This window comes from Burkholderia sp. PvR073 (genome assembly GCF_054055695.1).
Genome location: NZ_JBSRXO010000005.1, coordinates 1 through 450,899, shown reverse-complemented (window position 1 = coordinate 450,899; position 450,899 = coordinate 1). Strand labels below are relative to the sequence as shown.

General features: G+C 66.8%; 415 protein-coding genes, 14 tRNA genes, 1 other RNA gene, 1 pseudogene and 2 riboswitches (1 of these 433 running past the window's edge). Of the genes and pseudogenes, 246 read left to right on the top strand and 185 right to left on the bottom strand.

The features are described 5' to 3' along the window. The 6 genes from ribBA to ACVK00_RS18795 form a co-directional block, all read right to left on the bottom strand. Positions 1–496 carry the beginning of a bifunctional 3,4-dihydroxy-2-butanone-4-phosphate synthase/GTP cyclohydrolase II gene (gene ribBA, locus ACVK00_RS18820; RefSeq protein WP_011656189.1) on the bottom strand. The gene continues 647 nt to the left of window position 1, outside the view, so the window shows 496 of its 1,143 coding nt (coding positions 1–496); it begins with the start codon at positions 494–496; its stop codon lies off the left edge, out of view. 187 nt (positions 497–683) lie between these two features. Beyond that, positions 684–1,202, bottom strand: coding sequence for a DUF1993 domain-containing protein (locus ACVK00_RS18815; RefSeq protein WP_228907058.1), 519 nt, complete (start codon positions 1,200–1,202; stop codon positions 684–686). A 351-nt stretch (positions 1,203–1,553) separates the two neighbouring features. After that, a complete protein-coding gene (locus tag ACVK00_RS18810; RefSeq protein ID WP_166726307.1) occupies positions 1,554–2,183 on the bottom strand; it encodes a riboflavin synthase in 630 nt (209 codons plus the stop codon). Between the two features lie 14 nt (positions 2,184–2,197). Beyond that, the gene (gene ribD, locus ACVK00_RS18805; RefSeq protein WP_228907060.1) at positions 2,198–3,319 is read right to left on the bottom strand and encodes a bifunctional diaminohydroxyphosphoribosylaminopyrimidine deaminase/5-amino-6-(5-phosphoribosylamino)uracil reductase RibD; all 1,122 of its coding nucleotides are present in this window, start codon (positions 3,317–3,319) and stop codon (positions 2,198–2,200) included. Between the two features lie 13 nt (positions 3,320–3,332). Then, the gene (gene hemL / locus ACVK00_RS18800) at positions 3,333–4,616 is read right to left on the bottom strand and encodes a glutamate-1-semialdehyde 2,1-aminomutase (RefSeq protein WP_011656193.1); all 1,284 of its coding nucleotides are present in this window, start codon (positions 4,614–4,616) and stop codon (positions 3,333–3,335) included. Positions 4,617–4,801: 185 nt separating this feature from the next. After that, positions 4,802–5,254: a hypothetical protein gene (locus ACVK00_RS18795; RefSeq protein WP_284888907.1), complete on the bottom strand. Its 453-nt coding sequence runs from the start codon at positions 5,252–5,254 to the stop codon at positions 4,802–4,804. 259 nt (positions 5,255–5,513) lie between these two features. Between ACVK00_RS18795 and ACVK00_RS18790 the strand changes: the two genes are divergently transcribed. Then, a complete protein-coding gene (locus ACVK00_RS18790) occupies positions 5,514–6,731 on the top strand; it encodes a Bcr/CflA family multidrug efflux MFS transporter (RefSeq protein ID WP_228907062.1) in 1,218 nt (405 codons plus the stop codon). Between the two features lie 107 nt (positions 6,732–6,838). Here ACVK00_RS18790 and ACVK00_RS18785 read toward each other — a convergent pair whose 3' ends face one another. The 3 genes from ACVK00_RS18785 to zwf all read right to left on the bottom strand — a co-directional run bounded on the left by ACVK00_RS18785 (position 6,839) and on the right by zwf (position 10,981). Next, entirely contained in the window at positions 6,839–8,767 is a 1,929-nt protein-coding gene (locus ACVK00_RS18785) for a bifunctional transcriptional regulator/glucokinase (RefSeq protein ID WP_284888908.1), read from the bottom strand. After that, entirely contained in the window at positions 8,745–9,425 is a 681-nt protein-coding gene (gene pgl, locus ACVK00_RS18780; protein WP_284888909.1) for a 6-phosphogluconolactonase, read from the bottom strand. The genes ACVK00_RS18785 and pgl overlap by 23 nt, the downstream gene beginning before the upstream one ends. An 86-nt stretch (positions 9,426–9,511) precedes the next feature. Further along, the gene (gene zwf / locus ACVK00_RS18775; protein WP_228907064.1) at positions 9,512–10,981 is read right to left on the bottom strand and encodes a glucose-6-phosphate dehydrogenase; all 1,470 of its coding nucleotides are present in this window, start codon (positions 10,979–10,981) and stop codon (positions 9,512–9,514) included. Between the two features lie 429 nt (positions 10,982–11,410). On the opposite strand from zwf, the gene ACVK00_RS18770 reads away from it, so the two are divergent. The 4 genes from ACVK00_RS18770 to ACVK00_RS18755 all read left to right on the top strand — a co-directional run bounded on the left by ACVK00_RS18770 (position 11,411) and on the right by ACVK00_RS18755 (position 15,810). Beyond that, positions 11,411–12,658, top strand: a complete 1,248-nt coding sequence (locus ACVK00_RS18770; RefSeq protein ID WP_284888910.1) for an ABC transporter substrate-binding protein — start codon at positions 11,411–11,413, stop codon at positions 12,656–12,658. A 138-nt stretch (positions 12,659–12,796) separates the two neighbouring features. Beyond that, on the top strand, positions 12,797–13,735 hold the full coding sequence (locus tag ACVK00_RS18765; protein WP_011656200.1) for a carbohydrate ABC transporter permease: 939 nt from the start codon (positions 12,797–12,799) through the stop codon (positions 13,733–13,735). After that, positions 13,725–14,582, top strand: a complete 858-nt coding sequence (locus ACVK00_RS18760; RefSeq protein ID WP_006750821.1) for a carbohydrate ABC transporter permease — start codon at positions 13,725–13,727, stop codon at positions 14,580–14,582. Before ACVK00_RS18765 ends, ACVK00_RS18760 begins: the two co-directional genes overlap by 11 nt. A 112-nt stretch (positions 14,583–14,694) precedes the next feature. Beyond that, positions 14,695–15,810: an ABC transporter ATP-binding protein gene (locus ACVK00_RS18755; RefSeq protein WP_284888911.1), complete on the top strand. Its 1,116-nt coding sequence runs from the start codon at positions 14,695–14,697 to the stop codon at positions 15,808–15,810. Between the two features lie 82 nt (positions 15,811–15,892). Here ACVK00_RS18755 and ACVK00_RS18750 read toward each other — a convergent pair whose 3' ends face one another. The 3 genes from ACVK00_RS18750 to trxB form a co-directional block, all read right to left on the bottom strand. Beyond that, positions 15,893–16,516: a trimeric intracellular cation channel family protein gene (locus ACVK00_RS18750; RefSeq protein ID WP_166725116.1), complete on the bottom strand. Its 624-nt coding sequence runs from the start codon at positions 16,514–16,516 to the stop codon at positions 15,893–15,895. Then, entirely contained in the window at positions 16,503–17,282 is a 780-nt protein-coding gene (locus tag ACVK00_RS18745; protein WP_284888912.1) for a Smr/MutS family protein, read from the bottom strand. Before ACVK00_RS18745 ends, ACVK00_RS18750 begins: the two co-directional genes overlap by 14 nt. Positions 17,283–17,418: 136 nt before the next feature. Beyond that, entirely contained in the window at positions 17,419–18,381 is a 963-nt protein-coding gene (trxB, locus tag ACVK00_RS18740; protein WP_006756164.1) for a thioredoxin-disulfide reductase, read from the bottom strand. 418 nt (positions 18,382–18,799) lie between these two features. Here trxB and ACVK00_RS18735 point away from each other — a divergent pair, with 418 nt between their 5' ends. The 3 genes from ACVK00_RS18735 to ACVK00_RS18725 all read left to right on the top strand — a co-directional run bounded on the left by ACVK00_RS18735 (position 18,800) and on the right by ACVK00_RS18725 (position 23,414). Continuing rightward, positions 18,800–21,109, top strand: a complete 2,310-nt coding sequence (locus tag ACVK00_RS18735; protein ID WP_006750826.1) for a DNA translocase FtsK — start codon at positions 18,800–18,802, stop codon at positions 21,107–21,109. Between the two features lie 46 nt (positions 21,110–21,155). Further along, positions 21,156–21,845 carry an outer membrane lipoprotein chaperone LolA gene (gene lolA, locus ACVK00_RS18730; RefSeq protein WP_228907070.1) on the top strand — a complete coding sequence of 230 codons (690 nt, stop codon included), beginning with the start codon at positions 21,156–21,158 and terminating at the stop codon, positions 21,843–21,845. A 258-nt stretch (positions 21,846–22,103) separates the two neighbouring features. Then, on the top strand, positions 22,104–23,414 hold the full coding sequence (locus tag ACVK00_RS18725) for a replication-associated recombination protein A (protein WP_228907071.1): 1,311 nt from the start codon (positions 22,104–22,106) through the stop codon (positions 23,412–23,414). A gap of 37 nt (positions 23,415–23,451) precedes the next feature. Here the strand turns inward: ACVK00_RS18725 and ACVK00_RS18720 are convergent, their stop codons facing one another. After that, positions 23,452–23,718, bottom strand: a complete 267-nt coding sequence (locus ACVK00_RS18720) for a DUF2164 domain-containing protein (protein ID WP_006750829.1) — start codon at positions 23,716–23,718, stop codon at positions 23,452–23,454. A gap of 264 nt (positions 23,719–23,982) precedes the next feature. On the opposite strand from ACVK00_RS18720, the gene serS reads away from it, so the two are divergent. From serS to ACVK00_RS18700, 4 genes are all read left to right on the top strand, one after another. After that, complete coding sequence (gene serS / locus ACVK00_RS18715) at positions 23,983–25,284, top strand: serine--tRNA ligase (protein WP_228907072.1); 1,302 nt, start codon at positions 23,983–23,985, stop codon at positions 25,282–25,284. 114 nt (positions 25,285–25,398) lie between these two features. Next, a tRNA-Ser gene (locus ACVK00_RS18710) sits at positions 25,399–25,489 on the top strand. A 143-nt stretch (positions 25,490–25,632) separates the two neighbouring features. Further along, positions 25,633–26,580, top strand: coding sequence for a phosphatase PAP2 family protein (locus ACVK00_RS18705; protein ID WP_284888913.1), 948 nt, complete (start codon positions 25,633–25,635; stop codon positions 26,578–26,580). Positions 26,581–26,792: 212 nt separating this feature from the next. Continuing rightward, positions 26,793–28,328, top strand: coding sequence for a methyl-accepting chemotaxis protein (locus tag ACVK00_RS18700; RefSeq protein ID WP_284888914.1), 1,536 nt, complete (start codon positions 26,793–26,795; stop codon positions 28,326–28,328). 33 nt (positions 28,329–28,361) lie between these two features. Here the strand turns inward: ACVK00_RS18700 and ACVK00_RS18695 are convergent, their stop codons facing one another. Then, positions 28,362–29,522 carry an alkane 1-monooxygenase gene (locus ACVK00_RS18695; RefSeq protein WP_284888915.1) on the bottom strand — a complete coding sequence of 387 codons (1,161 nt, stop codon included), beginning with the start codon at positions 29,520–29,522 and terminating at the stop codon, positions 28,362–28,364. Between the two features lie 541 nt (positions 29,523–30,063). Here ACVK00_RS18695 and ACVK00_RS18690 point away from each other — a divergent pair. From ACVK00_RS18690 to ACVK00_RS18670, 5 genes are all read left to right on the top strand, one after another. Beyond that, positions 30,064–30,717, top strand: coding sequence for a GNAT family N-acetyltransferase (locus ACVK00_RS18690; RefSeq protein ID WP_228907606.1), 654 nt, complete (start codon positions 30,064–30,066; stop codon positions 30,715–30,717). 157 nt (positions 30,718–30,874) lie between these two features. Continuing rightward, entirely contained in the window at positions 30,875–31,648 is a 774-nt protein-coding gene (gene minC / locus ACVK00_RS18685; RefSeq protein WP_284888916.1) for a septum site-determining protein MinC, read from the top strand. A 59-nt stretch (positions 31,649–31,707) separates the two neighbouring features. Next, complete coding sequence (gene minD, locus ACVK00_RS18680) at positions 31,708–32,523, top strand: septum site-determining protein MinD (protein WP_011656212.1); 816 nt, start codon at positions 31,708–31,710, stop codon at positions 32,521–32,523. 12 nt (positions 32,524–32,535) lie between these two features. Next, on the top strand, positions 32,536–32,790 hold the full coding sequence (minE, locus tag ACVK00_RS18675; RefSeq protein WP_006750836.1) for a cell division topological specificity factor MinE: 255 nt from the start codon (positions 32,536–32,538) through the stop codon (positions 32,788–32,790). 168 nt (positions 32,791–32,958) lie between these two features. Further along, positions 32,959–33,360, top strand: coding sequence for a YXWGXW repeat-containing protein (locus ACVK00_RS18670; RefSeq protein ID WP_228907077.1), 402 nt, complete (start codon positions 32,959–32,961; stop codon positions 33,358–33,360). Positions 33,361–33,476: 116 nt separating this feature from the next. On the opposite strand, the gene ACVK00_RS18665 is transcribed toward ACVK00_RS18670, so the two are convergent. Then, positions 33,477–35,024, bottom strand: a complete 1,548-nt coding sequence (locus tag ACVK00_RS18665) for a chloride channel protein (RefSeq protein ID WP_228907078.1) — start codon at positions 35,022–35,024, stop codon at positions 33,477–33,479. Between the two features lie 170 nt (positions 35,025–35,194). Here ACVK00_RS18665 and waaC point away from each other — a divergent pair, with 170 nt between their 5' ends. Next, positions 35,195–36,193, top strand: coding sequence for a lipopolysaccharide heptosyltransferase I (gene waaC, locus ACVK00_RS18660; RefSeq protein WP_228907079.1), 999 nt, complete (start codon positions 35,195–35,197; stop codon positions 36,191–36,193). Positions 36,194–36,242: 49 nt separating this feature from the next. Here the strand turns inward: waaC and ACVK00_RS18655 are convergent, their stop codons facing one another. The 9 genes from ACVK00_RS18655 to rph all read right to left on the bottom strand — a co-directional run bounded on the left by ACVK00_RS18655 (position 36,243) and on the right by rph (position 42,583). After that, on the bottom strand, positions 36,243–36,422 hold the full coding sequence (locus tag ACVK00_RS18655) for a hypothetical protein (protein ID WP_284888917.1): 180 nt from the start codon (positions 36,420–36,422) through the stop codon (positions 36,243–36,245). A 104-nt stretch (positions 36,423–36,526) separates the two neighbouring features. Beyond that, the gene (locus ACVK00_RS18650; RefSeq protein ID WP_228907081.1) at positions 36,527–37,837 is read right to left on the bottom strand and encodes an MFS transporter; all 1,311 of its coding nucleotides are present in this window, start codon (positions 37,835–37,837) and stop codon (positions 36,527–36,529) included. A 299-nt stretch (positions 37,838–38,136) separates the two neighbouring features. Then, a complete protein-coding gene (locus tag ACVK00_RS18645; RefSeq protein ID WP_228907082.1) occupies positions 38,137–38,628 on the bottom strand; it encodes an energy transducer TonB family protein in 492 nt (163 codons plus the stop codon). 209 nt (positions 38,629–38,837) lie between these two features. After that, complete coding sequence (locus ACVK00_RS18640) at positions 38,838–39,131, bottom strand: hypothetical protein (RefSeq protein ID WP_166725314.1); 294 nt, start codon at positions 39,129–39,131, stop codon at positions 38,838–38,840. 157 nt (positions 39,132–39,288) lie between these two features. Then, a complete protein-coding gene (locus ACVK00_RS18635) occupies positions 39,289–39,690 on the bottom strand; it encodes a hypothetical protein (RefSeq protein WP_228907083.1) in 402 nt (133 codons plus the stop codon). A gap of 151 nt (positions 39,691–39,841) precedes the next feature. Continuing rightward, positions 39,842–39,929: transfer RNA gene (locus ACVK00_RS18630), tRNA-Ser, on the bottom strand. Positions 39,930–39,971: 42 nt separating this feature from the next. Continuing rightward, a complete protein-coding gene (gene hemW / locus ACVK00_RS18625; RefSeq protein ID WP_126227324.1) occupies positions 39,972–41,186 on the bottom strand; it encodes a radical SAM family heme chaperone HemW in 1,215 nt (404 codons plus the stop codon). Positions 41,187–41,220: 34 nt separating this feature from the next. Next, positions 41,221–41,850: an RdgB/HAM1 family non-canonical purine NTP pyrophosphatase gene (gene rdgB / locus ACVK00_RS18620; protein WP_284888919.1), complete on the bottom strand. Its 630-nt coding sequence runs from the start codon at positions 41,848–41,850 to the stop codon at positions 41,221–41,223. Continuing rightward, complete coding sequence (gene rph, locus ACVK00_RS18615; RefSeq protein WP_006756186.1) at positions 41,843–42,583, bottom strand: ribonuclease PH; 741 nt, start codon at positions 42,581–42,583, stop codon at positions 41,843–41,845. Before rph ends, rdgB begins: the two co-directional genes overlap by 8 nt. 174 nt (positions 42,584–42,757) lie before the next feature. On the opposite strand from rph, the gene ACVK00_RS18610 reads away from it, so the two are divergent. The 4 genes from ACVK00_RS18610 (at position 42,758) to ACVK00_RS18595 (ending at position 47,144) form a co-directional block, all read left to right on the top strand. After that, complete coding sequence (locus tag ACVK00_RS18610; RefSeq protein WP_011656223.1) at positions 42,758–43,681, top strand: YicC/YloC family endoribonuclease; 924 nt, start codon at positions 42,758–42,760, stop codon at positions 43,679–43,681. Positions 43,682–43,768: 87 nt separating this feature from the next. Then, complete coding sequence (gene gmk, locus ACVK00_RS18605) at positions 43,769–44,452, top strand: guanylate kinase (protein ID WP_006750850.1); 684 nt, start codon at positions 43,769–43,771, stop codon at positions 44,450–44,452. 58 nt (positions 44,453–44,510) lie between these two features. Continuing rightward, complete coding sequence (gene rpoZ, locus ACVK00_RS18600; RefSeq protein WP_006750851.1) at positions 44,511–44,714, top strand: DNA-directed RNA polymerase subunit omega; 204 nt, start codon at positions 44,511–44,513, stop codon at positions 44,712–44,714. A gap of 63 nt (positions 44,715–44,777) precedes the next feature. After that, entirely contained in the window at positions 44,778–47,144 is a 2,367-nt protein-coding gene (locus ACVK00_RS18595) for a RelA/SpoT family protein (RefSeq protein WP_228907085.1), read from the top strand. A gap of 188 nt (positions 47,145–47,332) precedes the next feature. Here the strand turns inward: ACVK00_RS18595 and ACVK00_RS18590 are convergent. From ACVK00_RS18590 to ACVK00_RS18580, 3 genes are all read right to left on the bottom strand, one after another. Then, positions 47,333–47,409, bottom strand: a tRNA-Arg gene (locus tag ACVK00_RS18590). A 61-nt stretch (positions 47,410–47,470) separates the two neighbouring features. Continuing rightward, positions 47,471–47,547 (bottom strand) — tRNA-Arg (locus ACVK00_RS18585). A gap of 67 nt (positions 47,548–47,614) precedes the next feature. After that, a tRNA-Arg gene (locus tag ACVK00_RS18580) sits at positions 47,615–47,691 on the bottom strand. Positions 47,692–47,821: 130 nt separating this feature from the next. Between ACVK00_RS18580 and greB the strand changes: the two genes are divergently transcribed. Continuing rightward, positions 47,822–48,385 (top strand): transcription elongation factor GreB, encoded by a 564-nt coding sequence (greB, locus tag ACVK00_RS18575; RefSeq protein WP_284888920.1) that lies wholly within the window; start codon positions 47,822–47,824, stop codon positions 48,383–48,385. Positions 48,386–48,493: 108 nt separating this feature from the next. Here the strand turns inward: greB and ACVK00_RS18570 are convergent, their stop codons facing one another. Further along, entirely contained in the window at positions 48,494–49,636 is a 1,143-nt protein-coding gene (locus ACVK00_RS18570) for a porin (protein WP_284888921.1), read from the bottom strand. Between the two features lie 499 nt (positions 49,637–50,135). After that, positions 50,136–50,399 carry a hypothetical protein gene (locus tag ACVK00_RS18565; protein ID WP_006750856.1) on the bottom strand — a complete coding sequence of 88 codons (264 nt, stop codon included), beginning with the start codon at positions 50,397–50,399 and terminating at the stop codon, positions 50,136–50,138. Positions 50,400–50,790: 391 nt separating this feature from the next. Here ACVK00_RS18565 and ACVK00_RS18560 point away from each other — a divergent pair, with 391 nt between their 5' ends. After that, on the top strand, positions 50,791–50,994 hold the full coding sequence (locus ACVK00_RS18560) for a cold-shock protein (RefSeq protein WP_006750857.1): 204 nt from the start codon (positions 50,791–50,793) through the stop codon (positions 50,992–50,994). Positions 50,995–51,155: 161 nt separating this feature from the next. Beyond that, positions 51,156–52,283, top strand: a complete 1,128-nt coding sequence (locus ACVK00_RS18555) for an exonuclease domain-containing protein (RefSeq protein WP_354123049.1) — start codon at positions 51,156–51,158, stop codon at positions 52,281–52,283. A 36-nt stretch (positions 52,284–52,319) separates the two neighbouring features. Here ACVK00_RS18555 and ACVK00_RS18550 read toward each other — a convergent pair whose 3' ends face one another. Both ACVK00_RS18550 and ACVK00_RS18545 read right to left on the bottom strand, forming a co-directional pair. Further along, positions 52,320–52,913, bottom strand: coding sequence for a chorismate mutase (locus ACVK00_RS18550; RefSeq protein ID WP_284888922.1), 594 nt, complete (start codon positions 52,911–52,913; stop codon positions 52,320–52,322). A gap of 220 nt (positions 52,914–53,133) precedes the next feature. Then, on the bottom strand, positions 53,134–53,280 hold the full coding sequence (locus ACVK00_RS18545; protein WP_006756195.1) for a hypothetical protein: 147 nt from the start codon (positions 53,278–53,280) through the stop codon (positions 53,134–53,136). Positions 53,281–53,478: 198 nt separating this feature from the next. Between ACVK00_RS18545 and ACVK00_RS18540 the strand changes: the two genes are divergently transcribed. The 4 genes and pseudogenes from ACVK00_RS18540 to ACVK00_RS18525 form a co-directional block, all read left to right on the top strand. Beyond that, a complete protein-coding gene (locus tag ACVK00_RS18540) occupies positions 53,479–53,868 on the top strand; it encodes a DUF2946 domain-containing protein (RefSeq protein WP_175729923.1) in 390 nt (129 codons plus the stop codon). Between the two features lie 127 nt (positions 53,869–53,995). Continuing rightward, positions 53,996–56,350, top strand: a complete 2,355-nt coding sequence (locus ACVK00_RS18535) for a TonB-dependent receptor (protein WP_284888923.1) — start codon at positions 53,996–53,998, stop codon at positions 56,348–56,350. Beyond that, the gene (locus ACVK00_RS18530; protein WP_284888924.1) at positions 56,338–57,597 is read left to right on the top strand and encodes a sialidase family protein; all 1,260 of its coding nucleotides are present in this window, start codon (positions 56,338–56,340) and stop codon (positions 57,595–57,597) included. The genes ACVK00_RS18535 and ACVK00_RS18530 overlap by 13 nt, the downstream gene beginning before the upstream one ends. Then, positions 57,594–58,073 (top strand): annotated as a pseudogene (locus tag ACVK00_RS18525) (TlpA family protein disulfide reductase); the annotation flags it as partial. The gene ACVK00_RS18530 and the pseudogene ACVK00_RS18525, both read left to right, overlap by 4 nt. 88 nt (positions 58,074–58,161) lie before the next feature. Here the strand turns inward: ACVK00_RS18525 and ACVK00_RS18520 are convergent. From ACVK00_RS18520 to pepN, 7 genes are all read right to left on the bottom strand, one after another. Continuing rightward, positions 58,162–58,416, bottom strand: a complete 255-nt coding sequence (locus ACVK00_RS18520; protein ID WP_006753220.1) for a GlsB/YeaQ/YmgE family stress response membrane protein — start codon at positions 58,414–58,416, stop codon at positions 58,162–58,164. A 261-nt stretch (positions 58,417–58,677) separates the two neighbouring features. After that, positions 58,678–58,890, bottom strand: coding sequence for a hypothetical protein (locus ACVK00_RS18515; protein WP_228907093.1), 213 nt, complete (start codon positions 58,888–58,890; stop codon positions 58,678–58,680). Then, positions 58,887–60,632 carry an FAD-dependent oxidoreductase gene (locus tag ACVK00_RS18510; protein ID WP_284888925.1) on the bottom strand — a complete coding sequence of 582 codons (1,746 nt, stop codon included), beginning with the start codon at positions 60,630–60,632 and terminating at the stop codon, positions 58,887–58,889. Before ACVK00_RS18510 ends, ACVK00_RS18515 begins: the two co-directional genes overlap by 4 nt. 174 nt (positions 60,633–60,806) lie before the next feature. Beyond that, entirely contained in the window at positions 60,807–61,616 is an 810-nt protein-coding gene (locus ACVK00_RS18505) for a helix-turn-helix transcriptional regulator (RefSeq protein WP_228907095.1), read from the bottom strand. A 189-nt stretch (positions 61,617–61,805) separates the two neighbouring features. Then, positions 61,806–61,881: transfer RNA gene (locus ACVK00_RS18500), tRNA-Thr, on the bottom strand. Between the two features lie 205 nt (positions 61,882–62,086). Continuing rightward, complete coding sequence (locus ACVK00_RS18495; protein ID WP_166725654.1) at positions 62,087–63,106, bottom strand: class 1 fructose-bisphosphatase; 1,020 nt, start codon at positions 63,104–63,106, stop codon at positions 62,087–62,089. A gap of 288 nt (positions 63,107–63,394) precedes the next feature. Further along, the gene (gene pepN / locus ACVK00_RS18490; protein WP_284888926.1) at positions 63,395–66,088 is read right to left on the bottom strand and encodes an aminopeptidase N; all 2,694 of its coding nucleotides are present in this window, start codon (positions 66,086–66,088) and stop codon (positions 63,395–63,397) included. 187 nt (positions 66,089–66,275) lie between these two features. Here pepN and ACVK00_RS18485 point away from each other — a divergent pair, with 187 nt between their 5' ends. Further along, positions 66,276–66,980: a DUF4136 domain-containing protein gene (locus ACVK00_RS18485; protein WP_354122933.1), complete on the top strand. Its 705-nt coding sequence runs from the start codon at positions 66,276–66,278 to the stop codon at positions 66,978–66,980. Positions 66,981–67,041: 61 nt separating this feature from the next. Here the strand turns inward: ACVK00_RS18485 and ACVK00_RS18480 are convergent, their stop codons facing one another. The 8 genes from ACVK00_RS18480 to ACVK00_RS18445 form a co-directional block, all read right to left on the bottom strand. Next, complete coding sequence (locus ACVK00_RS18480) at positions 67,042–67,614, bottom strand: TMEM165/GDT1 family protein (RefSeq protein ID WP_166725651.1); 573 nt, start codon at positions 67,612–67,614, stop codon at positions 67,042–67,044. A 78-nt stretch (positions 67,615–67,692) separates the two neighbouring features. Next, positions 67,693–67,830: riboswitch (yybP-ykoY riboswitch) on the bottom strand. 101 nt (positions 67,831–67,931) lie between these two features. Further along, entirely contained in the window at positions 67,932–69,251 is a 1,320-nt protein-coding gene (gene guaD / locus ACVK00_RS18475) for a guanine deaminase (RefSeq protein WP_284888927.1), read from the bottom strand. Further along, entirely contained in the window at positions 69,248–69,658 is a 411-nt protein-coding gene (locus tag ACVK00_RS18470; RefSeq protein ID WP_284888928.1) for a hypothetical protein, read from the bottom strand. The genes guaD and ACVK00_RS18470 overlap by 4 nt, the downstream gene beginning before the upstream one ends. Continuing rightward, a complete protein-coding gene (locus ACVK00_RS18465; protein WP_284888929.1) occupies positions 69,659–70,684 on the bottom strand; it encodes an adenosine deaminase in 1,026 nt (341 codons plus the stop codon). Positions 70,685–70,702: 18 nt separating this feature from the next. Then, complete coding sequence (gene xdhC, locus ACVK00_RS18460; protein ID WP_284888930.1) at positions 70,703–71,707, bottom strand: xanthine dehydrogenase accessory protein XdhC; 1,005 nt, start codon at positions 71,705–71,707, stop codon at positions 70,703–70,705. Positions 71,708–72,317: 610 nt separating this feature from the next. Then, positions 72,318–72,830 carry a disulfide bond formation protein B gene (locus ACVK00_RS18455; RefSeq protein ID WP_228907102.1) on the bottom strand — a complete coding sequence of 171 codons (513 nt, stop codon included), beginning with the start codon at positions 72,828–72,830 and terminating at the stop codon, positions 72,318–72,320. Between the two features lie 149 nt (positions 72,831–72,979). Further along, positions 72,980–74,356, bottom strand: a complete 1,377-nt coding sequence (locus tag ACVK00_RS18450; protein WP_284888931.1) for an amidase — start codon at positions 74,354–74,356, stop codon at positions 72,980–72,982. Positions 74,357–74,363: 7 nt separating this feature from the next. Next, positions 74,364–75,032: a GntR family transcriptional regulator gene (locus ACVK00_RS18445; RefSeq protein ID WP_284888932.1), complete on the bottom strand. Its 669-nt coding sequence runs from the start codon at positions 75,030–75,032 to the stop codon at positions 74,364–74,366. A gap of 279 nt (positions 75,033–75,311) precedes the next feature. Here ACVK00_RS18445 and ACVK00_RS18440 point away from each other — a divergent pair, with 279 nt between their 5' ends. The 3 genes from ACVK00_RS18440 (at position 75,312) to tcuC (ending at position 79,086) form a co-directional block, all read left to right on the top strand. Then, positions 75,312–76,511 (top strand): gamma-glutamyl-gamma-aminobutyrate hydrolase family protein, encoded by a 1,200-nt coding sequence (locus tag ACVK00_RS18440; protein ID WP_284888933.1) that lies wholly within the window; start codon positions 75,312–75,314, stop codon positions 76,509–76,511. A 113-nt stretch (positions 76,512–76,624) separates the two neighbouring features. Continuing rightward, the gene (locus ACVK00_RS18435; protein ID WP_284888934.1) at positions 76,625–77,329 is read left to right on the top strand and encodes a DUF2968 domain-containing protein; all 705 of its coding nucleotides are present in this window, start codon (positions 76,625–76,627) and stop codon (positions 77,327–77,329) included. 461 nt (positions 77,330–77,790) lie between these two features. Next, on the top strand, positions 77,791–79,086 hold the full coding sequence (tcuC, locus tag ACVK00_RS18430; RefSeq protein ID WP_284888935.1) for an MFS transporter: 1,296 nt from the start codon (positions 77,791–77,793) through the stop codon (positions 79,084–79,086). Between the two features lie 68 nt (positions 79,087–79,154). Here tcuC and ACVK00_RS18425 read toward each other — a convergent pair whose 3' ends face one another. After that, the gene (locus ACVK00_RS18425; protein ID WP_435521216.1) at positions 79,155–80,993 is read right to left on the bottom strand and encodes a tetratricopeptide repeat protein; all 1,839 of its coding nucleotides are present in this window, start codon (positions 80,991–80,993) and stop codon (positions 79,155–79,157) included. A 130-nt stretch (positions 80,994–81,123) separates the two neighbouring features. Between ACVK00_RS18425 and ACVK00_RS18420 the strand changes: the two genes are divergently transcribed. After that, the gene (locus tag ACVK00_RS18420; protein WP_284888937.1) at positions 81,124–82,776 is read left to right on the top strand and encodes an FAD-dependent monooxygenase; all 1,653 of its coding nucleotides are present in this window, start codon (positions 81,124–81,126) and stop codon (positions 82,774–82,776) included. An 8-nt stretch (positions 82,777–82,784) separates the two neighbouring features. Here ACVK00_RS18420 and ACVK00_RS18415 read toward each other — a convergent pair whose 3' ends face one another. The 4 genes from ACVK00_RS18415 to ACVK00_RS18400 are packed head-to-tail and all read right to left on the bottom strand — an operon-like array spanning position 82,785 to position 88,087. Then, positions 82,785–83,036: a formate dehydrogenase subunit delta gene (locus tag ACVK00_RS18415; protein ID WP_228907110.1), complete on the bottom strand. Its 252-nt coding sequence runs from the start codon at positions 83,034–83,036 to the stop codon at positions 82,785–82,787. 7 nt (positions 83,037–83,043) lie between these two features. Further along, a complete protein-coding gene (fdhF, locus tag ACVK00_RS18410; protein ID WP_267483080.1) occupies positions 83,044–85,995 on the bottom strand; it encodes a formate dehydrogenase subunit alpha in 2,952 nt (983 codons plus the stop codon). Between the two features lie 17 nt (positions 85,996–86,012). Beyond that, positions 86,013–87,590: a formate dehydrogenase beta subunit gene (locus ACVK00_RS18405; RefSeq protein WP_228907111.1), complete on the bottom strand. Its 1,578-nt coding sequence runs from the start codon at positions 87,588–87,590 to the stop codon at positions 86,013–86,015. After that, positions 87,587–88,087, bottom strand: a complete 501-nt coding sequence (locus ACVK00_RS18400) for an NAD(P)H-dependent oxidoreductase subunit E (protein WP_175763310.1) — start codon at positions 88,085–88,087, stop codon at positions 87,587–87,589. Before ACVK00_RS18400 ends, ACVK00_RS18405 begins: the two co-directional genes overlap by 4 nt. 131 nt (positions 88,088–88,218) lie before the next feature. On the opposite strand from ACVK00_RS18400, the gene ACVK00_RS18395 reads away from it, so the two are divergent. The 3 genes from ACVK00_RS18395 (at position 88,219) to ACVK00_RS18385 (ending at position 90,375) form a co-directional block, all read left to right on the top strand. Next, a complete protein-coding gene (locus ACVK00_RS18395) occupies positions 88,219–89,325 on the top strand; it encodes a substrate-binding domain-containing protein (RefSeq protein ID WP_284888938.1) in 1,107 nt (368 codons plus the stop codon). 100 nt (positions 89,326–89,425) lie between these two features. After that, positions 89,426–89,695 carry a hypothetical protein gene (locus tag ACVK00_RS18390; protein ID WP_012363336.1) on the top strand — a complete coding sequence of 90 codons (270 nt, stop codon included), beginning with the start codon at positions 89,426–89,428 and terminating at the stop codon, positions 89,693–89,695. Between the two features lie 326 nt (positions 89,696–90,021). Then, entirely contained in the window at positions 90,022–90,375 is a 354-nt protein-coding gene (locus ACVK00_RS18385) for a DUF4148 domain-containing protein (protein WP_166722795.1), read from the top strand. Positions 90,376–91,156: 781 nt separating this feature from the next. On the opposite strand, the gene ACVK00_RS18380 is transcribed toward ACVK00_RS18385, so the two are convergent. The 3 genes from ACVK00_RS18380 to ACVK00_RS18370 are packed head-to-tail and all read right to left on the bottom strand — an operon-like array spanning position 91,157 to position 92,905. After that, positions 91,157–92,062 carry a hypothetical protein gene (locus ACVK00_RS18380; protein ID WP_354122934.1) on the bottom strand — a complete coding sequence of 302 codons (906 nt, stop codon included), beginning with the start codon at positions 92,060–92,062 and terminating at the stop codon, positions 91,157–91,159. A gap of 4 nt (positions 92,063–92,066) precedes the next feature. Next, positions 92,067–92,414 (bottom strand): hypothetical protein, encoded by a 348-nt coding sequence (locus ACVK00_RS18375; RefSeq protein ID WP_354122935.1) that lies wholly within the window; start codon positions 92,412–92,414, stop codon positions 92,067–92,069. Continuing rightward, positions 92,411–92,905, bottom strand: a complete 495-nt coding sequence (locus ACVK00_RS18370; protein WP_354122936.1) for a hypothetical protein — start codon at positions 92,903–92,905, stop codon at positions 92,411–92,413. The genes ACVK00_RS18375 and ACVK00_RS18370 overlap by 4 nt, the downstream gene beginning before the upstream one ends. Positions 92,906–93,066: 161 nt before the next feature. Here ACVK00_RS18370 and ACVK00_RS18365 point away from each other — a divergent pair, with 161 nt between their 5' ends. Next, positions 93,067–93,738: a recombinase family protein gene (locus ACVK00_RS18365; RefSeq protein ID WP_354122937.1), complete on the top strand. Its 672-nt coding sequence runs from the start codon at positions 93,067–93,069 to the stop codon at positions 93,736–93,738. A 379-nt stretch (positions 93,739–94,117) separates the two neighbouring features. Here the strand turns inward: ACVK00_RS18365 and ACVK00_RS18360 are convergent, their stop codons facing one another. The 5 genes from ACVK00_RS18360 to ompA form a co-directional block, all read right to left on the bottom strand. After that, on the bottom strand, positions 94,118–95,692 hold the full coding sequence (locus tag ACVK00_RS18360; protein WP_354122938.1) for a site-specific integrase: 1,575 nt from the start codon (positions 95,690–95,692) through the stop codon (positions 94,118–94,120). A gap of 98 nt (positions 95,693–95,790) precedes the next feature. Beyond that, positions 95,791–96,160, bottom strand: a transfer-messenger RNA (tmRNA) gene (gene ssrA, locus ACVK00_RS18355). Positions 96,161–96,177: 17 nt separating this feature from the next. Further along, on the bottom strand, positions 96,178–96,894 hold the full coding sequence (gene gph / locus ACVK00_RS18350) for a phosphoglycolate phosphatase (protein ID WP_284888939.1): 717 nt from the start codon (positions 96,892–96,894) through the stop codon (positions 96,178–96,180). A gap of 13 nt (positions 96,895–96,907) precedes the next feature. Further along, positions 96,908–97,606 (bottom strand): bifunctional 2-polyprenyl-6-hydroxyphenol methylase/3-demethylubiquinol 3-O-methyltransferase UbiG, encoded by a 699-nt coding sequence (gene ubiG / locus ACVK00_RS18345; RefSeq protein WP_166722797.1) that lies wholly within the window; start codon positions 97,604–97,606, stop codon positions 96,908–96,910. A gap of 154 nt (positions 97,607–97,760) precedes the next feature. Continuing rightward, a complete protein-coding gene (ompA, locus tag ACVK00_RS18340; RefSeq protein WP_006400736.1) occupies positions 97,761–98,429 on the bottom strand; it encodes an outer membrane protein OmpA in 669 nt (222 codons plus the stop codon). Positions 98,430–98,966: 537 nt separating this feature from the next. Here ompA and gyrA point away from each other — a divergent pair. From gyrA to cysM, 16 genes are all read left to right on the top strand, one after another. Then, positions 98,967–101,570, top strand: a complete 2,604-nt coding sequence (gyrA, locus tag ACVK00_RS18335; protein WP_284888940.1) for a DNA gyrase subunit A — start codon at positions 98,967–98,969, stop codon at positions 101,568–101,570. An 83-nt stretch (positions 101,571–101,653) separates the two neighbouring features. Continuing rightward, positions 101,654–102,253, top strand: coding sequence for a DUF2059 domain-containing protein (locus tag ACVK00_RS18330; protein ID WP_006750759.1), 600 nt, complete (start codon positions 101,654–101,656; stop codon positions 102,251–102,253). A 161-nt stretch (positions 102,254–102,414) separates the two neighbouring features. Then, positions 102,415–103,497: a 3-phosphoserine/phosphohydroxythreonine transaminase gene (serC, locus tag ACVK00_RS18325; RefSeq protein ID WP_228907114.1), complete on the top strand. Its 1,083-nt coding sequence runs from the start codon at positions 102,415–102,417 to the stop codon at positions 103,495–103,497. Between the two features lie 34 nt (positions 103,498–103,531). After that, a complete protein-coding gene (gene pheA / locus ACVK00_RS18320; protein WP_228907115.1) occupies positions 103,532–104,614 on the top strand; it encodes a prephenate dehydratase in 1,083 nt (360 codons plus the stop codon). Between the two features lie 187 nt (positions 104,615–104,801). Next, a complete protein-coding gene (locus tag ACVK00_RS18315; protein ID WP_284888941.1) occupies positions 104,802–105,728 on the top strand; it encodes a prephenate dehydrogenase in 927 nt (308 codons plus the stop codon). A 13-nt stretch (positions 105,729–105,741) separates the two neighbouring features. Next, positions 105,742–107,046: a 3-phosphoshikimate 1-carboxyvinyltransferase gene (gene aroA / locus ACVK00_RS18310; protein WP_228907117.1), complete on the top strand. Its 1,305-nt coding sequence runs from the start codon at positions 105,742–105,744 to the stop codon at positions 107,044–107,046. Positions 107,047–107,059: 13 nt separating this feature from the next. Continuing rightward, complete coding sequence (gene cmk, locus ACVK00_RS18305; RefSeq protein WP_228907118.1) at positions 107,060–107,746, top strand: (d)CMP kinase; 687 nt, start codon at positions 107,060–107,062, stop codon at positions 107,744–107,746. 141 nt (positions 107,747–107,887) lie between these two features. Beyond that, positions 107,888–109,600, top strand: a complete 1,713-nt coding sequence (gene rpsA / locus ACVK00_RS18300) for a 30S ribosomal protein S1 (RefSeq protein ID WP_166722803.1) — start codon at positions 107,888–107,890, stop codon at positions 109,598–109,600. Between the two features lie 22 nt (positions 109,601–109,622). Continuing rightward, on the top strand, positions 109,623–109,946 hold the full coding sequence (locus ACVK00_RS18295; RefSeq protein ID WP_006750752.1) for an integration host factor subunit beta: 324 nt from the start codon (positions 109,623–109,625) through the stop codon (positions 109,944–109,946). Positions 109,947–110,156: 210 nt separating this feature from the next. Next, positions 110,157–110,450: a lipopolysaccharide assembly protein LapA domain-containing protein gene (locus ACVK00_RS18290; RefSeq protein ID WP_006756794.1), complete on the top strand. Its 294-nt coding sequence runs from the start codon at positions 110,157–110,159 to the stop codon at positions 110,448–110,450. 53 nt (positions 110,451–110,503) lie between these two features. After that, entirely contained in the window at positions 110,504–111,676 is a 1,173-nt protein-coding gene (lapB, locus tag ACVK00_RS18285) for a lipopolysaccharide assembly protein LapB (RefSeq protein ID WP_166722804.1), read from the top strand. Positions 111,677–111,766: 90 nt separating this feature from the next. After that, positions 111,767–113,167: a UDP-glucose dehydrogenase family protein gene (locus tag ACVK00_RS18280; RefSeq protein WP_284888942.1), complete on the top strand. Its 1,401-nt coding sequence runs from the start codon at positions 111,767–111,769 to the stop codon at positions 113,165–113,167. A 7-nt stretch (positions 113,168–113,174) separates the two neighbouring features. After that, positions 113,175–114,125, top strand: a complete 951-nt coding sequence (gene rfaE1, locus ACVK00_RS18275; protein ID WP_166722806.1) for a D-glycero-beta-D-manno-heptose-7-phosphate kinase — start codon at positions 113,175–113,177, stop codon at positions 114,123–114,125. A gap of 55 nt (positions 114,126–114,180) precedes the next feature. Continuing rightward, on the top strand, positions 114,181–115,173 hold the full coding sequence (gene rfaD / locus ACVK00_RS18270; protein WP_166722807.1) for an ADP-glyceromanno-heptose 6-epimerase: 993 nt from the start codon (positions 114,181–114,183) through the stop codon (positions 115,171–115,173). Positions 115,174–115,246: 73 nt separating this feature from the next. Next, positions 115,247–115,591 (top strand): ComEA family DNA-binding protein, encoded by a 345-nt coding sequence (locus tag ACVK00_RS18265; protein WP_228907121.1) that lies wholly within the window; start codon positions 115,247–115,249, stop codon positions 115,589–115,591. Positions 115,592–115,777: 186 nt separating this feature from the next. Continuing rightward, a complete protein-coding gene (gene cysM, locus ACVK00_RS18260) occupies positions 115,778–116,680 on the top strand; it encodes a cysteine synthase CysM (RefSeq protein ID WP_228907122.1) in 903 nt (300 codons plus the stop codon). A gap of 77 nt (positions 116,681–116,757) precedes the next feature. On the opposite strand, the gene mltB is transcribed toward cysM, so the two are convergent. After that, entirely contained in the window at positions 116,758–118,107 is a 1,350-nt protein-coding gene (gene mltB, locus ACVK00_RS18255; protein WP_228907123.1) for a lytic murein transglycosylase B, read from the bottom strand. 43 nt (positions 118,108–118,150) lie between these two features. On the opposite strand from mltB, the gene ACVK00_RS18250 reads away from it, so the two are divergent. Continuing rightward, positions 118,151–119,074, top strand: a complete 924-nt coding sequence (locus tag ACVK00_RS18250) for a histone deacetylase family protein (protein ID WP_284888943.1) — start codon at positions 118,151–118,153, stop codon at positions 119,072–119,074. Positions 119,075–119,108: 34 nt separating this feature from the next. Here the strand turns inward: ACVK00_RS18250 and ACVK00_RS18245 are convergent, their stop codons facing one another. Next, positions 119,109–120,029, bottom strand: a complete 921-nt coding sequence (locus ACVK00_RS18245; RefSeq protein ID WP_284888944.1) for an alpha/beta hydrolase — start codon at positions 120,027–120,029, stop codon at positions 119,109–119,111. Between the two features lie 216 nt (positions 120,030–120,245). Here ACVK00_RS18245 and ACVK00_RS18240 point away from each other — a divergent pair, with 216 nt between their 5' ends. The 5 genes from ACVK00_RS18240 to ACVK00_RS18220 all read left to right on the top strand — a co-directional run bounded on the left by ACVK00_RS18240 (position 120,246) and on the right by ACVK00_RS18220 (position 124,677). Further along, positions 120,246–121,280, top strand: a complete 1,035-nt coding sequence (locus tag ACVK00_RS18240; RefSeq protein ID WP_006750741.1) for a methionine ABC transporter ATP-binding protein — start codon at positions 120,246–120,248, stop codon at positions 121,278–121,280. Further along, positions 121,270–121,923 (top strand): methionine ABC transporter permease, encoded by a 654-nt coding sequence (locus tag ACVK00_RS18235; RefSeq protein WP_011656289.1) that lies wholly within the window; start codon positions 121,270–121,272, stop codon positions 121,921–121,923. The genes ACVK00_RS18240 and ACVK00_RS18235 overlap by 11 nt, the downstream gene beginning before the upstream one ends. 28 nt (positions 121,924–121,951) lie before the next feature. After that, positions 121,952–122,746, top strand: coding sequence for a MetQ/NlpA family ABC transporter substrate-binding protein (locus ACVK00_RS18230; protein WP_284888945.1), 795 nt, complete (start codon positions 121,952–121,954; stop codon positions 122,744–122,746). Between the two features lie 229 nt (positions 122,747–122,975). Continuing rightward, complete coding sequence (locus ACVK00_RS18225) at positions 122,976–123,725, top strand: electron transfer flavoprotein subunit beta/FixA family protein (RefSeq protein WP_354122939.1); 750 nt, start codon at positions 122,976–122,978, stop codon at positions 123,723–123,725. Between the two features lie 16 nt (positions 123,726–123,741). Continuing rightward, a complete protein-coding gene (locus ACVK00_RS18220) occupies positions 123,742–124,677 on the top strand; it encodes an electron transfer flavoprotein subunit alpha/FixB family protein (protein WP_166722814.1) in 936 nt (311 codons plus the stop codon). 312 nt (positions 124,678–124,989) lie between these two features. Here the strand turns inward: ACVK00_RS18220 and ACVK00_RS18215 are convergent, their stop codons facing one another. Then, positions 124,990–126,276 (bottom strand): D-amino acid dehydrogenase, encoded by a 1,287-nt coding sequence (locus ACVK00_RS18215; protein WP_284900596.1) that lies wholly within the window; start codon positions 126,274–126,276, stop codon positions 124,990–124,992. Positions 126,277–126,421: 145 nt separating this feature from the next. Between ACVK00_RS18215 and ACVK00_RS18210 the strand changes: the two genes are divergently transcribed. Beyond that, positions 126,422–126,910, top strand: a complete 489-nt coding sequence (locus ACVK00_RS18210; RefSeq protein ID WP_006753168.1) for an Lrp/AsnC ligand binding domain-containing protein — start codon at positions 126,422–126,424, stop codon at positions 126,908–126,910. A gap of 103 nt (positions 126,911–127,013) precedes the next feature. Further along, positions 127,014–128,192 carry a PA0069 family radical SAM protein gene (locus tag ACVK00_RS18205; RefSeq protein ID WP_228907129.1) on the top strand — a complete coding sequence of 393 codons (1,179 nt, stop codon included), beginning with the start codon at positions 127,014–127,016 and terminating at the stop codon, positions 128,190–128,192. A gap of 17 nt (positions 128,193–128,209) precedes the next feature. Here the strand turns inward: ACVK00_RS18205 and ACVK00_RS18200 are convergent, their stop codons facing one another. Both ACVK00_RS18200 and ACVK00_RS18195 read right to left on the bottom strand, forming a co-directional pair. Beyond that, positions 128,210–128,677: an NINE protein gene (locus ACVK00_RS18200; RefSeq protein WP_228907130.1), complete on the bottom strand. Its 468-nt coding sequence runs from the start codon at positions 128,675–128,677 to the stop codon at positions 128,210–128,212. 109 nt (positions 128,678–128,786) lie between these two features. After that, a complete protein-coding gene (locus ACVK00_RS18195; RefSeq protein WP_354122940.1) occupies positions 128,787–129,926 on the bottom strand; it encodes a PQQ-dependent sugar dehydrogenase in 1,140 nt (379 codons plus the stop codon). A gap of 153 nt (positions 129,927–130,079) precedes the next feature. Between ACVK00_RS18195 and rpsP the strand changes: the two genes are divergently transcribed. The 6 genes from rpsP to ACVK00_RS18165 all read left to right on the top strand — a co-directional run bounded on the left by rpsP (position 130,080) and on the right by ACVK00_RS18165 (position 134,206). Beyond that, a complete protein-coding gene (gene rpsP, locus ACVK00_RS18190) occupies positions 130,080–130,334 on the top strand; it encodes a 30S ribosomal protein S16 (protein ID WP_006476550.1) in 255 nt (84 codons plus the stop codon). 42 nt (positions 130,335–130,376) lie between these two features. Beyond that, positions 130,377–131,054 (top strand): ribosome maturation factor RimM, encoded by a 678-nt coding sequence (gene rimM / locus ACVK00_RS18185; protein WP_228907132.1) that lies wholly within the window; start codon positions 130,377–130,379, stop codon positions 131,052–131,054. Then, on the top strand, positions 131,054–131,848 hold the full coding sequence (gene trmD, locus ACVK00_RS18180; protein WP_006761287.1) for a tRNA (guanosine(37)-N1)-methyltransferase TrmD: 795 nt from the start codon (positions 131,054–131,056) through the stop codon (positions 131,846–131,848). The genes rimM and trmD overlap by 1 nt, the downstream gene beginning before the upstream one ends. Positions 131,849–131,981: 133 nt before the next feature. Further along, entirely contained in the window at positions 131,982–132,374 is a 393-nt protein-coding gene (gene rplS / locus ACVK00_RS18175) for a 50S ribosomal protein L19 (RefSeq protein ID WP_006761288.1), read from the top strand. A gap of 86 nt (positions 132,375–132,460) precedes the next feature. Beyond that, on the top strand, positions 132,461–133,147 hold the full coding sequence (locus tag ACVK00_RS18170) for a CoA pyrophosphatase (protein ID WP_228907133.1): 687 nt from the start codon (positions 132,461–132,463) through the stop codon (positions 133,145–133,147). A gap of 120 nt (positions 133,148–133,267) precedes the next feature. After that, complete coding sequence (locus ACVK00_RS18165) at positions 133,268–134,206, top strand: CobD/CbiB family protein (protein WP_228907134.1); 939 nt, start codon at positions 133,268–133,270, stop codon at positions 134,204–134,206. A 77-nt stretch (positions 134,207–134,283) separates the two neighbouring features. Here ACVK00_RS18165 and ACVK00_RS18160 read toward each other — a convergent pair whose 3' ends face one another. From ACVK00_RS18160 to ACVK00_RS18150, 3 genes are read right to left on the bottom strand one after another with little or no spacing between them, the layout of a single operon-like run. Next, the gene (locus tag ACVK00_RS18160; RefSeq protein WP_228907135.1) at positions 134,284–134,601 is read right to left on the bottom strand and encodes a DUF2007 domain-containing protein; all 318 of its coding nucleotides are present in this window, start codon (positions 134,599–134,601) and stop codon (positions 134,284–134,286) included. A gap of 52 nt (positions 134,602–134,653) precedes the next feature. Continuing rightward, the gene (gene rsgA, locus ACVK00_RS18155; RefSeq protein ID WP_284900665.1) at positions 134,654–135,595 is read right to left on the bottom strand and encodes a ribosome small subunit-dependent GTPase A; all 942 of its coding nucleotides are present in this window, start codon (positions 135,593–135,595) and stop codon (positions 134,654–134,656) included. Continuing rightward, positions 135,592–136,851: a M48 family metallopeptidase gene (locus ACVK00_RS18150; RefSeq protein WP_284900667.1), complete on the bottom strand. Its 1,260-nt coding sequence runs from the start codon at positions 136,849–136,851 to the stop codon at positions 135,592–135,594. The genes rsgA and ACVK00_RS18150 overlap by 4 nt, the downstream gene beginning before the upstream one ends. A 99-nt stretch (positions 136,852–136,950) precedes the next feature. On the opposite strand from ACVK00_RS18150, the gene orn reads away from it, so the two are divergent. Further along, entirely contained in the window at positions 136,951–137,571 is a 621-nt protein-coding gene (gene orn / locus ACVK00_RS18145) for an oligoribonuclease (RefSeq protein ID WP_057928086.1), read from the top strand. A 34-nt stretch (positions 137,572–137,605) separates the two neighbouring features. On the opposite strand, the gene mog is transcribed toward orn, so the two are convergent. Further along, positions 137,606–138,214, bottom strand: a complete 609-nt coding sequence (gene mog / locus ACVK00_RS18140; RefSeq protein WP_175843116.1) for a molybdopterin adenylyltransferase — start codon at positions 138,212–138,214, stop codon at positions 137,606–137,608. Beyond that, positions 138,198–138,800 carry a ribosome biogenesis factor YjgA gene (yjgA, locus tag ACVK00_RS18135; RefSeq protein WP_279607027.1) on the bottom strand — a complete coding sequence of 201 codons (603 nt, stop codon included), beginning with the start codon at positions 138,798–138,800 and terminating at the stop codon, positions 138,198–138,200. Before yjgA ends, mog begins: the two co-directional genes overlap by 17 nt. Before the next feature lie 127 nt (positions 138,801–138,927). On the opposite strand from yjgA, the gene pmbA reads away from it, so the two are divergent. Further along, entirely contained in the window at positions 138,928–140,298 is a 1,371-nt protein-coding gene (pmbA, locus tag ACVK00_RS18130; protein ID WP_166722823.1) for a metalloprotease PmbA, read from the top strand. Positions 140,299–140,382: 84 nt separating this feature from the next. On the opposite strand, the gene ACVK00_RS18125 is transcribed toward pmbA, so the two are convergent. Both ACVK00_RS18125 and ACVK00_RS18120 read right to left on the bottom strand, forming a co-directional pair. Next, positions 140,383–140,883: a dihydrofolate reductase gene (locus ACVK00_RS18125; RefSeq protein WP_006753184.1), complete on the bottom strand. Its 501-nt coding sequence runs from the start codon at positions 140,881–140,883 to the stop codon at positions 140,383–140,385. A gap of 294 nt (positions 140,884–141,177) precedes the next feature. Continuing rightward, the gene (locus ACVK00_RS18120) at positions 141,178–141,516 is read right to left on the bottom strand and encodes a hypothetical protein (RefSeq protein WP_284900674.1); all 339 of its coding nucleotides are present in this window, start codon (positions 141,514–141,516) and stop codon (positions 141,178–141,180) included. Positions 141,517–142,019: 503 nt separating this feature from the next. Between ACVK00_RS18120 and ACVK00_RS18115 the strand changes: the two genes are divergently transcribed. Continuing rightward, positions 142,020–143,417: a sigma-54 dependent transcriptional regulator gene (locus tag ACVK00_RS18115; protein WP_228907141.1), complete on the top strand. Its 1,398-nt coding sequence runs from the start codon at positions 142,020–142,022 to the stop codon at positions 143,415–143,417. 42 nt (positions 143,418–143,459) lie between these two features. Next, complete coding sequence (locus tag ACVK00_RS18110) at positions 143,460–144,431, top strand: thymidylate synthase (RefSeq protein WP_006753187.1); 972 nt, start codon at positions 143,460–143,462, stop codon at positions 144,429–144,431. 107 nt (positions 144,432–144,538) lie between these two features. Here the strand turns inward: ACVK00_RS18110 and ACVK00_RS18105 are convergent, their stop codons facing one another. Both ACVK00_RS18105 and ACVK00_RS18100 read right to left on the bottom strand, forming a co-directional pair. Then, positions 144,539–147,079, bottom strand: a complete 2,541-nt coding sequence (locus tag ACVK00_RS18105) for a DUF6600 domain-containing protein (RefSeq protein WP_284900677.1) — start codon at positions 147,077–147,079, stop codon at positions 144,539–144,541. Positions 147,080–147,241: 162 nt separating this feature from the next. After that, positions 147,242–147,949, bottom strand: coding sequence for an ArsR/SmtB family transcription factor (locus ACVK00_RS18100; protein WP_228907143.1), 708 nt, complete (start codon positions 147,947–147,949; stop codon positions 147,242–147,244). A gap of 176 nt (positions 147,950–148,125) precedes the next feature. Between ACVK00_RS18100 and ACVK00_RS18095 the strand changes: the two genes are divergently transcribed. Together ACVK00_RS18095 and ACVK00_RS18090 are read left to right on the top strand one after the other, a co-directional pair. Then, on the top strand, positions 148,126–148,266 hold the full coding sequence (locus ACVK00_RS18095; protein WP_006753078.1) for a hypothetical protein: 141 nt from the start codon (positions 148,126–148,128) through the stop codon (positions 148,264–148,266). 144 nt (positions 148,267–148,410) lie between these two features. Further along, a complete protein-coding gene (locus ACVK00_RS18090) occupies positions 148,411–148,923 on the top strand; it encodes an acyl-CoA thioesterase (protein ID WP_006753077.1) in 513 nt (170 codons plus the stop codon). Positions 148,924–148,980: 57 nt separating this feature from the next. Here ACVK00_RS18090 and fumC read toward each other — a convergent pair whose 3' ends face one another. The 3 genes from fumC to ACVK00_RS18075 form a co-directional block, all read right to left on the bottom strand. After that, complete coding sequence (fumC, locus tag ACVK00_RS18085; RefSeq protein ID WP_175701829.1) at positions 148,981–150,375, bottom strand: class II fumarate hydratase; 1,395 nt, start codon at positions 150,373–150,375, stop codon at positions 148,981–148,983. 151 nt (positions 150,376–150,526) lie between these two features. Then, positions 150,527–151,915, bottom strand: a complete 1,389-nt coding sequence (gene norM / locus ACVK00_RS18080) for a multidrug efflux MATE transporter NorM (protein ID WP_284900682.1) — start codon at positions 151,913–151,915, stop codon at positions 150,527–150,529. Between the two features lie 128 nt (positions 151,916–152,043). Then, positions 152,044–152,262, bottom strand: a complete 219-nt coding sequence (locus tag ACVK00_RS18075) for an RNA-binding S4 domain-containing protein (protein ID WP_006753074.1) — start codon at positions 152,260–152,262, stop codon at positions 152,044–152,046. A 286-nt stretch (positions 152,263–152,548) separates the two neighbouring features. On the opposite strand from ACVK00_RS18075, the gene ACVK00_RS18070 reads away from it, so the two are divergent. Beyond that, complete coding sequence (locus ACVK00_RS18070; RefSeq protein WP_166725227.1) at positions 152,549–152,959, top strand: hypothetical protein; 411 nt, start codon at positions 152,549–152,551, stop codon at positions 152,957–152,959. 117 nt (positions 152,960–153,076) lie between these two features. On the opposite strand, the gene ACVK00_RS18065 is transcribed toward ACVK00_RS18070, so the two are convergent. From ACVK00_RS18065 to fdxA, 8 genes are all read right to left on the bottom strand, one after another. After that, entirely contained in the window at positions 153,077–153,853 is a 777-nt protein-coding gene (locus ACVK00_RS18065; RefSeq protein ID WP_228907609.1) for a DUF4088 family protein, read from the bottom strand. 157 nt (positions 153,854–154,010) lie between these two features. Then, positions 154,011–154,349 (bottom strand): AzlD domain-containing protein, encoded by a 339-nt coding sequence (locus ACVK00_RS18060; RefSeq protein ID WP_012363382.1) that lies wholly within the window; start codon positions 154,347–154,349, stop codon positions 154,011–154,013. Then, positions 154,346–155,119, bottom strand: coding sequence for an AzlC family ABC transporter permease (locus ACVK00_RS18055; RefSeq protein ID WP_228907146.1), 774 nt, complete (start codon positions 155,117–155,119; stop codon positions 154,346–154,348). Before ACVK00_RS18055 ends, ACVK00_RS18060 begins: the two co-directional genes overlap by 4 nt. Positions 155,120–155,239: 120 nt before the next feature. Then, on the bottom strand, positions 155,240–156,160 hold the full coding sequence (locus ACVK00_RS18050) for an AraC family transcriptional regulator (protein WP_284900687.1): 921 nt from the start codon (positions 156,158–156,160) through the stop codon (positions 155,240–155,242). Positions 156,161–156,220: 60 nt separating this feature from the next. Beyond that, on the bottom strand, positions 156,221–156,706 hold the full coding sequence (locus ACVK00_RS18045) for a CreA family protein (RefSeq protein ID WP_006753068.1): 486 nt from the start codon (positions 156,704–156,706) through the stop codon (positions 156,221–156,223). Between the two features lie 107 nt (positions 156,707–156,813). After that, a tRNA-Asn gene (locus tag ACVK00_RS18040) sits at positions 156,814–156,889 on the bottom strand. A gap of 71 nt (positions 156,890–156,960) precedes the next feature. Beyond that, positions 156,961–157,036: transfer RNA gene (locus ACVK00_RS18035), tRNA-Asn, on the bottom strand. 105 nt (positions 157,037–157,141) lie between these two features. After that, positions 157,142–157,465, bottom strand: coding sequence for a ferredoxin FdxA (gene fdxA / locus ACVK00_RS18030; protein ID WP_006753067.1), 324 nt, complete (start codon positions 157,463–157,465; stop codon positions 157,142–157,144). Positions 157,466–157,751: 286 nt separating this feature from the next. Here fdxA and pncB point away from each other — a divergent pair, with 286 nt between their 5' ends. From pncB to rmuC, 5 genes are all read left to right on the top strand, one after another. Then, positions 157,752–158,951: a nicotinate phosphoribosyltransferase gene (pncB, locus tag ACVK00_RS18025; RefSeq protein WP_006753066.1), complete on the top strand. Its 1,200-nt coding sequence runs from the start codon at positions 157,752–157,754 to the stop codon at positions 158,949–158,951. Between the two features lie 86 nt (positions 158,952–159,037). Beyond that, positions 159,038–159,700, top strand: a complete 663-nt coding sequence (locus ACVK00_RS18020) for a LutC/YkgG family protein (RefSeq protein WP_059523763.1) — start codon at positions 159,038–159,040, stop codon at positions 159,698–159,700. Between the two features lie 52 nt (positions 159,701–159,752). Next, positions 159,753–161,183 carry a sodium:proton antiporter gene (locus ACVK00_RS18015; protein WP_105833436.1) on the top strand — a complete coding sequence of 477 codons (1,431 nt, stop codon included), beginning with the start codon at positions 159,753–159,755 and terminating at the stop codon, positions 161,181–161,183. Between the two features lie 81 nt (positions 161,184–161,264). After that, positions 161,265–162,254, top strand: coding sequence for a 2-hydroxyacid dehydrogenase (locus tag ACVK00_RS18010; RefSeq protein ID WP_228907149.1), 990 nt, complete (start codon positions 161,265–161,267; stop codon positions 162,252–162,254). Next, positions 162,251–163,738 (top strand): DNA recombination protein RmuC, encoded by a 1,488-nt coding sequence (gene rmuC / locus ACVK00_RS18005; RefSeq protein WP_166725220.1) that lies wholly within the window; start codon positions 162,251–162,253, stop codon positions 163,736–163,738. The genes ACVK00_RS18010 and rmuC overlap by 4 nt, the downstream gene beginning before the upstream one ends. A 94-nt stretch (positions 163,739–163,832) precedes the next feature. Here the strand turns inward: rmuC and ACVK00_RS18000 are convergent, their stop codons facing one another. The 6 genes from ACVK00_RS18000 to ACVK00_RS17975 form a co-directional block, all read right to left on the bottom strand. Continuing rightward, positions 163,833–164,318, bottom strand: coding sequence for a GNAT family N-acetyltransferase (locus ACVK00_RS18000; RefSeq protein ID WP_284900691.1), 486 nt, complete (start codon positions 164,316–164,318; stop codon positions 163,833–163,835). Continuing rightward, on the bottom strand, positions 164,315–164,590 hold the full coding sequence (locus ACVK00_RS17995) for a hypothetical protein (RefSeq protein ID WP_006476519.1): 276 nt from the start codon (positions 164,588–164,590) through the stop codon (positions 164,315–164,317). The genes ACVK00_RS18000 and ACVK00_RS17995 overlap by 4 nt, the downstream gene beginning before the upstream one ends. A gap of 37 nt (positions 164,591–164,627) precedes the next feature. Beyond that, positions 164,628–165,923, bottom strand: coding sequence for a molybdopterin molybdotransferase MoeA (gene moeA / locus ACVK00_RS17990; RefSeq protein ID WP_284900705.1), 1,296 nt, complete (start codon positions 165,921–165,923; stop codon positions 164,628–164,630). Between the two features lie 105 nt (positions 165,924–166,028). Then, positions 166,029–166,646 carry a molybdenum cofactor guanylyltransferase MobA gene (gene mobA / locus ACVK00_RS17985; protein WP_284900707.1) on the bottom strand — a complete coding sequence of 206 codons (618 nt, stop codon included), beginning with the start codon at positions 166,644–166,646 and terminating at the stop codon, positions 166,029–166,031. Positions 166,647–166,674: 28 nt separating this feature from the next. Beyond that, positions 166,675–167,787, bottom strand: a complete 1,113-nt coding sequence (gene moaA / locus ACVK00_RS17980; protein WP_284900709.1) for a GTP 3',8-cyclase MoaA — start codon at positions 167,785–167,787, stop codon at positions 166,675–166,677. 131 nt (positions 167,788–167,918) lie between these two features. Continuing rightward, on the bottom strand, positions 167,919–171,104 hold the full coding sequence (locus ACVK00_RS17975; protein ID WP_354122941.1) for an Rne/Rng family ribonuclease: 3,186 nt from the start codon (positions 171,102–171,104) through the stop codon (positions 167,919–167,921). 722 nt (positions 171,105–171,826) lie between these two features. Between ACVK00_RS17975 and ACVK00_RS17970 the strand changes: the two genes are divergently transcribed. The 4 genes from ACVK00_RS17970 to ACVK00_RS17955 are packed head-to-tail and all read left to right on the top strand — an operon-like array spanning position 171,827 to position 174,908. Continuing rightward, the gene (locus ACVK00_RS17970; RefSeq protein WP_284900713.1) at positions 171,827–172,831 is read left to right on the top strand and encodes an RluA family pseudouridine synthase; all 1,005 of its coding nucleotides are present in this window, start codon (positions 171,827–171,829) and stop codon (positions 172,829–172,831) included. Positions 172,832–172,836: 5 nt separating this feature from the next. Continuing rightward, positions 172,837–173,496, top strand: coding sequence for an HAD-IA family hydrolase (locus ACVK00_RS17965; RefSeq protein WP_284900714.1), 660 nt, complete (start codon positions 172,837–172,839; stop codon positions 173,494–173,496). Continuing rightward, the gene (locus ACVK00_RS17960; protein WP_126227395.1) at positions 173,493–173,903 is read left to right on the top strand and encodes a Rieske (2Fe-2S) protein; all 411 of its coding nucleotides are present in this window, start codon (positions 173,493–173,495) and stop codon (positions 173,901–173,903) included. The genes ACVK00_RS17965 and ACVK00_RS17960 overlap by 4 nt, the downstream gene beginning before the upstream one ends. A 12-nt stretch (positions 173,904–173,915) precedes the next feature. Then, the gene (locus ACVK00_RS17955) at positions 173,916–174,908 is read left to right on the top strand and encodes a S49 family peptidase (protein WP_284900718.1); all 993 of its coding nucleotides are present in this window, start codon (positions 173,916–173,918) and stop codon (positions 174,906–174,908) included. A gap of 70 nt (positions 174,909–174,978) precedes the next feature. On the opposite strand, the gene ACVK00_RS17950 is transcribed toward ACVK00_RS17955, so the two are convergent. Both ACVK00_RS17950 and ACVK00_RS17945 read right to left on the bottom strand, forming a co-directional pair. Continuing rightward, a complete protein-coding gene (locus ACVK00_RS17950; RefSeq protein ID WP_012363400.1) occupies positions 174,979–175,701 on the bottom strand; it encodes an SAM-dependent methyltransferase in 723 nt (240 codons plus the stop codon). Next, positions 175,698–176,327 (bottom strand): Maf-like protein, encoded by a 630-nt coding sequence (locus tag ACVK00_RS17945; protein WP_105833444.1) that lies wholly within the window; start codon positions 176,325–176,327, stop codon positions 175,698–175,700. Before ACVK00_RS17945 ends, ACVK00_RS17950 begins: the two co-directional genes overlap by 4 nt. Positions 176,328–176,582: 255 nt before the next feature. On the opposite strand from ACVK00_RS17945, the gene ACVK00_RS17940 reads away from it, so the two are divergent. The 22 genes from ACVK00_RS17940 (at position 176,583) to nagZ (ending at position 196,458) form a co-directional block, all read left to right on the top strand. Next, complete coding sequence (locus ACVK00_RS17940) at positions 176,583–177,218, top strand: YceD family protein (RefSeq protein ID WP_228907156.1); 636 nt, start codon at positions 176,583–176,585, stop codon at positions 177,216–177,218. A gap of 98 nt (positions 177,219–177,316) precedes the next feature. Further along, positions 177,317–177,496 carry a 50S ribosomal protein L32 gene (gene rpmF, locus ACVK00_RS17935; RefSeq protein WP_006051932.1) on the top strand — a complete coding sequence of 60 codons (180 nt, stop codon included), beginning with the start codon at positions 177,317–177,319 and terminating at the stop codon, positions 177,494–177,496. Positions 177,497–177,625: 129 nt separating this feature from the next. Beyond that, positions 177,626–178,732, top strand: coding sequence for a phosphate acyltransferase PlsX (gene plsX, locus ACVK00_RS17930; protein ID WP_284900744.1), 1,107 nt, complete (start codon positions 177,626–177,628; stop codon positions 178,730–178,732). After that, a complete protein-coding gene (locus ACVK00_RS17925; RefSeq protein WP_166725107.1) occupies positions 178,733–179,722 on the top strand; it encodes a beta-ketoacyl-ACP synthase III in 990 nt (329 codons plus the stop codon). 85 nt (positions 179,723–179,807) lie between these two features. Beyond that, the gene (gene fabD, locus ACVK00_RS17920) at positions 179,808–180,740 is read left to right on the top strand and encodes an ACP S-malonyltransferase (protein WP_284900746.1); all 933 of its coding nucleotides are present in this window, start codon (positions 179,808–179,810) and stop codon (positions 180,738–180,740) included. 36 nt (positions 180,741–180,776) lie between these two features. Next, entirely contained in the window at positions 180,777–181,526 is a 750-nt protein-coding gene (fabG, locus tag ACVK00_RS17915; RefSeq protein WP_006752487.1) for a 3-oxoacyl-ACP reductase FabG, read from the top strand. Positions 181,527–181,670: 144 nt separating this feature from the next. Further along, positions 181,671–181,910 carry an acyl carrier protein gene (gene acpP / locus ACVK00_RS17910; protein WP_004197638.1) on the top strand — a complete coding sequence of 80 codons (240 nt, stop codon included), beginning with the start codon at positions 181,671–181,673 and terminating at the stop codon, positions 181,908–181,910. Positions 181,911–182,072: 162 nt separating this feature from the next. Beyond that, on the top strand, positions 182,073–183,305 hold the full coding sequence (gene fabF, locus ACVK00_RS17905) for a beta-ketoacyl-ACP synthase II (protein ID WP_228907157.1): 1,233 nt from the start codon (positions 182,073–182,075) through the stop codon (positions 183,303–183,305). Between the two features lie 12 nt (positions 183,306–183,317). Beyond that, positions 183,318–183,782, top strand: coding sequence for a hypothetical protein (locus ACVK00_RS17900; RefSeq protein ID WP_166725104.1), 465 nt, complete (start codon positions 183,318–183,320; stop codon positions 183,780–183,782). Positions 183,783–183,873: 91 nt separating this feature from the next. Further along, the gene (gene rpoE / locus ACVK00_RS17895) at positions 183,874–184,473 is read left to right on the top strand and encodes an RNA polymerase sigma factor RpoE (protein WP_006752490.1); all 600 of its coding nucleotides are present in this window, start codon (positions 183,874–183,876) and stop codon (positions 184,471–184,473) included. Positions 184,474–184,560: 87 nt separating this feature from the next. Continuing rightward, positions 184,561–185,178, top strand: a complete 618-nt coding sequence (locus ACVK00_RS17890) for a sigma-E factor negative regulatory protein (protein ID WP_284900830.1) — start codon at positions 184,561–184,563, stop codon at positions 185,176–185,178. Between the two features lie 5 nt (positions 185,179–185,183). Then, a complete protein-coding gene (locus ACVK00_RS17885; RefSeq protein WP_284900832.1) occupies positions 185,184–186,236 on the top strand; it encodes a MucB/RseB C-terminal domain-containing protein in 1,053 nt (350 codons plus the stop codon). A 16-nt stretch (positions 186,237–186,252) separates the two neighbouring features. Continuing rightward, a complete protein-coding gene (locus ACVK00_RS17880; RefSeq protein WP_284900833.1) occupies positions 186,253–187,752 on the top strand; it encodes a DegQ family serine endoprotease in 1,500 nt (499 codons plus the stop codon). 7 nt (positions 187,753–187,759) lie between these two features. Continuing rightward, positions 187,760–187,996 carry a glutaredoxin family protein gene (locus ACVK00_RS17875; protein ID WP_166725101.1) on the top strand — a complete coding sequence of 79 codons (237 nt, stop codon included), beginning with the start codon at positions 187,760–187,762 and terminating at the stop codon, positions 187,994–187,996. A gap of 212 nt (positions 187,997–188,208) precedes the next feature. Beyond that, on the top strand, positions 188,209–190,002 hold the full coding sequence (gene lepA / locus ACVK00_RS17870; protein ID WP_006759775.1) for a translation elongation factor 4: 1,794 nt from the start codon (positions 188,209–188,211) through the stop codon (positions 190,000–190,002). Between the two features lie 16 nt (positions 190,003–190,018). Next, positions 190,019–190,912, top strand: a complete 894-nt coding sequence (lepB, locus tag ACVK00_RS17865) for a signal peptidase I (protein WP_166725100.1) — start codon at positions 190,019–190,021, stop codon at positions 190,910–190,912. A gap of 160 nt (positions 190,913–191,072) precedes the next feature. Next, complete coding sequence (gene rnc / locus ACVK00_RS17860) at positions 191,073–192,344, top strand: ribonuclease III (protein WP_284900834.1); 1,272 nt, start codon at positions 191,073–191,075, stop codon at positions 192,342–192,344. A gap of 60 nt (positions 192,345–192,404) precedes the next feature. After that, complete coding sequence (gene era / locus ACVK00_RS17855) at positions 192,405–193,304, top strand: GTPase Era (RefSeq protein WP_166726083.1); 900 nt, start codon at positions 192,405–192,407, stop codon at positions 193,302–193,304. Then, positions 193,291–194,130, top strand: coding sequence for a DNA repair protein RecO (gene recO / locus ACVK00_RS17850; RefSeq protein WP_284900835.1), 840 nt, complete (start codon positions 193,291–193,293; stop codon positions 194,128–194,130). Before era ends, recO begins: the two co-directional genes overlap by 14 nt. Continuing rightward, positions 194,127–194,903 (top strand): pyridoxine 5'-phosphate synthase, encoded by a 777-nt coding sequence (pdxJ, locus tag ACVK00_RS17845; protein ID WP_284900836.1) that lies wholly within the window; start codon positions 194,127–194,129, stop codon positions 194,901–194,903. Before recO ends, pdxJ begins: the two co-directional genes overlap by 4 nt. Positions 194,904–194,972: 69 nt before the next feature. After that, positions 194,973–195,413, top strand: coding sequence for a holo-ACP synthase (gene acpS / locus ACVK00_RS17840; protein WP_166726085.1), 441 nt, complete (start codon positions 194,973–194,975; stop codon positions 195,411–195,413). 16 nt (positions 195,414–195,429) lie between these two features. Further along, positions 195,430–196,458, top strand: coding sequence for a beta-N-acetylhexosaminidase (nagZ, locus tag ACVK00_RS17835; RefSeq protein WP_228907166.1), 1,029 nt, complete (start codon positions 195,430–195,432; stop codon positions 196,456–196,458). A 156-nt stretch (positions 196,459–196,614) separates the two neighbouring features. Here the strand turns inward: nagZ and ACVK00_RS17830 are convergent, their stop codons facing one another. From ACVK00_RS17830 to earP, 3 genes are all read right to left on the bottom strand, one after another. After that, on the bottom strand, positions 196,615–198,000 hold the full coding sequence (locus ACVK00_RS17830; RefSeq protein WP_166726087.1) for a sigma-54-dependent transcriptional regulator: 1,386 nt from the start codon (positions 197,998–198,000) through the stop codon (positions 196,615–196,617). Between the two features lie 272 nt (positions 198,001–198,272). Then, on the bottom strand, positions 198,273–198,830 hold the full coding sequence (gene efp / locus ACVK00_RS17825) for an elongation factor P (protein ID WP_006751871.1): 558 nt from the start codon (positions 198,828–198,830) through the stop codon (positions 198,273–198,275). 139 nt (positions 198,831–198,969) lie between these two features. Then, positions 198,970–200,163 (bottom strand): elongation factor P maturation arginine rhamnosyltransferase EarP, encoded by a 1,194-nt coding sequence (gene earP, locus ACVK00_RS17820; protein WP_354122942.1) that lies wholly within the window; start codon positions 200,161–200,163, stop codon positions 198,970–198,972. 76 nt (positions 200,164–200,239) lie between these two features. On the opposite strand from earP, the gene uvrC reads away from it, so the two are divergent. From uvrC to ACVK00_RS17790, 6 genes are all read left to right on the top strand, one after another. Beyond that, on the top strand, positions 200,240–202,279 hold the full coding sequence (gene uvrC, locus ACVK00_RS17815) for an excinuclease ABC subunit UvrC (protein WP_284900838.1): 2,040 nt from the start codon (positions 200,240–200,242) through the stop codon (positions 202,277–202,279). Between the two features lie 108 nt (positions 202,280–202,387). Beyond that, entirely contained in the window at positions 202,388–202,975 is a 588-nt protein-coding gene (pgsA, locus tag ACVK00_RS17810; protein ID WP_006757520.1) for a CDP-diacylglycerol--glycerol-3-phosphate 3-phosphatidyltransferase, read from the top strand. 141 nt (positions 202,976–203,116) lie between these two features. Further along, a tRNA-Gly gene (locus ACVK00_RS17805) sits at positions 203,117–203,192 on the top strand. A gap of 52 nt (positions 203,193–203,244) precedes the next feature. After that, positions 203,245–203,320: transfer RNA gene (locus tag ACVK00_RS17800), tRNA-Gly, on the top strand. A 50-nt stretch (positions 203,321–203,370) separates the two neighbouring features. Next, positions 203,371–203,446, top strand: a tRNA-Gly gene (locus ACVK00_RS17795). Positions 203,447–203,546: 100 nt separating this feature from the next. Beyond that, a tRNA-Cys gene (locus ACVK00_RS17790) sits at positions 203,547–203,620 on the top strand. Here ACVK00_RS17790 and ACVK00_RS17785 read toward each other — a convergent pair. Further along, entirely contained in the window at positions 203,589–203,882 is a 294-nt protein-coding gene (locus tag ACVK00_RS17785; protein WP_435521217.1) for a hypothetical protein, read from the bottom strand. The genes ACVK00_RS17790 and ACVK00_RS17785 overlap by 32 nt on opposite strands. Positions 203,883–204,116: 234 nt before the next feature. Between ACVK00_RS17785 and ACVK00_RS17780 the strand changes: the two genes are divergently transcribed. Next, positions 204,117–205,595, top strand: a complete 1,479-nt coding sequence (locus ACVK00_RS17780; protein WP_284895127.1) for a sensor domain-containing diguanylate cyclase — start codon at positions 204,117–204,119, stop codon at positions 205,593–205,595. 358 nt (positions 205,596–205,953) lie between these two features. Here the strand turns inward: ACVK00_RS17780 and ACVK00_RS17775 are convergent, their stop codons facing one another. The 4 genes from ACVK00_RS17775 to ACVK00_RS17760 all read right to left on the bottom strand — a co-directional run bounded on the left by ACVK00_RS17775 (position 205,954) and on the right by ACVK00_RS17760 (position 208,575). Further along, a complete protein-coding gene (locus tag ACVK00_RS17775; RefSeq protein WP_228907610.1) occupies positions 205,954–206,271 on the bottom strand; it encodes a hypothetical protein in 318 nt (105 codons plus the stop codon). Between the two features lie 331 nt (positions 206,272–206,602). Continuing rightward, a complete protein-coding gene (locus ACVK00_RS17770; protein WP_284895129.1) occupies positions 206,603–206,935 on the bottom strand; it encodes a hypothetical protein in 333 nt (110 codons plus the stop codon). A 435-nt stretch (positions 206,936–207,370) separates the two neighbouring features. After that, on the bottom strand, positions 207,371–207,919 hold the full coding sequence (locus ACVK00_RS17765) for a GNAT family N-acetyltransferase (RefSeq protein ID WP_006751864.1): 549 nt from the start codon (positions 207,917–207,919) through the stop codon (positions 207,371–207,373). Beyond that, positions 207,916–208,575 (bottom strand): helix-turn-helix domain-containing protein, encoded by a 660-nt coding sequence (locus ACVK00_RS17760; RefSeq protein WP_284895132.1) that lies wholly within the window; start codon positions 208,573–208,575, stop codon positions 207,916–207,918. Before ACVK00_RS17760 ends, ACVK00_RS17765 begins: the two co-directional genes overlap by 4 nt. A 160-nt stretch (positions 208,576–208,735) precedes the next feature. Between ACVK00_RS17760 and ACVK00_RS17755 the strand changes: the two genes are divergently transcribed. Together ACVK00_RS17755 and map are read left to right on the top strand one after the other, a co-directional pair. Next, positions 208,736–208,972, top strand: a complete 237-nt coding sequence (locus tag ACVK00_RS17755; protein ID WP_006751861.1) for a ParD-like family protein — start codon at positions 208,736–208,738, stop codon at positions 208,970–208,972. Beyond that, a complete protein-coding gene (gene map, locus ACVK00_RS17750) occupies positions 208,972–209,778 on the top strand; it encodes a type I methionyl aminopeptidase (protein ID WP_284895137.1) in 807 nt (268 codons plus the stop codon). Before ACVK00_RS17755 ends, map begins: the two co-directional genes overlap by 1 nt. 137 nt (positions 209,779–209,915) lie before the next feature. Here map and ACVK00_RS17745 read toward each other — a convergent pair whose 3' ends face one another. Together ACVK00_RS17745 and ACVK00_RS17740 are read right to left on the bottom strand one after the other, a co-directional pair. Continuing rightward, on the bottom strand, positions 209,916–210,419 hold the full coding sequence (locus tag ACVK00_RS17745; RefSeq protein ID WP_284895139.1) for a GAF domain-containing protein: 504 nt from the start codon (positions 210,417–210,419) through the stop codon (positions 209,916–209,918). Between the two features lie 143 nt (positions 210,420–210,562). Beyond that, the gene (locus tag ACVK00_RS17740) at positions 210,563–211,480 is read right to left on the bottom strand and encodes a LysR family transcriptional regulator (RefSeq protein ID WP_284895141.1); all 918 of its coding nucleotides are present in this window, start codon (positions 211,478–211,480) and stop codon (positions 210,563–210,565) included. A gap of 110 nt (positions 211,481–211,590) precedes the next feature. Here ACVK00_RS17740 and ACVK00_RS17735 point away from each other — a divergent pair, with 110 nt between their 5' ends. Next, the gene (locus tag ACVK00_RS17735) at positions 211,591–212,457 is read left to right on the top strand and encodes a pirin family protein (RefSeq protein WP_284895143.1); all 867 of its coding nucleotides are present in this window, start codon (positions 211,591–211,593) and stop codon (positions 212,455–212,457) included. A gap of 126 nt (positions 212,458–212,583) precedes the next feature. Next, a complete protein-coding gene (locus ACVK00_RS17730; protein ID WP_284895145.1) occupies positions 212,584–213,075 on the top strand; it encodes a GNAT family N-acetyltransferase in 492 nt (163 codons plus the stop codon). Positions 213,076–213,094: 19 nt separating this feature from the next. Here the strand turns inward: ACVK00_RS17730 and ACVK00_RS17725 are convergent, their stop codons facing one another. Genes ACVK00_RS17725 through ACVK00_RS17715 form a run of 3 tightly spaced genes read right to left on the bottom strand, consistent with a single transcriptional unit; the run spans position 213,095 to position 215,068 of the window. After that, positions 213,095–213,967, bottom strand: coding sequence for a cytochrome c oxidase assembly protein (locus ACVK00_RS17725; protein WP_284895147.1), 873 nt, complete (start codon positions 213,965–213,967; stop codon positions 213,095–213,097). 10 nt (positions 213,968–213,977) lie between these two features. Then, positions 213,978–214,418, bottom strand: a complete 441-nt coding sequence (locus ACVK00_RS17720) for a copper chaperone PCu(A)C (RefSeq protein ID WP_284895149.1) — start codon at positions 214,416–214,418, stop codon at positions 213,978–213,980. After that, the gene (locus ACVK00_RS17715; RefSeq protein ID WP_284895151.1) at positions 214,415–215,068 is read right to left on the bottom strand and encodes an SCO family protein; all 654 of its coding nucleotides are present in this window, start codon (positions 215,066–215,068) and stop codon (positions 214,415–214,417) included. Before ACVK00_RS17715 ends, ACVK00_RS17720 begins: the two co-directional genes overlap by 4 nt. Before the next feature lie 283 nt (positions 215,069–215,351). On the opposite strand from ACVK00_RS17715, the gene otsB reads away from it, so the two are divergent. Together otsB and otsA are read left to right on the top strand one after the other, a co-directional pair. After that, positions 215,352–216,104 (top strand): trehalose-phosphatase, encoded by a 753-nt coding sequence (otsB, locus tag ACVK00_RS17710; protein WP_228907179.1) that lies wholly within the window; start codon positions 215,352–215,354, stop codon positions 216,102–216,104. Next, a complete protein-coding gene (gene otsA / locus ACVK00_RS17705; protein WP_006751851.1) occupies positions 216,101–217,480 on the top strand; it encodes an alpha,alpha-trehalose-phosphate synthase (UDP-forming) in 1,380 nt (459 codons plus the stop codon). The genes otsB and otsA overlap by 4 nt, the downstream gene beginning before the upstream one ends. Positions 217,481–217,558: 78 nt before the next feature. On the opposite strand, the gene ACVK00_RS17700 is transcribed toward otsA, so the two are convergent. After that, a complete protein-coding gene (locus tag ACVK00_RS17700; RefSeq protein ID WP_354122944.1) occupies positions 217,559–219,388 on the bottom strand; it encodes an ABC transporter ATP-binding protein in 1,830 nt (609 codons plus the stop codon). Between the two features lie 562 nt (positions 219,389–219,950). On the opposite strand from ACVK00_RS17700, the gene ACVK00_RS17695 reads away from it, so the two are divergent. From ACVK00_RS17695 to ACVK00_RS17685, 3 genes are all read left to right on the top strand, one after another. Further along, positions 219,951–221,015: a glycosyltransferase family 4 protein gene (locus ACVK00_RS17695; RefSeq protein ID WP_006476459.1), complete on the top strand. Its 1,065-nt coding sequence runs from the start codon at positions 219,951–219,953 to the stop codon at positions 221,013–221,015. 235 nt (positions 221,016–221,250) lie between these two features. Next, entirely contained in the window at positions 221,251–222,051 is an 801-nt protein-coding gene (locus ACVK00_RS17690; RefSeq protein WP_228907181.1) for a hypothetical protein, read from the top strand. 37 nt (positions 222,052–222,088) lie between these two features. Continuing rightward, positions 222,089–222,559 carry a DUF2214 family protein gene (locus ACVK00_RS17685; RefSeq protein ID WP_284895217.1) on the top strand — a complete coding sequence of 157 codons (471 nt, stop codon included), beginning with the start codon at positions 222,089–222,091 and terminating at the stop codon, positions 222,557–222,559. A gap of 185 nt (positions 222,560–222,744) precedes the next feature. Here ACVK00_RS17685 and gudD read toward each other — a convergent pair whose 3' ends face one another. Beyond that, positions 222,745–224,097, bottom strand: a complete 1,353-nt coding sequence (gudD, locus tag ACVK00_RS17680; RefSeq protein WP_284895219.1) for a glucarate dehydratase — start codon at positions 224,095–224,097, stop codon at positions 222,745–222,747. A 362-nt stretch (positions 224,098–224,459) separates the two neighbouring features. Here gudD and ACVK00_RS17675 point away from each other — a divergent pair, with 362 nt between their 5' ends. After that, positions 224,460–225,221, top strand: a complete 762-nt coding sequence (locus ACVK00_RS17675) for a FadR/GntR family transcriptional regulator (protein WP_006751845.1) — start codon at positions 224,460–224,462, stop codon at positions 225,219–225,221. 216 nt (positions 225,222–225,437) lie between these two features. Here ACVK00_RS17675 and ACVK00_RS17670 read toward each other — a convergent pair whose 3' ends face one another. The 3 genes from ACVK00_RS17670 to pdxY form a co-directional block, all read right to left on the bottom strand. Then, the gene (locus ACVK00_RS17670) at positions 225,438–226,586 is read right to left on the bottom strand and encodes a branched-chain amino acid ABC transporter substrate-binding protein (protein ID WP_006755533.1); all 1,149 of its coding nucleotides are present in this window, start codon (positions 226,584–226,586) and stop codon (positions 225,438–225,440) included. Between the two features lie 349 nt (positions 226,587–226,935). After that, complete coding sequence (locus ACVK00_RS17665) at positions 226,936–229,080, bottom strand: phosphocholine-specific phospholipase C (RefSeq protein WP_354122945.1); 2,145 nt, start codon at positions 229,078–229,080, stop codon at positions 226,936–226,938. A 303-nt stretch (positions 229,081–229,383) separates the two neighbouring features. Further along, the gene (gene pdxY, locus ACVK00_RS17660) at positions 229,384–230,244 is read right to left on the bottom strand and encodes a pyridoxal kinase PdxY (RefSeq protein WP_006755531.1); all 861 of its coding nucleotides are present in this window, start codon (positions 230,242–230,244) and stop codon (positions 229,384–229,386) included. Between the two features lie 174 nt (positions 230,245–230,418). On the opposite strand from pdxY, the gene ACVK00_RS17655 reads away from it, so the two are divergent. Beyond that, complete coding sequence (locus ACVK00_RS17655) at positions 230,419–231,480, top strand: alpha/beta fold hydrolase (RefSeq protein WP_284895226.1); 1,062 nt, start codon at positions 230,419–230,421, stop codon at positions 231,478–231,480. A gap of 41 nt (positions 231,481–231,521) precedes the next feature. Here the strand turns inward: ACVK00_RS17655 and ACVK00_RS17650 are convergent, their stop codons facing one another. Beyond that, the gene (locus tag ACVK00_RS17650; protein ID WP_011656385.1) at positions 231,522–232,520 is read right to left on the bottom strand and encodes an LLM class flavin-dependent oxidoreductase; all 999 of its coding nucleotides are present in this window, start codon (positions 232,518–232,520) and stop codon (positions 231,522–231,524) included. A 650-nt stretch (positions 232,521–233,170) separates the two neighbouring features. On the opposite strand from ACVK00_RS17650, the gene hpnI reads away from it, so the two are divergent. The 16 genes from hpnI (at position 233,171) to ACVK00_RS17570 (ending at position 251,452) form a co-directional block, all read left to right on the top strand. Next, complete coding sequence (gene hpnI, locus ACVK00_RS17645; RefSeq protein ID WP_284895229.1) at positions 233,171–234,346, top strand: bacteriohopanetetrol glucosamine biosynthesis glycosyltransferase HpnI; 1,176 nt, start codon at positions 233,171–233,173, stop codon at positions 234,344–234,346. 165 nt (positions 234,347–234,511) lie between these two features. Then, on the top strand, positions 234,512–235,954 hold the full coding sequence (gene hpnJ, locus ACVK00_RS17640) for a hopanoid biosynthesis associated radical SAM protein HpnJ (protein ID WP_324251284.1): 1,443 nt from the start codon (positions 234,512–234,514) through the stop codon (positions 235,952–235,954). Between the two features lie 3 nt (positions 235,955–235,957). Then, positions 235,958–236,842 carry a hopanoid biosynthesis-associated protein HpnK gene (gene hpnK, locus ACVK00_RS17635; protein WP_284895232.1) on the top strand — a complete coding sequence of 295 codons (885 nt, stop codon included), beginning with the start codon at positions 235,958–235,960 and terminating at the stop codon, positions 236,840–236,842. Beyond that, positions 236,839–237,882: a lysylphosphatidylglycerol synthase domain-containing protein gene (locus ACVK00_RS17630; RefSeq protein WP_284895234.1), complete on the top strand. Its 1,044-nt coding sequence runs from the start codon at positions 236,839–236,841 to the stop codon at positions 237,880–237,882. The genes hpnK and ACVK00_RS17630 overlap by 4 nt, the downstream gene beginning before the upstream one ends. A gap of 87 nt (positions 237,883–237,969) precedes the next feature. Then, positions 237,970–238,527 carry an outer membrane protein assembly factor BamE gene (locus ACVK00_RS17625; RefSeq protein ID WP_166723072.1) on the top strand — a complete coding sequence of 186 codons (558 nt, stop codon included), beginning with the start codon at positions 237,970–237,972 and terminating at the stop codon, positions 238,525–238,527. Positions 238,528–238,793: 266 nt separating this feature from the next. Beyond that, positions 238,794–239,483, top strand: coding sequence for an ABC transporter permease (locus tag ACVK00_RS17620; RefSeq protein WP_006755250.1), 690 nt, complete (start codon positions 238,794–238,796; stop codon positions 239,481–239,483). Next, complete coding sequence (locus tag ACVK00_RS17615) at positions 239,480–240,193, top strand: ABC transporter permease (RefSeq protein WP_105786379.1); 714 nt, start codon at positions 239,480–239,482, stop codon at positions 240,191–240,193. Before ACVK00_RS17620 ends, ACVK00_RS17615 begins: the two co-directional genes overlap by 4 nt. A 21-nt stretch (positions 240,194–240,214) precedes the next feature. Further along, on the top strand, positions 240,215–241,015 hold the full coding sequence (locus ACVK00_RS17610; RefSeq protein WP_011656393.1) for an ABC transporter ATP-binding protein: 801 nt from the start codon (positions 240,215–240,217) through the stop codon (positions 241,013–241,015). Between the two features lie 22 nt (positions 241,016–241,037). Next, positions 241,038–242,078, top strand: a complete 1,041-nt coding sequence (locus ACVK00_RS17605; protein ID WP_175673183.1) for a GlxA family transcriptional regulator — start codon at positions 241,038–241,040, stop codon at positions 242,076–242,078. Between the two features lie 943 nt (positions 242,079–243,021). Continuing rightward, complete coding sequence (locus ACVK00_RS17600; protein ID WP_284895242.1) at positions 243,022–244,254, top strand: aspartate aminotransferase family protein; 1,233 nt, start codon at positions 243,022–243,024, stop codon at positions 244,252–244,254. Positions 244,255–244,284: 30 nt separating this feature from the next. Next, complete coding sequence (aruF, locus tag ACVK00_RS17595; RefSeq protein WP_228907191.1) at positions 244,285–245,346, top strand: arginine/ornithine succinyltransferase subunit alpha; 1,062 nt, start codon at positions 244,285–244,287, stop codon at positions 245,344–245,346. After that, positions 245,343–246,389, top strand: coding sequence for an arginine N-succinyltransferase (gene astA / locus ACVK00_RS17590; RefSeq protein WP_284895245.1), 1,047 nt, complete (start codon positions 245,343–245,345; stop codon positions 246,387–246,389). The genes aruF and astA overlap by 4 nt, the downstream gene beginning before the upstream one ends. Before the next feature lie 7 nt (positions 246,390–246,396). Continuing rightward, entirely contained in the window at positions 246,397–247,860 is a 1,464-nt protein-coding gene (astD, locus tag ACVK00_RS17585) for a succinylglutamate-semialdehyde dehydrogenase (protein ID WP_228907193.1), read from the top strand. A gap of 14 nt (positions 247,861–247,874) precedes the next feature. After that, positions 247,875–249,215 carry an N-succinylarginine dihydrolase gene (gene astB / locus ACVK00_RS17580; RefSeq protein ID WP_175674679.1) on the top strand — a complete coding sequence of 447 codons (1,341 nt, stop codon included), beginning with the start codon at positions 247,875–247,877 and terminating at the stop codon, positions 249,213–249,215. Positions 249,216–249,222: 7 nt separating this feature from the next. Further along, entirely contained in the window at positions 249,223–250,299 is a 1,077-nt protein-coding gene (gene astE, locus ACVK00_RS17575) for a succinylglutamate desuccinylase (RefSeq protein WP_284895320.1), read from the top strand. A 358-nt stretch (positions 250,300–250,657) separates the two neighbouring features. Continuing rightward, positions 250,658–251,452 carry an ABC transporter substrate-binding protein gene (locus tag ACVK00_RS17570; RefSeq protein WP_228907194.1) on the top strand — a complete coding sequence of 265 codons (795 nt, stop codon included), beginning with the start codon at positions 250,658–250,660 and terminating at the stop codon, positions 251,450–251,452. A 111-nt stretch (positions 251,453–251,563) separates the two neighbouring features. On the opposite strand, the gene ACVK00_RS17565 is transcribed toward ACVK00_RS17570, so the two are convergent. Next, complete coding sequence (locus tag ACVK00_RS17565; RefSeq protein ID WP_228907195.1) at positions 251,564–253,081, bottom strand: HDOD domain-containing protein; 1,518 nt, start codon at positions 253,079–253,081, stop codon at positions 251,564–251,566. A gap of 27 nt (positions 253,082–253,108) precedes the next feature. Next, positions 253,109–254,848 carry a cyclic di-GMP phosphodiesterase CdpA gene (gene cdpA, locus ACVK00_RS17560; RefSeq protein WP_284895321.1) on the bottom strand — a complete coding sequence of 580 codons (1,740 nt, stop codon included), beginning with the start codon at positions 254,846–254,848 and terminating at the stop codon, positions 253,109–253,111. A 281-nt stretch (positions 254,849–255,129) separates the two neighbouring features. On the opposite strand from cdpA, the gene ACVK00_RS17555 reads away from it, so the two are divergent. Beyond that, positions 255,130–255,681 (top strand): peroxiredoxin, encoded by a 552-nt coding sequence (locus ACVK00_RS17555; RefSeq protein ID WP_284895250.1) that lies wholly within the window; start codon positions 255,130–255,132, stop codon positions 255,679–255,681. A 126-nt stretch (positions 255,682–255,807) separates the two neighbouring features. Here the strand turns inward: ACVK00_RS17555 and ACVK00_RS17550 are convergent, their stop codons facing one another. Further along, positions 255,808–256,437, bottom strand: a complete 630-nt coding sequence (locus tag ACVK00_RS17550; protein WP_166723084.1) for an SDR family oxidoreductase — start codon at positions 256,435–256,437, stop codon at positions 255,808–255,810. Positions 256,438–256,698: 261 nt separating this feature from the next. Here ACVK00_RS17550 and ACVK00_RS17545 point away from each other — a divergent pair, with 261 nt between their 5' ends. Continuing rightward, positions 256,699–258,210, top strand: coding sequence for an NYN domain-containing protein (locus ACVK00_RS17545; protein WP_284895252.1), 1,512 nt, complete (start codon positions 256,699–256,701; stop codon positions 258,208–258,210). A 102-nt stretch (positions 258,211–258,312) separates the two neighbouring features. Here the strand turns inward: ACVK00_RS17545 and ACVK00_RS17540 are convergent, their stop codons facing one another. Then, the gene (locus ACVK00_RS17540; protein ID WP_350227442.1) at positions 258,313–258,696 is read right to left on the bottom strand and encodes a VOC family protein; all 384 of its coding nucleotides are present in this window, start codon (positions 258,694–258,696) and stop codon (positions 258,313–258,315) included. A 277-nt stretch (positions 258,697–258,973) separates the two neighbouring features. Here ACVK00_RS17540 and ACVK00_RS17535 point away from each other — a divergent pair, with 277 nt between their 5' ends. The 4 genes from ACVK00_RS17535 to ACVK00_RS17520 all read left to right on the top strand — a co-directional run bounded on the left by ACVK00_RS17535 (position 258,974) and on the right by ACVK00_RS17520 (position 263,775). After that, a complete protein-coding gene (locus ACVK00_RS17535; RefSeq protein WP_006758311.1) occupies positions 258,974–259,414 on the top strand; it encodes a (2Fe-2S)-binding protein in 441 nt (146 codons plus the stop codon). Further along, positions 259,398–261,602, top strand: coding sequence for a xanthine dehydrogenase family protein molybdopterin-binding subunit (locus ACVK00_RS17530; protein ID WP_284895256.1), 2,205 nt, complete (start codon positions 259,398–259,400; stop codon positions 261,600–261,602). Before ACVK00_RS17535 ends, ACVK00_RS17530 begins: the two co-directional genes overlap by 17 nt. Positions 261,603–261,692: 90 nt before the next feature. Continuing rightward, positions 261,693–262,781, top strand: a complete 1,089-nt coding sequence (locus ACVK00_RS17525; RefSeq protein WP_284895258.1) for a porin — start codon at positions 261,693–261,695, stop codon at positions 262,779–262,781. Positions 262,782–262,812: 31 nt separating this feature from the next. Next, positions 262,813–263,775: an AraC family transcriptional regulator gene (locus ACVK00_RS17520; protein ID WP_284895260.1), complete on the top strand. Its 963-nt coding sequence runs from the start codon at positions 262,813–262,815 to the stop codon at positions 263,773–263,775. 155 nt (positions 263,776–263,930) lie between these two features. Here ACVK00_RS17520 and ACVK00_RS17515 read toward each other — a convergent pair whose 3' ends face one another. The 9 genes from ACVK00_RS17515 to ACVK00_RS17475 all read right to left on the bottom strand — a co-directional run bounded on the left by ACVK00_RS17515 (position 263,931) and on the right by ACVK00_RS17475 (position 279,799). Continuing rightward, positions 263,931–267,239, bottom strand: coding sequence for an efflux RND transporter permease subunit (locus ACVK00_RS17515; RefSeq protein ID WP_354122946.1), 3,309 nt, complete (start codon positions 267,237–267,239; stop codon positions 263,931–263,933). A 3-nt stretch (positions 267,240–267,242) separates the two neighbouring features. Further along, a complete protein-coding gene (locus ACVK00_RS17510; protein ID WP_284895264.1) occupies positions 267,243–270,362 on the bottom strand; it encodes an MdtB/MuxB family multidrug efflux RND transporter permease subunit in 3,120 nt (1,039 codons plus the stop codon). Positions 270,363–270,377: 15 nt separating this feature from the next. Further along, the gene (locus tag ACVK00_RS17505) at positions 270,378–271,763 is read right to left on the bottom strand and encodes an MdtA/MuxA family multidrug efflux RND transporter periplasmic adaptor subunit (RefSeq protein WP_284895266.1); all 1,386 of its coding nucleotides are present in this window, start codon (positions 271,761–271,763) and stop codon (positions 270,378–270,380) included. Between the two features lie 244 nt (positions 271,764–272,007). Next, positions 272,008–272,832, bottom strand: a complete 825-nt coding sequence (locus ACVK00_RS17500) for an IclR family transcriptional regulator (protein ID WP_228907205.1) — start codon at positions 272,830–272,832, stop codon at positions 272,008–272,010. Between the two features lie 574 nt (positions 272,833–273,406). Beyond that, positions 273,407–274,549 carry an FAD binding domain-containing protein gene (locus ACVK00_RS17495; protein ID WP_354122947.1) on the bottom strand — a complete coding sequence of 381 codons (1,143 nt, stop codon included), beginning with the start codon at positions 274,547–274,549 and terminating at the stop codon, positions 273,407–273,409. Positions 274,550–274,628: 79 nt separating this feature from the next. Then, the gene (locus tag ACVK00_RS17490; RefSeq protein WP_175661862.1) at positions 274,629–275,504 is read right to left on the bottom strand and encodes an alpha/beta fold hydrolase; all 876 of its coding nucleotides are present in this window, start codon (positions 275,502–275,504) and stop codon (positions 274,629–274,631) included. Positions 275,505–275,865: 361 nt separating this feature from the next. Further along, positions 275,866–277,824, bottom strand: a complete 1,959-nt coding sequence (locus tag ACVK00_RS17485; RefSeq protein ID WP_284895269.1) for a PhoX family protein — start codon at positions 277,822–277,824, stop codon at positions 275,866–275,868. Positions 277,825–278,016: 192 nt separating this feature from the next. After that, positions 278,017–279,210, bottom strand: a complete 1,194-nt coding sequence (locus tag ACVK00_RS17480; protein WP_284895270.1) for an ammonium transporter — start codon at positions 279,208–279,210, stop codon at positions 278,017–278,019. 253 nt (positions 279,211–279,463) lie between these two features. Further along, positions 279,464–279,799: a hypothetical protein gene (locus ACVK00_RS17475; protein ID WP_228907209.1), complete on the bottom strand. Its 336-nt coding sequence runs from the start codon at positions 279,797–279,799 to the stop codon at positions 279,464–279,466. Between the two features lie 193 nt (positions 279,800–279,992). Between ACVK00_RS17475 and ACVK00_RS17470 the strand changes: the two genes are divergently transcribed. The 4 genes from ACVK00_RS17470 (at position 279,993) to ACVK00_RS17455 (ending at position 282,513) form a co-directional block, all read left to right on the top strand. After that, positions 279,993–280,421 carry a hypothetical protein gene (locus ACVK00_RS17470; RefSeq protein WP_228907210.1) on the top strand — a complete coding sequence of 143 codons (429 nt, stop codon included), beginning with the start codon at positions 279,993–279,995 and terminating at the stop codon, positions 280,419–280,421. Between the two features lie 92 nt (positions 280,422–280,513). Beyond that, complete coding sequence (locus ACVK00_RS17465; protein ID WP_011656425.1) at positions 280,514–280,969, top strand: Rrf2 family transcriptional regulator; 456 nt, start codon at positions 280,514–280,516, stop codon at positions 280,967–280,969. Positions 280,970–281,106: 137 nt separating this feature from the next. After that, positions 281,107–281,748: an NAD(P)-dependent oxidoreductase gene (locus ACVK00_RS17460; protein WP_284895271.1), complete on the top strand. Its 642-nt coding sequence runs from the start codon at positions 281,107–281,109 to the stop codon at positions 281,746–281,748. A 294-nt stretch (positions 281,749–282,042) separates the two neighbouring features. Further along, positions 282,043–282,513, top strand: a complete 471-nt coding sequence (locus tag ACVK00_RS17455; RefSeq protein ID WP_006754321.1) for an Lrp/AsnC family transcriptional regulator — start codon at positions 282,043–282,045, stop codon at positions 282,511–282,513. Positions 282,514–282,559: 46 nt separating this feature from the next. Here ACVK00_RS17455 and ACVK00_RS17450 read toward each other — a convergent pair whose 3' ends face one another. Genes ACVK00_RS17450 through ACVK00_RS17440 form a run of 3 tightly spaced genes read right to left on the bottom strand, consistent with a single transcriptional unit; the run spans position 282,560 to position 286,047 of the window. Continuing rightward, positions 282,560–283,333: an ABC transporter ATP-binding protein gene (locus tag ACVK00_RS17450; protein ID WP_284895272.1), complete on the bottom strand. Its 774-nt coding sequence runs from the start codon at positions 283,331–283,333 to the stop codon at positions 282,560–282,562. 4 nt (positions 283,334–283,337) lie between these two features. Further along, positions 283,338–285,014, bottom strand: coding sequence for an ABC transporter permease (locus tag ACVK00_RS17445; RefSeq protein ID WP_284895273.1), 1,677 nt, complete (start codon positions 285,012–285,014; stop codon positions 283,338–283,340). Further along, positions 285,004–286,047 (bottom strand): Fe(3+) ABC transporter substrate-binding protein, encoded by a 1,044-nt coding sequence (locus tag ACVK00_RS17440; RefSeq protein ID WP_284895274.1) that lies wholly within the window; start codon positions 286,045–286,047, stop codon positions 285,004–285,006. The genes ACVK00_RS17445 and ACVK00_RS17440 overlap by 11 nt, the downstream gene beginning before the upstream one ends. Before the next feature lie 243 nt (positions 286,048–286,290). On the opposite strand from ACVK00_RS17440, the gene ACVK00_RS17435 reads away from it, so the two are divergent. After that, positions 286,291–286,452 carry a hypothetical protein gene (locus ACVK00_RS17435; RefSeq protein ID WP_006754390.1) on the top strand — a complete coding sequence of 54 codons (162 nt, stop codon included), beginning with the start codon at positions 286,291–286,293 and terminating at the stop codon, positions 286,450–286,452. A gap of 170 nt (positions 286,453–286,622) precedes the next feature. On the opposite strand, the gene ACVK00_RS17430 is transcribed toward ACVK00_RS17435, so the two are convergent. Both ACVK00_RS17430 and ACVK00_RS17425 read right to left on the bottom strand, forming a co-directional pair. Continuing rightward, positions 286,623–287,990 carry an amino acid permease gene (locus ACVK00_RS17430; protein ID WP_354122948.1) on the bottom strand — a complete coding sequence of 456 codons (1,368 nt, stop codon included), beginning with the start codon at positions 287,988–287,990 and terminating at the stop codon, positions 286,623–286,625. A gap of 307 nt (positions 287,991–288,297) precedes the next feature. Beyond that, the gene (locus tag ACVK00_RS17425; RefSeq protein WP_284895276.1) at positions 288,298–290,589 is read right to left on the bottom strand and encodes an FUSC family protein; all 2,292 of its coding nucleotides are present in this window, start codon (positions 290,587–290,589) and stop codon (positions 288,298–288,300) included. 180 nt (positions 290,590–290,769) lie between these two features. Here ACVK00_RS17425 and recC point away from each other — a divergent pair, with 180 nt between their 5' ends. From recC to arfB, 4 genes are read left to right on the top strand one after another with little or no spacing between them, the layout of a single operon-like run. Then, on the top strand, positions 290,770–294,108 hold the full coding sequence (recC, locus tag ACVK00_RS17420; protein ID WP_456826955.1) for an exodeoxyribonuclease V subunit gamma: 3,339 nt from the start codon (positions 290,770–290,772) through the stop codon (positions 294,106–294,108). Beyond that, complete coding sequence (gene recB / locus ACVK00_RS17415) at positions 294,105–297,809, top strand: exodeoxyribonuclease V subunit beta (RefSeq protein WP_284895277.1); 3,705 nt, start codon at positions 294,105–294,107, stop codon at positions 297,807–297,809. Before recC ends, recB begins: the two co-directional genes overlap by 4 nt. After that, positions 297,806–300,112, top strand: coding sequence for an AAA family ATPase (locus tag ACVK00_RS17410; RefSeq protein ID WP_284895279.1), 2,307 nt, complete (start codon positions 297,806–297,808; stop codon positions 300,110–300,112). The genes recB and ACVK00_RS17410 overlap by 4 nt, the downstream gene beginning before the upstream one ends. Continuing rightward, positions 300,109–300,513 (top strand): alternative ribosome rescue aminoacyl-tRNA hydrolase ArfB, encoded by a 405-nt coding sequence (arfB, locus tag ACVK00_RS17405; RefSeq protein ID WP_228907218.1) that lies wholly within the window; start codon positions 300,109–300,111, stop codon positions 300,511–300,513. The genes ACVK00_RS17410 and arfB overlap by 4 nt, the downstream gene beginning before the upstream one ends. 24 nt (positions 300,514–300,537) lie before the next feature. Here the strand turns inward: arfB and ACVK00_RS17400 are convergent, their stop codons facing one another. The 5 genes from ACVK00_RS17400 to thiC form a co-directional block, all read right to left on the bottom strand. Continuing rightward, the gene (locus ACVK00_RS17400) at positions 300,538–301,818 is read right to left on the bottom strand and encodes an EAL domain-containing protein (RefSeq protein ID WP_228907219.1); all 1,281 of its coding nucleotides are present in this window, start codon (positions 301,816–301,818) and stop codon (positions 300,538–300,540) included. A 484-nt stretch (positions 301,819–302,302) separates the two neighbouring features. Next, complete coding sequence (locus tag ACVK00_RS17395; RefSeq protein ID WP_284895282.1) at positions 302,303–303,229, bottom strand: DMT family transporter; 927 nt, start codon at positions 303,227–303,229, stop codon at positions 302,303–302,305. 142 nt (positions 303,230–303,371) lie between these two features. Beyond that, entirely contained in the window at positions 303,372–303,620 is a 249-nt protein-coding gene (locus ACVK00_RS17390; RefSeq protein ID WP_284895283.1) for a hypothetical protein, read from the bottom strand. 199 nt (positions 303,621–303,819) lie between these two features. Next, positions 303,820–304,032, bottom strand: coding sequence for a glycine zipper 2TM domain-containing protein (locus tag ACVK00_RS17385; protein WP_006754219.1), 213 nt, complete (start codon positions 304,030–304,032; stop codon positions 303,820–303,822). A 237-nt stretch (positions 304,033–304,269) separates the two neighbouring features. After that, the gene (gene thiC, locus ACVK00_RS17380; protein ID WP_006754218.1) at positions 304,270–306,201 is read right to left on the bottom strand and encodes a phosphomethylpyrimidine synthase ThiC; all 1,932 of its coding nucleotides are present in this window, start codon (positions 306,199–306,201) and stop codon (positions 304,270–304,272) included. Between the two features lie 124 nt (positions 306,202–306,325). Then, a riboswitch (TPP riboswitch) is annotated at positions 306,326–306,442 on the bottom strand. Between the two features lie 257 nt (positions 306,443–306,699). Here thiC and ACVK00_RS17375 point away from each other — a divergent pair. From ACVK00_RS17375 to ACVK00_RS17365, 3 genes are all read left to right on the top strand, one after another. Continuing rightward, positions 306,700–306,951, top strand: a complete 252-nt coding sequence (locus ACVK00_RS17375; RefSeq protein ID WP_166725969.1) for a pentapeptide MXKDX repeat protein — start codon at positions 306,700–306,702, stop codon at positions 306,949–306,951. Between the two features lie 93 nt (positions 306,952–307,044). Beyond that, positions 307,045–307,677 carry a cytochrome b/b6 domain-containing protein gene (locus ACVK00_RS17370; RefSeq protein ID WP_284895284.1) on the top strand — a complete coding sequence of 211 codons (633 nt, stop codon included), beginning with the start codon at positions 307,045–307,047 and terminating at the stop codon, positions 307,675–307,677. Between the two features lie 29 nt (positions 307,678–307,706). Then, positions 307,707–308,495: a molybdopterin-dependent oxidoreductase gene (locus tag ACVK00_RS17365; RefSeq protein ID WP_284895285.1), complete on the top strand. Its 789-nt coding sequence runs from the start codon at positions 307,707–307,709 to the stop codon at positions 308,493–308,495. 43 nt (positions 308,496–308,538) lie between these two features. On the opposite strand, the gene ACVK00_RS17360 is transcribed toward ACVK00_RS17365, so the two are convergent. The 3 genes from ACVK00_RS17360 to ACVK00_RS17350 all read right to left on the bottom strand — a co-directional run bounded on the left by ACVK00_RS17360 (position 308,539) and on the right by ACVK00_RS17350 (position 309,493). After that, positions 308,539–308,820, bottom strand: a complete 282-nt coding sequence (locus tag ACVK00_RS17360; RefSeq protein WP_284895286.1) for a helix-turn-helix domain-containing protein — start codon at positions 308,818–308,820, stop codon at positions 308,539–308,541. Beyond that, positions 308,817–309,170, bottom strand: a complete 354-nt coding sequence (locus ACVK00_RS17355) for a type II toxin-antitoxin system RelE/ParE family toxin (RefSeq protein WP_284895323.1) — start codon at positions 309,168–309,170, stop codon at positions 308,817–308,819. The genes ACVK00_RS17360 and ACVK00_RS17355 overlap by 4 nt, the downstream gene beginning before the upstream one ends. Before the next feature lie 110 nt (positions 309,171–309,280). Further along, positions 309,281–309,493 carry a hypothetical protein gene (locus ACVK00_RS17350; protein ID WP_284895287.1) on the bottom strand — a complete coding sequence of 71 codons (213 nt, stop codon included), beginning with the start codon at positions 309,491–309,493 and terminating at the stop codon, positions 309,281–309,283. Between the two features lie 173 nt (positions 309,494–309,666). On the opposite strand from ACVK00_RS17350, the gene ACVK00_RS17345 reads away from it, so the two are divergent. Continuing rightward, positions 309,667–310,839, top strand: a complete 1,173-nt coding sequence (locus tag ACVK00_RS17345) for an EamA family transporter (protein WP_284895288.1) — start codon at positions 309,667–309,669, stop codon at positions 310,837–310,839. A gap of 21 nt (positions 310,840–310,860) precedes the next feature. Here ACVK00_RS17345 and ACVK00_RS17340 read toward each other — a convergent pair whose 3' ends face one another. The 7 genes from ACVK00_RS17340 to ACVK00_RS17310 form a co-directional block, all read right to left on the bottom strand. Then, positions 310,861–312,060 carry an MFS transporter gene (locus tag ACVK00_RS17340; RefSeq protein ID WP_284895289.1) on the bottom strand — a complete coding sequence of 400 codons (1,200 nt, stop codon included), beginning with the start codon at positions 312,058–312,060 and terminating at the stop codon, positions 310,861–310,863. Between the two features lie 288 nt (positions 312,061–312,348). Beyond that, the gene (locus ACVK00_RS17335; RefSeq protein ID WP_284895290.1) at positions 312,349–313,173 is read right to left on the bottom strand and encodes a phosphodiesterase; all 825 of its coding nucleotides are present in this window, start codon (positions 313,171–313,173) and stop codon (positions 312,349–312,351) included. A 38-nt stretch (positions 313,174–313,211) separates the two neighbouring features. Beyond that, on the bottom strand, positions 313,212–314,243 hold the full coding sequence (locus ACVK00_RS17330) for an ABC transporter ATP-binding protein (RefSeq protein ID WP_284895291.1): 1,032 nt from the start codon (positions 314,241–314,243) through the stop codon (positions 313,212–313,214). A gap of 24 nt (positions 314,244–314,267) precedes the next feature. Continuing rightward, positions 314,268–315,164, bottom strand: a complete 897-nt coding sequence (locus tag ACVK00_RS17325) for an ABC transporter permease (RefSeq protein WP_105787219.1) — start codon at positions 315,162–315,164, stop codon at positions 314,268–314,270. A 10-nt stretch (positions 315,165–315,174) separates the two neighbouring features. After that, positions 315,175–315,996, bottom strand: a complete 822-nt coding sequence (locus ACVK00_RS17320; RefSeq protein ID WP_354122949.1) for an ABC transporter permease — start codon at positions 315,994–315,996, stop codon at positions 315,175–315,177. 17 nt (positions 315,997–316,013) lie between these two features. Beyond that, positions 316,014–317,042 carry an ABC transporter substrate-binding protein gene (locus ACVK00_RS17315; protein ID WP_228907230.1) on the bottom strand — a complete coding sequence of 343 codons (1,029 nt, stop codon included), beginning with the start codon at positions 317,040–317,042 and terminating at the stop codon, positions 316,014–316,016. A 57-nt stretch (positions 317,043–317,099) separates the two neighbouring features. Next, positions 317,100–318,125 (bottom strand): LacI family DNA-binding transcriptional regulator, encoded by a 1,026-nt coding sequence (locus tag ACVK00_RS17310; protein WP_284895292.1) that lies wholly within the window; start codon positions 318,123–318,125, stop codon positions 317,100–317,102. A gap of 1,041 nt (positions 318,126–319,166) precedes the next feature. Here ACVK00_RS17310 and ACVK00_RS17305 point away from each other — a divergent pair. The 3 genes from ACVK00_RS17305 to ACVK00_RS17295 all read left to right on the top strand — a co-directional run bounded on the left by ACVK00_RS17305 (position 319,167) and on the right by ACVK00_RS17295 (position 320,930). Next, the gene (locus ACVK00_RS17305) at positions 319,167–320,180 is read left to right on the top strand and encodes a hypothetical protein (protein ID WP_284895293.1); all 1,014 of its coding nucleotides are present in this window, start codon (positions 319,167–319,169) and stop codon (positions 320,178–320,180) included. Between the two features lie 334 nt (positions 320,181–320,514). Beyond that, on the top strand, positions 320,515–320,661 hold the full coding sequence (locus ACVK00_RS17300) for a DUF3096 domain-containing protein (RefSeq protein WP_228907233.1): 147 nt from the start codon (positions 320,515–320,517) through the stop codon (positions 320,659–320,661). Between the two features lie 89 nt (positions 320,662–320,750). Then, the gene (locus ACVK00_RS17295) at positions 320,751–320,930 is read left to right on the top strand and encodes a hypothetical protein (RefSeq protein WP_284895294.1); all 180 of its coding nucleotides are present in this window, start codon (positions 320,751–320,753) and stop codon (positions 320,928–320,930) included. 56 nt (positions 320,931–320,986) lie between these two features. On the opposite strand, the gene ACVK00_RS17290 is transcribed toward ACVK00_RS17295, so the two are convergent. From ACVK00_RS17290 to ACVK00_RS17280, 3 genes are all read right to left on the bottom strand, one after another. After that, on the bottom strand, positions 320,987–321,991 hold the full coding sequence (locus ACVK00_RS17290; protein ID WP_354122950.1) for a quinone oxidoreductase family protein: 1,005 nt from the start codon (positions 321,989–321,991) through the stop codon (positions 320,987–320,989). A 97-nt stretch (positions 321,992–322,088) separates the two neighbouring features. Further along, positions 322,089–322,517, bottom strand: coding sequence for a DoxX family protein (locus tag ACVK00_RS17285; protein ID WP_284895296.1), 429 nt, complete (start codon positions 322,515–322,517; stop codon positions 322,089–322,091). A gap of 76 nt (positions 322,518–322,593) precedes the next feature. Continuing rightward, the gene (locus tag ACVK00_RS17280) at positions 322,594–323,715 is read right to left on the bottom strand and encodes an alkene reductase (RefSeq protein ID WP_284895297.1); all 1,122 of its coding nucleotides are present in this window, start codon (positions 323,713–323,715) and stop codon (positions 322,594–322,596) included. 155 nt (positions 323,716–323,870) lie between these two features. Between ACVK00_RS17280 and ACVK00_RS17275 the strand changes: the two genes are divergently transcribed. The 10 genes from ACVK00_RS17275 (at position 323,871) to ACVK00_RS17230 (ending at position 335,735) form a co-directional block, all read left to right on the top strand. Beyond that, the gene (locus ACVK00_RS17275; protein WP_284895298.1) at positions 323,871–324,770 is read left to right on the top strand and encodes a LysR family transcriptional regulator; all 900 of its coding nucleotides are present in this window, start codon (positions 323,871–323,873) and stop codon (positions 324,768–324,770) included. Positions 324,771–324,969: 199 nt separating this feature from the next. Then, positions 324,970–325,596, top strand: coding sequence for a flavin reductase family protein (locus ACVK00_RS17270; RefSeq protein ID WP_284895299.1), 627 nt, complete (start codon positions 324,970–324,972; stop codon positions 325,594–325,596). A 400-nt stretch (positions 325,597–325,996) separates the two neighbouring features. After that, positions 325,997–327,229, top strand: coding sequence for a 3-methyl-2-oxobutanoate dehydrogenase (2-methylpropanoyl-transferring) subunit alpha (locus tag ACVK00_RS17265; RefSeq protein ID WP_228907235.1), 1,233 nt, complete (start codon positions 325,997–325,999; stop codon positions 327,227–327,229). Between the two features lie 2 nt (positions 327,230–327,231). Then, positions 327,232–328,275 (top strand): alpha-ketoacid dehydrogenase subunit beta, encoded by a 1,044-nt coding sequence (locus tag ACVK00_RS17260; protein WP_284895300.1) that lies wholly within the window; start codon positions 327,232–327,234, stop codon positions 328,273–328,275. 1 nt (position 328,276) lies between these two features. Continuing rightward, positions 328,277–329,614 (top strand): dihydrolipoamide acetyltransferase family protein, encoded by a 1,338-nt coding sequence (locus tag ACVK00_RS17255; protein ID WP_284895301.1) that lies wholly within the window; start codon positions 328,277–328,279, stop codon positions 329,612–329,614. 5 nt (positions 329,615–329,619) lie between these two features. Continuing rightward, entirely contained in the window at positions 329,620–331,011 is a 1,392-nt protein-coding gene (gene lpdA, locus ACVK00_RS17250) for a dihydrolipoyl dehydrogenase (protein WP_284895302.1), read from the top strand. A 275-nt stretch (positions 331,012–331,286) separates the two neighbouring features. Further along, on the top strand, positions 331,287–331,916 hold the full coding sequence (locus tag ACVK00_RS17245; RefSeq protein WP_284895303.1) for an NAD(P)H-binding protein: 630 nt from the start codon (positions 331,287–331,289) through the stop codon (positions 331,914–331,916). A 185-nt stretch (positions 331,917–332,101) separates the two neighbouring features. Then, the gene (locus ACVK00_RS17240) at positions 332,102–332,779 is read left to right on the top strand and encodes an SOS response-associated peptidase family protein (RefSeq protein WP_284895304.1); all 678 of its coding nucleotides are present in this window, start codon (positions 332,102–332,104) and stop codon (positions 332,777–332,779) included. Between the two features lie 289 nt (positions 332,780–333,068). Next, positions 333,069–334,499, top strand: coding sequence for a purine-cytosine permease family protein (locus ACVK00_RS17235; protein WP_284895305.1), 1,431 nt, complete (start codon positions 333,069–333,071; stop codon positions 334,497–334,499). 165 nt (positions 334,500–334,664) lie between these two features. Further along, a complete protein-coding gene (locus ACVK00_RS17230) occupies positions 334,665–335,735 on the top strand; it encodes a porin (RefSeq protein ID WP_284895306.1) in 1,071 nt (356 codons plus the stop codon). Positions 335,736–335,803: 68 nt separating this feature from the next. Here ACVK00_RS17230 and ACVK00_RS17225 read toward each other — a convergent pair whose 3' ends face one another. Next, positions 335,804–336,760, bottom strand: a complete 957-nt coding sequence (locus tag ACVK00_RS17225; protein WP_228907243.1) for a LysR family transcriptional regulator — start codon at positions 336,758–336,760, stop codon at positions 335,804–335,806. A gap of 186 nt (positions 336,761–336,946) precedes the next feature. On the opposite strand from ACVK00_RS17225, the gene ACVK00_RS17220 reads away from it, so the two are divergent. Genes ACVK00_RS17220 through ACVK00_RS17210 form a run of 3 tightly spaced genes read left to right on the top strand, consistent with a single transcriptional unit; the run spans position 336,947 to position 340,601 of the window. Further along, positions 336,947–338,257, top strand: a complete 1,311-nt coding sequence (locus tag ACVK00_RS17220; protein ID WP_228907244.1) for an MFS transporter — start codon at positions 336,947–336,949, stop codon at positions 338,255–338,257. 30 nt (positions 338,258–338,287) lie between these two features. Beyond that, positions 338,288–339,553, top strand: coding sequence for a Zn-dependent hydrolase (locus ACVK00_RS17215; RefSeq protein ID WP_284895307.1), 1,266 nt, complete (start codon positions 338,288–338,290; stop codon positions 339,551–339,553). A gap of 25 nt (positions 339,554–339,578) precedes the next feature. Then, positions 339,579–340,601 carry a histone deacetylase family protein gene (locus tag ACVK00_RS17210; RefSeq protein ID WP_284895308.1) on the top strand — a complete coding sequence of 341 codons (1,023 nt, stop codon included), beginning with the start codon at positions 339,579–339,581 and terminating at the stop codon, positions 340,599–340,601. Positions 340,602–340,721: 120 nt separating this feature from the next. Here ACVK00_RS17210 and ACVK00_RS17205 read toward each other — a convergent pair whose 3' ends face one another. Both ACVK00_RS17205 and ACVK00_RS17200 read right to left on the bottom strand, forming a co-directional pair. Next, a complete protein-coding gene (locus ACVK00_RS17205; protein ID WP_228907247.1) occupies positions 340,722–341,927 on the bottom strand; it encodes an MFS transporter in 1,206 nt (401 codons plus the stop codon). 576 nt (positions 341,928–342,503) lie between these two features. Next, positions 342,504–343,415 (bottom strand): LysR family transcriptional regulator, encoded by a 912-nt coding sequence (locus tag ACVK00_RS17200; RefSeq protein ID WP_284895309.1) that lies wholly within the window; start codon positions 343,413–343,415, stop codon positions 342,504–342,506. A gap of 173 nt (positions 343,416–343,588) precedes the next feature. On the opposite strand from ACVK00_RS17200, the gene ACVK00_RS17195 reads away from it, so the two are divergent. Beyond that, complete coding sequence (locus tag ACVK00_RS17195; RefSeq protein ID WP_354122951.1) at positions 343,589–344,509, top strand: pyridoxal-phosphate dependent enzyme; 921 nt, start codon at positions 343,589–343,591, stop codon at positions 344,507–344,509. Positions 344,510–344,585: 76 nt separating this feature from the next. Here ACVK00_RS17195 and ACVK00_RS17190 read toward each other — a convergent pair whose 3' ends face one another. Both ACVK00_RS17190 and ACVK00_RS17185 read right to left on the bottom strand, forming a co-directional pair. Beyond that, positions 344,586–345,686, bottom strand: a complete 1,101-nt coding sequence (locus ACVK00_RS17190; protein ID WP_284895311.1) for a DUF2242 domain-containing protein — start codon at positions 345,684–345,686, stop codon at positions 344,586–344,588. Positions 345,687–345,834: 148 nt separating this feature from the next. Continuing rightward, positions 345,835–346,728: a LysR family transcriptional regulator gene (locus ACVK00_RS17185; RefSeq protein ID WP_284895312.1), complete on the bottom strand. Its 894-nt coding sequence runs from the start codon at positions 346,726–346,728 to the stop codon at positions 345,835–345,837. A gap of 108 nt (positions 346,729–346,836) precedes the next feature. Here ACVK00_RS17185 and ACVK00_RS17180 point away from each other — a divergent pair, with 108 nt between their 5' ends. Together ACVK00_RS17180 and ACVK00_RS17175 are read left to right on the top strand one after the other, a co-directional pair. After that, positions 346,837–347,592 carry a TerC family protein gene (locus ACVK00_RS17180; protein ID WP_228907251.1) on the top strand — a complete coding sequence of 252 codons (756 nt, stop codon included), beginning with the start codon at positions 346,837–346,839 and terminating at the stop codon, positions 347,590–347,592. A gap of 60 nt (positions 347,593–347,652) precedes the next feature. Then, on the top strand, positions 347,653–347,955 hold the full coding sequence (locus ACVK00_RS17175) for a TFIIB-type zinc ribbon-containing protein (RefSeq protein ID WP_284895313.1): 303 nt from the start codon (positions 347,653–347,655) through the stop codon (positions 347,953–347,955). Between the two features lie 107 nt (positions 347,956–348,062). Here ACVK00_RS17175 and ACVK00_RS17170 read toward each other — a convergent pair whose 3' ends face one another. Together ACVK00_RS17170 and ACVK00_RS17165 are read right to left on the bottom strand one after the other, a co-directional pair. Next, the gene (locus tag ACVK00_RS17170; protein WP_284895314.1) at positions 348,063–348,473 is read right to left on the bottom strand and encodes an Hsp20/alpha crystallin family protein; all 411 of its coding nucleotides are present in this window, start codon (positions 348,471–348,473) and stop codon (positions 348,063–348,065) included. Between the two features lie 16 nt (positions 348,474–348,489). Next, positions 348,490–348,930 carry an Hsp20/alpha crystallin family protein gene (locus ACVK00_RS17165; RefSeq protein WP_284895315.1) on the bottom strand — a complete coding sequence of 147 codons (441 nt, stop codon included), beginning with the start codon at positions 348,928–348,930 and terminating at the stop codon, positions 348,490–348,492. 245 nt (positions 348,931–349,175) lie between these two features. On the opposite strand from ACVK00_RS17165, the gene ACVK00_RS17160 reads away from it, so the two are divergent. Beyond that, complete coding sequence (locus ACVK00_RS17160; protein WP_228907255.1) at positions 349,176–350,093, top strand: 3-hydroxyacyl-CoA dehydrogenase NAD-binding domain-containing protein; 918 nt, start codon at positions 349,176–349,178, stop codon at positions 350,091–350,093. Between the two features lie 7 nt (positions 350,094–350,100). Here ACVK00_RS17160 and ACVK00_RS17155 read toward each other — a convergent pair whose 3' ends face one another. Beyond that, positions 350,101–350,949 (bottom strand): LysR substrate-binding domain-containing protein, encoded by an 849-nt coding sequence (locus tag ACVK00_RS17155; protein WP_011656476.1) that lies wholly within the window; start codon positions 350,947–350,949, stop codon positions 350,101–350,103. A 331-nt stretch (positions 350,950–351,280) separates the two neighbouring features. Here ACVK00_RS17155 and madL point away from each other — a divergent pair, with 331 nt between their 5' ends. The 11 genes from madL (at position 351,281) to ACVK00_RS17100 (ending at position 360,241) form a co-directional block, all read left to right on the top strand. After that, complete coding sequence (gene madL, locus ACVK00_RS17150; RefSeq protein ID WP_166726046.1) at positions 351,281–351,676, top strand: malonate transporter subunit MadL; 396 nt, start codon at positions 351,281–351,283, stop codon at positions 351,674–351,676. 11 nt (positions 351,677–351,687) lie between these two features. Further along, a complete protein-coding gene (gene madM / locus ACVK00_RS17145; RefSeq protein WP_228907256.1) occupies positions 351,688–352,455 on the top strand; it encodes a malonate transporter subunit MadM in 768 nt (255 codons plus the stop codon). 178 nt (positions 352,456–352,633) lie between these two features. After that, positions 352,634–354,280, top strand: coding sequence for a malonate decarboxylase subunit alpha (mdcA, locus tag ACVK00_RS17140; protein WP_284895316.1), 1,647 nt, complete (start codon positions 352,634–352,636; stop codon positions 354,278–354,280). 10 nt (positions 354,281–354,290) lie between these two features. Next, positions 354,291–354,605 carry a malonate decarboxylase acyl carrier protein gene (gene mdcC / locus ACVK00_RS17135; protein WP_006754569.1) on the top strand — a complete coding sequence of 105 codons (315 nt, stop codon included), beginning with the start codon at positions 354,291–354,293 and terminating at the stop codon, positions 354,603–354,605. Next, the gene (locus tag ACVK00_RS17130; RefSeq protein ID WP_284895317.1) at positions 354,602–355,537 is read left to right on the top strand and encodes a biotin-independent malonate decarboxylase subunit beta; all 936 of its coding nucleotides are present in this window, start codon (positions 354,602–354,604) and stop codon (positions 355,535–355,537) included. The genes mdcC and ACVK00_RS17130 overlap by 4 nt, the downstream gene beginning before the upstream one ends. Further along, positions 355,524–356,231: a biotin-independent malonate decarboxylase subunit gamma gene (mdcE, locus tag ACVK00_RS17125; RefSeq protein ID WP_228907258.1), complete on the top strand. Its 708-nt coding sequence runs from the start codon at positions 355,524–355,526 to the stop codon at positions 356,229–356,231. The genes ACVK00_RS17130 and mdcE overlap by 14 nt, the downstream gene beginning before the upstream one ends. Further along, complete coding sequence (mdcG, locus tag ACVK00_RS17120) at positions 356,218–356,886, top strand: malonate decarboxylase holo-[acyl-carrier-protein] synthase (protein ID WP_284895318.1); 669 nt, start codon at positions 356,218–356,220, stop codon at positions 356,884–356,886. The genes mdcE and mdcG overlap by 14 nt, the downstream gene beginning before the upstream one ends. Further along, positions 356,883–357,749 (top strand): triphosphoribosyl-dephospho-CoA synthase MdcB, encoded by an 867-nt coding sequence (gene mdcB / locus ACVK00_RS17115; RefSeq protein ID WP_284895319.1) that lies wholly within the window; start codon positions 356,883–356,885, stop codon positions 357,747–357,749. Before mdcG ends, mdcB begins: the two co-directional genes overlap by 4 nt. Then, entirely contained in the window at positions 357,746–358,678 is a 933-nt protein-coding gene (gene mdcH / locus ACVK00_RS17110; protein ID WP_228907261.1) for a malonate decarboxylase subunit epsilon, read from the top strand. The genes mdcB and mdcH overlap by 4 nt, the downstream gene beginning before the upstream one ends. Before the next feature lie 182 nt (positions 358,679–358,860). After that, on the top strand, positions 358,861–359,382 hold the full coding sequence (locus tag ACVK00_RS17105) for a phospholipase D-like domain-containing protein (protein WP_284897890.1): 522 nt from the start codon (positions 358,861–358,863) through the stop codon (positions 359,380–359,382). A gap of 190 nt (positions 359,383–359,572) precedes the next feature. Next, positions 359,573–360,241: a phosphoribosyltransferase gene (locus ACVK00_RS17100; protein ID WP_284898139.1), complete on the top strand. Its 669-nt coding sequence runs from the start codon at positions 359,573–359,575 to the stop codon at positions 360,239–360,241. On the opposite strand, the gene phaZ is transcribed toward ACVK00_RS17100, so the two are convergent. Then, complete coding sequence (gene phaZ, locus ACVK00_RS17095) at positions 360,228–361,451, bottom strand: polyhydroxyalkanoate depolymerase (protein WP_284897891.1); 1,224 nt, start codon at positions 361,449–361,451, stop codon at positions 360,228–360,230. The two genes, ACVK00_RS17100 and phaZ, sit on opposite strands and share 14 nt — an antisense overlap. A 186-nt stretch (positions 361,452–361,637) precedes the next feature. Here phaZ and ACVK00_RS17090 point away from each other — a divergent pair, with 186 nt between their 5' ends. Together ACVK00_RS17090 and ACVK00_RS17085 are read left to right on the top strand one after the other, a co-directional pair. After that, on the top strand, positions 361,638–362,267 hold the full coding sequence (locus ACVK00_RS17090) for a glutathione S-transferase family protein (protein WP_284897892.1): 630 nt from the start codon (positions 361,638–361,640) through the stop codon (positions 362,265–362,267). Between the two features lie 353 nt (positions 362,268–362,620). Continuing rightward, complete coding sequence (locus tag ACVK00_RS17085) at positions 362,621–362,815, top strand: hypothetical protein (protein WP_006750289.1); 195 nt, start codon at positions 362,621–362,623, stop codon at positions 362,813–362,815. A gap of 112 nt (positions 362,816–362,927) precedes the next feature. Here the strand turns inward: ACVK00_RS17085 and proP are convergent, their stop codons facing one another. Beyond that, positions 362,928–364,412 (bottom strand): glycine betaine/L-proline transporter ProP, encoded by a 1,485-nt coding sequence (proP, locus tag ACVK00_RS17080; protein ID WP_284897895.1) that lies wholly within the window; start codon positions 364,410–364,412, stop codon positions 362,928–362,930. Between the two features lie 539 nt (positions 364,413–364,951). Between proP and ACVK00_RS17075 the strand changes: the two genes are divergently transcribed. Further along, positions 364,952–365,284, top strand: coding sequence for a YnfA family protein (locus tag ACVK00_RS17075; protein ID WP_228907265.1), 333 nt, complete (start codon positions 364,952–364,954; stop codon positions 365,282–365,284). Between the two features lie 63 nt (positions 365,285–365,347). Here the strand turns inward: ACVK00_RS17075 and dnaQ are convergent, their stop codons facing one another. Genes dnaQ through ACVK00_RS17060 form a run of 3 tightly spaced genes read right to left on the bottom strand, consistent with a single transcriptional unit; the run spans position 365,348 to position 367,373 of the window. After that, on the bottom strand, positions 365,348–366,082 hold the full coding sequence (dnaQ, locus tag ACVK00_RS17070; protein WP_228907266.1) for a DNA polymerase III subunit epsilon: 735 nt from the start codon (positions 366,080–366,082) through the stop codon (positions 365,348–365,350). 38 nt (positions 366,083–366,120) lie between these two features. After that, on the bottom strand, positions 366,121–366,564 hold the full coding sequence (gene rnhA / locus ACVK00_RS17065) for a ribonuclease HI (RefSeq protein WP_105833750.1): 444 nt from the start codon (positions 366,562–366,564) through the stop codon (positions 366,121–366,123). Continuing rightward, complete coding sequence (locus ACVK00_RS17060) at positions 366,561–367,373, bottom strand: class I SAM-dependent methyltransferase (protein ID WP_228907267.1); 813 nt, start codon at positions 367,371–367,373, stop codon at positions 366,561–366,563. The genes rnhA and ACVK00_RS17060 overlap by 4 nt, the downstream gene beginning before the upstream one ends. Positions 367,374–367,391: 18 nt before the next feature. Between ACVK00_RS17060 and gloB the strand changes: the two genes are divergently transcribed. The 8 genes from gloB to ACVK00_RS17020 all read left to right on the top strand — a co-directional run bounded on the left by gloB (position 367,392) and on the right by ACVK00_RS17020 (position 377,926). Beyond that, positions 367,392–368,228: a hydroxyacylglutathione hydrolase gene (gene gloB, locus ACVK00_RS17055; protein WP_228907268.1), complete on the top strand. Its 837-nt coding sequence runs from the start codon at positions 367,392–367,394 to the stop codon at positions 368,226–368,228. Positions 368,229–368,379: 151 nt separating this feature from the next. Next, complete coding sequence (locus tag ACVK00_RS17050; protein ID WP_228907269.1) at positions 368,380–369,954, top strand: transglycosylase SLT domain-containing protein; 1,575 nt, start codon at positions 368,380–368,382, stop codon at positions 369,952–369,954. Between the two features lie 137 nt (positions 369,955–370,091). Then, complete coding sequence (locus tag ACVK00_RS17045) at positions 370,092–371,324, top strand: MFS transporter (RefSeq protein WP_284897898.1); 1,233 nt, start codon at positions 370,092–370,094, stop codon at positions 371,322–371,324. 364 nt (positions 371,325–371,688) lie between these two features. After that, on the top strand, positions 371,689–372,834 hold the full coding sequence (gene carA, locus ACVK00_RS17040; protein ID WP_228907271.1) for a glutamine-hydrolyzing carbamoyl-phosphate synthase small subunit: 1,146 nt from the start codon (positions 371,689–371,691) through the stop codon (positions 372,832–372,834). A 37-nt stretch (positions 372,835–372,871) separates the two neighbouring features. Continuing rightward, positions 372,872–373,543, top strand: a complete 672-nt coding sequence (gene leuE / locus ACVK00_RS17035; RefSeq protein WP_228907272.1) for a leucine efflux protein LeuE — start codon at positions 372,872–372,874, stop codon at positions 373,541–373,543. A 60-nt stretch (positions 373,544–373,603) separates the two neighbouring features. Next, positions 373,604–376,858: a carbamoyl-phosphate synthase large subunit gene (gene carB, locus ACVK00_RS17030; RefSeq protein WP_006750300.1), complete on the top strand. Its 3,255-nt coding sequence runs from the start codon at positions 373,604–373,606 to the stop codon at positions 376,856–376,858. Positions 376,859–376,976: 118 nt separating this feature from the next. Beyond that, a complete protein-coding gene (greA, locus tag ACVK00_RS17025; RefSeq protein ID WP_006750301.1) occupies positions 376,977–377,453 on the top strand; it encodes a transcription elongation factor GreA in 477 nt (158 codons plus the stop codon). A gap of 14 nt (positions 377,454–377,467) precedes the next feature. Beyond that, positions 377,468–377,926, top strand: a complete 459-nt coding sequence (locus ACVK00_RS17020) for a DUF4149 domain-containing protein (RefSeq protein WP_175730008.1) — start codon at positions 377,468–377,470, stop codon at positions 377,924–377,926. A 58-nt stretch (positions 377,927–377,984) separates the two neighbouring features. Here ACVK00_RS17020 and ACVK00_RS17015 read toward each other — a convergent pair whose 3' ends face one another. Next, positions 377,985–378,512, bottom strand: a complete 528-nt coding sequence (locus ACVK00_RS17015) for a YhbY family RNA-binding protein (protein ID WP_284897899.1) — start codon at positions 378,510–378,512, stop codon at positions 377,985–377,987. Between the two features lie 194 nt (positions 378,513–378,706). Here ACVK00_RS17015 and ACVK00_RS17010 point away from each other — a divergent pair, with 194 nt between their 5' ends. The 11 genes from ACVK00_RS17010 to phoR all read left to right on the top strand — a co-directional run bounded on the left by ACVK00_RS17010 (position 378,707) and on the right by phoR (position 390,957). Continuing rightward, positions 378,707–379,369, top strand: a complete 663-nt coding sequence (locus ACVK00_RS17010; RefSeq protein WP_228907274.1) for an RlmE family RNA methyltransferase — start codon at positions 378,707–378,709, stop codon at positions 379,367–379,369. Between the two features lie 166 nt (positions 379,370–379,535). Beyond that, complete coding sequence (ftsH, locus tag ACVK00_RS17005; protein ID WP_006758678.1) at positions 379,536–381,431, top strand: ATP-dependent zinc metalloprotease FtsH; 1,896 nt, start codon at positions 379,536–379,538, stop codon at positions 381,429–381,431. 76 nt (positions 381,432–381,507) lie between these two features. After that, positions 381,508–382,401: a dihydropteroate synthase gene (gene folP, locus ACVK00_RS17000; protein WP_435521218.1), complete on the top strand. Its 894-nt coding sequence runs from the start codon at positions 381,508–381,510 to the stop codon at positions 382,399–382,401. A 36-nt stretch (positions 382,402–382,437) separates the two neighbouring features. After that, positions 382,438–383,793 (top strand): phosphoglucosamine mutase, encoded by a 1,356-nt coding sequence (gene glmM / locus ACVK00_RS16995; protein ID WP_166722311.1) that lies wholly within the window; start codon positions 382,438–382,440, stop codon positions 383,791–383,793. A 460-nt stretch (positions 383,794–384,253) separates the two neighbouring features. Further along, positions 384,254–385,288 (top strand): phosphate ABC transporter substrate-binding protein PstS, encoded by a 1,035-nt coding sequence (gene pstS, locus ACVK00_RS16990; protein WP_228907277.1) that lies wholly within the window; start codon positions 384,254–384,256, stop codon positions 385,286–385,288. A gap of 94 nt (positions 385,289–385,382) precedes the next feature. Next, entirely contained in the window at positions 385,383–386,369 is a 987-nt protein-coding gene (pstC, locus tag ACVK00_RS16985) for a phosphate ABC transporter permease PstC (RefSeq protein WP_228907278.1), read from the top strand. Next, positions 386,366–387,259, top strand: coding sequence for a phosphate ABC transporter permease PstA (gene pstA, locus ACVK00_RS16980; RefSeq protein ID WP_228907279.1), 894 nt, complete (start codon positions 386,366–386,368; stop codon positions 387,257–387,259). The genes pstC and pstA overlap by 4 nt, the downstream gene beginning before the upstream one ends. Before the next feature lie 15 nt (positions 387,260–387,274). Continuing rightward, the gene (gene pstB, locus ACVK00_RS16975; protein ID WP_228907280.1) at positions 387,275–388,123 is read left to right on the top strand and encodes a phosphate ABC transporter ATP-binding protein PstB; all 849 of its coding nucleotides are present in this window, start codon (positions 387,275–387,277) and stop codon (positions 388,121–388,123) included. 18 nt (positions 388,124–388,141) lie between these two features. Then, positions 388,142–388,846, top strand: coding sequence for a phosphate signaling complex protein PhoU (phoU, locus tag ACVK00_RS16970; protein ID WP_166722308.1), 705 nt, complete (start codon positions 388,142–388,144; stop codon positions 388,844–388,846). A 32-nt stretch (positions 388,847–388,878) separates the two neighbouring features. After that, complete coding sequence (gene phoB / locus ACVK00_RS16965) at positions 388,879–389,580, top strand: phosphate regulon transcriptional regulator PhoB (protein ID WP_006750313.1); 702 nt, start codon at positions 388,879–388,881, stop codon at positions 389,578–389,580. Between the two features lie 57 nt (positions 389,581–389,637). Beyond that, positions 389,638–390,957 (top strand): phosphate regulon sensor histidine kinase PhoR, encoded by a 1,320-nt coding sequence (phoR, locus tag ACVK00_RS16960; RefSeq protein ID WP_228907281.1) that lies wholly within the window; start codon positions 389,638–389,640, stop codon positions 390,955–390,957. Positions 390,958–391,067: 110 nt separating this feature from the next. Here the strand turns inward: phoR and ppk1 are convergent, their stop codons facing one another. Then, positions 391,068–393,131, bottom strand: coding sequence for a polyphosphate kinase 1 (ppk1, locus tag ACVK00_RS16955; RefSeq protein ID WP_284897947.1), 2,064 nt, complete (start codon positions 393,129–393,131; stop codon positions 391,068–391,070). Positions 393,132–393,410: 279 nt separating this feature from the next. Here ppk1 and ppx point away from each other — a divergent pair, with 279 nt between their 5' ends. After that, complete coding sequence (gene ppx, locus ACVK00_RS16950) at positions 393,411–394,925, top strand: exopolyphosphatase (protein ID WP_228907282.1); 1,515 nt, start codon at positions 393,411–393,413, stop codon at positions 394,923–394,925. 44 nt (positions 394,926–394,969) lie between these two features. Here the strand turns inward: ppx and ACVK00_RS16945 are convergent, their stop codons facing one another. Further along, positions 394,970–395,401: a hypothetical protein gene (locus ACVK00_RS16945; RefSeq protein WP_166722304.1), complete on the bottom strand. Its 432-nt coding sequence runs from the start codon at positions 395,399–395,401 to the stop codon at positions 394,970–394,972. Positions 395,402–395,637: 236 nt separating this feature from the next. Between ACVK00_RS16945 and ACVK00_RS16940 the strand changes: the two genes are divergently transcribed. The 8 genes from ACVK00_RS16940 to ACVK00_RS16905 all read left to right on the top strand — a co-directional run bounded on the left by ACVK00_RS16940 (position 395,638) and on the right by ACVK00_RS16905 (position 404,181). Beyond that, positions 395,638–396,171: a hypothetical protein gene (locus ACVK00_RS16940; protein WP_284897950.1), complete on the top strand. Its 534-nt coding sequence runs from the start codon at positions 395,638–395,640 to the stop codon at positions 396,169–396,171. 1,019 nt (positions 396,172–397,190) lie between these two features. Next, positions 397,191–397,451, top strand: coding sequence for a hypothetical protein (locus ACVK00_RS16935; RefSeq protein WP_284897951.1), 261 nt, complete (start codon positions 397,191–397,193; stop codon positions 397,449–397,451). 306 nt (positions 397,452–397,757) lie between these two features. Next, positions 397,758–400,469 carry a type VI secretion system Vgr family protein gene (locus ACVK00_RS16930; RefSeq protein ID WP_284897953.1) on the top strand — a complete coding sequence of 904 codons (2,712 nt, stop codon included), beginning with the start codon at positions 397,758–397,760 and terminating at the stop codon, positions 400,467–400,469. 31 nt (positions 400,470–400,500) lie between these two features. Then, the gene (locus tag ACVK00_RS16925) at positions 400,501–401,772 is read left to right on the top strand and encodes a hypothetical protein (protein WP_284897955.1); all 1,272 of its coding nucleotides are present in this window, start codon (positions 400,501–400,503) and stop codon (positions 401,770–401,772) included. An 84-nt stretch (positions 401,773–401,856) separates the two neighbouring features. Then, positions 401,857–402,435, top strand: coding sequence for a hypothetical protein (locus tag ACVK00_RS16920; protein ID WP_284897957.1), 579 nt, complete (start codon positions 401,857–401,859; stop codon positions 402,433–402,435). Positions 402,436–402,524: 89 nt separating this feature from the next. Beyond that, positions 402,525–403,067 carry a PAAR domain-containing protein gene (locus ACVK00_RS16915; RefSeq protein WP_284897958.1) on the top strand — a complete coding sequence of 181 codons (543 nt, stop codon included), beginning with the start codon at positions 402,525–402,527 and terminating at the stop codon, positions 403,065–403,067. Then, positions 403,064–403,633 carry a transglycosylase SLT domain-containing protein gene (locus ACVK00_RS16910; protein ID WP_175714003.1) on the top strand — a complete coding sequence of 190 codons (570 nt, stop codon included), beginning with the start codon at positions 403,064–403,066 and terminating at the stop codon, positions 403,631–403,633. The genes ACVK00_RS16915 and ACVK00_RS16910 overlap by 4 nt, the downstream gene beginning before the upstream one ends. Beyond that, positions 403,630–404,181 carry a hypothetical protein gene (locus ACVK00_RS16905; protein ID WP_284897961.1) on the top strand — a complete coding sequence of 184 codons (552 nt, stop codon included), beginning with the start codon at positions 403,630–403,632 and terminating at the stop codon, positions 404,179–404,181. The genes ACVK00_RS16910 and ACVK00_RS16905 overlap by 4 nt, the downstream gene beginning before the upstream one ends. Positions 404,182–405,627: 1,446 nt before the next feature. On the opposite strand, the gene ACVK00_RS16900 is transcribed toward ACVK00_RS16905, so the two are convergent. Next, positions 405,628–405,704: transfer RNA gene (locus tag ACVK00_RS16900), tRNA-Pro, on the bottom strand. A gap of 161 nt (positions 405,705–405,865) precedes the next feature. Here ACVK00_RS16900 and sixA point away from each other — a divergent pair. After that, the gene (sixA, locus tag ACVK00_RS16895) at positions 405,866–406,327 is read left to right on the top strand and encodes a phosphohistidine phosphatase SixA (RefSeq protein ID WP_284898031.1); all 462 of its coding nucleotides are present in this window, start codon (positions 405,866–405,868) and stop codon (positions 406,325–406,327) included. Between the two features lie 159 nt (positions 406,328–406,486). Next, positions 406,487–407,293, top strand: a complete 807-nt coding sequence (locus tag ACVK00_RS16890) for a GNAT family N-acetyltransferase (RefSeq protein WP_166722298.1) — start codon at positions 406,487–406,489, stop codon at positions 407,291–407,293. Between the two features lie 197 nt (positions 407,294–407,490). Here ACVK00_RS16890 and ACVK00_RS16885 read toward each other — a convergent pair whose 3' ends face one another. Continuing rightward, positions 407,491–407,661 carry a hypothetical protein gene (locus tag ACVK00_RS16885; RefSeq protein ID WP_166722297.1) on the bottom strand — a complete coding sequence of 57 codons (171 nt, stop codon included), beginning with the start codon at positions 407,659–407,661 and terminating at the stop codon, positions 407,491–407,493. A 136-nt stretch (positions 407,662–407,797) separates the two neighbouring features. Here ACVK00_RS16885 and ACVK00_RS16880 point away from each other — a divergent pair, with 136 nt between their 5' ends. Further along, positions 407,798–407,974: a hypothetical protein gene (locus ACVK00_RS16880; protein WP_228907285.1), complete on the top strand. Its 177-nt coding sequence runs from the start codon at positions 407,798–407,800 to the stop codon at positions 407,972–407,974. Between the two features lie 19 nt (positions 407,975–407,993). Here ACVK00_RS16880 and ACVK00_RS16875 read toward each other — a convergent pair whose 3' ends face one another. The 5 genes from ACVK00_RS16875 to ACVK00_RS16855 all read right to left on the bottom strand — a co-directional run bounded on the left by ACVK00_RS16875 (position 407,994) and on the right by ACVK00_RS16855 (position 413,504). Beyond that, positions 407,994–409,364 carry an MATE family efflux transporter gene (locus ACVK00_RS16875; RefSeq protein WP_284898032.1) on the bottom strand — a complete coding sequence of 457 codons (1,371 nt, stop codon included), beginning with the start codon at positions 409,362–409,364 and terminating at the stop codon, positions 407,994–407,996. Positions 409,365–409,372: 8 nt separating this feature from the next. Beyond that, complete coding sequence (locus tag ACVK00_RS16870; protein WP_228907287.1) at positions 409,373–409,699, bottom strand: DUF2288 domain-containing protein; 327 nt, start codon at positions 409,697–409,699, stop codon at positions 409,373–409,375. 81 nt (positions 409,700–409,780) lie between these two features. After that, positions 409,781–411,400 (bottom strand): acyl-CoA synthetase, encoded by a 1,620-nt coding sequence (locus ACVK00_RS16865; RefSeq protein WP_284898033.1) that lies wholly within the window; start codon positions 411,398–411,400, stop codon positions 409,781–409,783. A gap of 377 nt (positions 411,401–411,777) precedes the next feature. Next, positions 411,778–412,470: a peptidoglycan DD-metalloendopeptidase family protein gene (locus ACVK00_RS16860; protein ID WP_166722293.1), complete on the bottom strand. Its 693-nt coding sequence runs from the start codon at positions 412,468–412,470 to the stop codon at positions 411,778–411,780. A 122-nt stretch (positions 412,471–412,592) separates the two neighbouring features. Further along, complete coding sequence (locus ACVK00_RS16855) at positions 412,593–413,504, bottom strand: aldose epimerase family protein (protein ID WP_284898035.1); 912 nt, start codon at positions 413,502–413,504, stop codon at positions 412,593–412,595. A gap of 156 nt (positions 413,505–413,660) precedes the next feature. Between ACVK00_RS16855 and ACVK00_RS16850 the strand changes: the two genes are divergently transcribed. The 8 genes from ACVK00_RS16850 (at position 413,661) to ACVK00_RS16815 (ending at position 418,914) form a co-directional block, all read left to right on the top strand. After that, complete coding sequence (locus tag ACVK00_RS16850; protein ID WP_284898036.1) at positions 413,661–413,768, top strand: UDP pyrophosphate phosphatase; 108 nt, start codon at positions 413,661–413,663, stop codon at positions 413,766–413,768. A 221-nt stretch (positions 413,769–413,989) separates the two neighbouring features. After that, positions 413,990–414,820 (top strand): undecaprenyl-diphosphate phosphatase, encoded by an 831-nt coding sequence (locus ACVK00_RS16845; protein WP_284898037.1) that lies wholly within the window; start codon positions 413,990–413,992, stop codon positions 414,818–414,820. Positions 414,821–414,995: 175 nt separating this feature from the next. Further along, positions 414,996–415,072: transfer RNA gene (locus ACVK00_RS16840), tRNA-Arg, on the top strand. 622 nt (positions 415,073–415,694) lie between these two features. Next, positions 415,695–416,129, top strand: a complete 435-nt coding sequence (locus ACVK00_RS16835; RefSeq protein WP_228907291.1) for a hypothetical protein — start codon at positions 415,695–415,697, stop codon at positions 416,127–416,129. A 632-nt stretch (positions 416,130–416,761) separates the two neighbouring features. Continuing rightward, positions 416,762–417,406 carry a hypothetical protein gene (locus tag ACVK00_RS16830; RefSeq protein ID WP_284898039.1) on the top strand — a complete coding sequence of 215 codons (645 nt, stop codon included), beginning with the start codon at positions 416,762–416,764 and terminating at the stop codon, positions 417,404–417,406. A gap of 84 nt (positions 417,407–417,490) precedes the next feature. Next, positions 417,491–417,826: a RebB family R body protein gene (locus ACVK00_RS16825; RefSeq protein WP_006750338.1), complete on the top strand. Its 336-nt coding sequence runs from the start codon at positions 417,491–417,493 to the stop codon at positions 417,824–417,826. Between the two features lie 197 nt (positions 417,827–418,023). Beyond that, positions 418,024–418,392 carry a RebB family R body protein gene (locus ACVK00_RS16820; RefSeq protein ID WP_228907293.1) on the top strand — a complete coding sequence of 123 codons (369 nt, stop codon included), beginning with the start codon at positions 418,024–418,026 and terminating at the stop codon, positions 418,390–418,392. A 198-nt stretch (positions 418,393–418,590) separates the two neighbouring features. Next, positions 418,591–418,914 carry a RebB family R body protein gene (locus ACVK00_RS16815; RefSeq protein WP_126227514.1) on the top strand — a complete coding sequence of 108 codons (324 nt, stop codon included), beginning with the start codon at positions 418,591–418,593 and terminating at the stop codon, positions 418,912–418,914. 76 nt (positions 418,915–418,990) lie between these two features. Here ACVK00_RS16815 and ACVK00_RS16810 read toward each other — a convergent pair whose 3' ends face one another. Next, entirely contained in the window at positions 418,991–419,665 is a 675-nt protein-coding gene (locus ACVK00_RS16810; protein WP_228907294.1) for a Crp/Fnr family transcriptional regulator, read from the bottom strand. A 268-nt stretch (positions 419,666–419,933) separates the two neighbouring features. Between ACVK00_RS16810 and ACVK00_RS16805 the strand changes: the two genes are divergently transcribed. The 4 genes from ACVK00_RS16805 (at position 419,934) to ACVK00_RS16790 (ending at position 422,549) form a co-directional block, all read left to right on the top strand. Further along, a complete protein-coding gene (locus ACVK00_RS16805; RefSeq protein WP_284898043.1) occupies positions 419,934–420,629 on the top strand; it encodes an RNA polymerase sigma factor in 696 nt (231 codons plus the stop codon). 114 nt (positions 420,630–420,743) lie between these two features. Continuing rightward, positions 420,744–421,049: a RebB family R body protein gene (locus ACVK00_RS16800; protein ID WP_228907297.1), complete on the top strand. Its 306-nt coding sequence runs from the start codon at positions 420,744–420,746 to the stop codon at positions 421,047–421,049. A gap of 29 nt (positions 421,050–421,078) precedes the next feature. After that, positions 421,079–421,690 (top strand): hypothetical protein, encoded by a 612-nt coding sequence (locus ACVK00_RS16795; RefSeq protein ID WP_350227446.1) that lies wholly within the window; start codon positions 421,079–421,081, stop codon positions 421,688–421,690. Between the two features lie 412 nt (positions 421,691–422,102). Then, the gene (locus ACVK00_RS16790; RefSeq protein WP_228907299.1) at positions 422,103–422,549 is read left to right on the top strand and encodes a hypothetical protein; all 447 of its coding nucleotides are present in this window, start codon (positions 422,103–422,105) and stop codon (positions 422,547–422,549) included. Between the two features lie 109 nt (positions 422,550–422,658). Here the strand turns inward: ACVK00_RS16790 and ACVK00_RS16785 are convergent, their stop codons facing one another. From ACVK00_RS16785 to ACVK00_RS16740, 10 genes are all read right to left on the bottom strand, one after another. Continuing rightward, the gene (locus ACVK00_RS16785) at positions 422,659–423,000 is read right to left on the bottom strand and encodes an L-rhamnose mutarotase (protein WP_228907300.1); all 342 of its coding nucleotides are present in this window, start codon (positions 422,998–423,000) and stop codon (positions 422,659–422,661) included. 54 nt (positions 423,001–423,054) lie between these two features. Beyond that, positions 423,055–423,408 carry a hypothetical protein gene (locus tag ACVK00_RS16780; RefSeq protein WP_284898047.1) on the bottom strand — a complete coding sequence of 118 codons (354 nt, stop codon included), beginning with the start codon at positions 423,406–423,408 and terminating at the stop codon, positions 423,055–423,057. Between the two features lie 41 nt (positions 423,409–423,449). Then, positions 423,450–424,973, bottom strand: coding sequence for a UxaA family hydrolase (locus tag ACVK00_RS16775; RefSeq protein ID WP_284898048.1), 1,524 nt, complete (start codon positions 424,971–424,973; stop codon positions 423,450–423,452). Then, on the bottom strand, positions 424,970–426,130 hold the full coding sequence (locus ACVK00_RS16770; RefSeq protein ID WP_284898049.1) for a mannitol dehydrogenase family protein: 1,161 nt from the start codon (positions 426,128–426,130) through the stop codon (positions 424,970–424,972). Before ACVK00_RS16770 ends, ACVK00_RS16775 begins: the two co-directional genes overlap by 4 nt. Before the next feature lie 24 nt (positions 426,131–426,154). After that, positions 426,155–427,162 carry a zinc-binding alcohol dehydrogenase family protein gene (locus ACVK00_RS16765; protein ID WP_284898143.1) on the bottom strand — a complete coding sequence of 336 codons (1,008 nt, stop codon included), beginning with the start codon at positions 427,160–427,162 and terminating at the stop codon, positions 426,155–426,157. Positions 427,163–427,175: 13 nt separating this feature from the next. Beyond that, complete coding sequence (locus tag ACVK00_RS16760) at positions 427,176–428,048, bottom strand: L-fucono-1,5-lactonase (protein ID WP_284898051.1); 873 nt, start codon at positions 428,046–428,048, stop codon at positions 427,176–427,178. After that, positions 428,045–429,061 carry an aldo/keto reductase gene (locus ACVK00_RS16755; RefSeq protein ID WP_435521219.1) on the bottom strand — a complete coding sequence of 339 codons (1,017 nt, stop codon included), beginning with the start codon at positions 429,059–429,061 and terminating at the stop codon, positions 428,045–428,047. The genes ACVK00_RS16760 and ACVK00_RS16755 overlap by 4 nt, the downstream gene beginning before the upstream one ends. A gap of 66 nt (positions 429,062–429,127) precedes the next feature. Continuing rightward, positions 429,128–430,075 (bottom strand): ABC transporter substrate-binding protein, encoded by a 948-nt coding sequence (locus tag ACVK00_RS16750; protein ID WP_284898054.1) that lies wholly within the window; start codon positions 430,073–430,075, stop codon positions 429,128–429,130. A 39-nt stretch (positions 430,076–430,114) separates the two neighbouring features. Next, positions 430,115–431,146, bottom strand: a complete 1,032-nt coding sequence (locus ACVK00_RS16745) for an ABC transporter permease (RefSeq protein ID WP_284898146.1) — start codon at positions 431,144–431,146, stop codon at positions 430,115–430,117. Beyond that, positions 431,139–432,686, bottom strand: coding sequence for a sugar ABC transporter ATP-binding protein (locus ACVK00_RS16740; protein WP_284898056.1), 1,548 nt, complete (start codon positions 432,684–432,686; stop codon positions 431,139–431,141). Before ACVK00_RS16740 ends, ACVK00_RS16745 begins: the two co-directional genes overlap by 8 nt. Positions 432,687–432,925: 239 nt before the next feature. On the opposite strand from ACVK00_RS16740, the gene ACVK00_RS16735 reads away from it, so the two are divergent. The 8 genes from ACVK00_RS16735 to ACVK00_RS16700 all read left to right on the top strand — a co-directional run bounded on the left by ACVK00_RS16735 (position 432,926) and on the right by ACVK00_RS16700 (position 443,464). Then, the gene (locus ACVK00_RS16735; protein ID WP_228907309.1) at positions 432,926–433,630 is read left to right on the top strand and encodes a FadR/GntR family transcriptional regulator; all 705 of its coding nucleotides are present in this window, start codon (positions 432,926–432,928) and stop codon (positions 433,628–433,630) included. 383 nt (positions 433,631–434,013) lie between these two features. After that, complete coding sequence (locus ACVK00_RS16730; RefSeq protein WP_006754739.1) at positions 434,014–434,475, top strand: (2Fe-2S)-binding protein; 462 nt, start codon at positions 434,014–434,016, stop codon at positions 434,473–434,475. Next, positions 434,472–436,796: a xanthine dehydrogenase family protein molybdopterin-binding subunit gene (locus tag ACVK00_RS16725; RefSeq protein ID WP_284898059.1), complete on the top strand. Its 2,325-nt coding sequence runs from the start codon at positions 434,472–434,474 to the stop codon at positions 436,794–436,796. The genes ACVK00_RS16730 and ACVK00_RS16725 overlap by 4 nt, the downstream gene beginning before the upstream one ends. 472 nt (positions 436,797–437,268) lie before the next feature. Further along, positions 437,269–439,098, top strand: a complete 1,830-nt coding sequence (locus ACVK00_RS16720) for an acyl-CoA dehydrogenase (RefSeq protein WP_284898060.1) — start codon at positions 437,269–437,271, stop codon at positions 439,096–439,098. A 125-nt stretch (positions 439,099–439,223) separates the two neighbouring features. Further along, the gene (locus ACVK00_RS16715) at positions 439,224–440,204 is read left to right on the top strand and encodes an NADPH:quinone oxidoreductase family protein (RefSeq protein ID WP_284898063.1); all 981 of its coding nucleotides are present in this window, start codon (positions 439,224–439,226) and stop codon (positions 440,202–440,204) included. 430 nt (positions 440,205–440,634) lie between these two features. Beyond that, positions 440,635–441,408, top strand: coding sequence for an ABC transporter ATP-binding protein (locus ACVK00_RS16710; protein WP_284898065.1), 774 nt, complete (start codon positions 440,635–440,637; stop codon positions 441,406–441,408). Continuing rightward, the gene (locus tag ACVK00_RS16705) at positions 441,405–442,427 is read left to right on the top strand and encodes an ABC transporter substrate-binding protein (protein WP_435521220.1); all 1,023 of its coding nucleotides are present in this window, start codon (positions 441,405–441,407) and stop codon (positions 442,425–442,427) included. Before ACVK00_RS16710 ends, ACVK00_RS16705 begins: the two co-directional genes overlap by 4 nt. Continuing rightward, on the top strand, positions 442,424–443,464 hold the full coding sequence (locus ACVK00_RS16700) for an iron chelate uptake ABC transporter family permease subunit (protein WP_435521221.1): 1,041 nt from the start codon (positions 442,424–442,426) through the stop codon (positions 443,462–443,464). Before ACVK00_RS16705 ends, ACVK00_RS16700 begins: the two co-directional genes overlap by 4 nt. 228 nt (positions 443,465–443,692) lie before the next feature. On the opposite strand, the gene ACVK00_RS16695 is transcribed toward ACVK00_RS16700, so the two are convergent. Together ACVK00_RS16695 and ACVK00_RS16690 are read right to left on the bottom strand one after the other, a co-directional pair. Beyond that, entirely contained in the window at positions 443,693–445,063 is a 1,371-nt protein-coding gene (locus ACVK00_RS16695) for an ATP-binding protein (RefSeq protein ID WP_284898068.1), read from the bottom strand. After that, positions 445,064–445,789: a response regulator gene (locus ACVK00_RS16690; protein ID WP_011656558.1), complete on the bottom strand. Its 726-nt coding sequence runs from the start codon at positions 445,787–445,789 to the stop codon at positions 445,064–445,066. It lies immediately after the preceding gene. 246 nt (positions 445,790–446,035) lie between these two features. Here ACVK00_RS16690 and ACVK00_RS16685 point away from each other — a divergent pair, with 246 nt between their 5' ends. Then, positions 446,036–446,782 carry a MipA/OmpV family protein gene (locus tag ACVK00_RS16685; RefSeq protein WP_284898071.1) on the top strand — a complete coding sequence of 249 codons (747 nt, stop codon included), beginning with the start codon at positions 446,036–446,038 and terminating at the stop codon, positions 446,780–446,782. A gap of 268 nt (positions 446,783–447,050) precedes the next feature. Continuing rightward, positions 447,051–447,371, top strand: a complete 321-nt coding sequence (locus tag ACVK00_RS16680) for a hypothetical protein (RefSeq protein WP_175695436.1) — start codon at positions 447,051–447,053, stop codon at positions 447,369–447,371. A gap of 73 nt (positions 447,372–447,444) precedes the next feature. On the opposite strand, the gene ACVK00_RS16675 is transcribed toward ACVK00_RS16680, so the two are convergent. Together ACVK00_RS16675 and ACVK00_RS16670 are read right to left on the bottom strand one after the other, a co-directional pair. Beyond that, positions 447,445–448,668, bottom strand: a complete 1,224-nt coding sequence (locus ACVK00_RS16675) for a lytic transglycosylase domain-containing protein (protein WP_284898074.1) — start codon at positions 448,666–448,668, stop codon at positions 447,445–447,447. 431 nt (positions 448,669–449,099) lie between these two features. Beyond that, positions 449,100–450,260, bottom strand: coding sequence for a porin (locus tag ACVK00_RS16670; RefSeq protein WP_284898076.1), 1,161 nt, complete (start codon positions 450,258–450,260; stop codon positions 449,100–449,102). Positions 450,261–450,899: the final 639 nt, after the last annotated feature.

Sequence of the window (450,899 nt, the reverse complement as noted above, 5' to 3'; positions counted from 1 at the left end):
TGACCTCGCAGATCACCGCGGCCGGCGTGAGCCCGGCGAGCGCGGTGAAGTCGCAGCCGGCCTCGGTGTGGCCGGCGCGCACGAGCACGCCGCCCGGCTGCGCCATGATCGGGAACACGTGGCCCGGCTGCACGATGTGCTCGGGACGCACGTCGTGCGCGACCGCCGTGGCGATCGTGTGTGCGCGGTCGGCGGCCGAGATGCCGGTCGTCACGCCTTCGGCCGCTTCGATGCTGACCGTGAACGCAGTGCCGTACTGGGTGCCGTTGCGGTAAGTCATCAGCGGCAGGTGCAGCTGCTTGCAGCGTTCCTGCGTCAACGTCAGACAAATCAGGCCGCGGCCGTACTTGGCCATGAAGTTGATCGCTTCCGGCGTGACGAATTCGGCGGCGATCACGAGGTCGCCTTCGTTTTCGCGGTCTTCTTCGTCGACCAGGATCACCATCCGGCCGGCTTTCAACTCCGCGATGATGTCGAGCGTGGAGGCGAGCGTCATAAGGGGGCGAGAAAGAGGAAAGTGCGTATTTTACGCCAGCCGGACCGCGTTTCGGCTGGCACCGGCTGCGCGCGGCCGGCGAGCACGCCGGAAAGCGGTGCGACCGCCCGGCGAGGCGGGCCTGCCGGGGCCGCCGCGGCCCGCCCGAGGACGGGCGGCCGCAGGTCGGCCGGGGCGCGGCCGTGCGTCACGCGTGCTCGTTGCGGCCGCCGAGGTAGTCGAGCTTGCCGAGTTCGACGCCGCTGTGGCGCAGGATGTCGTACGCGGTCGTCACGTGGAAGAAGAAGTTGGGCAGCACGAAGTTCAGCAGGTACGACTGGCCGGTGAACTCGATCGGGCCGACGCGCATCTTGAGCACCACCTGGCGCGTTTCGCTGCCGTCGATCTGTGCGGGCTCGAAGCTCTTCAGATAGTCGATCGTCTTCTGGATGCGCGCATTCAGTTCGTCGAACGTCTGCTCGACGTCGGGATAGCTCGGGATGTCGACGCCGGCGAGCCGCGCGGCGCAGCCCTTGGCCGTGTCGGTCGCGATGTACACCTGGCGGACGAGCGGCAGCATGTCCGGATAGAGGCGCGCGCCGATGAACACCGACGGGTCGATCTGCTTCTCGGCCGCATGCGCCTGCGCCTTGCCGAGGATGTGCTGCAGGTTGGTGAGGCCGCGGATGAGGACGGGCAGCGAAGCCTGGTACATCGAGATGGACATGGGACGACTCCTGGAGGAAAAGGGGCAGCCGGTACGCGGCGCACCGTGTGTCGCGGCGCCGAAACCGCTGCCGTTGCATCTTAGCGCGACGCGATGACCCGTGCGCGTCGTTGGCCATCAGGCCAGGTGTCGGGGCGCACGGGGGGCGGCGAGCGGAAGCGAAAGGCGTGTGTTCGAGCGGCCGCGCAGATCGGCGTCCACTGGTGGACTGACGGCGCGGCGCGAAGCAAAGCAAAGCAGGGGATGGGCACGACGGACTGTGAGTGCCGGAAAGAGGGGGAAGCGGTAGCGCCCCGACCACGCCGGGCCGAACCGCCAGCCGCCAGCCCACAACCGAATGAACGCGAACAATCAGTCCTGATGCACGCCCTGCGATGCCGACAGCATCCGCTCGACATACCGCGCGATCATGTCGATTTCGAGATTGACCTTGTCGCCGGCCTTCACGTGGCGCAGCGTCGTGACCTCGACCGTATGCGGGATCAGGTTGATCGAGAATTCGCAGCCGTCCGCGCGATCGTCGACCGTGTTGACGGTCAGGCTCACGCCGTTGACCGTGATCGAGCCCTTGTATGCGAGATAGCGGCCGAGCTCGCGCGGCGCGACGATCCGCAGCTCATGCGATTCGCCGACCGGCGCGAACCGCGTCACGGTGCCGAGGCCGTCGACGTGGCCCGACACGATGTGCCCGCCGAGGCGGTCGTGCGCGCGCAGCGCCTTCTCGAGGTTCACTTCGCCAGGTTGCGCGAGCCCGACCGTGCGGTTCAGGCTTTCGCGCGACACGTCGACGTCGAAGCCGGTTTCGGTCTTTTCGATGACCGTCATGCACGCGCCCTGGATCGCGATGCTGTCGCCGAGCGCGACATCGGCCAGGTCGAGCCCTCCGGCTTGCACCGTCAACCGCACGCCCGCGTCGGGCGACGCGCCGAGCGGGTTGATCGATTCGATGCGGCCGACGGCCGCGACAATTCCGGTAAACATCGTGACGGCTCCGTTCAGTGGGTGGCGGCAGGCGGCGCGACGCGCGCGAGAATCCGCAGATCGTCGCCGATCCGCTCGACGCTGTGGAACGCGAGCCGCGTGCGCGCGTCGAGGCTCGCCGGCGCGGCGAGGTCGAACATGCCGGCCGCGTCGCTGCCGAGCAGGCTCGGCGCGAGATAGACGAGCAACTCGTCGACGCACTGCTCGCGCAGCAGCGAACCGTTCAGCTTGTGACCGGCCTCGACGTGCAGTTCGTTGACGCCGCGCGCGCCGAGCGTCGCCAGCATCGCGGGCAGGTCGACCTTGCCGTGCGCATTCGCGAGCGGCACGATTTCCGCGCCGCGCGACTTCAGCACGTTCGCGCGCACTTCGCCGGCCGCATCGAGCCGCCCGCAGAAGATCAGCAGCGGCGCACCTTCGAGCAGGCGCGCGTCGAGCGGCAGATCGAGGCGGCTGTCGACCAGCACGCGCTGCGGCTGGCGCGGCGTGTCGATGCCGCGCACCGTCAGGAGCGGGTTGTCCTCGCGCACCGTGCCGATCCCGGTGAGGATCGCGCATGCACGTGCGCGCCATGCGTGGCCGTCGAGGCGCGCGGCCTCGCCGGTGATCCACTGGCTTTCGCCTGACGGCAGCGCGGTGCGTGCGTCGAGCGACGCGGCCGTCTTCATCCGCACCCACGGGCGGCCGCGCGTCATCCGCGACACGAAGCCGATGTTCAGTTCGCCCGCTTCGTTCGCGAGCAGCCCGCAGCGCACGTCGATGCCGGCGTCGCGCAGCATCCCGAGGCCGCGCCCCGATACCTGCGGGTTCGGGTCCTCCATCGCCGCGACGACCTTCGCGACGCGCGCATCGATCAGCGCGTTCGCGCACGGCGGCGTGCGGCCGAAGTGGCTGCACGGCTCGAGCGTCACGTATACGGTGGAGCCGGCGACGTCATGGCCGCGCGCACGCGCGTCCTTCAGCGCCTGCACCTCCGCGTGGTCCTGGCCGGCCGGCTGCGTGAAGCCTTCGCCGATGACGTTGCCGTCCTTGACGATCACGCAGCCGACGCGCGGGTTCGGCGCGGTCGTATACATGCCGCGCGCCGCGAGCGTCAGCGCGCGCTGCATGTGGGCGAAATCGGTATCCGAGAACATGCGCGGTCCCGGGTCAGGCGGCGAGGGCCGCGAATGCGCGGCGCGCGGCCGCGAGCGTCGCGTCGATCACCGCGTCGTCGTGCGTGCTCGACACGAAGCCGGCCTCGTACGCGGACGGCGCGAAGTACACGCCTTCGTCGAGCATCAGGTGGAAGAAGCGATTGAAGCGCTCGGTGTCGCTCTTCGTGACTTCCGCGAAGCTGGTCGGCACGCGCTCGGCGAAGTACAGGCCGAACATCGCGCCGATCGAGTCGGCCGCGAACGGCACGCCGGCCGCGCGCGCTTCGGCCGCGAGGCCATCGGCGAGGCGTTTCGTCTGCGCGGTGAGCGCGTCGTAGAAGCCCGGTGCCTGGATCAGCTGCAGCGTCTTCAGGCCGGCCGCGACCGCGATCGGGTTGCCCGACAGCGTGCCGGCCTGGTACACGCCGCCGAGCGGCGCGAGGTGGGCCATGATGTCGCGGCGGCCGCCGAACGCGGCGGCCGGCATCCCGCCGCCGATCACCTTGCCGAGGCAGGTGAGGTCCGCCGTGATCCCGTAGTGTTGCTGCGCGCCGCCGAGCGCGACGCGGAAACCGCACATCACTTCGTCGAAGATCAGCACGGCGCCGTGCTTCGTGCACAGCGCGCGCAGCGCGTTCAGGAATTCGGGCGTGCCGCGCACGAGGTTCATGTTGCCCGCGACGGGCTCGACGATCACCGCGGCGATTTCATCGCCGAACGCGCCGAACGCTTCTTCCAGCGCGGCGACGTTGTTGTATTCGAGGACGGTCGTGTGCTTCGCGATGTCGGCGGGCACACCGGCCGACGTCGGGTTGCCGAACGTCAGCAGGCCCGAGCCGGCCTTCACCAGCAGGCTGTCTGCGTGCCCGTGGTAGCAGCCCTCGAACTTGACGATGCGGCTGCGGCCCGTGAAGCCGCGCGCGAGACGCAGCGCGCTCATCGTGGCCTCGGTGCCGCTCGACACCATCCGCACCTGTTCGATCGACGGCACGAGCTTGCAGATTTCCTCGGCGATCTCGATTTCCGCCTCGGTCGGCGCGCCGAACGAGAAGCCGTCGGCGAGCACGTTCTGCACGGCCGACAGCACTTCCGGGTGGACGTGGCCGACGATCATCGGGCCCCACGAGCCGATGTAGTCGATGTACTGCTTGCCGTCGGCATCCCAGAAGTACGGGCCCTGTGCGCGCGAGACGAAGCGCGGCGTGCCGCCGACCGAACGGAAGGCGCGCACCGGCGAGTTGACGCCGCCCGGAATGGTCTTCTGGGCGCGTTCGAAGAGGATCTGATTATTGGACATGAGCGAAACCTGCGAGAGAAGGGTGCGGGGCCTGTGCACGGGCCGCGGCGCCTGGGCGGAACTATCCGTCCGATTGTACCGGAGACGCGCGGGGCGGGCCCGTCGGGCGGTCTGCGGCCTTTCGGCGCGTTGGGGGGCAGGCGCGCGCGAACCGCGACGGCGGGCCGGATCCGGCTCCGACCCGCTTATCGCGGCGACTTGCGCTGGCCGGTCAACTCGGCCCAGCGTTTCTCCAGCGGGCCTTCGACCATCGGCTTGATCGAGGTGCCGGAACTCTGCGCATCCCAGGTCTGCACCGAGTACGGATGCACGCGCAGCGCGTCGCGCGGGATCACGACTTCCTGGTGGGCGTCCACCAGCCAGTCGTAGACGAAGTCGATGCACAGCCGGTAACCGCGCCGGGTCGCCGGATCGGGCACCTCGTAAGGCGCGCGCGTCACGTAGCCGGAGCCGAACACGCCCTTCGGCTCCTTTGCGACGCGGTGCAGGAACACGCGGTCGCCCGGCAGGATGCCGCGGGCGAAGCCGCAGCCCCACACGTCATGCACGGCCTCGCCGGCCTTCACGCGCGCGGCGACGTCGGGCAGCTCGGGCCACGGCCATTTCTTGGGGCTCCAGATCAGGAGGAAAGCGGTCATCGGTTCGGTCGTCGTGTCGATTTGGTCAGACGAGAAAAACGGCGAGCAGCAAGCTTAATCGAATCCACACGCGAATTCGCACGCGAACTCGCGCGACACCGGCCGTACTGGCGCTTGCCGGCCGTGCGCGGCACACACGCCGGCGGCACGCGAAAAAGTTGCGCGTACAATCATGGGCCTGAGCGCCGTCCGCGGCGCGGTCTCCCGTCTTCACCGCCACGCGCGCCCCGATGCGCGCGGGCCTCCATTCCGGATACCCATGTCCCACGTCGTCCGGCGCCGGCCCGATGCCCGGCTGATCCTGTTGCTCGGCGCGCTCGCCGCCTGCGGGCCGATTGCCACCGACATGTACCTGCCGAGCCTGCCGTCGATCGCCGCCGGCTTCTCCGTGAGCCCCGGCGCCGCGCAGCGCACGCTGACGAGCTTCATGGCCGGCTTCTCGATCGGCATGCTGCTGTACGGTCCGCTGTCCGATACGTGGGGCCGCCGCCCGGTGCTGCTCGGCGGCATCGCGCTGTTCACGCTCGCGAGCATCGGCTGCTTCGTGTCGGGCTCGATCGACATGCTGATCGTCGTGCGCTTCCTGCAGGCGCTCGGCGCGGGCGCCGCGTCGGTGCTCGCCCGCGCGATCGCGCGCGACGCGCACGAGCCGACCGACGCGGCGAAGGTGCTGTCGATGGTCGCGATCGTCACCGCGGTCGGGCCACTGCTTGCGCCGCTGATCGGCGGGCAGATCCTGCGTTTCGCCGGCTGGCGCGGCGTGTTCGTCGTGCTGGCCGCATTCGGCGCACTGTGCGCGGCGACCGCGTATCTGCGCGTGCCCGAAACCTGGCCGAAGGAGCGGCGCAAGAGCGCGGCCGTGCTCGCATCGTTCGCGTCGTACGGGCGCATCCTGTCCGATCCGGTCGCGTGGGGGCACATGCTGTGCGGCGGGATGGCGTTCGCGGCGATGTTCTCGTACATCACCGCGACGCCGTTCGTGTACATCGAGTATTTCCATGTGTCGCCGCAGCACTACGGGCTGCTGTTCGGGCTGAACGTCGTCGGGATCATGATCGGCAACTTCGCGAACACGCGGCTCGTCGGCCGCATCGGCTCGCTGCGCCTCATTGCCGCCGCGTCGCTCGTGAGCTGCATCGCGTCGCTCGCGGTCGCGCTCGTCGCGCTGACCGGGTGGGGCGGGCTGTGGTCGATCGTCGTGTGCCTGTTCTTCGTGGTGGGCGTGGTCGGGATCCTGTCCGCGAACTGCACGACCGACCTGATGCATCGCTACCCGCACAACGCGGGCGCGTCGGCGGCCGTGTTCGGTGCGATGCAGCTCGCGCTCGGCGCGCTCGCGAGCGTCGCGATCGGCGCACTCGCGGACGGCACGCCGTTCGCGATGGGCGTGACGATCGGTGTGTCGGGCGTGCTGTGTTTCGCCGGGCGCTACCTCGTGCTGCGCTGGCATGGCCGGCCGGTGAAAGCGGGCGCCTGAGCGGAGGCCGCAATGGCCGCGGCATGAAAAAACGCCACCGCGCGATGCGTCGGTGGCGTTCTTTTTCGGGCGGTCGGAACGCGGCGAGCGCCTGACCGTGTTGAGCGTCAGTCGCGCGCGACGTCCTTCGCCGCCGGCGATGCGCCGTGGCTCAGCCAGTCGAGCACGTCGGCCGTTTCGTCGTCGCTCGCCCGTGCGCGCGCCTGCGCGACGGCCTCCGGCAACTCGCCGTTGGTCGACGCGCGACGGATCGCCACGCCGACCGCGAGAACGTCGATCATCAGCAGATGCAGGATCCGCGAGATCATCGACAACTGCGACTCGCGCATCTCGATGTGGTCGGTCTCGAGCGCGACGGTCGCGCGCTTCGCGAGCGGCGTGTTGCTCGACGTGATCGCGATCACCTTCGCCCCGGCCTGCATCGCGACCTCGAGCACGCGCAGCAGCTCGGGCGCGCGCCCCGACTTCGACACGGCGACGATCACGTCGCCCTTGCCGAGCAGCGCGGCCGACGCGGCCTGCATGTACAGGTCGCCGTACGCGATCGTCGGAATCCCGAAGCGGAAGAACTTGTAATGCGCGTCCTGCGCGACGATGTTCGAATTGCCGAGCCCGTAGAACTCGATGCGGCGCGCGCCGTTCAGGATCTCGATCGCATTCTCGACGTGCTCGAAGTTCAGGTGTTCGCGCAGCTGCAGGATCGCGGACACCGTGTTGTCGAGCACCTTCGCGCCGAAGTCGGTGGCCGTGTCGCCGAGATGCACCTGACTGTGGCTCATCGGAATCGTGCCGGTGAGGCCGGTCGCGAGCTTCAGCTTGAAGTCCGACAAGCCCTGGCAGCCGAGCGAGCGGCAGAAACGGATCACCGTCGGCTGGCTCACGTCCGCCTTGCGCGCGATGTCGACGATCGGGTCGTTGATGATCGAGCGCGGATGGTTCAGCGCGAGATCGGCGACGCGGCGCTCCGCCGGCGTCAGCGCGTCGCGCATCTGGCGGATCCGCTCGAACACCGCCGACGACGCACCGCCCGAACGGTTCGACAACTGCTCCGCGAGAATCGCCGAGACGCCGAGGAACGCCGGATATTCGGCGGTGATCAGGTAGGTCGGGATGTTCTGGAGATACTGCGTGAAACGGCCCTTCGCCTCGAAGCGCGCGCGGAACGACGAGCGCGTGAACAGTTCGCCGAGCTTCAGCGCGACGCCGCCGCCGATATAGACGCCGCCGAGCGCGCCGAGCGTGAGCGCGATGCTGCCCGCGAACGCGCCGAGAATCCCGCAGAAGCATTCGACCGTCTCGAGCGCGAGCGCTTCGCCCGCATGGGCGCGCTCGACGATCTCGACCGTGTCGACGCTCGCGGCGACGCGCTTCTTGTCGCGCGCGGCGAGCGCACGATAGATGATCTCCATGCCGGGGCCGGCGCACACGCGTTCGAACGACACGTGCGGAAACTTCTTGCGCGCGTATTGCAGCACCAGATCCTCGCGCTCGTCCTGCGGCGCGAACGATGCATGGCCGCCTTCGCTGCCGAGCGCGATCCAGCGATCGTCGGCCGGAATCAGGCCGGACACGCCGAGCCCGGTGCCGGGCCCGAGCAGCCCGATCACGCTGTTCTGGCGGCGCGTGCCGCCGCCGATCTGCACGCGCTGCGCATCGGTGAGGCCGGGCAGCGCCATCGCGAGCGCGGTGAAGTCGTTGACGACGAGCAGCGTGTCGAAGCCGAGCGCGCGGCGCGTCGCCTCGATCGAGAAGCTCCAGTCGTGATTGGTCATCGTGACCTGGTCGCCGTCGACCGGGTTCGCGATCGCGATCGCCGCATGGTTCACGCGGCTGATCTTCACGTCCTTCAGATACTTGCGGATCGCGTCGGTGATCGTCGGATAGTCGGCGCCGGGATAGACGCGGATCTGCGTGATCTCGCCCGGGCCGTTTTCCAGCGCGAAACGCGCGTTGGTGCCGCCGACGTCCGCGAGCAGGCGCGGGCCGTCGGCATGCTGGGCCACGACGACAGCCTTACTTTGCGCACCAGTAGACATCGAGCTTGGTCCCCTTGTCGTTGGCCAGGTGGGAAATCGCGTTCTTCTGCAGCGTTGCGGCGGCGGCGTCGAGCACGTCGCGTTTGCGGCTGCCCGCGATCAACAGGAAGAGCCGGTCGACGCGCTTCAGCGCATCGAGTGAAAAGCTCACGCGCGCATGCGGCGCGGCGCCGGGATGCACGGCGACGAAGCGCTCCGGCGTCGTGATCGCATGGTCCCATTCGGGCGCGTCCGCGAAGATCGACGCGGTGTGGCCGTCCTCGCCCATGCCGAGCACGGCGACGGTCGGCACGCGGTAGTCGGTGTTCGCGTTCAGCGCGGCGACGTGCGCATCGAGCGCCGCGCGCGTGTCGACGAGCGGCAGGAAGCGGGCAGGGGCCGCCGCGTGCTGCAGCAGCGTGTCGCGCACGAGGTGCGCGTTGCTGGCCGCGTCGTCCTCCGGCACCCAGCGGTCGTCGACCAGCGTGACGTCGACGCCGGCCCAGTCGAGTGCCGCGTGCGACAGCGTTTGCAGGAACGGGCGCGGGCTCGTGCCGCCGGACACCGCGAGCGTCGGGCGCGCGGGGCCGGCGAGCGCGGCGCGCAGCGCCTCGCCCACGGCGCGCGCGAGCGCTTCGCTTTGCGCTTCCTGGGTGTCGAAAGCGTGAATCTCGATCACATCTCCTCCGGACTGCTTTGTCTGTTCAATTCGTGTGAATCGTGGGGCACGTTGCCGCGCGCAAGCGCGCACGGCAACGGTTTGCATCAATTTTCTTCTTCGAGCCAGCAGGTGCCGTGCTGCGCGAGCATCGCGCTCGCCGCGGCCGGCCCCCACGTGCCCGCCGCGTACGGCTTCGGCGGCTTCAGCGAGCGCGCCCATTCGTTCAGGATCGGCTCGACCCAGCGCCATGCGGCTTCCTGCTCGTCGCGGCGCACGAACAGGGCGAGGCGGCCGTTGATCACGTCGAGCAGCAGGCGCTGGTAGGCCTCCATCTGCCCTTCCTTGAAGAACTGGTCGAACGCGAGGTCGAGGTGCACGCTCGCGAGGTTCATCCCTTCGCCGGGCTGCTTCGCGAGGCAGTACAGGCGAATCGTCTCGTTCGGCTGCAGCCGGATCACGAGGCGGTTCGCGCCGGCGCGCAGCGCGGTGGGCCCGAGCGCCGAGTGCGGCACCGGACGGAAATTGACGACGATCTCCGCGACGCGATCGGCGAGACGCTTGCCGGTGCGCAGGAAGAACGGCACGCCGGCCCAGCGCCAGTTCTCGATCTCGACCTTCAGCGCGACGAAGGTTTCGGTCTGGCTGTCGGGCTTCACGCCCGGCTCGGTCGCGTAGGCCGGCACCTGCGCGCCCTTGATCACGCCCGCATGATACTGGCCGCGCACCGCGACCTTGCCGATGTCGCGCGGATCGACCGCTTTCAGCGCACGCAGCACGCGCAGCTTCTCGTCGCGCACCGAGTCGGAATCCATCGAGTGCGGCGGCTCCATCGCGACGATCGACAGCAGTTGCAGCAGGTGGTTCTGCACCATGTCGCGCAGTGCGCCCGTATTGTCGTAGAAATCGCCGCGCGCCTCGACGCCGAGCTCCTCGGCGATCGTGATCTGGATGCTCTCGACCCATTCGCGGCGCCACAGCGGCTCGAACAGTGCATTGCCGAAGCGCAGCGCGAGCAGGTTCTGTACCGGCTCTTTCCCGAGGTAGTGGTCGATTCGGTAGATCTGGTCTTCCGCGAAGATCTCGCCGACCGCGTCGTTGATCGCGTTCGACGAGCGCAGGTCGTAGCCGAGCGGCTTCTCGAGCACGATGCGCGCGCCTTCGTTCAGGCCGACCGACGCGAGCGCCTTGCAGATCGGCACGAACAGCGACGGCCCCGTCGCGAGATAGAACACGCGGATGCCGGGCAATTGCGCGACCGCGTCGCGCAGCACGGTGTAGTCCTCCGCGCGGCCGAGGTCGAGCTTCACGTATTCGATGCGCTCGAGGAAGGCGTGCCACGCGCTGTCGTCGAACGCCTTGCCGGCCGCCTTCGCCGCATGCGGCTTCACGTGCGTGTCGACCCACTCGAGATAGCCCGCCCGATCCGATTCGTGCCGCGCGACGGCAACGATCCGGCCACTTTCCGCGAGCATGTTGCCGCGGTGCGCTTCGAACAGCGCGGGCAGGATCTTGCGCATCGACAGGTCGCCGGTGCCGCCGAAAAGTACGAAGGTAAAGCTGGAATCGGTATGCATGTGTCTCCGCCGGTTGGGGTGCTGGGAAGCGATCCGTAGTGCGATAAAAATATTTTTGACACTGAATTGTAGTTTAACTACAATCCGCCGCAAGGGGTAGCACCTGGGTGAAGAAAAAAAGAAGTGCGGTCGATGAACTGCGCGAGCTTCGCCTTCGGGAACGCCTTGTGCCGAATGTTATCGGACATTGACGGTGCGCATCGTCCGCGCGCCGTCGCCCCGGGCTCGCGCCGCGGCATCGCGGCGGGCCAGAAACACAATGAGGAGACACGCCGTTGAATCGCGATTCACGCTTTCTGTAAGAGCCCGGCCGGTCATCGGCCCCGTACGCTGCACGCGTCCCGCGGCTCGATTTCCCCGTCGTTTATCAAGAAGCCGGTTCCCGGTCAGGGAACTTCACGAGTTGATTCAGTCTGGAGGAGATAAGTAATGAAAGTTCGCTCGATCATGGGCGCGCTCTGCGCCGCGGGTCTGATGGCTGGCGCCGTGGCGGCGCAGGCGGCCGAGAACGTAACGGTGCTGCACTGGTGGACCTCGGGCGGCGAGTCGAAGGCCGTCGGCGTGCTGAAGGACGACCTCCAGAAGCAGGGCTACGTGTGGAAGGACTTCGCGGTCGCGGGCGGCGCGGGCGCGGCGGCCATGACCGCGCTGAAGACCAAGGTGATCAGCGGCGACTCCCCGTCGGCCGCGCAGATCAAGGGCCCGCTGATCCAGGACTGGGCCGACCAGGGCGTGCTCGTCAACATCGATTCGGCCGCCGGCGGCTGGAACCTGGACCTGCCGCCGGAAATCGACAAGATCATCAAGTACAAGGGCCATACCGTCGCCGCGCCGTTCTCGGTGCACCGCGTGAACTGGCTCTATATCAACAAGGCCGCGCTCGACAAGATCGGCGCGAAGGTGCCGACCACCTGGCCCGAGTTCTTCGCGGTGGCCGACAAGCTGAAGGCCGCGGGCATCCAGCCGGTCGCGATGGGCGGCCAGCCGTGGCAGGACCTGACGCTGTGGGAAGACGTCGTGCTGTCGCAAGGCCCGGCGTTCTACAAGAAGGCGCTCGTCGATCTCGACCCGGCCACGCTGAGCTCGCCGCAGATGCTGTCGGTGTTCGACACGGTGCGCAAGATCCAGGGCTACTTCGACACCGGCCGCAACGGCCGTGACTGGAACCTCGCGACCGCGATGGTGATCAACGGCAAGGCCGGCATGCAGTTCATGGGCGACTGGGCGAAGGGCGAGTTCGAGAACGCCGGCAAGAAGGCCGGCAAGGACTATATCTGCGCACCGGTGCCCGGTACGGCGAATTCGTACACGTTCAACGTCGACTCGTTCGTGTTCTTCCAGCAGAAGGGCCAGAAGGACGCGACGCCGGGCCAGCTCGCCCTCGCGAAGACCATCATGACGCCGGCCTTCCAGGAGCAGTTCAGCCTGCTGAAGGGTTCGGTGCCGGTACGCCTCGGCGTGAAGATGGACAAGTTCGACGACTGCGCGAAGAAGTCGTATGCCGACGAGCAGACCGCGATCAAGTCGGGCGGCTTCGTGCCGTCGCTCGCGCACGGGATGGCGCAGGGCGACGCGACGGCCGGCGCGATCACCGACGTCGTGACGAAGTTCATGAACTCGCAGCAGGATTCGAAGAGCGCGGTCGCCGCGCTCGCGAAAGCCGCGAAGGTGAAGTAAGGCGCAACGGGCGCCCGGCCGGAAACGCATCGTCGGCCGGGCGTTTTTGCATGTGCAGCAAACGGGCTCGCCCGCGGGCCCGCGCCGTACCCGGCGCCGGCCCGGCCTGCGCCGCCCTCGTTCCAGGAGTCGAATCAAGTGGCTGCCCCTCTTAGCGGAAACGGATCCGGCGCTGCCGTCGCACGGCGCACGTCGCCGATGTCGGCCTTCGCCGATCGCTGGATTCCGAAGCTCGTGCTTGCGCCGAGCCTCGCGATCGCCGTGGTGTTCATCTACGGTTTCATCCTGATTACCGGCTATCTGTCGCTGACCAACTCGCGGCTGTTGCCGAACTACGAATTCGACGGCTTCGGCCGTTACTCGGACCTGTTCCAGAACGACGTGTGGTGGACCTCCGCCGCGAACCTCGGCTGGTTCGGGATTCCGTTCATCGCGATCTGCGTCGCGCTCGGGCTGTTCCTCGCGATCCTGCTCGACCAGCGAATCCGCAACGAAGGCGCGCTGCGCGCGATCTTCCTGTACCCGATGGCGCTGTCGTTCATCGTCACGGGCACCGCGTGGCAGTGGATCCTGAACCCGGGCCTCGGCCTGGAGAAGGTGATGCACGACTGGGGCTGGACGAGCTTCTCGTTCGGCTGGCTCGACGATCCGGACAAGGCGATCTTCTGTATCGTGATCGCCGCCGTGTGGCAGTCGACCGGCTTCGTGATGGCGCTGTTCCTCGCCGGGTTGCGCGGCGTCGACGCCGAGATCTTCAAGGCCGCGCAGGTCGACGGCGCGACGCTGCCGACCATCTACCGCAAGATCGTGATCCCGAGCATGCGCCCGGTGTTCTTCTCGGTGCTGCTGATCCTCTGTCACATCACGATCAAGACCTTCGACCTGGTCGTCGCGCTGACGGCGGGCGGCCCCGGCACGTCGTCGTCGCTGCCGGCCATGTTCATGTACACGTTTTCGTTCAACCGCGGCCAGCTCGGGCTCGGCGCGGCGTCGTCGGTGATGATGCTCGCGACCGTGGTCGCGGTGCTGGTGCCGCTGATGTATATGGAATCGAGGAGCACCCGCAATGCAGCCTAAGATGACGATCAGCCGGGCAGTGATCTATGCGGCGCTGATCCTGTTCGCGCTGTATTTCCTGTTCCCGATCTACGTGATGCTGTCGACGTCGTTCAAGGACCTCGACCAGCTGCGCACCGGCAACCTGCTGACGCCGCCGACGCACTGGACCTTCGATCCGTGGGTGAAGGCGTGGAGCGGCGCGTGTACCGGCGTGCGCTGCGACGGGATGAAGCCGTTCTTCCTGAATTCGCTGCAGATGGTGATTCCGGCCGTGCTGATCTCGTCGCTGATCGGCGCGTTCAACGGCTACGTGCTCACGCACTGGCGCTTTCGCGGCGCGGATGCGCTGTTCACGATGATGCTGGTCGGCTGCTTCATTCCGTTCCAGGTGATCCTGCTGCCGATGGCGCGCCTGCAGGGGATGCTCGGCCTCGCGAATACCATTCCGGGCCTGGTGTTCGTGCACGTCGTGTACGGCATCGCGTTCACGACGATGTTCTTCCGCAACTTCTACGTGAGTGTGCCGGCCGAGCTCGTGAAGGCCGCACGCATCGACGGCGCGGGCTTCTTCACGATCTTCACGAAGATCCTGCTGCCCGTGTCGCTGCCGATCTTCATGGTGTGCCTGATCTGGCAATTCACGCAGATCTGGAACGACTTCCTGTTCGGGATCGTGTTCTCCGGCGTCGATTCGATGCCGATCACGGTTGCGCTGAACAACCTCGTCAACACGTCGACGGGCGTGAAGGAGTACAACGTCGACATGGCAGGCGCGATCATCGCCGCGCTGCCGACACTGCTCGTCTACGTGGTCGCCGGCCGCTACTTCGTGCGCGGGCTGACGGCGGGCGCGGTGAAGGGGTAAGCGCGGTTTCATCCGATACGACGAACCGGCCGCGCGCGATGCGCGGCGCATCGAAACGAACCCGACGCGGCGCCGCAGTGCGCCGCGCGAGACGAGACAGAGGATTCAGAGCATGGCAAGCCTTTCCATCCGTGACGTGTACAAGACCTACCCGAACGGGGTGCCGGTCCTGAAGGGTGTCGACATCGAGATCGAGGACGGACAGTTCCTGATCCTGGTCGGCGGGTCGGGCTGCGGGAAGTCGACGCTGCTCAACATGATCGCCGGCCTCGAGACCGTGACGAGCGGCGAGATCTGCATCGACGGCAAGGTCGTCAACGACCTGTCGCCGAAGGATCGCGACATCGCGATGGTGTTCCAGTCGTACGCGCTGTATCCGTCGATGACGGTGCGCGAGAACATCTCGTTCGGCCTGAACATCCGCAAGGTGCCCAAGAGCGAGCAGCAGCAGATCGTCGAGCGCGTGTCGGCGATGCTGCAGATCCAGCACCTGCTCGACCGCAAGCCGGGCCAGCTGTCGGGCGGCCAGCGCCAGCGCGTCGCGATGGGCCGCGCACTGGCGCGCGATCCGTCGCTGTTCCTGTTCGACGAGCCGCTGTCGAACCTCGACGCGAAGCTGCGCATCGAGATGCGCGCCGAAATCAAGCTGCTGCATCAGCGCCTTGGCACGACGATCGTCTACGTGACGCACGACCAGATCGAGGCCATGACGCTCGGCGACCGGATCGCGGTGATGAAGGACGGTGTGGTCCAGCAGTTCGGCGCGCCGCAGGACATCTACGATTCGCCGTCGAACCTGTTCGTCGCGGGCTTCATCGGCGCGCCGCCGATGAACTTCATCAACGGCAAGCTGGTCGAGCAGGGCACCGGGATCGCGCTCGAGATCGACACGGGCGTCAAGCGCGGCGCGCTCAACCTGCCGTTCGATGGCCAGCTGAAGTCGCACGTCGGCCGCGAGGTGATCCTCGGCCTGCGTCCGGAGCGCATCACCGACGTGCGCCACGCGCATAACGGCGACGCGTCGCACCTCCAGCCGTTCGACGTGCGCGTCGACGTGACCGAGCCGACCGGCCCGGACACGCACGTGTTCGCGCAGGTCAACGGCAAGCGGATCGTGAGCCGCGTGCATCCGGCCGCGAACCCGCAGCCCGACCAGACGCTGTCGCTGCTGTTCGACGTGTCGAAGGCGGTGCTGTTCGATCCGGTGTCGGAAGAGCGGATTGCGTGAGGCGGCGCTTGCGCTGAATGAAAGAGAAGGGGCCGTCTTGAACGGCCCCTTTCGTTTTTGCGTGTGGCGATGCGCGGCGGCGTCAGTGCGGCAACCGCACGTCGAACTTGAACGTCGCGAGCCGCGCGACGAGGATGAAGCCGGTCGCGAGCAGCACGCTGTACACCGAGTCGAACTGCAGCCACGCGAGCAGCAGGTAGAACCAGCAGCCGACGAACGCGCAGGTCGCGTACGGCCGCGAATCGCGCAGGATCAGCGGGATGTCGTTGCACAGCACGTCGCGGATGATGCCGCCGACCACGCCGGTGATCACGCCCATCATCACCGCGATAAAGCGCGGCATCTCGGCATCGAGCGCGATCGCGGTGCCCGAGATGCTGAAGATGCCGAGCCCGATCGCATCGGCCACCAGCAGCAGCCGCTCGGCCGACAGCCGCGACAGCATCCGCAGCACGAACGGTGCGAACAACGCGAGCACGAAGATCGCGATCACGTAGTCGTCGTGGATGACCCAGTAGAACGGCCGGCGTTCGAGCAGGATGTCGCGCAGCGTGCCGCCGCCGAACGCGGTGGCGAGCGCGACGACGAACGTGCCGACCGAGTCGAGACGGTTCTTGCGCGCCTCGATGAAGCCCGAGATCGCGAAGGCGAGCGTCGCGATCGCTTCCAGGATCGAGATCGCGAGCGTCAGCCTAGGATGCGGCACGCGGCCCCCGATCGGCCGGCGCCGGCAGCGGCTGCAGCAGCACGAGCACCGCGCCCGCGCCGCCGTCGTGGCTGCGCGCCTCGCAGAACGCGATCACTTCTTCCTTCTGCACGAGCCACGCGCGCACCTTGCCTTTCAGCACGGGCTCCTTGCCGATCGAGCCGAGCCCCTTGCCGTGGATCACGCGCAGGCAGCGCAGCCCCTTCTTGCCGGCTTCGCGGATGAATTCCGCGAGCGCGTCGCGCGCCTCGTCGCGCCGCATCCCGTGCAGGTCGAGCTGCGCCTGCACGATCCACGCGCCGCTGCGCAGCTTGCGCACGACCTCGCGACTGATGCCGGGGCGGTGGTAGTACAGCGATTCGTCGCTGTCGAGCAGCGTCTCGGGATCGAATTCGTCGGACAGCGTCGCGTTCAGCACGTCTTCCTCGTCGCGCTGCGTCTGCTTCGGCACCGGGTCGGGCGGCGTGCGGCCGGGCTTCGCGCGCGGCGGCGCGTTCAGCGGCTGGATCGCGCCGATTTCGTTGCGGAACAGGTTCGCGTCGGCTTCCACCTGGCGCGCGACCTTCGCGGTTTCGACGCGGGTGCGCTCGCGGCGGTCGGCTTCGCCTTGCAGCGACTTGCGCAGCGCGCCGAGGCCGGCAAGGCCCTGGCCGCGCAACGTGGCGGCATCAGGCGCGGGCGATGGCGCGGCGGGCGCCGGGTTCGCGGGACGGGAGGCGATCTGCCGCTTCGCGGGATCGCTCGGATGGGGCTGGTTCTTCGCCATGATTCGGTAACCGGGCAGGCGCGTTCGGACGCGCGGGCACAAAAAAAGCCGCTGCACGGCGGCAGCGGCTTTCCGGTCAAGCCCGCTTCGCGGCAGCGGACGCCATTGTAGCGCCCGGCGGCCGAACGCTTGACGCTTACTTCTTGTCGTGCAGGCTTTCGAGGTAGCGCTGCGCGTCGAGCGCGGCCATGCAGCCCGTGCCGGCGCTCGTGATCGCCTGGCGGTACACGTTGTCCTGCACGTCGCCGGCGGCGAACACGCCCGGCACGCTGGTCGACGTCGCGTTGCCGTGCAGGCCGCTCTTCGTCAGGATGTAGCCGTCCTTCATCTCGAGCTGGCCCTGGAACAGGTCGGTGTTCGGCTTGTGGCCGATCGCGACGAACACGCCTTGCACGTTGAGATCCTGCGTCGCGCCGGTCTTCACGTTCTTGATGCGCAGGCCCGTGACGCCCGACTGCTCGCCCGTCACTTCGTCGAGCACGTGATCCCACTTGATGTCGACGACGCCTTCCTTTTCCTTCTCCAGCAGGCGGTCGATCAGGATCGGCTCGGCGCGGAACTTGTCGCGGCGGTGAATCACTGTGACCTTCTTCGCGATGCCCGTCAGGTAGAGCGCTTCCTCGACGGCTGTGTTGCCGCCGCCGATCACCGCGACTTCCTGGTTGCGATAGAAGAAGCCGTCGCAGGTCGCGCAGGCCGACACGCCCTTGCCCATGAAGGCTTCCTCGGACGGCAGGCCGAGATACTGCGCGGACGCGCCGGTCGCGATGATCAGCGAGTCGCACGTGTATTCGCCCGAATCGCCGATCAGCCGGATCGGCTGTTCGTGCAGTTTCGCGGTGTGGATGTGGTCGAATACGATTTCGGTGTTGAAGCGCTCGGCGTGCTCCTGGAAGCGCGCCATCAGTTCCGGGCCTTGCACGCCCTTTGCGTCCGCCGGCCAGTTTTCGACGTCGGTCGTCGTCATCAGCTGGCCGCCCTGCGCGATGCCGGTGACCAGCACCGGGGACAGGTTGGCGCGTGCCGCGTAGACGGCAGCCGTGTAGCCGGCGGGGCCGGAACCGAGAATCAGGACTTTGGCGTGTTTGGGCGTGGACATGTGCGAATCCGTAAAAGGCGGCCGCGGCGGGCGGGATAAGGCTCGCCGGACGGTCTGGGTTGACCGGGATGCCGTCATAGATGGGTATCAGACGCGCATTATAAAGGCCCCGTTGCTGCACTGCCGAACGAGAGTTTCAATCGTGGCGATAGCGTTTCCCGGCGGCCGGCTCGCGGCGCGGCGGGGCTGCGGGGGCCGGCAGGGTGGAGCACGGCTGCCGTTGCCCGTGGCGGCGCATTGCCGCGGGCGGGCGCCATGGGCTGGCGCCGGACGGTCCGGATCGCGTGTGCGGTGTGTGCTTCAGGTACCCGGCCCTCTTATGTAACCGTCATTTACACTTGACGGCCCGGTGCAGCGTTTACAATAAGCGCGATCGAACGACAGGCGGGCCCGCGGCCCGTCCTCTTTATACGGATTCATGGCAAAAGCTCCTTATTCCGCCCAGGCACAGGCGTTGCCGCACCGGATGTCGAAGCTCCTCACGGAGATCCGCTGGATTCTCCAGGTCGCGCTCTGCGCTTTTCTGGTGATGGCCCTGTTGAGCTACAGCCGGCGCGATCCGAGCTGGACGCACGCAGCCCAGGTGGACCACATCTCGAACTGGGCCGGCCGCGTGGGCGCATGGACGGCCGACATCATCCTGCTGCTGTTCGGCCTGTCGGCCTACTGGCTGATCGTGCCGCTCGGACGGCGCATCGCGGTCAACTACCGGCGCATCACGCGTCACGAGGCGGTCGTCGACGAACCCGAGCGGCCGATCGGCTGGCTCACCGAGATCTTCGCGTTCGTGCTCGTCGTGCTCGCGTGCGACGGCATCGAGGCGCTGCGGATGTGGTCGCTGAAGGTGCAGTTGCCGCGCGCGCCGGGTGGCGTGATCGGCGAGGCCGTGGCGGGCGCGATGTCGCACGCGTTCGGCTTCACCGGCGGCACGCTGCTGCTCTTGATCGCGCTCGCGATCGGCCTGTCGCTGTATTTCCGCTTCTCGTGGCTGTCGGTCGCCGAGCGCGTCGGCGGTGCGATCCTGTCCGCCGTCAACGTCGCGAAACTGCGCCGCGAGGCCGAGCGCGACCGCAAGCTCGGCGAGGCCGCGGCCGTGCGCCGCGAAGGCAAGGTCGAGGAGGAGCGCGTGCGCATCGAGGATCACGAGCCCGTGACGATCGTGCCGCCGGTCGTCACGCCGGCAAAGTCCGAGCGTGTCGAGCGCGAGCGCCAGGTGCCGCTTTTCACCGACCTGCCGGGCGATTCGACGCTGCCGCCGGTGTCGCTGCTCGATCCCGCGCCCAAGACGCAGGAAGCGATTTCCGCCGATACGCTCGAATTCACGTCGCGGCTGATCGAGAAGAAGCTGAAGGACTTCGGCGTCGAGGCGAGCGTCGTCGCCGCGTATCCGGGCCCGGTCGTCACGCGCTACGAGATCGAGCCGGCCACCGGCGTGAAGGGCAGCCAGATCGTCAACCTCGCGAAGGATCTCGCGCGTTCGCTGTCGCTCGTGTCGATCCGCGTGGTCGAGACGATCCCCGGCAAGAACTACATGGCGCTCGAGCTGCCGAACCAGCGCCGCCAGACGGTGCACCTGTCCGAGATCATCGGCTCGGAAGTCTATGCGGCCGCGTCGTCGGCGCTGACCCTGAGCCTCGGCAAGGACATCGGCGGCAAGCCGGTGTGCGCGGATCTCGCGAAGATGCCGCACTTGCTGGTCGCGGGCACGACCGGTTCGGGCAAGTCGGTCGGGATCAACGCAATGATCCTGTCGCTGCTGTACAAGGCGACCGCCGAGCAGGTGCGCCTGATCCTGATCGATCCGAAGATGCTCGAAATGAGCGTCTACGAAGGCATTCCGCACCTGCTGTGCCCGGTCGTCACCGACATGCGCCAGGCTGGCCATGCGCTGAACTGGACGGTCGCGGAGATGGAGCGCCGCTACAAGCTGATGAGCAAGCTCGGCGTGCGCAACCTCGCCGGCTACAACAACAAGATCGACGACGCGGCGAAGCGCGAGGAAAAGATTCCGAATCCGTTCAGCCTGACGCCGGACGATCCTGAGCCGCTTGGCCGCCTGCCGAACATCGTCGTCGTGATCGACGAGCTCGCCGACCTGATGATGGTCGTCGGCAAGAAGGTCGAGGAACTGATCGCGCGGATCGCGCAGAAGGCGCGCGCGGCCGGCATCCATCTGATCCTCGCGACGCAGCGCCCGTCCGTCGACGTGATCACCGGCCTGATCAAGGCGAACGTGCCGACGCGGATCGCGTTCCAGGTATCGTCGAAGATCGACTCGCGCACGATTCTCGATCAGATGGGCGCCGAATCGCTGCTCGGGATGGGCGACATGCTGTACCTGCCGCCGGGCAGCGGGCTGCCCGTGCGCGTGCACGGCGCGTTCGTCGCCGATGACGAAGTGCATCGCGTCGTCGAGAAGCTCAAGGAGCACGGCGAGCCGAACTACGTCGAAGGGCTGCTCGAAGGCGGCACCGCCGACGGCGACGAGGGTTCGGCAGGCGCGGGAACCGGCGAAGGCGGCGGCGAGTCTGATCCGCTGTACGACCAGGCGGTCGAGATCGTCATCAAGAACCGCCGCGCGTCGATTTCGCTCGTGCAGCGCCATCTGCGGATCGGCTATAACCGCGCGGCGCGGCTGCTCGAACAGATGGAACAGTCGGGGCTCGTGTCGACGATGTCGTCGAGCGGCAACCGCGAAATTCTTGTGCCGGCGCGCGACGCGGAATGAGTCCGCGGCGCCCGCGGCGCCGGCCACCCACGGAGAAAACCGCAATATGCAGCAACATTCGTTCGCATTGTCCCTTCGTTCTACGCGGCGCTGGCTCGGCGCGGCGCTCGCCGGCGCATCGCTGATGCTCGCGGCGACGCACGCGTTCGCGGGCGGCACCGAGCAACTGAAGGCCTTCGTGTCGCAGGTCCATTCGGCGAAGGGCGAATTCACGCAGCAGATCGTCAAGGCGCCGAGCAAGGGCGCGAGCGCCGCGCAGGTCGCGCCGAAGCCGAACGACAATTCGAGCGGCACGTTCGTGTTCTCGCGCCCGGGCAAGTTCATCTGGACGTACCAGAAGCCGTACCAGCAGGTGCTGCAGGCCGACGGCGACAAGCTCTACGTGTACGACCGCGACCTGAACCAGGTCACCGAGCGCAAGCTGAACGGCGCGCTGGGCGCGAGCCCGGCCGCGATCCTGTTCGGCAGCAACGATCTCGACAAGAACTACACGCTGCGCGATGCAGGCGAGAAGGGTGGGATCGACTGGCTCGAGATGTTGCCGAAGGCGCAGGACACGCAGTTCCAGCGGATCGGCATCGGTTTCCGCAACGGCACGCTCGCCGCGATGGAACTGCACGACGTGTTCGGCAACGTCACGCTGCTCACGTTCACGAACATCCAGACGAATCCGCCGCTGAAGGGCGATACGTTCAAGTTCGTCGTGCCGAAGGGCGCGGACGTGATCAACGGCTGAGCGGCGTCGCACCGTTGTCCCGACACGGGCCTGCCGGCAACGGCAGGCCCGTGTTGTTTACGGGCGCGGGCACCAGACGCGGGTACCAGGCGCGGGTACCAGGCGCGGGCACCAGGCGCGGGCACCAGGCGCGGGCACCGGACGCGGGCACCGGACGCGGCCACCGGGTGCGGGCCCGGCGGCGCAGTCGCGCGGCTGTCATAATATCGGGTCCTGCGGCCCGTTCGGCCGCCATTGTCTGATCTGGAGCGAGGGTTCATGTCCGACCTGTTTCAAGTCGAGCCGCGCCGGCCGCTCGCCGAGGCGCTGCGGCCCAAGACGCTCGCCGAGGTGATCGGCCAGACGCACCTGCTGGGCGAAGGCAAGCCGCTGCGGCTCGCGTTCGAATCCGGCAAGCCGCATTCGATGATCCTGTGGGGGCCGCCCGGCGTCGGCAAGACGACGCTCGCGCGCCTCACCGCGCTCGCCTTCGACTGCGAATTCATCGCGCTGTCCGCGGTGCTCGGCGGCGTGAAGGACATCCGCGAGTCGATGGAGCAGGCGAGGGACACGCTCAACCGCACCGGCCGCCACACGATCCTGTTCGTCGACGAAATTCACCGCTTCAACAAGGGGCAGCAGGATGCGCTGCTGCCGTTCGTCGAATCGGGGCTCGTGACCTTCATCGGCGCGACGACCGAGAATCCGAGCTTCGAAGTCAACTCGGCGCTGCTGTCGCGCGCCCAGGTGTACGTGCTGCAGTCGCTGAACGACGACGAGATGCGTCAGTTGCTCAAGCGTGCACAGGAAATCGCGCTCGACGGCCTCGCGTTCGAGGACAAGGCGGTCGATACGCTCATCGGTTACGCGGACGGCGACGCGCGGCGCTTCCTCAACCTGCTCGAGCAGGCGCAGACGGCCGCCTCGTCCGCCCGAATCACGACCATCGATGCCGATTTCGTCAGCAGCGCGATGACGCTGAACGCGCGGCGCTTCGACAAGGGCGGCGACAATTTCTACGACCAGATCTCGGCGCTGCACAAGTCGGTGCGCGGTTCGAGCCCGGACGGCGCGCTGTACTGGTTCTGCCGGATGATCGACGGCGGCGCGGATCCGAAATATCTCGCGCGGCGGATCGTGCGGATGGCGTGGGAAGACATCGGCCTGGCCGACCCGCGCGCGCTGCAGATGGCGAACGACGCGGCCGCAACCTACGAGCGGCTCGGCTCCCCCGAAGGCGAGCTGGCGCTCGGGCAGGCGGTGATCTATCTCGCGTGCGCGGCCAAGAGCAACGCGGGCTACAACGCGTTCAACCAGGCGATGGCGTTCGTGAAGCAGGACAAGTCGCGCGAGGTGCCCGTGCATCTGCGCAATGCGCCGACCAAGCTGATGAAGGAACTCGGCTACGGTCATGCGTATCGCTACGCGCACGACGAACCGAACGCCTATGCGGCCGGCGAGACCTACCTGCCGGAAGGCATGCGCGAGCCGCGCTGGTACAAGCCGGTGCCGCGCGGGCTCGAATCGAAGATCGCCGACAAACTCGCGTGGCTGCGCGAGCTCGACCGCGAGGCCGGCAAGAAGGACTGACCGGCCACACGCGGCGGCGGGCGCTGCGCCGGGTGCGTCAGCGCTTGCGGCCCGGCTGCTTCTTCCAGTACTCGAACGGCTCCGCGTGGCATTCGATGTCGAGTTCGGCGACCCGTGCGTGCAGGCGCTCCTGCGCATCGGCGATCGCGAGGTTGTAGATCGCCGGCGCGATTTCCTCGACGAAGAAGTGCAGCAGCGCGCCGGCCTGGATGTTGCCGATCGGCTCGTCCATGTTTTCTGTGAAATAGCGTTGCAGCGACGCGATCGCGCGGTCGCGCACATCCTTGTCCAGTTCGATGGCCATCGGGTTCCTTGAGTTGCGGTGACGGGCGGCAGGTGTTTCGTTCGATGCGTTGCCGCGGGCGGGCGCGGGCGTTTCGCGATTCCGCAGCGGTTCGAAGCCGTGCGACTCGCCGGCTGCCGAGCGGCGGAACGGCAATGCGATACTGCCATGGCCATCGCACCACGGTCATCGCCCGTTTGAGGCATTGTCCGTTCGTCCAGTGCCGTGGCGACCGCGCGGTGCGTTAGAATTCCCGTCTTACACAACGATTTCCCAAGTCCTCCCATGCTCGACATCCAGTTGCTGCGCAAAGACCTCGACGGCGTCGCGAAGCGCCTCGCCGATCGCGGCTACACCCTCGACGTCGCCGCGTTTTCCGCCCTCGAAGCGGAACGCCGCGCGATCCAGACCCGTACCGAAGAGCTCCAGGCGCGCCGCAACAGCCTGTCGAAGCAGATTGGCGCGATGAAGGGAAAGGGCGAGGACACGTCGGCCGTGATGGCCGAAGTCGGCGGGATCGGCGACGAGATGAAGGCGTCGGAGGCCAAGCTCGGCGAGATCCAGACGCGCCTGTCCGACCTGATGCTGGGCATGCCGAACGTCGCGCACGAAAGCGTGCCGGTCGGCAAGGACGAGGCCGACAACGTCGAGGTGCGCCGCTGGGGCGCGCCGCGCCAGTTCGACTTCGAGGTGAAGGATCACGTCGACGTCGGCACGCCGCTCGGCCTCGATTTCGAAACCGGCGCGAAGCTCGCCGGCGCACGCTTCACGATGCTGCGCGGCTCGATCGCACGCCTGCACCGCGCGCTCGCGCAGTTCATGATCGACACGCACACGCTGCAGCACGGCTACAGCGAGACGTACACGCCGTACATCGTGAATCCCGAGATCCTGTACGGCACGGGCCAGCTGCCGAAGTTCGCGGACGACATGTTCCGCGTCGAGAAGGGCGGCGGCGAGAACACGATCACGCAATACCTGATCTCGACGTCCGAGATCTCGCTGACGAACACCGTGCGCGAATCGATCGTCGAAGGCTCCGCGCTGCCGATCAAGCTCACCGCGCATTCGCCGTGCTTCCGCTCGGAAGCCGGCTCGTACGGCCGTGACACGCGCGGGATGATCCGCCAGCACCAGTTCGACAAGGTCGAGATGGTGCAGGTCGTCGCGCCGGACGCATCGTACGCGGCGCTCGACGAGATGGTCGGCCACGCGGAAGCGATCCTGCAGAAGCTCGGCCTGCCGTACCGCGTGATGGCGCTGTGCACGGGCGACATGGGTTTCTCGGCCGCGAAGACGTTCGACCTTGAAGTGTGGCTGCCCGCGCAGAACACCTATCGCGAGATCTCGAGTTGCTCGAACACCGAGGCGTTCCAGGCGCGCCGGATGCAGGCGCGTTTCCGCAATGCGCAGGGCAAGCCGGAACTCGTGCATACGCTGAACGGCTCGGGCCTCGCGGTCGGACGCACGCTCGTCGCGGTGCTCGAGAACTACCAGAATGCCGACGGTTCGGTCACGGTGCCGGAAGCACTGCGTCCGTACATGGGCGGCATGGAACGCATCGACGCGCCTGCGCAGGCGTCGTAACGCGGCCTTCAAACCCCTCGCAAAAAATTTGCAGAAAGGGCTTGTCAGCCAGGAATCGATCGTCTTATAATCTTTTTCTCGCGGAAACGACCGGCCGTGAGATGTAGCAAGGAAGGAGAGGTGGCAGAGTGGTCGAATGTACCTGACTCGAAATCAGGCGTACGGTTTCCCCGTACCGTGGGTTCGAATCCCACCCTCTCCGCCAAAATACGAAGCCCCGTGATCCGAAAGGATCACGGGGTTTTTCGTTTTGGTCGCCCGGTCATGAGCGAGGCTGCGTCGATGCCGGTGTACGATAGCGCGCAGGCGCATGGGCCGGCCGACACACGTTGAACCATAAAAGCCACAATGAGAGCGAGCACGGGGATCTGGGGAAGGCTGACGGGAGCTGTATTGCTGGCGGCGCTCGCGGCCGGCGTGTGTGTCACGAATGCGGATTGGGTCGTGAATCCCGACAGCGTCGTCGAGCTCGCGAAGAGCGTCGCAATCGGGTTCGCGGCAAGCGGGTTCCTTGCAGCCTTGTCCTGCGTACGCCGCTATCGTGACATCACGCGAATGCTGCGCTGTCGCGAATTTGCATTCGCGCTACTGAGCGTGGCGCTGCTCGCAACGCTCAGCGCGGCCTTCGCCGTGCTCGATTATCTCTGTGTGGCGCTCGCCCCGCCGCCGGTCGAAAGCTATCTCGTTCGCTTCGATGCGATGCTTGGTTTCCATTGGCCGGACCTGTACCGATGGGTGATGGCGCAAACGGGCCTGCACCGTGTGCTCGATCTCGCGTATCGCAGCGGCATGCCGCAACTGATTGCTGTGCCGTTCATCCTGGCGGCGGCCCGCCGCGTCGACGATCTTGCCGAGTTCGTCGCGCAGTTCATGTTTGCGGTGATCGTGGTCGTGCTCGTCTCCACGCCGTTCCCGGCTGCCAGTGCATTCATCCATTTCGGCATCACCGACCCGGGCACCGCATCGACGGTGACACACTACGACCTGCTGCGCAGCGGGCAATTCCATCGGTTGAACCTGGCCGAATCGCAGGGGCTCGTGTCGTTGCCGTCGTTCCATGTGATGCTGGCGCTGCTGTTCGCGTATGCGGTGCGGCATGTCCGCTACGTGTTTCCGGCCGCGGTCGTGCTGAATGCGGTGATGATCGCATCGACGCCGACGCAGGGCGGTCACTACCTGGCTGACGTGATTGCCGGGCTCGTGTGCGGTGTGCTGTCGATCGTCGCGGTGCGTCGCTGGATGGCCGGCCGGCGCACGACCGAGACGGCCGGACCGCGCGCGGCAAGTCCGACCTGATCGCGCGGCACCCGAGTCACGACACACCGGCCAGCACGCGCTGGTCGGCAACCCCCGGTCCCCACCGTTGCCGGATCGCCGTCTTCCTCACGGCCGCCCCCCGGATACCCGCCGCCGCTTTCCTGCTTCAGCCTTGGCTCCGCGCGCCGTTAACAGTGAGCGGTGGCAAGCGCCTTCCGCGCCGTCGCCGCTCCCCGTCGATTCAAGGTCCCATGAAGCTGAGCTACAAGATTCCCCTCGCATTCGCCATTGCGCTGCTGCTGATGTTCTGCGGTGCGCTATACGGTATCCGCATCCTCAATCGGTCGATCGATACGTTCGCGAACGACGTGCAGACGCATGTCGCCAACGAGCGGCTCGTGTCGGCGACGCTCGTTCAGTTCAAGCTGCAGGTCCAGGAATGGAAGGACACGCTGCTGCGCGGCAAGCAGCCCGACAAGCTCGACAAGTACTGGCAGGCATTCCAGACGCGCGAGCGCACGGTCGACACGCTCGCCGCGCAACTCGTCAACCAGTTGCCGCCCGGCGAGAGCCGCACGCTCGTCGAGCAGTTCATGCGCGCGCATACGGCGATGGGCGACGGCTACCGGCGCGGGTTCGACGCATTCAAGGCCGCGGGTTTCGAGCCAACTGCCGGTGACGCGGCCGTGGCGGGCGTCGACCGGGCACCCGCCGAGCTGCTCGAGCGCGCGGCGAAGACGATCGCCGACGAGAGCGCCGACGTGTCGGCGCAAACAAGTCGCGACGCGCGCCACGCGACCACGGCAAGCGTCGTGCTGATGCTGATCGTGCTCGGCATCGCGATGATCGGGGCGTTCCTGTTCAGCCGCGCGATCCTGCGGCCGCTCGATCGCGCGGTCGCCTGCGCGCAGGCGGTGGCCGGCGGCGACCTGACGCGCGACGTCGACGCGGCGGGCCGCGACGAGATCGCCGATCTGCTGCGTGCGTTGCGGACGATGCAGGCGAGCCTGTCGGGTGTCGTGCTCGAGGTGCGTACGCATGCCGAAGCCGTCGCGACCGCGAGTGCGCAGATCGCATCGGGCAATCACGACCTGTCGTCGCGCACCGAGGCGCAAGCCGCGTCGCTCGAGGAAACCGCCGCCAGCATGACCGAACTGACGGATATCGTGCGCCAGTCGGCCGGGTATGCGCAGCACGCGGCGCAACTGGCACAGGACGCATCGGATATTGCGTCCGCGGGCGGCAGTGTGATGACGGACGCCGTCGACACGATGAGCGGCATTGCCGCCAGTTCGGCGAAGGTTGGCGAGATCATCGCGGTCATCGACAGCATCGCATTCCAGACCAACATCCTCGCGCTGAACGCGGCCGTCGAGGCGGCGCGGGCGGGCGAGCAGGGGCGCGGCTTCGCGGTTGTCGCGTCGGAGGTTCGCACGCTCGCGCAGCGCAGTGCGGCCGCCGCGAAGGAGATCAAGGCGCTCATCGAGCAATCGACGCGGCGGGTCGACGAGGGCGCCGTGCTGATCGGCCGCGCGGGCGAATCGATCCACGAGATCGTCGGCGCGGTGCAGCGGGTCACGACGATCGTCGGCGAGATCTCGTCCGCATCGCAGGAGCAGAGCGGCGGCATCCAGCAGGTGAACGTCGCGGTCACGCAGATGGATGAAGCGACGCAGCGCAACGCGGCGCTGGTCGAACAGGCGTCGGCCGCAACGCAGGCGCTGGCCGAGCAGGCGAGCGCGCTGCGGCACGCGGTCGCCGTGTTCAGGCTGCCGCAAGCCGCGTGACGATATCGCCGATCGCGACCGCACCGCCTGGCATCACGCCGTGGCCGAATACTGCGCGAGCACGCGAGCGCGGATCGACGGCTTGATGTTCGATTGCGCCATGTTGCCGCCGTAGTGCGCGACGACACGCGGATTCATCACGCGATACCAGAGCGGCGGCACATAGGCGAACAGGATCATCGTCGCGTAGCCGGCCGGCAGTTGCGGCGAGTCGTCGAAGTGGCGCAGCGCCTGGTACGAGCGCGTCGGGTTCGCGTGATGGTCGGCGTGCCGCTGCAGCTGATACAGGAACAGGTTGGTGACGACGTGATTGCTGTTCCACGAATGCTGCGGCGCGCAGCGTTCGTAGCGGCCGCTCGGCAGCTTGCGGCGGCCGAGCCCGTAGTGCTCGACGTAGTTGACGACTTCGAGCAGCGACGCGCCGTACACGGCCTGGATCACGAGGAACGGGATCACGACCTTGCCGGCCATCGCGATCGCGATGCCCCACACGACGACGGTCATTGCCCACGCATGCAGAACCTCGTTGCGCCAGGTCCACGGCGAATGCCCGAGCCGCTCGAGGCGCGCCTTTTCGAGCCGCCAGGCCGAGCGGATGCTGCCCGTCACCGTGCGCGGCAGGAAGGCCCAGAACGATTCGCCGTAGCGCGCGCTCGCCGGGTCCTCGGCCGTCGCGACGCGCACGTGATGGCCGCGGTTGTGCTCGACGAAGAAGTGCCCGTACGCAACCGGCGCGAGCGTGACTTTCGCCAGCCAGCGCTCGAAGCGGCTGGTCTTGTGCCCGAGTTCGTGCGCGGTATTGATCGAGATGCCCGTCGCGGCGCCGAGCGACAGCGCGAAGCCGACGTAGTCGTACCACGCGAGCGCATGCGTGCCGACGATCCACACGCACATGAAGAACGCAACGTATTCGACCAGCGTCGCGAGATAGACGATGTAGCGGTAGTAGCGTGCCCGTTCGAGGTGCGGGACGACGGCTTCGGGTGGATTGTCGCGATCGTCGCCGATCAGCGTGTCGAGGATCGGAATCACACCGAACGCGAACAACGGGCCGAACCACCAGAACACGTGAAGGCCCGTCGACAACGCAAGCTGGGCCGAGAGGATCGGCAGCGTGATCGTCAGCGCACCGAGCAGCCACAGATAACGTTTGCCATCCGACCAGCCCGAGGCCGATTCGTCGGTCATTGCCATTGTCTCCCTCCTTTCGGGGCCGGCTCCTGCGCTTGCGGGCGCGATGGCCGGACCTGCACGTTTATCGTCGTTCGAATCGTCGTTGGTCCGCGACACGGCGCACGGCACCGGATCGGTGGCCCGGCTGTGCCAGTTATACGACCGTCGCGCACGCTTTCCAAACCCCGGCGCTAGGCGTGGAACTCCAAACGGCGAGCCGTGCATGCCGCGCGTCGGGAAGGGCCGGCACGGGGGTGATTGAAACAGCCCCACGCAGGCCCGATCCACCCGTGCGGCCGAGGTCTCGTCAGAGGAATGGGTGTTGTGACGCTCGCGTGCCGCCGGCGGTGAGCTTCGCAACGAATGTTGCAATGCAATAAGTACGGCTCAACGACGTGCGGTGGCGCAGCTCTTTTCCGTACATATGTTACGAACGATTACGGCCGTGGCGACGAAATGCCGGTTGTTCGCCGCATGAAATGCCATACATGACAAGGCGAGCCGGGCGACATGTCCGACCTTGCGATTCGGTTGCCATGCGTCGCTGCGCTTCGGCGCGCCGATGCTGCATCTGCACACCCGCGCGTGCGCGGCATCCGTTGCCTTTCGATCCGCGCTGTCATTTGAAAATAACGATTTGACTCATGCCCCGCTTTCGGTTGAAGCTAGTAGCTTGCTGTCCGAAGGGGGCTGTGCCTGCATGAGTTCGACCTTGACCGTTCGTCGTATCGCTGCCGACCAGGGCCGCGTGTATCGCGAACTCCGCGCCGCGTCACTGCGTGAGCCCTACGCGCCCGGCGAAGCGCCGGAGGCCGAATTGCTGAACGTCGATGCCGACGCGGCGGCGGCCATCGCCGCGCTGCGCGCCACGTCCGACGAGTCGACGACTTTTCTGCTGTACACCGAAGGCCATCCGGCCGGCATGATCGGCGCGTATTTCGACAATACGCCCGAGCGGCGCGCGTTCGTCAGCGAGCTGTGGGTCGCGCACGCGGTCCGTCATCTGCGCGGCGGCGTGCTGTTGCTGGAAACGGCCACCGCGTGGCTGGCCGAACGCGGTGCGCAGGACGTCTATGCATGGATCGCCGATGCGAACCGCAACGCAATCCGTTTCTACGAACGCGCGGGTTTCGGCAACACGGGCGAGCATGCACCAATCGCGCGCATGCCCGGCGCGATGAAGTCGTTGTTCGTGTCGCACTTCAACACACCCTGACGCATGAACGCGCGGGCCGCACGGCGCAATGAAGCCCCGGTCGCCCGTCCCACTGCCCGCCTGCTGGTCGCGCGTTCGCCGCGACCTGGTTTCCCAAAAATGATGGCTGCACGCGTGGACGCCTGTAAAATACGCAAAAATTTTTTGCAGAGTGTCCATGTCGCTTAAAAAATCGCCATTCTTCGAGCTGCGCAGCGGATCGGTCGATACGTTGCTGTTCACCGTGAAGACGACCGATCTCGATGCGTTGCGTACCGAACTGGTCAAGCGCTTCGAAGCGACTCCCGAGTTTTTTGCCGATGATGTCGTCGCGATCGACGTCCGCCGCCTCGCGGACGGCGAACGCGTCGCGCTCGCCGACATCCGTCAGATGCTGAACGACGTGCGGATGCGCCCGGTGGGCGTCGTCGCGCTGGCCACGCAGGGCTGGGCGGGGGAAGCCGGCCTGCCGTTGCTGGAGGCGCGCGATCGCCGCGTGTCGGCCGGGAAGCCGGCCGACGAAGCGGAGCCTGCGCCTGTCGTTGCCGAGGCCGTTGCGGCTGCCGCGGCAGCCGAACCGGCGCCGGAGCCTGCGCCGACGTCGATTCCGGCGGGCGGCCAGACGCTGGTGATCGATCGGCCGCTGCGTTCGGGGCAGCAGATTTACGCGAAAGGGGACCTCGTGGTGCTTGCGCCGGTCAGTCACGGCGCCGAGATCATCGCGGAAGGCAACATCCACATCTACGCGCCGTTGCGCGGCCGCGCACTCGCGGGCGTGCACGGCAATCACGACGCGCGCATTTTCTGCACGTGTCTCGAACCGGAACTGATTTCAATCGCGGGTATCTATCGAACGACCGAGAACCCGTTGCCCGCCGACATACTGGGCAAAGCGGTGCAGATCCGGCTCGAAGAGGAAAAACTGATGATCGAACCGCTGCGCCTGACGTAATTCACGCGGCGCACGCCGGATCGATCGGCTCTCATTGACGAACACAGGGTATTGGGTAAATGGCAAAAATCATCGTGGTGACTTCGGGCAAGGGCGGCGTGGGCAAGACGACGACCAGCGCGAGCTTCGCGTCCGGCCTCGCGCTGCGGGGCCACAAGACGGCCGTGATCGACTTCGACGTTGGCCTGCGCAACCTCGATCTCATCATGGGCTGCGAGCGGCGCGTGGTGTACGACCTCGTCAACGTGATCCAGGGCGAAGCGAACCTGAACCAGGCGTTGATCAAGGACAAGAAGTGCGAGAACCTGCACATCCTGCCGGCGTCGCAGACGCGCGACAAGGATGCGCTCACGCGCGACGGCGTCGAGAAGGTGCTGAACGACCTGGTTGCGATGGACTTCGACTTCATCGTCTGCGATTCGCCGGCCGGGATCGAAGCCGGTGCGCTGCATGCGATGTACTTCGCCGACGAAGCGCTGATCGTCACGAACCCGGAAGTGTCGTCGGTGCGCGACTCGGACCGCATTCTCGGCATCCTGTCGTCGAAGACGAAGCGCGCGACCGAAGGCAAGGATCCGATCAAGGAGCACCTGCTGATCACGCGTTACAGCCCGAAGCGCGTGAGCGAAGGCGAGATGCTGTCGCTCGAGGACATCAGTGAGATCCTGCGCATCAAGCTGATCGGCGTGGTGCCCGAATCGGAAGCCGTGCTGCACGCATCGAACCAGGGGCTGCCGGCCGTGCATATCGACGGCACCGACGTAGCGGAAGCGTACAAGGATGTCGTCGCTCGCTTCCTCGGTGAGGACAAGCCGCTGCGCTTCACCGATTACCAGAAGCCGGGCCTGCTGCAGCGCCTCTTCGGCAGCAAGTAACGGAGGCCGCCCATGTCCATCCTTTCGTTTCTCCTCGGTGAGAAGAAGAAGTCCGCATCGGTCGCGAAGGAGCGCCTGCAGCTCATCATCGCGCACGAGCGGGTCGGCGGCCGGCCGCCGGCCGATTACCTGCCGGCGCTGCAGAAGGAGCTGGTCGCGGTCATCTCGAAGTACGTCCGTATTTCGAACGATGACATCCGCGTGAGCCTCGAGCGCCAGGACGATCTCGAAGTCCTCGAAGTGAAGATCGAGATCCCGCAAGCCTGACTTTTGCCGGTCTCTCTCCGCACGGCGGCGCATGCCGCCGTGCGCGTCTTACGCCCTGTTGCACTTTCGGGCTCGCCGTAACACGGTGTCTGTCGGCCGTTGGTCGACCTCCCGCATTGAACGAATACGCTCGCGTCGCTCGCGTTATTTATCAATCAGGAGGTTGTGATGGCTGTCTCTGCTGTTCAATGTCGTATCGTTTCGCTCGCGCTGTTCGCCGCGGGCCTGTCAGCCGTCGCCGCGCCGCTCGCTGCACGCGCGGACGAGATTCTCGTCGGCGCGCCGGTGTTGGTGCAATCGGGCCGGATGGTCGTCGCCGAACCGGTGGCCGTGCCCGCCCAGGAAATCGTCGTCGTCGCGCCGAACGCGCCGCCGGCCGTGCGCTACGAGGTCGTGCCCGACGCGCGCGTCGGCTATGTGTGGGAGCGCGGTCACTGGCACTGGGATCATGGTCGCTACGTGTGGATCGGCGGCCACTGGGAAGCCGAGCGTATCGGCATGCACTGGGTGCCGGGCCACTGGGATCAGCGCGGCCCGAACTGGTTCTGGACCCGCGGCCACTGGGCTTGACGGAGGCGTGCGATGAAACGAACCGCCATTGTCATCGCGCTCGTCGCGATCACGCTCGCCGGCTGTATCGTCGTGCCGGCCCGGCCTGTCTACTATCGGCCGGCGCCGGTGGTGATCTACTGAGCGTCGCCCGGGCCCGGTTGCGCCCGGCCGTTCGCGCCGGATGCAGGCCGGTCGCCGTCATGCGGCGTCGCCGGCGTGTGCGTGGCGCCGTTGTCGGCCGCCGGGGCGCCCGGCTTGCGACCATCCCCTTCGCGCAGCGTGTCGAGCGGATCGGCGGGCGCTGCGGCCGCGTCCTGCGGCTCGGTGACGCCGGTTGCCGCCGCCGGCGCCGCTGCGCGGGCCGGTTCAACGGCTGCCGCGGGCGGCGCGAGATAGCGCTGCGCGAGCGTTTCGTAGAGCGGCGGCGCGAAGAAGCGCGCCATGCGGCTCGACACCAGCGCGGTCGCCATCAGCGAAATCACGAGCGCGTGGCCGTTGATCATCTCCATCACGATCACGAACGACGTGATCGGCGACTGCGTGACCGCCGCGAGGTAGCCGACCATCGCCAGCGCGATCAGCATCGGCAGGCTCATATGGCTGAACACGATGTGCAGCACGTTGCCGAACCCGGCGCCGATCGACAGCGACGGCGCGAAGATCCCGCCCGGGATGCCCGGCAGGTACGACGCAACCATCGACACCATCTTCAGGAACGGATAGAACACCGACAGCTGTTCGTGGCCGTCGAGCAGGCCGCGTGCCTCGGCATAGCCGCTGCCGAACGTCGTCCCGCCCGACACGATGCCGACGACGGCGATCACGAAGCCGCACACCGCCGCGAACGCGATCGGGCGCTCGCGATACAGGCTGAGCAGGCGCGCGGGCAGCCAGCGCCCGGTATTGAGCAGCAGCCAGCTGAAGAGGCCGCCCGCGACGCCGGTCACGAGCGCGGTGACGAGCACGGCGACGGCGAGCATTTTCGGGAAATGCTGGCCGGCGTCGATCGTGCCGAAGTACGTGTAATTGCCGTTCAGGCCCAATGCGACGACACCGGCGAGGATGATCGCGGTGATCAGCACGCCGCTTGCGCGCGCGGAGAAGCTGCGGGTCAGTTCCTCGATCGCGAACACGATCCCGGCGAGCGGCGTATTGAACGCGGCCGACAGGCCGGCCGCCGCGCCGGCGAGCACGAGTTGCCGCTCGATTTGCGCGTTCGAGCGCGGGTAGAAGCGCCGCAGGTTGAACATCAGCGCCGCGCCGACCTGCACGGTCGGGCCTTCGCGGCCGATCGTGAAGCCGCCGAGGATCCCCAGGAACGAGATCAGGACCTTGCCGAACAGGATCCGCAGCGTGAGCAACCGCGCGCCGAACGTGCCCGGGCTCGCATGCAGCGTCGCGATGACCTGCGGGATCCCGCTGCCCTCCGCGCCGCGAAAGAAGCGGCGCGTCATCCACACGGATGCTGCGGCGATCGACGGCGTGAGCAGCAGCGGCAGCCATGCGGCGTGCTCGCGCAGCGTGCGGAACGTGTCGTAGCCCCAGTCGATCAGCCGCGCGTACAGCACGGCCGCGAGGCCCACGGCGATCGCGCCGAGCCAAAATACACCGTACTGGCGCCAGATCCGCAGCGAGCGGCGGGTGAGGGCGGGAAACAGAGTGGGAAGGGTGGAGCGTTGCATCGGCGGCGTGCCGGAGGGGCAAAAATGCATTATAAAAAGAACCGGATGCAGGACTCGACAAACCTTCACAAAAACGATGCATTTTGTTGCAAATGTAATGTCGGTGTAATGTTTGTACCCTCCTAGCGTCGTTAGCATGGCGCAATGGTCCGATATATCCCACAAAGAACGTGAAACGCATCCTCATCGTGAAAGTGACGTCGCTCGGCGACGTCGTCCAGACGCTGCCCGTCGTCGCGGATCTCCATCGCGCCTTTCCGGGCGTGGCGGTCGACTGGGCCGTCGACGAATCGTGCGCGGAGGTCGTGCGCTGGCACCCGGGCGTGAGCAATGTGCTTGGCGCGCCGCTGCGGCGGTTCAAGAAGCTGCGCAACGGCGGCGACCTGAAGGCGATCTCCGCGTCGATCGGCGCGCTGCGCGCGCATCGCTACGATGCGGTCATCGATCTGCACGGCGTCTACAAGAGCGCGATCATCTCGGTACTCGCGCGCGCCGCGCGCCGCGTCGGCTACCAGACGCAGGATCTCGGCGAGACGGGCGCCCGTTTTGCGTATTCGCATCGCTTCGGCCCCAGGCCGGACTGCGATGCATGGCACGGGATGCGCGTGAGCGCCGGCGAGGCGCTGGGCTATGTACCCGAAGGCATCGCCACGTATGGAATCGTCCCGCCGCAGGATGCGAGCCTGCCGCCCGCCGTGACCGACGGCGCGCCGTTCGTGCTGCTGTTTCACGCGACTTCCAATCCGGACAAGAAATGGCCGGCCGACCACTGGGCCGCGCTGGCCACCCGGATGATGGCGCGCGGCGTGCGCGTGCTGTTGCCGTGGGGGTCGCCCGCCGAGCATGACGACGCGCAGGACATTGCCGCGCGCGCGCCGGGCGCGATCGTGCTGCCGGCGATGTCGGTGCGCGAACTCGGCGCGGCCATCGGCCGGGCCGCAATCGTGGTGGGGGTCGATACGGGGTTCGTGCACATGGCGCACGCGCTGCAGCGGCCGACCGTGATGATTTTCGTCGCGACGTCGCGCCACCATTGCGGGATCGGCGGGGCACCGAATGCCCTGTCGATCGGCGAGCCGGGCGCGCCGCCGTCGGTTGCGCAGGCACTCGATGCGATCGATACGGTTGGTCCGGCCTATGCCGCACGGCAAGCGCAGCTGACGGCCTAGGGCCCCGCGATTCGCCTGCACCGGCCGCGCGGAAGCGAAGCCGGCCGGTTCAGGCGAGCAGCGCTTCGAACGCGACCACCGCGGCGATGGCCGCCAGGTTGGCGAGCAGCGCGTCGAACAGCAGTCCGCGCCAGGTTTTCGGCCGGAAGCGCGCCGCGAGCAGCAGGGCGGCACCCAGCGCGAGCGCCAGGATCAGGAGGAGGTCGGCGTTGTCGAGGCGGATGTTCATCGCGGCGGCTCCTTCGGGGAGGGATCCCGTGGGCGCGCAGCGGCGCACCCACGGTCGAGTATAGGCAGCGCCGCCCGCCGCACAACCCGGTGCGCCCCGGAGGCTCAGACGAGCGATGCGTCGCGGGTTTCGCGCATCAGCAGCACGCCGATCAGGCTGATTGCCGCCGCGACCGATACGTACCCGCCGACCCACGACAGGCCGCCATGCGCGGCGAGCAGTTGCGCGATGTACGGCGCGATCGACGCGCCGAGGATCCCGCCGAGGTTGTACGCGACGCCTGCGCCCGTATAGCGGACGTTGGTCGGGAACAGCTCGGGGAGCAGCGCGCCCATCGGCGCGAACGTCACGCCCATCAGAAAGAGCTCGAGCGTGAGGAACAGGGCGACGAGCGGCATCGAACCGCTGCCGAGCAGCGGTTCCATCGCGAAGCCGGACAGCAGCGCGGCGATCGCGCCGACGGCCAGCACCGGCTTGCGCCCGAAGCGGTCCGACGCCCATGCCGACAGCGGCGTCGCGAGCCCCATGAACACCACCGCGAAGCACAGCAGGCCGAGGAAGCTCTGGCGCGGAATATGCAGCGTCGACACGCCGTACGACAGCGAGAACACCGTCGAGATATAGAACAGCGTGTAGCAGACCACCATCGCGAGCGCGCCGAGCAGCGTCGGCCGCCAGTGTTGCGAGACGAGCGTCGCGACCGGCACGCGCACGCGCTCGTTGCGATCGAGCGTGGCCTGGAACGCCGGCGTCTCGGTGATCTTCAGTCGCACGTACAGGCCGAGCGCGACGAGCACCGCGCTGACGAGGAACGGGATGCGCCAGCCCCAGCTGCGGAACTGTTCGTCGGACAGCGACAGCGCGAGCGCGAAGAACAGCCCGTTCGACATCAGGAAGCCGACCGACGGGCCAAGCTGCGGGAACATCCCGAACCAGCCGCGCTTGCCTTGCGGCGCGTGCTCGGTTGCGAGCAGCGCCGCGCCGCCCCATTCGCCGCCGAGGCCGATCCCCTGACCGAAGCGCAGCACACACAGCAGCACCGGCGCGAGCGCGCCGATCGTGTCGTAGCCGGGCACGAAGCCGATCGCGGTGGTGGACACACCCATGACGAGCAGCGACGCGACGAGCGTCGATTTGCGGCCGATGCGGTCGCCGAAGTGGCCGAAGAGGAACGAGCCGATCGGCCGTGCGATGAACGCGATGCCGAACGTGACGAAGGCAGACAACGCCTGTGCGGTCGCGGAGCCATGCGGAAAGAACACGGGGCCGATGACGAGCGCCGCGGCGGTCGCGTACACGTAGAAGTCGTAGAACTCGATCGCGGTGCCGATGAAGCTCGCGAACACGATGCGCCGGTGGCTGACGGCGCCGGCCGAACCGGTTGCGTGTGCAACGGCCGGGGGAGATGCGGACATGGATGTCTCCGTTTTGTCGTTGGGGCGGTCGGCTGGGCGTGCGCTCGGGCAGGCGGGCGCCTGCCGGGAGAGCCGCCGAGCGGATGATGCGGTAGCGGTGTGGACGCGCGCCGTGGCGCGGACGTCACCCGCCGGTCGACGATGGAGACGGATAGGTCGCCGCCGCACGGTGCCGGCATGGTCGGCTCGCATGCCGGGTGCGGCGTACGAACGAACGCGCGCGCGGGAGGATGGCCGCGCGATTGCGGAAAATTATAGCCAGCGCCGCGACATAGCGGCAATCACGGACGGGCGCGGGCTCAGTCGAGCGATTGCGCCTGCGCCGACGCGGTGCTTTGCAACTGGAAGCGGCCGTCGTCGTTGAACAGCCAGCCTTCCATCATCTCGATCCGACCATTGCCGTCCAGCAGTTTCGACGGCGGTGCCGGCAGCGGGGCCGAGCGGCGCAGCGACGCGAGCGCGAGCGCTTCCGCTTCGCTGTCGCCATTGCTGCGATAGACGGATGCGTTGACGAGGCGGCCGCTGCGATCGACGGTGAACGCGACGACGACGAGCGAGCGCAGCATCGCCTGCGGCGTCCCGCGCGACACGCTGGACGGATTGTGCTCGGCGACGCAGCGCGCGACTTCCACGCGGTACTGGGCGAGATTCCCGCTGCGCGTGATCGACGGGATGGTCACGACAGAGTGCACCGACGGCGGCGGCGTGATCGTGCAGGCGGCAAGCATCGTGGCGGCGACCAGCGCGACAACGCGCGGCCGGTCGACGCGAGGGCAGGGAAGAGATGGCATGGGGAAGTGCCGGAGGGTGACGATAAAAAAATGATAGACGCCCATGCACGACGTGTTATCGGGAGAAACGCATAAGGCGCGCGCCGCGACGTAGCGATTCGCAGATGATGGCGAGCGGCGGCCCGCCGGTGTCGCGATGTGACGTGACATGTGACGTTGCGCGCACGCGAGTCGCGCGCAGCGGCGGCGATGAATGCGGCGGGCCCGGCTCAGTAGCCGTGCGTCACGAGCGACAGAACGGACAGGTCCGGATGCGTGCCGTCGATGATGCTCTTGCCGATGTGCACGGCTTCCCGAACCGCTTCGTCGACGCTCGCGTAGCTTTCCTCGCCGTCCGCGTGGAAGGGCACCGCATGATCGGGCAGCGCGGGATTCACGCCAGGATGGCAGACATAGCCGGTGTAGGTATAACGCGTGTCGCTGCCGGGGGCGAGGCCCGGCACGACGTGGATCTCGAAGCCTTCGTAATCGACGTGATCCGTCGCTGTCGACAGTTCGGTCATGGCGGTCTCCGTGTGCCGCTCGCACGGATGGCGCGGGCGGCCTCGAGTCGCGGCGGCGGTCGTGTCGCCGTGCTGATCGAATTCTAGGCGATGGCGGCCCGGGCCGTGAGGCTTGTGCGCATGGCCTGCGGCGACGTCGAGCGTGCCGGGTCGCGCGTTACCGCGCGCAGCGCGCGTCCTTGCGCTGCACGACGAGGATCACCGGATACTTCTGACCATGATCGAGTTCCACCGTCGCGACGACCGTCAGCGTCGCCGGGTCGGAATCGTCGTACACGCTGACCTGCTCATTGCGGATATACGTCACGCCGGTGCAGTTCGACGCGCGCCCATCATCCGACACCTTGCACTGGATCTCGTTTTCCTTCAGGTAGTTGTACGGCGTCGGGCTCGCGAGATATTCGCGCAGGCCGCGCGGCGAGCCGCCGACGCCCTTCACGTACGCGATCGCGCACGACGGCGTTTGCGCGTCGGCGCCGGAGGCGGAATCGGCGGCAGCTGCGTGCGTGCTGACAGCGGCCAGCAGGGCGACGAGCGACGAGGCGATGAAGGGCTTCATGACGTGGGTTTCCCGTTTCGCGAATCGGAGCGCCGGATTGTAACGGCATCCGGCGGGACGCGTCGGCACGCGGGGCGGGCACCGCGTGCGGCGCGCGGCGCACAAACAAAAACCCCGTCATTCGAAGAATGGACGGGGTTTGGTGAACGCTTGGCGGAAGCGGTGAGATTCGAACTCACGGACAGTTTCCCGTCGCCGGTTTTCAAGACCGGTGCCTTAAACCGCTCGGCCACGCTTCCATACGAGGCGGCATTGTAACCGAAATGCCGCCGCGTTCCGCTTCAGTCGTCGCGCAGGAACAATTCCTGCAGGTCGTTGAGGAAACGCTGGCCGAGCGGCGTCGGCGCGATCTGCGCGAAGTCGCGCGTGATCAGCCCGCGCCGCTCCGCTTCCTTGAGTGCCGGCTCGATCGTGCTGATCGGCAGGCCGGTGCGTTCGACGAAGCTGTGCACGGGAAAGCCCTCGACGAGCCGCAGCGTGTTCAGCATGAACTCGAACGGCAGGTCGCGCGGGCCGACTTCACGCTCTTCCTGCACCGGCGTGCCGGCCATCGCCTGTTCGATGAAGGTCGCCGGATGCTTGTAACGCGCCTGCCGCAGGATCCGGTTCGGGAACGACAGCTTCGTATGCGCGCCCGCGCCGATCCCGAGATAGTCGCCGAAGCGCCAGTAGTTCAGGTTGTGCTTGCACTGATGATTCGGCTTCGCGTACGCGGACACTTCGTAGCGTCCGTAACCGGCCTCGGCCGTGCGTTCGTGAATCCATTCCTGCATGTCGGCCGACGCGTCGTCGTCGGGCACCGCTGGCGGAAACTTCGCGAACATCGTGTTCGGCTCGAGCGTCAGGTGATACAGCGACAGATGCGGCGGCGCGAACGACAGCGCGGTCTCGATGTCGGTCCGGCATTCGTCGAGCGTCTGGTTCGGCAGCGCGAACATCAGGTCGAGGTTGAAGTTGTCGAACGTCTTCGCGGCGATCTCGACGGCCGCGCGTGCCTGCGCGGTGTCGTGAATGCGGCCGAGCGCTTTCAGATGGCCTTCGTTGAAGCTCTGGATGCCGACCGACAGGCGGTTCACGCCGCTCGCGCGAAACTGCGCGAACTTCGCGGCCTCGAACGTGCCCGGATTCGCCTCGAGCGTGATCTCGGCGTCCGCATCGAGCGGCAGCAGCGCGCGCACGTCGGACAGCAGCCGGTCGAGCCCGCCTGCGGACAGCAGGCTCGGCGTGCCGCCGCCGATGAACACCGTATGCACCTGCCGGCCCCAGACGAGCGGCAGCGCCTGCTCGAGATCGGCACGCAGCGCGTCGAGATATTCGGCTTCCGGAAAGCGCTCGCCTTTCCACTCGTGCGAGTTGAAATCGCAGTACGGGCACTTGCGCACGCACCACGGAAAATGCACGTACAGCGCGAGCGGTGGCAGCGACGTGAGCCGCACCTGCCCGGGCGACGTGAACGTCGCGACGACGCGCGCGCCGGTTTCCGCCGCCTGGCTCATGCGGCCTCCGGCTGCGAATGCGTGACGAAGACGATCATGCGGGTTCCTCTGCGAGCCGCGCGAGCAGCGCCTTCAGCGCGAGCGCGCGATGGCTGTGCGTGTTCTTCACGGCCGGCTCGAGTTCGGCCGCCGTCGCGCCGAGCGACGGCAGGTGGAAATACGGGTCGTAGCCGAATCCGTGCTCGCCGCGCGGCGTGTCGACGATCTCGCCCACCCAGCGACCTTCGGCGAACAGCGGTTCGGGATCGTCCGCGTGGCGCACCAGTGCAAGCACGCAGCAATAGTATGCGCGCCGGTCGTCGATGCCGCGCAACTGCTCGACGAGGTACGCATTGTTCGCCGCGTCGCCCGGGGCGCGACCCGCGCGCTGCGCGTAGCGCGCCGAATAGACACCCGGTGCGCCGCGCAGGGCGCGCACGCACAGGCCGGAATCGTCGGCGATCGCCGGCAGGCCGGTGAGCCGCGACGCATGCCGCGCTTTCGTCAGCGCATTCTCGATGAACGTGCCGAACGGCTCTTCCGCCTCTGGCACGGCCAGGTCGCCCTGCGGCACGATCTCGATGCCGACCGTCGAGAACAGCGCGGTGAATTCGCGCAGCTTGCCGGCGTTGTTCGACGCGAGCACGATGCGCGAGAACGGCGCGAGGGTGCGATCGTCAGACATGGCCGGCGCCCAGCACGTCCTTCTGCAACTGCACGAGCTGGCCGATCCCGCTTTGCGCGAGGTCGAGCAGCGCATTCATCTCGGCGCGCGAGAACGGCACACCTTCGGCGGTGCCCTGGACTTCGACGAAGCCGCCGGCGCCCGTCATCACGACGTTCATGTCGGTGTCGCAGCGCGAATCTTCCGCGTAGTCGAGGTCGAGCAATGGCACGCCTTCGTACACGCCGACCGAGATCGCGGCTACATGATCGGTGATCGGCGAGCGCGCGAGCTTGCCGGCCGCGATCAGCTTCGACACGGCGTCGTGCGCGGCGACGAAGGCGCCGGTAATGCTCGCCGTGCGCGTGCCGCCGTCGGCCTGGATCACGTCACAGTCGATGTGGATCGTGCGCGGGCCGAGCGCCTCGAGATCGAACACCGCGCGCAGCGCGCGACCGATCAGGCGCTGAATTTCCTGCGTACGGCCCGTCTGCTTGCCGCGTGCGGCCTCACGGTCGCTGCGCGTGTGCGTCGCACGCGGCAGCATCCCGTATTCGGCTGTCAGCCAGCCCTGGCCGCGATCGCGCAGGAATTCGGGCACGCGTTCGGCGACGCTCGCGGTGCAGATCACCTTGGTGTCGCCGAATTCGACCAGAACCGAGCCTTCGGCGTGTTTCGTGTAGTGGCGCGTGAGGGCGACCTTGCGCAGTTCGTCGGCGCGACGGCCGCTCGGGCGGGACAGGGAAGACGTCATGAGGGAATCGTGGACGGAAGAGGAAACCCCGATTTTAGCGCCGAACGGCAGCGGCGCCCGGCGGGGAGGGGCGCAAAAATGGGATAATGCGCGCTTCCCGCCCCGCGCCTTGCTATGCGCCGGGCGCCTCGACATATTCCCGCCCGCAAGGGCACCCAGACGGCGAGACGAACCATGATCTACAGCATGACGGGCTATGCGAGCGCGACGCGCGAACTCGCGACGGCCACCGGCAACGGCGGCACCAGCGTGTCGGTCGAACTGCGCACCGTGAACTCGCGCTTCCTCGACCTGAATTTCCGCATGCCGGACGACGTGCGCGCGTGCGAATCCGCGCTGCGCGAAATGCTGATGAACAAGCTGTCGCGCGGCAAGGTCGACGTGCGTATCAACCTGCAGCGCGGCGAGCAGAGCATCGGCGCGGGCGCGCTGAACCAGTCGGCGCTCGGCCAGCTCGCCGAGCTCGAGCGCTCGGTGCTCGATGCGTTCCCGGGGGTCGGCCGCCTGCGCGCGGGCGAGATCCTGCGCTGGCCCGGCGTGCTCGCCGAGAGCGGCGTGTCGGCGGATGCGATCCGCGAGGCGGTGCTCGCGTGCGGCAAGGAAGCGATCGGTGAACTCGTCGTCGTGCGTTCGCGTGAAGGCGCGCAGCTGGCGACGATGCTGCTGTCGAACGTCACCGAAATGGAAGCGATCGTCGCGCGCATCACGCCGCTCGTGCCGGAGCTGATCGCGAAGCATCAGCAGAAGATCGTCGAGCGGCTGCAGGAAGCGCTCGGCCTCGCGGCGCCCGAAGGCAGCGCGGCGATCGTCACGCGCGAGGAAGCGGCGGAACGCATTCGTCAGGAAGTGACGATGTACGGCATCCGGATCGACATCGCGGAAGAGCTGTCGCGACTCACCGCGCACCTGAACGAAACGCGTCACGTGATCGAGAAGGGCGGCCGCGTCGGCAAGCGTCTCGACTTCATGATGCAGGAACTGAATCGCGAAGCAAACACGCTCGGCTCGAAGGCGGCGGCGAAGGAACTGGCCGACGCATCGATGGCGCTCAAGCTGTTGATCGAGCAGATGCGCGAGCAAGTGCAAAACCTGGAGTAAAGAGATGAAACAACCCCCATGCTCACTACGTTCGCTGCCCCTTGAAGGGGCGGGGAATCTTATTGGGGCGGCACGGCGGAGGCTGACATGACCGAATTCACCCGCGACGGCCACGCGTCGCATGCGCTGCACGGCGGCGTCTATCCCGGCAACCTGTTCATGGTCATCGCACCGTCGGGCGCCGGCAAGTCGACGCTCGTGAACGCGCTGCTGTCGAAGGACAGCGACATCTGCCTGTCGATTTCGTACACGACGCGCAAGCCGCGCCCGGGCGAGCAGGACGGCCAGCACTACCACTTCACGACCGTCGAGGATTTCCGCGCGCGCCACGCCGCGCACGAATTCCTCGAGAGCGCGGAAGTGCACGGCAACTACTACGGCACGTCGCGCGTCTGGATCGAAGAGCAGATGATGAACGGCCACGACGTGCTGCTCGAAATCGACTGGCAGGGCGCGCAGCAGGTGAAGAAGCAGTTCCGCAACGCGGTCGGCATCTTCATTCTGCCGCCGTCGCTCGATGCGCTCGAGGAGCGCCTGAAGAAGCGCGGGCAGGACGAGCCGAACGTGATCACGCGACGCCTGCTCGCCGCGGGCAGCGAGATGGCGCACGCATCCGAGGCGGAATACGTCGTGATCAACGAGAATTTCGATCGTGCGCTGGCCGAACTCGAATGCATCGTCACGGCAACGCGCCTGCGCTTTGCTTCGCAGTACGCGCGACACACGGAGCTGTTCATCGAGCTCGGCATCCATCTGCCCCACGCGGAATGACGCGAGGGTAGAGGGACATAAGGTAGAATAAGGACTACATTCAGAAGGAATTACCAACATGGCTCGCATTACTGTCGAAGACTGCCTGAAGCAAATCCCCAACCGCTTCGAACTGGCGCTCGCCGCCACCTACCGCGCGCGGCAGCTCGCGCAAGGCCATACGCCGAAGATCGAGAGCCGCGACAAGCCGACCGTCGTCGCGCTGCGCGAGATCGCTTCCGGTCTCGTCGGCGTCGAGATGTTGAAGAAGGTGCCGGTGTAACGCGCATCCGGCCCGTTCCAGCCATGTAATCCACGCGCGCAACGACTCGACCTGGAGGCGAATATGAGCACCACCCCATCGTCCGCCTCCGCGGATTCGACCACCGAAGCCACGGCCCGGTCGCCTGCGCGCCAGTACATCGACGCGGTCCTCGAACAGTCCTTCCGGCATCTGTTCGGGCCGACCGCCACTCCGGAGCAGCCGCGCAAGCACGGCGTCGTTTCGATCGCGAAACTGACGGCCGTGCTTGCCGAGTATCTCCCTCCGGAAGAAATCAAAGAGGTCAAGGCGGCGTTCCACTTCAGTGACGAAGCCCACCTCGGTCAATATCGCCAGAGCGGCGAACCCTACATCACCCATCCCGTCGCCGTCGCGGAAATCTGTGCCGGCTGGAAGCTCGACGCGCAAGCCGTGATGGCAGCGCTCCTGCACGACGTGATGGAAGACCAGGGCGTGACCAAGAGCGAGCTGGCCGAACGCTTCGGCCCGAAGGTCGCCGAACTGGTCGACGGCCTGTCGAAGCTCGACAAGATGGAGTTTCGCAGCCGCGAGGAAGCGCAGGCGGAAAACTTCCGCAAGATGCTGCTCGCGATGGCACGCGACGTGCGCGTCATCCTCGTCAAGCTCGCCGACCGTCTGCACAACATGCGCACGCTCGGCGCGGTGCCGATGGAAAAGCGCCGCCGCGTCGCACGCGAGACGCTCGACATCTATGCGCCGATCGCGCACCGCCTCGGGTTGAACAATACGTATCGCGAGCTGCAGGACATGAGCTTCGCGAATTTCAACCCGCATCGCTACGCGACGCTCGAGAAGGCCGTGAAGGCCGCGCGCGGCAACCGCCGCGAAGTGATCAGCAAGATCCTCGAGTCCGCGCAGCGCGCGATGAGCGACGCGAAGATCGACGCCGAGATCACCGGCCGCGAAAAGACGATCTACAGCATCTACCGCAAGATGCGCGACAAGCAGCTGTCGTTCTCGCAGGTGCTCGACGTGTACGGCTTTCGCGTCGTGGTCGATAGCCCGCTCGACTGCTACACGTGCATCGGCGCGCTGCATGCGCTGTACAAGCCCGTGCCCGGCAAGTTCAAGGACTACATCGCGATCCCGAAGATCAACGGCTATCAGTCGCTGCACACGACGCTCGTCGGCCCGTTCGGCGCGCCGATCGAGTTCCAGGTGCGCACGCGCAAGATGCACGAGATCGCCGAGGCCGGCGTGGCCGCGCACTGGCTGTACAAGAACGGCGGCGCCGATCTGAACGACGTGCAGAAGCGCGCGCACCAGTGGCTGAAGTCGCTGCTCGACATCCAGAGCGAAGCCGGCGATTCGAGCGAATTCCTCGAGCACGTGAAGATCGACCTGTTCCCGGATGCGGTCTACGTGTTCACGCCGAAGTCGAGGATCATGGCGCTGCCGCGCGGCGCGACGGCGCTCGATTTCGCGTATTCGATCCACAGCGATCTCGGCAACCAGTGCGTGGCCGTGAAGATCAACAACGAGTTGCTGCCGCTGCGTACCGAGCTGAAGAGCGGCGACATCGTCGAGGTGATCACCGCGCCGTATTCGAAGCCGAACCCCGCGTGGCTCGGTTTCGTGCGTACCGGCAAGGCACGCTCGGCGATTCGCCACTACCTGAAGACGATGCGCCTGAACGAGTCGGTGCAACTCGGCGAGCGGCTCGTCGATCAAAGCCTCAAGGGTTACGGGCTTGCGCTGGCCGACGTGGCGCCGGAAGTGTGGGAGAAGCTCGTGCAGTGGACGGGCAACAAGAGCCGCCAGGAAATCTTCGCGGACATCGGCCTCGGCCGCCGCGTCGCCGCGGTGATGGCCAAGCGCATCGAGGTGCTGACGAGCGGCCGCGATGCGGACGACGATCTGCCGAAGTCCGAGCGGCATCCCGCGCACAATGCGCCGCCGGTCGTCATTACCGGCACCGAAGGGATGTCCGTGCAGCTGTCGGCATGCTGCCGGCCGATTCCGGGCGATGCGATCATGGGCTATATCGGCATCGGCCTCGGGATGGCGATTCATACGACCGATTGCCGTGTCGCGCAGCGCATCCATCGCCGCGATCCGGGCCGCTGGATCGACGTCGAGTGGGCGCCGCAGCCGGGTCGTTTGTTCGACGTCGCGGTGAAGGCGCTCGTGAAGAACACGAAGGGCATCTTCGCGCGCGTGGCGGCGGACATCACGTCGGCCGACGCGAACATCGTCCACATCGCTATGGACGAGGATCTGACGCACGAATCGACGGTGCTGCGCTTCGTGATCCAGGTCAGCGATCGCGTGCACCTGGCGAACGTGATGCGGCGCGTGCGGACCAATCCGGACGTGATGCGGATCATGCGCGAGCGCTCGACCGACGACAGCGTGCATGCGCGTCACGACGGCGGCATGCGCATCGAGCGCGAACGACAGGATTACTGACGCGACGCGTTGCCTGAGCGGGATACGACGGCGGCCACGGGCCGCCGTTTTCATTGGTGACGCGGGCCGGGCGGCGTGGTGCGGTGGCGGCCCGGCTCGAGTCGAGCGGGAGCGACGATCGCCGCGAAGAAGCGTGGAGGGGAGTGGAAAAGAAAAAAGGGCCTTCCCGGAGGAAGGCCCTTCTAAGGTGGCGCGGCTGGCAGGATTCGAACCCACGACCCCTTGGTTCGTAGCCAAGTACTCTATCCAACTGAGCTACAGCCGCACGCAAAGCGGTACTACTTCAACTGTCGGAACCTTCTGCGATGGGAAGGCCCCCAAAAAGATGGCGCGGCTGGCAGGATTCGAACCCACGACCCCTTGGTTCGTAGCCAAGTACTCTATCCAACTGAGCTACAGCCGCACGCAAAAACAAAATACTACTACTTTGAACTGAAAGGGCCTTCGGTTCGGAAGGCCCTCGAAAAAGGTGGCGCGGCTGGCAGGATTCGAACCCACGACCCCTTGGTTCGTAGCCAAGTACTCTATCCAACTGAGCTACAGCCGCACGCAGAAGCGGAAGTATAGCAGAGTCGTATAAAAAGGGAAGCCTTATCCGCAAAATATGTCGCACGATATTGTGCGGCCGCCTTCGTGTACCCTTGAAGCATCGATCATCCAGGTTTTGAATCCGCATCATGAACAAGGCGTTTGTCAAAGAGTCGGACGGTGACGACGACGATCTCGACTCGAGTCAACCCGCGATCCCGGCGGGCACGAAGAACTACATCACGCCGGCCGGCCACAAGCGGCTCAGGGACGAGCTCCTGAACCTGATCGACGTCGAGCGTCCCGAGGTCGTGCGCCTCGTGTCGTGGGCCGCGTCGAACGGCGACCGGTCGGAGAACGGCGATTACATCTACGGCAAGCGGCGGCTGCGCGAGATCGACCGCCGGATCCGCTTCCTGACGAAGCGGCTCGATCTCGCCGAAGTCGTCGACGCGAGCCGGCAGGAGAACGTCGACCAGGTGTTCTTCGGCGCGACCGTCGATTATGCGACGCCGGACGGCGAGGATCACACCATCACGATCGTCGGGATCGACGAGGTCGATCTCGATCGCGGTTGCGTCAGCTGGATCTCGCCGGTCGCGCGGGCGCTCATCAAGGCGAAGATCGGCGATACCGTCACGCTGATGACGCCGGCCGGTCCGCAGCCGATCGACGTGCTCGACGTTCGCTATCCGGCAGCGGGCAACGTGTGAGCATGAAGCGACGCATCCGCGCCACGCCGCGCTGAAACGAACAAGCGCCCCGGGCGGGGCGCTTCGTCATGACGGTCCCGGTCGAACGGCCGGGGCCCATCGTATCGCTCAGAAGCGGTGGCGCATGCCGGCCGTGACGGCGATCTGCTTGTTCGTCGACGACGCGGTGCCGAGTCCGTTGATGTTCGCGCCGATCGCCAGCCCATTGGCATTGACCCGCTGGTATTCACTCTGCAGGTACAGGTCGGTGCGCTTCGACAGCGCATAGTCGGCCTGCAGGTTGAACTGGTGCCAGCTTGGCGTCTGGCCGTCGAGACGGCTGTCGGTGTACGTGTACGAGCCGGCGAGCGAGAACGCCGGCGTCAGCGCGTAGCGGCCATTCACCTCGTAATTATTGAAGCGCGTGCCGCCGGTGAGCGGGATGCCGCTCGACACGCCGGACTGCCCGGGGCTGATCCCGGCCGAATTGGTCAGGCGCGTCTGCGTGAACACGAAGCCGGCCGTCGCGGGCCCGAACGTGTAGTTGAGGCCTGCGCCCCAGGTGCGCTGCCGGCTGGCCGCGAAGGTCCAGTCGCCGGCTACCGCGCCGGGGTCGCTGGCCGCGAGCGCCAGCGCGTTGATGTTGTTGTTGAGCTGCAGGTACGCGGCCGCGACGTTGAAACCCATGTAGCTGTACGACGCGCCGACGCTGTACGCGCGATTGTTCGCGAAACCGGTGGAATTCGAGAAGCCGTACAGGCCGCCGAACTTCAGGCCGCCGTAGTTCGCGCTCTGGTACTTGACCGAGTTGTTGATCCGGAACGAGTTGTTCAGGTTGTCGTTGTCGAACGGGTGCGCGAACTGCGTGCCGCCATACTGGGTGCCGGTCAGGGACAGCGGGCCGACGAAGTCGACGACGCTGTCATATTGGCGGCCGAGCGTGAGCGAGCCGTAGCTGTTGTGCGCGAGCCCGACGAACGCCTGGCGACCGAACTCGCGGCCGTTCTGCTTCAGTGAACCGTTGTTGATGCCGAAGCCGTTTTCCAGCGTGAAGATCGCCTTCAGTCCGCCGCCGAGATCCTCGGTGCCGCGCAGGCCCCAGCGGCTGCCGTTGATCGAGCCGCTCGTCTCCTGCCACGCGCTGTGACCATGCTGGTTGTTCGTGTAGGTGATGCCGGCATCGATCAGGCCGTACAGCGTGACGCTGCTTTGCGCATGGGCGGCGCTGGCAGCCACGCCCGCCAATGCGGCGACGATCAGGGTCTTTTTCATGATCTGTCTCCAAACAGGATGATGTCGATCGAACCTGCTGTGGGCATCGGCGGCGTCGCGGGTCGGCGACACCGTGCGCGTGGGGCGCGGCACCCTCGTCGGAAAACCATTTGCAGTGTACGGATCGGTCCGGGCGGGGACGAAAACCGCTTCCTGCAATACTGTATTTTGAATCGCGCAAGAATAACCGCATGCGCGGAGAGCCGCGGCCAGCAAGGCTTTGCGGCGGCGCAGCAGGCGGAAATGCTACTCAGGACTGCGTACTAGGCGTTGCGCGATCGCGACAGGCGCTCAGGGGCAGGCGAGGGTAGGCCTAGCGCGATTATTGACACATCGGCAATAGAGGTTTGTGTGGAGCATGGATAATGAAAGGATGTTCTCTCGCTATACTGCGATCTCTGCTTTCCGAAGCAGACTTTTTCGTTGACGGAAAAGATCTCCAAACCTTTGTCGGCGCGACTTCCCAGTCGCGCTTTTTTTTGCCCCATCTTCTCGATCCCTACTGCGTGTACGAGCGCCGCTTGCGCTTGGCAGCCGGCGGCGTGTCGTCGGCTTCGGCCGGCAGCGGCGTATAGGTCCAGTCTTCCATCACGTAGTGACGGGCGTCCAGCGGCGACGCCAGCAGGTTCTGCCAATGATCGCCGTGCCAGTTCGGATCGAACTCGGTATCGCACGGCGCTTCACGGGGCTCGGCCAGCGCGCGGGACTTGCGGCGTGCGCGTGCGAGCCGGCTCGCGAAGCGCTTGATTCCATCCAGCCACATGACCCTTCTCCTTCCATTGCCTGGCACCAGCATTGCAACGTCCCCCGCTTTTCGCAACCCGAAAAAACCCGAGGATTTTACCGACCCGTTTTTTCTCGGTAGGTTTTTCACGGTATTGATTATTGGGGATCCGATCCCGGTAATATTGACAGGTTTTTGATGCGAATCAATTAATAAAAGACGATGGTGTACCGATTCCAGTGGTATTGACGTTTTTTTGATAAAGAACGCATCAAAAATTTTCTTGACGCACCCGGATTGTCCAATTTATAAAGTGAGCACTCCGTCCCCGGGCGGAGCGCTGGGGGTGGGTATCGGCGCGCTGTTGCGGGATTTCGGGAGGCGGCTATATCAGTAGCTTTTTTGATCTAAACGAGTGGGGAAGAAAGGTATGGATACCGGTATCGTAAAATGGTTTAACGATGCTAAAGGTTTCGGCTTTATTACGTCAGACAATGGCGGCGAAGATTTGTTTGCGCACTTTTCCGAAATCCGGATGGACGGCTTCAAAACGCTGAAGGAAAACCAGCGCGTTTCCTTTGAGGTGAAACTCGGGCCGAAAGGCAAGCAGGCAGCGAATATCCAGGCGGTCTGACGCGCCACGCACTGCCGATCACGTCCGGCCCCCGCATCGCGGGGGCTTTTTGCTTTTTGGGGCATGAAAGCCGGCTACCGGCGAATCGTTTCCGGTTCGGACTGGTCGTGAACCTGCATGCCGGTGCATACTCACGAAAGCACCGTTTCCCTGCATTTTTCATGTCCGATTCTTGTCCGTCCGATCCCGCCTGCGAGCAGCCGCTCGTCTTCGTCGACCTTGAAACCACCGGTGGCTCGTCCGCCGAGCACCGCATCACCGAAATCGGCGTGGTCGAAATCGGCCCGCTCGGCGTATCGACGTGGACGACGCTGGTCAATCCGGGACAGTCGATTCCACCGTTCATCGAGCAACTGACCGGCATTTCGGACGACATGGTGCGCGATGCGCCGTCGTTCGCGTCGCTCGCGCCCGCGCTGTTCGAGCGGCTCGACGGCAAGCTGTTCGTCGCGCACAACGCGAGCTTCGACCGCGGCTTCCTGCGCGCCGAATTCGAACGTGCCGGCATCGCGTTCAATCCGGACGTGCTGTGTACGGTGCGGCTGTCGCGCGCACTGTTTCCGCGCGAGGCGCGGCACGGACTCGATGCGCTGATCGAGCGGCATGGCCTTGTCCCCGCGGCCCGCCACCGGGCGCTCGCGGATGCCGATCTCCTTTGGCAGTTCTGGCGTCAGTTGCACGAGATCGTGCCGCTCGAGCGTCTGCGCGACCAGATTGCGCTTACGACGCGCCACTTCCGTCTCGCGGGGGGCATGACCGAAGCGTGGCTTGATACCGCGCCCGCCGGATGCGGTGCGTACGCGCTGTTCGGGGAGGGCGACGAAGCCCTTTACGTCGGGCGCAGTGTGCGTGTGCGGCAGCGCTTGCGGGCGTTGCTGACCGGCGAGCGGCGCTCGTCGAAGGAAATGCGGCTCGCGCAGCAGGTGCGGCGAGTCGAATGGCGGGAGACCGGCAACGAGCTGGGGGCGATGCTCGCCGAAGCGCAGTGGATCGCCCGCCTGCGCCCGTCGCACAACCGGCGGCCCGCGGCAGATAAGGCCCGTGCGGGCAATGCGTGCTGGCCGTTCGACGGCGCGGTCGCGTTCGAAGCGTGCGGCGAGCGCCGCCTGTTTCACGTGATCGACGGGTGGCGCTATCTCGGTGTGGCCGAATCACTCGACGCGGCCGTGCGGCTCGTGGCCGACGGCCCGGACGGTGCGTACGAACCCCATACCCATCGCCTGCTGCAGACCCATCTCGCACGCGGCCTGCAACTGATTCCGCTCGCGGCGCTCACGCCTGCCGACTGAGCGCCGCGTGCCGCGGCGCGCGGTGGCCGCGCGTCGTCAGCCGATCGCGCTGGCGCCGCCGGCCGAGCAGACGTGCGACAGCGCGGTGCCGAGCGCCTGCGTCCGGCTGGCGTCGTAGCGGGTGAGCGTCTTCCAGTTCGTGATGCTGCGGGCGAGCCGCGCTTGGCAATCGGGTGCGTCGCGCAGCGGCGCGATCTGTACGAGGGCGGCCAGCATCTTTTGCGTGAGCTGGTCGAGCGCCGGCCGCGTGCTGGTCGCGAGGTCGGGCGGCGTGCCTTCGGGCGGCCGCGTCGCGCGCCAGGTGGCAAAGAGCGCGTTCTGCACGTCCTTGCTCGCGGCGATCTGATCCTCGAAGAACGTACGCGCGAACGCCGGATCCACGCCCGCCTGTGCGGCGCGCTTCTCCACCGATGCGAGCAGTTCCGCTTCGCGCGGCTGATCCTCGATCGCCTTGTGGTTCGCCCATTTCCAGCGTGCGACGGGTTCGGCAAGCGCGATCCGCTGCGACGCGAGCGCGACGAGGTTGGTGAGCGCGGTGTCGTCGCCGTCGGCGCGCGCGACGGGCGGCGACGAAAAAAGGGCGACGCCGAGCGCGGCGACAGCGACGCTGGCACGAATGGCTTGTTTCATCGGAACGATCGGGAGAGCCGGGCGGGCCGGAGGTGGAAAACCAGAAGGATAGACGAAGACAGTCGCGCGGCGAAACGACGCGACAGAAGAATCAGCGGACGCGCTGACCCGGCACCGTCAGGCCGTTGCAGCCCGGGTGCGAAGCGATCTGCGCCGAAAACGCAGCGATGAACCGCACGATATCGATCGACACGTGGCGGTTACAGAACCGAACGTAGGTTCACTTCGGCGAGTACAGCTTGTGCTGCTCGTCGAAGAATGCCCGGACGTGGTCGGGCAATTCGGCGAGGAATTCCACGCCGACGGGTTCCGGATCCGGGCTCATCACTTGCTCGGGCGGGGGCATGCGAGTTGGTCTTTCGTCCATGGTCGTTTCTCCAGCAGGTCCAATAATTATCAACCTCGCGCTTGGATTTATGCCAGTGGCGAATCGTTAGATTTTGTCTCTGTTGTATTAACGGCACATGCGCTGCGGCGCGCCGTGCGATGCCGACTATTGCATCCGGCTCAATCGGCAACCATCGGGTGCTTGCTATACTTGCGCGCACTTTTTCCTGGACCGGCGATGAAACGGACGACGCGATGGATCGGCCTCGTATGGCTGGCGCTGGTACTGAACGTACTGTCGCCCGTCATCGGCTACGCGCGTGTCGCGTCGAGCGGTTCCGGCGAGCTCACGCTCGAGCTGTGCAGCGCGGCGGGCGCTCGCCAGGTCATCCTCGCGCAGTCCGGCGACGATCGCGGCGCAGCGTCGTTCGACCATGCCGGCGTGCCGCACTGCGTGTACTGTCCCGGCTTCGCGGCGAACGTCGCGCTCGGCACGAGCCTGCCCGCGTTGCCGGGTTTCGTGCGCGCGTTCGCGTACCGGGCGGCCGCCCCGGCCGTTCCCGATTTCCCCCGCAAGGGCATCCGCCTCGCGCAGCCGCGCGGTCCGCCTGAAAACGTCCCGATCTGATTGACATCGTCCGCGCGCCCCTGAGGCGCGCGTGCCGCCCGCGGCCCGGTCCGCGCGCCGCGCCGTATGCGCGCGGCGCGTCGGCTCGCGTCCGGCGGCTCCCGGTCACGTTTTCAGGAATTCATCCATGTCGTTCACCTTCGCCGCGCGACCGTCGCGCGGTCGGCTCGCGCTCGCTTGCGCGGCCGCTTTTGCCTGGCCTGCCGCGCAGGCGGCTGCGATCGATGGCGCGTCCGCCGAGCCGGTGGCCGGCGGCTCGGGCAACCCGGCCGGCCGTGCCGCATCGGTTGCCGCAGCTGTGCCCGCGCCGCCGGGCGACACGCTGACCGAGGTCAGCGTTACCGCCCGGCGGCAACCCGTCGATCCGGATACGCCGGCCGTCGTCGAGTCGATCACGCGCGAGCAGATCGACGCGCACACCAACGTCACGACCGAGGACGCGCTGAAGTACGCGCCCAACCTGATGGTTCGCAAGCGCTATATCGGCGACCGCAACAGCGTGTTCGCCGGCCGCGACTTCAACGAACTGCAGAGTGCGCGCGGGCTCGTGTATGCCGATGGCCTGCTGCTGTCGAACCTGCTCGGCTCGAGCTATGCATACCCGCCGCGCTGGTCGCTGATCGCGCCCGACGATATCGAGCGCGTCGACGTGCTGTATGGCCCCTTTTCCGCGCTGTATCCCGGCAACGCGATCGGCTCGACCGTGCTGCTGACGACGCGGCGCCCCGACAAACTCGAGGCGTCGCTGTCGACGCAGTTCTTCACGCAGCGCTATCACGACGGCTACGGGCTGGCGGACAGCTTCGGCGGCAATCACCAGACCGCGCGGATCGCGAACCGGATCGGCAAATTCTGGTTCTCGCTGTCGCTCGACCGGCTGGAGAACGACGGTCAGCCGATGCAGTATGCAAGCCCCAATTCCGCGTACAACCCGAAGCTCGGCGCCGCGGTGCCCGTGTCGGGCGCGGCCACCGACATCGGACCCAACGGCAAGCCGCGCACGATTGTCGGCGCGCAGAACATCGAGCGGACCGAGCAGCTCAACGAGACGGTCCGGATGGGCTATGCGTTCACGGACCGCGTCGACGCGACGCTGACGCTCGGGCACTGGGAGAACCATTACCGGCAGCACGGCGAAACCTTCCTGCGCGACGCGGCCGGCAATCCCGTCTACGGCGGCAACATGTCGATCGGCGGCCGGAACGTGACCGTCGCGCCGAGTGCATTCGCGCCGCAGCGCGGCGACCAGGAGAACTGGCTGTACGCGCTCGGCCTGAACGGCCGGCTCGATTCGGGCTGGCGGCTGTCGGGCGTGGTGTCCGCATACGACGTGTCGCGCGACGTGCTGCGCGCGGCAGCGACCGCGCAGGGCGGGGCGGGCACGCTGTTCCAGGGCGACGGCACGGGCTGGCGTACGCTCGACCTGAAGGCCGAGGCGCCGGAAGTGAAGGGCCATACGTTCACGTTCGGCTATCACTACGACAACTATTTCCTGCGCAACGTCACGTACAACACGGCCGACTGGCTGGCCGGGCCGACCACCTCGCTCGCGAGCGTCTATCAGGGTGACACGCGCACCCAGGCGCTGTTCGCGCAGGACGCGTGGCGTTTCGCGCCCGGCTGGCTCGCGACCCTCGGCCTGCGCTACGAGCGCTGGGATGCATATGGCGGGGCGCTCGGCAACGCGGACGGCACGGTCGGCTACGCGGACCGCGGCGCGAATGCGCTGTCGCCGAAAGTCGCGCTGCAGTGGGACGCGACGGACGTCTGGCGCTTCCGGGTGTCGTTCGCGACGGGCACGCGCTTCCCGACGGTCGGCGAACTATTCCAGGGCACGATCTCGAACAACGCGATCGTCAACAACAACCCGAGCCTGCGGCCGGAAAAGGCGATCGACTGGGACTTCACGGCCGAGCGCGACGTGGGCGTCGGCGTCGTGCGCGCGAGCGTGTTCCAGAGCGACCTGCGCGATTCGATCTACAGCCAGACGACGGTGTCGGGCGCGTCGACCGTCACCAACATCTCGAACGTCGATCGCGTGCGCGTGCGCGGCGTCGAACTCGGATTCAGCGGCCGGAACGTCGGGCTGCGCGGGCTCGACATCGACGCGAATGTGTCGGCGAGCAATGCGCAGATCCTGGCCGACACCGCGAATCCCGCGTACGTCGGCTCGCGCTTTCCGCGCATCCCGCGCATGCGCGCGAACCTGCTCGCGTCGTACCGCTTCGACGAGCACTGGCTCGCGAGCGTCGGTGTCCGCTACTCGGGTCGCCAGTTCAACACGCTGGACAACAGCGACGTGAATCCGGACGTGTACGGCGGCACGAGCATCTTCACGGTCGTCGACCTGAAGGCGCGCTACCGGTTCGACCGTCACTGGACCGCCTCGGTCGGCATCGACAACCTGACGGACCGCCGCTACTACGTGTTCCACCCGTATCCGGGCCGCACTTTCTTTGGAGAACTGAAATGGTCGCTGTGAAATCGTTCGCGGCAGGCTGCGCGCTGTGGCTCGCGGCGCTGTCGCCCGCCGGCGCGCACGACGCACCGAAAACCGCCGATCCGCATGCCGCGCACATGAGCATGCAGGCTGCGCCGGCGCAACAGAAGCAGCCGCTCGCGACCGGCGCCGCGTTCGACGCGCGGCACCGGCTGTGGGTCGCATGGGTCGAAGGCGCGCACGTCGTCGTCGCGCACTCGGACGACGCGGGCCGCACGCTGTCCGCGCCCGTGACCGTCAACGCGATGCCCGAGCCGATCTACACGAGCGCGGAGAATCGGCCGAAGATTGCGACGAGCCCCGACGGCCGTGCGGTGTACGTGTCGTGGTCGATGCCGCTCGATGCGCCGTACACCGGCATGGTGCGCTTCTCGCGCTCGCTCGACGGCGGCGCGACCTGGAGCGTGCCCGTCACCGTGCATCGCGACCGGCAGGCGATCACGCACCGCTTCGACATGATGGCCGTCGATCCGGCCGGCAACATCGCGATCGCGTGGATCGACAAGCGCGATCTCGTCGCGGCGAAAGCGGCGGGGCAGGCGTATGAAGGCGCGGCCGTCTACTACGCGGTGTCGCGCGACGGCGGCGCGTCGTTCGAGCCCGAGCGCAAGGTGACCGACCACACGTGCGAATGCTGCCGCATCGCGATGGCGATCGATCCGGCCGGACACATCGAAGGCGTGTGGCGCAACGTGTTCCCGGGACAGATCCGCGATCATGCGCTCGCGGTGCTGCCCGTGTCGGCGTCGGAGCCCGTCGTGCCGGTGCGTGCGACGTTCTCGAACTGGCATGTCGAGGCTTGCCCCGAGCACGGGCCGGCGCTTGCGATCACGCCCGACGGTACGCGTCATATCGCGTGGTTCGGCGTCGTCGATGGCCGCGCCGACGTGTTCTACTCGCGCATCGGCGCCGACGGCCAGCCGCGCGGCACGCCGTGGGCATTCGGCGCGAATCCGGCGGCGCCGGCCGAGCAGGCATCGCATGCGGCGCTCGTCGCGCGCGGCGACGTCGTCTGGCTTGCGTGGAAGGCGTTCGACGGCGACGCGATGCAGATCAAGCTGCGCCGCTCGGACGATCGCGGCGAGCACTGGTCGGCGCCGCGCGTGATCGCGTCGACCTCGGGCGCGAGCGACAATCCGCAACTGCTCGACGACGCGGGCCGCATCTACCTGTCGTGGCGTACGCGTAACGACGGCTACCGGCTGATTCCCGTGGAGGGCGCACAATGAAACGGCTGATGGTGTTGATCGGCGCCGCGCTCGCGAGCCTGCCGGCGTGGGCCGGCGAGCTGCAGCCGCTGCGCGTGGCCGAGGTCGCGAAGTTGTATGCGACGGCGCACGAACGGCCGCTCGCGGTCGAGATCTGGTCGCTCGATTGCGGATACTGCCGCGAGAACGCCGCGCATCTCGTCGCGTGGCAGCGCCGGCATCCGGACGTGCAGCTCGCCATGGTCGCGATGGACGCTTATGACGACAACGGCACCGCGATCACCCAGGCGCTCGCGCAAATGAACCTGCCGCCGCAGGTCGCGCAGTATGCGAACGCGGAGCCGATGCCCGAGCGTCTGCGGGCGGCGCTCGATGCGGGATGGCGGGGAGAAATGCCGCGTACCGTGTGGATCGGTCGCGATGGCGCACGCGAAGCGCGCAGCGGATTGCTGACGACCGACGTGCTCGACGGCTGGTCGCAGCGCGGCAAGCGCCGCTGCAAACGGAAGGCGGCGCGCGGGATGTCGCGCGCCGCTTCGATGCGAAAACAAACCAGCGCGCGCCCGAAGGCGCGCGAGAAGATCGTCAGGCCGCGCGCCTGAATAGCCGGATCACGAACAGCAGGACCACGGCGCCGATGACAGCGACGATCACCGAGCCGATGAAGCCGCTGCCGATGGTGATGCCGAGCATCCCGGCCAGCCAGCCGCCGATCACCGCGCCGACGATACCGACGATGATGTCGACGATCAGGCCGAACCCGCCGCCCTTGACCAGCAGGCCTGCCAGCCAGCCGGCGATTGCGCCGATGATGAGCCACATAATCAAGCCATGAGTCATGGTGATCCTCTCCTTGTATTGAGTCGAAATGACCGGACGTCGGCTGTTTCGCCGCAAGCTGCAGGAAGGCGGCATGCGACCCGCCGCGCCGCCCACGCAATGTAACGCGATAGACGGGTCGGAATCGTTAAGTAATGTTATGCACCCTTAACGGGTTTTTCCAGGGGATTCGTCTGCCTACGGCGCGGCGGGGGCGCAAACGATGCGCGGCGAAATGAACCTGTAAGGAAGGGTGCTGCCCGTTCGGCGGTGTGTCATGCATCATTGTCCGCGCGCCGGCGCCGGTGCGCCCGTATCGGGCAGGCCGTCGCCGGCGTCTGCAATCAGGCGGGTGACGGTCGCCGTATCGCCGATCGTCTCGATCGCCAGCAGCGCGAAGCGGGCGAGAAAGAGCGGGGCGTCGGTTTCGCCGATGCGGGTCATCGCGCGGCACAGGTCGGTGTAGAGGATGTCGCGTTCGGTGTCGGTCATCATGCGTTCTCCTGAAGATCGGCCGACGTGCGCGGGCGAAGCGCACGCTCGAGTGAGGCGGTCAGGTCGGCGGGGCGCGCGTCGTGCCAGCGGCCGAGCACGTGTCCGTCCGGACGCACGAGGTAGACGGTGCCGTCGCGCGCACCGTACAGGTCGAACAGCCGGTCGTCGGCATCGTAGCCGTCGCATCCCGGATGGTGCGATGCCGCATGCCGCGCGAGCGTTACCAGCGCGAACGGTATGCGGGCGGCGTGCAGGTGTTGCTCGAGTTCGGCGAACGATGGATCGGGCGCGCCGTCGCGCGTGAAGCGCAACGCCGTGAAGCATGGGCCGACGAGATCGGTCAGATGGCCGCGGCGTGCGCCGCCGGCGTTGCCGATGTCGAGCGACGTCTGCAGCATCAGCGGACATTCCGCGAGTACGGTGCCGGGCGCCGGTCCGGCCGGAAATGCATCGCGCTCGTCCGCGTTGAGCGGCGACGCCGTGTACGCGATGGCCGTCGTCTGGCGCGGATTGATCAGCGAGCGCAACGCCGGATGCCGGACCGCGAGTGTCAGCACGGCCTTGCGCATCAGCTCGAACGCGAACGACGGCGGCGCCATGAACTCGGTGCTCTTGGTGCCGTAGCGCAGGTTCTCGTGCGTCGCGAACACCCGCTCGTCCGAATAGCTGTCGAGCAGTGCGTCCGACGCGAGGCCGCGAATCACGTACGCCAGTTTCCACGCGACGTTGTCGGCGTCGTCGATGCCCGAATTCGCGCCGCGCACGCCGAAGATCGGCACGAGGTGCGCGGCGTCGCCGCAGAACAGCACGCGGCCGTGCCGGTAGCGTTCGAGCGTCAGTGCGTTCGCCTTGTAGATCGTGATCCAGATCGGCGACCAGTCGCCGCGTTCGCCCATCATGTCCAGCAGGTTCTGCACGCGCGGGATCACGTTCTCGGGCTTCACGGCCGCGTCGGGATCCTCGTCGTCGCGCAGTTGGTAGTCGATCCGCCACACGTTGTCGGGCTGCTTGTGGACGAGCACCGTCGAGCCGGGGTTCGACGGCGGGTCGAAATACGCGAGCCGTTCGGTCGGCCGGTCGCTGTCGAGCGCGATGTCGACGATCACGTAGCGGCCTTCGTAGCTCGTACCCTGAAGCGACAGGCCGAGCGCCTCGCGCATCGTGCTGCGCCCGCCATCGCTCGCGACGATCCAGTCGGCATCGAGTGCGTAGCCGCCGAGCGGCGTTTCGATGTCGAGGCGCACGCCGTCCGGGTAGCGCGTGACGCCCGCGACCTTCGCCTGCCAGCGGATCTCGATGAGCTCGGGGCGGCGCAGCGCGGCATCGAGCAGGAACTGCTCGATGTGATACTGCGCGAGGTTCACCATCGGCGGCAGCTTCTGGTTCTCGTCCTGCGGCATCGTGAAATGCAGCACTTCGTCGCGACGATGGAAACTGCGCCCGCCGCTCCACGGCAGTCCGACGCGCAGGAAGTCGTCGAGCGCGCCGAGCCGCTCGATGATCTCGAGGCTGCGTCGCGAGATGCAGATCGCGCGGCTGCCGTGACAGACCGAGTCGTCGGCTTCGATCAGCACGCTGCGGATGCCGTGATTGGCGAGGCCGAGTGCGACGGCGAGACCCACCGGCCCGCCACCGACGATCGCGACGCGGTGCCGCTGCGTATCGACACCGTCGCTGCAGGTCGGCAGGTGCGCCGCGTGGCGCGCGGCGACGAACGGATATGGCTTGAATTCGATGCCCATCGTTGGCTTCCAGGTTGCAGTGATCGGACGCACCCGCGCGATGACACGAGGTGTGCGGCGGGTCGATGCAGTATGGAAGCCGTGCCGCTCACCGCTGTCCCCATTCCGGGTACGGCGAGCGGCTGGCGGCGGGTCGGGATTTACCCGGACGCGTTCAGGATCGGCGGGCGCCGTTCACGGTTGCAGGCACAGCGCAAACAGCTGGCGCTGGCTCGAGATGCCGAGACGCCGGTACGCGCGCTTCTGGTAGGTGACGACGCTCGACGCCTTCACGCCGATCATGTCGCCGATTTCCCGCGCGCTCTGGCCTTCGAGCACACCGCGCAGCACGTCGAGTTCGCGCTTGGACAACGCCGGACAGGCGCCGCGCAGCCGCGCGAGCATCAGTTGCGGGATGCCGATCTGCGTCGAACCCACGAGCGCGTAATGATGTTGCGCCGCCTGCGCGATCAGCGGCGCGAGCGTTTCGATGGCCGCGATCTCGCGCGGCTGGAATGCGCCGCTGCGATGCGCGCGATACAGGTTGATCGACAACCAGGTCGAGTCGTTCGGCTGCATCAGCAGCGCGAGGCGATCGGATACGTCGGGGCCGCGGTAGCAGGCCGCGCGATACGCGTCGTGACCGATCTCGTCGCCGGCCTGCTGATGCAGCAGCACGTCGCGGCGGTGCGTACCGCGACCGGCGGCCGAGACGATCGTCTGGTTGCCGTCGAGCGCATAGAAATGTCGCGCGTAGGTGTCGGCGACATCGCGCAGGTAGCGACCGCCGCGATGATCGGCGACCGACACGGTGCGCGGCCGGTTGCCGAACTCGTACGCGAAGATCGTGCACTGCGTGACGGACAGCGCATCGTCGAACAGCTTCAGGATTTCCGCGGCGAACGCGTTCGGCTCGCTGCCGCCGATCGCGGCGACGAGGCCGGTCGCACGGGACACGTCCAGTTGCCCGCTGAGGTTCGGTCGCTCGAGACGCCAGGTGCGCATGATGCAAGGGAGGGCAGGGTGATCCGACGATTGTAATCGGCGGTGCGCGGGGTGGGAGTCGGGAGATGCCCGCAAGCGGAAATGACGGGGCGGGCGCACGATTTCGTGTATCGGAAAACGCGGCCAGAAAAAACGCGGCTGGAAAAGAGAAAAGGTCTGACAAGCGATGCTTGTCAGACCTTTATGTCTTGGTGCCGGAGATAGGAGTCGAACCTACGACCTTCGCATTACGAATGCGCTGCTCTACCAACTGAGCTACACCGGCAGCAGAGAAATGAAATTATATGGTCAAATCCGAGATCTTGGCAATAGGTTTTGCGAAATTTTTTCAGCTTGCTGCTGCTTCGCGAAACCATCGATCCTGCGGACTTCCCGCTTTCACTTCATTGCGACGCAGCCTGTCAGGGCCACATCGCGAAGGCGCGATTGTACTGACGTCTCGCACCTTCGTCCAGTGCTGCGGGGCAAATTTATTTGCCTTCGCCTTCGTTGTGATAGCCGGTCACGCGCTCGACTTCGTTCTTCGAACCGAGGAAGACCGGCACGCGCTGGTGCAGGCCGGTCGGCTGCACTTCCATGATGCGCTGCGTGCCCGTCGTCGCGGCGCCGCCCGCCTGTTCGACGATGAACGACATCGGGTTCGCTTCATACATCAGGCGCAGCTTGCCCGGGCGATCGGGCGTGCGCTTGTCGGCCGGGTACATGAAGATGCCGCCGCGGTTCAGGATCCGGTGCACGTCGGCCACCATCGACGCGATCCAGCGCATGTTGAAGTTGTCGCCGCGCGGGCCGTCCTTGCCGGCGTTCAGTTCGTCGACATAGCGCTGGACCGGCTCGTACCAGTGGCGCGCGTTCGACGCGTTGATCGCGTATTCGCGCGTATCGGCCGGGATCTGCATGTTGCTTTGCGTGAGCACCCACGAACCGACTTCGCGGTCGAGCGTGAAGCAGTTCACGCCGTTGCCGGTCGTCAGCACGAACACCGTTTGCGGGCCGTACACCGCGTAGCCGGCCGCGACCTGCTCCGTACCGGGCTGCAGGAACGATTCCTCGGTGGCCTGCTTGCCGTCCGGGCAGCGCAGCACCGAGAAGATCGTGCCGATCGACACGTTCACGTCGATGTTCGACGAGCCGTCGAGCGGATCGAACACGAGCAGGTATTCGCCGCGCGGGTAGTTCGCGGGAATCGGAAAGAACGTTTCCATCTCCTCCGACGCCATCGCGGCGAGGTTGCCGCCCCATTCGTTCGCGTCGAGCAGGATCTCGTTCGACAGGATGTCGAGCTTCTTCTGCACTTCGCCCTGGACGTTCTCGCTGCCGGCGGTGCCGAGCGCTTCGCCGAGCGCGCCCTTCGACACGTTGTAGCTGATCGCCTTGCACGCGCGTGCGACGACTTCGATCAGCAGGCGCAGGTCGGCGGGGAGGTTGTTGGTCTCACGTTGCTGTTCGATCAGGAACTTCGACAGCGTGGTGCGGCGGGCAATGGACATGACTGACTCCGAAAGGCCAAAGAATCCTTGAATGCCCGCAATTTTACCCGCCGCGCCTCTCGCGCCGCCGGCTTTTTTCGTCCGGTTACATGGCCGGGCGGCCGATTCGGCCGGGTTCCGGCGTGCGCGGCGCAGCGGACCGGCCCTGCGGCGGCACCACTGGCGGGCGGTCGAACGCGCGCTCCGGCTCTGACCCCGCGAACCTTCCGCCGATAAAAAAGCCGGCGCCGCAACGGGGCGGCGCCGGCTTCTTCGCGCGGGAGCGCGACGCGAATCGCATGCGTGCCGTTACGCGAGCGCCTTCTCGACGATCTCGCGCACGTCGCGCGATTTCGCGCCGGCCGCGACCTGCTCGAGCGCTTCGCGCATCCGGTCGCGCAGCGCCGGCGTGAAGCGGCGCCACAGTTCGAGCGAGCGGGCGAGGCGCGCGGCGACTTGCGGGTTGATCGCGTCGAGCGCGAGCACCTGTTCGGCCCAGAACGCGTAGCCCGAACCGTCCGCCGCGTGGAATTGCGCCGGGTTCGCCGCGCAGAAGCTGAAGATCAGCGAGCGTGCGCGATTCGGGTTCTTCAGGTTGAACGCGGGGTGGGCCATCAGCTTGCGGACTTTCTCGAGCGTCGGCTGGGCGGACGTGCCGCGTTGCGCGGCCTGCATCGCGAACCACTTGTCGATCACGAGCGCTTCCTTCTCGAAGCGACGGTAGAAGTCGTCGAGCGCACGCGTGGCCGCGTCGTTCGCGCCCGAGGCCGCGGCGGACAGCAGCGCGCCGAGCGCGGCGGCGCGATCGGTCATGTTGTTCGCCGCGTCGTATTGCGCGGTCGCGATGCGCACGGCGTCGGCCGGATCCTCGAGCTCGGCGAGATACGCGAGCGCGAGGTTCTTCAGCGCGCGGCGGCCGGACGCTTCGGGCGTCGGCTCGTACGCGCCCGGCGTCTGGTGCTGCTCGTGCGCGGCGAGCCACTCGGCGCGCAGCGCGGTCGCGAGCTGGCGGCGCACGAACTGGCGTGCGCGATGCACGGCGGCCGGATCGGCTTCCGCCATCTGGTCGGCGAGATAGGTTTCCGACGGCAGCGTCAGCGCGAGTTCGCGGAACGCGGGCGACAGGTTTTCATCGGTCAGCACGCGGCGGAACGCGGCGACGAAGTTGCCGCCGAGCGTGAGCGGCTGGTTCGCGGCGGCGCGCGCGGCGAGCGTCAGCAGCGCGCGCGTCGCGAGGCGCTGGCCGGCTTCCCAGCGGTTGAACGGGTCGCTGTCGTGCGCGAGCAGGAACGCGAGATCGTCGTCGCTGTAGTCGTACTCGACGATCACCGGCGCCGAGAAATTGCGCAGCAGCGACGGCAGCGGCTGTTCCGGCACGTCGACGAACGTGAAGGTCTGCTCGGTGTCGGTGAAGTCGAGCACGCGCGTCGTGCCCGACGCGGCGGCTTCGCCGTCGAGACGCAGCGGCAGGTCGCGGCCGTCGCGGCCGATCAGGCCGATCGCGAACGGGATCAGCAGCGGCCCCTGTTGCGTCTCGCGCGCCGCCGGCGACGCATCGCCGTAGCCCTGCGCGAGCGTGACCGTGTAGCGGCGTGCGGCCGCGTCGTACGCGGTACGCACCGACACGCGCGGCGTGCCGGCCTGGCTGTACCAGCGCTCGAACTGCGCGAGATCGCGCCCGTTCGCGTCGGCCATCGCGTGACGGAAGTCGTCGCAGGTCACCGCGTGACCGTCGTGGCGCTTGAAGTACAGGTCCATCCCCTTGCGGAACCCGTCGCGGCCGAACAGCGTCTGGTACATCCGCACGACTTCCGAGCCTTTCTCGTAGACGGTCATCGTGTAGAAGTTGTTGATCTCGACGTAGCTTTCCGGACGCACCGGATGCGCCATCGGGCCCGCGTCCTCGGCGAACTGCAACTGGCGCAGCACGCGCACGTCCTCGATGCGCTTGACCGCGCGGGCCGCCGATGCGACGTCGTCGCCCGCTGCCATGTCGGCCGAGAACTCCTGATCGCGGAACACCGTCAGGCCTTCCTTCAGGCTCAGCTGGAACCAGTCGCGGCAGGTCACGCGGTTGCCGGTCCAGTTGTGGAAGTACTCGTGGCCGACCACCGACTCGATGTTCGCGAAGTCGGTGTCGGTCGCGGTCTCGGGGTTCGCCAGCACGTACTTCGTGTTGAAGATGTTGAGCCCCTTGTTCTCCATCGCGCCCATGTTGAAGTCACCGACCGCGACGATCATGAAGCGGTCGAGATCGAGCTCGAGACCGAAGCGCTTCTCGTCCCAGCGGATCGAGTGGATCAGCGAATCCATCGCGTGACGGGTCTTGTCGAGATCGGCCGGTTCGACCCACACCTGCAGCAGCTTTTCCTTGCCGGAGCCGGACGTGATCTTCTCCTCGATCGCGACGAGCTTGCCCGCGACGAGCGCGAACAGGTAGCTCGGCTTGCGGAACGGGTCTTCCCATTTCGCGAAGTGGCGGCCGTCGGGCAGCTCGCCCGAGTCGACCAGGTTGCCGTTCGACAGCAGCACCGGATAGGCGGCCTTGTCGGCGCGCAGCGTGACGGTGTAGGAGGCCATCACGTCGGGGCGGTCGAGGAAGTAGGTGATGCGGCGAAAGCCTTCGGCCTCGCACTGCGTGAAGAAGTTGCCGCTCGATACGTACAGGCCGGACAGCGTCGTGTTCTGGTCCGGCGCGCACGCGTTCTCGAGCGTGAGCTCGAACGCGTCGGGCACGTTTTCGACGGTCAGCCCGTGTTCGTGCGCACGCACCGCACCGTACGGCGCGCCGTCGAGCTGCGCGCCGAGGAATTCGAGCGCTTCGCCCATCAGCTCCAGATGCGGGGTGGGCGCCGCGTCCGGATTGCGGCGCACGCGCATCGTATTCCTGACGATCGTACGGGCCGGCGCGAGATCGAATTCGAGTGCGACGGAATCGATGAGGAAGGCCGGCGGCGTGTAGTCGGCGCGGCGGATCACGGTGGAGGAGGCGTTGTCGGACATGGTCGTCGAGATCGGTGGGGTGGGGATCGGGCCCGCAGCGCGGACCGGGCGAACCGGGCCATTGTACAAAGGCTTGCGGCCGCGTGCCGCAGCGAACTTTTTACCGGTTCGGGCAGTCCGCGTATTATCGGCATCCCGTGCGGTTCGCGCGGTGCGACGTACGGATGACGGATCGACGAGGATCGACATGAAACGCGAATGGATTCAACGCGGTGCGGGCTGGGCGGCGGTGCTGTGCGTGGCGCTGCTGACGGGCTGCACCAGCTACGTGACGACGCAGGTCACGGCCTTCTCCGACTGGAGCGGCAGCGACGCGACACGCACTTACGCCTTCACGCGCACCGATGCGCAGAAACACAGCATCGAGCAGTCGACCTACGAGCCGATCGTCGCGAACGAGTTGTCCGCGTACGCATTCCGGCAGGTGCCGGCCGCGCAGGCGCGCTATCTGGTCGGGCTGACCTACGGGGTCGGCAGCGATGTGGTGACGGTGCCGCAGCCGGTCTACTACGACCCGTGGTTCGCGGGGCCGGGGCCGTACTGGCGGGGCGGGCCGTGGGGCCCGTGGGGGCCCTGGGGGCCGATGCCGGCAGGTTATGTCGCGCAGACCTACCAGGTGTTCGACTACACGCTCGGCATCCGGATCACCGAGCGCGCGACCGGCAAGGAGGTCTACAACGTGACCGCGCGCACCACCGGCGACAACGGTGCGCTGCTGTATGCGATGCCGTTCCTCGCGCGCAGCGCGCTCGCCGATTTCCCGTTGGCGAACGGCGCGATCCGTACGGTGCGGCTGCCGGTCGACAAGCGCGGCGGGCCCGCGGCGGCGCCGGCCGCCAACGAGCGTGCGGTGCCGGCCGTGCCGGCCTCGGGTGCGGCGCTCGCGAAGTAACGCGCTGTCGACACCGGCGCGGCCGCCCGGCCGCGCCACCTGCCTGCGTGCGTTGTGTGCGTCAGACCCCGACGCCCAGCAACGCCAGCGCGCCCAGCACGATGAACAGCACGGCCGCGATGCCGTGCACCAGCTTCGTCGGCAGGCGGTGCGCGAAACGGTCGCCCAGCAGGATCGCGGGCACGTTCGCGAGCATCATCCCGAAGGTCGTGCCGGCCACCACGCCGATGTAATCCTGGAAGCGCGCGGCGAGCGCGACGGTCGCGATCTGCGTCTTGTCACCCATTTCCGCGAGGAAGAACGCGACGAGCGTCGCGCCGAACACGCCGAGCCGCGAGCGGGTCGCATTGGCTTCGTCGGCATCGAGCTTGTCCGGCACGAGGATCCACAATCCCATCGCGATGAACGAGAACGCGAGCGCCCAGCGCATGATCGACGGCGTGACGAGTATGCCGAGCCACTCGCCGAACGCACCGGCGAAGCCGTGGTTCACGAGCGTCGCGACGAGCACGCCGAGAATGATCGGCACGGGCTTGCGATAGCGCGCGGCCAGCACGAGGGACAGCAGTTGGGTCTTGTCGCCGATTTCAGCGAGGGCGACGGCGCCGGTGGAGATCAGGAAGGCTTGAGACACGTATGGGGTTCCACGGGCCGATGTTGTGCGTGCGAGCGACGATCCGCCGCGCGCCGGGCCCTGATGCGGCGCGCAGTGAACCATCGGTCTCGCCAGGCCTTGGTGGCTGCGTCCGCCATGGCCGCATGGCCAAGTCTGTTGACGGACGCCTCCGTCACGATGCGCGCCGGGAGCGCGGGACATCGAGCGGAGCGGCTACTCCCCAATGAGGGGCGAATTCTAGCACGGCGGGTGCGGCGGGCGGAGCGAATCCGGCGGCTCCGGCATGCGCCGTAGCGCACGCCGGAGCAGGAGGGGAGCGGGCAAACGCGCGCGCGTTACGCGGCGGCGGCGCGGCGTGCGGCACCGCGCTCGTGCACGAGCCGGCCGGCCGCGTACGTGCGATACACGGCGCGGTCGTCGCCGAGCAGCGCGAACGCGAACAGCAGCTCCTCGAGCGAATCCGCGCGCTTCGTGCGGCGCGCGAGCAGCGGCGTGGCCTGCGGGTCGAGCACGATGAAGTCGGCTTCGGTGCGCGGCGCGAGCGTGCCGACCGTGTCGGCGAGATCGAGCGCCTGCGCGGCGCCGGCCGTGGCGAGCCAGAACATCCGCGTCGCACTCAGGTGGTGGCCCGACAGCCGCGCGACCTTGTGCGCCTCGTTCATCGTCTGCAGCATCGAGAACGACGTACCGCCGCCGACGTCGGTCGCGAGCGTGACCGGCACGCCGTATTCGCCGGCCTTGTCGAAGTCGAACAGTCCGCTGCCGAGAAAGAAGTTCGACGTCGGGCAGTGCGCGACGACGGTGCGCGTCTCGGCCATCCGGCGGCGGTCCTCGTCGTCGAGGTGAATGCAGTGGCCGTACACCGCGCGCGGCCGCAGCAGCCCGTAGCGATCATAGATGTCGAGATAGCTGCGGTGGCCGGGGAACAGCTCCGCGACCCATTTCACTTCATCGACGTTTTCCGCGACGTGGCTCTGCACGAACACGTCCGGATGGCGGCGCGCGAGTTCGCTGCACGCCTCGAGCTGCGCCTCGGTGGACGTCGGCGCGAAGCGCGGCGTGAGCGCGTACAGCTGGCGGCCGTTGCCGTGCCAGCGGTCGATCAGCTCGGCGCTGTCGTCATAGCCCGATTGCGCGGTGTCGCGCAGGAACTCGGGGCAGTTGCGGTCCATCAACACCTTGCCCGCGATCATCCGCAGGTCGCGTGCCTCGCTCGCCGCGAACAGCGCGTCGGCCGACTGCTTGTGCACGGTGCAGTAGACGAGCGCGCTCGTCGTGCCGCAGGCGAGCAGTTCGTCGACGAAGAAGTCGGCGACCTCGCGCGCATGCTCCGGATCGCCGAACCGACGCTCGGTCGGGAACGTGTACTTGTCGAGCCACGGCAGCAGGCCGGGGGCCGGCGACGCGATCATGTCCGTCTGCGGATAGTGGATGTGCGTGTCGATGAAGCCGGGCACGATCAGCTTGTCGCGCAGGTCGTGGACGATCGCGTCGCGCGCGAGCGTCGCGGCGAGCCGCGCATACGGGCCGACCGCGACGACCTTGCCGTCGTCGACGATCAGGAGGCCGTCGGTCTCGTGGTTCGCGGCCTGGCTCGACTGCGCCGGGTCGCCGTTGAAGGTCAGCAGCTGGGAACGGAAAGCGGTTTGCGTCATGACGAATGGTCCTGCATCAAGGTAAGGCGAACAGAAGAAAACGGTCGGTGCCGCGCGGGCGACGGCCTGAAGGGCGCGGCCCGTGCATGCGCGATGCGGCGACGCGAGCAGGCGGGGGCGCCGCGGACTGTGCGCGCGCACGCGAGCGTCGCGGCCGTCATCGCGGGGTTGCCGGCGGACAGCGCCGCGATCGCGACGGGCGCGGCGGCGAGCGGCATGACGCGCCGCAACGACAGGCTTCGGTGCACGACGACGCGCAACGCCGTCGCCGCGCGAGCGACGGGCGCGATGCCGGCATGCAGGTGCCGCGCACGCATGCGGCCGGCGCGGCGCAGGGCCGAGCCGGTCGTCGCGAAGCGGATGTCGTCGCGGTGTTTCATCTGTCTAGCGAACCTCGATGCCGGCAATCACGCGGCCTGCCAGTACGAATCGAGACGCGCGATCAGCGCATCGCGCTCTGCCGCGTCGACGAACGATGCCTCGAAGCCATTGCGGATCACGGCGTGCACTTCGGCGTCCGTCAGCTGCAGCCCGTCGACCGTCGCGAAGTAGTTGTCGTTGACGTAGCCGCCGAAGTAGGCCGGATCGTCGGAGTTGATCGTTACCGCGACGCCGCGATCGAGCAGCGCCTTCAGCGTGTGCTTCGCCATGTCGTCGAATACGCACAGCTTCAGGTTCGACAGCGGGCACACGGTCAGCGCCACGCGCGTGCGCGCGAGGCGTTCGACGAGCGCCGCGTCCTCGATGCTGCGCACGCCGTGGTCGATCCGGTCGACCTTCAGCACGTCGAGCGCTTCGTGGATGTAGGCGGGCGGGCCTTCCTCGCCCGCATGCGCGACGAGCTTCAGCCCGAGCGCACGCGCCTTCTCGAACACGCGCGCGAACTTCGCCGGCGGATGGCCGAGCTCGGACGAGTCGAGGCCGACGCCGATCAGCCGGTGGCGATAGCGTTCGAACAGCGGCCGCGCGGATTCGAACGTCGCGAGCGCGTCATCTTCGGACAGGTGGCGCAGGAAACACAGGATCAGCTTGCTCGACAGCCCGCGTTGCTCGGCATCGGCGAGCGCGCGGTCGATGCCGGCCACCACCGTTTCGATCGGCACGCCGCGTTCGGTGTGCGTCTGCGGGTCGAAGAACAGTTCGGTGTGGACGACGTTGTCGGCGAGCGCGCGTTCGCAGTACGCGGCCGTCATGTCGTAGAAATCCTGCTCCGTCAGCAGCACGCTCGCGCCTGCGTAATAGATGTCGAGGAACGACTGCAGGTCGGTGAACGCGTAAGCGGCGCGCAGCGCGTCGATCGACTCGTACGCGAGCTTCACGCCGTTGCGTTGCGCGAGCGCGAAAATCAGTTCCGGCTCGAGCGAGCCTTCGATATGGATGTGCAGTTCCGCTTTCGGTGCACGGGCAATCTTGTCCTTGAATGTCGGGGTCATGGCGTTGTTCTTGGTCGGTCAGAATGTAGGGGAAGCCTGCGCGGGTGCGTTCGCCTCGACGGCCTGCAGCAACTGCGCGGCCACCGAGATCGCGATGACTTCGGGCGCCTTGTCGATGATGCCTTCGACGCCGATCGGGCAGTGCATCCGCGCGACCTGGGCCGGGTCGATGCCGATCGCTGCCAGCCGATGATCGAACTGCACGCGCTTGGTGTGCGAGCCGGTCATCCCGAAGTAGGCGTAGTCGCCGCGCCGCAGGATGCGCTCGGCCAGCATGAAATCGAGTGCATGGTCGTGCGTCATCACGACGAAGTATGCGTGCGGCGGCGCCGTGTCGACGGCGTCGGCCGGGCTGGCAACCGCGTCGATCACGAGATTGCCGACTCCGGCGAGCGCCTCGGCCGGCGGGAACACCGCAGCGGGCCCGTCGATCCAGCACACGTGGCACGGCAGCGTCGCCAGCACTTTCACGAGCGCGGTGCCGATGTGTCCGGCGCCGAACAGCATGACGGGGAACGCATACGGCGCGATCGTTTCGGTCATCAGCGACACGCCGCCGGTTTCCCACAGCAGGCAATCGGCACGCGCGGCGGGCGATTCGGGCTCGCTCAGCAGCGGCGCGCCCGGCGAGGGGCCGAATGATACGCTACGCACGGTCGCGGCGCCGGCCGCGACGCGCTTCGCGAGCGACATGATCCAGCCGAGGTCGCCGACATCGAGCCGCTCGAACGCGAGCACGACCGCGCCACCGCAGCACTGGCCGAGGCTCGGGCCGAGCGCGAGCCGTTCGAGCCTGCGCGCGTGGGGCACGTGCGCGCCGTCCTTCAGCAGATGCCGCGCGATTTCGATCGCTTTCCATTCCAGATGACCGCCGCCGATCGTATGGCGGGCCGTGTCGCGCGTGACGAGCATCTTGGTGCCGGCCTCGCGCGGCGCGGAGCCGTCGGTATGCGCGACCGTCACGAGCACGGCCGCTTCGCCGTGCGCGAGCAATTGCTGCAGATCGCCAATCCACGCTTCCATCAGCACGCTCCGTTCACGACGACGCGGCACGACGCGCGGCGCGCGCTGGCGGGCGTGGCGGTAACGAGGACTGACGGGAGCGACGCAGGCCGGGCGCACGGTCGATGCGGTGCGGCGGCGGTGCGCCGCAGGCGCGCGCGAACGGCGGCGCGGGACGCGCGGACGCCATGAGGGTGACGGATGCGGATGGTTTGCGTTGTCATGAGAAATCCAGTCGACATTGCGGATCGGGCGCGCGTTACGCAGGAGGTGAGACCGACTGGCCTCGCGCACGTAGATCGCCATCCAGTCGCGAAGATAGCACCGCAAGGCGGCGGGAACATCGCCGGGCGGTGATCCGGGCTATCAGGCAGCGATCATGTCGATCATAGGCCCGCCGCGCGGGATTGGGGCGCCGTTGCGTGCGCATCGGGCCGAAACGCTTGCGTGGCGGGGCATGCGCGCGGAGGTTGCGCGGATGTCGTGCGATGTGCGTTCGCCCGGAAATCCGGGCTGCGGCGGGGTTAGGTGTTTACGCGTGGCCGGCGAGGTGCGGCCGGCAGGGTGCGGCCGCGCGGGACGTCGCCGGCGGCGCCGGACGAACGAGGGGCGGCTACGCGGCCCCGACCGGTCAGCTCGCCAGCTTGCGGCGATGGCGCCAGATGCTCGACGCGACGGCGATCAGGATCACGGCGAAGCCGATCAGCGCCCAGCCGGGCAGCAGGATGCCGAGAATCGGCGGGTAGACCGTCTCGCACAGGCCGGCGACCTTGAACATGCCGGGGAACCACTGGGCGGGCGGCAGGCTGTCGACGATCGGCTGCAGCGTGTCGAAGCCGCAGCTGAAGCCCGGATTCATCTGGATCGACAGGTGTCGCGCGGCGGTGCCGACGCCGCCGGCCGCGGCGATCGCGATCAGCAGCTCGAGCACCCAGATGCCGCGCCAGTTGCGTATCCCGGCAGCCAGGAACGCGAAGATGCCGATCGCCGCGAAGAAGTAGCGCTGGATGATGCACAGCGGGCACGGATCTTCGTTCTTCACATATTGCAGGTACAGCGCGCCGGCCAGCAAGGCGATGCACACCCAGCCGAGCAGCATCAGCAGGCGGCGTTCACGGCGGAGTGCGAGCGTGGAGTCATTCATGTCGGCGGGATTCCTGTCGTTGGTCGGTCCGATAAACAATCGCGCGATTTTAGCGCGAACGATCTGGCACGAAACTGACAGCGCGCGTGCGGCACCCTGCCGCACCCGCTTCGTCCGGTGCATCGTCCACCGTCATTGCGCTTGCGCGGTCATCGGATCGTGTTCAGCACGGCCTCGACCGCCTGGCCGATCGCGAGCAGCGCGTCGTCGCGATGCGGCGCGGCCGCGAGCATCAGGCCGACCGGTGCCTCGTCGCGCGGATGGCACGGCAGCGACAGCGCGCATGCATCGAGGAAGTTGAAGGCGCTCGGGTTGCGCAGGATCAGCGCATTGGTGCGCGTGAACGCGGTGTCGTCCGCTTCGAGTTCGGCGATGCGCGGCGGCACGACGGGCACCGTCGGGGCGACGAGTGCGTCGAAGCGCGACCAGACCGTGTGTGCCGCTTCGTCCAGCATCGCCTGGCGGGCGGCGAGCAGGTCGAGATAGTCGGCCGCGCTCGCCGGCTCGCCCTTCAGGATGCGCGACAGCACGCGCGGGTCGTATCGGTCGCGGTGCTGCGCGAGCAGCGGGCGATGCCACGCGTACGCCTCGATCGGCGAGAAGCCGAAGCGGTTGATGTCCGGCAGCCGGTCGAGCGCGGAAAAGCGTACTTCCGTGACGATCGCGCCGGCGGCCTCGAGATGCTTCAGCGCTGCGTCGAGCGCGGCGGCGACGTCGGCGTCGACGCCGTCCGTCACATAGTTGGTCAGCACGCCGAGCCGCACGCCTTCGAGCGGCCGCGCGGCCGGCACGTGCGGCTCGAGACCCGCGAGCATCCGATCGACGAGCGCGCAGCAGGCAACCGTCAGGCCGATCGGGCCGAACGAGTCGAGCGTCGTCGACAGCGGCACGCCGCCTTGCGTCGGAATCCGGCTCGCGGTCGGCTTGAAGCCCGTGAGCCCGCACAGCGCGGCCGGAATCCGGATCGAGCCGCCGGTGTCGGTGCCGAGCGCGACGGCCGCCATCCCGTCGGCGACGGACGCGGCCGCGCCGGACGACGAGCCGCCGGCAATGCGCGCGTCGCCCGGTACGTCGCGGTGGTACGGCGAGCGCGGCGTGCCGAAGTGCGGATTCAGGCCGAGCCCGGAGAACGCGAACTCGCTCATGTTGGTGCGGCCAACCAGCACCGCGCCCGCACGCTTGAGCCGCGCGACGGCGACCGCATCGGCCTGCGCGGGCGGCGCGCCGTCGAGCACGCGCGAACCGGCGCGCGTCACCTGGCCCGCGACGTCGAACAGGTCCTTCACCGACACGGGGATGCCCGCGAGCGGCGACAGCACGGTGCCGGCGGCACGCAGGCGATCGTGCGCGTCGGCGGCCGCGCGCGCGTTATCGGCGTCGACTTCGGTGAAGACGGCCGCGCCCTGGCCCGACGGATCGGCGATCCGTTCGAGCGCGACGTCGACGAGTGCGCGGCTCGTGGTCCGGCCGGCGGCGAGGTCGGCGGCGAGCCGGGCGAGCGGGGGGAAGGGCGTGAAAGTGGTCATGGGCGGCTCAGGGGCGAAGATGTTGGACAAGAGTGGCGCGAAACGAATCGATATGGCGCTCGACGGCCGCGCGTGCGCCGGCGGCGTCGCGCGCGAACAGCCGCTCGAACAGTTCGCGGTGTTCGCGCTGGACGTCGGACAGGTGGTGCGGTTCGGACAGCGTCACGAACCAGAAGCGCAGCGAGCGTTCGTGCAGCGCGCGCAGGATCTCCGCGAGCACCGTATTGCGTGCCGCCGCGGCGATCGCCTGATGAAACGCGCGGTCGAGTTCCATCATGCCCTCGACGTCGTGCGTGTCGACGCACGACTGCCCGTCGTCGAGCAGTGCGGCGATGCGGGTGAGATCGTCGGGCGTCGCATGGCGGGCGGCGAGTTCGACGCAGTGCGCTTCGTTGATGCGCCGCACGTCGATCACCGCAACGATGTCGTCGAGCGACAGCGGTTGCACCAGCAGCCCCTTGCGCGGCATCACGGACAGCAGCCCTTCGAGCACCAGCCGGTGCACGGCCTGATGGACGGGCGTGCGGCCGATGCCGGTGCGTGCGACGAGGTCGGCTTCGTTGAGCGCGGCGCCGGGCTTCAGGCGCATCGTGATGATGTCGCGCTGGATCAGTGCGTACGCGCGCTCGGCGAGGCTGAGCGCCGAGGCGGCGCGCCGGTCGGGCAGGGCGTTCATGCGGGTGGCGGCGCGGTGGCCGGGCGGAGCACGATCATGGCGCGGGCGATCTGGTAAGGTGGCAATCCGTGAATATTATTGTGATATATCACTGGTGTCCAGTTCACCGGGGCGACCTTCGATGCCGCCAGCCGCGGTACGCTGGCCTGTCCGGCGCCGCATGCGACGACTTGCAACAATATCGACAGGATGTTGCAGGTTTACCGCGCGATCGTGCACTGAAGCATAATGAATCCTCGTCAATCCAAATACGCGCGAGCGACGCACCAGACCATCGTCATGAGCGAAACCACGCCTTCCCCGGCCGGTCTGCCCGGCACCCTTTCCGCGTCTCCCCACTCCCACCGTTCCGATCCGGCACAAGCGCCGGAGGTGCCCGCCGCACAGCCCTCCGTCGCGCAGGCTGCCGCGGCCGAGGATGTCGCGGCGGACGGCGCATCGCCCGTCACGACGGCGTCGGAGCCGGGCGCCGCGGGCACGACGCCCGCTGCCGAACCGACTGCCGCGCCGCCAAAAGCCGGTGCCGCGCCGCCCGGTTTTGGCGCGCAGCCCGATTTCGACACGCCGCGCCCGCCGCCTGCGAGCGCGCAGAATGCGCCGCCGGCTTACCTGAAGAACAGCGACACGCCATGGTCGGTGTTCGGCCGCATCGTGGCGGCGCGTGCGCGCCGGCTGTTCGATCGCGCCGGCCAGCGGATCACGCAGCGCACGTTGCGCATCGGCGTGTCGGCGCGGATCTTCCATCCGGAGCCGGGTGCGAAGGGGTTGCGCGGCAAGACGCTGCAGTATCTCGAGGAATCGATCGCGCACTGGGTGATGTCGCGCGACGTGCTCGTGTTCATGATTCCGACCGTCGGTCACCAGGGCATGCTGCACCCGAGCAACATCCGCCTGCGCGACTACGCGAAGCATCTCGACGGCCTGCTGCTGCAAGGCGGCGCCGACGTGTCGCCGCAAACCTACGCGGCATCGGATGCGCGCCCCGAATGGCCCGGCGACCGCGTGCGCGACATGTACGAGCTCGAGCTGTTCCACGAGTTCGTCGAGTCCGGCAAGCCGGTGCTCGGCGTGTGCCGCGGCTGCCAGCTGATCAACGTCGCGTTCGGCGGCTCGCTGTACCAGGACATCGCGACCGACGTGCCGACCGCGCATCCGCACGTGAGCGAGCATTACGACCAGCATCGCCACGCGATCCGCTTCCCCGACTCGTCGACGCTCGCGAGCATGTTTCCCGGGCGCAGCGAAGCGATCGTGAACTCGATCCACCATCAGGCGATCCGCGATCTCGGCCGCGATCTGAACATCGAGGCCGTGTCGGCCGGCGACGGGATCATCGAAGGCATCCGCTACCGGCGCGCACCGTTCGTCGTCGGCGTGCAATGGCACCCCGAGTTTCATCGCGCGGGCGGCTCCGAGCTGCTCGACTGCACACCGTTGCTCGACGCATTCCTGCGCGCGGCACGCGAAACGCGCCTGTAGCCGGCGCTTGTATCGCGTTGCAGGAAGGCCGGCCGCATCCCGTCAATTCGAGATGCGGCCGTTTCGTTTTGAACGATAATCGCGACTCCCGATTCGTTCGCCGGAGTCTGGCGTTGGTCTTCCGAAAATTTTCCGTCGCACGCTGCGCAACGTGGATCGTTGCGATGGCCGCCTGCGCGCACGCGGGCGCAGCATGGTCCGCCGATGCGACCGCGCCCGTTGCGGGTACGCGCCCCGCAGTGACGAGCCTGAGCGGCGATACCACGCCGACGGCACCGGCGTCCGCCGCGTCCGCGACGGATGCCACCGCGCAAGGCAACGTGGCCGAACTCACGCAGATGCTGCACGACGGGCGGATCGTCGAGATGCGCACCACCTACAACGGCAGCTACGGCGCGAGCCTGATGTTCGATCAGCGCGAGATGACCTATTACGTCGCGCTGTTCCAGGACAAGCATCTGTGGCGCGTGATCAAGTCGCAGGAGAAGAGCCGCGCGGAGATGGTGTACGCGAACTTCGTCCAGCAGACGGCGCAGCTCGCGGACGTCGAGATCCGTCGCACCGAACTGCAGGCGCAGAAGACGTTCCTCGAACGCGTGATCGCGCTGCAGGCGAATCGCGCGCAGCAACTGCAGGCCGATCTGAGCGTCGCGCGCAGTCAGCAGGCCGAGGTTGCGCAGCGGCAGCAATCGGCGCAGGAGCAGACGCAGGCGCTGCAGGTCGAGAAGCGGGCCGCGCAGGCGCAACTGCGCGATCTGCAGGAGCAGGTGCGGCAACTCGAGCGGCAAGCCGACACCGGGTTGCCCACGCGCAAGTGACGACAGGTCGGTCCGCTGGATCGACGCACGAACGAAACCCGGCAAAGCTTGCTTCGCCGGGTTTTTTATTGGGTGGCCGTCGGCTGGGGAAGCGTGCGAAGCAGATCGGTTGGGCGGCGCTGCGACAGTTGCGACGCGTGGTCGAAGTAAGTCGGTGCGTGGGCGCCTCTGCGACTCGTGTCAGGGCTATCGGTCGATCGGATCAATCCGACTTTGATGTGCCTTTCGAGAGTATCCATAAGATCCGTACGGGCCGGATGCGGCGTCGGCAACCGCGACTGCCGGCCCGCTCCAAGGCAACCGTTGGCTTCGCGTGGCATCATTTGCCGACCATGGCGGCGTGCGCATCGTCGCGCGACGTGCCGCCGGATGGTGGCGATGTCCGTGCGCGCCGGCCGGTGCGACACGCATCGCCGGCTCACACGGCGCGGATGTCGCGCCATCCGAATCGAGAGAACAACATGTCCACAGCAACACACGCCGTCGTGCAGGAATCGAAAGTCCGCACTGTGTTCCGGGTCGTCAGCGGCAACTTTCTGGAAATGTACGACTTCATGGTCTACGGGTATTACGCGTCGGCGATCGCGAAAACCTACTTTCCGAGCGGCAACGCATTCGCGTCGCTGATGCTGTCGCTGTCGGTGTTCGGCGCGGGCTTCCTGATGCGCCCGGTCGGCGCGATCGTGCTCGGCGCGTACATCGACCATCACGGCCGCCGCAAGGGGCTGATCCTGACGCTCGGGCTGATGGCGCTCGGCACGCTGACGGTGGCCGGCGTTCCGAGCTACGCGACGATCGGCGTGCTCGCGCCGGCGCTCGTGCTGCTCGGCCGGTTGCTGCAGGGCTTTTCCGCGGGCGTCGAGCTGGGCGGCGTGTCGGTCTATCTGTCGGAGATCGCGACGAAGGGCAACAAAGGGTTCTATACGTCGTGGCAATCGGGCAGCCAGCAGGTGGCGGTCGTGTTCGCCGCGTTTGTCGGCGTGCTGCTGAACCGGGTGCTGCCGGCCGAGGACATGAGCGCGTGGGGCTGGCGCATTCCGTTCCTGATCGGCTGCCTGATCGTACCGTTCCTGTTCCTGATCCGTCGTTCGCTGAAGGAAACCGACGAGTTCCTCGCGAAGCGTCACCGTCCGACGATGGGCGAGATCATGCGTTCGATGCTCGAGAACTGGAGCATCGTGATCGCCGGCATGGGGATGGTGATCATGACGACGGTGTCGTTCTACTTGATCACCGCATACACGCCGACGTTCGGCAAGGAAGTGCTGCACCTGTCGTCGCTCGACGCACTCGTCGTGACCGTCTGCGTCGGCCTGTCCAACCTCGTGTGGCTGCCGCTGTCCGGCGCGCTGTCGGATCGCATCGGCCGCCGACCGGTGCTGATCGCGTTCACGGTGCTCACGCTGCTGTCGGCTTATCCGGCCGTGCTGTGGCTCGTGGCCGAACCGTCGTTCCTGCGGCTGCTGGCGGTCGAACTGTGGCTGTCGTTCCTGTACGGCTCTTACAACGGCGCGATGGTCGTCGCGCTGACCGAAGTGATGCCGCCCGATGTGCGCACCGCCGGCTTCTCGCTCGCTTACAGCCTGGCGACGACGATCGGCGGCTTCACGCCCGCGATCTCGACGTTGTTGATCTACCAGACCGGCAACAAGGCCGCACCGGGGCTGTGGCTGACCGTCGCGGCGCTTTGCGGGCTCATCGCGACGCTCGTGCTGTATCGCACGCCCGAGTCGCGCAACCAGTACAAGTCGGCCTGACGCCGCCTGCACCGCGCCACGTCGGGTGAAAAAAGGGAGCGCGCCGCGCTCCCTTTTCTTATCGGCATTCAGGCGGCGCGCAGCGCGTCGGCGACCGTCGCCGCCACGTCGAGCCATTGTCCCGGTGCGGACTGGCGGGCGAGCCGGGCGTGCGGATACCACGGACAGTCGTCGCCGGTGAACCAGCGCCAGTCGGGCGCGAACGGCAGCATGATCCACAGCGGTTTGCCGAGCGCGCCCGCCAGATGCGCGACGGCCGTATCGATCGTGACGACGCCGTCGAGCCGTTCGATCAGCGCGGCCGTGTCGGCGAAGTCGTTCAGCCGCCCGTCGAGGTGATGCACGCGCGGATGCGCGTCGACGCGCGCCCGTTCGTCTTCGTCGAGCGCGGGCTGCAGCACGACCCAGTCGATGTCCTGCAGCGCGAGCAGCGGCGCGAGCGCGTCGAACGGCATCGAGCGGTTCTCCTGGGCCTGGCGGCGCCCCGACCACGCGAGGCCGAACTTGCGCTTCGACTGGCCGCCGAGCGAGCCGCGAAAGCGCCGGTGCGCGCTGTCCGGCGCATCGAGGTAACGCTTGCCCGCGACGATGTCGGACGGCTGCAGACCGAGCAGGAACGGCAGGCTCATCAGCGTGCACGCGACGTCCGCCGCCGGCGGCTTCGCCGCGCCCTGTGCGACGAGCGTCACGCGCCAGCGCGTCGCCGCCGGCGCGAGCAGCGCGACGAGCTCCGGCTGTACTTCGAGCACGACGCGCGCGCAGCGCGCGCGGGCCAGCGGCACGAAGCGGACGAACTGCAGCGTGTCGCCGAAGCCCTGTTCCGCGCGGATCAGCAGCGTGCGCGACGCAATCGGCTCGCCTTGCCAGCGCGGCAGCGTGCCGAGCGGCGTCGCGCCCGGCGTGTCGTGGCGCGTTTCGTACGCGGGCAGGCCGCGTGTGAAGTCGCCCAGCGTCAGCAGCGTGACGGCGCGGTGCAGTTGCGCGAGCTTCAGGTCGGGCGCGACGCGCAGCGCCTGATCGAACGCGCGCAGCGCCATTTCGTGCGCACCGAGTGCGTGATGCGCATTGCCGAGGTTCAGCCATGCGAGACTGAACGACGGATCGAGGCCGACCGCGCGTTCGTAGTAGGGCAGCGCTTCGCGCTGGCGCCCGAGCGCGCACAGCGCGTTCGCGAGCCCGAACAGGGCGAGCGGGAACGGCGGGTGCAGCGCGAGCGCGGCTTCGAACGCCGCCGCGGCTTCGCCGTGACGGCCGAGCGCCTCGAACGTGTTGCCGAGATTGAAGTGCGCGGCGACGAAGCGCGGCTGCGCGGCGATCGCCGCCTTGAAGTGCGCGATCGCGTCGTCGGCCCGGCCCATCGCGTTCAGCGCCATCGCGAGATTGTTGTGCGCGCCGGCATGTCCGGGCCGCAGCTCGAGTGCGCGATGGAACGCGGCGAGCGCATCGTCGTGACGGCCGAGCGCATTCAGCGCGTTGCCGAGATTGTTGTGGATCGAGGCGTCGTCGGGCGTGAGCCGAAGGGCGCGGCCGAACGCGTCGACGGCATCTTCGTGGCGCTGCAGCGCCGCATACGCGTTGCCGAGGTTGTAGTGCGCGAGCGGAAATTCGGGCGCGAGTGTCAGCGCGTTGCGAAACCGCTCGATCGCTTCGTCGAGCCGGCCGAGCGCCTTCAGCGCGTTGCCGAGATTGAGCTGCAGTGCGGCGTCGCCCGGGCGCAATTCGACCGCACGCCCGACGAGATCGGCTGCCTCGGCATGCTGGCCCTGCTGATGCCGCAGCACGCCGAACAGATGCAGCGCGTCGGCGTCGGCGGGATTGGTGCCGAGCGCGGCACGATAGCCGTGCTCGGCCTCGGCGAGGCGGCCCGCGCGGTGCGCGGCATACGCTCGGTCGAATGCGGAATCCATGACGCGAAAACTGGCGGAAAGCGCGTATTTTCCCACACTGCGCGCGGCCGCCCCAGATTGGCCGGTCGGCATATGGCCCCGTCACGCGGAGCGGCGTAGACTTGCAGGATCGCGTGTCATCGAGGTGCTCATGGCTGACACACTGCTCGACATCCCGCCCGTGCTGATCGTCGGCGCAGGCCCGACCGGCCTTGCCGCCGCGATGAGTCTCGCGCGTGCCCGCGTGCCGGTACGCATCATCGACCGGCTCACCACGCCCGCGCCGTATTCGCGTGCGATCGGCATCCAGGCGCGCACGCTCGAAATGCTGGAGCAGCATCGCGCGGTCGAACCGTTTCTCGTGCTGGGGCATCGCGCGCACGCGGCCGCGCTGCATGCGGGCGGCCGCGTGATCGCGCGGCTCGATTTCGATCCGCTGCAAACGCGCTATCCGTACCTGCTGTTTCTCGACCAGAGCATCACCGAGCAACTGCTCGCCGAGCACCTGGCCGGCCTCGGCGTGACGGTCGAACGCGGCGTCACGCTCACGGCGTGCGACGCGGGCGGTACCTCACTCGACGTGACGATCCGCGACGCCGACGGGCGTGAACAATCGTTCGCGCCGTCCTACCTGATCGCCGCCGACGGCGCGCACAGCACGGTGCGCCATCTGCTTGGCCTCGGCTTCGCCGGACAAGCGTTGGAGCAGACCTTCCTGCTCGCCGATTTCTCGGCGATACCCGACTGGCCGGAAGAGGAGATCCACCTGTTCACGACGCCCGACGGCATCGCGGGGTTGTTCCCGATGGGCGGCGGCCGCTACCGGCTCGTCGCCGACCGGCCGCCTGGCGATGCATCTCCCGATGCTCCGCCGCCGTCGCTCGCGCAATGCGAGGCGATCGTGCGCGCCCGCGTCGGTGCGTCGATCGCGCCGAGCGACCTCGCGTGGTCGTCGTATTTCCGCCTGCATAGCCGGATGGTCGACCGGCTGCGTCACGGGCGCGTGTTCTTCGCGGGCGACGCCGCGCACGTTCACAGCCCGGCAGGCGCGCAGGGCATGAACACGGGCATGCAGGAAGCGTTCAATCTCGGCTGGAAGCTCGCGCGCGTGCTTGGCGGGGGCACGCCGGAGCGGCTGCTCGACACGTATCACGCGGAGCGCCATCCGATCGAGCGTGACGTATTGCGGCAGACCGGCCTCGTCACGCAAATCGTCGAAGCCGATCACGGCGCGATGAAGCTGCTGCGCGATCATGTCGTGCCGCTGCTGGCGACGTTCGGGCCGGTGCGCGACGCGGTGCGGCGCACCGTCAGCGAACTGGGCGTGCAATACCGGAAAAGCCCGCTCACGCTCGAACGCGTGCTCGACGGCGGGCCGCGCGCAGGCGAGCGTGCGCCGGACGCGCTCGTGCATGTGGTCGACGGGCCGCTCGGACGGGCGCCCGGAACCGCGCGGCTATACGACCTGCACGACCCGGCGAGCTTCACGCTGCTGCTGCTCGAGGAGCCGGCAAGCGCCGACGCGGGCGATGCGAACGACGTGCCGCCGATGCCCGCGGATGCGCGGGCGCTCGCGCAGGGGCTGGAGCGGATCATGCCGGGCGCCGTGCGGACGTGGCGCGTCGCCGATGCCGAAAGCGACGGGGCGGACGGGCTTGCGCAGGCGTACGGCCGCTCGCGGCCGTCGTTCTACCTGCTGCGGCCCGATGGTTACATCGCGGCGCGCGGCCGTACTGCCACCGACGCAAACGCGCTGCTGCGCCACTGCGAAAGCTGGTTCGCGGGCATGTCGCTGCCCGCGTAGCGGGGCGCTCAGGCGGAGGCTGCGGCCGGGATGAGCGACGCGCGGTGCGCGGCGATCGCGGCGAGCACGATCGGCGCCGCGCGTTGTGCGGCTGCGCTCGACGGATCGTCGAGCGCGGCGAGCAACGCACGACGCATCCGCGGCTCCCAGAAGCGCCGGATGTGCTCGGCGATTCCGGTCAGCGCTTCTTCGCGATCGGGCATCGATTCGAAGAAAGCGCCGATCTGGTTGGCCATGTCGATCAGGTGTCCGTTGTCCATCGCGTCCTCACTTGCCCGTCGTCACGGTGGCCGGCGCGGCTGCACGGCGCTCGAGCAGGTCGAGCTGCTCCGAGTTGAAGCGCGCGTAGGCACGCTGCCAGTCGGACGGCTGCGCAACCGGCATCACCTGCACGGCCGTGACCTTGTATTCCGGGCAGTTCGTCGCCCAGTCGGAGCTGTCCGTCGTGATCACGTTCGCGCCCGATTCGGGGAAGTGGAACGTCGTGTACACGACACCCGGCTGCATGCGATCGGACACGAGCGCGCGCAACACCGTCTGGCCCGCCCGCGATTCGATGCCGACCCAGTCGCCGGTCCGGATCCCGCGATCCTCCGCGTCGTGCGGGTGGATCTCGAGGCGGTCCTCTTCGTGCCACTGGACGTTCTCGGTCCGGCGCGTCTGCGCACCGACGTTGTATTGCGACAGGATGCGGCCCGTGGTCAGGATCAGCGGATAGCGCTGCGTGACCTTTTCCGGCGTCGGAATGAACTGCGTGATCACGAAGCGGCCCTTGCCGCGCACGAACGCGTCGATGTGCATCGTCGGCGTGCCGTCCGGTGCCTGGTCGTTGCACGGCCACTGGATACTGCCGAGCGCGTCGAGTTTCTCGTACGACACGCCCGAGAAGGTCGGCGTGAGCCGTGCGATCTCGTCCATGATTTCCGACGGATGCGTGTAGTGCATGTCGTAGCCGAGCGCCTGCGACAGCAGCAGCGTCACTTCCCAGTCCGCGTAGCCCGCGAGCGGCGGCATCACCTTGCGCACGCGCGAGATGCGGCGCTCCGCGTTCGTGAACGTGCCGTCCTTCTCGAGGAACGTCGAGCCCGGCAGCAGCACGTGCGCGTATTTCGCGGTCTCGTTCAGGAAGATGTCCTGCACGACGACGCATTCCATCGACGACAGCGCGGCGGCGACGTGCTGCGTGTTCGGGTCCGACTGGACGATGTCCTCGCCCTGGCAGTAGAGCCCCTTGAAGCTGCCGTCGAGCGCCGCGTCGAACATGTTCGGGATGCGCAGCCCCGGTTCCGGTTGCAGCGTGGCCGACCAAGCCTGTTCGAACAGCGCGCGCACGCGGTCGTCGCCGATGTGGCGGTAGCCGGGCAGTTCATGCGGGAACGAGCCCATGTCGCACGAGCCCTGCACGTTGTTCTGGCCGCGCAGCGGATTGACGCCGACGCCTTCGCGGCCGATGTTGCCGGTCGCCATCGCGAGGTTCGCGATGCCCATCACCGTCGTCGAGCCTTGCGCGTGTTCGGTCACGCCGAGGCCGTAGTAGATCGCGGCATTGCCGCCGGTCGCATAGAGGCGCGCGGCTTCGCGTACCACCTCGGCCGGCACGCCCGTCACATCCGCGGTCGCTTCCGGCGAGTTCTCGGCACGCGACACGAAGTCGCGCCATTGCTCGAATGCACGCGCTTCGCAGCGCTCGGCGACGAACGCGTCGGCGATGAGCCCTTCGGTGACGATCACGTGCGCGAGCGCGTTGACGATCGCGACGTTGGTGCCGGGGCGCAGCTGCAGGTGGTGCGCGGCCTTCACGTGCGGGCCGTCGACCACGTCGATGCGGCGCGGATCGATCACGATCAGCTTCGCGCCTTCGCGGATGCGGCGCTTCAGGCGCGAGCCGAACACCGGGTGGCCGTCGGTCGGGTTCGCGCCCATCACGACGATCACATCGGCGTGGTCGACCGACGCGAAGGTCTGCGTGCCGGCCGATTCGCCGAGCGTCGCCTTCAGGCCATAGCCGGTCGGCGAATGGCACACGCGTGCACAGGTGTCGACGTTGTTATTGCCGAAGGCGGCGCGCACGAGCTTCTGCACGAGGTAGGTTTCCTCGTTCGTGCAGCGCGACGACGTGATGCCGCCGATCGAATCGCGGCCGTACTTCTGCTGCAGCTTGCGGAATTGCGTCGCCGCGTAGTTGAGCGCCTCTTCCCAGCTGACTTCGCGCCACGGGTCGGTGATCTTCTCGCGGATCATCGGCTTCGTGATGCGGTCCTTATGTGTCGCGTAGCCCCACGCGAAGCGCCCCTTCACGCACGCGTGGCCTTCGTTCGCGAGGCCGTTCTTGTGCGGCGTCATGCGCACGACCTGCGTGCCCTTCATCTCGGCCTTGAACGAGCAGCCGACGCCGCAGTACGCGCAGGTCGTGACGACCGAGTGCTCGGCCTGGCCGAGCCGGACGACGGATTTTTCCTGCAGCGTGGCGGTCGGGCAGGCGGCGACGCACGCGCCGCACGATACGCATTCCGAGGCCATGAACGATTCGCTTTCGCCGGCGGCGACGCGCGATTCGAAGCCGCGCGCGGCGATCGTCAGCGCGAACGTGCCTTGCGTTTCCTCGCACGCGCGCACGCAGCGGTTGCATACGATGCACTTCGACGGATCGTACGTGAAGTACGGATTCGATTCGTCCTTCTGCTCGCGCAGGTGATTCGCGCCATCGAAGCCGTAGCGCACTTCGCGCAATCCGACGACGCCCGCCATGTCCTGCAGCTCGCAGTCGCCGTTGGCGGGACAGGTGAGGCAGTCGAGCGGGTGGTCGGAGATGTACAGCTCCATCACGTTGCGGCGCAGCGACTGCAGCCGGTCCGACTGCGTGCGCACCTTCATCCCGGCTTCGGCGGGCGTCGTGCACGATGCCGGATAGCCGCGCCGGCCTTCGATTTCGACGAGGCACAGACGGCATGAGCCGAACGGTTCGAGCGAATCGGTCGCGCAGAGCTTGGGCACATTGACGCCGGCTTCGATCGCGGCGCGCATCACCGACGTGCCGGCCGGCACCGTCACCGGCTGGCCGTCGATTTCGAGCGTGACATCGGTATCGGCATGCCGTTGCGGCGTGCCGTAGTCGGTATCGTCGAACGGATCGAATGCGCGCGCCTGGGCGGCGCTCTTGCACGCGCATTGGCCTGAGCCGCAGCCGCCTTGGCGGACGTTGTTCGTGTCGAGGGACATGCAGGGCTCCTTCTGGGTCAGGCCGCAGCCTTGACCGGACCCGACGCGGCTTGCTTGCCGGCGGCGAGCCCGAAATCTTCGGGGAAATGATCGAGCGCGGACAGCACCGGGTACGGTGTCATCCCGCCCATCGCGCACAGCGAGCCGGCGAGCATCGTGTCGCACAGGTCGCGCAGCAGCGTGACCTGTCGCTCCGACGTATCACCTTCGCGAATGCGTGCGATCGTCTCGACGCCGCGCGTCGATCCGATCCGGCACGGCGTGCATTTGCCGCACGATTCGATCGCGCAGAACTTCATCGCGTATTCGGCGAGCTCCGCGAGATTCGACGTGTCGTCGTGCAGCACGATGCCGCCGTGGCCGACGACCGCGCCGATGGCCGTATAGGCCTCGTAGTCGAGCGGCACGTCCCACTGGTGTTCGGGCAGATAGGTGCCGAGCGGGCCGCCGACCTGGGCGGCGCGCGCGGGCCGGCCGCTCGCCGTGCCGCCGCCGTAGTCGAACAGCAGCTCGCGCAGCGTGACGCCGAACGCGAGCTCGACGAGGCCGCCGTGGCGGATGTTGCCCGCGAGCTGGAACGGCAGCGTGCCGCGCGAGCGGCCCATCCCGTAGTCGCGATAGAACGCTGCGCCGCGCGCGAAGATCACCGGCGCGGTCGCGAGCGTGATCACGTTGTTGATCACGGTCGGCTGGCCGAACAGGCCGGAGAGCGCCGGCAGCGGCGGCTTCGCGCGCACGACGCCGCGCTTGCCTTCGAGCGATTCGAGCAGCGCCGTTTCCTCGCCGCACACGTAGGAACCGGCGCCCTTCGCGACGTGCAGGTCGAACGCATGCGCGGAGCCGAGCACGCGTTCACCGAGCCAGCCGGCTTCCCGGGCGCGCACGATCGCGGTTTCGAGCGCCGCGATCGCGTGCGGATATTCGCTGCGCACGTAGATGTAGCCGAGCGTCGCGCCCGTCGCGATGCCCGCGATGATCATCCCTTCGATCAGGCAGTACGGATCGCTTTCCATGATCAGGCGATCGGAGAACGTGCCCGAATCGCCTTCGTCCGCGTTGCAGACGATGTACTTCTGCGTCGCGCTCGCCTGCCGGACCGTGCGCCACTTGATGCCGGCCGGGAAGGCAGCGCCGCCGCGGCCGCGCAGCCCCGATTCGATCAGCGTCTCGCACGCGGCGTCGCCGTCGAGCGCGAGCGCGTTCTTCAGGCCGGCGAGGCCGTCGTGCTTCAGGTAGTCGTCGATCGACAGCGGATCGGTCAGGCCGATGCGCGCGAACGTGAGGCGCTGCTGGCGCGCGAGATAGGGCAGGGCATCGACGAGGCCGACGCCGCTCGGATGCGTGCCGCCGTCGAGCCAGTTTGCGTCGAACAGGGCGGGCACGTCGGTGGCCGACAGGTTCGCGTAGCCGACGCGCCCGGCGGCCGTGCCGATCTCGACGAGCGGCTCGAGCCACAGCAAGCCGCGCGAACCGTTGCGGACCAGTTCGATCGCGATGCCGCGCCGCTCGGCTTCCGCGACGATCGCGGCGGCAAGGGCGTCGGCGCCGAGCGCCAGTGCGGACGAATCGCGCGGAACGTAGATGCGGGTCGTCATGCGGCCTCCGCGGTGTGGGCGGACGCGTCGGCGAGCAGCGCGTCGAACTTCTCGGGCGTGACCTTCGCGTGCAGCACGCCGTTGACCGTCATCGATGGCGATTGTGCGCACAGCCCGAGGCAGTAGACCGATTCGAGCGCGACGTCGCCCGGCGCGTGCGCATCGGCGCCATCGCCGTGCGCGGCGTCGAACCGGCAACCCGTGCGCGCTTCCGCGTGCGCGGCCAGTGTTTCGCAGCCCATGCTGCGGCACGCCTCGGCGCGGCACATCTGGATCGTCACGCGCGCGGGCGGCGCGGTGCGGAAGTGGTGATAGTAGGTGAGCACGCCGTGCACTTCCGCGCGCGACAGGTTCAGCGCCTTCGCGAGCGGCGCAACGCAGCCGGCCGGCACGTAGCCGGCGTCGTCCTGGATCGCGTGCAGGATCGCGACGAGCGAGCGGCCGGCGCGCGCATGGCGCTCGACGAGCACGTCGGGCGCGGGGGAATTCGGGGACATCGATTTTGCTCCTCCAAAGTCTCATATGCGCTCGGAATGCATATAGTGCGCAGCAGGACTTCGTACTGATTGATTTTGCCCAACGATAAGCGGAAGATTTCGCAGTCGCAATAGGAAATCGGAGTGCATAATTGATTCGAATAGAATGCGACGCGTATCTGACCGTACGCGACACGGAGGGCCGCACCGCGAGCCTGTCGGACGTCGCGCCGTTGCTCGAGCTCGTGGCCGATACGGGCAGCATCGCGCAGGCCGCGCAGGCGAAAGGGCTGTCGTATCGGCACGCGTGGGGCATGCTGCGGGCGCTGGAGTCGTGCGTCGGCGGCGAGCTGATCGAAACCGCGCGCGGCAAGGGGTCGACGCTGTCGGAGCTGGGGCGGGCGGTCGTCGACGCGCAGCGCCTCGTGCGCAGCCGTCTCGACGGGAACCTGCACGCGCTGGCGGCCGAGGTGGCGAGTGACCTGAACCGGCGGCTCGCGCAACGCGACGGCGCCGTGCGCATCCATGCATCGCACGGCTACGCGGTCGCGGCACTCGTTTCCGCGCTCGTCGATGCGCAGGCGGCCGTCGACATCAAGTATCGCGAGAGTGTCGAGGCCGTGCAGGCGCTCGCGCGCGGCGAATGCGAGCTGGCCGGGTTCCATCTGCCGCGCGGCGCGTTCCGCGAGCAGTGCGCGCAGATCTACCGGCCGTGGCTGGACGACACGCGTCACGTGCTGATTCATCTGACGCGTCGCCAGCAGGGGCTGTTCGTGCCGCGCGGCAACCCGAAGCAGGTCCGCGGGCTCGCCGATCTCGCGCGCAACGACATCCGCTTCGTCAACCGGCAGCCGGGGTCGGGCACGCGCATGCTGCTCGATCTCGCGCTGCGCGCGATCGGCATTGATCCCGAGCGTATCGACGGCTACGCGTCGGCCGAACTCACGCACTCGGCGATCGCCGCGTTCGTCGCGAGCGGGATGGCCGATCTCGGCTTCGGCGTCGAGCCGGCCGCCCATCATTTCGGACTCGATTTCATCCCGGTCGTCGACGAGGACTATTACTTTGCGTGCGAACGCGCGCGGCTCGACTCGCACCCGCTCGCCGGCGTGCTGGCCTTGCTGCGCGATCCGCGCTTCGTCGAGCGCGTCGCGCATCTCGACGGCTACGATCCGGCCGCGTGCGGGACGCTGACCGGCATCGCGGCGGGGCTCGCCGGCACGGCCGAGGCCGGTGGGCCGGACGGCAACGCACGGTAACGGGAAGCGTGTGAAGCGCGCTGCAGCAGTGGGGGATTTGCGCTACGCTTGCCGCTTGATCAACGTTCCAACAAGCACGCCGTTCAGGCGTCATCCCGCCATGAAATTTTCCGTTCCCCTCGCCGCGGCAGCGTTGACCGCGGGACTTCTGGTCGCTGTTTCGCCGTTTGCGTTTGCGCAGAATTCCCCGGGCGTGCCCGGCGGGATCCTGAGCGAACAGTTCCGCCTGGCCGAGCATCCGCAGATGCCGTTCGCAGCGTCAGCGCCGTCGCAGAAATACCAGAATGGCAAGAAGTCGGCGTTGCGCCGCAAGGGCGATCTGGGGGACCCGAACGGTTGCAACCTGAAGTGCCCGCTGGACACCCAGTAAACCCGCGCCGGCGTGCGGCATCGCTGCCGCCGCGAGCGCGTTGCCGATAACGATAACCGCACGGGGTTGCGCGGTTATCTCCGGGCCCCGCGAAGCTTGCTGCTTCGCGGGGCCGTGTTTTTTGCGCACGTTGCGGTTCGAGCACGAGCATCCGGCGCCGGATCGGCCGAATGTCGAATTCATGAATCTAGGGTTAACCCTGAATTCAGGAAGGATGTCTTCCGGAAACCCGCCTTATTCTTAAGCACGCGCCTACATAAACTTCGGGTTGTCAGCGATGAACGGGTGTTCACCGCGAAATCAGACAAATCTGGAGGTAGGTCATCATGAAGTCGCTCGTTCAAGCCGTTGTCGTTGCTGCCGCTCTCGTCGCCCCGGTCGTGTCGTTCGCGCAGCCCGGCTCGGCACTCACCCGCGCACAGGTCCGCGCCGAACTGGTTCAGCTCCAGCAGGCCGGTTACAACACCGCCCGCGGCGAAGATCCGCACTATCCGGAAGCCATCCAGGCAGCCACTGCGCGCGTCGCCGAGCAGCAGCGCAGCGCGTTCGCGCAGGCGCAAGGCGCCGATGCCAGCGGCTATGGCGCACAAGTGCAGGGCGCATCGGCATCGGGCTCGCGTGCGATCGGCGTGCGCCCGGCTAGCGCCGAAGAAATGAAGTCGCTGTATCGCGGCAGCTAAGCGGCGCATCGCCCGGTGACGCTGCGCGGCCGGCGCAACGACACGTCGCGCGCCCCGTCGCGGTGCCCGGCGGTACCGAACATCCGTTACCTCCTGCCGCCGGCATACCGGCGGCATTCCGCCCGGCCCATCCGGGGCTGGGCGCTTTTTCGAGAAGGCGTGGGACGTATGGTTTCGCCGGCAACAAAAAACCCCGCAGACTTGCGTCGTGCGGGGTTTGTGCGTCAAGCGCGGAATTTGGTGGAGGCGGCGGGAGGCTCACCGGCTCCACCAGCAAGTCAGTAGGTCATTGATTCTTCGGCATTGCCGGATCGGGCGGTGTCCGGATTGATGCCCCGGTTGGGACACTTGGACGGGGCAGTCTAGCATGGGACTCGGGCGCTCATGCCGATTGGATTCCGGTGCGGGAATCGAACCTGCGTCCGGATGCTCCCTGTCGGCGCTCTCTTGCGCGTCGTATAAGGTTTCGTCAAAAAACGCTGCCCGTTGAAACACGGTATCCCCTCAAGGTCGCCTGTTTTTTCTAAGACTGTTCACTTTTTCACGCGTGCCCGTTTTTGTTGCGTGGCGGCAGTGCTGCGTTTCATCCTCTCGGGGCCGGGTGTCGCTTTGCTTCGCCCTTCTCATGTTCCTGTGAGCGAAGGGAGAGGACGAGAGAGGGTGTGTGTATATGGGTGGCATGTATATATACAGTTAATAGGCCGGACGGACGACCTCTAGGCCCCGCAAGGGTTGGGCGGGTGTAGACCGGTCTCGGTTGTCCCGAATTTTTGGAAACCGGTCAAACTTTCAGGCGTCGCAACGCACCCTTGATCGCGTCCTGAAGCTCGTCATCCGCTTGCAGGTGGCTGCTTTCGATTCGTCGGCGTTGCTTCTTGTCGCGCTGTCCTATCGACCGGAAGCTGTGCAGGCCGCGTGCTGACGTTGCGTCGTTCAATCGCCTGTTGATCGTGATCGCAGCGAGCTTGAACCTGTCGCCTTTGGCTTGCGTCTCAGGGTCAATGGGTGTGCGGAATCGGAAGAAGCGCGTAAGGCTCGTGAACTTGTATCCATCAAGGTCCGCCAGCTCGACCAAGCCCGCATCCCGGAGTGCGTCGCCCTTCAATGTCACCTCGACGCGTGCGCGCCATTCGCTCGACGGAAGCGGTTGCCCCTTGTCCGTGCGCTTCCAGTAGCACTGCCACGACACGTCATCCCCTTTGTTGCCTTCGCGATAATTTAGGAGGGGGTCAAGTCGCGCTCCCGCCACATCCATATAACGGTTGGCCCAGGCTTGGGGATCGAACTGGCGGGGGCTATCGCCGTCCGTCAGCAGGCTGGATTGCAGGCGATAGGTCATAGCGCGGGTCGCTGCCTCTCGCTCCACCTCTCCGGTATGCAGGAAGTCACACGCGACTTCAATCGCTGCGATTTCCGGTTCATGGGCGAGCGGATACCGTGCCGAGAATTCCGTCAACACCTTCCTGAGTGCCGCATAGTTATTCGCAAGCCGGTCAGAGCAGCGTACTACCATCGCGTCTGTCACCCCGCCCGCAGTGGGGTTGATAGCGCGGACGTGGAGTTTCCCGGCACCAGCGGCTTCGAGGGCCGATTGGACGTGTTGGAACTGGGTCGGACGTGCGGTGCGAAGCCTCACGTCCATCCAGTCCACACACGCCTTGCGCCGGAAGTTCTGGAGATCGCCCATGATGCTAGATGGGCGCGACCGGAGCCGGAACCTTCGGGATTTTCTGATACCGCCAGTTGATGTCGGGATCGAACTCCATGACGGTGCCTTGCGGCGGTTGCTTCACGACCGCAAGCGTTGTCGATGCGTGGACGGCCTTGATAAACGCTTTGATTGCACTGACGGCATACACCGGGCGCCATGCGCGCCCGTCGTGGTTTCGCGCGACAGGCGTCAGCACATGGCCACACACATCGGTCTTGCCCGAGCGCATGTCTGCAAGCGCGTCATCCCATGACCGCATCGCGCCGAGGTAGTCGCGCAGGATAAGGGCGGTTTCGCCCGCTGAAAAGACGGTTTCTCTGAGCTTCATGCGTGTGCTCCCTTTGCGATGGTGGCGTTCTGGCGTTGCGCGGCTTGGCCTGCTTCGAGAAGCTCTCGGCCAATCGCTTGCGCCTGCTCCGGCGAGAGGGCAAACACCATGAGCGGTTCGGAGATAACGAGTTGCACGAGTGCGCCCTTTTCGCTTGCGGCAAGGTTGGCGCTCGCGTCTCTCCATTTCCGCCCCAAGCCGGTGCTACCCGGCTCGCCTAGACCGAACGCCTGTAGAGCCTGCTTTGCGCGACCGGACAAGGGCATCGCGCCAGTCTGCATCCGGCGTTCGAATTCGATGAACTCGGCCAAGTCCTGAGGCTTGTAGTAGGCGGGGCGTCCTACGTGGACGACCGGGATGCGATAGATGACGCTCCGGGATTGGTTTCGGTTGTTGCGAAGCCAGAGCGCCCATTGGCTCTCCGATTTCGTTGGAAGCTCTCTCGCCAGATGTTCGGCTGCTGCCTGAGTGCTCAAAAGTTCGTCGTGCATGATGGATTCAACCCGCAATGTTGTATAGCTGACGACATGCTAACAAGAATCTCAAATGAACACCATATAAGATTCGTTGTTGATTCGTTAAGCTCGCGGCCGTATACTGTCCTCACATTAAACGAACGTCCTTTGGTGAGGACACTTCCGGGAGAACGGGGATGGCACGGGGAAAATTCGTCGCTTATTACCGCGTCAGCACAGCGCGTCAGGGCATGTCCGGTCTGGGGCTCGACGCACAGCGTGAGTCGGTCGCGCGGTATCTGAATGGCGGCGATTGGGAGCTTGTCGGCGAGTTCACTGAAACCGAGACCGGCAAGGGCGCGGACGCGTTGGCGAAGCGCCCGCAGTTGCGCGCCGCCCTTCAAGCATGCCGCGAGAGTGGGGCGCGGCTGCTGATTGCCAAGCTCGATAGGCTGGCTCGCAACGTGCATTTCGTATCTGGCCTGATGGAGTCGAAGGTGCAGTTCGTCGCTGTAGACATGCCGGATGCGAACGAACTGACCGTGCACATCATGGCTGCGTTCGCGGAGCATGAAGCGAAGCGGATCAGCGAGCGGACAAAGGATGCGCTAGCGGCTGCGAAGGCGCGCGGAGTGCGCTTGGGTGTCAGCGGCCCCGCGAACTTGAAGCGAAACATTACAGAGCGTCAGGAAGCTGCTGACGCCTTCGCGGCCCGGTTGGCGGGGCTTGTAGCAGGGTTCCGGGCGCGCGGACTGTCTCAGCGCGCTATGGTCGCGGAACTCAACGTGATCGGTATAAAGACGCCGCAGGGCGGCGAATGGCACTTGGGGCAGTTCTGCCGCTTGTTGAAGCGAATTGACTCCGTATAGCCAAACGCCGCACCATTTTCTCTTTAGCGTTGTGATAACTCGGACTTATTCATTATTTGCACAAATTTCTTATCTTTATCAAAGAGGAGTGACACCCTCTTTGTGTTCGCTCCTATTATGCTGGCTTCTCCATATATCCATTGATCTATTTGCCCGCCGTGAGGGCCGTATGTAACGGAATTCGGTTTTCCAAGCGCTGTAATTACTTCGTCTAGTGTGGAGACATTCGGCTTTAGGGAATCGACGAAAGATATATCGAAGTCATGTCCCATATGGACGCAACCGGACAACCCAAAAATAGAAGCTAATGCAACAACCGGAACGACGTTTTTCATTTTTATCCTTGCGTGTGGGTAAGTTGATTATCTTGTAGGCCGGGCTATGGGGCGGCTTTCTTTAGGCCCTGCTTACGCGGCGGGTGTGCGCCGAACGTGATGCTCTCAACCGGAGGGATAAGTGCGCGCACTGCGTCGGGAAGGCGGAACTTCTCGACGGTTGCTCGGCGTTCTACGGCGTCCTCGCGGCCATCGAAATAGACATTCATCGTTATCAACTCGTGCTCGTGTCCGACGATAGCCGCTACGTCGTGCGGATCGGCCGCACCGCCACCTTCTTTCTTTATTGACCGAGTAATGAATGTTCGGCGGAAAGAATGGAAGTTGGTATCCGAGTCTGTCACGCCGCAGCTATCGCTATAACGGCGTTTGTCGTTGAACCATTTTGACGCAGTGTGACTGGCGCTAATTGTCAGGTCGATTTCCGGGAATAGACGAGTTTCCCCGTGCTTGCGCTGTGCCTCAACATATCGCAATAAACCGAGTTCGATTAAAGCGGAATGCACGGGCACCAAGCGTCTTGAATTCCGGTTCTTAAGTCGCTTACCTTCTTCTTCATCATTGATGTTGATGCAAGGAATACCTTGCACCTCAATGAAGTCCGAAAGCGCTAGCTGGCAAAGCTCCCCGAGTCGCGCGCCGGTATGCAGTGCGAGCGGTATGAGCCAGTATTGATAAGGGTGCACGAACGTGCGCGATGTGAACGCGCTAGAACTCAGAAGGGCCGCCAACTCGTCATCTCTGAAGGCCCGGAGCTTCTTCGTGGGCTTTTCCTCAATCGCGAGCCGATACGCCGGGTTGTGCTCCATCTTGAACGACGGGTCTTGCTTGCACCACTCGAAAAACCCGCTTAGGAGCCCCGTAATGCCGTTGATCGTGGCCGGGGCCATCGGGGGCAGGCCACGCGCCGCCACGTCGCTGAGAGCCGCTCCGGCGTGGGTCTTGGTAATGTTCGGCGGGAGTTTTTGAAGCAACTCCAGAAAGTCCACGCACGCCCCTTTGTCTATGTCGTTTAAGCGTACTACTCGCGCAAGTCGCTCCCGCATGAACTGGTCGAACAGGCGGAAAGCCTGCTCTTTCTTTTCGAGCGTCTTGGGCGTCCACCGGGCGCGCGTCGTTTTCTCCTTGATGAACGCCTCTACGGCTTTCGATAGGAGGGGGGAGGCGGGAGGCGTGACCGGAGACGCGGGCGCTGCCGGAGCGGCGGCCGCACGTATGGCAATGCCAAGTTCGCGCCGGTGCTGCGCCTGCTGTTGGACGCGCTGGCGGCTGAGTTCGGTTACGGTTTGATCCAACTCCTCAATTCGGTCGATCAGCCGGTGCCGCTCCTTTGCTTGCTTGAGCGTGGCCTGTAGCGCGGCAGGGTCGATTACGGGTGGGGCCGGAGGCTTTTTTTCGTGTTCGGACATCGCGCGAGTATCGATGGCGCTGAAAGCGCACCTGAGGGCGTTGTGGAGGCTCTGAGCGAGCGGGACGGCTTCTCGGACGCTGGCAGTGCCCAAGCTGCGATAAAGCTCGCAGACGCCGATGTAAGGTCGATATTCTCGCGGGATCGTCAACCGGAAGTAAAGGATGCCGTGCCGGTTGCGGTGGAGGTGTGCAGGGAGCTTGTATGCCATTCGCGGTTCGGTTTGGGACACCCGATCGGGACACTTGCCCAAAACCGAACGCGAAGATGACAAATACTGCTTTTCCCTCAAGGACTTGAGGGAGGAATTGGTGGAGGCGGCGGGAATCGAACCCGCGTCCAGAAGCGCTCCACGACTAGTTCTACATGTTTAGTTCAGTCATTTGATTTAACCGCAGCGACGCGGACGAACACGCTGCACTACGGCGATTCGCTAAATTTTCGACCCTGGCGTCGCGACGCCGACAGGGCTTAACTGACGTAAATGACCTCTGGCGGTATTGCTACCGGTCTTGCGACACTAGCCCGTCAGTGAACTAGGCAGAGGACGGCGGCCGTTAGGCTGCCAGTGCGAACGTATCGTCGTTTGCAGTTACGATTTTCCCATTGATTAACGAGGTGACGGGTCCTCGACATGCCCTAGCCGCTTCACAACCCCTGTCGAAACCAGGTCGCCCCCGCGGATCAGATCGATCATTATAGCCCAACATCGCGCAGCAGTTCGCGTAGTTCCTGCGTCGAGCCGACGAGATGCTGCGCTTGCCAGTCGGCCGGCGCGGCGCCGTCGCCGCAATAACCATAGGCGGCCGCGACCGTCGCCATGCCTGCCGCGCTGCCGGCCTGGATGTCGCGAAGATCGTCGCCGACATAGACGATGCGCGTGGGCGCGAGCGTCATTTGTTCGGCCGCATGCAGCAGCGGGGCCGGATGCGGTTTCGAGTGCGGCGTTGTGTCGCCCCCGACGATGCAGGCCGCGCGCGGCGCCAGGCCAAGCAGGTCGGCGAGCGGTGCGGTGAGGCGCATCGCCTTGTTCGTGACGATGCCCCAGCGCACGCCGCGTGCATCGAGTTCGTCGAGCACGTCGCCGATGCCGGGGAACAGCGTCGTGTGCACGCAGATGTCCGTCGCGTAATTGGTCAGGAACTCGTCGCGCATCGCTTCGTAGCCGGGCGATTGCGGGTCGATGGCGAACGCGCCGCCGAGCAGGCCGCGCGCACCGGCCGATGCCAGCGGGCGCAGCACGTCGAGCGATGTTTCGGGCAGGCCGCGCACGCGCTGCATCTTGTTGACGGCGGCGGCGAGATCGGGCGCCGTATCGGCGAGCGTGCCGTCGAGGTCGAACAGCACCGCATCGCAGTGCAGCAGGCGCGGCTCGTCGAGCGTGGCCCGCTCGGTCGAAAGGGGAGTCGTCATGCCGGTCGGGAGGTCACGCGCCGCGGCGGCACGCGACGAGATAGTTGATGTCGGTGTCGTTCGACAGCGCGAAGCGCTTGCCGATCGGGTGATAGGTAATGCCCTTGATCTCCACGATGTGCAGATCGGTCCCGCGCACGAAGCTCGCCAGTTCCGACGGGCGGATGAAGCGCGCGTAGTCGTGGGTGCCCTTTGGCAGCATTCGTGCGATGTATTCCGCACCGATCACCGCGAACAGGTACGACTTCAGGTTGCGGTTCAGCGTCGAGAAGAACACCCAGCCGCCCGGTTTGACGAGGGTTGCGCACGCAGAGACGATGCCGGCCGGCGACGGCACGTGCTCGAGCATCTCCATGCACGTGACGACGTCGTAGGTACCCGGCTCGCGTTCGGCGATCGCTTCGGCGGCGATCGCCTCGTAGTCGACCGTGACGCCGCTCTCCAGGCTGTGCAGATCCGCGACGCCGAGCGCCTCGGTCGACAGATCGATGCCTTTGACCTGCGCGCCGAGCCCCGCCATCGATTCGGACAGGATGCCGCCGCCGCAACCGATATCGAGCGCGCGCTTGCCGGCCAGGTGCGCATGCGCATCGATCCAGCCGAGCCGGACCGGGTTCAGCTCGTGCAAGGGCTTGAATTCGGCATTCGGATCCCACCACCGATGGGCGAGGTCGCTGAATTTCTGGAGTTCGTGCGGATCGGCGTTGGTCATGTCGGCAAACGGGCTACGGGAGGAGGGCGGTGCAACGGTGCGTCAGCCCCGAGTATATAAGATGCGGGCGAGCGGCGAAGCGACGAGCGCGTGGACGGGCGGCAACGAAAAAGCCCCGCCGGAGCGGGGCTTTGAAGCAGTCGAAAACCGTGGCTTACTGCGCCGGAACGGTCGTCTTCTGGACTTCTTGCGTACCGACCACTTCCACTTCCACGCGGCGATCCGGTGCGAGGCAGGCGATCAGTTGCTTGCGGTTCTTCTGGTTGCAGCCAGTCGTGACCGGGTTGCGCTTGCCCTTGCCTTCCGTGTAGATCTTGTTGGCCGGGACACCCTTGCTGACCAGGTACGACTTGACTGCTTGCGCACGGCGCAGCGACAGACGGTCGTTGTACTTGTCCGAACCGATGCGGTCCGTGTAGCCCGTTGCGACGACCACTTCCGTGTTCATGCCCTGGATCTTCGAAGCCAGTTCGTCCAGCTTTTGCTTGCCCAGCGGCTTGAGCGTTGCCTTGTCGAAGTCGAACAGTGCGTCGGCTTGGTACGTGATCTTCTGGCTCGTGATGGCCGGAGCAACCGGAGCGACCGGCGGCTGCGGTGCCTGGGCGACCAGTGCGCCATCGCACTTTGCGTTGGCGGTGGCCGGCGTCCAGAACGCGTCACGCCAGCAGAGCTCGTTCGTGCCGTTCATCCACACCCATTCGCCCGTGCCGTTCACCCAGTTGTCGTTGACGGCTTGACGCGACGCCGGCACCGACTGTGCCGAAGCGGATGCAGCCATAACTGCGGTAGCTGCAATGAACGCGAGCTTTGAAAGTTTATTCATATTTCTCCTCTCGAAATTGAGATTACCGCAGGTTTACTGCGAGCCTGTTGACGGTGACAAGTCATACATTGCTCGAAGTATAACATTGGTGCGGCACAAAAAACGTGGCACCGCTCTGTGTAGACTTCGAGCAGCGTCTAACTTTCAGTGCGTTGGCATTTTGCCATATCGTTCCCTTCCTACGAAAAAAAATCCTCCCCACCCTAAGATCGCCTCAACGTTTGTGGTGCATGCGCAACACCGACCTGCCGTAACTTTCAGGGATTGTCAAGTGCGTGTCCGCGAAATTGCGCGAAAGGCTGCATATGTTTACGCGCGTGCGTGACGCCGATTCGTGCGACCCCGCGGCGCAGTGAAGGGGCGCGATCAGGGTTGGCATGGGGCGGCTCGCCCATGGCGACGTTTCTTGCTGTTTACATATAGAGGGGGTGGCGAACTGGCGGCTGATGGGCGCATGTTAGAATCTCGCGTTGCGTTGCGCATGCAGCGCCCACGCGAAAGGCGGTCGCCGTCTTCGCTCCGAAACGATACGGATACATGGATCAATTCGCCAAAGAGACCCTGCCCACCTCCCTTGAGGAGGAAATGCGCCGTTCGTATCTCGATTACGCGATGAGCGTGATCGTCGGACGTGCCCTTCCGGATGTCCGCGATGGCCTGAAGCCCGTGCACCGGCGCGTATTGTTCGCGATGCACGAACTGAACAACGACTGGAACCGCGCGTACAAGAAATCGGCGCGTATCGTCGGTGACGTGATCGGTAAGTATCACCCGCACGGCGATACCGCGGTGTACGACACGATCGTGCGGATGGCGCAGGACTTCTCGCTGCGCTACATGCTGATCGACGGGCAGGGCAACTTCGGCTCGATCGACGGCGACAATGCCGCGGCGATGCGTTACACCGAAATTCGCATGGCGAAGATCGGTCACGAGCTGCTCGCCGACATCGACAAGGAAACGGTCGACTTCGAGCCGAACTACGACGGCAACGAGATGCAGCCGGCGGTCCTGCCGTCGCGCATTCCGAACCTGCTGATCAACGGCTCGTCGGGCATCGCGGTCGGCATGGCGACCAACATCCCGCCGCACAACCTGAACGAAGTCGTCGACGCTTGTCAGCATCTGCTGAATAACTCCGAAGCGACGATCGACGAGCTGATCGAGATCATCCCGGCGCCGGACTTCCCGACGGCCGGCATCATCTACGGCGTCGCCGGCGTGCGCGACGGCTATCGCACCGGCCGCGGCCGCGTCGTGATGCGTGCCACCACGCACTTCGAGGAGATCGACCGCGGCCAGCGGATGGCGATCATCGTCGACGAGTTGCCGTACCAGGTGAACAAGCGCTCGCTGCTCGAGCGGATCGCCGAGCTCGTCAACGAGAAGAAGCTCGAGGGCATCTCCGACATCCGCGACGAGTCCGACAAGAGCGGCATGCGCGTCGTGATCGAGCTCAAGCGCGGCGAAGTGCCGGAAGTCGTGCTGAACAACCTGTACAAGGCGACGCAGCTGCAGGACACGTTCGGCATGAACATGGTCGCGCTGGTCGACGGCCAGCCGAAGCTGCTGAACCTGAGGGAAATCCTGCAGTGCTTCCTGTCGCACCGACGCGAAGTGCTGACGCGCCGCACGATCTACGAACTGCGCAAGGCCCGCGAACGCGGCCACGTGCTCGAAGGTCTCGCGGTCGCGCTCGCGAACATCGACGAGTTCATCGCGATCATCAAGGCCGCGCCGACGCCGCCGATCGCGAAGCAGGAGCTGATGGCGAAGCCGTGGGATTCGTCGCTCGTGCGCGAGATGCTCACGCGCGCCGAGACCGAGAACGCGTCGGCGGGCGGCCGCTCCGCGTATCGTCCGGAAGGCCTGAACCCCGCGTTCGGGATGCAGACCGACGGGCTGTACCGTCTGTCCGACACGCAGGCGCAGGAAATCCTGCAGATGCGTCTGCAACGCCTGACCGGTCTCGAGCAGGACAAGATCATCGGCGAGTACCGCGAAGTGATGGCACAGATCGCCGACCTGCTGGACATCCTCGCGCGCCCCGAGCGGATCACGACGATGATCGGCGACGAGCTGACGTCGGTGAAGGCCGAATTCGGCGACGCACGCCGCTCGCGGATCGAGCTGAACGCGACCGAACTGAATACGGAAGACCTGATCACGCCGCAGGACATGGTCGTCACGATGTCGCACGCGGGCTACGTGAAGTCGCAGCCGCTGTCCGAGTATCGCGCGCAGAAGCGCGGCGGTCGCGGCAAGCAGGCGACGCAGATGAAGGAAGACGACTGGATCGAGACGCTGTTCATCGCGAACACGCACGATTACATCCTGTGCTTCTCGAACCGCGGCCGCGTGTACTGGGTCAAGGTCTATGAAGTGCCGCAGGGCTCGCGCAACTCGCGCGGCCGCCCGATCGTCAACATGTTCCCGCTGCAGGACGGCGAGAAGATCAACGTCGTGCTGCCGGTCAAGGAATTCTCGGCTGACAAGTTCGTGTTCATGGCGACGTCGCTCGGCACCGTGAAGAAGACGCCGCTCGAGGCATTCAGCCGCCCGATGAAGAAGGGCATCATCGCGGTCGGCCTCGACGAGGGCGACTACCTGATCGGCGCGTCGATCACCGACGGCGCGCACGACGTGATGCTGTTCTCCGACTCCGGCAAGGCCGTGCGCTTCGACGAGAACGACGTGCGCCCGATGGGGCGCGAGGCGCGCGGCGTGCGCGGCATGCAGCTCGAGGACGGGCAGCAGGTCATCGCGCTGCTGGTCGCCGGCAGCGAAGAGCAGACCGTGCTCACCGCGACCGAGAACGGCTACGGCAAGCGCACGCCGATCGCCGAGTACACGCGTCACGGCCGCGGCACGAAGGGGATGATCGCGATCCAGACGTCCGAGCGCAACGGCAAGGTCGTGGCCGCGACGCTCGTCGACGCCGAGGATCAGATCATGCTGATCACGACCGCCGGCGTGTTGATTCGTACCCGCGTTTCCGAAATACGCGAGATGGGGCGCGCTACGCAAGGTGTTACACTCATCAGTCTCGATGAGGGTACCAAGCTCTCCGGCCTGCAGCAGGTCGCGGAAGCCGAAGAGGGCGATGGCGAGGCCGACGAGGCGTCGGACGGCGAAGCCTGAATAACGGATGAGACTCGAGCCGCCGCTGGCGCCACGCGCCGCGGTCGGCGAGCAACCATTCATATTTCCAAAAGGGAGTGATGATGCAAAAGCAATTCAAGCAACTGGTTCTGCTGGCTGCACTGGTGCCGACGTTCGCGATGGCGCAAGCGCTGTCGAATTCCGCACCGGCTGCGACCGCGGCAGCTGCGCCGATCGACGCCGACAAGAAGGCTGCGATCAAGGATCTGCTCGACGCGATCGACGCGCCGAAGCTCGTGTCGGCTATCGGCAACAGCGCCGAGATGCAGGCAAAGCAGCTCGTGCCGGCGATCCTGTCGGACGCGCTGTCGGAAAACAAGTCGCTGAACGACAAGCAGAAGCAGGCCGCCGTGCCGTCGCTGCAGAAGAACGCGGTGCCGAAGCTGGTTGACGGCGCGGGCAAGGTGTTCGGCACGCAGCAGTTCCAGAGCGACGCGATGTCGGCTCAGTACGACGCCTACGCGAAGTACTACAGCACGTCGGAGATCAAGGATCTGACGACGTTCTACAAGAGCCCGACGGGCCGCAAGTTCATCCAGGTTCAGGATCAGGTTGGTCGCGACGTGGTCAACGGCCTGATGCAGAAGTACATGCCGCAAGCGATCCAGGCGACGCGCGCGCAGGCTGACAAGGAAGTCGCGGCAGTCAAGCCGGGCAAGTAAGCCGTCCGGGCACGCCGCCCGGCCATTCGGCCGGGTTTGGCGGGAGCCTGATGACAGTGCGATAATGGCCGTTTGCGCGCGAGCGCAAGCGGCCATTCCTTTTCTGGCGCGGTTCTTTCTGCCGGCGGCAAGCCGGTCGCGTCCCTCCCGAGGTTTTCACGATGCGCGTCTTTAATTTCTCCGCCGGTCCTGCGGCGCTGCCCGAGGAAGTGCTGCGGCAGGCCGCCGACGAAATGCTCGACTGGCACGGCAGCGGCATGAGCGTGATGGAGATGAGCCATCGCGGCAAGGAATTCATGTCGATCCACGAGGCGGCGCTGGCCGACCTGCGCGAGCTGCTCGAGGTGCCGGCCAGCCACCGGATCCTGTTCCTGCAGGGCGGCGGCATTGCCGAGAACGCGATCGTGCCGATGAACCTGCTCGGTTCGCGCAAGACCGCCGACTTCGTCGTGACGGGCTCGTGGTCGCAGAAGTCGTTCAACGAAGCGAAGAAATACGGCACGCCGCATCTGGCCGCATCCGGCAAGACGGCGGACGGTTTCACGCGCGCGCCCGCCCGCGCCGAGTGGCAACTGTCGGACGATCCGGCGTACGTGCACCTGTGCACGAACGAGACGATCGACGGCGTCGAGACGTTCGAGATTCCCGACCTCGGCGACGTCCCCCTCGTCGCGGATGTGTCGTCGCACATCCTGTCGCGCCCGATGGACGTCGCGAAGTACGGCGTGCTGTTCGGCGGCGCGCAGAAGAACATCGGGATGGCCGGCGTGACGGTCGTGATCGTTCGCGAGGATCTGCTCGATCGCGCATTGTCGATCTGCCCGTCCGCATTCGAATGGAAGACCGTCGCCACGAACAACTCGCTGTACAACACGCCGCCCACCTATGCGATCTACATCGCGGGCCTCGTGTTCCAGTGGTTGAAGCGGCAGGGTGGCCTCGAGGCGATTGAGGCCCGCAATACCGAGAAGGCGAAGCTGCTCTACGACACGATCGATGCGAGCGGCTTCTACCTGAACAAGGTCGAGCCGGCGGCGCGTTCGCGAATGAACGTGCCCTTTTTTCTGGCCGACGAAACGCGCAATGAAGACTTCCTTGCCGGCGCAAAGGCGCGCGGGCTGCTGCAGCTGAAGGGCCACAAGTCCGTCGGCGGCATGCGGGCGTCGATCTACAACGCGGTGCCGCTCGAGGGCGTGAAGGCGCTCGTCGAGTACATGAAGGACTTCGAACAGCGCGGCGCCTGAGCGCGACGCTGTTCAAACAGCACGGCAACTACGCATGGACGACGAACTGAATTCCCGCCTGAAACCGCTGCGCGACCGCATCGATGCGATCGACGCGCAGCTGATCGCGCTCCTCAACCAGCGCGCCGCGGTGGCGCTCGAGGTAGGCGAGGTCAAGAAGCATTTCAACGCGCCGGTGTTTCGGCCGGAGCGCGAGCTGCAGGTGATCGCGCGCCTGCAGGACATGAGCGCGGGGCCGCTCGCGGGCGAGCACATCAGCGCCATCTGGCGCGAGATCATGGCCGCGAGCCGTGCGCTCGAGCAGACGATCCACGTCGCATTCCTCGGGCCGGTCGGCACGTACAGCGAACAGGCGATGTTCGAGTATTTCGGCCAGTCGATCGAAGGGCTGCCGTGTCCGTCGATCGACGAGGTGTTCCGCTCGGTCGAGGCAGGCGCGTCCGCATTCGGCATCGCGCCCGTCGAGAATTCGACCGAAGGTGCGGTGTCGCGCACGCTCGACCTGCTGCTGCAGACTCAGTTGCTGATCAGCGGCGAGCTCGCGCTGCCGATCCATCACAACCTGCTCACGCAGAGCGGCACGCTCGACGGCGTGACGCGCGTCTGCGCGCATGCGCAGGCGCTCGCGCAATGCCAGCAGTGGCTTGCCGCGAACGCGCCGCAGCTCGAGCGGCAAGCGGTGTCGAGCAACGCGGAGGCCGCGCGTCTCGCGGCGGCCGACCCGAGCGTCGCGGCAATCGCGGGCGATCGCGCGGCCGCGCACTACGGGCTGCAGATCGCGTTCTCGCTGATCCAGGACGATCCGCACAATCGCACGCGCTTCGTGATCATCGGCAAGGAGCCGGCCGGGCAGAGCGGTCATGACCAGACGTCGCTGATCGTGTCGGTGAAGAACGAGCCGGGCGCCGTGTTCAAGCTGCTCGAACCGCTCGCGCGGCACGGCGTGTCGATGACGCGCTTCGAGTCGCGTCCGGCGCGGGTCGGCACGTGGGAGTATTACTTCTACATCGACATCGAAGGGCACCGGGACGAGGCGGCCGTGGCCGCCGCGCTCGCGGAGCTCGGCCAGAAGGCCGCGTTCCTGAAGATACTCGGTTCGTATCCGCGCGCGCGCTGACGCGCAGCGGCCCGCCACCCGCACCGCGCGGGCGGCGTGGTGCAGCGGGCAGGGCAGGCCGGGTGGCACTGCCGAAGGCGGGCTCGGGCAGTATCCGGTGCAGGGCGCGCCGGGTGCGGGCCCGTTGCCCGGGATCTGGACTTCCGTGCGCGGGGCGTCGTTCCGCGCGCGTCACTTGGCTCTTGTCGTGTCAGGCTTTGCATTCAACAAACTGGTCATTTTCGGCGTCGGCCTGATCGGCGGATCGCTGGCGCGCGCACTGCGCGAGCGCGCGCCGGGCGGCGCGGGTGAAGTCATCGGCGTCGGCCGTTCGCATGCGTCGGTCGAACGCGCGCTGGCACTCGGCGTGATCGACCGCGCGGCGGCGCTCGACGACGACGCGCAACTGCGCGACGCACTGGCCGGCGCCGATCTCGTGCTGCTGGCCGCCCCCGTCGCGCAAACGGGCCCGCTGCTCGCGCGCATCGCGCCGTGGCTCGACGCCGCGACGATCGTCACCGACGCGGGCAGCACCAAGTCCGATGTCGTCGCGGCCGCGCGCGAAGCGCTCGGCGCGCGGATCGCGCAGTTCGTGCCGGGGCATCCGATCGCCGGGCGCGAGTCGAGCGGCGTCGAAGCCGCGCTGCCGGATCTGTACGTCGGCCGCAACGTCGTGCTGTGCCCGCTGCCGGAGAACGCGCCCGCATCGGTCGCGCGCATCGACGCGATGTGGCGGGCGACCGGCGCCGACGTGCGCACGATGAGTACCGAGCAGCACGATCGCGTGTTCGCGTCGATCAGTCATCTACCGCACGTGCTGTCGTTCGCGCTCGTCGAGCAGATTCTCGGCGAGGCGGATGCCGAACTGAAATTCTCGTACGCGGCGGGCGGCTTTCGCGACTTCACGCGGATCGCGGCGTCGAATCCGGAAATGTGGCGCGACGTATGCGTCGCGAATCGCGCGGCGCTGCTCGACGAGCTCGACGGCTACACGCGCGTGCTCGCACGGCTGCGTGCTGCGATCGACGCCGGCGACGGCGCGGCGCTCGAAGCCGTGTTCACGCGCTCGCGCGCCGCACGCAAGGCATGGCAGGAGCGCGGCGCGCAGCCCGCTGCCGAACCGGTCAAGAAATAACAGGACGATTCCCATGGACTATCTCGATCTCGGCCCGTATTCCAGCGCTTCGGGCACCGTGCGCCTGCCCGGCTCGAAGAGCATCTCGAACCGCGTGCTGCTGCTCGCGGCGCTTGCCGAAGGCGACACGACGATCACCAACCTGCTGGATTCCGACGACACGCGCGTGATGCTCGATGCGCTCGGCAAGCTCGGCGTGAAGCTCGCGCGCGACGGCGACACCTGTGTCGTCACCGGCACGCGCGGCGCGTTCACCGCAAAGACTGCCGACCTGTTCCTCGGCAATGCGGGCACGGCGGTGCGACCGTTGACGGCGGCGCTCGCGATCAACGGCGGCGACTATCGCGTGCACGGCGTGCCGCGCATGCACGAGCGGCCGATCGGCGATCTCGTCGACGGCCTGCGGCAGATCGGCGCGCAGATCGACTACGAGCAGAACGAAGGCTTTCCGCCGCTGCGGATCAAGCCCGCGGCGATCGTGGTCGACGCGCCGATCCGCGTGCGCGGCGACGTGTCGAGCCAGTTCCTCACCGCGCTGCTGATGACGCTGCCGCTCGTGAAGGCGAAGGATGGCAGGACCGTCGTTGAAATCGACGGCGAGCTGATCTCGAAGCCGTACATCGACATCACGATCCGGCTGATGGAGCGCTTCGGCGTGACTGTCGAGCGCGACGGCTGGCAGCGCTTCGTCGTGCCGGCCGGCGTCCGCTACCGGTCGCCGGGGCGCATCATGGTCGAGGGCGATGCGTCGTCGGCATCGTACTTCCTCGCGGCCGGCGCGCTCGGCGGCGGTCCGCTGCGCGTCGAGGGCGTGGGGCGCGCGAGCATCCAGGGCGACGTCGGCTTCGCGAACGCGCTGATGCAGATGGGGGCGAACGTCTCGATGGGCGACGACTGGATCGAGGTGCGCGGCATCGGCCACGACCACGGCAAGCTCGATCCGATCGACATGGACTTCAACCTGATTCCCGACGCGGCGATGACCATCGCGGTCGCGGCGCTGTTCGCGAGCGGCACGAGCACGCTGCGCAATATCGCGAGCTGGCGCGTGAAGGAAACCGACCGCATCGCGGCGATGGCGACCGAGCTGCGCAAGGTCGGCGCGATCGTGGAGGAGGGTGCCGACTATCTGGTCGTCACGCCGCCGCAACAGCTCACGCCGAATGCCGCGATCGATACGTATGACGATCACCGCATGGCGATGTGCTTCTCGCTCGTCAGCCTGGGCGGCGTGCCCGTGCGGATCAACGATCCGAAGTGCGTCGGCAAGACGTTCCCCGACTATTTCGACCGCTTCGCCGCGCTCGCCAAAGCCTGACCCGACTCACCCGATGAAATCGACCCGACCCTTTCACCCGACCCCCGTCATCACGATCGACGGCCCGACTGCTTCCGGCAAGGGGACCGTCGCGGCGCTCGTCGCCGCGCATCTCGGCTTCCACCTGCTCGACAGCGGCGCGCTGTACCGTCTCGCGGCGCTCGCGAGCGTGCGCTACGGCATCGCGGCGGAGGACATCGATGCGCTCGTGAAGCTGATCGACGATCTTCACATCACGTTCCGCGAGGGCTGCGCGCAGCTCGACGGCGTCGACGTGTCGAACGATATCCGCGCCGAAGCGGTCGGCAACCGCGCGTCGGCGATTGCCGTGCACGGGCCGGTGCGTTCCGCGCTCGTCGCGCGCCAGCGCGCGTTCCGCAAGACGCCGGGCCTCGTCGCCGACGGGCGCGACATGGGCACCGTGATCTTCCCGGACGCCGTGCTGAAGGTGTTCCTGACGGCCAGCGCCGAGGCACGCGCGACCAGACGGCATAAGCAATTGATGCAAAAAGGTTTTTCTGCTAATATAGATGACTTGCTCCGGGATCTTCGTGAACGTGACGCGCGCGACAGCAATCGCGCAGCGGCGCCACTGAAGCCTGCGGCAGATGCCAAGCTGCTCGATACGTCGGCGCTTTCGGTCGATGAAGCTGTCGACCAGGTGCTGCAGTGGTACCGGGCGCTCGGCCAGCCCGCCTGAGAAGGCGGGTGGATGTAGGTGCTTCGCGCTTGAGCGCGAAGCGTGTTTCGAACCCTTAACCCCGTGTGGAATTCGATCTGGCCCTTTCAGCCTGCCATTTCGGCCGGCGTGGCACAGCGATCCATGCACAATCAGATTTTTATGTCCGACCTGCAAACCTCCACCCCGAATACCGAATCCTTTGCGGCTCTGTTCGAAGAGTCGCTGACCCGCCAAGACATGCGCGCCGGCGAAGTGATTTCCGCCGAAGTCGTGCGCGTCGACCACAACTTCGTGGTCGTCAATGCAGGCCTGAAGTCCGAGGCTTACATTCCGATCGAGGAATTCCTGAACGATCAGGGCGAGGTTGAGGTGCAGTCGGGCGATTTCGTGTCCGTCGCGATCGACGCACTCGAAAACGGCTACGGCGACACGATCCTGTCGCGCGACAAGGCGAAGCGCCTTGCATCGTGGCTGTCGCTGGAAAAGGCCCTCGACAACAACGAACTCGTCACCGGCACGATCACCGGCAAGGTGAAGGGCGGCATGACCGTGATGGTCAACGGCATCCGCGCGTTCCTGCCGGGTTCGCTGGTCGACACGCGTCCGGTCAAGGACACGACCCCGTACGAAGGCAAGACGCTCGAGTTCCGCGTGATCAAGCTCGATCGCAAGCGTAACAACGTCGTGCTGTCGCGTCGTGCAGTGATCGAAGCAACCCAGGGCGAAGAGCGCGCGAAGCTGCTCGAGACGCTGAAGGAAGGCGCGATCGTCAACGGCGTGGTCAAGAACATCACCGACTACGGCGCGTTCGTCGACCTCGGCGGCATCGACGGCCTGCTGCACATCACCGACATCGCATGGCGTCGTGTGCGTCACCCGAGCGAAGTCCTGTCGGTTGGCCAGGAAGTCACCGCGAAGATCCTCAAGTTCGACCAAGAGAAGAACCGCGTCTCGCTGGGCATCAAGCAACTGGGCGACGATCCGTGGGAAGGCATCTCGCGCCGTTACCCGTCGGGCACGCGCCTGTTCGGCAAGGTCACGAACATCACCGACTACGGCGCATTCGTCGAAGTGGAATCGGGCATCGAAGGCCTCGTCCACGTGTCGGAAATGGACTGGACCAACAAGAACGTTGCGCCGTCGAAGGTTGTCCAGCTGGGCGACGAAGTCGAAGTCATGGTCCTCGAGATCGACGAAGACCGTCGTCGTATCAGCCTCGGCATGAAGCAGTGCAAGCCGAATCCGTGGGATGACTTCAGCCGCAACTTCAAGAAGGGCGACAAGATCACGGGCGCAATCAAGTCGATCACCGACTTCGGCGTGTTCATCGGTCTGCCGGGCGGCATCGACGGCCTGGTCCACCTGTCGGACCTGTCGTGGAGCGAAACCGGCGAGGAAGCCGTTCGCAAGTACAAGAAGGGCGACGAAGTCGAAGCAATCGTGCTCGGTATCGACGTCGAGAAGGAGCGTATTTCGCTCGGCATCAAGCAGCTCGAAGGCGACCCGTTCAGCAACTACGTTGCAATGAACGACAAGGGCTCGATCGTCGACGGCGTGGTGAAGACGGTCGATGCGAAGGGCGCGGTCATCTCGCTGACGGGCGACATCGAAGGCTACCTGCGCGCATCGGAAATTGCGCAGGATCGCGTCGAAGACGCACGCAACGTGCTGAAGGAAGGCGACAAGGTCAACGCGATGGTGATCAACATCGATCGCAAGTCGCGTGGCATCAACCTGTCGATCAAGGCGAAGGATTCGGCTGAACAACAGGAAGCGATCCGCGGCCTGCAGTCCGACTCGAGCGCTGCTGCGACCGGTACGACCAACCTCGGCGCGCTGCTGAAGGCGAAGCTCGACGGCCAGAACCAGTAAGCCTCACGAGGTCTGCTGAAGTATGACCAAATCCGAGTTGGTCGCGCAGCTGGCACTGCGATTTCCGCAACTTGTCCTCAAGGATGCGGATTTCGCGGTGAAAACGATGCTCGATGCGATGTCCGACGCCCTGTCGAAAGGGCATCGCATCGAAATTCGGGGTTTCGGCAGCTTCGGCCTCAACCGTCGCCCGGCGCGCGTCGGACGCAACCCGAAGTCGGGGGAGAAAGTGCAGGTGCCCGAGAAGTTCGTGCCTCACTTCAAGCCCGGCAAGGAATTGCGCGAACGCGTCGACGGCCGCGCCGGCGAGCCGCTGAAAGCTGATGATCCGGACGACGAGCGTTGAGCGTCGTTCGGTTTGCCCGGAATCTGTCCGGCGAAGGCTGAAGAAAAAAGCGCCCCTAGCGGGCGCTTTTTTCGTTTTCGGCGGCCGCGTGGCAATGCGCATCCACAGGATGTGCGGTGACGCGGAAACGCTTCCTTTACAATACGGGTCGATTCGGCGTCGCGAAGGGGAGTCGCGCGTCACGGCAAACCTCAACAAAGAGAGGGCTACATGAAGTTTATCGTCTGGCTGATCCGGGTATTGGTGTTCGTGCTGCTGCTGGTGCTCGCACTGGCCAATACGCAAACCGCGACGCTGAATTTCCTTGCCGGCTACGCATGGCAAGCGCCGCTGATCCTGATCGGCCTCGCGTTCTTCGTCGTGGGTCTGCTGGCCGGTCTGCTATCCGCGCTGCCGGCGATCTTCCGTCTGCGCCTCGAGAACGGGCGCCTGAAGCGCGACCTGCGCGCCGCGCGCGAAACCCCGGTCGTCGTCGATCAGCCGCCGATGCCGCCCGTCATTTAATACGGACGCCGCGCGAATCTCGCGCGGTTTTCGTCTCTGCTTCGATATTTCGCATGGATCTGGATTTCTGGTGGTTGCTCGCAATTCCGGTGGCGTTTGCGCTCGGCTGGGCGGCGTCACGCTATGACCTGAAGAACCTCCTGTCGGAGAGCGCCAACCTGCCGCGATCGTATTTCCGCGGCCTGAACTTTCTGTTGAACGAACAACCGGACAAGGCGATCGACGCGTTCATCGAGGTCGCGAAGCTCGACCCCGAGACGGTCGAACTGCACTTCGCGCTCGGCAACCTGTTTCGCCGCCGCGGTGAAACGGACCGTGCGATCCGCGTGCACCAGAATCTGCTGAGTCGCACGGACCTGCCGGTGAACGAGCGCGATCACGCGCTGTATGAACTCGGCCAGGACTTTCTGAAAGCCGGCCTGCTCGATCGTGCCGAAGAGGCCTTCCACCGGCTCGCCGACGGCGACTACGCGCTGGGAGCGCAGCGGGCGCTGCTGACGATCTACGAGATCGAGAAGGACTGGAACAAGTCGATCGATACCGCGAAGCGGATCGAGTCGATGAGCGACAAGCCGCTCGGCATCGAAATCGCGCAGTTCCACTGCGAACTCGCGCAGGACGCACTGCAACGCAAGAACGCCGCGGCGGCGGCCGAACAGCTGAAGCTCGCGCTTGCCGCGAACCCGCAGAACGTGCGCGCGACGATACTGTCCGGCGATGCCGCTTCGGCGGCGGCCGATCACGCGGCCGCGATCGAGCACTGGAAGCGCGTCGAAGCGCAGAATCCGGCTTATCTGCCGCTGGTCGCCGACAAGCTGATGAAGGCCTATGTCGCGCTCGGCAAGCCGGTCGAGGGTGCCGAGCTGCTGATGGGCTATGTCGAGCGTTATCCATCGAACGACCTGCTCGAAATCGCGTATCAGCACATCGCCGGGTTGCGCGGCCAGGAGGCCGCGCATACGCTCGCACGCACGCAGATGGAGAAGTCGCCGAACCTGTCCGGCATGCTGCACCTGCTCGACGCGCAGATCGCGGCCGCCGACGAGCCGCGCCGTAAGGAACTTGAAATGATGCGCGCGCTGATCAAGCAGCGCACCAAAAATCTGCCACGCTATACGTGCCAGAATTGCGGTTTCCGGGCACGGCTCTTCTACTGGCAGTGCCCCGGATGCAGCGGCTGGGAAACCTATGCGCCGCGCCGCGTCGAACCTGCGATGCCGGGCTGATCCCGGCGTGCGGCGCCGACGCGCTGCGGTTGCCGCCGGGTCCGGCCCGGCGGCCAAGTTAGTCAATTACCGGGACGTACCGGAACATCTATGAAAATCACCATCATCGGCACCGGCTATGTCGGTCTTGTCACGGGCTCCTGTCTCGCCGAGATCGGCCACGATGTCTTTTGCCTGGATGTCGATCAGCGCAAGATCGACATCCTGAACAACGGCGGGATGCCGATTCACGAACCGGGCTTGCTGGACATCATTGCGCGCAACCGCGCGGCAGGACGTCTGCGCTTCTCGACGGACATCGCGGCGAGCGTCGCGCATGGCGAGATCCAGTTCATCGCGGTCGGCACGCCGCCCGACGAGGACGGGTCGGCCGACCTGCAATACGTGCTCGAGGCCGCGCGCAACATCGGCCGTCACATGACGAGTTTCAAGGTGATCGTCGACAAGTCGACGGTGCCGGTCGGCACCGCGCAGCGCGTGTGTGCCGTGGTCGACGAGGCGCTCGGCGCTCGCGGGCTCGCGGGCAGCGTCGCGCACCGGTTCTCGGTCGTATCGAATCCGGAATTCCTGAAGGAAGGCGCGGCAGTCGAGGACTTCATGCGCCCGGACCGAATCATCATCGGCGTCGACGACGACGAGACGGGCACGGTGGCGCGCGAGAAGATGAAGAAGCTGTATGCGCCGTTCAACCGCAACCACGAGCGTACGATCTACATGGACGTGCGTTCGGCGGAATTCGCCAAGTATGCGGCGAATGCGATGCTCGCGACGCGCATCTCGTTCATGAACGAGATGTCGAATCTCGCCGACAAGGTCGGCGCCGACATCGAAGCCGTACGCCGCGGGATCGGCTCCGATCCGCGCATCGGCTATCACTTCCTGTACGCGGGCGTCGGTTACGGCGGCTCGTGCTTCCCGAAGGACGTGCAGGCGCTGATCCGCACCGCGGGCGAAAACGGTCAGCCGCTGCGCATCCTGGAGGCTGTCGAAGCCGCCAACTCCGCGCAGAAGGATGTGCTGATCGGCAAGATCGAACAGCGCTTCGGCGCGGACCTGACTGGCCGCGAATTCGCGGTCTGGGGCCTCGCGTTCAAGCCGAATACGGACGACATGCGCGAGGCGCCGAGCCGCCGGCTGATCGCCGCGCTGCTCGAGCGTGGCGCGACCGTGCGCGCGTACGATCCGGTCGCGATCGAGGAAGCGCGCCGTGTGTTCGCGCTCGATTTTGGCGAGGCTTCCGGCGCGCTTGCGCGCCTCCATTTCGTCGATACCCAGGACGCGGCCGTGACCGCCGCGGATGCGCTCGTGATCGTCACCGAGTGGAAGGAATTCAGGAGCCCGGATTTCACGCGCCTGAAGGCCGAACTGAAGGCGCCGGTGATCTTCGACGGGCGCAACCTGTACGAGCCGGACGCGATGGCCGAACTCGGCATCGACTACCATGCGATCGGGCGTCCGCATGTCGCGCCCCAGTCCCTCTCCCGTGGATGAACGCACGATGACTACCCTTCGAGAAGTGGTGCCGGTACCGCGTGCGCAGCTCGCGGGTTCGCGCGTGCTCGTCGTCGGGGACGTGATGCTCGACCGCTACTGGTTCGGCAACGTCGACCGCATTTCGCCGGAAGCGCCGGTTCCCGTCGTGCATGTGCAGCGTCAGGAGGAGCGCCTCGGCGGCGCGGCCAACGTCGCGCGCAACGCCGTGACGCTTGGCGGTCAGGCCGGGTTGCTGTGCGTGGTCGGCTGCGACGAACCGGGCGAGCGGATTGTCGAGTTGCTCGACAGCAGCGGCGTGACGCCTCATCTCGAGCGTGATGCGTCGCTGCCGACGACGATCAAGCTGCGCGTGCTCGCGCGTCAGCAGCAATTGTTGCGGGTCGACTTCGAGGCGGTGCCGACGCACGAGGTGCTGCTCGCCGGGCTCGCACGTTTCGATGCACTGCTGCCGCAGCACGACGTCGTGCTGATGTCGGATTACGCGAAAGGCGGCCTGACGCACGTGACGACGATGATCGAAAAGGCCCGCGCGGCCGGCAAGCCGGTGCTCGTCGATCCGAAGGGCGGTGACTGGGCGCGCTATCGCGGCGCATCGCTGATCACGCCGAACCGCGCCGAATTGCGCGAAGTCGTCGGTCAGTGGCAATCGGAAGACGACTTGCGCGAGCGTGTCGCCAGGCTGCGTGCAGATCTCGATCTCGACGCGCTGCTGCTCACGCGTTCGGAAGAGGGGATGACGCTTTTTTCCGCAGCGGGCGAACTGCATGCCCCGGCGCTTGCGCGCGAGGTGTATGACGTGTCCGGCGCGGGCGATACCGTGATCGCGACGGTCGCGACGATGCTCGGTGCTGGCGTGCCGCTCGTCGATGCCGTCGTGCTCGCGAACCGTGCGGCAGGCATCGTGGTCGGCAAGCTCGGTACGGCCACGGTAGACTACGACGAACTGTTTCACTGAGCGCATTCGGCGGCGCGCCGCACGGATGTCTCGTAATTTTTCAGGCAGAACGATCATGACCATCATCGTCACCGGCGCAGCCGGTTTTATCGGCGCGAACATCGTCAAGGCGCTCAACGAGCGCGGCGAGTCGCGCATCATCGCGGTCGACAATCTGACGCGCGCGGACAAGTTCCGCAACCTCGTCGATTGCGAGATCGACGACTATCTCGACAAGACGGAATTCGTCGAACGCTTCACGCGCGGCGATTTCGGCAAGGTACGCGCGGTGTTCCACGAAGGCGCCTGTTCGGACACGATGGAAACCGACGGCCGCTACATGATGGACAACAACTTCCGCTACAGCCGCGCGGTGCTCGATGCGTGCCTCGCGCAGGGCGCGCAGTTCCTGTACGCGTCGTCGGCCGCGACCTACGGCGGCTCGACACGGTTCGTCGAGGAGCGCGAGGTCGAGGCGCCGCTGAACGTCTACGGCTATTCGAAGTTCCTGTTCGACCAGGTGATCCGCCGCGTGCTGCCGAGCGCGAAGAGCCAGATCGCCGGGTTCCGCTACTTCAACGTGTACGGCCCGCGCGAGACGCACAAGGGCCGCATGGCATCGGTCGCGTTCCACAACTTCAACCAGTTCCGCGCGGAAGGCAAGGTCAAGCTGTTCGGCGAATACAACGGTTATGCGCCGGGCGAGCAGACGCGCGACTTCGTGTCGGTCGAGGACGTCGCGAAAGTGAATCTGTTCTTCTTCGATCATCCGGAGAAGTCGGGCATCTTCAACCTCGGCACCGGCCGTGCGCAACCGTTCAACGACGTCGCATCGACGGTCGTGAACACGTTGCGCGCGCTCGACAACCTGCCGCCGCTGACGCTCGCGCAGCAGGTCGAGCAAGGGCTGATCGAATACGTGGCGTTCCCCGACGCGCTGCGCGGCAAGTACCAGTGCTTCACGCAGGCCGACCAGACGAAACTGCGTGGTGCCGGCTACGATGCGCCGTTCCTGACGGTGCAGGAAGGTGTCGACCGCTACGTGCGTTGGCTGTCCGGCCAGGTTTAAACGCACGCGCTGCATCGCTAGACTGGGTCTCACGGTCGGCAGCCGCCGATCGTTTTCATCGGAGATCCAGCACATGATCAAAAAATGGTTTGCCGCGGCCGCGATGCTCGGTGCGATCGCGTCGGCATGGGCGGCCGTCGACGTCAACACCGCGAACGAAGATGCACTCGTCGGCATCAAGGGCATCGGGCCCGCGCGGGCAAAGGCGATTCTCGACGAGCGCGGCGCACGCGGTCCGTTCAGGAATGCAGAAGATCTCGCGTCGCGCGTGAAGGGCATGGGCGGGCATACGGTCGAGCGCCTTCAGCAGGAAGGGTTGACGATCGGTGCGGCCGGTTCGGTTGCGACGGCACCGGCCGCGGGCAAGCCCGCTGCGGCGAGACCTGCCGCGGCGCCTGCCCGCACTGCGCAGAAGTAACGCACACGAGACGAAAGGCTCCTTCAGTCGCCGTCGTTGCGACGGCTTCCCGCGGCATGCCGCGGGTTTTTTGCGTCATGCCGCGTGCGGCAGACCTATTCCATCGTCGCAAAGGGGTTGCCGGCGCGAGCCTCCGCGCTGGTTTACAATCAATTGATTGATCGGCCTCGCACTCACGGTATCTCCATGGCTTACAAAACTATCGAAGACACGATCGGCAACACGCCGCTCGTGCAATTGGTCCGCCTGCCGGACGACGAGATTCGCGCACGCAACAACGTGGTGCTCGCAAAGCTGGAAGGCAACAATCCGGCTGGTTCCGTGAAGGATCGTCCGGCGCTGTCGATGATCAGCAAGGCCGAGGCGCGCGGTCGCATCAAGCCGGGCGATACGCTGATCGAGGCGACGAGCGGCAACACGGGCATCGCGCTCGCGATGGCCGCGGCGATCCGTGGCTACAAGATGGTGCTGGTCATGCCGGAGGACCTGTCGGTCGAGCGTCGCCAGAGCATGGCCGCTTACGGCGCCGAAATCATCCTGACGCCGGTAAAGGGCGGGATGGAACTGGCGCGCGACCTCGCGGAGCAGATGCAGCGCGAAGGCAAGGGCGTGATCCTCGATCAGTTCGGGAACCCCGACAATCCGGTCGCGCACTACGAAGGAACGGGTCCGGAGATCTGGCGCGACACTGAAGGGCGCATCACGCACTTCGTGTCGGCGATGGGCACGACGGGCACGATCATGGGCACGTCGCGCTATCTGAAGGAACAGAATCCGGCGATCGAGATCGTCGGCGCGCAGCCGGAAGACGGGTCGCGCATTCCGGGCATTCGCAAATGGCCGGAAGCCTACATGCCGACGATCTTCGATCGCAGCCGCGTCGATCGCGTCGAGAGCGTGAGCCAGGCCGCGTCGGAAACGATGGCGCGCCGGCTCGCGGCCGTCGAAGGCATCTTTGCCGGTATTTCGTCGGGCGGCGCATGCGAAGTCGCGATGCGCATCGCCCGCCAGGTCGAGAACGCGACGATCGTGTTCATCGTCTGCGACCGCGGCGACCGCTATCTGTCGACCGGTGTGTTTCCTGCCTGAGCCCGATCGGCATCCGCAGGGGCAAGCGATAAAAAAAACGCCGCATAAGCGGCGTTTTTGCTTTGCGCGGGCCGTGCTTACTGCGCCGGCGTCTCCGTATCCGCGGCAGGCAGCGGCAGCGCGCCGTTCGCTTCCATCTGCGCCTTCACGGCTTCGCCGAGCTGGTACACGGTGAGCGCATAGAAGAAGCTGCGGTTGTAGCGCGTCAGCACGTAGAAATTCTTCAGGCCGAGCATGTATTCGGTCGCGCGTCCCGGCGACGGCAGGTCGACCACGGTGACCGGCGTGCCGGCTTCGGTGGTGATGTTGACCATCGGCTCGTTGAGGGTCATGCCGGCGCGCAGCAGTTGCGACAGCGCCCAGTGCGGCTCGGGCTGACCGTCCGCGGCTGCCTGTGCGATGCCGAGGCTGCCCGTGTCGGGCGTGATGCGCCAGACCACCGGGCGGTCGGTCTCCCAGCCATGCTGCTTCAGGTAGTTCGCGACGCTGCCGATCGCATCGGCAGGACTGCTGCGCAGATCGACGTGGCCGCCGCCGTCGTAGTCGACCGCGTACTCGCGGATGCTGCTCGGCAGAAACTGCGGGATGCCGATCGCGCCCGTGTACGAGCCGAGCACGGTGGTCGGGTCGAGCTGGTTGTCGCGGGTCCAGACCAGGAAGTCCTCGAGGTTCTTGCGGAACGTTGCCTGGCGGCTGTCGCGATTCGGCGTGTCCGGATAGTCGAACGTGAGCGTCGTCAGCGCATCGAGCACGCGGAAGTTGCCCATGTAGCGGCCGTAGATCGTTTCGACACCGATGATGCCGACGATCACTTCGGGCGGCACGCCGAATTCCTGGGACGCGCGCTGCAGCGTCGCCTGGTTCGCCTTCCAGAATTTCACGCCCGCGTTGATGCGGATCGGTTCGATGAAGCGCGAACGATAGACGCTCCAGTTCTTCACCGAAGGCGTCGGCGCCGGCTTCACGAGCTTGACGGCGGTGGCCGAATAGCTGATGCGCGAGAACAGCGCATGCAGGCTCGCGGAATCGAAGCCGTTGCGGCTCGCCATCTCGTCGATGAACGCATCGACCTTCGCGTTGTTCGCGTAACGCTGCGGAACGATTTCCTCTTCGAAGGTCTGACCTTGCGGCGCCGGCTGCTGCGGTTGCGCCTGCGCGACGCGCGTGCCGGAGGACTTCGCAGGCTGCGTCTGCGCGACGGCGGGCGCGGCGGCCAGCGTAGCGGCGACGGCAGCGGCCGCGAGCGGAACGCGAACGCGCAACAGTGCGGAGAGAAGGGCGGCGGGCTTGCTGGAATTCATGTCGAAGCGGGCGGACAGGGCGATGGGGTTCGGCGCAGTATACCCGACGCATCCTGCGTGCCGGGGCGAAGCAGCGCACCGTTGTGGTAAGTTAGCGGCGAATTCGCGGCAGACGATGAACATCATTGATGGAGACTCGTGGCGCACCTTGCGTCGCGGATGACAGCTTATGGCAACCGCCTTCTATACGCACCCCGATTGCATGCTGCACGAGATGGGGGAATGGCATCCGGAATGCCCGGCCCGACTGTCGGCGATCCAGGATCAGCTGATCGCGAGCCGCATCGACGACCTGATCGTGCACGAAACCGCCCCGTTCGCGAGCGAGGTGGCGCTGGGCCGCGTGCATACGCAGGCCCATATCGATTACATCCGCAGCATGACGCCCGTCGACGGCTACGTCGAGATCGATCCCGACACGCTGATGAACCGCGACACGTGGCGCGCCGCGCTGCGTGCTGCCGGCGCCGCGATCGCGGCGACCGACGCGGTGATCGAAGGTCGCTACGCGAATGCGTTCTGCAGCGTTCGGCCGCCCGGCCATCACGCGGAACCCGCGCGTGCGATGGGCTTCTGCTTCTTCAACAACGTGGCAATCGCCGCGCGGCATGCGCTCGACGTCCACGGTCTCGAGCGCGTCGCGATCATCGATTTCGACGTGCACCACGGCAACGGCACCGAAGCCGCGTTCGCGAACGACGAGCGCGTGCTGATGTGCAGCTTCTTCCAGCATCCGTTGTACCCGTTCTCGGGCGCCGATCATCAGGCGCCGAACATGGTCAACCTGCCGATGCCAGCACGCAGCAACGGGATGGCGATCCGCGAAGCGGTCGACATGTTCTGGCTGCCGCGTCTCGACGCGTTCAAGCCGCAGATGCTGTTCGTGTCGGCCGGTTTCGATGCGCATCGCGAGGACGACATCGGCAACCTCGGTCTCGTCGAGGCTGATTTCGAATGGCTGACCGCGCAGGTCGTCGACGTCGCGCGCCGGCATGCGCAGGGCCGCATCGTGAGCTGTCTCGAGGGCGGCTACAACCTGTCCGCGCTCGGCCGCAGCGTCGTCGCGCACCTGCGCGTGCTGGCCGGCATTTGACCGGCAGGCGGCGCGGCAGCGCGGCAGCGCGCGTTCAGCGCGCCGGCACGCGCGCGTGAATCCACGCGATCAGCGCATCGATCACGCGATCGCGCTCGAGATCGTTCATCGTCTCGTGGAACCCGCCTTCGTATAGCGTCAGCGTGCGATCCGGCGAGCCGACGTGGGTGCCGAATGCGCGGCTCCCGTCGGGCTCGGTCAGCTTGTCCTCGGTGCCGTGATAGACGAGCACCGGCACGCGCAGTGCACCGCGGCCGCGCTCGATGCGCGCCATCGCGTCGAGGATTTCGGCACCCGTGCGCGCTGGCACCGCGCCATGGTGAACAAGCGGATCGGCACGATTGGTCGCGACGACGGCCGGATCGCGCGACAGCAGCGCCGCATCGATCCGGATTGCGGGGAAGGTCGGCCATGCACGGCTGATGAAGCGGCTCATCGCGAGCATCCAGCGCGGCACGTCGCGCCCCGGCGCGAGCGCCGGGCTCGACAGCACGAGACCGGCCAGCGCGTGGCCGCGGGCGGGCACGCGTTCGATCGCATACAGCGCCGCGACGGCGCTGCCCATGCTGTGCCCCATCAGGAAGAGCGGCGTATCGCCGCAGGCGGCTTCGGCAACGAGCGCATCCGCATCGTTCAGGTAACCGTCGAAACGCTCGACCCACGCGCGTTTGCCGGGCGACTGGCCGTGCCCGCGCAGATCGATCGCCAGCACGTCGATGCCGGCCGCGTTCAGTCTGGCCGCCAGCGCCGCGTAACGACCCGCATGCTCGGCGAGGCCGTGCACCAGCGCGAGCGTCGCGCGCGGCGGCACCGTGCCGTCGCCGGCCGGCCAGCGGTACGACGCCAGTTCGAGTCCGTCCGCAGTGCGCAGCCGGCCCATGCGCGGAGCGGGCGGCGACGCCGGCTCCGGTGCTGCGGTGACGGGTGCGGCGGCCGGCGTGGTGGTGGCGGTCATCTGGCGGGTCCCCTGTTCGTTGGCATCGGTGTTCCGGATCATAGTCGCCGCATTCCCGAGGCGGCCAGCAGCGCCCCTCTAATTTCGTCTGGTTATGAAAAGATCGAAATCGATTATTAAGGGGAATGAGGCGTTTGCGGTAAAATCGCCGGCTATTCCAGATGCATCGGCGGCCGACTGGCGGGCCTCGCCAGCCGGCCGCCGTTTTTTGTTTACATGATCGAACTACGCAATCTGTCTCAGCGTTTCCCCGGGCCGACCGGCTGGGTCGACGCGTTGCACAACGTCAATCTGACGATCCCGCAGGGCGAGGTATTCGGCATCATCGGCCGAAGCGGCGCCGGCAAGAGCACGCTCGTGCGCACCATCAATCTGCTTACGCGGCCGACCGAAGGCAACGTCGTCGTCGGCGGGCGCGATCTCACGCTGCTGCCGGCGGGCGCGCTGCGCGAAGCGCGCCGCGAAATCGGCATGATCTTCCAGCACTTCAACCTGCTGTCGTCACGCACGGTGTTCGACAACGTCGCGCTGCCGCTCGAGCTGGCCGGTGCAAGCCGCGCCGACATCGAGGCGGCCGTGCTGCCGCTGCTCGACCTCGTCGGGCTGTCCGCGCAGAAGGACCGCTATCCGGCCCAGATCAGCGGCGGCCAGAAGCAGCGCGTCGGCATCGCCCGCGCGCTCGCGAGCAAGCCGAAGGTGCTGCTGTCGGACGAAGCGACGTCGGCGCTCGACCCCGAGACCACGCGCTCGATCCTCGATCTGCTGAAGCGCATCAACCGCGAACTCGGCCTGACGATCGTGCTGATCACCCACCAGATGGAAGTGATCAAGCAGGTGTGCGATCGCGTGGCGGTGCTCGACGCGGGCCGCGTGGTCGAAGAAGGCCGCGTAATCGACGTGTTCCTGCAGCCGCATCACGAAGTGACGCGCGCGCTGATCGGCGACGTGATCGCGCAGGAGCTGCCGCCGGCGCTGAAGGCACGGGTGGCCGAGCGGCTAAAGACGGGTAGCGGGCATTTGCTGCGGCTTGCATTCACCGGCTCGGGTGTCGACCAGCCGATCCTGTCGGAGACGATCCGCCGGTACGAACTTGATTTCAACATCCTGCACGGCCAGATCGACGAGATCCAGGGTCAGGCGTTCGGGTCGCTCGCGGTGCTCGCGGGCGGCGAACCGGGCAAGGTCGGGCAAGCGCTCGCGTTCCTGCGCGAGCAAGGTGTGGTGGTAGAGGAGCTTTCGTATGTTGAGTGAGATGTTCGATATGTTCGTGCAGTCGTTCTGGGAGACGCTGATCATGGTCGGCATCTCGGGAGCGGTCGGCGCACTCGTCGGGCTGCCGCTCGGCGTGCTGCTGTACCTGACCGACCGCCAGGGCGTGCTGCAGAATCTCGGCCTGAATCGCGTGCTCGGCGGCATCGTGAACGCGGTGCGCTCGACGCCGTTCATCATCCTGCTGGTCGCGGTCATTCCGCTCACGCGGCTGGTCACGGGGTCGTCGATCGGCACGGCCGCGGCGGTCGTGCCGCTGACGCTCGCGGCCGCGCCGTTCGTCGCGCGGCTGGTCGAGACCGCGCTGCGCGAAGTCGACCGCGGGCTGATCGAGGCCGCGCAGTCGATGGGCGCGACGACGTCGCAGATCGTGTTCAAGGTGCTGCTGCCCGAATCGCTGCCGGGCATCGTCGCGGGCCTGACGATCACGTTCGTGTCGCTCGTCGGCTATTCGGCGATGGCCGGTGCGATCGGCGGCGGCGGGCTCGGCGATCTGGGGATCCGCTACGGTTACCAGCGCTATCTGCCGGAAGTGATGTGGACGGTCGTCGCGATCCTGATCGTGTTCGTGCAGATCGTGCAATCGTTCGGCGACTGGCTCGTGCGCCGGCTGAGCCACAAGTAAAAACGACATCCAACCATTGGGGGAGACGATGCAACGACGTTTCATGCTGAAGTTCGCGGCCGCACTCGGCGCGGCCGCGCTGTTCGCGAGCGCACATGCGCAGGCCGAAACCATCAAGGTGGGCGTGACGGGCGGCCCGCACGCGCAGATCATCGACGTGGTGAAGAAGGTCGCGGCCAAGAGCGGCCTCGACATCCGCGTCGTCGAATTCTCCGATTACGTGCAGCCGAACGCGGCGCTCGCGTCGGGCGATCTCGACGCGAACAGCTACCAGCACGATCCGTATCTGCAGGCGCAGGTGAAGGATCGCGGCTACAAGCTGATCAAGGTCGCCGAGACTGTCACGTTCCCGATGGGCATCTATTCGAAGCGCGTGAAGTCACTGGCCGAGCTCAAGCCCGGCGCGCGCATCGCGGTGCCGAACGATCCGACCAACGGCGGCCGCGCGCTGCTGTTGCTGCAGAAGCAGGGGCTCCTGAAGCTGCGCGCGGACGCTGGCCTCAAGGCGACGCCGCTCGACATCGTCGACAATCCGCGCAAGCTGAAGATCGTCGAGCTCGATGCGGCGCAGATTCCGCGCTCGCTCGGCGACGTCGACGCGGCCGCGATCAACACCAACTACGCGATGGAAGCGGGGTTGAAACCGAAGCAGGACGCGATCGCGATCGAGGGCCCGAACGGCCCGTACGCGAACGTTCTCGCGATTCGCGAGGCCGACCGGAGCAAGCCGTGGGTCGCGAAGCTGGTCGCCGCCTACCATTCGGCGGAAGTGAAGCAGTTCATCGAACAGAAGTTCGGCGGGGCGGTTATCGCCGCCTGGTAACACGATGTATAGGGCGCGCCCGGCGACGATTAGAGGCGATGATCGAAAACCCGGGCTTTGCGTCCGGGTTTTTTCTCTTTTAAAATAGAACGACCGTTCGCTATTGCCGGCGCGCCGAAGAGGAGCGCTATCCTCGATAGCCGCGATGGATGGGTCCGCTGGGCCGCGCAGTCATGAGGCCTCGCTATAGAATGGCCTCTGGTCGTATTCGTAACTTTGGAGCGTGTGCATGAAAATCCTGGTGCCAGTGAAAAGAGTGGTCGATTACAACGTGAAGGTCCGCGTGAAGTCGGACAACACGGGCGTCGACATCGCGAACGTGAAGATGTCGATGAACCCGTTCGACGAAATCGCGGTGGAAGAAGCGGTGCGCCTGAAGGAATCGGGCGTCGCGACCGAAGTGATCGCGGTGTCGGTCGGTGTCACGCAAGCGCAGGAAACGCTGCGCACGGCGCTGGCGATTGGCGCGGATCGCGCGATCCTCGTCGAGTCGAATGACAGCGTCGAGCCGCTGGCCGTCGCGAAGATCCTGAAGGCGCTGGTCGACAAGGAGCAGCCGCAACTGGTGATCCTCGGCAAGCAGGCAATCGACGACGATTCGAACCAGACGGGCCAGATGCTGGCCGCACTGGCCGGCCTGCCGCAAGCGACGTTCGCGTCGAAGGTGACGATCGCCGACGGCAAGGCAACCGTTGCACGTGAAGTCGACGGCGGCGCGGAAACGCTGTCGCTTCAACTGCCGGCGGTCGTGACCACCGACCTGCGCCTGAACGAGCCGCGCTACGTGACGCTGCCGAACATCATGAAGGCGAAGAAGAAGCCGCTGGAAACCGTGAAGCCGGAAGACTTGGGCGTGGACGTCGCGCCGCGTCTGAAGACGCTGAAGGTGGTCGAGCCGCCGAAGCGCGCGGCCGGCGTGAAGGTGCCGGACGTGAAGACGCTGGTCGAGAAGCTGAAGACCGAAGCCAAGGTGCTGTAAGAGGGAGCGGAAAGAAATGACGATTCTGGTGATTGCAGAACACGACAACGCGTCGATCAAGGCCGCGACGTTGAACACGGTGGCGGCGGCAGCGAAGATTGGCGGCGACATTCACGTGCTGGTCGCGGGCCACAACGCACAGGCGGCTGCAGACGCAGCGGCGAAGATTGCAGGCGTCAGCAAGGTGCTGCTGGCCGACGCGCCGCAGCTCGAAGCGGGTCTGGCGGAAAACGTCGAAGCGACCGCGCTGAACATCGCGAAGGATTACTCGCACATCCTCGCGCCGGCCACGGCCTACGGCAAGAACATCGCGCCGCGCATCGCCGCGAAGCTGGACGTCGCACAGATCTCGGACATCACGGCGGTCGATTCGGCCGACACGTTCGAGCGCCCGATCTACGCAGGCAATGCGATCGCGACGGTGCAGTCGAGCGACCCGATCAAGGTGATCACGGTGCGTGCGACGGGTTTTGATCCGGTTGCGGCCGAAGGTGGCAGCGCATCGGTCGAGAAGATCGAAGCGGCAGCCGACGCAGGCAAGTCGCAGTTCGTGAGCCGTGAAGTGACGAAGCTGGACCGTCCGGAACTCACCAGCGCGAAGATCATCGTGTCGGGCGGCCGCGGTCTGGGCAGCGGCGAGAACTATACGAAGGTGCTGGAGCCGCTGGCGGACAAGCTGTCGGCGGCACTGGGGGCATCGCGCGCCGCAGTCGACGCCGGCTTCGTGCCGAACGACTACCAGGTCGGCCAGACCGGCAAGATCGTCGCACCGCAGCTGTACATCGCGGTCGGCATCTCGGGCGCAATTCAGCACTTGGCCGGCATGAAGGATTCGAAGGTGATCGTCGCGATCAACAAGGATCCGGAAGCGCCGATCTTCAGCGTGGCCGATTACGGCCTCGTCGGCGATCTGTTCGCGCTCGTGCCGGAGCTCGTGAGCGAGCTCGGCTGACGCGGCAGGCCGCTTCGGCGGTAAGCACGCAGCAAGACAAGGGGCGCGATGAGCGCCCCTTTTTTGTGGCATGCAGACGAGGGTTTCTGCGATACGCAGAGCCGCGATTGCGCAGCGCTGTGCGGAGCGTGCTCTCGTGCAGGCAAGTGGGCCCGCAGCGTGCATCGTCGGCGCGAAGGGCAACGAACTTGCGCGCGCTGACGCAAGCCCCGTTGCGCGCCGGCAACGCGTTCGCTGCAACGAAAAAGGCGCCCCAAGGGGCGCCTTTTCCATCGCTGCCGACCGTCCTGCGTCGCCGCAGGCCGTTCCGACTTATGCGTATGCCGGGCGCGTCTGGCCGGCCACGTCCTTCAGGTAGCGATGCACCGACAGGTCGTCGGCCTGAATCGCCGGCTTCTTGCCCGAGATCAGGTCGGCGAGCAACTGGCCCGACCCGCACGACATCGTCCAGCCGAGCGTGCCGTGGCCGGTGTTCAGGAACAGGTTCGAGACCGGCGTGCGGCCGACGATCGGCGTGCCGTCCGGCGTCATCGGGCGCAGGCCCGTCCAGAACGTTGCCTTCGACGTATCGCCGCCGCCAGGGAACAGGTCGTTCACGCACATTTCGAGCGTTTCGCGGCGCGCGGCGCGCAGGTTCTTGTCGAAGCCGACGATCTCGGCCATGCCGCCGACGCGAATGCGTTGGTCGAAACGCGTGATGGCGATCTTGTAGGTCTCGTCGAGCACCGTCGATACGGGGGCGGCCGTCTCGTTGACGATCGGCGCGGTGATCGAATAGCCCTTCAGCGGATAGACCGGGATCTTCATCAGGTTCGAGATGAAGCTGGTCGAGTACGAGCCGAGCGCGACGACATACGCATCCGCGCGCACCGTCTCGCTGCCGCACTGCACGCCGGCGATCCTGCCGCCCGCGATCGCGAGGGCGTCGATCGGCGTGTTGTAGCGGAACTTCACGCCGAGCGATTCCGCGAGCGCCACGAGGCGCGTCGTGAACAGCTGGCAGTCTCCCGTTTCGTCGCCCGGCAGGCGCAGGCCGCCCGTCAGCTTGTGCGACACGGCGGCGAGCGCCGGTTCGGCGTTCTTCAACTCGGCCGGCGACAGCAGTTCGAACGGCACGTTTGCTTCCTGCAGCACCGCGATGTCCTTCGCCGCGCCGTCGAGTTGCTGTTGCGTGCGGAACAGTTGCAGCGTGCCGCCCGTGCGCCCTTCGTACTGGATGCCGGTATCGGCGCGCAGCGCCTGCAGGCAATCGCGACTGTATTCGGCGAGGCGGACCATGCGGCCCTTGTTGACTGCATAGCGGTCGGCCGTGCAGTTGCGCAGCATCTGCCACATCCACTGGAGCTGGAAGCGCGTGCCGTCGAGGCGGATCGCGAGCGGCGCGTGCTTCTCGAACATCCACTTGACGGCCTTCAGCGGCACGCCGGGCGCGGCCCACGGAGCCGCATAGCCGGGCGAGATCTGGCCAGCGTTCGCGAAGCTCGTCTCGAGCGCCGGGCCGGCCTCGCGGTCGATCACCGTGACTTCATGACCGGCGCGCGCGAGGTAATACGCGCTTGCCACGCCCACCACACCGCTGCCCAGAATGACGACTCGCATAGCTGCTCCAGATGGAAGGGATCAGGTCGAGGCCGGGCGCACCTGCGTCTCCGTGTAACCTCTAGCTGATCTAGTTTTTTGAGCTATGGTATTGTCGAATGTATAGGTTTTGTTATCGTATTTTTCAGGTTTTCAGAATAAATAAATGAGAACGCAACGCCAGCCAGTACGCTCGCTCGACAAGCTCGACCGCCGCATCCTCAAACTGCTGCAGGACGACGGCCGGATGGCGATGAAGGACCTCGCGGAACAGGTCGGGCTGACCGTGACGCCGTGTATCGAACGCGTGCGGCGCATGGAGCGCGACGGCGTCATCACCGGCTATCACGCACGCGTCGATCCGGGCCAGCTCGGCGCCGCGTTGCTGGTGTTCGTCGAGATCACGCTCGGCCACAAGGGCGGCAACATGTTCGAGCAGTTCCGTCGCGAAGTGATGAAGATCGACGAGGTGCTCGAATGCCATCTCGTGTCCGGCGACTTCGACTACCTGATCAAGGCGCGGATCGGTGAAATGGCCGACTATCGCAAGCTGCTCGGCGACATCCTGCTGCAACTGCCCGGCGCGGTGCAGTCGAAGAGCTATGTCGTGATGGAGGAAATCAAGGAAACGCTGACGATTTCGGTCGGTCAATGACCGCTGCAGCGGCCGGTTGCCGGCCCCGCTGTCGGACCCCTTATCTCGCCCTTGGCATGCTGCACCCAATACTGTATAAATATACAGTATTGGGTGCAGGCGAATGGGTGAGCGCATGGACGGCCGGTCCGACAACGAATTTCCGATAGCGCCGCCGGCGCCCCGCAAGGGGCGCGGTGCGGTCGACAACCTCCAGGGGCGGTACGAAACGGCGCTGCGCGAAGCGGTCGACGACGGCTGGGCGCACGAATCGGACGACGCCGATCTGCCCGCGCCGCTGCGCACCCAGGTGTTCGAGGAGCGCGCGAAGAGCATCCTGACGCACAACCAGTCGCCGGACATTCCGTTCAGCGTGTCGCTCAATCCGTATCGCGGCTGCGAGCACGGGTGCATCTACTGCTTTGCACGGCCGACCCACAGCTATCTCGGCCTGTCGCCGGGGCTCGACTTCGAGAGTCGCATCTATGCGAAGGTCAATGCGGCCGAACTGCTCGAGCGCGAGATTTCGCGCAAGCGTTACGTGCCGGAGCCGATCGCGCTCGGCGTCAACACCGACGCATACCAGCCGGTCGAGCGCGACCTGCGCATCACGCGCGGCGTGATCCAGGTGATGCACGATCGCGGGTTGCCGTTCGCCGCGATCACGAAATCGTCGCTGATCGAGCGCGATCTCGACCTGCTTGCCCCGATGGCCGAGCGCGGGCAGGTGATGGCGGCGGTCACGATCACGACGCTCGACGCCGATCTCGCGCGCACGCTCGAGCCGCGTGCGGCGACGCCGGCGCGCCGGCTGCGTACGATCCGCGCATTACGCGACGCGGGTGTGCCGGTGGGTGTCAGCATTGCACCGGTGATCCCGTTCGTCACAGAGCCGGACATGGAGCGCGTGCTGGAAGCCTGCGCGGAAGCAGGCGCGACGCATGCGAGCTACATCGTCCTGCGGCTGCCGTGGGAGGTCGCGCCGCTGTTCAGGAACTGGCTCACCGCGCATTTCCCCGATCGCGCGGAGCGCGTGATGAACCGCGTGCGCGACATGCGCGGCGGGAAGGACTACGACTCGGATTTCTCGAAACGAATGAAGGGCGAGGGGATCTGGGCCGACCTGTTGCGGCAGCGTTTCCGTCAGGCCGTCAAGCGGCTCGGGTTGAACGAGCGCACGAACGGCATTCTGGATCTGTCGCAGTTTCGCGGCGCGCCGGCCGCCGCGGTGGCCACTCGGCGCACCGTGGTGGGCGCAACCGGCGCGAAGTCGCGTGACGACATGCAGTTGAGCCTGTTCTGACCGGTGCGCGTCGGCGCTTACTGCGAAATCTGCTTCGCCGCTTCGACTTGCGATTCGAAATACGTCTGGAACGACAGCGCGAGCGCGGTCATCAGCAGGAACGCGCCGATCAGCAGCGAGAAGATCACGATGAAGATCACCGTCCAGCCCGACCGGCTGTGCTTGCCCGTATCGGCATTGAATTGCGCGTCCCATTTCTCGTCGGGGCGCAGGCCGTAGACGAGCGCGGCGAGGAACGCGGCCAGCAGCGAGATCGCACCCGGCACGGCGAGCCACCAGCCGAGGCTGGCGCTGCGCTGGGTCGCGGCGAGCAGCATGAAACCCGGAATCCCGACGATCGTCGCGAGCAGGTGCGCCCAGCCGTACACGTCGCGCAGGCCATACAGGTAGAAGCGATGCGCACCGAGCGAACCGAGCAGGAACGCGAGGGCGGCGGTAAGCGTCTTGGAGCGGAAGCGGCGGGACGGTGCGGTGCTGCTGGACATGGCTGGCGGCGGATTATCGTTGGCGTGGCGGCCGGCAGGCCGGCGCGGGGCGCTTGGCCCGGCACGCATTCTACGATGCGCGGTCGGGCCCGGTCACCCCTCGCCTGCGTCAAGGTGCCGCATAGGTGACGCGGTAGATGGCGCCGGCATAGTCGTCGCTGACGAGCAGCGAGCCGTCCGGCAGCGGCAGCACGTCGGCCGGGCGTCCCCACACGGTGCCGTCCGCGCGCAACCAGCCGGTGACGAACGGTGTCTGGCGCGCGTGGCTGCCGTCGGCCGACACGACCGCGCGCATCACGCGATAGCCGACCTTCGTGCTGCGGTTCCACGAACCGTGCTCGGCAATGAAGACGTTGTTGCGATACGACGCCGGGAACATCGGTCCCGTATAGAAACGCATGCCGAGTGCCGCGACGTGCGCGCCGAGTTTCAGCACGGGCGGCACATGGCGGCGGCACACGTCGACGCTCCCGAATTCGGGGTCGGGCGTGTCGCCGCCATGACAGTATGGAAAGCCGAAGTCGAGGCCCGCGCGCGGCGCGCGGTTGAGCTTGTCGTCGGGTACGTCGTCGCCCATCAGGTCGCGCCCGTTGTCGGTGAACCACAGCTCGCCCGAATCGGGGTGCCATGCGAAGCCGACGGTATTGCGCACGCCGCGGGCAAATACCTCGCGGCCGCTGCCGTCGGCGTTCATGCGTGCGATGATCGCGTAGCGGCTGCGATCGGCCAGGCACACGTTGCACGGCGCGCCGGTCGGCACGTAGAGCTTGCCGTCGGGGCCGAACGCGATGAATTTCCAGCCGTGATGATGATCGGTCGGCAGCGCGTCCGTCACGACCGCCGGCGCGGGCGGCCTGGCGAGCCGGTCGTCGATGTGGTCGAGACGCAGGATGCGCGACACGGCGGAGATATAGAGCGCACCGTCGCGATACGCGACACCGACGGGCATGTCGAGCCCCGATGCGATCACGTAGCGGGCAGTGATCCGGCCCTCCTGCACCACGAAGGCATGCACGCGGCCTTCCCGCGAGCCGACATACAGGATCCCGCGCGGCGACCACGCCATTTCGCGGGCGGTCGGCACGGCGTCGGTCAGTACATCGACGTGAAAGCCGGGCGGCACGACGAGTTCGCCCACCGGCGGGGCGCCGCAAGCCGCAGTGGCTGCGAGGCAGATGACGAAGCCGGTCAGCAGGCCCGTGAGGCGATGCTGCGCGCGGCACACCGGGGCGACGCGAAATGGCGACATGGCGGCGGGGAGCGTCGTGAACACGACGATTGTATGCCCGGCGAATACGGCGTCCGCGGAATTTTTGCGCGTAAGTGTTTGTTGTGGCTTTGGTTTCCGGCTATAATCGCACGTTTCAGTAGTTTCGAACCCGGTTTCCCCGAAGGATTTCATATGGTTATCATCCGTCTGGCTCGCGGCGGCTCGAAGAAGCGCCCGTTCTACAACATCGTTGCTACCGATTCGCGCAACCGTCGTGACGGCCGCTTCATCGAACGCGTCGGCTTCTACAACCCGGTCGCCACGAAGGGCGAATCGCTGCGTATCGCTCAAGATCGCCTGACGTACTGGCAAGGTGTTGGCGCGCAACTGTCGCCGACCGTCCAGCGTCTCGTGAAGGAAGCGCAAAAGGCGCAACCGGCCGCCTAACATGGCGCGGTGTGCCGGTCGTGCCGGCTGCAAGGAGCATTGATGTCCGGTCACGATTCCGGTAACGCAAAGCGCGGGCGAGCGTCGTTTGGCGCATTCGTCCGCAAGCCGGTCGAGCGCGACGTTGTCGCGAGCGCCGGTGAGGCTGCCGAGCAGGGCAGTCTCGAAGCGGTGCAAGCCTGGCCCGACGATGCTGTCGAGGTCGGGGCAGTGGTCGACGCCTATGGCCTGAAAGGCTGGATCAAGGTTGCGACGCATGCCGACGCCGGTCGCGGTGGCGATGCGCTGCTCGACGCGCGCCGCTGGTGGCTGGAACGGGGTGGGGAGCGGTTGTCCGCTCGCATCCTGCAGTCGAAAACGCACGGCGACACAGTCGTCGCGCATGCCGCGGGTGTCAGCGACCGCGATGCCGCATTGGCTTTGCGCGGCTTTCGCGTGTTCGTGCGCCGGGAAGATTTCCCGGCATTGGCCGCGGACGAATTCTATTGGGTCGACCTGATCGGTCTCGAGGTCGTCAACGAGCAATCGGTGGCGCTTGGGACAGTGAGCGGGATGATCGACAACGGCGTGCATTCGATCATGCGCGTCGAGTATCCGGCAGTCGGCAAGGATGGTCAGCCGACCACCGACGAACGATTGATTCCGTTCGTCGGCGTATTCGTCAAGACGGTGGATCAGGCGGCACGTCGCATCGTCGTCGACTGGGAAGCCGATTACTAATGAACCAGGTTACGGAGAGCGCGGTGCAGTTCGACGTCGTCACGCTCTTTCCCGAAATGTTCCGCGCGCTGACCGACTGGGGGATTACCAGCCGGGCCGTGAAGCAGGAGCGCTTCGGGTTGCGCACCTGGAACCCGCGTGATTTCACGACGGACAACTACCGCACGGTCGACGATCGTCCGTACGGTGGCGGTCCGGGCATGGTGATGCTGGCCAAGCCGCTCGAGGCCGCGATCGGCGCTGCGAAGGCAGCGCAGGCGGAGCAGGGCGTCGCGAGCACGCGTGTGGTGATGATGTCGCCACAAGGTGCGCCGTTCACGCACGAACGTGCGGTGCGGATGGCGCAGGAGCCTGGTGTCATCGTGCTGTGCGGCCGCTACGAGGCGATCGATCAGCGTCTGCTCGACCGTTGTGTAGACGAGGAAATCAGCCTCGGCGATTTCGTTCTGTCCGGTGGCGAACTGCCGGCGATGGCGATGATGGATGCCGTCGTGCGCCTGCTGCCCGGCGTGCTGAACGATGCGCAGTCAGCCGTGCAGGACAGCTTCGTCGACGGGCTGCTCGATTGTCCGCATTACACGCGCCCCGAGGAATACGAGGGAATGCGCGTGCCGGACGTGCTGCTCGGCGGGCATCATGCCGAGATCGAGCGGTGGCGCCGCCAGGAAGCATTGAAGAATACGTTGCGGAAGCGGCCGGATCTGATCGTCCGGGCGCGCCGCGAGAAGTTGTTGAGCCGGGCCGACGAGGCTTGGCTTGCGAACCTCGCACGCGAAGCGAAGAACGCCTCCTGAGGCGGCGTCGCGGGCGGGAAATGGCGGTGCCGTGCATGCGTGCGCGGCGCCTGATGTGAATCCATCCTCTGTCGGGGCCAGGCCTGGAAGCAGGCGGGCGCAAACGCCGACAAGATGGCTTTAGGAGTCAGTGATGAATCTGATTGCAAAACTTGAGCAGGAAGAGATCGAGCGCGCGCTCGCCGGCAAGACGATCCCCGAATTCGCCCCGGGCGACACGGTGATCGTGAACGTGAACGTGGTTGAAGGTACCCGCAAGCGCGTTCAGGCTTACGAAGGCGTCGTGATCGCGATTCGCAACCGTGGCCTGAACTCGAACTTCATCGTCCGCAAGATTTCGTCGGGCGAAGGCGTCGAGCGTACGTTCCAGACCTACTCGCCGCTGCTGGCGAGCATCGTCGTCAAGCGTCGCGGTGATGTGCGTCGTGCGAAGCTGTACTACCTGCGCGAGCGTTCGGGCAAGTCGGCTCGAATCAAGGAAAAGCTGGTGTCGAAGGATCGCACCGCAGCAGCTTCCCAAGAGTAAGAGCTGTAAGGAAAAAGCACCCTCCCGGGTGCTTTTTTCATTCTGGCGCGACAATATGCTCGATACGTCACGAACCGAGAGTCCCATTGAATCGCCGCCCCATCGTTGATCCCGAAGTGCTGCCGGTCGAAGGCACCGGCGCCGGCCTGCCGTCCATCGATGCACGCCTGATGACGCCGCCCGGGCTGCGCGAACGTTTCGCGCGCACGCTCGAATGGAACGTCGAGCCCGGCGAGGCTCGCCTGGTGGAGGGCGTCGATCCGCGCAGCGCCGCCGTCCTCATACCGCTCGTGGTTCGCGAGAGCGGCCTCACAGTGCTGCTGACCCAGCGCGCCGATCACCTGAACGACCATGCCGGACAGATCAGCTTCCCCGGCGGCCGTCGCGAGTCGTACGATCGCGATGCGACGGCGACCGCGTTGCGCGAGGCGAAGGAAGAAATCGGACTGGCGGCCGAACGGGTGGAGATTCTCGGTGCGCTGCCCGACTACCTGACGGGTACCGGCTTCTGCGTGACGCCCGTCGTGGGGCTCGTGCATCCGCCATTCACCGTGCAGGCCGACGCGTTCGAAGTCGCCGAGATTTTCGAGGTGCCGCTCGCGTTCCTGATGAGTCCCGCGAACCACCAGGTGCGCGTGTTCCGCTGGGAAGGCGGCGAGCGTCGTTTTTTTGCGATGCCCTATCCGAATGGAGAATCGGCCGGGCATTACTTCATCTGGGGCGCAACTGCCGGCATGTTGCGCAATCTGTACCGCTTCTTGGCAGCCGGATAGCATCCCGCCCGATCGTGCCCACGCGGCCGGCTCGCGGCCCGTCGCGCCAGCAGCCATGCGTCGCTTACGCTGTGCTATCGTTATGCAAAAAATGACATAACTCGGAAGACGGCGCCACGCATGACTTTCTTTTCGGTTCTCCTCGCTCTCATCATCGAACAGGTCCGCGCGTTGTCGCCAAGCAATCCGGTGTTCGCGCTGTTCCAGTTTCATGCGGAAACCGTCGCGCATGGCCTCGACGCTGGCAAGCAAAAGCATGGCGTGCTCGCTTGGCTCGCAGTCGTGCTGCCGTGGGTGCTGGTCGTCGCGCTGATCTACTTCCTGCTGTACAAGGTGAGCTTCGTGCTCGCGTTCATCTGGAACGTCGTCGTCGTCTACTTCACGCTCGGCTTCCGCCAGTTCAGCCACTACTTCACCGATATCCATCTCGCGCTCAACAACGACGACGTGCCGCGCGCCCGCGAAATCCTGCACGAATGGACAGGCCTCGACACGGTCGACATGCCGGTCGGTGAAATCGTCCGCCATACGCTGATTCATGCGGTCGTTGCGTCGCATCGCCACGTGTTCGGCGTGTTCTTCTGGTATGTGCTGCCGATCGGTCCGGCAGGCGCCGTGCTGTATCGCATCTCCGAATATCTTGCGCGCAGCTGGTCGACGCCGGGCGACGATCGCACGGCCGCGTTCTCGACGTTCGCGCAGCGGGCGTTCTTCGTGATCGACTGGATTCCGTCGCGGTTGACCGCGCTCGGCTTCGCGATCGTCGGCAACTTCGAGGATGCAATCTACGCGTGGCGCAATCACACGCGCCAGTGGCCCGACCCGAACGACGGCGTGCTGCTCGCGGCCGGTAGCGGCGCGCTCGGCGCGCGCCTCGCGGGGCCGCTCGCGGAACCGTCGAGCCTCGACGCGCTGGCGGTCGGCGACAGCGGTCCGTTGACGGTGGGTGACGATTGCACGCCGCGCACGCTGCAGTCGGCGGTCGGCCTGGTGTGGCGCGCCGTGATCCTGTGGATGATCCTGCTGTTGATGCTGACGCTGGCGGTCTGGGTATCGTGACGCGCTCGCCCGGCGCCCGATGAAATGACAAGGCCGGCTCGATGCCGGCCTTTTTGCTGTGCGTCAGGTCAATCCGGTCAGTCGTCGAGCGGATCGCGCACGGCGCCGCATTGCCAGCAGGCGGTGAACTGGGCCTCGAGTGCCTCGCCGCACTGCCGGCAGCGCCATGACGCGGCGCCGGCCGATGGGCCGTGTGACGCCGCATCGAGAAGCCGCCGCGCGAGCGCATCGTCGCGCTCGTCGTCGAGCCACAGTTCGGGCGCGCATGCGTCGGCGGGCAGGCCGCCGAGCGCACCGGGCGCGTAGCAGTTGTGCAGCTCGCAACCGATGCCGGCCACCTGCAGCACGTTCGCCCAATGCTGCGCAGTGGCGAGATCGGGGGCCTTGAAACGCATCGCGGCTCCTGTCGGTGAAGGCCGGCCCGGCCGCCTTCTGCCCGCCGTGCGGTCAGCGGACGATCTGGCTGGCCTCGTGCACGAGTTGCGCGTAAAGCGCATGCCGCGACGGCGCAATGCGGCCGTCGGCCACGGCGTCGAGAATCGCGCAGCCGGGCTCGTGCAGATGATGACAATTATAGAAACGGCAGTCCGCCAGCAGCGGGCGGAATTCCGGAAACGCGCGCTCGAGGCGCCCTTCCGTCAGGTGATACAGGCCGAATTCCTGGAAACCCGGCGAATCGATCAGCGCGCCGCCGCCTTCGAGCGGGTAGAGGCGCGTGAATGTCGTCGTGTGGCGGCCGCTGTTGAGCGCGGCCGAGATTTCGCGGGTCGCGGCCTCGGCATCGGGCACGAGCAGGTTCACGAGCGTCGACTTGCCCATCCCGGACTGACCGAGCAGGATCGTCGAGTGCCCGGCCAGATGGGGCATCAGCTGCGCGCGCGCATCGTCGGGCGAGCCCTTCACCGACAGTTCGAGGACGTCGTAGCCGAGCGCGCGGTAGGGCGCCAGGCGCTCGCGGGCGACCGGCAGCGCGGCTTCGACGTCGATCTTGTTCAGCACGACGAGCGGCTTCAGTTCGTTCGCTTCGGCCGCGATCAGCGCGCGGCCGAGCAGATCCTCGCTGAAATAGGGCTCGGTCGCGAGCACGATCAGCAGCTGGTCGAGGTTGGCCGCGAACAGCTTCGACTTGAACTGGTCGGAGCGGTACAGAAGGTTGCGCCGCTCGCCGATCTCGACGATCACGCCCTGGTCGGCCGATGCCTGTTCGTACACGACGCGGTCGCCGACCGCGATCTCGCTTTTCTTGCCGCGCGGGAAGCACTGCAGCATCGAGCCGCCGTCGTCGGGCGCGACGATGTAGTGGCGACCGTGCGCCGCGATCACGCGGCCTTCGACACGCTGCGCGCCCGATGCGCGCGGGGCCGGCTTGCGGGAGGTCGGCCGGCTCATGCGTGCTGCATCAGGCGATCGATCCGCTGCGACGCAGGCGGATGCGAGTAGTAGAAGGCCGTATAGACGGGGTCGGGCGTGAGCGTCGACGCGTTGTCTTCGTAGAGCTTCACGAGCGCGCTGACGAGATCGTGGGCGTCGGTCTGGCTGGCCGCGAACGCGTCGGCCTCGAATTCATGCTTGCGCGACGTGAGGCTGCTGAACGGCGTCGCGAAGAACAGGAACACGGGGATCGCGAGGAAGAACAGCACGAGCGCGGCGCCCGCGTTGCTCGTGTCGAGCGACGGCGTGACGCCGAGCCCCGTGTAGAACCACGTGCGCTGCGCGAGCCAGCCGAGCAGCGCGAGCAGCACGAGGCTCAGCACGAACGACACGAGCATCCGCTTCATCACGTGGCGGCGCTTGAAGTGGCCGAGTTCGTGCGCGAGCACGGCCTCGATTTCCTCGCCGGACAGTCGCGCGAGCAGCGTATCGAAGAATACGATCCGCTTCGATGCGCCGAAGCCCGTGAAGTACGCGTTGCCGTGCGCGGAACGGCGGCTGCCGTCCATCACGAACAGGCCCTTCGCCGCGAAGCCGCACCGTTTCATCAGCGCCTCGATGCGCGCGCGCAGCGCTTCGTCCTTCAGCGGTTCGAACTTGTTGAAGATCGGCGCGATGAAGGTCGGGTAGATCAGCAGGACGAGCATCTGGAACGCGACCCAGACGATCCAGGTCCACAGCCACCACAGGCTGCCGGTCTGGTTCATCAGCCACAGCACGACGAACAGCAGCGGCAGGCCGAGCACCGCGCCGAGCAGCGTGTTTTTCAGCATGTCGGTGAAGAACAGGCGCTTGGTCATCCGGTTGAAGCCGAACCGCTGTTCGATCCCGAACTGGCGGTAATACTCGAACGGCACGTCGATCACGCTCGTGATCACGAGCACGGCGGCGACGAGCGCGACCTGCTGCCCGTAGCCGCGGCCGAACCAGCCCGTCAGCAGCGTGTCGAGCGCGCCGACCCCGCCGAGCAGCGTAAGGCCGACCAGCACGGCCGCGCTCACGACGATCTCGAGCATCGCCAGCCGCGTGCGCTCGACCGTGTAGTCGGCCGCGCGCTGGTGGGCGGTCAGCGGAATGGTGGCGCTGAACTGCGCGGGCACGCCGTTGCGGTGTGCGGCGACGAAGCGGATCTGTCGCGACGCGAGCCACAGCTTGGTGACGACCATCGCGAGCACGGCGATCGCGAACAGCAGGGTGAACGAAAAGGGTGACATCGAAGGCGCCAAAGGGTTCTATGCGAGAATTATATGTTCTTGCGGACCGGGCCCGCTCACGCGATGCCGCCCGGCGTCCGCCATTTTCCAGGATGACTCATGACCGATACCGCCGCTTCCGCCAGCCAGCCCGCGCTCGTGCGCAACGAGTTGAACCTCGTCTGGCTCGACATGGAGATGACGGGCCTCGACCCGGATAACGACCGCATCATCGAAATCGCGGTCGTCGTGACCAATTCCACGCTCGACATCGCGGTGGAAGGCCCCGTGTTCGCGATCCACCAGAGCGACGAAACGCTCGCGAAGATGGACGACTGGAACAAGTCGACGCACGGCCGTTCGGGGCTGATCGACCGCGTGCGCGCGTCGACCGTGACCGAGGCGGACGCCGCCGCGCAGCTGCAGGCGTTCCTCGCGCAGTACGTGTCGCCCGGCAAGTCGCCGATGTGCGGCAACTCGATCTGCCAGGATCGCCGCTTCATGGCGCGCTGGATGCCGGAATTCGAGCGGTTCTTCCACTACCGCAACCTGGACGTCAGCACGCTCAAGGAGCTGTGCCGCCGCTGGCAGCCCGCGATCTACAAGGGTTTTCAGAAGCGCGCGATGCATACGGCGCTCGCGGACATCCACGAATCGATCGACGAGCTGAAGTACTACCGCGAGCATTTCCTGATTCCGGCCGCGTCGGCGCCGGCAGGCGAGTCCGCGCCGGCCGCCTGAGCGGGCCGGCACGCGCTCGGCGCCCGATACACGCTCAGCGCCGCGCGCTCTTCGGCCGAAACGCCGCGACCACCGCGGCGTCGGTCTCGATGTACGGGCCGCCGATCAGGTCGATGCAGTAGGGCACCGCGGCGAAGATGCCGGGCACGGTCGACTTGCCGTCGGCGTCGCGCAGCCCTTCGAGCGTTTCCCGGATCGACTTCGGCTGGCCGGGCAGGTTGATGATCAGCGCCGCGTGGTCGGCCGTCTCGCGGATCACCGCGACTTGCCGCGACAGGATCGCGGTCGGCACGAAATTCAGGCTGATCTGCCGCATCTGTTCGCCGAATCCCGGCATTTCCTTCGTTGCCACGGCCAGCGTGGCTTCCGGCGTCACGTCGCGGCGCGCGGGGCCGGTGCCGCCGGTCGTCAGCACCAGATCGCAGCCGGCGACGTCGACGAGTTCGGCCAGCGTGGCGGAGATCGTCGGCGCGTCGTCCTGGATCAGGCGCGTTTCGGCGCGCCACGGCGAGACCAGCGTGCCGGCGAGCCACTCCTGCAGCGCCGGAATGCCCTTGTCCTCGTAGACGCCCGTGCTGGCGCGATCGCTGATCGACACGAGGCCGACGACGAGTTCGTCCGGGTGGTTACGCTTCGTCGTCATGGTCGTCCCCAGCCTCGTCGGCCGCTTCGTCATCCCCGCCGGGCGTCCCGCTCGCGGTCTTGATCCACTGGAACAGCTCGCGGAAATAGCGCGGCGGCTTGCCTTGCTGGGCTTCCTTGCGCGCGTTGCGGATCAGCGTGCGGCCTTCCTGGATGTCGGCTTCGGGGTGCTGGCGGAGGAATTCGGTCAGCGCGTCGTCGTTGGCGAGCAACTGGTCGCGCGTACGCTCGATCCAGTGCAGGCGGGCCGTTGCGGCCTTGTTCACGCCGCGCTGCGCGTCGAGCGCGGTGCGCAGCGCGGCCGTCTCGTCGTCGGTCAGCGTGCGCATCACGCGGCCGACGTACTGGAGCTGGCGGCGCTTGCCTTCGTGATCGGTGATCCGGCGCGCCTCGCGAACGGCGTCCGACAGACTTTCGGGCATCGGCATGCGTTTCAGCGCGTCTTTCGGCAGATCGACGAGCGCCTGGCCGAGCACCTGCAGCTCGTGCATTTCGCGCTTCAGTTGGGATTTGCTGGGGCGATCGTAGCCATTGTCGTCGACTTCGGCGGCATGCTCGATCGGCTGGATTCGGGTTTTGCGTGTCATGGGCGGCATTGTATCGCGGTGCGGACACCCCAAGCTTGTCTGTGCCCGGCCCCGGACCTTGCTATGATCGCGGGATACGTAACATTTTGACCATGCGGGCGCCCGCCCGCCACCGGATACCAAGACGATGGCAGCCAATCTCGACGTACAAGCGCGCTATTTCCCGCACACGCAGGACCAGCTCAAAGAAATTGCCTCGGACATCCTCCGCCACGCGAAGGCGCTCGGCGCGACGGACGCCGCCACCGAAATCTCCGAAGGCGACGGCCTGTCGGTGTCGGTGCGCCGCGGCGAGGTCGAGACGATCGAACACAACCGCGACAAGATGGTCGGCGTGACGGTGTTCATCGGCAAGAAGCGCGGCAACGCGAGCACGTCGGACTTCTCGCCGGCCGCGATCAAGGATACCGTCGCTGCCGCGTACAACATCGCGCGCTTCACGGCAGAGGACGACGCGGCCGGTCTCGCCGAGGCCGAGCTGCTCGAAACCGACCCGCGCGACCTCGACCTTTATCACCCGTGGGCGCTGACGGCCGACGAGGCCGTCGAGCTCGCCCGCCGCGCGGAAGACGCCGCGTTCGCGGTCAGCCCGCAGATCCGCAACTCGGAAGGCGCGAGCGTGTCGGCGCAGCATTCGCAGTTCGTGCTCGCGACGTCGCGCGGCTTTCTCGCCGGTTATCCGTACTCGCGCCACTACATCGCATGCGCGCCGATCGCGGGCAGCGGTCGCCACATGCAGCGCGACGACTGGTATTCGTCGAAGCGCAGCGCGGTCGATCTCGCAGCGCCGGAAGCCGTCGGGCGCTACGCAGCCGAGCGTGCGCTCGCGCGGATGGGCGCGCGCCGTCTCGACACCCGCAAGGTACCCGTGCTCTTCGAGGCACCGCTCGCGGCCGGCCTGCTCGGCGCGTTCGTGCAGGCCGTCAGCGGTGGCGCGCTGTACCGCAAGACGTCGTTCCTCGTCGACAGCCTCGGCAAGCCGGTGTTCGCACCGCACGTCCAGGTCGTCGAGGATCCGCACGTGCCGCGCGCGATGGGCAGCGCGCCGTTCGACGAAGAGGGCGTGCGCACGCGTGCGCGCAGCGTCGTCAAGGATGGTGTCGTCGAAGGCTACTTCCTGTCGACCTATTCGGCGCGCAAGCTCGGCACGAAGACGACCGGCAACGCGGGCGGCTCGCACAACCTCGCGCTGCGCAGCTCGGACACGCAGCCGGGCGACGACTTCGACGCAATGCTGAAGAAGCTCGGCACGGGCCTGCTGCTGACCGAGCTGATGGGGCAGGGCGTGAACTACGTGACCGGCGACTATTCGCGCGGTGCGGCCGGCTTCTGGGTCGAGAACGGCGTGATCCAGTATCCGGTCGAGGAAATCACCGTCGCGAGCACGCTGCAGGAGATGTTCCGGCATATCGTCGCGATCGGCGCGGATTCGATCGTGCGCGGGACGAAGGAAACGGGCTCGGTGCTGATCGAGCAGATGACGATCGCCGGGCAGTAAGCGGCGCGGCATCGGCCGCCAGGATACGAAAAAGCCCGACCGGCGCGAGCCGGTCGGGCTTTTTTATCGCGTGCCGCGTGTCAGTCAGTCGCGCTTGCGCGCGTAGACGACGAACGCATAGCCGAAGGTGTTCGGCGCGGCCGCCTGATGCGGTTCGCGCGACACTTCGTGCCAGTGCGCGGGATCGGGCGCCGGGAACGACGCATCGCCGTCGAAGTCCGCATCGATCTCGGTGACGATCAGCTTGTCGGCGAGCGCGAGGCCTTCCGCATAGAGCTGCGCACCGCCGATCAGGAATGCTTCGGCCGCTCCGTCACGCGCGGCGAGCGCGAGCGCGTCGGCGAGCGACGTGACGGTGTCGCAGCCGTCGAAGCGGCGCGCTGCGTCGCGCGTGACGACGATGTTGCGGCGCCCCGGCAGCGGCCGGCCGATCGACTCGTGGGTCTTGCGGCCCATCACGATCGGTGCGCCCATCGTCGTGCGCTTGAAGAATGCGAGGTCCTCGGGAAGTTTCCAGGGCAACTGGTTGTCGCGGCCGATGATGCCGTTGCGGGCACGCGCGACGATCAGGGTCAACGTCGTCATGAAGGTCGGGGAAGAGGAGAACCGGAATGGCGCCGATTCTACCGGAACGGCGGCGCGCGCCGGCGTCGATGCGGATGCGCCGTTCCGGCGCGTGCGCACATCGTCGCTGCTCGCGACGATGTGCGGCTTTCGCATTGCGACGTCCTGAATAAAAAGAGTGCCCGCCGGGGGACGGACACGAAAACGGTTCGCGTCGATATGTCGACGATACCGGGCGCGATCGGCATGGTCCGCTGCGCATCAATTCAATATGGCATCCTGATCAAATTTCGGGTGTGCGATATCGCGTGCGTATCATTGAACGATGCCGTTGCGGGCATGTCCTGCCATCGCTTGCTGCGCGTTGTCGGGCCGCGGCGCGGGGATCGGCACTGGCACCGGCACCGGCGGCGGAGACCGCGGGGCGATTTCGTCCCACAGCGTCACCGATGCCTTGTCGGCCGAATACGGTTGCGGCACCGTCACGGGGACGATGCCGAAGCCGTTGTCCCGTTGCATGCTCGATGCACTGTCGACGAGCAGCGTCGCGTGTGCGGGCGTCACGCTTTCGTCTGCACGTATCGACATGAACGGGAGCGCGGCGAAGAGCGCAAACGTTGTCTGCAAGAAGGTAAGCAAAATGAGTTTGCGCATGGTCGCTTGCTCCGATCTGTCATGAATTCAGCGAAATACATGCCATCGCGCCACAAGCGTTGTCCCGCCTGCGATTCACGCGCGGGCGTTGTGAGTCGCGATCGAAAGTGCCGGAAAATGTTTCAGGCTTGAAACGAAGGGGCTCAGGAATACTGCGGATTCAATCGATACGCTTCAAGGATGAAAATCGGCGCGTGTGTCGATGCAAGTACGGGTCGCTACGCATGTTATGTGCAGACGATTGATGAACGTCGACCTCTGAGCGATTCGGCCGCTCGCCCATCTGCGCTGCAATCGATTTGTCGTATTCGGCGCCTATAACTAAGTAAGCTGTCTTGATCAAAAAATAACTGGACGCGAGATAAGCGCCATCATGCGAGGCTCTGTCGTTGCCGCGCATCGGCATGGCGAATCGAGCGGCTTCGGCTGACCCGGTTCGATCCTTTTGCACGTGACTTGGCACGTGGGGCAATCGTTAGACGGTTGATGAACGGGGTGACGATATGGGAGCCGAGCAGCGGCATGTGATCTATTTCTCGCGCGAGCCGAACGACGCGTTGCGCGGGCATTTCGACGAATGCGGATGGTGCGTCGATCTCGCGGAAAGCGCACGCGACGTGAGGCGCGTCGTGCAGCACGGCGTGGCATCCGCCGGCCTGCTCGATTTCTCGCCGGGTTTCAGGCCCGCGGATCTGCGCGAACTCGAAGCGTGTCTGAGCATCCAGCACATCGGCTGGATCGCGGCGACCCGGCGTGGGCAGTTGCAGGACGCCACGTTGCGCCATCTCATTCGTGACTATTGCTTCGACTACGTGACGATGCCGTACGAGACGTCGCGCATCGTCGAGACCGTCGGCCACGCGCACGGCATGATCGCGCTGACCGACCCGGTGGCCTCGCCTGTCGGCGCCGGGCGCGCCGAAGGCGAGATGGTCGGCACCTGCGATGCGATGCTCGGGCTTTTCAGGACGATCCGGCGCGTCGCGACCACCGATGCGCCGGTGTTCATCTCCGGGGAATCGGGTACCGGCAAGGAGCTGACGGCCGTCGCGATTCACGAGCGCTCGGCGCGCGCGCACGAGCCGTTCGTTGCGATCAACTGCGGGGCGATTCCGTCGACGCTGCTGCAAGCCGAACTGTTCGGCTACGAGCGCGGCGCGTTTACGGGCGCGAACCAGCGCAAGATCGGCCGCGTCGAGGCCGCCAACGGCGGTACGCTGTTTCTCGATGAAATCGGCGACCTGCCGCTCGAGAGCCAGGCGAGCCTCCTGCGGTTCCTGCAGGAAGGCAAGATCGAGCGGCTCGGCGCGCATGTATCGGTGCCGGTCGACGTGCGCGTGATCTGCGCGACGCATGTGGACATGGAAACGGCGCTGCGCGAAGGGCGGTTCCGCGAGGACCTGTTCCATCGTCTGTGCGTGCTGAAGATCGAGGAGCCGCCGCTGCGCGCGCGCGGCAAGGATATCGAGGTGCTCGCACGCCACATGCTCGAGCGTTTCAAGGGCGATGCGCATCGTCGCCTGCGCGGCTTCTCTCCGGACGCGATCGCCGCGCTGTACGGCTATTCGTGGCCGGGCAACGTGCGCGAGCTGATCAATCGCGTGCGCCGCGCGATCGTGATGTCGGAGGGCCGGATGATTACCGCGGCCGATCTCGAGCTCCATGAATTCGCGATACTGGCGCCCGTCTCGCTCACCGAGGCGCGGGAAGCGGCCGAGCGGCAGGCGATCGAGCAGGCGCTGCTGCGTCATCGCGGCCGTTTTGCCGATGCGGCGCGCGAACTCGGCGTGTCGCGCGTCACGCTGTACAGGCTGATGTGCGCGCATGGCATGCGCGATCGCGGCGACACGCTGGCAGGGTTTTCGGCGCCGTTGCCGGAGGTTCCGCGTCACGCTTGCTAAAATTGGCGGGTGACGGCCGCCCTCGCGGCCGAAGGAACCCGCATGAAACAGTACCTCGACCTCGTTCGCACCATCCTCGACACCGGCACCTGGCAGGAGAACCGCACGGGCATCCGCACCATCAGCATGCCCGGTGCGATGCTGCGGTTCGACCTGCAGCAGGGCTTCCCGGCCGTGACGACCAAGAAGCTGGCGTTCAAGTCCGCGATCGGCGAACTGGTCGGTTTCCTGCGCGCGTCGCGCAGCGCGGCCGAGTTCCGCGCGCTCGGCTGCAAGGTGTGGGATGCGAACGCGAACGACAACGCGCAGTGGCTCGCGAACCCGTACCGCCAGGGCGTCGATGACCTGGGCGACGTGTACGGCGTGCAATGGCGCCAGTGGCCCGGCTACAAGGTGCTCGACGCGGGCGCCGACGCGCAGATCGCCGACGCGACGCGCCGCGGTTTCCGGGTCGTCACGCGCTTCGACGAGGACGGCGCGCCGAAGGTGCTGCTGTACAAGGCGATCGATCAGTTGCGCCAGTGTCTCGATACGATCATGGAGAACCCGGCCGACCGCCGCATCCTGTTTCACGCATGGAATCCGGCCGTGCTCGACCAGATCGCGCTGCCCGCCTGCCATCTGCTGTACCAGTTCCTGCCGAACGTCACGAAGCGCGAGATTTCGCTGTGCCTGTACATCCGCAGCAACGATGTCGGCCTCGGCACGCCGTTCAACCTGACGGAAGGCGCCGCGCTGCTGGCGCTCGTCGGCCGGCTGACGGGCTACACGCCGCGCTGGTTCACGTATTTCATCGGTGACGCGCACATCTACGAGAACCAGCTCGACATGCTGCAGCAGCAGCTCACGCGCGAGCCGTACGAGAGCCCGCGGCTCGAGATCGCCGAGCGCGTGCCCGATTACGCAAAGACCGGCGTGTATGCACCCGAATGGCTCGAGCAGATCGAGCCGTCCGATTTCTCGCTCGTCGGCTACCGGCACCATGAGCCGCTGACCGCGCCAATGGCGGTCTGAGCACCGGCGTCCGCCGGCGGCGCGGGTGACGCGACCCGCGTCAGGCAGAATGACGAAGGCCCGAACGGCACCCGCCGCTCGGGCCTTTCTGTTTCATCGGGCGACGGTCACTGATGGCGGCGTTCGTCGTGGCCGCCGGGCGGCGGATTGCTCGCGTGCGGCGCCTCGACGTGCGGCGCCGGTTGCGGCCGCGCTTCCATGTGCGGTGCGGGCATCGACGGCCGCGGTTCCGTGCGCGGCGCGGGCATCGATGGCCGCGGCTCCATCCGCGGGGCCTGCGGCTGCGGTCGCGGCATTTCATGCACTGCTGCGGGCGCGGGCGGGCGGTACTCGTTCACGTGCGGCGGGGCGACTTCGCGGTGCGGTACCGGTTGCGCGAATTCGGGGCGCGACTGCGGCGCCGGCGCAGCCCGCTCCGGACGCGGCTGCGCTTGCTGCGCCGGTGCCGAGAAATCGGGGCGCGGACGCGGCTGCGGAATCTGCGCGGTTGTGTCGAGTCGCGGTTGCGGCAGCGCGCGCGGCGTTTCCTGACGGCCGCCGGGTTGCGTTCCGGGCGCGCCTTCCGGATGCGGGACCGGCGCCGCGCTGCGCACGGGCGGCAGCGCATTCTGGCCCGCCGCGTGGAGGGCGCTCGGCGGCGTCGGGCGCTGACGCTCCATCGGCGTGTGCGGCTGCATCCAGGCAGGGGCGGGCGCCGCGGCGGCATGCGCGTTGTCGTGCCGGGTCGGTTCGTTGCCGGCCGTCGGCGGGTGCGGGACGCCATTCCCCGGCCCTAATGCCTGATGCGCAGCCGGATTGCCCGGCGCCTGTGGCGTCGCGCCGTTGGCGAAGCGCGGCGCATTGGGGGCTTCGGCGTTCATCGGTCGCGCGCCATTCGGCACGACAGGCGTCGGCGCGCCCGGCCGTGCAGCCTGTGTGACGGCCGGCTGGCCTTCGTGCGGCGCGTGCGCCGGCTGCACGACGGGGCCGTGCGGATTCACGAGCTGCACGTTGCGCATCGCCCACGCACCGGCTTTCGGATTGCCCGGAACACGGACCGGGCGAGCCGTATAGTCGGCCGGCACGCTGGTTCTCGCGACCGGGGCGCCTGCACCCGGCACGTGTGCACCTTCCCGTGCGAGATGGACGGCCGCCTGATCGCGATACGCGGCCGGCACCGCCGGATTGCGCGTCGCGACGAACGAGTGCTGTCCGATCGCCGCCGGCGGACGGTAGCTGGCCGTGCGCAATCCGCCGTTCAAGCTCTGGCGTACCGGCGCAATGCCGGGCGTGCCAGGCATCACGTGCGCGTTGCGCCACTGCTGCGGATCGACGTGCTGCGAGAAGTGCGCGACCGGCTGGCCGTGCACGAACGCGGACGCCGGCACGGCCGTGATCGCGTGCGGCGCGCGAAAGTTCACGTACGTCTTGTTGATGTTCGTGATGTTGGTGATGTTCGTCACGTTCACGGTCTTGTTCACCGTGACGTTGTTCACCACGATATTCCGGTTCACGCGTTCGTAGTAATGCGGGCTCCAGCCGCCCCAGCCGGGATGCCACGCTTCGCCCGGGCCGAGTGCGAACCATGCGCAGCCGGCTGCGGCGACGCCGCCGACCGTCAGTGCGACGCTCCAGTCGGGGCCGCTGCCGCCGCCCACGAACGCGACCAGCGCCGGTGCATAGGCGGGCGGTTGGCTGACGGCCACCGGGCCGGGCACCCACGCCCAGCTGTCGTCCACATGGGCCCAGCGGCCGTAGTGGTACGGCGCGAAGCCCCACGGTGCATCGTCGACCCAGGTCCAGCCCCACGGCGCCTGCCAGATCCAGTGACCGTCGTGATACGGCGCCCAGTCGGCCGGCCTGTCGTTCGGCACCCAGACCGCACCGTAGTTCGGGGTCTCGCGCCACGTCCCGTTCGCGTCGAGATCCTGGTAGCCGGGAATGTCGCGCGACACGTAGCGGGCCGATACCGAGCGCTGCTCGGCCGCATCGCGGCTGGCGGCCCACTGGTCGAGCACGTCGGGGGCCGGCGCGGCCGATTGTTGCGCGACCTGCAGGTCGGTGCCGGTGAACACGACCTGCTGGCCGGGCGACAGCGGATACTGCCCGTTGCTGCCGTACACGGTCGCGCTGCCGCTGCGCACGGTGACCGTCGTGCTCGCGCCGTTCGGCGCGACATCGACGCGATAGTCGCCGGGGCCCGTGAGGCCGAGCGCGAGATTGGGCGTATCGATTTCGTACGACCCGCCGGGTGGCAGATCGCGCACGTGCGTCGATACGGTGCCGAGCCCGACCTTCAGTTGCGTCGTGGTGTCGTCGAGGTTCAGCACCGACAGGCTCGTCGATTCGCCGAGTCGTACCGCGGTCGAGCCAATGTGCAGCTCGGAGCGCGCGCCGGCGTCGTTCCACAGCTGGTCGCCCGTCGTCAGCGGCCGGTTCACGGCGGCGTATGACCACGTATCGGTGCCGGCCGGCTCCGTCGTCACGGCGCCCGACATGTAGTTGAGCCGGGCGACGCGGCTCGGCGGATCACCGCCCGGTTGCCGGGCGGGGGCCGCATATGGGGCGGCCTGTGTCGCTTGCGCGAATGCGGGAGGCAGGGTCGCCAGCGCGGCGAACACGAGCAGTGTGCAGCGGGCGGTTCGCTTGAGCGTGAACAGGGAGGCCATGTTGAGCGTCTTCGTCGTTATTGCGGCGCGTCGATTCGTGCCGTCCAGTTCACGATATCCGCTCGACCTGTTTCAGTGCGCGGTGTTTTGTAAGTCGAATGGCACGCGATGTAACAAAACCTGTCCATCGCGCGCCGTTGTCGTCCGGTCGCAATGCGCGTGTCAAGCGGACGTAAGCCAGTCGTCGAAAACCTGCCGTCCGGGCACGGTGACCCGCAGCACGCGCGGCCGCGCCGTGCGTTCGATCCAGCCGTGCGCGCAGAAGCTGTCGAGCAGTGCCGCGCCCAGCGCGCCGCCGAGATGCGCGCGCCGCTCGCTCCAGTCGAGGCAGCCGCATGCGAAGCGGCGCCGGCGCGTGCGCTGCTGGGCGACGTCGATGCCCCAGCGCGCGAGTGCTTGCGTGCCGAGCTCGGTGGTCTCGATCGCATCGCCGTCCGCGTGCAGCCAGCCGCGCGCGGTGAGGCCGTCGAAGATGCGGACCGCGAGCTCGCCGGCCATGTGGTCGTAGCAGGTGCGCGCGTAGCGCAGCTCGGCCGGCACCGTGCGCGCCGGCGGCGGCACCGGACGGTTCGGCGCGGCCGCCCGGGCCACGTTCGCGAGCGCTTCGAGCGACGCCGCGATGTCGGCCGACGCGAGTCGGTAGTAGCGGTGCCGGCCGCGCACGTCGAGCGCGAGCAGGCCGCCTTCGGTCAGGCGCGCGAGGTGCGCGCTCGCCGCGGACGGCGACAGCCCCGCGATCATCGTCAGTTCGCCGGCCGGCCGCGCGCTGCCGTCCATCAGCACCCATAGCATCGCGGCGCGTCCCGGATCGGCGATCAGTGCGCCGATCCGGCTCAGGCCCGGAAAGTGGTGGTCGTCTTGATCGGTCATCGTCGTGTCTCGTCAGGCGGAATGACTGCAGTGTAGGTGCTGCGCACATTCGATGTTTCGCGTTCGGATGAAACGTCGGATGCGGCGGGGCGCGTGCGACCGCGGTCGCCGGCCGCACACGCGTAGAATGGCCGCACGCGGCGGCAGTGGGCCGCCGGATGCGACACGATGCAACGATGAAGACGATTTTCTGCCTGTTGGCGGCCGCGCTAGTATGCGCGGCCTGTGCGCAGGGCGGCGCGGGCGCCGCCGGCGAGCGGGGCGGCAGCCTCGAGATGTACGGGACGATCGATCAGGGAATCACGGTGCGCCGCTGACGGGCGCCGTTTTCCGGGCCCGATATCGGGTCACCGCACGGGTGGGCGTGCGGTCGCGGCCGCGCGGCGCCCCCGGCCACGGGTTGCCGCGGTGCAACGTATAATGCGCCGATAGCAGTACCCCCGCCGCCTGGAGTTACCACGATGTCCCCACAGTCCCCCGTGCCGGCCGCCCTGGACCGCACCGAAACCGTATTCCGCTTCCTCGCCGAGCCGTCGTCCGTGAACTTTGGCGGCAAGGTGCACGGCGGCGCGCTGATGAAGTGGATCGACGAGGTCGCGTATGCATGCGCGGCAGTCTGGTCGAGCCGCTATTGCGTGACGGTCAGCGTCGGCAACATCCGCTTCCAGCGTCCAATCCTCGTCGGCAACCTGGTCGAGCTGAAGGCGCGCGTCGTCGCGACGGGCCGCACCAGCATGCACATCCATGTGTCCGTGCATGCCGGCGATCCGAAGGGTGGCGTGCTGCGTCAGACGACCGACTGTCTCGTCGTGTTCGTCGCGGTCGACGAGAACGGCAACCCGGTGCCGGTGCCGCCGTTCGTGCCCGAGACCGACGAGCAGAAGGTGCTCGCGAAATATGCGGCCGACGTGCGCGCCGCGCTCGACAAGATCGTCGAGATGAAGCCCGAGGAAGTGGCGAAGGGCACCGTCTGACGGCAACGGGCGCAGCGTTCGCGCCGCGCCCGTCCGGTCATCGCGTCAGACCCGCGATTACCGCGATCCGATCATCTCTTCGGGTCGCACCCACGCATCGAATTCCGCTTCGGTCAGGTAGCCGAGCGCGAGCGCGGCAGCCTTCAGCGTCGTGCCTTCCTTGTGCGCCTTCTTCGCGATCTGCGCGGCCTTGTCGTAGCCGATGTGCGGATTGAGCGCCGTCACGAGCATCAGCGATTCGTTCAGCAGCAGGTCGATGCGCGCGCGGTTCGGCTCGATGCCCGCCGCGCAGTGGTCGTTGAAGCTTTGCGCGCCGTCGGCGAGCAGCCGCACCGACTGCAGCACGTTGTGCGCGATCATCGGCCGGAACACGTTCAGCTCGAAGTTGCCGCTGGCGCCGCCGACGTTCACGGCGACATCGTTGCCGAACACCTGGCAGCACAGCATCGTCACGGCTTCCGACTGCGTCGGATTCACCTTGCCCGGCATGATCGAGCTGCCCGGCTCGTTTTCCGGAATCGACAGTTCGCCGAGGCCGCAGCGCGGCCCGCTCGCGAGCCAGCGGACGTCGTTGGCAATCTTCATCAGGCCGGCCGCGACCGTCTTCAGCGCGCCGTGCGCGAACACCAGCGCGTCGGCGGCGGCCATCACTTCGAATTTGCTCGGCGCGGTCACGAACGGGAGCTTCGTCAGCCGGCCGATCTCGTCGGCGACGCGCACCGCGAACTCCGGATGCGCGTTCAGCCCGGTGCCGACCGCGGTGCCGCCGAGCGCGAGCTCGTACAGATGCGGCAGCGCCGACTCGACGTGCCGGACGCCCTGGTCGAGTTGCGCGACATAGCCGGAAAATTCCTGCCCGAGCGTGAGCGGCGTCGCGTCCTGCAGGTGCGTGCGGCCGATCTTCACGATGTCGGCGAAGGCCTTCGACTTCGCGTCGAGCGTCGTGCGCAGCGTGCGCAGCGCGGGCAGCAGGTGGTTGACGATCGCATATGCGGCCGCGATGTGCATCGCGGTGGGGAACACGTCGTTCGACGACTGGCCGCGGTTCACGTCGTCGTTCGGGTGGACCTTGCGCGCTTCGCCGCGCTCGCCGCCGAGCAGCTCGCTCGCCCGGTTCGCGATCACCTCGTTGAGGTTCATGTTGGTCTGCGTGCCGGAGCCGGTCTGCCACACGGCGAGCGGGAATTCACGCGGATGCTTGCCCGCGATGATCTCGTCGGCCGCGTCGATGATCGCGCGCGCCTTGTCGTCGGCCAGCACGCCGAGCGACTGGTTCACGGCGGCCGCGGCGCGCTTGACGATCGCGAGCGCGTGGATCAGCTCGGGCGACTGCTTCTCCGTCGAGATCCGGAAATTCTGCAGCGAGCGCTCGGTCTGCGCGCCCCAGAGCCGGTCGGCCGGCACGGCGATCTCGCCGAATGTGTCGCGTTCCATCCGAACTGCTTCGTTCATGATGCACTCCTCCTGGGAAGGGGAAAGGCCGCGCGTCGCGCGGCGTCGGGCGTATCGTGAGGCAGGCGCGCCGCTGGCGCGGCGTCTTGGGTCTTCAGCCGACAAGCATAGCGCCGGCCGCGAATTTGCGTCGTGTCGTGCCGTGTCGCGCTCAGCGCGCCGACGCGATGAGCGACGCGGTCTTCATGTGAAACCGGCAGGCCATCAGCACGGCGACACTGGCGAGGCCGGCCGCGAGCCCCCACCACAGGCCGCGTGCGCCGAGGCCCGCGTGGAACGCCAGCCAGTAACCGGTCGGGAAGCCGACGCCCCAGTAGCCGAGGGTTGCCGCGAGCATCGGGATGCGCGTATCCCGCAGCCCGCGCAGCGCGCCCGACGCGACGGTCTGCATCCCGTCCACGATCTGGAACACCGCAGCGATGCCCAGCAGCGACGCGGCAAGCGACACGGTCGCCGCGTTGGCCGGGTCGTCGAGGTGCAGGTACAGGCCGACGATCGCATGCGGCGCGACGATCAGCACGAACCCCGACAGCGACATGAATGCGACGCCGAGGCCAAGCGCGACGAAGCCCGCGTGCCGTGCGGCGACCGGCTCGCCGGCACCGACCCAGTAACCGACCCGTACGTTCGCGGCCTGGCCGATCGCGAGCGGCACCATGAACGCCAGCGATGCGACATTCAGCGCGATCTGGTGCGCGGCGAGCGACGTCGCGCCGAGCACGCCGACGGTCAGGCCCGTGGCGAGAAACAGCGTCGATTCGACCCCGTACGTGATCGCCACCGGCCAGCCGATGCCGATCAGCTCGCCCATCACGGGCAGTTTCGGGCGGGCGGCGGTCACGAAATGGCGGAACCGCTCGCGGCCGTGCAGCAGCCAGATCAGCGCGAGCGCGGTCAGCCAGATCGTGATGGTCGTCGCGACCGCGGAGCCGAGGAAGCCGAGCTTCGGCAAGCCGAATGCGCCGTGGATCAGCCCGTAATTCAGCACGGCGTTGACCCCGACGCCGCCGATCGAGACCCACAGCAGCCGCCGCGCGGCGCCGATCGCGGGGAGAAAGGCGCGCATCAGCCCGACGCCGATCAGGCTGCCGAGCGCTGCGAACCGCAGGATGCCGGTGTATTCGCCGACGTGATGCGCGAGCGTCGGCGGCTCGTGGAACATCAGCAGGATCGGTTCGGACAGCGACAGCGCGACGATCGCCGGAATCGCGAGCAGCAACGACAGCACGAAGCCGGTCCAGTAGATGTGCGGCACGCGGTGTTCCGCCTGCGCGCCGCGCGCATGCGCGACGCTCACGCTGACCGACGACAGCACGCCCTGCAGCACGGTCACGATGACGAAGAAGTAGTTCGCGCCGAGGCCGCCCGCCGCGAGCGAATCGGGGCCGAGCGAGCCGAGCAGCACCGTGTCGGTGACGCTCATCGCCATCTGCGAGAGCTGCGCGATTGCGAGCGGCGCGGCGAGGCGCGCGGTATCGGCGGCATGACTGGACAGGGACGGCGGCGCGGCGGCCGTCCGCGTAAGACCGGAATGCGACATGGAATGGGCGCTCGCGCGGGTGCGGGCCCGCGCTGTCTGTATTTATTTTGAGAGACGGCTAGCTTACGGCTTTATTCGAACGCTGTCGAACGCGCGCGCCGATGGCCATGTCACGGTCAGGGGAACCGCTATGCGTCGTGAACCGCGATCCGCGTATCGCCGAACAGCACCACCTGGCCCGCGCGGATCTTGCAGGTCTTGCGCAGCTCGACCACGCCGTCGACTTTCACCGCGCCGGACGCGACGAACATCTTCGCGGTGCCGCCGCTGTCCGCGAGACCGGTGATCTTGAGAAGGTTGTGCAGTTCGACGTATTCGCCGGTCAGCGTGAAATCCAGATTGGGCATGACGAAGGAAGCGCGCGATGCGCGGGAGGAATCGCCCCGCATCATACGGCACCGCGGCCCGGCGCGCGAGCGCGGGCGTTCGCGCAGGTTCGCACGGGGTTCGCGTGCAGTTGTTAAGGACTGTGAGCGATTCGTCAGCAAATGAAACGGTGGGTAACAGTCTGAGAGATTCGAGAACCGGGCGTGCGGCTCGCGGGTCTTTTGTCGTACCTGCTGCGTGTTGCGGCAGGGGACGCGACGGAGCGTATCGATGTGCTCCGCGCCACAACTCTTGAGGAGGATGGACATGTCCAAGATTCGTACGATGCTGATCGGTGCCGCGCTGACGGCGTTCGCAACTTCGGCCGCATTTGCGCAGACGGGCGTCGCGGCACAGGGTGCCGCAGGCGCCGGCGTGCAGACGCAGGCCCCGGCAGCAGGGGCAGGCGCCGGCGCGGGTATGCAGGGTGGCGCCGGCATGAATGCGTCGGGTAATGCGGTCGGTGGCGCGACGGATGCGGTCGGTGCGGCAGCCGACGGCGCGCAGGATACGGCGGCGTCGTCGGTCCATTCGGCCAAGAAGCACGCGAAGCATGCGACGAAGTCGGCCAAGCACCAGGCCCGCTCGACGAAGTCGAAGGTAGGCGACGAGGCGGTCGAAGGCGGTGCGTCGATGGGTGTGCAGGGCGGTGCATCGGCGTCGGGCGCCACGCAGTAAGCGGCGCCCGACCGTCGCACGACGCTCGCCCCGGACGGCGCGTCGTGACGGCGATCGAACGGCGGCCCGGTTCGCTTCGCGCGAACCGGGCCGTTCTTCATTCGTGGGGGCGGCCCGTCATGGCCGGCGCTGTTCCTGCCCCGGTCCGTGCGCCGGTCGCGTGGCGGACGGCGCGAACACGCTGCGCAGCCACGCGGCAAGCCGCGCGAATACGTCGTACGGTTCCTCGATGAAGATCTCGGGCTTCAGGAGCCGCAGGTATTCCATGATCTGCTGCGCTTCCTGTTTCTGGAACGAACCGTGCGCGAGCCCGAGCCGCAGCAGGCCGCGCAATTCGCCCAGCTTGTCGCGCGCGGCGCTGCCGACACTCATCTCGCACGCGAGCTTGGCCTCGTAGATGCGTTGGCGCAGCGATTCCGCGAGCCGCCACGCGGGCGTCTGCATCATTTCCTCGAGCGCCTGGATATCGTGCACCGCGCTCTTGATCTGCGCCGCGAGCGGATCGACCAGCGACGCGTCGCCCTGCGCTTCGGCGACGATCGCCTTGGCCCAGTCGCGGCACGCCTTCGCGAGCTCGTCGGGTGTCCATTCGGCGCGCGACGCGAAGCCGAAGCCGAATTCGCCGGCCTGCCGCATCAGGATCGCGACGACGTCCGGGAATTCCTTGTCGAGCGTGCGCTTCGCCCACGCGTACTGGCCGCCTTCGAGCATCCGCTGCACGGCATGCTCGGTCAGCGGCACCATGTTGTCGAGCAGCTTGGCGCGCAGGAAATCCTCGAACGACGGCGTCGCGAACTGCGGGTCGAGTTTCAGCGATACGCGTACGAACGCGTCGTAGTCCTTGCGCAAGGACGCAAGCGTGTCGTCCTTGAGGGAAAGGGTGATCTGGCCCATGAATCGTCTCGATGGCGGCCCGCGCGTGCTGGCGCCCGGCGCCGTGCACCGGTACGGGCGCAGCGTCGACGGACCGTTCGCGCCGAGGCTGTGGCGGGTCTTCATTCCCTATATCGGCACGCCGGACGGAAACTTGAGCGCGGCCGGCGACGTCCGCTCAGGCCGGCAGCCAGTGCGGCATCACGATCCCTTGCCAGAAGAAGAACACCGCGAGCCCGACCGCGATCGTCACGAGCGGCCGGCGCGTCGTCGCCGACACAAGCACCGCGGCGAGCGCGCCGACGAGCTGTGGGTTGCGCCAGGTCAGCTCCGCCGTGCCGCCGTGCGGAGAGACGGTCATCGGCACGATGATCGCGGTCAGCACGGTGACGGGCACGAAGCCGAGCGCGGTCCGCACGAGCGGCGGGAAGGTCAGCCGCTCGCCGAACAGGAACAGCGTCGTCCGGATCGCATAGGTGATCGCGGCCATTCCGAGGATCAGCAGCGCGTAGCTCACGATGCGGCCTCCGTGCGTGAACCGGTGCGCGAGCGCTCGTGCCTCACCGTGAGCGCGACACCGACGACGACGCCGGCGGCGACCGCGCCCAGTAACCCGAGCTTGTACGGCCAGCCCTGCCAGAAGTAGGCGAGCGTGCCGGCCGTCGCGGCGGCCGCGAAATAGCGCAGCTTGCCGAGCTGGGGGACGACGATCGCGATGAAGGTCGCCGCCATCGCGAAATCGAGGCCGAGCGACTGGAGGCCCGGGAAGGCCGCGCCGAAGCCGATGCCCGCAAGCGTCCAGACCTGCCAGTTCAGGTACATCGCGAGGCCCGAACCGAAGAAGTAGTGGGGGCCGATCGCACCGGGCGGGAAGTGCCGGTAGTGTGCGTAGGCGACCGCGAACACCTCGTCGGTCAGCAGCGCGCCGAGCGTCGCGCGCCAGCGCAGCGGCAGGTGCGCAACGTACGGCGCGAGCGTCGCGCTGTACAGCAGGTGACGCAGGTTCACGATCAGCGTCGTCGCGAGCACGACGACGAAGCTCGCGCTGCCGGCGATCAGGCCGAGCGCGATGAACTGCGCGGAGCCCGCGAACACCGCGAGCGACATCAGCGCGCCGTGCCATGCGGCCAGCGGCCCGCCGCCGACGAGCGTGCCGAAGATCACGCCGAACGGCGCCGCGCCGATCATCATCGGGATCGTGTCGCGCGCGCCGTCGAGCCATTCGTTGAACGGACGGCGAGGCGGGGGCGACGGCGTGGATGGGGGATTCAAGGGACGCTTCTCCATGACACCGAGGATAGCGGGCCGATGCCTTGACGGCTTGTATGTTCTTGCGCCCGCGGGTGCTGGCGGCGCAATCCGCGTGCCGGTTGCCGCGGGTGGTCGATGCAGGGCGGGGCGGGCGCGTCAGCGCGCCTGCCAGCGGCCGGGCGGTACGCCGAACATCCGTTTGAAATGTCGCGTGAAGTGACTCTGGTCGACGAAGCCGCTGGCCGCGGCGACATCGGCAATCGACACGCCCGCGCGCAACGGCGCGAGCGCACGCTGCAGCCGCAACTGGTTGCGCCACGCATGCGGCGGCATCCCGGTCGTGCGGGTGAACAGCCGTGCTGCGTGAAACGGCGACAGGCCGGCGGCCTGCGCGACGTCGTCGAGCGTGACCGGGCACGTGAGATCGGCGGCGAGCCGTTCGCGCATCACCTCGACGCGCGGCTCGTCGGCTGCGAGCACCGCGGGCTGCAGCCGCGCGTCGGCATGGCGCGCGATCAATGTCGACAGCGCATCGAGCATTGCCGTTTCGGCGGCGAGCGGATCGTAAATGCGCGGCGCACCGGCTGTCGGCGCGCCGGCCGTCAGAACGTCATCGGCCGGCTGGTCGCTCGGGTGGGCGGCGGACGGTATGCGTTCGCTCCCAGCCTCCATCATCCGGTGGGCCAGCGCGAGCCGCGCCGCGAGATCGGGGTCGCGAATCACGTCGGACGGGAACCACGGCGCATCCTGCGGCCGACCGGCGATCGTGCTGGCGAGTGCGCGAATGTAGTCGACCGGCACGTAGCTCACGCGATAGCACCAGCCTTCGTCGGTCGCGCGCGAGCCCGTGTGCACTTCTCCGGGATTGATCACGGGCACGGTGCCGGTTTCGGCGACATGGCCGCTGCCGCGACAGGTGTAGCGCTCCGCACCCTCGAGGATCACGGGAATCGTGTATGCGTCGTGCCAGTGCGGCGCGAACGCGTGGTTGCGATAGGTGGCCGTGAGCAGATCCGCATCCGGCAGCAGCGGCGTGCGCCAGTAGCGTGCGGCGTCGGGAAGGCGGGTGGCGGACATGGTCGGGCGCGGAGCGGTCGAATGGGTAGTGTAGCGCTCGCACACCCGACAGGCGCGGGCTTACTTGACCGGAATCGTCGTGCCCGCTGGCATCGGCACTGCAGTCACGGCGTTCTTGGGGCTGCCGCTGACGATGCGATCGCTGTAGGTCAGGTAGACGAGCGTGTTGCGCTTCTTGTCGACGACTCGCACGACATGCAGCGTCTTGAAGATGAACGACATCCGCTCGCTGAACACGTCGGTCTGCTGCTTGAGCGGCTCCTTGAAGCTGAGCGGGCCGACTTGCCGGCACGCGATCGATGCTTCGCTCGGATCCTCCGCGACGCCGAGCGTGCCCTTGATCCCGCCGGTGCGCGCCCGCGACACGTAGCAGGTGACGCCCGCCACGAGCGGATCGTCGTACGCTTCGACGACCACGCGGTCGGAGCCCGTCACGCGGAAATGGGTGTTGACGCTGCCGACTTCCTCCGCGTGCGCGAGCGGCGCGGCGGCAAAGGCGGAGAGCAGCAGGGCGAACGGCAAGGCGGAAAGGAGGCGGTGCTTCATCGACGGAACCGGATGCGATTGCGGGACAAAGACTCTAGCATGCGCGGCGGTGACCGGCGGGCGCCGGAAAAACAAAAGGCCCGTCGAATGACGGGCCTTTCGCTGTCTGGCTCCCCGACCTGGGCTCGAACCAGGGACCTACGGATTAACAGTCCGGCGCTCTACCGACTGAGCTATCGGGGAATAAATCGGTACATCTGCTTGGTTTGTTTCCAACAAAAAACCCGCGCACATTCAACGGGCCTTTGCTTTTTTGGCTCCCCGACCTGGGCTCGAACCAGGGACCTACGGATTAACAGTCCGGCGCTCTACCGACTGAGCTATCGGGGAACAAACAACAACAGCAGAGAAACGAGATTGTATGGAGCGGTGGCTAACCTGTCAATACCTTTGAGCGGCGGTGCGCAAAAAATATTGCGCGGCGCCGCTGCGCGATCAGCGCTCGAGCAGGTGCAGCTTTTCCTGCACGTCCTTCCACTCGTCCGCGTCGGCCGGTGCCGGCTTGGTCTTCGTGATCGACGGCCAGTTCTTCGCCAGTTCGGCGTTCAGCTCGGTGAACTGCTGCTGGTCGCCCGGAACGTCTTCTTCGGCATAGATCGCATTGGTCGGGCACTCGGCGACGCACACGGCGCAGTCGATGCACTCGTCCGGATCGATGGCGAGAAAGTTGGGACCTTCACGGAAGCAATCCACCGGGCACACATCCACGCAGTCCGTGTATTTGCACTTGATGCAGCCTTCGGTCACAACGTGAGTCATTAAAACGCTCCTGCTTGGCGGTATATATGGGGTGGCGTTTGCGCCAAAAGCGGCATTGTAACTGAAGCGCAAAACCCGCATGGCGTGGTCGGCTTTCCGGCTTATATCGTTTCGTGATTAGTTTATGGGGCCGACGGGGGATGCCGCGCGCGTGGCGGTAGCGGCCCGGCCGGAGCGGGCAGGGGCGCTTTCGCGATGGTCCGGCCCGCATTCGGGTAACATGGCCCACAGACCGGGCGGCGCGCGGTGTGCCGGACCCTGTCTCGATATTGGCGGTGCCGCAATCATGATCATCACTTCGCTGCTCGACACGGATCTCTACAAGTTCACGATGATGCAGGTCGTCCTGCATCACTTTCCCGCCGCAAACGTCGAGTACCGGTTCCGGTGCCGCACGCCCGGCGTCGATCTCGTCCCGTACATCGACGAGATCCGCGACGAGGTGCGCGGCCTGTGTTCGCTGCGCTTCACCGACGTCGAACTCGACTACCTGCGGCGGATGCGCTTCATCAAGAGCGATTTCGTCGACTTCCTCGCGTTGTTCCACCTGAACGAGAAGTACATCTCGATCACGCCTTCGCCGAAGGGCAACGGCGAGATCGACATCGTGATCGAGGGGCCGTGGCTGCACACGATCCTGTTCGAGATCCCGGTGCTCGCGATCGTCAATGAAGTCTATTTCCGCAACACGCAGCGCGAGCCCGACTATCGCGAAGGCCGCGAGCGGCTGCGCGAGAAGATCAAGCTGCTCGGCGCGAAGCCCGAGTTCGCCGACTGCAAGATCGCCGACTACGGCACGCGCCGACGCTTCTCGAAGGTGTGGCACGAGGAGGTCGCGCTGACGCTGCGCGACGGGCTCGGGCCGCAGTTCGCGGGCACGAGCAACGTGTTCTACGCGATGAAGCACGACCTGACGCCGCTCGGCACGATGGCGCACGAATACCTGCAAGCATGCCAGGCGCTCGGCCCGCGGCTGCGCGATTCGCAGACTTACGGTTTCGAGATGTGGGCGAAAGAGTATCGCGGCGACCTCGGGATCGCGCTGTCGGACGTCTACGGGATGGATGCGTTCCTGAACGACTTCGACATGTACTTCTGCAAGCTGTTCGACGGCGCGCGCCACGATTCGGGCGATCCGTTCGAGTGGGGCGAGCGCATGCTGCGCCACTACGAGGCGAACCGCTGCGACCCGCGCACCAAGGTGCTCGTGTTCTCGGATGCGCTCGACATCCCGAAGGTCATGCAGCTGTACGAACGGTTCCGCAACCGCTGCAAGCTCGCGTTCGGCGTCGGCACCAACCTCACGAACGATCTCGGCTACGTGCCGCTGCAGATCGTGATCAAGATGGTCCGCTGCAACGGACAGCCGGTCGCGAAGCTGTCGGATTCGCCGGGCAAGAGCATGTGCGACGACCGCGCGTATCTCGCGTACCTGCGCCAGGTGTTCGGCATCGCGCAGCCGGCCGACGACGACGCATCGCAGTAGGCTTCGGCCGTCCGGCCAGGTGCGTCGCGGCGAGGGCGGCCGGTATAATCCGACGGTATCGCACGCCCACGTCACGAGGACCGTTCATGGACACTTCCGCTGCCCGTCGCCAGATCCTCGCACGCATTCGCGCGGCGCAAGGACGCGCGCCCGAACCCGATGCAGCGGAGCGCGACGGCGTCGCCGACTATCTCGCTCGCCATCCCGAGGGGCCGCGCCCGCCGATGCCGGCCGACCTCGTCGCCGCATTCGTCGATGAAGCGGCGCGCCTGTCGACGACGGTCGACGAAGTCGCGACGCTCGCCGATGCGCCCGCCGCCGCCGCCCGCTATCTTTCCGCTCACGGCCTGCCGATGCAGGCCGTCGCATGGCGCACGCTCGCCGAGCTCGACTGGGCCGGCGCGGGCCTGTCGGTCGAATGCCGCAAGCCGCGCGACGGCGATCTCGTCGGCCTGACCGGCTGCTTCTGCGCAACCGCCGAAACGGGTTCGCTGGTGCTGCTGTCCGGCCCCGACACCTATGCATCGGCCGGGCTGCTGCCGGAGACGCACATCGCGATCGTGCCGGCGTCGCGGATCGTCGCGGGCCATGAAGACGCCTTCGCGCTGATTCGCGCGGAGCGCGGCGAGTTGCCGCGCGCGGTCAATTTCGTATCGGGCCCGTCGCGCACGGGCGATATCGAGCAGACCATCGTGCTGGGCGCACACGGCCCGTACCGCGTTCACGCGATCGTCGTGCGCGGCGCATGACACGCGCGCCGGCTTCATCCTCACTCGACTCACTCGCACAAGGAAGTTCTGCATGAAACGACATGCCGCCTGGGCGGGCATGGCGTCGGGAGCCGCGCTTGGCGCCGTTCCCGCGCTCGCATCGGCCGCCACGCTCGACGGTGCCACGCTGTCCGCACTCTGGGGTATCCCGTTCGCCGGGATCCTGCTGTCCATCGCGGTGTTCCCGCTCGTCGCCCCGGTGTTCTGGCATCACCATTTCGGCAAGATCGCCGCGGCGTGGGCGATCGCGTTCCTGGCGCCGTTCGCGGTCGCATTCGGCGCGGGCACGGCGTTCGGTACGCTCGTGCACGCGCTGCTCGAGGAATACATCCCGTTCATCGTGCTGCTGACCGCGCTCTATACGGTCGCGGGCGGCATTTGCGTCAACGGCAACCTGCACGGCACGCCGAAACTGAACACCGCGATCCTCGCGCTTGGCACGCTGCTCGCGAGCGTAATGGGCACGACCGGCGCCGCGATGCTGCTGATCCGCCCGCTGCTGCGCGCGAACGACAACCGCAAGCATGTCGTGCACGTCGTGATCTTCTTCATCTTTCTCGTCGCGAATGCGGGCGGTTCGCTGTCGCCGCTCGGCGATCCGCCGCTGTTCCTCGGCTTCCTGAACGGCGTGAGCTTCTTCTGGACGACCACGCATCTCGCGCTGCCGATGCTGTTCATCTGCGCGGTGCTGCTGACGCTGTTCTTCGTGCTCGATACGTACTTCTACCGGAAGGGCGGCGAGGAGCGGCCGGCCGCGCTCGATCCGACGCCCGACGGCGCCGCGCTGTCGATCGACGGCAAGGTCAACTTCGTGCTGCTCGCGGCCGTGATCGGCCTCGTGCTGATGAGCGGCATCTGGAAGCCGGGCATCACGTTCGACGTGTGGGGCACGCACGTCGCGCTGCAGAATCTCGTGCGCGACGTCGCGCTCATCGTTGTTGCGCTCGCGTCGCTCGCGCTGACGCCGCGCTCGGCGCGTGAAGGCAACGCATTCAACTGGGCGCCGATCGAGGAGGTCGCGAAGCTGTTCGCCGGGATCTTCGTGACGATCGCGCCGGTGATCGTGATCCTGCGCGCGGGTGCGCAGGGCGCGTTCGCGCAGATCGTCCATCTCGTCACGGGCCCCGACGGCAAGCCGATCGACGCGATGTACTTCTGGGCGACCGGCCTGCTGTCGTCGTTCCTCGACAACGCGCCGACCTATCTCGTGTTCTTCAACCTCGCGGGCGGCGACGCGCAAGCGCTGATGACGACGGGCGCGACGACGCTCGCCGCGATTTCCGCGGGGGCGGTGTTCATGGGCGCGAACAGCTACATCGGCAATGCGCCGAACTTCATGGTGAAGGCGATCGCGGAGTCGCGCGGCGTGAGGATGCCGAGCTTCTTCGCGTATCTCGGCTGGGCGCTCGTGATACTGGTACCGGTATTCCTGCTGACGTCGTGGCTCTTCTTCCCGGCGTAGGCTGACGATTTTCAACCAAGCGCGGACGGTTCCGACGGCGCACGATGCGCCGCGTTCCGGCCGCGGCATGCGGAGATGGCGATGCAGAAGATCCTGGTCGCACGTCCGATCTTTCCGGACGTGATCGAACGGCTCGAGCAGTATTTCGAAGTCGACTGGAACAACGGCGACGCGCTCGCCCCCGATGCGCTTGCCGCGCGTCTCGCCGACAAGGATGGCGCGCTGACGGCGGGCGACCCGGTCGGCGCGGCCGCGCTTGCGGCGGCGCCGCGCCTGCGCGTCGTGTCGAACATGGCGGTCGGCTACAACAACTTCGACATGGCCGCGTTCAACGCGGCGAACGTGCTCGGCACCAACACGCCGGACGTGCTGAACGAGTCCACCGCGGATTTCGGCTGGGCGTTGATGATGGCGGCCGCGCGCCGGATCGCCGAATCCGAGCACTGGCTGCGCGCCGGGCACTGGCAGAAGTGGGCGTACGACGGTTTCCTCGGCAGCGACATTTACGGCTCGACGCTCGGCGTCATCGGCATGGGGCGCATCGGCCAGGCACTCGCACGCCGCGCGCGCGGCTTCGGGATGCAGGTGATCTATCACAACCGGTCGCGGGTCGCACCCGAGATCGAGGCCGAGCTGAACGCCGAATACGTGGCGAAGGACGCGCTGCTGGCGCGCGCCGATCACGTCGTGCTCGTGCTGCCGTACACGAAGGAGAACCATCATACGATCGGCGCGGCCGAGCTCGCGAAGATGAAGCCGACCGCGACGCTGACCAACATCGCGCGCGGCGGCATCGTCGACGACGCGGCACTGGCTGCCGCGCTGCGTGACAGGACGATCGCCGCGGCCGGCCTCGACGTGTACGAAGGCGAGCCGAGCGTCCATCCGGCGCTGCTCGAGGTGCCGAACGTCGTGCTGACGCCGCACATCGCGAGCGCGACCGAGAAGACGCGCCGCGCGATGGCGAACCTCGCGGCCGACAACCTGATCGCCGCACTGGGCGTTGGGCCGCGTGCGGGGCAGCCGCCGAATCCGATCAACCCTGACGTGATCGGGAAGCCGCGCGCATGACGACGATGTTGTTGCTGGCGGCGGTCGTCGTGCTGGCCGTCGCGCTCGCGGTGGCGATCGTCGCGCTCGTGCGCGGTGGCGGCCGCCACGACGATGCGGCCGTGCTCGGCGACCAGATCGAGGACGCCGCGCACGCGCAGGCGCTCGCGGTCGAACGGCTCGAACGCGAGCTGCGCGGCGAGATCGTCGAGAACGCGCGCGGTTCGCGCACCGAGCTGGCCGGCAGTTTCTCGCAGCTTCAGCAGACGCTCGCGACCCAGCTGACGAGCATCGCGACCGTGCAGAACAATCAGATCGATGGTTTCGCGCAACAGCTCGGCAAGCTCGTCGCCGGTAACGCGCAGCAGTTCGACGCGATGCGCGAAAGCGTGCAGCGCCAGGCGCAGCAGGCGCGCGAAGAGCAGACGGTCGCGCTGCGGCTGTTCGGCGACACGCTGAACCGGCAGCTCACGCAACTGACCGAGGCCAACGATCGCCGGATCGGCGAAGTGCGCGCGACGCTCGAGCAGCGGCTGAAGGAAATCGAGACCAACAACGCGGCGAAGCTCGAGGAGATGCGCCGCACCGTCGACGAGAAGCTGCATGCGACGCTCGAACAGCGGCTCGGCGAATCGTTCAAGCTCGTATCGGACCGGCTCGAGCAGGTGCACCGCGGGCTCGGCGAGATGCAGACGCTCGCGGCCGGCGTCGGCGACCTGAAGAAGGTGCTGACCAACGTGAAGACACGCGGCACCTGGGGCGAGGTGCAGCTCGAGGCTTTGCTCGAGCAGATGCTCACGCCCGATCAGTACGCGAAGAACGTCGCGACGGTGCCGAAGAGCAGCGAGCGCGTCGAGTTCGCGATCCGGCTGCCGGGCCGCGCCGCCGGTACGGGCGACGCGCCGCCGGTGTGGCTGCCGATCGACGCGAAGTTTCCGCGCGAGGACTACGAGCGGCTGATCGATGCGCAGGAACGTGCCGATTCGGTGGCGGTCGAGGAAGCGGCCCGTGCGCTCGAGGCGCGCGTGCGGATGGAGGCGAGGACGATCGCCGAGAAGTACGTCGCACCGCCGCATACGACCGATTTCGCGCTGCTGTTCCTGCCGACCGAGGGGCTCTTTGCGGAGATCCTGCGCCGCCCGGGGCTGACCGACCTGCTGCAGCGCGACTATCGCGTGACGGTGGCCGGGCCGACCACGCTGACCGCATTGCTGAACAGCTTGCAGATGGGCTTTCGCACGCTCGCGATCGAGCAGCGCTCGAGCGAAGTGTGGCAGGTGCTCGGCGCGGTGAAGACCGAGTTCGGCAAGTTCGGCGATGTGCTTGCGCGCACGAAGGCGCAGCTCGAAACGGTCACGCGCTCGATCGAGGCGGCCGAGCAGCGCACGCGCGTGATGAACCGCAAGCTGAAGCAGGTCGAGGCGTTACCGGGCGATACGGCGGCCGGGCTGCTGGGCGCGGAAGTCGCGGACGGCGCAGACGGCGCCGATGCGGACGAGGCATGACGCATGACGTGTGCGGCCGCAACCGGCTGAAACGGAAAACGGGCGCCACGGCGCCCGTTTTTTTGCAGCGGTGACCGGCATGGCCGACCCGCGTTCAGCGTGCGGCGAGCGCGTCCAGTGCGTCGCCGGTTACGCGCACGATGCGCCACTCCGGCAGCACGCTCGCACCCATTTTCTCGTAGAAATCGATCGCCGGCTGGTTCCAGTCGAGCACCGACCATTCGAAGCGCGCGCAGCGGCGTTCGACGGCGAGTGCCGCGAGGTGCTGCAGCATCGCGGTGCCGAGACCCGTGCCGCGCTGCGACGGCTGCACGTACAGATCCTCGAGATACAGCCCGCGACGGCCGAGGAACGTCGAATAGTTGTGGAAGAACAGTGCATACGCGACGATCGCGCCGTCGCGCTCGGCTACGAGCGCTTCGGCGGCGGGGCGCGCACCGAACAGTGCGTCGGCCAGATCGGCGTCGCTCGCGACGAACAGGTGCGTGAGTTTCTCGAACTCGGCCAGCTCGCGCATCAGCGCGAGGATCGCGCCGACGTCGCGCGTTTCAGCCGCGCGGATCAGCGGCGTGCCGCTCACGCTTCCTCCGGCGGATCGGACAGCACGATCTCGATGCCGCCGAAGCGCGAGGCGACCCAGTTGTAGGCGTGGCAGGCGATCCACAGCAGCACGAAACCGAGGATCGCGTTCAGCAGCAGCGCGCTCAGGATCGTGCTCAGCTCCACCATCCCGTAGCGGATGTACGCGACCAGGATGCCGAGCAGCACGATCGGCACGCTGAACGTCAGGTAGACGAGGATCAGCGCCTTTGCGGTCTGCCCCGCGGCGATCGACGAGATTTGTTTCTTCATGTGCGGATTGCCCCCGTAGAGATATATCGATTGGAATTCAGATCAGGCCGTCGAGCGGCAGGATGTCGACCGGGGCGCCCGCGTCGACTGCCGCGGAATCGTGGCCCAGGACGATGAAACAGTTGGCGGCCGCGAGACCGCTCAACGATGCGGAACTCTGCGAACCGGCCGGCGCGACGTGCCACTGGCCGTCGGCGGCACGCGTCGCCACGGCGCGCAGGTATTCGGTGCGGCCCGGACGCTTTTTTAACGCCAGTGTGCTGAGCGCCGTGTACGTCGCCGGCGGCGGCGTGTGCGCGCCGGCCAGCGTCAGCAGCGCGGGGCGCACGATCGCGTAGAACGTCACGGCGGATGCGACCGGGTTGCCGGGCAGCCCGAAGAACAGCACGTGGCCGGCGCCGTCGCCGGCGCCCGCGAGCGTGCCGCATGCGAGCGGCCGGCCGGGCCGCAGCGCGAGGCTTGCGAAGGTCACGTCGCCGAGCCGTGCCATCACGTCGCGCGTGAAATCGGCTTCGCCGGCCGATACGCCGCCCGAGGTGATCACCGCGTCGGCCCGTGCGTCGGCGGCATCGCGCAGCGCGCGTTCGAGCGCGGCCGGATCGTCGCGGACGATCCCGAGATCGAGCGCGTCGATGTGCAGCCTTTCGAGCATCGCGACCAGCATCGCGCGATTGCTGTCGTACAGCGAGCCGCTGCCGAGCAGCTCGCCCGGTTCGCGCAGTTCGTCGCCGGTCGAGAACACGGCGACGCGCACGCGGCGGCGCACCGTGACTTCGCGCAATCCGAACGAGGCGAGCAGGCCGAGATCGGACGGGCGCAGGATGCGGCCGGCGGCGAGCGCGCAGGCGCCGCGTGCGAGATCCTCGCCGGCCCGGCGGCAGTTTGCGCCGCATGCGACGTCGTGTGCGGCGAAGCGGATCACATCGCCGTCGACGCGCACGCGTTCCTGCGGAATGACCGTGTCGCACCCGGCCGGCATCGGTGCACCGGTCATGATGCGAACGCACGCGCCGGCCGTCACGGATCCGTCGAAGGGATGGCCGGCGAACGCCGTACCGGCGACCGTCAGCGTGATATCGGCGGCCGCTGCCAGCGCGCCAGCGCTGCCGTCGAACGCGTAGCCGTCCATCGCCGAGTTGTCGTACGCGGGAATGTCGAACGGCGCGTTCACGTCGACCGCGAGCACGCGGTCGAGTGCGTCATGCAGCGACACCGTGTCGCACGCGTCGACCGGCACCGCGAACCGGCACGCGAGCGCCTGCGCGTCGGCGAGCGACAGCGGGGCAGCGGAATCGGGTGCGGTTCGGGAGGCGGGCGAGGATTGCGTGATCATCAGTCGGACGGCGCCGCAAGGCGTATCGGGTTCGTGGCCGGTGGCGCGCGGAGGGCGCCTGAGCGCGAAGGCGCATGCGGCGGGCGGGAACGGATGCCGGTGCCGTCAGCGGCGGGCAAGCGCGGCGAGTTCATGCCAGGAGTTGGCATTGTAAAACGCACGCTCGTCGCGAAACTCGACTTCGACCGTCTTGTGGCGTGCGTACCACGCACGGACCTTCCGCTCGCCGGCCGCGAGTCCGGCGGCGAGATCGTCCGCAAGCGACGTGCGCAGCAGCGCAAGGGTCGGCTGCGGCGAACGCGCGTGCTGCGCGTCGACGGTCACGGCCATCGCGATGTCGGCCTGCTGCGCGTCGAGCGCCGCGTGCAGCCGCGCGACGAGGTCGGCCGGCAAATAGGGCGTATCGCACGGCGCGCACGCGACGAGCGGTGCGCGCGCCGCCCGCATGCCGGCGAGCAGGCCCGCGAGCGGGCCGGGGAAATCGGGTGTTTCGTCCGCCACGATGCGCGCGTCGAAAGGCCCACCGAGCTCGGCGTAGCGATCGGCGTTGCGATTCGCGCTGATCAGCGTCTCGTCGACCTGCGGCGAGAGCCGGCGCAGCACGTGCAGTGCGAGCGGCGTACCGTCGAGCAGCTGCAAGCCCTTGTCCGCACCGGCCATGCGCGTGGCACGGCCGCCTGCGAGCAGCAGGCCGGCGATGGAGGGCGAGGTGGAAGCGGACATCGCGGGAAGTCGGCTGGGGCGGCGCGCGTCAGCCGCCGATGTACGACATTTCGACGCGCTTGCCGGCGCCGTCGGGCGCGGCGTCGGCGGCCGCGCTGCCGCGCAGCTGCGAATAGCGGTCGGTGCGGGCCTGCCAGATCCGGGCGATCGCGGTCGCGATCTCGGCGTCGCTGGCGCCGCCGCGCACCAGTGCGCGCAGGTCATGGCCCGTCGATGCGAACAGGCACAGGTACAGCTTGCCTTCGGTCGACAACCGGGCGCGCGTGCAGTCGCCGCAGAATGCCTGTGTGACGCTCGAGATCACGCCGATCTCGCCGCCGCCGTCCGCATAGCCCCAGCGCTGCGCGGTTTCCGCCGCCGTGTGCGCGTCGAGCGGCACGAGCGGGAACCGCTCGGCGATCCGCGCGACGACGTCCGCGGACGGCAGCACCTCGGTCATGTTCCAGCCGTTCGACGTGCCGACGTCCATGTATTCGATGAAGCGCAGGATCACGCCGGTGCCGCGGAAGCGCTCGGCCATCGGCAGGATCTCGCTGTCGTTGGTGCCGCGCTTCACGACCATGTTGACCTTGACGGGCGCGAGGCCCGCGGCCTGCGCGGCGAAGATGCCGTCGAGCACGTCGGCGCTCGCGAAGTCGGCGTCGTTCATGCGCTTGAACAGCGTGTCGTCGAGCGCGTCGAGACTGACCGTCACGCGCGTGAGCCCGGCGTCCTTCAGCGCGCGCGCCTTGCGCGCGAGCAGCGAGCCGTTGGTGGTCAGCGTCAGGTCGAGCGGGCGGCCTTCATGAGTCGTCAGGCGCGCGAGACGCTCGATCAGGAATTCGAGGTTCTTGCGCAGCAGCGGCTCGCCGCCCGTGATCCGGATCTTTTCGACGCCGTGGGCGACGAACAGCCGCGCCACACGCTCGATCTCTTCGTGCGTGAGCAGGGCACTGTGGGGCAGGAACGGGTAGTTCTTGTCGAACACGTCTCGCGGCATGCAGTACACGCAGCGGAAGTTGCAGCGGTCCGTCACCGAGATGCGCAAGTCGCGCAGCGGCCTGGCGAACGTGTCGGCCAGGGCGCCGTCGGGGGTATGCGCGACGCCGGAAATATCCGGCATCCCGCTGACGTCGGCGAGGGGAATGATGCGTCGGGACATGTTGAAAGAAGTGCGAGTCAGGTCTCTATTTTAGCCGCAAGCGGTCGGCCGGGCCGGTGGGCGGAAACCCGCAGCGCGGAAATGAAAAAGCCCGCCGGAGGCGGGCTTTTTCTGGTCGGGCGATACGTCGCTTAACGGTGCGACGTTTCGACCTGCTGCATCGGGGTCGAGTCGACCGGCGGCTGCGCCTTGCGCTCGCGCGGCACGCGGGCCGGGCGCGGCAGGCGCGACGCGGCTTCCTGGGCAGCGCGGAACTTGTCGGCGTCCGTGCTCACCCACACGAGACCGGCCTGTTCCAGCACGACATCGAGGCTCGCCGAAGCAGGCGCGGCGGCCGGCTGGACGGGCACCGGAGCCGGTGCGGCAACGGGTTCGGCCGGTGCGGCTTCGACGTAACCCGGTTCGACGTATCCCGGTTCGACGTAAGCCGCATCGACGGCTGCCGGAGCGACTTCAGCTGCGACGACCGGTGCCGGTGCGGCTTGCTCGACGGGCGCGGACTGCGGCGCTTCGACGGCAGCCGGTGCGGCCGGCACTTCGAACGCATCGGTCGGCGAAACCGCGACCGGAGCCGGGCCGGCTTCCGATTCAGCGGCCGGCGCGACCGGTGCCGGTTCGGCTGCCAGTGCGACCGGGGCGGGCTCGATCGGTGCGACCGGCGTCGCTTCGACACGAACCGGTGCCGCTTGCGACTCGACCGCGGCCGGTGCGACCGCTTCGGCACGCTGCTCGACTTCGGCTTCGGCAACCACGGCGCCTGCTGCCGAAACGGCTGCCACGGCTGCCACGGCGACCGGTGCGGCCGCACGGGCCGGCTCGACCGCGTCCGGGGCTTCCGTCGTCACGGCGTGCACGGCTTCGCCGTCCGCGCCTTGCTCGGCGTGCTCGACCACCGAGCCATCGTCCTCGCGCTCACGACGACCACCACGGCGGCCGCGGCGGCGACGGCGACGTTCCTCGCCGTCACGTGCACCGGCTTCCGCGTCGGCAGCGACATCGGCGCCCGGCAGGGCTGCGACGGCCTGGTCGGCTTCCGCTTCCGGATGGTTCTCGCCACGGTTGACGGTCTCGAGCGTTGCCGCGTGCTGCGTCGGCTTGCGGCGCTCACCGCGCTCGCGACGTTCGCCGCGTTCCTGGCGCTCGCCGCGGCCGGCTGCCTCGACGGCTTCCAGCTGCTCGGCGCGCTCGCGCGGTTCGCGGTTCTCGCGCGGCTCACGGCTCTCACGGCTTTCACGCGGCTCGCGCGGTTCGCGGCCTTCGCGCGGGCCACGGCCCTCGCGACCTTCGCGACCCTCACGGCTTTCGCGCGGCTCGCGGCTTTCACGCGGTTCACGACCCTCGCGCGGTTCACGCGGTTCACGCGGCTCGCGAATTTCCTTGCCTTCGCGTTCCTGGCGTTGCGACTGGCCACGGCCCGTCGCTGCCTGGTCGCGGCCACCCTGGGCCTGCTGGGCACCGCCGCGGCGGTTGCGGTTGCGATCGCCGCCGCGCTGCTCGGTCTTCTCGGTCCGCTCGCGGGCCGGGCGGGCAGCCTGTTCCTTCGCCGGTGCCGGTGCAACCGGCGCGGGCGCCGGAGCCTGCGACATGCCGAACAGACCCTTCAGCCAGCCGATGAAGCCGCCGCTTGCCACGGCGACCGGGGCGGGCGCCGGCGCAACCGGCTCGGCCGGGCGCTGCGGTGCCGCGCTCGGAGCCGGACGCTCGGGCGTGATGCCCTTGACCGCCGCTTCCTGCTTCGGCTTCACGTCGGCCGTGCGCTTGCTGTAGCCGGTTTCCGACTCCAGTTCGCGGGCGGCTTCCTCGGCCATCTTCCAGGACGCACGCGGATCGTCGAGGCGCGCGTCGTCGTGACGCAGGCGCTCGAGCTTGTAGTGCGGCGTATCGAGGTGCTTGTTCGGGATCAGCACGATGCCGACCTTGAAGCGCGACTCGATCTTGTTGATTTCCTGACGCTTTTCGTTGAGCAGGAAGGCGGTCACCTCGACCGGCACCTGGCAGTGGATCGCCGCGGTGTTTTCCTTCATCGCTTCTTCCTGAATGATCCGCAGGACCTGCAGCGCGGACGATTCGGTATCGCGGATGTGGCCGGTGCCGTTACAGCGCGGGCACGTCACGTGGCTGCCTTCCGACAGCGCCGGACGCAGGCGCTGGCGCGACAGCTCCATCAGGCCGAAGCGGGAGATCTTGCCCATCTGCACGCGCGCACGGTCGTGCTTGAGCGCGTCCTTCAGGCGCTGCTCCACTTCGCGCTGGCTCTTGGCCGACTCCATGTCGATGAAGTCGATCACGATCAGGCCGCCGAGGTCGCGCAGGCGCAGCTGGCGGGCCACTTCGTCCGCCGCTTCGAGGTTCGTGCGGGTCGCCGTTTCCTCGATGTCCGCGCCCTTGGTCGCACGCGCCGAGTTCACGTCGATCGCGACAAGTGCTTCGGTGTGGTCGATCACGATCGCGCCGCCGGACGGCAGCGGCACCGTGCGCGAGTACGCGGTCTCGATCTGGTGCTCGATCTGGAAGCGGGAGAAGAGCGGCACGTCGTCGTGGTAGCGCTTCACCTTCGACACGTTGTCCGGCATCACGATGTCCATGAACGCACGGGCCTGATCGTGGATCTCGGTCGTGTCGATCAGGATTTCGCCGATATCGGGCTGGAAATAGTCCCGGATCGCGCGGATCACGAGGCTCGATTCCAGATAGATCAGCATCGGCTGGCCGGCATTGCCGCTTTGCGACGCCGCTTCGATCGCGCGCCACAGCTGCAGCAGGTAGTTCAGGTCCCACTGCAGTTCCTCGGCGCTGCGGCCGATGCCCGCGGTGCGGGCGATCATGCTCATGCCGTCCGGAATCTGCAGCTGCGCCATCGTTTCGCGCAGTTCCTGGCGCTCGTCGCCCTCGATCCGGCGCGACACGCCGCCGCCGCGCGGATTGTTCGGCATCAGCACGAGGTAGCGGCCGGCGAGCGAGATGAAGGTCGTGAGGGCGGCGCCCTTGTTGCCGCGCTCTTCCTTCTCGACCTGAACGATCAGTTCCTGGCCTTCGCGCAGGGCATCCTGGATGCGCGCGGAGCGCATGTCGATGCCGTCCTTGAAGTACTGTCGGGCGACTTCCTTGAACGGCAGGAAGCCATGGCGGTCTTCGCCGTAGTTGACGAAGCACGCTTCGAGCGACGGCTCGATACGGGTGATGACACCTTTGTAGATATTGCCTTTGCGCTGTTCGCGCCCGGCTGTCTCGATGTCGATGTCGATGAGCTTTTGCCCATCAACGATGGCGACGCGCAGCTCCTCCTGCTGCGTCGCATTGAACAGCATGCGTTTCATGAACGACTCCAGGCGGCTCCGCTGCCGGCGCCTCGCGGTTGTCAGTCGCGAAGGCGGGAACGACGGCAGGCCGCACCTTGTTGTGTTGTCACAAGCACGCTGGAGCGGGAAGGATGGCGGGGAGAATTGCCTGAAGAGGCGCTTGGGCCCGAAAAGACGGGGCCGGCGGCCGTTGGGCACCTGCGAATACGGTTTCAAAGCACGGCGTTCACACACCGCACGCTGCACAAGCGCGCTAAGCCTGAGTCCGGGCATCGCCACGGGCGCGCGCAATGGGTCGCGCGCGCCGACGGGCGGCAGATGCTGCGGCTTGGGCCGCAGCGGGGAGTATCGAATCCAACCCGACTTTCCCGCTTGGGGTGTACTTCCCTGGTTTGACGTCGCCAAGCCCCGCACCTTCGCGGGGCCAAATCAGGCGCAACGCCGTAATTTTCGCAACCGGCAGCCTGCGGACGCACTTCGCGCCGTCGGGCTACCGATCAAATTCTTTTCAACCAACTTTCCGTTACCGCGGCGCCTTGCCGACCGAATCCGCCTGTGGGCGCGATCCTTGCCGACGGGCGGCGCCGTGCGTGCAACTTGCTGCATCTCTTTGATTAGGGGCGAGCAGCAGACCCCCGGCGCAAGTAAAATAGCGGTTTGCGCTTGCGCCTTGCCCGATTCAGCCGGGGCCGGCCTGTCAGGCCACCCTCAACGTCAGGCTGGGCAAAATTATATTCAGTATGAATGAGTTAGGCAAAATATCCCAGAATTCAGTCGCAAGCGGCCAGGTATCGATGATCGAGATCGACGAAAACTCGGCCGGTCAGCGGATCGACAACTTCCTGTTGCGCGTCTGTAAAGGCGTGCCCAAAAGCCATATTTACCGGATCCTGCGCAGCGGCGAAGTGCGCGTAAACAAGGGTCGGGTCGACGCCCAGTACCGCCTCGCGTTCGGCGACATCGTCCGTGTGCCGCCCGTGCGGGTGGCGGCGGCCGATCTCGCGCGCGCCGACACGCCAATCGTGCCGCCCGCGCATTTCGAGGTGCTGTACGAAGACGATGCGATGCTCGTCATCAACAAGCCGGCCGGCGTCGCGGTGCACGGCGGCAGCGGCGTCGCGTTCGGCGTGATCGAGCAGATGCGCCAGGCGCGTCCGCGCGCGAAATTCCTCGAACTCGTGCACCGGCTCGACCGCGAGACGTCCGGGATCCTGATGCTCGCGAAGAAGCGCACGGCGCTCGTCGGCCTGCACGAGCAGATCCGCGAAAACCGGATGGACAAGCGTTACTTCGCGTGCGGACACGGCGAGTGGCAGGCCGACTGGGGCCGCCGCCGCGCGGTGAAGGCGCCGCTGTTCAAGTATTCGACCGCGGAAGGGGAGCGGCGCGTGCGCGTGCAGGACGACGGCCTGCCGTCGCACACGGTGTTCAACCTGCTCGAGCGCTGGCCGGATTACGCGCTGGTCGAAGCGGAACTCAAAACGGGCCGGACCCATCAGATCCGTGTGCACCTCGCGCATCTCGGCCTGCCGATCGCCGGCGACGCCAAGTATGGCGATTTCGCACTGAACAAGGCGCTGGCGCGCGCGAACGCGCAGCCGTCGCTGAAACGGATGTTCCTGCATGCGCACCGGCTGAAGCTCGCGCACCCGCTGACCGGCGAGCCGCTGCAGTTCGACGCGCCGCTGCCGGACGAATGTCGGCGCTTCCTCGATCAACTCAGCGCTTTGCGCGATAACGCATGACTCGCATGGCCCGACAGCAATTTGACCTGATCGTCTTCGACTGGGACGGCACGCTGATGGATTCGACTGCGCACATCGCGCACAGCATCCAGGCCGCTTGCCGCGATCTCGGCCTGCCCACGCCGTCGGACGAGGCGTCCCGCTACGTGATCGGCCTCGGCCTGCGCGATGCGCTGCGCATTACTGCTCCGACCCTCGATCCGTCCGACTATCCGCGGCTGGCCGAGCGTTACCGCTATCACTACCTGCTGGACGACCAGCGCATCGCGCTGTTCGCCGGCGTGCGCGAACTGCTCGCGGAGTTGCGCGATACGGGTTACCTGCTCGCGGTCGCGACCGGCAAGGGCCGGGTCGGGCTGAATCGCGTGCTCGACCAGTCGAAGCTGACGAGCCTGTTCGATGCGACGCGCTGCGCGGACGAAACGTTCTCGAAGCCGCACCCGGCGATGCTGCATGAACTGTCCCGCGAACTGGGGCAGGATCTGGCGCGTACCGTGATGATCGGCGACACCACGCACGACCTGCAGATGGCGGCGAGCGCGGGGGCGGCCGGCGTCGGCGTCTCGTACGGCGCGCATACGGCCGATGCGCTGGCCGCGCTGACGCCGCGCTTCGTCGCGCCGGACGTCGTCGCGCTGGCGGCGTGGCTGCGGGAGAACGCATGAGCGCGGCGCCGGAAGCCGTGCGCGTGTGCGCATCGGACGCCTTGACCGACGGCGGCGCCGGCGTGCGCGTCGACGCAACGCTGCGCGGCGAGCAGGCGGTCGTGTTCTTCGTGCGCTACGACGGCCGTGCGTACGGCTACCTGAACCGCTGCGCGCACGTGCCGATGGAGCTCGACTGGGCCGAAGGGCAGTTCTTCGAGTCGTCGGGCCTCTACCTGATGTGCGCGACGCACGGTGCGATCTACGCGCCGGATACCGGCAAGTGCGTCGGCGGCCCATGCCGCGGCGGCCGCCTGCGGCCGGTGGAGGTCGACGAGCGCGACATGCCGGACGGCCGTGCGGTATTCTGGGTGCCCGATGCCGACCTGCGTCCCGCCGCTTCGACCCCTCCCGCCACGACCGACTGACGACACCACTGCATGGCCGACCAAACGAATATCCCTGATTCCTCGTCCCGTCCCGACAGCCGCGAGCCGAACTGGGAGCGCGCGGCGCTCGAGCGGATCGCGCTCGCGGCCGTCAAGGAACAGCGCGCGGCGCGGCGCTGGAAGATCTTCTTCCGCTTTGCGTTCCTCGGCGTGTTCCTGCTGCTCGCATTCGCGCTGATCGATTTCTCGAGCGACGCGAAGTTCTCGGCGGGCGGGCATCACACGGCGCTCGTGACGATCGACGGCGAGATCGCGGCGGGCACCAACGCGAACGCCGAGGACATCAATACGGCGCTCGATTCCGCGTTCGACGACGACGGCGCGGCCGGCGTCGTGCTGCGGATCAACAGCCCGGGCGGCAGCCCGGTGCAGGCCGGGATGGTCTACGACGAGATCCGTCGGCTGCGCACGAAATATCCGCACAAGCCGCTGTACGTCGTCGTGACCGACATGTGCGCATCGGGCGGTTATTACATTGCGTCCGCTGCTGACAAGATCTTCGTCGACAAGGCGAGCATCGTCGGCTCGATCGGCGTGCTGATGGACGGGTTCGGCTTCACGGGCCTGATGGGCAAGCTCGGCGTCGACCGCCGCCTGCACACGTCGGGCGAAAACAAGGGCTTCTACGACCCGTTCTCGCCCGAGACGTCGAAGATGGACGCCCATGCGCAGGAGTTGCTCGACCAGGTCCATGCGCAGTTCATCAAGGCCGTGAAGGAGGGTCGCGGCAAGCGGCTGCACGAAACGCCCGACATGTTCTCGGGTCTGTTCTGGACGGGCGAGAAGAGCGTCGAGCTCGGGCTCGCCGACGGCTACGGCACGACCGACACGGTCGCGCGCGACGTGCTGAAGGCGCCGGATCTCGTCGACTACACGGTGAAGGAAAGCCTGACGAACCGCGTCGCGCGCAAGTTCGGCGCGGCGGTCGGCGGTGCCGCGATGAAGGCGCTCGCCGCGGGCGGCACGTCGTTCAGCCTGCGCTGAGCGACGGCTGGCGCAGCGGCGAACGGAGCCGGGCGCCCCGTGCCGCGAAGCGGCTGCGGGTGCCGGCGCGTCAGTTCGCGAGCAGCAGGAAGATGGCGGGGCGCTTGTGCAGATTCGGCGCAGGCGCCTTTTTCCAGTCCGCCACCGAACGGCTGGCGATCGTCTCGGTTTCGAGGGTCAGGTCGGCCGCGACGCAGATCTGCGTCGACGGCGCGCAGGTCGCGACGAGCGTATCGAGCATCGCTTGGTTCCGGTACGGTGTCTCGATGAAGATCTGCGTCTGGCGGCCCTTGCGCGACAGTTGCTCGAGCTCGCGCAGGCGTTTCGCGCGCGCGGCCGCATCGACCGGCAGGTAGCCGTTGAACGCGAAACTCTGGCCGTTCAGGCCCGACGCCATCAGCGCGAGCAGGATCGAACTCGGCCCGACGAGCGGCACGACCTTCACGCCGCGTTCGTGCGCACGGCGGACCAGCAGCGCGCCGGGGTCGGCAACGGCGGGGCAACCGGCCTCGGACACGAGCCCGGCGTCCGTGCCCGCGAGCACCGGTGCGAGCAGCTTGTCGATCTCGCCGGCCGGTGTGTTGACGTTCAGTTCGCGGATCCCGATTTCCTGGATCGGCCGCGTCGTGCCGATCTTCTTCAGGAACGCGCGGGTCGTTTTCGCGTTTTCGCCGATGTAATAGCCGAGCGTGCCGGCGCGTGCCTGCACGGCCGCGGGCAGCACGGCGGCGAGCATCGATTCGTCGCCTTCGCCGAGCGTGTTCGGGACGAGATAAAGTGTGCCGGCCGTCATGCGCGGTCTCCGTGGGTAGTGAACAGCGGATAGCCCGCAGTGCGCAGCATCCGCGTGAGCGCGATCAGCGGCAGGCCCACGAGCGCCGTCGGGTCGTCGGAGTCGATCGCGTCGAGCAGCGCGATGCCGAGCCCTTCGGACTTCGCGCTGCCGGCGACGTCGTACGGCGTTTCCGCGCGCAGGTACGCATCGAGTTCGGCTTCGGGCAGCGAGCGGAAGCGCACGTGCGTGACAACGTCCTCGCTCTGCGTTTCGCCCGTGCGGCTGTCGTACAGGCTGAGCGCACTGTGGAACTCGACGTCGCGGCCCTGCATCGACAGCAACTGCGCAAGCGCGCGCTCGTGCGTGCCGGGCTTGCCGATCTGCAGGCCGTCGAACGTCGCGACCTGGTCCGACCCGATCACGAGCACGCCGTCCGGCGCGTCGATGGTCGCGGCGACCGCGCGCGCCTTCGCGCCGGCGAGACGCAGCGCGGTCGCGGCCGGCGTTTCACCCGCGAGCGGGGTTTCGTCGAGGTCGGGCGATACGACGTCGAACGGCAGACCGAGGCGCTCGAGAAGCGTGCGGCGGTAGCGGGAACTGGAGGCGAGAATCAGCCGCGGCGGGCGGCAAACGGTATACGGCATGGTCGATTGGGTCGGTGAGTCGTCAGGTGTGGCGCGGCGTTGCGAGGGCGCAAGCATAAGTGATTGACCGCAAAAGGTAAAACAGGTATGCTTTCCCGCTTTTCGTCGGCAGGCTTTCGCAGTGGTGGCGCCTGCCGGGTCTTCGGAAGTAAAGTTACGTAATCGTACGTGGCGTAGATCACGTCCGTGAGCGGCGCCAAATGAGCGGCGCAGCTAGCCGGATCCCGCAAGTCAGCCTGTAGGCAGGAGCGCAACATGAACACTTCTTCTGGCAAGCCGGCGGCATCGCTTGATCCGCACGCAGTCGACCTGTTCGAATTCGCCCGCAGCGGGCGGCAGGCAGCGGGTGCGGTGCGCCTGTCGCAACTGCCGCGCATGTTAAACGAGGTGGCGGCCGACGCGCCAGATCGCGACACGGTCTTCACGTGGCAGGCCGAAGGGTTCACCCAGAAGGAGTTGCAGGACGACGGCGCCGATGGGCAGCAGCCGTATCTGCGACTCGCGGTGCACGGCCATGCGTGGCTCACGTGCCAGCGCTGCATGACCCCGTACGACGAGACGTTCGACGTCGACATGACGTACCGGGTCGTTGCGACCGAAGAAGAAGCTGAAGAATTTCCGCTCGACGACGATGAAGCCGATGTGATCGTGGGCACACGCCAGTTCGATCTCGTCGACTTGATCGAAGAGGAATTGCTGCTTTCGTTGCCGCTCGTGCCCAAGCACGAGGTTTGCCCGGCAGTTCACGAAAGCCTCGTGTCGGGTGTGAGCGGTCCTTCGGAAGACGCGGACGATGAGTCCGTCGAAGACGAGGACGAAGGCAAACGGCCGAATCCGTTCGCGGCGCTGCAAGCGTTGAAGAAGGACGGGGACGGCAGCAAGAAACACTAAGCAGTTGTGGCGCGGGAAGGCGTAAAGGCTTTGGGCCAGGGTAGTTAAGCGCCGGATCGGGCTGTGTTAGAATCCGGAAAATCAATTAGGAGTTAGTCATGGCAGTCCAGCAAAACAAGAAGTCGCCGTCGAAGCGCGGCATGCATCGTTCGCACGATTTCCTGACGGCAGCGCCGCTGGCAGTCGAGCCGAGCACGGGTGAAGTGCACCTGCGTCACCACGTCAGCCCGAACGGCTACTATCGCGGCAAGAAAGTCGTCAAGACGAAGAACGACTAAGCGTCAAGTCACGCGTTGCGCGCTACGCTCGCCGTTCGCGTGACAACTGGTTCGCTTGACACTTTCCTGGCTCAACAAAAAGGCGGCATTCAACTGCCGCTTTTTTGTGCCTGAAATTCGTCGCATTCCATGACCGTAAAGCTCACAATCGATTGCATGGGAGGCGACCACGGCCCGTCCGTGACCGTTCCCGCGGCAGTCAAGTTCGTCCGCGCGCATCCTGATGCGCACCTGATGCTCGTCGGCATCGAAAGCGCGATCCGCGCTCAGCTGAAAAAGCTGAAAGCCCTCGACGATCCCGCGCTGACCATCGTGCCCGCCACCGAAGTCGTGGCGATGGACGACCCTGTCGAAGTGGCGCTGCGCAAGAAGAAGGATTCTTCGATGCGTGTCGCGCTCAACCAGGTCAAGGAAGGCGCGGCCCAGGCCTGTATCTCCGCCGGCAACACCGGCGCGCTGATGGCCGTGTCCCGTTATGTGCTCAAGACGCTGCCCGGCATCGAGCGGCCTGCGATCGCGTTCGCGCTGCCGAACCCGACCGGCTACACGATGATGCTGGACCTCGGTGCGAACGTCGACTGCGAGCCGCAGCATCTGCTGCAGTTCGCGGAGATGGGGCACGCGCTCGTCGCCGCGCTCGAGGGCAAGGAGCGTCCGACGATCGGCCTGCTGAACATCGGCGAAGAGGTCATCAAGGGCAACGAGACGATCAAGCGCGCGGGTGAACTGCTGCGCGCCAGCACGCTGAATTTCCGCGGCAACGTCGAAGGCAACGACATCTACAAGGGTACGGTCGACGTGATCGTCTGCGACGGCTTCGTCGGCAACGTCGCGCTCAAGACGTCCGAGGGGCTCGCGCAGATGCTGTCCGACATCATCCGCGAGGAGTTCGGCCGCTCGCTGATGTCGAGGCTGATGGCGCTGCTCGCGCTGCCGGTGCTGATGCGCTTCAAGAAGCGCGTCGACCATCGCCAGTACAACGGCGCGGCGCTGCTGGGGCTGAAGGGCCTCGTGATCAAAAGCCATGGTTCCGCCGATGCCTACGCGTTTGAGTGGGCGATCAAACGGGGTTATGATGCCGTCAAAAACGGCGTGCTGGAGCGCCTCGCGCGCGCGATGGCGGACAATTCGGTGTCGCTCGGCGACGGCGGACACGACGCGGGCGGCGCGGGCCCGACGAGCCCGGCCGCAGGCCATCACGCTGAACCTTCCGCTGCGCAATCCTCTAAAGCATAAATGGCCCAATCGACTCTCTATTCCCGCGTGCTCGGCACGGGCAGCTACCTGCCGCCCGACCGCGTCACGAACCAGCAGCTCGCCGACCGTCTCGCGAAAGAAGGCATCGAGACGAGCGATGAGTGGATCGTTGCGCGCACGGGCATCCATGCGCGCCATTTCGCCGCACAGGACGTCACGACGAGCGATCTCGCGCTCGAAGCGGCGCGTCGTGCGATCGAGGCGGCCGACATCGATCCGCAGTCGATCGACCTGATCATCGTCGCGACTTCGACCCCGGATTTCGTGTTCCCCAGCACGGCCTGCCTGCTGCAGAACAAGCTCGGCATCAAGAACGGCGGCGCGGCATTCGACGTGCAGGCCGTGTGCTCCGGCTTCGCCTATGCGATGGCGACGGCCGACAGCTTCATCCGCAGCGGCCAGCACCGTACGGCGCTCGTGATCGGCGCGGAGACGTTCTCGCGCATTCTCGATTTCAAGGACCGCACCACCTGCGTGCTGTTCGGCGACGGCGCGGGCGCGGTGATCCTGTCCGCATCGGAAGAGCCGGGCGTGCTCGGCAGCGCGCTGCACGCGGACGGCAGTTATTCGCACATCCTCTGCACGCCGGGCAACGTCAATCGCGGTGTGATCGACGGCAGCGCGTTCCTGTACATGGACGGGCAGGCCGTGTTCAAGCTCGCGGTCAACGTGCTCGAAAAGGTCGCGATCGAGGCCCTTGCCAAGGCGAATCTCGCACCCGAGCAGGTTGACTGGCTGATTCCTCACCAGGCCAACATCCGCATCATGACCAGCACCTGCCGCAAGCTCGGCCTGCCGCAGGAGCGCATGGTCGTGACGGTCGACCAGCACGGCAACACGTCGGCTGCATCGATCCCGCTGGCGCTCGACACCGCGGTGCGCGACGGTCGCATTAAGCGCGGCCAGCACGTGCTGATCGAAGGCGTCGGCGGCGGCTTCACCTGGGGCGCGTCGGTCTTCCGCTTCTGATCCGGGGCGCGCGACTGCTGCGCGCGGCTCCCAAACCGGCGCGCCGTTCGCGCGCGCCGTCCGAATCGATTCAATTGGGGACGATATGAAATTTGCATTCGTTTTTCCTGGGCAGGGCTCGCAGTCGGTCGGCATGCTCAACGCATTCGCCGATCTGGCCGTCGTGCGCGAGACGCTCCAGGAAGCATCCGATGCACTCAATCAGGATCTCGGCAAGCTGATCGCCGACGGTCCGGCCGAAGAGCTGAACCTGACCACCAATACGCAGCCGGTGATGCTGACGGCCGCCTACGCGTGTTATCGCGCGTGGCAGCAGGCCGGCGGCCCGGCGCCGTCGATCGTCGCGGGCCACAGCCTCGGCGAATACACGGCGCTCGTCGCGGCGGGCGCGATCGCGTTCAAGGACGCGGTGCCGCTCGTGCGCTTCCGTGCGCAGGCGATGCAGACGGCCGTGCCGGTCGGTCAGGGCGGCATGGCCGCGATCCTGGGCCTCGATGACGACACGGTGCGCGCGGTGTGCGCCGAAGCCGCGGAAGCGGGCGTCGTCGAAGCCGTGAACTTCAACGCGCCGGCGCAGGTTGTGATCGCGGGCGCGAAGGCGGCCGTCGAGAAGGCGTGCGAAATCGCGAAGGCGAAGGGCGCGAAGCGCGCGCTGCCGCTGCCGGTATCGGCGCCGTTCCATTCGTCGCTGCTCAAGCCGGCGTCGGACCAGTTGCGCGACTATCTCGCGAACGTCGACGTGAAGGCGCCGCAGATTCCGGTCGTCAACAACATCGACGTCGCGGTGGTCAGCGATCCGGCCGCGATCAAGGACGCGCTGGTGCGCCAGGCCGCGGGCCCGGTGCGCTGGGTCGAATGCGTGCAGCACATCGCGGGCACGGGCGTCACGCACGTGATCGAATGCGGTCCGGGCAAGGTGCTGGCAGGCCTGACGAAGCGCATCGACGGCAACCTGGTCGGCGCATCGGTGTTCGATCCGGCTTCGCTCGACGAAGCACTGAAGCTGGCGACCGCCTGACGCGGCGCCTTTCCTCAAGAGACGGATATTCGATTCATGGAAAAGACTCTCGATAAACAGGTCGCGATCGTGACCGGTGCATCGCGCGGCATCGGCCGGGCGATCGCGCTCGAACTCGCGCGCCTGGGCGCGACGGTGATTGGCACCGCGACGAGCGAATCGGGCGCTGCCGCGATTACCGCCGGGTTCGCGGAAGCGGGCGTGACGGGCCGCGGCGCGGTGCTGAACGTCAACGACGCGGCGGCTGCCGAAGCGCTGATCGACGCGACCGTGAAGGAATTCGGCGCGCTCCACGTGCTCGTGAACAACGCCGGGATCACGCAGGACCAACTCGCGATGCGGATGAAGGACGAGGACTGGGACGCGGTGATCGACACCAACCTGAAGTCGGTATTCCGCCTGTCGCGCGCGGTGCTGCGGCCGATGATGAAGGCCCGCGGCGGCCGCATCATCAACATCACGTCGGTGGTCGGTTCGGCCGGCAACCCGGGCCAGGCCAACTACGCGGCCGCGAAGGCCGGCGTCGCGGGCATGACCCGTGCGCTCGCGCGTGAAATCGGCAGCCGTGGCATCACGGTGAACTGCGTCGCGCCGGGCTTCATCGACACCGACATGACGAAGACGCTGCCGGAAGAACAGCAGGCCGCGCTCAAGACTCAGATTCCGCTCGGCCGACTCGGCAGCCCGGAAGATATCGCCCATGCCGTCGCGTTCCTCGCATCGCCGCAGGCCGGTTATATCACCGGCACGACGCTGCACGTGAACGGCGGCATGTACATGTCGTAACGATTTTCGTTTACCATCCGCGCCGTATCCCGTTTTTCAGGCGGATCGGTGCTTGATCGACCATCAAGCCAACGCGCGTTTTGGCGTCAGCAAACCTGATAAAATGCGCGCACTTGTAAATCTGAACTTTCCCTCGGAGGGGTAATGGATAACATCGAACAACGTGTCAAGAAGATCGTCGCTGAGCAACTGGGCGTCGCAGAAGCCGAGATCAAGAACGAAGCATCGTTCGTGAACGACCTGGGCGCTGACTCGCTCGACACGGTTGAACTCGTGATGGCGCTCGAAGACGAGTTCGGCATGGAAATCCCGGACGAAGAAGCAGAGAAGATCACGACGGTTCAGCAAGCGATCGACTACGCTCGCGCAAACGTCAAGGCGTAAGCGCCTTTCGCGCTTATCCGCAACGTCGCCGCGATCTTCGCGATTGACGCGCCATCCTGCCGGCATTCGCGCCGGACGGACTAACAGCCACAGGGCTCGCAGGGCTGGTTCCCGGGGCCACTGTGGCTTTTGTTTTTGTCATCCAATGGAAAAGAGGTTACCGTGAGCCGCCGTCGTGTTGTCGTTACAGGCCTGGGGCTGATTTCGCCCGTTGGCAATAATGTTGCCGACGGCTGGGCCAATCTCGTCGCCGGCAAGTCCGGCATCGCCACCGTCACGAAGTTCGATCCGTCGAACCTCGCCGTGCATTTCGCGGGCGAGGTGAAGGGTTTCAGCGCCGAGGAATACATCCCGGCGAAGGAAGCCCGCAACATGGATACGTTCATCCATTACGGCATCGCAGCCGGCGTCCAGGCAATCCGGGACAGCGGCATCGAGGTGAACGAAGCCAATGCGGAACGCATCGGCGTGCTGGTCGGCTCCGGCATCGGCGGCCTGCCGATGATCGAAGACACGCACCAGACCTACGTCGATCGCGGCGCACGCCGGATTTCGCCGTTCTTCGTGCCGGGTTCGATCATCAACATGATCTCGGGTCACCTGAGCATCATGTTCGGCCTGAAGGGCCCGAACCTCGCGGCCGTGACGGCCTGCACGACCGGTCTGCACAGCATCGGCCTCGCGGCACGTCTGATCCAGGCCGGCGACGCCGACGTGATGGTCGCAGGCGGCGCCGAATCGACGGTGTCGCCGCTGGGCATCGGCGGCTTCGCGGCCGCGCGCGCGCTGTCGACCCGCAACGACGATCCGGCCAGCGCGTCCCGTCCGTGGGACAAGGACCGCGACGGCTTCGTGCTGGGCGAGGGTTCAGGCGTGATGGTGCTCGAAGAGTACGAGGCGGCGAAGGCACGCGGCGCGAAGATCTATGCGGAAGTCTCGGGCTTCGGCATGACGGGCGATGCGTACCACATGACCGCGCCGAACATGGACGGTCCGCGCCGCTGCATGGTTGCGGCCCTGCGTGACGCCGGCGTGAACCCGGACGAGGTCCAGTACCTGAACGCGCACGGCACGTCGACGCCGCTCGGTGACAAGAACGAGTCCGACGCGGTGAAGGCGGCATTCGGCGAGCACGCGTACAAGCTCGTCGTGAACTCGACGAAGTCGATGACGGGCCACCTGCTGGGTGGCGCGGGTGGCCTCGAGTCGGTGTTCACGGTGCTGGCGCTGCACAACAACGTGTCGCCGCCGACCATCAACATCTTCAACCAGGACCCCGAGTGCGATCTCGATTACTGCGCGAACACCGCGCGGGACATGAAGATCGACGTGGCCGTGAAGAACAACTTCGGCTTCGGCGGTACCAACGGCACGCTGGTGTTCAAGCGCGTCTGACGTCGAAATCGCTTGACGAGTCCATTCGATGCTCCGGCCGGGCGTCCGCAGCGCTTTGCGTTGCGGGCCTCGGCCGTGTCGTATGTCGTGCTGGCCGCGTTCGTCGCGGCGGCTGCCGCGTCCGCGTACCTGTTCTGGGCGCCGCGGGCCGGTGCCGCTGCCGGCGCGTGTGTGTCCGCGGCAACGGCCGCGCTGCTTGCCGTGTGTGCCGCGCGGGCCTGTGCCCGTCGGCTGCCGGCCGAATTGCGGATCGATGCATTCGGGGAGATTGCGGCGTTTGGCCGCACCGGGCGCTTGCTGGCCCGGGGCCGCGTGACCGGCCATGCGCACTGGAGCAGCCTGCTGCTCGTGCTGTCGGTCGGGCAGGGCGCCCGGCGCGCCCGGCCGCTGCTGATTCCGGCCGATGCGCTCGACGCCGCGTCGTTCAGCGCGCTGTCCGTGCTGGCGCGTACCGCGGGCACGGCGGGGCGGGCATGACGGCGGCTCGGTTACCGACCGTAACCAGCGGCCGGCGCCGGAACGTTACAATAACGCTCCGCGTTGCATCCCTAGTTAACGGATTTGTCAGGTGAGTGAAAAAGAAATCGATCAGGCTCTGGTCGAGCGCGTACAGAAAGGCGACAAGGCGGCGTTCGAACTCCTGGTCTCCAAATACCACCGCAAGATCATTCGGCTGATCTCGCGCCTCGTGCGGGATCCCGCCGAGGTCGAGGATGTGGCCCAGGATGCGTTCATCAAGGCGTATCGTGCGCTGCCGCAATTCCGCGGCGAGTCGGCGTTCTACACGTGGTTGTACCGGATTGCCGTCAATACGGCGAAGAACTACCTTGCGACGCAAGGCCGCCGGGCACCGACCTCCACGGAGGCCGATGCCGAGGAAGCGGAAACTTTCTCCGACGCAGACCAACTAAGGGATATCAACACGCCTGAGTCGATGTTGATGAGCAAGCAGATTGCCGAGACGGTCAACGCTGCAATGGCCGTCCTGCCCGAAGAGTTGCGCCAGGCGATTACGCTGCGCGAGATCGAGGGCCTGAGCTACGAAGAGATCGCGGAAATGATGGATTGTCCGATCGGGACGGTCCGGTCGCGGATCTTCCGGGCGCGCGAGGCAATCGCTGCTAAATTGCGTCCGCTGCTCGATACACCCGAAGGCAAGCGCTGGTAAGCGCGACGGGTGCAACGACGCGGTCAGGGTCTAGTTACGGATAGAGTCGTGAAATCACGACGGGGTGTGTGCAAGATGGGGAGCATCATGGGGTCGGTCAATAAGCAGTCGCAAGCGTACTCGCGCGGCGAGCGTCTTTCCGCTCTGGTCGACGGTGAGCTGTTCGACGGCCCGGATCACGGGCAGTTTCTGGCTGAGCTCGATCGTGCGGACCGCGCGACGTGGGCCCGCTACCACCTGATCGGCGATGCGCTGCGCTCGGACGAGCTCGCGCTGTCGCCCGCGCTGAGCGTCGCGTTCACCGCGCGCATGTCCGCCGCGCTCGAAAGCGAGCCGCACCTGCTCGCACCGGCCGCCGCGCCGGTCGCGCGCAAGCTGCTGTCGCTGCGCCGCCGTGTCGTGCCCGCTTTCGCGGTGGCCGCCGCGGCCGCCACGCTGACGTGGATCGTCGTTCCGCAAATGCAGACGGCCGGTGCGCCCGGCGCCGTCCAGGTCGCCTCGGCAGGCGCGCCGCAGAGCGGCAACCTGCAGCGCGTGACGGTCGCACAGGCATCGGCGCAGCCGGGCCTGCAGGACGTCAACATCATCCGCGACGCGAGTCTCGACCAATACCTTGAAGCGCACCAGCAATTCGCGCAGCAGCCCGTCGTCACAGGCTCGATGCCGCTGATCCGCGCTGCCGTGACCACCACGCCAGGCCAATAAACTCGATGCGGACATTGCAGTTGAATCACGCCATCTCCGGATGGAAGCGGCTGCCGGCCCTCCTGCTTTGCGCAGCCGTCCTGTTGTCCGTTCAATCCCTCCCTGCCAGCGCCCAGCAACCGGACGATCCCGTCGCGACCCGCAAGGGTGCGGCGGAGTGGCTCGATCGCATCCAGCAGGCGGCGCAGCAGCAGAACTACGAGGGCACGTTCGTCTACCAGCGCGGCGGGTATGTCCAGTCGTCGCGCATCGCGCACGTGGCGTCCCGCGACGGCGAGTTCGAGCGGATCGAGACGCTCGACGGCAAGCCGCGCAAGGTGCTGCGGCATAACGACGAGCTGTACACGTTCGTGCCGGAGCGCAAGCTGTGCGTGATCGAGCGCCGCCAGACGCGCGACTCGTTTCCTTCGCTGCTCGGCGCGGGCGGCGAGCACGTGATGTCCGTCTACGACGCGAAGCTGCTCGGCAAGGACCGTGTGGCGGGGCTCGACGCGCAAGTCGTCGAACTCGTGCCGAAGGATGCATACCGCTTCACGTACAAGCTGTGGGCCGATGCCCGGACCGGGCTGCTGCTGCGCTCGCAGACGCTCGACGCGAGCGATCACGTGCTCGAGCAGATCGCGTTCTCGCAAGTCCAGACAGGCGGCACGTCCGGCGACAAGTCCGCGATCGCGGCCGGCATCCGCAACCTGAGCGGCTGGACAGTGGTCCACCCGCCGGTCGCGACGGTCGACATGGAAGCGCAGGGCTGGCAGATCGCGCCGACCGTCGCCGGCTTCCGGAAGATTCGCGAGGTGCGCCGCCCGATGGCCGCGCGCGACGCCGGCGATCCGCCGATTGCGGTCGACCAGGCCGTCTTCACCGACGGACTCGCGACGATCTCCGTCTTCATCGAGCCGGCCGAAAAGAACACGCGCAAGGAAGGCGCGGGCAGCACCGGTGCGACCCACGTTCTCGTGAAGCGTCGCGGCGACTACTGGATCACCGTGCTCGGCGAAGTGCCGCCGGCCACGTTGCAGCAGTTCGCGGCTGCCATAGAATACAAGGCTTCCAAGTAACGCTACGGCTTCCGACATGACGAAACTCACGCTGCGCAAAGTGTTCGCGGTGGCGGTGCTGTGTGCCTGCCTGCCCCTCGTCCCGCATACCGCGGCGGCGGCCACGCCGCCAGCCGCCAGCCTTCCCGACTTCGCCGATCTGGTTGAAAAGGTCGGGCCGGCCGTCGTGAACATCCGGACTACCGCGAACGTGCCGATGCCCGGCCCGCGCGGTGTGCTCCCGCCGGGCTTCGACAATGGCGACATGTCGGAATTCTTCCGGCGCTTCTTCGGCATTCCGCTGCCGCAGGCGCCCGGCAACGGTAGCGGCAACGGCAATCCGAAGAACGCGCCGACGCCGGACAATCCGCCCGACACAGAGCAGAACCGCGGCGTCGGTTCGGGCTTCATCGTGTCGGCGGACGGTTACGTGATGACGAACGCGCACGTCGTCGACGATGCGGACACCATCTACGTGACGCTGACCGACAAGCGCGAATTCAAGGCGAAGCTGATCGGCGTCGACGACCGCACGGACGTGGCGGTGGTCAAGATCCAGGCGTCGAACCTGCCGGTCGTCGCGATCGGCGATTCGAACAAGGTGCGCGTCGGCGAGTGGGTCGTCGCGATCGGTTCGCCGTTCGGCCTCGACAACACCGTGACGGCCGGCATCGTGAGCTCGAAGAGCCGCAACACGGGCGACTACCTACCGTTCATCCAGACCGACGTCGCGGTGAACCCCGGCAACTCGGGCGGCCCGCTGATCAACATGCAGGGCGAGGTGATCGGCATCAACTCGCAGATCTACAGCCGCACCGGCGGTTTCATGGGCATTTCGTTCGCGATCCCGATCGACGAGGCGATGCGCGTGGCCGACCAGCTGAAGGCGACCGGCAAGGTCACGCGCGGCCGCATCGCGGTGGCGATCGGCGAGGTGACGAAGGACGTGGCCGACTCGATCGGGCTGCCGAAGGCGGAGGGCGCGCTCGTCAGCAGCGTCGAGCCGGGTGGTCCGGCCGACAAGGCGGGCATCCAGCCGGGCGACATCATCCTGAAGTTCAACGGTCGGCCGGTCGAGGCGGCATCGGATCTGCCGCGCATGGTCGGCGACACGAAGCCGGGCACGAAGGCGACCGTCAGCGTATGGCGCAAGGGTCAGGCACGCGATCTGCCGATCACGATCGCCGAGACGCCGGCGGAGACGACGGCGAAGGCCGAGCAGCGCAAGAACGCGCCGCAGAAGCCGCGCCAGGCAAATTCGCTCGGCTTGACGGTCACCGACATTCCGGCGGATCAGATGAAGTCGCTGAAGCTGAAGAACGGCGTGCAGATCGACGGCGTCGACGGCCCGGCTGCCCGTGCGGGCCTGCAGCGCGGCGACATCGTGCTGCGCGTCGGCGACACCGACATCACGAGCGCGAAGCAGTTCGCGGAAGTGACCGCGCAGCTGGATTCGCAGAAGGCGGTCGCGGTGCTCGTGCGGCGCGGCGACAACACGCAGTTCGTGCCGGTGCGTCCGCGCCCGACCCAGAAGTAACGCGTCGATGTTCACGCTCTACGGCCGCGGCTGGTGCCACCTGTGCGACGACATGCGCGACGCGCTGGCGCCGGTAGCGGCGGAATCCGGTATCGAAGTCCATTACGTGGACATCGATGCCGATCCGGCGCTCGTTGCCCGCTACGACGAGGACGTGCCCGTGCTGCTGCTGGATGGCACGGAAGTGTGTCGCCACCGGTTCGACGAGGCGAGGGTGCGCGGCGCGCTCGCGGCCCGGCGCTGAACCGACCCCGGGCGTCGGCCGGCCGCCCCGCGCGCGGGGCTTCCGTCGCCGGGCCCTTACACCAAAGGCTCCAGCGGGGTGCCCCGGGCCGGGCGTCCCAAATTACCGCCCGGCAAAGGCCTTTTCGGCTAAAATAAGCCGTTTTTTCACCGACTTACACAAGGCGTGCTCCGCAGTCGTCGAGCGCGCCTTTTTCGCTTGATCGGCACTGAATGGATCATATTCGCAATTTCTCGATCATCGCGCACATCGACCATGGCAAGTCGACACTCGCGGATCGCATCATCCAGGTATGCGGCGGCCTCGCAGACCGTGAAATGGAAGCGCAAGTGCTCGACTCGATGGATATCGAGCGCGAGCGCGGCATCACGATCAAGGCGCAGACGGCGGCACTGTCCTATCGCGCCCGCGACGGCAAGGTCTACAACCTCAACCTGATCGATACGCCGGGGCACGTCGACTTCTCGTACGAGGTCAGCCGTTCGCTGTCCGCGTGCGAAGGCGCGCTGCTCGTGGTCGACGCGAGCCAGGGTGTCGAGGCGCAGACGGTCGCGAACTGCTACACGGCGATCGAGCTCGGCGTCGAGGTCGTGCCGGTGCTGAACAAGATCGACCTGCCGGCCGCGAACCCCGAGAACGCGATCGAGGAGATCGAGGACGTGATCGGCATCGATGCGACCGACGCGACGCGCTGCAGCGCGAAGACGGGCTTGGGCGTCGAGGACGTGCTCGAGTCGCTGATTGCAAAGGTGCCGCCGCCGAAGGGCGATCCGGCCGCGCCGCTGCAGGCGCTCATCATCGATTCCTGGTTCGACAACTACGTCGGCGTCGTGATGCTCGTGCGCATCGTCAACGGCACGCTGCGCCCGAAGGAAAAGATCAAGATGATGGCGACCGGCGCGCAGTATCCGGTCGAGCACGTCGGCGTGTTCACGCCGAAGTCGCGCAATCTCGAATCGCTGTCGGCAGGGCAGGTTGGCTTCATCATCGCCGGCATCAAGGAACTGACGGCCGCGAAGGTCGGCGATACGGTCACGCATGTGGCCAAGGCCGCCAGCGAGCCGCTGCCAGGCTTCAAGGAAGTGAAGCCGCAGGTGTTCGCGGGGCTGTATCCGGTCGAGGCGAACCAGTACGATGCGCTGCGCGAATCGCTCGAGAAGCTGAAGCTCAACGACGCATCGCTGCAGTACGAGCCGGAAGTGTCGCAGGCGCTCGGCTTCGGTTTCCGCTGCGGCTTCCTCGGGCTGCTGCACATGGAAATCGTGCAGGAGCGGCTCGAGCGCGAGTTCGACATGGATCTCATCACGACCGCGCCGACGGTCGTCTACGAGGTCGTGCAGAGCGATGGCTCGACGATCATGGTCGAGAACCCGGCGAAGATGCCGGAACCCGGCCGCATCGCCGAAGTTCGCGAGCCGATCGTCACCGTGAACCTGTACATGCCGCAGGATTACGTCGGTTCCGTGATCACGCTGTGCGAGCAGAAGCGCGGCTCGCAGATCAACATGCAATATCACGGCCGCCAGGTGCAGCTCACGTACGAGATCCCGATGGCCGAGATCGTGCTCGACTTCTTCGATCGCCTGAAGTCGGTGTCGCGCGGCTATGCGTCGATGGACTACGAGTTCAAGGAATACCGTTCGTCGGACGTCGTGAAGGTCGACATGCTGATCAACGGCGACAAGGTCGATGCACTGTCGATCATCGTGCACCGGTCGCAGTCGCAGTATCGCGGCCGCGAAGTCGCCGCGAAGATGCGCGAGATCATTCCTCGCCAGATGTACGACGTGGCGATCCAGGCCGCGATCGGCGCGCACATCGTCGCCCGCGAGAACATCAAGGCACTCCGCAAGAACGTGCTCGCGAAGTGCTACGGCGGCGACATCACGCGAAAGAAGAAACTGCTCGAGAAGCAGAAAGAAGGCAAGAAGCGCATGAAGCAGGTGGGTTCGGTCGAGATCCCGCAGGAAGCGTTCCTCGCGATCTTGCGCGTCGAAGACAAATAACAGGACTGATCCTTTTATGAATTTTGCGCTGATTCTTTTTGTGCTCGTCGTCTTGACGGGCGTAGCGTGGGTGCTGGACAAACTGGTGTTCCTGCCGCGGCGACGCAAGGCGGCCGACGTGGCGATCGAAGAGTTCGATCGCCAGCAGTCGCGCGTCGACAAGCGTTTCGCGGACGAAAACGCGGTGCAGACGCGTTCGAAGCTGCGCGACGAAAAGCTGCGCCAGCCGTGGTGGCTCGAGTACACCGCGAGCTTCTTCCCGGTGATCCTGGCCGTGTTCGTCGTGCGTTCGTTCGTCGTCGAGCCGTTCAAGATCCCGTCGGGCTCGATGGTGCCGACGCTGCTGGTCGGCGACTTCATCCTCGTCAACAAGTTCGAATACGGTCTGCGCCTGCCGATCACGAACACGAAGATCACGCAAGGCAGCCCGCTGTCGCGTGGCGACGTCGTCGTGTTCCGCTATCCGAAGGACGAGTCGGTCGATTACATCAAGCGCGTGATCGGCCTGCCGGGCGACACGGTCGCCTATCAGGACAAGCAGCTGACGATCAACGGCCAGCCGGTGCCCGAAGCGCCGCTGCCGGATTTCTTCGACGACGAGCGCCAGAACTACGCGAAGCAGTTCGAGGAAACGATCGGCACGAAGAAGAATGCGATCCTCAACAATCCCGCCGTGCCGCCGTTCGTGATGGGCGCCTACGACTATCCGTATCGCGACAATTGCACGTACAACAGCCGCGGCGTGATCTGCAAGGTGCCGCCGGGTCACTACTTCATGATGGGCGACAACCGCGACAACAGCGCGGACAGCCGCTACTGGGGTTTCGTGCCGGACAACAACATCGTCGGCCGCGCGTTCTTCATCTGGATGAACTTCGGCGACCTGAAGCGGATCGGTTCCTTCAACTGATCGCGTACGACTCGCATGCAACATGCAATACGTGACGCACGGGCCGCGTCGCGTATTGCCGAACGACTTTAAGAACCGGCGGTAACACCGCTCCGTCACGCCTTTTCGCGTCCGGCCGTGCCGTTTCGGCCCGACCGGCGCCCGCGTTATACTCCTGCACATGCCCCCATCCCAGTTGGAAAGCCGGCTGCGCTACGAATTTCGCAATGCGGAATTGTTGCGCCAGGCTTTGACCCATCGCAGTCACAGTGCCACGCATAACGAACGGCTCGAGTTTCTCGGCGATTCCGTTCTGAATTGCGCGGTGGCCGCCCTTTTGTTCCAGCGTTTCAGCAAGCTGGACGAAGGCGACCTGTCGCGCGTGCGCGCCAATCTCGTCAAACAGCAGTCGCTGTATGAAATCGCTCAGGCCCTGAATATCTCCGAAGGGTTGCGGCTGGGCGAGGGCGAACTGCGCAGCGGCGGCTTCCGCCGCCCGTCGATCCTCGCGGACGCGTTCGAAGCCATCATCGGGGCCGTATTCCTCGATGGCGGCTTCGAAGCCGCCCAAGGGGTCATCAAGCGCCTCTATATCCCGATTCTCGACCACATCGATCCGCGCACGCTCGGCAAGGACGCGAAGACGCTGCTGCAGGAGTACCTGCAGGGGCACAAGATCGCGCTGCCGACCTACACGGTCGTCGCGACGCATGGTGCGGCGCACAATCAGCAGTTCGAGGTCGAATGCACGGTGCCGAAGCTCGACGTGAAGGTGTCGGGCTCCGGCGCGAGCCGGCGGGCGGCGGAGCAGGCTGCCGCGAAGAAGGCGCTCGACGAGGTGCTGGCGGCCGCGCCGATGCTGGCCGCGAAGCCGAAGCGTTCGAAGAACGCACGCGGATCGAAGCACGTCGAGCCCGAAATCGTGCCGGGCGTGAAGGGTGTGCAGGAAGCGCTCGACCTGCGTTCTCCGGAACGCAAGGAGCGTGCGGCGGCGCGCGACGCGAAGGCGGCCGCGGCCGCGCTTGCGGCGACCGACGCCGACGCGCCGACGAGCGAGCGACCGACGCCGGCGCCGATGGCCGCGATTCGCGCGGCGCACGTGGAAACGGCCGCGGACAAGGCTGACCGTTCCGCGAAGCCGACGCCCGACAAACCTGCCGAGAAGGCGTCCGACAAGCCGTCGGATCGCGGCGAAACCGGCTCGCGCGCGGCGGACAAGCCGGCCGAGCGTGCCGACAAGCCCGCGGAAGGCGCAGCCCGTGCGGCCGACAAACCGGCGGGCCAGGCGGCCGATCCGGCCGTGTCGTCCGCGGACAAGCCGGCTGCCGGTTCCGATGCCGCTTCGCGCGCGACGCCGCGCGCCCGCGACGCCGCGGCGCCCGATACCGAGACGCCGCCGGGCGGCGCCACGCTCGCTGCCGCGCAGGCGCGCGCGGCCGATGCCGACCACTGAATTGCCCACCGATCGGGCCGCGCGCCGCGCGGCCGGTTCAGAACCTGTCTCCCAAACGATATGAACACTCCCGCTCCTACCGGTTTCCGTTGCGGCATGATCGCGATCGTGGGCCGTCCGAACGTCGGCAAGTCGACGTTGATGAACGCACTCGTCGGCCAGAAGATCAGCATCACGTCGCGCAAGGCGCAAACGACCCGCCATCGCATCACCGGCATCAATACGTTCGACGACGCGCAATTCGTGTTCGTCGACACGCCGGGCTTCCAGACCCGTCACAGCACCGCGCTGAACCGCTCGCTGAACCGCGCGGTCACGTCGACGCTCACGTCGGTCGACGTGATCCTGTTCGTGATCGAGGCCGGCCGCTTCGGGCCCGACGACCAGAAGGTGCTCGACCTGATTCCGCCCGGCATGCCGACGCTGCTGATCGCGAACAAGATCGACCGCGTGACCGACAAGGCGACGCTGTTCCCGTTCATGCAGCAGATGAGCGGGCTGCGCGAATTCACCGAACTCGTGCCGCTGTCGGCGCAGCGGCCGGAAGACATCAAGCGTCTGCTGGAAACGATCAAGCCGTACCTGCCGGAAGGCGAGCCGATCTACGGCGAGGACGAGCTGACCGACCGCAGCTCGCGCTTCCTCGCGGCCGAAATCCTGCGCGAGAAGGTGTTCCGCTGGACCGGCGACGAACTGCCATATACGAGCACCGTGCTGATCGACAAGTTCGAGGAGGAAGGGCGCCTGAAGCGCATCTTCGCGACGATCCTCGTCGAACGCGATTCGCACAAGGCGATGGTGATCGGCAAGAAGGGCGAGAAGCTCAAGCAGATCAGCACCGAGGCGCGGATGGACATGGAGAGGCTGTTCGACGGCCCCGTGTATCTCGAGACCTTCGTGAAGGTGAAGAGCGGCTGGGCCGACAACGAGGCGGGGCTGCGCGCCTATGGGTACGAATGACGCGCTGACGTCGACCGAAGACGCGGTGACCGCCGGCGCGAACGACGCGCCGCTGCCGGCACCGCCCGAACCGCCGCGTCGCAAGGCGCGGCGCGCGACGTCTCGCACGTCCGATTTCCGCGTCGCCGAGCAGCCTGGGTTCGTGCTGCACAGCTATCCGTACCGGGAAACGAGCCTGATCATCGACGTGCTCACGCGCGATCACGGCCGCCTCGCGCTCGTCGCGAAGGGCGCGAAGCGCCCGCACTCCGCGCTGCGCGGCGTGCTGCAGACGTTCCAGCCGCTGCTGCTGTCCTGGTCGGGCAAATCCGAAGTGCGCACGCTGACGGGCGCCGAGTGGGTGGGCGGGATGCTGCCGCTCGGCGGCGACGGGCTGTTGTGCGGCTTCTACGCGAACGAGCTGCTCGTGAAATTCTGCGCGCGCGAGGATCCCCAGCCGCCGCTCTTCAATCATTACGTGCTGACGCTCACGCGCCTCGCGCACGGCGAACCCGCGGTGCAGGTGTTGCGCTCGTTCGAACGCGTGCTGCTGCGCGAGACCGGCTATGCGATGGCGCTGAACCGCACGGTCGCGCGCCGCGCGGTCGAACCCGAACGCCGCTATGTGTTCGATCCCGAGCGCGGCGTGCGCAATGCCGATGACGACGTGCCGTCACACTGGCCGGTGATTACCGGACAGACGTTGCTCGACATGGAGCAGGACGATTACCATCGAGCCCAGACGGTTGCGCAAAGCAAGACGCTGATGCGCTTCCTGCTGAACACCTATCTCGGCGGTACGCCGCTTGCCACGCGTCAGATCCTGATCGACCTGCAAAACCTATGAGCTTCTTCCTGACAACGCCCACCGCCATCGATCTCGGCGTGAACATCGACCACGTCGCGACGCTGCGCAACGCGCGCGGCACGGCCTATCCCGATCCGGTCCGCGCGGCGCTCGCCGCCGAAGAGGCCGGTGCGGACGTGATCACGCTGCACCTGCGCGAGGACCGCCGCCACATCGTCGACGCCGACGTGCGCAAGCTGCGCCCGCTGTTGAAGACGCGCATGAACCTCGAATGCGCGGTGACGGCCGAGATGCTCGACATCGCGTGTGAAGTGCGTCCGCACGACGCGTGCCTCGTGCCCGAGAAGCGCGAGGAGCTGACGACCGAAGGCGGCCTCGACGTCGCCGGCCGCTTCGAGGCCGTGCGTGCGGCCTGCAAGCAGCTCGCCGACGCCGGCGTGCGCGTGTCGCTGTTCATCGATCCGGACGAAACGCAGATCCGCGCCGCGCACGAAGCCGGTGCGCCGGTGGTCGAGCTGCATACGGGCCGCTACGCCGATGCGCACGACGAAGCCGAGCAGCAGCGCGAATACGAGCGCATCGTCGCGGGCGTGCAGGCCGGCGCGCAACTGGGCCTGAAGGTCAACGCGGGCCACGGTCTGCATTACACGAACGTGCAGCAGATCGCCGCGATCGACGGCATCGTCGAACTGAACATCGGCCACGCGATCGTCGCGCACGCGATCTTCGCGGGCTGGGACAACGCGGTGCGTGAGATGAAGGCGATCATGGTCGCCGCGCGTGTCGCCGCGCTGCACGGCGGCGCGCGCTGACGATGCATTCCCTCCGCGCGCGCTTCGCTCGCCACCCGGCATCGTCCGCGCATCACGGCGGGCGCTGACATGGCGATCTACGGTATCGGCACCGACATCGTCCAGGTGAGCCGCATCGCGGCCGTGCTCGAGCGCACGGGCGGCCGGTTTGCCGAGAAAGTGCTGGGCCCCGACGAGCTGCGCGTGTTCCACGCGCGCCGCGCGCGCTCCGAGGCGCGCGGCATCGCGTTCCTCGCGACGCGCTTTTCCGCGAAGGAAGCGTTCTCGAAGGCGATCGGCCTCGGCATGCACTGGCCGATGACCTGGCGCGCGCTGCAGACCCTCAACCAGCGCAGCGGCGAACCGTACGTCGTCGCGTCGGGCGAGCTGGCCGACTGGCTCGCCGCGCGCGGCATCACGGCCCGCGTGACGGTCAGCGACGAACGCGACTACGCGGTGTCGTTCGTGGTCGCCGAGACCGACGCCGCCCCGCCGCCCGCACCCGCACCTGTTTCCCGAACCACTCCCTGACGGACTTCCCGATTCGATGAAAACGACTCCCGGCCCGGTCATGCTCGACGTCGTCGGCACGGCCCTGTCGCGCGACGATGCGCGGCGCCTTGCCCATCCGAACACCGGCGGCGTGATCCTGTTCGCGCGGCATTTCCAGAACCGCGCGCAGCTGACCGCGCTGACCGATTCGATCCGCGCGGTGCGCGAGGACATCCTGATCGCCGTCGATCATGAGGGCGGCCGCGTGCAGCGGTTCCGCACCGACGGCTTCACGGTGCTGCCCGCGATGCGCCGCCTCGGCGAATTGTGGGACCGCGACGTGCTGCTCGCGACGAAGGTCGCCACCGCGGTCGGCTACATCCTGGCCGCCGAGCTGCGCGCGTGCGGGATCGACATGAGCTTCACGCCGGTGCTCGACCTCGACTACGGGCACTCGAAGGTAATCGGCGATCGCGCGTTCCATCGCGACCCGCGCGTCGTCACGCTGCTCGCGAAGAGCCTGAACCACGGGCTGTCGCTCGCGGGCATGGCGAACTGCGGCAAGCATTTCCCGGGGCACGGCTTCGCGGAAGCCGATTCGCACGTCGCGCTGCCGACCGACGACCGGCCGCTCGACGCGATCCTCAAGCAGGACGTCGCGCCGTACGACTGGCTCGGGCTGTCGCTGTCCGCCGTGATTCCCGCGCACGTGATCTACACGCAGGTCGACAAGCGGCCGGCCGGCTTCTCGCGCGTGTGGCTGCAGGACATCCTGCGCGGGCAATTGGGCTTCACCGGCGCGATCTTCAGCGACGACCTGTCGATGGAGGCGGCACGCGAAGGCGGCACGCTCACGCAGGCGGCCGACGCGGCGCTCGCCGCCGGCTGCGACATGGTGCTCGTCTGCAACCAGCCGGAGGCGGCCGAGGTCGTGCTGAACGGGCTGAAGGCGCAGGCGTCGGCCGAGTCGGTGCGACGCCTCAAGCGGATGCGGGCGCGCGGCAAGTCGCTCAAGTGGGACAAGCTGATCGCGCAGCCCGAGTATCTGCAGGCGCAGGCGCTGTTGAGCAGCGCACTGGCGTAAGCGGGGAAGGGCGGCGCGATGCCGCTCTCCCGTTGCCGAAAGCGAAAAGCCGCGCATTGGCGCGGCTTTTTTCATTGGGGCGTGAAGCGCAGGGCGATACGTTTTAACGCAACTAACCGTCAGCTCCCGCCAGCGCCTCCAACAACGGCGGCCCGGTCAGTTGACCTTCATCCGCTGGAGCTTGTTGTACAGCGTCTTGGGACTGATGCCGAGCAGCGTGGCGGCGCGATGGCGCGTGCCGCCGACCGCGTCGAGCGTCGCGCGGATCAGCAGATCCTCGACGTCGGACAGCGGGGTGCCGACCTTGATCTGCACGCTGCTGCCGTTCAGTGCGGCGCCGGCCGCGAAGCTCGCTTCGCCCGCGCGCAGCGTCTCGATGAAGTCGCCGGACGCGTCATAGGCGAAGCGCACGCGCTCCTGCAGCTCGCGCACGTTGCCGGGCCATTCGTAGGACAGGCATTCGCGCACGAAGCCCTGCGCCGCGCGCTTGTCGGTCGTGCTGCGGCCGGTGGCGCCCGCGTCGCGGTTCAGTTCGTCGATCAGGGAGTCCGCGATGGCGAGCGCATCGCCGTCGCGCTCGCGCAGCGGCGGCATCGTGATCGAGGCCGCATCGAGACGCAGCCACAGATCCTCGCGCAGCATGCCGTTCGCGACCGCCTCGCGGGCCGGGCGGCGCGTGGTCGCGATCAGCCGGAAGTCGCTCGCGATCGAACTCGTGCCGCCGATCCGCATGAAGTTCTGCGAGTCGAGCGCATGCAGCAGCGCCTCCTGCAACACGAGCGGCAGTGCGGTGATCTCGTCGAGGCACAGCGTGCCGCCGCCGGCCTGTTCGAACAGGCCCGATTCGCGCCGCTCGGCGCCGTCGAACGCGCCGCGCTCATGACCGAACAGGATGCTGTCGAGCGACGCGCCGTGACGGCCGGCTTGCGCGATCGTGCGGCAGTCGAACGACACGAACGGCCCCTTGCGGCGCCGGCTCAGGTCGTGCAGCGTGCGCGCGGCCAGCTTCTTGCCGGTGCCGGCTTCGCCTGCGAACAGCACGGCCGTTTCGGTGCCCGCGTTGTGCTCGATCATGTCGTACACGTGCTGCATCGCCTCGCTGCGGCCGACCAGTGCGCCGAAGCGGCCGAGGTGGCGCAGCGACGCGCGCAGCGTCCGCACTTCGTCGATCAGTTCGTAGGGCCGCGGAATCCGGGCCAGCAGGCTGCGCAGGCGCGGAATGTTGATCGGCTTCAGCAGGTAGTCCCAGATGCCGTGACGCAGGCCTTCGATCGCGCTCTCCACCGTCGCGTTGCCCGTCAGCACGATCACCGGCAGCGACCCGTTCGGCTGCTGCTGCGGCAGGTGCTGGAGCAGGTCGAACCCGCTGCCGTCCGGCAGGTTCAGATCGACGAGGACGACATCGGGAATCGAGCGGCCGAGCGCCGTGCGTGCCTCGGCGAGCGACGTGGCCGTGTCGACCGAGAAGCCGTCTGCGGCAAGCAGCGCGGTCAGGCCGGACAGACTGTTGGGATCGTCTTCGACAATCAGGGCGTGTGGCATGGTGGACGCGAGTCGAGTCAAGAGAGGCGGGCTGTCGGCCGTCGAGCCAGCCGCAGCCGCATGTCAGATTAAAGACTGATTTTATGCCCCGCTGCACGCCTGACGTGCATTATTTCTCTGTCGCTATAAAACAGTTACCGATGATACAAATTGAATACCTTTAGTGCTGGATTTTGTGTGACCTATGGTGCCAACGCCCTCAGTGCTGTTGACGGCAGGCAAACAAAAAGCGCCCCGAAGGGCGCTTTGTTCGATACGGAAATCGCAGGCGATTACGCGCGGCTGCGGTATTCGTTCGTACGCGTATCGATTTCGATCTTGTCGCCGGTGCTGCAGAAGAGCGGCACTTGCAGTTCGAAGCCCGTTGCGAGCTTGGCGTTCTTCAGCACCTTGCCCGACGACGTGTCGCCCTTGACGGCCGGTTCCGTGTAGGTGATCTCGCGAACCAGGATCGTCGGCAGTTCGACCGAGATCGCCTTCTCGTTGTAGAACACGACTTCGCAAGCCATGCCGTCTTCGAGGTAGTTCAGCGCTTCGCCCATCATTTCCGCTTCGACTTCGTACTGGTTGTAGTCGGCGTCCATGAACACGTACATCGGGTCGGCGAAGTACGAGTACGTCACTTCCTTGCGGTCGAGCATGACGACGTCGAACTTGTCGTCGGCCTTGTAGACCGATTCCTGACCTGCGTTCGTCAGCAGGTTCTTCATCTTCATCTTGACGACGGCGGCGTTACGGCCCGACTTGTTGTATTCCGTCTTTGCGATGACCCATGCGTCGCTGCCGATCTGCACGACGTTGCCTACGCGGAGTTCCTGTGCGGTCTTCATAAAAAACTGTCCTGATCCAATCAAATAAATAGATGCCTGAGCGTTGCGCAACGGCTGACGGCGCAAGCGGGGGTGAGTTCCGATGGGCGCCAAGTGCCTCGAACGCGAGCGCTTGCGTAGTCAGCCGTCGGATAACCGCTTATTTTAACTGAGATTTTGCGAATTCCGCCAGCTTTCCGGCGAGATCGCCGACGCTCGCCAGTGCATCGGCCCAGCGGGCCGCGTTGGCGTCGAGTGCGGCACGATGCTGGAGCAAATCGCCCCAATCGGGCGTGCCGACGCCATTCCAAGCATGCCAGAAGCGCTCGAGCGCCGTGCGCGGCGCGTCGGCGAGGCCGGCCGACAGGTGCGCGAGCGCGGCGTCGAGCTTCGGCAGGTGCGCATCGTCGGCCTGCGGGTAGATGTGCCACACGAACGGCTTGCGCGCCCATTGCGCGCGGACGAACGAATCTTCGCCGCGCACGAAATTGACGTCGGCCACCCACAGCAGCAGGTCATAGTCGGCCTGCGGGACGAACGCGAGCCCGTATGCGGTCAGGTTGCCGCTCGTCGCCCGTGCGCCGGCACCGAACGATTCGACCCCGAAAAAGCGGGCGACGGCCGGAGACACGCGGCCGGCCGGCACGAGCGCGACGACGGGCGATGGGCTGTCGCGCCACTGCGCGAGCAGTGCGTCGACGGCCGGATTTTCATACGCGAACAGGCTGACGACCGTCGTGCCGGGCGCCGGCGGCGCGTCGCCGATCGCATGCCGCCACCACGCGGCACGCGCCGCCGCGTCGGCTTCGAAGGCCGTGCGGCGCGCGTCGAGATCGCGTTCTTTCAGCACGCCGCCCGTGCCGCCCGACAGCCCCGGGAAGAAGAACGTCTTCAGCAACGGGTAGCGCGGATGCGGCGACGGCCGCAAATGGAAATCGGCGACCCAGTCCTCGGCGCTCAGGTATTCGAGATTGATCCACACGGGGCGGCGCGTGCGGCGCGCCATCGCCGCGAGATACGCGCCGGGCAGCTCGCACGCGAACGCCTCGATCACGACATCGGCGATCTCGAGCGCGTCGCCGACTTCCGCATGCCAGTGTTCGACCACGATGCCGTCGAGCGTCTGCCGGGCCGCCTCGGGATCGACGCCCGCCCGCAGCCGCGCGAACGTGTGGAGGTCGTCGATGAAGAGGCGCACCTGCCAGCCGTGTTCGTGCGCGAGCTGGCGCGCGAGGCGCCAGCACACGCCGATGTCGCCGAAGTTGTCGATCACGGTGCAGAAGAGGTCGCATGCGATCGGTTCGTCGGGCGCGAGCGGTGAAGCGGAAGCGGGGGCGGGGGCGGTGCGGGGCATCGAAGCGGGCCGGTGAATGCTCTAAACTGGCGATTCTAATGGACCCGTTCCGCGCCACAAGGCCCCCGGATCACGCATGACATCCCCAGAAGCCGCCGACATCCCGTTCGAACCGAAGAAGATCCTCGCCCAGTTGCCGCACATGCCGGGCGTCTACCGCTACTACGACACGGCGGGCGCCGTGCTTTACGTCGGCAAGGCGCGCGACCTGAAGAAGCGCGTGTCGAGCTATTTCACGAAGACGCAGCTGTCGCCGCGCATCGCGATGATGGTCACGCGCATCGCGCGCATCGAGACGACCGTCACGCGCTCGGAGGCCGAGGCGCTGCTGCTCGAGAACAACCTGATCAAGGCGCTCGCGCCCCGCTACAACATCCTGTTTCGCGACGACAAGTCGTACCCGTACCTGAAGCTCACCGCGCACCGCTTTCCGCGCATGGCCTACTACCGCGGCTCGGTCGACAAGCAGAACCAGTATTTCGGACCGTTTCCGAGCGCGTGGGCCGTGCGCGAGAGCATCCAGATCCTGCAGCGCGTCTTCCAGTTGCGCACCTGCGAGGATTCGGTTTTCAACAACCGCACGCGGCCGTGCCTGCTGCATCAGATCGGGCGCTGCACGGCGCCGTGCGTCGGCGCGATTTCCGCGGACGACTACGCGATCGACGTGTCGAACGCCGCGCGCTTCCTGCTCGGCCGGCAGTCGGAAGTGATGAAGGAGCTCGAGCAGAAGATGCACGCGTTCGCGGCCGAGCTGAAGTTCGAGCAGGCGGCGGCCGTGCGCAACCAGATGAGTTCGCTCGCGACGGTGCTGCACCAGCAAGCGATCGAGGTCGGCAGCGACAGCGACGTCGACATCCTGGCGGTGGTCGCGCAGGGCGGACGCGTGTGCGTGAACCTGGCGATGGTGCGCGGCGGCCGGCATCTTGGTGACAAGGCCTATTTCCCGGCGCATGTCGAAAGTGCGCTCACGCTTGCGGAAGGCGGGCTCGGCGACGAAGCCGACGGGGCGGACGGTGCCGACGAAGCCGCCGCGGCGTTGCCCGGCGAGCCCGCGGACGAAACTGGCGCCGCACGTGGCGGGGCTGTGCCGGCGGCATCGGTCGAGGCCGAGGTGCTCGATGCGTTCATCGCGCAGCACTATCTCGGCAATCGCGTGCCGCCCGTGCTGGTCGTGAGCCATGCGCCCGCGAGCCGCGACCTGCTCGAGCTGCTGTCCGAGCAGGCCGGCCACAAGGTATCGCTGGTGCGGCAGCCGCAGGGGCAGCGGCGCGCATGGCTGTCGATGGCTGAACAGAATGCCCGGCTCGCGCTTGCGCGGCTGCTGTCCGAGCAGGGCTCGCAGCAGGCGCGCACGCGCGCGCTCGCGGAGACACTCAGCTTCGAATGCGACGATCTCGCGATGCTGCGGATCGAGTGTTTCGATATCAGTCACACGATGGGCGAGGCGACGCAGGCGTCATGCGTGGTCTACCACCATCACAAGATGCAATCGGGCGAGTACCGTCGCTACAACATCACCGGCATCACGCCGGGCGACGATTACGCGGCCATGCGGCAGGTGCTGACGCGCCGCTACGAGAAGATGGTCGAGCAGGCCGCGCAGGCGGCGGCCGCCGATGACGCCGCCGGCATCGACGGCGAATCGACGCGCCAGGCCGAGGCCTCGAGTTTGCTGCCGAACATCGTGCTGATCGACGGCGGCAAGGGACAGGTCGAGATCGCGCGACAGGTGTTCACCGAGCTCGGGCTCGACACGTCGATGCTGGTCGGCGTCGCGAAGGGCGAGGGGCGCAAGGTCGGCCTCGAGACGCTCGTGTTCGCGGACGGCCGCACGCCGCTTGAACTCGGCAAGGAGAGCGCCGCGCTGATGCTGGTTGCGCAGATCCGCGACGAGGCGCACCGCTTTGCGATCACCGGGATGCGCGCGAAGCGGGCGAAGGCCCGCCAGACGTCGCGGCTCGAGGAGCTCGAAGGGATCGGCGCGAAACGCCGTCAGCGGCTGCTCGCGCGGTTTGGCGGGCTGCGCGGCGTGGTCGCCGCGAGCGTCGAGGAACTGGCGAGCGTCGAGGGCATCTCGCACGCGCTCGCCGAGCAGATCTACAAGCAGCTTCACTGATCCGGGCCGTGCGACCGGCCGCGCCTGCCCGCGCTCTCGCGTTCTTGCGTCCTTGTGGCAGGCCGGTCGACACGGCACAATTGCGAATCCCTTACTGACCCGCATGCCATGCCGTTCAATTTCCCGATTTTCCTGACGTGGGTCCGGATCGTGCTGATTCCGCTCGTCGTCGGCGTGTTCTATCTGCCGGACACGGTGATGGGCGGCGCGCACCGCAACCTCGCGGCAGCGGCGATCTTCATCCTCGCCGCGCTGACCGACTGGTTCGACGGGTTTCTCGCCCGCAAGTGGAACCAGACGTCGTCGTTCGGCGCCTTCCTCGATCCGGTAGCGGACAAGCTGATGGTGACGGCCGCGCTGCTGATCCTCGTGCAGATTTCGCGGGTCGATGCGGCGATCGCGCTGGTGATCGTCGGTCGCGAGATCGCGATCTCGGCGCTGCGCGAATGGATGGCACAGATCGGCGCGTCGAAGAGCGTCGCGGTGAACCAGCTCGGCAAGTTCAAGACCGCGTGCCAGATGGTCGCGATCCCGATGCTGCTGTACTACGGCCCGCTGCCGCTCGGCATCGCGACGATCGACACGCGCGTGTGGGGCGAGTGGCTGATGTATCTCGCGGCGGTGCTGACGATCTGGTCGATGCTGTACTACATGAAGCTCGCATGGCCGCAGATTCGCGAGCGCGGCGGCGCGTGACAGAATCCGCCCATTCGATCGCGACGGTTTTTGGAAAAAGGGCTGGAAAAGCCCTTGACACACGAATGTGCCTTCGCCATAATCTCGCTTCTCCGCTGCACGACGAAGTAAGTGTGTGACGGAAGCAGTAAGCAGCAATACGCGGGAGTAGCTCAGTTGGTAGAGCGCAACCTTGCCAAGGTTGAGGTCGCGAGTTCGAGACTCGTCTCCCGCTCCAGATTTTTCTGGCAGCGTGTTGTACGGCAAAGCGCTGCAGATGCAGGACATATGCGGGAGTAGCTCAGTTGGTAGAGCGCAACCTTGCCAAGGTTGAGGTCGCGAGTTCGAGACTCGTCTCCCGCTCCAGATTTTCTGGCAGCGTGTTGTACGGCAAAGCGCTGCAGGTGCAGGACAATGCGGGAGTAGCTCAGTTGGTAGAGCGCAACCTTGCCAAGGTTGAGGTCGCGAGTTCGAGACTCGTCTCCCGCTCCAGGTAATGGGGAAGCCTCGCTTCCCTTTTTATTTGATGGACTGATGGTCCTCGAATAAAAATCTGTCGCTTGCCTTCACGGCATCCGGACAGTCCGCTTTTGGCGCGATAGCAAAGCGGTTATGCAGCGGCCTGCAAAGCCGTTTAGGCCGGTTCGACTCCGGCTCGCGCCTCCAAGTAAGAAAAGAAAAAGCCCTGAGAAATCAGGGCTTTTTCTTTTTCCGGCGCCGTTTTCATCGTTGTAGGAAAGTCGCCTGGAGTAGTGGAGCGCTGCTTGATCACACGGCTAAATGTCCGCGTCTTCTGGAATAGCGTCCATTGCCAGTTGTGCCGGACGACGATTGTGCCGGTCCGAGTCTCGCAGGCCTCCGGGGCAGGGATAATCTCACGTGCTTCCGGAACCTGTTGCTGGGTGATCGTGGTTGGCAAGTCGATCATCCAGCCTACGCCCGGTTTGTCCGGCAGAATGGTCGGTCGCAGCGGACGGAGCGATCCGTCAAATTGCGTCGATCGAGGACACGGCCGGATTGTCATCGGTCGGACACAAAGTTGCTTTTTGCTGTTCGAGTTCTGGTCGGGTGCGCGCCGAGTGTTCAAATGCACCCGTCCGATTTAGTATGCGGAAACCACGCCCCGCACGACGGGCGCGGCTCATTTTGCGCCGAGGAGACCATGCATCGTCGTACGGCGGCCCCCTACGTCATCGTGGCGGTTGGCATTGTGATCGCCTGCGCACTGATGGGCCTGTGCGTGCTGCAGCTATTTCAGAGCCGGAACGACGCACTGGAGCGCGCAAGCGAAACCTCGCGTAATCTCGGCCTGATGGCTGAGCGCGACATCGAGCGCAACTTCGAACTCTACGACCTGTCTTTGCAGGCGGTGATCCAGGGTCTGCAACGGCCTGATGTGATGTCGGCGGCGCCGGCGTTGCGGCGCGGCGTGCTGTTCGATCATGCTATGAGTGCCCCCTTCATCGGTTCGCAACTGGTACTCGACGCGAACGGCGATATCGTTCTGGATTCGGCCAACGACGTGCCCCGAAAGGGCAATTTCGCCGATCGCAAATACTTCACTGTGCATCGCGATAACCCCGACGTAGGACTTTATGTGAGCGATCCGTTCGTGTCGCGCTTGCGTCGTGGCATGCTCACTATTGCGCTGTCTCGGCGCGTCTCGAACCCGGACGGATCGTTCGGCGGCGTCGCGCTGATTGCGATCAATCTCGAGTACTTCCACCACCTGTTTGCGGGCCTGTCGCTGGGGCAGCACGGTTCGATGTCGCTGATCGGCAAGGACGGCATCATGGTGATGCGTCAACCGTACAACGTCAGCATCGTCGGTCGCGATATCAGCAAGGCTGCGACCTTTCGACGATTTCAGCGTGCGCCGGAGGGCGTATTCTCGGAAACGGCTTCAATCGACGGCGTACGTCGCCTCTACTATTTCAAGCACCTGCCGAAGTTGCCGCTGATCATCATGGTCGCAGAAGGCGAGCAGGACGTTTATGCCGCGTGGCGGCACCGCGCAGTGACGATCGGCGCACTGGTGGTAACGTTCGGCGCCGCGTTCATCGCGCTGTCTTTCATGCTCAGTGGGCAACTGCGCCGTCGGATGCGGGCCGAGTCCGAGCTGGTGCTGCTGGCACGGACCGACGGGCTCACCGGCCTGAACAATCGCCGCAGTTTCGGGGAGGTTCTGGATCGGGAGTGGCGTCGCGCCAGGCGGACGCATTCCGTCTTCTCGCTGCTGTTCGTCGACGTCGATCGCTTCAAGGCTTACAACGATACCTACGGGCATCAGGCGGGGGACGACGCGCTGGCGGCGGTCGCCCGCTGCATCGGCGAAAACATCCGTCGGCCGGTCGATACCGCGGCTCGCTATGGCGGGGAGGAATTCGTCGTGCTGCTTCCCGATACGCCGCCGGCCGGCGCTGCGCAGATCGCCGAGCGGATTCGCGCGGCAATCGACGAACTGGCACTCGAACATGCTGGCAGCGAGTATGGGCGTGTCACGGCCAGTATTGGCCTCGCCAGCTGGACGCCGGAGCAGGACGGTGATGCCGGCGCGGTGATCAAGGCGGCCGATGAGGCGCTGTACTATGCGAAGACCATCGGCCGGAACAGGGTTGCCGCCTTGCAGCCCTTGGACTGACGGGGATTGTCGGTTTGCCGCTCCGAAAACGCGAAAGCCCGCTGAAGGCGGGCTTTTTTGCGTGCTGCAGATCTGCTACAGCACAGGAGCGGGAGCCTTGCTGGATAAGCCTCGCGCTTATCACGCCTTCAACCGACCAAAAACCGACGCTCGCCACCCGTGGATCGGCTAGTTGGCAATCGAGGCGAGTTGACCAAGCATGGCCCTTGTGTCTACCTGGACACATCATGCCGAATTTCTCTACTTCCAGACCGGACTATTTCTCGGGCCAGGGGCAGTGGCAGCGCAGGGTTTTGTATCGGCGCGTCATCCGATAAGGCCACAGGTGCTGCCCCATCATCGGAGTGACGTTGGCAGGTTATCGTCGGGGGCCTTTCATGCCTTCCGACTCCATGGCCGCATTCCACTCCTCATTCGCCTCGATGGGGTCCATCGCTTCGTCAATCGATGCCGTTGCACGTTCGGCGGCGGCTCGAGTTTCGTCTGCCTCGGAGGCGACATCACCGTCCCCGTCACCCGGGGGATGCAGCATGTCGTTGAGCATCGCGCTCAACTCCGGCGTGTCCCAGGGCAGTCCGCGCCGAGTTCGGTCGGTTATGTAGTGCTTCACTTCCGCGTCCTGCTCCACCGTAAGCGGCAGGCCTCGGAAAGTGCTTTGAGGGCCAGCGTCACTCATCACATTCTCCTGCTGCGATTGAATTTTCAGTGTACTCGCCATTGCGGACACGCGAACCGCGATCGCCACGCTTTTGCGTCGGATCAAACGGGTGGTCTCGACAGGCAACAGGCGGGCAAGGACCGCCGTCTGGAACAGCGGAAGCCCCTCCATTGGATTGCATCCAGAGCCTGACAGGCGAGCTATACCGTGCGAAGCATCAAGGTCGCGATCGGGTTGTTGCCGCGTAGTCGATCGTCGCGTCAGGGCTGTCCGGCTCGCGCCTCCCAACAAGAAAGGAAAAGCCCCGCTTCGGCGGGGCTTTTCCTTTTTCAGCACTTCATTCACGCATCTATTCCGCCGGATACGTCAACGTTACCAGCTCGCACTTCGACGTACTTTTGCCGTCGTAGTCGTAAATCACCAGCAGATGCTGGCCCTTGCTGTTCAAGATCGGCAGCGTGATCGCCCGGCGATTCGGGTTGGTGCCGCCGGCCGGCGCGTCGGAACTCTGCTTGCGGATTTCGGACTCGAGGTCAGACGGCGTGTTGATGCCGTTCTCCGGACCGCGGTTGCGCACCCGGCTATAGAAGTGAAAACCGTTGTCGGTCCAGCCGCGCGGCAGCATGTTGCGCCACTGGTTGTTGGTGACTTCCTTCCACAGCAGATCGGTGTTGCCACTCAACGCAAACGGCGTCGGACACGCGCCGGCCGCGAACGCTTGTCCGCAGAAAAGCGGGAGGGCGGCAAGCGAGCACGCAACGCATCGGACCGCGCGGCGCGCGAGGCCGGCGTCGTGTCGCGATCCGGGATGGTACGGCAGGGCATGGGGCGTTTTCATACGGCATCCTCCGAGTGATGGATCGGTATGCGACCGCGCTGCGGCCGCTGGGGAATACCGTATCGCTGCCGTTCTCGCGCAAGAATGCGGCGAACGTCACACTCGTCGTCACGGGGCGAAGGTGCGGGGCCGGGGCCCGGGACGCGTATGGAAAGCCTGGAGGCATAGGGACAACGCGGGCTTGATCGCGTTGTCGCTGCGAGGGCGGTGGTCGTCGTCGCGCGGGCCGTCTGCATAGCCCGCGTCAGCGGGAGACCGCCGAACGCTCAACGATGCCGATCAGCCATCCACCGGCTGCGCGGGGGTGTCGAGCCTCAACTGATAGAACGCCGCATCGAGCCAGCGGCCGAACTTGAAGCCCGCTTCGGTGATCGTGCCCGAGTGCACGAAACCGAGGCGCGTATGCAGCGCGACACTGCCGCCGTTGGTTGCGTCGACGCAACCGACCAGCACGTGCACGTCGGCTTCGCGTGCACGCCGGATCAATTCGCGCAGCAGCAGCTCCCCGAGCCCGCGGCCGCGATGGTCGCGGTGCACGTAGACGCTGTGTTCGACCGTGTACTTGAACGCCGGAAACGCGCGGAACGTGCCCCAGCTCGCGAAGCCGACCAGCGTGCCCGATTCATCGACCGCGCCGACGACCGGAAAACCGCTGGCGCGCTTCGTCGCGAACCACGTGACCATCGCTTCGGGCGGGCGCGGCCGGTAGTCGTACAGCGCGGTCGAGTTCACGATCGCATCGTTCAGGATCTCGAGGATGGCCGCGGCATGCTCGGCCTCGCTGCAATCGATCAGGCGCACGTCGTCACGCTGTTTCGGGGAATTCATACGGGCTCCTGCGCCTGGCGGCTTTGAACGGATGACACACTCCGCGCGCCGGCGGCGGCGGGAACATCGCAGATCGCGACGACATAGCGCGCGGCCTGCGACGACGGGTTGCTGAAAATCAGCGGCTGATCGAGGCGCATGGCCAGACAGTCGCCGGCGTGAAGTTCGTGAAGCTGGTCGCCCAACGTGACGTCAACGCGCCCATGGACGACCCACACCTGTTGATGCGGTGCGCTTTCGCGCCCGCCGGAGTCGTACGCGACGCGCGCGCCGGGCGGGAAATCGACCTCGACGAGCTGGATCGGCGACGGCCAGCCGGGCGGCGACAGATTGCGCCGCAGGTAACCGGACGCCGGATCGCGCCATTCCGCCTGCTGCGCGCGCCGCACCAGCGGGTGTGCGGGCGCGTCGTCGCGATCGCCGCCGAACAGTCCGGCCAGCGACACGCCGAGACCCGCCGCGAGCTTGTCGAGCACGACGGCCGTCGGGCTCGCCGACGCACGCTCGATGAGCGAGATCATCGAGCGGCTGACACCGGAACGCGCGGCGAGTGCATCGAGCGTGTAGCCTCGTAGCGTGCGCAAGTCGCGCACGCGCCGGGCGATGCGTTCGTTGATGCCGGTGTCGTCGACGGGCGGGCGGGTGGATTCCTTCATGATGGATTTATTGTCCAGCAAGCTGGAATTCGATGTCAACGGGGTTTCGATGGAATTCCGGCGTTCCCGGCTAGGCGATGCGCCGGCGACCGAACGCTTGCTCGTCGGCCGGTGCGAGCGTAATATACGAAACGACTACATTTCGTTTAATTAGAGACATATGGGAATCATCAAGATATCCGAGCACATGCACGAACGGCTGCGCTCGACCAGTACCGCGCTGAGCCGTTCGATCAATGCGCAGGCGGAACACTGGCTGCGCGTCGGGATGCTGTCGGAACTCAATCCGTCGCTGTCCTACGGCGATATCTGCCGAATGCTGATCGAGATCGAAGCGCGCGGCGGCGATGCGGGTCCGACCGAGTCGGTGGCGCGCGACATCGAGCAGGTGGCGTAATGGCGAAGCGAGAAATCCCGATCCGCGGCGCCGCGGAAATCGACAAGTCGCGCGAGGCCGCGAAGCTCGCGTCCCGGGTTCTGACGATGATCACCGAGCACGTGAAGCCGGGCGTCACCACGGACGAACTGGACGCGCGCTGCCGCGAATACATCGTCGACGAACTCGGCGCGATCCCGGCGAACATCGGCTATCACGGTTATCCGAAAACCCTGTGCACGTCGGTCAACCACGTGGTCTGTCACGGTATTCCGTCGTCGCGGCCGATGCGCGACGGTGACATCGTGAATCTCGACATCGCGGTGATCAAGGACGGCTGGTTCGGCGACACGAGCCGCATGTACTTCGTCGGCGAGCCGGGTGAACTGGCGCGGCGTCTCGTCGCGACGACCTACGAGGCGATGCATGCGGGCATCCGCGCGGTGCGTCCGGGCGCGACGCTCGGCGACGTCGGCTATGCGATCCAGCAGGTCGCGCATCGCGAGGGGTTCAGCGTGGTTCGCGAGTACTGCGGGCACGGGATCGGCGACGTGTACCACGACGAGCCGCAGGTGCTGCACTATGGCCGCCCGGGCACCGGCGTGCCGCTGCGGCCGGGGATGATCTTCACGATCGAGCCGATGCTGAATGCGGGCAAGCGCGACACGCACGTGCTGGCGGACGGCTGGACAGTCGTCACGAAGGACCATTCGCTGTCCGCGCAGTGGGAGCACATGGTCGTGGTGACGGAGCAGGGCTTCGAGATCCTGTCGGACGACGTGAAGCCGCCGGCGTTCGCGGCGCTCTCCGGCACACACGCGGCCTGACGCGGGGCAACCCGCACGTTGGGTGCAATGGAAACGGGCCCCGTCGTGGGGCCCGTGTCATCGGTAGTCGCGCGGGACGGTCGAGAAGGCTACCGCTTCCACCGCGGCGACCGGCTGCGTCACGCTGTGAACGCCGCTTAACCGCGCGCCTTCTGCCACGCGTGTTCGACGAACACGCGGCACAGCGCTTCCATCCCGTTGCGGTCCTCGTCGTCAAAACGTGCGGCAACGGGGCTGTCTACGTCCCACACGCCGATCAGCGTGCCATCGGCGGCCACCAGCGGCACGACGATTTCCGACTCCGACGCGGCATCGCAGGCGATATGGCCCGGAAATTCGTGCACGTCGCGCACGACCTGCGTCTCGCGGGTCTGCGCGGCCGTGCCGCACACGCCCTTGCCGAGCGCGATCCGCACGCACGCGGGCTTGCCCTGGAACGGGCCGACCACGAGTTCCGATCCGTCGAAGAAATAGAAGCCGGCCCAGTTCAGGCGGTCGAGCGAGTGATAGACGAGCGCGGAGAAGTTCGCGGCGTTCGCGGTCAGGTCGCGTTCCGAATCGACGAGCGCGCGTGCCTGCTCGACGAGCGTCGCATAGAGTTCGGCCTTGGAGGCGTGAGGGTCGTTGGACAGCGTGAACATGGCTGAAATGCGATAAGGGTGGTGAACGGCGGGGTTGTGAAAAGCGCGATGCGCGTCCCGCAGTCTACGGCACGCGCGGCCCGTCTGCAGCGTCCGGTTCACGCAGCGCGATGCCGAACGCGCCGCGCAGTACGCGACGCCGCTCAATCCGGTGCGAGTTCGGCGAACCGTTCGGTCAGGAAGTCGAGCAATGCGCGCACCGCGGGCAACAGCCCGCGCCGCGACGCGAACACCGCGTGCACGATCTCGCGCCGCGGCGCCCAGTTCGGCAGCACGGTCACCAGTTCGCCGCGGGCGACTTCGTCGCGCACCATCATCGTTGGCAGCTGCACGACGCCGACACCCGCGATGGCCGCCGCGCGCAGCGCGAGCATGCCGCCCGTCACGAGGCGCGGCTGGTGGTGGATTTCCGCCTGCGCGCCGTCGGGGCCGCGCAGCCGCCATACGTGCGTGGCCTGTGGCACGCCGTGATCGAGGCTCGGCAGGCGGGTCAGGTCGGCGGGGACGGCCGGCGTGCCGAGCTCGCGCAGCAACGCGGGGCTTGCGACGAGGCACTGGCCGCGCTCGGCCAGCACGCGCAGCGCGAGATCGCTGTCCTCGAGCGGCGGCGGGCGCACGCGGATCGCGACGTCGATCCCTTCGCCGACCACGTCGACGCGCCGGTTGGTCGCCTCCAGGTGAATCTCGACGCGCGGGCACGCGGCCATGAACGCGGCGATCATCGTGCCGACCAGCGAATCGAGCAGCACGACCGGGCAGCTCACGCGCACGATGCCGCGCGGCTCCTCGTGCAACAGCGCGATCGCTTCGTCGGCGGCGTCCGCTTCGACGAGCATCGCGCGACAGTGCGCGTAGTAGGTCTGGCCGACGTCGGTCACGGTGAAACGGCGCGTCGAGCGCTGGATCAGCCGCATCCCGAGCCGCGCCTCGAGCAGCGCGATGCGGCGGCTCAGCTTCGATTTCGGCAGGTTGAGCGCGCGCCCGGCCGGCGCGAAGCCGCCGTGCTCGACCACCTGCACGAAGTAATAGAGATCGTTCAGATCCCGTTCTTGATCGTTCATCAAATAGAACACTGAGTGCGATTTTCGCAGTCTACCGGACCGATCGTTCCATCTCTATATTCGTACTCAGGATGCGAAGCACGTGTTTCGCCGCAATTCGGAGAAGGCAAATGAAGAAGATCCAGGGTGTTTACAGTGCGCCGCGTGGCCATTGGGTCGGCGACGGTTTCCCGGTGCGTTCGATGTTTAGCTATCAGTCTCACGCGGCGCACCTGAGCCCGTTTCTGCTGCTCGACTACGCGGGTCCCGCGAACTTCGAGCCGGCTTCGGCGCCGCGCGGGGTGGGTCAGCATCCGCACCGCGGGTTCGAAACCGTGACGATCGTCTATGACGGCGAAGTCGCTCACCGCGACTCGACCGGCGCGGGCGGCGTGATCGGCCCGGGCGACGTGCAGTGGATGACGGCCGGGAGCGGGATCCTCCATGAGGAATTCCACTCGGAGGCCTTCACGAAGCGCGGCGGTCCGCTCGAGATGGTGCAGCTGTGGGTGAACCTGCCCGCCGCCGACAAGATGGGCGCGCCCGGCTACCAGACGCTGCTGAACGCGGACATCCCGGTGGTCGAGCTGCCGGACGGTGCGGGGCGTGCGCGGATCATCGCGGGCGAACTCGACGGACGGCGCGGCCCGGCCCGCACGCACACGCCGATCGACGTGTGGGACGTGCGGCTCGCAGCCGGCGGCCGCGCGCGGTTCCCGATCGCCGAGGGGCGGACGCTCGCGGTGGTCGTGCTCAACGGTACGCTGCTGGTGAACGGCGAGACGGTCGCCCGCGAAGCGCAGTTCGTGCAACTGAGCCGCGACGGCCGCGACGTCGAGATCGAAGCGAACGGCGACGCCAAGCTGTTGATTTTGAGCGGCGAGCCGATCGATGAGCCGGTCGTCGGCTACGGGCCGTTCGTGATGAACTCGCAAGAGGAAATCCGGACCGCGATCGACGATTTCAACAACGGCCACTTCGGCCAAATGCCGGCATGACGGACAGGCCCCGCGCAATTGCGGGGCCTTTTTTCATGCGCGGCAGGGCGCTCGCGTGCCGTGTGCGCTTCGAGGCATAATCGACGGTTGCCGCGCGCCGGCCGGCGCGCCCGAATCAGGACGACCATGAACGCTTCCGCACCTGCCGCATCCCCGCGCGTCGACGATCTCGACTGGCGCTGGAAATCCTTCGACGCGCTCACGGCGCGTGAAGTCTATGCGATCCTCGACGCGCGCAGCGCCGTGTTCGTCGTCGAGCAGAACTGCGTGTATCGCGACATCGACGATGCGGACCAGGCGGCGTGGCATCTGGCCGCGTACGATCCGGCGGGCCGCCTCGCGGGCTACCTGCGCGTGCTGCTGCCGGATGCGCAGAACACCGACGTGCGCATCGGCCGCGTGCTGACGACCGCGCCGTTTCGCGGCGCGGGCCTCGGCAACGCGCTGATCTCGCGCGCGCTCGAGCACATCCGCGCGCAGTGGCCGGATACGCAGGTGAGCCTGCATGCGCAGGCCCACCTGCAGCACTTCTACGGGGCATTCGGCTTCGCGCCGAACTCGGACGTGCACGACGAGGACGGCATCCCGCACGTGTGGATGACCAGCGCGCGCGCCTGAAGCGCGGCGCGCCGTGCCGTCAGTGGGCGGCGCGCGTCACCGACGGGCGCTCCGCGCGCCGGGCGCCAGCGCGTTCGTCGATCAGACGGCCGCGCGCGGACAGCCGTAGCCAGTGCCGCAGCGCGATCAGCGCGCCGATCACGCTCATCATCGAACCCGGAATCCACAGCAGCAAGCCGCCGATCTGCTGGTCACGCAGCGGGCTGAGCCACGTGAAGGCGCGTCCGCAGATCGAGTAGATCGGATACAGCTCGTGCGGCGTGAAGAAGATCAGCGCGCCGAGCGCGATTTGCGGCGGGATCGCCGCGACGACGATCAGGATCCGGCGGCCCGGCGACAGCCGCGCGGGCGGGGCGGGACGCGGATCGACGACAAGCCACCAGAACAGCAGCCCGTCGATCACCATGCTCCAGTTCATCACGCGATACAGGCGCCAGTCGAGCATCGCGACGAAGTGGATCGGCGACAGCAGCCAGAAATAGATCAGCCCGACGAACAGCACGACCGCGACGACCGGATGGAACACCACGTCGAGCGTCACGCGCACGGGCGCCCACGCGAGCGCGGGGCGCACGAAGCGCTGCCGCCAGCGAAACGGAATGCCCGCGCGGATCGCCGCGCCCGGATACGCCAGTGCGATGAAGAACGGCCCGAGGTGATGCAGCACGAGGTGCTGCGCGCGGTGCAGGAAGAATTCGTGCTCGAAGAAGTAGTCGAGCCGCGTATGCAGCGCGATGTAGAGCGCCGTCAGCCCGAACCAGAACGAGAACTGCCGCAGCGGCGACACCTTCGCCTTCTTCACGCCGCGCGCGAACAGCACGGCGGCCGTCAGCACCGCGATGACCACGGTCGGCGACGGTTCCCACGGATCGAGCCAGTACAGGACGTTCATCGCGCGCGCATCACTTCGCCTGGGCCGGCGACTTCACGGCGAACGGCGTGTCGACCGTTTCGCCGTCGGAGAACTTCAGGCGCAGGCGCACGGTGTCGCCGGGCTTGATCGCGTGCTTCGGTTCCTCGAGCATGAAGTGATAGCCGCCCGGCGCGATGTCGACCTTGCCGCGCGCGGGGATCGTCAGCTTGTCGACCATTTCCATCTTCTGCGTCGAGCCGTTCGACACGGTCTGGTGCAGCATCGCCATCCCGTAGTCGGGGCTGTCGACGTCGACGAGATCGACCGGCTTGTCGCCCGTGTTGACGAGCGTCACGTAGCCGCCCGCGGGCAGTTGGTTCGGCAGCCAGCGCACCCACGCGTTCTGCGCGGTGATCGCGCCGGCGGCGTAGGCGTGCGCGCCGGTGCACAGTACGGCGAGGAGGGCGAACGTCTTGAGGGTCGTCTTCATGTCGGAGTTCGGGAGGGGGAGGCAGTGTCGATGATCCGGCGCACATCGGCGGCGATGGCGTCGGGCGAATCGCGGTCGGTCGCGAGCAAACGCGCGCGACCGTTCGCGTCGAAGATGTAGACGGCCGAGCTGTGCGTGACTTCGTAGCCGCCGGACGGATCGCGTTTTTCCATCTGGTACGCGACGCGATAGCGTTTCGCGAGCGATTCGATCTGGCCGTCGGTGCCGGTCAGGCCACGGGCGTGCGCGGCATCGAACGCGGCGACGTACGACTGCATCGCCTGCGGCGTGTCGCGCGCGGGATCGACCGAGACGAACAGGATGCGCACGTCGTTCGCCTGCGGGCCGAGCTTCGCGAGCACTTCCATCAGCCGCGCCATCGTTTCGGGACAGACGTCCGGACAGTGCGTATAGCCGAAATAGACGAGCGCGATGCGGCCGCGGAATGCGTTCGCGTCGATTGGATGGCCGTCGCCGCCGGTCAGCGTGAACGACAGGTCGGGCAGGTGGCCCGTGACGTTGGTCAGGTGCCAGTTCGGCTCGTCGTGCGTGCAGGCGGCGAGCGCGACGGCGGCGGTCAGCGCCGCGGCCGTGCGGACGAAGCGGGTGATGAGGCGGCGCCGGTGCGGCGCGGGACGGGCTGACGACATCCTGGGGCTCGATCGGACGGAACGGTCGTCGGCCGGCGCGGCGCCATGCGTCGCGCGGCCGACGGTTGCCGACTGTAGCGCAATTCCCGCGCCCGCGTCCTTTCGAAACCCGTACGGCACGGGCGAGCGGGGCAATATGTCGCAGTTGGCGCGGACGGTGGCGCGAGGTCCGCCATGCGCCGGTTTCGCCCATCTCGGTACGCAGGCGCGGTAAGATGCGCACAATTCCATTCTCGCAGCGGCGGCCGCGCGTTTGCAGGCCGCTCCTCAGACCATCGAATCGATGCAATCCGTTCCGGCTTCCCTGTCCCTGACCGATACCGCGTTCTTTTTCGACTTCGACGGCACGCTCGTCGAGCTGGCGCCGACGCCCGACAGTATTCACGTGCCGCCGTCGCTGCTGACGCTGCTCGATGAACTGCGGCGCCGCTCGCATGGCGCGCTCGCCGTCGTGTCGGGTCGCGGCATCGACAACCTCGACGCGTTCCTGAACATGCCGGACCTGCCGATCGCCGGCCTGCACGGCGCCGAGCGTCGCGACGCGAACGGCGACACGCAGCGCATCGGCTTCAACGACGACCGCCTGCTGCGCATCGAGCGCGAACTCGCGTCCGTCGTCGAGCGTCATCCGGGCATGCTGCTCGAAATCAAGGGGGCGGCCGTCGCGCTGCACTACCGCAATGCGCCCGAGCGCGAGCCGGCCGCGCGCGAAGCGGCCGAGCGCCTCGTCGCCGAATATGCGGATGCGTATGTGCTGCAGCCGGGCAAGATGGTGTTCGAGATCAAGCCAAAGGGTGTCGACAAGGGGCGCGCGCTGGCCGCGTTCCTCGACGAGCCGCCGTTCGCGGGCCGCGTGCCGCTGTTCGCGGGCGACGACCTGACCGACGAGAAGGGCTTCGCGGTGGTCAACGCGCGGGGCGGTCTGTCGATCAAGGTCGGCGCGGGCGAGACGTCGGCCCGCATGCGGCTCGACTCGGTCGACGCGCTGCACGCGCAGATCGCCCGCTGGCTTGGCGCGGAGCAGCCGGGCGCATGAGCCGACTGATCATCGTTTCAAACCGCGTCGCCCCGATTTCGGAAGGCGAACCGGCGGCGGGCGGCCTCGCGATCGGTGTCTACGATGCGCTGAAGGAGACGGGCGGCATGTGGTTCGGCTGGAGCGGCGAAGTGGTCGCATCCGGTGCGCCGCAGATCCGCATCGAGGAGCGCGGCCCCGTGACGTTCGCGACCGTCGGGCTGTCGCGCCGCGATTACGACCAGTACTACCGCGGTTTCTCGAACGCGACGCTGTGGCCCGCATTCCATTACCGCGCTGACCTGATCCAGTACGACCGCCACGAGTTCGACGGCTACCGCCGCGTGAACGTCTGGCTCGCGCAGCAGCTCGTGCCGCTGCTGCAGGACGACGACGTGATCTGGGTGCACGACTATCACCTGATCCCGTTCGCGCGTGCGCTGCGTGAGGCCGGCGTGAAGAACCGCATCGGCTTTTTCCTGCACATCCCGTTTCCGGCCGCGCAGGTGCTCGTCAACGTGCCGCCGCATCGCGAGCTCGTCGAGTCGCTGTGCGCGTTCGATTTGCTCGGCTTCCAGACCGAGCCCGACCTGCGCGCGTTCTGCGACTACATCGAGTTCGAGGCCGGCGGCGAAGTGGCGCGCGAAGGGCACACGGTGCGCGTGAGCGCGTTCGGCAACACGCTGCGCGCGGCCGCCTATCCGATCGGCGTGTATCCGGACGAGATCGCGTCGCTCGCGCAGGCGGCCGAGAACGGCAAGGCCGTGCGCACGCTCGCGACGTCGCTGCGCGGGCGCCAGTTGATCATGAGCGTCGACCGGCTCGATTATTCGAAGGGGCTCGTCGAGCGGTTCCGCGCGTTCGAGAAACTGCTGGAGCACCAGACGTCGATTCGCAACCGCGTGTCGTTCCTGCAGATCGCGCCGTCGACGCGCGCCGACCTGCGCGCGTACCAGGACATCCGCCTGCAGCTCGAAGCGGAGTCGGGGCGCATCAACGGCCGCTACGCGGAACTCGACTGGGCGCCGATCCTCTACATTCACCGCCAGTACGACCGGCAGGTGCTGGCCGCGCTGTACCGGCTGGCGCGCGTGGGTTTCGTCACGCCGTTGCGTGACGGAATGAACCTCGTCGCGAAGGAGTACGTGTCCGCGCAGAATCCGGACGATCCGGGCGTGCTGGTGCTGTCGCGCTTCGCGGGGGCCGCGCGCGAGCTGACGGGCGCGCTGATCGTCAATCCGATCGACATCGACGGGATGGCCGATGCGCTGTCGCAGGCGCTGACGATGCCGCTCGCCGAGCGGCGCGCGCGTTATGCGGACATGATCGCGCAGCTGCGCGAGAACAACGTGTCGGTGTGGCGCGACAACTTCCTGCGCGACCTGCAGCGCGTGTAGCCGGCGCCGCGCGATGCCATTAAAAAAAGCCGCCGTGCTTCGCACAGGCGGCTTTTTTATCGGTTGCGTGCCGCGGCGTCAGGCCACGCGTTCGCCGGTCGGCGCGGTGCCGTCGGGCGCGTGATGGCGGCCGTGCTGCTTCGCAAGCAGGTCGCGGTACAGACCCGGACGGTTGCGCAGCACATCGGGGCTGCCGTCGTCGATCACCTTGCCGTTGCTCATCACGATGATCCGGTCGAAGTTGCGCAGCGTCGACAGCCGGTGCGCGATCGCGATCACCGTGCGGCCGACCATCAGGCGGTCGAGCGCGCTCTGGATCGCTTCCTCGGACGAGCTGTCGAGTGCGGACGTCGCTTCGTCGAGCAGCAGGATCGGCGCGTCCTTCAGGATCGCGCGCGCGATCGCGATGCGCTGGCGCTGGCCGCCCGACAGCTTGACGCCGCGGTCGCCGACGATCGTGTCATAGCCTTCCGGCATCGCTTCGATGAACTCCGCGCAGCGCGCGTCGCGCGCGGCGGCGAGCACTTCGTCGCGGGTCGCGTCGGGGCGGCCATAGGCGATGTTGTCGTAGATCGTCCGGTGCAGCAGCGAGATGTCCTGCGGCACGAGCGCGATCGCGTGGCGCAGGCTGTCCTGCGTGATCACCTTCACGTCCTGGCCGTCGACCTTCACGACGCCGTCCTGCGTGTCGTAGAAGCGCTGCAGCAGCGCGAGCACGGTCGACTTGCCGGCGCCCGACTTGCCGATCAGGCCGACGCGCTGGCCCGGCTCGATATGGAGGTCGAAGTGGTCGAGGATCGCGCGGCGGTGCGGATACGCGAACGTCACGCGCTCGAAGTCGACGCGCCCGCCGGTGGCCGCCAGCGGCTGCGCGTCGGAGCGGTCCGGCATCCCGTGCGGTTCGAGCAGCGTCTTCACGGCTTCGGACAGGCGCGCGACGTGCTGCGTGACGTCGACGAGCGCGACTGCGAGGTCGCGCGTGCCGTGCAGGATCGTGAAGCCGAGCGAGCTGACGAGCACGATGTCGCCCGACGTCGCGCGGCCCTGGTCCCACAGCCACAGCGCCCAGCCGAGCAGGCCGGCCGACAGCATCGCGGTGATCACCGCATGCAGCAGCCGCAGCTTCTCGAGATAGAACAGGCTTTGCTGGCGCGCGTCCATCTCCGCCTTGATCGTCGCGCTGAAGCGCTTCTGTTCGCGCAGCGTCATCCCGAACGCACGCACGAGCCCCATGTTGCCGATCACGTCGACGAGCTCGCCGTCGACCGCCGCGGCCTTGGCCGCGAATGCGTGGTGGCGCGCCGAGCCGCGCCCGGCCAGCTTGAACAGGATGATGGACAGCACGGCCGAGCAGCCGAGCAGGCCGGCGGCCATCAGCGGATTGACGACGATGATCATCAGGATCGCGCCCATCACCGCGATACACGGCGGCAGCACGTTCCACGCCATCGTGTTCTCCGACGTATAGACCGCGTTCGACGTGGCCGTGATGCGGCTTGCGAGCGTGCCCGGCTGCTTTTCCGAGTAGTAGGTCGGCGAATGGCCGATCAGGTACTGGAACAGGTCGCGTCGCAGGTCGCCGGTGACCGTGACGAACGTGTGCGCGGCGGCCCAGCCGCCGACCCGCCACAGCAGGTTGTCGGCCGCGATCAGCCCGACGAGCAGCGCGAACGAGCTCCACAGCGGGCCCGGATGATGGCGCCCGGTCGCCAGCACGTCGATCAGGTGCTTGATCGCATATTGCGAGCCGAGCGCGCAGCCGACGGCGGCCAGCACGCTGCAGAGCACGACGAGGTGGGCAACGGGATGCAGGCGAATGTAGCGGAACAGGAACGCGATCGGCCGGTGCGCGTAGCTCGAGAGCTTCGCGTTGTGGGCGTTGCGCTGGGCGGGGGTAAGAGATTCCAAAATATGCGTGCGGTGATTCGGTGATTGAGCGTTGCGGCTGGATCGCATGCCGGCGTGCGCCCGGACTGAATAATCCGGCATTGTAAACAAGGCCTGCGTCGCGCTGCGCGAATCTTGCCTTGGCCAGAGGCTCGCGATCGATTTTGAGATAAAATCCGGCATCCCGTCTTGCTTTATGTGCCGGAATCACGCTGCCGGCACTCACGGGTGACAAGGATCGCCAAAAGGGCCTTCCACTCTAGAACGGACACCCGAGTCCGCGGGTTGCAAAGTGTTGCGCCTTTGTAACAAAGTAAAGTGTTTGAAATGTTGTGCGTCGTCTCGGGATTAACCCTAGATAATCGGCTCCGGGGTCGATTCCAGGTTTTTTACGAACCCCTGTCAACGGGTCCTCGTTTCAAACGTTCTATGCCTGTCGCGTCGCCGACGCTCCTTGAGCAGCGCGGGTTCGACGCCCCGGCAGGCTGATTCGTCCGACCGTCGGACGAAATGCATCCAGCCCGGACCGCCGGCAGGTTGCCGACCCATACCTGGTTTTTAGCCGATTTTTTAGGAGTTACGCATGCGAATCGCCCAAATCGCTCCGTTGCACGAAGCAGTCCCCCCGAAGCTTTACGGTGGTACCGAGCGAGTGGTGTCCTATCTGACCGAAGCACTTGTCGAGATGGGGCATGACGTCACGCTCTTCGCGAGCGGCGATTCGCAAACCTCCGCCAAGCTCGAAGCGTGCTGGCCGCAGGCGCTGCGCCTCGACCCGACGATCCGCGACGTGATGGCCCCGCACATGCTGCTCCTCGAGCAGGTGCGCCGCCGCGCGGAAGAGTTCGACGTCCTGCACTGCCACATCGACTACTACCCGTTCTCGCTGTTCTCGCGCCAGCCGGTCCCGCATCTGACGACGATGCACGGCCGTCTCGACCTGCCGGAACTGCAGCCGATCTTCAACGCGTTCAGCGACGTGCCGGTCGTGTCGATCTCCGACAACCAGCGCATCCCGCTGCCGCAGGCAAACTGGCTGTCGACCGTGTACCACGGCCTGCCGGAAAACCTGCTGACGCCGATCCCGAACGTGAAGCCGAGCTATCTCGCGTTCCTCGGCCGCATCTCGCCGGAAAAGCGCGTCGACACCGCGATCCGCATCGCCGAGCAGGCCGGCCTGCCGATCAAGATCGCCGCGAAGCTCGACAAGGCTGACCGCGCGTACTACGAAGAGAAGATCAAACCGCTGTTCGCGCTGCCGCACGTCGAGTATATCGGCGAAATCAGCGAGTCGGAAAAGACCGAATTCCTGGGCAACGCGCACGCGCTGCTGTTCCCGATCGACTGGCCGGAGCCGTTCGGCCTGGTGATGATCGAGGCGATGGCATGCGGCACGCCGGTGATCGCGTTCAAGCGCGGCTCGGTGCCGGAAGTGATCGACAACGGCGTGTCGGGCTTCGTCGTCGAAGACGAACTGTCGGCCGTCGCGGCGCTCAAGCGCCTCGATACGCTGCCGCGCGAGAAGGTGCGGGCCGCGTTCGAAGCGCGCTTCTCGTCGAAGGTAATGGCGCAGAATTACGTGAAGGGCTACGAGGAACTGCTGCGCCAGAAGCGCCGCACGGTGCTGCGCGAAGTCAACGCAAGCTGATGCCGGGCCGCCGGCCGCACTGCGGTTGAGGCCCTCATCGACGCCCCGCCCGGGACCCCGGCGGGGCGTTGTCACATCTGCGCGCGGATCTGTTGTATTCTCGCCGCGCCCGACGCCGCGAACGGCCCCGGAAGGTGGCCGGCACGCCATCCGGCCATCTGTCCAGACGGTAATGTCCCTATAATGGCCGTGCCGTGAAATCCGGCCCCGCACGAACATCGAGAGGAGAGCTGTCTTGGCGAGAACGAAAACGACGCGCGCAGCGCCGGCCCCCGGCGCCGGCGTGATCTTCGCATTGCGCGCGATCGGTCTCGTGCTGTTCGCGCGCTGGCTGTTCTCGATGTCCCAGATGGGCTATCGCGCGTCGCTGTCGGCGATGGTGTCGTCGCCCTGGGCGTTCGTCTATCTCGTGCTGATCTTCCTGCTGCTCGCGCTGCCGGGCGCCGCCGCGCGTGCCGAGCGGCCGTTCCATCCGCTGCCGCAGTGGCTGCGCCAGGCGCTGCGGGTGTTCGCGCTGATCGGTTTCCTGTTTGCCGTCTGGTCGATCGGCGCGTTCGCGTGGGCGGCCGGCTGGCGTCCTGCGCTGCACGCGGTGACGGCAACCAACGGCTGGCTCGTCGCCGCGCCGGCGCTGTATGCGGCGATCGTGTGGATGTGCCGGCCGCGGCCGCTGTGGCGGACCAACGTGGCAGCGCGCCGTTTCGCGGTCGGCCGCTACGCGATCTCGCTCGATACGCTCACACGTACCGCGATCGTCTGGATGGAGAGCCGCAAGGTCGGCCAGTACGACGCGCGCGAACTCTCCGTGCGCTGGCCCGGCCAGGGTACGCCGGTAGCGGGCGAGCAGGGTGCGCAGCCGGCCGCCGTGCCGCCGCGTCGCGGCAGCCTGTTCCGGCGGCCGAAGGTCGAGCTGCTGTGGGATTCGCCGGCGGCCGTCGGCCATAACCGGCAGATCGTGATGCGCGCGCCGCTCGTGACCGAGGGCGACCGCGTCGCGGTGCTCGCGCTCGACGCGGCGCTCAAGCAGATCGTCTGACAAGGCCTGCGCGGCGCGCGGGCGACAAGGAGGCGCGATGATCGTCCGCTGGTTGCTGGCAGCCGTTCACCTGATGGCGTTCGGCGTCGCGTTCGCCGCGATCGCGGGGCGCAACCGCGCGCTGCGCCGGGTCATCGCGTCGGCGCAGGCCGCCGACCTGCCCGGCGTGTTCAAGGCCGATGCGGCCTGGGGATTGTCCGCGCTGGTGCTGATCGCGACGGGGCTCACGCGCGCATTCGGCGGCTTCGAGAAAGGCGCCGCGTATTACCTTCACGAGCCACTCTTTCACCTCAAGATGACCGCGCTCGTGCTGATCCTGCTGCTCGAGGTCGTGCCGATGCTCGGACTGATCCGCTGGCGCACCGCCGCGCGGCGGCAGCAGATGCCGGATCTCGGCCGCGCACGGACCTATGTGCGGATCGGCCACTGGCAGGCCCTGCTCGTGATGGTGATCGTGATTGCCGCGTCGGGGATGGCGCGGGGGATCTGGGCAGCCGGGCAGCTTTGACCGGCTGATAGCGCTGGTTGCCGTTGCCGGGCCCGGTTCTATCGCGACCGGCGGGCCGTGGCCGCCCGAATTCCGATTCCTTTTCATGCCGGCAGGCTTTTCCCGCCCGGCACCCGCCGATGCGCGGGCGAACCGACGCATCTCCTTCTCACCGGGTGGACCCGCCGCCCGGTTCGTCCCCGCGCTCAGCGCACGAGGCAGGGGCGCTTGTTGTTGAACGTCCACCCCGGAATCAGATACTGCATCGCCGCCGCATCGTCGCGCGCGCCGAGCCCGTGCTGTTTGTACAGCTCGTGCGCGACCGCGACCGCATCCATGTCGATGTCGATGCCGAGGCCCGGCCGCTTCGGCACTTCCACGAGCCCGTTCTCGATCTTCAGCGGTTCGCGCGTCAGCCGTTCGCCGTCCTGCCAGATCCAGTGCGTGTCGATCGCGGTGACTTGCCCGGGCGCCGCGGCCGCGACGTGCGTGAACATCGCGAGCGACACGTCGAAGTGGTTGTTTGAATGCGAACCCCACGTGAGGCCCCAGTCGCGGCACATCTGCGCGACGCGCACCGAGCCCTGCATCGTCCAGAAGTGCGGGTCGGCGAGCGGGATGTCGACGGCCTGCAACTGCACCGCGTGGCCCATCTGGCGCCAGTCGGTCGCGATCATGTTGGTGGCCGTCGGCAGCCCGGTCGAGCGGCGGAATTCGGCCATCACCTCGCGGCCCGAGTAGCCGTTCTCCGCTCCGCACGGATCTTCCGCATAGGCGAGCACGTGGTGCAGGTCGCGGCACAGCCGCACCGCCTCGTCGAGCGACCACGCGCCGTTCGGATCGAGCGTCACGCGCGCTTCGGGGAAACGCTCGGCCAGCGCCGTCACGGCTTCGATCTCGCGCGCGCCTTCGAACACACCGCCCTTCAGCTTGAAGTCGTTGAAACCGTAGCGCGCGTGCGCGGCTTCGGCGAGGCGCACGACCGCCTCGGGCGTCAGCGCGGCCTCGTCGCGCACGCGGGTCCAGTCGTCGGTCGCGCCGCGGCCGTCGCGATAGGGCAGCGCGGTCTTGCTGCGATCGCCGACGTAGAACAGGTAGCCGAGCATCTCGACGCGCTCGCGCTGCTGCCCTTCGCCGAGCAGCGCGGCCACGGGCACGCCGAGATGCTGGCCGAGCAGGTCGAGCAGCGCGGCTTCGAGCGCGGTGACCGCGTGAATCGTGGTGCGCAGGTCGAAGGTCTGCAGGCCGCGGCCGCTCACGTCGCGATCGGCAAAGGTGCGCCGCACGTCGTTGAGCACCGCGTGGTAGTTGCCGACCGGCTGGCCGACGACGAGCGCGCGCGCATCTTCGAGCGTGCGGCGGATGCTTTCGCCGCCCGGCACTTCGCCGACGCCGGTCCGGCCCGCGCTGTCCTTCAGGATCACGAGGTTGCGGGTGAAGAACGGACCGTGCGCGCCGCTCAGGTTGAGCAGCATGCTGTCGTGGCCGGCGACCGGAATGGCTTGCAGCTCGACGATGCGCGGCGTGTCGTGGGAAGGCGAGGCAGTGACGGCGTTCATGGCGGCGATGGCAAAAGAGTGGGCGATGCCGTGCGGCAAAATCTTTGCCGCGCGCGGCGGGAGGTGCGATCATTCGACAACCGACGTGCGCGGCGCGCAAGCCCCCGCATGTCGACAGCAACCCGAACGGGCGGGAGCGACCAGCTCGATGCCGATATCGCGCAGAAGCGCGAAGGTCGGCCGATCGCGAACCACGGGACCGGGCAGGCGCCGATGTGCGTGCCTCGGTCAACAGGAGATCCGTGTCGCGATCATCAGTCGTCGGATGACTTGTGACGCAGTATAATGAATCATCGGCGTTCGCTCAAACCCCGCGTAAACCCTCGGCTCACATTACGATCATTCAAAAAGGAACCGGCCTCATGTCCGTGCCCACGCTTCCCGCAGCGCCGCGCCGTCGCGCACGCAGCCTCGCACAAGATGTCGTCGACGCGCTGACCGCGCAGATCGAAAACGGCACGCTGCGTCCCGGCGACAAGCTGCCGACCGAAACCGAAGTCATGGCGGCGCAGGGCGTCAGCCGCACGGTCGTGCGCGAAGCGATCTCGCGGATGCAGGCGAGCCACCTCATCGAGACGCGCCACGGCATCGGCAGCTTCGTGCTCGAACCGTCGCGCCGCCAGGCGCTCGGCATCGATCCCGCGACCATCATGACGCTGCGCGACGTGCTCGCGGTGCTCGAGCTGCGCATCAGCCTTGAAAGCGAATGCGCGAGTCTCGCCGCGCAGCGCGCGAACGACACCGACCTCGCCGCGCTGCGGCGTGCGCTCGACGCGATCGCGTCGGGGGCGGGTGGCGGGCGCGACACCGCGCAGCTCGACTTCAACTTCCACCTGCAGATTGCGCAGTCCACCGGCAACCGCTACTTCGTCGACATCATGACGCAGCTCGGCGCGTCGATCATCCCGCGCACGCGCGTGAATTCGGCGCGCTTCGCCGGCGACGACCTCGAGCGCTATGTCGGCCGGCTCAATCACGAGCACGAGGACATCTACGAGGCGATCGCGCGTCACGATCCGGAAGCCGCGCGCGCCGCGATGCGCACGCACCTGACCAATAGCCGCGAGCGGCTGCGCCGCGCGCACGAGGCGGCCGAGGCGGAACGCGACACGCAGGCCAGCTGACGCGACGCCGCCTGCACGGCCCGCGCGTCGCGACGGGCCGTGGCGGTCATCACCTCAACATCGGACATCGTATGAGATCGGCGCAATGGCGCCAATCGTTTCGCGGCCGCAGCACCTTCGCCTGTTCCCGCATCGTTTGAAGGGTGGCCGGGCGGCGTTCCCACCGCCCGTCACGCCCGGGCGGCCTGGCTAACCCAGGTCGCCCGTCCGGTCCGATCAGCCCCCCTTCGTCACGATCGTCTTCCACGCGCCGTTCTTCACCTGATACAGCGTCGACATCCCGCTCTTCAGCGAGCCGTCGTTCGCGAACGAGATCCGGCCGGTGATGCCCTCGAAGTCGATCTTCTTCAGCGCCGGACGGTAGACCTTCGGATCAGTCGAGTTGGCGGCCTGCATCGCCTTGATCGCGGCCCAGGTCGCGTCGTAGCCGAACTGCGCGTACGACAGCACGTCGACGCCGAAGCGCTTCTTGAACCGCTGCTCGAAATCCTTGCCCTGCGGCAGTTCGTCCAGCGGACGCCCGTATTCCCACGCCATCGCGCCTTCCGCGGCCGGGCCGGCGATCTTGATGAACTCGTTGTCCTTCACGCCGCCGCCGCCGACGAACTTCGCGTTCAGCCCGAGCTGGCGCATCTGCTTGACGAAGTTCGCGGCGAGCGAATCAAGGCCGCCGAAGAAGATCAGGTCGGGGTTCTTGCCCTTCAGGCTCGTGATCTGCGCACGGAAATCGACCGCCTGGTTGCTGGTGAACTCGCGGCCGATGATGTTGCCGCCGGCCGCCTTCACGGCCTTCTCGAACTCGTCCGCCTCGCCCTGGCCGAACGCGGTGCGGTCGTCGATGATCGCGATGCGCTTCGCCTTGGTCACGTCGACCGCGTACTTGCCCGCGTTGCCGGCGTTCTGGCCGTCGGTCGCGATCACCATGAACATGTTCGCGAGCCCGCGCGACGTGAGCGTCGGGTTGGTCGCGGCCGGATCGATCACCGGGATGCCGGCCTTGTCGTAGACCACCGACGCCGGAATCGTCGTCCCGGAGTTGAAGTGGCCGACCACCACCGACACGTTCTGGTCGATGAGCGCCTGCGCGGCCTGCACGCCGATGCGCGGGTCGGCCTGGTCGTCCTGCACGATGAGGTTGAAGTGCGCGGGCTTGCCGGCGATCTGTATCTTCTGCGCGGCGGCATCGTCGAGCGCGAGCTGCACGCCGTTCTGAAGATCCTTGCCGTAGCCGGCGTTCACGCCTGTGAGCGGCGCGGCGAAGCCGACCTTCACGTCGGTCGCGTCGGCGGCCCGGGCGGCCTGTTGCGAGAGGAGGGCAAAGGCGGAGATGACCGATACCGACAACAGGGAATGACGGAATTTCATGTTCGTTCCTCTTGTTCTACACCAGCGGGTGGATACCGCACGCAGCCGGCGGGCCGGACGCGTGCGACGGGTGGGCGGTTCGACCGCTTCTCGGAATCGGGCGGGGAGGTCGGCATGCTGATGATTCCCGGAAGAATCTCCCGTCAGGCTCGGCGAGGAGCCCCGATCGTATCGATATATAGGTCGCCGATATGCACGGGTCTTGGCAATTTGCCGCGCATTCGATGCGGATTTGCGCATAGCTTCCGCGCGTGCGCGGGCGGCCGGTATCGGGAGTTTCCCGCCACGAACGGACGGGAGGCAGGATGGGCGGCGCAGCCCCGGTGGGGCCGCGCCGCGTTCGACGTCGTCAGTCGGACAGGGCGTCCGATGCGGCTTCGGCGTCGTCGTGCGACGCGTTCGTGCGGATGGCCGGGTCGCTCGTGCTCGGGCGGCCGGTTTCGACGTGGCCCGCGAAGCGGCGCAGGAAGCCGAGCGGACGGCCGTCGCTGACGGTCAGGTCGTACCAGCCGTGACTGCCGCGCAGATCCCAGTAGTCGTCGACGTGCGCGCCCGGTGCGAGGTCGAACGTGCGCGCGCGGCCGTGGCCGTACGCGTTCGTCACCTTGAGCTGCACGGCCTTGTGGCCGCGGTTCATCAGGCGCAGCGTGATGTTGCCGTTCGCGACGTCGTAGCCGTAGATCACCTCGGGGTTCACGCTCGCGCTGCCGACGCCGGTCGCGAACGGGCCGCGAAAATGGCAGTAGAAGCCATTCGGGCCGTACACGTCGAGGTCGTACAGGCCGAGCGACGCCGCGGCGCTCCACGTATCGGCGACCCGCTTGCCGGCTTCGACCGTGTACGCCCACGGGCCGTCGAGGCGGTTGCGCGACTGCACCTGGAATGCCGCGCCCGCGCGGCCGGTGTTCGCGAAGGTCAGCCGGAACAGGCCGTTCGCGGCTTCGACGCGGCCGTGCACGAACAGCTCGTACGGCAGTGCGCGTGCCGGACGCAGCCCGGCCTCCTGTTTCGGCAGCTTCTGCAGCACCGGCGGCACCGGGATGTAGTCGGGGTGGCGCACGCGGTCGGGCGGCGCATAGCCGCTCGTGTCGGGCAGCGTCGGCCATGCGGCGTCGGCGGTCGCGAATTCGAACGCCGACGTCAGGTCGCCGCACACCGTACGGCGCCACGGCGACACGTTGGCGGCCGTCACCGGATACTGCGCGCCGAAGCGCGCTTCGATGAATTGCAGCAGCGACGTGTGATCGAAGGTCTGCGAGCAGACCCAGCCGCCCTTGGTCCACGGCGACACGACCAGCATCGGCACGCGCGGCCCGAGCCCGTACGGGCCGGCCATGTGCGACGCGTCGCCGGCGAACACCTCGTTGGTCGTTGCGACCGTCGACAGCCCGTTGTCGCGTGACTGCGGCGCGAACGGCGGCGGCACGTGGTCGAAGAAGCCGTCGTTCTCGTCGTAGGTGATGAAGAGTGCGGTCTTGCTCCACACGTCCGGATTCGACACGAGCACCTTCAGCACCTGCTCGATGTACCACGCGCCGTAGTTGGCCGGCCAGTTCGAGTGTTCCGAGTACGCTTCCGGCGCGCAGATCCACGATACCTGCGGCAATGTGCCGTTCTTCACGTCCTGCTGCAGCACGTCGAACAGCGTACCGCCGGCGCTGATGTTGGTGCCGGTGCGCGCCTTGTCGTACAGCGGCGTGCCGGGCAGCGCGCTGCGGTACTGGTTGAAGTAGAGCAGCGCGTTGTCGCCGTAGTTGCCGATGTACGGGTTCTGCGTCCAGCCCCACGAGCCGTTCGCGTCGAGCCCGGTGCCGACGTCCTGGTAGATCTTCCACGACACGCCGGCCTGCTCGAGCACTTCCGGATAGGTCGTCCAGCCGTAGCCCGTTTCCTCGTTGCCGAGCACCGGGCCGCCGCCCTTGCCGTCGTTGCCGACGTAGCCGGTCCACATGTAGTAGCGGTTCGGGTCGGTCGAACTCGGGATCGCGCAGTGGTACGCGTCGCAGATCGTGAATGCGTCGGCGAGCTGGTAGTGGAACGGGATGTCGTCGCGCTTCAGGTACGCCATCGTCGTGGTGCCCTTGTTCGGCACCCACTGGTCGTAGCGGCCCTTGTTCCACGCGGCGTGCATGTCCTGCCAGCCGTGCGGCAGGTCCTGCAGGAACTGCAGGCCGAGCTTGTCCGCGCCCGGGTGAAACGGCAGCAGCTCGGCCGGGCCGACCGGCTGATGGAACACCGACTTGCCGTTCGCGAGGCGCAGCGGGCGAGGATCGCCGAAGCCGCGCACGCCGCGCATCGTGCCGAAGTAGTGGTCGAACGAGCGGTTCTCCTGCATCAGGATCACGATGTGTTCGATATCGCGGATGGTACCGGTACGGCGGTTCGCCGGAATCGCAAGCGCATCGCGGATCACGGGCGGGAACAGGTTCAGCGCGGCGGCGCCGGCAGTGCCGGCGGCGACGCGCAGGAAGTCACGACGGTTCGATCGGGTCATGGTCGTTATCGTGCGTAAAGGAGGGGAGCCGATTGGCGGGACATGCGGGAAAAGTCGGCGCGTCCGGGCGCAGGATGCGGCTGCGCTGGTCGTGCCCTCGCGAGCATAGCGAAAAATCGGTGTCATTCATGTGAAGTCCGAAAACGTTTGCACGCGCGGACCGGACAGGACCTGGACGGCATTGCGCCGGTGATCGAACTGTGGGGGAGAGGCGAGGGCGGCAGCGCGCGCGGCACGCCGGAGAAGCGGGAGATACCGGGGGATTCGGGGGGATTCGGAGGATTCAGGGCCGATGCGGGCGCATCACGCGTCAGTCACCCACGCGCCGAACCATTCACTCGGGCGCGCGATTTCGTCCTGCGCGGCGACGAGTTCGAGCTCGTAGCGGCGCGCGTCGTAGGTCGCCTTCACGACCGCGTGCACGGCCGCGAGCGTGTGCTCGAACGCGGCGCGCACCGAGTCGCCACGCAGCCGGCGCGCGACGAAAATGGCGCTGGTGAGATCGCCGACGCCGACCGGATGGCGCGGAAACGCATACAGCGGGCGCTGGCCGATCCACGCTTCGGTTTCGGTGACGGCGAGCATGTTGAAGCGGTCGGCCGGGCTGTTGCGGTCGTGCAGGTGCTTGACGAGGACGATCTTCGGCCCGCGGCGGATCAGCGCGCGGCAGGCGTCGACGGCTTCGGCGACGGTCTCGATGCGCCGCCCGGCGAGCTTCTGCAGCTCCGTGTGGTTCGGCGACATGCCGTCCGCGAGCGCCGGCATCTCCTGGACGATGAATTCCTCGACGCCGGGTTCGGGCCGCACGCCGCCCGTCTGGCCCATCGCCGGATCGCAGAAGTACCACGCGTTCGGGTTCATCGCCTTCACCGTGCGCACGATCTCGACCGTCGCGCGCGCCTGCGGCGGCGAGCCGACGAAGCCGGACAGCACCGCGTCGCAGCGCTTGAGCGCGCCGATCGCGGCGACGCCGTCGACGAGCTGCTCCATCTTCGCCGCGTCGATCGCGCTGCCGGCCCAGTGGCCGTACTGCATGTGATTCGACAGCTGGACGGTGTTGAGCGGCCAGACGTTGACGCCGAGGCGCTGCATCGGGAACACGGCCGCGCTGTTGCCGGCGTGTCCGTAGATCACGTGCGACTGAATGCTGAGGACGTTTTTCATGAGTGTTCGCCTGCAGGCGTTTCAGGGTCACGACACACGATACCCGAGTTCGTCGCGCGCGCGGAAGTCGCACGGCCATCGAGTGTTGCGCGCCGTCGTCAGCACGACCGCGTAGAATCGCGGGGCGCGAAGCCGCCCGGTTGCGCGCGTGCATTTCCCCTTACCGTGATCGCCATGCTCTCGATTTGCAAGATGTTGTCCCTCGCGCGCGCCGCCGTGCTCGGCGCCGGCGTCGCCGCGGCATGCGCGACCTCGGCCGTGGCCGCCGCTCCGGCGCCGGCCGGCAACGACGGGCCCGCGTACGGCCCCCGCCTGGAAGGTTTCGCCTATCCGGAGCCGGTGCACCGCTACGCGTTCGTGTCGCAGCGCGAAACCCTCGAGATGATGTACATGGACGTGCAGCCGGCGCACCCGAACGGCCGCACCGTCGTGCTGCTGCATGGGAAGAACTTCTGCGCGGCGACCTGGGAGGACACGATCGGCGTGCTGAGCCGCGCCGGCTACCGCGTGATCGCGCCGGACCAGATCGGCTTCTGCAAGTCGTCGAAGCCCGAACGCTACCAATACAGCTTCCAGCAGCTCGCGCGCAATACGCATGCGCTGCTCGAGTCGATCGGCGTGAAATCGGCGACGATCGTCGGCCATTCGACGGGTGGAATGCTCGCGATGCGCTATGCGCTGATGTATCCGAAGGCGACCGAGCAGCTCGTGCTGGTGAACCCGATCGGCCTCGAGGACTGGAAGGCGCTCGGCGTGCCGCCGCTGCCGGTCGACTACTGGTATGCGCGCGAACAGAAGACGAACGCCGACGGGATCCGCCGCTACGAACAGGCGACCTACTACGCGGGCAAGTGGTCGCCGTCGTACGAGCGCTGGGTGCAGATGCTCGCCGGCATGTATCGCGGCCCGGGCCGCGACGCGGTCGCGTGGAACTCGGCGCTGATCTACGACATGATCCTCACCCAGCCGGTGGTGTACGAACTCGGCGCGATCCGCGTGCCGACGCTGCTGCTGATCGGCGACAAGGACACGACCGCGATCGGCAAGGAGGTGGCACCGCCCGACGTGCACGCGAAGCTCGGCCATTACCCGGAACTCGCGAAGCGTACGCAGGCGGCGATCCCCGGCGCGCAGCTCGTCGAATTCCCGGCGCTCGGCCACGCGCCGCAGATCCAGGACCCGGACGCGTTCCACAAGGCGCTGCTCGACGGGCTGGAGGCGGTGCACCCGTCGTGACGTGACGGCGGGCGCACGCGCCGGCGGCCGCGCCTGTCCGGTCAGCGGGTTTCGTTCGCGAGTTCGTCGCGGATCTGCGCCGCCAGCTCGAACGAGCGCACCCGCGCGGCGTGATCGTAGATCTGCGCGGTGATGATCACCTCGTCCGCACCCGTCTGGGCAATCCGGTCGCGCAGCTTGTCACGCACTGTGTCGCGTGAGCCGACGGCCGCGAACGACAGCGCGTGCGCGACGTTCGCGAGTTCGAATTCACTCGCCTCGAGTGCGTCGACGGGCGGCGGCAGCTTGCCCGGCGTGCCGCGGCGCAGGTTGATGAACTGCTGCTGCAGCGACGTGAAGAGGCGCCGCGCCTCGTCGTCGGTATCGGCCGCGAACACGTTGATGCCGACCATCGCATGCGGCTTCGGCCACGCGGCCGACGGCCGGTACTGCGCGCGATAGAGTTCGAGCGCGCGCATCAGGTAGTCCGGCGCGAAGTGCGACGCGAACGCGAACGGCAGCCCGAGCATCGCGGCGAGCTGCGCGCTGAACAGACTCGAACCCAGCAGCCACACGGGCACGTCCAGCCCCGCGCCGGGCACCGCGCGCACGCGCTGGCCAGGCACCGGTTCCGCGAAGTAGCGCTGCAGCTCGGCGACGTCGTCCGGAAACGAGTCGGCGCTGCCGATCAGGTCGCGGCGCAGCGCGCGCGACGTGGTCTGGTCGGTGCCGGGCGCACGGCCGAGGCCGAGGTCGATGCGCCCCGGATACAGCGACGCGAGCGTGCCGAACTGTTCGGCGATCACGAGCGGCGCATGGTTCGGCAGCATGATCCCGCCCGAGCCGACGCGGATCGTCTTCGTCGCGCCCGCGACATGACCGATCACGACGGCGGTCGCCGCGCTCGCGATGCCGGGCATGTTGTGATGTTCGGCGAGCCAGTAGCGCCGGTAACCGAGGCGCTCCGCGTGCTGCGCGAGATCGACGGTATTGCGGAAGGCCTGCGCGGCGTCCGCACCGGCAGGAATGGGGGCGAGATCAAGTACAGAAAACGGAATCATCGGTGGCCTTCTAAAGGGAGGGGCGCGGTGATGCGCATGCGCAACAAATGTCGACGATTTTGCCAAAGGGTTCCGGAACGCGCTGGCGACGCACGGATACCCATGCGCCTTTCAGGGGCGCAAGCTTGTGTCGGGTGGTATGTCGTGATCGTTGCAAAAATCAATCCAATCCCCAAATAATTACTAATCTTTACGGGGATTGGACATGTCTTCGCACCGACATACAAATTTCCACGAAACGTTTGATTTTGAAGACTGCAATACGCCTGCAAAGTGCTTACGCTAGCGTGAACGTAGTGGCACCAGAATGGTTTCCCGGCCGTACAGCTTTGCCGAAATCGCACTAGTCCGTTTCGCGTGCCGTCCGAGCGCGGGCTGGCTTGGACTGCTAAAATCCGGCGCCTGTCCATGTTGTGCCGATGATCGCCATTCGAATCTTCCCGCATCCCGTCCGGGCACCGCGCGGAGATGTGCCACGCGAAGCCGGGGCCGGTCGCTTTCGGGGAATGGGCCGAGCCTCCCCATTACACAGACGCTGCTGGAACAAGGAGTCGGGTCGTGCCCGCGTTCGTTGCTGTCGGAATACCCAATCACGTTCAACCAGGTTCGATCGATCGGCAGCGCGCCCGCGTCGCCGGGGGGCGTCGCGCATGACGCCGACCGTCACGCTGCTCGACTGGCTCCTGCTCGTGTTCACGCTGGCCGCGTCCGGCTACGCGCTCGCCGCGGCCTTCGCGCCGCGCCCGCGCACGCCGCGCACCGCCGCGCGCGACGGCTTCGAGCCCGTCAGCGTGCTCAAGCCGCTGTGCGGCGCCGAGCCGCACCTGTACGAGAACCTCGCGACGTTCTGCGAGCAGCGCCACCCGCGCCATGAAGTGCTGTTCGGGGTCGCGTCGGCGACCGATCCGGCCGTCGCCGTCGTCGAGCGGTTGCGCGCCGACTATCCGGAGTGCGATATCACGCTCGTGATCGACGCGCGCGTGCACGGCAAGAACCTGAAGGTCAGCAACCTGATCAATCTGGCCGAACGCGCGAAGTACGGCCGCATCGTGATCGCGGACAGCGACATCGCGGTGCAGCCGGACTATCTGGAGCGCGTGACGGCGCCGCTCGCCGACGCGTCGGTCGGTGTCGTCACGTGTCTGTATCATGCGCGCAGCGTCGGCGGGTTCTGGACGCGGATCGGCGCGCAGTTCGTCGATGCCTGGTTCGCGCCGTCGGTGCGGATCGCGCACCTCGGCCGCTCGAGCCGCTTCGGCTTCGGCGCGACGCTCGCGCTGACGCGCGACACGCTCGACCGGATCGGCGGTTTGCTCGCGCTGAAGGACGAGCTGGCCGACGATTTCTGGCTCGCCGAACTGCCGCGCCGCCTCGGGCGACGCACCGTGCTGTCCGAGGTCGAGGTCGCGACCGACGTGATCGAGCCGTCGTTCGGGCCGCTCTGGCACCGCGAGACGCGCTGGCTACGCACGATCCGTTCGCTGAATCCGACCGGCTTCACGTTCCTGTTCATCACGTTTACCGCGCCGTGGCTCGCGATCGCCGCGGCGCTCGCGCTGCGTCTCGACGGCACCTTCGCCGGCACGCTGGCGGGTGGCGCGGCCATCGTGGGCACGTTCGGGCGGCTGGTGCTGCACGCGCGCGGCGAGGACGGCTGGCGCGCGTTCTGGCGCGATCTGCCGCTCGTCGCGGTGCGCGACACGCTGCTCGCGCTCGAATGGCTCGCGGCCGCGTTCGGCACGCACGTCGTGTGGCGCGGCGCGCGGATGGCGGTCGTCGGCGGCGAGCGCGCGACGGCGGCGGTGGAAGGCGCGGACGGCCGCTAAGGTGCGTTGCCCGAGGGAGCGGCCGTGCGCGCGTTCCCGATCGAATCCGGCCGGAGGGCCGGGACGCGCCGCGCGGCCAGGCCGCGCGACGCGACATGACAGAGAGGCGGGCGCCGGCAGGGCGGCTCGCGGGTTATTGACTGAATCGTTGAAACGAATCGAACTATGCAGGCTACCGGAGCATTCATGAAAACGCTGTTCTTGCAGGCCCCTTCGTATGACGGCTTCGACGGCGGAGCCGGCTCGCGCTATCAGGCGAAGCGCGAAATCCGTTCCTTCTGGTACCCGACGTGGCTCGCGCAGCCGGCCGCGCTCGTGCCGGGCAGCCGCGTGGTCGATGCGCCGGCCGACGGCCTGTCGGTCGAGGAAACGCTGAAGATCGCCAACGACTACGACCTCGTGATCATCCACACGAGCACGCCGTCGTTCCCGACCGACGCGATGTTCGCGCAGGACCTGAAGAAGATGAAGCCGTCGATGCTGGTCGGCATGGTCGGCGCGAAGGTGATGGTCGATCCGCACAACTCGCTCACGGCGAGCGAGGCAATCGACTTCGTGTGCCGCGAGGAATTCGACTTCACCTGCAAGGAAATCGCCGAAGGCAAGCCGTTCCCGCAGATCAAGGGCTTGAGCTGGCGCGCGAAGGACGGCTCGATCGAGCACAACGAAGCGCGTCCGATCCTCGAGAACATGGACGAACTGCCGTTCGTCGCGCCCGTCTACAAGCGCGACCTGAAGATCGACAACTACTTCATCGGCTACCTCAACTATCCGTACGTATCGATCTACACGGGCCGCGGCTGCAAGTCGCGCTGCACGTTCTGCCTGTGGCCGCAGACGGTCAGCGGCCATCGCTACCGCACGCGCTCGGTCGAGAACGTGCTCGCGGAAGCGAAGTGGATCCGCGACAACATGCCGGAAGTGAAGGAACTGATGTTCGACGACGACACCTTCACCGACGACCTGCCGCGCGCTGAAGCCATCGCCATCGGCCTGGGCAAGCTCGGCATGACGTGGTCGTGCAACGCGAAGGCGAACGTGCCGTACAAGACGCTGAAGGTCATGAAGGAGAACGGCCTGCGCCTGCTGCTGGTCGGCTTCGAATCCGGCGACGACCAGATCCTCGTGAACATCAAGAAGGGCGTGCGCACCGATTTCGCGCGCCGCTTCAGCGCGGACTGCAAGAAGCTCGGCATCAAGATCCACGGCACCTTCATCCTCGGCCTGCCGGGCGAGACGCAGGAAACCATCAAGAAGACGATCGAGTACGCGAAGGAAATCAATCCGCACACGATCCAGGTGTCGCTCGCCGCGCCGTATCCGGGCACGACGCTGTACAAGCAGGCCGTCGAGAACGGCTGGATGGAAGAGAACAAGACCATCAACCTGGTCAGCAAGGAAGGCGTGCAGCTCGCGGCGATCGGCTATGCGCACCTGTCGCGCGACGAGATCTATCACCACCTCGAGCAGTTCTATCGCCAGTTCTACTTCCGTCCGTCGAAGATCTGGGAGATCGTCCGCGAGATGCTGACGAGCTGGGACATGATGAAGCGCCGTCTGCGCGAAGGCGTCGAGTTCTTCCGCTTCCTGCGCGCGCACGAGGCCTGATTCGTGACGACGCAGCGGGCGGCGCGGGCGCTGATCTTCACCGCGGACGACTTCGGGCTGCACCCGCGCGTCAACGCGGCGGTCGAGCGCGCGCATCGCGACGGCGTGCTGAACGCCGCGAGCCTGATGGTCGGTGCGCCCGCGGCGCAGGATGCGATCGAACGCGCGCGGCGGCTGCCGTCGCTCGCGGTCGGCCTGCATCTCGTCCTCGCGGACGGGCTGGCCATGCTGCCCGCGCATGAGATTCCCGCGCTCGTCGGCCCCGACGGGCGGTTCGGCGACGCGATGGCGAAGGACGGCTGCCGCTTCTTCTTCCTGCCGCACGTGCGTGCGCAACTGCGCCGCGAGATCCGCGCGCAGTTCGACGCGTTCGCGGCGAGCGGCCTGCCGCTCGATCACGTGAACGCGCACAAGCATTTCCACCTGCATCCGACCGTGCTGTCGCTGATCATCGAGATCGGCCGCGACTACGGGCTGCGCGCGGTGCGGCTGCCGTATGAAACGAGCGCGCCCGTGCTGCTCAAGCCGTGGATCGCGCTCGTGCGCGCCCGGCTCGATCGCGCGGGGCTCGCGCACAACGACTACGTGGTCGGGATCGAGCATACGGGCGCGATGGACGAGGGCGTGCTGCTCGACGCGCTCGCGGCGCTGCCGCCCGGTGTCGGCGAGATCTACTGTCATCCGGCCGAGGCCGGCGACGGCCCGATCACGCCGACGATGGCCGATTACCGCCCGGTCGACGAACTGGACGCGCTGCTGTCGCCGCGGGTCGCGGCCGCGCTGAAGGCGGCCGGCGTCGCGACCGGCGGGTTTGCGGACGTGTTCGGCCAGCCCGCGATGCGCCGCGGCACGCGTGCGTCGCGCGAAGCGGGGGCGCGGCCGTCATGACCCGGTGGATCAAATGGCTCGGCTGGCCGATCGGCATCGGGATCCTGCTCGCGCTGGGGCTGCACGAAGGTATCGGCGACGTGTCGCTGATGCTCGAGCGCGCCGGCTTCACGCTGCTGTGGCTCGTGCCGTTTCACGCGCTGCCGCTGCTGCTCGACGCGTATGCGTGGCACCAGCTGCTCGACCGGCGCGCGTCGCTGTCGTTTCTGTGGTGGGTCGCGACCGTGCGCGAAGCCGTGAACCGGCTGCTGCCCGTGGTCGGGATCGGCGGCGAGCTGGTCGGGATCCGGATGGCGCGCTGGCGGGTGACCGACGCGAGCCGCGTGACTGCGTCGGTGATCGTCGAGGTGCTGGTGACGATCGTCGTCCAGTATGCGTTCGCGGCGCTCGGCCTCGTGCTGCTGCTCGCGACCACGCACGACATGGGCGGCGGCACGATCGGCCTTGCGCTGCTGCTGACGCTGCCGTTGCCGGTGCTCGGCGTCGTGCTGATGCGGCGCGGCGGCGTCTTCCACGCGATCGAGCGGTTCGCGGGGCGTCTGCTCGGCGATTCGCACCGGTTGCTGCAGGGCGTCGACGGCCGCCGGCTCGATGGCGACATCGACGCGCTGATGTCGCGCACGGCGCTGCTGTTCAGTGCGTTCTTCTGGCAACTGTCCGGCTACGTGCTCGGCGCGCTCGAAATTTACTGGGCGCTCGCGCTGCTCGGGCATCCGGTATCGATCGGCGGCGCGATCGCGATCGAGGCGATGACGCAGGCCGTGCGGCATGCGGCGTTCATGGTGCCGGGCGGCCTCGGCGTGCAGGAGGCGACCGTCGTGCTGCTCGCGCAGATGTTCGGCGTCGATCGCGAGACGGCGCTGTCGCTCGCGCTGGTCAAGCGCGGCCGCGAGGTGCTGTTCGGCTGCCTGGCGCTCGGTTCGTGGCAGCTTGCCGAACTCGTGCGCACGCGCCGCCGCATCCGTGCGGTGCCGGCCGTGTCGGATGATGCACCGCCCGCGCGCCGCGCGGCCGAGGCTCAAACCGAAACGACGCATTGAACACGAGACGGGCCGCGTGCCCGTCTCGCGCTTTTGGCGTTGCGCGGGTATCCTTGGCGCGTGTTTTCTCGACGCGCATTTCCTCAGATGATTTTTCGTTTCCGGCTGCTCCCCGTCACGATGCTGGCCGCCGCGCTGGCATTGACCGGCTGCGACGACAAGCAAGGCAATCTCGACGTGCAACGCATCAGGGATTTTTTCAACGCGATCAAGCCGGCGCCGCTGCTGCTCAAGGGGCTGAAGGTCGGTGTATCGACCGAGGCCGACGTGCGCGGCACGATGGGCAAGCCCGAGACCGAGCGCACCTTCACCGACGGCTCCAAGCGTCTCGAATATCCGCGCGGCCCGATGGGCAATCAGACCTGGTTCGTCGACCTCGACGCGAGCGGGCACTACGCGGGCGCGACGCAGGTGCTGACCGCCGAGAACTTCGCGAAGGTGCGCCCCGGGATGGACGAGGACGAGGTGCGGCGCCTGCTCGGCAAGCCGGGCGACATCGCGCAGTACCCGCTCAAGCCCGAGACGGTGTGGAGCTGGCGCTGGCTCGAGGATGGCGTGAACACCGACGCGTTCTTCAACGTCCATTTCGGCCCGGACGGGCTTGTCTATACGACTTCGCGCTCCGACATCCTGAAGGGGCGGTGAACCTGCCTCCCGGCGCTATATCGAAAAAGCGACCGGAAAATTGCAAAAAGCCCGCTTCCCTGCGTGTCATCCGACTGTCAGGAAGCGGGTTTTTCCCTTTTGAAACAGGGATGTAGACCGGGCCTGCAAATGATCGAGCGAATTGTTGCAATGCAACAGTCGCGCGCACGGTGGTTTGAGGCAATCATTTTCGCTTGCGACTATCCGCGTCAGCCCGGCGCGACAGAGGTTTGCGTGCCGGTGTTCATTCAACACTGGAGACGCGCGTGTTCCTTTACGGCTTTGGTCCCGTCCTCTGGGCCGGCACCGTGCAGACCATCGAGCTGTCGGTGCTGTCGCTTGCCGCCGCGGTGGCGCTGGGACTGATCGGCGCGGTGGCGAAGCTGTCGCACAACCGGGTGCTGCGAGCGATCGCGACCGGTTATACGACGCTGATCCGCTCGGTGCCCGATCTCGTCCTGATGCTGCTGTTGTTCTACAGCATCCAGATCTGGCTGAACCAGTTCACCGACCTCGTCGGCTGGGAGCAGATCGACATCGATCCGTTCGTCGCCGGCGTGCTGACGCTCGGCTTCATCTACGGCGCGTATTTCACCGAGACGTTTCGCGGCGCGTTCCTGTCGGTGCCGCGCGGCCAGCTCGAGGCCGGCGCGGCGTACGGGATGAGCGGGATGCGCGTGTTCGTGCGGATCATGTTTCCGCAGATGATGCGCTTCGCGCTGCCGGGCATCGGCAACAACTGGCAGGTGCTCGTGAAGGCCACCGCGCTGGTGTCGATCATCGGCCTCGCGGACGTCGTGAAGGCCGCGCAGGACGCCGGCAAGAGCACGTTCAACATGTTCTTCTTCATCCTCATTGCGGCGCTGATCTACCTCGCGATCACGACCGTCTCCAACCTCGTGCTGATCCAGCTCGAGAAGCGTTATTCCATGGGCGTGCGCCACGCAGAACTATGATCGAGATCCTCCAGGAATTCGGCCGGGCGTTCCTTTACTGGGACGGCCAGCGCCTCTCCGGCCTTGCGGTGACGCTGTGGCTGCTCGTCGCGTCGATTTCGCTCGGCTTCGTGTGCGCGGTGCCGCTTGCGGTCGCGCGCGTGTCGAAGAAGAAGTGGCTGTCGATGCCGGTGCGGTTCTACACGTACGTGTTCCGCGGCACGCCGCTCTACGTGCAGTTGCTGCTGATGTACACGGGCATGTACAGCCTCGAGTTCGTGCGTTCGCACTCGCTGCTCGACGCGTTCTTCAGGAGCGGCTTCAACTGCGCGATCCTCGCGTTCGCGCTGAACACCTGCGCGTACACGACCGAGATTTTCGCGGGCGCGATTCGGGCGATTCCGCACGGCGAGGTCGAGGCGGCGCGTGCGTACGGGATGTCGCCGTTCACGATGTACCGCCGGGTGATCCTGCCGTCGGCGCTGCGCCGCGCGCTGCCGCTGTACAGCAACGAGGTGATCCTGATGCTGCACGCGACCACCGTGGCGTTCACGGCGACCGTGCCCGACATCCTGAAGGTCGCGCGCGACGCCAATTCCGCGACCTACATGGCGTTCCAGTCGTTCGGGATCGCCGCGCTGATCTATCTTGCGGTATCGTTCGCACTCGTCGCGGCATTTCGCCGGGCGGAGCGCCACTGGCTCGCGTATCTCGCGGCCGGCCGTCATTGATTTCACTTCGAGGAGAGCCAGTTGGCCGAGATCACTCAAACGAGCGCGTCCGCTTCCACCAAGCTTGCCGCGGTCGACATTCACAAGCGCTATGGCGATAACGAGGTGCTCAAGGGCGTGTCGCTGAACGCGAAGGCCGGCGACGTCATCAGCATCATCGGCGCGAGCGGTTCGGGCAAGAGCACGTTCCTGCGCTGCATCAATTTTCTCGAGCGGCCGAATGCGGGGCAGATCGTCGTCGACGGCGAGACCGTGCGCACGAAGCCCGACCGCGCCGGCGCGCTCGAGGTCGCCGATCACAAGCAGTTGCAGCGCATCCGCACGAAGCTCGCGATGGTGTTCCAGCACTTCAATCTGTGGGCGCACATGAACGTGCTCGAGAACGTGATGGAAGCGCCGGTTCACGTGCTCGGCATTTCGAAGCGGGAAGCCGAGGAGCGCGCACGCGCATACCTGGAGAAGGTCGGGCTTGCGCCGCGTGTCGAGAAGCAGTATCCGTCGCATCTGTCGGGCGGCCAGCAGCAGCGTGTCGCGATTGCGCGTGCGCTCGCGATGCATCCGGACGTGATGCTGTTCGACGAGCCGACGTCGGCGCTCGATCCGGAGCTGGTCGGTGAAGTGCTGAAGGTGATGCAGAAGCTGGCCGAGGAAGGTCGCACGATGATCGTCGTCACGCACGAGATGGGTTTTGCGCGCAACGTGTCGAACCACGTGATGTTCCTGCATCAGGGGCGGACCGAGGAAGAGGGCGATCCGAAGGAGGTGCTGGTGCGTCCGCAGAGCGAGCGTCTGAAGCAGTTCCTGTCGGGCAGCCTCAAGTAACGCGAAGGGCGGGTTTTCATACGTGGTACCGGTGACTCGTCCCGCAGGCGCCACCCGCACGACGCAGGTGGCGATCGTTGCATTGCCGCCCGTGTCGATGTCGGGTGTGGGGCCGATCGTCGATGCGTTGAATCTCGCGAACGAGATCGACGGGCGCTTGCTGTATCGCTGGCAGGTGTGTTCGTGGGATGGGCGGCCCGTGCCGCTCGCCGGCGGCGCGCAGTGGCATGCCGATGCGGCGTTCAACGATGCGATCGCGTGCGACTGGCTGATTGTCGTGTCGGAGCGGTTTCAGCAGTTTGCCGACTACCGGTTGTTTCTCGCGAGTCTCGCGCGGGTCGGGCAGCGCACGCCGGTTGTCACGGGTATTCACCACGGCGTGTGGTGGCTCGCGATGGCCGGGCAGCTTTCCGGGTATCGGGTGAGCGTGAACTGGGAGACGTATCAGCAGTTCGCCGAGCAGTTCGAGCGGTCGATCGTCACGCAGCAGATCTTCGAGATCGATCGCGATCGGGCGACCTGTGCCGGTGGGCAGGCGACCGTCGATTTCATGCTGGCGATGATCGGCCGCGAACATGGGGCGGATCTCGCGGAGCGGATTGCCGATGCGCTCGGCGCCGGGACGCTGCGCAGCGGCGAGGAGCGGCAGCGGATTCCTTTCGTCACCGCGCCTGGCGAGCGGCATCCTCGGCTTAACGACGCGTTGCTGCTCATGGAAGCCAATATCGAGGATCCTTTGACTACCGATGAGATCGCTGGGCTGGTGGGCGTTTCACGCCGGCAACTCGAGCGGCTCTTTCGGCAGTATCTCGGGGCTATGCCCTCCAAGTATTACCTCAATCTTCGATTGCTCAAGGCGCGCACCCAATTGCAGCGGACCAGCAAGTCGGTGGTTCAAGTCAGTCTCGCCTGTGGGTTCTCTTCTGCGGCGCATTTTTCTAATGCCTATCGGGAGCGGTTTGGGGTTACGCCTCGCGAAGATCGGCGGGCATGGCTCGAGAAACAAACCGGTGGGGGGAGTGAGCCTCGGGGGGGCGCTCTTGTCGAGCGGGGGAAGGATTGAGGTTCGGTTTTGTTGTTTGTGGTTTTGGTGGTGCGCTTAGGTTTTCGTGAAGCACCTGCGATCGTGTCGGTCTATTAGCGTCGCCCCTGCGCGGGGCGGCGGTTACTTTTCTTTGTCTTGCCAAAGAAAAGTAACCAAAAGAAAGGCGCTCGGACAACGCATGACCTCCCGGTGCCATAGCCGCCAGAGTGGCCCTCGCCTAAGTGTCGGCGCCAGTGAACAACGCGGAGTGGTTCGAGCAATCGGTCTGACACCTCTCACCACCCCGCAGAGCGGTATACCGCCCGCTAGCTCCGTCCTCGCTTCGCTCGGCCGATAGGTCCACATCCTCCTTCTCAGCGCGATCGTCGATTGGCTTACGCAATCGTCGCGAAGAGCACATGCATGCAATTAATGAACGTTGAGCTAGGGCGGACAGGGTACTGATTGGGGAGCTGATTAGTGGGGCGGGTGCGGAATGCGCAGGCGTGTGAATTGCGCCGAAGCACCTCGCAGCCGAGCGAAGCGAGGATGGAGCTAGCGGGCGGTATACCGCTCTGTTGGGTGGTGTGGCGCGTCAGAACTATTGCTCGAACCACTCCGGGTTCTTTACTGGCGCGGACACTTAGGCGAGTGCCACTTTGTTGGCTATGGCACCGGGAGGTCATGCGTTATCCGAGCGCCTTTCTTTTGGTTACTTTTCTTTGGCAAGACAAAGAAAAGTAACCGCCGCCCCGCGCAGGGGCGACGCTAATAGACCGACACGATTGCGGGTGCTTCACGAAAACCTAAGCGCACCACCAACCACACACACACCGAACGAAGAAACCCCCACCGCAGAAGAGCAAAATAAAGCGACGAAGCCGCTTCCGATAAAACCCGTCGCAAATCCGCAAGACGCTTGCGTCACCCTTACCTAAACTTGATCCTGTTGAACCCTCTTACGAAACCGAAAGGAACGACCATGACGACCTCGACCGTGACCCGCCAGACATTCGACGAAGTGATGGTGCCGGTATTCTCCCCCGCGCCGTTCGTGCCGGACCGTGCAGAGGGCTCCCGCGTCTGGGACACGGCCGGCCGCGAATACGTGGATTTCGCCTGCGGCATCGCGGTGACGTCGCTGGGTCACGGCCACCCGGAACTGCTGAAAGTCCTGGACGAACAAGGCCGCAAGCTCTGGCACATCGGCAACGGCTACACGAACGAACCGGTGCTGCGCCTCGCGAAGCGCCTCGAATCGCTGACCTTCGCCGACCGCGCATTCTTCGCGAACTCGGGCGCGGAAGCGAACGAAGCCGCGCTGAAGCTCGCGCGCCGCGTCGCCTTCGACCGCCACGGCGCCGACAAGTACGAAATCGTGTCGTTCGTCCAGTCGTTCCACGGCCGCACGTTCTTCACAGTCAGCGTCGGCGGCCAGCCGAAATACTCGGAAGGCTTCGGCCCGGTGCCGGCCGGCATCAAGCACCTGCCGTTCAACGACATCGAAGCCGCCAAGGCCGCGATCGGCCCGCAAACCTGCGCGGTGATCGTCGAGCCGGTGCAGGGCGAAGGCGGCGTGATCCCGGCCGATCCGGCCTTCCTGAAGACACTGCGCGAAGCGTGCGACGCGAACGGCGCACTGCTGATCTTCGACGAAGTGCAAACGGGCGTCGGCCGCACGGGCCAGTTCTACGCATACATGGACACGGGCGTCACGCCGGACATCCTCACGACCGCGAAGGCGCTCGGTAACGGCTTCCCGATCGGCGCGATGCTGACGACGAACGAACTGGCCGCGTACTTCAAGGTCGGCGTGCACGGCACGACGTACGGCGGCAACCCGCTCGCATCGGCAATCGCGGACAAGGTCGTCGAACTGATCGGCGACCCGGCACTGCTCGAAGGCGTGCGCGAACGCAGCGTGCGACTGAAGGGCGCGCTCGAACGCATCAACGCACGCTTCGGCATCTTCAAGGACATCCGCGGCAAGGGCCTGCTGGTCGGCGCGGAACTGACCGCCGCCTTTGACGGCCGCGCGAAGGACTTCGTCACGGCCGCCGCCGAGAACGGCCTGATCATGCTGATCGCAGGCCCGAACGTGCTGCGTTTCGTGCCGTCGCTCGTGATTCCGTTCGACCTGCTCGACGAAGGCATGAAGCGCTTCGAGAAGGCAGTCGAACAGGTGCTCGCAGCCCAGGAAGCCACCGCGCGCTGATCGGCGCACCCATCGCAGACAGGAACGACGATGCTATTTGTTCGCCCCGGCAAACTCACGGATCTGGATGCGCTCGCGCACATGGCGCGCACCGCGCAGCCGGTCCTGCACTCGCTGCCGCATGACCGCGCGGCGCTCGAAGCGCGCGTGGCGCTCTCCGAAGATTCGTTTCGCGCGGACGTCGACTTCGCCGGCGAAGAGTTCTACCTCTTCGTGCTGGAAGACTCGTCGACGGGCAAGCTGCTCGGCACGGCGAGCATCGTGGCCGCGGCCGGCTACTCGGAACCGTTCTACGCGTTCCGCAACGACGCACTGATCCACGCGTCGCGCGAGCTGCACGTGAACCGCAAGATCCACGCGCTCACGATGTCGCACGAGCTGACCGGCAAGAGCCGGCTGGCGGGCTTCTACGTCGATCCGTCGCTGCGCGGCGACGCGGCCGCGCACCTGATCTCGCGTGCGCGGATGATGTACATCGCCGCGAACCGCCGCCGCTTCACGCCGGAAGTGTTCACGCTGCTGCTCGGCGTGAGCGACAACACGGGCGCATCGCCGTTCTGGGAAGCGGTGGGCCGCAAGTTCTTCGGCCGCGATTTCACCGACGTCGACATCGCGTCGGGCGGCCGCAGCCGCACGTTCATCGCGGAAGTGATGCCGGCCTATCCGCTCTACGTGCCGCTGCTGCCGGAAGCCGCGCAGCGCGTGCTCGGCGAGCCGAACGAAACGGCGCTGCTCGCGTACGACATCCATCTCGAGGAAGGCTTCGAGCCGGACCGCTTCGTCGACATCTTCGACGCAGGCCCCGTGCTGACCGCGCAGGTCGACCGCATCGCATGCGTGAAGCACGCCGCGGAGCGCACCGTGCGCGAAGCCGCGCGGCAGCAGGGCGATGCCGCGTACATGGTGTCGACGGGCAGCGGCGAATCGTTCCGCTGCGTGCTGGCCGACCTGCCGGACGACGATACGCACCGCGACTTGGCGCCGCTGTCCGGCGACGTGCGCGCGGCGCTCGATGTGAAGGATGGCGATGTCGTGCGCTGCGTGCCGCTGCACCGCCGCGACGATGAAGAAATGAAGGGAGGCGCAGCATGATCGTCGTTCGGGTCGTACAAACGGGCGACGTCGACGCGCTCGTGTCGCTCGCGAAGGAAACCGGGCCGGGCCTGACCACGTTCAAGCCCGACCGCGACGCGCTCGCCGCGCGAATCGAACGCTCGCGCCGCACGCTCGAGGGCAACGCCGCGCCGGGCGAAGCCGGCTACTTCTTCGTGATGGAAGAATCGAAGACGGGCGACATCGCGGGCGTGTGCGGGATCGAGACGCAGGTCGGCCTCGAACAGCCGTTCTACAACTATCGCGTGAGCACGGTCGTGCACGCGAGCCAGGAGCTCGGCGTGTGGACGCGGATGTCCGCGCTCAACATCTCGCACGACCTGACGGGCTACGCGGAAGTGTGCTCGCTGTTCCTGAGCCCGCGCTATCGCACGGGCGGGGTCGGCGGCTTGCTGTCGCGCTCGCGCTTCATGTTCATCGCGCAGTTCCGCGACCGTTTTCCGGAACGCATCTGCGCGGAACTGCGCGGCCACTTCGACGAAGACGGCACGTCGCCGTTCTGGCGCGCTGTCGGTTCGCACTTCTACCAGATCGATTTCAATGCGGCGGACTACCTGAGCTCGCACGGCCGCAAGTCGTTCCTCGCGGAACTGATGCCGCGCTATCCGGTGTACGTCGACCTGCTGCCGCAGGACGCGCAGGACGCGGTCGGCCTCACGCACCGCGACACGCTGCCGGCGCGCAAGATGCTCGAAGCGGAAGGGCTGCGCTACCAGAACCACGTCGACATCTTCGACGCGGGCCCGGTGCTCGAATGCCACGTCAACGACCTGCGCACGGTGCGCGAGAGCGTCGTCGTGCCGGTCACGATCGGCGAGCCGGACACCGGTGACGACGCACGGGGCGACCGTTCGCCGAAGTCGCTCGTGTCGAACACGTCGCTGAACGATTTCCGCGTCGGCGTCGCGCCCGGCGTGGTCGCGAACGGTTCGTTCGTGCTGTCGGCCGACGATGCCGTCGCGCTCGACGTGAAGGCCGGCGATCCGGTGCGCGTGCTGCCGCTCAAAGTCAAACAGGGATAAACGAATCATGACGGAACTCTTCATCGACGGCGCCTGGATCGCAGGCTCGGGCCCCGCCTTCGCTTCGCGCAACCCGGGCACCGACGCGATCGCGTGGCAGGGCGACAGCGCGTCGGCAGCCGACGTCGACCGCGCGGTCGCGAGCGCGCGCCGCGCATTCGCCGGCTGGTCGGCGCTCGACTTCGACGCGCGCTGCGCGATCGTCAAGCGCTTCGCGGCGCTGCTCACCGAGCGCAAGGAAGCGATCGCGACGGCGATCGGCCGCGAGACGGGCAAGCCGCTGTGGGAAGCCCGCACCGAAGTCGCGGCGATGGCCGCGAAGGTCGGCATCTCGATCCAGGCGTACCAGGAACGCACCGGCGAGAAGCGCCAGGACATGGCCGACGGCGTCGCGGTGCTGCGCCATCGTCCGCACGGTGTCGTCGCGGTGTTCGGCCCGTACAACTTCCCCGGCCACTTGCCGAACGGCCATATCGTGCCGGCGCTGATCGCGGGCAACACGGTCGTGTTCAAGCCGTCGGAGCTCGCACCGGGCGTCGCGCGCGCGACGGTCGAGGTGTGGCAGGAAGCCGGGTTGCCGGCCGGCGTGCTGAACCTCGTGCAGGGCGAGAAGGACACGGGCATCGCGCTCGCGAATCACCGGCAGATCGACGGCCTGTTCTTCACCGGCAGCTCGGATACCGGCACGCTGCTGCACAAGCAGTTCGGCGGCCGTCCGGAGATCGTGCTCGCGCTCGAGATGGGCGGCAACAACCCGCTCGTGATCGGCGAAGTCGAGGACCTCGATGCGGCCGTGCACCACACGATCCAGTCGGCGTTCCTGTCGGCCGGCCAGCGCTGCACGTGCGCCCGCCGCATCTTCGTGCCGCAGGGCGCGTTCGGCGAGCGCTTCCTCGCACGCTTGGCCGACGTCACGTCGAAGATCACGGCCGACGTGTTCGACGCCGATCCGCAACCGTTCATGGGCGCGGTGATCTCGGCGCGCGCGGCCGCGAAGCTCGTCGATGCGCAGTCGCGCCTGGTCGAGCAGGGCGCGAAGCCGATCATCGAGATGACGCAGCGCGATCCGCGCCTGGGTTTCGTGAACGCGTCGATCATCGACGTGACCGGCGTGGCGAACCTGCCCGACGAAGAGCACTTCGGCCCGCTCGCGCAGATCGTCCGCTACGCGACGTTCGACGAAGCGATCGAGCGCGCGAACGACACGGCGTTCGGCCTGTCGGCCGGCCTGCTGGCCGACGACGCGAATGCATGGGATCACTTCCGCCGCACGATCCGTGCGGGGATCGTCAACTGGAACCGCCCGACCAACGGCGCATCGTCCGCCGCGCCGTTCGGCGGCACCGGTCGCTCGGGCAACCATCGTCCGAGCGCGTACTACGCGGCCGACTATTGCGCGTATCCGATGGCGTCGGTGGAAAGCACGCAACTGACCTTGCCCGCGAGCCTGTCGCCGGGCCTGCACTTCTGATCGAGGGAACGACGATGAACGCACAAGAAGCCAATTTCGACGGACTCGTCGGCCCGACCCACAACTACGCCGGGCTGTCGTTCGGCAACGTGGCGTCGCTCAACAACGAGAAGTCGGCCGCGAACCCGAAGGCGGCCGCGAAGCAGGGGCTGCGCAAGATGAAGCAGCTCGCGGATCTCGGCTTCGCGCAAGGCGTGCTGCCGCCGCAGGAGCGGCCGTCGCTGCGCCTGTTGCGCGAGCTCGGCTTCTCCGGCAAGGACGCGGACGTGATCGCGAAGGCCGCGAAGCAGGCGCCCGAACTGCTCGCCGCGGCGAGCTCGGCTTCGGCGATGTGGACCGCGAACGCGGCGACCGTCAGCCCGTCGGCCGACACCGGCGACGGTCGCGTGCACTTCACGCCGGCCAACCTGTGCAGCAAGCTGCATCGCGCGATCGAGCACGACGCGACGCGCCGCACGCTGTCGACGCTGTTCGCCGATCCCGCGCACTTCGCGGTGCACGAGGCGCTGACGGGCACGCCGGCGCTCGGCGACGAGGGGGCCGCGAACCATACGCGCTTTTGCGCCGAATACGGCAAGCCGGGCGTCGAGTTCTTCGTGTACGGCCGTGCGGAATACCGCCGCGGCCCGGAGCCGAAGCGCTTCCCGGCGCGCCAGACCTTCGAGGCGAGCCGCGCGGTCGCGCATCGCCACGGCCTGGATGAAACGGCGACGGTCTATGCGCAGCAGGATCCGGACGTGATCGATGCGGGCGTGTTCCACAACGACGTGATCTCGGTCGGCAACCGCGACACGCTGTTCACGCACGAGCGCGCATTCGTCAACAAGCAGGCAATCTACGACACGCTGACGGCCACGCTCGACGCGCGCGGCGCGCGGCTGAACGTGATCGAGGTGCCCGAGGCGGCCGTGAGCGTGAACGACGCGGTCACGTCGTACCTGTTCAACAGCCAGCTGCTGTCGCGCGCCGACGGCTCGCAGGTGCTCGTCGTGCCGCAGGAGTGTCGCGAGAACGCGAACGTCGCGGCCTATCTCGACGAGCTCGCGGCCGGCAACGGCCCGATCCGCGACGTGCTCGTGTTCGACCTGCGCGAAAGCATGAAGAACGGCGGCGGTCCTGCCTGCCTGCGCCTGCGCGTCGTGCTGAACGACGCCGAGCGTGCGGCCGTCACGTCGAACGTGTGGATGAACGACACGCTGTTCGCGTCGCTCGACGCGTGGATCGAAAAGCACTACCGCGACCGTCTCGCACCGGACGACCTCGCCGATCCGACGCTGCTCGACGAATCGCGCACGGCGCTCGACGAGCTCACGCAGATCCTGCGCGTCGGGTCGCTGTATGACTTCCAGCGCTGAGTCCCGCATGCCGGCCGCCGCGCTGCTCGACGACTTCCTCGCGTTCACGCTCGCGGGCGACACGCCGGCGGTGAAAGACGGCACGTGCGCGGACGGTGCGGTGCGCTGGCGATGGCTCGGCGACGGGCTGCTCGCGCTCGAGCCGGCCGCACGCGACGAGGCCGGCGAGGCCGATGCGGCGGCGCGCGCGAGCGTGCTCGTGTCGGCCGGCGTGCATGGCGACGAGACCGCGCCGATCGAGCTGCTGTCGATGCTCGTGCATGATCTCGCGGCGGGCACGCTGCCGCTCGCGTGCCGGCTGCTCGTCGTGCTCGGCAACGTGCCGGCGATGCGCGCGGGCGAGCGCTATCTCGACGACGACCTGAACCGCCTGTTCAGCGGCCGTCACGCGCAAGTGCCGACGAGCCGTGAAGCGCCGCGCGCGGTGCAGCTCGAAGCGGCGGCCGCCGCGTTCTTCGCGGCCGCGCCGGCGGGCGGTGCGCGCTGGCACGTCGACATGCACACGGCGATTCGCGCATCGGTGTTCGAGCAGTTCGCGCTGCTGCCGCACACGGGCACGCCGCCGACCCGCGCGATGGTCGAATGGCTCGGCGAAGCGCGCATCGCGGCCGTGCTGCTGCATACCGCGAAGGGCAACACGTATTCGCACTTCACGGCGGAGCAGTGCGGCGCGCTCGCCTGCACGCTGGAACTCGGCAAGGTGCGGCCGTTCGGCCAGAACGACCTGTCGCGCTTCGCGCCGGCCGACCGCGCAGTGCGCAAGCTCGTGTCGGGCGCGCCCCGTGATGTCGATCCGCGGGGCGGCCATCCGCGGGGCGGCCATCCGTCGTTGCCGCGCGTGTTCACCGTAATCGACCAGATCACGAAGCAGAGCGACGCGCTCGAGCTGTTCGTCGCGGCCGACGTCGCGAACTTCACCGCGTTCGCGCGCGGCACCGTGCTCGCGCAGGACGGCGACTACCGCTATACGGTGAAGCACGACGAGGAGCGCATCGTGTTCCCGAATCCGTCGGTGAAGCCGGGCTTGCGCGCGGGCCTGCTCGTCGTCGACACGACGCGCGACACGCTCGCTGCGCTCGTCTGAGCGACGTCCGGATGCGCGCGGCTGCGGTGATTGGCAGCCCGCGCGTCGTCGCGCCGCATTCGCATTTGGGGTTGACGTACGTCCGCCTGCCGCGCAGAGGGCCGGGCATCGGGCCTTGCGTATTTGCGACATCGTCTTGCAAGTTCGATGGACCGCCCGGCTGATGCCGCGCACGCAGCGCAGCATCGCGTTTCGTCGGTCGCTTTGCCGTATCGGGCCGTGCGGATTGGTACAATCGCGGCCTTGCGGCTGTTGCGCCGCATCAAGGCGCGGCATCGGGATTGTCGTTGTCATCCGACCCTGCAATGATGCAAGCGCCCGTAGTTCCGGAACATTCGAGTATCGAGGAGAACACCTGATGAAGTTGGATTGGCGTAAAGTGGCCGCGCACGCGGTAGTGGCGGCAACGGCCGTGGCGGCAGGCAGCGCGATGGCGGCGGATCTGAAGGAGATCCGGTTCGGCGTGGAGGCCTCGTACGCGCCGTTCGAATACAAGACGCCCGACGGCAAGCTGACCGGCTTCGACATCGACATCGGCAACGCGGTGTGCGCGAAGCTGAAGGCGAAGTGCGTGTGGGTCGAGAACGACTTCGACGGCCTGATCCCCGCACTGCAGGCGCGCAAGTTCGATGCGATCAACTCGGACATGACGATCACCGACCAGCGCAAGCACGCGATCGCGTTCACCGATCCGATCTACACGATCCCGAACCAGCTGATCGCGAAGCAGGGCAGCGGCCTCCAGCCGACCCCGCAAGCGCTGAAGGGCAAGCGGGTCGGCGTGCTGCAGGGCACGATCCAGGAAGCGTACGCGAAGAAGAAGTGGGCGCCGGCCGGTGTCGAAGTCGTGCCGTACCAGACGCAGGACCTGGCCTACGCCGACCTGAAGTCGGGCCGTCTGGACGCGACGTTCCAGGATTCGGAAGCGGGCTCGAAGGGCTTCCTGTCGAAGCCGCAAGGCCAGGGCTTCGGCTTCGCCGGCGGCACGGTCACCGATGCCGAGATCCTCGGCTCGGGCGTCGGCTTCGGCCTGCGCAAGAACGACGCGGCGCTGAAGACCGCGCTCGATCAGGCGTTGAAGGGGCTGAAGGCCGACGGCACGATCGACACCCTTGCGAAGAAGTACTTCAGCGTGCCGGTTACGCTCAAGTAAGCGTTTCGATTCGTCGCACGATGCAGCCGGCCGCTTTCGCGGCCGGTTTGCTTTTCGGGCGCCGCTTCTCGCACACGTGCCGGTGGGGCGGCCACCGGCATGCCGCGTGCGTCACGCGGGGAAGAACCGCCCCAGTTCGCGCGCGAGCTCGTTGAGCACGCTCATCTCCTGTTGCGTGATCTTGCGCGCGGGCTGCGCACCGGCCCAGTCGCCGTACAGCAGGCCGACGGTCGTCGTGCCGACGCGCACCGGCAGCAGCACGAACGCGCGCGTGTCGGGGAGCGCATCGAGGTACCACGCGGGCAGGCGCTTGACCATCTTCGGCTCCTGCGCTTGCTCGATGAAGATGCCGACCGAGTTCGTGATCGCGAGATGGAACACGTCCGGCTCGAAGCGCTCGTCGAAGCACAGCCGGTCGAGCGCCGCATCGACGTCCGGGCCGAAGCCGAGGCGCGCGGCGAACGTGCCGTCGTCGCGGCGCACGAACATCACGGTGCGCGTGAACGCGAGCCCCGCGAGCAGGCTTTCCGACGCGAGCGCGAGCACCGGCGTCAGCACGTGCTCGGACGGCAGCGCGCGCAGGTCCGCGAGGCCGGCCTCGAGGCATGCCTCGGGTTCGGGCTGCGCCCGCGCGATCGCGTCGGCGTTCGCACGCAGCTCGACGATCTCGCGCATCACGGTGTCGCTCGCTTCCTCGCGTGCGAGTCGGTCGGCGATCTCCACCAGCGCGTCGGAATCGATCTCCAGCTCCTGCCCGTAGCGCTGCGCGAGCACCGCGATGTGCGCATCGCGCTGCGGGCCCGCGGGCATCGCGAGCGCGCCGGCGACGTCGGTCGAGCAGCGGCTCACCGAACGCAGCCAGCGCACGCGGTCGGCGCCTTCGTCGGCACAGGCCTCGGGCCGCCGGCGGACGTCGCGATCGTCGTCTTCGTCGCCTTCGTCGCGGCGGGCGGCGTGCGCGGCGCGACCGTCACCGTCGGCCATCCCGGCGCGGATCACGTCGGGCAAGCGCCAGCTCGCGGCGGCCTCCAGACCGATTTCGTCGAAGCCGACGCCCAGCACGTCGACGCACGCGGCCGCGTCGTCGCCGTTCAGCTCGGCGGCGCGGCGGCGGATCCGGTCCCATTCGCTGTCGAGATAGCAGACCACGAGCAGCTTGCCGACCTGGCGCATCAGCGTGCAGACGACGGCTTCCTCGCCGCCGCGCAGTTCCGCATGCTCGGTCAGCTTGCGGGCGACGCAGCCGGACAGCAGCGCGCGGTTCAGCTCGAGCTTCGCGTCGATGCGGCGCGGCGTGCTGTGGTGGAAATGATCGACGAGTTTCAGCCCGACGACGAGATGGCCGACCGTGTCCATGCCGAGCACCATCAGTGCTCGCGTGACGGTCGTGATGTTGCCGCCGAACGCCATGTACATCGCGGAATTGGCGAGCCGCAGGACTTTCTGCGTGAGCGCGAAATCCGACAGTACGACGCGTACGAGCGCGGTGAAGTCGAGGTCGTCGTTCTTCATCGCGGCCATCGTCGCGCGCAGCGATTCCGACAGCAGCGGGAAGTCGCCCCGTTCGTTCATCCGGGCCCACAGCTTGTCGAGCAGCGCCGTGCGGGGCAGGTGTGCGGTGATTGACATACGGATCAGTCCGGTTCGCTGCGCGCGTCAGGCGGCGTGCAGGCGCAGTTGCTGCGCCTCGAAGCGCCGCGCGAGCTCCTCGGACGGCAGCGCCTGGCACACGAGCCAGCCCTGGATGTGGTTGCAGCCCATTTCGGTCAGCAGTTCGCGCTGGGCCTCGGTCTCGACGCCTTCTGCGACGAGCTCGAGATCGAGCGTCTGCGCGAGGCCGACCACCGCCGACACGATCGCGCGATCGTTGCGCGACGTCAGCAGGTTCTCGACGAAGCTGCGGTCGATCTTCAGCTTCGCGAGCGGGAAGCGCTGCAGGTACGCGAGGCTCGAATAGCCGGTCCCGAAATCGTCGATCGCGAAGCGGATGCCGAGTTCGGTCAGCTCCTCGAGCAGCACCTTCGCCTGCGCGGGATCGTGCATCAGCAGGCTTTCGGTGATTTCCAGCACGATGCGGCGCGGGTCGATGCCCGTCAGCGCGATCGCCTCGCGCACGCTCTGCGTGAAGCGCGGGTCGCGGAACTGCTGCGGCGACACGTTGACCGCCACATACTGCAGCGCGAGCCCCTGGCGGTCCCAGGCGACGAGCTGCATGCACGCGGCCTTGAGCACCCAGTTGCCGAGATAGTTGATCAGGCCGATCGACTCGGCGAGCGGAATGAAGGTGGCCGGCGGCACGAGGCCGTGCACCGGATGTCGCCAGCGGATCAGCGCCTCGACGCCGTCCACCGCGCCCGACTGGCTGCGCGTGATCGGCTGGAAGTGGAGCGAGAACTCGCCGTTGCGCACGCCGTCGTACAGGTCGGCCTCGAGCTTGAGCCGCTCCGCGTCGGCCGGGTCGTCGACCGGCTCATGAAACGCGAGCGCATTGCCGCCCGACGCCTTCGCCTGCGCGAGCGCATGGTCGGCGCGGCGCAGCAGCGGGCTGTGGTGCTGCGCGCGATGGGGCGCCGCGCGTTCGTCCGGGTACAGCGCGATGCCGATGCTCGCCGACAAGTGCACGGTCTGCCCCTGGAATACGTAAGGTTCGCGCACCGCGGCCTGCAGCCGGCGCGCGAGCGCGTCCGCGGCGTCGCTCGCGCGCGCGCGGCTCGATGCGGTCAACACCACCGCGAACTTGTCGCTCGCGACGCGCGCGAGCTGCTCGCCGGGCGCGACGAGCGCCTGCAGCCGCTGCGCGGTGTCGCGCAGCAGCGTGTCGCCGGCGTCGTAGCCGAGTGCGCGGTTGATGCGCTGGTAGTCGTCGAGGTCGAGCAGCAGCAGCGCCGCGCACGTGCCGCTCTCGTCGGCCGCCTGCTGCGCGCGCATCAGCGCGGGCACGAGCGCGGACAGGTTGTCGAGCCCCGTCATCGGATCATGGTGCATCTCATACGTCAGACGGGCTTCGAGCGCACGCCACGCCGACACGTCGAACGCCGCGATCGCGAAGCCGTCGACGCCGTGGTGACGGCTCTTGAACGCGCGGATCTCCACGTCGAGCGGGTAGGTGAGCGACTTGACGATGCAGATCGTCGCCTTCTCGACCTGGCCGGAACGCGCGGCGCGCGCAAGCAGGCCTTCGAGCGTCGCGGTATCCTGTTCCGCGATCAGGTCGCGCAGCGTCAGCGTGTGCAGGTAGTCGCGGTGATAACCGATGAAGCGCAGGCTCGCGTCGGATACGTACAGAAAGCGCAGCTCGCGGTCGACATGGGCGAGGAAATCCACCGTGCCGACCGTCTGTTCCAGCCAGTTGCGCACGGTGTCGTCGCGGCGCGGCGCGCCGGCGCGCGCAGGCATCAGCGCGCCGCCCGACCAGGCGAAGCGGCGCAGCGTATGCAAGGCATTGCGCCAGGAGCCCTTGCGTGGCGTCTGTTTCCTGTTGGCTTCCATGTTTCTCGCTGACGTGAAGGGCTGGAACCGGTTGTCCGGAAGGAATAACGGCAGGCTGCGCGGAATCTTTAACCGGCCGGCCGGCAGCGGCTGGCGCTGCCGCCGGACCGGGTCGTGCATGCGGCGTTCGACGGTCGACCGCCGCATGGCCTATGTCGAGGCTGACTTTATAAGAAATGAGGACGCAGATGAAGCGAAAACTATTGGTGGGCGCCGCGGCGGCGCTGCTGCTGGCCGGTCATGCGCTGGTCGCGCAGGCGCAACTGAAGTCGGGCGCCACGGCGCCCGACTTCACGACGCAGGCGTCGCTGGGCGGCAAGACTTACACGTACTCGCTCGCCGATGCGCTGAAGCACGGGCCGGTCGTGCTGTACTTCTACCCGGCCGCGTTCACGAAGGGTTGCACCATCGAGGCGCATGCGTTCGCGGATGCGGTCGATCGTTACAAAGCTTACGGCGCAACGGTGATCGGCGTATCCGCCGACAACATCGACACGCTGACCAAATTCTCGGTGAGCGAGTGCCGCAGCAAGTTCCCGGTCGCGGCCGATCCGGACGCGAAGATCATCCGCGAATATGATGCGAAGCTGCCGGCGCTCGATCGCGCGAACCGCGTGTCCTACGTGATTTCGCCGGAAGGGAAGGTGCTGTACGAGTACACGAGCCTGTCACCCGACAAGCACGTCGAGAACACGCTCGGCGCGGTGAAGGCGTGGGCCGACGCGCATCCGAAGCAGTAAGCCGCAGGCCGTGAGCCCGCGGCAAAGCGGCCCGCCGCGCGGGCCGCAAGCACGACGAAACGCGCCGCCGCGTGGCGGCGCGGGCATGCCGGGCATGCCGGGCGTGCCGGACGTACCGGACGTACGTTAAGCGCGCAATGCCTGTTCGATCGGCACGCCGCCGCCGACGAAGCCGATGACCTTGCGCGAAATGCCCAGCTTGATCGCCTCGATCGCGGCCCATGCGACATCCTGGCGCGACACCGGCGGCGCCGCGTTGAGCGGCTCCTCGGTCAGTGCGATCTTGCCGACGCCCGGGCCGTCCGCGAGCGGGCCGGGGCGCAGGATCACGTAGTCGATGCCCGACGCGATCACGCGCTCGTCGCCTTCGCGCTTCATCTGCGAGTAGTGGCGCAGCGCGTCGCCGCTGCGCTCCGGCCAATACGCGGTCAGCGAACTGATCACGACCAGCTTCTGCACGTTGTAAGCGAGCGCATACTCGGCCGCGCGCGCGACCGCGTCGCGGTCGATCTGCTCCTCTTCGGCGGCGCCTTCCGATTCGGCCGAGCCGGCCGCATAGATCACATGCGTGATGCCCTGGAAGGCGTGCGAGAAATCGCCCGTCAGATCGGCTTCGACGACCTTCGCGCCCGGCAGCGCATAGCCGTGCCGGCGCACCAGCGCAGTCACCTCGAATTCCGACTGTTTGAGCAGCAGATCCGCGCAGGCCTGACCCGTGCGGCCGGTCGCGCCAATCAGCAGTACCTTCGTCGTCATGAAACCGCTCCTTGCACGATGCGTCATCCTCCCAGATAGGGACGGACGACTGATACTCAAGTGTATGTCGATTTGGGCCGGCGGCGTGCAGGGAATGAGGGACGCACCGCTCGAGGCCTGCCGGCGCGGCCTGTGGAAGTCCCGTCGCCATGCCGTCGTGCGCATCGATTGCGGAATCGACCCGCTGACCGGCTATCATGTGCGCGATGCATTTTTCGCCGCGACGCAATGCAACGCGGCGACCAACCGGTTGGAGTACACATGGCATTACCCCTGGACAACATCAGCATGGCCGTGTTCTGCGACTTCGAGAACGTCGCGCTCGGCGTGCGCGACGCGAAGTACGAGAAATTCGACATCAAGCCCGTGCTGGAGCGGCTGCTGCTGAAGGGCAGCATCGTCGTGAAGAAGGCGTATTGCGACTGGGAGCGCTACAAGGGCTTCAAGGCGTCGATGCACGAGGCGAGCTTCGAGCTGATCGAGATTCCGCACGTGCGCCAGTCGGGCAAGAACTCGGCCGACATCCGGCTCGTCGTGGACGCGCTCGACCTCTGCTACACGAAGTCGCACGTCGACACGTTCGTGATCATCAGCGGCGACTCGGATTTTTCGCCGCTCGTGTCGAAGCTGCGCGAGAACGCGAAGAAGGTGATCGGGGTCGGCGTGAAGAAGTCGACGTCGGACCTGCTGGTCGCGAACTGCGACGAATTCATTTTCTACGACGACCTGGTGCGCGAGCAGCAGCGCGCGCAGGCGAAGCGCGAACAGCAGCACGCGGGTAACGGCGGCGCGAAGCGGCCGGACGAACCGTCGCGCAAGCCGGAGCTGGAAGCGCGCCGCAGCGAGGCGATCGCGCTCGCGGTCGAGACGTTCGATGCGCTGGCATCGGAGCGCGACGACGTCGGCAAGATCTGGGCGTCGGTGCTCAAGAGCGCGATCAAGCGCCGCAAGCCGGACTTCAACGAGTCGTATTACGGCTTCCGCGCGTTCGGCAACCTGCTCGACGAAGCGCAGGCGCGCGGCCTGCTCGAAGTGGGGCGCGACGACAAGTCGGGCGCGTTCGTGTCGCGGCCGCGCCAGTCGTCCGCGGCGGAGCAGGCGGCGGCACGTGATACGGGCGGCGCGCACCATGGTCACGGCACGCACCACGGTCACGGCGCGCGCCACGCGGAAGCGGCACCGGCCGAGCGCCAGCCGCGGCGTCGCGGGCAGCGGGCGCAAGCAGCCGTGCAGGAAAGCGTGCAGGCCGACGCGCAAGAGGCGGCCGTCGTCGATGTCATGGACGAAGCGGCGCTCGTGCCGGCAGCGACGGCCGAAGCGACTGAAGCGACTGAAGTGGCCGAGGTGCACGGCGACGCGAAGGACGGCCGCAAGCGCGCGCGCAAGAGCGCGGCGAAGAAGACCGGCGCCAAGAAGGGCGGCGAGGCAAAGGGCGGCGAGGCGAAGGGCGCGGGCCGTCAAGCGGCGGCGAAGCCGGACGAGGCCGCGCACGGCGGTGCGAAGCACGGTGGCGACAAGCACGCGCAAGGCAAGCCTGCCGAAGCGACGCATCGCGACGCGGAGCATCGTGAGGAACGGCACGTCGCGTCGCCGACGGCCGGCGAGTACGGCGCTTCGGCGGCTGCCGCGCAGCCAGCGCACGAAGCGGCACCGGCTGCCGAATCGACCGGTGAAGCGGCTGGCGAAGCCGCTGCCGCAAAGCCGAAAAAACCGGCCCGCAAGACGGCTCCCCGCGCGCGTCGTCCGCGCAAGACGGCCGCCGCAGCCGAGTAACGCTGGCCGCGCCGGCCGCACCAGCCGCGCGGGGCGGCGTCCGACCGAGGGCGCCGCCTGTCTCACCCTGTCGGCCGGTGCAACGCCGGCCGACGCGTCCCGTTATCCGTTCAGCACGTACGGCTGCGTCATCACTTCGAGGAAGTGACCGTCCGGATCGTCGAAATACACGCCGCGCCCGCCGTAATGGCGGTAGATCTCACCGGGCTGCCGCTTCGCCGGATCGGCCCAGTGCGGCAGTCCGCGCTCGCGAATGCGCGCGTACACGCGATCGAAGCCGGCCTCGTCGGTCAGGAATGCGTAGTGCTGGGCCGCGATCTCTCCCTCCTTTTCGTAAAAATCGAGCGACACGCCGTTCTCGAGCGGGACGACCAGCATCGGGCCGAACGGCGTCGGCGCCGGCAGTTCCAGAAGCTCGGTGAGGAAGCGGCTCGACGCGTGCTTGTCGCGACACCAGACGATCGTATGGTTCAGCTGGATGTTCATGGCAGGTCCCCGGGAACGGGCGCGAGGGTGGGCATGGACACACGATAGTCGATCGCCGCCCGCGTGCAAGCCGGATCCCGGGCGAACGCGGCCCGCCTCGCCGGCGGCAGCCGCGGCGGCCGGGCGTGAATCGTCGGCTGAAACGATCTGGACGATCGGCTACTTTTTCGGGAGCAAAGGTCATTGGCGCGGCTTTTTGCGCCGCCAAGAATCTCTGTCAACCATCGCCGTCATCCGCCGGATGACGAACCGGCGATGCGCGACAGGGAGACAGACGATGCGCTTCACGCTGAACGGCCAGCCGTTCGATTTCGACGGCGATCCCGATACGCCGCTGTTGTGGGTCATTCGCGACTCGGCCCGCCTCACCGGCACCAAATACGGGTGCGGCATCGGCGCATGCGGCGCCTGCACCGTCCATCTCGACGGCGAAGCCGCGCGTTCCTGCGTGCTGCCGGCCGCGAGCGTCGCGGGCCGCTCGGTCACGACGATCGAAGGGCTGTCGCACGATCGCTCGCACCCGGTGCAGCGCGCGTGGATCGAGAAGGACGTGCCGCAGTGCGGCTACTGCCAGTCGGGGATGGTGATGGCCACCGCCGCGCTGCTCGCGCAGCATCGCAAGCCGACCGACGCGCAGATCGACCAGGCCGTCACGAACCTGTGCCGCTGCGCGACCTATCAACGCATTCGCGAGGCGATCCATGTCGCGGCCGGCTGACGCGGGGCGGGCGCGGCATGCGCCGAATGCGTCGCGGCGCGTGTTCCTGAAAGGCGGTGTCGCGCTGGCGGGCAGCCTGCTGCTGCCGTTGGCGATCGGCGACGTCGTGCAGGCGGCCGGCGACGGCGCGCGCTTTCGCGAGATCAACGACTGGGTGCGCATCGACGCCGACGGCCGGACGATCATCGGTCTGTCGCAGGCGGAAGTCGGACAGGGCGTCTACACGGGGCTGCCGCAGGTGCTCGCCGACGAGATGGATGCCGACTGGCGCAGCGTGACGGTCGAGTTCGTCACGGGGCGCGATGCGTACCGGATCGACGCCGCGAACGAGGCGCCGCAGCAGTTCGTCGGCGCGTCGATGTCGGCGACGATGTTCTACACCCGGCTGCGCATCGCGGGCGCGCAGGCGCGCTCGGCGTTCCTGCGGGCCGGTGCCGCGCGGCTCGGCGTGCGCGACACGCAGTGCGTGACGCGCGACGGCCGCGTGATCCATGCGCCGAGCGGCCGGTCGCTGTCATATGGCGCACTCGTCGACGCTGCCGCAAAGCTGCCGCCCGATCCGCAGCCGCGCCTGAAGCCGCCATCCGCGCACACGTTGATCGGGCGTGCGCTGCACAAGCTCGACGTACCCGCGAAGGTCGACGGCAGCGCGATCTTCGGCATCGACGTGCAGGTGTCCGGCATGCTGGTCGGCGCGCTGACGATGGCGCCGACGCTGAACGGCCGGCCGACCGCCGTGAAGAACCGCGACGCGCTGCGCGCGATGCCGGGCGTCGTGGATGTCGTGCTCGCGAAGGACGCGGTGATCGTCGTCGCGCACACCTACTGGCAGGCGAAGAAGGCGTGCGACGCGGCGGACATCGTGTGGGACGCCGGCACGACACCGGCGTTCGACAGCGCGACGATCCTCGCGCAGCGCAAGGGTGCGCTGCAGGCCGCGCACGCGGTGGTCGCGACGACGATCGGCGAGCCCGCGCGGCGGCTCGCCGAGGCCGGCACGATCGTCGAAGCCGACTACCACACGCCGTACATCGTTCACGCGACGATGGAACCCGTGAACGCGACCGTGCACGTGCGGGCGGGCGAGATCGAGGTGTGGGGGCCGATCCAGGGGCAGGACAAGGTGCGCTGGACGCTGTCGGCGCTGTTCAACGTGCCGGCCGAGCGCGTGATCGTCAACACGACGTTTCTCGGCGGCAGCTTCGGCCGCAAGTACGTGCCCGATTTCGTCGTGCATGCGGCCGTCGCGTCGAAGGCGGTCGGGCGGCCCGTGAAGGTGATCCGCTCGCGCGAGGACGACATCCGTCACGGCTTCTATCGGCCGTGCGCGTCGGCGCGGTTGCGCGCGGCGCTCGGCAGCGACGGGCTGCCGGTCGCGCTGCATGCGCGCGTCGCCGGCCACTCGCTGTATGCGGCGATCAAGCGCGACCGCTACGAGAAGGCGGGCGGCTGGGACGAGACGATGCTCGACGGCCTGTACGACCTTTGTTACGACGTGCCGAACCTGCTCGTCGATTCGGTCACGGTGATGCAGCCGATTCCGGTCAGCTTCATGCGCAGCGTCGGCAGCACGTCGACGGTGTTTTTCCTCGAGAGTTTCGTGAACGAGCTCGCGCACACCGTACGCGCCGACCCCGTGCGATACCGGCGCGCTCTGCTGAAGCATGACCCGCTCGCGCTGCGCGTGCTCGATGCGACGGCCGCGCGCGCGAACTGGTTCGGCCGCGCGCCGGCCGGCGTGTCGCGCGGCGTCGCGTATTCGCTGTACACGGGGCGCGGCGGCGCGTTCGACACCTACGTCGCGGCGATCGCCGACGTACGGGTGACGGGCGGCCACGTGAAGCTCGAGCGGATCGTGTGCGGGATCGACTGCGGCCGCGCGATCAATCCGCTGCTGATCCGCGAGATGGTCGAAGGCGGTGTCGGTTTCGCGCTGACCAACACGTTCAGGAGCGAGATCACGTTCGAGCACGGCGCGGTCGTGCAGCGCAATTTCGCCGACTATCCGCTGCTCGGTCTGGCCGCGATGCCGAAGATCGACGTCGTGATCGTCGACAGCGATCGTGATCCACAAGGCTGCGGCGAAGTCGCGTTGCCACCGGTCGCGCCGGCCGTCGCCGATGCGATCTGGCGCGCGACCGGCGAGCGGCCGCGCTCGATGCCGTTCGCCACGCCGCTCGCGACCTGAGCGACTCCAGCATTCCCCCCAAGACCGACGGCGCCCGGTGCGCCGCCGGTCAATACCAAGCATAACTACACAACTGGTCTGGAGACTTCCATGAAAACCTTCCGCACGGCCGCGACGGCCGTTTCGTTCGCGGCCGCCGCCGCGTCGCCGGGCGCGCATGCGCAGAGCAGCGTGACGCTGTACGGCATCGTCGACACCGGCGTCCAGTACTACAACAACGCGGCGGGTGGCGGCTCGGTCGCGGGCATGCCGTCGCTGACCGGTGAAGTGCCGTCGCGCTTCGGGTTGCGCGGCGTCGAGGATCTCGGCGGCGGCTATCGCACGTTCTTCGTGCTCGAGAACGGCTTCGCGCCGAACTCGGGGGCGCTGAACTACGGCGGCCGCCTGTTCGGCAGGCAGGCGAACGTCGGCATCGAGTCGCCGTACGGCGCGCTCACGCTGGGGCGGCAGATGAACATGTCGATGCGGGTGCTGCTCAATGCCGACGTGATCGGCCCGTCGATCCATTCGATGGCGAGCTTCGACAGCTACCTGCCGAACGCGCGCAGCGACAACGCGCTCGGGTATCTCGGCCGCTTCGGCGGCGTGACGCTCGGCGGCACCTACAGCACCGGGCGCGACGACGCGGGCCCGGCCGGGCCGTCGGCGACCCATTGCGCGGGCAACGTGGCGGGCGACCCGGTCGCCTGCCGCCAGTACACGATGATGGTGGCGTACGACGCGCCGCAGTTCGGCGCGGCCGCTTCGTATGACGTGATGCATGGCGGCACGGGCGCGTCGGCGCCGCTGTCGAGCCCCGGCTATACGGACACGCGCACGATCGTCGACGCGTATGTGAAATTCGGCATCGCGAAACTCGGCGCGGGCTGGATCCGCCGCAACACGGCGGCCGCGGCGCACAGCCAGTCGGACATCTTCTTCGCGGGCGGCACGGTCCAGGCAACCCCGGCGCTATCATTCGACGCACAGGCCGTGCGCTACCTGCTGCGCAGCCGCTTCGACTCGAACCTGTTCGTCGCGCGGGCGAACTACAGCCTGTCGAAGCGTACGATGGTCTATACGTCCGTCGGCTACATGACGAACAGCGCACTCGGCACGTCGGCGGTGGCGGCCGGCGGCACCGTCGGCGCCGGCCAGAACCAGGTCGGCGTGATGGCGGGCATCCAGCAGCGCTTCTGAGCCGGCGGCGCGCACCACGGAGACTCCGACGATGACGACCGATCTTCTCAGCGACGTGCTGACCGATCTGCGGGCCGATGCAGTCGTCACCGGGCGCTTCACGCTGAGCGCGCCGTGGGCGATTCGCAAGCCGGCCGTCGCGGGCGCGCCGTTTCGCACCTGTGCGGGCAGCCCGTTCTTCCTGGCGGTCGCGGGGGCCGCGCCCGTGCACGTCGAGCCGGGCGACTTCGTGCTGCTGCCGCACGGCGACGAGCACGTGATGGCGTCGTCGCTCGACGAGCCGCCGGTGCCGTTCGATACGCTGATGGCGGACAAGGGCATCCGGCCGCGCTTCGACACGCCGCTCGAATTCGTCGCGGGCGGCGGCGGCGCGACGAGCGACCTCTATACCGGGATCGTCATTTATCGCGACATCGTGCGCAGCCCGCTGTTCTCCGTGCTGCCGCCGCTGATTCACGTCCGCGCGAACGACGCGGCCGTCGCGCCGTGGCTCGCGAGCACGCTGCAGAGCTTCATCGAGGAATCGATGGCGTGCCAGCCCGGCTGGGCCGTCGCCGCGACGCGTCTGGCCGACGTGCTGTTCGTGCAGCTGTTGCGCGCGCACCTGCAGTCGTCGGCGAATCACACGGGCTGGCTGCGCGGCCTGACCGATGCGCAGATCGGCCGCGCGATGGCGCTGATGCACCGCGACCCGCGCCGCGACTGGCAGCTCGCGAGTCTCGCGGCCGAGGCCGGCATGTCGCGCTCGCGCTTTTGCGCGCGTTTCGCCGAACTGGTCGGCGAGACGCCGATCGGTCACCTGACCGCCTACCGGATGTACCTGGCGAGCGGCGAGCTCGCGCACGGCAAGCTGCGGCTGATCGAGATCGCCGAGCGGGTCGGCTACACGTCGGAAAAGGCGTTCGCGCGCGCGTTCCATCGCTGGTCGGGGATGGCGCCGCGCCGCTATGCGCGCAACGCGCGGGATCTGTACGACCTTGCACGACATGGATGACGGCGCATTGCGCTATCGGGTGCTCGCGCTTGCCCGCGGGCTCGCGCTTCCCGAAGCGTTCGCGCGCGGGTAGTCGTACACCACCGCCGCGGAGCGGGGCGGTGCCGCAGGCTCCGTCGCTCCGCGTACGGCAGCGTGCCGTTACTCGTTACTCGTTACTCGCCGGCCACCGCCGGTCCGCCCGAATTGCCGCTGCGGTTGCGGCGCTTCTCGAACCGCACACGCAGCCGGTCCATGTACAGATAGACGACCGGCGTCGTATAGAGCGTCAGCACCTGCGACATGATCAGGCCGCCGGCGATCGCGATCCCGAGCGGCGCGCGCAGCTCGGCGCCGTCGCCATGGCCGAACGCGAGCGGCAGCGCGCCGAGGAGCGCTGCCATCGTCGTCATCATGATCGGCCGGAAGCGCAGCAGGCACGCCTCGTGGATCGCATCGTACGACGACTTGTTGCCGTTGCGCGTCTGGTCGATCGCGAAGTCGACCATCATGATCGCGTTCTTCTTCACGATGCCGATCAGCAGGATCACGCCGATCAGCGCGATGATGCTGAACTCGGTCTTGAACAGCAGCAGCGCGAGCAGTGCGCCGACGCCGGCCGACGGCAGCGTCGACAGGATCGTGATCGGGTGGATGTAGCTCTCGTACAGGATCCCGAGCACGATGTAGACGGCCAGCAGCGCCGCGAGGATCAGGATCGGCTGATTGTTCAGCGATTGCTGGAACGCCTGCGCGGTGCCCTGGAAGCTGCCGACGATCGTCGGCGGCACGCCGATCTGCGCCATCGTCTGGTAGATCACCTGGGTCGCCTGCGACAGCGACACGCCCGGGGGCAGGTTGAACGAGATCGTCGTCGCGACGAAGAGGCCCTGGTGGTTGACCGACAGCGGCGTCGTGCTCGGGCCGAAGGTCGCGATCGCGGACAGCGGGATCATCGTCGACTTCGACGTCGACACCGCCGCGCCCGACGACGCGCTCGACTTGCCGCTCGACGCGATCGAGTTCAACGCCTGGTTGCGCGCGGAATCGGACGCGATCGCCGCGGCGCTGGTGGCGGCCGTGCCGGCGCTCGACGTGCCGGCCGAGGTCGCGACGAAGGTGCCGGCCGCCGCGTTGGTCGACTGCGAGCCGTTCGCGCTGCCGCCCGACTTGCTGATCCACACTTCGTTCAGCATTTGCGGGCTCTGCCAGTATTTCGGCGCGACTTCCATCACGACGTGGTACTGGTTCAGCGGGTTGTAGATCGTCGAGACCTGGCGCTGGCCGAACGCGTCGTACAGCGTGTTGTCGATCTGCGCGGGCTTGATGCCGAGCCGCGCGGCGGTCGCGCGGTCGATCGTCACCATCGCCTCCAGGCCGCCTTGCTGCTGGTCCGAGTTGACGTCGGTCAGCTCGGAGCGCTTCTGCAGCGCCTCGGTCAGCAGCGGCCCCCACTTGTACAGGTCGGCGCTGGAATCGCCGAGCAGCGTGAACTGGTATTGCGCGTTGCTCTGCCGGCCGCCGACGCGGATGTCCTGAGCCGCCTGCAGGAACGTGCTCGCACCGGCGACATCCGCCAGCGGCTTGCGCAGTTGCTGGATCACCTGGTCGGCCGACAGCTTGCGCTCGGTGCGGTCCTTCAGCGTGACGAACATGAAGCCCGAATTGGTCTGCGTGCCGCCGGTAAAGCCCGCGGCGCTCTGTACGTTCGGGTTGCTCTGCACGATCCGCATCATCTCGGTGAACTTCTGCTTCATGGCCTGGAACGACGTGGACTGGTCGGCCCGAATGCCGCCGATCATCAGCCCGGTGTCCTGCTGCGGAAAGAAGCCCTTCGGCACGATGATGTACAGATAGACATTCAGCCCGATCGTCGCGAACAGGATCAGGAGGACCAGCAACGGGCGGCGCAGCGCCCACGACAGCGAGCGCTCGTAGCCGCGCTGCATCCGCGTGAAGAAGCGCTCCAGGAACCGGCCGAGGCGGCCTTCCTCGTGCGCGTCGTGCGGCTCGCGCAGCAGCCGCGCGCACATCATCGGCGTGACCGTCAGCGATACCGCGAGCGATACCGCGATCGCGAGCGACAGCGTCAGCGCGAATTCGCGGAACAGGCGCCCGACGATGCCGCCCATCAGCAGGATCGGCAGGAACACCGCGACGAGCGAGATGCTCATCGACAGCACCGTGAAGCCGACCTCGCGCGCGCCGTCGAACGCGGCCTGCAGCCGCGGCTTGCCGTTCTCGATGTGGCGCGTGATGTTCTCGAGCACGACGATCGCATCGTCGACGACGAAGCCGGTCGCGACGATCAGCGCCATCAGCGACAGATTGTCGATCGAGAAGCCGAGCAGGTACATCGCGCCGAACGTGCCGATGATCGAGATCGGCACCGCCACGCTCGGAATCAGCGTCGCGCGCCAGTTGCGCAGGAACAGGAACACGACCATCACGACCAGGCTGATCGCGATCAGCAGCGTGTGCTCGGTGTCCTTCAGCGACGCCCGGATCGTCGTCGAACGGTCGAGCACCGGCGTCACCGTGATATCGGCCGGCAGCGACGCGGTGAGCTGCGGCAGCGCCGTGCGCACGCGGTCGATCGTCTCGATGATGTTCGCGCCGGGCGAGCGGTAGAGGATCACGAGCACCGCGCGCTTGCCGTTCGACAGGCCGAGGTTGCGCAGGTCCTCGACCGAGTCGACCACCTCGGACAGGTCGGACAGCCGCACGGCCGCGCCGTTGCGGTACGCGACGACCAGGTCGCTGTACTGCGACGCATGAGAGGCCTGGTCGTTCGTATAGAGCTGGTAGTGCTTCGGGCCGGATTCGATCGCGCCTTTCGGGCTGTTCGCGTTCGCGGACGCGAGCGCGGCCCGCACGTCCTCGAGGCCGATCCCGTAGTGGAACAGCGCATGCGGTTCGAGCTCGACGCGCACGGCCGGGTTCGCGGAACCGCTCACCGACACCTGGCCGATCCCGTCGATCTGCGACAGCGACTGCTGCAGCACCGTCGACGCGGCGTCGTACAGCTTCGCGGGCGACGACGTTTCCGACGTGAGCGACACGATCATGATCGGCGAGTCGGCCGGGTTGACCTTGCGGTACGTCGGGTTGCTCTTCAGCGAGGCGGGCAGGTCGGCGCGGGCCGCGTTGATCGCGGCCTGCACGTCACGCGCGGCGCCGTCGATGTCGCGGTTCAGCCCGAACTGCAGGATGATCCGCGCGTTGCCGACCGTGCTGGTCGACGTCATTTCGCTGACGTCGGCGATCGAGCCCAGGTGCCGCTCGAGCGGGCTCGTCACGCTGGTCGCGACGGTCTCGGGGCTCGCGCCGGGCAGCGACGCCTGCACCGAGATGGTCGGGAAGTCGACCTGCGGCAGCGGCGACACCGGCAGCTTGATGAACGCGAACAGGCCGGCGAGCGCGACGCCGAGCGCAAGCAGCGTCGTCGCGACGGGGCGGGTGATGAAGGGGCGCGACAGGTTCATCGCTTACGCGTCCGTGTGCGTGCCGGCGCCGGCACCGGGGCCGTGCCGCTCGAACCAGCCGCGCACGCGGCGCGCGAGGCTGTCGAAGCCGAGATAGATCACCGGCGTCGTGAACAGCGTCAGCACCTGCGACACGATCAGGCCGCCGGCGATCGCGATCCCGAGCGGCTGGCGCAGCTCGGAGCCCGCGCCGGCGCCGACGATCAGCGGCACCGCGCCGAGCAACGCGGCGAGCGTCGTCATCAGGATCGGCCGGAAGCGCAGCAGGCACGCCTGGTAGATCGCCTCGCGCGGCGGCTTGCCTTCGACCCGTTCGGCCTCGAGCGCGAAGTCGATCATCATGATCGCGTTCTTCTTCACGATGCCGATCAGCAGCACGATACCGATGATCCCGATGATGTCGAGATCGTGCCCGGTGATCATCAGCGCGAGCAGCGCGCCGACGCCGGCCGACGGCAGCGTCGACAGGATCGTGATCGGGTGGATGTAGCTCTCGTACAGCACGCCGAGCACGATGTACATCGTGACGACCGCCGCGAGGATCAGGAACAGCTGGTTCGACAGCGACGCCTGGAACGCGAGCGCCGCGCCCTGGAAGCGGGTCTGGAACGAGCCGGGCAGGCCGATGTCCTTCTCGGCGGCGCCGATCGCCTTCACGGCCTCGCCGAGCGATGCGCCCGGCGCGAGGTTGAACGAGATCGTCGTCGACGGGAACTGCGACAGGTGCGCGACGAGCAGCGGCGACGGCCGTTCGTGGAACGACGCGATCGACGACAGCGGCACCTGGCCGCCGCCGGCGGACGGCAGGTAGATGTCGTTCAGCGATTCGGCGTAATGCTGCTCCTTCGGCTCCGACTCGAGAATCACGCGGTACTGGTTCGACTGCGTGAAGATGGTCGACACGATGCGCTGGCCGAACGCGTCGTACAGCGCGTTGTCGACGGTCGCCGGCGTGATGCCGAAGCGCGCGGCGCTGGCGCGGTCGATCTCGATGTACACCGACTGGCCGTTGCTCTGCAGGTCGGTCGCGACGTCGGCGAGCGACGGCTCCTTCTGCAGCCGCGTGACGAGCTTCGGCACCCAGGTCGCGAACTCGTCGGGGTTCGGGCTCGTCAGCATGAACTGGTACTGCGTCGGGCTCACCGTCGAGTCGATCGTCAGATCCTGCACCGACTGCATGAACAGCGTGATGCCGGTCACGTTCGCGACGCGCTGCTGCAGGTCGCGGATGATCTGCGCGGCCGACTCGGAGCGCTTGTCGCGCGCCTTCAGGTTGATCAGCATCCGGCCGCTGTTCAGCGTGATGTTGCTGCCGTCGACGCCGATGAACGACGTGAGGCTTTCGACGTTCGGGTCCTTCAGGATCTCGGCCGCGAGCGCCTGCTGGCGTTCGGCCATCGCGCCGTACGAGATCGACTGCGGCGCCTGCGTGATCCCCTGGATCACGCCGGTATCCTGCGCGGGGAAGAAGCCCTTCGGTATGTATACGTAGAGCAGGGCGGTCAGCGCGAGCGTCAGCAGCGCGACGACGAGCGTCGAGCCCTGGCGGTTCAGCACCCATTCGAGCGCGACCCCGTAGCGCGCGATCACCCAGTCGATCGCACGGTGCACGCGCGCCTCGAAGCGGTGGCTTTCCGGCGGCGGCGAATGGCGCAGGAGCTTCGCGCACATCATCGGCACGAGCGTGAGCGACACGATCGCCGAGATCACGATCGTCACCGCGAGCGTGATCGCGAATTCGTGGAACAGGCGGCCGACCACGTCGCCCATGAACAGCAGCGGGATCAGCACCGCGATCAGCGATACCGTCAGCGAGATGATCGTGAAACCGATCTGCCTCGACCCCTTCAGCGCGGCCTCGAGGCTCGTGTGGCCTTCCTCGACGTAGCGTGCGATGTTCTCGATCATCACGATCGCGTCGTCGACGACGAAGCCGGTCGCGATGGTGAGCGCCATCAGCGACAGGTTGTTCAGCGAGAAGCCGGCCATGTACATCACCGCGAGCGTGCCGATCAGCGACAGCGGCACCGACAGGCTCGGGATGATCGTCGCGTAGACGTTCGCGAGGAACAGGTACATCACCAGCACGACCAGCGCGACCGCGAGCAGCAGCTCGAACTGCACGTCGCGCACGGCGGCGCGGATCATCGTCGTACGGTCGGTGACGACCTGCACGTCGAGCGCCGCGGGCAGCGTCTCCTGCAGCTTCGGCAGCTGCGCCTTGATCGCGTCGACGGTCGCGATCACGTTCGCGCCCGGCTGGCGCTGCACGTTCAGGATGATCGCAGGTTCCGCGTTCACCCACGCGCCGAGCTTGGTGTTCTCCGAGCCGGCGACCACCTTCGCGACGTCGGTCAGCATCACCGGGCGGCCGCTCTTGTACGCGACGACCGCGGAGTTGTACTGGTCGGCGCTGGTGAGCTGGTCGTTGGCGTTGATCGTGTACGCGCGCGTCGGGCCGTCGAAGTTGCCCTTCGGCGTGTTCACGTTCAGGTTCGAGATCGTCGTGCGCAGGTCGTCGAGGTTCATCCCGTACTGCGCGAGCGCGGTCGGGTTCGCCTGGATCCGCACGGCCGGCCGGTTGCCGCCCGACAGGCTGACGAGACCGACGCCGGCGATCTGCGAGATCTTCATCGCGAGGCGCGTATCGGTCAGGTCCTGCACCTGCGTGAGCGGCAAGGTCTTCGACGTGATGGCGAGCGTCAGCACCGGCGCGTCGGCCGGGTTGACCTTCGCGTAGATCGGCGGGGCCGGGAGGTCGGACGGCAGCAGGTTGCCGGCCGCGTTGATCGCGGCCTGGACTTCCTGCTCGGCGATGTCGAGCGGCAGGTCGAGCGAGAACTGCAGCGTGATCACCGACGCGCCGGCCGAGCTTTGCGACGACATCTGGTTCAGCGACGGCATTTGCCCGAATTGCCGCTCGAGCGGCGCGGTGACCGACGACGTTATCACCTCCGGGCTTGCGCCCGGATAGAAGGTCTGGACCTGGATCGTCGGGTAGTCGACCTCGGGCAGCGCGGCGAGCGGCAGGAAGCGCAGCGCGACGAGACCGGCCAGCATGATCGCCGCCATCAGGAGGGCGGTGCCGACCGGTCGGAGAATGAAGAGGCGGGATGGATTCATCGAGCGGCCCGCGCGTTACTGGGCCGCGGGGGCCGCGGCCTGCGACGCGCCGTGCTTGTGTCCGCCGCGGTGGCCGGCCGCACCCGATGCGCCCGAAGCACCCGCAGCACCGGACGCCGCGCCGGCGCCGTGCGCGCCCGACGCGCCTTTCGGCTTGTCGGCCGGGATCGTGATCTTCGCGCCTTCGCGCAGCCGGTCGGAGCCGTCGGTGACCACGCGCTCGCCGAGCGCGACGCCGCTCACGATGCTGGTGCGTTCGCCGTCGACCGGGCCGATCGTCACCTTGCGCACCGTCACCGTATTGTCGGGTTTCACGATGTACACGAACTGGCCGATCGAGCCCGTCAGCACGGCGGCCGTCGGCACGATCGTCGCATTGCGCAGCACGTCGACGAGCAGGCGCGTGTTCACGAACTGATTCGGGAACAGCAGGCCTTCCTTGTTATCGAACTTCGCGCGCAGCTTGACCGTCCCGGTGCTCGTGTCGATCTGATTGTCGAGCGTTTCGAGCGAACCCGTCTCGAGCGGCACCGTGTTGTTGCGGTTGTACGCGGTGACCGACAGTTTCTTGCCCGCGTTCACCTGCTTGAGGATCGGCGTCAGGTTGTCTTCCGACGTCGTGAAGATCACGCTCATCGGCTGCAGCTGCGTGATCACGACGATCCCGTTCGTGTCGCCCGCCGTCACGTAGTTGCCGGGGTCGACCTGGCGCAGACCGACGCGGCCCGACACCGGCGCCGTGATGCGTGCGTACGTGAGGTTCAGTTTCGCGGAATCGATCGCCGCCTGGTCGGTCTTCACCGTTCCTTCGTATTGCTTGACGAGCGACGCCTGCGTGTCGACCGTCTGCGACGCGATCGAGTCCTGCGACAGCAGTGTCTGGTAGCGCTTCAGGTCGAGGCGGGCCGTCGCGAGCAAGGCTGCGTCGCGGGCGTGGGTGCCTTCGGCGTTTTCGAGCGCGACCTGGTACGGACGCGGGTCGATCTGCGCGAGCAGGTCGCCTTTCTTGACGATCTGGCCTTCCTGGAATGCGACGGACTGCAGATAGCCCGACAGCTGCGTCTTGACCGTCACGTTCGCGAGCGGCGTCACGGTGCCGAGCGCGGACAGCACGATCGGCATCTCGCCTTGCGTCGCGGTCGCGACCGACACGGGCTGCGGAATGTTCGCCATGGCGGCCGGGCCGCCGCGGCCGCGATGGCCGCCGCCGGCGCTCGCGCCGGAGGCCGCGCTGCCTGCTGCCTGCGTGCCGGCCGGCGTACGGCTCCACGGGTGCCACCACAGCAGGCCGCCGATGACGACGACTGCGAGCGTCCCGATCACCAGCCTGCGGCGCGGGCGACGGGCGGCAGGGGAGGCGGGATCCTTCGAAGGGGGCGTGGGCTTTTGTTGGTTGTCCATCGTGTTCTGTCTGGAAGACGGTGCGGCGTGCCGGAAAACAGGCGTGGAGCGGCGCGTGGGCATGCGATGCCGCGAGGGCCGGCTCGGTCCGGCCCTCGCGGTCCGCGCGGGAAAGAGCGGTGCGCACCGCGAATGCGGCGCGACGATGGGCATGATCCTACGTCCCGTCCCCGTTACAGTCCAGTGCTCTATCTTTCAACGGGTTACGGTCGTTACATAACGCGACGGGACGGTGACGGATCGATTACACGGCGCTGCGCCGGGCCGGCGCGCCGCCGATCTCGCGGGTGATTTTCGCGATGCATTCGTGCAGCGCGGGCACCACGTGTTCCTGCAGCCATTCGGGCGAACACTGGCTCGAGGCGCCGCCGCAGTTCACCGAGTAGCGCTGGCCCGACGGGCCGACGAAACCGGCCGCGACCGCGTTCAGCCCTTCGCGCCATTCGCCGATCGCGATCGCGTGGCCTGCGCGCATCGCGTCCTCGAGACCGGGGTTCAGGCGCGCCGACACGTGCGGCCAGTCGTCACCGGCCGTCGCGCGCAGCGCGTCGAGCAGCGTGCGGCGCTCGTCGTCCTCCAGCGCCGCGAGGTACGCGCGGCCGACCGCGGTGCGTGCGATGTCCATCCGCGAGCCGATCTCGAGGCGCGTGACGAGCACGGCCGAGCGCGGCCGGATCACGTCGATCGCGACCATGTCGAGTCGGTCGCGCACCGCGAGGTGCACCGACAGCGACGTGCGCTCGGCCAGCTCGATCATGAACGGCCGCGAGCGCGCGCGGATGTCGAAGTTGCGCAGGAAGCCGTGGCTCAGCTCCAGCACCGACGCGGTCAGCACGAAGCGTTCGCTGTCGGGCAGCTGGAACAGGAAGCCGGCGCTGACGAGCGTCGCCGTGATGCGCGACACGGTCGGCTTCGGGATGCCCGTCAATTCGGTCAGCTCGCGGTTGCTGACGGGGGCGTCGGCGGCCGCGATGCGGCGCAGCACGGCGAGGCCGCGCGCGAGCGCGGTGATCTCGTCCGGCGACGATTCGCGGTCCCGGGGCGCGGGAGGCGTTACAGATGTCGACACGAGGAATTCTCTCTATTTCCGAAACTCGATTTCAATTTTGTTGGTATCGTAAGATGATTGTCAAAAGATGCATGTTCCGTGGGTGAATCGTTCATCGTATGAGATTTTACGGGTTCACCCTTGGTTTATTAGGAAAGTACTCAAATGACCATTGCTGGAAAGTGCGGGAGCCGGTGCAAATACCGCTTGACTTGTCGGGCGGAAACGGAAAGAATGTCTCACGTTTTCGAAACATCGTTTCAGGAGTTTAACCGGCAACGGTGTTTCGCGCAGTCTCTCAGGTTCTAGCACGGCCCTCGGAATGGCTAGAACTTTTTTAGCGCCACGGTCTCCGTGGCGCTTTTTTTTGCCCGTCAAATCGGTGCGCAACAAAGTTCGCAGCAGCTGGGAAGAGCGGTTTCAGAAACATCGAAGTATGCCGCATCGCGGAAAGTTGTTGTTCGGCGCGCCATCTGGAGCGCTATTTCCTCGTCAACGTGATGTCCGGCGTTCGACTGCCGCGGGGCCATCTGAAACGAATGATGGCGCGAGGCTGGGGGCGCAGCGCGCCGTGTGCAAGGCATTGCCCAGGTGGTCACGTAGATCCCATGATGCGCGTCCCCAGTGAAATACCGAGCGCCGATAGCGAAGCGTTGATCTTCTGCTGATCGCGTTCCCAACGCGACAGTGCGGCGTCGAACGCCGTGCCTCGCGCGAAAGCCTGCATCGCTTCGGCGAGTCCAACCGCATTGTCCGCCGCCTTTGCCACGCCGGCGGCGGTATGGGGGCGGACAAGGCAAGCAGCGTCGCCAAGCAGTACCGCGCGGCCGAACACCATTCGCTCGACGACAAGATCCTGAATTGCCTGTGCGAACGGCGCATGCGTTGCGTTGACCAGCGCGGCGAGCGTCGGTGCGAGCAGGTTGCGGCCCGCGTCGACGAGTTCCGACCGATTGTCGTCGCGCATTGCACCGGGCGGCAGCGATCCGTCTCGCTGTGTGCCGTCCCGGGAAAGAAACAGTTCAGGTAGCTTGTCGTACGAGAGACGCCGGTACCACACCCAGTTCACGCGCCGTTTGCCGGGCTCGACGGTGCCATCGCGGCCTGGTACCAGGTAGGTCAGGAAGAGATGTGCGTCACCCTGCTGAAACGTAAAGCGGTTGCGCAGCACGCGAAGTACCTGATCGGGCAGGTCATGTTCGTCGATGAGCCCGCGCCACGCAACGTAACCCGCATAGGTGGGTTGCGTCTCGGGCAGCAGTTGCGCGCGCACGCCGGAGCGCCCGCCATCCGCGCCGACGAGCAGATCCGCGTGTTCTACCCGGCCGCTCGCGAAATGCGCGGTGATGCACGCGCCATTGGAATCGAGTCGCTCGAACGTCTCGCCTGCATGGACGACGCCCGCTGGCAATGCGCGCTTCAGCGCCGTATAGATCACATTCCACGCAGTCTGGGTTTGCGGCATGCGCATTTGCTGCACGATCCGGTCACCTTCGTCGAGATAGATCCGCTCGGTCGAATCCACGCCGGTATCGCCCGGCATCGGTACCCCGCCGAATGCGAACGCGCGGACGATCGGGGGCTGCAGGACGATGCCTCCGCCGCGGCTGTCGAGCTCGCTTGGCGACTGTTCGAACACGCTGACGCGCCATCCTGCCGCACGCAGCGCAGTTGCCGTGAAGAGTCCGCCTACCGATCCGCCGATCACGAGTGCCCGCGGCCTCGATACGTCATTCATGAAGTGCTCCCGTTAGCCAGTGGATCGCGCGTACCGTGCGTCCGATTTCCTGCTGCCGCGATGCCGGTGCGCTGCGAATTCAACCTTCCCAGCTCTTCAGGAAATCGAGCAGCAGCGCGTTGACGCGTTCCGGCTGTTCTTCCTGCGGAAGGTGGCCGCATTGCGCGATGGGCTCGGCCCGAAGATGTGTCGCCATGCTTTCCCAGACGGATTTCATGTCGAACATCTTGCCGACCGCGTAGAAATCCTCACCCCAGATCGCCATGGTCGGGCATGCGATCTTCACATCGGCGTCGGCGAGATCCTGTTTGACGTCTTCCGCGTTCGCGCGGTAGTCGGCGAGCGCGCCACGTACGGCGCCGGGACGACGATAGGCCCGGACATACGTGTCGAACGCCTCGCCGGAAATAGCGTGCGGGTTGTAGCACCAGTCGGAGAAGAAGTAGCTGAGCCACTCGGCTTCCTTGCCGGCGATCAGTGCTTCGGGCAGGTCTGCTACCTGATGAAACAGGAAGAACCAGTACGCGCGTGCCGTCTGGGCTGTCATGTTCTCCGCGACGATGCGGGTCGGCACGTTGTCCATCACGACAAGGCGCTCGAGGCGCTCGGGGAAGTCCTTCGCGAAGCGTGTCGCGACGCGTGCGCCGCGATCGTGCCCGACCAGCGCGATTCGGCCGATGCCAAGCGTGTCGAGCAATGCGACGAGATCGCGGGCCATGTTGCGTTTGTCGTAGCCGGCGGCCGGCTTGTCGGTTTCGCCGTAGCCGCGCAGGTCGGGCACGATGACGCGGTAGCGTTGTGCCAGGACGGGAATCTGGAAGCGCCATGCGAAGCTGGTTTCCGGGAAACCGTGCAGCAGGACCACGACAGGCCCGCTGCCCGCATCGATGAAATGTTGTCGAATTCCGTTCGCAGTGACGGTGTGGTGAACGATCGAAGGCGTAGTGGTGGACATGTGTCGGTTCCCATTTCGGTTCGGACGACGCGCCATCGGAGCGACGTGCGCGCGAGTGCTGTCCGAGCATAGGCGAAGCAACATGGACAGTCGTATGAATTGTTCTGAATCGTCTTCCGAGTAGATGCGTTCCGGCAGGCGCGGGCCGTTTCATGACGATCAAGTTGTTCCTGGGAGGAGGGCGACCTCAAATGCCCGATGTGAGCAGTGCGGCGAGTGGCGTGCGTGCGGCGTGCGCGCAAAAAAAAGCGCGACGCCCGCAATGGGCATCGCGCATGAACCGGCGTGGAGCGCCGACGAATGAAACGTGATGAAGAGAGTGGGGGCCGGTCACGGACGCCCGATCAGGACCCCCGGCCGCTCAGGCCTTCGCGAGCTTGATGCTGGTCTGCTCGGCCGTCAGGTAGCCGACGCTGGCGCCGAAGCGGTCCTTGTAGTTCGCGCGCACGAGCGGGTCGAGCGTCGACTTGACCTTGTCGTGCAGCGGCGTCTCCCAGTCGCCCACGTGCTGGAAGTTGCTCATGATGTAGGTCCAGCCGTTGATTTCGTCGACCGCGTGCAGGCCCGTCGATTCGGCGCCGGCCGGGCACGACAGCACGCGCGAGAGCGACTTCGTGTCGACGTTGTACGCCCACAGGAAGTTGTTGACGTGCATGCCCGAGTCTTCGCCGATGAAGAGCGTGCGCAGCTTTTCGGAGAACTTCAGGTTGTCGGGGTTCGCGATCTTGTCCGGGTTCGCGAGGTTGCCGAGCGCGTCGGCCGCGGCGAGGTCCTCGCCGACGAGCGCGGCCGGCGCGCCCATGTCGACCGGCACCCATTCGCTGTCGATCGCGCCGCCCGACGTGTCGCGCTGGCCGGCCTTCAGGTTCAGCGCATAGACGGCGCCCGCGGCGATCTTCTTGTCCACCGCGACGTCGCGCGACACCGCGTTGCCCTTGACCATCGACGTCTCGATGCGCGACATCGCCGTGTAGACGATCTTGTCCTTCGCGTTCACCGTCGTGCCTTCGAGCTTCGTGAACGCCATGCTGCCGCCGATCAGCGCCGCATAGCGGTGCGTCTCGAGGAACGCGGCCGCCTTTTCCATCCCGGGCTTCACGCGCATCCAGTTGAACTTGCCGCCGAAGTGGATCTTCGTGTAGCTCGCGTCGTTCGGGTCGGTCGTCGTCAGGTCCATGATGTCCGACGCCTTCAGCGTGTTCGCGAGCGTCTCGATCTCGCTGCTCGTCGCGTGGCCGATCCTGATCCACGTCAGCGTCGCGCTGCCGGCGCCGGCGGACGACGTCTGCGTCCACTTCGCGACGTACAGCGTGCCGGCCGACAGGTCGGCCGCCTTGTCGGCGACGAACATGAACAGGCCGCCGTTGGTGGCGTCGTCACCCATCATCACGGTGCGCTGGTCCGGCATCACCTGGATCAGCTCGTGCGAGATGCGGCCGAGGCAGTAGTGCTTCTTCACCGTGCCGGTGCCGTCCGGGTTCACCGTGATCTCGGGCAGGTGGCCGTAGTGATAGGGGTTCGCCTTGGTCTCGTCGCCGAACGTGTTTTTGCTGAATGCCTTGAACTGCGCGTCGGTCGCGGCCTTCGTCGCGTCCGGCTCGTATTCCTCGCTCGACAGGTGCGTGCCCCACGGCGACAGGCTCGCGCCGCAGGTGATCCACAGGCCGTGCGCGCTCGACGTATCGACGTTGTGATACTTGACGACCTTCAGCGCGCCGCTGGACGGATCCTGATCGAGCGTGATCACCGCGATCGGCGACGGCAGCTGGCCGTACTGCGATGCGCTCGCCTGGTCGCGCGTCGTGTATTCGAACTGCACGACCGCGAACACCGTGTTGCCCTTCACGCCGGCGACGTTCGCGTTCTTCAGCGTCAGCAGCGAGCTGCCGTCCGGGCAGTCCGAATAGAACTGGCGCTCCTTGCCGGCCACCGAGCGGTCGATGATCGGCTGGTTGTTGATGTCGTAGTAGCCGCCCGCGAGCGTCGTGCCGCCCTTGCCGTCCGGCACCATGTCGCCCGTCACGAAGAACGGCCGGTACGCCAGCTTGAAGTTGCGCGACGAGCCGTCCGAGAACGACACCGACAGCGTCGAGCCGACCGTCGTCGTGGCCATCGCGGCCGCGTTGTCGAGCGTGGGCGCGGCCATTGCCGAGAACGCCGCCGACGTGTACGCGGCGGCGGCCGGCGTCGCCGTCGGATTGTCGTCGCCGCCGCAACCGGTCAGGAGAGCCGGCAGCGCGAGGCCGGAGAGGGGCAGCATGGGCGCGCCGGCGAGGATCTTCAGGGCCTGACGACGGGAAGCATTGGGCAACGCGGGCATGTGGAGTCCAGTTTCAGATGTTGGAAGAATGGCCGTCGCGAAGCAGGCTCGCAGCAAGCAAGGCGAAGGCAAGTTGAAAACTGGACCGAAGTGTAGGGATGCTAGATGAAAGTTTTTTGAATCGAAAACGTAATGATGCGTCGGGCGTCCGTCAGGTGTGCTGCCGGACGCCGGTTTCGTGCTTGATGGTGTTCAATCGCGCTCGGGCGTCGCCGAGATGCGGTGGATCGACAGGTCGGCGCCGTCGAATTCGGCTTCACGATCGAGACGCAGCCCGACCGTCGCCTTCAGCGCGCCATACACGAGCGTGCCGCCTGTGGTGGCGATCGCGATGCCGCCCAGCGTGCCGATGAGCTGCGACACGAACGACACGCCGCCCAGGCCGCCGAACACGGGCTGTCCGAACACCCCGGCCGCGAGGCCGCCGAGCGCGCCGCACATCCCGTGCAGCGGCCACACGCCGAGCACGTCGTCGATGCGCCACTTGTTCTGCACGCAGGTGAACATCGCGACGAATACCGCGCCGGCCGCGGCCCCCGTGACGAGCGCACCGATCGGGTGCATCACGTCGGAGCCCGCGCAGACCGCGACGAGGCCCGCGAGCGGGCCGTTGTACGTGAAGCCCGGATCGTTGCGGCCGGCCATCCACGCGGCGAGCGTGCCGCCGACCATCGCCATCAGCGAGTTCACGGCGACGAGGCCGCTGATCTTGTCGAGCGTCTGCGCGCTCATCACGTTGAAGCCGAACCAGCCGACCGCGAGCACCCACGCGCCGAGCGCGAGGAACGGAATGTTCGACGGCGGATGCGCGGCGATCCGGCCGTCCTTCGCATAGCGGCCGTGGCGTGCGCCGAGCAGCAGCACGGCCGGCAGCGCGACCCAGCCGCCGAATGCGTGCACGACGACCGAGCCCGCGAAATCGTGGAACGGCGCGCCGAACGCATGCGTGAGCCAGTCCTGCACGCCGAAGCGGTCGTTCCATGCAATCCCTTCGAAGAACGGATAGATGAAGCCGACGATGATCAGCGTCGCGACGAGCTGCGGATTGAATTTCGCGCGTTCCGCGATGCCGCCGGACACGATCGCGGGGATGGCCGCCGCGAACGTCAGCAGGAAGAAGAAGCGCACGAGCGCGTAGCCGTTGTGCTGCGACAGCGTGCCAATGTCGTCGAAGAACTCGACGCCGTACGCGATCGTGTAGCCGATGAAGAAGTACGCGAGCGTCGACACCGAGAAGTCGACCAGGATCTTCACGAGCGCGTTGACCTGGTTCTTCTTGCGGACCGTGCCGAGCTCGAGGAATGCAAAGCCCGCGTGCATCGCGAGCACCATGACGGCGCCGATCAACAGGAACAGTGTATCGACGCCGGATTTCAGACCATCCATGCCGTGGCTTCCTTGCGCAAAAAATGGGCGAGGAATGCAAGTATCGAGCCAACTTGGTGAATCGCTGCGTGCAAATGGTGCGAAAGGCCGCGCGGGGCGGTATTCCGGTGAAGCATGCACAGTCGCGGGGCGGGCCGGCTGCGGCGGAAGGGGCGCAACGGGTGCACGTGCGTGGTGCGAAGCGTGCGCATCTGGTGCGTGCGACGCGCGGCGCGGTGCGGCGTGGTGCGCCGCGGTGCACCGGTCTGGCGCGTCAGCGGCGCGCGAACAGCGTGCGTGGCCGCCGCAGCCGCAGCGCGCAGGCGGACCAGTAGGCGGCGACGGCCGCGAGCCCGAGTGCCGCGAACGTGAGCGCGGCGACGCCCGCGTGCGACTGGCCGTCGCCGTCGGGGCCGAGGATGCCTTGCGCGACGATCAGCGCGGCCGTCCAGAAGCCGATCACCGCTTGCGCGAGCAGGCGCGCGCACGCCACGCGGCGCGGACGCCCGACGGCACGCAGGCGCGTCGCGGACGGCGAGCGAAGACACAGAAACAGGGTGGCGGCGAGCACGGCGGCCAGCGCGATGAACCAGTCGATGAGGAAAGCCATGGAGAAGCGGGAAGCGGACGGAGCGGATGGAAGGCTGCCCACTTTAGTGTCGGCGCGCGCGCGATTGAATCAGACGAATCCGAAATTGAAAGGCATTTTTAATCGGGAGTGGTCAGTGGCCCTGTTCCACAAGCGGTATCATCGGCATCGGTCCAACCATTCAGGCCGTGCAGCGCACGGCCGGAGATTGCTGATGAAGATGAAGACTTCGCGGGCGCGTCGCGTGCCCGGTTCCCTGCTGGCGGCCGCGGCCGTCGGTGCGGTGCTGTTGCTCGCAGGCTGCGAGAAGTCCGGCACGCCGGCCCAGCAAGCCGATACGGCCGCGAGCGCGGCTGCCGATGCCGCCAACAACGCGGCCAAGGCGCTCGACCAGGTGGCGAGCACCGTCAACCAGCAGCTCAATGCCGCGAAGGCGGGCATCGCGAGTGCGGCCTCGGCCGTGCCGCCGCTGTCCGCGAGCGGCCTCGCGTCGGCCGCGCAGGCGCAGTTCGATGCGGCCGCTTCCGCGGTCGTCGCGCATGCGGCGTCCGAAGCGGGCGCGAAAATGGCGGAGGCCGGCAAGAAGCTGCAGCAGTGGAGCCAGCAGAATGCGTCCGGCGCGAAACCTGCCAGCGGCGAGTAACCCGGCACTTGCGCAATCCGTGAAATGTAATTATAGTAGTTACACATTGTCGCCGGCTGCCGTTCGGGCCGGCGTCGCCAGGTGAGTGAGGAATGAATACCAGCAGCCGGTTCGCGTTTGCCGTTCACGTGCTTGCCTTGCTGTCGATGCAGGAAGGCGCGCCGCTGTCGTCCGACATCATCGCGGGCAGCGTGAACACGAATCCGGCGCTGATTCGCCGTCTGCTGTCGATGCTGGCGGCCGCGGGGCTGACCACGTCGCAGCTCGGCGCGGGCGGCGGTGCGCTGCTGGCGCGCGAGCCGGGCAAGATCACGCTGCTCGACGTGTATCGCGCGGTCGACGATGCGCAGTTGTTCGCACTGCATCGCGAGGCGCCGAATCCCGCGTGTCTCGTCGGGCGGCACATCCAGGGCGTGCTGATCGACTACATCGGCGACGCGCAGCGCGCGATGGAAGCATCGCTTGCCACGCGCACGCTCGCGGACGTCACGGCCGACGTGCTCGAATCGGAGCACCGCAGCCGGCCCGCGGGAAGCGCCGGCGGGTGAGCGCGGGCGACGGATGACGCAGGGCAGGAGGCCGGGCGGCACGCACGCGTGGCGGCCGCCACGACGGAGTTTCGCTCCGTTTTTTTTCGGTCTTATATGTAATCACTTTAGTTACTTTTTCTTTCTGGAGAATCGACATGACGCAACGTACCCTGAACATCGCACTGTTTGGCGCCACCGGGATGATCGGTTCGCGCATCGCCGCGGAAGCCGCGCGCCGCGGCCATCGTGTGACCGCGCTGTCGCGCCACCCGGGCGCATCCGGCGACGGCATCGTCGCGAAGGCGGCCGACCTGTTCGATGCGGCCAGCATCGCGGCCGCGCTGCCGGGTCACGACGTCGTCGCGAGCGCGTACGGTCCGAAGCAGGACGATGCCGCGAAGGTCGTCGCGGCGGCAAAGGCGCTGGTTGACGGCACGCGTCAGGCGGGCCTGAAGCGGCTCGTGGTGGTGGGCGGCGCCGGTTCGCTCGAAGTCGCGCCGGGCAAGCAGCTGGTCGACACCGAAGGCTTCCCGGACGCGTACAAGGCGGTCGCGCTCGCGCACCGCGATGCGGTCGACTATCTGGAAACGGTCGGCGATCTCGACTGGACGTTCTTCGCGCCGGCCGCCCTGATCGCGCCGGGCGAGCGCACGGGCACGTTCCGTACGGGCGTTGGCAAGCTGATCGTGGACGCGCAGGGCAACAGCAAGATCTCGGCGGAAGACTACGCGGTCGCGTTCGTCGATGCGCTCGAGCAAGACAGCTTCGTGCGCGAGATCGCGACGGTCGCGTATTGAGCGACATCGCGGCGAGGCGGTGCGCGAGCGCCGCATTCGACGTGAGCATCCGTCAGCGCCCGGCTGCCACCGCGGTCGCAACGACTTCAGGCGATTCCACCTCGACGGGCGGAATCGCCTGTTTCATTTGGGGTGCCGCTTATCGACAGGCCGGCGCGCGCGGGATTCCGCGCATCGCGGCGTATCCCTGGTTGATTGGTATTTATCCCGGTCGACGCCGCGCAGCGGTTTCCATATCGTTCCCCGTCATGCACGATGCATAGAAAAAATTTCTATCTACGAAGGACTGGGTAAATGGATGCCATCGATCGCAAGCTGCTGGAGCTGTTGCAGGCAGATGCCACATTGCCGATCGCGGAACTCGCGCAGCGCGTGAACCTGTCGCAGACGCCCTGCTGGAAGCGCGTGCAGCGGCTCAAGGAAACCGGCGCGATCCGTGCGCAGGTCGCGCTGTGCGATCCACGCAAGCTCGGGGTCGGCACGACCGTGTTCGTCGCGATTCGCACGAACCAGCACACCGAGGAGTGGGCGCAGCGTTTCACTCAGGCCGTGCGCGACATGCCGGAAGTCGTCGAGGTGTATCGGATGAGCGGCGAGACCGACTATCTGCTGCGGGTCGTGGTGGCCGGCATCGATGATTACGATCGCGTGTACAAGCAGCTGATCCGCGCGGTGCCGCTGTTCGACGTGAGTTCGTCGTTCGCGATGGAGCAGATCAAGTATTCGACCGCGCTGCCGGTGCGCGATCTGTCCGAACCGGCGTAGCGCGGTACGGCGGCTCGCACAGAGCGCGCCGTCGTCGTTATTCCGCTCAGCGGCCGCGCGCCAGCGCCCGGGCGCGTTCGTCCGCCAGCGCGTCGCTCCGCACGAACTCCGCGACGAACGGGCTGGCCGGATGATGGTGCAGCGCGTACGGCGTGTCCCATTGCGCGAGCCGGCCATCCTTCATCACGCCGATCCGGTCGGCGATCGCGAACGCTTCCGCCTGGTTGTGCGTGACGAGGATCGCGGTATGACCCGTGCGCTTCAGGATGTCGCGCAGTTCGAACGCGAGCCGCTCGCGCGTATCGACGTCGAGATTCGAGAACGGCTCGTCGAGCAGCAGCAGCTCCGGCGACGGCGCAAGCGCGCGGGCAAGGGCGACGCGCTGCTGCTGGCCGCCCGACAGTTCGTGCGGATACGCGCTGCCCGCATCGGCGAGACCGACGAGTTCGAGCATGTCCGCGACGCGGGTGCGCCGTTCGGCCTTCGGCATGCGCCGCAGGCCGAACGCGACGTTGTCGGCCGCGCTCAGGTGCGGAAACAGCGCATAGTCCTGGAACATCATCCCGATGCGCCGCCGCTCGGGCGGCACGTCGAGCGACGGCGCCGCGACGGGCGTGCCGTCCAGCACGATGCGCCCCATCCGCACGGGCTCGAAGCCCGCGATCGCGCGCAGCACGGTGGTCTTGCCGCAGCCCGAGGCGCCGAGCAGGCAGCCGATGTCGCCGCGCGGCAGCGCGAGGCTCAGCCCGTCGACCACCGTGCGGCGGCCGGGCGGCGCGTCGTAGGCGACGCAGAGGTCGTCGAGTTCGAGCAGGTTCACGATGTCAGGCTCCGATCTTGTGACGGGTGCGCGCGAGCAGGATCACGGGCACGAGCCCGGCCAGCACGATCGCGAGCGCGGCGACCGCGCCTTCCTCATAGGTGCCGCGCGCGGCTTCCGCATACAGCCAGGTTGCGAGCGTGTCGAAATTCAGCGGGCGCAGCAGCAGGGTCGCCGGCAACTCCTTCATCGCGTCGACGAAGACGAGCAGGGCGCTCGTCGTGAGCGCGGGTCGCAGCAGCGGCAGGTGCACGCGGCGCAGCGTGCCGCCGGCCGTCTCGCCGAGCGAGCGCGCGGCCTGTTCGAGCGACGGCGGAATGCGCGCGAGGCCGGCTTCGATGCTGCCGGTCGAGATCGCGAGAAAGCGCACGGTGTACGCGATCACGAGCGCGGCCGCCGAACCCATCAGCAACAGCCCGTCTCGGCCGAGCGCCGCGCCGAGCAGCCGGTCGGCCGCCGCGAACGGGATCAGCAGGCCGATCGCGAGCACGGTGCCCGGCACCGCGTAGCCGAGGCAAGCGATGCGTGCACACACGCGGGCCGGCCCCGCAGGTGCGCTGTCGCGCCGCGCGCGTGCCGCCCATGCGACAACGAGCCCGCAGGCAAGTGTGGTGACGGTCGCGGCGGCGGCGATCGTCAGCGTGTTCGCGAGCCCGGTCAGCAATTGCGTCGACACGCCGCCGACGAGATGCAGCCGCTTGCCGGTCTCAACCGCGAGGTACGCGGCCGGCGCGCCGAAGCCGATGAGTACCGGCAGCCAGCCGAGCGCGGCGGCGCTCCATGCGGCCGCGCCCGTCAGCTTGCGCGGCGCGACCGGGCGCATGCGCCGGCCGTGCGCGTAGCGCTGGCGGCGGCGCCCATAGCGTTCGAGCACGATCATGCCGACGACGATCGCGAGCATCGCGAGCGCGATCTGCGCGGCGCCGGCGAGATCGGAGCGCGTGATCCACGTCGTGTAGACCGATACGGTCAGCGTCTGCACGCCGAGGAATTCCGACGCGCCGATGTCGTTCAGCGTTTCGAGCAGCGCGAGGCTCACGCCGACCGCGATCGCGGGCCGCGCGAGCGGCACGACGACGCGCCAGAATGTCGCGATACGTCCCGCGCCGAGCGTGCGCGCGGCTTCGAGCAGGCTCGCGGACTGCGTGACGAACATCGCGCGGGTGCTCAGGTACACGTATGGATACAGCACGAAGCCGAGCACGAAGATCGCACCGGGCAGCGAGCGCAGGTCGGGCAGGCGGAACTGGCGCGGGCTGTCGAAGCCGAGCAGCCAGCGGATCGCGCCCTGCACGGGGCCAATGGGGTGGAGCAGGTCGAGATACGCGAACGCGACGATATAGGTGGGCACCGCGAGCGGCAGCAGCAGCGCCCAGGTCAGTATCCGGCGGCCGGGAAAGTCGTACGCGGTGACGAGCCAGGCGCAGCCGGTACCGACCACCGTGACGATCGCGCCGACGCCCGCGAGCAGCAGCAGCGTATTGGCGAGTGCCTGCGGCAGCACGAACGCGCCGAGATGCTTCCAGTGCGCGAGATCGGCGCCGAACGCGGCGGCGACCAGCACCGCGAGCGGCGCCGCGACCGCCGCGGCGATCGCGACGGCCGCGCCGAGCCAGGGGCTGCCCGCGCGCGAACGCAACGGCCGGCGGCGCGCGCGGACGGACGATGCCTCAGTTGTCAAAGCCGACCTTGTCGACGAGTTGGCTGGCCGCCTTGCGGTGCTTCGCGATGTCGGCCAGCGGCAGCGGGTCGACCTTCAGCGTGCCGAAGCTCGCGATCACCGGATCGAGTTTCACGTTCGCGCGCACCGGGTATTCGTAGTTCGCCTGCGCATAAAGCGCCTGCGCTTGCGGCGACACGAGGTACTCGAGCAGCTTCACCGCGTTGGCCTTGTGCGGCGCGTGCTTCGCGACCGTCGCGCCGCTGATGTTGACGTGCGTGCCGCCGCTCTTCGCGTTCGCGAACGTCGGCCGCACGACCTTGATCGCGTCGCCCCACTTGCGCGCATCGGTGCCCGGCTCCGCGTTCTTCATGTGACCGACGTAATACGCGTTGGCGAGGCCGACGTCGCAGATCCCGCCGAGAATGTCGCGCGCGACGTCGCGGTCGCCGCCCGTCGCCTTGCGCGCGAGGTTCGCCTTCACGCCGCGCAGCCACTTTTCGGTCGCGGCCTCGCCGTCGTGCGCGATCATCGCCGCGACGAGTGCCGTGTTGTACGGATGCTGCCCCGAGCGGATGCAGACCTTGCCCTTCCATTTCGGATCGGCGAGATCCTCGTAGCGGAACGCGTCGACCTTCAGGTCCTTCTCCACATACAGCACGCGATCGCGCAGCGACAGCGCGTACCAGTCGCCCTGCGCGCCGCGCAGGTTCGCGGGAATCGCGTCGTCGAGCACCTTCGAGCGCACCGGCTGCGCGAGCCCGCCGTCGACGAGGTCGAGCAGGTTGCCGATGTCGACCGTCATCAGCACGTCGGCCGGCGACTGCGCGCCTTCCGCCTTCACGCGCTCGAGCAGGCCGTCCTTCACGAATACCGTGTTGACCTTGACGCCGCTCTGCTGCGTGAACGCGTCGATCAGCGGCTGGATCAGCTTCGGTTCGCGGGTGGTGTACAGGCTCACTTCCTCGGCGGCGTGGGCCAGCGGCGCGAAGGCGGCGGCGGCAACGGCGAGGGCGCCGGCGAGCGGCAGCAGGCGGGTGCGCGGATTCGACATGGAGACTCCGGTGAGGCAGGCGGACGAAGAGGCGTTCCGGGGCGTGCCTGCCGCCCGAGCGACCCGAAACATTACAAAACGAAAGATTTCGGATTCTAGATTGAAATGGGAATGATTATCAAATGAAAGGTGCCGGAAAGCTGGGCGGAAGGCGGGATGAGGAGGGGCGTAACGGGGCGTCGCGGCGCGGGCGCAAGCGCGTAGAATGCCCGCTTCAACGAATTCGACGGAGCAGGACCGACCATGAACGATCAGCGCAAGAAGAACCCTGTCCGCAACGTGAGCATCCTGATCGTCGTGGCCGTGCTGCTCGTGATCGGGACGATCGCGTACAACGCGATCTCGCAGAAGCACGCGTACGACGAGGCCCATCCGGCGGAGGCCGCGAGCGCCGCGTCGCACTGATGCCGGCACGGCCGGCATGATCGCTGCGGCCCGGTTGGCTGGGGCGCAAGCGACGTGCGGGAACGGCGGGAGGAGCGGGGAAGCGGCGGACGACGCGCGATGCGCCGCGTCGCGCCGGGACAGACGCGGGCGCCGGACCCGGCGCGCCGCATGGAAAGGTCAGTCGTGCGTCAACGTGACGCAGGCGCGAACTTCGGGCGGATCCGTGCGTAGAACACGACCGCGAGCAGCACGAGCCATCCCGCGCCGACGTAGAGCGCGACGCGCGTGTCATCGAACCAGCCGAGCATCACGATCACGAAACCCATGAACGCGATCGTCAGCGCGGGCGCGACGGGCCACAGCGGCACCTTGAACTTCAGCGCGGCGACTTCCGCGCTCGACAGGCGACGGCGCATCGCAACCTGCAACAGCAGGATCATCAGCCACACCCACACGGTCGCGAACGTCGCGATCGCCGCGACCACCAGGAACACGTCCTTCGGCATCAGGTAGTTGAGCACCACGCCGACCAGCAGCGCGCCGGCCATCACGAGCACCGTGACCCACGGCACGCCGTGCCGCGACGTCGTCATCAGCACGCGCGGCGCCTGGCCCTGCCGCGCCATCCCGAACATCATCCGGCCCGCGCCGAAGATGTCGCTGTTGATCGCCGAGATTGCCGCGCTGATCACCACGAGGTTGAGGATCGTCGCGGCCGACTTCACGCCGAGCGCCGAGAAGATCTGCACGAACGGGCTGCCGTCGCTGCCGACGCCGGTCCACGGGCTGATCGACATCAGCACGACCATCGTCAGCACGTAGAACAGCAGGATGCGCGCGGGCACCGCGTTGATCGCGCGCGGAATCACGCGCTCCGGATCCTTCGCCTCGCCGGCGCTCATCCCGATCACCTCGATGCCGCCGTACGCGAAGATCACGACCGACAGCGAGGCGATCAGCCCGCCGATCCCGTTCGGGAAGAAGCCACCATGGTTCCACAGGTTCGCGAATGTCGGCACGTCGGCCGAATGGCCGAAGTGCATGCCGGTCAGCAGGATCGCGACGCCGCCGCCGATCATCGCGACGATCGCGCCGACCTTGATGATCGACAGCCAGAATTCGAGCTCGCCGAACACCTTCACGTGGCACAGGTTCAGCCCGCAGATGACCGCGACGACGCCGAGCACCCAGATCCATTGCGGCACATCCGGAAACCAGAAGCTCATGTAGATGCCGAACGCGGTGATGTCGGCGATCGCGACGATCACCATTTCGAGCGTGTAGGTCCAGCCGGTGACGAAGCCGGCGAACGGGCCGAGGTTTTCGGTCGCGTAGTGGCCGAACGAGCCGGCGACGGGTTCGCGCACGGCCATCTCGCCGAGCGCGCGCATCACCATGTAGACGGCCGCGCCGCCCAGGATGTAGGCCAGGATCACCGCCGGGCCCGCGAGCTGGATCGCGGACGCCGAGCCGTAGAACAGGCCGGTGCCGATCGCCGAGCCCAGCGCGAGAAAGCGGATGTGCCGTGCGCTCAGATGGCGCTGCAAGTTCTTCATCGAGTCTCCGATATCGTTATGCGACGGACCGGGGGAGCAGGGCCGGCCCGGTCGGCTCAAGTTGTCTATACAACTTAAATGTGAACGAATGATAACAAGCCCGGCCATGTGACCGGAATCGGGTATTCCCTGACTGGCGCAACCGGTTGAATCGCGGGTGGGACAAACGCGCGGCGCGCGCACGGGCCGCGGGGGGCGGGTGGGTCATGCTGCGGAACGGTATTGCGGGAGCGGGGAAGCGGTGGAGCGCCGCCGGCCGGCCCGCTTGCATGCGCGGCCGGCCGGCGGCGGGAACGACGTCATGCGGTCATGCGGGCAGGCGGATGACGCTCGCGTCCTTGCGGATCAGCAGCGACGACGCGAGCATCTGCTTGCACTGGTGCGCGAGCACCTTCAGGTCGTGCGTGAGCTCGGCGCCCACCGCGTCGGATTTTTCCGCGGACACGACCATCGCGTCGAGGTCGCGCGTGATCTGCTTCGTCGCGTCGAGCTGGTCGGCCGGCGGCGGCTCGCCGGCTTCCGCCTTCTCGAGGTTCTCCAGCACGGCGGACAGGCCGCGGTGCAGCGCGTCGTCGTGGACGAGGTTCTCGTCGGCCGCGCACGCGCTGCGGATCAGCGGCGCGGCGGCGGTGATCTGCGCGCCGAGCACGTGCGTCTGCACGAGCAGGTCGTTCAGCTCCGGCACGAAGCGCTGGTGCGCCTTCGGCTCGATCATCATCCGCTGGAACGCCTGGCCGAGGTTCGCGAACGCGATGTGCACGTCCTTGCGCGCGAGGCGGTAGCGGTAGTCGTCGTCGAGGGCGGTGGTGGGCGCTTCGATCGCCGCGGCGATGACCGGCACGACCGCCGCGCCGTCGGCGGTCGGCACGGGCGGCGGCGATGCGCCGCGTCCGGCGCGCCACACGGCCTCGAAATACTTGCGGGTCGACGTCAGCATGTCGGTGACGAGCTTGCCCATCAGCCGGTATTCCCAGTACGGGAACAGGCGGCTCGCGGCGATCGCGATCATGCAGCCGACCACGGTGTCGATCGCGCGCTCGCCGATGATCCGCATGCTGCCCGGCGCGAGCAGGTGGAACATCAGCAGCACGTACGACGACGTGAACACGACGCTCGCCGCGTAGTTGAACAGCAGCAGGCTGTAGCTCATCACCATCGAGCCGAACATGATCGCGATCAGCAGGTGCGGCTCCTTCACCGTGTAGATCAGCGCGATGCTCGCCGCGCAGCCGATCAGCGTGCCGACGATCCGCTGCGCATTGCGCTGCTTGGTGAGCGAGTAGCCGGGCTTCAGGATGATGATGGTCGTCATCACGATCCAGTATGCGTTCGTGAGCGGCAGCAGCCGGCCGAGCCAGAAGCCGACCGCCACCGCGATCGTCACGCGCAGCGCGTGGCGAAAGCTCGGCGAGCGCATGTTCAGGTTCGAGAAGATCAGGAGTGGCGACATCCGGCGCCGCTGCAGGAAGCGCGTGAGCGCCTTGTCGATCTTCAGTTCCATCTGCTGCGGGTCGGCGTGGCCCGACAGGTTGCGGCGCATCCGGTCGATCAGGCGCGTCGCGCTCCAGATGCGCCGGAACGTCGCGAGCACGGCCGCGTACGCTTCCGCATTGCTGGCCGGGAAGTTCTTCTTGCGCATCAGCTCGATCTCGTACTCGATCGCGCGCAGTTCGGCCTTCACGCTGATTCGCGAATGCGGCGCGCGGTTTTCGAGCACCGCGAGGCCGATCTGCTCGAGATCGGCGGCTGCCTTGCGGATCAGGTCGCGATAGAAAATGATCAGGTCCGAGCCGCCGAACGTGTTGCGCACCAGCGGATAGTCGGTGTGCGCACCGACGAACAGCTCGTGCAGGTCGACGCTGTTGATGAACAGGTTGTACATCGTCGCGCGGCCGGGATCGAGCTTGCCGCGACGCAGCTTCGGCAGATTGCGCAGCACGATGTCGCGCGCGGTTTCCTGCGTTTCGACCGCGGTGATCTGCTTCGCGACGAGGTTGCGGTAGCACTCGTCGAGATCGGCGTCGAGATCGTAGAACTGCGCGCGCGCGAGCAGGTAGTCGGCGCATGCGAACAGGCTTTCGGCAAGCGCCTGCTGTTCGATCCGGCGCGCCTGCCATTGCGACACGAGCGTCGCCCAGTACGTGTACCAGAGGCCGCCCGCGAGAATCCAGCCCGCGTTGACGAACGCCTGCAGCGGCGTGAAGTTCTCCTCGAGCGTCATCACCATCATGAACAGCGTCGCGAAGCTGATCTGCGGCCAGCGGTTGCCGTAGACGACGATCAGCGACAGCACGAACGTGAGCGGCACGATCGTCAGCCACAGGCCGAAGATGTTCGGGGTGGCGAGGCCGGTCGCGAGCGCGGCCAGGAAGCCGATCACGCTGCACGCGAGCATTTCGTTGTGCTTGTACTTCAGCGGGCCCGGCATGTCGACGACGCACGCGCCGAGCGCGCCGGTCGAGATCGTGAAGCCGAGCTCGCGGTTGTGAAACACGATCAGGCACAGCACGGCCGGCAGCGACACGCCGACCGCGATCCGCAGGCCGCCGAAAAAGTACTGGCTGTAGAGAAACTTTCTGATTTCGACCGAATAGCGCATCGATGGGCTGAATGACAGACGAAGACGCCGGGGCGGCGTATGGACTGGCGACGAGTCTATCGTATTTCGCGGTCCGCAAAACCTGGCCTTTCGGCCGAGCTTCGTCGTGACGGTCCTTTTGCTATCCTTGGTGCTTCTGTTCGCCCGGCCCGGCCGGCGCGACGCTTCGACACCCGCTTGATGCTCCATCTCTTCTATTCGAACCGTCACGAAACGCTCGCCGACGCGCTGCTCGACGACCTGGCCGCGTTCCCGGCCCGCAACGGCCCGTGGGCGCCGCAGCAGGTCATCGTGCCGAGCGCGGCGCTGCGTCGCCGTCTCGAGCTCGACATCGCCGCGCGCCACGGCGTGTGCGCGAACGGCGAGTTCACGTATCTCGCGCAATGGCTGTGGGCGCAGATCGGCCGCGTGCTGACGGTGCCCGCACGCTCGCCGTTCGCGCCCGACCGCCTCGTGTGGCGCTGCTACCGGTTGTTCGCGCAGGCCGCGGGCGGCGCGCCGTGGTTCGCGTCGCCGCGGCTGGCCGCGTATCTGTCCGCGTCCGACGACGCGATGCGCTACGAGCTGGCGCAGCGCGTCGCGGCCGTGCTCGATCATTACCTGACCTATCGGCCCGAATGGCTGGCCGCGTGGCAGGCCGGCGAGTCGGTGCTCGCGGGCGACGCCGCGCCGCGCGGGATCAGCGATGCCGCACGCGACGACGAGCACTGGCAGGCCGCGCTGTGGCGCGCGCTGCTCGCCGAGCTGAGCGACAGCGGCACGCCGCCCGCGCATCGCTTCCTCGTGGAGGCGCGCAACCTCGATGCCGAAACCGTCGCGCGCGCCGACTGGCCGGAATCGGTCAGCGTGTTCGCGCTGCCGACGATGCCGCCGCTGCACGTCGCGCTGCTGCGCGAGCTGTCGCGCTGGATCGACGTGCGCGTCTATGCGCTCAACCCGTGCCGCGAATTCTGGTTCGACATCGTCACCGCCGCGCATGCCGAGGCGCTCGATGCGGCCGGCCGGCTCGACTACCAGCAAGTCGGCCATCCGTTGCTCGCGGAGTGGGGCCGGCAGACGCAGGCGCAGCTGCACATGCTGCACGAACTGACCGAAAGCGCCGCGTTAGGCGACGCGTCCCGTTTCGTCGGCAATCCCGCGCCGACCTGGCTCGCGCGTGTGCAGAACGCGATCCTCGACCTGCAGCCGGAAGCCGAACTCGGCGACCCGCCGGCCGAGCGCGGGATCGAGGTGCACGTGTGCCACAGTCTCGCGCGTCAGCTCGAGGTGCTGCATGACCGCCTGCTCGCGTGGTTCGACGCCGACGCGACGCTGCAGCCGTCCGATGTGCTGGTGGCGGTCGCCGATCTCGCGGCGGCCGGGCCGTTGATCGACGCGGTGTTCGGCACGGCGGGCGCGGGCGGCGCGCGCGTGCCTTACCGGATCACCGGCCTGCCGCCGTCGCAGGCGAATCCGGTCGCGCGCGTGCTGCTCGAATGGCTCGCGTTGCCGGAGCGGCAGGTCGGCGCGCCGGAGCTGGTCGAATGGCTGCGCGTTGACGCGGTGGCCGCCCGTTACGGCATCGACGCAGCCGCGCTCGAGACGGTGCAGACCTGGCTCGCGGCCGCCGGCGCGCGGCGCGGGCTGTCGCCGACGGCGAGCGACGATGCGGCGGTGCCGACGCCGCGCCATACGTTCTCCGATGCGCTCGCGCGGCTCTTCCTCGGCTATGCGATGCCGGAAGGCGCGGCACCCGTCGGCGCGTGGCTGCCGATCGAGGCGGCCACCGGCAGCGAGGCCGAACTACTCGGCCGGCTCGCGCGCTTTACCGACGATCTCGACGGCTTCGCGCGGCGGCTCGCCAGCGCGCATACGCCGCGCGCATGGAGCGAACTGTTCGCCGACACCCTCGCGCGCTTCTTCGATTCCGGCGCCGCGTATGCGGATGCGCTCGCGGGCGTGCGCGACGCGCTCGACGCGATGCTTGCCGCGATGACGGAAGGCGCGCCCGACGAGGCCTTGCCCGCGGCCGTCGTGCGCGCGGGGCTGACAGCCGCGCTCGACGATCCCGCGCGCGGCGGGGTGCCGTGGGGCGGCGTCACGTTCTCGTCGCTGACGAGCTTGCGCGGCTTGCCGTACCGCGTCGTGTGCCTGCTCGGCATGGACGACGGCGTGCTGCCGAGCCTCGCGCGCGCGGACGAGTTCGACCTGATGGCCGTCCTGCCGAAGCTCGGCGACCGGCAGCGCCGCGACGACGAGCGCAACCTGTTTCTCGACCTGCTGCTCGCCGCGCGCGACCGGCTGCTGATTGCCTATACGGGGCGAAGCATTCGCGACAACGCGCCGTTGCCGCCCGCGGCGCTCGTCGACGAACTGCTCGACCATCTCGCGCTCGTCACGGCCGGCGCGGACACCGCACCGGGCGCGGTCGATGCCGCGCGGCGCACGTTCATCGTCGAGCATCCGCTGCAACCGTTCGCGGCCGAGTATTTCCGGCCCGGCAGCGAACTGGCCTCGTACGACGCCGAGCGCGCGACGCTCGCGTCGCTGCTGGCGGCCGAAGCCGCGCGCGACGCGACGCGCGAGCAGCCGTTCTTCGCGCAGCCGCTGCCGGCCGAGCCGGTCGAGCCCGTTGCATTCAACGAATTCGAACGTTTCTGGCGGCATCCGGCCCGCGCGCTGCTGCGTGCGCGGCTCGGCATCGTGTTGTCCGACGCGCAGGCCGAACTGCTCGACACGGAGCCGTTCGCACTCGACTTCGCCGGCAGCGACGCGCTCGCCGAGCGCGTGCTGCCGCTCCTGATCGAGTCGGATGAAGACGGCGTGCACGATCATGCGCTGCGCATCGCAGACGCCAGCCCGGAACTGCCCGGCGGCGCGACGGGTGCCGTCTGGCGCGACCAGGCGCTCGGCTCGATGACGCAGCTTGCGTCGAACGTGCGTCGTGCGCTGGCCGACGGCATGGAGCGGCGGCCGTTCACGCTTGCGATCGCGCCCGCATGGCCCGACACCGACCAGGCGCTGTTCGGCGCCGATGACGCGATGCTGTCAGGCGACGCGGTGAGTGCGCCGCTCGAATTGCACGGCACGCTGAACCGGCTGACGCCGGCGGGCCAGATCATCTATCGCTATGCGCGGCCGAGCGCACGTGACTACCTGTCTGCGTGGCTTGCGCACCTCGTCTATTGCGCGGTGGAGCCCGACGGTCCGCGTCGCACGCTGTGGTTCGGCAGCGGCGGCGCGTTCGAACTCACGCCGGTCGCTGCGCCGCTCGAGCGTCTCGCACCGCTCGCCGCGCTGTTTCGCGCGGGGCGGCGCATGCCGCTGCGGTTTTTCCCGCGCAGCGCATGGGCACGCGTTTCTGACGGCGAGGCGAAGGCCGCGAGCGTCTGGATCAACGAGCGCGTGGTGAGCGAAGCCGACGATCCGGCCATCGCGATCGCATGGCGCGGCGCCCATCCGTCGCTCGACGAGCCGTTCGGCACACTTGCGCGACTCGTGTTCGAGCCGATGCTGGAACACCTGAAGGAGCTCGCATGAGCGCCGCATCACAGCCGCAGGCGGCGCTCGAACTCGACGTGTTCGCGTGCCCGCTCGACGGCGTCAACCAGATCGAGGCGTCGGCCGGTACCGGCAAGACGTGGAACATCTGCGCGCTGTACGTGCGCCTGCTGCTCGAGAAGGATCTCGGCGCGGACGAAATCCTCGTCGTGACCTTCACGAAGGCCGCGACCGCCGAACTGCACGAGCGGATCCGCGGGCGGCTCGCGCAGCTCGCGCATGCGCTCGACACCGGTGACGACGGCGGCGATCCGTTCGTCGCGCGCCTGCTCGAGACGACGCTCGGTGACGCCGGCACGCTCGACCCCGAGACTGCCGCGAAGCGGATCCGGCGCGCGTTGCGTGCATTCGACCAGGCGGCGATCCACACGATCCACGCGTTCTGTCAGCGTGCGCTGCAGGAAGCACCGTTCGCGGCCGCGATGCCGTTCGCGTTCGACATGCAGGCCGACGATGCAGCGCTGCGCTTCGAACTCGCGGCGGACTTCTGGCGCACGCGCGTCGAACCGATGGCCGCGCGCTGGCCCGGCTTCGCGACGTGGCTCGTCGATTCGGGCGCGGGCCCGGCCGCGCTCGACGCCCAGCTTGCGCGCCGGTTGAAGAAGCCGCTCGCCGCGCTGCGCTGGGACGGCGTCGTCGAACCGGACGAATCGGCGGAGGCCGCTGCCGCCGAGTGCTTTGCGGAGGCGGCGCGGATGTGGGCCGACGAGCGCGATGCGATCGACGCGTTGCTGCGCGCCGCGCAGCCCGCGCTCAACCAGCGCTCGCACAAGCCCGACGCGCTCGCCGATGCACTCGCCGCATGGAGCGCGCATTTCGCGCAGGGCGATCCCGCGGCCGCGCTGCCGAAGGCGGCGCTCAAGCTCACGCGCACCGCGCTCGCGAAGGCGACGAAAAAGGGCGGCGTGACCCCCGAGCACGCGTTCTTCGACGTGGCCGACGCGCTCGAAGCGGCGGTGGCTGCGGCCGAGGCCACGCAGCGCGCCCGCTGGCTCGCGCTGATCGCCGACTGGCTCGACATCGCGCCGGGCGAACTGGCCGAACGCAAGCGTACGCGTCGCGTCGTGTCGTTCGACGACCTGCTCACGAACCTGTATCACGCGCTGCACGCGCACCCGTGGCTCGCCGAGACGCTGCGCGCGCGCTATCCGGCCGCGCTGATCGACGAATTCCAGGATACCGACCCGCTGCAGTTCGCGATCTTCAACCGGATCTTCGCGCCGGGCGGGCCGCTCTTTCTCGTCGGGGACCCGAAGCAGGCGATCTACAGCTTCCGCGCGGCGGATCTGCATACCTATCTCGCCGCACGGGCAAGCGCGAGCGCGTGCTATACGCTCGCGGTCAACCAGCGCTCGACGCCGGCGATTGTCGACGCGTGCAACCGCTTCTTCATGTCGAACCCGCGTGCGTTTGTGCTCGACGGGCTCGACTATTACGCGGTGCGCGCCGGCACGCGCGTGCGTGCACCGTTCGTCGACGCAACCGATCCGGGCCCGGCCGGCGATTTCCGGATCTGGACGCTGCCGGGCGGCGATGGCACGCTGCTCAAGCGCGATGCGCAGGCGCAGGCCGCCCAGGCGTGCGCGGCCGAGATCGCCCGGCTGATGCGCGGCGCGCGCGAAGGGCATGCGCGGCTCGGCGATACGCCGCTGTCGCCGGGCGACATCGCGGTGCTGGTGCAGACGCACCGGCAGGGCAGTCTCGTAAAGCGCGTGCTCGCCACGTGGGGTATCGGCAGCGTCGAGCTTGCGCAGGCGTCGGTGTTTTCGACCGGCGATGCGGAGCAGCTCGAGCGCGTGCTGGCGGCGATCGACGCGCCGGGCGACTTGCGGCGCTTGCGTTCGGCGCTGGCCGCCGACTGGTTCGGCCTCGATGCCGGTGCGCTGTGGCGGATGGAGCAGGGCGACGGCGACGCGTCGCGCGAAGCGGCTGACAGCGCGGACGCGATGAGCTGGGTCGAGCGCTTCTCGCGCTATCGGCTGCTGTGGCGCGAACGCGGCTTCGCCGTGATGTGGCGCACGTTCACGCGCGAGCTGCGCATCGCCGAGCGGCTGATGGCCGGCGCGGACGGCGAGCGCCGCGTGACCGACATCAACCATCTGGCCGAACTGACGCAGGCGCGCGCGTCCGCGCAGCCGGGCATCGCGCCGACGCTGCGCTGGCTCGCCGCGCAACGGCTCGACGGTGGCGGCGAGGAAGCCCAGCTGCGCCTCGAATCCGATCGCAACCTCGTGCAGATCGTGACCGTGCACAAGTCGAAGGGCCTCGAATACGCAGTCGTGTTCTGTCCGTTCCTGAACGACGGCGGGCTGCGCGAGCCGCCCGCGTCGGGGTTGCCGGATGCGCGCGAGTATCACGACGACGCGGGCGACGCCGTGCTGCATTACGGGTGCGACGACGAAGCCGCCGCGCATGCCGCGCGCCAGGCGCTGCGCGAACAGGCGGCGGAACGCGCGCGGCTCGTCTACGTGGCGCTCACGCGCGCCGTGTATCGGTGCTATCTCGTCGCCGGGCCTTATCTGTCGTCGCGCTCGACCCGCGAGGCACGGCGCAGCGTGCTGAACTGGCTCGTGGCCGGAGCGGGCCAGTCGTTCGACGCGTGGCTCGACGAGCCGCCCGACGAAGCGGTGCTCGACGCTGCGTGGCAAGCGCTGGCCGGCGGCCCGGTGAGCGTTGCACCGTTGCCGGTGCCGGCTCGGCGCGAACGGCTCGCGGCCGGCCACGATGCAACGCAGACGCTCGCGGCACGCCATGCGACGCGCGTGCTGCGCGACGCGTGGCGGATGGCGAGCTTCAGTTCGCTGACGGCGTCGATGGCGCGCGAGGAGGCGGGCGTCGCGGTCGTGCCGGACGACGAGCTTCGGCCCGATCACGATGCGCTTGCCGCCGTGGCGCCGGACGGTGCATTTGTCGCGGTCGACACGGTCGCCACCGAGCCGCCGGACGACGACATCCTCGTGTTTCCGCGCGGTGCGGCAGCGGGCGAGTGTCTGCACCGCCTGTTCGAACTCAGCCGCTTCACGGAGCCCGATTCGTGGCATCAGGCAGCGCTTGGCGCGCTGCATGACCGGCCGGTCGAGGCCGAGCCCGAACTCGCGACGCGTCTGCCGGCGATGATGGCGCGGCTCGTCGACGATGTCGTGCGTACGGAGCTCGTGCCGGGCATGCGGCTTGCGGATCTCGACCCCGCCAGGCGGCTCGACGAAATGGGCTTCCTGTTCCCGGCGCCGTCGCTCGAGCTGGGCGCGCTGCGCCGGCTGCTGGTTGCGCACGGCTATCCGGACGTTGCGCTTGACTCGGGCATGCTCGCCGGTTTCATCAAGGGTTTCATCGACATGATCGTCGAACACGACGGCCGGTTCTGGATCGTCGACTGGAAGTCGAACCATCTCGGCAATACGCCGGATGCGTACGGCCCGCGCGCGCTCGACGTCGCGATGGCCGATCACGCGTATCACCTGCAGGCGCTGCTCTATACGGTCGCGCTGCATCGCTATCTGCGCGGGCGGCTGCCCGACTACGACTACGACACGCATATGGCGGGCTACCTGTACCTGTTCGTGCGCGGCGTGCGGCCCGACTGGCGCAGCGGCGGCGAACCGGCCGGCGTGCATGCGCGGCGGCCCGCGCGCGAACTCGTCGACGCACTCGACCGGATGATGGAAGGGGGCCGCGCATGAACGCGTCCGACGATACGCTCGAATTCACCGGCGGCCTCGTCGCGCGCCTGCCCGAGCCCGCGGATTTCGGCATCGCGCTCGCGGAAGGATTCGCGCGCCGCATGGGTGACCTGTCGCGCCGCGCGGGTGCGCCGGCCGTGGCCGCCCGCTGGGCGGCGCGTGCCGCGTTCGCGACGAGCCGGGCGACCGCGGGCGGCCACGTGTGCGTGTCGCTCGGCGCGCTCGCGCAGCGCTACGAGGAATCGGTCGACGACGTGCGCGCGGCGCTTGCCGCGAGCGGCGTCGTGGCGTTCGGTACGCTCGCGCGCGGCGCCGAGCGGCCGTTGATCGTCGACCGGCACGACCATCTGTATCTGTCGCGCTATTTCGACTACGAACGGCGGCTCGCCGATGCGCTCGTCGCGCAGGCCGGCGTCGCCGCACCGGGCGACGCGCTGGCGCCCGAGCGCTTGCGCGACAGTCTTGCGCGTTACTTCGGGCCCGCGACCGGCGAAGTGGACTGGCAGCGCGTCGCGGCGATCGTTGCGCTGACAGGGCGCGTGACGATCGTCAGCGGCGGCCCCGGCACCGGCAAGACCACGACCGTCGTCGGGGTGCTGGCTTGTCTGCTCGACGCGCATCCGGGGCTGCGCATCGCGCTGGCGGCGCCGACCGGCAAGGCCGCGCAGCGGATGCAGGAAGCGCTGCACGCGCGGGCGGGCGACCTGCCGCCGGAACTTGCCGCGCGCCTGCCCGACACGTCGTACACGCTGCATCGCCTGCTGGGCGGCGGCGGAGCGGCGGGCTTCCGTCATCACCGCGACAATCCGTTGCCGTATGACCTGATCGTCGTCGACGAGGCGTCGATGATCGACGTCGCGCTCGCCGCGCATCTGCTCGATGCGCTCGCGCCCGGCGCACGGCTCGTGCTGCTGGGCGACAAGGATCAGCTCGCCGCGGTCGAGGCCGGCGCCGTGTTCGCCGAACTCAGCGCACGGCCGACGTTTACCGCCGCGGCACGCACGCGCATCGCGGGTGCACTCGGGATCGACGAGGCGACTTTCGTCGCGGCGTTGCCGGTGCCGGACGGCGAGGCCGCGGCGGTTGCGGCGCCCACTCCAGCACCGGCCCCAGCGCCAGCCTCCGCGCCGATGTCGACGAGCGCTGCGCGCAAGCCGCCGGCGCGGCGGAACGTGGATACGCGCCAGGCGTCGCTGTTTGACGACGATCCGCAGGACGAAGCGATGTCCGCTACCGATGTCGCGCCGCCGGCCGCGTCGTTGCCACCTGCGGCGCCCGCACCGACCGACATCGACAGCGCGGCCGCCGATCCTGCATGGATCGAGGCCGACGAACTCGCGTGGCTCGACGCGGTCGAGCTCGCGCCATTCGATCCGGCCGATGTGGCCAATGCAGCCGATTCGTCGCTTGCGTCGATCGTCGCAACGCGAGCCGACGACCACGCCGCTGCGTCGCTCGCGCCCGCACCGCTTGCAGACTGCGTCGTGTGGCTCGAACGCAATTACCGTTTCGGTCTCGATTCGCCGATCGGCCGCCTGTCGCTGGCGATCCGCCGCGGCGACGTGCAGGCCGCGCTCGATGCGTTGCCGACCGACGATGCCGCTGCCGCGTCGTTTCATGACGACGCGGGCGATACGCTTGCGACGTCGACGGTCGAGCGGCTCGCGCGCCGGTTCGGCGCGTACCTCGACGCATTGCGTACCGCGTTGTCCGAGCCGGTGCCCGATCCGTTGCCCTTGTTCGATGCGCTCAACCGCTTCCGGATCCTGTGCGCGACGCGCACGGGATCGCGCGGCGCCGAGCACGTCAATGCGCTGGTGGCCACGCACGTGCGACATGCCGCGCGCGTGCCACTCGCGGTCGGCGCACACTGGTTCACCGGGCGGCCGATCATGGTCACGCGTAACGACTATGCGCTCGGACTGTTCAACGGCGACATCGGCATCGCGTTGCCGGACGCGCACGGCGTGCTGCGCGTGTGGTTCCGGCGCGCGGACGGCACCGCGCGCGCCGTGTCGCCCGCCGCGCTGCCGCCGCACGAAACGGCGTTCGCGCTGACGGTTCACAAATCGCAGGGCTCCGAATTCGACGAGGCCGCGCTCGTGCTGCCGGCGTCGTTCGGGCGCGTGCTCACGCGCGAACTCGTCTATACGGCCGTCACGCGCGCACGCACGCGCGTGCAGGTGATCGGCCCGCGGCGCGTGCTCGCGCAGGCGGTCGCGACCCGCACGCAACGGGATTCGGGCCTGGCGGCCCGCGTCGATGAGGCGCTCGCGCGGCGTCGCCAGGAGCCGTCGCGATGATGATCCGCTACACACTCGATCCGGCCGAAGTCGAATGGACCGCCGTGCGCGCGCAGGGCGCGGGCGGACAGAACGTCAACAAGGTGTCGAGCGCGATTCACCTGCGCTTCGACATTCGTGCGTCGTCGCTGCCGCCCGTCATCAAGGAGCGGCTCCTCGCGCTGTCCGACCAGCGCATCACGCGCGACGGCATCGTCGTGATCAAGTCGCAGGAATACCGCACGCAGGAGAAGAACCGCGACGCGGCGCTCGCGCGGCTCGATGCGTTGATCGCCAGCGTCGCGTTCACGCCGCGTGCGCGGGTCGCGACACGCCCGACGCGCGCATCGAAGGAGCGGCGGCTCGAACACAAGTCGCGTCGCAGCGCGGTGAAGTCGGGAAGAGGGAAGGTGACAGACTGACGAAGGGCCGGGCCGCCGCGCCCGCTACCGCATCACGGTGCCCGCGCTGTCCAGCACGAAGTCGACGCAGAACACGACGAGGCGGCTTTGCGCGCGAATCGCGACGGCCGCGGTATAGCAGTCGCGGCCTTCGGTCAGCGAGAAGTGCGGGCCCATCAGCGCGACGCGTCCCGGCGCCGCGATCGCGCGCTGGAAGTAGGGGCGTCGCGACCAGTTGCTGTGTGTTTCCGGAAACAGCGGCGAGAGCCGGGTGCCGCCCGCCTGGCCGTCCTCGGGGGGCGCGCCGATCGACGGCAGGAACTGTTCGCCGATCTCGTCGGTGACGAACACGCGGCGCGCGGCCGGCACCGCGAATACGCGCTGTGCGGCGTCGTTCAGGTTGCCGCTCGCGGAAAACGCGGCCGCGCCGGCGAGCACGAGCCGCTCGATCGCGTCGAAGCCCGGCTGCTCGGCGCTCCCCGGCGTATGCCGCTGCGCGATGAAACGCTGCCACGCGGCATCGAGCATCGCGGGCGCCGCGGCGCTCGCATGTGCGATCGATCCATCGGGCTGGCCGAACTGGAAGCCCTGGACGAAATCGATATCGGCGTCCATCAGCGCTTGCAGTGCGTCGTCGCTTTCGACGCCCTCGGCGAGCACCATCGCGCCGGCCTGGTGGAGCATCGATACCAGGTGATGCATGATGCGGCGATCGTCGCCCGACCCGGTCGCGCGTTCGACGAGCGAGCGGTCGAGCTTGACGATATCCGGCCGTGCGCGCCACACGCGGTCGAAATTCGAGAATCCGGTGCCGAAATCGTCGATCGCGATCAGGAAGTCGCGATGCTGGATCATGTCGATCGTGCGGGCGAGCGCGGCTTCGTCGCGCGACGGCTGCTCGACGACTTCCAGCACGATGCGGTTAGGTGGCAGTGCGAAATGTCGGCACAGCGCCTCGACGAATTCGCGCTGCACGAGGCCCGAATCGAGCACGCGCGGCGTCACGTTCAGGAACAGCCAGCCGTCGCCGATGCCTTGCGCGACGAAGTTGGCCGTATGCAGGCAGCGCGCGAGCCGGTCGAGCAGCAACGCGTCGGCGGCCGCGCGCGTCTTGTCGAACAGCGCGACCGGCGACACCAGCGTGCCGTTCGCGTCCACGACGCGCAGCAGCGCTTCATAGCCGACCACGCGCTTGTGCGTGATCGACAGCACGGGTTGAAACACACTGCGCAGCGTCGTGTCGCGATACGTGGCGATCCAGCCGCTGGGCGTCGGCGTGAGGCGTTCGAGGAGGGATTCGAGCGAGAGGTCGCGGGAGGGCTTCATGTCAATGGCGCCCTGGCGCGCTCCGGGGGGGCGGTGTCGTGCCGCCACGCCGAAGCCGTCGCACGCGCAGGTGGACGCGAAAGAACGTGGCGCATCGTAACCGCCTTTGCGGATGAGTGTCCCGAGTGTAACGGGAATGGCGCGGCGCGCGTATCAGGGTAACTCCAGACGCAAACGCTACACTCGCACGTGGACGGGGCTGTCCGCCCGGGAGCATGCACCCAGCGAGGGCACCGGTCGAGCACGCGGCGACAGCGCAGCGTGCGTTGCGTGCGAAGAATGCGCGGGATTCGGAAAACGGAGGGGCCGGAAGGCCGCGCACCGCGCGCGTTCATCAGCCTTGGGTGAAAGGCGCCATGCTTCGGCGCGTACCGGTCGACGCGCGGTGCTCGAAGCCCGGGAACTGGCAACCGGCGCGTCACGCGAAACCGGCAACCGGCGGGGCGCCGGCCGCCACGCGCACCGCTCAGGCCGCTTAGTCAGCTCAGGCAGCTTCCTCGCCGCGCGGCCGGACCCCGGGAATCCGCTTGATCACCCCGGTCGCAAGCGCGGTGCCGACGAGCACGATCGCGCAGCCTTCGAGCATCACGACCGATACGTGTTCACTGAGGAACAGCGCGCCCCACAGCAGGCCGAACACCGGGATCACGAACGTCACGGTAATCGCGCGGGCCGGGCCGACATGCGCGATCAGGTAGAAGAAGATGAAATACGCGATGCCCGTGCAGGCGACGCCGAGCGCGAGCACCGCGCCCCACGCATGCGCGCTGACCGCCGCCGCAGGCCAGGTCGCGATTGCAAACGGCAGCAGCAGCACGGTCGAGCCGATCATGCTGCCGGTCGCATTGACGAGCGGATCGACGCCGCTGAGCTTGCGCTTCGTATAGTTGGCCGCGATGCCGTACAGCAGCGTCGCGCCGAGCGCGGCGACGGCGGCCAGCGCGGTCGCGCTGGCGCCGGTGCTGCCGTGCGCATTCGCGATCTGATCCCAAACGAGCGTGAGCACGCCGGCAAAGCCGATCACGAGGCCGAGCGAGCGCGGCAGCGACAGCTTGTCCTTCAGCCACACGTACGCGACGAGCGCGCCCCACAGCGGCGTCGTCGCGTTGATCACCGAGGTCACGCCGGCCGACAGCGTCAGTTCGGCATAGGCGAACAGGCAGAACGGCGCGCCCGAGTTCAGTACGCCGACGACGAACAATGGCCACGCATGCTGGCGCAGCCGTGCGCCGAGGTCGGCGGGCTTGAAACGCGTCAGCGCGAGGCCCGTCAGGAACAGCGCGCCGATGCCCACGCGCAGCGCCATCAGCGGCGCGACGCCGAATTCGGCGACGCCGATCCGGATGAACAGGAACGACGCGCCCCACAGGGCAGCAAGGACGGTCAGCAGAAAGGCGTTCTTGGGCGACATCGAGGGTGGCCGGCGAGGGGAAGGGATGCGCTGAATCTTACACCGCGTTACCACGCCGTCGTTTCACGATTGGATGAAACGACAAGAAACGGGAAATCCGTTCGCTGCCGCCGCGAACCGGCCGGATGGCCAGCTCGGTAGCTTAGTGATGGCGATGGCCGCCGCGTCCGCCGAAACCGAAGTTCAGCGATAGCGCAGGGCCCCAATAGCCGCCCCATGCCGGGGCATACGCGGGCGCCGGATAGTAGTACGCGGGGCCGGGGTCGACATACACGGGCGCGGGCTGCACCGGCGCCGCTGCGTAATAGCCGGACGGATAGTAGCCGTAAGGGTAGTAACAGCCGGCGAGTGTCGCGCACGCGAGCGTCGCGGCGACGAGGGGCTTGATCATGATGTTTCTCCGGCGGTGCCGGCAATCGGCAGATGCTTAAGCTTAGGCCGCACGGCGATGACACGGTGCGCAAAACGGTAACGGATCATTTCCGGGCATCGCTTGCGCCGGATGCGAAAACGGCGCTTCCGCACCGCGGAAACGCCGTCTGGTCAAAACTGAAACGTGCCGCGCGTCGCGCGGCACGCGCCGGACCGGCTTACTTGCCGATCTGGTTGCCGATGAGGCCGCCGGCCGCCGCGCCGCCCAGCGTCGACAGCGCGTTGCCGCCGATCGCCGCGCCGGCTACGCCGCCGACACCCGCACCGATTGCCGTATCGCGCTGGCGCCGTGACATCGAATCGCAGGCCGACAGGCTGGCCACCGTCGCGACGAGGAGCGCGTATACCCCAAAACGCCGAATCGAGTTCATGATCGTTGTCCTTGTGGTAGTGGGCGGAAGTCGCGCGACCCCCGGGTCGCGCATGACCCCAATCTACGCGCCGTCCCCATGCGCTGCTGTAAGGACTTGTTAAGGCTGGTACGGTTTCGTAATCAATTGTTTCCCGTGCTTGAGCAGGCATGCGTGATGCGGGCGAAAAAAAGCCCGCTCGAGAGCGGGCTTCCTGCAGTGCGTCACGATGCGATCCGTGCGGATCGCTGCGCGCGCTTACTGACGGTGATAGATCTCGGCACCGGTCTTCACGAACTCGACCGCCTTGACTTCCATCCCCTTTTTCAGCGCCTCGGTTTCCGACACGCCCTGTTGCGCCGCGAACTCGCGCACGTCCTGCGTGATCTTCATCGAGCAGAAGTGCGGGCCGCACATCGAGCAGAAGTGGGCGACCTTCGCCGAGTCCTTCGGCAGCGTCTCGTCGTGGAATTCGCGCGCCTTGTCCGGATCGAGGCCGATGTTGAACTGGTCTTCCCAGCGGAACTCGAAACGCGCCTTCGACAGCGCGTTGTCGCGCACCTGCGCGCCGGGGTGACCCTTGGCGAGGTCGGCCGCGTGCGCGGCGAGCTTGTACGTGATGATCCCTTCCTTCACGTCGTCCTTGTTCGGCAGTCCGAGGTGTTCCTTCGGCGTCACGTAGCACAGCATCGCGGTGCCGAACCAGCCGATCATCGCGGCGCCGATGCCCGACGTGATGTGGTCGTAGCCCGGCGCGATGTCGGTCGTCAGCGGCCCGAGCGTGTAGAACGGCGCTTCCTTGCACCAGTCGAGCTGGAGATCCATGTTCTCCTTGATCAGCTGCATCGGCACGTGGCCGGGGCCTTCGATCATTACCTGCACGTCGTGCTTCCACGCGATCTGCGTGAGCTCGCCGAGCGTCTTCAGTTCGCCGAGCTGCGCTTCGTCGTTCGCATCGTAGATCGAGCCGGGGCGCAGGCCGTCGCCGAGCGAGAAGCTCACGTCGTACGCCTTCATGATCTCGCAGATCTCTTCGAAGTGTTCGTACAGGAAGCTTTCCTTGTGATGCGCGAGGCACCACTTCGCCATGATCGAGCCGCCGCGCGACACGATGCCCGTCATCCGGTTCGCGGTGAGCGGCACGTACTGCAGCCGCACGCCTGCGTGGATCGTGAAGTAGTCGACGCCTTGCTCGGCCTGCTCGATCAGCGTGTCGCGGAAGATTTCCCAGGTGAGATCCTCGGCCTTGCCGTTGACCTTTTCGAGCGCCTGGTAGATCGGCACCGTGCCGATCGGCACCGGGCTGTTGCGGATGATCCACTCGCGCGTTTCATGGATGTGCTTGCCGGTCGACAGGTCCATCACGGTGTCGCCGCCCCAGCGGATCGCCCACGTCATCTTGTCGACTTCCTCGCCGATCGACGACGTGACGGCCGAGTTGCCGATGTTCGCGTTGATCTTCACGAGGAAGTTGCGGCCGATGATCATCGGCTCGGATTCCGGGTGATTGATGTTCGCGGGGATGATCGCGCGGCCGCGCGCGATTTCGTCGCGCACGAACTCGGGGGTGATCTCGGCGAGTGCGTTCGCGCCGAAGGCCGCGGCGCCGAACGCCTGGCCCGGGTGCTGGCGGCCCATCATCGCGGCGAGCTTCGCGCCGTTCGGGCCGCTCGACTTCAGGCTCTCGATGTACTCGGCGCGGCGCTGGTTCTCGCGGATCGCGATGTATTCCATTTCCGGCGTGATGATGCCCTGACGCGCGTAGTGCATCTGCGTGACGTTCTTGCCCGGCTGCGCGCGGCGCGGGTTGCGGTGCAGGCCCGGGAAACGCAGGTCGGCGGTGGCCGGGTCGGCCGCGCGCTCGAGGCCGTACTGGCTCGACAGGCCGTCGAGCACTTCGGTGTCGCCGCGCGCTTCGATCCAGCCCTGGCGCAGCGCGGGCAGGCCCGCGCGGATGTCGATCTTGGCGTCCGGATCGGTGTACGGGCCCGACGTGTCGTACACGTAGATCGGCGGATTCTTTTCGCCGCCGAAGCCGGTCGGCGTGTCGGCCTGCGTGATTTCACGCATCGGCACACGGATGTCGGGTTGCGAGCCGGTTACATAAACCTTGCGCGAATTGGGCAGCGGCGCGACGGCAGCGGCATCGACGTGGGCGTCGGCGGACAGAAACTTCGGATTGGCGTTCATGCAATCTCCTGTGTGAGCGCCGGACACGCGCTTCGGCGCTTGCCCGGAGCCCTTGACGAATGTGGGGCTCGAGCTAAGCAGGAGACGAGGTTTGGTGAGGCGGCGGATTTCGTCAGAAGGAAGGCGGCGAAATCCGTACGCTTCCCTGCGCTGGCATTATCCAGATCAGGTTCAAAGGGTATTTCTCACCCGCAATGCCGGTTGTTTGACCGAACGCATTGCAGGACCCCCGCGTTAGCAAGGGCACACGATACACCGGCTTCGCGGCGGTTTCAACCGGGGGCAGATCTTAGGCGATGGTGCGGCCGCAGCATCGCGGGCCGCGGGCGCGGCCGTCGCCCGGGCCGCCAGCAAGGCCGCCGCGGCGAAGCGGTGCAGCATCGCGGCCATTCAATTCCTGCCGGAAACGCCGGCCGAAAAAAATATTCAACCGGCTGTCATTTCCGGGATCATGCTGCGTCTATTCGGTTCCTTAAACCCATGTACCGGAGAGATGTCATGAAAAACGGATTGCTGGTTGCTTGTGTCGCCGCTTTCGCAATGGTTGCCGTGAGCGCTCATGCGCAGAACGATGCGATGTCGAAGGACGGCACGTCGATGTCGAAGGACGCGATGGGCCACGACGCGATGGCGAAGGACGGCGCGATGAAGAAGGGCACCATGAAGAAGCATGCGATGAAGAAGGACGCGATGGGCCACGACGCGATGGGCAAGGGGACGCCCAGCGACAAAATGGCGCCGTCGAACTGACGCCTGCGGGCGGCGGGCGGTGCGTGCATTGCGTCGCCCGCCGCCGCTCATCGAGTGCGTTTGCATCATTCACGCATCTCTGGAGGCTTCACCATGCAAACCGTTCCCGCCACCGGTCGCGACGCGGCGTCACCGCCCGTGCGCCCGATCCATCCGGCGTGGGTGCGCGTGAGCCACTGGCTCAACGCGCTCGCGGCCATCCTGATGGTGTTGTCCGGCTGGCGCATCTACGACGCGTCGCCGATCTATCCGCCGTTCGCGTTTCCTCATGGCATCACGCTCGGCGGCTGGCTGGGCGGCGCGCTGCAATGGCATTTCGCGGCGATGTGGCTGCTCGTCGGCAACGGGCTGTTCTACCTGGCGATGTCGATCACGACCGGGCGCTTCGCGCGCATGCTGCTGCCGGTCACGCCGGCGTCCGTCTGGCGCGACCTGCGCGCCGCACTGCGCGGGCGGCTGTCGCATGACGACCTCAGCGTCTACAACGCGGTGCAGCGCACTGCGTACCTGACCGCGATCGCCGACCTCGTCGTGCTGGTGCTGTCGGGGCTCACCATCTGGAAGTCCGTGCAGTTTCCGCTGCTGCGCGAGCTGTTCGGCGGCTACGACATGGCGCGCGTCGTGCATTTCTGGGCGATGTCGCTGCTGGTCGCATTCGTCATCGTGCACGTCGCGATGGCGTTGCGCGTGCCGCGCTCGCTGCTCGCGATGCTGCGCGGACGCTGACCCGCACCGTGCGGGCAAAGGGGATCATCATGTCGGAATCCGAAAGTACGCGCGACCGTTCGCGCTGGACGCTCGACCGCAAGTCGCTCGAACTCGACGTACGCCGCACGCTCGAGATGCCGTCGCGGCGGCTCTTCAACCGCCGCATCCTGACGCTCGGCGGCCTGACGATGTTGACCGGCTGCTCGCTGCAGGACGACGCGTCGGTCAACACGTTTCTCGAGCGGGTATCGCGGCTGAACGATCGCGTGCAGGCGTGGATCTTCAGCGGCGAGCGGCTCGCGCCGACCTATACCGAAGCCGAGATTACGCGGCCGTTCCCGTTCAACGCGTACTACGGCATCGACGACGTGCCGCACGTCGACGCGACGACGTACCGGCTCATGCTGTCGGGCCGCGTGACGGGCAAGCGCGTGTGGACGCTCGACGAGCTGTATGCGCTGCCGCACGCGGAGCAGATCACGCGGCACATCTGCGTGGAAGGCTGGAGCGCGATCGGGCGCTGGGGCGGCACGCCGTTCGGCGCGTTTCTGGCGCGCGTCGGCGCCGATACGCACGCGAAATACGTCGGCTTCAAATGCGCGGACGATTACTACGAAAGCATCGACATGCCGACCGCGCTGCATCCGCAGACGCTGCTCACATTCGACTACGACGGCCGTCGCCTGCCGCCGGAATTCGGCTTTCCGATGAAGCTGCGGATGCCGACCAAGCTCGGCTACAAGAATCCGAAGCACATCATGGAAATCTTCGTGACCGATACGTTCCCGGGCGGCTACTGGGTCGACCAGGGGTACAACTGGTTCGGCGGATCGTGAGCGGCGGGGCGCGCCCGCGCCGGCGGCCGTGCTTCCCGATGCGTTACGCGGAGTCGCGCACCTGCGGATCGACGCGCAGGCCGACGGCCGACGCCATGTTCACGAGCGCGTCGAGCCCGAACAGGTTGATCTTGCCGCGCAGCAGGTCGGACACGCGCGGCTGCGTGACGCCCAGTTGTTTCGCGGCCTGCGCCTGGCTGAGTTCCAGCTGCGCGATGCGCTGCTTGAGCGCGATCATCAGTTCGGAGCGCAGCTTCATGTTCTCGGCCTCGGCCGGCTGGCCCTCGATTGCATCCCAGACATTCGTATAGCGTTCGTTGCTCATCGTTTCCTCTCGATCGTCAGCGCGCGATAGCGCCGGGTGGCCAGTTCGATATCGGCCTTGCAGGTGCGCGCCGATTGCTTGCGGAAGCAGTGCAGCACGTAGATCGCGTCGGCGAATGTCGCGACGTAGATGATCCGGAATGCGCCGCTCGCATCGCGCAGGCGAATTTCCCGCACGCCAGGGCCGACGGTGCGCATCGGCTTCCAGTCGTCGGGCGCCAGACCGCGCTGCACCTGGTCGAGCTGGTGGCCGGCTTCGCGGCGCGCGGGCAGTGGAAAGCCGCGAAGCGCGTCAAGGGCGCCGCCGACGAAGACAACCGGCTTCGGCGGAAGAATGGTTGAATTATACAAAATTTTGTATGGGTGGTGTACGGATCGAATGAACGGAACGTCGGCGGCCGGACCGGCAGGCCGATCGTCACGATAAGCGCGAAGCGACACCTGAAGCGCATGACTGGCCATCAGGCCGAGGTATCGAGCGTGACGCGCGGGAAGGGTTTGAGGACGGCGCCCGCGACGCCCGTGCAGCGCGTATCCGGCCTCGGATCCAGCGTGTCCGGCGGGCGCAGAATGTCGCGCCGAAACGTCAGTCGATATCCTTTCAGACGGGTCTGACGATGCTTTCGAATCCGTGATGCCATAATGCCGAGCATTGCGTGGACGAAGCCGTTCACGCACGTTTTCGTGACCCTCTGCCGCCGCTCGCCGGTTCTTATTCGTCGCCGTTCGCACCGCCATGTCGTTCCGCACGTTTGTCTGCGCCTTCCCGGTCCCGTCAGGGCCGTTTGCCGATCTCTTCGGCGTCTTTCAGCGGAGCGCGCGACACGTCGTGCGGGCAGGCTGAACGATGACACCGCTCGACCGCCTCCTCGATTTCCTCGCCCGCCTGCCGTTCCGGATCCGCTTGCCGCAAAGCCGCGGCGGCCGGGTCGCACTGGCCCTGGTATTCATCTATTTCGTCTGGGGTTCGACCTACAGCGGCCTGCATTTCGCGCTGCAGTCGTTCCCGCCGCTGCTGCTGTCGGGGCTGCGCAACCTGCTCGGCGGGATCGGCCTGTTCATCTTCGCGCTGCGTCGCAAGCCCGAATGGCCGACGCTGCTGGAAATCCGCAACTCGGCGATCGTCGGCACGATGCTGGTCGCGCTGTCGTCCGGCACGATCGCGCTCGGGATGCGCACGGTCAGCAGCGGCTCGGCCGCGGTGATGGTCGCCACGGTGCCGCTGTTCGCGACCGTGATCGCGGCGGTCGCCGGGCGCCCGGTGACGAAGGGAGAGTGGTCGGCCGTCGCGCTCGGGATGGTCGGCATCGTCGTGCTGAATTCGGGCGGCGCGGCTGCCGCGAACTCGGCGCTCGGCACGATCTGCGTGCTGGCCGGCGCGCTGTTCTGGGCGGGCGGCGCGCATCTGTCGACGCGGCTCAAGCTGCCGTCGGACCTGTTCCTGTCGACGTCGCTGCAGATCGGTCTCGGCGGGCTGATGTCCACGTTCGCCGCGTGGCTGCTCGGCGAGCGCATCGAGCAGGTCGCGGCGGCGCCGGTGTTCGCGTTCCTGTACCTGATGGTGTTCTGCACGATGGCGGCGTACGTCGCGTACGGCTACCTGATTCGTCACACGAGCCCGATCATCGCGAGCAGCTGCATGTACGTGAACCCGATCGTCGCGGTCGCGCTCGGTGCGCTGATGCTCGGCGAGCCGGTGACGATGGCGACCGTGATCGCGACGGTCGCGATTCTCGGCAGCGTCGGACTGTCGTTCCTGTTTGATCCCGCACGCCGTCCCGCGGCGCGCGCGGCGGCCGACGCTTCGCAGGCCGTGGCGACCGGCTCGGCGGCGGGGGCGGCATTCGCACCGGATCAGCCCGCGGTGCCGGATCCGGCGCCGATCCTCGCGCCTTCCGCGATACCGCTTGCGGTGCCGACACCGGCCGCCGTCGTGGACCCGGCCGCGGTCATGGACCCTGCTCAGGCGTTCACGCCGCCACCCGCCGACGAACCGGCCGAGTCGCGCGCCGGCGCGTGACGCCGGTGCGCGCGGCGGCGGTCAGCCGCGCCGTGCGCCGCGATGGTGGAACCAGCCGGCGAGCGCGGTAAACAGCAGTCCGGCCGCGCACATGCCGATCCAGCCGAATGCATGCCACGCGGCGACGCCGACCGACGAGCCGAGCGCGCCGCCGATGAAGTAGCACACCATGTACACGGTGTTCACGCGGCTGCGCGCGTCGGGCTTCAGCGCGTAGATGCGCGACTGGTTCGAGATCTGCGCGGCCTGCACGCCGACATCCAGCACGATCACGCCGATCACGAGCCCGACGAGGCTCGTCCCCGACAGCGCGAAAATCACGAATGACGCCGCGAGCAGGGCGATCGCGAGCGAGATGATCGCGCGCGGGCCGCGCTTGTCGGCGAAACGGCCCGCGTAAGGCGCGGCCAGCGCACCGGCCGCGCCGACGATGCCGAACAGACCCGCGGCTTGCGGACCGAGATGGAACGGCGCGCCGGCGAGCAGCAGCGTGAGCACCGGCCAGAACGCGCTGAACGCGGCGAACAGCGCGGCGCCCGTCAGCGACGCCTCGCGCAGCCCGCGCAGTTCGACCACCAGATGCCACATCGAGCCGAGCAGCTTGCCGTACGACAGCGTCGACGTCGGCGAACTGCGCGGCAGTCGCAGCACGATCACCGCGGCCAGCGCGGCGAGCGCCGCGACCGACGCACCGAATACCGCCCGCCAGCCGAAATATTCGGCGACGAAGCCGGCCGCCGTGCGCGCCAGCAGAATGCCCAGCAGCAGGCCGCTCATCACGGTGCCGACCGCATGCCCGCGCTCGGCGGGCGGCGCGATCTCGGCCGCGAACGGCACGGCCTGCTGCGCGATCGTCGCGAGCACGCCGATCGCGAGGCTCGCGGCGGCGAGCACCGCCAGCGACGGCGCGGCCGCGGCCACGATCAGCGCGATCGACAGGCCCGCGATCTGCAGCAGGATCAGCCCGCGGCGATCGAAACGGTCGCCGAGCGGTGCGAGCAGGAACATGCCGGCCGCATAGCCGAGCTGGGTCGCGGTCGGCACCGCGCCGATCCACGACGCGCTGTCGGGAAAGGCCGAGCGGAAGCTGTCGAGCAGCGGCTGGTTGTAGTAGATGTTCGCGACCGACACGCCCGCGATCGTCGCAAGCAGCAACAGCAGGCTGCGCGAGTAGTGGGGCGAGGCGGCGTCGGTCGGACGGTCGGTGGAGGCGGCGGACATGGCGGCAACGGGGAACGGAGTGGGGCGGCGTGGCGCGCGGCGCAGCGTCGGCTGCGCAGGCGGCCGGTGCCCATCGAGCGTGCCGATCATACCGGAGCACCGTGAATCATGCCGGGAGGGCGGCAGGGCGGCCAGGTGGCCAAGCGGCCAAGCGGCCAAGCGGCCAGACGGCCAGACGGCTAGGCGGACGGCGTGATCGGGGCTCCGACGGGCCGCTATCCGACCCGCTCGGCCGCAACGGGCTCCGACGGGCCACCGCCGCCCGTCATGCGCGCGCGATGCGCGTCGTCAGTCGACGAGTTCCCCGCTCGGTTCGTAGAACGGATAAGGCCCGTCGCCTTCGTCCACGTACACGTGATGGGACGTCATCCCCGTCTCCGGCGTATGGACGTGCACCGCGAACGCGGGCGGCTCGAGCCGGAACGCCGACGGCGCGTCCGCGCGCAGGTCGAACGCAACCTGGTGCGCGGGCGCCGGCACGGCAGACGCGAGCGTGCCGCCGAAGCACGTGAACATCGTCCGGTGCACGTGGCCGCACAGCACGCGTTCGACGTTCGGATAGCCGCGCAGCAGTGCATCGAGCTTCGCGGCGGCGTCGGGCGCGAGGCGCAGCGCGTCCATGTGCCCGATTCCGGATACGAACGGCGGATGATGCAGCGCGACGATCACCGTCCGGTCTCGCGCGGCGTCGAGCTGAGCAGTGAGCCACGCGAGCCGCGCGTCGCACAGGTCGCCGTGGCTCGAGCCGGGCACCTGCGAGTCGAGCGCGAGTACGCGCACCGCGCCGACGTCGAGCGCGTATTGCACGAACTCGCCGTCCTGCAATTCGGGGCGATCGGCGAACGCGCGGCGCAGCCCCGCGCGATCGTCGTGATTGCCGACCATCAGGTAATACGGAATCTCGAGCGGTGCGAGCAGGTCGCGCAGATGGCGGTATTCGTCGTCGTGGCCGAAATCGGTCAGGTCGCCCGTGACGAGCACCGCGTCGGGGCGCGGCACCAGCGCGTTCAGCTTCGCGATGCAGCGCGCGAGCGCGGCGGCCGTGTCGACGCGCCGGTACGCGAGCTGGCCCGGACGCTTGATGTGGAGATCGCTGATTTGAGCAAGCAGCATCGTCGTTCCTCGGAATGTCTGGTTATCGTGGGGCGCTGTTACGCGGCGAGCGCGATCAGGCCTTCCGCCGCGATCGCGATGCCGACCGCCGTGCCGCGTGCGAGCTCGATGCGGCCCGGCACGTCGATCACGAGCGCGTCGGGCGCCGCCTGCTCGATCGTGAGCCGCGTGCGCTCGCCGAGGAACGCGCACGCGCCGATCGCACCGCGCAGCGGCGCATGCGCGGGATCGGCGAGCTGCGCGTCTTCCGGGCGGAAGAACCACTCGTCGTCGGCGTGCGGCGTGACGATCGCGCCACCCGTCGTCACGAGCGCGCCGTCACGCCATTGTCCCGCAAGCCGGTTCAGCGTGCCGATGAACTGCGCGACCGTGCGGTTCGCCGGCCGGTAGTAGATGTCGCGCGGCGTGCCGATCTGTTCGATGCGGCCCGCGCCCATCACGACGATCCGGTCGCCGAGCTCCATCGCCTCGGCCTGGTCGTGCGTCACGTACACGGTCGTCACGCCGAGCTCGCGCAACAGCGCATTCATCTCGCGGCGCAGCACGTCGCGCAGCTTCGCGTCGAGCGCGGTCAGCGGTTCGTCGAGCAGCAGCACGCGCGGGCGCACCGCGAGCGCGCGCGCCAGCGCGACACGCTGGCGCTGGCCGCCCGACAGCTGATCGACCGGTTTGTCCGCGTGCGCGTCGAGCCGCATCATCGCGAGCAATTCGTCGACGCGTTCGCGCAGCGCGCGCGGCTCGGTCTTGCGAATCTTCAGTCCATAGCCGACGTTGCCGCGCACCGTCAGGTTCGGAAACAGCGCGTAGTTCTGGAACACCATGCCGACCTGGCGGCGCTCGATCGGAAGCGGGGTTACGTCGTCGCCGCCGAATGCGATCGTGCCGCCGGCGTCCGGCGTGTCGAGGCCGGCGATCAGGCGCAGCGTCGTCGTCTTGCCGCAGCCCGACGGGCCGAGCAGCACGAGCGTCTCGCCCGCGCCGATCGACAGGTCGAGCGGTTCGAGCACGCGCGTGCCGCGGAACGTCTTCGCGCAGCGGGTCAGGGTGATGGGCGTGGAATCGAGTTTCATGGGATCGGTAAAGTCAGCACAGGGTCAGCGCGGGCGGCGCTTCAGCGCGCGCGTGCCGGACGGATCGACGCCGAGCCACTGCATCGCGACGAGGAGCGGCAGCGTCATCAGCAGGAACACGATCGTGTAGGCGCTGCCGACTTCGAGACGCAGTGATGCATAGGTATCGGCGAGTCCGACGGGCAGCGTCTTCGTGTCGGGCGTGTGCAGCATCCACGTCAGGTTGAATTCGCCGATCGACAGCGTGAGCACCGCGAGCGCGCCCGCGACGATGCCGGGGCGCAGGTTCGGGAGCACGATCGTGACGAAGCGCGTGACGAACGACGCGCCGAGGCTCGCGGCGCCTTCCTCGAGCGTGCGCAGGTCGGCACCCGCCGCGACGGCCGCGACCGCGCGCACCATGAACGGCAGCGTGAACACGACGTGGCCGACGACGATGAACCACAGGCTCATCCGGAAGGCGGTGAAGCCGCCGTACACGACCAGCAGCGCGAGCGCCGACGCGAGGCCCGGCAGCGCGACCGGCAGCACCAGCGCTTCCTCGATCGCGCGGGCGACGCGGCTCTTGCTGCGCGCGAGCGCATAGCCGGCCGGCACGCCGACGGCGAGCACGATCGCGAGCGTCGCGAACGCGACGCCGAGCGACAGCGCGACCGAGCCCTGGTATTGCTGCCACACCTGTTCGAGCCAGCGCAGCGTGAGGCCGCTCGACAGCCCGCGGAAATAGTTGACGGTGAGGCCCGCGAGCACCGACATCACGACGGGCACGATCAGGAACGCGCACAGCAGCAGCGTGACGCTCCATTGCAGCGCGGCGATCGCGCGCGCGCCCGTGACGCGCGGCGCGCGTCGTGCGACGCCGTTCGCATGCGACGGAGCGGGCGCCGGCGACGGCGCGGACGAACCGGAAAGCGATTGCATGAAGGAATCCTCAGGCCGCGGCGGCGGTATGGCCGGTGAACCGGCGCGCGAGCGCGAGCACGGCCCACGTGACGATGCCGAGCACGATCGACAGGCCGGCCGCCGTCGCGATGTTCGCGTTCAGCGTGAACTCGGTGTAGATCGTCATCGGCAGCACGTTCAGGTCGGTGGCGAGCGTAAACGCGGTGCCGAACGCGCCCATCGCGGTCGCGAAGCAGATCGCGCCGGCCGCGATCAGGCCCGGTGCGAGCGCCGGCAGCACGATGTCGACGAAGATGCGCCACGGCGACGCGCCGAGCGAGCGCGCGGCTTCCTCGAGCGACGCATCGAGCTTCGACGCGGCCGCGATCACGGTGACGATCACGCGCGGAATCGAGAAGTACAGGTAGCCGACGAACAGCCCGGCAACCGAATACGCGAACACCCACTTGTCGCCGGTCAGCTTCGCGGACAGCATGCCGATCAGCCCTTGCCGCCCGGCGAGCATGATCACCATGAAGCCGACCACGACGCCCGGGAACGCAAGCGGAAACGTGAGCAGCGCGAGCAGCACGCGCTTGCCCGCGAATTCGCGGCGCGCGAGCAGCAGGCCCGAGATCGTCGACAGCGCGAGCGTCGCGAGCGTGACGCCGGCCGACAACGCAACCGTTTCGCCGAGGCTCTTCATGTAGCGCGCGTTGCCGAGCAGCGTCGCGTACTGCGTGAAGAACGCGCCGTCGGCGGACACGTGCACGAGCGCCGCCATCGGCAGCAGCCAGAACGCGGCGAACACCGCGAGCGCCGGCGCGACGAGTGCGACGCGCCAGCGCAGCGGGAAAGTCAGATCGAGCATCGCGTGGTTCCAGCCGCTTACTGCATCACCTGCAGGTATTGCAGGCCGAACGCTTGCTGGCCGGCCGCCATCTTGCCGAAGTCGACCGGTTTCGCGCGTGCGTATTCGCTTGCCGGCAGGAACTTCGCGGCGACGTCGGCGCCGAGCGTCTGGGCGCGCACCGGACGCAGATACGCGTTGGCCCACAGTTTCTGGCCTTCGTCCGACAGCACGAAGTCGAGCACCTTCTTGCCGTTCGCGTCGTGCGGCGCGCCCTTCACGAGGCTCATCACGTACGGCACCGCGATCGTGCCTTCCTGCGGAATCACGAACTCGACGTTCGCGTGATCCTTGTACTTTGCGCGATACGCGTCGAAGTCGTAGTCGAGCAGGATCGGAATCTCGCCGGACAGCACGCGCGCATACGCGGTCTGCTTCGGCACGATCGGCGCGTTCGCCTTCAGCTTGCGGAACCAGTCGAGCGCCGGCTTGAAGTTCTCGAGGCTGCCGCCGAGCGCCTGGTTCACGGCGACCGCACCCGCATAGCCGACGAACGCGCTCGACGGATCGAGGTAGCCGACCATGCCCTTGTATTCGGGCTTCAGCAGATCGGCCCACGAGCGCGGCACCGGCTTGCCGTCGAGCGCGTCCTTGTTCACGAAGAAGCCGAGCGTGCCCGAGTGGATCGCGAACCAGTAGCCTTGCGGGTCCTTCAGGTTCGCGGGAATGTCGTTCCAGTGCGCGGGCTTGTACGGCGCGATCACGCCCTTGTCCTTCGCCTGGAACGCCGACGACACGCCGAGATAGACGACGTCGGCGACCGGGCTCTTCTGTTCGGCGATCAACTGCGCGATCGCCTGACCCGAGTTCTTGTTGTCGAACGGCACGCGGATACCGGTTTTCTGCTTGATCGCCGCGATTTGCGCGGCCCAGTCGGCCCATTCGGGCGGGCAGTTGTAGCAGATCGCGGATTCGTCGGCATGGGCGGCGGGCGCGAACGCGACGAGCGCGGCGCAGGCGATGGGCGCGGCGAGCACGCGCAGCAGCGAGGTCAGGCGAAAGGACACGGTCGGTCTCCGGGCGGGGTAAGGGTAGTTCGCCGCGCGCTCGCGCGGCACACGCATTCAGGCTTGGTGCAATTGCAGATTGGCGGCCGGCGGCGCGACCGTCGCGCCGTCGCGCACCGTGTGCGGCAGGATCAGCGACGTGCGCTCGATCGTCGCGCCGCCGATGCATTCGACGAGGCGTCGCCATGCGTGACGGCCGATGTCCTGGTTCGGCGTCGCGACGCTCGCGAGCGGCGGCGCGAGCAGCTCGCCGATCGCGATGCCGTCGAAGCCGAGCACCGACAAATCGTCGGGAATCGAGAAGCCCGCGCGGCGCAGGCCGCGCATCACGACCATCGCGAGCAGGTCGTTGCTGCAGAACAGAGCGGTGGGGCGCGTGGCTTGCGCCGTGAGGTGCGCGAGCACCGCGTCGGGCAGCTCGGCCGCGTTGAAGTCGACTTCGACCGGCGGCAGCGTCGCGACGCCGGCTTCCTCGAGCGCTTGCGCGTAGCCGAGATGACGCTGGCGTGCGCGATCCGACGCGGCGAGCGAGCCGGCCAGCATCAGCACGCGGCGATGGCCGCGCGCGGTCAGCAGGCGGACGCCGTCGTAAGCGGCGCGGCGGTTGTCGACCGACACCGACGGGCGGCGTTGCGTGTCGTTGTGCATCAGCACGTAGTGCGGGCCATCGCGGTCGAGCATGTCGAGCAGCGGATGCGTGTCCGCGTCGGCGACTGTCAGGATCAGTCCTTCGACGCGCTGCTCGCGCAGCGTCTCGATCGCGTGACGCTCGCGCGCCTCGTCGTATTCGGTCGTCATCAGGATCAGCTTGAAGCCGGCCGCGGTCGCGAGTTCGTCGATGCCCTGCAGACAGTCGGCGAACACCGGGTTCGACAGCGTCGGCACGACGAGGCCGATGAGGCGCGTGCGCTCGCCGCGCAACTGCCGGCCGAGCGGGCTCGGGCGGAACTGCAGCGTGTCGATGGCGGTGCGGATCGTCGTCAGCGTGGCGGGGCTGACGGTATGCGGCGCGTTGATCGCGCGCGAGACGGTGGCGATCGAAAAGCCGGCGAGCGCGGCGACATCCTTGATGGTGGGGGTCATGAAGTTACGCGATGTAAACGTTTTCGACCGAAGGATTATCGAAAATGTTTGTGACTTCGCGATGACTCACCAGACATCTGTTTCGTAAAAAATACGATACAAACATCAGACGTTTTGCACCCGGCCACCGGGGCGCAGTGATTGTATCGGGGGATGCTGCGACGCGGGACGAAATCGATGACGGTGTCGCGTCGAGGTCGTCGACTGCGTATCGATTCAACCGTGGATGGTGCTGGCAAGATGCTGCGTCGCGATGCGCGGCGCGTGAATCAGGGAACGCATGCGCGAAGCAATGGTAGAATCGCGTCCGCCCTTTTGCCGGGGTGATGAAATTGGTAAACATAGCGGACTTAAACGATTGAGTGCCCGACCGGAAACGGTCGGTGCAGAACCCTTCAAATTCGGCGAAACCCCTGATGCGCGCATCGAGGCAACGCCGAGCCAAGCCTCGCGGTGAGATTTGCAGCGAGGAAGGTGTAGAGACTAGACGGGGGGCGCCTAAGGCGCACGGGCGGCGATCACGCCCGCGCGCGACGGTGAAGGCATAGTCCAGCGCACGAACGGCCTCGTTTCGACGACGTCGACTTCGAAAGAAGCAGTGTGACGAAAATCCGCCGCCTTAATTGGCTTGCCGGTTCAAGTCCGGTCCCCGGCACCAAAATCGCTTTCGTTGTGATTCCACGATGTTCCTCAGACCCGCGAGAAATAAGCGTCTCTCGCGGGTTTTTTGTTTCTGTGGCGTTCCGCCGGGGTGTTTGCCAGCCGGGGGATGGGGGTGTTTAGGTGTATGGGCACCATTGTGGCCACCTGGGTAGGCGATACCCCCAATGCCTTTCACCGATGCCTCAACGCACACTGGTTCTTGTCGCTCGAGGAGTGCGCCGTTCGGGCCGATTCAGCCCACCCACGAAGAGCCGGAATTTTCCAACCAAGACCGGGACGGAAATTGCGCTAGCGGTTCCGTCGAGTACCGGATTCGATTCGCGTGAAGTTCGTTCAACCGTCGTCCAACGTCTGGTTCAGCTCGGGTGGGGAGGCCAAATGGGACAGTGCCGTCGCATCTATTCACGTTTCGTCGTCACAAGCTCGATCGCCGGTCTGGCGATTCTGGCAGGCGTTAGCCACGCACACGCCGAGGACAGTCCTGCGAGCTCACCGACCGGGTTGAAGCCATCGGAAAGAACGATCAACGCTTATGCGGTGTATGGCGACGGACGCGCGACCGAGGGTGGCGATATGCATTGGCGTGCCTATGAAGTTGGCTTCGGCGACGTCTTGAACGACTACTTCTCGATCTACCTCGCCTATTTGAACGAGGGGCATCCGGAGGATCACCACCGTGATGGCTTCGCCGCCCTGGGTTCGTTTCGTTGGCCGCTCGGCAATCGCCTGGCGGTCGAATTGTCGGCGGGGCCGTATTTCAGCATCGACACGACCCATGTCGACAACCAGGCGCGCAATGAAAAGCGCTGGGGCGTGCGGGCGTCAGCAGCGGTGCGGTATTACCTCGTTCCCGACCGCTTCTTCCTCAAGGTGCAGTACAACCACGTCCAGATGATTGGCGGATTCAATTCCGACGCGGTGCTGTTCGGCATCGGTTCGGATTTTGGCGGCGATCCAGGCCCGGCGTTTTCGGACGGCAAGACGCAGGTCAGCGTTTGGGCCGGGACGTCGCAGACGAACCGTCCTCAAGTGCCGATCGAAAAGGGCTATATGGTCGAAGTCAAGCGGCCGCTTGGCAATGCGTGGGCCTATTCGGCGAGCTTCGTCTACGAAGGCAATAATGGTGTCGCCGGCCGAAGAGGTGTGGCAGCACAACTCTGGTACGTCGCGCCGATCAAGAGCAAATGGACGCTTTCGGCAGGTGCAGGTCCATACCTCTCGCACGATCGGGACGAAGTCTCGAGCAAAACCAGAGTCAATGCGTTGCTCAGCGCGCAGGTGAGTTACCAGGTCACGAACGATTGGGCGGCGAGCTTGCGCTTCAATCGTGTCGCGACCGGCAACGACAAGGACCAGGACATGTTCATGGTCGGCTTGGCACGCAATTTCTAGGGCTTCATTCTCACGCGCATTCTTGCGGCGCAATTTGAAAATCATGCGGGGTGCGGCACTAGCGTGGCACCTCGATCGGGGCTGCCGGATTGCAGCATGCCGGCGGGACCGGCCGCACGCGCTGAGGCAGGCACGAAAATCGCTGCGATACGCAAACAAACGTTGCACTGACAACCGGTCGGGGTTCCGGTTGCCTGCGTCGGTAAAATCTCCCACCCATCACGGAATCGCATGCAGCGTTGAAAGGGAGCGGCTACGAAGCACAGGGTCGTGCAATACGGTTTCGAGGCGCTCCAGTTGGCGATTTCGCGATCTATTGTTAAGGGGCAACGCCATGCACGTATTCACGAACTTGAGCCCATTGGTCTCGCTGATCGCTGGAATTCTGATTCTGGTGGTGCCGCGCCTGCTGAATTTCATCGTTGCGATCTACCTGATCATCATAGGATTGCTCGGACTTTTCGCGGGGCACATACACTGACGAGCCTTTTTCCGCCTCGGTCCCGGTTCAACGGCTTTCACCTTGTTGAACGTTAAGGAAATGCATTCTGGCGTGATGGTGTCAGACGCATGACCCTGCACGTCGTCGAGTGTGGCCGGGGCACCACCGACCGCTTCGATGCGATTCGACGAAGATCTGAAAAAACCCGCGAGAAAATAAAGCGCTCGCGGGTTTTTTATTTGGCGTGGCGTTCGACCGGACGTGTCGGTTATTCGGCGGTATGCCGGGCTAAGCCAAAGGCCATGTGAAGCCGCCGGCTCAGGGGCGCCGTGGTGACGCGCAGGGCAATCTGCATGCCGCCCGATCATTCGACGCGCAGTATCAGCTTGCCGGTCGTTTGACCTGTTTCGAGTGCGTGATGCGCATCGGCAATCGCTTCGAACGCATAGCTGCCGCCAATCAGCGGCTTCAGCTGGCCGCTCGCCAGCAGGCTGAACAGTTCGCCGAGCGTCCGGCGCACGACGTCGTCGCCGAGGAACGCATGGAGCGCGAAGCCGGACAACGAGCGACAACCGAAGATCAGCGCGTTCATCAGGTTTTCGTCGACGGTGAGTAACTGGCCGCTCGCCGCACCGTAGCTCACGAAACGGCCGTATGTCGCGAGGTTGGCGACAAGGGTGTGCGCCACCGTTCCCCCGATCGAATCGAAGACGACGTCGGGGCCGGCCCGGCCCGTCGCCTCGCTCAATTGATCGGCCCAGCGCTCGTCGCGATAGCTGATCGCGTGATCGGCGCCGAGCGCTCGCACCGCATGCAGTTTGTCCGACGAGCCTGCGAGCCCCGCGATCGAGCGTGCGCCGTCGAGTCTCGCCAGCTGGGTTAGCATCGAGCCGACGCCGCCGGCCGCGGCGGTGATCGCGACCGTTCGTGCGGCCACCGGCGTCTCGCGCAGCAGCACGCGGGCCACCAGCCCCTGCAGCATCGTGGCGACGGCATCGTCGTCGGAGACAGCATCGGGGATCGCGGTAATGAGCGCTGCGCCGAGCGTCACGTATTCGGCATAGCCGCCGGTCGCACGCATCGCGCCGAACAGCGGCGCCGCGACCCGCTCGCCAATTCGAAATTCGCGGACATTCGCGCCCACGGCGGCAACGGTGCCGACGACTTCGGAGCCGGGGACAGCCGGCAGCGCCAGTGCCGGGCCCGGATAAGTGCCGGCCCGTTGCAGCGTTTCCGCGAAGTTCAGTCCGACGCGCGTAACGCGCACGAGAACCTCGTCGGCGGCAGGCGTCGGACGCTCGATCACGACGGGACGAAGGACGGAAGGATCGCCGACACGCTCGATCTGGATGGCATGCATGGTACTCATGGAAGCAATCTCGCTGGAATTTGGGGGCGTTCGCCCCCGGGATGAATGACGCGCGCGCCGGGATCGGCCATGCGTCGGTTGCGTGTGGCCTGATGAATCAGTCCGGTTGTGCGCGATCGAACGCGACGCGGCCGGCGCCATGCAGGACGAGCGCGAGCAGGCCGCCTGCCATCGACAGGTTCATCATGAAGAACGTCTGCTGCGTCTGGTCGCCGCCGCCGTGGAAGATCACCGCGGCGATGACCGAGAAGACCGCGAGTCCGAGCGCCGCAAGACGCGTCATGAAGCCCGTGATCAACGCAAGGCCGCCGGCGACCTCGACGACGATCACGAGCGGAAGCAGCGCGCCCGACACGCCCATGTGCTCCATGTATTGTTGGGTGCCGGCGTAGTTGAAGATCTTGCTGATGCCCGCGCCGAGATACACGCCTGCGACGAGGAGCCGGACGAGGACGGACAGCACGATGTTGACGACGGGCGTTTGCACGGCGGTCCGGTACAGCGCGCGATTAATCGTTTTGATCATAGGTACTCCAAAGTGATTGGTGGGGAAGATCGTTGATCCGGGTTCGTGCCTGACAGACTGTTGGGGGAATGCGCGCTTACGCGTCGAGTGTCGGATAGTCGGTGTAGCCGACCTCGCTGCCGCCGTAAGCCGTGGACATGTCGGCATGCGCGAGCGGGCGGTCGTGCCGGATGCGCGTCACGAAGTCGGGGTTTGCGATGAACGGGTAGCCGAACGACACGAGGTCGGCGTGTCCGCCGTCCAGTGCCTGTTGCGCGCGCGCTTTCGTGTAGCCGTTGTTCGCGATGTAGAACCCGCCGAATGTACGGCGCAAGGCACGGTAGTCGAATGACGGTGTTTGATCGGGCGCAGCCTGGGGAATGCCTTCGACGACATGAAGGTAGGCCGCGAGACCGCTCAGCCGGTCGGCGAAACGTTCGAACAGTGCCTGCGGATCGCTGTCCGAGATCCCGCCGAAATTCGGCGTGACCGGAGAGATGCGGACACCCAGGCGACCGGGGCTCACGACACGTCCGACCGCATGCACGACCTCCAGTGGCAACTGGATACGGTTGTCGATCGTGCCGCCGTACCGATCGGTCCGCCGGTTCGTACCGTCGCGCAGGAACTGATCGAGCAGATAGCCGTTCCCCGCATGAATCTCGACACCGTCGAACCCGGCCCGCAACGCGGAGTGCGCTGCATGCACGTATTGCTCGACGATTCCGGACATCTCGCTCGTTTCGAGTGCGCGTGGTACGGGATGCGGTTTCAGTCCGGTCGGCGTATACGCATTCCCGTTCGGCCGAATGGCCGACGGCGCAACGGGCAGCGCGCCGTCCGGCTGCAGATCCGGATGACCGATGCGGCCGACATGCGCGAGCTGCACGAAAATGCGGCCGCCTTCACGATGCACGGCGTCGGTCACCTGCCTCCAGCCCGCGATTTGCGCATCGCTGTAAATCCCTGGCGTGAACGGATAGCCCTTGCCCTGTGGCGAGATCTGCGCGCCTTCCGTGACGATCAGGCCCGCGGACGCCCGTTGTGCGTAATAAGCGGCATTGATCGCACCGGGTGCGTCGCCGGTGCCGGCACGGCTGCGCGTCATCGGTGCCATCACGATGCGGTTCTCGAGCGTGATCCGACCGAATTCGATCGGTTCGAACAAGGCGAAGCCGGTCGGGTCCGGACGCTGCGGAGGGGAGCTGTGGGTCGTCATGATTCCATCTTCCTGGTGTGTTCATGGGCGGTCGAAGCGAGTCACGGGGGCCCGGGACACAGGCTTCGAACGTTGCTGAGCAGCAATTTATGAGAATGTTTCAATCTAAACAATCGTCTAAAATAGATCATTAAAATCCATTTTCTTGATCGGTCATGGAGCGAAGCCCCAATTTGGACCAATTGCGCGCGTTCATCGCGGTGGTCGAAGCCGGCAGCTTTTCTGGCGCGGCCCGGCGGCTCGAGCGCGCTCAATCCGTCGTCAGTTATGCGGTCGCCAATCTGGAGTCGTTGCTTGGCGTGCCGTTGTTCGAACGCGGCAAGCGGCGGCCCACGTTGACCGCGGCGGGCGAAATCGTGCTGGCCGACGCGCGGCGGCTCGACATGCTGGTGGGCCAGCTTCAGGCGAAGACCGCGGGGTTGCGCGGCGGGGTGGAAGCAGAGCTGTCGCTGGCGGTGGACGTGATGTTTCCGTTGGCGAGGCTAGTCGAGGGATTGAGCGCGTTCGCCGAAGCGTTCCCGACGGTCGCGCTCAACTTGACGATCGAAGCGCTTGGCGGCGTGATGAAGCTGGTGATCGACGGAGGATGCTCGCTCGGCATCAGCGGACCCGCTCAAAACTGGCCGGACGTGATCGATGCAACATCCATGGGTTCGATCGAACTGGTCACGGTCGCCGCGCCCACGCATCCGCTCGCGCGGCGCGGCGGAACGATTCCGCTGTCCGAGGCGCGCGAATATACGCAGCTCGTTTTGACCGACAGAAGCAAACTGACCGAAGGGCAGTCGTACGGCGTCTATGCGACCCGCACATGGAAGACCGCGGATCTCGGCGCGAAGCATCGCCTGTTGCTCGAAGGGCTCGGCTGGGGATCCATGCCGATGCATCTGATCGACGACGATTTGCGGCAAGGCAGGCTGGCCGTCGTGCGGTTATCGGATCGTGACGTGTTTCGATACGGCGTGTCACTGATCCGGCGGGCGGATCGTGCCTGCGGACCCGCGACGCAATGGCTGATCGACTATCTGAGTCGTCTCGGCGGGTTGGGTACCTGAAGCGCGGTGCGTCGTGCACCTGCGCGGTGCGGGTGACGGGACAGATGAAGCCGGCATCCGCCTGGCAGCCTCACTGCAACAAAACCGACCCCATGTGATACTTGCCGCGCACATCGCACCGCACACCGTTGCCGCCCTCGGCACATACGCGCCGGTCGATGGACTTCAACGCAGCTTGCCTGCCTCAAGACCACCCGCCATGACCGACTCGAGCCATCACTATTACGAACCGTCGCAAGGCCACGGCCTTCCGCACGATCCGCTGAACGCCATCGTGGGCCCGCGCCCGATCGGCTGGATCTCTTCCCGCGGCAGCGACGGCACGATCAATCTCGCGCCGTACAGCTTCTTCAACGCGTTCAACTATCGTCCGCCGATCATCGGCTTTTCGAGCACGGCCGCAAAGGACAGCCTGCGCAACGTGCAGGAGACCGGCGAGTTCGTCTGGAACCTCGCGACGCGCGATCTCGCCGACAGAATGAACCAGACCTGTGCGGCGGTGCCGTACGGCGTCGACGAATTCGAACTCGGCGGCCTGACCGCGATCCCGTCGCGTCTCGTCAATGTGCCGCGCGTCGCGGAAAGCGGCGTCAACTTCGAATGCAAGGTGACCGACGTGATCCCGTTGCGCGATCACCATGGCGTCGATACGCCGGCCACGCTGGTGCTGGGCGAGGTCGTCGCCGTGCACATTCGCCACGACCTGCTGAAGGACGGCATCTTCGACACGTTCGGCGCGGGCATCATTCTTCGCGCGGGCGGCCCGTCGGCCTACGTGCACGTCAAGCCCGACAGCCGCTTCGACATCGCGCGCCCCGACGCGTAACGCATCGCGCCGGCACGACCCGGCAAGCGGGCGCGCAAACGCCCGGACCCACCGAGACCCCGCCGAGATCCCGGATTTCGCGGGGTCTCGTGCTTCGTATCGTCCGACATGATCGACACGCAGCGATCGGTGCGGCCTCGATCCGCAAGCTCCCCAGCCGTTGACGCATCGCAGCACACGCGGCCTTCCTTCACCGCGCCAGCGGCACTGATCGCCCGCCGTCACCCGCCATGGCAAATCTGCTCACCGCAATCGAGCGGCTTGGTCATCGACGTCCCGCGCCGCGAGGCATAGATTTCCAAGGTTGGCGTGCTTATCCGTGCGCCAGCCCGCGCGTGAGCCGGCAACCGGCCGCGCGTTTCCAACAGCGTGAGACACAATCGAGCGTGGAGACGACACGATGAGCCTGTCAGAGCCATTGCGTCTGCATGTGCCGGAGCCCACCGGGCGTCCGGGCTGCAAGACGGATTTTTCCTATCTGCATCTATCGCCGGCCGGCGCGGTTCGCCGCCCGCCGATCGACGTTGCCCCCGCAGACACCGCCCATCTCGCCCGCAGCCTCGTGCGCGTGCTCGACGACCACGGCGCAGCCCTCGGCCCGTGGGCGCCGGACCTCGACGATGCGCGCCTGATCGCCGGAATGCGCGCGATGCTGAAGACCCGCATCTTCGACGCGCGCATGATGATCGCGCAGCGTCAGAAGAAAATCTCCTTCTACATGTTGAGCCTCGGCGAAGAGGCGATCGGCGCCGCGCACGCGATGGCGCTGCGTCACGGCGACATGTGCTTCCCGACCTACCGCCAGCAAAGCATCCTGATCGCGCGCGACGTGCCGCTCGAACGGATGATCTGCCAGCTGATGTCGAACGAAGGCGATCCGCTGAAGGGACGCCAGCTCCCGGTGATGTACTCGGACCGCGAAGCCGGCTTCTTCTCGATCTCCGGCAATCTCGCGACGCAGTTCATCCAGGCGGTCGGCTGGGCGATGGCGTCGGCGATCAAGGGCGACACGAAGATCGCGTCCGCGTGGATCGGCGACGGCGCGACCGCGGAAGCCGACTTCCACACCGCGCTGACGTTCGCGCACGTGTATCGCGCGCCGGTCGTGCTGAACGTCGTCAACAACCAGTGGGCGATCTCGACGTTCCAGGCGATCGCGGGCGGCGAGGGGACCACCTTCGCCGGGCGCGGCGTCGGCTGCGGCATCGCTTCGCTGCGCGTCGACGGCAACGACTTCCTCGCGATCTACGCGGCCTCGACCTGGGCCGCCGAACGCGCGCGCCGCAATCTCGGCCCGACGCTGATCGAATGGGTCACCTACCGCGCGGGCGCGCATTCGACGTCGGACGATCCGACGAAATACCGGCCGAGCGACGACTGGGCCCATTTCCCGCTCGGCGATCCGATCGCCCGCTTCAAGCAGCACCTGATCGCGAAAGGCATCTGGTCGGACAGCGCGCACGACGCGCTGACGGCCGAGCTGGAAGCCGAAGTGATCGCCGCGCAGAAGGAAGCGGAGAAGTTCGGGACGCTGGCCGACGACCGGATTCCGTCGCCGGCCTCGATGTTCGACGACGTGTACAAGGAGCTGCCCGCGCACCTGCGCCGTCAGCGCCAGGAACTGGGAGCGTGATCATGGCGCAACATGAAACGACGACGACATCGGCGCAGCCGATGACGATGATCCAGGCGCTGCGCTCCGCGATGGATGTGATGCTCGAGCGCGACGGCGACGTGGTCGTGTTCGGGCAGGACGTCGGCTACTTCGGCGGCGTGTTCCGCTGCACCGAAGGGCTGCAGGCCAAGTACGGCAAGTCGCGCGTGTTCGATGCGCCGATCTCGGAAGGCGGGATCGTCGGCGCGGCGGTCGGGATGGGCGCGTATGGTTTGCGGCCGGTCTGCGAGATCCAGTTCGCGGACTACTTCTACCCGGCGTCCGACCAGATCGTGTCGGAAGGCGCACGGCTGCGCTATCGCTCCGCGGGCCAGTTCACCGCGCCGATGACGATCCGGATGCCGTGCGGCGGCGGCATCTACGGCGGCCAGACGCACAGCCAGAGCCCGGAGGCGATGTTCACGCAGGTCTGCGGACTGCGCACGGTGATGCCGTCGAATCCGTACGACGCGAAAGGGCTGCTGATCGCGTCGATCGAGAACGACGATCCGGTGATCTTCCTCGAGCCGAAACGCCTGTACAACGGGCCGTTCGACGGCCATCACGAGCGTCCGGTCACGTCGTGGCTCAAGCATCCGGGCAGCGTGGTGCCGGACGGTTATTACACGGTGCCGCTCGATACGGCCGCCGTGGTGCGGCCCGGCAACGACTTGACGGTGCTGACGTATGGCACGACCGTCCACGTGTCGCTCGCCGCGGCCGAGGAGACCGGCATCGACGCGGAAGTGATCGACCTGCGCACGCTGTGGCCGGTCGACCTCGACACGATCGTCGCGTCGGTGCGCAAGACCGGCCGCTGCGTGGTGGTGCACGAAGCGACGCGCACCTGCGGCTACGGCGCGGAACTGGTATCGCTCGTCCAGGAGCACTGCTTCTACCATCTGGAAGCACCGGTCGAGCGGACGACGGGCTGGGACACGCCGTATCCGCACGCGCAGGAATGGGCGTATTTCCCCGGCCCGGCCCGGGTTGGCGAAGCATTGCGACGCGTGATGGAGGCCTGAGATGGGGATTCATGTGATCAAGATGCCGGATATCGGCGAAGGGATCGCCGAGGTCGAGCTGGTGGCCTGGCACGTGGAAGTCGGGCAGACGATCAAGGAAGACCAGCCGCTCGCCGACGTGATGACCGACAAGGCGGCGGTGGAGATTCCGTCGCCGGTGGCGGGCAAGGTGCTGGCGCTCGGCGGCCGGATCGGCGAGATGATGGCGGTCGGCAGCGAGCTGATTCGTGTCGAAGTCGAAGGCGACGGCAACCTGAAACCGGGCGCGAAGGCACACGATGCCGGTGCGGATGCAACGTCGCGTCCGGCGGCGGTCGACGCGCCTGCCAGGTCATCGAAAGTCACTGACGCTGCCGAAGCGCACGACGCGTCGAAGGCAGCGCGCCACCCCGCTGATCGTGCGCCGGCCGAGCCGCGTCGCGCGGAACACGCGGCGGCGCCGCGCGCGGCACGCGCGCCGGGCGAACGGCCGCTCGCGTCACCGGCGGTACGTCAGCGCGCATGGGACATGGGCATCGAGCTGCGCTACGTGCGCGGCACCGGCGAGGCCGGCCGGATCCTGCATGCGGACCTCGATGCGTACGCACGCACGGGCGGCACGGCGGCGCGTGGCTCGCAAGCGCGCGGCTACGACGAGCGCAACGATGAAACCGAGGTGCCGGTGATCGGCCTGCGGCGGGCGATCGCGCGCAAGATGCAGGAAGCGAAGCGCCGCATTCCGCACTTCAGCTATGTCGAGGAGATCGACGTCACTGAGCTCGAATCGCTGCGCGCCGAGCTGAACCAACGCCACGGCGACGCGCGTGGCCGGCTCACGCCGCTGCCGCTGCTGATCCGCGCGATGGTGATCGCGCTGCGCGACTTCCCGCAGATCAACGCGCGCTACGACGACGAAGCCGGTGTCGTCACGCGTTACGGCGCGGTGCACATGGGCGTCGCGACGCAGACGGAGAGCGGCCTCACGGTGCCGGTGCTGCGTCATGCGGAAGCGCGCGACGTGTGGTCGATCTCGGCGGAAATCGCGCGGCTCGCCGACGCGGTGCGCGCGAACCGCGCGCAGCGCGACGAGCTGACCGGCTCGACGATCACGATCTCGAGCCTCGGCGCGCTCGGCGGCATCGTGTCGACACCGGTCATCAACCATCCCGAGGTCGGCATCGTCGGCGTGAACCGGATCGTCGAGCGGCCGATGATCCGCGACGGCGCGATCGTCGCGCGCAAGATGATGAACCTGTCGTCGTCGTTCGACCATCGCGTCGTCGACGGCGCGGACGCGGCCGAATTCATCCAGGCCGTGCGCGGGTTGCTCGAGCGTCCGGCGCTGCTGTTCGTGGAGTGAGTGCGATGCCGAACGAACACACCACGCTGCTCGTGATCGGCGGCGGTCCGGGCGGTTACGTCGCCGCGATTCGCGCGGGGCAGCTCGGCATTCCGACGGTGCTCGTCGAGCGCGAACGGCTCGGCGGCACGTGCCTGAACATCGGCTGCATTCCGTCCAAGGCGCTGATCCATGTCGCCGACGCGTTCGAGCAGGCGTGCATGCAGGCCGGCGAAGGCATGCTCGGGATTCGCGTGCGCACGCCGGAGATCGACATCGCGAAAAGCGTCGCATGGAAGGACGGGATCGTCGAGCGGCTCACGCGCGGCGTCGGCGCGCTGCTGAAGAAGCACGGCGTGCGCGTGTTGCAGGGCGATGCGCGCGTCGTCGACGGCAAGACGGTCGATGTCGTCGCCGGCGACGGCACGACGCGCATCGCATGCGAACACCTGTTGCTCGCGACCGGTTCGGAACCGGTCGCGCTGCCGTCGATGCCGTTCGGCGCGCACGTCGTATCGTCGACCGACGCACTGTCGCCCACGTCGTTGCCGACGCGGCTGGTCGTCGTCGGCGCCGGATACATCGGGCTCGAACTCGGGACCGTCTATCGCAAGCTCGGCGTCGAGGTCAGCATCGTCGAGGCGGCGGAGCGCGTGCTGCCCGCGTACGACGCGGAACTCGCGAAGCCGGTCGCCGATTCGCTCGCGCGGCTCGGCGTCGGCTTGTGGCTGGGCCACACGGTGCTCGGTCTCGCGAGCGACGGCGCGGTGCGCGTGCAGGCGCCCGACGGCGCGCAGAAGACGCTGCCGGCCGATCGCGTGCTGGTCGCGGTCGGTCGCCGGCCGCGCGTGGATGGTCTCGGGCTCGAAGCGCTGCCGCTCGATCGTAACGGCCGCGCGCTGCGCATCGACGACGCATGCCGGACCTCGATGCGCAACGTGTGGGCGATCGGCGACGTCGCGGGCGAGCCGATGCTCGCGCATCGCGCGATGGCGCAGGGCGAGATGGTGGCCGAGCTGATCGCGGGACGGCGCCGCAAGTTCACGCCCGCATCGATCCCGGCCGTGTGCTTCACCGATCCCGAGGTCGTCACGTCCGGCTGGTCGCCCGACGACGCGAAGGCGGCCGGCGTCGACTGCATCAGCGCGTCGTTCCCGTTCGCGGCGAACGGGCGCGCGATGACGCTGCAGGCGACCGATGGTTTCGTGCGCGTCGTCGCGCGGCGCGACACGCATCTGATCGTCGGCTGGCAGGCGGTCGGGCGCGGCGTGTCGGAACTGGCCGCGGCGTTCTCGCAGTCGCTCGAGATGGGCGCGCGGCTCGAGGACATCGGCGGCACGATCCACGCGCATCCGACGCTCGGCGAAGCGGTGCAGGAGGCGGCATTGCGCGCGCTGGGACACGCGTTGCACGTGTGAACGCGCGTCGCCATCCGTCGCCATCCGTCGCCGGACGAAGCCCGGCTGCGGCGCCGATCCGGACGGCCGGTGCGATCGCGTTCGAGCATGCTTACCTAGTGGGTCGCTGTTGACCCACTTGTGCTAACCGTTCATCGTGTCGGTATCCCGTCCGATTCATCGGCTTCGAACGGGCGGCTCCGGCGCGAGGCGGCATGGCGATGTGCAGCGCGCACGGCTGCCGCTCACGGCCGGCCTGCATCGGCCTGCACCGGCCATACACGGAATAACCGCACATGAAACTGTTGCTCGTCGGCGCGACCGGACTCGTCGGGCGCCACGTCCTCGACGTCGCGCTGTCCGACGCGCGGGTGGACCAGGTCGTCGTGCTCGCGCGCCGGCCGTTGTCGCCGCATCCGAAGATGCGCGCAGTGACGGTCGACTTCGATCACCTGCCCGAGGCGGCCGACTGGTGGCAGGCCGACGCGGTGATCTGCACGCTCGGCACCACGATGCGGGTCGCGGGCTCGCAGGCCGCATTCCGCCGCGTCGATCATGACTATCCGCTCGCGGTCGCGCGTCTCGCGCACCGGTCCGGCACGCCGACCTATGTGCTGAATTCCGCGCTCGGCGCGGACCCGGCGTCGCGCATCTTCTATAACCGCGTGAAGGGCGAAGTCGAGCGTGCGCTCGCGGGCATCGGGTTCACGTCGCTTACCTACGTGCGGCCGGGCCTGATCGGCGGCAGCCGCGACGAGTTCCGGTTCGGCGAACGGATGATGGTGCTCGCGCTCGGTGCCGCCGGGCCGCTGTTGCCGCCGAAGTGGCGCATGAATCCCGCGCCGCGCATCGCCCGCGCGCTGCTCGATGCCGCGCTCGATGCACGCCCGGGCGTACATGTCATCGGATCGGAACGGCTTGCCTGAACCGGAACGGGCGACGTGCTGCCGACACACGTGGCCGGCACGGATGAACGAACCGACGTGCGCGCCGGCTATTCGCGCACGAAGCCGTCGAGCGAGCGAACTGTTTCGTCATACCAGCCGATTGCGCAAACGCGGCGTGCACGCTGACCTACGATGAAGACATCGCGTCCATCGTCAGCCGAACCGTGTGCACCCACTACCGCGCCCCCGATGAAGACCCGGGCATCAGCGAGTTGAAACTCGGCATCGGCGACCTGTTTCGCCGTGATCCGTGGGAACCCGACGTGTATCCCGATTACGCGGCGCCCATCGCGCGTGCCGACGGCGACGGCCTCGCGGTGGTCAGCGCGGTGTTCGGCTTCTGGCCGAAGTTCATGCAACCCGAGCGTCGCGACGAGAATGGCCGCAAGCGAAAGAAGCTCGATACGGTGAACGCGCGCGCGGAAACGGTCGGCTCGTCGCGGCTCTACAGCACCGCCTGGCGCAACGGCCAGCGTTGCCTGATTCCGGTGCGCTGGATCTTCGAGCCGTGCTACGAGACGGGCCGCAACGTGTGGCACCGGATTGGCGTCGACGGCTGGCAGCCGTGCTGCGTCGCCGGCATCTGGCGCCGCTTCGTCACCGCCGACGGCCGCGAGCGAATCGGCATGACGATGCTCACGGTCAATGCCGACGATCACCCGGTGTTCGCGCGTATGCACCGGCCCGGCGACGAGAAGCGGGGCGTCGTGATCCTGCGCCGCGACGACTACGACGAATGGCTGCACGCACGCGACGTCGAGGCCGTGCGGCGCTTGCTGACGCTCCTTCCTGCCGACGACATGGTCGCCGCGCCCGAGCAGGCGTCGCCCGTCGGCACCTGAGCTTTCATTTCTCCTACGCGCGACCGGCGACGCCGCAGGTCGGACGGGTGCCGGTTTCCCGCACGATTTCATAAATCGTCGAACACCCGGGTAATCACCGATATCTCCCAAGTTGTATATACAAGATCATCCGCTGGCAATGTCGGCGCACGTCGTGCCGGTTGCGCGCCAGCGTGCTGACCGTGCGTGCGTGGCGCATGCCGGCGATCCACGGCGCACCGCATCCCACGAGCCGAAAGGGCATCTCGTCAAAACCATTTGTGATCCTCAGTATCTTGGAGATTTTCTCGTGTCAACGAATCCCAGTGGAAAAGCCGGCGGTTTGATCGAGGTACGCTCGATCGATTTCATTCCCGACGCCGAACGCCACGGCGGGCTGCTGAGCCAGTTCACGCTGTGGCTGTCGGCGAACATGCAGATCACGGCCATCGTCACGGGCGCGCTCGCGGTCGTGCTCGGCGGCGACGTGTTCTGGTCGCTGGTCGCGCTGCTGCTCGGCCAGCTCGTCGGCGGCGCGGTGATGGCGCTGCACGGCGCGCAGGGGCCGCAGCTCGGGTTGCCGCAGATGATCTCGAGCCGCGTGCAGTTCGGCGTCTACGGCGCGATGATCCCGATCGTGCTCGTGTGCCTGATGTACATCGGCTTTTCCGCCAGCGGCTCGGTGCTCGCCGGGCAGGCCGTCGCGCAACTGCTGCACGTCGACGACGCGGCCGGCATCCTGTTGTTTGCGGCCGTGATCGTCGTGCTGACGGTGTTCGGCTATCGCGCGATCCACTTTGTCGGCCGAATCGCAAGCGTGGTCGGCATCATCGCGTTCGTCTACATGTTCACGCAGCTGTTCGCGAACCACGACGTCGGCGCGCTGCTCGCGAACCGGCACTTCTCGCTCGCGAGCTTCCTGCTGTCGATGTCGCTGTCCGCGTCGTGGCAGATCGCGTTCGGCCCGTACGTCGCCGACTATTCGCGCTACCTGCCGCGCTCGACGTCGTCGGTCGCCACGTTCCTCGCGGTCGGCCTCGGCTCGGTGATCGGCGCGCAGGCCGCGATGGTGTTCGGCGTGTTCGCGGCCGCGCTGGCCGGCAGCCAGTTCGCGCACCACGAGGTGTCGTACATCGTCGGGCTCGGCTCGACGGGCGCGGTTGCCGCACTGCTGTACTTGAGCATCGCGTTCGGCAAGGTGACGGTGACCGCGCTCAACGCCTACGGCAGCTTCATGTCGATGGCGACGATCGTCAGCGGTTTCCGCGGCAAGGGCGCAGTGTCGTCGCGCAGCCGTCTCGTCTACATCTTCGGGATGATCTGCGTGTCGACGCTGATCGCACTCGCCGGCCGTCATTCGTTCCTGAAGGAATTCACCGCGTTCATCCTGTTCCTGCTCGCGTTCTTCACGCCGTGGAGCGCGATCAACCTGGTCGACTATTACTGCTTCACGCGTTCGCGCTACGACGTGCCGGCGCTGTCCGATCCGGATGGCCGCTACGGCCGCTGGAACGTGATGGCGATCACGATCTATGTGGTCGGGATCCTGGTGCAGCTGCCGTTCATGTCGACGCACATCTACACGGGCCCGCTCGTCGATGCGCTTGGCGGCACCGACATCTCGTGGATCCTTGGCCTCATCGTGCCGGCGGTGCTGTACTACGTCGGCGCGCGTGCGTCGCGACGCAGCATCCCCGAGCGCCTGATCCTGCCGCTCGAGCGCGGCGAGGTTCACCACTGACGCATCGCGTCGCCTGTCGGGCCGGCCTGTCGCCGGCCTGAGCGGCTCCGCCGCGCCGGACCCGGCGCGACCGGCAGCCGCGCTGCCCACACCTTCGTTATCCGCGATGCCGGCATGGCAGACTACCGTGCCCGGCATCGTTCCATTCTCTTTTCATTGAATAGTATGACTAAGCAAATGAACGCGCGGGGCAATCGTTCCCGGGCGCGATCGGCGTATGCCGGTCTTCGCGTGGCCGTCGCGGCCGCATGCATGGGCGGGTCGGGCGCCGTGCTCGCGCAGGACGGCGTCACGCTGTACGGCGTGATCGACGAATTCGCGCAGTACGTGAATACCGGCAACGGCTATACCGCGGCGATCGGCTCGGGTGGACAGTGGGGCAGCCGCTTCGGGATGAAGGGCGGCGAGGACCTCGGCGGCGGCCAGAAGATCGAGTTCGCGCTCGAGAACGGCTTCAATCCGAACGACGGTTCGCTCGCCAGTTCGGGCAGCATGTTCAATCGTCAGGCGTGGGTCGGCATCGCGGGGCAGTGGGGCAAGGTGCGCGCGGGCCGCCAGAATTCGCCGCTGTTCAACGACCAGGGCGGGCAGGATGCGTTCGGCGGCGTCACGCAGGCGTCCGGCATGGACAACCTGACCGTGTTCGCGTTCCGCACGAGCAATACGCTGTCGTACCAGAGCCCCGAGCTCGCCGGCTTCCAGGCCGGGCTGTACGTCGGGTTCGGCGAGGCGGGCGGCGTGCGCTCCGCGGGGTCGAGCCAGCAGTTCGACGTGACCTACGAGCACGGGCCGTTCGCGGCGTTCGTCGCGGGCCAGTGGTTGAAGAACACGACGGCGACCACGACCGATCGCACGATCATGGCCGGTGCATCGTACGCGATCGGCAAGGCGACCGTGTACGGCGGCTTCTCCGCGGTGAAATGGGCCGACCTCGGCATCGATTCGCGTGTGTACGGGCTGTCGGTCAAGTACCAGCTCAACCCGGCGAACTACGTCGCGCTCGGCTATGCGTACCTGCACGACCAGACGTCGCAAGGCGACAACGCCGACCAGTTCGGGCTGATGTACGAATACGACCTGTCGAAGCGCACGAGCTTCTACGGCGCGCTGTCGTACCTGCGCAACCGCAACCAGGCCGGCTACACGCTCGCGGGCGCGGCGAACCCGGGCCTGCCGCTCGCATATCCGGGCGCGAACGCGCGCGGCGTGCAGCTCGGCATCGTGCATCGCTTCTGACGATGCATCGGGCGCCGGGCCGTATGGGCCGGCGCCTGCTTCCTTGTCGCGGATGCGCGCATTCGCGCCTACATCCCCAGCCGTTCCGCGAGCGAGTGCTGTTGCATGCAGCGCTCCATCGCGTCGAGGAACGCGTGCTCGGCCGCGTTCATCTTGCGGTCGCGATGCCACAGCAGGAACACGTCGACGTCGACGAGGCCGTCGTCGGGCGGCAGCCGCCACAGCCGTTGCTGCGCGATGTCGTCGCGCACGATGTGCTCGGGCAGGCAGCCGATCCCGTAACCGGCGAAGATCAGCCGCCGCACTTCCTCCAGGCTCGGCGACGACGCGACGATCCGCCCGGTGAAGCCCTTCTGGTCGCGGAACACGGTGAGCGGCGACAGGCTGTCGCCGATCTGGTCGCTCGTGAACGACACGAAATTCTCCGCGAGCAGGTCGTCCATCCGCAACTGCGTCTGCCCGAACAGCCGGTGATGGCGGCCGCAGTAGATCGCGTAGCGCTGGCGCAGGAAGCAGCGCATCTCCAGCTTGTCGTGCGGCGTGCGGCACAGGCCGAGCCCGGCAGTGGCCGTCTTCTGCAGCAGCGACGACAGGATGTCCGACGAGCGCATCACTTCGATCTGCAGATCGATGCGCGGATACGCGCGATGGAAGTCGGCGAGGAATGCGTCGTAGACGGGCGACTCGATGCGGCTCACCGTCAGCAGCCGGATCGAACCGGTGAGGTCGGCCGTGCTGTCGTCGAGCTCCGTTTCGAGCCGCGACACGCCGCCGTAGATGTCGCTCGCGATCCGGTACACGGCTTCGCCCGCCGGCGTCGGCGCGAAGTGCGCGCCGCGCCGCTCGATCAGCTTTCGCTCCAGTGTGTCCTCGAGCCGCCGCAGCGCCTGGCTCACGGCCGGCTGCGTCACGTGCAGGCGCGCGGCCGCCCGGCTCACGCTGCGCTCCTGCATGATCACCAGGTAGGTGCGCAGCAGGTTCCAGTCGAGGCGGTCGTTGAGAAAGGGGGCGAGGTCGGCGCGCATCGGGTCTCCGGGCGAAGCATCGGATCAGTCATTAGCTGAATTTATACGCGAAATAATAACTTGAAATTTGACTAATGATGGGCGGTCGCCGATAAAGGAGGGGCGCCGCACCGTGCGGCGCGAGGCCGCGACAGACGGCCGGCCACCACGATATAGCGCGTGCCGCGGCGCGCGTCAGGAGCCCGCATGACCCAGTCCCTTCCTTCCGCCCGCCAGCCGGCGCGTGCCGCGACGGCCGCGTTCGTCGGCACGATGATCGAGTGGTACGACTTCTACATCTACGCGACCGCCGCCGCGCTCGTGTTCGGCGAACTCTATTTCCCGTCGCATGACCGCTTCGTGAGCACGATGGCGTCGTTCGCGACGTTCGCGGTCGGCTTCTTCGCGCGCCCGCTCGGCGGCATCGTGTTCGGCCATCTCGGCGACCGCATCGGCCGCAAGAAGGCGCTGATGACGACGCTGATGATGATGGGCGTCGCGACCGTGTGCGTCGGGCTGCTGCCCGACTATTCGCAGGTCGGCATGCTCGCGCCGGTGCTGCTGATCGTGCTGCGCGTCGTGCAGGGGATCGCCGTCGGCGGCGAGTGGGGCGGCGCGGTGCTGATGGCGGGCGAACACGCGCCGCAGGGCCGCCGCACGTTCTTCGCGTCGTTCGCGCAGCTCGGCAGCCCGGCCGGGCTGATCCTGTCGCTGATCGCGTTTCGCGCGGTCACGTCGATGGACAAGGCCGATTTCCTCGCATGGGGCTGGCGCCTGCCGTTTCTCGCGAGTTCGGCGCTGCTCGTCGTCGGCCTCCTGATCCGGCTCGGCGTGAACGAGTCGCCGGAATTCGCGCGCGTGAAGGAGGCGAACCGCACCGTGAAGCTGCCGGTGGCCGAAGTGTTGCGCTCCGCGTCGGGGCTCGTACTGCTCTGCATCGGCGCGAACACGATCGGGATCGCGGGCGTCTATTTCACCAACACGTTCATGATCGCGTACACCACGCAGTACGTCGGCGTGTCGCGCTCGCTGATCCTCGACAGCCTGTTCGCGGTCGCGATCATCCAGTTCATCGCGCAGCCGCTCGCCGCGTGGATCGCCGAACGTATCGGCGGCGCGCGTTTCCTGAAGATCGCCGCGCTGCTCGCGATGCTGTCGCCGTACCCGATGTTCATGCTCGTACAGGGCGGCACCTCCGCGTCGCTCGTCGCCGGCATCGCGCTCGCGGTCGTGTGCATGGCCGGCTTCTATTCGGTGATCGCCGGCTTCGTGAGCGACGTGTTTCCCGCGCACGTGCGCTATTCGGCGATCTCGCTCGCGTACCAGGTGTGCGGCGCGATCGCGGGCGGCCTGACGCCGCTCGTCGGCACCTGGCTCGCGCATCGCTTCGCGGGCCAGTGGTGGCCGCTCGCGGTGTTCTACACGGGTCTCGCCGGCATCTCGCTGCTTTGCATCGTCGCGCTCGACGCGCGACGCGCGGCCCGGCCGGCCGCGGCCGAAGCGCTCGGCTCGCACTGACCCTCGACGAACGAATTCATCGGAGTGCAAATGAAAGACCTGTTGGAAATCGACGGTGCTCGCCTGTGGCGGAGCCTGGCCGACATGGCGCGCATCGGCGCGACGCCGCGCGGCGGCGTGCGGCGCCTCGCGCTGACGGACGACGACCGGCGCGGGCGCGACCTGTTCGCGCAGTGGTGCCGCGACGCGGGGATGGCGGTGAGCGTCGACGCGGTCGGCAACCTGTTCGCGCGGCGCGACGGCACCGATGCGCAGGCCGCGCCGGTGCTGATCGGCAGCCATCTCGACACGCAGCCCGAAGGCGGACGCTTCGATGGCGTGTACGGCGTGCTCGCCGGGCTCGAAGTCGTGCGCACGCTGAACGATGCGGGCATCGCGACCGGCAAGCCGCTCGAGATCGTGTCGTGGACCAACGAGGAGGGCGCGCGTTTCGCGCCGGCGATGCTCGGCTCGGCCGTGTTCACGGGCGCGCTGCCGCTCGACGACGCGCTCGCGAAGCAGGACGCCGACGGCATCACGCTCGGCGCCGCGCTGGACGCATGCGGCTGTCGCGGCACGCGTGCGCCGGGCGGCGCGGTCGACGCGTATTTCGAAGCGCATATCGAACAGGGGCCCGTGCTCGAGGCGAACGGCACGACGATCGGCATCGTCACGGGCGGGCAGGCGATTCGCTGGCTCGACGTGCGCGTGACGGGCGTGGCCGCGCATGCGGGCACGACGCCGATGCCGTATCGCAAGGACGCGTATTTCGCGAGCGCGCAGATGGCGCTCGAGCTCGAGCGCATCGTCGCCGGCTACGCGCCGCGCGGGCTCGCGACGATCGGGCAGGTCGGCATCCGCAACGCGTCGCGCAACACGATCGCCGGCGACGTGACGTTCACCGTCGACCTGCGCCATCACGACGATGCGCAAGTCGATGCGATGGAGCGCGCCCTGCGCGACGCATGCGCGCGCGTGGCCGCCGCGCGCGGCGTGCAAGTCGCGATCGATACCTGCTGGCGCAGCCCCGCGACGCCGTTCGACCGCAGCTGCGTCGACCTGGTCGCGCAGGCGGCGGATGCATTCGGCTATACGAACGAACGGATCGTCAGCGGCGCCGGTCACGATGCGATCCTGCTCGCGCGCCGCGTGCCGACCGCGATGGTGTTCATCCCGTGCGTCGACGGGCTGTCGCACAACGAGGCCGAGGACGCGCTGCCCGACGACGTGACGCGCGGCACGAACGTGCTGCTCAACGCGGTGCTCGCCCGGGCGGGCGTCGCGACGCGCGTGGCCGCGGCCGCGCACGATGCATGACGCGACGAATCGACGAGGACCGACGATGAAAACCTATTTCCACCCCGAACAGTTGCTGCACCATCCGCGCACCTACCTGTCGCGCGGCAGGATGCGCGAGCCGCAGGAAGTGCCCGAGCGCGCGGCGCGGCTGGTCGCGGCAGTGCGTTCGCTCGACTTCGACGTGCGCGAGCCGGCCGATCGCGGCACCGCGCCGATCGCGGCCGTGCACGACATGAACTACCTGCGCTTTCTGGAGGAAGCGCACCGCGACTGGAAACGGATGCCCGACGACTGGGGCGACGAAGTGATGTCGAACGTATTCGTGCGCGATCCGAACCCGCTGCGCGGCGTGCTCGCGAAAGCCGCGCGCTATCTCGCCGACGGCAGCTGCCCGGTCGGCGCGAACACGTGGCGCGCCGCGTACTGGTCGGCACAGAGCGCGCTCGCGGCCGCGGCGGACGTCAACGACGGCGCGCGCGACGCGTACGCGCTGTGTCGCCCGCCCGGCCATCACGCGCGCCGCGATGCGGCCGGCGGCTTCTGCTACCTGAACAACGCGGCGATCGCCGCGCAGGCGCTGCTCGGCCGCCATCGGCGGGTCGCGATCCTCGATACCGACATGCATCACGGGCAGGGCGTGCAGGAGATCTTCTACGGCCGCGACGACGTGCTGTACGTGTCGATCCACGGCGACCCGACCAATTTCTATCCGGTCGTCGCCGGTTACGAGGAAGAGACGGGCGCGGGCCCCGGCGACGGCTACAACCTGAACCTGCCGATGCCGCACGGCGCGCCCGAGTCGACCTTCTTCGAGCGGCTCGACGACGCGCTGCGCGCGCTCGCGCGGTTCCAGCCGGATGCGCTCGTGCTCGCGCTCGGTTTCGACATCTACAAGGACGACCCGCAATCGCAGGTGGCCGTCACGACCGACGGGTTCGGCCGGCTCGGCTGCGCGATCGGCGCGCTCGGCTTGCCGACGGTGATCGTGCAGGAGGGCGGTTATCACCTCGAGAGCCTCGATGCGAACGCACGTGCATTCTTCGACGGGTTCGCCGCCGTGCGCTGATACGTCGACCCGGCGGCCGCGATGCGCGGCCCGTCAGCGACAACGCCCGCGTCGGCATCCCGGCGCGGGCGTTGTTCAATTGGGGTGCCGCGTATCGGCACCCTGCGGGTCGCGGTGCGCTTACGAGTTCGCGGCGACCGGCGCGCGGCGGCGTTGCATCCTTTGCAGTGCGACCAGCGCGAGCCCGGCCGCGGCAATCAGCCCGCCGACGAGCGGCACGGCCGCGTAGCCGAAGCCGGCCGAGATCGCCGCGCCGCCGGCTGCCGCGCCGACCGCATTGCCGAGGTTGAACGCGCCGATGTTGACGGCCGATGCGAGGCCCGGCGCTTCGTGTGCGGCACGCATCACGCGCATCTGCAGCGGCGGGACCACCGCGAACGTCGCGACACCCCACACCAGCAGCGTGGCGGCCGCGCCGACATGCGTGCGGGCGAGCAGCGGGAACCCGGCCATCGTCACGATCAGCAGCACCAGGAAGCCGATCAGCGTGGCGTCGAGCGAGCGGTCGGCGAGGCGGCCGCCGGCGATGTTGCCGATCGAGAAGCCGACACCGATCAGCACGAGCATCGCGGTCACGAAACCGGGCGTCGCGCCGGTCAGGTGTTCGAGCGTCGGAGCGACGTACGTGTAGAGCGTGAACATCGCGCCGGCGCCGAGCACCGTGGTCGCGAGCGCGCCGAGCACGACGGGGCGCGTGAGCACCGACAGTTCGGCACGCAGGTTCGGCATCTTGCCGGCGTCGCCCTTCGGCAGCGCGGCGAACAGGCCGGCGATGGCGATCAGGCCGAGCGCGGCGGTGGCCGCGAACGACATGCGCCAGCCGATCATCTGGCCGAGCCAGGTCGCGGCCGGCACGCCGCCGACGTTCGCGATCGTGAGGCCCATGAACATCGTCGCGACCGCGCTGGCCTGCCGTTCACGCGGCACGAGGCCGGCCGCGACCACCGAGCCGAGCCCGAAGAACGCGCCGTGGTTGAGGCTCGTGACGAGTCGTGCGAGCAGCAGCGTCGTGTAGTCCGGCGCGATGGCCGACAGCAGGTTGCCGATCGTGAAGATCGACATCAGCGCGATCAGCGCCGAGCGGCGCGACCAGCGCGCGAGCAGCAGCGTCATCAGCGGCGCGCCGACCATCACGCCGATCGCATACGCGCTGATCAGCATGCCGGCCTGCGGAATCGACACGTGTACGCCGTCGGCGATCACGGGCAGCAGGCCCATCGGCGAGAACTCGGTCGTGCCGATGCCGAACGCACCGGCGGCGAGCGCCAGCAGCGGCAGCGCGGCGCTGCCGCCCGGGCGGGAAGGAGAAGAAGTCGTGGTGTTCACGCGATGCGCTCCTGGAAGCATTGGGCAACGGCATCGGCCGTTGTGGACAGGGTGAAGTGTGCCTGCATGACTTTTGCGGAAAAAGCCGTATCCGGGCGAAATTATCTTGATTTCATGTCAACAATGCGGGTTTGGGGCCGCGTGCGTGCGCGGCCCGCGGCCTCGGGCTGCTCGGGCGACGGGGCACGACAGCCGGCCCGTTGTGGCGCAAGCGCGTCATCCTTCCCGCCGATCCTGTACCGGCGCGGCTCGCGGCCAAAAAAAGCCCCGGTCACAGGGGGACCGTGACCGGGGCGGGAAGGCATCCTCTCTTTGGCACGAGGGTTGGATGCGGGCGCAGTATATTTCGGGGCATAACGATTCGAAATGACGTTAAACGGCCGTTTTTGGTGTCAATTTAAAAATAGCGACGCCGCAGCGCCGATTGTCATGAGTCTGAAAGTATTTTCGTACGTTCCAGTGGATGTTTACGTGCGATGACAGAGAAGCCGGCCGTCGCGCGACGCGGCCGGATCTGCGGTCGGCGATGCTACGGAATCCGTCGCAGGCGCGCGGGTTGAGCGCGCCGGCGCTCGGTCAGTCCGCGTGGCCGGCTGCGTCGCGCACGGCATCGAGAAACCGCGCGACGACGGGGGAAGCGGGCGCCGCCGCGCCGTCGAACACGAACTCGATGTCGAAGCGGCTCGCGAGTTCGTCGAGCGCGACGAGCCGGACCGTGCGCGGGCACGTCGGCGACGCGCTTTCCGGCACGAAGGCGCAACCCATGCCGGCCGCGACGAGCCCGATCAGCGTCGGGATATCGCTGCCGACCTGCGCAATGCGCGGCGTGAAGCCCGCGCGTTCGCACTGCGCCATCAGGAAGCGATGGTGCGCGGCGGAGCGCTGCGCGTCGAACCACACGAACGGTTCGTGCGCGACGTCGGCGAGCGTGCGCGGCGCGTGAAAGCGCCCTCCGGGTGGCGCGGGCATCGCCAGCACGAATCGGTCGCTCAGCAGCCGCACGCCCGACAGATGCGGTGCCTCGTCGCGGCGCCACGCCATGATGCCGCCGTCGAGCTGGCCGCGGGTCAGCGCCGCCGCCTGCTCGGCGGACAGCATCGGCGCGATCGACAGCTTCACGTCCGGACACGCGTCGCGAAACGCCCTGAGCACGTTCGCGACGACCGGCAGCGGCAGGCAGTTCGGCAGCGCGCCGAGCCGCAGTTCGCCGAGCTGGCCGGCCGCGCTGCGCAACGCGCGTTCGCGGCTGTCCTGCAACGTCGCGAGCAGGCCCGTCGCGTCCTGCAGGAAACTCGCGCCGGCCGCCGTGAGCGTGACGCCCGTCGTGCGGCGGATCAGCAGCGGCGTACCGATCGCGTCCTCGAGCTCGCGGATCTGCCGCGACAGCGCAGGCTGGACGATGCCGGCCGCGCGGGCGCCGGCCATCACGCTGCCGGCTTGCGCGACCGCCACGAAGTAACGCAGGTGACGCAGTTCGATCTGGCGCATGCGGTGTCGGCTCCGGTTTCGATGAAGGGGATATGCCTGTCAAGCATAGCAAGGGTCATCAGATGGTATTGGAAAGCATGGCCGGCGTGCCGTACGATGGGTGCGGTTGCCAGGCCTGTTCACAGGCCGCGTGCGTTTCCCTTGTCCCGACTGTCCCCACCGTGTCCCGCGCCATGCCGCTTCATATCCCGACCCCCTATATCCGTTCGCAAATCGCGTCGCGCCGCCTCGGCACGAACATCCGGCTGAAGCTCGACGCGCTGCAGCCGTGCGGTTCGTTCAAGTTGCGTGGCATCGGCGCGGTTTGCGAAGCGCGGCATGCGGCCGGCGCGCGCCGGTTCGTGTCGTCGTCAGGCGGCAATGCGGGCATCGCGGTGGCGTATTGCGGTCGTGAACTCGGCGTGCCGGTGCTCGTCGTCGTGCCGGAAACCGCGTCGGCCCGCGCGCGCGAGCTGATTCGTGTGGAAGGCGCGGAGGTGGTCGTGCACGGCGCGAGCTGGGCCGAGGCGAACGCGTTCGCGCTGTCGGCCGTCGGCGCGCAGGACGCGTTCGTGCATCCGTTCGACGACCCCGTGCTGTGGCAAGGGCACGCGACGATGATCGACGAGATGGCGCTGACCGGCCCGAAGCCCGACGCGGTCGTGCTCGCGGTCGGTGGCGGCGGGCTGCTGTGCGGCGTGCTGGAGGGGCTCGCGCGCAACGGCTGGCACGACGTGCCGGTGGTCGCGGTCGAGACGGAGGGTGCCGACAGCTATGCGCGCTCGGTCGCGCAGGGGCGCCCGGTCGAATTGCCGGCGATCACGAGCATCGCGACGTCGCTCGGCGCGAAGCAGCCGTGTGACGCGGCGGTCGAATGGGCAACGCGGCATGCGATTCATCCGGTCGTCGTGTCGGATGCGCAGGCGGTGGCGGCGTCGTTGCGGTTCCTGGACGAGCACCGGATCGTCGTCGAGCCGGCGTGCGGCGCGGCATTGGCCGCGCTCGAGCAGTCGGTGCCGGTGCTTGCGTCGGCGTCGGACATCGCGGTGATCGTGTGCGGCGGCGTGACGGCGACGGTCGAGCAACTGCAGACGTTGAACGCGACGCTGCGGTAACGCGCCGACGCCCCCCGCCCGTCACGCGGCGCAGCCGGGCGAGGCTGCAGACGTAGACGTAACGGCGCTCGCGCAGTCAGTTCGCGGCGGGCGCGCTAGCGCCGGACGGCGCGGACGATGTGACGGGAGCGGCTGCCGACGCAGGCGCTTTATCTGTGGTCGTCGAAGCGGCGCTCGACGGCACAGGTGCGGATGCCGCGGATACGGGCGTGGCCGATACCGGCGTTGCAGCCGCGGTCGTGGCAGCCACAGGCGTCGAAGCAGCCGACGTCGATGCGGCCGACAGCGAAGCGGCCGGCGCCGAAGCAGCCGGCATCGAAGCCGAAGCGGGCGTCGGAGCAGCAGACGCAGGTGCCGAAGCCGGCACCGGAGCCGAAGCCGGCGCGGCCCCCGGCACGACACCGCGCATCGTCCCCGGCGCGACCACGGCCGATGCCGCCGCAGGTGCGGCCGGCACGACGGGCGTGCCCGGCGTCGGCGCGACGCTCGGCACCGACAGCGGCACCGGCGCGGCCGGCGGGGTTGGCACGACGGGCGTCGTCATCTTCATCGGCTCGCCCTGCGGCGTCGGTGCGGGTTCGGGCAGCGGCGCGACGGGTTCCTTCTCGGCCGCTTTCACGGTTGCGCGATCGCGGCGGGCGGGATCGATCTTCAGGAAATGCTCGACGAGATTGAAGAAGCGCTCGTAGAACACGCCGGCGGGAATCGTCTCGCTCGCCGTCTTCACGAGCGCGTCGTCGCTCGAGCCGATCGGCAGCGACAGCGACCCGAACACGCTGAGCCCGACGCTGGCCGACGTATTCGACTTCTTCAGCGTGTAGCGGTCCTGCACCGCGTTCACGTACGCGATGCTCGACGTGCCGTCCGCGTTCGCGTCCGCGCACACGACGTGAAACTCGATCACGACGTGCATGTCGTTGTTCGGCTGGAAATTCTTGCTGCCGTCGACCGCATCGTTGCGCGACGACGACACGACATAGCCCTGGCTCAGCAGCGCGCGACGCGCGGCCTCGCAGGCCGCGTCGGATTTCGAGCGGAACGTGTGCGCATACGGGCTGCTCGTCGCGTCGAACTGCTCCTGCTGGTAGATCGGCTTGGGCGGCGACGAGCACGCCGCCAGCACGGCCGCGGCCGCGAGCGCGCACGAAACGGAAAACAGGCGAAGTCGGTTGTGCATGGCGTCTTTCAAAAGGCTCGGCGAAATGCCGTGCGGGGCGGCGGGCGCCGCCCACGCGATGCCGCGCAACAGCTGGGCCGGTGCACGGCGCTTGGCAATCTCGTATGGCCGGGGCGTCATTATAGGTTCGTTTGATGTCGCGCTTGCTTCAGCCGGCCGGCGCCGGGTGCGCGACGGCGAGCAATTGCGACACGAGCGGATGGTGTTCGCCGCGCCGCGAGCGGATCGCATGGATTTCCTCGGTCACGTCGCCGGCACGGCCGAGCCGGCGCAGCCCGCGCAACAGCGATGCGTCGTTCGCGCCGAGTTCGCTGAGCGGAAACACGCCCAGGCCGCGTGCCGCGAACACGGCCATCAGCGCGCTGTCCTCGAATTCGCCGGCCACGCGGGGCACGATCCGTTCCCGCTCCAGCCACAGGTCCAGGCGTGCGCGTAGCGCCGAATGGGCGGTCGGCAGCAGCACCGGCAGCTCGGCGAGGCAGTGCGGGAAGCGCTGCCGCGCGGCGGGCGTGACGAGCGCCGCGGGCCCGTACCAGTCGACCGGCGACGCGACGAGCCGCTCGCTCGTCACGCGCAGATTCGACCCCGAAGGCGCCCCCTGGCCGGCCAGCACGAGATCGAGGTGATGCAGGGCCAGTTCCGCGAGCAGCGCGTCGTGCTCGCCCTCGTGACACAGCAGCCGAAGCGTGGGCGTGTCGAGCACCGGCGCGAGGATCGCATGCGCGGCCAGCTTCGAGATCCCGTCCGCGAGGCCGACCGCGAGCCGCACGGTCGGCTGGCTGGCCGCCGCGCGCACTTCGTCGGGGATCAGCCGGCCCATCTCGAAGATGACCTCCGCGCGCGCATACGCGGCTTGGCCCGCATCGGTCATCGTGACGCCGCGCCCGGCCGGGCGCAGCAGCTGGTGGCCGAGCGACTTCTCCAGGTCGCGCACCTGCGCGCTGATCGTTTGCACGGCCATGTCGAGCCGCTCGGCGGCGCGCGCGAAGCCACCTTCCTTCACGACGACCCAGAAATAGTACAGATGGCGAAAATTCAGCATCGGATCGAAATTTCGGAAAAACCGAACCAAAGATCAGATTCTCGCTGATTTTTACGAAGTCGTGGAATGCCTATCATCGGGCTTTCCACATTCGAATCGGCCCTTTTCATGGACTACCTGCTGACGCTTGCCGCCGACCCCGCCGTCTGGGCCGCGCTCCTGACGCTCGTCGTGATGGAAGTCGTGCTCGGCATCGACAACCTGATCTTCATCTCGATCCTCAGTAACAAGCTGCCGGAAGCGCAGCGCGCCCGCACGCAGCGCCTGGGCATCGCGCTCGCGCTCGTGATGCGCCTCGCGCTGCTCGGCAGCGTCGCGTGGATCGCGAGCCTCACCGAACCGGTGTTCACGCTGTTCGATCACGCGTTCTCGTGGCGCGACATGATCCTGCTGTCGGGCGGCCTGTTCCTCGTGTGGAAGGCGACCACCGAGATCCATCATCACGTGTCGCATGACGCCGACGGCTCGGGTGCGTCCGGCGGCGCGGCCGGCCTGACGGTCTGGGCTGCGATCGGCCAGATCGTGATGCTCGACATCGTGTTCTCGATCGACAGCATCGTGACCGCGATCGGCATGACCGAGCACGTCCCGATCATGTTCGTCGCGGTGATCGTTGCGGTGAGCGTGATGCTGTTCGCCGCCCAGCCGCTCGCACGCTTCATCGACCGCAACCCGACCATCGTGATGCTCGCGCTGTCGTTCCTCGTCGTGATCGGCATGACGCTGATCGCGGAAGGTTTCGGTTCGCACGTGCCGAAGGGCTATATCTACGCGGCGATGGCGTTCTCGGCGTTCGTCGAGGGCATGAACATGCTGGCGCGTCGTGCGAAGGCCAAGCGCGCGGCGCGCGGCGAAGCTCACTGAGCAAGCGGGCGGGCGAGGGCCCGCCCTCGATTCGGAATTCTCAACGAAAGGAGAAACGCGATGAAATGTCCGGTCTGCAAGACGCCCGACCTGCTGATGGCCGAGCGCCAGTCGATCGAGATCGACTACTGTCCGACGTGCCGCGGCGTGTGGCTCGATCGTGGCGAACTCGACAAGCTGATCGCACGCGAAACCGGCGAGGTGCCGGCACGCCGCGACGAGTCGCCGGTGCGGCACGATGCCCACGCGCCGCGCGGGCGTGACGATGGCTGGGGGCGCGACGGCCGCCCGCACGACGACCGTTACCGGCACGACGGCCAGCGTCGCAAGAAGTCGATGTTCGACCTGTTCGATTTCGATTGAACGCGACGGCGCGCGCGTACCGCGCCGCACATAGCAAAAAGCCCCGCCAGGTGTGATGCCTGGCGGGGCTTTGTCATGCGCGTGACGCAATGAACACGCGCCGGCGCTTACGCGTTGCCGGCCGTCACGTCGATGCGGCGCGGGCGTGTTTCCTCGCGGCGCGGAATCGTCAACGTGAGCACGCCGTCGCGCAGGCTCGCATCGATTTTCGACGTGTCGAGATCGGGGCTCAGCACGAACGTGCGCACGAAGCGCGGCGCGCGGATTTCGGCATGGCGCACGCGCAGGTCGGCCGGCGTGTCGATGCGCGTGTCGGCTTCGATCGTCAGCGTGTTGTCGTGCACCTTCACGTCGAGGTTCTCGCGCGGCACGCCGGGCAGGTCGGCGCGCAGCGTGACGCGCCGAGCGTCTTCGACGATATCGACGGCCGGCGTGAGCGCGGGCCGGCGCGCGGCTTCGGCGGCGGCCGCGTGGACGGCACCGGTCCTGTTTTCGGTCAGGGTCTGGCTGGTATTCATGTCGTTCTCCTGAAGGTTACTGAACGGTGATCGCACGCGGCTTCGCTGCCTCGCGCCGGCCGACGCGAATCAGCAGGCAGCCGTTTTCATAGCGGGCGCTGACGTTGTCGGCGTCGGCGTTCTGCGGCAGCTCGACGACGCGCCGGAACGCACCGTGAAAGCGCTCCTGCGCGTAGGTGCGCACGTCGTCGCCGGCGTCGTGCGGCACGGGCTTGCGCTCGCCGCTGATCGTCAGCAGGTCCTTGTCGATCGATACGTCGAAGTCGGCCGCGGCCATGCCGGGGGCGAACGCGACGATCTCGATCGCGTCGTCGGTCGCGCCGACGTTCAGCGCGGGAAACGCGCTCGGCCGCACCGCGCGAATGCCGGTCGGATGCTCGCCGAACAGGCTCGCCATCTGCCGCTGCACGCGGGCGAATTCGTCGAACAGGTCGTAGCCGTGATGGATACCGCTCATGAAGGTCCTCCGGAACATGAAGTGCGAAAGACGCGACGACGCGACGCCGATGGCGTGTGCGATGCGCGGTTTTCCGCTGAGTCGAAACGGGGGCAGTGCGCGTGACGGGCACTGCCTGGCAACGGGTAATTAGAGGTCGCCGCGGCGGTTTTCAAGAGGGAAATTGCAACCGGCATCAACGCGTGACGATGCGAATCGATGCGACAATCGTCGCGCTATCCACAGACCACGGAGACGGGACGGACATGGACATTCAACGCATCGCGATCGTTGGTGCCGGCGTGATCGGCGCGAGCTGGGCGGCCTTCTATCTGTCGCAGGGCTTCGACGTCGTCGCGACCGATCCCGCGCCGCAGGCCGACGCGCGGCTGCGCGACGCACTCGCCGCGTTTCTCGGCGAACGCGCCGCCGAACTTTCCGCGCGGCTGTCGTTCGACGCGGATCTCGGGCGCGCGCTCGACGGCGTCGATTTCGTACAGGAGAACGGCCCCGAACGGCTCGACCTGAAGCGGGCGTTGTACCGGCAGATGGACGACGTGCTGCCCGCGCGCGTGCCGATCGCGTCGAGTTCGTCGGGCCTGAAGATGTCGGAGATCCAGACCGCGTGCGACAAGCATCCGGAACGCTGCCTGATCGCGCATCCGTTCAACCCGCCGCACCTGATTCCGCTCGTCGAGCTGGTCGGCGGCGACGCGACCGACCCGGGCGTGATCGCGCGCGTGAAGGCGTTCTACGACGCGCTCGGCAAGCAGACGATCGTGCTCAACAAGGAAATGACCGGTCACGTCGCGAACCGGCTCGCGGCCGCGCTGTTTCGCGAGGTGTATCACCTGGTCGGCGAAGGCGTGGTGAGCGTCGCCGATGCGGACAAGGCCGTCGCGTGGGGCCCGGGCCTGCGCTGGGGCCTGATGGGGCAGTGCCTGACCTATCACCTCGGCGGCGGCGCGGGCGGGATCGCACACTTCCTCGAACACCTGTCGGGGCCGATCACGACGTGGTGGGACGACCTCGGCACGCCGTCGTTCGATCCGGCCGTCGATCGCAAGCTGAACGACGAACTGCGCGCGATCCAGGGCGAGCGTTCGATGCAGGAACTGGCGGCCGAGCGCGACCGGCTGCTCGTCGAGCTGATCGACGCGCGGCGGCGCAGTTTCCTGCCCTGAGCGCCCGCTACAGTTCGGCGGCGGCCGTGATCAGCGTCGCCTCGAGCGCGAGCGTCGAGCGTGACGCAGCCGCGGGCCGGTCGATCACGTATTCGAGTTCGCCGAGTTCGGGTAGCCCCGCGTCGAGCCGGGCGAGCCCGGCCGGAATCACGTAGCCGGCGAACGCGCTGACGCCGAGCCCCGCGCTCGCGGCCGCGCGCAGCACCGCGATGCTGCTGCTCACGACGGCGATCCGGTAAGGGCGGCCGACCGCCTCGAGCGACTCGAGCACGCGACGGCGCGACACGCTCGGCTCCGGATGCAGCGCGAGCGGCAGCACGGCCTCGTGGCCGGTGATCCGCGAATCGGGGCCGGTGCACCAGTACAACGGTTCGCTGCGGATCACGCGGCCGCGCCGGCTGCCCGCGACGCGCTTTGCGAACACCAGATCGTGGCGGCCTTCGTCGAGCGCATCGAACAGGTCGCCCGACAGCCCCGTCGAGATCGCGAGCTCGACGTCCGGGTTGCGCTGCACGAAGCTCGCGAGCGCGGCCGTCAGGTGCGCGCTCGCGAAATCCTCCGACATCGCAAGCCGTACCTTGCCCGACAGCGGCGGGCCGCACACCGACGTGACGGCCTCGTCCATCAGTTCGAGAATGCGCACCGCGTAGCGGAACAGCGCGTCGCCGTGCTGCGACAGGTGCACGTTGCGCGTGTCGCGCTCGAACAGCGGCCGGTCGAGCAGTTCCTCGAGGCGGCGGATGTGCTGGCTGACGGTCGACTGCGACAGGCTCACGCGCTCGGACGCGGCGGTGAAACTGCCGGACTGGGCGACGGCGACGAAGCTGCGCAGCAACTCGGGCGGTAAGGGACGCATTGCTAAATCCACTGAATCGGTTTCGACAACTTCATAAATGGCCGGATTTTGCGGCGCTAGTATCGGATCACGCCCTGGTGCGGCCCATGCAAGGGGGCACATCGGACGCGTAGCCCGTGCCGCGCCGCCAGCTCCATCGGTCAGTCTAAGCCATCCGGCGTCCGGCCCGAAACCGCATCATCCCATCGACCGCCCGAGAATGCGCTCGCACGACGAGCCGCCGGGTCGCGGCGCCCCGCCGCAGGAGACAGATGTCCGCGCCCGGGACCGGCGTGCGGGCCTGACTCCCGCACGCGTCAGGCGCCCGTCACGAAGAGACTGGAGACGACTCATGATCATCTACGGAACCGCGCTACTGGCGTTCTGCCATCTGGCCGGGCTGTTCCTCGGCGACCTGCTGGGCACCGCGATCGGCGTGAAGACCAACGTCGGCGGCGTCGGCATCGCGATGCTGCTGCTGATCTGCCTGCGCCTGTGGCTGCACCGGCGCGGCTGGCTGCCGAAGGAGACCGAGGCGGGCGTCGGTTTCTGGGGCGCGATGTACATCCCGGTCGTCGTCGCGATGGCCGCGAACCAGAACGTCGTCGCCGCGCTGAAGGGCGGACCGGTCGCGCTGCTGGCCGCCGTCGGCGCGGTCGGGATCTGCGCATGCTGCATCGCGGTACTCGCGCGCACCGGGCGCGACGACACGGCCTTCGCGGGCGTGCCGCAATTCGAAGAACAGTGAAGGAGGCCGCCATGTTGCAGATGCTCGAAAAAACCGTCGCCCATAACGGGCTCGTCGCGTCGTTCGCGCTGGTCGGCCTGATCATGTGGCTGTCGTCGATCGCGTCGCGCAAGCTCACATTCGGCCGCGTACACGGCTCCGCGATCGCGATCGTGATCGGTCTTGTGCTCGCCTATGTCGGCGGCGCGTTCACCGGCGGCGAGAAGGGGCTCGCCGACGTGCGGTTGTTCGCCGGTGTCGGCCTGATGGGCGGCGCGATGCTGCGCGATTTCGCGATCGTCGCGACCGCGTTCGAAGTGCAGCCGACCGAGGCGCGCAAGGCCGGCCTCGTCGGCGTCGTGTCGCTGCTGCTCGGCACCGTGCTGCCGTTCATCGTCGGTGCGTGCATCGCGCGCGCGTTCGGCTACACCGATGCGGTCAGCATGACGACCATTGGCGCGGGCGCCGTCACCTACATCGTCGGGCCCGTCACGGGCGCGGCGATCGGCGCGAGCTCCGACGTGATCGCGCTCAGCATCGCGACGGGGCTGGTCAAGGCGATCATCGTGATGGTCGGCACGCCGGTCGCGGCCAACTTCATGGGCCTGAAGACGCCGCGCTCCGCGATGATCTTCGGCGGCCTCGCCGGCACCGTGAGCGGCGTGAGCGCGGGCCTCGCCGCGACCGACCGCCGGCTCGTGCCGTATGGCGCGCTGGTCGCGACGTTCCATACGGGCGTCGGCTGCCTGCTCGGCCCGTCGCTGCTGTTCTTCACGACGCGCGCGCTGGTCGGCGCATAGCTGCCGCGTGCGACTCGGCGGGCCGCGCTCGGGCGGGCCGCGCGTGTAGCCGGTGTGCGCGGTTTCCGGCGCGCCGAATCCATCGCGGCGTCCTCTGAGTCGCATTCTTCAACATCATCAATCGACGGCGGCGCCAGGCTTAGAATGCCGCTGGACCATCGAAGCGGGAGAACTGTTCATGACGGGATGGAATCACGCGCGGCAAGCGCGCGACGCACGCCTCGCGGCCGGCGCGGCGTACGCGCAGGGCAAGCGGGTCGACGCGCGCGACACCGTCGCGTTGCTCGAAGCGGTGCTGCGGCCCGGCGACCGCGTTTGCCTCGAAGGCGACAACCAGAAACAGGCCGACCTGCTCGCGACGGCGCTCGCCGACGTCGACAGCGCGAAGATCCACGACCTGCACATGGTGCAGTCGGGCGTCGTGCTGCCCGAGCATCTCGACGTGTTCGAGCGCGGCATCGCGAAGCGTCTCGACTTCGCGTATTCGGGCCCGCAGTCGCAGCGGATCGCGAAGCTGCTGTTCGGCGGCAAGATCGCGCTCGGCGCGGTGCACACGTATCTCGAGCTGTTCGCACGCTACTTCATCGACCTCACGCCGCAGGTCGCGCTGATCGCCGCGGTCAGCGCCGATCGCGACGGTAACCTGTACACGGGCCCGAACACCGAAGACACGCCGACCGTCGTCGAGGCCACCGCGTTCAAGGACGGCATCGTGATCGCGCAGGTCGACCGCATCGTCGACAAGGTGCCGCGCGTCGACATTCCCGGCGACCGCGTGCATTTCGTCGTCGAGGCCGGCCGGCCGTTCTACGTCGAGCCGCTGTTCACGCGCGACCCGGCCGCGATCACCGAAACGCAGATCCTGACCGCGATGCTCGCGATCAAGGGCATCTACGAACCGTACGGGATCAGGCGCCTGAACCACGGGATCGGCTTCAACACGGCCGCGATCGAGCTGCTGCTGCCGACCTACGGCGCGAAGCTCGGGCTGAAGGGCAAGGTCTGCACGCACTGGGCGCTCAATCCGCACCCGACGCTGATCCCCGCGATCGAGTCGGGCTGGGTCGAGCAGATTCACTGCTTCGGTTCCGAAGTGGGGATGGACGACTACATCCGCGCGCGCTCCGACGTGTGGTTCACGGGCTCCGACGGGTCGCTGCGCTCGAACCGCGCGTTCTGCCAGACCGCGGGCCTCTATGCGTGCGACATGTTCATCGGCTCGACGCTGCAGATCGACCTCGCGGGCCATTCGTCGACGGTCACGGCCGAGCGGATCGCCGGCTTTGGCGGCGCGCCGAACATGGGCAGCGACGCGCGCGGCCGGCGTCATCCGAGCGAGCCGTGGCTGAAGGCCGGCGCGCAAGCCGACCCCGACACGCCGGCGGCGCTCAGGCGCGGCCGCAAGCTGGTCGTGCAGATCGGCGAGACGTTCGGTGACAAGAACGCGCCGATGTTCGTCGAGAAGCTCGACGCGCTGAAGCTCGCCGACAAGCTGCAGCTCGACCTCGCGCCGATCATGGTTTACGGCGACGACGTCACGCACATCGTCACCGAGGAAGGGATCGCGAACCTGCTGATGTGCCGCGACAAGGATGAACGCGAGCACGCGATCCGCGGCGTGGCGGGGTACACCGAGGTCGGCCGCGGCCGCGACCGCAGGATGGTCGAGCGGCTGCGCGAGCGCGGCGTGATCCGGCGTCCGGAGGATCTCGGCATCGATCCGCTCGACGCCGACCGCCGCTGGCTCGCCGCGCGCTCGATCAAGGATCTCGTGCACTGGTCGGGCGGCCTGTATGCGCCGCCGGCCCGGTTCCGCAACTGGTGAGGAAGAGGGCATGGAACAGTTGAACTACCGCTTCACCGCGCGCGAGCGCGCGCAGGGCGAACGGGCCACGGCGCTCGTCGGCGTGGTTGCGTCCGGCAATCTCGAGGTGCTCGTCGAGCGCGTGCTGCCGGGCAATGAATGCGAGATCGACATCCGCACCGCGGCGGTCGGTTTCGGCGCGGTGTGGCAGGCCGTCGTGTCGGATTTCGTCGAACGGCGCGCGCCGGGCGGCCTGAAGCTGTCGATCAACGACGGCGGCGCGCGGCCCGACATGGTGTCGCTGCGGCTCGCGCAGGCCGTGCGCGCGATCGAGGGGGACGCATGATGACCGACATGATCCATGACACGCCCGCGTTCGTCGCGAACGGCGCGAGCTGGTACGAAGCGTCGGCGCGCCAGCGCGTCGACGGGCTGCTCGACGCGGGCAGCTTCACGGAATTTCTCGGGCCGGGCGAACGCGTGACGAGCCCGCACCTGCCGCTGTTCGATCTGCCGCAGCAGTTCGACGACGGGATGGTGGTCGGCCACGGCCGGCTCGACGGCAAGCCGGTGTTCGTCGCCGCGCAGGAAGGCCGCTTCATGGGCGGCGCGTTCGGCGAAGTGCACGGCGCGAAGCTCACCGGGCTGCTGCGCGCGGCGCGCGAACTCGGCACGCCGGTGCTGATCCTGTTCGATACGGGCGGCGTGCGGCTGCAGGAAGCGAACGCGGGCGAGCTCGCGATCGCCGAGATCATGCGGGCGCTCGTCGACGCGCGTGCGGCCGGCGTGCCGGTGATCGGACTGATCGGCGGGCGCGCGGGCTGCTACGGCGGCGGAGGGCTGCTCGCCGCGTGCTGCTCGGCGCTCGCGGTGTCCGAGCAGGGGCGCATCAGCGTGTCGGGCCCCGAGGTGATCGAGACCAATCGCGGTGTCGAGGAGTTCGACGCGAAGGATCGTGCGCTGATCTGGCGCACGATGGGCGGCAAGCATCGGCGGCTGATCGGCGGCGCGGATCGCTATGTGACCGACACGCCGGACGCGTTTCGCGCGGCGGCGCTCGAGCTGCTCGAGCGTGCGCCGACATTCGATGTGGCAATGCTGCGCGCGGAGCAGACGCGTCTCGAAGCCCGCGTCGAACGGTTCGGTGGCTGCAAGGACGCGCTCGATGTGTGGCGCGCGCTCGGCGCGGACATGCCGGAAGCGATCCCGGGCATGTCCGACGACGAATTCGCGAAGCTCGCCGACCAACTGCAGGAGCCGCAGCATGACGCTCGATGAAGTCCTGACCTCGCTGTTTCCCAAAGGCCATTCGATTACGCGTGGCGGCGGCCTGCTGACGGGCCACGCGCAGCTGGCCGGCACGCGCGTCGACGTGATCGGCGTTTCCGAGCGCTTGCCGTTCGGCATCGACGAAGCGCTGACGCTCGCGTCGCACGTGCTCGACACGATCGAGCGCGGCGGCGCCACGCCGATTCTCGTGCTCGTCGACAGCGACAGCCAGCGGATGAGCAAGCGCGACGAACTGCTCGGCCTGAACGAAGGGCTGTCGCATCTCGCGAAATGCCTGATGCAGGCGGAGCTCGCCGGGCACCGGACGATCGGCGTGCTGTACGGCCATACGGCCGCGGGTGCGTTCATCGCGACCGCGCTCGCGACCCGTACGCTGCTCGCGGTGCCGGGCGCCGAGCCGGAGGTGATGGACCTGCCGTCGATGGCGCGCGTGACGAAGCTGCCGATCGACGTGCTGAAGGAGATGGCGCGCTCGACGCCGGTGTTCGCGCCGGGGCTCGACAATCTCGTGAAAATGGGCGCCGTCGACGCCGTGCTCGATCCGGCCCGCGCGCTCGACGCGCAGGTCGGCGAATGGCTCGGCAGGCCGGCCGAACGCGGCGACGGTCGTGCGGCGCGCGGCCGGCCGGTCGCGGCCGACGTCGCGCGACGCGTCGAGGCACTCGCGCGTGCCGCACGCTGACACACCGCTGCGCCGCCACACGCTCGTCACGCTGACGGCGGCCGGGTGGGGCGCGGCATGTGCGCGCGATCCCGTGCTGGCGGCCGATCCGCTCGTGCAGGCGTGGGTTGCGCACGGCTGGCCGCTGATCGTGCGCCGCGCCTCGCCCGACGAGGCCGACGCGGGTCGCATTCCGCTCGGCTTGCCGCTGCCGCCTTCCGCGGGCAAGCAGCGCATCGCGCTGAACGTCGCCGCCGACGCGGTGGCGGCGGTCGGCCCGCTGCCTGCGCTGGCCGACGTGCTCGCTGTCGCGCCCGACGCATGGCACGCGACGTTGCGCGAGCTGGACGCGCTCGGCGCGCGCTGCGGCGTGCCGGGCCGCGTGTTCGGCAGCCTCGCCTGGCAGGCGCTGACGGGCGAGCGCTACCTGAGCGCGTCCTCCGATCTCGATATCGTGTTTCCGCTGCCGGCCGCCGCCTCGCTCGCCGCGTTGCTCGACGGCCTGGCGGCGCTCGACGCGCGTGCGCCGATGCGTATCGACGGCGAACTGCTGCGCGACGACGGCGCCGGCGTGAACTGGCGCGAACTGCATGCGCGGCTGCCTGAAGTCGCGGTCAAGACGGCGATCGCCGTCGAGTTGATGTCTGCCGACGCATTCACGGGAGGCGCGCGATGAGAGCAGGGGCCGCCCGCCGCGCAACGGCGCCGTCCGACGCCGAGCGCATCGCCGCACTGGCCGAGCATAGCCTCGTGCTCGAAATCGACACGTATCCGAAACCGGGGCTTGTCAGTCACGTCGACACCGGCAGCCATGCGGACATGGACGCCGCGACGTTCGCTCGCAGCGCGGCCGTGCTGCGGCCGTACTTCGGGGAGCTCGCCGAAGCCGGCGCGCGCGACGCGGACATGGCCGTGCTGCGCAAGATCGGGCTGCGTGCGGAGCACGCGATGCTCGCCGCGACCGGCGGCGTCAACACGCATCGCGGCGCGATCTTCGGGCTCGGGCTGCTGTGCGCGGCTGCCGGCCGCCGCACGGTGCCCGGCACGGCGGCGCGCGCGATGACGCTCGGCGCGTTCGTCGCGCGGCGCTGGGGCACCGAGATCCTCGGCGGCCCGCGGCTGCCCGACAGTCACGGCGAGCGCGCGAGCCGCCGTTACGGCGTCGGCGGCGCGCGGCGCGAGGCGGCCAATGGGTTCACCACCGTATATGGCGTCGGGTTGCCGGCCCTGCGCCGCGCGCGGCGCAGCGTCCCGGGCGACCCGGAAGCCGCGCGTGTCGATGCCTGCTTCGCGCTGATCGCCGCGCTCGACGATACGAATCTGCTGCACCGGGGCGGGCAGGCCGGCCTGGAGTTCGCTCGGGCCACGGCACGCGCGTTCGTCGCCCGCGGCGGCATACGCGCCCGCGACTGGCGCTTGCGCGCGGCGGCCGCACACCGCGCATTCGTTGCCCGCCGGCTGAGCCCGGGCGGCGCGGCCGACCTGCTGGCGATGAGCGTGTTCGTCGATGCGCTCGAAGCGGATGAGGACGGGCGATGACGCTGGCGATCCTGTGTTCGGGGCAAGGCGCGCAGCGCGCGGACATGTTCGAGCTGACCGGCGCGCTGCCGCAGGCCGATGCGCTGTTCGCGCACGCCGGCCGGCTCCTCGGCGACGATCCGCGCCACTGGGTGCGGCACGCCGAACCGGACGCGCTCCACGAGAACCGCGCCGCGCAGATCCTCTGCACGGTGCAGGCGCTCGCGGCGGCCGCGTTGCTCGACACGGTGTGGCCGCGGCGTCGCTGTGTCGCGGGATACAGCGTCGGCGAAGTCGCGTCGTGGAGCGTCGCGGGGATGATCGATCCGCACGACGCGCTGGATCTGGCCGATGCACGTGCGCGTGCAATGGACGCCGCGAGCGGCGGCGACGAACGGATGGCGTTCGTGCGCGGACTGACGCGCGGGCAACTCGCGCAGCTGTGCGACGGACGCGATGCCGCGATCGCGATCGTCAATCCCGGCGACGCGTTCGTGGTGGCCGGGCGGCAGGCCGACGTCGCCGCGGTGGCCGACGACGCCGCACGCGACGGGGCGCTGCGCGTTGCGCCCGTGTGTGTGCGGATCGCGTCGCACACGCGACGGCTCGCGGCGGCGGTCCCTGCGTTTCGCGCGTCGCTGGCCGCCGTGAACGTGCGCCGGCCACCGCCCGGGACGCGACTGTTTTCGGGGATCGATGGTGCGTCGGTGCTCGATATCGGCGCGGGGCTCGACAAGCTCGCGCGGCAGATCGCGGAGCCGGTCGAGTGGGCGGCCTGCCTGGCCGCGTGCGTCGAGGCCGGCGCGACCGCTTTTCTCGAACTCGGCCCCGGTCGCGCGCTGGCCGAGATGGCGGGCGGCGCGTATCCGGCGCTGCCGGCGCGCAGCGTCGCGGATTTCCGTTCCGTCGACGGTATCGCGAGCTGGCTCGCGCGCGTCGCGGCCGGCTGACCGGCAGCGCGCAAGCGCCCCACAAGCGCCCCACAAGCGCCCCACAAGCGCCCCACAAGCGCCCCGGCATCGCGGCGCATCGATTCGGGAACCGCTCGGTTCGATGGCCATTCCGCGGCGGGTGTTGCGCCGGCGCAGCACCGTTTCAGCAGGCGCTTGCCACGCGCATTGGCGTCGCTACAATGGCGCCCGCCATGAGACCAGCCGCCTTCCTCCTCGCCGCGCTCGGCTGCGCGTCGAGCGCCCACGCCAGCCCGATTCCGTCCGACGCCGCCTCGGTCGGCACGTACTTTTCGTATGACAATGCGGCGGCCGACGCGACCGTCGACCTGATCGGGCAAGCGCAGCGCCGCGTGCTGCTGGCCGGCTATGCGTACGTGCCGCCCGCGGTCGCGGCCGCGCTGCGTGCGGCGCGCTCGCGCGGGATCGAAGTGCGGGTCGTGCTGGTGCGTTCGTCGCGTGCAGGCAAGTACAGCGGCGCAGGCTATCTGAAATCGGCTGGCATCGATGTCGCGATCGACTCGCGACAGGGCGATCCGGCACCGCGCTTCGTGATCGTCGACGACAGTGTCGCGCTGACGACGCTGTCCGACGACGCCGCCGCGCGCGCGGAAACGGTGAACGTGTTCCAGCGCGCGCCCGAACTCGCGCAGTCGTACGCGCAGTCGTTCTGGCGGCTGTACCGGCAGGCCGGCGGCCTCTGACCGGCGAACTGTCCGGCGCCCGCCTGGGCGAATTCCACTGTCCCTTTCCGCGCGGCATGCCCCCAGCCGCAATCCGCATGCCTTCCACGCCGGTGTGACCCCGCTTGCATCGGCGCGGCCGATGAACCATGCTCGTTGGACAGGCGCCGGCGCGGGTGTCGCGCGTGCGGCGCAACGCAGGGAGCCGATCGTGACCGAGTGTTTTGCCGATCGCGCCGACGCGGGTCGCCGGCTTGCGCACGCGCTGCGCGACTATGCGGGGCGTGGCGACGTCGTCGTGCTCGCGCTGCCGCGCGGCGGCGTGCCGGTGGCATTCCAGATCGCGCTGGCGCTGCACGCGCCGCTCGACGTGCTGGTCGTGCGCAAGCTCGGCATGCCGTCCGATCCCGAATTCGCAATCGGCGCGATCGCGACCGGCGGGGCAATCCACCTGCAACACGCGGCGATTCGCTCGATGGGCGTGACCGATGGCCAGCTGGCCGAGGTGATCGCGCGCGAAACCGTCGAACTGGAGCGCCGCGACGCGCTGTATCGCGGCGGCCGGTCGCCGCTGCCGGTCGACGGCCGCATCGCGATCGTCGTCGACGACGGCGTCGCGACCGGCGCATCGATGCGCGTCGCGCTGCAGGCGCTGCGCGAGCGCCATCCCGCGCGCATCGTGGCCGCCGCACCGGTCGCGCCGGCCGGCGCGCGGCATGTGCTCGACGGTCTGGCCGACGCGTTCGTGACGGTGTCGCAGCCGTACCTTTTCTTCGGGATAAGCCAGTTCTACGTGCGTTTCGACCAGACCGGAGACGACGAGGTGCGTGCGCTGCTCGCGGCGTCCCGCGCGCAGGACGACGGCATCACGTCCGCCTGACCCGGCGCCGGCGCGATCCGGGGCGAGCGGCTTCGGCCTGCGCGAACACGCGCTGCAGCGCCGGATGGACGTCGCCGCGCCAGCGGTCGCCCGTGAACAGCCCGTAGTGATCGCAATCGTTGATGTCGACACGATGGCGCTCGCCGGCCGCGAGGCCGCCGCACATGTCGAGTGCCGCATGCGTCTGGCCGGCGCCGGTGACGGCATCGCAACTGCCTTCCACCGTCAGCAGCACAACGCCGCGCAGCGCGGCCGGCTCGACGCGCCGGCCGCCGACGTCCCACGTGCCGTTCGGCAGGCACATTCGCTGGAACACGACATCGACGGTATCGAGGAAATATTCGGCCGGCATGTCGAGCAGCGCCGTGTATTCGCGCAGCGCGCGCCGCGCGTCCGCCAGCGCCGTCAGGTCGAAGCGCGACGCGGCGCGCGCGTAGTCCTCGATCAGCGCCAGGAAGCGTTGCGGATACAGCAGCGCGATTTCGCCTTGCTGAAGATAGGTCGGGAACACATGCCGGCCGCGGCCGGGGAAGCAGGGCGGCACGATGTCGATCAGGTGGCGGCGGCACCACGTGAGCGAACGCGACGCGGCGGTCGTGCCGAGCGAGCTCGGGTTGACGCGTGCGTCGAGCGGCCCGCCGATCAGCGTGACGCTCGCGGGCGGTGCGAGGCCGCGCGCGGCGCGCAGCGCGAGGGCGCCGAGCGCCGGAACGGTGGCCTGGCACACGGCGACCACGTGCAGCGGCCGATCGTCGCGTGCGAGCGCGTCGACGAAGCCGTCGAGCGTCGCCACGTACTCGTCGAGCCCGAAGCGGCCCGCCGCGAGCGGCACGTCGCGCGCATTGACCCAGTCGGTCACGCACACGTCGCCGTCCGCGAGCAGCGCCTCGACGGTCTCCCGCATCACCACGGCCGCGTGACCGGCGAGCGGCGCGCACAGCAGCATCGTGCGCCGTGCGTCGTCGCGCGCGAAGCGCCGCAGCTGGCAGAACGGCGTGCGCGCGACGATCCGCTCGTCGACGGCCGGCCGCCGGATCTCGAAGCGCGGCGGCCCGACGGCCGGCCCGAGCAGCGGCTCGAACAGGTCGTCATAGCACGACGACGCGGTGTGCGGCAGCGTCGCGGCGGGCCACACGTCGAACGCGTGACGCGTCGCTTCGCGCCACGCGCGCATCCATTCCCGCTGTTGCTCGACGACGGCGTACCACATGGCAAACCTTGGCGCGGAAGGGGCGTGAATCTGCATTATGGTCACTCCAGCCGCACAGCGGGTGTCGAAAAAAACGTGACCGGGTGACGTGGATCAAGCATGCATCGGGCACGCGTCGCGCTAGGCGGCGACGCACGGCGCTGCTACAGTCGTCGCTCCCATTCCCCCTCAAGCGGAGCGTTTGCGATGAAGCTGATCGGCATGCTGGATTCCCCGTTCGTGCGCCGTGTCGCCATATCGGCGAAGCTGCTCGACCTGCCGTTCGAACACGAGTCGGTCTCGGTGTTCCGCCACTTCGACCGGTTCCGGACGTTGAACCCGGTCGTAAAGGCGCCGACGCTCGTGACCGACGACGGCACGACGCTGATCGATTCGTCGCTGATCGTCGACTACCTCGACCATCGCGTCGCGCCGGAGCGGCGCCTGCTGCCCGACGCCGCCGACGCGCGGCTGCGCGCGCTCGTGCCGGTCGGTTTGGCGCTGGCGGCGGCCGAGAAGACGGTGCAGGTCGTGTACGAGCAGGCGCTGCGGCCGGCCGACAAGCAGCACGCACCGTGGCTCGAGCGCGTGCTGAGCCAGCTCGAGGCCGCGTACGGCGAACTCGAGCCGCTGGTCGCGGCCGCGAACGGCTGGCTCGGCGGCGCGCGCCTGCTGCAGTCCGACGTGACCGTCGCCGTCGCATGGCGTTTCACGCAGTTCATGACCGCCGATTACCCGGCGCTCGCGCGGATCGATCCGGCCCGTTATCCGGCGCTCGCCGTGCATTCGGCGCGCGCGGAAGTACTGCCGGCGTTTGTCGAGACGCCGCTCGACTGAAGCCGGCGTCGCTCGCGGCGGCGCTGGATCGAGGGGGCGGGGCGCGACCGGCGTGCGTGTGGCTTCATCGGGACCTGGGCCGGCATCCGGCACGGATTGACCCGGCCGTCCTCGACTGTCAGGCCGCCCGTTTTCTCCCCGGCCGTTCGGCGCAGCGTGCGCAAAACCACGGCGCGTGCGTCCGTTTTACGGTCCCCCGGTCGCCCCTCGCCACCCGCTCGGCCGCGCCGGCAAAGGGTCGGCCGATTGTTCTCGGCCGCTGACAAGTGACTTCGCATTCGTGCCATTTATCCGGATGCACCCGGTCCCTAGAATCCACTCCATCGAATACGCATTGCCTGATGGAGCCGAAGATGAGAGCCCTGATCGAATCGAGCCTGTACCACCCGTCCGTCGTGTTGCCGCTTGCCGCGCTGACGCAGCTGATGGTCGAGCGCGACTTCAATCTCGGCCAGGTCGGCCTGATTGTCGCCGCGCGCGGCGCGCAGGCTGCCATGTCGCGTTCGCGCGCACTGATCTTCTCCCGCAACGGCGAAGCGCACGCATGAACGCCCGTGCGCCGGACAGACGAAAAAAAGGCCCGGCCGGCGCAAGAGCCGGTCGGGCCGATCGGATTCGATCGAGCCCCGGCTTCGGCCGGGGCTTTTTCATTTATGACGCTCAGGCGCGGGCGGCCGACACGACGCCATAGATCTCCGTGTCCTCTTCCTCGCGCAGCTGGCGCACCAGCTGGTGGGCTTCACGACGCGATGCGACGGCCGGCGGCGAGCCCTTGAGCGGCTGGCGCGCGGTTTCGGCGAGCGCGACCACCGACACGATACCGATCACGGCGGCGCCCATCATGTAGTACGCGGGCATCATCAGGTTGTGGGTCACGTCGACGAGCCACGCGGTGACGAGCGGCGTCGTACCGCCGAACAGCGACACCGACACGTTGAAGCCGATCGCGAGCGCGCCGTAGCGGATCTCGGTCGGGAACAGCGCCGGCAGTGCCGACGGCATCACGCCGGTGAAGCACGACAACAGCACGCCGAGGATCAGCAGGCCGCTGAACACCGAAGCGGTGGTGCCCGCATGGATCAGCATCATCGACGGGATCGACAGCACGAGCAGGCCGACGCAGCCGGCCAGCATCACGGGCTTGCGGCCGATCTTGTCCGACAGGCGGCCGGCGGCGAGCGTCAGCGGCATCATCAGCACCATCACGATCAGCACCAGCACGAGGCTGTGCGATTCGTCGAAGTGCAGCGTCGACGACATGAAGCTCGGCAGGTACGACAGCACCATGTAGTCGGTCACGTTGAAGATCAGCACGAGGCCGACGCAGAGCAGCAGCGCGCGCCAGTTGCGCAGCAGCGTGTCGCGAAAGAGTGTCTTCGGCACGGCCTTGTCCTGCGCTTCGCGCTCTTCGGCCTGGCGCTTGAATGCCGGCGTTTCCTCGAGCTTCATCCGGATGTACAGACCGATCAGGCCGAGCGGGCCCGCGATCAGGAACGGCACGCGCCAGCCCCACGACAGCAGCGCTTCCTGCGACAGCGACGCGGTGAGCAGCGCGACGACGCCGGCCCCCATCACATAGCCGATCAGCGTGCCGAACTCGAGGAAGCTGCCCATGAAGCCGCGGCGCTTGTCGGTCGAGAACTCGGCGATGAAGGTGGCGGCGCCGCCGTATTCGCCGCCGGTCGAGAAGCCCTGCACGAGGCGGGCGACGAGCAGCAGCACGGGCGCCATGATGCCGATCGACCCGTAGCTGGGGATCAGGCCAATCGCGAAGGTGCCGACGGCCATCATGATCATCGTGGCGGCGAGCACGCGCTGGCGGCCGATGCGGTCGCCGAGCGGGCCGAACACCATGCCGCCGAGCGGGCGCACGAGGAACGCGGCCGCGAAGGTGCCGAAGGTCGCGAGCAGCTGCGCGGACGGGCTGCTCGACGGGAAGAACACCTTGCCGAGCGTGACGGCGATATAGCTGTAGACGCCGAAGTCGAACCATTCCATCGCATTGCCGATGGCCATCGCGCTGACGGCGCGTTTGAGCAGGCTCTGGTCGACGACGGTAATGTCGTCCGCGGCGAGCGGGGCCTCGCCGGACGAAGTGGAGGAAGAAGCAGCGGTCGGGCTGACGTGTGTTGCGGTCAAGGTCATGCACTCCTTTGACTGCGCCGGAACGGCTGGGCCGTCCGACACGGTTTGCCGGCAAGCGCGATGTCGTGTGCTGCGCGTCGGGGCAAGCCTTTAAGCGCTTACTGCACACAGGGCGGTAAGAGGCCGTAAGGGATTGCTTCGACGCTGGCCCGATGGGCCGTCGCGACGGTGCGCTCATGAAGAATGGGCCGCGTGATGCGAGCGGCGGATGCCGGTGCGGACGGGGTCCGGTGTTCCGGCAACTGCCCCGGAGGGGCAACGAAACGAGAAAAGCGGGCCTGTCGGGCGGGCTTTCCTGTGGATGCAATTCCGGTCGAAGCACCGGCCCGCAACGCGCGGACGGACTTCTCTCGAAATCGAATAGACAGAGATTGAATGTTGAAACAGGCGACATGATAGCACGATGACAGACGATCGTGCAAATTGCCCGGAATCCCCCGTGGGGCGGGGGTTCCGGCGCGGTCGGCTCCGGTATGATCGGCGGCGCGCGGCGGGGTCGCGCGGCCCGCCGGGCGACGGGCGAATTCACGAGGAACCGGATGACCGAACTGATGAAGATCGCGGCGCTGTTCGCCGTCACTGCGCTGGCCGAAATCGTCGGCTGCTACTTGCCGTGGCTCGTGCTGAAGGGCGGGCGGCCGGTGTGGCTGCTGGTGCCGGCCGCGCTGTCGCTCGCGCTGTTCGCGTGGCTGCTGACGCTGCACCCGAGCGCCGCGGGGCGCACGTACGCGGCGTACGGCGGCGTGTATATCGCGGTGGCGCTGATCTGGCTGCGGGTGGTGGACGGCGTTGCGCTGACGCGCTGGGATGCGGTGGGCGCGGTGCTCGCGCTCGGCGGGATGGCCGTCATCGCGCTGCAGCCGCGCGCGTAAGCGCGGCTGCAGGCGGGACTTTTTCGAGGCTCTTGAGGCTTTCGAGACTTGCGGGACGCCGCGTCAGGCGGCTTCGGCGGTATCCACGTCGGCGGACTTGCGCCACACGCAGGTGCCCTTGATCGACTTGTCGAGCTCGTCGAGCTGGGTCTGGTGGGCGGCGAGCTCGTCGTCGCTCGCCGCGAGGACCGGCAGGTCGAGTGACGCGAGCGACACGCGCTGGCCGTTCGCCGCGCCGCCGTCGGCGCCTGCGTCGTCGAGCATGTCGATCACGAGGCTGTCCTGGCCGCGCGTCATCGCGAGATAGACCTCGGCGAGCAGCTCCGAGTCGAGCAGTGCGCCGTGCAGCGTACGGTGCGCGTTGCTGATGCCGAACCGGTCGCACAGCGCGTCGAGCGAGTTGCGCTTGCCGGGGAACATCTGCTTGGCCTGCACGAGCGTGTCGATCACGCCGCCGCAATGCTCGGTGAACGGCGGCAGGTCGAGCCGCGCGAATTCGGCGTCGAGGAACCCGAGGTCGAACGGCGCGTTATGGATGATCAGCTCGGCGTCCTTCACGAAGTCGCGAATCTGGTCGACGACTTCCGCGAACTTCGGCTTGTCGCGCAGGAACTCGGTGGTGAGGCCGTGCACGGCCAGTGCGCCCGGATCGCTGTCGCGCTCGGGGTTCACGTAGATGTGCAGGTTGTTGCCGGTGAGCCGCCGGTTCAGCAGCTCGACGCAGCCGATTTCGATCAGGCGGTCGCCCGTGCGGGGGTTCAGGCCGGTGGTTTCGGTATCGAGAATGATCTGGCGCATGTCGGATAAATCGGGAAAGACAGTCGGGCGGCCTGGGTTCAGGCCACGAGCGATTCGACGCCGCGATTCGCAAGCGCGTCCGCACGTTCGTTTTCGGGATGGCCGGCGTGGCCCTTCACCCAGCGCCACTCGATCTCGTGTTGTGCGACGAGCGCGTCGAGCCGCTTCCACAGGTCGGCGTTCTTCACCGGGGTCTTCGCCGCGGTGACCCAGCCTTTCTTCTTCCAGCCGTGGATCCACTCGCTGATGCCTTTCTGCACGTACTGCGAGTCGGTATGGACGATCACGCGGCACGGCCGTTTGAGCACTTCGAGCGCGCCGATCACGCCCATCAGCTCCATGCGGTTGTTGGTCGTGTTGGGCTCGCCGCCGAACAGCTCTTTTTCGCGGTCGCCGTAGCGCAGCAGTGCGCCCCAGCCGCCGGGGCCGGGGTTGCCCTTGCAGGCGCCGTCGGTATAAATGTCGATGGTGTCGGTGGTCATGAGTGTTCTTGATGGGTGGTTGGGGTGGCCGCCGGCGTCAGGCCCGGCGCGAGCACGGGCTTTTTCATCTTGATCTGGCCGACGAGGCGCATGCCGCGCACGCGCTTGACGGCCGTGACCATGTAGACGGCGCCGAAGATCGGCCACCAGCGGTCGCCGGCGGCTTCCATGAAGCCATAGCGGGCAAGCCATTTGTCGGTGATGAGCGGCGGCCGGTAGCAGCCGAAGCGGCCGCGCTCGAGATCGAAGCCGAGCAGCTTGATCCAGTCCTTGAGCCGGATGAACGCGATCTGGTCGCGCGCGGCCGGCACGAACGGGCGGTTCGCCATGCGCCCGAACGATTGCCGCATGCCCCACAGGCTCAGCGAATTGAAGCCGGTGATCACGAGCTGGCCCTCCGGCATCAGCACGCGTTCGGCTTCGCGCAGCAGGCGGTGAGGGTCCGACGTGAATTCGAGCGTGTGGGGCATCACGATCAGGTCGACGCTCTGCGACTCGAACGGCAGGTCGAGCAGGTCGCACCACGTCGTGCTGCGATCGGTCGGCGCATGTTCGGGCCCGCGCGCCTCGCGCGCCCACGGATACTGGTAGGGCGCGCTCGCGCCGCTCGCCGGGTCGAGCACGAGGCCGCGATACGGCATGCGGTTCTCGCGCAGCGCATCGAGCTGCGGCAGGCCGAGCTGGAGCGCGTGAAACCCGAACACGTCGGACACGATCCGGTCGAGCTGCGCCTGCTCCCAGCCCAGCACGTAGCGGCCGGGCGGCGAGTCGGTCCAGGCGGGCCAGTCTATAATTTGTGGATCGGACATAACGTTGATTGCGCGCCCATGAACGAGCTGGAATACGTGCCGGTGCCGGCATTCGAAGACAACTACATCTGGCTCGTGTCGGACGGCCGCGATGCGATCGCCGTCGATCCGGGTGAAGCCGCGCCGGTACGCCGTGTTCTTGCGGAACGCGGCTGGCGGTTGACCGCTATTTTACTCACGCACCACCACGCCGACCATGTCGGCGGTGTCGCCGCACTGCGCGATAGCCAACCGGACGATGTGCCGCTCGTGGTTTACGGCCCGGCAGCCGAGGCGATCGGCGTGGTCACGCGGCCGCTCGCGGGCGGCGATCGCGTGACGCTCGACGCACCGGCGCTCGCGTTCGACGTGCTCGACGTGCCCGGACATACGCGCGGCCACATCGCGTATTTTCAGGCGGCCGGCGTAGGCGCGGCCGGCGCAGGCAGGGCCGGTCAAGGCGCGGCCACGCCGCACGTATTCTGCGGCGACACGCTGTTCTCGTGCGGCTGCGGCCGCCTGTTCGAAGGCACGCCCGCGCAGATGCTCGCGTCGCTCGACGCGCTCGCGGCGCTGCCCGGCGACACGCGCGTGCATTGCGCACACGAATACACGCTGTCGAACATCCGCTTCGCGCTCGCCTGCGAACCGGGCAATGCGGCGCTCGCCGCCTGGCGCGACGACGCGCAGGCGCTGCGCGCGCGCGGCGTGCCGACGCTCCCCACCACGATCGCGCACGAACGTGCCGTCAACCCGTTCATGCGCGCGGACAGCACGGCCATCCATGCGACGCTCGCGGCCGAGCTGCACGAAACGGTGCCGGATCGTCTGGCGGCATTCACGCTGATGCGCGAGTGGAAGAATCGTTTCCGATGACGCATTCCGGAGGATTCCAAACCTCAGGTGGCGCCTGTAAAAATTGCTCCAAATGTAGGATTTCGCTGAGTTTTCGGTGTTTTTATTGACGTGAAGCACGCACTTCCGTAGTATCGCCTGCAATTTCCAGCCGTCGGAAGCCGAGATTTTCATGCGACTTATATTGAGTGCGATGGTGGTCCTGCTACTCGCCGCTTGTGCGAGCCAGGCCCCTGTCGCCAACAACGCCGCCGATTCGCAGGCGACGTCCAACTACCTCCGTAAATCAGCCACCGCCAAAGAAACTGTCGACGTCGACAAGCAATCCGTCGGCGACCTGACCAGTGCGGACTCCGATCTCTGGGGCCGCATCCGTCGCGGCTTCCAGATGCCCGACCTGCAGAGCGACCTCGTCGACATGCAGACGACGTGGTACACGCAGCGTCCCGATTACGTGCAGCGCATGACCGAGCGCTCGCAGAAGTACCTGTATCACATCGTCGAGGAACTCGAAGCGCGCCACATGCCGACCGAGCTCGCGCTGCTGCCGTTCATCGAATCCGCGTACAACCCGCAGGCGCTGTCGGTCGCGAAGGCGGCCGGCATGTGGCAGTTCATGCCGGGCACGGGCCGCACGTACAACCTCAAGCGCAACATGTGGCAGGACGAGCGTCGCGACGTGCTCGCGTCGACGAGCGCCGCGCTCGACTACCTGTCGCGCCTGCATGACATGTTCGGCGACTGGTATCTGGCGCTGGCCGCCTACAACTGGGGCGAAGGCAACGTGCAGCGCGCGATCGCGCGCAACCAGGCGGCCGGCCTGCCGACCGACTACCAGAGCCTGCGGATGCCGAACGAGACGCGCAACTATGTGCCGAAGCTGCAGGCGGTGAAGAACATCATCGCGAGTCCGCAGCAGTACGGCCTCGCGCTGCCTGACATCCCGAACCATCCGTATTTCGTGACGGTCACGACGTCGCGCGACATCGACGTGGCGGTGGCCGCGAAGCTCGCGAACCTGCCGCTCGACGAATTCCGCTCGCTGAACCCGTCGTTCTCGAAGCCGGTGATCCTGGGCGCGACCGAGCCGCAGATCCTGCTGCCGTTCGACAATGCGGCGGCGTTCGAGAAGAACCTGAAGGCGCACAACGGCCAGCTGTCGTCGTGGACCACCTACACGGTCAGCGAGCGCGCGCGCCCGGCCGCGATCGCCGAGAAGATCGGTGTCGACGCCGATACGCTGATGTCGGTCAACAAGATTCCGGCCGGCATGCGCCTGAAGCCCGGTTCGACGATCGTCGTGCCGCGCGGCGACGATGACGATGAGGACATCAGCGCGGACGTCGCGGAAAATGGCGCGCTCGCGATCGAACCCGACGTGCCCGACACGCGCAAGATGCTGATCCGCGTGCGCCGCAAGCAGTCGATGGCCGCACTCGCCGGCCGCTACGGCGTGTCGGTCGGCCAGCTGAAGGCATGGAACCGTACGCACCGCGATATGGTGATGCCGGGCCAGGCGCTCGTTTTGCACGTGCCGGTTGGCCGTTCGGTGCCGGCCGAGCCGGGTCCGGAGCGGATCGCGACGTCGGCGGCTGGTGCGCATATCGAGCGCGCGAGCCTGTCCGTCGGCGGCAAGTCGCGTGGCGCGAAGCACGGTGCCGCGAAGCCGGCGGCCCGCACGGCGAAGGCGGCTCCCGCGAAGGCGGCGCCGGCCAAGGCTGCTGCCCACAACGGCAAGAAGAAGTAACGCGGTCGCGATCGCAACGCGACGGTCCGTCCGGGCCGCACGATTGCGTTATCATCCGACGAAAGCAACGCCGTCACCGAGGTGACGGCGTTTTCATTTGTGCGCAGCAGCGGGGCGCGGGATAGCAAGGAGAGGCGATGTCGTCGGTGCAGGTGAGAGTGCTCGCGCTGTTCGCGATCGGGTATTTCGTGTCGTATGTGTTCCGCGGCGTCAATCTCGGCTTCGCGCCGTTCGTCACGCACGAACTCGGCCTGTCGGCCGCCGATCTCGGGCTGCTCACCAGCCTCTATTTCCTCGGCTTCGCCGGCGCGCAGATTCCGGCCGGCGTGCTGCTCGACCATTTTGGCCCGCGCCGCGTGACGGCCGGGATGCTGCTGTTCGCGGCGGCCGGCGCTGCGGTGTTCGGCGTCGCGCACGACCTCGGCACGATGATGGTCGGCCGGCTCCTGATCGGCGTCGGCGTATCGGTGTGCCTCGGTGCGGCGTTCAAGGCGCTCGCGCAGCATTTTCCGGTCGGCCGGCTGCCGCTCCTCAACGGTCTCGTGATGGCCGTCGGGGGCCTCGGCGGCGTTGCGGTCGGCTCGCCGCTGACCTGGCTGCTCGGGCTCGCGAGCTGGCGCGCGATCTGCGGCGGCCTCGCGGTGCTGACGATCGTCGTCGCCGCCGCGATCGGCTTCGGCGCGCCGGAAGCCGAACAGCCGCGCCACCAGGGCGGGCTCGTCAGCCAGTTCAAGGGCACCTGGCACATCCTGAGCAGCCGCGCGTTCTGGAAGATCTCGTCGTTCTCGGTCGTCACGCAGGGCGTGTTCTACGCGATGCAGTCGCTGTGGGTCGGGCCGTACCTGCGCGATGTCGCGGGGTTCGATGCGCAGCGCGCGGCCCAGCTCGTGTCGGTGCTCGGGTTCGCGATGATGGCCGGCTGCGTCGGCTTCGGCGCGGCGGCGCGCGTGCTCGAGCGGCGCGGGGTGTCCGTCCAGGCGTTTTGCGGCGTCGGCATGGCGCTGTTCGTCGCGACGCAAGCCGCGATCGTCGCGCGCATCCCGCTGCCGCCGGCCGTACTGTGGGCGGCGTACGGGATGTTCGGCGGCGTCGGGATCCTGACCTATGCGGTGCTGGCCCGTCATTTCCCGGCCCATCTGATCGGGCGCGCGAACACGACGCTCACGCTCGTGATCTTCGTGCTGATCTTTGCGTTCCAGATCGGCATCGGCGCGGTGCTGTCGCACTGGCCGGCAATCGACGGCCATTACCCGGCCGCCGCGCACGTCACCGCGTGGAGCGCGCTGCTCGCGCTGCAACTCGCGAGCGCGGTCTGGTACGCGTGGCCTGCGCGCGGCACTGGCAAGCAGGGTGATCCGGCGGTACGCTGACGGGTAGGGCGGCCTGCGCAAACGGGGCCGCAGCAGCGCGCGCGGCGTGCGGTCGCCGCTGACGTCAGGCGCGCCGCATGCACGATCGGACGGCCATATCGATTGAAGATAGGGCCATTTTCGGGCTATAATTTGAAAGTTTGTGCTGATCAACCTCGCACCCTAGCGCCTACCTCACTCATCCCGTTCATCCGCCGCACGCCGCCTGTCGGGCGATGCCGCGAAGCCTCGTGCGCCACGCGCCGGGTTCGCGTCTCGACAACGCAGGTCGCGTCCAGCTAGCGACTCCGCGCGCCTACGCAGCGCGGCGCTCGCGCGGCAGGGTAAACAGGTCGGCAGCAGGGTGTTCCCCAAGGAGCCTCCCGTGTTGCCGTCTTTTTCTCCCGCCTTGCTTGCACTCGCCGACGGCACGGTCTTTCGTGGTTATTCGATCGGGGCCGAAGGCCATACGATCGGTGAAGTCGTGTTCAATACCGCGATTACCGGCTATCAGGAAATCCTGACCGATCCGAGCTACGCGCGTCAGATCGTCACGCTCACCTACCCGCATATCGGCAACGTCGGCATCAACGCCGAAGACGTCGAAGCCACGAAAGTCCATGCCGCCGGCCTGATCATCCGTGATCTGCCCACGCTCGCCTCGAACTTCCGCATGGACCGCACGCTCGGCGATTACCTGCGCGACGAAGGCGTCGTCGCGATCGCCGGCATCGATACCCGCAAGCTGACCCGTATCCTGCGCGACAAGGGCGCGCAGAACGGCTGCATCCTGGCCGGTTCGGACGACGAGGCGAAGGCGATCGAGCTCGCTCGCTCGTTCCCGGGCCTCGCCGGCATGGATCTCGCGAAGGTCGTGTCGACCACGAAGCCGTTCGAGTGGAAGCAGACCGAATGGCGCCTCGAAGGCGGCTACGGGATGCAGGAAGCACCGAAGTACCGCGTCGTCGCGTACGACTTCGGCGTCAAGTACAACATCCTGCGCATGCTCGCGGAGCGCGGCTGCCAGGTGACGGTGCTCCCGGCGCAGGCCAGCGCGGCCGACGCGCTCGCGCTGAATCCGGACGGCATCTTCCTGTCGAACGGCCCGGGCGACCCGGAGCCGTGCGACTACGCGATCGCGGCCACGAAGGAATTCATCGAGCGCGGCGTGCCGACCTTCGGCATCTGCCTCGGTCACCAGATCATGGGCCTCGCGGTCGGCGCCAAGACGCTGAAGATGAAGACGGGCCACCACGGCGCGAATCATCCGGTGAAGGATCTCGGCGACGGCCGCGTGGTCATCACGTCGCAGAACCACGGCTTCGCGGTCGACGCGGATTCGCTGCCGGCCAACGCGCGCGTGACGCACGTGTCGCTGTTCGACGGCACGCTGCAGGGCTTCGAGCTGACCGACAAGCCGGCGTTCTGTTTCCAGGGCCACCCGGAAGCGTCGCCCGGCCCGCACGACATCGGCTATCTGTTCGACCGTTTCACCGCCCTGATGGACGCGGCGCAGCAGCGCAACGCCTGACGTCACTGAAGCAACCGAAGAACGGGAGATTCGCATCATGTTCGGCCACGCACTCGGCATCACGGATATCTGGACCTACGTGTTCGGCGTGATCTTCATCATCCTGCTGCCGGGGCCGAACTCGATGTACGTGCTGTCGCTCGCGGCGCAGCGCGGCGTGAAGGCCGGCTATCGCGCGGCCTGCGGCGTGTTCGTCGGCGATGCGGTGCTGATGGTGCTGTCCGCCGCGGGCGTCGCGTCGCTGCTGAAGGCGAACCCGCTGCTGTTCTCCGTCGTCAAGTACGGCGGCGCCGCGTACCTGCTGTACATCGGCGCCGGGATGCTGCGCGGCGCGTGGCGCAAGCTGCGCGCACGCGCCGATGCGCCGGCCGACGCGCCGCTTGCGGTCGACGGCGAGCGGTCTTTCGACAAGCCGTTCCGCAAGGCGCTGATCGTGAGCCTCCTGAATCCGAAGGCGATCCTGTTCTTCATCTCGTTCTTCATCCAGTTCGTCGACCCGGCATTCCCGCATCCCGCGCTGTCGTTCGTCGTGCTCGGGGCGATCGCGCAATGCGCGAGCTTCCTGTACCTGAGCACGCTGATCTTCGCGGGCGCGCGGCTCGCCGAGCATTTCCGCCGCCGCCGCAAGCTCGCGGCGGGTGCGGCGAGCAGCGTGGGCGGCCTGTTCATCGGTTTCTCGGTGAAGCTCGCGCTCGCCACCATGAGTTGAGCGCAGCCGGCCGACCCGCGACAACGCCACGACAAAGATTACTTACTGAATTCACAAGCCATGCCAAAACGCACAGACATCAAAAGCATCCTCATCATCGGCGCCGGCCCGATCATCATCGGCCAGGCTTGCGAGTTCGACTATTCGGGCGCGCAGGCTTGCAAGGCGCTGCGTGAAGAGGGCTACAAGGTCGTCCTCGTGAACAGCAACCCGGCGACGATCATGACCGACCCGAATACGGCCGACGTCACGTACATCGAGCCGATCACGTGGGAAGTCGTCGCGCGCATCATCGAGAAGGAGCGCCCGGACGCGATCCTGCCGACGATGGGCGGCCAGACCGCGCTGAACTGCGCGCTCGACCTGCATCACCACGGCGTGCTCGAGAAATTCGGCGTCGAGCTGATCGGCGCGTCGCCGGAAGCGATCGACAAGGCGGAAGACCGCCAGAAGTTCAAGGACGCGATGACCAAGATCGGTCTCGGCTCGGCGAAGTCGGGCATCGCGCACTCGATGGAAGAAGCAACCCAGGTGCACGCCGAGATCATGGCGTACACCGGCGGCAGCGGCTATCCGATCGTGATCCGTCCGTCGTTCACGCTCGGCGGCTCGGGCGGCGGCATCGCGTACAACCGTGAAGAGTTCGAAGAGATCTGCAAGCGCGGCCTCGACCTGTCGCCCACGCGCGAACTGCTGATCGAGGAATCGCTGCTCGGCTGGAAGGAATACGAGATGGAAGTCGTGCGCGACCGCGCCGACAACTGCATCATCGTGTGCTCGATCGAAAACCTCGACCCGATGGGCGTGCACACCGGCGACTCGATCACGGTCGCGCCGGCGCAGACGCTCACCGACAAGGAATACCAGATCCTGCGCAACGCATCGCTCGCGGTGCTGCGCGAGATCGGCGTCGACACGGGCGGCTCGAACGTGCAGTTCTCGATCAACCCGAAGGACGGCCGCATGGTCGTCATCGAGATGAACCCGCGCGTGTCGCGTTCGTCGGCGCTCGCGTCGAAGGCGACCGGCTTCCCGATCGCGAAGGTCGCGGCGAAGCTGGCGGTCGGCTACACGCTCGACGAGCTGAAGAACGAAATCACCGGCGGCCAGACGCCGGCGTCGTTCGAGCCGACGATCGACTACGTCGTCACGAAGATTCCGCGTTTCGCGTTCGAGAAGTTCCGTGAAGCCGATTCGCGCCTGACCACGCAGATGAAGTCGGTCGGCGAAGTGATGGCGATCGGCCGCACGTTCCAGGAATCGTTCCAGAAGGCGCTGCGCGGCCTCGAAGTCGGCGTCGACGGTCTCGACGAGAAGTCGACCGACCGCGACGAGATCGCGATCGAGATCCACGAGCCCGGCCCGGATCGCATCTGGTACGTCGGCGATGCATTCCGTATCGGCATGACGGCCGAGGAGATCTTCGCGGAAACCGCGATCGACCCGTGGTTCCTCGCGCAGATCGAGCAGATCATCCTGAAGGAGAAGGCGCTGTCGGGCCGCACGCTCGCGTCGCTGACGTTCGACGAGCTGCGCTTCCTGAAGCAGAGCGGCTTCTCCGACCGACGCCTCGCGAAGCTGCTCGGCGCGACGCCGGAAGACGTCCGCAAGCGCCGCGTTGAACTGAACGTGCGCCCGGTCTACAAGCGCGTCGACACCTGCGCGGCCGAGTTCGCGACGAAAACCGCGTACATGTACTCGACCTACGAGGAAGAGTGCGAGGCGCAGCCGACCACCAACAAGAAGATCATGGTGCTGGGCGGCGGCCCGAACCGGATCGGCCAGGGCATCGAGTTCGACTACTGCTGCGTGCACGCGGCCCTCGCGATGCGCGAGGACGGCTACGAAACGATCATGGTCAACTGCAACCCGGAAACGGTGTCGACCGACTATGACACGTCCGACCGCCTGTACTTCGAGCCGCTGACGCTCGAGGACGTGCTCGAGATCGTCGACAAGGAAAAGCCGGTCGGCGTGATCGTCCAGTACGGCGGCCAGACGCCGCTGAAGCTCGCGCTCGACCTCGAGGCGCACGGCGTGCCGATCGTCGGCACGTCGCCGGACATGATCGACGCGGCCGAAGACCGCGAACGCTTCCAGAAGCTGCTGCAGGACCTCGGCCTGCGCCAGCCGCCGAACCGCACCGCGCGCGCCGAAGAAGAAGCGCTCGCGCTGGCGGCCGAAATCGGCTACCCGCTGGTCGTGCGCCCGTCGTACGTGCTGGGCGGCCGCGCGATGGAAATCGTCCACGAGCCGCGCGACCTCGAGCGCTACATGCGCGAGGCCGTGAAGGTGTCGAACGATTCGCCGGTGCTGCTCGACCGCTTCCTGAATGACGCGATCGAATGCGACGTCGACTGCATCTGCGACGGCGAAGCGGTGTTCATCGGCGGCGTGATGGAGCACATCGAGCAGGCAGGCGTCCACTCGGGCGACTCGGCATGCTCGCTGCCGCCGTACTCGCTGTCGAAGGAAACCGTGGCCGAGCTGAAGCGCCAGACGGGCGCGATGGCGAAGGCGCTGAACGTGGTCGGCCTGATGAACGTGCAGTTCGCGATCCAGCAGGTGCCGCAGGCGGACGGTTCGAAGCAGGACATCATCTACGTGCTCGAAGTGAACCCGCGTGCATCGCGCACGGTGCCGTACGTGTCGAAGGCGACCAGCCTGCCGCTCGCGAAGATCGCGGCGCGCGCGATGGTCGGCCAGAAGCTCGCGCAGCAGGGCGTGACGAAGGAAGTCGAGCCGCCGTACTTCAGCGTGAAGGAAGCGGTGTTCCCGTTCGTCAAGTTCCCGACCGTCGATCCGGTCCTCGGGCCTGAAATGCGTTCGACCGGCGAAGTGATGGGTGTCGGCCAGACGTTCGGCGAAGCGCTGTTCAAGTCGCAGCTCGCGGCCGGTTCGCGCCTGCCGGAGTCGGGCACGGTGCTGCTGACCGTGATGGACGCCGACAAGCCGAAGGCGGTCGAAGTCGCGCGCATGCTGCACGACCTCGGCTACCCGATCGTCGCGACCAAGGGCACGGCTGCCGCGATCGAAGCGGCCGGCGTGCCGGTGAAGGTCGTCAACAAGGTGAAGGACGGCCGTCCGCACATTGTCGACATGATCAAGAACGGCGAGATCGCGCTCGTGTTCACGACGGTCGACGAGACGCGCCAGGCGATCGCCGATTCGCGTTCGATTCGCATGAGCGCGCAGGCGCACAAGGTCACGTACTACACGACGATGTCGGGCGCGCGCGCGGCCGTCGAAGGCTTGCGCTACCTGAAGGATCTGGAAGTCTATGATTTACAAGGTCTTCACGCTCGCCTAAACTAAGCAGTCAGTTTCCTGTCGAAGCAACACGTGCCGCGGTTAAGCGGTGTTTCCGGTTCACCGGAAATGCGCTTAATCGCGGTGATTTTTTTTATAGCCGTTATTATCGATTGAGCCGTTTATGAGCACCATTCCGTTGACAAAGCGTGGCGCAGAGCAACTGCGCGATGAATTGCAGCGCCTCAAGTCGGTCGAGCGGCCGGCCGTGATCACCGCGATCGCGGAGGCCCGCGCACAGGGTGATCTGTCCGAAAACGCCGAATACGACGCAGCGAAGGAAAAGCAGGGCTTCATCGAAGGCCGTATCGCGGAACTCGAATCGAAGCTGTCCGCCGCGCAGGTCATCGACCCCACCGTGCTCGATGCCGAGGGCCGTGTGGTCTTCGCGTCGACGGTCGAACTCGAGGATCTCGAGTCGGGCGACACCGTCAAGTATCAGATCGTCGGCGACGACGAAGCCGATATCGATCACGGCCTGATCTCGGTCAGCTCGCCGATCGCACGCGCGCTGATCGGCAAGTCCGAAGGCGACGTCGCGGCCGTGCAGGCGCCGAGCGGCGTGCGCGAATACGAAATCATCTCGGTCAGCTACATCTGAAGCCGGGCGACGTGATGCCGCATCGCGTGTTCCGTCTGCTGTCGGCCGTGTGGGTCGGCAGCCTGCTGACGATCGGGTATGCGGTCGCGCCCGTGCTGTTCAAGACGCTGGAGCGGATGACGGCCGGTTCGGTCGCCGCCCAGCTGTTTCGCATCGAGGCGATCCTCGGTGTCGTGTGCGGCGTGCTGCTGCTCGCGTTGTCGAATCAGCAGGTGCGGCGCGGTAGCGGCGATTATCGTCGCGTGCGCTGGATCGTCGCGGCAATGGTCGCGTGCGTGCTGGTCGGGTATTTTGCGCTGCAGCCGTTCATGAACGCGCTGCGAGTGGCCGCGATGGAAGCGGGCACCGATATCGCGAACTCACCGTATGCGAGCCGCTTCGGGATGCTGCACGGCGTCTCGAGCCTGTTCTATCTCGTCGAGAGCGTGCTGGGGCTGATGCTGATCTGGCGTCTGCCGGCGCGAGACTCCTGAACGGCCTGAGGGCCGCACGGGCAGCGCGGCACGGGATGCCCCGTGCCGCCCGGCAGGCTTACTTGCCCTGGTGCGGCCGCTTCGTGCTGGCCTGACGCTTTTTCGCCCGCTTCACCGTGCCGCCCGCCGTCACGCGCTCGTTGCCGCGCACGACGACCTTGGTCGGCTTCGGGCGACGCACGGGGCTCGCGTTCGGCGACACCTTGACGACCTTGACGGTGCGCGGTGCACCGCCTTTCTTGTCGTCGGTGGCTTCGGCCGCGCTCGGCAGCGCGCCGGCACGGCGGCCGCGGGTCGGGGCCGTCACGGCGGCCTCGGGCTTCCAGATCACCAGCAGCTTGCCGATGTGCTGGATCGGCGCGGCGCTCAGGCGGTCGCAGATCTCGTCGTAAATGGCGACGCGCTCGTCGCGTTCGTCACCGAACACACGGATCTTGATCAGTTGGTGCGCGGCGAGGTGCACCTTGATTTCCTTCAGCACTGCGTCGGTGAGCCCTTCGGCGCCGATCAGCACGACGGGCTTGAGCGCATGGGCCTGGGAGCGCAGCGCGGAGCGCTCGGCGGGGGAAAGCGAAAGGGCGGGCATGGAAATGTCGAAATCTAGATAAGGGGCGCTGCGTCAGAAGCGAATCGCGGGAAGTTACCGCATCAGCCGCGCGCCGAAACCACGTAAAATCGCGGCTTGGGCCTCAAAAAGGGGCCGCAGCCGCGCGAAGAAGACGCGTATTATCCGCCAAAAGCACGGCTTCACGAAGCAAATAGCAGCAATCTCTCTCTCGAATGGCAAAAAACCGCTTCAACCAGCACTGGCTGCACGACCACATCAACGACCCGTACGTCAAAATGGCGCAGCGGGAGGGCTATCGCGCGCGCGCCGCGTACAAACTGAAGGAAATCGACGAGCAGGACAAGCTGATCCGTCCGGGCCAGGTCATCGTCGATCTCGGTGCGACGCCGGGCAGCTGGAGCCAGTATGCCCGCAACAAGCTCGCGCAGGGCAAGAAGCGCGACACCCAACGCGAAGGCGGCATCGACGGCACGATCATCGCGCTCGACCTCCTGCCGATGGAGCCGATCGCCGACGTCCACTTCATCCAGGGCGACTTCCGCGAGGACGACGTCCTCCGGCAGCTCGAGGATGTGCTCGAAGGTCGCATGGTAGACCTTGTTATTTCGGACATGGCCCCCAACCTCTCCGGCGTGGCCTCGGCGGACGCGGCGCGCATCGAGCATTTGTGCGATCTGGCGCTTGAATTCGCGCAGAACCATCTGAAGCCGGATGGTGCGCTGCTCGTGAAATGCTTTCACGGCAGCGGCTACAGCCAGATCGTCGAGAAGTTCAAGCAGCAGTTTAAGGTGGTCGCGCCCCGCAAGCCGAAGGCGTCGCGCGACAAATCGTCCGAAACGTTCATTTTGGGCCGGCAGCTGAAGCAACCGCGGTGACGCGGAGCGCGGTGCCGCAAACGGGCTCCGGCCCTTGCCAGACAAGCGAAGCGCTATCGCGGCGGTTGTCAATGCTTATGGCAGGGGTGGTCGGACTGGATTAGAATGACCGAGGAGCGCCGCAAGGAAAATGTAGGCGCTCGTCTACGAGTGAAGGAGTGGTGCTTTGAACAACAATATGTTTTCGAAGGCAGCAGTGTGGCTGGTGATCGCACTGGTGCTGTTTACGGTGTTCAAGCAGTTCGACAAGCCCCGCGTCCAGGAAGGTGTGTCCTATTCGCAGTTCATGGACGACGCCAAGAGCGGCAAGGTCAAGAACGTCATCGTGCAGGGGCGCAACCTCACCGTCACTCCGGCTGATGGCCAGAAATACCAGATCGTGTCGCCCGGCGACATCTGGATGGTCGGCGACCTGATGAAGTATGGCGTGCAGGTCAGCGGCAAGGCCGACGACGAGCCGAACGCGCTGATGTCCGCGCTGTATTACCTCGGGCCGACGATCCTGATCATCGTGTTCTGGTTCTACATGATGAGGCAGATGCAGGGGGGCGGCAAAGGCGGCGCATTCTCGTTCGGGAAATCGCGCGCGCGGCTGATCGACGAGAACAACAACGCGGTCAACTTCTCCGACGTCGCGGGCTGCGACGAAGCGAAGGAAGAAGTGTCCGAGCTCGTCGACTTCCTGCGCGATCCGCAGAAATTCCAGAAGTTGGGCGGGCGCATCCCGCGCGGCGTGCTGCTCGTCGGCCCTCCGGGTACCGGCAAGACGCTGCTCGCCCGCGCGATCGCCGGTGAAGCGAAGGTGCCGTTCTTCAGCATCTCGGGTTCCGACTTCGTCGAAATGTTCGTCGGTGTCGGCGCGGCCCGTGTGCGCGACATGTTCGAGCAGGCGAAGAAGCACGCACCGTGCATCGTGTTCATCGACGAAATCGACGCGGTCGGTCGTCATCGCGGCGCCGGCATGGGCGGCGGCAACGACGAGCGCGAGCAGACGCTGAACCAGATGCTGGTCGAGATGGACGGCTTCGAGGCGAACTCCGGCGTGATCGTGATCGCCGCGACCAACCGTTCCGACGTGCTCGACAAGGCGCTGCTGCGTCCGGGCCGTTTCGACCGCCAGGTCTATGTCGGCCTGCCGGACATCCGCGGCCGCGAGCAGATCATGCGCGTGCACCTGCGCAAGGTGCCGATCGCGAACGACGTCGATGCAGCGGTCATCGCGCGCGGCACGCCGGGTTTCTCGGGCGCCGATCTCGCGAACCTCGTGAACGAAGCGGCGCTGTTTGCCGCACGTCGCGGCAAGCGCATCGTCGAGATGCAGGATTTCGAGGACGCGAAGGACAAGATCTTCATGGGTCCGGAGCGCAAGTCGGCGGTGATTCGCGAAGAAGCGAAGCGCGCGACGGCTTACCACGAGTCGGGCCACGCGGTGATCGCGAAGCTGCTGCCGAAGGCCGACCCGGTGCACAAGGTCACGATCATCCCGCGCGGTCGCGCGCTGGGTGTCACGTGGCAGCTGCCGGAGCATGACAACGAGACGTACTCGAAGGACTACCTGCTCGATCGCCTGGCGATCCTGTTCGGCGGTCGCGTGGCCGAGGAGCTGTTTCTGAACCTGATCAGCACCGGCGCGTCAGACGACTTCAACAAGGCGACGCAGACGGCACGCGCGATGGTGGCCCGTTTCGGCATGACCGACGCACTCGGACCGATGGTCTACGTCGACGACGAGAGCGACAACGGTCCGTTCGGCCGCGGCTTCACGCGCACGATCTCGGAAGCGACGCAGCAGAAGGTCGACGGCGAAATCCGTCGCGTGCTCGACGAACAGTACAACCTTGCGCGCCGCCTGCTCGAAGAGAACCGCGACAAGGTCGAGGCGATGACGGCCGCGCTGATGGAGTGGGAAACGATCGACGCCGATCAGATCAACGACATCATGGAAGGGCGTCCGCCGCGCTCGCCGAAGAGCTCGCCGGCTGTCGGCGGTGACTCGTCGGGTGGCGGCACGACCGCCGAAGTGAAGCCGGCCAACGCGCCGGCGCCTGCTTCGCCGGCCTGAGCGCCGCTGTAGCACCGTTCACGGGCTGGTGTGGCTTCACACCGGCCCGTTTTGCATTCATCAACGCCTCCCGCCCGTGTCCGATTCCGCTGCTTCCGCGTTCATTCCCGCGCCGCTCCAGTGCGGCCGTTTCTCGCTGACGTTCGAACGCCCGCTCGTGATGGGCATCCTCAACGCGACCCCCGATTCGTTTTCCGACGGCGGCCGCTTCCTCGCGCGCGACGATGCGCTGCGCCAGGCCGAGCGGATGATCGCCGAAGGCGTCGACCTGATCGACATCGGCGGTGAGTCGACGCGTCCCGGCGCGCCGCCCGTGCCGCTCGACGAGGAGCTCGCGCGCGTGATCCCGCTCGTCGAAGCGCTGCGGCCGCTGAACGTGCCGCTGTCGATCGACACCTACAAGCCGGCCGTGATGCGCGCGGCGCTCGCGGCCGGCGCCGACCTGATCAACGACATCTGGGGGTTTCGCCAGCCGGGTGCGATCGACGCGGTCCGCGACGGCAACAGCGGGCTGTGCGCGATGCACATGCTCGGCGAGCCGCAGACGATGCAGGTCGGCGAGCCCGACTACGGCGACGTCGTGACCGACGTGCGCGACTTTCTCGCCGAGCGCGCGCAGGCGCTGCGCGACGCGGGCATCGCGCCGGAGCGGATCTGCGTCGATCCGGGCTTCGGGTTCGGCAAGGCGGTGGTCGACGACAACTACGCGCTGCTGGCCGCATTGGCGGACACGGCGCCCGCGCGGCCCGACGGGCGCGCGTACCCGATTCTCGCGGGCATGTCGCGCAAGTCGATGCTCGGCGCGGTGATCGGCGACAAGCCGCCGATGGAACGCGTCGCGGCGAGCGTGGCGGCCGCGCTGTGCGCAGTCGGGCGCGGCGCCGCGATCGTGCGCGTGCACGACGTCGCGGCGACGGTCGACGCGCTGAAGGTCTGGAACGCCGTGCGCGAAGCCGCGCGGCAACGATAAGTCAGAACTCAGAAAGACGAAGGAGGAAGATTCGCCATGGGACGTCGATATTTCGGCACGGACGGCATTCGCGGCACGGTAGGCGAGGCGCCCATCACGCCTGATTTCGTGTTGCGTCTCGGCTATGCGGCCGGCAAGGTACTGGCCGGCACGGCCGACGTCGCGGCGGGTGCGCGTCCGACGGTGCTGATCGGCAAGGACACGCGCGTGTCGGGCTACATGCTCGAGGCCGCACTCGAGGCCGGTTTCTCGGCGGCCGGCGTGGACGTGATGCTGGCCGGTCCGATGCCGACGCCGGGCGTCGCGTACCTGACGCGCGCGCTGCGCCTGTCGGCCGGCGTCGTGATCAGCGCATCGCACAATCCGTATCAGGACAACGGCATCAAGTTCTTCTCCGCGGACGGCAACAAGCTGCCCGACGACACCGAAGCCGCGATCGAAGCGTGGCTCGACAAGCCGCTCGAATGCGCATCGTCGGACCGGCTGGGCAAGGCGCGCCGCCTCGAAGACGCGGCCGGCCGCTACATCGAGTTCTGCAAGAGCACGTTCCCGGCCGCATACGACCTGCGCGGGCTGAAGCTCGTGATCGATTGCGCGCACGGCGCCGCGTACCAGATCGCGCCGCACGTGTTCCACGAACTCGGCGCGGACGTGATCCCGATCGGCGTCGCGCCGAACGGCTTCAACATCAATGACGGTGTCGGCGCGACGGCGCCCGATGCACTCGTGCGCGCGGTGCGTGCGAACCATGCGGACCTCGGCATCGCGCTCGACGGCGACGCGGACCGCCTGCAGGTCGTCGATTCGACGGGCCGGCTGTTCAACGGCGACGAGCTGCTCTACGTGCTCGTGAAGGACCGGATCGCGACGGCCGGCAAGGTCGACGGCGCGGTGGGCACGCTGATGACGAACCTCGCGGTCGAGGTCGCGTTGCAGCGCGAGGGCGTGCCGTTCGTGCGCGCGGCGGTCGGTGATCGCTACGTGCTCGAGCAGCTGCGCGAACGCGGCTGGCAGCTCGGCGCGGAAGGCTCGGGCCACATCCTGTCGCTCGACCGCCATTCGACCGGCGACGGCATCGTGTCTGCGCTGCTCGTGCTCGCCGCGCTCAAGCGCAGCGACCGCACGCTCGCGCAGATGCTGGACGGCGTCACGCTGTTCCCGCAGAAGCTGATCAATGTGCGGATGAAGCCGGGCGCGGACTGGAAGGGCAGCGCATCGATTCGCACGGCGATCGACGCAGCCGAAAGCGCGCTCGCCGGCAGCGGCCGCGTGCTGATCCGCGCGTCGGGCACCGAGCCCGTGCTGCGCGTGATGGTCGAGGCGCAGCATGCGGCCGACGCGACCCGCCACGCGGAAGCGATCGCCGACGCGGTGCGGATGGCGACGAGCTGAGCCGAACCGGCGACGGCGCGCGACGCTCCTCCGGCCGAGTGCGCGTCTGCCACTGCGATGAGTCGACCTGCGGCGCCTTCGGGCGCCGCAATTCATCAGACGCAAAGGTTTGCGCTATTAAATAGAAGGGGCTTCGGCGCGGATTTCATCTGACAGAAGAAATCATCCGACCCTGAGCAGAAGTAGTATGCAGAGCAGGGCACGGCCACCTGTTTTCGCCGCGACATGATCGCATGCGCACCCCGGTCAAAACGGTGCCCCTGCTGTCCCTGCCTGACCGGCAATTCTTGCCGTCATCCCCGCCGCGCGTTGCCTCCGCGGCCCCTCGCACAAGGCCGGCTACACCCTTTCAACCAGTCATGTTACTGTCACGCCAGTTTCATCGATTGTCACATTAACGTCATGAGGAGCCCCTAACCTTCGCGGTGCCGTAGTCATCCGCTCACACACTGGAGGTCTCATGAAATTGATGCAAACCGCGATTGCCGGCCTGGCTGGCGCGTTTTTCGCCGTTGCCGCGCACGCTGCCGACATCACGGGCGCAGGTAGCACGTTCGCCATGCCGATCTATACGAAATGGGCTGCCGACTACCAGCAGTCCGGCGGCGCGAAGGTGAACTACCAGGGTATCGGTTCGTCGGGCGGTCTGAAGCAGATCAACGCGAAGACGGTCGATTTTGCCGGTTCGGACGCTCCGCTGAAGGATGAAGAGCTCGCGAAGGAAGGCCTGTTCCAGTTCCCGACGGTGGTCGGCGGCGTGGTGCCGGTCATCAACGTGCCGGGCGTGAAGGCCGGTGAACTGACGCTGTCGGGCCCGGTGCTCGGCGACATCTACCTCGGCAAGATCAAGAAGTGGAACGACCCGGCGATCGCCGCACTGAACCCGAAGGTCAAGCTGCCGGACACGGACATCGCGGTCGTTCGCCGCGCTGACGGCTCGGGCACGAGCTTCATCTGGACGAACTACCTGTCCAAGGTGAACGACGAGTGGAAGTCGAAGGTCGGCGAAGGCACGACGGTCAACTGGCCGACGGGCACGGGCGGCAAGGGTAACGACGGCGTCGCGGCCTTCGTGCAGCGCCTGCCGGGCGCAGTCGGCTACGTCGAGTGGGCGTACGCGAAGAAGAACAACATGATCTACACCGCGCTGAAGAATTCGACGGGCACGGTGGTCGAGCCGAAGACGGAAACGTTCAAGGCCGCTGCGGCCGGCGCGAACTGGTCGAAGTCGTTCTACCAGATCCTGACGAACCAGCCGGGCAAGGAAGCATGGCCGGTCGTCGGCGCGACGTTCGTGCTGCTGCACGCGAAGCAGGACAAGCCGGAGCAGGGCGCCGAAACGCTGAAGTTCTTCAGCTGGGCGTTCAAGAACGGCGAGAAGGCGGCTGACAGCCTCGACTACATCTCGCTGCCGCCGGCAGTCGAGGCGGAAATCCGCAAGCAGTGGAAGACGAAGGTCACGGACGCATCGGGCAAGCCGGTCGCCGCGGAGTAAGCATTGCAGCGGTTCACTGCCCGGCCGTGCCGGTCGGGCAGTGTGTGCGGTAAGGCCGGGCGTCACGGCGCCCGGCGATCCAGAACAGGCACCCATGTCTGAAATTTCCTACACGTCCTCCCGGTCCGCCGACGCCGCGTCGCAACGCGCGCCGAGCCGTCTCGGCGACGTTCTGTTCGGCGGCCTCGCACGGCTTGCCGCGATCGTAACCCTGCTGCTGCTGGGCGGGATCATCGTTTCCCTGATCATTGCGTCGCTGCCGACCATCCAGAAGTTCGGCCTCGGCTTCCTGTTTCAATCCGAGTGGGATCCGAACTCGGATGTCTACGGCGCACTCGTGCCGATCTACGGCACGCTCGTGACGTCGATCATCGCTCTCGTGATCGCGGTGCCGGTCAGCTTCGGCATCGCGCTGTTCCTCACCGAGCTGTCGCCCGTGTGGCTGCGCCGCCCGCTCGGCATCGCGATCGAGCTGCTCGCCGCGATTCCGTCGATCGTGTACGGCATGTGGGGCCTGCTCGTGTTCGCGCCGATCTTCGCCGAATACTTCCAGAAGCCGATCGGCCGCGTCTTCAAGGACGTGTGGGTGCTCGGTCCGCTGACGGCCGGCGCGCCGATCGGCATCGGCATCCTCGCGGCCGGCGTGATCCTCGCGATCATGATCATCCCGTACATCGCGTCGGTGATGCGCGACGTGTTCGAAGTCACGCCCGTGCTGCTGAAGGAATCGGCGTACGGGATCGGCTGCACGACGTGGGAAGTGATGTGGAAGGTCGTGCTGCCCTATACGAAGACCGGCGTGATCGGCGGCGTGATGCTCGGCCTTGGCCGCGCGCTCGGCGAAACGATGGCCGTGACCTTCGTGATCGGCAACACGAACCTGCTCGACAGCGTGTCGCTGTTCGCGCCGGGCAACAGCATCACGTCGGCGCTCGCGAACGAATTCGCGGAAGCGCAACCGGGCCTGCATACGTCCGCGCTGATGGAGCTGGGCCTGATCCTGTTCGTGATCACGTTCATCGTGCTGTCCGTCTCCAAACTGCTGCTGCTTCGTCTCGAGAAGGGAGAGGGCAAGAAATGAGCGAGCCCATCATGAATTTCCCCGGGCCGAACGGCGCCGCGCTCGACGCGATGCGCAACCGCCTGCAACGCAGGCGCAAGGTCACCAACGCGATCGCGCTCACCGCGTCGCTCGGCGCGATGGCATTCGGCCTGCTGTGGCTCGTGTGGATTGTCTACACGACCGTGCACCTCGGCGTCGGCGGCCTGTCGCTGCAGTTGTTCACCGAATCGACGCCGGCGCCGAACACGGAAGGCGGCGGTCTGGCGAACGCGATCGTCGGCAGCCTGCTGCTGTGCGGTTTCGGCACGCTGGTCGGCACGCCGATCGGCATCCTCGCGGGCGTCTATCTCGCCGAATACGGCCAGAAGAACCTGCTCGCGAGCACGATCCGCTTCATCAACGACATCCTGCTGTCGGCGCCGTCGATCGTCATCGGCCTGTTCGTGTACGCGATCGTCGTCGCGAAGTCGGGGCGCTTTTCGGGCTGGGCGGGCGTGATTGCGCTCGCGCTGCTGCAGATTCCGATCGTGATCCGCACGACCGAGAACATGCTGAAGCTCGTGCCGAACGCACTGCGTGAAGCGGCCGTCGCGCTCGGCACGCCGAAGTGGCGCATGGTGCTGAAGATCACGCTGCGCGCGTCGGTCGGCGGGATCGTGACGGGCGTGCTGCTCGCGATCGCGCGGATCGCCGGCGAAACGGCGCCGCTATTGTTCACGGCGCTGTCGAACCAGTTCTTCTCGTGGGACATGAGCCAGCCGATGGCGAACCTGCCCGTCACGATCTACAAGTTCGCGATGAGCCCGTTCGCCGAATGGCAGTCGCTCGCATGGGCGGGCGTGTTCCTGATTACGCTCGGGGTGCTCGGACTCAACGTCCTGGCGCGCTCGATCTTCTCGCAAAAGTAACGGCGGAGCGATCCGATGAATATGGCAGAAAGCCACCTGAATTCCGTCGAGCGCACCGCTGCGCCCGCCGGCACGCACGACGCGGTGCATGGCAGTCCGCTGGCGCCGCTGAACGCGAAGATCGAGGTCAACAACCTCAACTTTTTCTACAACAAGTTCCATGCGCTGAAGAACATCAACCTGCGCATTCCCGAAGGGAAGGTGACGGCGTTCATCGGCCCGTCGGGCTGCGGCAAGTCGACGCTCCTGCGCACGTTCAACAAGATGTACGCGCTCTATCCGGAGCAGCGCGCCGAAGGCGAAATCCTGATGGACGGCGAGAACCTGCTGACCACCAAGCGCGACATCTCGCTGCTGCGCGCGCGGATCGGCATGGTGTTCCAGAAGCCGACCCCGTTCCCGATGTCGATCTACGACAACATCGCGTTCGGCGTGAAGATGTTCGAAAAGCTCACGCGCTCGGAGATGGACGACCGCGTCGAGTGGGCGCTGTCGAAGGCCGCGCTGTGGAACGAAGTGAAGGACAAGCTGGGCCAGAGCGGCTACGGGCTGTCCGGCGGCCAGCAGCAGCGTCTGTGCATCGCGCGCGGCATCGCGATCCGTCCGGAAGTGCTGCTGCTCGACGAGCCGTGCTCGGCGCTCGACCCGATCTCGACGGGCCGCATCGAGGAGCTGATCGCGGAGCTGAAGAGCGACTACACGGTCGTGATCGTCACGCACAACATGCAGCAGGCCGCGCGCTGCTCGGACTTCACGGCCTACATGTACCTGGGCGAGCTGATCGAATTCGGCGAAACCGAAAAGATCTTCATCAAGCCGGTGCGCAAGGAAACGGAAGACTACATCACTGGCCGTTTCGGCTGATGACGGAGAACAACAACCATGTCGGATAAACATCTGTCGAGCCAGTTCGACGCGGACCTGAATGCCGTGTCGTCGAAAGTGCTGGAAATGGGCGGACTCGTCGAGTCGCAGATCGTCGGCGCGATGCATGCGCTGAACGAATTCGACCGCGACGCGGCCGAGAAGGTGATCACGGCCGAGGAAACGCTGAACGCGATGGAAGTCGACATCGACCAGGAGTGCGGCAACATCATCGCGCGGAGACAGCCCGCCGCGCGCGACCTGCGCCTTCTGATGTCGATTTCGAAAACGATTACGAACCTCGAGCGCGCCGGCGACGAGGCCGAGAAGATCGCGAAGCGCGTGCGCCGCCTGGTCGACGAACCGGCCGCGCGCACGGTGAACATCGCCGAGATCAAGGTGTCGGGCGAGATGGCCGTGACGATCCTGCGCCGCGCGCTCGATGCATTCGCGCGCCTCGATACGGTGGCCGCCGCGCAGATCGTCAAGGACGACAAGGAAATCGACCTTGAATTCCGGGCGTTCGTGCGCAAGCTCGTGTCGTACATGCAGGAAGATCCGCGCACGATCTCGGTCGGTCTCGAATACCTGTTCATCGCAAAGGCGATCGAGCGGATCGGCGACCACGCGAAGAACATCGCGGAATTCATCATCTACATCGTGAAGGGCACGGACGTGCGGCATCAGCCGCGCGACACGCTCGACCGTGAAGCCAACAGTTAACGCGACCACGTACAGGAAGAACAGAGGTGCCGATGCCCAGCAACATTCTCGTCGTTGAAGATGAGCCCGCGATTTCCGAACTGATCTCGGTGAATCTCCAGCACGCCGGTCACTGCCCGATCCGCGCATACAACGCGGAGCAGGCGCAGAACCTGATCAGCGATGTGCTGCCCGATCTCGTGCTGCTCGACTGGATGCTGCCGGGCAAGTCCGGCATCGCGTTCGCGCGCGACCTGCGCAACAACGAACGGACCAAGCACATCCCGATCATCATGCTGACCGCGCGTGGCGACGAGCAGGACAAGGTGCTCGGCCTCGAGATCGGCGCGGACGACTATGTGACCAAGCCGTTCTCGCCGAAGGAACTGATGGCGCGTATCAAGGCCGTGCTGCGCCGCCGCGCGCCGCAGCTGACCGAGGACGTCGTGTCGATCAACGGGCTGCGCCTCGATCCGGCCACGCATCGGGTCGCCGCGCACGGCGACGGCAGCGAGATCAAGCTCGATCTCGGCCCGACCGAATTCCGCCTGCTGCATTTCTTCATGACGCATCCGGAGCGCGTGCACAGTCGCACGCAACTGCTCGACCAGGTGTGGGGCGATCACGTATTCGTCGAGGAGCGCACTGTCGACGTGCACATCAAACGATTGCGCGCGGCCTTGAAACCGGCCGGCTGCGATGCGATGATCGAGACCGTGCGCGGCAGCGGCTACCGGCTCGCCAAGCACGCGTAACGTATCGGCGCATGCTGTGTGCCACGGCATGCCGTTCATTCTTTCGGGCGCTGAATCATGAACATCATCTGGGCGCGCTTTCTCGTGTCGCTCGTGCTGCTCGTGCTGATCAGCGTATTGGTCGGCGTGTTCGCCGGCCCGACCGCGGCCTGCGGGTTCGCGGCCGTGATGCTGGTCGCGCAGGGCTTCTTCAGCACCTTCCATACGCAACGCCTGTGGCGTCTGCTCGATGCGCCCGTCTACGGCGAGGTGCCGAGCGCACCGGGCATCTGGGGTGAAATCTATTACCGGCTGCACAAGCTCGCGAAGCAGTGGCATGCGCAGGTGCGGCAGGTCGAGCAGCAGCATTCGCGCTTCATCCAGGCGATCCAGGCGTCGCCGAACGGCGTCGCGATGCTCGACGACCATGACCAGATCGAGTGGTGCAACGCGATAGCCGAGGTGCATTTCGGCCTCGATGCGAAACGCGACCTGCGCCAGCACATCACGAACCTGGTGCGTCATCCGGAATTCGTCCGCTACCTGAACGCGCAGCACTACGACGAAACGCTCGTGATGCGCGGGATGGGCGACTCGCGGCAGAACGTGCTGGAGGTGCAGGTGTTTCCGTACGGCGAGAACCGCAAGCTGCTGCTCACGCAGGACATCACGGAGCTCGAGCGGACCGACGCGATGCGCCGCGACTTCGTCGCGAACGTGTCGCACGAACTGAAGACGCCGCTCACCGTGCTGTCGGGTTTTCTCGAGACGATGCGCGAGCTGCCGCTGAACGAGGAAGATCGCGCGCGCTATCTCGAGATGATGGAGCAGCAGGCGTCGCGGATGCGGCACATCGTCACCGACCTGCTGGTGCTCGCGAAGCTCGAGGGCGAAAGCAGGCCGCCGGTCGATCACGCGATCGACATGCGTGCCGTGTTCGACCATCTGAAGGAAGATGCGCAGACGCTGTCGAACGGGCATCACGAGATCACGTTCACGATCGACGAGACGCTCGGCGTCACGGGCGCCCAGACCGAAGTGTTCAGCGCGTTCGCGAATCTCGTCACCAATGCGATCCGCTATACGCCGGACGGCGGCAAGATATTCGTGTCGTGGCGGCGCGAGGGCGCGCACGGCGTGTTTTCCGTCACCGACAGTGGTTTCGGCATTCCGGCCGCCGACCTGCCGCGGCTGACGGAGCGCTTCTATCGCGTCGACCGCAGCCGCTCGCGCGATACGGGCGGCACGGGGCTCGGCCTCGCGATCGTCAAGCACGTGCTGCAGCGGCACGACTCGCACCTGTATGTGCAGAGCGAGGAAGGGCGCGGCAGCACGTTCACCGCGCGCTTCCCGGCGTCGCGGATCATCGCGATCCGGCCGGCAGCGTTCGAAGCTTGAGCGCGTGATCGTGTGACACGGTTCGTGTGCATCGCATCCGCGCACGACTGAAACGAAAAAGGCACAGCCCGCATGAGCTGTGCCTTTTTCGTTTAATGCGCGGCGCCTGCCTACGAACAGAACTTCGCGAGCAGCCCGAGTTGCGCGTTGCGCAGCGTCTTGCCCGCGCGACGGCGCCGATAGTGGCCGTCGCTTTGCATGAGCCACGCCGACTGGTTGTCGCCGAGGCAAACCGACAGCCCTTCGGCGATCACGCGGCGTTTGAGCTTGCGCTCGCGGATCGGGAATGCGACTTCGACGCGGCGGAACAGGTTGCGGTCCATCCAGTCCGCGCTCGACAGATAGACTTCCTCGGCGCCGTCCGCGTGGAAATAGTAGATGCGGTGGTGTTCGAGGAAGCGTCCGACGATCGAGCGCACCGTGATGTTTTCCGACAGCCCCGGCACGCCCGGCTTCAGCGCGCACACGCCGCGCACGATCAGGTCGACCTTGACGCCGGCCTGCGACGCTTCGTACAGCGCGGCGATCACCGTCGGCTCCAGCAGCGCGTTCATCTTCGCGACCACGCGCGCGCGCTTGCCGGCGCGCGCATTGTCGATCTCCGCGCGGATCGATTCGATGATGCGCGGATGCAGCGTGAACGGCGACTGCCACAGCTCGTGCAGCGTCAGCTCGCCGCCGATTCCGGTCAGTTGCTGGAAGACGTGGTGGACGTCCTCGCAGATCTTCTGGTCGGCCGTCATCAGCCCGAAGTCGGTGTAGAGGCGGGCGGTGCGCGGGTGATAGTTGCCGGTGCCGAGGTGCACGTAGCGGCGCAGCGTCGCCTTGCCGCCCTGCACGACGCGGCGCACGATCAGCATCATCTTCGCGTGGCACTTGTGACCGACCACGCCATACACCACATGCGCGCCGACGGCTTCGAGCTGCGACGCCCAGTTGATGTTGGTCTCCTCGTCGAAGCGTGCGAGCAACTCGACGACGACGGTCACTTCCTTGCCGTTGCGCGCGGCTGCCATCAGCGCGTCCATCAGCGGCGAATCGGTGCCGGTGCGGTAGATCGTCTGCTTGATCGCGACGACGCTCGGGTCCTTCGCGGCCTGCTGCAGCAGTTCGAGCACCGGCTGGAAACTTTCGTACGGGTGGTGCAGCAGGATGTCGCCGTCGTCGATCGCGTCGAACATCGCCGGTGCGTTGGCGATCGCGGGCGGGATCGATGCGCCGAACGGCGCGAACTTCAGGTCGGGGCGATCGACGAGATCGGGGATCTGCATCAGCCGCACGAGGTTCACGGAGCCGGCTACGCGATAGCAGTCCTTCTCGCCGAGCAGGCTTTCCTCGAGCAGGCGGCGCACGATATGTGCCGGCGTGTCGGCCGACACTTCGAGCCGCACCGCGTTGCCGAGGTGGCGCGCGGGCAGTTCGCCCTGCAGCGCGACGCGCAGGTTGGTGATTTCGTCTTCGTCGACGAACAGTTCGCTGTTGCGCGTGATGCGGAACTGGTTGCAGCTCTTCACGACGAGTTGCGGGAACAGTTCGCCGACGAAGCGCTGCATGAACGTGCTGAGCAGCACGAAGCCGTGCTCGAAGCCCGACAGTGCCTGCGGCATGCGCACGACGCGCGGCAGCGCGCGCGGCGCCTGCACGATGCCCATCACCGCCTGGCGGCCGAACGCGTCGCGGCCTTCGAGCTCGACGACGAAGTTCAGGCTCTTGTTCAGCACGCGCGGGAACGGGTGCGCGGGATCGAGGCCGATCGGCGTCAGCACCGGCAGCAGTTCGTCGAGGAAGTAGCGGCGCGCCCATTCGAGCTGCTCGTCGTTCCACGTGTCGCTTGCGTGGAAGTAGATGCCTTCCTGTTCGAGCGCCGGCAGCACGGTTTCATGCAACATCGTGTACTGGCGATGCACGAGCCGCTGCGCGCGCTCGACGACGAGGTCGTAAGCGTGCTGTAACGACATGCCGTCGGGCGTCAGGGCGCCGGGGTTGTCGCGGATCTGTTCCTGAAGGCCGGCCATCCGGACTTCGAAGAATTCGTCGAGATTGCTGCTGGTGATGCAGATGAAGCGCAGGCGCTCGAGCAACGGAACTTGCGGGTCGGCAGCCTGGGCCAGCACGCGCTCGTTGAAACCGAGGATGCCGAGTTCACGATTGAGAAGCGGATAACGGACGGACATCGGCAGAGTAGGGGATGATTCGGGCGATGATTCGAAAGGACGCTCGGAAACTCTCACGATACGATGACGTGCTGATGACGATTGTGTATTTATATCGGGAAATTCTACGCCGGAACCGTTTCGTCTCATAAATGTTTTGGCCATATACAATCTCCCCGTGTACATGCCCGTGAAGCGTGGCAACGGCAAGCGTTCCACGCTTAAAATGTCGCCTTTGATTGATCGTCCAGCGTGGCCGGAGCGGCTGCCGCGGGCGAACGCGCACGGAGCCCCCTTCTGATGGTTACATCCCCCCACTTGCTGGCTGCCGTCGATCTCGGCTCGAACAGCTTCCGGCTGATTGTCGGGCGCGTCGAGGAAACGCCGGCGGGCAGTCAGATCTATCCCGTCGATGCGCTGCGCGAGCCCGTTCGGCTGGCCGCGGGCCTGTCGAGCGACAAGATGCTCGATCGCGCGTCGCAGGAGCGTGGCTGGGAGGCGCTCAAGCGGTTTGGCGAGCGCCTGCGCGATTTCCACCCCGATCATGTGCGTGCGGTGGCGACCAACACGCTGCGCGTCGCGAAGAACGCGGGCGAATTCCTCGGCGAGGCCGAAGCGGCGCTCGGTTTTCCGATCGAAGTGATCGCGGGCCGCGAAGAGGCGCGCCTGATCTATGCGGGTGCCGCGCATTCGGTGCCGGCGAGCGCCGGCAAGCGGCTCGTCGTCGACATCGGCGGCGGCTCGACCGAATTCATCATCGGCTCGCACTACACGCCGATCGTGATGGAGAGCCTCTACATCGGCTGCGTGAGCCACAGCCGTGCGTTCTTTCCGGCCGGCAACGTCGACGAATACACGATGCGGCAGGCCGAACTCGCGGCCAAGCGCGAGATCCAGATCATTTCCAGCGAGTACAAGAAGGCCGGATGGGACCAGGCGATCGGCTCGTCGGGCACCGCGCGTGCGCTCGCGGAACTCGTCGAGGCGAACGGCTTCAACGACGCGGGCATCACGCATGGCATTTCGCGCGGCGGGCTCGAACGCCTGAAGCGCGCGCTGATCAAGTCCGAGAACGTGAACCGGCTGAAGCTGATCGCACTGAAGCCCGATCGCGTGCCGGTGCTCGCCGGTGGCCTCGCGATCATGCTCGCGGTATTCGAGGAACTGGGTGTCGACTATGTCGATACCACCGACGGCGCGCTGCGTCTCGGGGTGCTGTACGACCTGCTCGGCCGGACCCAGCACGAGGACATGCGCGCGGTGACCGTCGAGGGCTTCACGCGCCGCTACGGCGTCGATCGCGCGCAGGCCGAACGCATTGGTGCGCTTGCGGTGCGGTTCTACGACGAGCTCGAGGAAGCCGACGACGAAGCGCGCGAGGAGGCCCGGATGTTCCTCGGCTGGGCCGCCGCGTTGCATGAGATCGGGCTGTCGATCTCGCACAGTTCGTATCACAAGCACTCGGCCTATATCGCGAGCAACGCCGACATGCCGGGTTTTTCGCGCACCGACCAGGCGCGCCTTGCCGCGCTCGTGCTCGGGCACGCGGGCAAGCTCGGCAAGCTGTCGCAGGCGCGCGACGTCGAATGGCCGCTGCTGTTCTGCCTGCGGCTCGCGGCGCTGCTGTGCCGGCGCCGGACCGATGCCGGGCTGCCGGACATTTCCGTGTCGCAGATGAAGAAGGGCGGGTATGAAGTGCGCCTGCCGAGCGCGTGGGTCGAGCAGAACCCGCTGACCGACTACAGCCTCAGCCAGGAAGCGGCCGAGTGGGAGAAGGTCGGCATTCCGTATCGCGTGGTTTATACGGGCGCGTAACGAGACGCCCTCCCGGGAACGGCTCCGGCACCGGCGCGGCGCGCTCAGTCCGAGCACACGATCGCGGTCAGGAACGGGAACGCCTGCTTGACGGTCGCGTCGCTGCCGGCCTTGCGGACGGCCTGTTCGACAGCGCTTTTCGTGCCGCGTACCACGACGCCATATGCCCAGTCGCCGATCGGCGTGCCGTCGCCCGGCTGGAAAATCGGATCGTTCGCCTGGTAGCCAAGCACGACGTAGACGCCGAAGCCGTAGGCGGTCAGCGGATGGTTCGTGCGGAACGCGTTTACCGAATTCGCTTCGACGTGCATCGGCTCCGACTGGATGTCACCGGCCGTAAGCAGCGGCGCGACGAACTTGTGGCCGTTCGAATGGCAGTCGAGCGCGTCGTCGAGCGACTTGGCCGACGCGGCGCCGGACGCGCCGAATGCGAGCAGCGCGCCGAACAGGGCGGTCTTGAGAACGTTGTTTTTCATGCTCGGTTGCGGGTTGGTCACGGATATTATCGCGTGTTCTCGCAAGATTCGTGCGCGGGGTGAAAGGCGGCGACGATGGGAAAGCGTGGGGGCACGTTGGAAAGGCGGTGTAGGAGCGGTCGATTGCAGCGCTTTGTTTGCGACGGTTCGTTTCGAGTTCGTACATGCCGTATCGAAGTTGACATCGTTGAAGGATCGGATTGTCAAAAATGGCATGAATAAAGGCCAGACACCCAATGAAAAACTCCACAAAGACCACCTGCCCATTACTGCAAATGATCCGGAAATTTATTAACGCGAGTCAAATCGTGAAGCGCGCATGCGGATTAGGTGCACTGCTGTTCGGACTCGGTGTATTGAGCTTGCCGACGATCGGTGCGGCGCAGGACGTCGAAGGAGCAGGATGCCACGCAATTCGCCTGAAGCGGGCTATTACGCTCTCGGGGCAGTACGCGGTCGACTACGATGACGAGGCTATCGGCTCCGACATTTGGTTCGCGGAGGATGATGACTCGGCGAAACGGCTCCCGGATCGTTCGCAACGATCGGGCGCACTTGTGTTCACGAATCAGGCCGACGCGGTCCGCCGCCTGCGGATTCCGGTTGCGCGACCAGATGGTGTATGTCGGTTGGAAGGCACCGTGAAAGTAGAAATTAGAAATTTAGAAACGACGTGCCCCGGGCAGGAGGCGCCCGATCATGCTTTTCTGACAAAGGTTTTCCGTGCGAGCGTGCCCAACCGGATAGCTTGCGACGCCTCAGCTCAATAAGACGACTAGCTGCGGAACTTGACTGGTTTTATGTCGATTTCGAATAGTTGATGGGAGTCTAAGAGGTGAGGCGTAGACATATCGTTTTGGGCGATACTACAACTGCAGATGATGTCGTAATCCAGGGAGAGCCCGTATATACGGCTAATGGGCAACCCCTTGCATACCACGCGGCGGGGTTGGATGGCGGCGTCGCCGGGACTATACAAGATCGGTGACCCTCGACGAACAACCGCCGAAGCACTCTCCTCGGAACTCTTGCAGTTTCTGCTTGAACATTACACAGGTTCGATAGTCACGATGAGCGACGCGCAAACGAGTATTCCCAATTCTCCGATTTTATCGAGCGCCCCAACAAAACGTTGACGGTATTGATGAGGGTCGCTCAAACGCTTTGCCTCAATGATGTTTTCGACCACGACCTGTGGAAACTCGATGGCGTGCTTCTCACTGCGTATATCAATCCGGTATTTTCCGAGTACGGTCAAGATATGATGAGCAGCGGGCAAAATTTGGTGTGGTCGATAGGCTACGACATTTTCCGTGTGGCTGAGTTGAGCCGATTGTGGCCGCGACCGGCTATAACACCTCAACAAACACTATAGCCGCCGCTACGATCTTGGCTGCACTTTTATACCCTGACCGAGTCCCATGGTCCTGCTTGGAGGGCCTCTCCGCGAGGGACGCTGGTACAAATTTGCTGTGTGACGACGAAGAACCCCGCACGGGATCGCCGGCCCGGCTGTCGGAGTCACCCTCATCTTCGGTGCGGTAGGAGTGCCTGCGCGATCGTTCTCCCCATAACGCCTTACCGCTCTCTATGACCAAACGGCGACCACCGCGCTCCCGGCGACCGATGACGAGAGAGATGTTGTTACCTCTCGCGGCATCAGTCGCTCGCCGGAAATCCGTCGAACATCACATGGCATTCCATACCCTCGTGACCGGCGAGGGCGACGGTTCTGCCGTGGCTCAGTGCGCCGTCTATTTGTGCGTACTACTACGTTCACGAAGCGACGTTGGGGGGAACCCATCTGGGCGTGTTTCGGGTTGCTGAAGCGGCACTTCATGATTGTGCCGTCCGCGGCAAGGCTGAAGGCAAATTCTCGACTACGACCGATGGCATGGCCGCGATCCAGAAGGTGCTCATCTTCCGCGATGAACAATTGCTGAATTCCCCGTCCTACGTCATTGCTGATGCTCAAGCGCGACTCAGCGAATTTCTAACTAACGATTTACTGTCGCCGATCGCGCCCGAACGCGAGCCCCCGCATCACTAGCATCTGTCCAGTGTGGCCGCCGGAATCATGATTGCACGGACACTCGACTGCACCTGCAATTTAGTAATATATATGAAAGATAATGGTGTTGAATATGTAATAAATGGTGGCGCTACCCACATTAAGTCTGACCTCCTCGCAGACGAGTGTATGAATTTTTGTCAGACCATATTGTTGTTTTCACGATCAAGGTACATTCTCATGACCTGCCGACGCCGCTAAGATTGCGGTGATATAACGGGGAAGCCGTTCCCGTGAGAGCGCGGGCCATTGCGGGCTTGCAAAAAACAAGAAGATGGATAACGAATGAACATGACCGAAGTGGCTCAGGCGATCCGTGGCGGCCTGATCCAGCACGATCGCCTGCTCAAGACGAGCATCCCATCGCTGCCGGAGAACGCGCTTGTTCCGCGCCGAGCCGTGACTTATTCCGAGCTTGGCCGTGACTTCAGTGTCACGCTCGACATGGTATCCACAGCAGGCGATATTGAGCTCAAAACGTTGATTGCTCAGCCGATGACCCTTTGGTTGCAGCAAGCGAACAAGTCTTATTTACCGATCAACGGATACATCCATACAGCTCGCAGACTTGGTGCTGACGGAAGTCTTTCAAGTTACCAGTTGGCTTTCGCTTCATGGATGCATTTCCTCAAATTCCGCAGCGATATGCGGTACTGGCAGGACACGAGCGTCGACGCCGTCATCACGGATGTATTCAATGCGCATCCACAAGCGCGAGGCCAGTTTGAATTTGCCTTGCTGAAGCCGCTGCCCGCGCGCTCTTATTGTCGTCAGAGCGAGACCGATTGGAATTTTGTCCATCGATTGATGGAGGAGGAGGGGTTGTTCGGTTTCTGGCGTCAGGACAACGAGGGGAAGTCGCATAGGTTCATCGTGACCGACGACATTTACTCGCTTGATGAGGTCTTGCCCAAACAGATCGCGTTCTCCAGGTCAGGCACAAGTAGCGAAACGGGCGCGTTTACGCAATGGGCGGGGTCGCGGACGTTGCAGAGTACCGTGTACACAACGCGCACGTTCGACTATAAGGCGCCGTCCTCTCCGGTCAATCCGAAAGGTACGACGTTGCCGACGATGGACGGTCAGGGAAATTTGCCGGAGCAGACTGAAGTCTACGAATATACCGGCGCCTACACGTATTTGAACCAGGATCGCGGTGAGCATCTTTCGAAGATTCACCTAGAAGAATGGGAGTCGAGGGCAAAGCGATTCTTTGGTATCGGAGGTGTTCGGGCTATCGATGCCGGCCGTCGGTTCATGCTAACTGGCCATCCTGAGCACGATCATGATCAAGCCGGGCAGCGCGAATTCGCTGCGATCAAAGTGCGCCGGTACGTTGAGAACAACCTGCCGTTATCGAATCACGAAGCGAACTTTCCTTATAGCTTGCAGAGCGAACTAGCGCAGGCGAAGTTCGAACAAACGGGAGAGGTCGTCACTCACGAAGACGGCTCGGCCGGTTTTTATCTGGTCGAAGTGGAGGCACAGCGCGTGACGGTTCCGTATAGGAACCCGTTCGAGCACAAGAAGCCAACGATGGAGTTGGAGACGGCAATCGTCGTCGGGCCGCAGGGCGAAGAGGTGTACACGGACGGACTGAACCGTGTAAAGGTCATGTTCGTTTGGGACCGACAGAACTCGGCTAACGCAAATGCCTCGTGCTGGATGAGAGTCGCGCAGTCAGACACAGGCGGCGGCTACGGAAGCGTGCACGTTCCGAGAGTCGGTGAGGAGGTCCTAGTTGGCTACATAGGCGGAGATTGTGATAGGCCTATCGTCCTGCATCGTGTCTACAACGGTAGTGTTCAGCCGCAATGGCATAGCAACGGCATTCTGTCGGGTTACCGATCGAAGGAATATGCGGGAGCCGGCTATAACGAAATGGTCCTTGACGATGCAACGGGGCAAAATCGCGCCAAATTGTTCAGCAGTACGGGAAACAGTTTGCTGCACCTGGGATATCTGATCGACCAGAACGGCAACTCACGCGGCTCATATCTTGGGAGCGGCTTCGATTTGAGGACCGATTCTTACGGTGCCGTACGCGCCGCACAGGGGCTGTACGTTACGACGCATCCGAAGTCAGCGAACAGCCAACCGCTTCACACGCAAGAAACCCAAGAGCAACTTATCACCGCTGAAAGTATTATCGAGTCGCTTTCGGATGCGAGCACGACGCATCATGCGGAAGCGCTGACACCGGGTTGTAAGGCGTTGAAACAGTTTACGGACCACACCCAGCATACCGTTGACGCATCAGCATCCGGTGGGCGAACCGCCGGAGGTGGGCAAGGAAGTGCTAAAGCTTTCAAATCTCCTCTCATGCTGTTCGGTAGCCCGTCAGGAGTAGCAATATCGACGCAGGACTCTGTACATCTATCCGCAACGCAACACGTTAATTTAGTCAGCGGTCAAAGTACTCATTTTGCGGCTGGAAAATCGTTAGTCGCCAGCGTTAGGGACAAGTTGAGCCTATTTGTTCAGAACGCGGGGATGAAGCTGATTGCCGCTGCTGGGAAAGTGAAAATCCAAGCTCAGAGCGATGAGATGTCATTGGCGGCGCTCAAAGACCTAACCGTCACTAGTACCGACGGAAAAATTATTTTGAATGCGTCTAAGGAAATATGGTTCGGTGTTGGCGGGTCATACATTCGAATTACATCGCAGGGTATTGAGAACGCCACCACCGGGCAAATCTGGGAGAAATGCGCTCAATGGAGCTTGCCAGGCGCAGCGTCAATGCGTGTCCCATTACCTGATTTGCCAGGGGTGAAGCCATATAGCGCTCAATTTACTGTGAGAGACAAGGGCGGCGCTATTCTGCCAAATTACCCTTATCGCTTGGAAGCCGAAAATGGCCCGACTTGGTATGGTCATACAGACGAAAATGGGCAAACTCAGCGGGTATGGCTGGCTAGTCCTCAAAATGTCCACCTGCATCCACATGACTCTAGCCCGGATGGCGATGGGCATGTTGACGATCCTCGCGATTGCTAGTCTGGATAACAATCAATCAAGCAGATAAAATATGGCAAACTCTAACGTTACTCCTGTGAGTACGATGGTGTGTGGTTCGAATCAACCGACACAAGACGCGCAATGTCCGACTCGGAAGGTTACTTTTATTATTTATTGCGCGCCACGTGATGATGGTGGCCATAATCCAATGTACACAGCCTTGTATGGTCAAGATGCGACACATACTGGGGTTACCGATTCAGCGTCCTATCTTACTAATCTACCGTGCGTATTAGTCGATGCTGACTCGGGGAAGGTAATTTATCCTTACGCAGGAAGTCATCTTAAGACCTATAATCTTGGTCCTCCGACACAGTCTAGTGGATTGCATGATGGTAGTCGTAAGGTGCACACATTCCCACCGATCAACATTCCAAATGACGTAAAGCGTATTGCTTTGCACATTGCCAATGATGCTTACGAGTCACATCGGAATTTTAAATTGTTTCCATGGACCGTCCCAGAAGTCGCACATAGCAAGGTGCATATATATGAGATGAGAACGGACTTGCAGGATAGATTTTCTGCTGAAAATAATCTTGGAAGTACTCCAGAAGAAAATGCCATAGTCGCTAAACCTGGGTCGACTACCGAGTATTTCGGATATTTGAATGGTGACCTTTGGCTGAAAATCAGTCATGAATTTACAACGGATGAAATCACGCGACTATGCCCGCCTGAGACATTGTCCCGGTCCATTTCTGGTGGCTCTGGTCAAAATGGCACTGCTTCTCAGAGCGTGACCATTGACTGGGCAACGGCATTACAGTCCATTTACAACGCTGGAGCGGGTTCTCGCTCCATGGATGCATTTAGTGTTCAGATTTCCGAGTTGGGCATCACTCTCAAGTTTGCTGCACGGGCGGTCGCCAACGCAATCAACACGAGCGCCAGAACGACGGTGCAACAGGCACTGAAGCGAACTTCACCTCGTGCGTTTGCTGCGATTTTGAAGGCGGCTTGGCGTCTTAATATCGGTACGGTGGATTTATCGAGCTCCTGGCGGCCGATGCTCGGCTCCAGATTGCACAAGATGGGAGTGGGGGTGGATGTTACGGAAATTGTGGACTCTTCTGAGAATATTGACTTTGTGATTCATAATCACGGTCCTGCTGACCGTCAACAGCCATTCCCTACCAGTGCAGGGGGGCAAAAAATGGCTAAGCTTTATCAAGAGTTGCGTGGTGATGGCGAGGTGGAGGCCAATCAGGTTTACACGCCATGGCTTCATTGGGTTGAGCCGCATGATACCCATATGCATATTACCGTCAAGTACGAGTAGGCTGGATAATTGGACTACGTGGATGGTATGATTTTTGTAGAGTTGCAACTTGATTAACAAGGGTAGGCAATTATGCGTTCGGGCGTGATTGGGTGGCTGATAAAAGCGATTGTCGGCGTTGTGCCGATGTGTGTATTGATTTCCTCTGCTGCGTATTCTCAAGAGATAATTTCATCTCGAGAAACTCTCGGGATTGCGTTGGAGGGGGCGGTGATGTGTAGAAGTGACGCGCTTAACGTTTTCGGTGGGGGGCAATTTGACGGCGGCCCTAGTGATCCACGGAGATCGCTTGAGGCATTGGGGGTGGAAGTAATCAGGGGAGGGGGTGATAATGGAAAAATTGTCTATCGCCTTCCGCGTGGAATTAGAGTATTTAATCGCGAGGTAAGCGAGGCATTTTTTTCTTCGGAAAGTACGACATTATTCTTTGTAGCCATTCGTGCCAATCCGAACCGCTTGGGCGAATTTAATAAAGTTTTGAAACTTACCCCGGTGCCAAAGGGAAATCCGGAGGGATATGGGTATTTTGACGAATTTGAAGTTCGAGATATCCGAAAATTGAGTGGCGAAACGGATTCGCCTCCCAATACAATCTTTAGTGCGGTGGGGAAAAACAAGCGACGTGGTTACATTATTGTTGGTTGTCAAAATCTCGCATGGTAGAGACTGGTAATTGTATATTCTAGTGGTTGGCTGATTTTTTCGATTTCGAACCGTTGGTGAGGGTATCTGGTGTGAGGCGCTATCTCATAATGCTTGGCGACAAGACGACGGCGGGAGGCATTGTCGCCCAAGGTGAACGTGCATCTACTGTCAATGGCCAACCTTTTGCCTACCAGGATGCCAAGATAAATTGCCAATCATGCTCGTCGGTGGGGTCAATTCGCAACATCGGACCGAATCGTCCGATGGGTTTGATGGGTAAGCAAGTCGCATTGGAAAATGATCTCTGTATCTGCAAATGCAATCCGCCTCCTCGCTTGATAGCATCGCAGAGAACCGCGTTTGTAGAATTCGGTTCATCTGAGCTTGAGGCGATGGGGTATACGCCTCAAGGAAGATACTTCGGTGATTCTTCATACGATCAACATTTTTTATTAAAAGATAAACATACAGGGCGACCGCTTCAGGATGTGCTCTACAGAATCGTAACGGATGACGGGGACGAAATTGAGGGGCGCACTGATGCGAACGGCTACACTGAGAAGATATATGCAAAAAGTGCAGTGATTGCCACTATTGATGTATTTGAAGAGCACACGCCACTGAATCCAAACTGGGATCGTGATCTATGACGGGTAAGAAGGTCATTCAAACACAGAAGGCGGCAGCGACTCCGAGATCAGAGACCGACCCGGTTGGGGTGCCAGTGGACGATTCGGCGAGACTCCGTGAAATACGTAAGCTTGTTGAGGCAAACAATCGATCGTCTCTTGACGAGAATTTGGTCATTTGTCAGATATACATGGAATCTCGATTCGACGCGCAAGCTGGTGCTTCTCACGATGCGAGAGGGCTCATGCAAATGCAGCTTCGCGGTGTCCAGCAAGTTTATAAATATCGGAAGCAGAAGGAGCGTGGCGGGCACATGCCTAGCGACGCACAGACAAAGCAGGCTTTTAGTGAAGGGGCTGCTCTGCATGATAGCCCTGCTATATTTGATGAGGCTACAAACATACAGATCGGTACGGAGTACATGCAGTACTGGATCGATCAGTCTAGTTCCATCGAGGACGCGTACAAAAAGTACCGGGGCGTCAGTAATGGCATTTATTACCAGAAAATCAGTGCGGCTGCAAAGAAGCTCGCTGCCGATCCTGACTCAATGCAGGTGCTTCGCGACATGGTGAAGGTTAAATGAGAATTCTTGCTCTCAGCCTTTTATGGATCGCAACTGCAGCAGTCGGCGGAACACCGACCATCAGTGACGGCGGTGCTTTGCGCTCGATAATTTCGTGCCCCTTAGAGGACGGGAGTCGCATTACCCTTATGGCGAAATCACATGGAGTGGATGGGGATTCACTGTTCGTGCAGGTGCGGGGAAAAACCGAGCACGCATTTCTCGATATGCCAGATACTGATTTTGTTGGCCGCATTGTCTTGTCGAAGTGCGTCGATAAAACCCTCGTTTTTGCACTGGACTATGGGTCACCCTATCTAAAGGGAGTCGCAATCCGACAGAACCCAAAGACGCATGTTGAAGAGCGTATCTATTTCGCGGAAAAATCGTTGCCTCGGTGGCTGTACGTTGGGCGTCAGGAGATGTTGGTGATTATCCCCAACGAAGGCTATGAGACAGACAAAAAGTACCTTGTTTATCGATATCTCGCGGGGAAAGGGCAGCCGACGGAAAGCACGCCGACGGATCGACTACCGATCACGAAGCGAAATTTAATTGAAGTTAGGTAATTAAGATTTTTTACTGCGAAAATTGATGTAATCACCTTATGTGGATCGTTGTATTTCGATGATTAACGATCGTTGAAGATCGTCTGGTAGGCGTCACGCGTGTTTCATGGCAATGGATGATAAACATTTAGCGCAAGTCCGTGGCTACCTCGCGGCAGCTGGATTCACGCTGATGGCTCGCGAGTGGCGCGGCGTCTCGAATCAGTATCGGTTCCGATGCACGGACAAACACGCTTCGTCAATGTCCGGGGCAAGTTTTATGCTTCGGGTGCGCGGACGTGGCGGGCCATTAATATGCCGTCAGTGCTGGATTAAACGGACCCTGACTCGTATTCACGATGTCGCTCACCAGGCGGCCGGTGTCTAAGTAAACGGTATCGTGGAAAACAGGCGAATTACCGTTTCGTCTGTGCCGCAGTCCATAAGTTTGAGGCCACTGCCGCTTCGGTCTTAGCCGATCATTGGTGTGCAAAGTGCTCAACCGAACGACGAGCTGAGCGTCGTCGATATCAAGGGGGCTGAAACCGATACAGGATCGTGCGCGAGAGCGTGGTGGCGAGTGCTTGTCGACCGTCTACGATGGCCGAATGGCAAAATATAGATTCAGATGCTGTTCAGGACACGAATGGGAGGCCGCGGGCTACGACGTCTTGCGCAAGGCGTGGTGCCAAGAATGCTCTTCCGATCGTAAGCGAATTCCGGACGGACTTGCGAAGGGCGGCCGAGCACGGCGGCAGATGTCTCGCATCCCGGTATCAACGTATCCAGGCTCGTTACCCATTTCAGTGCGAGCGGGGACACGAGTGGATGGCGTGAGGTACGGAAATCTTGAAGCGGCACTGGTGTCCGACATGTCGTACCGAAGACAGGCAGCGGCAGGGCATCGAATTGATGCGATCGATTGCTGCGGACCGGGGCGGCATGTGCGTATCTGAGCACTATGTCGACAATAACTCGAAGCTCGAATGGAAGTGCGCGCGCGGTCATCGATGGTGGGCGAGACCCCGGCAGGTTTCATCAGGGGGGCAACTGGTGCGCTCAATGTCAGTACCTGTCGCAGATTACCCTGGAAAAAACGAGGCGAAAGCGTCGTTATGAGGCAGTTAAGTCGTCGGAACCTTGATTCGGCGTCGCATGAATGAATCTGATGGGACTGGAAAGCGATGTCGAGCCTCGTTTTGGCATTCCAGCGCCTGATTCGGGTAGGTAATAAAGGCGTTAGCCTAAATTTCGGGCTGCCAAGTACCCGAGGCAGCCTGTTTGCTCAAAAAATGAGCCCCGGTATCCATTTTTTCACCCCGCAACGGTCCCATCCGGCGGTTGCTGCACCGCGCAAACATTACAAAATTCTTTCGTTGCAAAAATTTGGCCCATAGCGCCGGTAGCAATAGCTCAGCAACGCACCAAAGAAAAAGGGGTTAGCTTACGCTAACCCCTTGATTCCTTTGGTCGGAGCGATAGGATTCGAACCTACGACCCTCTGATCCCAAATCAGATGCGCTACCAGGCTGCGCTACGCTCCGACGAGCCAAAGATTCTATCGTCTAATGGGTGACCGAGTCAATCACGTTATGCATATGGCGCACATCATCACGAACCGTTCACGATTGGCGACAATTCAGAGTGTGATCGTCCGGCACGCACCTGCGCGACCGGATCGTTCGCCGATGCATGGAGAGACATCATGATGAACCTGATCCTGTGGCGCCACGCCGAAGCCGAAGACTACGCGGCAAACGACCTCGCACGCCAGTTGACGGCCCGCGGGCGCAAGGAAGCGCAGGCAATGGCCAAATGGCTGCGCGGCCGGCTCGAGTCGAGCAGCGTGATCCTCGCGAGCCCGGCGGCACGCACCGTGCAGACCGTCGAGGCGCTCACCGACCAGTACCGGACCGTCGATGCGCTCGCGCCGGGCGGCAGCGTCGACGACGTGCTGGCCGCCGCCGGCTGGCCGGACGGCATCGCGCCGACGGTCGTGATCGTCGGGCACCAGCCGACGCTCGGCAGCGTCGCCGCGCAGCTGATCGCCGGCAACGGCGACAGCTGGAGCATCAAGAAGGGCGGCATCGTGTGGGTCGCGAGCCGTACGCGCGACGGCAGCTGTCAGGCCGTGCTGCGTGCGTTGTTGACGCCGGACCTTGTGTGAAGAGGTTTGAAGGGATTGATCATACGGTTTCGCAAGCTTTCTGCTAAAGTCAATTCGGCGACACGTCATTGAAAGGACACGGTCGTGCCACAGAATGGTAACGGCCGGTTACTACATTGGCTGGCATGTCGTCCTATTCCTTACGATCAGGAAAGCCTAATGCGAGAACTGCCGACGCCTACGCTCCCTTTTGCCTCGCTTCCCCTCGACACGACGCGGCGTCACCTGCCGCGCGCTGCTGAAACCGTCACATCCGAGTACCGTCTGCGTGCCGCCTGGGCGCGCACGGAAGACGAACTGCGCGAGGCACAGCGCCTGCGTTACACCGTCTTCGCCGAAGAGATGGGCGCGCAGCTCAGCGGCCCGTCCGGTCTCGACGTCGATCCGTTCGATGCCTATTGCGACCACCTGCTGGTGCGCGATCTCGACACGCTGAAGGTGGTCGGCACGTACCGCGTGCTGCCGCCGCACCAGGCCGCGCGTGTCGGCCGTCTGTACGCGGAAGGCGAATTCGACCTGTCGCGCCTGACGCACCTGCGTGGCAAGATGGTCGAGGTCGGCCGCTCGTGCGTGCACAGCGACTACCGCAGCGGCGCCGTGATCATGGCGCTGTGGGGCGGCCTCGGCGCCTACATGATGCAGAACGGCTACGAGACGATGCTCGGCTGCGCGAGCGTGTCGATGGCCGATGGCGGCCACTATGCGGCGAACCTGTATCAGTCGCTGTCGGCCAACTCGCTGACGGCGCCCGAATACCGCGCATTCCCGCATACGGCGCTGCCGGTCGACGAACTGCAGACGGGCACCGTCGTCGCGCCGCCGCCGCTGATCAAGGGCTACCTGCGCCTCGGCGCGAAGATCTGCGGCGCGCCCGCCTGGGATCCGGACTTCAACTGCGCGGATTTCCTGACCCTGTTCCGGCTGTCGGACATCAACGCCCGCTACGCCCGCCACTTCCTGGGCTGAGCAAACTGAATCGCGCGGCGCGCACGCGTGCGAACGCCGTCGCGTGGCAGGCTGCCGCGCGACGGCGTTCGGCTATTCGGACGATGTCAGCCTATCCGGCCCTGTTAATTTGAACGAGACGCAGTAGCCACCGTGCGGGGGCGCGCACGTTCTGGGCGGGCCGCGCAGACGGCGGCCCGGACGACAGGGCGGCTTGCCTAGTGCTTGCGCCGCCAGTCGAGCAGGTGGTGTTCGGCCATCCAGTGATGGATCATCCCTTCGCCGCCGTGGCTGCGCTTGTATTCGCGCGATTCGAAGTACGACAGGGCGACGAGCACCATCAGGCCGACGAACAGGCCGATCAGGCCAGCGATTTCTTCAGACGACATGGCAGCCTCCTTTCAACGGGCACAGCGCCATGCCTTCATACTAGAACATCCGCGGGACGACCCCTAACCCGGAATTCCGCTAGACTCGGCGCGGTCCTGGCGCGCGATGGGCGCGCCGTTTTCCGGAGCCTTCCCGATGACCCGTTTCATGCTGGCCGTGCTGGCCGCGTCCATTCTTGCCGGCTGTTCCAGCGATCCCCGCCAGGCCCGTCGCGGCCACCCGCCGCAAGATCCGGCCGATTACCAAGGCGTGCCAACCGACATGACGCCGCCGTCGATGCTCGGCGCGCCGGCACCGGCACCCGCGCAATAACGTCCGGCCCGCGCGGCCGTCAGGCTCCGGCCGCGGGAGCGTCGGCGCCAATCCGCCGCACGAGCGCCGGCAGGTAGCGTGCGAGCGTCGCACCGCGCGCGACCATGAACAACAGCAGCGCGAACCACAGCCCGTGATTGCCGAACGGGCCGACGACGGTCAGCGTCGTGGCAATGAAGATCGCGAACGACGCGACCATCGCGCGCATCAGCGATTGCGTCTGCGTCGCGCCGATGAACACGCCGTCGAGCAGGAATCCCCACACGGACACGATCGGCGAGATCGCCGCCCACGGCAGGTATTGCAGCGCGACCGCGCGGATCTCGGCCTGATCGGTCAGTCGCGCGACGATCCATCCGCCGGCCGCCCAGTAGACGAGCGCGAACAGCAGCGCACCGAGCCCGGACCACAACAACGTAACGCGCACGGTCTGCCGGAATGCGGCGCGGTCGCGCGCACCGGCTGCTGCGCCGACGAGCGCCTCGGCCGCATGCGCGAAGCCGTCCAGCCCATACGCCATGAACGTCTGAAAATTCAGCAGCAATGCGTTGGCCGCGAGCGTCGCGTCGCCCTGTTTGGCGCCGAGATGCGCGAACCAGCCGAACGCGCCGAGCAGGCACAGCGTGCGCAGGAAGATGTCGCGATTGAGCACGATCAGCCGCTTGAGCGCCGCACGGTCCGCCAGCGCACGCGCGGCGATGGGCGCGAGGCCGCGCGGCCGCAACTGCCACAGCATCCAGGCACCGAGTGCGAAGCCGCATGCGTCGGCGGTCGCGGTCGCCGCACCGATCCCGGCAATGCCCCAGCCGAAGCCGTACACGTACAGCAGTACGGCACCGATGTTCACGGCGTTGATGAAGACCTGTGCGACGAGTGCGAGCCGCACGCGCTGCACACCGAGCAGGTAGCCGAGCACGACGTAGTTCGCGAGCGCGAACGGCGCGCTCCAGATCCGCGCGTGGCCGTAGGCCAGCGCGGTTGCGCGGACCGCCTCGCTGCCGCCCAGCGCGGACAGTGCGAACGACAGCAGCGGCACCTGTAGCGCGAGCACCGCGGCGCCGAGCGCGAACGCGACGATCAGCGCGCGCAGCACGTTCAGGCGGATGCCGGCGGCGTCGCCGGCGCCGTGCGCCTGGGCGACGAGGCCGGTCGTGCCCATGCGCAGGAAGCCGAAGCCCCAGAACACGAAATTGAAGAACAGTCCGCCGAGCGCGACGCCGCCGAGATACTGCGCGCCGTCGAGGTGGCCGGCGACGGCCGTGTCCACCGCGCCGAGGATCGGCTGGGTCAGGTTCGCCACGACGATCGGGAACGCGAGCGCGAGGACGCGCCGGTGCGAGACGGCGGCCGACCCGGTGCCGGCAGCGTGCGGTAATGCGGATTCGGACATGGGACGCGTCAGGCGCGTTCCTGCACGCAGACCCACGGCGACACGACGACCGCCCACAGCTCCGGATTGCGCGCCGCGAAGTCGGCGGCCGTTTCCGCCGACATGCGCGCGACGAGGCCGGACGACAGCCAGCGCGTGACCTGTTGCGCATCGTCGCCGGCAATCGCTTCCGCGACGCTGACGAGATCGATATCGCGCGCGACCGACAACAGCTTGCCCTGCGCGAAGAAGCGCTCGAGATCGCACCAGTCGATCTTGGCGGTTTCGCCGAGGAGTTTGGCGTAGAGCGGGCTGTGCGACGCGCCCGCGGCGGATTCGTGTTGGTGGGAGGACATCGTTGTGCGTTGGAAAGACAGCGTGGCGCCACTATAAACCATCCGGGCGACCGGCCGGCCGCCCGGCGCGGCCCACCCGGTTCACGCGTCGCGCAGCGCGCGGCGCACGATCTTGCCGGTCGCCGTCATCGGCAGGCTGTCGACGAACGCGATCGCGCGCGGGTACTCGTGCGCGGCCAGGCGCGTGCGCACGTGCGCCTGCAGCGCCTGGACGAGCGCGTCGTCGCCGACATGGCCGGGGTTCAGCACGACGAACGCCTTGACGATCTCGGTTCGCGTCGGGTCGGGCACGCCGACGACGGCCGCCATCCGCACCGCCGGATGCGTGAGCAGGCAGTCCTCGATCGGCCCCGGGCCGATCCGGTAGCCGGCGCTCGTGATCACGTCGTCATCACGGCCGACGAAGCGCACGAACCCGTCGGCGTCGATCGTGCCGGTGTCGCCGGTGAGCAGATAGTCGCCCGCGAACTTGTCGCGCGTCGCGGCGGGATTGCGCCAGTATTCGATGAACATCACCGGGTCGGGGCGGCGCACCGCGATGCGTCCCTCGATGCCGGGCGGCAGCGGCGTGCCGTGCTCGTCGACGATCGCGACCGTATGGCCGGGCACGGCCTTGCCGATCGCACCGGGCTGCGCGTCGAACAGTGCGGCGCACGACGACAGCACCATGTTGCATTCGGTCTGTCCGTAGAACTCGTTGATCGTCACGCCGAGCGCGTCGCGTCCCCAGGCCGTCAGCTCGGTGCCGAGCGATTCTCCGCCGCTCGCGACCGATTTCAGCGCCAGCGTGTAGCGCTCGCGCGGCGCGGGCACCGTGCGCATCAGCTTCAGCGCGGTGGGCGGCAGGAACGCGTGGGTCACGCCGTGCCGCGCCATCAGCGCGAACGCGGCCTCGCCGTCGAACTTCTCGAAGCGGCGCGCGAGCACGGGCACGCCGTGATGCCATGACGGCAGCAGCACGTCGAGCAGGCCGCCGATCCAGGCCCAGTCGGCGGGCGTCCAGAACAGGCGCGCGTCGCGCGGGAAGCATTGCTGCGACATCTCGACGCCCGGCAGGTGGCCCAGCAGCACGCGATGGGCGTGCAGCGCGCCTTTCGGCTTGCCGGTCGTGCCGGACGTATAGATGATCACCGCAGGATCGTCGGCGGCGGTGTCAGCCGGCACGAAATCCGGCGATTCGGCCGCGAGGGCGGCGTCGTAGCGCAGCACGCCCGGCGCGTCGGGCACGTCGTCGCCGATGCAGTAGCACGTGCGCAGCGTCGGCAGTTGCGCGCGCAGCGGCGCGATCTTCGCATAGCCGGCCGCGTCGGTGACGAGCGCGGCGGCTTCGCTGTTCGCGAGCCGGTATTCGAGCGCGTCGGTGCCGAACAGCGTGAACAGCGGCACCGCGATCGCGCCGAGCTTGTACGCGGCGAGATGGGCAATCGCCGTTTCGGGGCCCTGCGCGAGGAAGATGGCGATCCGGTCGCCGCGTTGCAGGCCCGCACGCGCAAAGCTGTTCGCGAGCCGGTTAGAAGCATTCCTCAGGTCGTCGAATGTGATGCGCGACACGTCGCCTTGCGACGTTTCGTGGATCAGCGCGAGCCGTCCGCGCCCGTCGGCCCACTTGTCGCAGACGTCCACCGCGATGTTGTAGCGGGCCGGAATCGCCCACCGGAAGCGGGAGAGCAGGTCGTCGTAGCGTTCGGCGGCGGGCAGCATCGCGGGTCTCCTTGATGTCGATCGACGGATCCGGTCGATGGTTTACATCAACATTTCACGCGACCGAAACCACAATGGCGTGTGAGAGATAGGGAATGTTCGGACTCGTGCAACGGGTGCGACTCAGTGCACGATTCCGCAATGACGCATAAGATCACGACAAAACAGTGATGTGACCATGGATTTGCTTTTGATAGCTGCGGGGTTCAGCCTGTTCGGAATCGGGGCGCTGGTGGTGTTTGCCAGCCGCGTCGATCCGTTGTCCGGCCGTTTCACCGGCCGTCTGCGCAAGCGCTGACACAACCTTCCCGATTTCCTTCGCGACGACATGCGATGCATGCCGGCATCGCGTGTCGTCTTGTCGATGCCGGGCGCGTTCAGCGCGCCGGCAGGTAGCGTGCCGGATCGATCGAGCGGCCGCCGTAACGCAGCTCGAAATGCAGCGCGACGCGATCGGTGTCGCTGTTGCCCATCTCCGCGATCGTCTGCCCCTGCGTGACCGACTGACCTTCCTTCACGAGCAGCGCACGATTGTGTGCGTACGCCGTCAGGTAATCGGCGTTGTGCTTGAGGATGATCAGGTTGCCGTAGCCGCGCAATCCGTTACCCGCATAGACGACCGTGCCCGGCGCGGCAGCCAGCACCGGTGAGCCTGCGGCGTTCGCGATATCGATGCCCTTGGATTTCGAACCGTCGAACGTGCGCACCACGTTGCCGGCGGCCGGCCAGATCAGCGCGATGCTCGTGGCCGGCTTGACGGCCGATTCGACCGGCGCGGAAGGCGCAGGGCGACTGCGGCCCGCGCTGCCGGTGCCGGTGGTCGACGCGGTCGTGGTGCCGGGCGGCGGCGCGACGCGCAACACCTGGCCGACCTCGATCGCATCGGGGTTCGTGATCTGGTTCCAGCGCACGACGTTCGCCATCGACGTGCGATTCTCGCGCGCGATCTTGTAGAGCGTGTCGCCGCGCTCGACGCGGTAGTAACCCGGGCCGACGGGCGCGGAGCCGCACGCGACGAGCAGTGCGGCGCAGGCGGCCGCAAAGAGTCGCTTCGTTGTTGTTCCGAACATTGAACCTCGCAAAACCCTGCCGCGCGACGCGGCAGGCAATACAAAACGTCAGATTTTAACGGGTTCGACCCGAGCGCCGCAGTTTCGCGCCCATCGCGCGCCGTTTCGGGCGCGCGATCGCATCAGCCCGCGAGCGGCAGCACGCGGATGCGCAGCGTGGCCGTTTCGGTCGCGCCCGGCGCGAGCATACGCAGCCCGAGACCGTTGTGGATCGCGTCCGGCAGGCCGAGCCACGGTTCGACGCAGTAGAAGTCCGATTCCGGCTTTTCGGTCCAGGTCGTGACCGCGTACCACGGGATCGAGCCCGGTACGTTGAGCGCGATCTCGATCGTGCGGCGGCGGCCCGGCATCACGATGCGCACCGGGGTGGACGGCGCGCCGTCGAGGCAGTGGAAGCGGTCGAGGATGTCCGGATCATCGAGCGTGTAACGTGCGTCGCCGCGTTCGGGCGCGCTGATAGAGCCGTCGGCGTTCTGTGCGCAGCGGCGCGTGGGCGGTAGCTCGAGCGTGGTTTGCGCGCGTTCGCCGTGCGGCAGCGCGAAATAGAAATGGTGGCCCGCGTAGTAGGGCAGCGGCGTGTCGCCGCGGTTCGTCGTGGTGAGCGCGACCTCCAGCGTGTGTGCGTCGGCGAGCCGATAGGTCGTGTCGAAGCGGAAATCGAACGGGTAGCTCGCGTGCAGCGCTTCGTCGCTTTCCAGCGTCATCGTGAGTGCGGCGCCGTCGGCCGACGGGTGTGCCGCGAACGGCAGGTCGCGCGCGAAACCGTGCATCGGCAGGTCGCGGACCACGCCGGCGGCATCGCGCCAGCGGCCCAGTTCGCCGTCGACACGATGGCGGCCGAGGAACGGGAACAGCAGCGGATTGCCGCCGCGCACGCGCGCGAGGTTGCTCCAGTCGGCCGTTTCCGGCCAGAAGATGATCGGCTCGCCGCCGACGTGCCACGACAGCAGGCGGCCGCCGAATTGCGGGGCGACCCGAACAAGCGACGGGCCGGCGTGAAGTTCGTGAATGTCGTGCTGCTGGAAGATCGGCATGGCGAATCGGTATGAACGGGGTGGGCGGGGTGCGCGATGGCGCGCTCCATTATCGGGCCGCGAGGCGGTCGGGGAAAACCCTTCTCGGGAAATCGCGAGTTTTTCAGATTGTCAGCTGTCGGGATAATGCCTCTAAACCGGTGAGGTTGCCGGGTCATGACACTTCGAGGAGCGGCCATGGATCTGGCAATGGCAATGGGAATCGCACTGTTCGGCATGTTCACCGGCAGCACGGTATTATTTTTCTACCGGCTCGGCCGCTGACGGCAATTTCTGCCGGAATCGAAAGGCCCGCCATGCAAATGGCGGGCTTTTTGCTTTCCGTACGCTTACAAATTGCAAGCGTTTGTGTGCATTGCCGCAATAACCTGCCAAATGCCTTGGCGCGGTAATCCTGGCTGGGCATAATCGGGGCGCGTTTTTTCGGACGCGCACTGCGTCGTCCGCTTTTTCACCCGATTGCTCATCACTAAAAGGACCGACGCGTGAGTCTCTGGTTTCTGGTATTCCTGAGCGTCCTGCAGGGCGTTACCGAACTCTTCCCCGTCAGCAGTCTCGGCCACACGCTGCTCGTGCCAGCGTTGTTCGGCATGCACATCGACAAGCATGCGCCGCAGTTGCTGCCGTTCCTCGTCGCGCTGCACCTCGGCACCGCACTCGCGCTGCTGTGGTATTTCCGTGCGCGCTGGGTCGCGCTGATCAGCGGCTTCTTCGCGCAGCTCGGCGGCCGCAAGAACGACGACGGGCACCTGATGTGGGCGCTCATCATCGGCACGATCCCGACCGGGATCGTCGGCCTGCTGCTCGAGAAGCGCCTCGAGCGCGTGTTCCATGATCTGCGCATCGTCGCGGTCGCGCTGATCATCAACGGCGTGCTGCTGTGGGTCGGCGACCGCATTCAGCGCAGCCGCGCGCACCAGGCGCCCGAGAAGATGACGTTCAAGCAGGCGTTCTTCGTCGGCCTCGCGCAGATCGGCGCGCTGATTCCGGGTTTCTCGCGCAGCGGGCTGACGATGATCGCCGGCAATGTAGCCGGGCTGACGGCGGAGAAGGCGGCGGAGTTTTCATTCCTGCTCGGCACGCCGATCATCTTCGCCGCGGGCGTGCTCGAGTTGCCGAAACTCTTTCATGCGCGCGACCAGCTCATGGACGCGCTGCTCGGTGGCGTGCTGACGGCGATTGCCGCTTATCTGAGCGTGCGGTTTCTGATGCGCTATTTCGAAGGGCGCGGTCGGCTGGCTTCGTTCGGCGTGTATTGCGTGATCGCCGGCGTGTTCTTCCTCGGCTGGTTCATGATGCATCCGCAGCCGGTTTGACGGTTGCGGCGCCGGTCGCGCGTGATATGGCGCGATGATCGGGTATAATTTCGGGCTCGGCATCATGCCGGGCCCGTTTCGTTTCGGGGCTTTGAGTTCGTGGTTGTTGGCTGTGCTCGAAGCTTCGCGCGTCAAATGCGGTCCGGGTTTTTGTGGCCGTGTCTTGTTCCCTCGACCGCCCTTAGCTCAGTTGGATAGAGCAACGGCCTTCTAAGCCGTAGGTCACACGTTCGAATCGTGTAGGGCGGGCCAGTCGAATCACTGAATTACGCCGTTTTGCTCGTGCTCGATTTTCTGTTTGAGCCACTTGTGTAGGCATTTTGTTGTAGCGTCGTGCCCGTGCTGGCAACGTTTTGCTCCGTGTTGGCTGCACACCGCTACACCAACTGCGCGGCCCTTGTCACAGCGACTTCGGGGATGGCTCTCGTTGGAGCTAGCGAACTCGAACGAGCGGCGCGGGAGGCTCAGGCCCATTCGCAAGCATTCGGACTGACGTTTCCGACATACAATCTTCAACGAAGGTATCCCGCCGAACTGGCGCAATCGCGCAGGCCTTCTCTTTGGGATCGAAGTAGACCAATCTCCAAATAACGTCGTCATCGAAGTCCAAGTAGAAATCCGCGTTAGCCTCGCTCCAATTCTTCAGAAACTGCCCGCGCGCTCACCAGTGCAAGGCATAAGCCAACGGGTCGGCTTGAACGAGGCTGCTCAGACCAAGTTTCTGCCCATGCTCACCGTCTAGCAACCATACAAGTCCACGTGGATGGACCGACGGATTGGCGTGCGTCAGCAGACGCTATCGGTGACATGGAACCTGGTTGGCTACATCGATGAGATATAACGCAACGCCGCCCGGACCGAACGGATATTGCTCATGAAACACAGAATTCAGTACGCGATTTCTACTGCACTGCTTGCCTTGGCGAGCCATTGCTTTGCTGTTGATGCGATCGACGGCGACGCGGCGAATCTCCTGGCGTCGTATTCCGCTAATCCCGGGGCTGGCGGCCCCGTGGGCTACCATGACCTTATCATGGGGAACAGTTACCACATGTATTTCACATTTCGGAGCGATGTGCCGAGTGCAAGCTATCGTAGGTGGACCGAAGACAAGCTGCGCCGCGAATTTCTTCCCCAGCTAGATCGCTACGCCTGCTCGGACACGCTCACCGCGGCACCTGGCGATGACTTGGCTTGGCCGGAATATCGCCGGAAGGGCGGCAACGTGGTCGTGCATATCCGTAGCCTTGCCGATCTTGATTATTCGATGGACGTTTCATTTCCTGGCCACCAGGATTTGTGTCACTAATCGCTGACCAGCAGTCGTCTCTTTTTTTGGGAGCTGTCTCGCATCCGCGGAGAGGCTGCCGAATGGGCACGCCAACAGAGACAGTACTCAGATGAAACGCTATGTGATCCTAACGGACGACAAGGCAACATCCGCCGGTACGGTACAGGCTAAGGCCACGCTCTGCAGTGGAGCAATGTCCACGTTGCACATGAGAAAGATGACGTTGTGTGCCAGCCTGCCATTCGACCGGACCGCCGGGTCAGTGCGGCGACAACATGCTCGCCACGCAACGAGCCGTCGACTTCAATGAACAGGCATTCCCGCGTGTAGTTGTCCACGATCGTGAGCGTAGCGAGAACGCAATTCATCGATCAACATGCGCCGACGCAACGTCGCGATCAAACCAGCCGATCACACAGCACGCCAACCGAGCGCAACGCCGCCTGATTTCACAGACCCTTCGCATGGTTCGTCCCTGCAGCAGTCCTGCCGAATTTCCGGCGAGGCCGTCGCACATCCATTCCCGGGAGAACATCATGCGATATCCGTTGCAGTACTCCGACGCACGCGCGTTTCCGCCGCATCCATCCGACCTCGACCCCGCCCCCGACGCACCGGCGCCACAGCCGGACATCGAGGAGGTGTGAGCCATGAGCAACGAAGCACTTGACCCGCTGCTGCGGCAGTTCGCGGAAAAGCGATTGGGGCGGCCACTCGAGCCGGGCGAAGAACAGGCACTGCTGGAGCGGCTGCCGAGCAGGCACGCCAACCGGCCGGCGCCAACCGCCGGCACGGCCGCCACGCAGGCGTACGCCGCGAACCCGCCGCAGCCACAGCCACAGCCGAAAACCCGGCAGGAGGCGCGCGAGCAGATCAAGCATTTCCTGCAGCTCAACCAGCAAAAGGCGTACGAGAAGATGCGCGGCATCCTGCAGACGATCGACGCGCAGAACGAGACGACCCTCGGCATGCTGGCGTCGGAACAGCGGAAGGTGTCCGGGGTACTCGACGCGCACGAGCCGCCGGCCGACGCTCAGGCATCCGGCGCGGCCGACATCCAGGACAGCACGCGCGAGGCAATGGCGATGATCGGCGAACAGCTGACGGGCCTCATCCGGCAGGAAATCGATGCGTGCTTCCGGCAATACGTCGATTTGCTCACCGGCCGGCTCGATGCGATATACGACCGCCTCCAAAGCATCGGCGCCGGTCCGACCGAATTGGCCGGATCGACCGCGCCGGATGCCGCCGCCACCGCGGTCGTTCACGACACCCCTGGCCCAGCGTCCATGTAGTAGCACGCGGGTCATGCGGCTGAACGCGAAAGACGGCCGGCCCCGATGTGCGACTTCTCAACTACGTGAACCAAGGAGCAACAAATGACTGAAAAGTGTCAAGTGTGCCAGGTCAATCCCGCGATTACCGACGCGGTCACACAGGTCAACGTCAAGGTGGTCGCCGAAGCGCCGGCAATGGCGATGGGCTCGCTGTACCAGGCCCAAAGTCATTCGCTCAGCATCCTGTTCGAGAACGCGGTGCAACAGCAATCGCAGGCCGCGATCCAGTCGCAGACGTCGACGAACGTGGGGACGATGCAGCTCTACACGATCGGGCCGGAAAGCGCGGGCGCGGCCGCCACGGAAATCGGCTCGAACGGGATCATCTCGCTGCTGGCCGACGTGATCGCGATCGGCAAGGCGGTGGCCCGTCCGTAAGGCCGTCGCAACACCGTGGTTGAGCGGCGGCGCAAGCGATACGAACCGCCAATGCCGCCGCCGCGCCGCGGATCCGCAGCACGGCCGCCGCCATCAGCGCAGCGGTGCCGTGTGGGGTTCCGGAGCAACTGACAGAACTGACAGAACGGGCAGAGCCGATTCGATGCGGCGCCCAATCGCAAACCAGGAGAAACTCGATGGGAAACGAAAACGATCCGACCACCGGCGACCCGGCAGACGCCTGCGACTGCAAGACCTGCGCGGTCAATGCCGCGATCACCGACGCGGTCACGCAGACCAACGTCAAGGTGGTGGGCGAAGCGCCCGCGATGGCGACGGGCTCGCTGTACCAGGCCCAGAGCCATTCGCTCAGCGTGCTGTTCGAAAACGCCGTGCAACAGCAGTCGCAGTCCGCAGTGCAACTGCCGACGTCGACGAACGTGGGGACGATGCAGCTCTACACGCTCGGGCCGGCGAGCGCGGGCGCCGCCGCGACGGAAATCGGCTCGAGCGGCGTGCTTGCCGTGCTGGCTGACGTACTCGCGATCGGCAAGGCGCTCGCCTGACGCGCAACCCGGCGTTGACGCCTGGCGGCAGCCGCGGTGGCTGCCGCCAGGCACCCGACGTCGTGCCGACGCCCGCGAAGGCCGCCGCCCGCGCCGCATCGACGGCCGCGCGGCGCACTTCGCCGACCGACCCACTCATGCTTTCGCCGTGACCGCGTCGACTGCGCCGCTGCGGCGAGCAACAACAGGAGTAACGACATGCCGGAACAGGCCTCCGCTGCGATTGCCGATGCAGTCACGCAAGCCAACGTCAAGGTGGTGGGCGAAGCGCCCGCCGTGGCCTTGGGCACGCTCATGCAGTCGAACAGCCATGCGTCCGCGATCCTGCTTCACAACGCGGTGCAGATGCAGGCGAACCAGGCGGCGTCCAACCTCGCCGCCACGACCGTCGGCATCATGCAGCTCTATGCCGGCTCGCCGGTGGCGGCGGCTGCCGCGGCACGATCGTCGAACGACAGCTTCGTGTCGCAACTGGCCGCCGTCGCGCAGTTGATGAACGCGATCGGTCACTGGCGCAGCTGATCTGCACCGCGCGCCGCACAACTCGGCGCGCAACCTCCTCGCGCCGCGGCGCCGCATATTCGTGCGCGCCGCGGCATCAATTGGCGTCGGCGATATACCGGAGCCGCTCCGGTTTCTCGATCGTCACACCGTGTTCGTGAAGCCGGATCAGGCCGTCGCGCTGCATCTTCTGCAGCGTGCCGTTCAGTCGCGGACGGCTGACGTTGAGCATCGCGGCCAGGATGCTCTGGTTCTCCGGCAGCGGCACCTCGAGGTCGTTCCCTTGCATGCGATTCAACAGATGGCGCGCAAGCCTTGCTTCGAGCCGGTACAGGCACGCCGACTCGACGAAGTCGCTCAGCTGGTGGATGTGCAGGCACAGCTGCTCGTAGATGCGCTCCATGAAATCAGCGTTGGCCCGCAGCGGTGCGAAGTGCTGGCGATGCAGCAGCGAAATGCGGCAGTCGTGGCTCAACTGCGCGGTGAAGCTGCGCCGGTGCGCGCGAAGGAGGGTGCTTTCACCGATGAGTTCGCCCGGCACCGAATGCCCGAGAATGATTTCGCGTCCGCCGGGTTCGTGCAGTGTCTTGTACACGCGGCCGCGGTGTACGAAGGCGACGAAATCTTCCGGATCGCCCTTGAAGAACAACATTCGGTTGCCGTGCTCGGGCCAGGGCATGAGATGCCGTTCGACGTGAGCGAGCAGGCTTTCCGGAAGATCGGTGAGTACCGGTATGTTGCGCAGCGTTTGAGCGTTAGCAAGGGCAGGCATGTTTTCCGTGCGAGGTTATTTGACGATGCGGCCACCTAGCGGAAAACGCTGCTGCTGGTACTGCGTGAAAAAAATAATTAAGAAACCGAAATAATCGGCGAGCAGTCCGAAAGGGACGGCACTTTGGCGGCAAGGACGCGCGGTCGACCGACATGGATAGCGGCGTACCGGCGCGCGAACGCGTCGCGGCGGTAGTCGTTCTTTTTTCATCGCAATGCCGTTATTTACGCCCGGCGGAGTACCTGATACGACGGAACGGGCTACGCCCGTGGGTCAAAAATTTCCATTCATAATAATCAAGAAAATTCACAAAAACGATTATCTCAATAACGGTGTTACGCGGGTAACAGCGCCATTCTCGGCATCAAATCGATTCTGTGTTTTCCATAAAAACGGAGGGCACGGAATGACAACCTCGAACCCGCACGCTGCCCCGCCGGCCGCGTTACAGGCGCAGCAGCTCGATCGTACGTGGCGTGAAATGCAAGGGAAATTGCGGCGGCGCGCGCGCCTCTTGTGCAAGGGGGATATTTACCGTGCCGACGAACTGCTTTCGGATACCGCACTGAAGGTTCACATTTACCTGCAGCGTTCGCCCGAGCGCGTTCGGAACCTGGCCGGTTTTCTCTTTCTGGCGCTGAACCACGCGTTCCTCTCGGGCGCGCGCCAGCGTCAGCGCGAAAACGGCATGCTCGAATACGACTCGAGCTGGGACGACGATCACATCGCCGAACTGGCGGGCCACACACCGTCGATGGAGCAGCAGTTGCTGCTCCGACAGCAACTGCTGCGCCTCGATCAGGCGCTGTCGCTGCTCCCGCAGCAACAGCAGATGCTGTTCACGCTGAAGTTCGAGGAGGACATGCCCTATCCGCATATCGCGGCGACGCTCGGCATCAACGAGCCGCTTGCCAGAAAGCGCGTCGAGCTGCTGCGCAAGAAATTGCGCGACGGACTCGCTTGAGCGCGTTCACGAATGCGGGGACGCAGCGTTCCTAACGGCATACGCGGTGTCGATGGCCTGCCGGCCCGCCCGTTCCTTCAACCGCATGCCGGAGCCGAGATTCGAGGAGGCCTCGTGGCAGACAAAGTCAATGAGCAGGTTACCGACGCACTGACGCAGACCAATGTGAACGTCGTGGCCGGATCCCCGGCCCAGGCGCTGGGCACGCTTTACCAGATGTTCAGCCAGGCCGTCGGCATCTCCGCACAGAACATGACGCAGCAGCAGGCGGCGCTGAACCAGATTTCGAACGCCGTCGTGTCGAAAGCGGTGGCGATGATCCTGTCCGTCGAAGCATCGCCGAAGGCGGCATCGGGCGGCGCTTCGGGCGGCACGCCGCATGTCGCAACGGGCGGGCCGCAGACGGGTTCCACGCATTAGCACGCGCTGACTCTCGGGATACCTGAACCATGAATATGAAAGGCCTTTTGGGCGGGCGCGGCGACGACGCGCCGCAGACGCCGCGCGATGTCGAAGACGCCGCAGCCGAAGCCACGACGCCAGCCGATGTCGCGCCGGCCGCCGCGGCGTCGAAGGTCGGCGCGCGCGCGTGGCCGGTTAACCGGCTGCGCCGGTTCACCGATGCGCTGAAGGCGCCGAACCAGATCGCGGGTGGGGCCGGGCCAGGCGGCTCCGCGTTGCAGACCGTGCAGGCGATCAACGCGGAAGCGGCGTCCTACGCGACGACGCAGATCGCCGTCGGTCCGAACATGTTGATCACGCAGGCGGGCGGCATGGTTGCACAGGCGGCGGCCAACTACTTCGAGGCGTCGACGTCGCTGGCGATCGCGGGCAAGAGCGTGCTGATGAAGGATCTCGCGCAGAAGACCATCGACGAGAACGTGTCCGGGATGGCGATGGATGCGATGGGCCTGCTGTTGACGGACCTGTTCGTCGCGACCGCGGCGCTCGTCGCGGGTGCCGCGGAAGCGATCGAAGGGGAGGCCGCGAGTGTCGCGCTCGACAAGATCGACGAGAGCCTGCAGAAGTATCAGGCGCTGTTGGACAAGAAGGGTGTGTAGTGCGAGCCGATGGCGGCGGACTTCCCTGAGGAAGCAAGACGAAGGGGTGTGGATTTTCAACCTGCCGAACCAATGGCGCAAGCGGAGAAACAATGAGTACACCGACAGATTAAGAAATCGATATCGCGTGCTGCGCCGGGATCGCCTGCACGCATGACGAGGGAGAAGCGACCCCCATCGGCCGCGACAGGCCGATCCATTGTCGCGTCGATGACGAACGTCCCGGGCAATCATGCCCGTGAAAGCAGGTCGATTGACGTCGGTGTGCGCAGCGACAAAGAATCAATCGACACGATCCGCCGGGCCGTCAGGCCGGATGCGGGAAGTGAGCAGCGGGACCGACGCACGTCCGTTTTCCCGAACACGTCGCGGCTCCGCCACCAGCAGTCCCATCGAGTCATGCGAGGAACCCATGCCCTACATCATTCAGAACGTACAAGGTCCCGCGCCGCTGTCGGTTGGCGAGCGCATCTGGGGAGATGCGACGGAAATCGATTTCGGCGCGATGACGAGCTGCATCGCGCTCGTCGAGCAGACGCCGGGCCAACCGGCGTTGGTACGCGGGATCCATCTGTCGATCGTCAGCTCAGACGGCACGCCGGTCTACGATCCGGCGTCGAACGTGGCCGGACAGGTCGGCGCGATCATGCAGCCGAATGGCAACCTGCGTGCGTGCCTCGGGCGCATCGACGTCTGGCAGGCCAGCGAGTCGCAACCGCTGCGGGATTTCTTCGCGGGGCTGATGCAGAGCCTCGACATGACGACCTGGGTTCCGTTGCCGGACGGCAACCTGCGGGTGCGGTTCAACGGCGGTGTGATCCAGTATCGGGAGGGCACCGGCGCGTGGATCGACGTGTAGGCGGCACGATCCGTTGAAGCCGGCACCCGCCACGCGAGTGGGCACCGGCTAATGCCATTCAGGTGATCGTAGCGAAAACGTCAGGAAACGACGTCCGCGAGTCGCACGCTCACGTCTGCGTTCGTAAATCGAATATGCAGGTCATCGGCGTCCACTTCAGACCGGCCGGTGTCCACGGCGTGGGGGCCTGGAATGTCCACATCACGTCTTCCCAAGCACGAACCGTCGGATTTGCTTCCGCGGCTTTGGCCATGCGTTCGGCATCGAACACCGCGTCATCGGTGTCCATCACCATCGTCATGCGCGTGCCGAGGCGGAAAATTTCCATACCGCGTACCCCATGCTCGCGTAGATGCCGTAACACTTCGGGCCATACGGCACGGTGATGCTCCTCATAGCGAGCGATCAGATCCGGATCGTCTTTCAGATCCAGTGCGAGACAGTAACGCATGGTGACCTCATGTTGGAAAGCGCTCGGAGAGCGTGAGTCGTCGACTGCTCAGGATCACCTATCAACGGGTAACGAAATACGTGCCGCACGTTTGCCCGATCGTCGCGGAATGCCGGATAGTACGGTCACGGCCGCTTGTGATCCCGAATGCGGCACCGTCGCGTCGGGTGGCGCACATGCTGCGGCAAGGCGCCGTTGCAGGTCGATGATCGCGGGCAGTTGAAAGTCGTGGACATCGGGCACGGCGCCGCCTTGACGTCGACAGACCTGAGCCGCAATGTCCAGCGCGTGCGAGCGCATGTCGATCAGGAGCGAGAGCGCCTCATCGAGCAGATCTTGTTGCTGCGCCGATAGCCGCAATTCGCTTGTGCGATCGCGCGGCGCCGATTCGGGCGGGTTCATGTCCATGGGTGACGATTTCCGGAGATGAGTGGGAGCAGGGCGGAATATCACATGATCGGGCCGCGCAGCCACGGCACGAACTCGCGGTCGCCCATGCCGTTCTGCTCGCTGCAGGTGCGTGCGCCCGACGCGACGTCCAGCATCAATCGGAACAGTTGCGCACCTGCCTGCCCGACGGAAAGCGAGCCGTCGACGATCGCGCCGCCATTGAAATCCATATCCGAGCGCATTCGCTCGAACAGTCCGGTGGTCGTTGCCAGCTTGATGGTGGGAACCGGCTTGGAGCCAAACACTGAGCCGCGCCCCGTCGTAAAGCACACCAGATTGGCGCCTCCGGCGATCTGTCCGGTGGCGGATACCGGGTCATAGCCGGGCGTGTCCATGAAGACCAGGCCCGATTCAGATACACGGTCGGCATAGTCATAGACGGCGTTAAGCGTGCTGCTGCCGCCTTTCGAAACCGCGCCCAGCGACTTTTCGAGAATGGTCGTGATGCCGCCGGCCTTGTTGCCGGGCGAAGGGTTGTTGTTCATGTCGCCGCCCGATTCGCCCGCATACCGTTCCCACCAGCGCAGCTTGTCGAGGAGCCGCTCGGCTACGACGTTAGACGCGCGTGCGGTCAGCAAATGTTCGGCGCCGTAGATCTCCGGTGTCTCGGAAAGGATGGCGGTGCCACCGTGGCGAACGAGCAGATCAACGGCTGCCCCGAGCGCGGGATTCGCGGTGATCCCCGAGTAGCCGTCGGAGCCGCCGCATTGCAGGCCCACCTTCAGCCGCGCGGCGGGAACTTCGGTACGCCGCATGCGATCGGCCACCGTCAGCATTTCCCGCACAATCGCGATGCCGCGCGCCACGGTTTCACGCACGCCGCCTTCATCCTGGACGACAAGGGTCCTGACCGGGGCAGCGTGCGTTGTTTCAACGGACGTTGCAAGCTCACCGACCTGATTCACTTCGCAACCGAGGCCCACGAGCAGCACGGCCGCGAAGTTCGGATTGCACGCATAGCCGGTCAGCGTGCGACGAAGTACGGCCACGCCGTCTCCGGTTGCGGACATCCCGCAGCCGCTCTGGTGCGTGATCGCAACCACGCCGTCCACGGATTCGAACGGGGCCATCGCGTCGCCCTTGAAGGCGTCCGCAATCGCATGACAGACGCTGGCGGAACAGTTGACGCTGGCGATGACCCCAATGTAGTTGCGTGTGCCAACCTGTCCGTCCGCGCGCACGAAACCCTGAAACGTTTCCAATCGGTCTGCTGGTGCGAGCGCGTGCCCGGCATCGACGTGCGCGGGACGATGCGCGTGATGCTCGGGCATGCCGACGTTGTGAACGTGAACATGCTCGCCCGGCGCAATATCATTCAGCGCGACACCGATCGTTTGCCGGTACTTGATCACCGGGCTGCCTCGCACGATGCGACGGGTCGCTATCTTGTGACCCGCCGGAATGGACGTCGTAACGGTGGTCGCCAGGCCGCTCACTTCAATTGTCGTGCCGGCCTCAAGCGTTCTCAATGCCACCGCTACGTTGTCGTCGCCATGAAGCATGACGACCATCCGATCATTCATGATGCATTTGCCTCTTTGGTTGAGGGTGTCACGCCATGCCGCGCGAGCGTATCGCGCAGCCGCGTCTGATCAGGCGCGACCCCGAGCGAATCGGCCAGTTCGATCAGCGGCAGAATCCGCCGCCGGACTTTTTCTACATGGTTGCCGGCAATGTCCGCGATGTGATGGTCGAGATACGGATTGAGAAACCGCTCGCGCACGTTTGCAACGTACTGACCTGCGCGAACGCGCATTCCGAGCGCATCGAAGACGGGCAAGACTTCCTCGCCCCAGACGGCCTCGATGCCCTCGCGCAGCGTCGTGTCGTTCATCGCGTCGAACACGGTCTGCGCGCTGCTGCGGCGCTGCACGAGCCACTGGTCGGCGAGCCAGGTATGCCCGACGTTCAGAAAGAACAGCTTGAGCCGCTCATGGCTAAGCAGGTCGTCGGTCACGACGATATGTTCGTGCGTGCACGGCAGCTCCATGCCCGGATGTCGTTCGATGGCCCAGAGCGCGTAGGGCTCGGCCACGGCGCCCACCGGTTCGATCGGTTCGGACACGATCCGGTCGACCAGTGAGTTGACCCAGATGCATCGTTGCGACAGGTACGTGACGAAGGGCGCGGGCAGCGCCCATTGTTCAGCGAGGCCGATGACCAGCGCGCGTAGCGTGTCGCCATTGCGTGCGACGAGTTCGCACGGAAAGATCGACACGCCCGCACCGGGCCGTGCGCGCCAACGTGCATGCAGCAGCGTGAGCAGCTTGGCGGGGAAGCTGTGCGGGACATGACTCTCCCGCGCGAGCAGGGCCGGCGAATCGCGCTCGTCGAGACGATAGCCGGCGTCGCCGGTGTTCGACACAATCACGCGAACGTCATGCGCCATCGCATGCCGGATCATCGCCCAGTCGCGATCGGCGATCCACGCGGCGCGCACGGCGCGGCAGTGGACGACCGTATCCACGATCGCACCGTGTTCCCTGCCGCGGATCTTCACCGGATAACTGCCTGACTGGGCCAAAGCGGCGATGCGCGCATGGCTTGCCGGGTTGTCGGTGGTCTGCACCACGCGGATCCCGCCGATCGCGTCGCCGCGCTCCAGCGCCTGGGATACGAACAGCGCGACATGGGCCTGGAGAAACCGGCTGGTGCCAAACTGAAGAATCGGTTCACTCATCTCGAACGGTTCCCGCGAATTCGGTCAGCACTCGACCAGCGCCTTGACGACGGTCTGCCCGGGTTCCATCAGTTTCGGGAACTCGACGGGTACGTCCGACAGGCTCATCCGATGCGTATTGAGCGCCTTGTCCGGAATGTGGCCGGCGCGCATCGCGTCGAGGACCGTCTCGAAGTCTTCGGCGGTGGCGTTGCGGCTGCCGAGCAGGGTCGCTTCGCGCTTGTGAAACTCCGGATCGGAGAACGTAATCTCGCCCGGGACAATCGAAATCAGCACGTACTTGCCGCCGTGGGCAATGAACTCGAAACCGCGATTCATGGCCTTGACGTTACCCGTCGCATCGAACACCACGTCGAAGAACTCGCCGTTGGTCATCGTCGACAATTCGTCGACGTCGTTCGGCCCGGTCTGCACCGTCGAAACGGCGAAGTGCTCGCGGCAGAACGCAAGGCGATCGGCGCGTGTGTCCAGACAGGTGACGTGTGCGCCTCTCAGCTTGGCGAACAGCATCGCCGCCATGCCGATCGGCCCCGCACCCACCACGAGGATCCTTTGGCCTGCGGACACGGCAGCACGCCGCACCGCGTGCGCGCCGATGGCCAGGAATTCGATCATTGCCGCCTGGTCCAGCGTGACCCCTTCGGCCTTGTGCACGAACTGCGCGGGCACCGACAGATATTCGGTCAATGCGCCGTCACGATGCACGCCGAGCACCTTGATGTTGACGCAGCAGTTGGTCTTGCCCTGTCGGCACGCGATGCACTGTCCGCACGACAGGTAGGGCATCACGTAGACCGCGTCTCCAGGCGCGACATGCGCGCCGGGATCGGCCTCGGCCACGATGGCGGACAGTTCATGGCCCATGACGCGCGGATATTGCAGGTAGGGTTGATTGCCCGAATAGATGTGCATGTCCGTGCCGCAAATACCGACTCGCTGCACGCGCAACAATATCTCGCCATCGGCGCGGGAAGGCGGAGCGCGATCTTCGTGGCGCAGTACGCCGGGCGATTCGCAAATGATGCTGAGCATGGTGACGTCCTCGTTATTGAGCGTGTTGATCGCCGGACGGCTGATCGATTCTGTAGAAGTGGCATGCATTGCCGCCGAAAACGCGCGCACGGGCGTCGGGCCCGAGGAAGCGGTCGCAGCATTGTTCGCACCACGCGAGCCAGGCCCCGTAGTCACCAAAATGGCCGGCAAGCCGGGAGACGGGCCAGTCGCGGCCCCAGATCAGCCGGGACGCGCCGAACCACTCGCAGACGGCGCGCACGTACGGCTCGACACGGAGAAGATCGGGATGCGGGCCGGCCTCCTTCCACAGTCCGGAGAGCTTGCAGTGCACGTTCGGATGCGCGGCGAGTTCGCTCATCGCGACGTGCCACGCTTCACTTCGGCCCGATGCGATCGGCGGCTTGGCAGCGTGATCGATGACGATGCGCAGGCGAGGGTAGCGGCGCGCGAACGCAAGCAGCGCGGGCAGATGGCGTGGCGTGACGAGTGCGTCGAACGCGAGGTCGTGCGCGAGCATGGCGTCGATGGCCGGCTCGAGAACCGGATCGTCGATCCAGTCGTCATCGGCAAGATCCTGCAGCATCGGACGAATGCCACGGAATTTCGGCTCACGGGCGAGCGACTCGATATCGGCCGGCGCATCCGTCGATTTGAGGTCCACCCATCCGACGACAGCCGACACGAAGCTCGTCCGGGATGCAACGTCGAGCAGATAGCGCGTGTCTTCCTCAGTCGGTAGCGACTGGACAAGGACGGTCCGCTGCACACCGGACCGCGCAAGCAGCGGTTCGAGATCCTGCGGACTGAAGTCCCGATAGATGGCATCCAGCGTTTGCGGGGGCCAATAACCGTCGCGACTGGCCATCTGCCAGAAGTGCTGATGAGCGTCGATCGGGAACATCACGCGCACACCTCCGGAACCGGCGCGGCTGCGGCGATCAGCCCATCGCGTTGCAACGCAGTCCAGAGTTCCGGCGGGAGCGGCGTGTCGAGCCAGGCGATGTTATTCTGCAACTGCTCGATACTGCGCGCCCCGACCACGCAGGACACGACGGCGGGGTGCGCCAGCGGAAACTGAAGTGCAGCCGCGGCAAGCGGCACGCCGAAGCCGGCGCATACCTCGGCGAGACGCGCGACCTTTCGGATCACTTCGGCCGGCGCATCCGCATAGTTGAACTTGCCGTTTCCGACCAGCACGCCCGAGTTGAAGACGCCTCCGGCGACGATCCGGACATCGTTGCGCATGCATCTATCCAGCAAGGGCGCCAGCGCCTCGTGTTCGAGCAGCGTGTAGCGACCCGCGAGGAGGACGACGTCGAGATCCGCTTCCTGCATCGCGTCGACGGCGACTTCCCACTCGTTGACGCCGAGTCCGATGGCGGAAACGGCACGGGCATCGCGCAGCTCGGCGAGCGCCCGGAATCCGCCTGCGCGGGTCAGCTGTTCCCAGTAGTGGGCATGCCGATCGCCGTGCGTGGCGGCGCCGATATCGTGAACATAGAGTATGTCGATCGTCCGCATGCCGAGACGTTGCTGACTATCCTCGTACGAACGCATGATGCCGTCGAACGTGTAGTCGAAGTGAGGCCGGAAGGGCAACGGCTCCGCCCAACCGTCGTCGCCGGCCAGAACCGTATCGTCGGGCCGCATGAGGCGCCCGACCTTGGTGCTCAGTACATAGCGGTCGCGCGCCCGCGCCTGCAGCGATTGTCCGACGCGCCGCTCCGACAGCGTATAGCCGTAGAACGGCGCGGTGTCGAAATAGCGGATGCCGGCATCCCACGCCCAGTCGACGAGCGCATGGGCCTCGGCGGTCGACATCGACTTGTAGAGGCCGCCCAGTTGCGAGCAACCGAAGCCCAGTGTGCTCATGACCAATCCGCTACGGGGTAGCGCGTGCGTTGCAATGGCTTTCATGGCGTGTGTGTGAATGGAGGAGGTGCCGACGGGCGGCCCGGCAGAGCCGCCGCGACGGCGCGTTCGTCAGTACAGGACGTTCTTCGCTGCGGGCGAGTCGAGATTCTGCCTTTCGACCATCAGCACGCCTGTGTCCACCTGCTTGGACACCGGCTTGCGCTCGATCACGTTGACGAGGGTCTCGATGCCCTTGTAGCCCATCTGATACGAGCTCTGAACGGCGATGGCCTGAATCGTGCCGTCTCGAACAAATCCTTGGAGGTCCTGATTGCCGTCGAAGCCGATCGCCACGACCTTGCCGCCTTTGCCCGACTGCTGCAGCGCGCGCCCCATCCCCACGGCGGTCGGTTCGTTGGCGCCGAAAATGCCCTTGAGGTCGGGGTTCGCCGACAGGACGTCGGTCGTCTGGTTCAGCGCATTCGCCATCTGCGACTGCGAATAGAACGGCCCCACCACCTGCAGCTTCGAATGCGCGGCGATGTACTTGCGGAATCCGCCGACGCGGCCGACTTCCGAACCGGCACCCGGCACGTACGACATGACCGCGACCTTGCCGGTCTGCCCGACCCGGTCGATCATCGCCTTCGCGCAGAGCTCACCGGCTTTCGCGTTGTCGGTCGACAGGAACGACTGGTAGTACTGCTTGCCGGCATCGGATACGGTCGAGTCGATCAACACCACCGGAATATGCGCTTCCCATGCTTTCTTCATGGCCGGCACGAGTGCATCCGGATCGGACGGCGCGAGGACGATGCCGGCGACATGCCGGTTCACCGCGTTCTCGACCATGTTGACTTCGTCGGCGATCGCCGATTCCGCGGCGGGGCCCTGGAATGTCATCGTGTATCCCTTCGCATTGGCCATGGCGGCGGTGGCGCCTTTCTGCACGTTCTGCCAGTAGTTGGAATTGGCCGTCTTCACGATCACGGCAATTTCGCCTCCGGCGGCCTGCGCATGCGCGCCGAACATCGCGCACAAGATTGCCGCCGCTGCCAGTACGGATAGTTTTTTCATGTCTCGCTCCTTGTTGGTGGTTGGAACTTCGTCTTGTGATTACAACTTCCGGTTGCGGAGTTGGTCGATCCACACGGTGCCGAGAATGACGACGCCGATGATGATCTGCTGGATGAAGCTCGACACGCCGTTCATGTTCAGGCCGTTGCGCAGCACGCCGATCACGAATGCGCCGATGGCGGTGCCGGAGATCGTGCCGACGCCGCCCATCAGCGACGTGCCGCCAATCACGGCGCTGGCGATGGCGTCGAGTTCGTACATCACGCCTTCGTTCGGCTGGGCCGTGACGAGACGCGACATCAGTACGCAGCCCGTGGCGCCGGCGAGCAATCCGGACAGGACGTAGGTAAACAGCTTGACGCCTTGCACGTTCACGCCGGACAGACGTGCCGCTTCCGCGTTCGATCCGACCGCGTAGATATGGCGGCCCAGTGACGTTCGCGACAGCAGCACCGAGACCGCCACGAACAGGGCCACCATGATGACGACCGGGTACGGAATGCCAGGAAAGATCGTGTCGGGAAAGCCGTCGGCACCGATGTGCGAGATCTTGAAGAGGGCGCCGTTGCCGAGTTCGCCGAACGCGTCGCCGAGCCCCGACACGGGTCGGGCGCCGGTAATCTGCAACGCGAGCCCGCGGGCGACCAGCATCATGCCGAGGGTGGCGATGAACGGCGGCAGCCCCATGTGCGTGACGCAGATCCCGTTGACCCATCCGCATGCAGCGCCGACCAGCATGCCGCCCAGCATCGCGACGGGGACCGGAATGCCGGCCTTGACGAGCAGCGCGGCGGCGACGCCGGCCAGCGCCAGGACCGATCCGACCGACAGATCGATGCCGCCGGTAATGATGACGCACGTCGCGGCCACGCCGAGATACGCGATCGACGTCACCTGAAGCGAGACGGTCATCAGGTTGCCGACGGAGAAGAATGCGGCGCTGGTCAGCGAAAACGCGACGATCAGCACGACCAGGCTGCCCAGCGCGGCAAATTTCTGGATCAGGTCGCGGCGTCGCTGCCGTGCCTGTTTATCGACGGTGGGCGTGCGACCCGATGTGATGTCAAGCATGACTTCTTCCTGATGCATGATGCAAGATCTCCTCCTGATTGGTCTTTCCGGTTTCAAGCACCGCGGTGATACGTCCTTCGTGAAACACGGCAATGCGATCGGTCATGCCGAGCAACTCGGGCAGTTCCGAACTGATCAGGACGACGCCGACGCCGTCCGCCGCGAGGCGGTCCATCAGCCCGTAAATCGCGTATTTCGCGCCGACGTCGATGCCGCGCGTCGGCTCGTCGAAAAAGAGGATGCGCGAGCCGCGGTATAGCCATTTGCTGATGACGATCTTTTGCTGGTTCCCGCCGGACAGGTTCCGCGCGATCTGTGCGACCGTCGGTGTGCGGATGCCCAGTTCGCGCACGTAACGCTCGGCGATAGCCGTTTCCTCGGCGAAACACAGGAAGCCGCGTGACGAGATCGCCGCGACGTTGGCCAGCGTGATGTTTGCGGCGACCGGCATCGCCAGCGCGAGGCCGTCCTTTTTCCGGTCTTCGGACAGGTAGGCAATCCCGTGGCGAATGGCCTCGCGCGGGGAGCCGATCGCGACAGGCGTATCGCCCAGCAGGATGGAGCCGGCATCGGGCCGCTCCGCGCCGAAGATCGCGCGGGCGACTTCGGTGCGTCCCGCACCCATCAGGCCTGCGAAGCCGAGAATTTCGCCCTTGCGAAGTTCGAACGACACGGGGCCGAACGTGCCGGTTCGTTGCAGGTCGCGTACCTTCAGCAGCACATGATCGGTGGGCGTGGATCGACGCGGCGGGTAGGCATCGTCGAGTGGACGGCCCACCATGCGGGCGACGATCTCGTTCACCGACGTCGATGCAAAATCGCTCGTGGCAATGTGGCGCCCGTCGCGCAGCACCGTGACGCGATCCACGATTTCGGCCATCTCGTCGAGTCGATGCGAGATGTAAAGGATGGCGACGCCTTCGCTGCGAAGCTCCTTGATGATGCGAAACAGCTGGACCGTTTCCGATTCGGTCAGCGACGAGGTGGGTTCATCCATGATGAGCACGCGCGCGTCGAGTGACAGCGCCTTCGCAATTTCCACCATCTGCTGCTGCGCAATCGAGAGCGCGCCGACCAGCGTCGTCGGCGACACGTTCAAGCCGATTCGTTGCAGACACAACTGCGCGGCGTGGTTCAGCGTGCGGTAGTCGACGAACGGGCCGCGCTTGGGCTCGCGCGCCAGGTAGATGTTCTCCGCCACCGACAAGTGGGGCACCAGGTTCAGCTCCTGATGAATGATCGCGATGCCTGCGGCTTGTGCGTCGGTGGCGGACGAAAACTGCACGGGCGCCCCGTCGTAGAGGACGACGCCGTCGTCCGCGCGGTATTGCCCGCTGATGATTTTCATCAGCGTCGACTTGCCCGCGCCGTTCTCGCCGCAGACGGCGTGGACTTCTCCGGCCCGGAGATCCAGATCGATGCCGTCGAGCGCCACGACGCCGGGGAAACGCTTGCCCACGCCCTGCAGCTGCAGGATGGTTCGAGCAGTCGGCCCGCCGCGCGAAAGGGGGGGCGATTGCCGCAAGTCGGCAGGGGTCATGCGTGTCTCCGTAGGTCACTGGCGCAGTCGTCGAGCGGCAACTGGCCAGTCCAGTTGCAATGAATTCGAATGTGTGGCGCTCATCTGGTCAAGCCAATTGTGATTATATTGAAGTGACCATACCAATGGTGTTAACCCTCATTTCGGGTAGATCCCATGCTGGTCGGGGGTTTCGTGGCCATGGTAGACTCCGCGTGAACGCGAAGCTCCGGCCATCTCGGTCGACCATTTTTCGGATCATGAAGCAGACAGAACCCAAGCGGCTTTACCAATCCGTGGCCGCGCAAATCCTCGCATTGATCCGTCAGGGCGGCATTCCCGCCGGTGGGCGACTGCCGCCCGAGCGAGAGCTCGCGACGACGCTCGGGGTCTCGCGCCCGTCGTTGCGCGAAGCGTTGATCGCCCTCGAAATCGGCGGGCAGATCGAGATACGTCTGGGCTCCGGGGTCTACGTTCGCGATCCTGGCGAGAGCGACGGTGGCGGGGTGCCCGCGTTGGGAGAGAGCCCATCGGAGCTGATGCAGGCACGCGGTGCCATAGAGGGTTCGGTGATCGTGCTGGCCACGGCGCGATTCTCGGCGGCTACGCTGGACCGATTGCGTCGCACGGTCGAGCGCATGAAGCGGCTCGCCGTCGCGGGAAAATCGCCCGTCGATGCGGACCGGCAGTTTCATATGCTCATTGCGGAGGTGGCAGGCAACTCCGTGTTGAGCCGCTTCGTGGGCGAGTTGTTCGATAGCCGACACGATCCGATTGCCGCCGCGATTCGCGGACATTCGGAAAGCCCGGAAACGTGGGCCGCCGCGGTGCGGGAGCACGAGCAGATCCTGAAGGCGTTGCAAGCGGGCGATCCGATCGCGGCGCAAACCGCGATGCGCGCCCATCTTCAAGCGTCGGAGGAGCGCTGGATCGGCGGCGCATTGCAGCACGGGATGGCGCCCTGACGGCGCCGATACCGGTCCCGCGAAATCCCTGACGCCCGGCCCACGCAGGCATGCGCGACGTGCCGATACGCGTGCATCCATCTCGCGTTCGGCAGTTTCGCGGAATTCCCCTGTCGCCCCCGCAAACCGCCCCGTTCTGACGACAAACCGCAATTCGTCTGATAATACGCACGGCGATCCCACGCGAACGAGCAGTCGCGCGAATCCCGCCGAACCGTTGCACAGGCAACCAGGCGGCAGCATCGCCCCGATTGCGTCGTCACCCGCCGCAATCCGGAAACGAAACGGCGTCAGGCCCACCTGGTCGTTCGGAATGTGCCCAGCGCCGTTCAAATCCCCACACGACGCCCGCGCGACGCGGCGTCGCAACCAGGAGGTGAACGATGATCACGCTGACCGTCAACGGTGGCGAACGGCATTTCGATGGCAATCCCGACATGCCCTTGCTCTGGTATCTGCGCGATGTCCTTGGCCACACGGGCACCAAGTTCGGCTGCGGGATGGCGCTGTGCGGCGCATGCACCGTGCATCTCGACGGCGTCGCGATCCGGTCGTGCATCACCCCCGTTGCGGCCGCCGCGGGCAAGAAGGTGACGACGATCGAGGGCCTGTCGACGGACGTGAACCATCCGCTGCAGCAAGCCTGGCAGGAACTGAACGTCGCGCAATGCGGCTACTGTCAGTCCGGGCAGATCATGCAGGCCGCGTCGCTGCTGAAGACGAATCCCCATCCGAGCGACGCCGACATCGACGACGCGATGTCCGGCAACATCTGCCGCTGCGGTACCTATACGCGCATTCGCGCGGCGATCCGGCTGGCGGTGCGCCGCGGAGGTGCCGCATGAACGCGCCGGAACTCTCCGTCCACAATGAAAGCCGCCGCGCATTGCTGCTCGGCTTCGCATCCGGCGGACTGCTGCTCGCGTTCGGCGTGCCGTCGCTTGCGCGCGCGGCCACGCCCGCGCAGCCGCCGGTCAGCCCGAATCCGCAGTACGGCGGCGCGGGCATGCCGCACGGCTTGCGTGACGATCCGCACCTGTTCGTCGCGATCGCGCCCGACGGCACGGTGACGGTGACCTGCATTCGCTCGGAGATGGGACAAGGCGTGCGCACGAGCGTCGCGCTCGTGGTCGCCGACGAGCTGGGCGCGGACTGGGCACGCGTGAAGGTCGCGCAGGCCGTCGGCGACGAGCCGCGCTACGGCAACCAGAACACCGACGGTTCGCGCAGCCTGCGCCAGAGTTTCGCGGCGCTGCGCCGCGCGGGGGCGGCCGCGCGCACGATGCTCGAGCAGGCCGCGGCGGCAACCTGGGGCGTCGACGTGCGTCAAGTGAAGGCGACGGTGCACGAGGTCGTCGATACGAAAACCGGGCGCAAGCTCGGGTTCGGTGAACTGGCTGCGAAGGCGGCCGCGCTGCCTGTACCCGATACGCAGAGCGTGGCGTTGAAGGCGCCGGCCGAGTTCCGCTATATCGGCAAGGGCGAAACGGCACTGATCGATGGCCGCGACATCGTCGGCGGCCGCGCGCACTACGGGATCGACACGCGGCTCGATGGCATGCTGTACGCGGTCGTCGCGCGTCCGCCGGCCTATGGCGATACGGTCGCGTCGTTCGACGCGTCCGCCGCGGAAAAGCTGCCGGGTGTCGTCAAGGTCGTGCAGCTCGCGTCGACGCCGCTGCCGTCCGGGTTCCAGCCGCTCGGCGGCGTGGCCGTGATCGCACGCGACACGTGGACGGCCATCCAGGCGCGCGCCCGACTGAAGATCGACTGGAAGCACGGGCCGCACGCAGGCTACGATTCGGCGGCCTACCGCAAGACGCTCGAAGCGGCGGCTGCGCAACCGGGCGACGTGATCCGCGACGACGGCGATACGGCCGCGGCGCTCGCGGGCGCCGCGAAGCGGGTGCGTGCGAGGTACTACATTCCGCATCTCGCGCACGCGACGATGGAGCCGCCCGCGGCCGTCGCGCGCGTGGCCGACGGCCGCTGCGAAGTCTGGACCTGCACGCAGGCGCCGCAGACCACGCGCGACGAAATCGCGAAGGCGCTCGCGCTGCCGAGCGAGCGCGTCACGGTCAACGTGACGCTGCTCGGCGGCGGCTTCGGCCGCAAGTCGAAACCGGACTACGTGGTGGAGGCCGCGCTGCTGTCGAAAGCGGTGGGGGCGCCCGTCAAGCTGACGTTCACGCGCGAGGACGACATCGCGCACGACTATTTCCACGCGGTGTCGCTGGAAGCGTTCGACGGCGGCCTCGATGCGGCGGGGAAGGTGGTCGCGTGGCAGCATCGCACGGTCGCGCCGTCGATCCAGTCGACCTTCAGGGCCGGCGTCGTGCACGAGCAGCCGGGCGAGCTCGCGCAAGGTATCGCTGATCTTCCATTCGCAGTCCCGAACGTACGGATCGAGAACCCGGCCGCGCAAGCGCACACGCGGATCGGCTGGTTCCGTTCGGTGTACAACATTCCGCACGCGTTCGGGATCCAGAGCTTCGTGTCGGAACTCGCGCACGCGGCGGGCCGCGACCCGAAGGATTTCCTGCTCGACCTGATCGGGCCGGCGCGGCGTTTCGAGCCGCACATCACGGTGAAGAACGTGAACTACGGCGAGGATCCGGCGTTGTATCCGGTCGATACCGGACGGCTGCGGCGCGTGATCGAGACGGTCGCGCGCGAAGCCGGCTGGGGCCGCAAGCTGCCGAAGGGGCACGGGCTGGGGATCGCCGCGCATCGCAGCTTCGTGTCGTACACGGCGGTCGTGTGCGAAGTGCAGGTGGCCGCGGACGGCGCGATTTCGGTGCCGCGCGTCGACATCGCGATCGACTGCGGGCCGCAGGTCAACCCGGAGCGCGTGCGTTCGCAGCTCGAAGGCGCGGTGGTGATGGGGCTCGGCATCGCGCTGCACGGCGAGATCACGTTCAAGGACGGGCAACCGGAGCAGAGCAATTTCAACGGCTTCCAGGTGCTCCGGATGAACGAGGCGCCGCGTGAAATCCGCGTGCATCTGGTCGCGCCGGACGACTATGCGACACCGCTCGGCGGCGTGGGCGAGCCGGGCCTGCCGCCGGTCGCGCCGGCGCTGACCAACGCGATCTTCGCGGCAACCGGCACGCGGATTCGCAGCCTGCCCGTCGCGGATCAGCTCGCGAAGCAAAAGGCGGGTTGATACGCTGCCGCGCGCCGGGCCATGGGCACGGTGCGGCGCGCGCACGGGTTTGCGGCGCCCCCCGGCGCCGCGCACCGATCGAACGCCTGCGCTCGCCGGACGGCGGCGCGAGGCCCGAGCATTGTTGTTTGCGAACGACCGTGCTAAATTCTCCGCCAGCACTTGCAGTCACCGACCCAATCATCCGGTTCCGGCAACCGGCGCCCACGGGCGCGCCGGCGCGCCGCCCGACCGCGAAGCATGGGACCAGAGTGAGCGCTAAAGCGCCAACTCTGGTCGACCGCGAAGCATGGGACCAGAGTAAGCGCTAAAGCGCTAACTCTGGTCGACAGGAGACAGACGTGATGGAGCATGCATCGATCGAGCACCCGCGGATCGACCGGGCCGCGCACGGCCGGGCTGCGCACGGCCGGACCGCGCACGAGCGGCCGTCGACGATGGGGAAAACGCAGGCCACGCGGAGGGCGTCACGATGAGCCTGCTGATGTCGCGACGCGATCTCGCGTTCCTGCTGTACGACTGGCTCGATGCCGACACGCTCGGCGCGCTGCCGCGCTATGCGGAGCACAGCCGCGAGACCTTCGATGCAGTGCTCGATACCAGCGAGCGGATCGCGGCCGACCTGTTCGCGCCGCATGCGGCGCGCGGCGATCGCGAGGAGCCGCGGTTCGACGGCGAGCGCGTGACGCTGATCCCCGAAGTCGAGCCGGCCGTGCGCGCCTTCGCGGCTGCCGGCCTGATCGCCGCGGGCCAGGACGAAGCGTTCGGCGGGATGCGGTTGCCGAAGCTCGTCGAAGCCGCATCGTTCCTGTTCTTCCAGGCCGCGAACATCGCGACCGCCGCGTATCCGTTCCTCACGGTCGCGAACGCCAACTTGCTGCTCGCGCACGGCAGCCCCGCGCAGATCGACGCGTTCGCGCGTCCCGAGCTGGAAGGGCGCTTCTTCGGCACGATGTGCCTGTCGGAGCCGCAGGCCGGCTCGTCGCTGTCCGATATCGTCACGCGCGCGGATTTCGAGTGCGCGTCGCCGCTCGGCCCACGCTATCGGATCACCGGCAACAAGATGTGGATCTCCGGCGGCGAGCACGAGCTGGCGGAGAACATCGTCCATCTCGTGCTCGCGAAGATTCCCGACGAACAGGGCCGGCTTCTGCCCGGCACGCGCGGCATCTCGCTGTTCATCGTCCCCAAGTACCTGCCGACCGACGACGGCGCCGCGCGCGGCGAGCACAACGACGTGGTGCTGGCCGGCCTGAATCACAAGATGGGCTATCGCGGCACGACCAACTGCCTGCTGAACTTCGGCGAAGGCACGCGCCATCGTCCGCAGGGTCGCGCCGGCGCGATCGGCTATCTGGTCGGCGAACCGAATCACGGCCTCGCCTACATGTTCCACATGATGAACGAGGCGCGCATTGGCGTCGGCGCGGGCGCGGTGGCGCTCGGCTACACCGGTTACCTGCACGCGCTCGACTACGCGCGCAACCGGCCGCAGGGGCGTCCGCTTGGACCAGCCGGCAAGGACGCGGCCGCGCCGCAGGCGCCGATCGTCGCGCATCCGGACGTGCGGCGCATGCTGCTCGCGCAGAAGGCGTACGTCGAAGGCGGGCTCGCGCTGATCCTGTATTGCGCGCGGCTCGTCGACGAAGCGCGCGCGCACGGCGATGCGGCGGTGCGCGCCGAGGCCGCGCAACTGCTGGACATCCTGACGCCGATCGCGAAAAGCTGGCCGTCGCAGTGGTGCCTCGCGGCCAACGATCTCGCAATCCAGGTGCATGGCGGCTACGGTTATACGCGCGACTATCCGGTCGAGCGACTGTATCGCGACAACCGCCTGAACCCGATCCACGAAGGCACGCACGGCATCCAGGCGCTCGACCTGCTGGGCCGCAAGGTCGGCCAGGACGACGGTGCGCTGCTGCGCACGCTCGATGCGCGTATCGGCGCGACGGTCCAGCGCGCACGGGCCGTGGACGGCGACGCGCGCTCGCATGCCGACGCGCTCGCGCAGCGCTGGGCGCGGCTCGTTGAGGTCACGCGCGCGCTGGCCGAGCTTGACGATCCGCAGGTCCGGCTCGCGAATGCGAGCGTCTACCTGGAGGCGTTCGGCCATCTGGTCGTCGCGTGGCTGTGGCTCGACGTGACGCTTGCCGCGCACGGGCATGACGGCGATTTCCACGACGGCAAGCGTGCCGCTGCGCGTTACTTCTTTCGCTGGGAGCTGCCGAAGGTGGATGCACAGCTCGATCTGCTGGCGAGCGTCGATATGACGACGCTCGAGATGCGCGACGCGTGGTTCTGAGCGTCGCGGTGAACGGATGACGGTGCCGCGTGCAGGCCGGTGTGCCTGCGCCGCGCGCCGCTCGCGCGGGCGTGTCCCGCTGCCGTATCGATGCGCGGCGACGTCGCGCAAGGAGAGAGGAAAGCATGAAAGCCCTGATGTGTACCGCGTTCGGCCCGATCGACCGCTTGCGTATCGAGGACGTCGCGATTCCCGAACCGGCCGCGGGCCAGGTGCGGATTCGCGTGAAGGCGGCGTCGCTCAATTTCCCCGATGCGCTGATCGTCCAGGGACTGTATCAGGTGAAGCCGGCGCTGCCGTTCTCGCCCGGTGCGGAATTCGCCGGCGTGATCGACGCGGTCGGCGACGGCGTGAGCGCATGGCGGCCGGGCGACGAGGTGGTCGCGTTCACCGGTCACGGCGGCTTCGCCGAGCAGTGCGTGGCCGACGTGCACCAGATCGCGGCGCTGCCGCCGGGGATGACGTTCGAGCAGGGCGCGGCGCTGGTGCTGGCCTACGGAACGTCGCTGCATGCGCTGCAGCAGCGCGCGCGTCTGCAGCAGGGCGAGACGCTGCTGGTGCTGGGTGCGGCGGGCGGCGTCGGGCTGGCGGCGATCGAGATCGCGAAGGCGCTGGGCGCGCGCGTGATTGCGGCCGCGTCGAGCGCGGACAAGCTCGCGCTGTGCCGCGAAGCCGGCGCCGACGACACGATCGACTATGCGACCGAGGACCTGCGGCGCCGCGTCGACGAACTGACCGGCGGCCGCGGCGCGGACGTCGTCTACGATCCGGTCGGCGGCGCGTACAGCGAGGCGGCGCTGCGCGCGACCGCGTGGCGCGGCCGGTTCCTCGTGGTCGGTTTCGCGGCCGGCGAGATTCCGAAGATCGCGCTGAACCTGGCGCTGCTCAAGGAGCGCGATATTCTCGGCGTGTTCTGGGGCGACGCGGTGCGGCGCGATCCCGCGCAGCACGCGGCGAACATGCGCCAGCTTGCGCAATGGTTCGCGGCCGGCAAGGTACGGCCGGCCATCACCGAACGCGTGCCGCTGTCGGCTGCGGCCGACGCGATCGCGCGCATGGCGAACCGGCAGGTCAAGGGCAAGGTCGTGATCCTGCCGGACGCGTGATCACGCTGACACTGGACCCTGCGGCAGCGGCCCGATCGGGCCGCCGCCTTGGGCGCCGAGGTGTCCGTGCATCGCTGCACGTGAGCGCGCCGCGCGAACGGCGACGGCTCGTTCGTCATGTCGATTCCGGTTGGGCCATCCTGCTCTCGACCTGACAAATTCCTGACGATCAAGTTGATATATTGTATCATCTGACGTATTTGCCGCGGGCCGGCCCGGTTTGCCGGGCACGGCCGCCTGCGGCCAAGCCACGCGAAGATCGATACGAATTGACGAAGACCAGGAACAGGGCCGTGCGCCGCGCGCGACGCGATTGCGCATCGGAACGCAACGACGGGGGGCGGCGTGCACGCGCCGCGCGAGGGTGCGCGACGCTACCGGGTTGCGTGATGGCGAGCTCCGGCGCGCTCGCCGCGGAAGGCTGCCCGTGATGTACAGGCTCGATATCGAGCGCGTGAGCTGGTCGCCCGGCGGCGCGCTCGCCGTGCTTGACGCCGTGACGCTCACCGTCGCGGCAGGCGAGTTCGTCGGGCTCGTCGGCCCGAACGGCAGCGGCAAGACGAGCCTGCTGCGCTGCGTGTTCCGTTATGCGCGGCCCGACGCGGGCCGCATCGCGCTCGATGCGCAGGACGTATGGCGAATGCGGCCGCGCGCGCTCGCACAGCGCGTCGCTGTACTCCAGCAGGAGACGCCCGACGACTTCGGGCTGACGGTCGACGAACTGGTCGGTATGGGACGCACGCCGCACCAGCGCGCGTTCGAGGGAGAGAGCGCCGACGATCGCCGGATCGTCGACGCCGCGTTGCGAGACGTCGACCTCATCGAGCGCCGCGCGCAACGTTTCGCGTCGCTGTCGGGTGGGGAAAAGCAGCGCGCGTTGCTGGCGCGCGCGCTTGTTCAGCAGCCCGAACTGCTGCTCCTCGACGAGCCGACCAACCACCTCGATCTCCGTCACCAGCTCGAGCTGCTCGCGCGCGTGCGGCGCCTCGGCATCGCCACGCTCGCGACGATTCATGATCTCAATCTCGCGGCCGCGTACTGCGACCGGCTTCACGTGCTCGCGCACGGGCGCGTCGTCGCGTCCGGCTCGCCGTCCGCCGTGCTGACCGATGCACTGCTGCGCGACGTGTTCGGCGTCGCCGCGCTCGTCGATCGTCATCCGGTCACGGGCCGGCCGCGCATCACGCCGCTTCATCCGGAATGACCATCATGCCGTTTTCTGTTTCATGCCGCCGATCGCGGCGTTCCTCGCTTTCTCGCCTGCTTTCTCGCTCGCTTGTCGCGGCCGTCGTATTCGGCTGCGCGGCCGCTCATGCCGGTGCGTATCCCGTCACCGTGCGCAGCTGCGATCGCGACGTGACGTTCGAGCGCGCGCCGACGCGCGCGGTGAGCAACGACGTGAACCTGACCGAGATGATGCTCGTGCTCGGATTGAAGGACCGGCTGGTCGGCTACACCGGTATCGGCGGCTGGAAGACCGGTACCGCGCGCGTGCACGACGCGCTGCGCGGCGTGCCGGAACTGGCCGCGCAATATCCGTCGCTCGAGGTGCTGGCGGCCGCGCGTGCGGACTTCTATCTCGCGGGCTGGAACTACGGGATGCATGTCGGCGGCGCGGTGACGCCGGCGACGCTCGCGCCGTTCGGCATTCGCACGTATGAGCTGACCGAATCGTGCTCGCACGTGATGAAGCGGCCGCCCGCGTCGTTCGACGACGTGTTCCGCGACCTGACCAATCTTGGCCGGATCTTCGGTGTCGACGCGCGCGCCGCGCAGGTCGTCGCCGACATGCGCGCGCGCCTCGCGGCGGTGTCGCGCGCGATCGGCCGTCCCGCGCCGCTGCGTGTGTTCGTCTACGACAGCGGCACCGACAAGCCGATGACCGCGGGCGGGCTCGCGATGCCGAGCGCGCTGCTCGCGGCGGCCGGTGCGCGCAACGTGATGGACGACCTGCCGCGCAGCTGGACGCAGGTCGGTTGGGAAAGCGTGGTCGCGCGCGATCCGCAGGCGATTGTGATCGTCGACTACTCGGCCGTGACGGCCGCGCAGAAGCAGCAGTTCCTGCTGAGCCAGCCGGCGCTCGCGCGCGTCGCCGCGATTCGCGACCGGCGTTTCGTCGTGATTCCGTACGACGCGGCGACGCCGGGCCCGGAGAACGTCGCGGCCGTCGAGGCGTTGGCGCGCGCGCTGTATCCGGCCGCGTTCGCCGCGCCGTCGCGATGAGCGCGCGGGGTGGCGTGTCGCGGCTCGGGCCGCGCAGGGTGACGGCCGTTCTGATGGTGCTGCTGGCGGTATCGATCGTCGTGTCCGCCGCGTTCGGCCCCGCGCCGATCTCGATGCCGGCCGCCGCGCGGATCGTCGCCGCGCACGTCGCGTCCGCGTTCGGCGCGACCGCATCGTTGGCCACTGGCACGGGCGACGACAGCATCGTCTGGCTGATCCGGATGCCGCGCGCGCTGCTCGCCGCGATCGTCGGCGCGACGCTCGCGGCGGTCGGCGTCGCGTTGCAGGCGGCGACCGCGAACCGTCTCGCCGATCCGCATCTGCTCGGCGTGAGCGCGGGCGCGATGCTCGGCGCCGTCGCGGTCACGGTGCTGGCAGGTGCGGCGTTCGGTCCGTTCACGCTGTCGGCCGCCGCGTTCGCGGGTGCGCTGGCCGCGACCGCGTGCGTGGTCGCGCTCGCGTACCGGCGCGGCCGGCTCGACGCCGACCGGCTGCTGCTCGCCGGCGTGTCCGTGTCGTTCATGATGGCCGCGTTCGGCAACCTTCTGCTGTATCTGGGCGACCAGCGCGCCGCGTCGTCGGTGCTGTTCTGGATGCTCGGCGGCGTCGGGCTCGCGCGCTGGGATCTGCTGCCGGTGCCGGCCGTGTGCGCGGTGCTCGCGGGCGGCGCGCTCTACGCGCGGCGGCGCGAGCTGAATGCGCTGATGTCGGGCGACGTCGCGGCAGCCGCGCTCGGCGTGTCGGGTGGGCGGATGCGGCGTGAGGTGTTCGTCATCGCATCGTTCGCGACCGGTGCGGTGGTCGCAGTGAGCGGCGCGATCGGCTTCGTCGGTCTCGTGACGCCGCATCTGTGCCGTCGCGTCGTCGGCGCCGAGCACGGTCGGCTGCTGCCGGTCGCCGCGCTGACGGGCGCGATCATGCTCGTGTGGGCCGATGTCGCCGCGCGCACGCTCGCGGCGCCGGAGGATCTGCCGATCGGCATCGTGACCGCGCTGTTCGGCAGCCTGTTCTTCGTCGCGCTGTTGCGGCGGCGGTGAGCGGCTTGCGCTGAGCGGTCGGCGATGCTCGGCGGGCGAGAGCGGGGCGGCGCATCATGTGTCGCCTCGCCACCTCGCCACCTCGCCACCTCGCCACCTCGCCACCTGGGCACCTCGGCACCTCGGCACCTGGGCACCTGGGCACCTCGGCACCTCGGCACCTCGGCACCTCGGTACCTCGGTACCTGGGCACCTCGGCACCGCGGCACCGCGGCACCGCGCCACCGCTCAGCGAAGCGGTGAAGCCGCGCCGGCCAGCTCGGCCCGGCCGCGTGCCGGACTCGCCTGCGCGTTGCCCAGGAAGTCCGGCAAGGTCCGCGCCGGCAGCGAAATCACGAAGCGTGCGCCGCCGAGCGGCGAATCCTCGAGCCGCACGTTGCCGCCGTGCACGAGCGCGACGCGCCGCACGATCGCGAGCCCGAGGCCGAACCCGCCGGTCTGCCGGTCGCGGCTCGAATCGAGCCGCTGGAACGGTTCGAACACGCGTGCGCGCTCGGCGGCCGGAATGCCGGGGCCGTCGTCGTCGACGCTCAGCACCAGCGCACCGGACGCATCGTGCGTCGCCGACAGCAGGACCGTGCGCGCTGCATAGCGCGCGCTGTTGCGGATCAGGTTGAGCAGCGCACGGGCGACGAGTTTCGGGTCGCACACGTGGGTGGCGGGCGCGCCGGTCGTCGACACGTCGAGCGTGATGCCGCGATCGGCGAGGTCGTTCGCGACGTTGCCGGCGACGCTGTCGATCAGCGCATCGACGACGACGTCCATCGGTGCGAGCTCGCTGGCGCCTTGTTCGAGGCGCCCGATCGTCAGCAGCTCCGTCACCAGTTCGTCGAGTTCGCGCACGTCGCGCCGCAGTTCGTCGCGGCGTTCGCGCATCCGGCCGCTCTCGTCGGATTCGGCCAGCAGCGCGAGCCCGAATTCGAGGCGGGCGAGCGGCGTCTTCAGCTCGTGCGAGATCCCGTGCATCATCTCGCGCTGCTGCTTGATCGACGCCTCGATCCGCTCGGCCATGTCGTTGAATTGCTGCGACAGCTCGTAGATGTTCGACCGGCCGGACAGCTTCACGCGCGTCGACAGGCGGCCCGCGCCGAACGCATGGGCGGCGGCCTGCAGCCTGCGCAGGTCGCGCCAGTGATACGAGATCCACAGCACGACCGCGAACAGCGCGGCGAGCGCGAGCAGCAAGTAGGCGTAGATCTTGATGTCGAGGTCGAAGGGCTGGATCGGGCGCGCATGCAGCACGGAGCCGTCCGCGAGCGGCATGTAGTAATCCTTGCCGTCGTAGCCGATTGCGATCTTGCCGGCGTCGAGGTCGCGCAGTGGAGCGCCGCTCAGTTGGGCGCGGGCTTCTGCCTTCGTCACGAAGTCGAATCCTTCATTGCCGTGCTTCGCGAGCTCGCGCAGCGCGAGCGTGCGCTGCGCGCCCGGATGGCGTTCGAGATAATCGTTCAGCACGAACGCATAGGTCGTCAGCGAGTCTCGCTGCGCCTGCGCGGCGCGTTCGTAGAAGATCCGGTCGAACGAGAACTGGATGAACGCGATCGATCCGGCGACGCACAGGATCACGATGAGGTACAGCCTGATCAACGGACGCAGCATTTATTCGTCCCACGCGGAAGGGCTGAACAGATAGCCGCGGCCCCAGATCGTCTTGATCTTGTGCGGCTCCGACGACGCATCCTCGAAACGGCGCCGCAGCTTCGAGATGCCGGAATCGACCGAGCGGTCGAGCCCGTCGAACTCGATCCCGCGCAACTGCTTCAGGATGTCGTCGCGGCTCAGCACGGTGCCGGCCGCGCGCGCGAGGATCAGCAGCAGGTTGAATTCGGCCGTCTTCAGGTCGACCGGTTCGCCGCGCCACGTGACCGTGCGGTTCGGCGGCGAGATCGTCAGTTCGCCGAATATCAGCGCGTCGGGCGCGGCGGCGCGGGTTTCCGTCGCGGCCGGCCGTGCCCGGCGCAGCAGCGCGCGGGCGCGCGCGACCAGCACGCGCGGCTCGATCGGCTTCGTCACGTAATCGTCGGCGCCGGTTTCGAGGCCCGCGACCTGGTCGTAGACGTCCGCGCGCGCGGTGAGAATCAGCACCGGCACGTTGGTGAATGCGCGAATGCGCCGGCACACTTCCATCCCGTCGAGATTCGGCAGCATCAGGTCGAGTATCACGAGCGCGGGTTCGTGCTCGCGCACCGCTGCGACGGCCAGGTCGCCACGCCGCACGACCGTCACCGTGAATTCATAGTTGTCGAGGTATTCGCGCACGAGCTGCGCGAGGCGGTCGTCGTCCTCGATCAGCAGCACACGGTATTTGAGCGGATTGTCGTACATGGTCTCCTCGATATGCGCGCGTCGTCCCGGCTCCCGGCAGGCGGGCGCGCGGCGCGGCACGCGAATTCTAGCCGGCGTTCCGGCGCCCCGGGCAGCAGGACGACAATCGCGAACAATCGAACACAATTGAGCACAGATTCCCCGCAGATTACGGACAACCCCGGTGCACGGCGGCACCTAGACTGCGGGCTCCGTCACTCATATCTCAATATTGTGCGCTCAACCCTTCGCCGTTCCCGCTATTGCGTGCCGCTTGCCGGCCTGACCCTTGCCGCCGCCGCTCACGCGGAAAACCAGTATTCGATTTCGCTCGGCGGCGGGTTCGCGCCGCGCTACCCGGGCAGCAACCAGTATCGCGGCGTCGTCGCACCGGGGCTGTCCGCGAAGTTCGGCAACGGCTTCTTCATCGACGGTCGCGAAGGTGCCGGCTACCGGCTGGATCTGCCGCACGGTGCGTTCGTGTCGGCGGCAGTGAGCTACGACCCTGGCCGCGCGGACGAGAACCGCTTCGACCTGCCGGGTTCGGACTACCTGAAGGGGATGGGCCGGATTCCGGGCTCGGTGCTCGTCGGCGTGCGGGCCGGTGTGACGCTGCTCGACGCGGCCGAACTGAGCGTCACGGTCGACACGCCGGTGACGCATACGTCGCGCGGCGTGTCCGGGCACGTCGATCTCGCGGTGCCGGTGTTCAAGACCGCGCAGCACGAGATCGTCGTGACGGGCAGCGTGCATGCCGGCACCGGCCGCTATACGCAGACGTTCTACGGCGTGACCGATGCGCAGTCGATGACGAACCGCTTCCGGCCGTATTCGACGAGCGGCGGGATCGACAGCGCGACGGTGTCGGTTGCATGGAACTGGAACCTGTCGCGGCACTGGTCGGTGCTCGCGACGGGCGGTGTGACGCGGCTGCTCGGGCGCTATGGCGACAGCCCGATCGTCCAGTCGCGCAGCAACTACTACGGGATGGCCGGCGCGACCTACAAGTTCTGAACGGGTAGCGCGCGCATGCCGGCCGCGATGCGTCGGCGTCGCGCCGTTGCCGCGCATCGCGTGCGGTAACATGCAGGCGGTCCGGCACCACGCCGGGCCTGCGACGTCGACGCGCCGAATCGATTCGACCGCGTCGCGCAACGCCGCCGTATGCGGGCCGGCATCCGTCAGGAAGCGGCCGGTGACGCGCGGCACCGATCACGCATGCAATGCCCGGCCGTGCACGACTGCCGTACTGGGACCGCCGGGCCGCGACAGGGAGAAGCTGGTGAAGAACACGATCGCGATGCTCGTTGCACTCGTTGCGAGCGCAACCTTTTCAGGATGTGCGGACATGAACACGAAGCACCCCAACGCCACCGCCGGCGGCGCGGCGCGAAACGCCGCGCCGATGTGCAGCGCAGACGGCGCGCCGGACGATGCGCTGATCGGCAAGACCGAAGCCGAGGCGACCGCGCTGCTCGACGGTTGCCTGTGGCGCGTGCTCGAGCGCGACGGCAAATCGTTGCCGGGCACGATGGACTATCGCGAGGAGCGCCGCGATCTCGGCATTCGCGACGGCAAGGTGATCTGGGTAAGGCGCGGGTGATCGATGAGGCCGGTGGGGCCGGCCGAGCCGCATATCGTATGTCGGCCGCGACGGCCGTGCGAACCCGTGCGCGTTACTTCGAGATATACCAGAGCGCGTCGGTGCTGACGCGCGCGGCCGGCGCCTGAGGTGTTGCGGCCGGCGGCGGCGTATTCGACGTCACCGCGGTGGGCCACGTGGCCGGCGTGTTCGACGAAGGCGACGAGGTGGACGCCGGCGCGGTATTTGCCGTATTCGCGGCCGCGGCCGAGCCCGATGTCGACGGCGTGTTCAGATACCACAGCGCGTCGGCCGACGCCGTGCGCTTGGCCGACGCATTCGCGGGCGGTTTCCCCGCAGGCGTCGTGGCAGCCGTCGTCGCCCCCGAACGTGGCGCTCCCGCCGCGGTTCCAGCTCCTGCCTGCGTCGTTGCCCCCGCCGCGCCGCGCTGCGCGCGCGCCTCGAACGGCCCGAGCTGGAAGATCAACGTTTGCGCGGGGCGCGTCAGAACGGCATACGGGAACTGCAGTTCCCACGACATCAGCACGCGGCCCGACGACGTTTCGGTGAAGATCGCCGGCACATGCTTCATGTCGCTGAACTGCACGTAGATCCGCGCACCGTCGTCGAATACTTGGGTCGGCTTGGCCTGGTCAGCGCCCGTGACGGTCCAGCCGAAGTTGTACGTGCCGGCCGGGCCGGCGGGACCGCCTTGCGGCGGCGGCGGTGCGGCCGGTGACAGCGTGCGGGCCCGCGCGGCCGGCGGCGCGGATACGCTCAGGCTCGCGAACGGGTTGTATGTCTGCACCTGCTGCGGCGGTGTAAAGGAGGGGGGCAGGATGGGCATGGGAGTATCCGGCGAATCCGGCATGGTCCGGATTGCATCATAGACCTTGCGGGCATACGCGAGGCGCTTGTCGGGCGACGCGGCGTTGTACGCGCCGATCGCGGTCCAGTTGGCGCCGAGCTGGCGGATGTTCTGCGACAGGATCCACGCGCCGACGTACGCGTTGGTGCACGCATCGAACAGGCTTTCCCGCGTGATGCCTTCGCGCGCGAGCGTCGGCAGCCAGGTGCTGTTGATCTGCATCAGGCCGATGTCGACGGTGCCGTTCGTGTTGGTGTTGACCGCGTTCGGATTCATCCCCGATTCGACCTGCGCGATGCCGCGCAGCAGGCTCACGCTCACGTGCTGGAACGTGGCCGCGTCGTCGAGACAGTCGGCCCACGCGGCCCCGTGCAGCGCGCACGACAGCGCGATCGTCGCGGCGATCTTCGGCGTGGCGTGGCTGATCGAACGGGCAGTATGACGCGGCATGGCAGGATGGGGCGGGATCCGGCCGCCCGGTGCAAGGAAATTACGCAGACGCGAAGTGTGCCATAGCGCGCAGTCAAATGGCTCGCGTCAAACTTTCCTTTGCATTTGCCGGTGCGTTTATCGCGCATTTTCCGCTGCGCGGGGATCGTCGCGCGACCGGATGGAATCGGTAAAAACGGCTGATTTTCGCGCGTATGCCGACGTCCGATCGCAGGCGCAATACTGACGCCGCGCGTCAGTTGCGCCGTGAATGCGGAATACGGTGATGAATCGCGCAGCGATGTGAAAGGAACACGGTGCGGCACCGGAAACGGCGACGGCGGCCGTAGCCGCCGTCTTGGCGAATCGATCATCCGGAATCCGCGATCCGACACCGACCGACCGGCCGGCCGCGCGACACCGAGACACCGCGCACAGCCGGCCGTCGTCGATCAGAAGCGGTGACGCAGGCCGAGGTTGACCAGCGTCTGCGAGCTCGTGCCCGCATAGCCGTACGACGCGATCGACGCCTGCGCGGCCATCGATCCGCCGTTGCCGTCGCCGGTCTGGCCGCTCGCATGCTGGTACGCGGCGCTCAAATACACGTCGGTGCGCTTCGACAGGCTGTAGTCCGCGCCGGCCGACACCTGGTGATAGGTCGCCGACGTATCGCCGCCCGAGCGCGTATAGCTGTAGCCGACGCCGACGAGTAGCGCATCGGTCGCCTGATAGTTCACGAAGCCTTGCCCGGTGTTGTAGTGCTCGTTCGAGTCGAACGCCGAGCTTGCGTCGCGACGGTACTGCGCGTTGCTGTAGCCGAGGCCGAACGTGAACGGGCCGGCGACGTACTGGCCCGCGATGCGGGCGATGCCGATCGAGTGCGCGCTCGCATAGCCGTTGTTGATCGGGCCGTCGAAGGTGCCGTCCGACGAGCTGGTCCAGCCGTTGCGCAGGCCGTTCGACGCGGGGCTGTTGGTCGCGTGGAAGTAGCCGCCGGCGACGGTGAACGGCCCGTTGTTGTACGACACGGCTGCCGAATACGATTGCGCGGCGCCGGTGCTGCCGGCGATGCCGCCGAACGAGTACATCGCGGAGAACTGCAGGCCCGAATACACGGCCGACGTGTACTTCACCGCGTTGTCGACGCGGAAGCTGTTGTCGTAGTTGTCGACGTCGCCCGGCGTCGCGAACACGCTGCCGAGATAGTTGTCGGCGGTGATGCCCTGCACGAGGTCAACGAGCGGATCGTACTGGCGGCCGAACGTGAGGGTGCCGTAGCGCTCGCTCGTCAGCCCGACGAATGCCTGCCGGCCGAACAGGCGGCCGCCCTGGCCCTGCCGGCCGTTGCTCGGGTCGAAGCCGTTCTCGAGCTGGAACAGCGCCTTCAGCCCGCCGCCGAGATCTTCGGTGCCTTTCACGCCCCAGCGGCTGCCGGAGAGGTTGCCCGCGCTGCTGTTGCCGAGCATCCATGCGTTGTCCTTGCCCTGCGCGTGATTCACGTACGTGATCGACGTGTCGATCACGCCGTACAGCGCCACGCTCGACTGCGCGTGCGCGGCGGGGATCGCGGCGAACGACGCGAGCGAAATCAGCGAGAGGGTCGTGCGTTTCATTTCATCTCCTTGCCATTGGCGTGCTTGAACCGGAATGGCAGGAGACTACAGAGCCGCCGCCGAACGGCAAAAATGGAATTCTCCGATGTGACCTAAAGCAGACAGGCGCGTGCTGCGCAAAGGCCTGTTGAGAGATTCAGATTATTGAGCGCTGTGTGCTAATCGACCTGAATTTCAAGATAGTGTGATCGGCGTATTGCCGGATTCGTGATAATTCCGGGGGATTTTCGATGGGATTTCGCTAAAACGGCGTTCGTGATGGATTCGTCAATTCATTATTTAATGGAATCGAATCGCGCGATGCGGGCCGAATATGCTATTGCACGTGTCCCACTTGTTTCATGCAATCGCCGCGTGTCGCGCATGACGGCGCGCGGCTTCGGAGAAGAACCTGATGAACCGGAAGATGAAGACGGGCGCCGCGCGCGCCGTGGTGGCCGGCACGCGGCGTCGTGCGTTGCGCTCGCTCGCGGGCGCGGGGGGGGGGGGGGGGGGGGGGGGGGGGGGGGCCGGGCCCCCCCCCCCGCCCCCCCCCCCCCCCCCCCCCCAACCCCCCCCGCCCCCCCCCCACCGAGCCCCCCACCCATAAGAGCCCAAAAAAGAGAATAAAAAAATAAATAAAAAACTAATAAATAAAAA

Excerpts from the sequence above, each read along its gene's own strand:
- ACVK00_RS16930 (WP_284897953.1), top strand. The coding sequence starts at position 397,758 with ATGAACATGACCGAAGTGGCTCAGGCGATCCGTGGCGGCCTGATCCAG.
- ACVK00_RS17160 (WP_228907255.1), top strand. The coding sequence starts at position 349,176 with ATGGACATTCAACGCATCGCGATCGTTGGTGCCGGCGTGATCGGCGCG.
- ACVK00_RS17195 (WP_354122951.1), top strand. The coding sequence starts at position 343,589 with ATGCCGCTTCATATCCCGACCCCCTATATCCGTTCGCAAATCGCGTCG.
- zwf (WP_228907064.1), bottom strand. The coding sequence starts at position 10,981 with ATGCATACCGATTCCAGCTTTACCTTCGTACTTTTCGGCGGCACCGGC.
- madM (WP_228907256.1), top strand. The coding sequence starts at position 351,688 with ATGTTGCAGATGCTCGAAAAAACCGTCGCCCATAACGGGCTCGTCGCG.
- ACVK00_RS17550 (WP_166723084.1), bottom strand. The coding sequence starts at position 256,437 with ATGACGACGAAGGTACTGCTGATTGGCGCGACCGGCCGCACGGGTCAG.
- ACVK00_RS16925 (WP_284897955.1), top strand. The coding sequence starts at position 400,501 with ATGGCAAACTCTAACGTTACTCCTGTGAGTACGATGGTGTGTGGTTCG.
- ACVK00_RS17090 (WP_284897892.1), top strand. The coding sequence starts at position 361,638 with ATGAAGCTGATCGGCATGCTGGATTCCCCGTTCGTGCGCCGTGTCGCC.
- ACVK00_RS16940 (WP_284897950.1), top strand. The coding sequence starts at position 395,638 with ATGAAAAACTCCACAAAGACCACCTGCCCATTACTGCAAATGATCCGG.
- rimM (WP_228907132.1), top strand. The coding sequence starts at position 130,377 with ATGTCCGGTCACGATTCCGGTAACGCAAAGCGCGGGCGAGCGTCGTTT.
- ACVK00_RS17950 (WP_012363400.1), bottom strand. The coding sequence starts at position 175,701 with ATGACGGCCGGCACACTTTATCTCGTCCCGAACACGCTCGGCGAAGGC.
- ACVK00_RS16795 (WP_350227446.1), top strand. The coding sequence starts at position 421,079 with ATGAATATGAAAGGCCTTTTGGGCGGGCGCGGCGACGACGCGCCGCAG.
- ACVK00_RS18015 (WP_105833436.1), top strand. The coding sequence starts at position 159,753 with ATGAAACGACATGCCGCCTGGGCGGGCATGGCGTCGGGAGCCGCGCTT.
- ACVK00_RS17535 (WP_006758311.1), top strand. The coding sequence starts at position 258,974 with ATGCGCTTCACGCTGAACGGCCAGCCGTTCGATTTCGACGGCGATCCC.
- ACVK00_RS18245 (WP_284888944.1), bottom strand. The coding sequence starts at position 120,029 with ATGACCGCCACCACCACGCCGGCCGCCGCACCCGTCACCGCAGCACCG.
- fdxA (WP_006753067.1), bottom strand. The coding sequence starts at position 157,465 with ATGACTCACGTTGTGACCGAAGGCTGCATCAAGTGCAAATACACGGAC.
- pdxY (WP_006755531.1), bottom strand. The coding sequence starts at position 230,244 with ATGAAAAACGTCCTCAGCATTCAGTCGCACGTGATCTACGGACACGCC.
- ACVK00_RS17385 (WP_006754219.1), bottom strand. The coding sequence starts at position 304,032 with ATGAACTCGATTCGGCGTTTTGGGGTATACGCGCTCCTCGTCGCGACG.
- mdcE (WP_228907258.1), top strand. The coding sequence starts at position 355,524 with ATGACGCTCGATGAAGTCCTGACCTCGCTGTTTCCCAAAGGCCATTCG.
- ACVK00_RS16860 (WP_166722293.1), bottom strand. The coding sequence starts at position 412,470 with ATGTTCGGAACAACAACGAAGCGACTCTTTGCGGCCGCCTGCGCCGCA.
- ACVK00_RS16910 (WP_175714003.1), top strand. The coding sequence starts at position 403,064 with ATGACGGGTAAGAAGGTCATTCAAACACAGAAGGCGGCAGCGACTCCG.
- pncB (WP_006753066.1), top strand. The coding sequence starts at position 157,752 with ATGATCATCACTTCGCTGCTCGACACGGATCTCTACAAGTTCACGATG.
- ACVK00_RS17665 (WP_354122945.1), bottom strand. The coding sequence starts at position 229,080 with ATGACCCGATCGAACCGTCGTGACTTCCTGCGCGTCGCCGCCGGCACT.
- pstS (WP_228907277.1), top strand. The coding sequence starts at position 384,254 with ATGAAATTGATGCAAACCGCGATTGCCGGCCTGGCTGGCGCGTTTTTC.
- acpS (WP_166726085.1), top strand. The coding sequence starts at position 194,973 with ATGGCGATCTACGGTATCGGCACCGACATCGTCCAGGTGAGCCGCATC.
- ACVK00_RS18770 (WP_284888910.1), top strand. The coding sequence starts at position 11,411 with ATGAAAGTTCGCTCGATCATGGGCGCGCTCTGCGCCGCGGGTCTGATG.
- ACVK00_RS16780 (WP_284898047.1), bottom strand. The coding sequence starts at position 423,408 with ATGGACATGAACCCGCCCGAATCGGCGCCGCGCGATCGCACAAGCGAA.
- ACVK00_RS17410 (WP_284895279.1), top strand. The coding sequence starts at position 297,806 with ATGAACGCGTCCGACGATACGCTCGAATTCACCGGCGGCCTCGTCGCG.
- ACVK00_RS17765 (WP_006751864.1), bottom strand. The coding sequence starts at position 207,919 with ATGAATTCCCCGAAACAGCGTGACGACGTGCGCCTGATCGATTGCAGC.
- astD (WP_228907193.1), top strand. The coding sequence starts at position 246,397 with ATGACGGAACTCTTCATCGACGGCGCCTGGATCGCAGGCTCGGGCCCC.
- era (WP_166726083.1), top strand. The coding sequence starts at position 192,405 with ATGAACACTCCCGCTCCTACCGGTTTCCGTTGCGGCATGATCGCGATC.
- ACVK00_RS17345 (WP_284895288.1), top strand. The coding sequence starts at position 309,667 with ATGACACCGCTCGACCGCCTCCTCGATTTCCTCGCCCGCCTGCCGTTC.
- gudD (WP_284895219.1), bottom strand. The coding sequence starts at position 224,097 with ATGAACGCCGTCACTGCCTCGCCTTCCCACGACACGCCGCGCATCGTC.
- ACVK00_RS17045 (WP_284897898.1), top strand. The coding sequence starts at position 370,092 with ATGTCGTCGGTGCAGGTGAGAGTGCTCGCGCTGTTCGCGATCGGGTAT.
- ACVK00_RS18125 (WP_006753184.1), bottom strand. The coding sequence starts at position 140,883 with ATGACGACGTTGACCCTGATCGTCGCGCGTGCCCGCAACGGCATCATC.
- ACVK00_RS17330 (WP_284895291.1), bottom strand. The coding sequence starts at position 314,243 with ATGAAACTCGATTCCACGCCCATCACCCTGACCCGCTGCGCGAAGACG.
- pepN (WP_284888926.1), bottom strand. The coding sequence starts at position 66,088 with ATGTCCGACAACGCCTCCTCCACCGTGATCCGCCGCGCCGACTACACG.
- rpsP (WP_006476550.1), top strand. The coding sequence starts at position 130,080 with ATGGTTATCATCCGTCTGGCTCGCGGCGGCTCGAAGAAGCGCCCGTTC.
- ACVK00_RS17430 (WP_354122948.1), bottom strand. The coding sequence starts at position 287,990 with ATGAAGAACTTGCAGCGCCATCTGAGCGCACGGCACATCCGCTTTCTC.
- ACVK00_RS17375 (WP_166725969.1), top strand. The coding sequence starts at position 306,700 with ATGAAAAACGGATTGCTGGTTGCTTGTGTCGCCGCTTTCGCAATGGTT.
- ACVK00_RS18385 (WP_166722795.1), top strand. The coding sequence starts at position 90,022 with ATGAAGTCGCTCGTTCAAGCCGTTGTCGTTGCTGCCGCTCTCGTCGCC.
- ACVK00_RS17955 (WP_284900718.1), top strand. The coding sequence starts at position 173,916 with ATGGCCGACCAAACGAATATCCCTGATTCCTCGTCCCGTCCCGACAGC.
- ACVK00_RS18450 (WP_284888931.1), bottom strand. The coding sequence starts at position 74,356 with ATGACCACTTTCACGCCCTTCCCCCCGCTCGCCCGGCTCGCCGCCGAC.
- ACVK00_RS16825 (WP_006750338.1), top strand. The coding sequence starts at position 417,491 with ATGACTGAAAAGTGTCAAGTGTGCCAGGTCAATCCCGCGATTACCGAC.
- ACVK00_RS17180 (WP_228907251.1), top strand. The coding sequence starts at position 346,837 with ATGGACTACCTGCTGACGCTTGCCGCCGACCCCGCCGTCTGGGCCGCG.
- ACVK00_RS17945 (WP_105833444.1), bottom strand. The coding sequence starts at position 176,327 with ATGCCGTATACCGTTTGCCGCCCGCCGCGGCTGATTCTCGCCTCCAGT.
- ACVK00_RS17425 (WP_284895276.1), bottom strand. The coding sequence starts at position 290,589 with ATGCGCTATTCGGTCGAAATCAGAAAGTTTCTCTACAGCCAGTACTTT.
- ACVK00_RS18650 (WP_228907081.1), bottom strand. The coding sequence starts at position 37,837 with ATGTCCGCATCTCCCCCGGCCGTTGCACACGCAACCGGTTCGGCCGGC.
- ACVK00_RS16755 (WP_435521219.1), bottom strand. The coding sequence starts at position 429,061 with ATGAAAGCCATTGCAACGCACGCGCTACCCCGTAGCGGATTGGTCATG.
- ACVK00_RS17325 (WP_105787219.1), bottom strand. The coding sequence starts at position 315,164 with ATGCAATCGCTTTCCGGTTCGTCCGCGCCGTCGCCGGCGCCCGCTCCG.
- ACVK00_RS18485 (WP_354122933.1), top strand. The coding sequence starts at position 66,276 with ATGAAACGCGAATGGATTCAACGCGGTGCGGGCTGGGCGGCGGTGCTG.
- hemW (WP_126227324.1), bottom strand. The coding sequence starts at position 41,186 with ATGAGCCAGGCGGCGGAAACCGGCGCGCGCGTCGTCGCGACGTTCACG.
- glmM (WP_166722311.1), top strand. The coding sequence starts at position 382,438 with ATGGGACGTCGATATTTCGGCACGGACGGCATTCGCGGCACGGTAGGC.
- ACVK00_RS17190 (WP_284895311.1), bottom strand. The coding sequence starts at position 345,686 with ATGCACAACCGACTTCGCCTGTTTTCCGTTTCGTGCGCGCTCGCGGCC.
- ACVK00_RS18425 (WP_435521216.1), bottom strand. The coding sequence starts at position 80,993 with ATGGATTCCGCATTCGACCGAGCGTATGCCGCGCACCGCGCGGGCCGC.
- mdcH (WP_228907261.1), top strand. The coding sequence starts at position 357,746 with ATGACGCTGGCGATCCTGTGTTCGGGGCAAGGCGCGCAGCGCGCGGAC.
- ACVK00_RS18560 (WP_006750857.1), top strand. The coding sequence starts at position 50,791 with ATGGATACCGGTATCGTAAAATGGTTTAACGATGCTAAAGGTTTCGGC.
- minC (WP_284888916.1), top strand. The coding sequence starts at position 30,875 with ATGTCGCTTAAAAAATCGCCATTCTTCGAGCTGCGCAGCGGATCGGTC.
- ACVK00_RS17300 (WP_228907233.1), top strand. The coding sequence starts at position 320,515 with ATGCACGTATTCACGAACTTGAGCCCATTGGTCTCGCTGATCGCTGGA.
- ACVK00_RS17775 (WP_228907610.1), bottom strand. The coding sequence starts at position 206,271 with ATGAGTGACGCTGGCCCTCAAAGCACTTTCCGAGGCCTGCCGCTTACG.
- ACVK00_RS17530 (WP_284895256.1), top strand. The coding sequence starts at position 259,398 with ATGTCGCGGCCGGCTGACGCGGGGCGGGCGCGGCATGCGCCGAATGCG.
- ACVK00_RS18690 (WP_228907606.1), top strand. The coding sequence starts at position 30,064 with ATGCTGCATCTGCACACCCGCGCGTGCGCGGCATCCGTTGCCTTTCGA.
- mdcB (WP_284895319.1), top strand. The coding sequence starts at position 356,883 with ATGAGAGCAGGGGCCGCCCGCCGCGCAACGGCGCCGTCCGACGCCGAG.
- ACVK00_RS18200 (WP_228907130.1), bottom strand. The coding sequence starts at position 128,677 with ATGTCCAGCAGCACCGCACCGTCCCGCCGCTTCCGCTCCAAGACGCTT.
- ACVK00_RS16865 (WP_284898033.1), bottom strand. The coding sequence starts at position 411,400 with ATGCTGCCCGCCGCCGAACGCTACGACGACCTGCTCTCCCGCTTCCGG.
- ACVK00_RS17505 (WP_284895266.1), bottom strand. The coding sequence starts at position 271,763 with ATGGACAACCAACAAAAGCCCACGCCCCCTTCGAAGGATCCCGCCTCC.
- ACVK00_RS16765 (WP_284898143.1), bottom strand. The coding sequence starts at position 427,162 with ATGCTCAGCATCATTTGCGAATCGCCCGGCGTACTGCGCCACGAAGAT.
- plsX (WP_284900744.1), top strand. The coding sequence starts at position 177,626 with ATGACCGTAAAGCTCACAATCGATTGCATGGGAGGCGACCACGGCCCG.
- ACVK00_RS17275 (WP_284895298.1), top strand. The coding sequence starts at position 323,871 with ATGGAGCGAAGCCCCAATTTGGACCAATTGCGCGCGTTCATCGCGGTG.
- ACVK00_RS16890 (WP_166722298.1), top strand. The coding sequence starts at position 406,487 with ATGCGAGAACTGCCGACGCCTACGCTCCCTTTTGCCTCGCTTCCCCTC.
- ACVK00_RS17630 (WP_284895234.1), top strand. The coding sequence starts at position 236,839 with ATGACCCGGTGGATCAAATGGCTCGGCTGGCCGATCGGCATCGGGATC.
- ACVK00_RS17200 (WP_284895309.1), bottom strand. The coding sequence starts at position 343,415 with ATGCGCCAGATCGAACTGCGTCACCTGCGTTACTTCGTGGCGGTCGCG.
- ACVK00_RS17265 (WP_228907235.1), top strand. The coding sequence starts at position 325,997 with ATGAGCCTGTCAGAGCCATTGCGTCTGCATGTGCCGGAGCCCACCGGG.
- ACVK00_RS17490 (WP_175661862.1), bottom strand. The coding sequence starts at position 275,504 with ATGTCCACCACTACGCCTTCGATCGTTCACCACACCGTCACTGCGAAC.
- yjgA (WP_279607027.1), bottom strand. The coding sequence starts at position 138,800 with ATGACACGCAAAACCCGAATCCAGCCGATCGAGCATGCCGCCGAAGTC.
- ACVK00_RS17295 (WP_284895294.1), top strand. The coding sequence starts at position 320,751 with ATGACCCTGCACGTCGTCGAGTGTGGCCGGGGCACCACCGACCGCTTC.
- hpnI (WP_284895229.1), top strand. The coding sequence starts at position 233,171 with ATGACGCCGACCGTCACGCTGCTCGACTGGCTCCTGCTCGTGTTCACG.
- ACVK00_RS18240 (WP_006750741.1), top strand. The coding sequence starts at position 120,246 with ATGATCGAACTACGCAATCTGTCTCAGCGTTTCCCCGGGCCGACCGGC.
- ACVK00_RS17220 (WP_228907244.1), top strand. The coding sequence starts at position 336,947 with ATGACCCAGTCCCTTCCTTCCGCCCGCCAGCCGGCGCGTGCCGCGACG.
- ACVK00_RS17260 (WP_284895300.1), top strand. The coding sequence starts at position 327,232 with ATGGCGCAACATGAAACGACGACGACATCGGCGCAGCCGATGACGATG.
- cmk (WP_228907118.1), top strand. The coding sequence starts at position 107,060 with ATGAAATCGACCCGACCCTTTCACCCGACCCCCGTCATCACGATCGAC.
- ACVK00_RS17520 (WP_284895260.1), top strand. The coding sequence starts at position 262,813 with ATGACGACCGATCTTCTCAGCGACGTGCTGACCGATCTGCGGGCCGAT.
- ACVK00_RS17370 (WP_284895284.1), top strand. The coding sequence starts at position 307,045 with ATGCAAACCGTTCCCGCCACCGGTCGCGACGCGGCGTCACCGCCCGTG.
- rplS (WP_006761288.1), top strand. The coding sequence starts at position 131,982 with ATGAATCTGATTGCAAAACTTGAGCAGGAAGAGATCGAGCGCGCGCTC.
- ACVK00_RS18280 (WP_284888942.1), top strand. The coding sequence starts at position 111,767 with ATGAAAATCACCATCATCGGCACCGGCTATGTCGGTCTTGTCACGGGC.
- ACVK00_RS18440 (WP_284888933.1), top strand. The coding sequence starts at position 75,312 with ATGAGCGAAACCACGCCTTCCCCGGCCGGTCTGCCCGGCACCCTTTCC.
- ACVK00_RS17615 (WP_105786379.1), top strand. The coding sequence starts at position 239,480 with ATGATCGAGATCCTCCAGGAATTCGGCCGGGCGTTCCTTTACTGGGAC.
- ACVK00_RS17475 (WP_228907209.1), bottom strand. The coding sequence starts at position 279,799 with ATGGCTTTCCTCATCGACTGGTTCATCGCGCTGGCCGCCGTGCTCGCC.
- ACVK00_RS16815 (WP_126227514.1), top strand. The coding sequence starts at position 418,591 with ATGCCGGAACAGGCCTCCGCTGCGATTGCCGATGCAGTCACGCAAGCC.
- ACVK00_RS17470 (WP_228907210.1), top strand. The coding sequence starts at position 279,993 with ATGAAGATGAAGACTTCGCGGGCGCGTCGCGTGCCCGGTTCCCTGCTG.
- ACVK00_RS18760 (WP_006750821.1), top strand. The coding sequence starts at position 13,725 with ATGCAGCCTAAGATGACGATCAGCCGGGCAGTGATCTATGCGGCGCTG.
- ACVK00_RS17230 (WP_284895306.1), top strand. The coding sequence starts at position 334,665 with ATGACTAAGCAAATGAACGCGCGGGGCAATCGTTCCCGGGCGCGATCG.
- ACVK00_RS18555 (WP_354123049.1), top strand. The coding sequence starts at position 51,156 with ATGTCCGATTCTTGTCCGTCCGATCCCGCCTGCGAGCAGCCGCTCGTC.
- serS (WP_228907072.1), top strand. The coding sequence starts at position 23,983 with ATGCTCGACATCCAGTTGCTGCGCAAAGACCTCGACGGCGTCGCGAAG.
- ACVK00_RS16770 (WP_284898049.1), bottom strand. The coding sequence starts at position 426,130 with ATGAGTGAACCGATTCTTCAGTTTGGCACCAGCCGGTTTCTCCAGGCC.
- ACVK00_RS18160 (WP_228907135.1), bottom strand. The coding sequence starts at position 134,601 with ATGCGTTTCAAGGCCCCCGATCTCGCCACTGCGCAGCATTGGGCGAAC.
- ACVK00_RS16745 (WP_284898146.1), bottom strand. The coding sequence starts at position 431,146 with ATGCTTGACATCACATCGGGTCGCACGCCCACCGTCGATAAACAGGCA.
- ACVK00_RS16730 (WP_006754739.1), top strand. The coding sequence starts at position 434,014 with ATGATCACGCTGACCGTCAACGGTGGCGAACGGCATTTCGATGGCAAT.
- dnaQ (WP_228907266.1), bottom strand. The coding sequence starts at position 366,082 with ATGCGCCAGATCATTCTCGATACCGAAACCACCGGCCTGAACCCCCGC.
- ACVK00_RS18720 (WP_006750829.1), bottom strand. The coding sequence starts at position 23,718 with ATGGCCATCGAACTGGACAAGGATGTGCGCGACCGCGCGATCGCGTCG.
- ACVK00_RS16750 (WP_284898054.1), bottom strand. The coding sequence starts at position 430,075 with ATGAAAAAACTATCCGTACTGGCAGCGGCGGCAATCTTGTGCGCGATG.
- ACVK00_RS18150 (WP_284900667.1), bottom strand. The coding sequence starts at position 136,851 with ATGTCACCCTTTTCGTTCACCCTGCTGTTCGCGATCGCCGTGCTCGCG.
- ACVK00_RS16735 (WP_228907309.1), top strand. The coding sequence starts at position 432,926 with ATGAAGCAGACAGAACCCAAGCGGCTTTACCAATCCGTGGCCGCGCAA.
- ACVK00_RS18795 (WP_284888907.1), bottom strand. The coding sequence starts at position 5,254 with ATGACCGCTTTCCTCCTGATCTGGAGCCCCAAGAAATGGCCGTGGCCC.
- ACVK00_RS18550 (WP_284888922.1), bottom strand. The coding sequence starts at position 52,913 with ATGAAACAAGCCATTCGTGCCAGCGTCGCTGTCGCCGCGCTCGGCGTC.
- ACVK00_RS17395 (WP_284895282.1), bottom strand. The coding sequence starts at position 303,229 with ATGTCGCCCAAGAACGCCTTTCTGCTGACCGTCCTTGCTGCCCTGTGG.
- ACVK00_RS17715 (WP_284895151.1), bottom strand. The coding sequence starts at position 215,068 with ATGTCGTCAGCCCGTCCCGCGCCGCACCGGCGCCGCCTCATCACCCGC.
- ACVK00_RS18420 (WP_284888937.1), top strand. The coding sequence starts at position 81,124 with ATGGCTGACACACTGCTCGACATCCCGCCCGTGCTGATCGTCGGCGCA.
- ACVK00_RS18645 (WP_228907082.1), bottom strand. The coding sequence starts at position 38,628 with ATGCCATCTCTTCCCTGCCCTCGCGTCGACCGGCCGCGCGTTGTCGCG.
- ACVK00_RS18755 (WP_284888911.1), top strand. The coding sequence starts at position 14,695 with ATGGCAAGCCTTTCCATCCGTGACGTGTACAAGACCTACCCGAACGGG.
- rmuC (WP_166725220.1), top strand. The coding sequence starts at position 162,251 with ATGACGACGATGTTGTTGCTGGCGGCGGTCGTCGTGCTGGCCGTCGCG.
- ACVK00_RS18510 (WP_284888925.1), bottom strand. The coding sequence starts at position 60,632 with ATGGGCATCGAATTCAAGCCATATCCGTTCGTCGCCGCGCGCCACGCG.
- carB (WP_006750300.1), top strand. The coding sequence starts at position 373,604 with ATGCCAAAACGCACAGACATCAAAAGCATCCTCATCATCGGCGCCGGC.
- rnc (WP_284900834.1), top strand. The coding sequence starts at position 191,073 with ATGCCCCCATCCCAGTTGGAAAGCCGGCTGCGCTACGAATTTCGCAAT.
- ACVK00_RS16720 (WP_284898060.1), top strand. The coding sequence starts at position 437,269 with ATGAGCCTGCTGATGTCGCGACGCGATCTCGCGTTCCTGCTGTACGAC.
- ACVK00_RS17625 (WP_166723072.1), top strand. The coding sequence starts at position 237,970 with ATGATTTTTCGTTTCCGGCTGCTCCCCGTCACGATGCTGGCCGCCGCG.
- ACVK00_RS17890 (WP_284900830.1), top strand. The coding sequence starts at position 184,561 with ATGGGGTCGGTCAATAAGCAGTCGCAAGCGTACTCGCGCGGCGAGCGT.
- moaA (WP_284900709.1), bottom strand. The coding sequence starts at position 167,787 with ATGTCCCGACGCATCATTCCCCTCGCCGACGTCAGCGGGATGCCGGAT.
- ACVK00_RS16870 (WP_228907287.1), bottom strand. The coding sequence starts at position 409,699 with ATGTCCTCCCACCAACACGAATCCGCCGCGGGCGCGTCGCACAGCCCG.
- earP (WP_354122942.1), bottom strand. The coding sequence starts at position 200,163 with ATGCCCCGCACCGCCCCCGCCCCCGCTTCCGCTTCACCGCTCGCGCCC.
- ACVK00_RS17960 (WP_126227395.1), top strand. The coding sequence starts at position 173,493 with ATGAGCGCGGCGCCGGAAGCCGTGCGCGTGTGCGCATCGGACGCCTTG.
- ACVK00_RS18635 (WP_228907083.1), bottom strand. The coding sequence starts at position 39,690 with ATGAAGCCCTTCATCGCCTCGTCGCTCGTCGCCCTGCTGGCCGCTGTC.
- pgsA (WP_006757520.1), top strand. The coding sequence starts at position 202,388 with ATGCCGTTCAATTTCCCGATTTTCCTGACGTGGGTCCGGATCGTGCTG.
- fabD (WP_284900746.1), top strand. The coding sequence starts at position 179,808 with ATGAAATTTGCATTCGTTTTTCCTGGGCAGGGCTCGCAGTCGGTCGGC.
- pstB (WP_228907280.1), top strand. The coding sequence starts at position 387,275 with ATGAATATGGCAGAAAGCCACCTGAATTCCGTCGAGCGCACCGCTGCG.
- ACVK00_RS18400 (WP_175763310.1), bottom strand. The coding sequence starts at position 88,087 with ATGTCCCCGAATTCCCCCGCGCCCGACGTGCTCGTCGAGCGCCATGCG.
- recB (WP_284895277.1), top strand. The coding sequence starts at position 294,105 with ATGAGCGCCGCATCACAGCCGCAGGCGGCGCTCGAACTCGACGTGTTC.
- ACVK00_RS17340 (WP_284895289.1), bottom strand. The coding sequence starts at position 312,060 with ATGTCCGCCGCCTCCACCGACCGTCCGACCGACGCCGCCTCGCCCCAC.
- ACVK00_RS18405 (WP_228907111.1), bottom strand. The coding sequence starts at position 87,590 with ATGACGACCCGCATCTACGTTCCGCGCGATTCGTCCGCACTGGCGCTC.
- rpmF (WP_006051932.1), top strand. The coding sequence starts at position 177,317 with ATGGCAGTCCAGCAAAACAAGAAGTCGCCGTCGAAGCGCGGCATGCAT.
- ACVK00_RS18330 (WP_006750759.1), top strand. The coding sequence starts at position 101,654 with ATGCAAAAGCAATTCAAGCAACTGGTTCTGCTGGCTGCACTGGTGCCG.
- hemL (WP_011656193.1), bottom strand. The coding sequence starts at position 4,616 with ATGTCCAATAATCAGATCCTCTTCGAACGCGCCCAGAAGACCATTCCG.
- ACVK00_RS16705 (WP_435521220.1), top strand. The coding sequence starts at position 441,405 with ATGACCATCATGCCGTTTTCTGTTTCATGCCGCCGATCGCGGCGTTCC.
- lpdA (WP_284895302.1), top strand. The coding sequence starts at position 329,620 with ATGCCGAACGAACACACCACGCTGCTCGTGATCGGCGGCGGTCCGGGC.
- pheA (WP_228907115.1), top strand. The coding sequence starts at position 103,532 with ATGGACGACGAACTGAATTCCCGCCTGAAACCGCTGCGCGACCGCATC.
- ACVK00_RS16710 (WP_284898065.1), top strand. The coding sequence starts at position 440,635 with ATGTACAGGCTCGATATCGAGCGCGTGAGCTGGTCGCCCGGCGGCGCG.
- ACVK00_RS17975 (WP_354122941.1), bottom strand. The coding sequence starts at position 171,104 with ATGAAACGCATGCTGTTCAATGCGACGCAGCAGGAGGAGCTGCGCGTC.
- ACVK00_RS18520 (WP_006753220.1), bottom strand. The coding sequence starts at position 58,416 with ATGACTCATGGCTTGATTATGTGGCTCATCATCGGCGCAATCGCCGGC.
- phoU (WP_166722308.1), top strand. The coding sequence starts at position 388,142 with ATGTCGGATAAACATCTGTCGAGCCAGTTCGACGCGGACCTGAATGCC.
- ACVK00_RS18705 (WP_284888913.1), top strand. The coding sequence starts at position 25,633 with ATGAGAGCGAGCACGGGGATCTGGGGAAGGCTGACGGGAGCTGTATTG.
- ACVK00_RS17455 (WP_006754321.1), top strand. The coding sequence starts at position 282,043 with ATGGATGCCATCGATCGCAAGCTGCTGGAGCTGTTGCAGGCAGATGCC.
- ACVK00_RS18075 (WP_006753074.1), bottom strand. The coding sequence starts at position 152,262 with ATGCCCAATCTGGATTTCACGCTGACCGGCGAATACGTCGAACTGCAC.
- ACVK00_RS18230 (WP_284888945.1), top strand. The coding sequence starts at position 121,952 with ATGCAACGACGTTTCATGCTGAAGTTCGCGGCCGCACTCGGCGCGGCC.
- greA (WP_006750301.1), top strand. The coding sequence starts at position 376,977 with ATGAGCACCATTCCGTTGACAAAGCGTGGCGCAGAGCAACTGCGCGAT.
- ACVK00_RS17290 (WP_354122950.1), bottom strand. The coding sequence starts at position 321,991 with ATGAGTACCATGCATGCCATCCAGATCGAGCGTGTCGGCGATCCTTCC.
- ACVK00_RS17965 (WP_284900714.1), top strand. The coding sequence starts at position 172,837 with ATGGCCCGACAGCAATTTGACCTGATCGTCTTCGACTGGGACGGCACG.
- ACVK00_RS18530 (WP_284888924.1), top strand. The coding sequence starts at position 56,338 with ATGGTCGCTGTGAAATCGTTCGCGGCAGGCTGCGCGCTGTGGCTCGCG.
- gph (WP_284888939.1), bottom strand. The coding sequence starts at position 96,894 with ATGACGACTCCCCTTTCGACCGAGCGGGCCACGCTCGACGAGCCGCGC.
- ACVK00_RS18210 (WP_006753168.1), top strand. The coding sequence starts at position 126,422 with ATGAGAACGCAACGCCAGCCAGTACGCTCGCTCGACAAGCTCGACCGC.
- pmbA (WP_166722823.1), top strand. The coding sequence starts at position 138,928 with ATGGCAGCCAATCTCGACGTACAAGCGCGCTATTTCCCGCACACGCAG.
- ACVK00_RS17270 (WP_284895299.1), top strand. The coding sequence starts at position 324,970 with ATGACCGACTCGAGCCATCACTATTACGAACCGTCGCAAGGCCACGGC.
- ACVK00_RS17285 (WP_284895296.1), bottom strand. The coding sequence starts at position 322,517 with ATGATCAAAACGATTAATCGCGCGCTGTACCGGACCGCCGTGCAAACG.
- hpnJ (WP_324251284.1), top strand. The coding sequence starts at position 234,512 with ATGCAGGCTACCGGAGCATTCATGAAAACGCTGTTCTTGCAGGCCCCT.
- ACVK00_RS17685 (WP_284895217.1), top strand. The coding sequence starts at position 222,089 with ATGATCGTCCGCTGGTTGCTGGCAGCCGTTCACCTGATGGCGTTCGGC.
- ACVK00_RS18010 (WP_228907149.1), top strand. The coding sequence starts at position 161,265 with ATGCAGAAGATCCTGGTCGCACGTCCGATCTTTCCGGACGTGATCGAA.
- phoB (WP_006750313.1), top strand. The coding sequence starts at position 388,879 with ATGCCCAGCAACATTCTCGTCGTTGAAGATGAGCCCGCGATTTCCGAA.
- ACVK00_RS17525 (WP_284895258.1), top strand. The coding sequence starts at position 261,693 with ATGAAAACCTTCCGCACGGCCGCGACGGCCGTTTCGTTCGCGGCCGCC.
- ACVK00_RS17085 (WP_006750289.1), top strand. The coding sequence starts at position 362,621 with ATGAGAGCCCTGATCGAATCGAGCCTGTACCACCCGTCCGTCGTGTTG.
- ACVK00_RS18120 (WP_284900674.1), bottom strand. The coding sequence starts at position 141,516 with ATGCGCAAACTCATTTTGCTTACCTTCTTGCAGACAACGTTTGCGCTC.
- ACVK00_RS18610 (WP_011656223.1), top strand. The coding sequence starts at position 42,758 with ATGATCTACAGCATGACGGGCTATGCGAGCGCGACGCGCGAACTCGCG.
- ACVK00_RS17365 (WP_284895285.1), top strand. The coding sequence starts at position 307,707 with ATGTCGGAATCCGAAAGTACGCGCGACCGTTCGCGCTGGACGCTCGAC.
- ACVK00_RS17480 (WP_284895270.1), bottom strand. The coding sequence starts at position 279,210 with ATGGATGGTCTGAAATCCGGCGTCGATACACTGTTCCTGTTGATCGGC.
- ACVK00_RS18165 (WP_228907134.1), top strand. The coding sequence starts at position 133,268 with ATGACTTTCTTTTCGGTTCTCCTCGCTCTCATCATCGAACAGGTCCGC.
- ACVK00_RS18090 (WP_006753077.1), top strand. The coding sequence starts at position 148,411 with ATGTCCCCACAGTCCCCCGTGCCGGCCGCCCTGGACCGCACCGAAACC.
- pdxJ (WP_284900836.1), top strand. The coding sequence starts at position 194,127 with ATGAGCTTCTTCCTGACAACGCCCACCGCCATCGATCTCGGCGTGAAC.
- ACVK00_RS17130 (WP_284895317.1), top strand. The coding sequence starts at position 354,602 with ATGATGACCGACATGATCCATGACACGCCCGCGTTCGTCGCGAACGGC.
- ACVK00_RS17565 (WP_228907195.1), bottom strand. The coding sequence starts at position 253,081 with ATGTCAATCACCGCACACCTGCCCCGCACGGCGCTGCTCGACAAGCTG.
- mdcC (WP_006754569.1), top strand. The coding sequence starts at position 354,291 with ATGGAACAGTTGAACTACCGCTTCACCGCGCGCGAGCGCGCGCAGGGC.
- ACVK00_RS18670 (WP_228907077.1), top strand. The coding sequence starts at position 32,959 with ATGGCTGTCTCTGCTGTTCAATGTCGTATCGTTTCGCTCGCGCTGTTC.
- recO (WP_284900835.1), top strand. The coding sequence starts at position 193,291 with ATGGGTACGAATGACGCGCTGACGTCGACCGAAGACGCGGTGACCGCC.
- ACVK00_RS18495 (WP_166725654.1), bottom strand. The coding sequence starts at position 63,106 with ATGTCCATTGCCCGCCGCACCACGCTGTCGAAGTTCCTGATCGAACAG.
- ACVK00_RS18050 (WP_284900687.1), bottom strand. The coding sequence starts at position 156,160 with ATGTCCGCCACCCGCCTTCCCGACGCCGCACGCTACTGGCGCACGCCG.
- ACVK00_RS18655 (WP_284888917.1), bottom strand. The coding sequence starts at position 36,422 with ATGAACATCCGCCTCGACAACGCCGACCTCCTCCTGATCCTGGCGCTC.
- ACVK00_RS17570 (WP_228907194.1), top strand. The coding sequence starts at position 250,658 with ATGAAGTTGGATTGGCGTAAAGTGGCCGCGCACGCGGTAGTGGCGGCA.
- ACVK00_RS18110 (WP_006753187.1), top strand. The coding sequence starts at position 143,460 with ATGAAACAGTACCTCGACCTCGTTCGCACCATCCTCGACACCGGCACC.
- ACVK00_RS18390 (WP_012363336.1), top strand. The coding sequence starts at position 89,426 with ATGAAATTTTCCGTTCCCCTCGCCGCGGCAGCGTTGACCGCGGGACTT.
- ACVK00_RS17050 (WP_228907269.1), top strand. The coding sequence starts at position 368,380 with ATGCGACTTATATTGAGTGCGATGGTGGTCCTGCTACTCGCCGCTTGT.
- ACVK00_RS17225 (WP_228907243.1), bottom strand. The coding sequence starts at position 336,760 with ATGCGCGCCGACCTCGCCCCCTTTCTCAACGACCGCCTCGACTGGAAC.
- gloB (WP_228907268.1), top strand. The coding sequence starts at position 367,392 with ATGAACGAGCTGGAATACGTGCCGGTGCCGGCATTCGAAGACAACTAC.
- ACVK00_RS17720 (WP_284895149.1), bottom strand. The coding sequence starts at position 214,418 with ATGAAGACGACCCTCAAGACGTTCGCCCTCCTCGCCGTACTGTGCACC.
- ACVK00_RS17360 (WP_284895286.1), bottom strand. The coding sequence starts at position 308,820 with ATGAGCAACGAACGCTATACGAATGTCTGGGATGCAATCGAGGGCCAG.
- rnhA (WP_105833750.1), bottom strand. The coding sequence starts at position 366,564 with ATGACCACCGACACCATCGACATTTATACCGACGGCGCCTGCAAGGGC.
- ACVK00_RS18205 (WP_228907129.1), top strand. The coding sequence starts at position 127,014 with ATGGGTGAGCGCATGGACGGCCGGTCCGACAACGAATTTCCGATAGCG.
- arfB (WP_228907218.1), top strand. The coding sequence starts at position 300,109 with ATGATGATCCGCTACACACTCGATCCGGCCGAAGTCGAATGGACCGCC.
- ACVK00_RS17600 (WP_284895242.1), top strand. The coding sequence starts at position 243,022 with ATGACGACCTCGACCGTGACCCGCCAGACATTCGACGAAGTGATGGTG.
- ACVK00_RS16855 (WP_284898035.1), bottom strand. The coding sequence starts at position 413,504 with ATGCCGATCTTCCAGCAGCACGACATTCACGAACTTCACGCCGGCCCG.
- ACVK00_RS17105 (WP_284897890.1), top strand. The coding sequence starts at position 358,861 with ATGGCGCCCGCCATGAGACCAGCCGCCTTCCTCCTCGCCGCGCTCGGC.
- ACVK00_RS17515 (WP_354122946.1), bottom strand. The coding sequence starts at position 267,239 with ATGAACCTGTCGCGCCCCTTCATCACCCGCCCCGTCGCGACGACGCTG.
- aruF (WP_228907191.1), top strand. The coding sequence starts at position 244,285 with ATGCTATTTGTTCGCCCCGGCAAACTCACGGATCTGGATGCGCTCGCG.
- leuE (WP_228907272.1), top strand. The coding sequence starts at position 372,872 with ATGTTCGGCCACGCACTCGGCATCACGGATATCTGGACCTACGTGTTC.
- ACVK00_RS17170 (WP_284895314.1), bottom strand. The coding sequence starts at position 348,473 with ATGAATACCAGCCAGACCCTGACCGAAAACAGGACCGGTGCCGTCCAC.
- ACVK00_RS17465 (WP_011656425.1), top strand. The coding sequence starts at position 280,514 with ATGAATACCAGCAGCCGGTTCGCGTTTGCCGTTCACGTGCTTGCCTTG.
- moeA (WP_284900705.1), bottom strand. The coding sequence starts at position 165,923 with ATGATCACGCAATCCTCGCCCGCCTCCCGAACCGCACCCGATTCCGCT.
- ACVK00_RS18295 (WP_006750752.1), top strand. The coding sequence starts at position 109,623 with ATGACCAAATCCGAGTTGGTCGCGCAGCTGGCACTGCGATTTCCGCAA.
- ACVK00_RS16740 (WP_284898056.1), bottom strand. The coding sequence starts at position 432,686 with ATGACCCCTGCCGACTTGCGGCAATCGCCCCCCCTTTCGCGCGGCGGG.
- rph (WP_006756186.1), bottom strand. The coding sequence starts at position 42,583 with ATGACGTCTTCCCTGTCCCGCCCGAGCGGCCGTCGCGCCGACGAACTG.
- ACVK00_RS17335 (WP_284895290.1), bottom strand. The coding sequence starts at position 313,173 with ATGCTGCTTGCTCAAATCAGCGATCTCCACATCAAGCGTCCGGGCCAG.
- ACVK00_RS18540 (WP_175729923.1), top strand. The coding sequence starts at position 53,479 with ATGAAACGGACGACGCGATGGATCGGCCTCGTATGGCTGGCGCTGGTA.
- ACVK00_RS18595 (WP_228907085.1), top strand. The coding sequence starts at position 44,778 with ATGAGCACCACCCCATCGTCCGCCTCCGCGGATTCGACCACCGAAGCC.
- ACVK00_RS17305 (WP_284895293.1), top strand. The coding sequence starts at position 319,167 with ATGGGACAGTGCCGTCGCATCTATTCACGTTTCGTCGTCACAAGCTCG.
- pstA (WP_228907279.1), top strand. The coding sequence starts at position 386,366 with ATGAGCGAGCCCATCATGAATTTCCCCGGGCCGAACGGCGCCGCGCTC.
- ppx (WP_228907282.1), top strand. The coding sequence starts at position 393,411 with ATGGTTACATCCCCCCACTTGCTGGCTGCCGTCGATCTCGGCTCGAAC.
- thiC (WP_006754218.1), bottom strand. The coding sequence starts at position 306,201 with ATGAACGCCAATCCGAAGTTTCTGTCCGCCGACGCCCACGTCGATGCC.
- ACVK00_RS18065 (WP_228907609.1), bottom strand. The coding sequence starts at position 153,853 with ATGGGCCAGATCACCCTTTCCCTCAAGGACGACACGCTTGCGTCCTTG.
- ACVK00_RS18725 (WP_228907071.1), top strand. The coding sequence starts at position 22,104 with ATGTCCGACCTGTTTCAAGTCGAGCCGCGCCGGCCGCTCGCCGAGGCG.
- ACVK00_RS17725 (WP_284895147.1), bottom strand. The coding sequence starts at position 213,967 with ATGAACGTCCTGTACTGGCTCGATCCGTGGGAACCGTCGCCGACCGTG.
- ACVK00_RS16700 (WP_435521221.1), top strand. The coding sequence starts at position 442,424 with ATGAGCGCGCGGGGTGGCGTGTCGCGGCTCGGGCCGCGCAGGGTGACG.
- mdcA (WP_284895316.1), top strand. The coding sequence starts at position 352,634 with ATGACGGGATGGAATCACGCGCGGCAAGCGCGCGACGCACGCCTCGCG.
- ACVK00_RS18790 (WP_228907062.1), top strand. The coding sequence starts at position 5,514 with ATGTCCCACGTCGTCCGGCGCCGGCCCGATGCCCGGCTGATCCTGTTG.
- recC (WP_456826955.1), top strand. The coding sequence starts at position 290,770 with ATGCTCCATCTCTTCTATTCGAACCGTCACGAAACGCTCGCCGACGCG.
- ACVK00_RS17745 (WP_284895139.1), bottom strand. The coding sequence starts at position 210,419 with ATGTTCACGCTGTCCAACGACCCTCACGCCTCCAAGGCCGAACTCTAT.
- nagZ (WP_228907166.1), top strand. The coding sequence starts at position 195,430 with ATGAAAACGACTCCCGGCCCGGTCATGCTCGACGTCGTCGGCACGGCC.
- ACVK00_RS18785 (WP_284888908.1), bottom strand. The coding sequence starts at position 8,767 with ATGTCTACTGGTGCGCAAAGTAAGGCTGTCGTCGTGGCCCAGCATGCC.
- ACVK00_RS16820 (WP_228907293.1), top strand. The coding sequence starts at position 418,024 with ATGGGAAACGAAAACGATCCGACCACCGGCGACCCGGCAGACGCCTGC.
- ACVK00_RS18055 (WP_228907146.1), bottom strand. The coding sequence starts at position 155,119 with ATGGAGAAGCGTCCCTTGAATCCCCCATCCACGCCGTCGCCCCCGCCT.
- astB (WP_175674679.1), top strand. The coding sequence starts at position 247,875 with ATGAACGCACAAGAAGCCAATTTCGACGGACTCGTCGGCCCGACCCAC.
- cysM (WP_228907122.1), top strand. The coding sequence starts at position 115,778 with ATGGCTTACAAAACTATCGAAGACACGATCGGCAACACGCCGCTCGTG.
- ACVK00_RS17400 (WP_228907219.1), bottom strand. The coding sequence starts at position 301,818 with ATGAAGCCCTCCCGCGACCTCTCGCTCGAATCCCTCCTCGAACGCCTC.
- ACVK00_RS18220 (WP_166722814.1), top strand. The coding sequence starts at position 123,742 with ATGACGATTCTGGTGATTGCAGAACACGACAACGCGTCGATCAAGGCC.
- ACVK00_RS18365 (WP_354122937.1), top strand. The coding sequence starts at position 93,067 with ATGGCACGGGGAAAATTCGTCGCTTATTACCGCGTCAGCACAGCGCGT.
- guaD (WP_284888927.1), bottom strand. The coding sequence starts at position 69,251 with ATGACGCAAACCGCTTTCCGTTCCCAGCTGCTGACCTTCAACGGCGAC.
- ACVK00_RS18380 (WP_354122934.1), bottom strand. The coding sequence starts at position 92,062 with ATGGGCGATCTCCAGAACTTCCGGCGCAAGGCGTGTGTGGACTGGATG.
- ompA (WP_006400736.1), bottom strand. The coding sequence starts at position 98,429 with ATGAATAAACTTTCAAAGCTCGCGTTCATTGCAGCTACCGCAGTTATG.
- ACVK00_RS17545 (WP_284895252.1), top strand. The coding sequence starts at position 256,699 with ATGGCATTACCCCTGGACAACATCAGCATGGCCGTGTTCTGCGACTTC.
- ACVK00_RS17540 (WP_350227442.1), bottom strand. The coding sequence starts at position 258,696 with ATGAACATCCAGCTGAACCATACGATCGTCTGGTGTCGCGACAAGCAC.
- ACVK00_RS18640 (WP_166725314.1), bottom strand. The coding sequence starts at position 39,131 with ATGACCGAACTGTCGACAGCGACGGATCACGTCGATTACGAAGGCTTC.
- ACVK00_RS17215 (WP_284895307.1), top strand. The coding sequence starts at position 338,288 with ATGAAAGACCTGTTGGAAATCGACGGTGCTCGCCTGTGGCGGAGCCTG.
- mobA (WP_284900707.1), bottom strand. The coding sequence starts at position 166,646 with ATGTCCGCTTCCACCTCGCCCTCCATCGCCGGCCTGCTGCTCGCAGGC.
- ACVK00_RS16690 (WP_011656558.1), bottom strand. The coding sequence starts at position 445,789 with ATGTACGACAATCCGCTCAAATACCGTGTGCTGCTGATCGAGGACGAC.
- ACVK00_RS17830 (WP_166726087.1), bottom strand. The coding sequence starts at position 198,000 with ATGCCACACGCCCTGATTGTCGAAGACGATCCCAACAGTCTGTCCGGC.
- rfaE1 (WP_166722806.1), top strand. The coding sequence starts at position 113,175 with ATGACTACCCTTCGAGAAGTGGTGCCGGTACCGCGTGCGCAGCTCGCG.
- ACVK00_RS18195 (WP_354122940.1), bottom strand. The coding sequence starts at position 129,926 with ATGTCGCCATTTCGCGTCGCCCCGGTGTGCCGCGCGCAGCATCGCCTC.
- minE (WP_006750836.1), top strand. The coding sequence starts at position 32,536 with ATGTCCATCCTTTCGTTTCTCCTCGGTGAGAAGAAGAAGTCCGCATCG.
- ACVK00_RS18250 (WP_284888943.1), top strand. The coding sequence starts at position 118,151 with ATGGCAACCGCCTTCTATACGCACCCCGATTGCATGCTGCACGAGATG.
- ACVK00_RS17885 (WP_284900832.1), top strand. The coding sequence starts at position 185,184 with ATGCGGACATTGCAGTTGAATCACGCCATCTCCGGATGGAAGCGGCTG.
- fumC (WP_175701829.1), bottom strand. The coding sequence starts at position 150,375 with ATGAACGAAGCAGTTCGGATGGAACGCGACACATTCGGCGAGATCGCC.
- ACVK00_RS17075 (WP_228907265.1), top strand. The coding sequence starts at position 364,952 with ATGACCGAACTGATGAAGATCGCGGCGCTGTTCGCCGTCACTGCGCTG.
- ACVK00_RS17255 (WP_284895301.1), top strand. The coding sequence starts at position 328,277 with ATGGGGATTCATGTGATCAAGATGCCGGATATCGGCGAAGGGATCGCC.
- ACVK00_RS16675 (WP_284898074.1), bottom strand. The coding sequence starts at position 448,668 with ATGCCGCGTCATACTGCCCGTTCGATCAGCCACGCCACGCCGAAGATC.
- ACVK00_RS18815 (WP_228907058.1), bottom strand. The coding sequence starts at position 1,202 with ATGTCCATCTCGATGTACCAGGCTTCGCTGCCCGTCCTCATCCGCGGC.
- ACVK00_RS17735 (WP_284895143.1), top strand. The coding sequence starts at position 211,591 with ATGAAGAAGATCCAGGGTGTTTACAGTGCGCCGCGTGGCCATTGGGTC.
- ACVK00_RS17675 (WP_006751845.1), top strand. The coding sequence starts at position 224,460 with ATGTCCGTGCCCACGCTTCCCGCAGCGCCGCGCCGTCGCGCACGCAGC.
- ACVK00_RS18100 (WP_228907143.1), bottom strand. The coding sequence starts at position 147,949 with ATGACCGATCAAGACGACCACCACTTTCCGGGCCTGAGCCGGATCGGC.
- ACVK00_RS17740 (WP_284895141.1), bottom strand. The coding sequence starts at position 211,480 with ATGAACGATCAAGAACGGGATCTGAACGATCTCTATTACTTCGTGCAG.
- ACVK00_RS17670 (WP_006755533.1), bottom strand. The coding sequence starts at position 226,586 with ATGAAATTCCGTCATTCCCTGTTGTCGGTATCGGTCATCTCCGCCTTT.
- ACVK00_RS18515 (WP_228907093.1), bottom strand. The coding sequence starts at position 58,890 with ATGATGACCGACACCGAACGCGACATCCTCTACACCGACCTGTGCCGC.
- ACVK00_RS17995 (WP_006476519.1), bottom strand. The coding sequence starts at position 164,590 with ATGAAGAAACAAATCTCGTCGATCGCCGCGGGGCAGACCGCAAAGGCG.
- ACVK00_RS18415 (WP_228907110.1), bottom strand. The coding sequence starts at position 83,036 with ATGGACAACGGACACCTGATCGACATGGCCAACCAGATCGGCGCTTTC.
- ACVK00_RS17780 (WP_284895127.1), top strand. The coding sequence starts at position 204,117 with ATGCATCGTCGTACGGCGGCCCCCTACGTCATCGTGGCGGTTGGCATT.
- mltB (WP_228907123.1), bottom strand. The coding sequence starts at position 118,107 with ATGATGTTCATCGTCTGCCGCGAATTCGCCGCTAACTTACCACAACGG.
- ACVK00_RS18465 (WP_284888929.1), bottom strand. The coding sequence starts at position 70,684 with ATGACCCCGACATTCAAGGACAAGATTGCCCGTGCACCGAAAGCGGAA.
- gmk (WP_006750850.1), top strand. The coding sequence starts at position 43,769 with ATGACCGAATTCACCCGCGACGGCCACGCGTCGCATGCGCTGCACGGC.
- ACVK00_RS16880 (WP_228907285.1), top strand. The coding sequence starts at position 407,798 with ATGACCCGTTTCATGCTGGCCGTGCTGGCCGCGTCCATTCTTGCCGGC.
- ACVK00_RS17440 (WP_284895274.1), bottom strand. The coding sequence starts at position 286,047 with ATGTCGAATCCGCGCACCCGCCTGCTGCCGCTCGCCGGCGCCCTCGCC.
- rfaD (WP_166722807.1), top strand. The coding sequence starts at position 114,181 with ATGACCATCATCGTCACCGGCGCAGCCGGTTTTATCGGCGCGAACATC.
- ACVK00_RS17485 (WP_284895269.1), bottom strand. The coding sequence starts at position 277,824 with ATGCCCGCGTTGCCCAATGCTTCCCGTCGTCAGGCCCTGAAGATCCTC.
- ACVK00_RS17185 (WP_284895312.1), bottom strand. The coding sequence starts at position 346,728 with ATGCTGAATTTTCGCCATCTGTACTATTTCTGGGTCGTCGTGAAGGAA.
- lepB (WP_166725100.1), top strand. The coding sequence starts at position 190,019 with ATGAATTTTGCGCTGATTCTTTTTGTGCTCGTCGTCTTGACGGGCGTA.
- ACVK00_RS17390 (WP_284895283.1), bottom strand. The coding sequence starts at position 303,620 with ATGATCAAGCCCCTCGTCGCCGCGACGCTCGCGTGCGCGACACTCGCC.
- ACVK00_RS16830 (WP_284898039.1), top strand. The coding sequence starts at position 416,762 with ATGAGCAACGAAGCACTTGACCCGCTGCTGCGGCAGTTCGCGGAAAAG.
- greB (WP_284888920.1), top strand. The coding sequence starts at position 47,822 with ATGAACAAGGCGTTTGTCAAAGAGTCGGACGGTGACGACGACGATCTC.
- ACVK00_RS18290 (WP_006756794.1), top strand. The coding sequence starts at position 110,157 with ATGAAGTTTATCGTCTGGCTGATCCGGGTATTGGTGTTCGTGCTGCTG.
- trxB (WP_006756164.1), bottom strand. The coding sequence starts at position 18,381 with ATGTCCACGCCCAAACACGCCAAAGTCCTGATTCTCGGTTCCGGCCCC.
- pstC (WP_228907278.1), top strand. The coding sequence starts at position 385,383 with ATGTCTGAAATTTCCTACACGTCCTCCCGGTCCGCCGACGCCGCGTCG.
- sixA (WP_284898031.1), top strand. The coding sequence starts at position 405,866 with ATGATGAACCTGATCCTGTGGCGCCACGCCGAAGCCGAAGACTACGCG.
- ACVK00_RS17165 (WP_284895315.1), bottom strand. The coding sequence starts at position 348,930 with ATGAGCGGTATCCATCACGGCTACGACCTGTTCGACGAATTCGCCCGC.
- gyrA (WP_284888940.1), top strand. The coding sequence starts at position 98,967 with ATGGATCAATTCGCCAAAGAGACCCTGCCCACCTCCCTTGAGGAGGAA.
- ACVK00_RS18105 (WP_284900677.1), bottom strand. The coding sequence starts at position 147,079 with ATGGCCTCCCTGTTCACGCTCAAGCGAACCGCCCGCTGCACACTGCTC.
- ACVK00_RS16915 (WP_284897958.1), top strand. The coding sequence starts at position 402,525 with ATGCTTGGCGACAAGACGACGGCGGGAGGCATTGTCGCCCAAGGTGAA.
- orn (WP_057928086.1), top strand. The coding sequence starts at position 136,951 with ATGACCGATACCGCCGCTTCCGCCAGCCAGCCCGCGCTCGTGCGCAAC.
- ACVK00_RS18020 (WP_059523763.1), top strand. The coding sequence starts at position 159,038 with ATGGACACTTCCGCTGCCCGTCGCCAGATCCTCGCACGCATTCGCGCG.
- ACVK00_RS18735 (WP_006750826.1), top strand. The coding sequence starts at position 18,800 with ATGGCAAAAGCTCCTTATTCCGCCCAGGCACAGGCGTTGCCGCACCGG.
- ACVK00_RS17210 (WP_284895308.1), top strand. The coding sequence starts at position 339,579 with ATGAAAACCTATTTCCACCCCGAACAGTTGCTGCACCATCCGCGCACC.
- madL (WP_166726046.1), top strand. The coding sequence starts at position 351,281 with ATGATCATCTACGGAACCGCGCTACTGGCGTTCTGCCATCTGGCCGGG.
- ppk1 (WP_284897947.1), bottom strand. The coding sequence starts at position 393,131 with ATGTCCGTCCGTTATCCGCTTCTCAATCGTGAACTCGGCATCCTCGGT.
- ACVK00_RS17730 (WP_284895145.1), top strand. The coding sequence starts at position 212,584 with ATGAACGCTTCCGCACCTGCCGCATCCCCGCGCGTCGACGATCTCGAC.
- ribD (WP_228907060.1), bottom strand. The coding sequence starts at position 3,319 with ATGTTCTCGGATACCGATTTCGCCCACATGCAGCGCGCGCTGACGCTC.
- ACVK00_RS17880 (WP_284900833.1), top strand. The coding sequence starts at position 186,253 with ATGACGAAACTCACGCTGCGCAAAGTGTTCGCGGTGGCGGTGCTGTGT.
- astE (WP_284895320.1), top strand. The coding sequence starts at position 249,223 with ATGCCGGCCGCCGCGCTGCTCGACGACTTCCTCGCGTTCACGCTCGCG.
- ACVK00_RS18115 (WP_228907141.1), top strand. The coding sequence starts at position 142,020 with ATGGGAGCCGAGCAGCGGCATGTGATCTATTTCTCGCGCGAGCCGAAC.
- ubiG (WP_166722797.1), bottom strand. The coding sequence starts at position 97,606 with ATGACCAACGCCGATCCGCACGAACTCCAGAAATTCAGCGACCTCGCC.
- lapB (WP_166722804.1), top strand. The coding sequence starts at position 110,504 with ATGGATCTGGATTTCTGGTGGTTGCTCGCAATTCCGGTGGCGTTTGCG.
- ACVK00_RS16695 (WP_284898068.1), bottom strand. The coding sequence starts at position 445,063 with ATGCTGCGTCCGTTGATCAGGCTGTACCTCATCGTGATCCTGTGCGTC.
- ACVK00_RS17155 (WP_011656476.1), bottom strand. The coding sequence starts at position 350,949 with ATGCGTCCCTTACCGCCCGAGTTGCTGCGCAGCTTCGTCGCCGTCGCC.
- otsA (WP_006751851.1), top strand. The coding sequence starts at position 216,101 with ATGAGCCGACTGATCATCGTTTCAAACCGCGTCGCCCCGATTTCGGAA.
- ACVK00_RS18360 (WP_354122938.1), bottom strand. The coding sequence starts at position 95,692 with ATGGCATACAAGCTCCCTGCACACCTCCACCGCAACCGGCACGGCATC.
- ACVK00_RS18545 (WP_006756195.1), bottom strand. The coding sequence starts at position 53,280 with ATGGACGAAAGACCAACTCGCATGCCCCCGCCCGAGCAAGTGATGAGC.
- rdgB (WP_284888919.1), bottom strand. The coding sequence starts at position 41,850 with ATGTCTGACGATCGCACCCTCGCGCCGTTCTCGCGCATCGTGCTCGCG.
- ACVK00_RS18810 (WP_166726307.1), bottom strand. The coding sequence starts at position 2,183 with ATGTTTACCGGAATTGTCGCGGCCGTCGGCCGCATCGAATCGATCAAC.
- ACVK00_RS16875 (WP_284898032.1), bottom strand. The coding sequence starts at position 409,364 with ATGTCCGAATCCGCATTACCGCACGCTGCCGGCACCGGGTCGGCCGCC.
- ACVK00_RS16810 (WP_228907294.1), bottom strand. The coding sequence starts at position 419,665 with ATGCCTGCCCTTGCTAACGCTCAAACGCTGCGCAACATACCGGTACTC.
- ACVK00_RS17280 (WP_284895297.1), bottom strand. The coding sequence starts at position 323,715 with ATGACGACCCACAGCTCCCCTCCGCAGCGTCCGGACCCGACCGGCTTC.
- ACVK00_RS16905 (WP_284897961.1), top strand. The coding sequence starts at position 403,630 with ATGAGAATTCTTGCTCTCAGCCTTTTATGGATCGCAACTGCAGCAGTC.
- ACVK00_RS16715 (WP_284898063.1), top strand. The coding sequence starts at position 439,224 with ATGAAAGCCCTGATGTGTACCGCGTTCGGCCCGATCGACCGCTTGCGT.
- ACVK00_RS17510 (WP_284895264.1), bottom strand. The coding sequence starts at position 270,362 with ATGAATCCATCCCGCCTCTTCATTCTCCGACCGGTCGGCACCGCCCTC.
- otsB (WP_228907179.1), top strand. The coding sequence starts at position 215,352 with ATGCAATCCGTTCCGGCTTCCCTGTCCCTGACCGATACCGCGTTCTTT.
- ACVK00_RS18070 (WP_166725227.1), top strand. The coding sequence starts at position 152,549 with ATGTCCAAGATTCGTACGATGCTGATCGGTGCCGCGCTGACGGCGTTC.
- ACVK00_RS16850 (WP_284898036.1), top strand. The coding sequence starts at position 413,661 with ATGACACTTCGAGGAGCGGCCATGGATCTGGCAATGGCAATGGGAATC.
- serC (WP_228907114.1), top strand. The coding sequence starts at position 102,415 with ATGCGCGTCTTTAATTTCTCCGCCGGTCCTGCGGCGCTGCCCGAGGAA.
- ACVK00_RS18700 (WP_284888914.1), top strand. The coding sequence starts at position 26,793 with ATGAAGCTGAGCTACAAGATTCCCCTCGCATTCGCCATTGCGCTGCTG.
- ACVK00_RS17495 (WP_354122947.1), bottom strand. The coding sequence starts at position 274,549 with ATGAATGACGTATCGAGGCCGCGGGCACTCGTGATCGGCGGATCGGTA.
- ACVK00_RS18225 (WP_354122939.1), top strand. The coding sequence starts at position 122,976 with ATGAAAATCCTGGTGCCAGTGAAAAGAGTGGTCGATTACAACGTGAAG.
- ACVK00_RS17760 (WP_284895132.1), bottom strand. The coding sequence starts at position 208,575 with ATGAAGGAATCCACCCGCCCGCCCGTCGACGACACCGGCATCAACGAA.
- ACVK00_RS16885 (WP_166722297.1), bottom strand. The coding sequence starts at position 407,661 with ATGTCGTCTGAAGAAATCGCTGGCCTGATCGGCCTGTTCGTCGGCCTG.
- lepA (WP_006759775.1), top strand. The coding sequence starts at position 188,209 with ATGGATCATATTCGCAATTTCTCGATCATCGCGCACATCGACCATGGC.
- ACVK00_RS17435 (WP_006754390.1), top strand. The coding sequence starts at position 286,291 with ATGAACGATCAGCGCAAGAAGAACCCTGTCCGCAACGTGAGCATCCTG.
- acpP (WP_004197638.1), top strand. The coding sequence starts at position 181,671 with ATGGATAACATCGAACAACGTGTCAAGAAGATCGTCGCTGAGCAACTG.
- uvrC (WP_284900838.1), top strand. The coding sequence starts at position 200,240 with ATGACATCCCCAGAAGCCGCCGACATCCCGTTCGAACCGAAGAAGATC.
- proP (WP_284897895.1), bottom strand. The coding sequence starts at position 364,412 with ATGACCTTGACCGCAACACACGTCAGCCCGACCGCTGCTTCTTCCTCC.
- ACVK00_RS18535 (WP_284888923.1), top strand. The coding sequence starts at position 53,996 with ATGTCGTTCACCTTCGCCGCGCGACCGTCGCGCGGTCGGCTCGCGCTC.
- ACVK00_RS18665 (WP_228907078.1), bottom strand. The coding sequence starts at position 35,024 with ATGCAACGCTCCACCCTTCCCACTCTGTTTCCCGCCCTCACCCGCCGC.
- ACVK00_RS16775 (WP_284898048.1), bottom strand. The coding sequence starts at position 424,973 with ATGAATGATCGGATGGTCGTCATGCTTCATGGCGACGACAACGTAGCG.
- phoR (WP_228907281.1), top strand. The coding sequence starts at position 389,638 with ATGAACATCATCTGGGCGCGCTTTCTCGTGTCGCTCGTGCTGCTCGTG.
- ACVK00_RS18370 (WP_354122936.1), bottom strand. The coding sequence starts at position 92,905 with ATGCACGACGAACTTTTGAGCACTCAGGCAGCAGCCGAACATCTGGCG.
- rsgA (WP_284900665.1), bottom strand. The coding sequence starts at position 135,595 with ATGAGCCGGCCGACCTCCCGCAAGCCGGCCCCGCGCGCATCGGGCGCG.
- ACVK00_RS17060 (WP_228907267.1), bottom strand. The coding sequence starts at position 367,373 with ATGTCCGATCCACAAATTATAGACTGGCCCGCCTGGACCGACTCGCCG.
- ACVK00_RS18570 (WP_284888921.1), bottom strand. The coding sequence starts at position 49,636 with ATGAAAAAGACCCTGATCGTCGCCGCATTGGCGGGCGTGGCTGCCAGC.
- ACVK00_RS17555 (WP_284895250.1), top strand. The coding sequence starts at position 255,130 with ATGAAGCGAAAACTATTGGTGGGCGCCGCGGCGGCGCTGCTGCTGGCC.
- xdhC (WP_284888930.1), bottom strand. The coding sequence starts at position 71,707 with ATGGAAGCGTGGATTGGCGATCTGCAGCAATTGCTCGCGCACGGCGAA.
- fabG (WP_006752487.1), top strand. The coding sequence starts at position 180,777 with ATGGAAAAGACTCTCGATAAACAGGTCGCGATCGTGACCGGTGCATCG.
- ACVK00_RS18095 (WP_006753078.1), top strand. The coding sequence starts at position 148,126 with ATGAAGACGATTTTCTGCCTGTTGGCGGCCGCGCTAGTATGCGCGGCC.
- ACVK00_RS16835 (WP_228907291.1), top strand. The coding sequence starts at position 415,695 with ATGAAACACAGAATTCAGTACGCGATTTCTACTGCACTGCTTGCCTTG.
- ACVK00_RS17020 (WP_175730008.1), top strand. The coding sequence starts at position 377,468 with ATGCCGCATCGCGTGTTCCGTCTGCTGTCGGCCGTGTGGGTCGGCAGC.
- cdpA (WP_284895321.1), bottom strand. The coding sequence starts at position 254,848 with ATGCCTGCGCGCGCCGGCGCGCCGCGCCGCGACGACACCGTGCGCAAC.
- ACVK00_RS17940 (WP_228907156.1), top strand. The coding sequence starts at position 176,583 with ATGAACACTTCTTCTGGCAAGCCGGCGGCATCGCTTGATCCGCACGCA.
- ACVK00_RS17320 (WP_354122949.1), bottom strand. The coding sequence starts at position 315,996 with ATGCTCGATCTGACTTTCCCGCTGCGCTGGCGCGTCGCACTCGTCGCG.
- astA (WP_284895245.1), top strand. The coding sequence starts at position 245,343 with ATGATCGTCGTTCGGGTCGTACAAACGGGCGACGTCGACGCGCTCGTG.
- ACVK00_RS18505 (WP_228907095.1), bottom strand. The coding sequence starts at position 61,616 with ATGCGCACCTGGCGTCTCGAGCGACCGAACCTCAGCGGGCAACTGGAC.
- efp (WP_006751871.1), bottom strand. The coding sequence starts at position 198,830 with ATGAAGACCGCACAGGAACTCCGCGTAGGCAACGTCGTGCAGATCGGC.
- ACVK00_RS17875 (WP_166725101.1), top strand. The coding sequence starts at position 187,760 with ATGTTCACGCTCTACGGCCGCGGCTGGTGCCACCTGTGCGACGACATG.
- ACVK00_RS17695 (WP_006476459.1), top strand. The coding sequence starts at position 219,951 with ATGCGAATCGCCCAAATCGCTCCGTTGCACGAAGCAGTCCCCCCGAAG.
- ACVK00_RS17310 (WP_284895292.1), bottom strand. The coding sequence starts at position 318,125 with ATGACCCCCACCATCAAGGATGTCGCCGCGCTCGCCGGCTTTTCGATC.
- ACVK00_RS18265 (WP_228907121.1), top strand. The coding sequence starts at position 115,247 with ATGATCAAAAAATGGTTTGCCGCGGCCGCGATGCTCGGTGCGATCGCG.
- ACVK00_RS17785 (WP_435521217.1), bottom strand. The coding sequence starts at position 203,882 with ATGATCGACTTGCCAACCACGATCACCCAGCAACAGGTTCCGGAAGCA.
- rpsA (WP_166722803.1), top strand. The coding sequence starts at position 107,888 with ATGTCCGACCTGCAAACCTCCACCCCGAATACCGAATCCTTTGCGGCT.
- ACVK00_RS16945 (WP_166722304.1), bottom strand. The coding sequence starts at position 395,401 with ATGAAAAACAACGTTCTCAAGACCGCCCTGTTCGGCGCGCTGCTCGCA.
- phaZ (WP_284897891.1), bottom strand. The coding sequence starts at position 361,451 with ATGTGGTACGCCGTCGTCGAGCAACAGCGGGAATGGATGCGCGCGTGG.
- ACVK00_RS18045 (WP_006753068.1), bottom strand. The coding sequence starts at position 156,706 with ATGAAGCACCGCCTCCTTTCCGCCTTGCCGTTCGCCCTGCTGCTCTCC.
- lolA (WP_228907070.1), top strand. The coding sequence starts at position 21,156 with ATGCAGCAACATTCGTTCGCATTGTCCCTTCGTTCTACGCGGCGCTGG.
- ACVK00_RS17460 (WP_284895271.1), top strand. The coding sequence starts at position 281,107 with ATGACGCAACGTACCCTGAACATCGCACTGTTTGGCGCCACCGGGATG.
- ACVK00_RS17245 (WP_284895303.1), top strand. The coding sequence starts at position 331,287 with ATGAAACTGTTGCTCGTCGGCGCGACCGGACTCGTCGGGCGCCACGTC.
- ACVK00_RS16670 (WP_284898076.1), bottom strand. The coding sequence starts at position 450,260 with ATGAAACGCACGACCCTCTCGCTGATTTCGCTCGCGTCGTTCGCCGCG.
- ACVK00_RS18215 (WP_284900596.1), bottom strand. The coding sequence starts at position 126,276 with ATGCGAGTCGTCATTCTGGGCAGCGGTGTGGTGGGCGTGGCAAGCGCG.
- rpoZ (WP_006750851.1), top strand. The coding sequence starts at position 44,511 with ATGGCTCGCATTACTGTCGAAGACTGCCTGAAGCAAATCCCCAACCGC.
- tcuC (WP_284888935.1), top strand. The coding sequence starts at position 77,791 with ATGTCCACAGCAACACACGCCGTCGTGCAGGAATCGAAAGTCCGCACT.
- map (WP_284895137.1), top strand. The coding sequence starts at position 208,972 with ATGGCGAAGCGAGAAATCCCGATCCGCGGCGCCGCGGAAATCGACAAG.
- ACVK00_RS16725 (WP_284898059.1), top strand. The coding sequence starts at position 434,472 with ATGAACGCGCCGGAACTCTCCGTCCACAATGAAAGCCGCCGCGCATTG.
- norM (WP_284900682.1), bottom strand. The coding sequence starts at position 151,915 with ATGTCGCATTCCGGTCTTACGCGGACGGCCGCCGCGCCGCCGTCCCTG.
- ACVK00_RS18375 (WP_354122935.1), bottom strand. The coding sequence starts at position 92,414 with ATGAAGCTCAGAGAAACCGTCTTTTCAGCGGGCGAAACCGCCCTTATC.
- ACVK00_RS17175 (WP_284895313.1), top strand. The coding sequence starts at position 347,653 with ATGAAATGTCCGGTCTGCAAGACGCCCGACCTGCTGATGGCCGAGCGC.
- ACVK00_RS17655 (WP_284895226.1), top strand. The coding sequence starts at position 230,419 with ATGCTCTCGATTTGCAAGATGTTGTCCCTCGCGCGCGCCGCCGTGCTC.
- aroA (WP_228907117.1), top strand. The coding sequence starts at position 105,742 with ATGGACTATCTCGATCTCGGCCCGTATTCCAGCGCTTCGGGCACCGTG.
- ACVK00_RS16790 (WP_228907299.1), top strand. The coding sequence starts at position 422,103 with ATGCCCTACATCATTCAGAACGTACAAGGTCCCGCGCCGCTGTCGGTT.
- mog (WP_175843116.1), bottom strand. The coding sequence starts at position 138,214 with ATGACGACGAAGCGTAACCACCCGGACGAACTCGTCGTCGGCCTCGTG.
- ACVK00_RS18695 (WP_284888915.1), bottom strand. The coding sequence starts at position 29,522 with ATGGCAATGACCGACGAATCGGCCTCGGGCTGGTCGGATGGCAAACGT.
- ACVK00_RS17010 (WP_228907274.1), top strand. The coding sequence starts at position 378,707 with ATGGCAAAAAACCGCTTCAACCAGCACTGGCTGCACGACCACATCAAC.
- ACVK00_RS18565 (WP_006750856.1), bottom strand. The coding sequence starts at position 50,399 with ATGTGGCTGGATGGAATCAAGCGCTTCGCGAGCCGGCTCGCACGCGCA.
- fdhF (WP_267483080.1), bottom strand. The coding sequence starts at position 85,995 with ATGTCCCTCGACACGAACAACGTCCGCCAAGGCGGCTGCGGCTCAGGC.
- ACVK00_RS17970 (WP_284900713.1), top strand. The coding sequence starts at position 171,827 with ATGAATGAGTTAGGCAAAATATCCCAGAATTCAGTCGCAAGCGGCCAG.
- ACVK00_RS18745 (WP_284888912.1), bottom strand. The coding sequence starts at position 17,282 with ATGGCGAAGAACCAGCCCCATCCGAGCGATCCCGCGAAGCGGCAGATC.
- ACVK00_RS17925 (WP_166725107.1), top strand. The coding sequence starts at position 178,733 with ATGGCCCAATCGACTCTCTATTCCCGCGTGCTCGGCACGGGCAGCTAC.
- minD (WP_011656212.1), top strand. The coding sequence starts at position 31,708 with ATGGCAAAAATCATCGTGGTGACTTCGGGCAAGGGCGGCGTGGGCAAG.
- trmD (WP_006761287.1), top strand. The coding sequence starts at position 131,054 with ATGAACCAGGTTACGGAGAGCGCGGTGCAGTTCGACGTCGTCACGCTC.
- ACVK00_RS16785 (WP_228907300.1), bottom strand. The coding sequence starts at position 423,000 with ATGCGTTACTGTCTCGCACTGGATCTGAAAGACGATCCGGATCTGATC.
- ACVK00_RS17015 (WP_284897899.1), bottom strand. The coding sequence starts at position 378,512 with ATGCCCGCCCTTTCGCTTTCCCCCGCCGAGCGCTCCGCGCTGCGCTCC.
- ACVK00_RS18235 (WP_011656289.1), top strand. The coding sequence starts at position 121,270 with ATGTTGAGTGAGATGTTCGATATGTTCGTGCAGTCGTTCTGGGAGACG.
- ACVK00_RS18445 (WP_284888932.1), bottom strand. The coding sequence starts at position 75,032 with ATGAACGCCCTGCCCGACCGGCGCGCCGCCTCGGCGCTCAGCCTCGCC.
- ACVK00_RS17755 (WP_006751861.1), top strand. The coding sequence starts at position 208,736 with ATGGGAATCATCAAGATATCCGAGCACATGCACGAACGGCTGCGCTCG.
- ACVK00_RS17650 (WP_011656385.1), bottom strand. The coding sequence starts at position 232,520 with ATGATTCCGTTTTCTGTACTTGATCTCGCCCCCATTCCTGCCGGTGCG.
- ACVK00_RS18455 (WP_228907102.1), bottom strand. The coding sequence starts at position 72,830 with ATGAATGACTCCACGCTCGCACTCCGCCGTGAACGCCGCCTGCTGATG.